Origin of the sequence: Cronobacter malonaticus LMG 23826 (assembly GCF_001277215.2) — a bacterium.
In the GTDB taxonomy this organism is placed as follows: Bacteria; Pseudomonadota; Gammaproteobacteria; order Enterobacterales; family Enterobacteriaceae; genus Cronobacter; species Cronobacter malonaticus.
On sequence record NZ_CP013940.1, the window covers coordinates 2,789,089 to 3,250,461 of the forward strand.

The following is a 461,373-nucleotide window of genomic DNA, read 5'->3' on the forward strand; positions in this document are numbered from 1 at the left end:
GCACCTCGGCTTCATTGAGGAGCTGGTTTTCCGCGTTAACAATCCGTTGCCTGAACACCATGGAGGTGCCACGCAGCGTTGTAATTTCGGTCTGGACTTCGAGCATATCGTCGAGTCGGGCAGGCGCAAGATATTCAAGCGACATCCTGCGAACCACAAAGGCTACTCGCTCCGCCAGTAAATCTTGCTGACTAAAGTGGTGGTGGCGCAGCATCTCTGTGCGTGCTCTTTCATAAAAGGCGACGTAACTGGCGTGGTAAACCACACCACCGGCGTCGGTGTCTTCGTAATAGACACGAACCGGCCATCGAAACAGCGTTGTGCTCACTCTACATCCCGGTAATGCAAATAAACGCTGCTACTATACGCAAGTGAATGTGGGTTTGGAATGGGGAGAAGTAAACGGAGAGTAAATATTTATGGGCTCCTGAAAGCCCATAGAAACAGAGGTGTTGCCGCGCTCAGGCGAAGAAAAAAATCAACCCGGCCAGCATCACCAGAAAGGCGATTAGCGGGCAGAAAATTCCCTGCCAGTGGACAGCGCGCAGACGAAAGCCCACGCCGTGAATCACACCCGCGCAGACGGCCCACATCAGGAACAAGCCCTGCCAGATTTCAAGGCCGCTGGTCTTCGCCGCGAAGCGCGACGGGTCCCAGAAGATGCAACCGGCCAGCACCAGCGCCATGATTAAGGAAAGAGCCCTTAACGGGCTCTTATCCATCAGCGCGTAAAGCGCGGTAATGAGGCGTTTCATCACGACTCGACTTTACCGGCTTTGGTCGCTTCGACGTGTTCCAGCGCCAGCGCGGTAATGATTCCGAAAGCACAGGCCAGAAGCGTTCCGAGAATCCAGGCGAAATACCACATAGTCAGCTCCTTATCAGTACAGAGAATGCGTGTTGCTTTCGATATGCTCTTTGGTGATACGACCAAACATTTTCCAGTAACACCAGGTGGTGTAGAGCAAAATAATCGGTACGAACACCGCGGCGACATAGGTCATTACGGTCAGCGTCAGCTGGCTGGAGGTCGCGTCCCACATCGTCAGGCTGGCGTTCAGCATAGTGCTGGACGGCATGATGAACGGGAACATCGCGATACCGGCAGTTAGGATAACGCAGGCCAGCGTCAGAGAAGAGAATACAAACGCCCAGGCGCCTTTCTCCAGGCGCGACGCCAGCACGGTCAGCAGCGGCAGCACCACGCCCAGCGCAGGGATCGCCCACAGTGCAGGCATGTGGTTAAAGTTAGTAAACCAGGCACCCGCCTGACGAACCACTTCTTTGTTCATCGGGTTAGACGCCGCACGCGGATCGATGGCGGACGTCACCACATAACCATCAATACCGTACATCACCCAGACGCCCGCCAGCACGAAGCAGACCATCATCACCAGGGCTGAGATCTGCGCGGTGGTGCGGGAACGCAGGTGCAGCTCGCCGGTGGTACGCATTTGCAGATAGGTCGCACCCTGAGTCAGGATCATCGCCACGCTCACAACACCTGCCAGCAAGCCAAACGGGTTCAGCAGCTGGAAAAAGTTACCGGTGTAGAACATGCCCTGATATTTATCGAAGTGGAACGGCACGCCCTGCAGCAGGTTGCCGAACGCCACGCCAATCACCAGCGGCGGCACAAAGCTACCGGCGAATACGCCCCAGTCCCACATGTTACGCCAGCGCATATCTTCAATCTTCGAGCGGTAGTCAAAGCCGACCGGACGGAAGAACAGCGAGGCGAGCACCAGGATCATCGCGACATAAAAACCAGAGAACGCGGCGGCATACACCAGCGGCCAGGCCGCGAACAGCGCGCCGCCTGCAGTGATAAGCCATACCTGGTTGCCGTCCCAGTGCGGCGCGATGGAGTTAATCATCACGCGGCGCTCGGTGTCGGTGCGCCCCAGGATGCGGGTCAGCATGCCGACCCCCATATCAAAGCCATCGGTAACCGCAAAACCAATCAGCAGAATGCCAACCAGCAGCCACCAGACCAAACGTAGTACTTCATAATCGATCATTTTACGTCTCCTCGCTTAGCGTGCCGGCTGAGAAGCCACAGTGGACTGCTCAAAGTGGTAGCGACCCGTTTTCAGGCTGCTCGGCCCCAGGCGGGCGAATTTGAACATCAGGAACAGTTCCGCCACCAGGAAGAGCGTGTACAGGCCGCAGATCAGCACCATAGAGAAGAGGATGTCGCCCGCAGACAGGTTAGAGTGCGCCACCGCGGTCGGCAGAACTTCACCGATAGCCCACGGCTGACGGCCATACTCCGCCACAAACCAGCCCGATTCCACCGCGATCCACGGCAGCGGAATACCGTAAAACGCCGCGCGCAGGAGCCATTTTTTATCGCCGATACGGTTGCGAATAACGGACCAGAAGGACGCACCGATAATCAGCAGCATCAGGATGCCGCACAGCACCATGATACGGAACGAGAAGTACAGCGGCGCCACGCTCGGAATAGAATCCTGCGTCGCTTTCTGGATCTGCGCTTCGGTCGCGTTAGCCACGTTATCGGTATAACGCTTCAGCAGCAGGCCATAACCGAGGTCTTTCTTCACGCTATTAAATTCGTCGCGAAGCGCCTGGTCGTTCGAGCCGGAACGCAGTTGCTCCAGCAGCGCGTAGGCTTTCATGCCGTTACGGATGCGCGCTTCGTGCTGCACCAGCAGATCTTTAAGACCAATCACCGGCGTATCCACAGAGCGGGTGGCGATAATACCAAGCGCGTAAGGGATCTGAATCGCGAAGCGGTTTTCCTGGGTTTTCTGATCCGGAATACCAAACAGCGTAAACGCGGCCGGTGCCGGCTGGGTTTCCCACTCGGCTTCGATAGCGGCTAGTTTGGTTTTCTGCACGTCACCCATTTCGTAGCCAGATTCGTCACCCAGTACGATAACGGAAAGCACCGCCGCCATGCCGAAGCTCGCCGCGATAGCGAAAGAGCGTTTGGCGAAGGCGAAATCGCGGCCTTTCAGCATGTACCATGCGCTGATGCCCAGAATGAACATCGCGCCGGTGCAGTAGCCTGCAGCCACCGTGTGAACGAATTTCACCTGCGCAACCGGGTTCAGCACCAGCTCGGAGAAGCTCACCATCTCCATACGCATGGTTTCGAAGTTGAAATCAGAAGCGATCGGGTTCTGCATCCAGCCGTTCGCCACCAGGATCCACAGTGCGGAGAGGTTGGAGCCCAGCGCCACCAGCCAGGTCACGGCCATGTGCTGCACTTTGCTCAGACGATCCCAGCCGAAGAAGAACAGGCCGACGAAGGTCGATTCAAGGAAGAATGCCATCAGGCCTTCGATAGCCAGCGGGGCACCGAAGATATCGCCTACATAGTGTGAATAGTAAGACCAGTTAGTCCCGAACTGGAACTCCATGGTCAAGCCGGTCGCCACGCCCAGTGCAAAGTTGATACCAAACAACTTGCCCCAGAACTTGGTCATGTCTTTATAGATTTGTTTACCAGAGAGGACGTAGACCGTTTCCATAATGGCCAGCAGGAACGCCATACCGAGCGTCAGCGGCACAAAAAGGAAGTGGTACATCGCGGTCAAGGCAAACTGTAAGCGCGACAGTTCGACTATATCTAACATCTTGACTCCTTGCTCCTCGCATGAAGACTTCGAGCGTGGCCCTTTTTAAAGCGCCACAACGCATGCCCCAATACCAATGACATTTGCTTCCGTCAGCCTTGCTTAAATCACTGCGTGTATTTGTGAAAAAGTAATGGCGAAAGGTTACAAATAAGTTAAAAGAATTCCAAATTGATTCGGCGAATATTTTACGCTGCAATCCAGGGATAATAAATAGATTTACCTATCCCTTTATTTGCGTTTTACGACGGCGATCAGTTTATACCTAAATCGCTGCCTGGACACCAGATTGATCATCCGCAATTTAGCGCCTTCTCACGCTTTTTTTCAAGCTAAAAACTTTGATTAAAATCAGTTTTTGTACCTATTGTTAATTATGTTTCAACCCGAATGGGTTAAGTGAAAATAATGTTAACGATAAGTATTTTTTTAACGTAGTGCGGGTTATAAAAGCGCTACCAATAATAAACCCACGTTATTTTAGTCAATCCTGACATGAGATATTAATCACACTTCCCTGTTAATATCGGCAGCAAAAAAGAATTCATGAGATCAGGAATGATAATTTTATTTCACAATTCTTTTACTAATTAGCCTTTTTACGGCGCACCAATAACATTGCTCTTTAGAAAATAAAAATGCCACTCACCGACAATCCTCACGTGGCGGCATAACAAAAGGTAATAAAGACGAAGCCATAACGTGGCGTTTCACAGAAGCGACGTTACACATTCGCAACGCATACTCACAGAGACAACGGATAAATCCCCTCCCCTGCCCGCTTTGTCGCACATAGCGACTGTCATGAAGGCCCACAACTGCATTAACCGGTACGACGATATAACGCCCTCCAGAACGCTAAAAAGCGCGTATCAGCGCTCGTTGCATCACGGTGAGATGCGTGAGTTTGAATACCACCGCAACGTCTTTAAAAGCGATGATTACCCGTTCACGCGGGCGGCGCGCCGCAGGCAATAAAAAAGGCTACCCTCACGAGTAGCCAACCATGTCGAATCTTATTATCGGGTGGTTTAGCCTCCCACCCATGAGGTAATACGTTTACTTCAGGATGGTTTTCAGCGCGTCGCCGATGTCCGCCAGGCTGCGCACAGTTTTCACGCCTGCCGCTTCCAGCGCCGCGAATTTCTCATCCGCCGTGCCTTTGCCGCCTGCGATGATCGCGCCCGCGTGGCCCATACGCTTGCCTTTCGGCGCGGTCACGCCTGCGATGTAGCCAACCACCGGTTTGGTGACGTGATCTTTAATATACGCCGCCGCTTCTTCTTCCGCGCTGCCGCCGATCTCGCCGATCATGACGATCGCTTCGGTCTGCGGATCTTCCTGGAACAGCTTCAGGATATCGATGAAGTTAGAGCCAGGAATCGGGTCGCCGCCGATACCGACGCAGGTTGACTGACCAAAACCATAATCGGTGGTCTGTTTAACCGCTTCGTAGGTCAGGGTGCCGGAGCGGGAAACAATCCCCACGCGGCCAGGCTGGTGGATGTGGCCCGGCATGATACCGATTTTGCACTCGCCAGGGGTGATAACGCCCGGGCAGTTCGGTCCGATCATGCGCACACCGGCTTCATCCAGCTTCACTTTCACCGTCAGCATATCCAGCGTCGGGATACCTTCGGTAATGGTGATGATGAGCTTAATGCCTGCGTCGATGGCTTCCAGAATGGAGTCTTTGCAGAACGGCGCCGGAACGTAGATAACGGACGCGGTCGCACCGGTCGCTTCTACCGCTTCGCGCACGGTGTTAAACACCGGCAGGCCCAGGTGCGTGGTGCCGCCTTTGCCCGGCGTTACGCCGCCAACCATCTGGGTGCCGTAAGCGATAGCCTGTTCAGAGTGAAATGTCCCCTGGCTGCCGGTAAAGCCCTGGCAGATAACTTTGGTGTTTTTATCGATCAGAATGGACATTATTTCCCCTCCACAGCAGCAACAACCTGCTGAGCTGCATCCGTCAGACTTTTCGCTGCAATAATATTCAGGCCGCTGTCGGCCAGTTTCTTCGCGCCCAGCTCGGCGTTGTTGCCTTCAAGACGCACGACAACCGGAACGTTGACGCCCACTTCCGCCACCGCGCCGATGATGCCGTCGGCAATCAGGTCGCAGCGCACGATGCCGCCGAAGATGTTAACCAGTACGGCTTTCACTTTGTCGTCAGACAGAATGATTTTGAACGCTTCGGTCACGCGCTCTTTGGTCGCGCCGCCGCCCACGTCCAGAAAGTTCGCCGGTTCGCCGCCGTGCAGCTTGACGATATCCATGGTGCCCATCGCGAGGCCTGCGCCGTTCACCATGCAACCGATGTTGCCGTCCAGCGCCACGTAGTTCAGTTCCCACTGCGCGGCCTGCGCTTCGCGCGGATCTTCCTGAGACTGGTCGCGCATTTCGCGCAGATCCGGCTGGCGGAACAGCGCGTTGCCGTCAGCGCCCAGTTTGCCGTCGAGGCAGATCAGGTCGCCCTGAGAGGTGATAACCAGCGGGTTGATTTCGATAAGCGCCAGATCGCGCTCCAGGAAAATGTTCGCCAGCCCCATAAACACTTTGGTGAACTGCTGAACCAGTTTCCCTTCAAGACCCAGTTTGAAGGCCAGCTCGCGTCCCTGATACGGCATCGGGCCGGTCAGCGGATCGATAGCGACTTTGTGGATCAGGTGCGGGGTTTCTTCCGCCACTTTTTCAATTTCCACGCCGCCTTCGGTAGAGGCCATGAACACCACGCGACGGGAGCCACGATCAACCACCGCGCCGAGGTAGAGTTCTTTCGCGATATCGGTTGCCGCTTCCACCAGGATCTGGTTAACCGGCTGGCCGTTGGCGTCCGTTTGGTAGGTCACCAGGCGTTTGCCCAGCCAGTGCTCGGCAAAGGCGCGAATCTCTTCTTTGCTCTTAACGACTTTTACACCGCCCGCTTTACCGCGGCCGCCTGCATGCACCTGGCATTTCACTACCCACGGGCCGGAGCCGATTTTAGAGGCGGCTTCTTCTGCTTCACGCGGAGTCGAGCAGGCATAACCTACCGGCGTCGGCAGGCCTGATCTGGCAAACAGCTGTTTCGCCTGATATTCGTGTAAGTTCATCTCTTCAGTCCATCAAGAAAAAGCGCATTCACGCTCGGAGTTCGAAATTGCCGCGCCTCGCGGCGCGACCATAAACACTACCTGAGGGCGGTCGGGCCGCCCTTGTGAAACTACACGTCCAGCAGCAGACGAGTCGGATCTTCCAGCAACTCTTTAATGGTCACCAGGAAACCTACCGATTCACGGCCGTCGATCAGACGGTGATCGTAGGAGAGCGCTAGGTACATCATCGGCAGGATCTCAACCTTGCCGTCCACCGCCATCGGGCGATCTTTAATGGCGTGCATGCCAAGGATCGCGCTCTGCGGCGGGTTGATGATAGGCGTGGACATCAGCGAGCCGAAAACGCCGCCGTTGGTAATGGTGAAGTTACCGCCGGTCAGGTCTTCCACGGTCAGTTTGCCGTCACGGCCTTTGACCGCCAGCTCTTTGATTTTCTTCTCGATGTCCGCCATACCCAGCACGTCCACATCACGCAGAACCGGGGTCACCAGGCCGCGCGGCGTAGAGACCGCCATGCTGACGTCGAAATAGTTGTGGTACACCACGTCGTCGCCATCGATGGACGCGTTCACTTCCGGGAAGCGTTTGAGCGCTTCAACAACCGCTTTCACGTAGAAAGACATAAAGCCCAGACGGATGCCGTGACGTTTTTCGAAGGCGTCGCCGTACTGCTTACGCAGATCCATAATCGGCTTCATGTTCACTTCGTTGAACGTGGTCAGCATCGCGGTGGAGTTTTTCGCTTCCAGCAGACGCTCGGCCACGCGTTTGCGCAGGCGGGTCATCGGCACGCGTTTTTCGCTGCGGGAACCGAGCTGCGGCTGCGGCGCGGCTGCGGCTTGTTCCGGCGCTTTGGCAGATTCGCTGCCATTCGCTTTCGCCAGATGTTTTTCCACATCTTCACGGGTCAGACGGCCACCGACGCCGGTGCCTTTGATGGCGGCCGCGTCCAGGTTGTGTTCGGCGAGCAGACGGCGAATAGCCGGGCTCAGCGCGTCGTTATTTTGTTCTTCGAGAGACGCCTGCTGGCGCTGCGCCGGGGTAGATTCGTTCGCTTCCGGTTTGGCGCTGCTCTCTTTGCCCGCGCTGTTGCCTTCGCGCAGGCGGCCCAGGATCTGGCGGGAGGTGACGGTGCTGCCTTCGTCTTCCAGTACCGCATCCAGAACGCCGTCAGCCGACGCCGGTACTTCCAGTACCACTTTGTCAGTTTCGATTTCTACCAGCACTTCATCGCGTTTCACCGCGTCGCCCGGCTTTTTATGCCAGGTGGCGACGGTTGCGTCAGCAACGGATTCAGGCAGGTCGGGAACAAGAATATCTACGCTACTCATTATTTATCCTTTAATTAATTGACGTTCAGCGCGTCATTAACCAGATCTTGTTGCTGTTTCTGGTGAACGGACATATACCCTACCGCCGGCGAGGCGGAGGCCGGGCGGCCTGCATAACGTAATGCAGAGCCAAACGGAATCACTTCACGAAGGTGGTGCTGGCTGCAATACCAGGCGCCCTGGTTGAGCGGCTCTTCCTGGCACCAGACGAAATCATGCACGTGCGCGAACGGCTTCAGCGCTTCCTGCACCGCGTTATGCGGGAACGGGTAGAGCTGTTCGATACGGACAATCGCCACATCCTTCTGATCATTCTTACGACGCTGTTCCAGCAGGTCGTAATACACCTTACCAGAACAGAGCACGACGCGTTTCACGCCCTGCGGATCAAGCTCATCAACTTCGCCGATAGCCGGCTGGAAGGCGCCGTTGGCCAGTTCTTCAAGGCTTGATACCGCCAGCGGGTGACGCAGCAGCGATTTCGGTGACATCACCACCAGCGGACGGCGCATACCGCGCAGCGCCTGGCGGCGCAGCATGTGATAAACCTGCGCCGGGGTCGACGGCACGCACACCTGCATGTTCTGCTCAGCGCAGAGTTGCAGATAACGCTCCAGACGCGCAGAGGAGTGCTCCGGGCCCTGACCTTCGTAGCCGTGCGGCAGCAGCATTACCAGACCGCACATACGGCCCCATTTCTGCTCGCCGGAGCTGATGAACTGGTCGATAACCACCTGCGCGCCGTTGGCGAAGTCACCGAACTGCGCTTCCCAAATGGTCAGCGTGCGCGGCTCTGCGGTCGCATAGCCATATTCGAACGCCAGTACCGCTTCTTCAGACAGTACGGAGTCCCAGACTTTGAACTGGCCCTGGCCGTTATGGATGTGTTGCAGCGGCACCCAGGTAGAACCGTTGGCCTGGTTATGCACCACGGCGTGACGGTGGAAGAAGGTGCCACGCCCGGAGTCTTCACCGGACAGGCGCACCGGAATGCCTTCATCGACCAGCGTCGCATAGGCCAGCGTTTCCGCCCCGCCCCAGTCGAACGGTTTCTCGCCGTTCGCCATCAGCTGACGGTCGCCGTAGATTTTCGCCACGCGTGACTGCATCTCGATGCCATCCGGCACGCTGCTGATGCGCTTCGCCAGTTCCTGTAAGCGCTTCATCTCCACTTTGTTCGGGTAGCTTTCGTCCCATTCGTGGTTGAGATACGGCGACCAGGTAAAGGAGTGCATATTCATCGGACGCCACTCTTTCACCACGCACTCGCCGGCATCCAGCGCGTCGCGGTAGAGATTGACCATTTCGGTCGCGTCTTCAAGCTTCGCCACGCCTTCCTGCTCCAGCTTGTCGGCGTAGATTTTGCGCGGGGTCGGGTGTTTTTTGATTTTCTGATACATCAGCGGCTGGGTGGCGCTCGGCTCATCGGCTTCGTTATGGCCGTGACGGCGGTAGCACACCAGGTCAATAAACACGTCGCGCTTAAAGGTGTTACGGAAATCCAGCGCGAGGCGGGTTACAAACGCAACCGCTTCCGGGTCGTCTGCATTGACGTGGAAAATCGGCGCCATGACCATTTTGCCGATGTCGGTGCAGTACGGTGTGGAACGGGCGTCAAGCGGGTTGGAGGTGGTGAAGCCCACCTGGTTGTTGATAACGATACGGACCGTACCGCCCACTTCGTAGCCGCGCGCTTTGGACATGTTCAGGGTTTCCTGAACCACGCCCTGTCCGGCAACCGCCGCGTCGCCGTGAATGGTAATCGGCAGCACTTTGTTGCTGCTCGGCTCGTCCAGACGGTCGAGACGCGCGCGCACTGAGCCCATCACCACCGGGCTGACAATCTCCAGGTGCGACGGGTTAAACGCCAGCGCCAGGTGGACCAGCCCGCCTTCGGTTTCGATATCCGACGAGAAGCCCATGTGATATTTCACATCGCCGGTGCCGAGGTGTTCTTTATGTTTACCGGCGAATTCGTCAAACAGATCCTGCGGTTTTTTACCGAGCACGTTGATAAGCACGTTCAGACGACCGCGGTGCGCCATACCCAGCACCACTTCGCGCGTGCCGCTCTTACCGGCGTGACGGATCATCTCTTTGAGCATCGGGATTAACGCATCGCCGCCTTCCAGCGAGAAGCGTTTCGCGCCAGGGAATTTCGCGCCCAGATAACGCTCCAGGCCTTCGGCGGCGGTCAGTTCGCTTAAGAAGCGTTTTTTCTCGTCCGCGCTAAAGCCCGCGTGGCCTGCGACCGATTCGATACGCTGCTGGATCCAGCGTTTCTCTTCCGTCGAGGTGATATGCATGTATTCCGCGCCGATGGAGCCGCAGTAAGTCTGCTTAAGCGCCTCGATGAGGTCGCCGAGCTTCATGGTCTCTTTGCCGAGCGCAAAAGAGCCTACGTTAAAGGTTTCCTGGAAATCGGCTTCGGTCAGATCGTGGAACGCAGGGTCCAGATCCGCGACGCGCTCCTGCTGCCACAGGCCCAGCGGATCGAGATTCGCGTGCTGGTGGCCACGGAAGCGATAGGCGTTAATAAGCTGCAGGACTTTAACCTGCTTCGCATTCGTGTCAGGGTCGGAAATCGAGGAAGAGTAACGTGAGGCATCCTTCGCCAGACGACGGAAATAATCACGCGTTTTTGAATGGAATTGATCCGGTTTCGCGCCGGTGCCAGGCAGTTGCTGGAACATAGAGCGCCAGTGGGCGTCCACTGAATCAGGATCGGTTAAGAAGTCTTCATAGAGCTGTTCTATCCAGCTCTGGTTAGAGCCAGAGAGGTAAGAAGAGTCCAGCCAGGCTTTCATTGCGCCGTTCTGCATCGTGATCCCTTAAGCATGTCTGCTTATTTCGCCGTAGAAACTACCACGTACAGTGTTGTACGTGCCGGGGTTCACCTGCGAGCTCTTGTTAGTGGGGCCCGCGAAGGAACCTTTAAAAACTGCCATTAATCTTCTTCGTTCAGGCTGCGACGTCGTTGGCTGCCTTCGCTTACCCCAGTCACATAGTTCACTATGCTCCTGGGGATGCGCTCAGTTGCCGCCTTGTCTCGCTCTGAACGCCTCGATTACTGGTACTACTCTGTAGCGGTTTTTAAAGGTTTCCTGCTTTTCCCTCTCCCCTCAGGGAGAGGGACACTTATATGTAGGGCGGGTAAGCCCGCCACTACTACAACGCTTACTTACGCGCTGCGCTGCAACAACATCGACTTAATGTGGCCGATGGCGCGCGTCGGGTTTAACCCTTTCGGACAGACGCTCACGCAGTTCATGATGCTATGGCAACGGAACACGCTGAACGCATCGCTCAGGCCATCCAGGCGCGCGTTGGTTTCGGTATCGCGGCTGTCGATAAGGAAACGGTACGCCGCCAGCAGGCCTGCCGGGCCGATGAACTTGTCCGGGTTCCACCAGAACGACGGGCACGACGTGGAGCAGCAGGCGCACAGAATGCACTCATACAGCCCGTCGAGCTTCTCGCGCTGCTCCGGCATCTGCAAATGTTCGCGCGCCGGCGGATTCTGCCCATTATTCAACAAGTAAGGTTTAATCTTCTCATATTGGGCGTAGAACTGTCCCATGTCCACTACCAGGTCGCGGATAACCGGCAGGCCAGGCAACGGACGGATAACGATTTTCTGCTTGCCCGCGCCCAGGCTTGAGACCGGCGTAATACAGGCGAGGCCGTTTTTGCCGTTCATGTTCAGGCCATCGGAGCCACAGACGCCTTCGCGGCAGGAGCGACGGAAAGAGAGGCTCGGATCCTTCTCTTTCAGCAGCATCAGGGCGTCGAGCAGCATCATGTCGCGCCCTTCTTCCTGCTCCAGGGTGTAATCCTGCATGCGCGGCGCGTCGTCGACATCCGGGTTATAGCGATAAATGGAAAACTCGAGTTTCATCACATTGCTCCGCTCTTAATAAGTACGCACTTTCGGCGGGAAAGCCGGGCGCAGCTTAGGCTGCATATTCACTTCGCGACGCGTCATGCTCTCGGTTTGCGGCAAATAGAGGCTGTGGCACAGCCAGTTTTCGTCGTCGCGGTCCGGGTAGTCGAAGCGGCTGTGCGCGCCACGGCTCTCGGTACGGAAGTTCGCCGATACGGCGGTGGCGTAAGCGGTTTCCATCAGGTTATCCAGCTCCAGACACTCAACGCGCTGGGTGTTGAACTCGCTGGAGGTATCGTCCAGACGGGCGTTTTTCAGGCGCTCGCGGATAGCTTTCAGCTGCTCAAGCCCTTTGGCCATCGCGTCGCCTTCGCGGAATACCGAGAAGTTATGCTGCATACATTCCTGCAGCGCTTTGCGGATTTCGACCGGATCTTCGCCGCTGCGGTTGTTGTTCCAGCGGTTGAGGCGCTCCAGCGAGAACTCCACGTCGGAGTCGCTGGCGTCGCGAAGCTGGCCCTGCTCGGCGATGGATTCCTGCAAATGCAGGCCCGCCGCGCGGCCGAACACCACAAGGTCAAGCAGCGAGTTGCCGCCCAGACGGTTCGCACCGTGTACGGATACGCAGGCGATTTCGCCGACCGCGAACAGGCCCGGGATCACCACGTCTTCGCCCTTCTCGTTCACGGTCAGCGCCTGGCCGGTCACTTTGGTCGGAATACCGCCCATCATATAGTGGCAGGTCGGGATAACCGGGATCGGCTCTTTGACCGGGTCAACGTGAGCAAAGGTACGGGAGAGTTCCAGGATGCCCGGCAGGCGGGATTCCAGCACTTCTTTACCGAGATGGTCGAGCTTCAGCTTGGCGTGCGGGCCCCACGGACCGTCGCAGCCGCGGCCTTCGCGGATTTCAATCATGATAGAGCGCGCAACGACGTCGCGGCCCGCCAGATCTTTCGCGTTCGGCGCGTAACGCTCCATAAAGCGCTCGCCATGTTTGTTGAGCAGGTAGCCGCCTTCGCCGCGGCACCCTTCGGTGACGAGTACGCCCGCGCCGGCGATGCCGGTCGGATGGAACTGCCACATTTCCATGTCCTGCACCGGCACGCCAGCGCGCAGCGCCATGCCGACACCGTCGCCGGTGTTAATGTGGGCGTTGGTGGTAGACTGATAAATACGGCCTGCGCCGCCGGTCGCCAGCACGGTCGCGCGGGCTTTAAAGTAGACCACTTCGCCGGTTTCGATGCACAGTGCGGTGCAACCCACCACCGCGCCATCCTGGTTTTTCACCAGATCCAGCGCATACCACTCAGAGAAAATGGTGGTGTGGTTTTTCAGGTTCTGCTGATAGAGCGTATGCAGCAGCGCGTGACCGGTACGGTCCGCCGCCGCCGCGGTGCGCGCGGCCTGCTCGCCGCCGAAGTTTTTCGACTGGCCGCCGAACGGGCGCTGATAAATACGGCCGTCATCAAGACGGGAGAACGGCAGCCCCATGTGCTCAAGCTCCAGAATCGCTTCCGGGCCGGTTTTACACATATATTCAATCGCGTCCTGGTCGCCGATATAGTCGGAACCTTTTACCGTGTCATACATGTGCCATTCCCAGTTATCTTCATGGGAATTGCCAAGCGCAACGGTAATGCCGCCCTGGGCGGAGACGGTGTGAGAACGGGTCGGGAACACCTTGGAAAGCAGCGCACAGGTCTGGCCGCTCTGGGAAATCTGCAGCGCCGCGCGCATACCTGCGCCGCCTGCGCCAATAACAACGGCATCAAATTCTCTGACTGGCAAATTCATTTACACACCCCACACCACAACAAATCCATAAATCACGTAAACCACCAGCGCGACAACAATCGCGAGCTGCAAAAACAGACGCAGCGCCAGATGTTTTACGTAGTCGGTCAGCACCTGCCACATCCCAATCCAGGTATGGACGAGAATCGAAATCAGGGTCAGCAGGGTGAACACTTTGGTGAAGGTGGATGAGAAGAAACCAGTCCAGACTTCCCAGGTCAGGTCGCCGTTCATCGCGAAGAAACCGATCATATAAATGATATACAGCGTCATTACGATGGAGGTGGCGCGAACCAGGATGAAGTCATGTACGCCGTTGCGTCCTAATGCGGAGGCGTTGCTTACCATACGAGGACTCCTGCGAGAATTGAAAGCACGACAGTGATAATAAAAGCGAACTTAGCGGAGCGTTGGCCTGCTGCGAAGGTTTCTTCAAGATAGCCGAAATCCATCAGCATGTGGCGAACGCCGCCAACAACGTGGTAAGCCAGCGCTGTCAGAATGCCCCACAGGATGAATTTAACGAAGAAGCTGTCCATGATGTTGGACGCAGTCAGAAAGCCTTCTTGAGACGAGAGAGAGAGTCCTAACAACCACAGCAGAATGCCGACGGCGACAAAGGTAATCACGCCGGAAACGCGGTGGAGGATAGAAGCAATCGCGGTGACAGGAAACCGGATCGTTGTCAGATCCAGGTTGACAGGTCGTTGTTTATTCACCTTTTTTATCATGAATGCGCCCACATGCTGTTCTTATTGTGTCCTTCCTCCGGTCTGCAGGCGGGTCAAGCAGCGTCATTTTTCTATAACTCCGCGTCATGCAAAATCACCGCTTCCAAAGGCTGCATGACGCGTTACTACGCTGGGTGGCTCGCGGTTGCAAGGTGTTCCGGAGACCTGGCGGCAGTATAGGATGTTCACAATATCATTACAATTAACCTACAAATTCTTTAGCCGCTTTTGGTCGGAACAGTGACCAGGATCACGATAACAACATTATTTTAAATTTTAATCATCTGATTTGACAAATGTTAAACAAATTAGTTACAAACATCACCAGGAAATGCATATAATTCGCAAAAGTTATGGGGTCATGCTTTCACCTGACAATAAGTTATGTAACAGTGTGCCAGTATTGACCGCAGTAATTTAGCCCGGTATTAGTGATAAACAGGTTTGACAAATACTGACGGCTAACACCCTGATTTACTGTTGTTTCACCCAGGTTTGAATGGTTGCCTGCAAGCCGCCCATCGCTCTGTACCCTGGTTTCCCCTCTGAAACAGAGCTGCGCGCCACACAACAAACTGGCAACTGTCCCCTGCTGGCTGGAGGTAAATCGGCGGTTAACCGTCGCAAGCAACAGGCGCTAAGGAGACCGTAAATGGCTGATAAAAAAGCAAACCTAACCTATAACGGTGATGGTGCTATTGAACTGGATGTGCTAAAAGGCACGCTCGGTCAGGATGTAATCGATATCCGTAGTCTTGGTTCTAAAGGTGTTTTCACGTTCGACCCCGGCTTTACTTCCACCGCATCCTGCGAGTCCAAAATCACCTTTATTGATGGTGACGAAGGTATCCTGCTGCACCGCGGTTTCCCTATCGATCAGTTAGCCACCGAATCTAACTATCTCGAAGTATGTTACATCCTGCTCTACGGCGAGAAGCCGACCCAGGAGCAGTATGACGAATTCAGAACCACCGTCACCCGCCACACCATGATCCATGAGCAGATCACGCGCCTGTTCCACGGTTTCCGTCGCGACTCGCATCCGATGGCGGTACTGTGCGGTGTGACCGGCGCGCTGGCGGCGTTCTATCACGACTCGCTGGACGTCAATAACCCGCGTCACCGTGAAATCGCGGCATTCCGTCTGCTCTCCAAGATGCCAACGGTTGCAGCGATGTGTTACAAATATTCGATCGGTCAGCCGTTTGTTTATCCGCGTAACGATCTCTCCTACTCCGGCAACTTCCTGAATATGATGTTCTCCACCCCGTGCGAGCCTTACGAGGTCAACCCGGTACTGGAGCGCGCAATGGATCGCATTCTGATCCTGCACGCAGATCATGAGCAGAACGCATCAACCTCTACCGTACGTACCGCAGGCTCCTCCGGCGCGAACCCGTTCGCGTGTATCGCCGCGGGCATCGCCTCCCTGTGGGGACCGGCGCACGGCGGCGCTAACGAAGCCGCACTCAAGATGCTGGAAGAGATCAGCACCGTTGAGCACATTCCGGAATTCGTGCGCCGCGCGAAAGACAAAAACGACTCTTTCCGCCTGATGGGCTTCGGTCATCGCGTTTATAAAAACTATGACCCGCGCGCCACCGTAATGCGCGAAACCTGCCACGAAGTGCTGAAAGAGCTGGGCACCAAAGACGATCTGCTGGAAGTGGCGATGGAGCTGGAAAACATCGCGCTGAACGACCCGTATTTCATCGAGAAGAAACTCTACCCGAACGTGGATTTCTACTCCGGCATCATCCTGAAAGCGATGGGCATTCCGTCTTCCATGTTTACCGTTATCTTCGCGATGGCGCGTACCGTAGGCTGGATTGCACACTGGAACGAGATGCACAGCGAAGGCATGAAGATCGCGCGTCCGCGTCAGCTGTACACCGGCTACGAGCAGCGTGATTTCAAATCTGACCTGACCAAACGTTAATTTGACGCTGCGGTTAATCTGAAAAACGCGCCTTCGGGCGCGTTTTTTTATGGGCGTTTTGGCAGCTCGGCGGGTGCGTTGCGCTAAAGCGCCATGGGAAAATCTGGTGGGTGCGCTGCGCTTACCCACCCTACACCGAACAACCGTTTTTGTATTTAACGTAGGGCGGGTAAGCGAAGCGCACCCGCCACAACCCATCTATGTTTCACGTAGGGCGGGTAAGCAACGCGCACCCGCCATTTCCCTGGCCCACGCATCCCCTACGCCTGACACCCCGGACACCAGTAAAACGGCCGTGACGACAGCGTCGTCTTCTCGATAATTCCCCCGCAGCGGCGGCATTTCTTCCCGGCGCGGTGAAACACCTCGAAGCGAAACAGCGCGCCGTGATGCTTATTCTCATCCACCGTCCCGCGCGTTTCATAAGACAGCCGGGGGATCTCAAGACACGCGCTGGCGAGCGCATCAAGCTGCGTATTACTCAACTCTATTGCCTTGTGGCGCGGGGCAAGCTGCGCCTGCCAGAGGATCTCCACACGCAGATAATTGCCAAGCCCCGCGAGAAACGCCTGGTCCAGCAGCAGCCCGCTGAACTGACGGCGGTGAAAGCGCGGGCTCAGGAGCCGTTCTTTCACCTGCTCCACTGTCAGCGACATATCCAGCACGTCCGGCCCGACGCGCTGCAAAAACGCGTGCGCCGCCACGCCGTCGGCATCCAGCATCTCGATTTCCGAGGCGCTGTAAAGCAGCACCGCGGCGTCTTCGGTTTCGAGCCGCACGCGCAGGCTTCGCGTCGTTTGCGGCGTTTCGCCCGCCTTCACCACACGCCAGACGCCATACAGCTGGTTGTGGCTGTAGAGCGTCAGCCCACACGAGAAATGCGTCAGCAGCGCCTTGCCGCGGGTTTCAAAACGCTCGACCCGCGCGCCGGTCAGTTGCGCTTCAAACGGTTTTAATTCAGGAAACGCAAACCAGACGTGGGTCAGCGGTTTGCCCGCGACTGCTGCTTCAAGCTTGTCCGCCGCGCGGCGGATCTCCGGTCCTTCCGGCATCGTTCATCCTTTTCAGGTTACTTACGCATTAAAACATCAGGATAAACTGTAGCAGCAGGCGCCGGGAGAAAAAGACAACTGCCGCAAAAAAGCGACGGTTAACGGGTTACTCCAGCGCCAGCAGCGCGAAGCTTGCCAGCCAGTGGCCGCCGCTGTAGTGGCTGCCGACCACATGCTCAACGCTTGCCGCGAGATGGCGCTGCACCGCCCCCTGCAGCGCCGTCTGCGCAGGGTGTTCTTCCGGGAGCGCCGCGGCGATATGCTTCATGCACCAGGCGCGGCTCAGGTTAAGCCCGTCGAGGTGGGCGATTTTCGGGTCGGCGCGATCGCTCACCACCGCCGGGTGCATCAGCGCCGCCACGTTGCCGATATCCGGCAGATACGCGTCAAACCAGGCCGGGAAATTGTCCGCCGTTTTACTCATCAGCAGCGCTTCGGTGAGCGCGCCGGAGAGATACTCATCGCCGCCCGGCTCGTAGTGCGCCGGGTAGTCGGTATCGGCCTGATAAAAGCGCGTCGTCGCGTCAGTGATGGCGCGCTCAAGCGTCTCATCACCAAGCGCGCGGGCGTAATCCAGCCCGAGGGCGAGCGCAAACGCCGTGTTGTAATGGGTGCCGACGCGAATCGGGTACGTCAGCTTGCTGAGGTAATCGATAAGGCGCGTGCGGATATCCTGGGTCAGCGGCTCCAGCATTTCATGCCAGCGCGCGGCCTGCGGCAGGTCAGATTCGTGAAGCTCCTGCGCGAGCGCCAGCAGCCAGCCGTAGCCATACGGGCGCTCAAACGAGGCGCGGAATGGCGCGGTGAAATACGCCACTTCGCGCGCCACATTCGCAGGCGTGATGTGTTCATCGAACAGCGCGACAATCTCTTCGCGGCACGACAGCGTCGGGTAGCGGCGCAGGCAGCGCAGCAGCAGCCAGTAACCGTGCACCGCCGAATGCCAGTCAAAGCAGCCGTAGAAAATCGGGTGCAGTTCGCGCGGCGGCAGCGCGTCGGCGTCATCATTCATCAGATGCATGATGTGGTTCGGATACTCCTGGCGCAGATAGGTCAGGGGCATCCGGGCAAAGGCGTCGGCCTGGGGTTGTGTCAGTGTCATAACAGCTCCTTAGTGGGCCTTAGCGAAATACGATGAAATACATCAGGAAAACGTTCACCAACAGCAGCGTCAGCGCCGTCGGGATCTGAATTTTTATCACCTGATATTTGTCTTTCAGCTCCAGCAGCGCGGCGGGAACGATATTGAAATTCGCCGCCATCGGCGTCATCAGCGTGCCGCAGTAGCCCGCGTACATGCCGATGGCCAGCAGCGGTGCCGGGTCGCCGTGGTGATGGTTAATCAACAGCGGCAGCGCGATGCCCGCGCTCAGCACCGGGAACGCCGCAAACGCGTTACCCATAATCATCGTGAACAGCGCCATGCCGATGCAGTAGATAACCACCAGCATAAAGCGATTTTCCGGGTCGACGAACAGGCTCACCACGCGCTGCACCGCCGTGCCGGTATCGGCGGCGACAAACACCCCGCCGAGCATCGCCAGCATCTGCGGCAGGATCACCGCCCAGCCGATGGTATCCACCAGACGGCGCGACTGGCGAATCGCATGCAGCGGCGTGCCGTGCGTGAGCCACCAGCCCACCAGCAGCGCCGCGACACACGCCACGCACAGCGCGGCGAGCGTCAGCTGTTTTTGATCCAGCAGGAACACACCGCCCACCGAGACGCCCTTCATAAACAGCGTGCCAATCACCGTCACCACCGGGATCAGCAGCGCCGGCAGAAACAGCCAGTTGCCCAGACGCTGGGACGACGCCTCGCGCTCCTCCTCGGTGGACATTTTATAGTGCCCCTTCCCGACCAGCCCAAAGCCCGCCAGCAGCGCGATAACAATCACCGCGCCGCCGATAATGCGGTAGGCCAGCGAGCGGCCCAGTTCCTGCACCAGCAGATCGCCGAAAAGAAAAATCCCGCCGAACAGGAACCAGAACAGCGCGGTGGTAAAGCGTTTCGGATTACCACGATCGCGAAGCGTCATCACCACCAGCAGCATGACGATAAAACCAATCAGGTAGTAGACGCGGTTAATGGTCAGCAACGTACTCATTGCGCGGCCTCCTGATTGCCCTGCTCTGCGCGCCAGGCCAACACCTCGCGGCGAATGCTGGCGTCTAAGCGCAGCAGGCGCGCCATATGGATAATCAGAGCCGCAATCGCGGTCGGAATGGCCCACAGGCCGATATGCAGCGGCTCAATGCCAGGAATGCCGTTCTCTTTCAGGAACGCGTCAATCAGCAGTACCGCGCCGAAGGCGATGAAAATATCTTCACCGAAAAACACCGCGATATTGTCGCAGGCGGCAGCGTGGGCTTTAATTTTGTCGCGGATGTGCGCAGGCAGCTCGCCATATTCATTAAGCGCCGCGCCTTCCGCCATGGGTGCCAGCAACGGGCGCACGGTCTGGGCGTGGCCGCCAAGCGACATCAGCCCGAGCGCCGCGGTGCCTTCACGCACCACGAAATAGAGCATCAGAATACGCGCCGAGGTGGCGCTGGCGATTTTCGCCACCCATGCCTGGGCGCGCTCTTTCAGGCCGTAATACTCCAGCAGGCCAATGACCGGCAGGATCAGAATGAAAGTCGCGAGCGAGCGGCTGTTGACGAACTTTTCACCGAAGGTTTCCAGCAGCATGCCGAAATCCATGCCGACGGTAAGCCCGGTCGTCAGCCCGGCGACCACCACCACCAGCAGTGGGTTAAAACGCAGCGCGAAACCGATAACCACCACCGGAATACCGATGAGCGGCAACAGAGAGGAACCGTCCATACATTGTTACCCTTTCCAAAGTGAGCGTTGCACGCCGAAGGCTATTCTGCTCCTTCGCCAGTGGCGAAGCGTGGGCATTGCGGCGAACGTTGTTGTGTGAGAGGCGCTGTGAACGTGCAGAACCTGACCGAAAAGCTATATCTGAACGGTGAAATTATGTAAACAATTTATCAATAAAATGTTTTTATTTTGTCGGTGACGTTTTATAGTTTTTGCCAATACCCCCAAAAGCGTAAGGGACGCCATGAGCCGTAAAAAAGCTGTTGTATCAACTGATAACGACGATATTGCCGACGGGCGCATTGTGTCGTCCCGCCATCTGGTGTCGGAGCGTTGCGCGGAATTATCGGAGCTGGAGTACGCGCTGATCATGACCAGCAACGCCTTTAATAAATGGATGGTGCGCTGCATGACGGCGGCGGGCGAGCCGGATATGGGCGCGTTTGATGTCTCGCTGTTGCATCACGTTAACCACCGCAACCGCAAGAAAAAGCTCGCGGATATCTGCTTTGTGCTCAACGTGGAAGACACGCATATCGTGACCTATGCGCTGAAAAAGCTGGTGAAGGCCGGGTATGTCACCAGTGAAAAGGTGGGTAAAGAGCTCTATTTTTCGACGACAGAGGAAGGTAAAGCGCTGTGTATGAAATACCGCGACGTGCGCGAGGCGTGTCTTATCGCGATTCAGGCCGAGAGCGGAATACCGGGCGCGGCGATTGGTGAAACGGCCCAACTGCTGCGCACCATCGCCTCGCTTTACGACACCGCCGCGCGGGCGGCGGCATCGCTCTGAGTTACGCGCTGACCTGAATCTGGCGCGCGTCGAACGCCTCGCGTAACCGGCGCGCGAACGCCAGCGCGTGCGCGCCGTCGCCGTGCAGGCAAACCGTCTGGGCATTGACTGTCGCCCACGTCCCGTCGCGGCTGCGCACCCGCCCTTCCTGCACCATCATCAGCGTGCGCGACACCGCCTCGTCGTCATCTTCAATCAACGCGCCCGGCTCGCTGCGGGGCACCAGCGCGCCGTCGGCCAGATAACCGCGATCGGCGAAGACCTCTTCGCGCGTGGCGAGCCGATAACGCGCGCCCGCGCGGATAAGCTCGCTGCCCGCCAGCCCCACCAGAATCAGCGACGCATCAACATCCTTCACCGCCTGCGCGATGGCGTCGGCAAGCGCCGCGTTTTTCGCCGCCTGGTTATAGAGCATGCCGTGCGGCTTCACGTGCGCCAGCCTGCCGCCTTCGGCGCGGGCGATAGCCGCGAGCGCGCCGACCTGATAAAGCGTTTCGGCGTAAATCGTCTCTGGCGGCAGCTGCATCGCCGTACGCCCGAAGTTTTCACGATCCGCGAAGCCCGGATGCGCGCCAATCGCCACGCCGTGCGCCAGCGCCAGCCGCACGCTCTCGCGCATGGTCTGCGCATCGCCCGCGTGGAAGCCGCAGGCGATATTGGCCGAGCTAATGAGCGGCATCAGCTGCGCGTCGTTGCCGCAGCCCTCGCCGAGATCGGCGTTGAGATCAATCTTCATCGTTAAGCCGCCATGCCAGTTGTTGCAGATAACGCGCCCGGTCGCTGCGCGCTTCCAGCGCCTCTTCGATGGAGCATTGCACGAAGTGAACCGGCTCGCCGAGGCGCAGCTGCGCGAGGTTATAGCGATCGGCGTCGATGACACACGCGATGCGCGGGTAGCCGCCGGTGGTCTGGGCGTCATTCATCAGCACGATGGGCTGGCCGCCGTGCGGCACCTGCACTACGCCCGGCAGCAGACCGTGAGACACCAGGTCGCGTCTGGTGGTGCGCTCCAGCACATGGCCGTGCAGCCGGTAACCCATGCGGTTACTCTGCGGGCTTAGCTGCCACGGCGTGCGCCAGAAGGCTTCTTTCGACGCCTCGCTGAATTCGTGATACTCCGGCCCCGGCAGCGCGCGAATGCGGTTGCCCCACAGCAGTTGCTTCACGCCGCGCGCCTCGCGGAAATGGCGCGTGGGCGTATTCAGGGGCAGCACGTCGCCGTCGCGCAGGGGGCGTCCTTCAAAACCACCGAGGCCCGTTTTCACATCGGTACTGCGCGAACCCATGACTTCCGGCACATCGAAACCGCCCGCCAGCGCCAGATAGCTGCGCATACCGCGGCGCGGTAGTTTGAGGCTCAGGCGCTCGCCCGCACGGGCGCGCAGCCGCCAGCCGGTCCAGACGGCGCGTTCGTTAAGCGTCGCGTCGCAGCCCGCGCCGGTGAGCGCAAACCAGGTGTCTTCGGTGAACTCCACCACGCACTGACCGAGTGTTATCTCCAGCGCCGCCGCATCAGGATCATTGCCCACCAGCAGGTTGGCGATGTGCAGCGACGGGCCATCCAGCGCGCCGCACTGGCTCACGCCGTACTGGCGCAGCCCAAAACGGCCGCCATCCTGAATGGTGGCGTGCATGCCTGCGCGAATAATCTTCAGCATACGCCCTCCTTTTGCGGCACAAAGCGTACCGTGTCGCCCGGCGCGAGCAGGCCCGGCGGGTTACTGTGCGGATCAAACAGCGCGCGCGAGGTGTGGCCGATAATCTGCCAGCCGCCAGGCGTAGGCAGCGGATAGATGCCCGTCTGGCTGCCGCCGATGCCAACCGAGCCCGCGGGTACCTGAAGGCGCGGCTCAGCGCGACGCGGCGTGGCAAGCTCCGGTGCCAGCCCGCCGAGATACGGAAAGCCTGGCTGAAAGCCGATGAAATAGACCACGTAGTCGACCTGCGCATGCATTTCAACCACCTGTTTCTCACTTAGCCCGGCGTGGTTCGCGACCACCGACAGATCCGGCCCGGCGTCTTTGCCGTACACCACCGGGATTTCAATGCGCCGCGCGTCGGGAATGATCGCCTCGCTCTCCTCCCACCAGCGTTGCAGCCGCTCGATAGCGTCCAGCGCCATCGTGCCGGGTTCCCGCAGCATCACGGTAATGTTATTCATGCCAGGAATGACTTCCACCACAGCGGGCACGTCCGCGAGGCGCTGCACCAGCCCCCAGATGCGCTGCTGGCTGGCAAGCGTGACGGGCGGCTCCAGCTCCAGTACCACGGCGCTTTCGCCTAACAGATAACAACGGGCTCGCTGCACGTTTTCCTCTCCTGAGTGGGTTAAGCCGGGTTCGGGATATCGATAAAGGTCACGTCCAGATCGGTGGTTTCATTCAGCCATTCGCTAAGCGCGCGAATGCCGCCGCGCTCGGTGGCGTGGTGGCCTGCCGCATAGAAGTGCAGCGACTGCTCGCGCGCCGAGTGGATGGTCTGCTCAGACACTTCGCCAGTGATAAAGGCGTCAACGCCGAAACGCGCCGCGCTATCGATAAAGCTCTGTCCGCCGCCGGTACACCAGGCGACGCGCTTAATCAGATCAGGCCCGGTATCGCCGCACCACAGCGGACGACGGCCCAGACGCGCTTCAAGCCAGGAGGCGAACTCCGGGCCTGACACCGCCATCGACAGCTCGCCCCACGGCACCAGCGGCTCGATCTCGCCCTTCACTTCAATGCCGAGCAGCTGCGCGAGCTGGACGTTATTGCCAAGCTGCGGATGCGCATCGAGCGGCAGATGCCAGCCGTAGAGGTTAATATCATTAGTGAGCAGCGTTTTCAGGCGGTTGCGCTTCATGCCGCGCACCACAGGCGATTCGCCCTTCCAGAAATAGCCGTGATGGACGATCACCGCGTCCGCCTCCAGGCGCACCGCTTCGTCGAGCAGCGCCTGGCTTGCGGTAACGCCGGCGACGATTTTGCGCACCTCATCGCGGCCCTCAACCTGCAAGCCGTTCGGAGCGTAGTCGCTGAACGTCGCGCTGTTGAGCTTGTCGTTGATCAGTTGTTCCAGTTCGCTGTTTTTCATGGTCTCTCTCTTATTCCTTGCGGGCCGCTTCGTACGCCGCGAGCGTCGCGACGCGCGCCTGTTTGTGATCGACAATCGGCTGCGGATAACGCAGCGCCTTGCCGTTTTTCTTCGCCCACAGATGCGGCTCATGCACCGCCTTGCCGGGAATATGGCTCAGTTCCGGCACCCAGCGGCGGATAAACTCGCCCTCAGCGTCAAACCGCTGCCCCTGCGTGGTGGGGTTGAAGATACGGAAATAGGGCGCGGCGTCGGTGCCGGTGGAGGCCGCCCACTGCCAGCCGCCGTTGTTGGCGGCAAAATCGCCGTCGATTAACTGCGACATAAAATAGCGTTCGCCGCGCCGCCAGTCGACCAGTAAGTCTTTGACCAGAAAGCTCGCGGTGATCATCCGCAGCCGGTTGTGCATCCAGCCCGTGGCGTTCATCTGGCGCATGGCGGCATCGACAATCGGATAACCCGTGTTGCCTTCGCACCACGCCTGAAAATGCGCGTCGCTCTGCTGCCACGCCACCCGCGCCGTCCAGTCGATAAACGGCTGATGGCGGCACAGGTGCGGCCAGGCGACGATCAAATGCCGGTAGAATTCGCGCCAGATAAGCTCATTCAACCACACCGCCCCGCTGCCGCCTTCCAGCGCGCGCGGGTGTTCGGTTAACAGACGATGCAGGCACTGGCGCGGCGACAGCACGCCGATGGCGAGATACGGCGACAATAAACTGGTGCCGCGAATCGCCGGGAAATCGCGCTTTTCCTGGTAGTCGTCCGCGGCCGTCTGGCAAAACTCCCGCAGGCGTTTAAGCGCGGCCTCTTCGCCTGCCGGGAACAGCAGCGCGTCCGGCGTCTCACACGGGTAATCGAACGGCGCAAGCGCAGGCACATCGGTTATCGCGCCGCCGTTACGCGGCTTCGGCGCACTGACGCAGGCCGGTAATCCTTCGCCGAGACGGCGTAAAAATGCCCGGCTGTAAGGTGTGAACACTTTATACATCTCGCCGTTGCCGGTAACGACGCTTCCGGGCGGCAGCATTACGCTGTCGTCAAAGCCCGGACAGGCGACGCGGCCCTCCAGCCTGCGCTCAACGGCGGCGTCGCGCCGGGCTTCGTTCAGCTCATACTGATAGTTGTAAAAAAGTGCGGAAACCTGCTGTTCGTCGCAAAACGCGGCCAGCGCGTCAACGGCGGCGGCGAAATCGGGCGCCTCGCGCGTAAACAGCGCAATGCCACGCTTCGCCAGCGCCTGTTGCAGGGCTTCCAGGTTTTGGTGAATAAACGCGGCCTGACGCGGCGCGAGGGTGTGATCGCGCCACTGCTGCGGGGTTGCGATAAACAGGCCGATGACCCGCGCGTCGGGGTCCCGGCAGGCGGCGGCGAGCGCCAGATTGTCGTTGACGCGCAGATCCGCGCGAAACCAGACCAGATGCGTGGTCATAACACTCCTTGTTTAACGGCCATAGCGCAGGCGCAGCGCTTCCGGGTACGGCTCGAAGTAGCGTTGTTGATCAAGATAAGCGTCAGGGTATTCCGCCATGTAGTGCTTAAGCAGCGTCACCGGTGCCAGCAGCGGCTGCGTGCCCTGGCGGTAGCGGTCGATAAGCGCGGAAAGCTCCTGGCGCTGACGTCCGTTGAGCTGGTTGCGGAAATAGCCCTGCACGTGCATCAACACGTTGGTGTGGTTGCGGCGGGTCGCATGAATAGAGAGCAGCGTCATCAGGCGCAGGCGGTACTCGTCGAAAAACGCCTCCAGCGAATCCCACTGGTCGATAGCGGCCACAAAGCGACCCAGCTCACGGTAGAGCGGCTGCGAGTGCGCCAGCAGCAGCAGTTTGTAGCGGCTGTGGAAGGCGATGAGATTGCCACGCGTCAGCCCTTCGGCGCGCAGCGCGTGAAGTTCATGCAGCGTATAAATGCGCTCAACGAAGTTTTCGCGAATAGCCGGATCGTGCAAACGTCCGTCCTCTTCCACCGGCAGCCACGGCAGCGCGTTCATCAGGATTTCGGTATAAATGCCGCGGCCGGCTTTACGGTTGTTTTTACCGTCGGCATCGTAGACGCGCACGCGCTCCATGCCGCAGCTTGGCGATTTGGCGCAGACGATATAACCGCACAGGTGATCCAGACGGCTGACGCGCTCGCGCGAAAAGGTCTGCATCTCAGCGGTTAAATCCCCTTCGCGCTTATCGCTAAAGCGCAGCGCCAGGCCGTCGTCGGTTTTCACCAGGCGCAGCGCCGGGCGCGGCACCGGCAGGCCGACCGCCATCTCCGGGCAGACAGGCTCATATTTCACCCAGGGGGCCAGCTCTTCCACCGCAAAGGCGAGCCGTTTATGGCCGCCGTCGAAACGCACATTTTCCCCTAAAAGACAGGCGCTAATGCCAACAGGGATTTTTATACTCATTCGGCCATCCTCATTTTTATACACTCTCAGTGTAGCCAGAGGCGGCCTGTTAACACCAGTCTGATGACAGCGAAAAACGCAGCGGCGAGGGATGTCGCAGGCATAAAAAAACCGCTCTTTGTGAGCGGTTTTTCAGGGAGTCGCGCGAATCAGTAGAAATAGCTGGCGGTTTGTTCCGCCTGCGCCATCCATACCGGCTGATCGCTGGTTTTCGACCACACGCGATGCAGATAGCTGTAAAAACGCGAACGGTCTTTCCAGAACAGCATCACCGGCAGGGCCGCAATGCCGACCAGGAGCACTAACGCGCGACGCAGGAAGACCTGATGCGCAGGATATTTTTTATATAAAGACATAGGTTTTTCCCCCTTAACTTAACATGCCCGGCAATCAAGGCCGGAAACCGGATTTTGTGAGCTGGTTAAAATTGTATCGCTTTGCCTGTAATTTTACTACTCATCCGACCAGCTTTTAGGGTGAATTCTTACCATCTTTACAATTGATATCGTAAATAAGTTACAAAACGGTTAAATAAATACTAACCTGCAGTTAAATCATGGCTTTTGCCATTTTTATATTTTTTTTACACCCCGCTTCGCGATTTTTGCGAAACCTTTACGCCCGAATCCCTACCCTCTGCACATATTCAAAAAATCCCACTGGAGGTGGATTGTGAGTGCAGGCCTGATAACCGGCATCGTGCTGGTTTTCCTGTTACTGGGCTATCTGGTATATGCCCTGATTAATGCGGAGGCGTTCTGATGGCGGCGTCCGCATTTTTACTTATCGCCAGTTTCCTGCTGGTGCTGATGGCGCTGGCGAAACCGCTGGGCAGCCTGCTGGCCCGGTTGATTAACGGCGAAGCCTTGCCGGGCGTGGGCGGCGTGGAGCGCGCGCTCTGGGCCGTGCTCGGCATTCGTCAGGAAGAGATGGACTGGAAGCGCTACCTGCTGGCTATTCTGGTATTTAACACGCTCGGTCTGGTGCTGCTGTTCGTTATTCTGATGTGCCAGGGCGTGCTGCCGCTGAACCCGCAGAACCTGCCGGGGATGTCCTGGCATCTGGCGCTCAATACCGCGGTGAGTTTCGTCGCCAATACCAACTGGCAGTCGTACGCGGGCGAAAGCACCGTCAGCTATTTCAGCCAGATGGCGGGCCTCGCGGTGCAGAATTTCCTCTCGGCGGCGACCGGCATTGCGGTGGCGTTTGCGCTGATCCGCGCCTTCGCGCGCCAGTCGGCGACCACGCTTGGCAACGCCTGGCAGGATCTCACCCGCGTCACGCTGTGGGTGCTGATGCCCATTTCGCTGATTATCGCCCTGTTCTTTATTCAGCAAGGCGCGATTCAGAACTTCTCAGCCTACCAGCCGTTCACCACGCTGGAAGGCGCACGGCAGATGCTGCCGATGGGGCCGGTGGCGTCGCAGGAGGCGATCAAAATGCTCGGCACCAACGGCGGCGGCTTCTTTAACGCCAACTCCTCGTACCCCTTTGAGAACCCGACCGCACTCACCAATTTCGTGCAAATGCTGGCTATTTTCTTGATCCCGGCGGCGCTCTGCTTCGCCTTTGGCGATGCGGTGGGCGACGCGCGTCAGGGCCGCGCCATTCTCTGGACCATGACGGTGATTTTCGTGGTCTGCGTGGCGCTGGTGATGTGGGCTGAAACCACGGGCAACCCGCACTTCCTGACGCTCGGCGCTGACAGCGCCGCCAATATGGAAGGCAAAGAGAGCCGCTTTGGCATTCTTGCGAGCAGCCTGTTTGCGGTCGTCACCACGGCAGCCTCCTGCGGCGCGGTAAACGCCATGCATGACTCCTTTACCGCGCTCGGCGGCATGATCCCGATGTGGCTGATGCAGATTGGCGAAGTGGTCTTCGGCGGCGTCGGCTCCGGGCTGTACGGGATGCTGCTGTTCGTGCTGCTGGGCGTGTTTATCGCAGGCCTGATGATTGGCCGCACGCCGGAATACCTCGGTAAGAAAATCGACGTGCGCGAGATGAAAATGACCGCGCTGGCGATTCTGGTGACGCCTGCACTGGTGCTGCTCGGCACCGCGCTCGCCATGATGACCGACGCGGGCCGGGCGGGCATGTTCAACCCCGGCATTCACGGCTTCAGCGAAGTGCTCTACGCGGTGTCGTCCGCCGCCAATAACAACGGCAGCGCCTTCGGCGGCCTCAGCGCCAACACGCCGTTCTGGAACCTGCTGCTGGCGTTCTGCATGTGGTTTGGCCGCTTCCTGGTCATTATTCCTGTGATGGCGATAGCCGGCTCGCTCGCCGCCAAAAAAGCGCAGCCCGCAAGCCCCGGCACGCTGCCCACCCACGGCGCGCTGTTTATCGGCCTGCTGACGGGTACGGTGCTGCTGGTTGGCGCCCTGACGTTTATCCCCGCCCTCGCCTTAGGCCCGGTCGCGGAACATCTTTCTCTTGTGAAATGACCATTGCGGAGTCGCTATCCATGAGTCGCAAGCAACTGGCCCTGTTTGAATCCTCGCTGGTTCGTCAGGCGCTTTTCGATGCTCTTAAAAAACTGAGTCCGCGCGCCCAGTGGCGCAACCCGGTCATGTTTATCGTCTGGGTCGGCAGCCTGCTGACCACGCTGATTGCCCTGGCGATTGCCGCCGGCAAACTGCCCGGCGAGGCGCTGTTTACCGGTGCCATCAGCCTGTGGCTGTGGTTTACGGTGCTGTTCGCGAACTTCGCCGAAGCGCTGGCCGAAGGCCGCAGCAAAGCCCAGGCCAACAGCCTGAAGGGTGTGAAAAAAACCGCGTTCGCCCGCAAACTGCGCGCGCCGCATCACGACGCCCAGATGGATCACATCCCCGCCGCCGATCTGCGCAAAGGCGATATCGTGCTGGTGGAAGCGGGCGATATTATCCCGTGCGACGGCGAAGTCATCGAAGGCGGCGCGTCGGTGGATGAGAGCGCCATTACCGGCGAATCCGCGCCGGTTATCCGTGAATCGGGCGGCGATTTCGCCTCGGTGACCGGCGGCACGCGTATTCTCTCCGACTGGCTGGTTATCCAGTGCAGCGTCAACCCCGGCGAGACGTTCCTTGACCGTATGATTGCGATGGTCGAGAGCGCCGAGCGTCGCAAAACGCCGAACGAAATCGCGCTGACCATTCTGCTGGTGGCCCTGACGATTGTCTTTCTGCTGGCGACCGCTACGCTCTACCCGTTCTCGCAATACGGCGGGACGGCGGTCAGCGTGACGGTGCTGGTGGCGCTGCTGGTGTGCCTGATCCCGACCACTATCGGCGGGCTGCTCTCGGCCATCGGCGTGGCGGGCATGAGCCGGATGCTTGGCGCGAACGTTATCGCCACCAGCGGCCGCGCGGTGGAAGCCGCAGGCGATGTGGACGTGCTGCTGCTCGATAAAACCGGCACCATCACGCTCGGCAACCGTCAGGCCTCTGACTTCCTGCCCGCCCCCGGCGTGGATGAGAAAACGCTGGCTGATGCCGCCCAGCTGGCATCGCTTGCCGATGAAACGCCGGAAGGCCGCAGCATCGTGGTGCTGGCGAAGCAGCGCTTTAACCTGCGCGAGCGCGACGTTCAGAGTCTTCAGGCCACCTTTGTGCCCTTTACCGCCCAGACGCGCATGAGCGGCATCAACGTGCAGGACCGGATGATCCGTAAAGGCTCGGTGGACGCCATTCGCCGCCACGTAGAAGCCAACGGCGGCCAGTTCCCGGCGCAGGTCGACACATTAGTGGAAGGCGTGGCGCGTACCGGCGGTACGCCGCTGGTCGTGGCCGAAGGCGCGCAGGTGCTCGGCGTTATCGCGCTGAAAGATATCGTCAAAGGCGGCATCAAAGAGCGCTTCGCGCAGTTGCGCAAAATGGGCATCAAGACGGTGATGATTACCGGCGATAACCGGCTGACGGCGGCCGCCATCGCCGCCGAAGCGGGCGTGGACGATTTTCTCTCCGAAGCGACGCCGGAAGCGAAACTGGCGCTGATCCGCCAGTACCAGGCCGAAGGACGGCTGGTGGCGATGACCGGCGACGGCACCAACGACGCCCCGGCGCTGGCTCAGGCCGATGTGGCGGTGGCGATGAACTCCGGCACCCAGGCGGCGAAAGAAGCGGGCAACATGGTGGATCTCGACTCTAACCCCACCAAACTCATCGAAGTGGTGCACATCGGCAAACAGATGCTGATGACGCGCGGCTCGCTGACGACGTTCAGTATCGCCAACGACGTGGCGAAATATTTCGCCATTATCCCGGCGGCGTTCGCGGCGACTTATCCGCAGCTTAACGCGCTGAACGTGATGCATCTGCACTCCCCTGCCTCGGCTATTCTCAGCGCCGTTATTTTTAATGCGCTGATTATCGTCTTTCTGATCCCGCTGGCGCTGAAAGGCGTGAGCTACAAGCCGCTCGCGGCGGCGGCGATGCTGCGCCGCAACCTGTGGATTTACGGTCTGGGCGGGCTGGTGGTGCCGTTTATCGGCATCAAGCTCATCGACCTGCTGTTAACGCTGTTTGGTCTGGTTTAAAAGGAATCATTATGGCTATGTTACGTCCCGCACTCACCCTGCTGGTTTTCCTGACGATACTCACCGGCGGCGTCTATCCGCTGGCGACCACGGTGCTCGGCCAGTGGTGGTTTAAGGACCAGGCGGAAGGCTCGCTTATCCGCCAGCATGACGAGGTGCGCGGCTCGCGCCTGATTGGCCAGGCGTTCAGCGAGGCGAAATATTTCCAGGGCCGCCCTTCCGCGACGGCCGAAGCGCCTTATAATCCAATGGCTTCCGGCGGCAGTAACTTTGCCGCCAGCAACCCGGCGCTGGATAAAGAGGTTCAGGCCCGCGTGCAGGCGCTGCGCGCCGCCAACCCGGACGCCCACGCGGCGGTGCCGGTGGAGCTGGTCACCGCGTCCGCGAGCGGTCTCGATTACGGCATTTCGCCGCAGGCCGCCTTCTGGCAGGCCCCGCGCGTGGCGAAGGAGCGTGGTATCTCTGAAGCGGAAGTGGGACGCCTTATCCGTGAAACTACCGAAACCCCTGTCGCGGGTTTCCTCGGCCAGCCGGTGGTTAATGTGCTGAAACTGAATATGGCGCTGGACGCCCTGCAATCGTAAGGAACCATCATGACCGAAGAGCCGATGCGCCCCGACCCGGACCGCCTGCTGGTGCAGACGCAGGGCCGAACGCGCGGAAAACTCAAAATCTTCTTCGGGGCCTGCGCAGGCGTAGGGAAAACCTACGCCATGTTGCAGGAGGCTCAGCGCCTGCGGGCGCAGGGGCTGGATATCCTGGTGGGCGTGGTGGAAACTCACGGCCGCCAGGAGACCGCGGCGTTACTTGAGGGGCTGGCTATCCAGCCCCTTAAGCGTATTCATCACCGGGGCCGCGTGGTGCAGGAGTTCGATCTCGACGCGGCGCTTGCCCGGAACCCGGCGCTGATCCTGATGGATGAGCTGGCGCACAGCAACGCGCCCGGCTCGCGCCACCCGAAGCGCTGGCAGGATGTCGATGAACTGCTCGACGCGGGCATCGACGTCTTTACCACCGTTAATGTCCAGCATCTGGAGAGCCTCAACGACGTGGTGGGCGGCGTCACCGGCATTCAGGTGCGCGAAACCGTGCCCGACCCGATTTTCGATGCGGCGGATGAAATCGTGCTGGTGGATCTGCCGCCGGACGATCTTCGCCAGCGGTTGCATGAAGGCAAAGTGTATATCGCAGGCCAGGCGGAGCGCGCCATTGAGCATTTCTTTCGCAAAGGCAATCTTATCGCGCTGCGCGAGCTGGCGCTGCGCCGTACCGCCGACCGCGTGGATGACCAGATGCGCGCCTGGCGCGACCGCCAGGGCCAGGAGAAAGTGTGGCACACGCGCGACGCCATCCTGCTGTGCATCGGCCAGGGCGCGGGCAACGAAAAACTGGTGCGCACCGCCGCGCGTCTGGCGGCGCGGCTTGGCAGCGTCTGGCATGCGGTGTATGTGGAAACACCGCGTCTGCACCGGCTACCGGAAACATCACGCCGCGCGATTCTGAGCGCCCTGCATCTCGCCCAGGAGCTGGGCGCGGAAACCGCCACCCTCGCCGACCCGGTCGAGGAAAAAGCCGTGCTGCGCTACGCCCGTGAGCATAACCTCGGCAAAATCGTCATCGGGCGGCGCAATAAACGCCGCTGGTGGAGCCAGGATACGTTCGCCGAGCGGCTCGCGCGCCACGCGCCGGATCTCGATTTACTGATTGTCGCGCTGGACGACAAGCCGACGCCCACCACCGCCAAAGCCGCCGATAACCGCCCGTTTATGGAAAAGTGGCGGGTACAGCTGCGCGGCTGTGCGGTGGCCGTAGCGCTCTGCGCGCTGATTACGCTGGTGGCGCACCAGTGGCTCATCGCGTTTGACGCCGCCAACCTGGTGATGGTCTATCTGCTGGGCGTAGTGCTGGTGGCGCTGTTTTATGGCCGCTGGCCGTCAGTGGTGGCGACCGTTATCAACGTGGTGAGCTTTGATCTCTTTTTTATCGCCCCGCGCGGCACGCTGGCGGTCTCTGACGTTCAGTATCTGCTTACCTTCGCGGTGATGCTGAGCGTCGGGCTGATTATCGGCAACCTGACCGCGGGCGTGCGCTACCAGGCGCGTATCGCGCGCTATCGCGAGCAGCGCACCCGCCATCTTTATGAGATGTCCAAAGCGCTGGCGGTGGGCCGCAGCGCGCGCGATATCGCGGCCACCAGCCAGCAGTTCATCGCCTCTACCTTTCACGCCCGCGGCCTGCTGCTGCTGCCGGACGAACACGGCAAGCTGCAACCGCCGCAGCCGCTCTCAGAGATTACCCCTTGGGATGAAGCCATCGCCCGCTGGAGCTTTGATAAAGGCTTGCCTGCCGGCGCGGGCACCGACACCCTGCCCGGCGTGCCGTACCAGATTTTACCGCTGCGCACCGCCGGGAAAACGCTCGGGCTGGTGATTGTCGAGCCGAGCAATCTGCGCCAACTGATGATCCCCGAACAGCAGCGGCTGCTGGAAACCTTCACGTTACTGGTGGCAAGCGCCCTGGAGCGGCTCTTTCTGACCGAGAGCGAAGAACAGGCGCGGCTCGCCAGCGAGCGCGAGCAGCTGCGCAACTCGCTCCTGGCCGCGCTCTCTCATGACCTGCGCACGCCGCTGACGGTGCTCTTCGGCCAGGCAGAGATCCTGACGCTCGATCTGGCATCCGAAGGCTCAAAACACGCGCCGCAGGCGAGCGAAATCCGCCAGCATGTGCTGAACACCGCCAGGCTTGTGAATAATCTGCTGGATATGGCGCGCATTCAGTCTGGCGGTTTTAACCTGCGCAAAGAGTGGCTGACGCTCGAAGAAGTGGTGGGTAGCGCGCTCAAGATGCTGGAGCCGGGTCTCGGCGGGCGGCACATCGACCTCAGCCTTAGCGATCCGCTCACACTCATTCATGTTGACGGCCCGCTGTTTGAACGGGTACTGATTAACCTTCTGGAGAACGCCGCCAAATACGCAGGCGCGCGGGCGCAGATAGGCGTGCGTACGGGCTGGCGCGACGACCGGCTCGATCTGGAAGTCTGGGATAATGGCCCCGGTATTCCGGCTGGTCAGGAACAGGCTATCTTTGCTAAATTCGCTCGCGGCAATAAAGAATCCGCTATCCCCGGCGTCGGTCTGGGGCTGGCGATTTGTCAGGCGATTGTCGAGGTGCACGGCGGCGAGATTTACGCCCGTAACCGCCCGGAAGGCGGCGCCAGTTTTCACGTGCTGCTGCCCAAAGAAACGCCCCCGGAACTGGATATCCACGAGGTCATGTGATTAGCGTTCTGATAGTCGAAGATGAAAAAGAGATCCGCCGCTTTCTGCGCACCGCGCTGGAAAGTGAAGGGCTGCGCGTCTATGACGCCGAAACCCTACAGCGCGGGCTGATTGAAGCCGCCACCCGCAAGCCCGATCTGGTGATCCTCGATCTTGGCCTGCCGGATGGCGACGGTATTGATTTCATCCGCGATTATCGTCAGTGGAGCCAGACGCCGGTGATTGTCCTGTCCGCACGCAGCGACGAGCAGGACAAAATCGCGGCGCTCGATGCCGGTGCCGATGATTTTCTCGCGAAGCCGTTCGGCATCGGCGAGTTGCAGGCGCGGCTGCGCGTCGCCCTGCGCCGCCACGGAAGTGCAAGCCAGAGCGACCCGGTGGTGCGCTTTTCCGATATTACGGTCGATCTGGCCGCAAGGCGCATCACGCGCGGCGCGGAGGAGATCCACCTGACGCCGATTGAGTTCCGGCTGCTGGGCGTGCTGCTCAATAACCCCGGTAAAGTACTGACCCAGCGTCAACTGTTAAGCCAGGTGTGGGGGCCGAACGCGGTCGAGCATAGCCACTATCTGCGTATCTATATGGGTCATCTGCGCCAGAAGCTGGAAAGCGATCCGGCGCGCCCGCGCCATCTGTTGACTGAAACCGGCATCGGCTACCGGTTTATGCTTTAACGCTGAGGCCGCGTCACGTCTGGCGCGGCGTTAAATCCCCCCCCCTCTTTTTATTCTGAATAGCTTTTCACTCCTCCTTTATTTTTATTCATTTATTATTTTTTGTGTCATCGAAATAAGAAGGGATTTCTGCCGAAATATAATGAACACCGTTTATTAACCAGAGACTTACATCTTTACAACCGACAGCGATCTACTCTACATTATGCATAAATGACGACTAATTATTTCTTGTTCAGCGCGTTTTTGTTGATCCTTTTCACAGATTAACCTCTCATGATGGATAAAATGACCACGCTTTCAATTAGTGAAAGGTAATAATCACATGGAAAATAATAATCGGTTTATGCCACATATCAGGCGGACGACCCATATTATGATGTTCGCCCACCGCAACTGTTTTGACTTCCACCTTTTCAATTCCCGCTAGCGTATTGCGCTACTGCGCGCCGCTTATTCCTGAGAAAGAGCCTAACGTTATTCGTTAACAGGTGACCGCCTGGGAATGCACGCGCACTTTTGCCACAACCCCTTGTAATACCGGCATAACGCCGGGAGGGGCTTGTCTGGCCCCAAAAAAGCAAATTTTCCGCACTGCCTTTTGAAGGCGGCGGGAATATGTTGCCCGACATTTATATTGAGCAATTTTCCGCGAGGAAAAGTGGCGGGATTGCTTTGCCTGAAATAAGGAAAAATCATGCAAGCGTTAAAAATCGGTGTCAGCCGTTTATGCCCGGACTGTTTTTCAACAGACCGCGATATGATTAATATTCACGAATCTGACTATATTGATATCGCCGCGGCGGTGGTTGCCGTCAGCGATATTTTTATGGGCATTATCGACGAGATAGAAACGACCGGATTTGGCATTCCGGTGTTTGTGGTATGCCAGGCTGAAGAACGGGTGCCGGCAGAGTATCTGCCATGCATTGCGGGCGTGTTTGAATATAATGAAACGCACCGCGAACACTATGGCCGCCAGCTTGAGGCCGCCGCACAGAAATATGAAACCGGGCTGCGCCCGCCGTTCTTTCGCGCGCTGGTGGATTACGTGAATCAGGGCAACAGTGCCTTTGACTGCCCAGGCCACCAGGGCGGTGATTTTTTCCGGCGTCACCCGGCGGGTAACCAGTTCGTCAGTTTCTTCGGCGATACGCTGTTTCGCGCCGATCTCTGCAACGCCGACGTGGCGATGGGCGATTTGCTGATCCACGAAGGCGCGCCCTGCCTCGCACAGCAGCATGCCGCAAAGGTGTTTAACGCCGATAAAACCTACTTTGTGCTAAACGGCACCTCTTCGGCCAATAAAGTGGTGCTCAACGCGCTGCTGGCACCGGGCGATCTGGTGCTCTTTGACCGCAATAACCATAAATCGAACCATCACGGCGCGCTGTTGCAGGCGGGCGCGACGCCGGTCTATCTGGAAACCGCGCGTAACCCGTACGGGTTTATCGGTGGGATCGACGCCCACTGTTTTGACGAGCGTTACCTGCGCGAGCGGGTGCGGGAAGTGGCTCCGGCGCGGGCCGCAGAAAAGCGCCCGTTCCGCCTGGCGGTTATCCAGCTCGGCACCTATGACGGCACGGTGTATAACGCCCGTCAGGTTGTGGACACGCTCGGGCCGCTGTGCGATTACCTGCTTTTTGATTCTGCGTGGGTCGGCTATGAACAGTTTATTCCGATGATGGCGCCCTGCTCGCCGCTGCTGCTGACGCTTAATGAAAACGATCCGGGCATTCTCGTCACGCAGTCGGTGCATAAACAGCAGGCCGGGTTTTCGCAAACCTCGCAAATCCATAAAAAAGACAGCCATATCAAAGGGCAGCCGCGTTATGTGTCGCATAAGCGCATGAATAACGCCTTCATGATGCACGCCTCCACCAGCCCGTTTTATCCGCTCTTCGCGGCTCTGGACATTAACGCGCGGATGCACGAGGGCAATGCCGGACGCCGGATGTGGATGCGCTGCGTGGAACAGGGCATTGACGCCCGCAAGATGATTTTTGAAAGCTGCCGCGCCATTCGCCCGTTTGTTCCGACGACCGTCGATGGCCGCCCGTGGCAGAGCTATGAGACGGCGGAGATCGCCGCTGATTTGCGCTTTTTCCACTTCGAGCCTGGCGAGCGCTGGCACGCCTTTGAAGGCTACGCGCCGCACCAGTATTTCGTCGACCCGTGCAAGCTGCTGCTCACCACGCCGGGTATAAATACCGAAACCGGCGAGTATGAGGCTTTCGGCGTACCCGCCGCCATACTCGCAAGCTACCTGCGCGAAAACCATATCATCCCTGAGAAGTGCGATCTCAACTCGATTCTGTTCCTGCTGACGCCCGCTGAGGAGATGAGCAAGCTGCAACAGCTGGTGGCGCAGCTGGCGCGCTTTGAAGCGCTGCTGGAGCGCGACGCGCCGCTCGCCGACGTGCTGCCCTCGCTCTTTAAACAGCATCAGGCACGCTACGAAGGCTATACGCTGCGTCAGCTCTGCCAGGAGATGCACGACTTTTACGCCAGCCGTAACGTCAAACAGCTGCAAAAAGAGATGTTCCGCAAAGCACATTTCCCGCGCGTCGCCATGAGTCCGCAGGCGGCCCACCAGGCGTTTATTCGCGGCAATATTGAGCTGGTACGTCTTGAACAGGCCGAAGGCCGTATCGCGGCGGAGGGCGCACTCCCCTACCCGCCCGGCGTGCTGTGCGTGGTGCCCGGCGAAATCTGGGGCGGCGCGGCGCTGCATTATTTTCAGGCGCTGGAAGAAGGGATCAACCTGCTGCCGGGCTTCGCGCCGGAGTTGCAGGGCGTCTATGTCGAAACCTGCGATGGCCGCCGTCAGGTTTGGTGTTACGTGGTCAGTGAAACGCCTGCGCCGCAACCGCATACAGAAGGAGCGTTATGATGAGCAAATCCAACAAAATGGGCGTCGTGCCGCTGACCATCCTGACCATGGTCAACATGATGGGCTCCGGCATTATCATGCTGCCGACCAAACTCGCCGAAGTGGGCACCATTTCCATTATCTCCTGGCTCGTGACCGCCGTCGGCTCGACAGCGCTCGCCTGGGCGTTTGCCAAATGCGGGATGTACAGCCGTAAATCGGGCGGCATGGGCGGCTATGCGGAATACGCCTTCGGCAAATCCGGCAACTTTATGGCGAACTACACCTACGGGGTGTCGCTGCTTATCGCGAACGTAGCTATCGCCATTTCCGCGGTCGGCTACGGCAGCGAGCTGTTCGGCGCGGCCTTAACGCCGGTGCAAACCGGGATCGCCACTATCGGCGTGCTGTGGATCTGCACCGTCGCCAATTTTGGCGGCGCGCGTATTACCGGCAAGCTCAGCAGCGTGACCGTCTGGGGAGTGATCATTCCGGTGGTCGGGCTGTCGGTCATCGGCTGGTTCTGGTTCAGCCCGACGCTGTATGCCGCCTCGTGGAACCCGCATCACGTGCCGTTTTTCGATGCGGTCGGATCGTCTATCGCCATGACGCTGTGGGCCTTCCTGGGGCTGGAATCAGCCTGCGCCAATACGGAAGTGGTGGAAAACCCGGAGCGCAACGTGCCGATTGCGGTACTCGGCGGCACGCTGGGCGCGGCGGTGATTTATATCGTCTCGACCAATGTGATTGCGGGCATTGTGCCGAATCTGGATCTGGCCCACTCCACCGCGCCGTTCGGGCTGGCGTTCGCGCAGATGTTTACGCCAGGCGTCGGGAAAATCATTATGGCGCTGATGGTGATGTCCTGCTGCGGCTCGCTGCTCGGCTGGCAGTTTACCATCGCCCAGGTGTTCCGCTCCTCCGCCGATGAAGGCTATTTCCCGAAAGTCTTTTCCCACCTGAGCCGCGCGGAAGCGCCGGTCAAAGGGATGCTGACGATTGTGATTATCCAGAGCGGCCTGTCGCTGATGACTATCAGCCCTTCGCTTAACAAGCAGTTTAACGTGCTGGTGAACCTGGCGGTGGTGACGAATATCATCCCGTATATTCTGTCGATGGCAGCGCTGGTCATTATTCAGCAGGTGGCGAAAGTACCGCCGCGCAAGGCGAAACCGGCGAATCTGGTGGCGCTGCTCGGCGCGATTTATAGCTTCTACGCGCTCTACTCGTCAGGCGAAGAAGCGATGCTGTATGGCGCGATAGTGACGTTTATGGGCTGGACGCTGTACGGGCTGGTGTCGCCGCGCTTTGAGCTGACCAATAAGCACGGTTGATGAGAGGCATCACGGTGAAAACAAAACGGCAACCCGAAGGTTGCCGTTTTTCGCGTCTCCTGTTCAGGAGCGCATTTATGCGTTTTTCAGCACTTCGCTGACGATTTCGACCGCTTCTTTCTCGATCTGCTTGCGGTGTTCTTCACCGAGGAAACTTTCGCAGTAGATCTTGTACGCGTCTTCGGTGCCGGAAGGACGCGCCGCGAACCAGCCGTTCTCGGTCATTACTTTCAGGCCGCCGATAGCCGCACCGTTGCCCGGTGCGGCCGTCAGACGCGCGGTGATGGGGTCGCCCGCCAGCGTACTGGCGCTGACCATTTCCGGAGAGAGCTTCGAGAGCGCCGCTTTCTGCGCGGAGGTCGCGGAAGCCTGGAGACGGTTGTAGCTCGGCGCGCCGAAACGCGCGGCCAGCTCGTCATAGTGCTGCTGCGGGTTTTTACCGGTTACAGCGGTGATTTCCGCCGCCAGCAGGCACATGATGATGCCGTCTTTATCGGTGGACCACGGCGTGCCGTCAAAGCGCAGGAAGGATGCGCCCGCGCTCTCTTCGCCGCCAAAGCCGAAGCTGCCGTCGTAGAGACCGTCAACGAACCATTTAAAGCCAACCGGCACTTCCACCAGCTTACGACCCAGCGCGTCCACCACGCGGTCGATCATCGCGGAGGAGACCAGCGTTTTGCCAACGGCCACGTCCTGGCCCCACTGCGGACGATGCTGGAACAGGTAGTTGATCGCCACCGCCAGATAGTGGTTCGGGTTCATCAGGCCCGCAGGCGTGACGATACCGTGGCGGTCGTAATCCGGGTCGTTCGCGAACGCCAGGTCGAACTTGTCACGCAGCGCCAGCAGACCGGCCATCGCCGATTCCGACGAGCAGTCCATGCGGATTGCGCCGTCTTTATCGAGGTGCATAAAGCGGAAAGTCTGATCCACCTGATCGTTAACGATGGTGAGATTGAGCTTGTAGTGCTCCGCGATACGCTTCCAGTATTCGATACCGGAGCCGCCGAGCGGGTCGACGCCAAGCTTCAGGCCCGCTTTCTGGATAGCGGCCATATCGACGATTTCTGCAAGCCCTTCGATAAACGGCTGCACCAGATCTTTTTCCTGAATGCGGCCGCTCGCCCAGGCCTCGTCCAGAGAGATGCGTTTCACCTCTTTCAGGCCGTTCGCCAGCAGTTCGTTGGCGCGGTTTTCGACCACTTTGGTGACGTTGGTGTCTGCCGGGCCGCCGTTAGGCGGGTTGTATTTGATGCCGCCATCGTCCGGCGGGTTGTGCGACGGGGTGATGACGATGCCGTCGGCCTGCGCGCCGCCGCGTTTGTTGTGTTCAAGAATGGCATTCGAGACCGCAGGCGTCGGCGTATAACCGTTGTTCTCCTGCACGATGATATCGACGCCGTTGGCGGCCAGCACTTCCAGCACGGAGATAATCGCAGGCTCGGAGAGCGCGTGCGTATCTTTACCGACATAGCACGGCCCGGTGATGCCGTTTTTCGCACGCTCTTCGGCGATCGCCTGGGCTATCGCCAGAATGTGCGGCTCGTTAAAGCTGTGGCGCGCGGCGCTCCCACGGTGGCCGGACGTACCGAACTTCACCGCATGTTCCGCATTACCCACTTCCGGCTTCAGCACGTAGTACTGTGCGGTAAGCTGGGCGACGTTGATTAAATCACTCTGTTGTGCAGGCTGTCCCGCACGGTTATTGACTGCCATGGCCTGGTCCTTCTGACGCAAGAGTTAAATGGTGCCGCAAACCTTCTCAATCAATTCCGCCGGGAACTGCATGGTCTGCATGATGTGTTCGATCATGCTGCATTTGCGGCCTGTATTCGTATTCGTAATCACCCAGTACGGCGTGCCCGGCACGTGGCGGGGTTTCGTCTGGTTACCACTTTGCAGCAGCGTTTGCTCGTCACCAGCGAAATAGACGCGGGTACGGCCGTGTAACGACTCGGTCGCTTCGGCAAAAGTATTTGCATCCAGTGAATAGAGTGTAGACAGCACCAGCATAAAACGATTGACCGCGCGTTTTTGTTCGGCGTATTCATCCGATAACAGCAGTTCACGCATCGCTCGCACGCGGTCGCGCGCCGGGTTCACTGGCTTTTCAGGCTCAGCGGCGGGCGCAACAGTGGCGGGAGTCTCTGCTTTGGCGGGTGTAGCGGCTAATTGCGAGGAGGCGGAAAATTTCAACATGCGCCGTAAAATGTCGGACGCGCTTTCGCCAATATGCAGGGTGTGGCTGGCAATGTAGCGATACAGCTCGTCATCAACTTCAATCGTTTTCATCTTAATCCAGTGCGATATCTTTTCTGAATACAAGTCGTTGGGAGTATAAAGTTAAAACCCAACAGCGGATAGCGTCAAACCAGGAAGGCCGCAAAAGTCGGAATTAACTGGAACCTTGCAGCCGGGCGGCAGAATGGTCAACATGATAACCTAACCTGTCAGTCGCCAAAAAAGAACTTTGCCATGAAATTAAATACCCGCACGCAATCTGCGCAACAACCGACTCAAAATACACCGATTGTGTTAATTCACGGGCTGTTTGGCAGCCTGGATAACTTGGGCGTGCTGGCCCGCGATCTGGTGGCGGATCATGACGTTGTGCAGGTTGATTTGCGAAATCACGGGCTTTCCGGGCGCAGCGAGACGATGGATTATCCGGCGATGGCGCAGGATATTCTCGAAACGCTGGATGCGCTGGGGCTGAATAAGGTGATTCTTATCGGTCATTCGATGGGCGGCAAAGCGGCGATGGCGGTGACCGCCCTTGCGCCGGAGCGCATTGAAAAGCTGGTGGCGATTGATATCGCGCCGGTCGATTACCAGGTGCGCCGTCACGATGAAATATTCACAGCGGTGAACGCCGTGAACGACGCGGGCGTCACCTCTCGCCAGCAGGCGGCGGAGATTATGCGCCAGCATATTGCTGAGGAAGGCGTGGTGCAGTTTCTGCTGAAATCGTTTGTCGATGGCGAGTGGCGCTTTAACGTGCCGGTGCTGTGGAACCAGTATTCGCATATTGTCGGCTGGGAAACGGTGCCAGCCTGGCACGGCCCGGCGCTGTTTATTCGCGGCGGTGCGTCGCCTTATGTGGAAGAGGCGCACCGCGAGGCGCTGCTCTCACAATTCCCCAAAGCCCGCGCGCATGTGATTGCGGGCGCAGGCCACTGGGTGCATGCCGAAAAACCGCAGGCGGTGCTGCGCGCGATTCGTCGCTTTCTGGAAACTGATTAAAAACAGACCGACCGGCGCCCTCGCGCGCCGGATGCGTTGGCGCGCTTCGCTGCCTCATGTATGATGGCGCGCTGAAATACCGCCGGGCCACGCCACGGCAGCCTGTTTCCCCTGTCTATACTCATACCATGGCAAAAGAACAAACGGACCGCACAACGCTCGATCTCTTCGCGGATGAACGCCGTCCGGGCAGACCGAAAACCAATCCGCTGTCGCGCGACGAACAGCTGCGCATCAATAAGCGCAACCAGCTTAAGCGTGACAAAGTTCGCGGGCTTAAGCGCGTGGAGCTGAAGCTGAACGCCGATGCGGTAGACGCGCTGAACCATCTCGCGCAGGCGCGCAATATCAGCCGCAGCGAGCTGATAGAAGCGATGCTGCTCGCGCAGCTGAAAGCCTTGCAGGAGTAAGGTCTGGTCTGAATTTTACCCAAAAGGACGGGGCAATGTAGCAGAGAGTGCACCCGGCGCCTGATACCGTTTCCGCACCTTCTTCTGTTCTGCTATGATTGCCCTATCTGTGGGCGTTATGCCAGCACCATTACATTTAGATTCAAGAGGTTATTCTTCTTATGGCAATCGTAGGCATCTTTTTCGGCAGCGACACCGGCAATACCGAAAATATCGCAAAAATTATCCAGAAACAGCTCGGGACTGACGTTGCTGAAGTGCATGACATTGCTAAAAGCAGCAAAGAGGATCTGGAAGCGTTCGATATTCTTCTGCTTGGCATCCCGACCTGGTACTACGGCGAAGCGCAGTGCGACTGGGACGATTTCTTCCCGACGCTCGAAGAAATTGACTTCAACGGCAAGCTGGTAGCGCTCTTTGGCTGCGGCGACCAGGAAGATTATGCAGAATACTTCTGCGACGCGCTGGGCACCATTCGCGACATTATCGAACCGCGCGGTGCGACCATCGTTGGCCACTGGCCGACCGAAGGCTACCATTTTGAAGCCTCTAAAGGTCTGGCGGACGACGATCACTTCGTTGGTCTCGCGATTGACGAAGATCGCCAGCCGGAACTGACCGCTGAGCGCGTTGAAAAATGGGTCAAACAGGTTTCCGAAGAGCTTCATCTGCAGGAAATCATCAACGCCTGATGATAAGCGGCGCGGGCACCGTTCCGCGCCGTTTGATAGATAAAAGCAATGAAAATAATTGCTACAAATTTTTAACTTTCCCTCACTACGCTGTACAATGGCTTTCTTAATTATCAGGCTCTCCACGTGAAAACGCTGGCTGGCCCACGATTTTTAAGCTCTTTTTTGCCGGACGCTTGCGGTTTTCATTTAGGCATGTCAGTTCTATAATGAGACGCATTCATCTTCGGCGTATCCGATGTATCGCTCCCTTCCGGAGCGAGTCGTTAAGCAACAGGACAGATTCCGCATGACTGACAACAATACCGCATTAAAGAAAGCCGGCCTGAAAGTCACGCTTCCTCGATTAAAAATCCTCGAAGTGCTGCAGGAACCGGTCAATCATCATGTCAGTGCGGAAGACCTCTATAAGCGTCTGATTGACATGGGTGAAGAGATTGGCCTTGCCACGGTCTATCGCGTACTTAACCAGTTCGACGATGCCGGCATCGTCACTCGTCACAACTTCGAAGGCGGTAAATCCGTTTTTGAGCTGACGCAACAGCATCATCACGATCACCTGATTTGCCTCGATTGCGGCAAAGTGATCGAATTCAGTGATGACTCTATTGAAGCGCGTCAGCGTGAGATCGCCACGCGCCATGGCATTCGCCTGACCAACCACAGTCTCTATCTGTACGGTCACTGCGCGGATGGCGACTGCCGCGAAAACGAACACGCCCACGAGGCTGGCGGGAAATAACACTCGCACATTGCATCATCCAGGCCGACATTTGTCGGCTTTTTTATTGCCTGAAAACGCTGCACCGAAAACAGAAATGTATTTTTTTAGATAAACTTAAAAAGTTAGGGTATTTTAATACAGCGCACAATGCTTAATTAAACCACATATATTTTATTAAATCGAAATTCAGAAAAGATAAATATCTTTATCACTCAATCGTTTAGACATCAGATTATCCCTGTTTCTTCTTTTATCTCTCCTGCCCCTTATTGCAGCAATAAAAATCCATCCATTAAGATACAGCAACGATTTAATTTTATTTTATATAAGGTAACCAACATGGTCTTACCCCCTAAACCGCTTGCTGAGATTTACCGTATCGCGGATATTTTCAATAGCTACGGCAACTGGTCTCGTGCAGAAAAAAATACGCTGATCCCGCTTCGGGACGGGGAGATCTGCATCATTCGCGGCGGTCAGTTCTCTCTGATGCGCCAGAGCGATCGACTGCTTATCGAAAAAAGCAGTGCGCCGTCGGTGCTGGGTCTGGCGAGGAATTTAGGTAAAACTCAATTCGCCAAATTACAGGCGGATTCTGAATGTCATTATCAGTTAATTCCTTTTGATTATTTCATTCAGGAGATCGAAAAAAATCACTGTCAGTTACATCTGCTTATTTTGTCCTCATGGATTATTAATATGCTTTGCTATCGTGAAGAAATTATGATGGGGCGAAACAGCTATAGCATGATTAAAGCAAATATCGATTGTCTGGCGGCAATGGATGAGTTCATGCGCAACCGGATTAACGTGGCTGATTATATTGTTAAAAAAACCAACCTTTCCCGCAGCATGGTGATGAAAACCCTTTCTCAGTTGCGCGGTGCGAAAAATATTGAGATAAGCAAAGGCAAACTGGTCGCGGTTCACCATCTGCCTGAGTCGCTGTAAGGCATACGGCACCCGACATGAAAAAGCCAGCCCACAGGCTGGCTTTTTTATTGCGTTACGGCTGTACGTTATCAACACGGCTGTAGCGTTTACCGTCACTGCTGACGCTGCGGACCTGCACGGCACCCGTCACGCGTGGCGGCTTCGCATCGTCGTAGCGCTGCCAGCGCGCGCCGCCGTCAGTGGAGTATTCCATTGCAACACCAGGTAAGCTGTTGTTCATCCGCAACACGCCGTTGTTAATCCGCGCGCCCGGTACCGGCAGGCGGAACTGCACGCCCGCTTTTTCGAGCTTCGGCAGTTCACGGCTGCCCGCCAGGTTCGCAAAGCGCGTCCAGTCGTCATGAAGCGCTTTTACGTCCACCAGATGGGTCTCGCCGCCTTTATATTCGCGACCTGCCTGATAATCCTGCTCCCAGGCGGCGCGATGCCAGGCGCGCTCCGCAACGGAAAGCAGACGCGGGTACATCATGTACTCCATTTGTTTATCGGTGCGTACCACTTCACTCCAGAGCTGCGCCGAGAGGCCATACGCACCTGGCCACGGCTTGTCAGATTTTGCGCTGAACGCGTTGCCGTCGCGATCGACAGAGGTTTCGGCGTTTTGCGGCAGGTTATCCGGCGCGAAGCTGAAAATCTTGCGCTCGTCGCTAAAGCGCGTGCCCCAGTAGTAGCCGCTCTCGGCCGGGTTTACTTCGTTCGGGAAATCCAGATAGACATAATCCGGGTTAGAGACCACCACGCGAAAACCTTTATTCGCCCAGTCGTTCGCTGTATCGAAACCGCCCCAGTAGAGCGTGTCCCAGAAGTTGACGTTAACGTGCGAGGTGGCGAACGCGCTGGCGTCTTTCGCATCTTTTAGCCCGTCCTGCCACGCCTGCATGGTGTCGATGCCGTGCGCCTTAACGAGCTTGCTCACTTGCGCGCCAAAGTAGCTGGAGAGGTGTTCGACATCAGCCACCACGCCGTCCTGCACCATTTTTTGACACACTGGTGAGCGCGCCCAGGGCTTGTCCTGACGGCTCTGGTCGATAATCCCCTTCCCGGCTTCCGGTTTCGTTTTATCCGTATAACCCGCGCCGAGGTAGATATTTTTCGCCTCATCGCCGCCGAAATGCCAGGTGGTGAGCGGCTGCCCGGCCTCTTTGTGCATCTGCTGGATCTCGCCAATCACTTTATCGACAAAGCGGCGCGAGGAGTCGAGGCACGGATTGAGATAACCGGTGCGGTTGTAGTACTGCACGCCAGTGGTGATGGACGTATCTTTCGGGTCGAGCAGGCGATACTGGTTCGCCTCTTCGGTTTTACCGGCTTTTTCCAGCCTGTCGTAACGCGCTTCCATCGCAATCACCGCCGCGCGGGCGTGAGCGGGCATGTCGATTTCCGGGATCACTTCTATCTGGCGCGCGGCGGCATATTTCACAATCTCAATATAATCCGCGCGGGTGAAGAAACCGCTGCCATTATTGTTCGTATCAGGCCCGGAGCCGAGCTGCGGCAGCAGGCAGGTTTTTTCGCTGAGATCGTGACAGCGCTTCGCGCCTGTGTCGGTCAGCTCCGGCAAGCCCGGAATCTCGATACGCCAGCCTTCGTCATCGCTCAAATGGAAATGGAATTTATTGAGCTTATAGGCCGCCATCTGGTCAAGCAGGCGTAGCACAGCGGCTTTAGTGTGGAAGTTGCGTCCCACATCGAGTTGAATGCCGCGATAGTCAAAACGCGGCGCGTCCTGCGCGTCGAGCATGGCGATTTGCTTCGCGCCCTTAGCCGGGATCAGTGACAGCAGCGATTGCAGCCCGTAAAAGACGCCCGCGCGGTCATAACCGGTAATCGTCGTCTCTTTTGGCCCGATATGCAGCTGATACGCGCCGGACACCGCCTCGTTGCCAGTAAACGCGTGGCTGGTGATAGCGGTACGTACCGGATAGCCTGCATCAGTTTTTATACCGAGCAGCGCGAAGCGGGCGGCTACCGCCTCCTGCGCGGGTTTGTCGAGCGCGGACATATCAAGCTGAACGCCCTTGTCCAGTGAGACATTTTGCCCGTGTACTTTGACGTGCCGCGGCGTAGGCACGATCTGCCCGCGCAGGCTCTCTGCGTTCAGCGTTTTAACGTCGCTGTTTTTATCGAATCGCGCTTCGGCGGTCATCAGGATATTTTTATCGTCCGGTGTGCGTTTCCACTGATCTTTCAGCGGGCTGACAAAATCGGTCAGCGTTTCGGTATCGGTACTGGCGATAACCTTCGGCGCGCCGTCGTCTGCCGTGACATACCAGCGCGGCAGCACGTCGGTGATAAACAGTTGCCAGTATTCATTGATAATCGGGATTTCCACCGAGGCTTTCGCCGGGAAGCCGGTGAATTTGTCCGTCGGCTCAAGCTTGTGAAGATCGCCCATCACGTGGGTCACTTTAAATTGATCGTTATCGACTTTAAGGATCTGGCGAATGCTGTGAAACCAGATAGTCCAGTTTTTGTCGGTCACCGCGTCGCCCGGGTTGGTAAGCGTGATGACCGCTTTGTTGCATGAGGCCCAGTCAGCGCCGAGCGCCGCGCAGTCTGTGCCGTGCTGCGCGGCCTGATTGTCGGTAATGGTGTAATTAAGTCCAAACTGGCTGATGCTCTCTGCCGTTGACGCCTGTGCGGTGGCTCCGCTGAAAAGCCCCATCACCGCACCCGCTAATACACTGTTCTGTAACTTTTTCATCGACTTCTCCTTTTCACTGCCCTTGATGGAAGGCGCATCTGCGCGCCCCTGCGCAATCAGAAAATCGTGAACGGTGCCGTGACGATAAATTTCACGTCGCGCTCGTCCTGGAAGATGTTGCCGTAGCCGCCGCCGTAGCTCGGGATGTCGGAGTGGTTGTCGTATTGGGTGAAATGCAGCTTAAACATTGTGCCTTTGGCGCGGCCATCCTGCAGGGTGTAAACCGCATCGAGACTGTAAGCGGATTCTTTCAGGCGGTAGTCAGGGTCGTAGTAGCCGTCAGTGGTAGGCAGCGTGGAAGGTTTCGCATCCCAGGCGTAAACGTATGACGCGCCGAGCGCAAAACCAGGCAGGTTCCAGTTTTTGAGATCATACATCGCGCCGAAGAACACGGCTTTTTCATCATCGGCGTTAAAATCGGAGCGGTTATCCCACCAGATATCGAGCCGTCCGTTGGAAGACGCATAAGTTGGCGTCATGCGCTGCAGAAAATAGCCCTGCTGCCCTTCGGCGCTGACCCAAGTGCCTTCCAGACGCAAATCGACCTGGCCAATTTTATAGCCAAACGTCAGCGCCTGGAGCCACGCGGTGCCGTCGTAAATATCATTGACGGTGCCGTTACTGGCTTTATCGCGCGCACCATAGAACTGATAACTTGTGGAGAGCGGGTTGCCTGCAAGTGTGAAGTTGTAGCTCGCTTTCGCGAAATATTGATCGATATAGCCTTCTGCCTGGCCAAAAGCCGCTTCCAGCACCAGCGAGTTTTTAAAATCATATTTCGCGCCGATCGAGTGGAGATAATCGACGCGCGTGGTTCTGTCGTTCTGGTAGAACTTGTCCATCTCCAGATGCCACGGCGATTTGTATTCGTTGGCCCACATGTACGAAAAGCTCAGCGCGCCTGCCTCGCCGTAGTCAAAATTCGCGCCCGCTTCAGCACCCTGATACGTGCCGGGCATAAAGCTCCAGTGCGGCGCCAGCAGCGTCTGGCCGGTGGGCTGCAACCAGCCAGCCCGCGCCCAGACCGGGCCATATTTAAATTTACCGGCAGCTTTATAAAGGCTGATACCGCTTTTATCGCCGGACCAGTCTTCGTCGTAGGCTTTGTTGCTTGCGGAGAACGCGATTTCATTCGGGTGCCCGCTGTCGCCGTTTTCCGCCATTTCGATAGCGGTGAACGCGGCGATATCCAGCCCGAACATATCGGCGGCAAACCCTGACTGGAAATCCAGGTTCGCGTTCCAGGTGGAGTGCGAGAGGTTGGTTTTATATTTGTCTTCCACGACATCTTTACGGTCGCGCTCGCGCTGCCAGTAATAGATGCCGCCAGTTAACGTAGAGTCGTCAATAAACCCGGCGGCGTGAACGGGCGGGCTACACAGGCCGCCCAGCGCGGTAACGCTGGCGACAGCCAGCGCGATGCCGCTACGTTTGTATCTCAACGAACGCATGTGAAATTCCTCTTTGACGTAAAAAATTCGCGGCGCACATAGCGCGCAAAGCGAATGAAAAATAAAAAAGTAAAAGTGCTGAAGGAGAACTCCAAAACAGCCCTTCAAGACTATTTTTCGCGACGCGAATTATCAATCTTAATCCCCTGAATTTTCGTGGCTTTATGACACAGTGCACAAAATAATTTTCATTTTGTAACATTTTCAGAAGGCAGATTTTAATGCGGATAAAAGAGGATGGATTAGTTAAAGCTATAAAATGAAAGCGATTTCATGATAATCAGTAGATTAAAATAGCAACATGCGATTTTATGGCGGGCTTGCAGTTAACGGGGAACATGTAGATTAATTCGCGTCGCGAATATTTTTCTGCTTTTAACGCATTGATTAAAAAGCAAAAAAAAACGCCGCTCAGAGGCGGCGTCTTGTAACAGGTGAGGTATTACTCGCCGATTTTAGCCCAGGTATCGCGCAGGCCAACGGTGCGGTTGAACACCAGTTTGTCACCGTTTGCATGGCGGCTGTCGAGGCAGAAATAACCTTCACGCTCGAACTGCCAGGCTTTGCCCGCTTCAGCGTTTTTCAGGCCTGGCTCAGCATAACCCTGCTTAATGACCAGCGATTCTTTGTTGATGGTCGTGAGGAAATCTTCCGCCGCACCCGGGTTCGGCACGCTGAACAGACGGTCATAGAGACGAATCTCAACCGGCAGCGCATGCGCCGCGCTGACCCAGTGGATAACGCCTTTGACCTTGCGGCCGTCAGCAGGGTCTTTGCTCAGCGTTTCGGCATCGTAGGTGCAGTAAATGGTGGTGATTTCACCCGCGTCGTCTTTCTCCACACGCTCGGCTTTAATGACATACGCGTTACGCAGACGCACTTCTTTACCGAGCACCAGACGCTTGTACTGCTTGTTGGCTTCTTCACGGAAATCCGCGCGATCGATCCAGATTTCGCCGCTGAACGGCACGTCGCGGTTGCCCATTTCCGGTTTGTTCGGATGGTTAGGCATGGACACCATTTCGCTGTGGCCCTGCGGGTAGTTTTCGATAACCAGTTTCACCGGATCGATAACCGCCATGGCGCGCGGCGCGTTCTCGTTGAGATCTTCGCGAATGCAGGCTTCCAGCGCGGCCATTTCCACGGTGTTATCCTGTTTGGTCACGCCGATACGCTTGCAGAATTCACGGATGGACGCGGCGGTATAACCGCGACGGCGCAGGCCGGAAATGGTCGGCATACGCGGATCGTCCCAGCCTTCGACATGCTTATCGGTGACCAGCAGGTTTAGCTTACGCTTGGACATCACCGTATATTCCAGATTCAGGCGCGAGAATTCGTACTGGCGCGGGTGAACCGGAATGGTGATGTTATCCAGCACCCAGTCATACAGACGACGGTTGTCCTGGAACTCCAGCGTACAGAGCGAATGGGTGATGCCTTCCAGCGCATCGGAGATGCAGTGGGTAAAGTCGTACATCGGGTAGATGCACCACTTGTTGCCGGTCTGGTGATGCTCGGCGAACTTAATGCGGTACAGCACCGGGTCACGCATCACGATAAACGGCGACGCCATATCAATTTTCGCGCGCAGGCACGCTTTGCCCTCTTCAAACCCACCGGCACGCATTTTCTCAAACAGCGCCAGGTTTTCTTCCACGCTGCGATCGCGGAACGGGCTGTTTTTGCCCGGTGCGGTCAGCGTGCCGCGGTATTCGCGGATCTGCTCCGGCGATAGCTCGTCAACGTAGGCCAGGCCCTTGTTGATAAGCTCAACAGCGTAGTTATAAAGCTGATCGAAATAGTCAGAGGAGTAGCGCACGTCGCCAGACCAGTGGAAACCCAGCCATTGCACGTCATTTTTAATCGACTCGACAAATTCCAGATCTTCTTTGACCGGGTTGGTATCGTCAAAGCGAAGGTTGCACTGGCCCTGGTAATCCTGCGCGATACCGAAGTTCAGGCAGATCGATTTCGCGTGGCCGATGTGCAGATAGCCATTCGGCTCCGGCGGAAAGCGGGTGCAAATCGTGGTGTGTTTTCCAGACGCCAGATCTTCATCGATAATCTGGCGAATAAAGTTAGTCGGGCGGGCTTCTGCCTCACTCATCGCATATTCCTCAAAGCGTCAACATCGTTTAACGGCGTATGATCTTATAAGCAGAGGCGGGAAACAACCTTTAGTTACAGAAAATCCCGCCGCAGAGCACCGCATGTTACTGACGGGCTTCAGCATACTGCGCCAGCCGACAACGCTCGGGCGTTCTGGCTTTGAGTAATTTGACTTGAGGCCTTAATGACTCGACATTCCCTTCACGCGGCAGGTAGCCTGGCGCTTCAACGCACCAGCTCCACGAATAGATCATCGTGCCGTGAAGAAAGAAAATCATGTTTTCCCACTCCGAAACGCGCGAGACGGAAACATGGCCGTTATCATCCGCCGTGAATTTTTCCGGCGGCGGGTAATAACCCGGCGGCATACGGTGCGTTTGCAGCCAGAGCGTGGCGTGGGGAATGGGCTCGCCCTGCTCGTTTTGAATATCCATATCGAGCGCAGGCCGGTGGGTGGCGTAGCGAGGAATGCAGCCGCTTAACAGCACGGCAGCGAAGAGGATGACAATAATCTGACGCATGTGATTCTCCTTAATCTCAGTGTCCGCTACCCTACATGGCGTTAAGTGGTGCGCGCCAGCCCCGAAAAAAGGCGAAAAAAAACGGCGGGAGTTTCCCCCGCCGTTCAGGCATAACGACTCAGAAGCGATTATTTGCCTTTAATTTCATACAGCGCGCTCTGGCCTGCCACCACCGCGCCCTGCGCCTGGATAACCAGCCCGCCGAAGTCGTCGATGTTGCTGCATACGACCGGGCTAATCATTGAGCGCGCATTAGCGTTCAGGTAGTCCAGATCAAGCTCCAGCACTGGCTGGCCTGCCGTCACCTGCGCGCCCTCTTCCACCAGACGTTTAAAGCCCTGGCCGTTCAGCGCGACGGTATCAATCCCCATGTGCACCACAATTTCTGCGCCGTTTTCAGTTTCCAGGCAGAACGCATGGTTGGTGTTGAAGATTTTCACGATAGTCCCGGCCGCCGGCGCGACCACCAGTTTATCGGTGGGCTTGATGGCGACGCCATCGCCGACCGCTTTGCTGGCGAACGCTTCATCCGGCACCGCGTCGAGCGCGACCACTTCACCCGTCACCGGCGATACCAGCGCGGCGATGGTTTTTGCGTTAGCGACCGCCTGCGGCTTCACGGCTGGTGCGACAGGCGCTGTGGTCTGCGCTTTTGGTGCGGAGGCCTCGACATGGCCGGTGGTTTTCATCGCGTTCGCAATTTTTTCTGCCACGAAGCCGACGATGATTTGCACGCTGGTTTTGTTAAGGCGAATCACGCCCGTCGCGCCAAGGCGCTTAGCCATCGCCTCATCCACCAGCGCGGAGTCTTTCACATTCAGACGCAGACGCGTGATGCAGGCATCGATACCGGTCAGGTTATCGGAGCCGCCCACCGCCGCGATGTACTGACGCGCAAGGCCCGCCGCATCCAGATCTTTCTCGTCGCTGACGTTAACGTCCACACCGTCTGCTTCGCTGCCTGCGACGGCCAGCTCACGGCCCGGCGTCATCAGGTTGAATTTGGTGATGGTAAAGCGGAACACCACGTAATAGATGACGAAGAAGACTAGCCCCTGCGGAATCAGCATGTACCAGTGCGTTGCCAGTGGGTTACGGGACGACAGCACCATATCCACCAGCCCGGCGCTGAAGCCGAAGCCGGCAATCCAGTGCATCGTCGCCGCGATAAATACGGAGATCCCCGTCAATACCGCGTGAATGACATACAGCACCGGTGCCACGAACATAAAGGAGAATTCCAGCGGCTCGGTAATGCCGGTAAAGAATGCGGCGAAAGCGCCCGCCATCATAATCCCCAGCACTTTGGCTTTATTTTCAGGACGCGCGCAGTGGTAAATCGCCAGCGCCGCGCCTGGCAGGCCAAACATCATAATCGGGAAGAAGCCCGCCTGATAACGGCCAGTAATACCAACCACGGCTTTACCGGATTCGATAGACTGCGCGCCGCCCAGGAAATTCGGGATATCGTTAATGCCTGCTACGTCGAACCAGAATACGGAGTTCAGGGCGTGATGCAGACCTACCGGGATCAGCAGACGGTTAAAGAACGCGTAAACGCCCGCACCGACCGACCCGAGCTTCTGGATCTGCTCGCCAAAATCGACGAGACCACCAAACACCACCGGCCAGATGTACATCATGATAAATGCGACAACAATCATCACGAAGGACGTCAGAATCGGGACCAGACGGCGACCGCTGAAGAATGACAGCGCTTTCGGCAGCTCTACGGCGCTAAAGCGGTTATACAGTTCGGCGGCAATAATCCCCACCATAATGCCCACGAACTGGTTTTTAATTTTACCGAAGGCAGCAGGCACCTGATCGGCCGGGATCTTCATGATCATGGCGACAGCCGCTGGCGAGCAGAGCGTCGTCAGCACCAGGAACCCGACAAACCCCGCCAGCGCCGCAGCGCCGTCTTTATCTTTTGACATACCGTACGCGACGCCAACCGCAAACAGCACGCCCATGTTGTCGATAATCGCGGAGCCGGACTGAATAAAGAAGGCCGCCAGCGCGTTGCTGCCGCCCCACCCGGTCGGGTCAAGCCAGTAACCGACCCCCATCAGAATGGCTGCCGCAGGCAGCGTAGCCACAGGCACCATCAGCGCCCGGCCTACTCGTTGTAAATAACCTAAAATACTCACTTTTTCCCCCTATGAGACCCCGATGAGGCTCCAGCTAAGCAGTGTTTTTATTGTGCTACTAACTCTGAAACGCGGCGACACTTTGCATCACCTCTGAGTGTCTGCAAAATTAATTCGCCTCGCAAATTAAACGCGTCTTTTCTGTGATTTTTATCACCAAATATCGTTGTTGCGCATCCTTTACTATGGCTTACCTCGAAAACTTATTTTATCATTCAAAAAATCGAGACGGATTGCTTCCGCTTTCAGCGAACGGGTATACCCTTACACTGTGAGCCGTTTAATCCGCTCCTGTTTTCTAACTTCCGAGGTGAACAATGAGACTGATTCCGCTGGCTACGCCGCAGCAGGTTGGCAAATGGGCCGCCCGCCATATTGTTAAGCGCATTAACGATTTCAACCCCACCGCTGACCGCCCTTTCGTTCTCGGTCTGCCGACTGGCGGCACGCCGCTTGAAGCTTACAAGGCGCTTATCGAGATGCATAAAGCAGGCCAGGTCAGTTTCAAACATGTCGTAACGTTTAACATGGATGAATATGTGGGCCTGCCGAAAGATCATCCGGAAAGCTATCATAGTTTCATGTACCGTAATTTCTTCGACCACGTTGATATTCCCGAAGAAAATATCAACCTGCTGGATGGCAACGCGCCGGATATTGACGCAGAATGCCGCCGCTATGAAGAAAAAATTCGCGCCTACGGCAAAATTCATCTGTTTATGGGCGGCGTCGGCAACGATGGTCATATCGCGTTTAACGAGCCCGCGTCTTCTCTGGCATCCCGCACACGTATCAAAACCCTGACGCACGACACCCGTGTGGCGAACTCGCGTTTCTTTGGCGGTGATGTGAATCAGGTGCCAAAATACGCGCTCACCGTGGGCGTTGGCACGCTGCTGGACGCGCAGGAAGTCATGATTCTGGTGCTGGGCCACGTTAAGGCGCAGGCGCTGCAGGCGGCGGTTGAAGGCAACGTTAACCATATGTGGACGATTAGCTGTCTGCAGTTGCACCCGAAAGCGGTTATCGTGTGCGATGAGCCTTCCACGATGGAACTGAAAGTGAAGACGCTGAAATACTTCACCGAGCTCGAAGCTGAAAATATCAAAGATCTTTAAGGACTGGTTACCGGGGGCATTATGTACGCATTAACCCACGGCCGGATTTACACCGGCCACGACATTCTGGATGACCACGCGATTATCATCGCCGATGGCCTGATTGAGCGCCTCTGCCCGCTGGCTGAATTACCGGCAGGCATCAAGCAGCGCGATATGGGCGGCGCCATTATCGCCCCCGGTTTTATCGACGTGCAGTTAAACGGCTGCGGCGGCGTGCAGTTTAATGACACCGCTGAAGCGGTATCGATTGAAACGCTGGAAATCATGCAAAAAGCCAACGAGAAATCGGGCTGCACCAGCTATCTGCCAACACTTATTACCTGTAGCGACGCGCTGATGAAACAGGGCGTGCACGTGATGCGCGAATACCTGTCGCGTCACCAGAACCAGGCGCTGGGCCTGCATCTTGAAGGCCCGTGGCTGAATATCGTTAAAAAAGGCACGCATAACCCGGATTACGTTCGTCAGCCGGACGCAGAACTGGTCGATTTCTTGTGCGAAAACGCCGACGTGATTACCAAAATCACCCTGGCGCCGGAACGCGTTGCGCCGGAAATCATCAAAAAGCTGACCGCCGCAGGCATTGTGGTTTCTGCCGGACACTCCAACGCGACGCTAAAAGAAGCGAAAAAAGGCTTCCGTGCGGGCATTCGCTTCGCTACGCACCTTTTTAACGCCATGCCTTATATCACTGGTCGCGAGCCGGGGCTGACGGGCGCTATCTTTGACGAGCCAGACGTCTGGTGCGGCATTATCGCTGACGGCCTGCATGTCGATTTCGCCAACGTGCGCCTTGCGAAAAAAGTGAAAGGCGACAAGCTGTGTCTGGTGACGGACGCGACGGCGCCCGCAGGTGCCAATATTGATGAGTTCATTTTTGCTGGCAAAACAATATACTACCGTAACGGCCTGTGCGTGGATGAAAACGGCACCCTGAGCGGCTCGGCGCTGACCATGATCGAAGGCGTGCGCAACCTGGTGGAGCATGTCAATATCGCACTGGACGAAGCGCTGCGTATGGCGACGCTTTATCCGGCCCGCGCCATGGGCGTGGCGCACCGGCTTGGCAGCATTGAAGCGGGCAAAGTGGCGAACCTTACGGCCTTTACCCGCGACTATAAAATCATCAAGACCATCGTTAATGGTAACGAGGTCGTTACTGAGTAAATAAAGGCATGACGACTGGCGGACAGGCTCAAATTGGCAACGTTGATCTCGTAAAACAGCTTAACAGCGCGGCGGTTTACCGTCTTATCGACCACCAGGGGCCGATATCGCGCATTCAGATAGCCGAACAGAGCCAGCTTGCGCCCGCCAGCGTGACCAAAATTACCCGCCAGCTTATTGAGCGCGGTCTGATTAAAGAAGTCGATCAGCAGGCCTCGACAGGGGGCCGCCGCGCTATCTCCATCGTTACCGAAACCCGGCATTTCCAGGCTGTCGGCGTGCGGCTTGGCCGCCATGACGCCACGCTGACGCTGTTCGATCTCAGCAGCAAGGTGCTCGCCGAAGAACATTTCCCGCTGCCCGAGCGCACCCAGGAAACGCTGGAACATGCGTTGCTGAACACCATCGCGCAGTTTATCGACACCTGGCAGCGTAAAATCCGCGAGCTTATTGCCGTGTCGGTGATCCTGCCAGGTCTGGTCGATCCGGAAAGTGGCGTGATTCGCTATATGCCGCACATCAATGTGGAAAACTGGCCGCTGGTGGACGCTCTGCAAAAGCGCTTTAACGTCGCCTGTTTTGTCGGTCACGATATCCGCAGCCTGGCGCTGGCGGAGCACTATTTCGGGGCAACGCGCGACTGTGAAGACTCCATTCTGGTGCGCGTTCACCGCGGCACCGGCGCGGGCATTATCTCGAACGGGCGCATATTCATTGGCCGTAACGGCAACGTCGGCGAGATTGGCCATATTCAGGTCGATCCGCTGGGCGAGCGCTGTCACTGCGGCAATTTCGGGTGCCTGGAAACCGTCGCAGCCAACGCCGCGATTGAACAGCGCGTGCGTCAGCTGCTTGAACAGGGCTATCAGAGCCGCCTGACGCCCGACGAGTGCAATATCAAAGCGATTTGCAAAGCCGCGAACCGGGGCGATGCGCTGGCCTGCGAAGTGGTGGAGCGCGTCGGTCGTCAGCTTGGCAAGACTATCGCCATCGCCATCAACCTGTTTAACCCGCAGAAAGTGGTGATCGCCGGTGAGATTGTCGAAGCGCAGAAAGTGCTGCTGCCCGCTATCGAAAGCTGCATCAATACGCAATCCCTGAAAGCGTTTCGTAAAAACCTGCCGGTCGTGCCTTCGCAGCTCGATCACCGTTCGGCTATCGGCGCGTTTGCCCTGGTAAAACGTGCAATGCTTAACGGGTTGTTATTACAGCGTTTGCTGGAAAGTTAACGAGTGACCATAGCGATTTGCGCTATAGTTACGCCTTTCTGTTCCCTGAGCCAGAGTAGTCCATGACCATTCAGAACGTAATTTGCGATATCGATGGCGTGCTGATGCACGATAACGTTGCGGTGCCCGGCGCCAGCGAATTTCTGACCCGCATTCTTGAAAAAGGGTTTCCGCTGGTTCTGCTCACCAACTACCCGTCCCAGACCGGCCAGGATCTGGCGAACCGCTTTGCTTCCGCCGGGATCGACGTGCCGGACAGCGTGTTTTACACCTCTGCGATGGCGACCGCCGATTTCCTGCGTCGTCAGGAAGGCAAAAAAGCGTATGTTGTCGGCGAAGGAGCATTAATTCACGAACTTTATAAAGCGGGCTTTACGATTACCGATATCAATCCCGATTTTGTTATCGTGGGCGAAACCCGCTCCTATAACTGGGAAATGATGCATAAAGCCGCCTTTTTCGTCGCCAACGGCGCGCGGTTTATCGCCACCAACCCGGACACGCACGGGCGCGGTTTTTACCCGGCCTGCGGCGCGCTGTGCGCGGGTATTGAGAAAATCTCCGGGCGGAAGCCGTTTTATGTCGGCAAGCCAAGTCCCTGGATAATCCGCGCGGCGCTGAACAAAATGCAGGCCCACTCTGAGCATACCGTAATCGTCGGCGATAACCTGCGCACCGATATTCTTGCCGGTTTCCAGGCGGGCCTGGAGACGATTCTGGTGCTGTCGGGCGTTTCGACCATTAATGACATCGACGCCATGCCGTTCCGGCCGAGCTGGATTTATCCTTCCGTCGCCGAAATCGACGTAATCTGAACCTGACGGCCATTAACAATGGCCGTTTTTTTTGCCCTTCAGACAACCCCCCTCGTTTAATAAAAGCGCTCTTTTTTTGCTGATTCGCTAAAAACTGCCCTGCTTTACTGACCATTTTTAAATTATCGCTAACGCTCATTGAACTATTTATGGTCTATACGCTAAAACGCTTGCACAACCTGCACGCTTTGCGGCATTTTCTTAAACAACGACAGAGGCGGAAGCGAAAAAATTGCATAAACCGCAACGCCTCGCAGACAGACAACACAACATTACCGCCAGGGTTAACGGAGTTCTTTATGTGTTCTATTTTTGGTGTGCTGGATATCAAAACCGACGCGGTCGAACTGCGTAAAAAAGCGCTTGAGCTGTCGCGCCTGATGCGCCACCGCGGCCCGGACTGGTCCGGCGTGTTCGCCAGCGACAAAGCCATTCTCGCGCATGAACGTCTTTCTATCGTTGACGTCAACGCAGGCGCGCAGCCGCTCTACAACACTGAAAAAACGCACGTGCTGGCCGTTAACGGCGAAATCTACAACCACCAGGCGCTGCGCGCAGAATATGGCGATCGTTTCCAGTTCCAGACCGGCTCTGACTGCGAAGTCATCCTGGCGCTGTATCAGGAAAAAGGCCCGGAGTTTCTGGACGAATTACAGGGCATGTTCGCTTTCGTGCTCTATGACAGCGAAAAAGACGCGTACCTGATTGGCCGTGACCATATCGGCATCATTCCGCTCTATATGGGGCACGATGAGCACGGCAACTTTTATGTCGCCTCAGAAATGAAATCGCTGGTGCCGGTGTGCCGCACCATTAAAGAGTTCCCGGCGGGCAGCTACCTGTGGAGCCAGGATGGCGAAATTCGTCAGTACTATCAGCGCGACTGGTTTGAGTATGACGCGGTGAAAGATAACGTGACGGACAAAGCCGAGCTGCGCCAGGCGCTGGAAGATGCGGTCAAAAGCCATCTGATGTCTGACGTGCCTTATGGCGTGCTGCTCTCCGGCGGTCTCGATTCTTCCATTATTTCAGCCATTACCAAGAAATTTGCGGCGCGCCGCGTGGAAGATCAGGAGCGCTCCGAAGCCTGGTGGCCGCAGCTGCACTCGTTTGCCGTGGGCCTGGAAGGTTCGCCGGATCTGAAAGCCGCGCAGGAAGTCGCCAACCATCTCGGTACGGTACACCATGAAATTCACTTTACCGTGCAGGAAGGCCTGGATGCGATCCGCGATGTGATTTACCACATCGAAACTTATGACGTGACCACAATTCGCGCGTCAACGCCGATGTATTTGATGTCCCGTAAAATCAAAGCGATGGGCATCAAAATGGTGCTCTCCGGCGAAGGTTCAGACGAAGTGTTCGGCGGCTATCTCTACTTCCACAAAGCGCCGAACGCGAAAGAGCTGCACGAAGAAACGGTGCGCAAGCTGCAGGCGCTGCATATGTTTGACTGCGCGCGCGCCAACAAAGCGATGTCAGCCTGGGGCGTTGAGGCGCGTGTACCGTTCCTTGATAAGAAATTCCTTGATGTGGCGATGCGCATCAACCCGCAGGATAAAATGTGCGGCAACGGCAAGATGGAAAAACATATCCTGCGTGAATGTTTTGAAGCTTACCTGCCGGCGAGCGTGGCGTGGCGTCAGAAAGAGCAGTTCTCCGACGGCGTGGGCTACAGCTGGATTGATACGCTGAAAGAAGTGGCGGCGAAACAGGTTTCCGATCAGCAACTGGAAACCGCGCGCTTCCGCTTCCCGTACAATACGCCAGCCTCGAAAGAAGCCTATCTTTACCGCGAAATCTTCGAAGAGCTGTTCCCGGTGCCGAGTGCGGCGGAGTGCGTGCCTGGCGGCCCGTCTGTCGCCTGCTCTTCCGCGAAAGCCATCGAATGGGACGAAGCGTTTAAAACCATGAACGATCCGTCAGGCCGCGCGGTGGGCGTACACCAGTCTGCTTACAAGTAAGCGTTGCCAAACGAATAACGGGCCTTCGGGCCCGTTTTTTATTGGCGTAAAGATGCGCAACCAGCGCCGCTGTTTCTATTGAATTAGTGGATAATTCGCCTGGAATCGCCGAATATTGCATCAAGCTGTTCGCAAGCTAGTCAAACAGTCACTTTACGTCGATTTTCGCCAAAAAAGGTGTTGACGCTTCCAGGCCCAATACGCATAATGCGCCCCGCAACGCCGATAAGGTAACGCGAAAAAAGATGGCTACGTAGCTCAGCTGGTTAGAGCACATCACTCATAATGATGGGGTCACAGGTTCGATTCCCGTCGTAGCCACCATCTTTTTTGCGGGAGTGGCGAAATTGGTAGACGCACCAGATTTAGGTTCTGGCGCCGCAAGGTGTGCGAGTTCAAGTCTCGCCTCCCGCACCACTTCGTAATTGCGTTGCACGGATGGGGTATCGCCAAGCGGTAAGGCACCGGTTTTTGATACCGGCATTCCCTGGTTCGAATCCAGGTACCCCAGCCATATTTCTTCGACTTTTGCGTTTTACGCAGCAGTCGTTGGGGTATCGCCAAGCGGTAAGGCACCGGTTTTTGATACCGGCATCCCCTGGTTCGAATCCAGGTACCCCAGCCAGTCGTTATGTCTGGTAAAGCAGTACAATTTGGCTACGTAGCTCAGCTGGTTAGAGCACAGCACTCATAATGCTGGGGTCACAGGTTCGATTCCCGTCGTAGCCACCATATTTAAAGCGTCTTGCATTTTTAATGCAGGATAGCGCGAAGTAAAATTCGCAAGATTTTCTTGGGGTGTCGCCAAGCGGTAAGGCAGCGGATTCTGATTCCGCCATTCCGGGGTTCGAATCCCTGCACCCCAGCCACTTTGAAGAAGCGGTTGGCATAAAGCCAAACGCACTGGCTAAAGGTTCTTTGTTTCTTCCTTTAACTGACAATTCAGCACCAACATTTGTTGGGGTATCGCCAAGCGGTAAGGCAGTGGATTCTGATTCCACCATTCCGAGGTTCGAATCCTCGTACCCCAGCCACTCTTTAAAAGCCTGCGAAAGCAGGCTTTTTTCTTTTCTGCGCCTCAACTGTATGGCGCTGTCTTCAGCGCGCTTCGCCAAACCTGCCGCTGTCTGTCTGCATCGCTTAATAAAAAAGCCCGCACGCGCAGGCCTTTTCATTGGCAATTTCACGGCTGCCAGACGATGGCGGAGCTAACGTCTCCGTCATGCCATTTACTACAGCATAAAGCATGTTGTAACTAAGGTATTATAAACCGAGCGCATATCGCAACGCCTGGCGCTTCAGCACGCCTGAGCGCTGGGCAGCGATAAGCCCGATATTGCGCAGCACACGCAGCGGTTTCAGTTTCGCAGTAAACCCGGCATGGAAGAGATCCATACCGCTTTGCATAAGCAGGTTATCCGGCATACGACGACGCTGATAGCGCTTCAGCACCGCGCCGGAGGCCCAGTCTTCCGCTGCATTGCGGGCATCAATCACCACCTTCAGCAGCGCGTCCACATCGCGATAGCCGAGATTCACACCCTGCCCCGCCAGAGGATGAATGGTATGCGCGGCGTCGCCAATCAGCGCGACGCCCGGCAGCACATAACGCAGCGCATGGCGACGCACCAGGGGAAACGCGCCGCAGGTGACCGGCGTCACGCGGCCAAGCCGTGCCGGAAATGCGGCGGCTATTTCACGACCAAGCTGCGTCATGTTCATTGCCTGAAGCTGACGAACGCGCGCCGGGCGGTCATACCAGACCAGCGACGCACGGTTATCGAACAATGGCAAAAACGCATGCGGCCCGTTCGGGGTAAAGTGTTGCCAGGTGCTGTCGCCGGGCGGTTGTTCGCATTCCACGCTAATCAACAGGCATGACTGCTGATACTGCCAGGCGTTGACGCCGATACCTGCCCATTTACGCACCTGAGAACTGGCACCGTCCGCACCGATCACCAGGCGCGCCTGTAAGGTATCGCCATTAGTGAGCGAGAGCTGATACCCATTTTGCACAGGCGTCATCTGCGTGAGCGTCGCCGGGCACAGCAGTTGCACCGCCGGATGCGCCTCCAGTGCCTCCCACAGCGCGCGTTGCAGCACGCTGTTTTCCACCATATAGCCAAGCTCCGGCAGTTGCAGCTCATCGGCGCTGAATTCAACCCGCGCCTCGTTCCACTCCCAGGTTTCGAGGCGGCGATACGGATGCGCGCGCATCTCAAGCACGCGCTGCCAGACACCCAGCCCGCGCAGCAGATCCACCGACGCGCAGCTGATCGAGGAGATCCGCACGTCCGGCGGATTTTGCGGCGAAAACGGCGGCGGCGCGGCATGTTCCACGACAGCCACCTGAAAACCATTTTGCGCAAGCCCAAGTGCTGCGGCAGCGCCCACCATGCCCCCGCCGACAACGACGACTTCAATTGGTTGATTTGTCATGGTCATTTTATCCTTAAGCAATCTCCCTTCAGTTTACCGGATTTTTCGCCGCCTGACGTGTTTGCCTCGCCACTGGTCACGAACCCGTCAAAGCATTACAATACGCGGCCAAAATGAGTGGCTTTAACTGAGCAATGGCAAGTCAATGACAAAAAAACTCCATATTAAAACCTGGGGCTGTCAGATGAATGAGTACGATTCATCGAAGATGGCCGATCTGCTGGAAACCACGCACGGCTTTACGCTGACCGACGTGGCGGAAGAAGCAGATATTCTGCTGCTGAATACCTGCTCAATCCGCGAGAAGGCACAGGAGAAGGTTTTCCATCAGTTAGGTCGCTGGAAAACGTTAAAGGAAAAGAACCCGGATGTGATTATCGGCGTGGGCGGCTGTGTGGCGTCTCAGGAAGGTGACCATATTCGCGATCGCGCCCGCTACGTCGACATCATTTTCGGCCCTCAGACCCTGCACCGCCTGCCGGAAATGATCAACCAGGTAAAAGGCACGCGCAGCCCGGTTGTGGACATCAGCTTCCCGGAAATCGAAAAGTTCGATCGCCTGCCTGAGCCGCGCGCGGAAGGCCCGACGGCGTTCGTTTCCATCATGGAAGGCTGCAACAAATACTGCACCTACTGCGTGGTTCCGTATACCCGCGGTGAAGAAGTGAGCCGTCCGAGCGATGACATCGTGCTGGAAATTGCCCAGCTCGCCGCCCAGGGCGTGCGTGAAGTCAACCTGCTCGGCCAGAACGTGAACGCCTGGCGCGGTGAAAACTATGACGGCACCACTGGCACGTTCGCCGACCTGCTGCGTCTGGTCGCGGCGATTGACGGCATTGACCGTATTCGCTTCACCACCAGCCACCCGATCGAATTTACCGATGACATCATCGAAGTCTATCGCGACACGCCGGAGCTGGTGAGCTTCCTGCATCTGCCGGTACAGAGCGGCTCCGACCGCGTGCTGAACATGATGGGACGCACCCACACGGCGCTGGAATATAAAGCCATTATTCGCAAGCTGCGCGCCGCGCGCCCGGACATCCAGATTAGCTCCGACTTCATCGTCGGCTTCCCTGGCGAAACCCAGCAGGATTTCGAACAGACCATGAAGCTGATTGCCGAGGTGAATTTCGACATGAGCTACAGCTTTATTTTCTCCGCACGTCCGGGTACGCCTGCCGCCGACATGGTGGATGACGTGCCGGAAGAGGAGAAAAAGCAGCGTCTGTACATCCTTCAGGAGCGTATCAACCAGCAGGCGATGGCGTGGAGCCGCCGTATGCTCGGCACGACCCAGCGCATTCTGGTGGAGGGCACATCGCGTAAGAGCATCATGGAGCTTTCCGGGCGTACCGAAAACAACCGCGTGGTGAACTTCGAAGGCTCGCCGGATATGGTGGGTAAATTCGTCGATGTGGAAATCACGGAAGTGTTCCCGAACTCGCTGCGCGGCAAGGTTATCCGCACCGAAGACGAGATGGGCCTGCGCGTGGTGGAATCGCCGGAATCGATCATCGCCCGCACCCGCAAAGAAAACGAACTCGGCGTCGGGATTTTCCAGCCATAATCTGCTCTCTCACGTATGCCGCCCCGGCGCGGCATACGCTTATTTTTACACCATCCGTGCTTGTATTCTGAAGGCGTCACCCAAATATCCGGGTTGTCGCTTGCGCCTTTTTCCCTCGCCGTGAATAATTTCTCTCAGGCCCTGAGAAAATCAGCAGGCATTTTTACTCACCTTAACTGGCCCTGAGTGACCAAGAGGACAAGTTTGAATATCGAAACTCGTGAATTTACGCTGGAACCGGCAGACAATGCCCGTCTGCTTAGCCTCTGTGGACCCTTTGATGACAACATCAAACAGCTTGAGCGCCGCCTCGGCATCGAAATCGCCCGTCGCGACAACCACTTTAAACTGACCGGCCGCACGATTTGCGTCAGCGCGGCAGCGGATATTCTGCGCCATCTGTACGTTGATACCGCCCCGATGCGCGGCGAAATCAAAGAGATCGAGCCGGAACAAATTCATCTGGCCATTAAAGAGTTTCGCGTGCTGGAGCAGAGCGCCGAAAGCGTGCCGGAGTATGGCAAAGCGGTCAATATCAAGACCAAACGCGGCGTAATTAAACCGCGCACGCCAAACCAGGCGCAGTACATCGCGAATATTCTCGACCACGACATTACCTTCGGTATCGGCCCTGCCGGGACGGGTAAAACGTATCTCGCGGTCGCGGCCGCCGTGGACGCGCTGGAGCGCCAGGAGATTCGCCGTATTCTGCTGACCCGTCCGGCGGTGGAGGCTGGTGAAAAACTGGGCTTCCTGCCAGGCGATCTCAGCCAGAAAGTGGACCCCTACCTGCGCCCGCTCTATGACGCACTGTTCGAGATGCTCGGCTTCGAGCGCGTGGAAAAACTGATGGAGCGCAACGTCATCGAAGTCGCGCCGCTGGCTTACATGCGCGGCCGTACGCTTAACGACGCGTTCATTATTCTCGATGAAAGTCAGAACACCACCATCGAACAGATGAAAATGTTCCTGACCCGTATCGGCTTTAACTCCAAAGCGGTGATCACCGGCGACGTCACGCAGATTGACCTGCCGAGAAACCTGAAATCCGGCCTGCGTCACGCTATCGAAGTGCTTTCGGAAGTCGAAGAGATCAGCTTTAACTTCTTCCACAGCGAAGACGTGGTGCGCCATCCGGTCGTCGCGCGCATCGTCACCGCGTATGAAGCGTGGGAAGAGGCTGACCAGAAACGCAAAGCCGAACAGGCCGCGGAACGTAAACGTGAAGCCCAGGCGCTGGCCGCCGGTGCGCAGGAGAGTAAATGAGTCAGGTCATTCTTGATTTGCAGATTGCCTGCGAAGACACCACCGGTTTGCCGGACGAGGCGCAGTTTCAGACATGGCTGAATGCCGTCGTGCCGCAGTTTCAGGAAGAATCAGAAGTCACGGTGCGTCTGGTGGATGAAGCGGAAAGCCACGACTTAAACCTGACTTATCGCGGTATGGATAAACCGACCAACGTGCTGTCGTTCCCATTCGAAGCGCCGCCCGGCATCGACATGCCGCTGCTTGGCGATCTGATCATCTGTCGTCAGGTGGTCGAGCGCGAAGCGCGGGAACAGGAAAAGCCGCTGGACGCCCACTGGGCGCACATGGTGGTGCACGGCAGTCTGCATCTTCTGGGCTATGACCATATCGAGGATGACGAAGCCGAAGAGATGGAAGGCATCGAAACCGAGATAATGCTTGCCCTGGGCTTTGACGATCCGTACATTGCCGAGAAAGCGTAATCTGTGCAGCAGCCCGCTGCCGCCAGTGATTTCTACCGCCGTGGCGTGAGTTTTCCGCCACGAGCGATACATAAACTAACATGAGAACCCTGAATTAACGCCATGAGCGACGACAACTCACACAGTAGCGACTCACTTAACAAAAAGGGATTTTTCTCCCTCCTCTTAAGCCAGCTGTTCCACGGTGAACCGAAAAACCGTGACGAACTGCTAGAGCTTATCCGTGATTCCGAGCAGAACGAGCTTATCGACCAGGATACGCGCGATATGCTTGAAGGGGTGATGGATATCGCCGATCAGCGCGTGCGCGACATCATGATCCCCCGCTCCCAGATGGTTACCCTGAAACGCAACCAGAGCCTTGATGAATGTCTTGACGTCATTATCGAATCGGCGCATTCGCGTTTCCCGGTGATTAGCGAAGACAAAGATCACATTGAAGGGATTTTGATGGCCAAGGATCTGCTGCCGTTTATGCGCAGCGATGCCGAAGCCTTCAGCATGGATAAAGTGCTGCGCCCGGCGGTTGTCGTGCCGGAAAGCAAACGGGTTGACCGGATGCTGAAAGAGTTCCGCTCCCAGCGTTATCACATGGCTATCGTGATTGACGAATTCGGCGGCGTATCCGGACTTGTGACTATCGAAGATATTCTTGAGCTCATCGTCGGCGAAATCGAAGATGAATACGACGACGAAGAAGATATCGATTTCCGTCAGCTCAGCCGCCACACCTGGACCGTGCGCGCGCTGGCGTCCATTGAAGATTTTAACGATACCTTCGGCACCCAGTTCAGCGATGAAGAAGTCGATACCATCGGCGGTCTGGTGATGCAGGCATTTGGCCACCTGCCTGCGCGAGGAGAGACCATCGACATCGATGGTTACCAGTTTAAAGTTGCCATGGCGGACAGCCGTCGTATTATCCAGGTCCACGTCAGAATGCCGGAAAACTCGCCGCAGCCTAAACTGGAAGACTAATGGAATGGCTCTTGCCTCAATGATTGAACGCCAGCGCGTGCGTCTGCTGCTGGCGCTGCTTTTCGGTGCCAGCGGAACGCTGGCCTTTTCCCCTTACGATTTCTGGCCCGCCGCCCTCATTTCGCTGATGGGCTTACAAGGGCTTACGCTTAACCGCCGTCCGATGCAAAGCGCCTGGATTGGTTTCTTCTGGGGGCTTGGCCTGTTTGGCAGCGGCGTGAACTGGGTCTATGTCAGCATCGCCCAGTTCGGCGGCATGCCGGGACCGGTCAACGTGGCGCTGGTCATCCTGCTTGCCGCGTATCTGTCGCTCTATACTGGTCTTTTCGCAGGCGTGCTGTCGCGCCTGTGGCCGAAAACCACCTGGCTGCGCATGGCGGTTGCCGCGCCCGTCGTCTGGCATCTCACCGAGTTTTTACGCGGCTGGGTGCTGACCGGCTTCCCGTGGCTGCAATTCGGCTACAGCCAGATAGACGGCCCGCTGAAAGGCCTGGCGCCTGTGATGGGCGTTGAGGCCATCACCTTTTTGCTGATGTCGGTGAGCGGCCTCCTGGTGCTGGCGATGGCGCATCGCGCCTGGAAGCCTACCGTCTGCGCGCTCGTGCTGTTCGCGCTGCCCTTCCCGCTGCGCTATATCCAGTGGGCTCAGCCGCATGCCGAACGCGCGGTAAACGTCGCGCTGGTGCAGGGCAATATTCCGCAGTCGATGAAGTGGGATGAGCGCGAGCTGATGAATACGCTGCGGATTTATTTTAACGCCACGCGCGAGCAGCTCGGTAAAGCAGGGTTGATTATCTGGCCGGAATCCGCCATTCCCGATTTAGAGAGCAATCAGCAACAGTTCCTGCACGATCTCGATACCGTGCTGCGCGATAACGACGCGACGCTGATTACCGGCGTGGTGGATGCGCGTCTTAACGAGAAAAACCGTTACGACACCTACAACACCATCATTACGCTCGGCGCCGATACGCCGTACAGCTACAACTCTGCCAACCGCTACCATAAAAACCATCTGGTGCCGTTTGGCGAGTTCGTGCCGCTGGAATCGATCCTGCGCCCGCTCGCGCCGTTCTTCGATCTGCCGATGTCCTCTTTCAGCCGCGGCCCGTATATGCAGCCGCAGTTACAGGCGCACGGCATGAAGCTCACGGCCGCTATTTGCTACGAAATTATTCTTGGCGAACAGGTGCGCGATAACTTCCGCCCGGATACCGATTTCCTGCTGACTATCTCGAACGACGCCTGGTTTGGCCACTCTATCGGCCCGTGGCAGCACTTCCAGATGGCGCGCATGCGTGCGCTGGAGCTGGCGCGTCCGCTGCTGCGCAGCACCAATAACGGCGTCACGGCGGTTATTGACGCTAACGGTAACGTTCAGTCGATCATCCCGCAGTTCACCCGCGAGGTGTTAAACGCCTCCGTTACGCCCACCAGCGGGCTGACGCCGTATGCCCGTTTTGGCAATGCCACTATCTGGATTATCGTCGCGCTGGGCGGTTTCGTCTCCGTGCTAATGAGCCTCGGCAGACGCAGACGTTCGTAAACTGCCGTTACATTGCCGCTAAAAAGGTCAGCTATGCTGGCCTTTTTCTTTTCTGGCACACCCTTTGCTTTACTTAACCCAATGATTTAGCTGAAACGCCCTGTCGGGCGGCGCAGGCGTGTTATATGCACCAGCAGCGATCTTTTGCGGCACCACTTTAGTGCAACACCGCATTTTTGCCTCCAAATGGTGCGGCGCGCTTCGCAAAAATAAACAAATTCACAGCAAATTATTTACATCCAGCCAGGCTAAATGGTACCAACACGGTACTAACGCTGCTGGCGGGACGGCAGGATATAACAACACACACATTCACAATTGGGTATCAATGGCGTTTCTGGCGCCACGATAAAGGAGTTGGATATGCAGTTACATAAACTGACCGCAGCAATGCTGGTAATGGGCCTGAGCGCAGGCCTGGCCCATGCGGAAGACGCAAGCAGCGGTCAAAGCACGCTGGATAAAATCAAAGCGAACGGCGTTATCGTTGTCGGTCATCGCGAATCCTCTGTTCCTTTCTCCTATTACGACAACCAGCAAAAAGTGGTCGGCTATTCGCAGGATTACTCCAACGCTATCGTTGAAGCCGTGAAGAAACAGCTCAACAAACCGGACCTGCAGGTCAAAATGATCCCGATTACCTCGCAGAACCGTATCCCGCTGCTGCAAAACGGCACATTCGATTTCGAATGCGGCTCCACCACGAATAACCTGGAGCGCCAGAAACAGGCCGCGTTCTCTGACACCATTTTCGTCGTGGGCACTCGCCTGCTGGTGAAAAAAGGCGGCCCGATTAAAGATTTCCCGGATCTGAAAGGCAAAGCGGTCGTCGTGACTTCCGGCACCACTTCAGAAGTGCTGCTGCATAAGCTGAACGACGAGAAGAAAATGGATATGCGCATCATCAGCGCCAAAGATCACGGCGACTCTTTCCGTACCCTGGAAAGCGGCCGCGCGGTGGCGTTTATGATGGATGACGCCCTGCTGGCTGGCGAACGCGCGAAAGCGAAGAAACCGGATAACTGGGAAATCGTCGGCACGCCGCAGTCCAAAGAAGCCTACGGCTGCATGCTGCGTAAAGGCGATGAGTCTTTCAAAAAGCTGGTAGACGATACCATTGCCAAAGCACAGACCTCTGGCGACGCAGAGAAATGGTTTGATAAATGGTTTAAAAATCCGATCCCACCGAAAAACCTTAACCTGAACTTTGAGCTTTCCGACGACATGAAAGCCCTGTTCAAAGAGCCTAACGATAAAGCGCTTAACTAATTACAACCATTAAGGGGCGGGTCACCCTGCCCTCATGATTGAAGAAGCAAGCCCGGACAGACTATACGCCGGTTGGCCGTTCCCCAACCGGCGCGAACAGAGAGGCTTCTCATCAATCTTAGGGGGTAGCGCTGCTACCCTTCTTTTTTTTCGGAGTACGTTATGTCTATAGACTGGAACTGGGGCATCTTCCTGCAGGATGCGCCGTTCGGCAACACCACCTACTTAGGCTGGCTATGGAGTGGCTTCCAGGTGACCGTCGCGCTGTCGATAAGCGCCTGGATAATCGCCTTCCTCGTTGGTTCCCTGTTCGGCATTTTGCGCACCGTACCGAACCGTTTTCTCTCCGGGATCGGCACCTGCTACGTCGAGCTTTTCCGTAACGTTCCGCTGATCGTTCAGTTCTTTACCTGGTATCTGGTCGTGCCGGAGCTGCTGCCGGAAAACCTCGGCATGTGGTTTAAAGCGGAGCTCGATCCGAACGTGCAGTTTTTCCTCTCCTCAATGATCTGCCTGGGGCTCTTTACCGCCGCCCGCGTCTGCGAGCAGGTACGCGCTGCTATCCAGTCGCTGCCGCGCGGCCAGAAAAACGCCGGCCTCGCGATGGGGCTGACGCTGCCGCAAACCTACCGCTATGTGCTGCTGCCAAACGCCTACCGCGTGATTGTGCCGCCAATGACCTCAGAGATGATGAACCTGGTGAAAAACTCGGCCATCGCCTCAACCATCGGTCTGGTGGACATGGCAGCGCAGGCAGGCAAACTGCTCGACTATTCCGCGCACGCCTGGGAGTCTTTTACGGCCATTACCCTCGCTTATGTCTTTATCAACGCGGTCATTATGCTGGTGATGAATCTGGTGGAACGTAAGGTTCGCCTGCCGGGTAATATGGGGAGCAAGTAATGTACGAATTTGACTGGAGCTCCATTGTTCCCTCCATGCCTTATCTGCTGGCGGGCCTGGTTATTACCTTAAAAATCACCGTTACCGCCGTCATCTTCGGTATCGTCTGGGGTACGCTGCTGGCCGTGATGCGGCTTTCCGCATTTAAGCCGCTGGCCTGGTTTGCCACCGCCTACGTAAACGTGTTTCGCTCCATTCCGCTGGTCATGGTGCTGCTGTGGTTTTACCTGATTGTGCCGGGGATTTTGCAGGATGTGCTGGGCATCTCGCCGAAAACTGACATCCGTTTGATCTCCGCGATGGTGGCGTTCTCGATGTTTGAAGCCGCCTATTATTCGGAGATTATCCGCGCCGGTATTCAGAGCATCTCCCGCGGCCAGTCGAGCGCCGCGCTGGCGCTCGGGATGACGCACTGGCAATCCATGAAGCTGATTATCCTGCCGCAGGCGTTTCGCGCCATGGTCCCGCTGCTGCTCACTCAGGGCATCGTGCTGTTCCAGGATACCTCGCTCGTTTATGTGCTGAGCCTTGCGGATTTCTTCCGCACCGCGTCCACCATCGGCGAGCGCGACGGCACACAGGTAGAGATGATCCTGTTTGCAGGCGCCGTTTATTTTGTCATTAGTTTAAGTGCATCGCTGTTGGTCAGCTGGCTGAAGAAAAGGACTGTATAATGATTACCCTGAAAAACGTTTCAAAATGGTATGGTCACTTTCAGGTGCTTACCGACTGCTCCACGGCCGTGAAAAAAGGCGAAGTCGTGGTGGTGTGCGGCCCTTCCGGCTCCGGCAAATCGACGCTGATTAAAACCGTCAATGGCCTTGAACCTGTTCAGCAGGGCGAAATCGTCGTCAACGGCACCAGGGTGAACGACAAAAAAACCAATCTGGCGCAGCTTCGCTCACACGTCGGCATGGTATTCCAGCACTTCGAGCTGTTCCCGCATCTCTCCATTATCGAAAACCTGACGCTCGCGCAGGTCAAAGTGCTCAAGCGCGACAAAGCCGCCGCCCGTGAAAAGGGGCTAAAGTTGCTGGAGCGCGTCGGGCTGTCCGCGCACGCCAATAAATATCCGGCGCAGCTTTCCGGCGGCCAGCAGCAGCGTGTGGCGATTGCCCGCGCGCTGTGCATGGACCCGGTTGCGATGCTGTTTGACGAACCCACTTCCGCGCTCGATCCGGAAATGATCAATGAAGTGCTGGACGTGATGGTCGAGCTGGCGCAGGAAGGGATGACGATGATGGTGGTGACGCACGAAATGGGCTTTGCGCGTAAAGTGGCGCACCGCGTTATTTTTATGGATGAAGGCAAGATTGTGGAAGACTCGCCGAAAGAAGAGTTCTTCGCGAACCCGAAATCGGAACGCGCGAAAGACTTCCTCGCGAAAATCCTCCACTAACTATTATTGCCAAAAATAATGCGCGGGTTCAGGCCCGCGCATTCATATTGTCTGTTACGGCTCGAACGGCCGACGCTGGAACTGGTTATGGCCGCATTTGGGGCAGACCGGCAGCACTTCCGGGGTGTAAAAAGCGAGATGGTGATGGCAGTTTTCACACACCAGATTGCCAAGCCCCACCACCTCGCCGCTGTGATAGACGCCGTGATGGTTAAGATCCTGGAACACTTCGCGCCACTCCAGCTGGGTTTTATCGGTGATATCCGCCAGCCCCTGCCAGACGCTCTCTTTGATTACCCGTAAAAAGACGCTGTCTGTCAGTTCTTCCTGACTTTCCTGATAGCTGCGGGCGAACTCTTCCAGATCGCGCCGCACCGCGCGGGTGACTTCCTCTTCTTCCGTGCGGGTAAGCTCGCCGGTGCGGGCAATATGCCGTCTCGCACTCTCCACCAGCGCATCGATATCCCGCTCCCCGTTGCGGACGCGTTCGGTGAGCGAGGCCACCAGTTCACGGTAATATTGCGCAACCTTGTTCATCGCCTTTTCCTCCTGGATGGGTAACCTCTTCTTATTGTAGACGTTAATCCCGCAGCGCTTTGCCAGCCAGCGCACAGCGCCGTGTAAAATCACGTATTTCCTTATTCACGCCCCCTCCGCTGAAAGGCTGTTGTGCGGCGGTCGAATCGGCTATGCTATGCGGATCTGAAATAACACACGTTAAGGCTACATTTGTAGCTGTATTGAAAACAGGACTACTGGCTGCCATGCAAGAGCAATATCGCCCGGAAGAGATAGAATCCAAAGTACAGCTTCACTGGGAAGAGAAGCGCACGTTTGAAGTGACCGAAGACGAGAGCAAAGAGAAGTATTACTGCCTGTCGATGCTTCCCTATCCTTCTGGCCGACTACACATGGGCCACGTTCGTAACTACACCATCGGCGATGTGATTGCGCGCTACCAGCGTATGCTCGGTAAAAACGTGCTCCAGCCTATCGGCTGGGACGCCTTCGGCCTGCCGGCGGAAGGTGCCGCGGTGAAAAACAACACCGCCCCGGCCCCGTGGACGTACGACAACATCAACTACATGAAAAACCAGCTCAAAATGCTGGGCTTCGGCTATGACTGGAGCCGCGAGCTGGCGACCTGTACGCCGGAATATTACCGCTGGGAACAGCAGTTCTTCACCGAACTCTACAAAAAAGGCCTGGTGTATAAGAAAACCTCCGCGGTGAACTGGTGCCCGAACGATCAGACCGTCCTTGCTAACGAACAGGTCATCGACGGCTGCTGCTGGCGCTGCGACACCAAAGTTGAGCGTAAAGAGATCCCGCAGTGGTTTATCAAAATCACCGCCTATGCCGACGAGCTGTTAAACGATCTCGATAAGCTCGACCACTGGCCGGATACCGTTAAAACCATGCAGCGCAACTGGATTGGCCGCTCCGAAGGCGTGGAAATCACCTTCGACGTTCAGAACAGCGACGAAAAGCTGACGGTGTACACCACCCGCCCGGATACCTTTATGGGCGTCACCTATCTGGCCGTTGCGGCGGGTCATCCGCTGGCGCAGGCCGCGGCGGCCGCTAACCCGGCGCTGGGCGATTTCATCGCCGAATGCCGTAACACCAAAGTCGCGGAAGCCGATATGGCGACGATGGAGAAAAAAGGCGTCGATACGGGCCTGAAAGCGATTCACCCGCTGACCGGCGAGGCTATCCCGGTGTGGGCGGCGAACTTCGTGCTGATGGAGTATGGCACCGGCGCGGTTATGGCCGTTCCCGGCCACGACCAGCGCGACTATGAATTCGCGACCAAGTACAGCCTGCCGATTAAGCCGGTTATCCTGACCGCAGAAGGCACTGCGCCGGATCTGAGCGAACAAGCGCTTACCGAAAAAGGCGTGCTGTTCAACTCCGGCGAATTTGACGGTCTGGACTTCGAAGCGGGCTTTAACGCGATTGCCGACAAACTCGCCGCCAAAGGCGTGGGCGAGCGCAAAGTGAACTATCGTCTGCGCGACTGGGGGGTTTCCCGTCAGCGTTACTGGGGCGCGCCAATTCCGATGGTGACGCTGGAAGACGGCACCGTTATGCCGACACCTGCCGATCAACTGCCGGTGATCCTGCCGGAAGATGTGGTGATGGACGGCATCACCAGCCCGATTAAAGCCGATCCGGAGTGGGCGAAAACCACCGTTAACGGCCAGCCTGCGCTGCGCGAAACCGACACCTTTGACACCTTCATGGAATCCTCCTGGTACTACGCGCGCTACACCTGCCCGCAGTACAAAGACGGCATGCTGGATGAGAAGGCCGCCAACTACTGGCTGCCGGTCGATATTTATATCGGCGGTATCGAACACGCCATCATGCACCTGCTCTACTTCCGCTTCTTCCACAAGCTGATGCGCGACGCGGGCATGGTGAATTCTGACGAACCGGCGAAACAGCTGCTGTGCCAGGGCATGGTGCTGGCAGATGCGTTCTACTACGTTGGCCCGAACGGCGAACGTAACTGGGTTTCCCCGAAAGACGCCATCGTCGAGCGCGATGAGAAAGGCCGCATCGTGAAAGCGAGCGACGCCGCGGGCCATGAACTGGTGTATACCGGCATGAGCAAGATGTCGAAGTCCAAAAACAACGGCATCGACCCGCAGGAGATGGTTGAGCGTTACGGCGCGGATACCGTGCGTCTGTTCATGATGTTCGCCTCTCCGGCGGATATGACGCTTGAATGGCAGGAATCCGGCGTGGAAGGCGCAAACCGCTTCCTGAAACGCGTCTGGCGTCTGGTGTACGAGCACACGTCGCTCGGCGACGCGCCGGCGCTGAATGTCGATGCGCTGAACGACGATCAGAAAGCGCTGCGTCGCGATGTTCATAAAACCATCGCGAAAGTATCCGATGATATCGGCCGCCGTCAGACCTTTAACACCGCTATCGCCGCCATCATGGAACTGATGAACAAACTGGCGAAAGCACCGCAGGAAGGCGAGCAGGATCGCGCCTTAATGCGTGAAGCGCTGCTGGCCGTGGTGCGTATGCTCAACCCGTTCACCCCGCACGTCAGCTTTACGCTGTGGCAGGAGCTGAAAGGCGAAGGCGATATCGACAACGCGCCGTGGCCGCAGGCTGACGAAAGCGCGATGGTGGAAGACACGACGCTGGTCGTCGTTCAGGTCAATGGTAAAGTGCGCGGCAAAATCACCGTGGCGGCTGACGCGACCGAAGAGCAGGTGCGCGAGCGCGCCGCTCAGGAACATCTGGTGGCGAAATACCTCGCCGGCGTGACCGTACGTAAAGTGATTTACGTACCGGGTAAACTGCTTAACCTGGTTGTGGGCTAAGCGCAGGAGGAAGCGTGCGACATCTGATTACTCTGTTTGTAGGCCTGGCGGTGATGCTCACCGCCGGTTGCGGCTGGCATCTGCGCAATACCACGCAGGTGCCGGAGCAAATGCATACATTGATCCTTAACTCCGGCGATCCGAACGGCCCGCTGACGCGCGCGGTGCGTAACCAGTTGCGTCTGAACGGCGTGGAGATTGTCGAGGCCAGCTCCATTCGCCAGGATGTGCCGTCGCTACGTATTGGCGGTTCTTCCATTTCCCAGGATACCGCCTCGGTCTTCCAGAACGGTCGTACCGCGGAATATCAGATGGTGATGACGGTTAACGCGACCGTACTGATCCCGGGTCATGATATCTACCCGATCAGCGCCCGCGTGTATCGTTCGTTCTTTGATAACCCGTTGACGGCGCTGGCGAAGTCGGCTGAGCGCAACATCATCGTTCAGGAGATGTATGACAAAGCCGCCGAACAGCTGATCCGCAAACTGGTCTCGGTTCACGCGCGCGACGTGTCGCAAACCCGCGATGCGCAGCAGGCTGACACCACGCCTGCTGACGCTGCGACGCCAGACAGCGGCCGCGTTTCCACCACGCTCCCCGTTCAGTAATGCTACGGCTTTACCCTGAACAACTCCGCGCGCAGCTCAACGAAAGGCTGCGCGCGGCCTATTTAGTGCTCGGCAACGATCCGTTGCTGCTCCAGGAAAGCCAGGACGCCATTCATCAACAGGCGCAGGCCCATGGGTTTGAAGAGCACCACCGCTTTATCATTGATGTCAGCACCGACTGGCAGGCGATTTTCTCGCTCTGTCAGGCGATGAGCCTGTTCGCAAGCCGCCAGACGCTTTTGCTGGCGCTGCCGGAAAACGGCCCCAACGCAGCCATTAACGAACAGCTCGCCACGCTGGTCAGCCTGCTGCATGACGATCTGCTGCTGATTGTACGCGGCAACAAACTCACGAAAGCCCAGGAAAACGCTGCGTGGATAACGGCCCTCTCCGACCGCGCCGTGCAGATAACCTGCCAGACGCCGGAGCAGGCGCAACTGCCGCGCTGGGTGGCTAACCGGGCGAAGCAGATGAATCTGCAACTGGATGACGCCGCCTGTCAGCTGCTGTGCTACTGCTATGAAGGCAACCTGCTGGCGCTCGCCCAGGCGCTGGAGCGGCTGTCGCTTATCTGGCCGGATGGCAAACTGACGCTGCCGCGCGTTGAACAGGCGGTTAACGACGCCGCGCATTTTACGCCGTTCCACTGGGTTGATGCCCTGCTGGCGGGTAAAAGCAAACGCGCGCTGCATATCCTGCAGCAGTTACGGCAAGAAGGTGCCGAACCGGTGATTCTGCTACGCACCCTGCAGCGCGAACTGCTGACGCTGGTGACGCTGAAACGCCAGTCAACAAACACGCCGCTGCGCGCGCTGTTCGATCAGCACCGCGTCTGGCAGAACCGCCGCGCGCTTATCAGCGAGGCGCTCTCGCGCCTGAGCGACGACAGGCTCTGGCAGGCGGTACGACTGCTGACACAGTGCGAAATCACGCTCAAGCAGGATTACGGCCAGAACGTCTGGCCGGAGCTGGAAAGCCTCTCGCTGATGCTGTGCCACAAAGCGCTGGCCGGAGTGTTTATCGATGACTGACCGTATCCCTGCGCTCCAGGCCTGGTATGGCGGCACGTTCGACCCCATCCATTACGGCCATCTGCGCGCCGTAGAAGCGCTCGCCAGAGAAGTGAAGCTTACTCAGGTGACCATAATGCCGAACAATGTGCCGCCACATCGCCCGCAGCCTGGCGCCAGCAGTCTTCAGCGTAAAGCGATGGTGGAGCTGGCGATTGCCGGTCATCCGCTGTTTCGCCTGGATACGCGTGAGCTGCAACGCGCTACGCCGTCGTGGACCAGCGAAACGATGGCGCAGCTACGCCTTGAGGCAGGCCCCGATGCGCCGCTGGCGTTTATTATCGGCCAGGATTCCCTGCTGACGCTGCGCACATGGCATAACTACGAGGCGCTGCTGGCCTGCTGCCACCTGCTGGTCTGTCGTCGCCCTGGCTATCTGGTCACGATGAAAACCGACGAAGACCAACGCTGGCTGGAGCCTCGTCTCGCCCGCCAGGCAGACGAGCTTCATCGCCAGCCCGCGGGTAAAATCTTTCTTGCCGACACGCCGCTCTACCCGATTTCGGCGACGGATATCCGTGCGCGTCTTGCCAGCCATCAACCGTGTGACGACCTGCTGCCGCCTGCGGTACTGGAGTATATCCACCGTCACGCGCTCTATCGCCAGCCGTAACAGAAAGAAAGACCGCGCACGCGTCACGCCCTTCTGCTGACGCGCGCTGAACCGATTGTGGTTCAGGCATTGACACAACGGGCGATACTGTTATCCTCCGCTGCCAGATATTTCCCGCCGCAAGCCGCCTTTCTGAAATTGTTTTACAAAAATGGCGATGCAAACTCTTGCCTGCGGTGGGATGATAGCCCACTTCTGAGCGCAGCACGCCCCTATTCCGGCCGCTGTACTCGTATCGATTATCCGATGGCGCATCCGGCGTCATCTGTGGTTCACATTCCCAGGGGGAAAACTTGCAGGGTAAAGCACTCCAGGATTTTGTCATTGATAAAATCGACGATCTTAAAGGCCAGGATATTATCGCCATTGATGTTAAGGGCAAATCCAGCATTACAGATTGTATGATTATCTGCACCGGCACCTCCAGCCGTCACGTGATGTCTATCGCCGATCATGTTGTTCAGGAGTCCCGCAAGGCGGGCATGATGCCGCTCGGCGTTGAAGGCGAGAACGCCGCCGACTGGATCGTCGTCGATCTCGGCGATGTGATTGTGCACGTCATGCAGGAAGAGAGCCGTCACCTGTATGAGCTGGAAAAGCTCTGGGGTTAAGGCGTGAAGCTTCAGCTGGTCGCCGTTGGCACAAAAATGCCCGACTGGGTGCAGACAGGTTTCAGCGAATATCTGCGCCGCTTCCCTAAAGATATGCCGTTTGAACTCGTTGAGATCCCGGCGGGGAAGCGTGGCAAAAACGCCGACATCAAGCGCATTCTTGATAAAGAAGGCGAAATGATGCTGGCGGCGGCGGGAAAAAACCGCATCGTGACGCTCGATATTCCGGGACGCCCGTGGGATACGCCGCAGCTGGCTCGCGAGCTTGAGCGCTGGAAGCAAGACGGCCGCGATGTAAGCCTGCTTATCGGCGGGCCGGAAGGCCTTTCCGACGCGTGCAAAGCGGCGGCGGAACAGAGCTGGTCGCTTTCCGCGCTCACCCTGCCCCATCCGCTGGTACGTGTGATTGTCGCGGAGAGTCTCTACCGCGCCTGGAGTATTACCACTAATCACCCGTATCATCGTGAATAACCACCACAGGTAAGTTAAGCAGCGGATGAAACTCAAGGATTCCTTTCGCGATTATACGGCTGAGTCCGCGCTCTTTGTGCGTCGGGCGCTGGTCGCTTTTGCCGGCATCCTGGTGCTGACCGGGATTCTGATCGTCAACCTTTATCACCTGCAAATCCTGCGTTTTAACGACTATCAGACCCGCTCCAACGAAAACCGCATCAAACTGGTGCCGATCCCGCCAAGCCGCGGGATTATCTACGATCGCAACGGCACGCCGCTCGCCCTGAACCGCACTATCTACCAGATAGAAATGATGCCTGAAAAGGTAGACAGCGTTCAGGATACGCTGGAGGCGCTGCGCTCGGTGGTCGATCTCAACGATGACGACATCGCGAACTTCAAAAAAGAGCGCGCGCGTTCGCACCGCTTTACGTCGATTCCTGTAAAAACCAACCTGACGGAAGTGCAGGTGGCGCGTTTTGCGGTGAACCAGTACCGTTTCCCCGGTGTGGAAGTCAAAGGCTACAAGCGTCGCTATTATCCGTATGGCGCGGCGCTGACGCACGTTATCGGCTACGTCTCGAAGATTAACGATAAAGACGTCGAACGCCTCGATAAAGACGGCAAGCTCGCCAACTACGCCGCCACGCACGATATCGGCAAGCTCGGCATTGAGCGCTACTACGAAGATGTCCTCCACGGCCAGACCGGCTATGAAGAAGTTGAAGTTAACAACCGCGGGCGCGTGATTCGCCAGCTGAAAGAAGTTCCGCCGCAGGCGGGCCACGACATCTACCTGACGCTCGATCTCAAGCTTCAGACCTATATCGAAACCCTGCTCCAGGGCAGCCGTGCCGCAGTGGTCGTCACCGATCCGCGTACCGGCGGCATTCTGGCGATGGTCTCGATGCCAAGCTATAACCCCAACCTGTTCGTGGATGGTATCTCCAGCAAAGATTACTCCGGCCTGCTGAACGACCCGAACACGCCGCTGATCAACCGCGCCACGCAGGGCGTCTACCCTCCGGCATCTACCGTGAAGCCGTATGTGGCGGTTTCCGCGTTAAGCGCGGGCGTTATCAACCGCAACACGTCGCTGTTCGACCCCGGCTGGTGGCAGTTACCAGGCTCCGAGAAGCGCTACCGCGACTGGAAAAAGTGGGGCCACGGGCGGCTTAACGTCACGAAATCGCTGGAAGAATCCGCAGATACCTTCTTCTATCAGGTCGCTTACGACATGGGCATTGATCGTCTCTCCGAGTGGATGCGTAAGTTCGGCTACGGCAGCCTGACGGGGATCGATCTTTCTGAAGAGCGCTCCGGCAACATGCCGACGCGCGAATGGAAGATGAAGCGCTTTAAAAAACCGTGGTATCAGGGCGACACCATTCCGGTCGGCATCGGCCAGGGCTACTGGACCGCCACACCGGTGCAAATGAACAAAGCCATGATGATCCTGATTAACGACGGCGTGGTGAAAGTACCGCATCTGCTGATGACGACGGTGGTTAACGGCCAGAAAGTGCCGTGGAAACAGCCTGAACAGCCGCCGGTGGGCGATATTCACTCCGGTTACTGGGAAATCGCCAAAGACGGCATGTATGGCGTCGCCAACCGCGCCAACGGCACCGGCCACAAATATTTCGCTGGCGCGCCTTATAAGATTGCCGCGAAATCCGGTACTGCGCAGGTCTTTGGGCTGAAAGCCAACGAAACCTATAACGCGCACCGTATTGCTGAACGTCTGCGTGACCACAAGCTGATGACCGCGTTCGCGCCTTACGATAACCCGCAGGTCGCGGTGGCGATGATCCTGGAAAACGGCGGCGCGGGCCCGGCGGTGGGGACTATCATGCGCCAAATCCTCGACCACATTATGCTCGGGGACAATAACACCGAACTGCCGACGGAAAACCCCGCCACGGCGGCGGCGGAGGATCGATAAGATGACCGACAATCCGAATAAAAAGTCGCTGTGGGATAAAATCCATCTCGACCCAACCTTTATGCTGATAATCCTGGCGCTCTGCTTCTACAGCGCGATGGTAATCTGGAGCGCCAGCGGCCAGGATATCGGCATGATGGAGCGCAAAATCGGCCAGATTATGATGGGCCTGGTAATTATGATCGTGCTGGCGCAGATCCCGCCGCGCGTCTACGAAGGCTGGGCGCCCTATCTGTACATCGTCTGTATTATTTTGCTGGTCGCGGTGGACGCCTTCGGGGCGATATCCAAAGGGGCGCAGCGCTGGCTCGATCTCGGCGTGGTGCGTTTTCAGCCCTCGGAAATTGCCAAAATCGCCGTGCCGCTGATGGTGGCGCGCTTTATTAACCGCGACGTCTGCCCGCCAACGCTGAAAAACACTGGCATCGCGCTGGTGCTGATTTTCATGCCGACGCTGCTGGTAGCCGCTCAGCCCGATCTCGGCACCTCGATTCTTATCGCCGCCTCCGGCCTGTTTGTGCTGTTCCTCTCCGGCTTAAGCTGGCGTGTGATCGGCATCGCAGTGGTGCTTATCGCGGCGTTTATCCCCATCCTCTGGTTCTTCCTGATGCATGACTACCAGCGTCAGCGCGTCATGATGCTGCTGGACCCGGAGAGCGACCCGCTGGGCGCGGGCTATCATATTATTCAGTCGAAAATCGCTATCGGCTCTGGCGGCCTGCGCGGCAAGGGCTGGCTGCATGGCACCCAGTCGCAGCTGGAGTTTCTGCCGGAGCGCCACACTGACTTTATCTTCGCGGTTCTCGCTGAAGAGCTGGGGCTTGTCGGCGTGCTGGTGCTGCTGGCGCTCTATGTCCTGCTGATTATGCGCGGGCTGTGGATCGCCGCGCGCGCCCAGACGACCTTCGGGCGCGTCATGGCTGGCGGTCTGATGCTGATTCTGTTCGTTTATGTGTTTGTGAATATTGGTATGGTGAGTGGTATCTTACCGGTGGTGGGCGTTCCGCTGCCGCTGGTCAGCTACGGAGGCTCCGCCCTCATTGTACTCATGGCAGGGTTTGGCATCGTCATGTCGATCCATACCCACAGAAAAATGTTGTCGAAGAGCGTATAAGAGGTTCGCAATGCGTAAGCAGTGGATTGGCGTCTGCATCGCCGCAGGGTTATTAACCGCCTGCGGCGTGAATAACGAAGGGCAACAACAGGCGAGCGTAGCGCCACAGCAGCCGGTCTGCAACGGGCCAGTCGTTGAGATAAGCGGCGCGGAACCTCGCTATGAACAACTCAATCCTTCCGTAAACAGCGATTATGAGCGCGACGGTAAGCGCTACACCATCGTTCAGGATCTCTCGCGCTTCAGCCAGGCGGGCCTTGCCGCGATTTACGACGCGGAGCCGGACAGCAATCTGACCGCCTCGGGCGAACCGTTCGACCCGATGCAGCTTACCGCCGCGCACCCCACCCTGCCGGTGCCGAGCTACGCGCGCATTACTAACCTCGCCAACGGTCGCATGATTGTCGTGCGCATTAACGATCGCGGCCCTTACGGCAACGACCGCGTCATTTCGCTCTCCCGCGCCGCCGCGGATCGCCTGAATACCTCGAACAACACGAAAGTGCGTATCGATCCGATTATCGTCGCGCCGGATGGTTCGCTCTCCGGGCCAGGCATGGCCTGTACGACAGTCGCGAAACAAACGTACGCGCTGCCGGCGCGTCCCGATTTAAGCGGCGGCCTTGGCAGCGTCTCTTCTGCCCCCCAGCCTGCCGCGCCGCAGGGCGATATTCGCCCGGTGAGCAACGATACGCTGCAAAGCGATGACACCACCGGCGCGCCGGTGAAAAGCGGCGGCTTTTTAGGCGCGCCGACGACGCTTGCTTCAGGTGTTCTGGAAAGCGCAACGCCGGACACCACTACACCGCCTGCTGCGACCGCACAGCCGACAACCGCCAGCGCAGCCGCGCAGCCCGCCACAGAACCTGCACAGTTGGCCGCGCCAGCCACCCGTAACGCGCCGGTGACCGCGCCTGGCTCCGTGCAGGGCAGCGTCGCGCCTGCCGCCAGCGCTCCTGCGAGTGCAGCTGGTAATTACGTCGTCCAGGTTGGAGCCGTCAGCGACAGCGCGCGCGCCGCGCAGTGGCAGCAAAAGCTGAGCCAGCAGTTTTCCGTACCGGGGCGCGTCAGCCAGAACGGCGCAGTCTATCGCGTTCAGTTAGGGCCGTTCGCCAGCAAAGCGCAGGCCGCCTCGCTCCAGCAGCGTTTACAGAGCGAAGCGCAGGTACAATCTTTCATTACTGTCGCCCAATAATCGCAGGCCGGGCTGGCCTGCCGCTTTGTCAGTTACGGTAAAGGCCGTTAACAAAGTCATGCGCAAAGTCGGATGCCAGCCCAAAAGGCATTTGCTATAGTAAGGCACTTTTTTTCACTCATCACGGATGTCGTTGTTCAGACCATGAAGACCACTTTCTCCGTTCGTTTTATGCAGCGTCTCGCCCTTACCACGGCGCTTTCTGTCGCAGCCCTTTCCACCGCCGCCCATGCCGACGACCTGAATATCAAAACGATGATCCCGGGCGTGCCGCAGATCGACGCGGAAGCTTACATCCTCATCGATTACAACTCAGGGAAAGTGCTGGCGGAGCAGAACGCTGACGCGCGCCGCGATCCGGCGAGCCTGACTAAAATGATGACCAGCTACGTCATCGGCCAGGCGATGAAAGCAGGTAAATTTAAAGAGTCCGATCTGGTGACCATTGGCAACGACGCCTGGGCCACCGGCAATCCGGTCTTCAAAGGCTCGTCCCTGATGTTCCTGAAGCCAGGCATGCAGGTGCCGGTCTCCCAGCTGATCCGCGGCATTAACCTGCAGTCCGGCAACGACGCCTGCGTGGCGATGGCCGACTACGTTGCGGGAAGCCAGGACGCGTTTGTGGGCCTGATGAACAGCTACGTTACCGCGCTGGGCCTGAAAAATACCCATTTCCAGACCGTGCACGGTCTGGACGCTGACGGCCAGTACAGCTCGGCGCGCGACATGGCGCTGATTGGCCAGGCGCTGATCCGCGACGTGCCGAACGAATACTCTATCTATAAAGAGAAGGAATTTACCTTTAACGGCATCCGTCAGACCAACCGTAACGGCCTGCTGTGGGATAACAGCCTGAACGTAGACGGCATTAAAACTGGCCACACCGACAAAGCGGGCTACAACCTGGTCGCGTCCGCCACCGAAGGCCAGATGCGTCTTATCTCCGCCGTGATGGGCGGTCGCACCTTTAAAGGCCGTGAAGCCGAAAGCAAAAAACTGCTGACCTGGGGCTTCCGCTTCTTTGAAACCGTGAACCCGCTGAAAGCCGGGAAAGAGTTTGCGTCTGAGCCAGCGTGGTTTGGCGATAACGACCGCGCCTCGCTGGGTGTGGATAAAGATATCTATCTGACCATTCCGCGCGGCCGCATGAAAGATCTGAAAGCGAGCTACGTGCTGAATACTTCCGAGCTGCATGCACCGCTCGCGAAAAACCAGGTGGTCGGCACCATTAACTTCCAGCTGGACGGTAAAACCATCGAGCAGCGCCCGCTCGTTGTGCTGGAAGAGATTCAGGAAGGCAATTTCTTTGGCCGCATCATCGATTACATCAAGCTGATGTTCCACCACTGGTTTGGTTAATTCCTGACCACTTGAAAGCCTGACTTTCATCCCCATATACTAAGCATCACTGCAACTCCCGCTTCGGCGGGAGTTATTATTTTTTGACGTAACGCTGGAGCTGACATGAAAACCAAACTTAACGAACTGCTTGAGTTCCCGACCCCCTTTACTTACAAAGTGATGGGCCTGGCGAAGCCTGAGTTGGTCGATCTGGTCGTCGAGGTAGTGCAGCGCCATGCTCCTGGCGACTACACGCCGCAGGTCAAACCGAGCAGCAAAGGCAACTACCATTCCGTTTCGATAACCATCAACGCGACGCATATTGAGCAGGTGGAAACGCTCTATGAAGAACTCGGTGATATCGAAATCGTGCGTATGGTACTGTGATCCCCGTTACCCGGCCGCGTCCGGGTAACGTCTCTTCGTGATATACTCCCCGCACCTTCTCTCTTCGGAGACGCAGTTTTGCTTCAGGAAAAAATCATTGTTCGCCAGCTCGGGCTTCAGCCGTATGAACCCGTATCGCAGGCAATGCATCAGTTTACCGACGAGCGCGTTGAGACCACCCCGGATGAGATCTGGCTGGTCGAACATACCCCGGTCTTTACACAGGGGCAGGCTGGCAAGGCAGAGCATGTGCTGATGCCGGGCGACATCCCCGTTATCCAGAGCGATCGCGGCGGCCAGGTGACGTATCATGGGCCTGGGCAGCAGGTCATGTATGTGATGCTTGATCTCAGGCGCCGCAAGCTCGGCGTGCGTGAACTGGTCACACTGCTGGAACAGACCGTGGTTAATACGCTTGTAGAGTGGGATATTAACGCTTACCCTCGCCCGGATGCGCCTGGCGTTTATGTCGACGGTAAAAAAATCTGTTCACTGGGGCTGCGTATTCGTAAAGGCTGCTCATTCCACGGGCTTGCGCTTAATATTAATATGGATTTACGTCCGTTTTTACGAATTAACCCTTGCGGATACGCCGGAATGGAAATGACCCAGGTTAGCGCCCTTTCTGCTGGCGCAAACCCCGAAGCAGTGCAACCCCGACTGGTGCATCACTTTTTAGCGCTACTTAATAATCCCCCGGCGGAATATATCAGCGCTTAAGACTTTCCCTGTTCGCCGCCCTTCTTGTGGCGGCCTTTAATCGTTATGCAATTTGCCGCTTTACATTCCATAACGGATTATTTATTTTCTCTGCGCCTGAATAGATTTTCCTTAATCTCATCAATGGATTAACGGCACGAGAAGATAAGCGGGATTTATCTGAAAACGCCACCCGCCCCTATGCCGTCCATGTAAAGTCCTGTTCACTTTATGCGGGTAAGATCCCCGGAGCGTTTTATTGTCGGCTAAGGGACCTGTTCACAGTTATTATAAATAGAACCTCTCTATTATTTGATTTATCTATATAGTTGGAGCGTAGCGTGGAATTGAACCATCCCCCTGAAAAACCTTCAGCCAAACAGGAAGATGACAGTAGACCGCAAATATTCCAGACTCTGCGAAATATCGATCTAAACCTGCTGACGATTTTCGAAGCCGTATACGTGCATAAAGGCATTGTAAACGCGGCCAGAGTACTGAACCTGACGCCATCGGCTATCAGCCAGTCTATTCAGAAACTGCGACTGATATTTCCCGATCCGTTGTTTATTCGAAAAGGACAAGGAGTTACGCCGACTGCTTATGCGACTCACATGCATGAATATATCAGTCAGGGACTGGAATCTATTCTCGGCGCGCTGGATTTACAGGGCGAGCACGAAAAACAGCGCACGATAACCATCGCTACGTCCGCCTCGCTGGGCGCACTGGTGATCCCTCAGATTTATCAGCAGATCCGCGCGGTAAATCCCCATCTGCAAATTCGCAACGTCCCGTTGCAGGACACTGAAACCCAGCTAAGCCAGTTCCAGACCGATCTGGTGGTCGACAGCGGCTCGTGGTCATCGCGAACGCTGAGCACGCACCTGCTCTTTAAAGATCGCGTCGCGGTGGTGTGTCGTCGCGGTCATCCATGTTCGCGTACCGGCGAACCGGTGACGTCTGATGATTTGCAGCAATGGGAGCACACTTTCATTATGCTGCCAGGTGGAATGGTGAACGGCGTGCGTAAGCAAATTAATACGTTACTGCCGGATCGAAACGTTTCGTTTAGCAGTTACAATATGGTGACGATTGCGTCTATCATCGGCAGCAGCGATTTAATCGGCTTTATGCCCGCACGAATATTCGCGTTATTTAAAGACAGCTTTGGACTTATTGAAGTGGAAAGCGATGTCGTTATAAAAGAAACCATCGACATTTCATTACATTACAATAAATTCAGTCTGCGCGACCCGGTGGTACAAAATGTGATTGAAGCGATTGTGGAGGGATTTAATCATCACGCCATTTCGGCTGGCGCGTCGCCCTCATAACGGGCGACGGCTTAAGGGCACCAAATAACAACTATTTTACAAATTCTTCGCCGTTTCGGGTGCCCTCAGGCTGATTCTGTGTGTCAGTAATGTTATACTGCGTGCCGTTAATTCAAAAATAGTTGATAAATACAACTTTAGCTTGAATTTAAACGCTTTCCTTCGTTATCCGCAACTGGAACACGCACGCTATGAGTAAACCCATTGTGATGGAACGCGGTGTGAAATACCGCGATGCCGATAAAATGGCCCTTATCCCGGTTAAGAATGTGGCGACAGAGCGGGAGGCTTTGTTAAGAAAGCCGGAGTGGATGAAAATCAAACTCCCTGCCGACTCTACCCGCATCCAGGGTATCAAAGCGGCGATGCGCAAAAATGGTCTCCACTCTGTCTGTGAAGAGGCCTCCTGCCCGAACCTTGCGGAGTGTTTCAACCACGGCACCGCGACCTTTATGATCCTCGGCGCTATCTGTACCCGTCGCTGCCCGTTCTGCGATGTGGCCCACGGCCGCCCGGTCGCCCCGGATGCCAACGAGCCGCAGAAGCTGGCGCAAACCATCGCCGATATGGCGCTGCGTTACGTGGTTATCACCTCGGTGGATCGCGACGACCTGCGTGACGGCGGTGCACAGCACTTTGCAGACTGCATTACGGCTATTCGCGAAAAGAGCCCGTCCATTAAAATCGAGACGCTGGTGCCCGATTTCCGTGGCCGTATGGACAGAGCGCTGGAGATCCTGACCGCCACGCCGCCGGATGTGTTCAACCACAACCTGGAAAACGTGCCGCGTCTTTATCGTCAGGTGCGTCCGGGCGCGGATTATAACTGGTCGCTGAAGCTGCTGGAGCGTTTTAAAGAAGCGCACCCGGAGATCCCGACCAAATCCGGTCTGATGGTTGGTCTGGGTGAGACCAATGCGGAAATCATTGAAGTGATGCGCGATCTGCGCGCGCACGGCGTCACCATGCTGACGCTCGGCCAGTACCTGCAACCGAGCCGTCACCACCTGCCGGTGCAGCGTTACGTAAGCCCGGACGAGTTTGAAGAGATGAAAGCGGAAGCGATGGCGATGGGCTTTACCCACGCTGCCTGCGGCCCGTTCGTTCGCTCGTCTTACCATGCCGATCTCCAGGCGAAAGGCGAAGAAGTCAAATAACCGTGTAACAGCTTGTTACGATCGCGGTTTCGCCCACAAAAAAACCGGCCTCTGAGGAGCCGGTTTTTTTTATGCCGCGAGGGCTGAAATTATTCTTTATGAGAAAGGCGTTCTGCCGGCGCTTCGGACGCCGCAGGCGTTTTCGCGCCAGCTTCGTCGTCATTCATCGCTTTTTTGAAGCCTTTAATCGCAGCGCCCAGGTCTCCCCCAAGCGTACGCAGTTTTTTGGTACCAAACAGCAGAACAACCAGTGCGGCGATCACGAGCAGTTTGGTAATACTAATTTCACCCATACTTACCTTCTTAGAAAATCTGGCGCCAGACGGCGATGTCAAAGACCGCACTTATTAACGGTCATTTAAGCCCGACACACAATAGCAATCTGTAACGAGATGAATCAAGCGCTGGATAAAAAAACATCAAAATAATTCTGGCGCAGCGAAACGGCGGTTTTTGAGCACCGGCAACTGCTCGCGAACCTGCGCCACGCGATGCGCTGAAATCTCAGCGAAAATGAGATCCGGGCCTTCGCCCGCCGCTGCGACAGTGACGCCAAGCGGGTCTATCACGCGACTCTGGCCGATATTACGGTTGCCGCATTCGCCGCTCGCCACAAGATAACAGGTGGTGTCCAGCGCACGTGCCGCGAGCAGCGTGGCCCAGTGATGCTCTTTGAGCGGCCCGCGCACCCACGCGGCCGGGAGCGCCAGAATGTCCGCGCCTGCGAGCGCCAAGCTCAGCGCCATCTCCGGAAAGCGTAAGTCATAGCAGGTCATCAGCCCGACCTTCATACCTTCCACCTCAATCAACGCTGGCAGCGTGCTGCCAGCGTCCACCAGCCGCGACTCCTGCATCGTGAAGGCGTCATACAGATGGATCTTCTGATACTGTGCGATAATCTCGCCGCCGCGCAGCGCGATGAGCGTGTTGGCCGCCCTGCCCTCACGGGTGGGAGTATGAATGGTCAGAAGCGTCGTCAGACGGTTTCTGGCGCTCTCTTCGCGTAGCCGCTGCACGTAATCGCCATTGAGCGGCTGGGCCGATTTTACCGACATATCCGGGTCGCTGTCGCTGCGCGCCAGCAGCGCCTCCGGGAGCACCAGCAATGCGGCATTCTGGCTGGCGGCATTCGCCATCAGCTCTACGCAGGTTTGCGCGTTCTGTTGCGCGTCAGGCGTCACCACAAACTGTCCAACCGCTACTTTCATGTCGCTTCCCCCTTCCGGTAGCCAGCGTGCCTTTGCTGAAGGTAAACTATTCGCCTTGCAAATAACATTATGACAAACGCCCATGTTAAAAATCATGCTCGCGGTATTTCTCGGCGGCGGCACCGGCAGCGTGCTGCGCTGGTGGCTTGGCCTGCGCCTGAACCCCATGCACCACGCAGTTCCCATTGGCACGCTGACTGCCAACCTCGCCGGGGCCTTTATCATCGGCGCGGGGCTTGCCTGGTTTAACCGTATGACGCATCTGGACCCGATGTGGAAGCTGCTAATCACCACCGGCCTGTGCGGCGGCCTGACGACCTTCTCGACCTTTTCCGCAGAAGTGGTGTTTTTACTGCAGGAGGGGCGCATCGGCTGGGCGGGTCTGAACGTGGCGCTGAACCTGTTTGGCTCGTTTATGATGACGGCGCTCGCATTCTGGCTTTTTTCTTCTGTAAGCGTGCGCTAAGCGACGCCTCGTTAATGTTAGCTTAATTTTTCTCTGCCACTATCGGCCTGTCGTCTGTGTCGGGAGAGACTTATGAAAGCGCAAATGATGAGTGGTCTGGCCGTGTTGTTCAGTGTTCTGGTGGTCGCGTTTTTTTTGAAAAGCTTTCTGTTTTACTGAAAAAACGTAAAACGACAGGCATAAAAAAACCCGCTGAATCAGCGGGTTTTGAAATTCTTGCTGTGCGTAATTACAGAGCGATTACGTTAGCAGCAGAAGGGCCTTTGGCACCGTTAGTGATTTCGAACTCTACACGCTGACCTTCAGCCAGAGTTTTGAAACCATTGCTCTGGATCGCAGAGAAGTGTACGAACACGTCTTTGCTGCCATCTTCCGGAGTAATGAAACCGAATCCTTTGGATTCATTAAACCACTTAACGTTACCTTTAATCTTAGACATCAAAATTACCTTTACATGAAAAATCGACACAAATGCTGTGTCGGATATCAGTACATCAATTGTGGTGGCTTTTGTCCAGTCGAACTTTCAGAAAAAGTGATAAAAGTCGCGAACTTTTTTTGCCGTTGGGCTTGTGAGCCTTGTCTTCTCTGGCTTAGCGCATTTTCTTATGTCTGAAAATATTTTGCGCTTAAAACTGCAACCGCAGCCAGGCGAAGTAAACGTTTCCGTTGTTGTAGGTGCCAGGGATGTACGTCATCTGGAATGTCGCAGGTCCGTAACCCACCGACGCCAGCGGCAGCACCAGCGGAATCGGGATGTAATCCCAGTTATCACGCGCCGTTACGCCCACGGTATAACCCAGCCCCACATGGAACGCGTCGTCAGGCAGCGGTCGCCACGTTGCTTCCCAGCCGTAACCGGCGATAGGCTCCCATTTGTTGTAGGAATCTTTAAACGCCATCACATACAGGCCGTGCCAGTTGCCTTTTTCATCCCAGCGAGATTTGCCGATACCCGCGCCCCACGGACGTTCGTTGTAGCGATCGGTTTTCTCTTTGTCATACGCGAAACGCGCATGCCAGGTGATGGCAGGCACATACAGATCCACATGCTGCGGCTCGCTCCAGGTTTCGGCGATATTATCGCCAAGCACAGAAGCCCAAGCCTTTACGGTGCGTGGCGCTTCCAGCGCCGAGGCGTTCAGGGGAAATAATATCTGGCAGAAAAATATAAGGATTGTCAGAAGGGATTTATTAACTACGGTCACGTCTTAATTACCACTGTTAGTATGAAGTCATATTCTGGGCGATCCTGCCTCAATGAAGACTTAACCGACTGCCAGTTAATTCCTAAAGCGCGCCGGCACGCCCTGCACAGGCGCTTTTTTCAGACGCTTCTTCCCTGCCTCAGCGCGCTGAAAACGTATTAATGCCTGTTGCGAATAAATGCGCATCAATAACCGCGCCATGCGCCGCCCCTTAACGTAAATTTCGTCCATCCTGCGCCTTCACGCCATTATCTTTACATCGCCAGCATCACGCAGTCATGCAACCCATTAATTTGAAATAATTTTATTTATCTGAGATTCATCTTCCTGGTAAGCAGAAGGTTTATTGATATGTATCAGATAACGCTCAGAGTAATTCAGGCACATTCCCCCGCATCTTGCCTGCGCCACGCGCCTGACGTCGCCGGGTTATTTTTGCAGTCGCTTAACAGAGGCCATTATGGGAACAATTCTGGAACTCCTCACGGGAGCCGTGGTTATTGTGGGGGTTGCGCGTTATATCATTAAAGGCTATTCCGCCACGGGCGTGCTTTTTGTCGGCGGAATTACCCTGTTAATTATTAGCGCGCTAATGGGCCACCCTGTATTACCTCCTAAAGAAACCAGTACTGGTTACGCCCTCAGCGATATTTTTGAATATATTAAAATTCTGCTGATGAGCCGCGGCGGCGACCTCGGCATGATGATTATGATGCTGTGCGGTTTCGCGGCGTATATGACGCATACCGGTGCCAACGATATGGTGGTCAAGCTTGCCTCTCGTCCGCTGCGTTATATTAACTCGCCTTATTTGCTGATGATTGCCGCCTATTTCGTCGCCTGTCTGATGTCGCTTGCCGTTTCATCCGCGACCGGCCTTGGCGTGTTGCTGATGGCGACGCTGTTCCCGGTAATGGTCAACGTCGGCATCAGCCGCGGCGCGGCAGCGGCCATCTGCGCTTCTCCGGCGGCGATTATTCTCTCCCCGACGTCCGGCGATGTGGTGCTGGCCGCGCAGGCCTCTGAAATGCCGCTTATCGATTTCGCATTTAAAACCACGCTGCCGATTTCCATCGCCGCCATTATCTGCATGGCTGTCGCCCATTTCTTCTGGCAGCGGTGGCTCGATAAAAAAGAGCATATCTATCACGAAACGCTGGATGTGAAAGAAATCACCACCAGCGCGCCCGCTTTTTACGCGATTCTGCCGTTCAGTCCGATCATTGGCGTGCTGATTTTCGACGGCAAATGGGGGCCACAGCTGCATATCATCACTATTCTGGTTATCTGCATGGTGCTGACCGCCGTGATTGAATTTATCCGCAGCTTTAGCAGCAAAGCGGTGTTTGCCGGGCTGGAAGTGGCTTACCGCGGCATGGCGGACGCCTTTGCAGGCGTGGTGATTCTGCTGGTGGCCGCGGGCGTTTTCGCCCAGGGTCTGAGCGCGATAGGCTTTATCCAGAGTCTTATCTCCATCGCCACCTCGTTTGGCTCGGCCAGCATTATCCTGATGCTGGTGCTGGTCACGCTAACCATGCTCGCGGCGATGACGACCGGCTCCGGCAACGCGCCGTTCTACGCCTTCGTGGAGATGATCCCGAAGCTCGCGCACAGCGCCGGGGTGAATCCGGCCTATCTGACGATCCCGATGCTACAGGCGTCCAACCTGGGCCGCACCATTTCGCCGGTTTCCGGCGTGGTGGTGGCGGTCGCCGGGATGGCGAAAATCTCGCCGTTTGAAGTCGTTAAACGCACCTCGGTGCCAGTACTGGTTGGATTAATCGTCGTGATCCTGGCGACGCAACTGCTGGTTGCGGCATAATCTGCTGTCCTTAAGCGGAATCTGTCCGAAAAGCGCCCTCGCGGCGCTTTTTTTATGGTTAAATGACACACCCTTGTGATTTATCCCGTCGATTTCGGACCCATACTATGGTTTACAGGAAAGTTTTACTCGCCGCAGGCGCGCTGCTGGCGATGGCGGCGACGACCGTGAGCGCGCAACCGCTGGAAGCGAAGCAGTATGGCGATTTCGATCGCTACGTGCTGGCGCTTTCATGGCAGACCGGCTTTTGCCAGAGCATGCACGAGCGCCAGCGCGATGAGCCTGCCGAGTGCGCGCTGCAAAAAGAAGAAGACGATAAACGCAATTACCTGACGGTACATGGCCTGTGGCCGGGGCTGCCGAAATCCATCGCCTTACGCGGCGTTGATGACAAACGCTGGATGCGCTTTGGCTGCGCCACGCGCCCCATCCCGAATATGCCGCTCGCCCGCGCCGATAAAAAATGCCAGGCGGCGGAAACCGGCCTGTCGCTGGAAACGGCTGAGAAGCTCAGCGAGACAATGCCGGGCGCTGGCGGCGATTCCTGCCTTGAACGTTATGAATACGCCAAGCACGGCGTCTGCTTCGGGTTCGACCCGGACGCCTATTTCGGCACGATGGTGCGTATGAACAACGAAGTGAAGCAGAGCCCAGTCGGCGCGTTTCTTGCCGCCAACTACGGCAAAGCGGTCAGTCGCCAGGCCTTTGATACCGCCGTCGCCAAAGCGTTTGGCCGCCAGAGCGTGCGGGCGGTGAAACTCACCTGTAACGGCAATCCGGCTTATCTCACCGAGATGCAGATCTCGCTGAACGCCGCGAAGATCAACGCCCCGCTCACCGCCGATTCCTTTGCGCCGCAGCCGCATCCGGGTAACTGCGGTAAAAACTTTATTCTCGATAACGTCGGGTATTAATCCTCTTACGCGGGCGCAATCACTCGTTGCGCTCGCGCCATTCGCGGATCATCTCCGCCGTCACCTCGCGTTTATAGCAGATGGGCGAATAGCCCCCTTCCCGGCTCCAGGCGCTGCGCCCGCCGCAGGCACGTCCGTTACGCATCGCGTTATACGGGCACGGACAGTTGCCGGGATAGACGTCTATCGATTCCTGGATAATCTGCTCTTTGACCTGATCATCACTAAGCGCCGCTATGGCGGGTGCCGCATACCACACGGCCAGCAGTGCCATCGCGGCCAGACCTGTTTTACGAATCATCATTTGCGTCCATGTAAAAAAAAATCGCGCCATTGTGGCGCGATCTGTCTCGCAAAAAAGATTGTTACGTCACAGGTTTTGATGCCTCACGATGTGAGTTTATAAACCCGCGTTTCCCAGGCGCGTAACCGGTGCGGCTCCTGGGTCTCGCCAAGATTCGCCAGCACGCAGAACGCGCCGTTGAGCGACAGCGCTGCGGCGTCCCACTCCGCCGCTTTGCCGGAGAAATTACACAACACCACCAGCGATTCATCGCCCAACACGCGGCGGTAAGCGTAAATCTGCTCGTGATCGTTAAGCAGCGTCTCATAGCGCCCGTAAATCAGCGCCGGCTCGCGTTTTCGCAGGTGGATCATCTGTCGATAAAAATTGAGCACTGAATGCGGATCGTGCTGCTGGCTTTCGACGTTGATCATCTCGTAATTCGGATTCACCTTCAGCCAGGGTTCATGGGTGCTGAAGCCTGCATACGGCGACGCGTCCCACTGCATCGGCGTACGGGAGTTATCGCGCCCGGTGCGCGTCAGGAATTCGACAATCGCCTCCTCGCTCATCCCCTGATCCCGCAAATCGCGCGCTTTGTTATGGGCCGAGACGTCGTCAAAATCGTCCAGGCTCGCAAAACGCGTATTGGTCATGCCGATCTCCTGGCCCTGATAGATAAACGGCGTGCCCTGCATGAGAAAATACATCGCCGCGATGCAGGTCGCGCTTTCGCGCCAGTGATGCTCGGTATCGCCCCAGCGCGACACCACACGCGTCACGTCGTGGTTTTCCACATAGAGCGCGTTCCAGCCTGTGCCCTCCAGCGCCTGCTGCCAGGCGGTGAAAATGTTGCGCAGCACGGCGGGCGTCGGGCGCAGTCCCGCCTGCGGCTCCCAGAGCCGGACATGCTCAAACTGAAACACCATATTGAGCCGCCCGCGGTTTTCGCCCACCCACTCTTCCGCGTGGGCGGCGTCCAGCCCGTTCATCTCGCCCACCGTGACGATGTCGTAATGGTTAAAGACGTTACGGCAGATGTCGTCCACATAGTCGAGCAGGCCGTCGTAATTAAGGTGCGACACCATCGACGGCGCATAGGGAAGTTTTTCGGGGTTCGGCACGTCGCTAAGCGTCGGCTCCTTTTTCATATGCGCAATGGCGTCGATGCGAAACCCGTCGATGCCCTTATCAAGCCACCAGCGCATCATGTCGTAGACGGCGGCGCGCATCTCGTGGTTTTCCCAGTTGAGATCGGGCTGACGGCTGCTGAACAGGTGCATGAAATACTGGCCGGTCACGTCATCCCGCTTCCAGGCCGAGCCGCTGAAAATCGATTCCCAGTTATTCGGCTCCGCCCCGTTCTTGCCGTCACGCCAGATATACCAGTCGCGTTTGGGGTTATCTTTAGAGGCGCGCGATTCGAGAAACCACGGGTGCTCGTCAGAGGTATGATTCACGACCAGGTCGAGAATCAGCCGCATGCCGCGCTGATGCACGCCCTCCAGCAGCCGGTCGAAATCGGCCATGGTGCCGAACTCCGCCATGATCCCCTGATAGTCGCTGATGTCGTACCCGTTATCGTCGTTGGGCGACGGGTACATCGGGCAGATCCAGATAAGATCGATGCCGAGATCTTTCAGGTAATCGAGCTTTTCAATAATCCCGTTGAGATCGCCAATACCGTCGCCGTTGCTGTCTTTAAAGCTGCGCGGATAAATCTGGTAGGCCGTCGCCTCTTTCCACCAGCGGCCTTTTACCTGCGTCGGTGCTTCACTCATTACCCCTCCTGATGAATTAACAGCGCAAAAGATTCATAAGGTTGCAGCTCCAGACTCACGGCGAGCTGGTCACGCGGCGCATAGTTGCTGATAAGGCATTCGCCGTGCCACGCCTGCATCGCTTCCGGAATGGGCAACGTAATGGCGTTGCCGAAGAAATTGTTAATTACCAGCAGCGTGTCGCCCTCGTAGCGGCGCACCCAGGCGAACACTTCCGGGTGTTCGGCAAACAGCATCTGATAATCGCCATACACCAGAATCGGGTACTGTTTACGCAGCGCCACCAGCTTTTGATAGTGCCAGAGAATAGAGTCAGGCTCGGCCAGCGCCTGCGCCACGTTAATCTCGCGGTAATTGGGGTTCACGCCGAGCCACGGCCTGCCGGTCGTGAAGCCGCCGTTCGGGCTATCATCCCACTGCATCGGCGTGCGGGCGTTGTCGCGGCCGTTGGCGTAGATACCGGTCATCATCTCGTCATGCGTCAGGCCGCCTGCAATCAGTTCCCGGTAAAAATTGAGGCTCTCGATGTCGCGATACTCTTCAATGGTGGAGTAACGCACATTGGTCATGCCGATCTCCTCGCCCTGATAGATATAGGGCGTGCCGCGCAGACAGTGGAGCGCGGTGGCGAGCATTTTCGCCGAGACCTCGCGAAACTCGCCGTCATTGCCGAATTTCGACACCGCGCGCGGCAGGTCGTGGTTACTCCAGAACAGCGAGTTCCAGCCGCGGTCGGCCAGCGCCGTCTGCCACTTATCAATCACTGCCTTAAAGCGCGGCAGCTCGAACGGCCTGCTGCGCCACTTGCCCGCTTTTTCATCCCAGGTCTGTTTAATATGTTCAAACTGAAACACCATCGAGAGTTCCCGGCGTTCCGGGTCGCTGTAGAGCAGCGCGTCTTCCGGCGTGGCGCTCCAGGCTTCGCCCACGGTCAGCGAATCGCGCGGGCCGAACGTCGCCTCGTTCATCTGACGCAGCAGCACATGCAGGTGCTTGCCGTTCGCCATGATCTGCCGGTCAACCTCTTTACCGATTAAATCGATAACGTCCATGCGGAAACCGCCGATGCCCTTATCCAGCCAGCGGTTCATCATCGCGTGGATCTCCTCCTGCACGCGCGGGTTTTCCCAGTTGAGATCCGGCTGGCGTACCGAAAACTGGTGCAGATAATATTCGCCGCTCGCCTCGTCATACGCCCAGCCGCTGCCGCCAAAATGCGAGCGGTAATCATTCGGCGGGCCGCCGTCCGGCGCCGGTTTGCGCCAGATATAGAAATCGCGGTACGGGTTATCTTTGCCCTTTTTCGCCTCGATAAACCACGGGTGTTCGTCGGAAGTGTGGTTCACCACCAGATCCATCAGGATATAGATATCGCGCGCCTTCGCTTCCTGAATCAGCTGCTCCATCTCCGCCATCGTGCCGAACTCCGCGGCGATATCGTCGTAGTCGGAGATATCGTAGCCATTGTCGTCCATCGGCGATTTGTAGACCGGCGAGAGCCAGATAAGGTTGATGCCAAGCTGTTGCAGATAGTCGAGCTTGCTGATGATCCCCGCCAGATCGCCCACGCCGTCGCCGTTGGCGTCCATAAAGCTGCGCGGGTAGATCTGGTAGACCACCGCGTTATGCCACCACTTCTTGTCGATTGCTTTCATCACGCTCCCTTAATGCTGGGTTTTCGGGCCGCTTAAGCGCGCAAACGCGTTGCCCGCGCTGTCGAAAAGGTAACAGTGTTCCGCTGGCAGTTTCAGCCCCAGATGGTGCTCAGGCCGGACTTCCAGCCTCTCAGTATGGCGCATGACCAGCGGTTCTGCGCCATAACCGCCGTTCACATAAACCAGGGTTTCATTGCCCATATGCTCAACGAATAATACTTCGCCTTCCACGTCCGCTTTCGCAAGCGTCATGATCTCCACGTGCTCCGGGCGAATGCCAAGCTGCACCGCGTCGCCCTCCTGCCCGGCGGCAGCCTGCACCGGCAGCGTCAGGCGCAGGCCGTTTTCCAGCTCCACCTCGCAGGCGTGCTCCATCACGCGCAGCATTTTGCCGGGGATCAGGTTCATCTTCGGCGAGCCGATAAACTGCGCGACAAACACGTTGGCCGGGGTGTCGTAAAGCGCAAGCGGCGTGCCGACCTGTTCAATCTGGCCCTGATTGAGCACAACGATGCGGTCGGCGAGCGTCATCGCCTCCACCTGATCGTGCGTGACATACAGAATGGTGGCGTGAATGCGCCTGTGCAGCGCCGCTATCTCCATGCGCATCTGCACGCGCAGCGAGGCGTCAAGGTTCGAGAGCGGTTCGTCGAAGAGAAACAGGCTCGGCTCGCGCACAATCGCGCGGCCTATGGCCACGCGCTGGCGCTGGCCGCCGGAGAGATCTTTCGGGCGGCGATCCAGCAGGTGCTCCAGCTGTAAAATCCGCGCGCTTTCGCGTACCCGCTCGTCAATGTCTTTCGCCGGCACCTTCGCCATTTCAAGCGCGAACGCCATATTCTGGTAGACCGTCATATGCGGATAGAGCGCATAGGACTGAAACACCATGCCGATGCCGCGCTCGGATGGCGAATCGTCGTTAACCCGCAGGTCATCGATATACATATCGCCGTCGGTTATCTCCTCAAGCCCCGCCACCAGGCGCAGCAGCGTCGATTTGCCGCAGCCGGACGGGCCGACCACCACCACAAATTCGCCGCTGTTGATCTGTAAATCGAGCGGCTTAATCACTTCGGCATGGGTGCCGTAGCGTTTCTGGACTTTCTCTAAACGAAGTTGCGCCATGATTTACCCCTTAATCGCCCCGCTGGTCAGGCCGCTGACAATGCGTTTCTGGAAGATAAGCACCAGGATAATAATGGGCAGCGTCACCACCACCGACGCGGCCATAATGCTGCCCCAGGGCAGCTCGTAGCTCGACGCGCCGCTGAACATACTGATGGCGACCGGCACGGTGCGTTTGTCGCCGGAAATAATAAACGTCAGTGCGAACATGAACTCATTCCAGGCGCCGATAAACGCCAGCAGCCCGGTAGTCACCAGCGCAGGTGCCAGCACCGGCGCAAACACGCGGCGAATAATGGTGCCGGTTTTCGCGCCGTCGACGATGGCCGCCTCTTCCAGTTCCACCGGAATCGACTTCATAAACGTCGTCAGCACCCAGACGGTGAACGGCAGCGAAAACGTGGTGTAGGAGATAACCAGCGCGCCGAGCGAATCGTAAAGCCCCAGAAAGCGCACCAGCTCAAACATGCCCGTCAGCACCGCCACCTGCGGAAACATTGAGACGCAGAGAATGGTAAAGAGCAGTACGCGACGCCCGCGAAACGGCACGCGCGCCAGCGCAAAAGCGGCCGTCACCGACACCAGCAGACACAGCCCCACCGTCACCACCGCCACCAGTACCGAGTTCAGCAGACTGCGGGCGATGCCGTTATCCACCAGCGCCACCACATAGTTATCCCAGTGCCAGCTGTCCGGGAAATAGGCGGGCGTAAACAGCTCCTGGCCCGCGCGCAGCGAACTGATAATGGCGTAATAGAAAGGAAAAACGCAGAACAGACAGGCCATCAGCGCGCCGATATAAATCACCGCTTTATGCCCCATCCTGCGCTGCCAGCGCGTGGTTTTCATCAGCTTTTCTCCTTGTCGTTTAAGCGCGCGACGCGGATAAAGCAGGCCGCGATGCCCGCCACCATCATAAAGACCAGCACCGATGCCGCCGACCCCATGCCCATATCCTGATAAGAGACAATCTGCTCGCGGGCGTAGCCGGAAATCGACATCGTCGCCTCGCTGTTGGAAGTGAGCACGTAGATAAGATCGAAGATACGCATCGAATCCATCACGCGGAAAATCAGCGCCACCACCAGCGCGGGCATAATCAGCGGCAGCGTGATGCGCTTAAAGCGCTGCCAGGGGCTGGCACCGTCCACTTTCGCGGCCTCGTAAAGATCCGCCGGAATCAGCTGTAGCGCCGCCAGCAGCATCAGCGCCATAAATGGCGTGGTTTTCCAGACGTCGGCAATCACCACCGCCCACATGGAGAGCGACGGCTCGGCAATCCACGCGAGATGCGACGGCAGGCCGATTTTGCCGAGCAGATCGTTCACCACGCCGTACTGATCGTGGAACATCCAGCCCCACATTTTGGCGCTGACGATCGTCGGGATCGCCCACGGAATAAGAATGGCGGTGCGCACCAGCCCCTGCCCGCGGAATTTCTCATTCATCAGCAGCGCCAGCAGCATACCGAGCAACAGCTCCAGCGCCACCGAAGTGAACGTAAACCAGAGCGTGTTGCCGACCGCCTGCCACCAGAGCGGGTCGCTTAGCACGCCGATGCTCACACCATCCTTGCGCGCAAAGTAGTTCGCGATACCCACCATCTGGTAATCCTGAGGCGCGTCGAGCATGGCGTTGGTGAAGCTAAACCAGATGGTGCGAACCAGCGGCCAGCCCGCCGCCAGCGCCAGCAGGAGCAGCGAGGGCAATACCAGCCCCCACGCCACGCGCCGACGGCGCTGATGCCAGGAGGCGTTGCGCCGCCGGGGAGACGGCGGCGACGTAAGGCTATCGGATTTCATAGGCGCTCCGTTGAGTATGTTGACGGACACGATGGTGTTGCCTTTCCCCCGATGAGCGAGCATCGGGATTAACGCCGCACGGCGGGTGCGCTTCGCTTACCCGCCCTACAAAAACAGTTACGCGTTCACAGGGCGGGTATGCGAAGCGTACCCGCCAGCCACAACGTCATCCAGCGCTTACCGCCAGCCGGCCCCCTTCGCGCGGGTCAGGCGCTTTTGCAAATCTTCCGTCGCTTTCTTGCCATCCTCTTTGCCGTTCAGCACGCTAAACGTCACGTTGAAAATGGCATTCGACACGCGCGGATACTGCGCTTCGGTCACCGTCGCCGGACGCGGCACCGCCTGCGCGAAAATATCGCGGAACTGCGTCAGCTCAGGCGCGACAGCCAGCACATCTTTATTTTCATAGAGCGCGACGCGGGTCGGCGCGTGGCCGAGCATTTTGAGACGCGAGATTTGCGAATCGTCATCGCTTAAGATTTTCAGCAGCGCGATGGCGGCCTCCGGGTTTTTGGTATTGGCGTTTATCGACCACTGCCAGCCGCCGAGCGTTGTCGCCTGACGCCCTTCCGGCCCGGCGGGAAGCTGCATCACGCCCACTTTGCCCTTGAGCGGGCTGTCGTCGGCCTGAGATAGCTGCCAGACATACGGCCAGTTGCGCATAAACAGCGCGTCGCCGTTCTGGAACACGGTGCGCGACTCTTCCTCTTTGTAGCCCAGAACACCTTTCGGCGTAATCTTGCCCATCCAGCCGCGCGCCATATCCAGCGCCTGCGCCGCTTTCGGGTTATTAATGGTCACGTTCCCTTTTTCATCGACAAACGTGCCGCCGCCGTATGAGTCGATCCACTCCAGCGCGTTACAGGTCAGCCCTTCATAAGATTTGCCCTGGAAGATGTACCCCCAGAAATTCTTATGCCCCGCCTTGCGTTCTTCGGCCTGAATTTTCGTGGCGATGCGCGTCATCTCGTCCCACGTTTTTGGCGGTTGCTCTTTGTATTTCTCCAGTAAATCTTTGCGATAAAACAGCACGCCGGTGTCGATATATGACGGTACCGCTTTCAGGCGTCCGTTGACGGTGTTGTTCTTCCAGGGGCCAGGGAAAAAGTCTTTTTCCATCCCGCCCATCGCGTCGGTGAGATCGAGCGTCTGCTTGTCCAGCAGGCCTATCCAGATGGTGTCGGACTGAAACACATCCACCGCTTTTTCATCTTTAGCGGCAAAGAGTTGTTGCAGCAGCGCCAGCTTTTCATCGGAGGCCGCCGGAAACTCGATAAACTCCAGTTGATTACCGGTCTGCTTCTCGAAGCGCTCTTTGATGTACTGGCAATACTGTTTGCCGCCGGGCGACACCGGGCATTCCATGCGCAGGGTATCAGCAAACGCCAGTTGGCTTGTGCCCGCCAGCGCGACGGCCAGAAAAGTGAAGGTGAGCTTTTTCATGATGTCCTCTTATGCACTGAACAGGGTGCGGAGGCGTTGCGCCGCCGCCTACAGCGCGATGTACGGCAAATCATCACGATCCTAAGCTAGTTAACGTTATGGAATAGCGGCAACTTCGCGGCGACTTCACAGCAAAAAAGCTGGATATCGCCAACAAATCTGGTGATTTGCTGAAAAAAACGTACCGGAAAATTTGACAGATCGGTGAAGCGATATATGTAACGGAAAGCGAAAAGCCTCCGTCGCGCGGGAGTTTGACGGTGATCTCAAAATGTTAATAAATATGACAGACCCTGTTTACAAGCCGCCACATGTTATCGGTATCATGTTACCGGTATCAGTGAGAAAACCGCCGACCAGGCTACGGTTTCACTGTACCCATCTTGAGGATAATAACGATGACAGAAACCACTTTCGCTTATAGCGCCGGTACGCTGCTTGGCATTGCTGCCGGGGCCGTTGTACTGCTGCTGGTACTTATCATGCGCTTTAAAGTGCATGCTTTTCTTGCGCTTACCCTGGTCAGTATTGTGGTGGCGCTGTTGACTAAAGTGCCGTTTGATAAAGTTGTGCCTACGCTGCTGACCGGTTTTGGCAGTACGCTTGCAGGCGTCGCGCTGCTGGTGGGCATCGGCGCGATGATAGGCCGTCTGCTGGAAGTGTCCGGTGGCGCGAAAGTGCTGGCCGATACGCTGATTAACAAATTCGGTGAACATCGCGCGCCCTTCGCGCTCGGCGTCGCCTCGCTGCTGTTTGGCTTCCCGATCTTCTTTGACGCAGGTCTGGTCGTCATGCTACCCATTATCTTCAGCGTGGCGAAACGCTTTGGCGGCTCGACGCTGAAATACGCCTTCCCGGCGGCGGGCGCGTTTGCGGCCATGCATGCGCTGGTGCCGCCGCATCCGGGCCCGGTTGCGGCGAGCGAACTGCTGGGCGCCAATATCGGCCTGCTGGTGATTGTCGGATTGATTATCGCGATCCCGACCTGGTATTTCGGCGGCTATCTGTATGGCCAGTACGCCGGTAAAAAATTCGACATTAAGCTGCCCTCTTCTTTCCTTGGCGAAGTGGAGGCCGATCCGACGCACCGCCCGCCGTCATTCGGCATGGTGATCACCATCCTGCTGCTGCCACTGCTGCTGATTTTCCTTGATACCGGCCTCAATACCGCCAAAGTGCTGGGCTGGGTCAGCGCCGATAACAGCGTGGTGAACTTCCTGCGTATGCTTGGCAAAACCCCGGTCGCGCTGCTGATTACCGTCTTTTTCGCGCTGATGGTGTTCAGCCGCAACCACAGCCGCCAGCACCTGGAGAAAATCTGCGACGGCGCGCTTGGCCCTATCTGCGGGATTATTCTGGTGACCGGCGCAGGCGGCATGTTCGGCGGCGTGCTGCGCGCCAGCGGCATCGGCGACGCGCTGGCGGGCGTGCTTTCCGATACCGGTATGCCAGTGATTCTCGCAGCGTTTGTTATCTCCACCGCGCTGCGCGTGGCGCAAGGCTCGGCGACGGTCGCGCTGACCACCACCGCCGCGCTGGTAGCGCCGATGGTGCAGGCGACGCCTGGCCTAAGCCAGTTCGACCTCTGCTTTATCGTTATCGCCATCGCGGGCGGCGCGACGGTGCTCTCGCACGTCAACGACTCCGGTTTCTGGCTGGTAGGCCGCTTCCTTGAAATGGACGAGAAAACCACGCTGAAAACCTGGACCGTGATGGAAACCCTGCTGGGCTCCATCGCCTTCCTGCTGGCAGCCGTGGGGAGCATCCTGCTTTAAGCCGCGTTTCGTGAGCTGGCTCACTTCAAACGGCGCGCAAGGCTGAGTATCATCCCCTGACGCGGACCCTCATCGTTTTGACGGTGAGGGTTTTTCTTTGGACGCTTGTTAGCGGCGAAACGCCGCCTGATTCAATGACATGGAGTAAGAAATGTCCCGACCTGCCCTTATCATCAACGAACTCGATGCTGAACGTCTCGACAGCCTGCTGGAGCAGCCGGCGTTCGCGCGCCTGCCGGTGGCTGACGCACTGAACGATGAGCTGGATCGCGCCCGGATGGTTAGCCCGCAGGCGATGCCGGAAGATGTGGTGACGATGAACAGCCGGGTGAAATTCCGCGATCTGGCGAGCGGCGAAACTTACGAGCGCCTGCTGGTCTATCCGCAAAACGCGGGCAGCAGCCCGGAAGCGCTGTCAGTCATGGCGCCGGTGGGCGCGGCGCTGCTTGGCCTGCGCGTGGGCGATGCCATTCGCTGGCCGCTGCCGGACGGCAGCGAAACGCATATCGAAGTGCTTGAGTTGCTCTACCAGCCGGAAGCGGCGGGCGAATACCGCCTTTAACCGCCCGTCTGCGGCAAAAAATAAGAGGATGCCAGGGCATCCTCTTTCTGTTTTTATTTGCTGAAAATTACGGCTGCAACGGCTGTAACGGCGCGTTCATCAGTGCGGTGACTTTCTCCCGCGCGGCTTCAGGCGTCGCGGCACCCGGCACCAGAATCACCTTGCGGCACTCCTCTTCGCGCTTCTCAAAAATCTTATAGCCGCGCGCGGCATCTTCCAGCGGTAGGTAGTGTGTGACTATCTCTTCCGGCGTCAGCAAGCCCTGCTCGATAAGCGGTAACAGCTCCGGCAGGAATGCGTGCACGTGCGTCTGGCCCATCTTAAAGCTGATGCCTTTATCGAACGCATCGCCAAAGAGAAAGCCGTGGATAAAGCCCGCATAGACGCCGGGCACGCTCACCACGCCACCGCGACGCACCGCCGCGATGCACTGGCGCAGCGCTTTGCCGCTGCTGCCTTCGATTTTGAGATTCGATAGCACGGTTTCCGTCAGGCTGCCTTTGGCCTCAAACCCGACCGCATCGATAACGGCGTCCACGCCGCGGTTGCCCGGCGTGTTTTCGATAATAAACGCCGCCGGATCGTCATTTTCATCGAAGTTAATCGGGATAACCCCATAACGCTCTTTTGCAAAGGCGAGACGATAATCGTTGTGGTCGACCATAAAGATCTGTTCTGCGCCGAGCAGTCGCGCGCAGGCGGCGCTGAGCAGCCCCACCGGGCCTGCGCCGTAAATCGCTACCTGAGAGCCTTTCTGTACCTGGCCGTTTTTCACCGCCTGCCACGCCGTCGGCAGGATATCGGAGAGGAACAGCGCTTTATCGTCAGAAAGCACCGGCGGCACTTTAAACGGCCCGACGTTGCCCTTCGGCACGCGCACATACTCTGCCTGGCCGCCCGGAATGCCGCCATAGAGGTGGCTGTAGCCAAACAGCGCCGCGGGAGCCGGGATCTGCTTTTTATTCAGCGCCGCGCCGGTGCCTTTATTGGTGTTTTCACAGGCGGAATATTGCTGAAGTTTGCAGAAAAAGCAGTCGCCGCAGGCAATAACGAACGGGATCACCACGCGGTCGCCTTTACGAATGTCCTTCACCGCGCTGCCGGTTTCCACCACTTCGCCCATAAATTCATGGCCAAAAATGTCGCCGTGATGAACCTGCGGAATTTTGCCGCGATAGAGGTGCAAATCGGAGCCGCAAATCGCGGTCGCGGTGACGCGCAGAATAATATCGTCCTGCGCCTCGATAATCGGGTCCGGGACATTTTCGACCTTAACGTTATGCGGCCCGTGGTAGGTTAACGCCTTCATTACGACCTCCTGGCAGACGGTAAAAAGAGAGAGGTTCCAGTGCGAAAGTTCATCTAGTCTACACCAAGGGTAGTCGGGATGGGCCGCGAGCCGCCGGATCCGCCGCCAGTGCCGCGGCTTTGAGAGTTTTCCTGGCGAAAGCGGCTGCGTAAAAAAACACAAATTTGTCGGGTCAATAAAAGTATCCCTGACAAAAACAGGGTTTAATAAGCACGTTGATAACCGCTAAAGGAGGAGTGACGATGTACAACACCATTCTGATGCCTGTAGATGTGTTTGAAATGGAGCTGAGCGACAAAGCAATTCGCCACGCGGAGTTTCTGGCGCAGGAGGAGGGAATTATTCATCTGCTGCATGTGCTGCCGGGCTCGGCGAATCTGAGCCTGCACCGCTTCGCCGCCGATATCCGCCGTTTTGAAGAACATTTAGAGGCCGAGGCGAACCAGCGCCTGCAAACCCTGAAGCAGCATTTCACCCTGCCGGAATCGCGTCTGCGCAGCCATGTGCGTTTTGGCAGCGTGCGTGATGAAGTTAACGCGATGGCTAAAGAGTTACACGCCGACGTGGTGGTGATTGGTTCGCGCGATCCGTCTATCAGCACCCACCTGTTAGGCTCGAACGCGTCAAGCGTGGTACGCCACGCGCACGTGCCGGTGTTTGTGGTGCGTTAAATTTTGGGAGGAGTATTGGCGGGTGCGCGTTGCTTACCCGCCCTACAACTACTGAATGCCGGGGTGGCGGGTGCGCTGCGCTTACCCGCCAGTTACAACAGATCATCCACCCAAACCGCCAATAAAAAAGCCGCCCCTGAGGGCGGCTTTTACGCAGGTGTCTTACTTTCTTTTTATGCGGTTTTGGTGCGAATCAGATAATCAAACGCGCTCAGGGAGGCTTTCGCGCCTTCGCCAGTGGCGATGATAATCTGTTTGTATGGCACGGTGGTGCAGTCGCCCGCGGCGAATACGCCTTTCACGCTGGTCTCGCATTTGGCGTCGATGATAATCTCGCCCATGCGGTTACGCTCGATAGCGCCTTCAAGCCAGGTGGTGTTCGGCAGCAGACCGATCTGAACGAAGATCCCCGCCACTTCCAGATGCTTCACAGACCCCGTTACGCGATCCTGATAATCAAGGCCGGTCAGCTTCGTGCCGTCGCCTTTCACTTCGGTGGTCATCGCGTTCAGGATGATGTCGACGTTTTTCAGGCTGCGCAGTTTATCCTGCAACACCTGGTCGGCTTTCATCTCCGGCGCAAATTCCAGCAGCGTTACGTGCTCAACGATCCCCGCGAGGTCGATAGCCGCTTCCACGCCGGAGTTACCGCCGCCGATCACCGCGACGCGTTTGCCTTTAAACAGCGGGCCGTCACAGTGCGGGCAGTAGGTCACGCCTTTGGTGCGATACTGATCTTCACCCGGTACGCCCATGTTGCGCCATTTCGCGCCGGTCGCCACGATCACGCTGCGTGCTTTCAGCACCGCGCCGGAGGCTGTTTCAATCTGGTGCAGGCCGCCTTCGCTCGCCGCCGGAATCAGCTTCGTCGCGCTCTGGGTGTCGATAACGTCAACATCGTAATCATCCACGTGCGCCTTCAGCGCGCCCGCCAGTTTCTGGCCTTCGGTTTTCGGCACAGAGATGTAGTTTTCGATGTCTACGGTATCCAGCACCTGACCACCGAAACGCTCGCCCATCAGGCCGGTACGGATGCCTTTACGTGCGGAGTAAATCGCCGCCGCCGCGCCCGCCGGGCCGGAGCCAACAATCAGCACATCGTAAGCGTCGCGCTGGTTCAGCTCTTCCGCCGCGCGTTTTTCAGCGCCGGTATCCACTTTCGCCACGATTTCGGCAAGCGTCATACGGCCAGAACCGAATTCCACGCCGTTCATGAAGACCGCCGGAACGCCCATTACGTTGCGCTCGGTGATTTCATTCTGGAATACCGCGCCGTCAATCGCCGTGTGTTTAATGCGCGGGTTCAGCACGGACATCAGGTTCAGCGCCTGCACCACGTCCGGGCAGTTGTGGCAGGAGAGCGAGTAGTAGGTTTCAAATTCGAAATCGCCGTCCAGGTCTCGGATCTGCTCAAGCAGCGACTGCGCTTCTTTCGACGGATGACCGCCGGTCCACAGCAGCGCCAGCACCAGCGACGTAAATTCGTGACCCAGCGGAGAGCCTGCAAAGCGCGGCCCCTGGGTGGAACCCGGGTTAGTAATCAAAAATGAAGGTTTGCGCGCTGCGAGCGTGTTGTCTTCCCTGAAGGAGACTTTGTCAGACAGCTCGGCGATTTCCAGCAGCAGTTCTTTGATCTCTGCCGATTTCGCGCTGTCATCCAGTGTGGCCACTAACTCAACAGGCTTTGTCAGACGCTCAAGATAAGCCTTGAGTTGGGTTTTCATATTTGTGTCGAGCATAATTTTCTCCTGAGCTTACGCTTCCTCATTTAAGCCGCCTCAGTGCAGCGCCGCCGCGATGCAACTTAAATGAGAGTGCGTAAAAGCGTTTTCAAAAAAACGGGTGCAAGACTGCACCCGTGATAATGCCTTTTTCCGAGTATTTCGCGTTACAGGAAGGCGGCAAGCTTAGGAATCCCCGGGAGCTTACATCAGTAAGTGACCGGGGTGAGTAAGCGCAGCCAACGCACCTGTAGCGTGAAAGACGACAGAAAAAATTAGATTTTGCCAACCAGGTCCAGAGACGGAGCTAAGGTCGCTTCGCCTTCTTTCCATTTAGCCGGGCACACTTCGCCTGGGTGAGAGGCTACATACTGAGCCGCTTTGATTTTACGCAGCAGGTCAGACGCGTCACGGCCGATACCTTCAGCAGTGATTTCGATAGCCTGGATAACACCCTGCGGGTCAACGATGAACGTACCGCGGTCAGCCAGACCTTCGTCTTCACGCATGATTTCGAAGTTACGGGTCAGAGCACCGGTCGGGTCGCCGATCATCGTGTATTTGATTTTCGCGATGGTGTCGGAGCTGCTGTGCCACGCTTTGTGGGTGAAGTGGGTGTCAGTAGAAACGGAGTAAACGTCTACGCCCAGTTTCTGCAGCTCTTCGTAGTGGTCAGCCACGTCGCCCAGTTCGGTCGGGCATACGAAGGTAAAGTCAGCAGGATAGAAGAAGAATACGCTCCAGCGGCCTTCCGTGTTTTTCTCGGTAACTTCGATGAACTCACCGTTTTTGAACGCCATGTTTTTGAAAGGTTTGATTTTGGTATTAATCAAGGACATCTATACTTCCTCCGTGTTTTCGATGGGATGTAAGGTATCGAATTTTCGTAACCCAGGCCAATGCGTTTGCGTTATCAAATCAATAAGCAATAGCTAACAACTGATCCGGGCCAACCTTAGTGAACGTTTCTCGCCGTCTCGCGAAAAAATAAAAAAGCCACCTCAACGGGCGGCCTGAGCGCTGAGATACCCGCAGGCCACAGCAGAGCCAGCGTGCTGGCGAAAGCGTTGCGCGCGGTGTTTTGCGACGCAGACGTTCCTTCGATTAGAACACTCCCCTGCCTAAAGGGCAACGCACGTGAAGATTATTCCTGCCTATGGCTCTGATAGGGAATATTTAACAACGCTCCCGCCTGCAAAGGGTGTGAGAAAGAGTGGATTTTTAAGATTACGCCCCGTCTCGCCTGCGCAAAAACATATTCCTTATCTATCATTTACTGAGAACAGATAAACCATAAAAATCCCCTTTTCGTCTCGTTGCGAGGCTGTCATGGCAAATTTGCAGGATTTGAAAAAGTTTGATCTCAATCTTCTGGTGATCTTCGAGTGCATCTATTTATATCGCAGCGTCAGCAAGGCGGCAGAAGCTCTGTTCCTGACGCCTTCCGCGATAAGCCAGTCGCTACAGCGGCTGCGCAATCAGCTAAACGATCCGCTCTTTGTTCGCTCCGGCAAAGGCATCACGCCCACCACCGTTGGCACTAATCTGCATCACTACCTGGAAGACAACCTGAACCAGCTTGAGCAGACCATCAACATCATGCAGGGCGCGCCGCTGCGTAAAAACTTCGTGCTCTATTGCCCGCCTGCCCTCGCCGCCGATCATCTGCCGGCGTTAGTCAGCGCGTTTCGCGAGCATTACGATTTCGAGCTGGAGCATTACGACACCACGCTTGCCAGCGAGACCGTGGAGGATCTGCTGGCCTATCGCAAGGCGGATTTAATTATTGGTATGGCGCCAGTGGCCAGCCATTCGGTGATTTGCAAACACTGCTTTAGCGAAGAGACGGTACTGGTGTGCAGCGAAAAGCACCCGCGGCTTGGCGCACATGCCGATGAAGCCGCGCTCGCGCAGGAGAAATTCACGCTGTTTAACGGCACTGCGGAAGGCCAGAAACAGTTCCATGTACAGTCGGCTGAGCTTTTCGGCGAGCGGCAAATCGCATTTACCAGCAATTCGCTCTCCTCGATTATGGCGGTAATTGGCAGCACCGATTTTGTCGGCATTCTGCCTGCGCCGACCCTGCGCCGTTACGGTCAGGTGTTCGGGCTGCGGCCGGTGAAGCTGAACTTCAGCCTGCCGCAGTATGATTACTACCTTATCTATAACCGCGCGTCGTTAACGAATGCCTCTTTCGTGAGCTTTGTGTCGCTCATCGAGCAGCACTTCCTGCGCGACGTGCCGGCGGCGCAACGCCGCAGCGCGGCATCGCCCGATCAGCCCACCTTATAACCGCGCCAGACGCTCCGCGGCGGCGAGCAGCGTCGCTTCCTGTTTGGCGAAGCAGAGGCGAATCAGCTTGTGCGGAAACGGCGCGTCGCAGAACACCGACAGCGGAATGGCGGCGACGCCCGCTTCCGTGGTCAACCATTCGCAGAAACTCACGTCATCAAGCGTTGAGATGGCGCTGTAATCCGCCAGCAAAAAATAGGTGCCTTCGCAGGGCAGGATTTTAAAGCGGCTGTCGCCGAGCGCCTGAATAAAACGGTCGCGGCGCGCCCGGTAGAAATCCGGCAAATCAAGATAATGCGCAGGCTCGGCGCGCAGCATATCCGCCAGCGCCAGCTGCGCAGGCGTATTTACGGAAAACGTCAGATACTGGTGCACTTTGCGAAGCTCGGCGCTGAGCGCGGCGGGCGCCACGCAGTAGCCTACTTTCCAGCCGGTCATGTGATAGGTCTTGCCGAATGACGACACCGCGATCGCCCGCTCGCGCAACTGCGGATGCGCCAGCACGCTGGCGTGGCCTTCTTCGGCAAAGCAGATATGCTCATAGACTTCATCACTCAGCACATAGATTTCACGTTCCGCGATGGCCGCCCAGAGCGCGGCGAAATCCGCGCTACGCCAGACGGTAGCTGACGGATTATGTGGCGTGTTGAGAATAACCAGCCGGGTGCGGTCAGAGAGCAGCGCGGCGAACTGCGCCCAGTCCACGCGAAAATGCGGCGGCGTCAGGGCGATGCGCTTCAGCACGCCGCCGGACAGCGCTACGGCAGGCGCGTAGCTATCGTAGCTCGGATCGAAGCAGATCACTTCATCGCCGGGGCGCACCAGCGCGGTAATCGCCGCGTAGAGCGCCTCGGTAGCCCCCGCGGTGACGGTGACATCGCTGTTGGCGTCCGGACGGTGGCCGTAGAGCGCCTCGGTTTTATCAGCGATCGCTTCACGCAGCGCCTGCACGCCCGTCATGGGCGCATACTGGTTCGCGCCCGCCGCCACGTGGTGCGCCAGTCGCTCCTGTAAATAGCGCGGGCCGTCGAAATCCGGAAACCCTTGCGACAGGTTAATCGCCTGGTGCTGCTGCGCCAGCGCGCTCATGCGGGTAAAGATGGTCGTGCCCAGCGCGGGCAGTTTGCTTTCTGGCGTCAACGGGGTATGGCTCATAACGGCTGATCCTTTCGCGCGGTGTCGTGTTGTTTTGGTGTTATCTGTCTGTTGCCGACACTATAACACGATGCTACTCTCTGGCAATCAAGACGCTTAGACGTCTAAACGCTAACGATATGCCTGCGGGGATGCGATGAGTAAAGAGAGCCAACTGGAAGCGCTGGTGGCCGCCTGTCACTGGATAGGCGCGAAGGGCTGGGCGCCCGCTACCGGCGGCAATATGTCGCTGCGCGAAGACGCGCGCTGGTGCTGGCTGAGCGAATCGGGCAAGGATAAAGGCAGCCTGACGACAGACGATTTTCTGCAGGTGGACATTGCCACTAACCTCGCGCCGTCCGGCCGTAAACCGTCCGCCGAAACCGGCCTGCATACCCTGATTTATCGCCTGTTCCCGGAGGCGAATTGCGTGCTGCACGTGCATACCGTTAACGCGACGGTGCTGTCGCGCGTGGAGAAAAGCGACGCGCTGCATCTGTGCGGCTACGAGATGCAGAAATCGCTGGCAGGACAAATTACGCATCTTGATGATGTGCCTGTTGCCATTTTCGATAACGATCAGGATATTGATGCTCTGGCGGAGCGCATTGCGCGTCACCACCGCCAGTTCCCGCTGCGCTACGGGTTTCTGCTGCGCGGCCACGGGCTGACCTGCTGGGGGAGCGATGTCGCCGTCGCGCGTCGCCATCTGGAGGGGCTCGAATTTCTGTTTGAATGTGAAATGCAGCGACGCCTGCTGGAGAGAGCATGATCCGCGCCATAGTTACCGATATTGAAGGCACCACGACCGATATTCGCTTCGTTCATAACGTCCTTTTCCCCTATGCGCGCGAGCGTCTGGAGCGTTTTATCCGCTCGGGCGAACAGCGCGAGCCGGTGAATCTGCTGCTCAATGAGCTGCGCGGCGAGATCCACGCGCCCGCCGCGTCGGTGGATCAGCTGATTGAAACGCTCTTCAAATTTATGGATGAAGACCGCAAATCCCCCGCGCTGAAATCGATTCAGGGCTATATCTGGCGCGAAGGCTACATAAACGGCGATTTCACCGGCCATCTCTACCCGGATGTTGTGCCCGCGCTGCGCCGCTGGAGCGATGAGGATATCGATATTTATATCTACTCCTCCGGCTCCGTTCCCGCGCAGAAGCTGCTCTTTAGCCACAGCGATTACGGCGACGTCACGGAGCTTCTGAGCGGCTTTTTCGATACGCACGTCGGCGCCAAACGCCAGGTGTCGTCGTACCGCAATATCTCCATGAAAACCGGCGTGCCGGTGCATCAGATGCTGTTTCTCTCGGATATCCGCGAGGAGCTGGACGCCGCGCGCGAAGCGGGCTGGAAAACAGTCCAGCTCATCCGCGGCGAGCCTGATACGCAAAGCACCCACCGCCAGGTTTCCAGTTTCGATGACATTCACCCGGAGCAGATCCCGACATGAGCGCACTGACGATTTTTGCCGATAACGGTGCCAGCGAACCGCTGTGGCAGAGCACCGACGCCGATGCTATCCGCGAACAGCTTAACGCGCAGGGCGTGCGTTTCGAACGCTGGCAGGCCGACCGCGATCTCGGCGATAACCCGACGCCGGAGGCGGTGTTGACCGCCTATCAGCACGCGATCGACCAACTGGTGGCGGAAAAAGGCTACCAGAGCTGGGATGTGATCAGCATGCGCGCCGATAACCCGCAGAAAGAGGCGCTACGCGGCAAGTTTCTCAATGAGCATACCCACGGCGAAGATGAAGTGCGGTTTTTCGTGGAAGGCGCCGGGCTGTTCTGTCTGCATATCGGCGACAAGGTGTATCAGGTGTTGTGCGAGAAGAACGATTTGATTTCGGTGCCCGCTGGCACCCCGCACTGGTTTGATATGGGTTCTGAGCCGCATTTCACGGCGATCCGCATTTTCGATAACCCGGAAGGCTGGATCGCGAATTTCACCGGCAGCCCGATAGCCGAAGCGTACCCGCGCCTGGCATAGCGCATATATGGCGGGCGAGGTAACGTGGCGGGTGCGCTACGCTTACCCGCCCTACATAAATCCAGAGACTCAATGTTCGTAGGGTGGGTAAACGCAGCGCACCCACCGTTAATCCAGGTACCCGGTGTTCGTAGGGTGGGTAAGCGCAGCGCACCCACCGTCATACCCACCCCATAACCCAAAACCTACCCGAGCATCTCCCGCAAGACCGGGCCAATCACCTCAAACGCCTGCGGGGAGATAATCTCCACATGCGCGCAATCGACACGATGCACGTCAAGCGCTCGCGTCCACGGCGCCCATGCCTCAAACGGATCAAGGCCCGGCGTCACGGTGCGTTCGGCGACAAACAGCGTCGCGTCCCCCTCAAAGCGCGTACTGCGCGCGGTAGAGAGCAGCCGCACCGCGTCGGCGTAATTGCCTTCGATGGTTTCAAAAAGCCTCGTCGACCCCTGCCCCTGTTGCGCGCTCACAAATGCCGCCCGCTCGCGCTCGATCTCCGCCAGCACTTCCGGATCAGGCTCGCGCCCGCCCTTCTCCTGCCAGTTCTGCGTTTCCGGCGGCCAGGTGTCGAGCAACCCGAGAAACGCCACCTCCTCGCCTGCCGCCTGCAACCGCGCGGCGACGCCGTGCGCAATCGTCCCGCCGAGCGAATAGCCAAACAACCAGTACGGCCCGTGCGGCTGCTGCTCGCGAAGCGTCGCATAATGGCGGTCGCACAGTTCATCCACCGACGCGCACTGCTGCATCGGCCCGTCCGGACGTGGCGACTGAATGCCCGTTATTGCCCAGCGCGGCGATAGCCAGCGTTGCAGAACGCTGAACTGCCAGGCGAAACCTGACGCCGGATGGAAACAGAACAGCGTCGGCCCGTTACCTTCACGCAGCGGCAAAATAGCGCCAAAACCCGCCTGCTCTGCCTGCGCCTCACTTTGTATGGCCTCAACGGCCGTCGCGAGTTTTTCCACCGTCGAGGCAATCATCACCTGCCCGACCGTAACAGTACGTTTCAGCTCGCGCGTGAGCCTTGCCGCCAGACGCATCGCCAGCAGCGAATGGCCGCCGAGCGCGAAGAAATCCGCCTGCGCGTCGGTCACTTCAACGCCTAAGAGTTCAGAAAACGCATGGGCGATCGTGGTTTCCATGCCCGGCGCTACCGCCCTGCCCGGCTCGCGCGCGGCGAGCTGCGGCAACGGCAGCGCTTTGCGATCCAGCTTGCCGTTGGCGCTGAGCGGCAGCGCAGGCAACTGAATAAGCGTCACCGGCACCATATGCGCGGGAAGCAATGCGCTTAAGCGCGCACGCAGTGCGGCGACATCCAGCGTCACGCCGGAGGCGGAGACCAGATACCCCACCAGCTGGCGCGCATCGCCTCCCGTTTCGGCATGGCTATTCAGCACGCAGGCGTGCGTCACCGCCTGCGCCACATGCGGCAGGCTCTGCATCACGCGATCAATCTCGCCAGGCTCAATGCGCTGGCCGCGGATTTTAAGCTGATCGTCACTGCGTCCGAGATATTCCACCGCGCCGTCCGGCAGCCAGCGCGCCACGTCACCGGTGCGGTACATACGCTCGCCTGGTACAAACGGATCGGCGATAAAGCGGCTGGCGGTCAGATCCGGGCGGCCGAGATAGCCCTGGGCCAGCTGAATGCCAGTGAGATAGAGATCGCCCGCCATGCCCGGCGGCACCGGGCGCATCAGGCTGTCGAGAATGCGCAGGCCGGTATTCCACACCGGGAAGCCAATCGGCACGCTGGCCCCCTTCACCTGAGAAAGCGCCGCGCCGAAAGCCGGATACCCGCTCACGTCCACCGCCGCCTCCGTCGGGCCGTAGAGGTTATGCAGCGGCACGGCGGTGAGCCGCTCCCAGTCGCGGCACAGTTCAGTCGGCAGCGCTTCGCCGCTACAGAACACCTGGCGCAGCGACGCGCAGGCACCGATCGCCGCTTCAGTGGTGAGCGCGCCGACAAACGCCGCCAGCATCGACGGCACAAAATGGGTCGTCGTCACCCGCCAGCGCGCAAACAGTGTCTGAAGCGCCTGCGGATCGCGGTGCGCCTGTGGCGGTGCCATCACCAGCCGCGCGCCGACGATAAGCGGCCAGAAAAACTCCCATACCGACACATCAAAACTGCACGGCGTTTTTTGCAGCACGACGTCATCCGCGCCGAGCGGATACTGGCTTTGCATCCACAACAGCCGGTTAACGATAGCGGTCTGGCCGACCATGACGCCCTTCGGCCGTCCGGTGGAGCCGGAGGTAAAAATCACATAGGCGGTGTGCGCCGGGCGCGAGCGCGCGAGCGGCTGTGGATCGCTGACTGGCAGCGGCGCGTCGTAGCAGAACACAGGCAGGCTCGGGATATGCGCGAAACGCCCCTGCTCTGAGGCGGCGGTAATCAGCAGCGCCGGACGGGCATCCTCCAGCATCATTTGCAGGCGATCGTCCGGGTAGCCGGTGTCGAGCGGCAGCCAGGCCGCGCCCGCTTCCACAATGGCCTGTAGCGCCAGTGAAAGAAAGACCGAGCGCGGCAGCGCGACAGCCACCACATCGCCCGGTTTTACACCGCGACGCACCAGCTCCGCCGCAAGCGTAAGCACTTGCTCACGCATTTCACGGTAGGTAAAGGCATAGCGCGCGTCCGCAAGCGCCGGGGCCTGCGGCGTCGCCTGCGCCTGTTTCGCCAGCAGACCGCTGAGCGTCTCCAGCGGCAGGGGTACGGCGGTCTGGTTAACACGTTCAATCAGCGCGTAGTCGTCGTCATCCAGCAGATCCGCCTGCGCGCACGCAAGCGCCGGGTTAGCCGCAAACTGTGTGAGCAGATGCGGTAGACGGGCGAGATGACGCTCAATCTGCGCGGCATCATAGCGCTGCTGATTGGCGAGCAGTTCCAGCGTCACACCGCCCTGTTCATCGATGTAGAGCGCGATTTCAAGATCTTTTACCGGCCCCGAGGCGAGCTGATGGGTTATCCCCTCGACGCCATCGAAATCGAGCCGGTAATCAAACATTTTCAGGTTCAGCACCGGGCCGTAGAGCGGCGTCTGCTGCGCCACTTTGCCCGCGTCGCGCAGCACCTGCTCGGCGTCATAGCGCTGATGACGGCGCAGCCTTTTGAGCGTCTTCGCAAAGGCGTCGGCGAACTGCGCCAGCGTCTGTCCAGGCTCAATGCGCACCGGGCAAGGCAGCACGTTCAGCACCGGGCCGGTGGCGCACAACGCGGCAGAGCCGATGCGGCGCATAAAGATAAAACCGGCGCTGTAGACGTCGCGCCCGCTCAGGCGGCCAAGCCAGAGCGCCACCAGCGCCAGCGCCACGTCCGGCGCGGCCAGCCCGTCACTGCTCGCCAGAAGCGTAGCGAAGTGGGCGTCATTAAAGCGCAGCGAGCGGCGAATTAGCGAGGTGGTGGAAGATTGCCCGGTAAGCGGCTGGTCAGAGAGCGTCGCTGGCGGCGGCAGTTCGCGCACCTGCTGCGCCCAGAAGGCGGCGTCGCGTGCGCAGGCGTCTGATGCCTGATAGCGCCCGTATTCATCAACCACCTCTTTAAAGGGGACGAACGGCGACGCGTCGGGCTGTTCGCCCCGGCGCAGGCTGCCGTAAATATCAGCGATACGGCGGGTGATCGCCGTGAAACTAAAGCCATCGACCACCAGATGATGATAACGCTGATACCAGAACCAGTGCGTCTCGCCGACGCGCAGCAGCGCATGATGCGCCAGCGGTTTGCCACGAGTGACGCGCAGATCCTGCTCCAGATCGGCATGCATCAGGCGCTGCGCGGCGGTCTGCGGGCAGACCTCGCGACGCAGATCGATGATTTCAGGCGTAGCAAAGGTGAGCGTTGCGTCAAACTGCTGCGTAACAATACCGTCGCGCTCCTCAAAACGCATTCGTAACGTATCGGCTTCCATCATGCCCGCCACGATAGCGCGCGCCAGTAGCGGCGCGTCCAGCGTGCCGTTCAGCTCAACATAATGCGCCACGCTCCAGGCGTTAGTCTGGCTGGAGAGTTTTTCAGCCATCCAGATGCCAGGCTGCGCCGCCACCAGCGGCAGCGAGACGGTGTCATGTTCCACAGGGGTGAGCGTTATATCCGTCACGTTAACCTCGCGCCGCGTTCTGGTGTGCAAAATGGGCGGGATTGAGCGCCTGCCCGTGCTCATTGAGCCACGCCTCGCACACCTCAAAGGGCTGCGGCGCGGCCACCACGCGCCAGCCCGGCGGCAGCGCGCACGGCTCCGGCCAGAGGCTTAACTGTTGATGATGATTTTCGAGCAGCCAGAAACGGCCCTGCGTGTTATCGAAGGGATTACTGAATTCCATACGTCACTCCTGTCTTAAAAAACGCGCCGGGGCGGGTGTGTCTGCCCAGAGCGCGGCCAGCCCTTCGGTCAGCCCGCCGCGCCAGCAAAGCGCATCGTGTCCGCCGTCAACCTGACGCCAGAAAAGCGGCTGCTGTGTCCGTTGTAATACAGAAACCAGGCGCTGATTGGCCTGCAAAATGAGCGGTTCATGGAGGCCCGCTTCAAGAAAAATACGCAATCCGCGCGGATCGAAACGGCCCGCGGCCAGTTCTTCAACCAGCCAGCCGCCCTCACCGTTCGCCTCACGCTTCGGCCACCAGAACGAGCCGGACTGGCTCAGCACACAACCGAAGCGCTGCGGCCAACGCAGCCCCGCATAGAGCGCGGAAAGCCCGCCAAAGCTCTGCCCGGCGACGACGGTAGTTTCCGGGGTTTCACGCCACTGCGAATAAGCGCGCGCCTGGGGCAGCAGTTCATGCCACAGCGCCTCCCAGAAGGCGGCGTTGCAGGGGAGTTCCCGGCTGCGGTGCGCGGTATCAATCACATCCACCAGCAGATAGACGGCAGGCGGCAGCACACCGCTGTTAGTGAGCATCTGGAGCGCGGGCCACACCGGCTGGCTGTGCGCCCAGAACTGGCCATCCAGCAGAATAGCGAGCGGGCGCGTCAGGGGCGCGTCATCACCGCCGGTGGTAAAGAGCCATACGCGACGCGTGTTGCCGAGCTTTTCGCTTTGCCAGAGAAATTCCTGCGCAGGCGCGCAGGCCACGTCGCTCTCCTCCCAGCCCGGCTGCGCGGGCGCGTCAGGCAAATGTAGCGCGCTGACCGGATGGCCGCGGCCGCCGCGCCAGTGGTGCGGGTTGAATGGGTCGGGAACGGCCTGCGGCAGCAGCCTGCGCCAGCCTTCGCGCAGCGCGTGGCGCGCCGGGGCGTCGGCAAAAGCGTCGGGGGCGAAATCATCGGTTTTTGTGGACGGGATAAAACAGTAGCTGCCGCGCCAGGCGGCGTGTAGTTCGGTGCGCCAGTACCAGGCATCGGTGCCCGGCAGACGCGTAAGCGACTGCGGCGCGGAGGGCTTGTGGTGATCGGTGATGCCGGTGATGTAAATCCACACGCGTTTTATATCAGACGTAGTTTCATCGCCTGCCGAATCGCGCCACCAGAAGGTCACGTGACAGGTTCCCGGCGCGGCACTGGCTATCTCCGGAATGCCCTGCGCCTGTTTCGCCTGCCACCAGGCCTCACTTCCCGCCGCATGCTCCGCCACCGTTCAGCTCCTTGTCAGTAATGTTAAATATCATGGGTTTACGTGAACCCGGATAATTTGATGATAATATTATTGATAATTATTTGCATTTGCAATAGCGTATTGACGCGCTGTGGGAAGCGCGTCTTTCACTCAAAACCTTAAACCGACCAGGCGTTTGCGTGCTGCCGCTCCGGGATGAGCGGGTTACGCGCAAGGCGGCTCTGGCCTATTCCATGCTGCGCCCTGCCCCACTGGGGAAGGACTTCCGGGCCGCAGCAGAGACAGCAGGATACAAAATGAATAAAAAGCTCCCCCTCTCTCTGGCGATGCTGATTAATTTGGGAATGTATGGCGCTGCGCTGCCCGCATGGGCGCAGGACAGCACCGCCCCGGTAGATGGCAAAGCAACCGACGGCGATGACACCATTGTCGTCACCGCCGCACAACAAAACCTTCAGGCCCCCGGCGTCTCGACCATTACCGCCGATGAAATCCGCAAAAACCCGCCCGCGCGCGATGTGTCGGAAATCATCCGCACCATGCCGGGCGTCAACCTGACCGGCAACTCCACCAGCGGCCAGCGCGGCAACAACCGCCAGATCGATATCCGCGGGATGGGCCCGGAAAACACGCTGATCCTGATTGACGGCAAGCCCGTCAGCAGCCGTAACTCGGTGCGTCAGGGCTGGCGCGGCGAGCGCGACAGCCGCGGCGATACCGCCTGGGTGCCGCCGGAGATGATCGAGCGCATCGAGGTGCTGCGCGGCCCCGCTGCCGCACGCTACGGCAACGGCGCGGCGGGCGGCGTGGTGAATATCATCACCAAACGCAGCAGCAACGAATGGCACGGCAGCTGGAACAGCTACTTCGATGTGCCGGAACATAAAGCCGAAGGCGCGACCAAACGCACCAACTTCAGCCTCACCGGGCCACTTGGCGACAGCGTCAGTTTCCGCCTGTATGGCAACCTGGCGAAAACCCAGGCCGACGCGCAGGACATCAACGCCGGGCATGAATCACTGCGCACCGGCAGCTACGCCGATACCCTGCCCGCCGGGCGCGAAGGGGTGGTGAACAAAGATATTAACGGCCAGGTACGCTGGGAATTCGCGCCGATGCAGGCGCTGGAGTTTGAAGCGGGCTACAGCCGCCAGGGCAACCTTTACGCGGGCGACACCCAGAACACCAACAACGACAACAAAACCAACGGACTGGTGAAAAAATACTACGGCAAGGAAACGAACCGTCTCTATCGCCAGAACTACGCGGTCACTTGGACCGGCGGCTGGGATAACGGCGTGACCACCAACACGTATGCCCAGTATGAACACACGCGCAACTCGCGTCTCGGCGAAGGGCTGACGGGCGGCCTGGAAGGGCTGTTTAACAGCGAGAAATTCTCCGATATCAACCTGAGCGACGTGCTGCTGCACAGCGAAGTGAGCATTCCCTTCGACTGGCTGGTGAACCAGAACCTGACGCTCGGCACCGAGTGGAATCAGCAGCGCATGAAGGATGGCACCTCCACCGCGCAGGCGTTGACCGGCTCCACCAGCGGCGGCGCTATCCCTGGCGTCGATTCCACCAACCGCAGCCCGTATGCCAAAGCGGAGATCTTCTCGCTGTTCGCAGAAGACAATATGCAGCTCACCGACAGCACCACGCTGACCCCGTCGCTGCGCTTCGATCACCATACCATCGTTGGCAACAACTGGAGCCCGGCGCTGAACCTGACGCAGGCGCTGACCGACGCGGTAACGCTGAAAATGGGCATCGCGCGCGCCTACAAAGCGCCGAGCCTCTATCAGACCAACGATAACTACATTCTCTACAGCCGCGGCCAGGGCTGCTACGCCAGCGCCACCAATACTGGCTGCTATCTGATGGGTAATGAAGATCTGAAGGCAGAGACCAGCGTCAACAAAGAGATTGGTCTTGAGTATAAGCAGGATGGTTATCAGGCGGGCCTGACCTGGTTCCGTAACGACTACCACGACAAAATTGAAGCTGGCTATACCCGCGTCACAGCCGTCAGCAATAAAACGGATCTCTACCAGTGGGAAAACGTGCCGAAAGCCGTGGTTGAAGGGCTTGAGGGCACGCTGAACCTGCCGGTCACCGACACCGTTCAGTGGAGCAACAACCTGACCTGGATGTTGCAGAGTAAGAACAAAACCACCGGCGATCGGTTGTCGATCATCCCGGAGTTTACGCTCAACTCAACGCTGAGCTGGCAGGTGCGAGACGATCTGTCGCTGCAAAGCACGCTCACCTGGTATGGCCGTCAGAAGCCGAAGATGTACAACTATAAGGGCCAACGCGTGACCGACAGCGGCACCAATGAAGTCAGCCCTTACAGCATCGTCGGCCTCAGCGGCACCTGGGACGTGACCAAAAACGTGAGCCTGACGGCGGGTGTCGATAACGTCTTTGACAAGCGCCACTGGCGCGCGGGCAACGCCCAGACCACCGGTAACGCCACCACCAACGCCTGGATGTATGGCGCGGGGGCGGAAACTTATAACGAATCGGGCCGTACCTGGTTCATGGGCATCAACACGCATTTCTGATAATGACGACGGCGGGCAGCGATGCCCGCCTTTTTCCGATGCAGACCACCCTCACTTCATTCACCTTCGCCGGCCACACGCTCTGGCGCGTTGATTTCGCTTCCGACACTTTCACACCTGCCGATCTGCTGTGGCTGCCGCACCACGCCATGCTGGCGAATGCTGTCGCGCGGCGTCAGGCTGAGCATCTGGCGGGCCGTATCGCTGCCGTCGCCGCACTGCGCGCGGCTGGCGCGCCATTCTCCCCGCCCGGCATCGGTGCGCACCGCGAACCGCGCTGGCCCGCTGGGTTTACCGGCAGCATTACGCACACCGGCCACCGCGCCTGGGCTGCGGTTATTACCACGCCGGGTGGCATCGGGATTGACGCTGAAAATCTGATGGACGCCCAGACGGCGCGCGAGCTGGCACCCGGCATTATCGACAACGAAGAACGCGCGCTGCTGGCCCGCACACCGCTGCCTTTCGCCTGCGCCCTGACGCTGGCGTTTTCCGCTAAAGAGAGCCTTTTTAAAGCGCTGTTCCCGCAGGTGGGCGACTGGTTCGGTTTTGATTGCGCGAAAGTCGTCGCGCTGGACGACCAGCAATTAACGCTGCGCCTCGCCTGCCCGCTCGGGCCGTTCACGCAAGCGCAATGCTTTACGCTGCACTGGCGTCAGGAGGCGCAGCAGATCCTCACGCTTGTGAACGCGCCCGGAAGTGGCTGAGCGGCTGTTTCTGTACGCCATCGGCGGTAAAATTCTCCGGCGACAGCCAGGCGCGCAGCGCGGCATCCGCCTGCGGCCATTCGCTATCAAGCAGTGAAAACCACTCGGAATCGCGGTTGCGGCCTTTACGCACCATCATCTGACGCAGTCGCCCTTCATACGTGAAGCCGAGCCTTTCGGCGGCGCGGCGCGAGGCGGTGTTCATCGAATCGCACTTCCACTCCACGCGGCGGAAACCGTGCTCAAAGGCGTCGCGCATCAACAGCCACAGCGCCTCGGTGCCGGTGACGCGGTTTTTCATGCGCGGCGACCAGGTCACGTGGCCTATCTCCAGCACGCCGTTTGCTTTATCAATACGCATAAAGCAGACCAGCCCGACCGCCTCGCCGCGCGCGTTATCCATCACCGCGAAAGGCACCAGCGACGGATCCATCACTTTTTGCGTCACCCACTCATGGCACTGCGCGAGCGTGTCGGGACGATCGCTTGCAAGCCACGTCCAGTCGCGATCGTCCGGCGCGTCCTGATATGCCGCCAGCAGCGCGGCGGCGTGCGCGTCGGCATTCAGCGGTGCCAGCGTGCAGTAGCGCCCGGCAAGCGTTGTGCGCTCAGGCATCCGTGCGCCTTTCCAGTCCGGCACTGGCGCGCCGACCTGCTGATCGTAATGGTTGAAATAAGCCACAAGCACTCCTCCTGATGGTTGTTAATAAAAAGTTATATCAGGAGTGAAACCAGGAAGATAGCGATTACGCTGCGGGAAAACCGCCCGCCGGAACTCGGTTTTATCTGAGCGTTTTCACCGCAACTGGATGATTTCGCATGACTATACTTGGAGCAAACACTTTACTGATAAGCGAGCTGCCAATGCCCCTTAAACCGTTTGCCTCTTCCGAACCCTACACTCTGGGCGTTGAACTGGAGCTTCAGGTGGTCAGCCCGCCCGGTTTTAATTTAAGCCAGGATTCCTCGACGCTGATTAGCGCGCTGGAGAGCCGCGTCACGGCGGGTGAAGTGAAGCACGATATCACCGAAAGCATGCTGGAAATTGCGACCGGCGTCTGCCGTGATATCAATCAGGTGGCGGCCGAATTCGCCGCCATGCAGCGTGAGATCCTGGCCTGCGCCCAGCAATATCATCTGATGATAAGCGGCGGCGGCACGCATCCGTTTCAGAAATGGCAGCGCCAGGAAGTCTGCGCCAGCGAACGTTACGCCCGCACGCTGGAGCTGTTCGGCTATCTCATCAAGCAGGCCACCGTCTTTGGCCAGCATGTGCATGTGGGCTGCCGCAACGGGGAAGAGGTGATGTATCTGCTGCACGGGCTGTCGCGCTTTGTGCCGCATTTTGTGGCGCTGTCGGCGTCTTCGCCATATATGCAGGGCGCAGATACCGGGTTTGCCTCCTCAAGACTCAATATTTTCTCGGCCTTCCCGGATAACGGCCCGGCCCCGTTTGCCGCCGACTGGACGCAGTTCGAGAACATGTACGCGCGCCTGGAAAGCACGAAGGTCGTGGAGTCGATTAAAGATTTGCACTGGGATATTCGCCCGAGCCCCGGCTTTGGCACCGTGGAAGTGCGCGTAATGGATACGCCATTAACGCTGGAGCGCGCCATTAATATCGCCGGATTTATTCAGGCGATTTCCCACTGGCTGCTGGAAGAACGTCCTTATAAACATAAGGCTGAGGATTACCTGATTTACCGGTTTAACCGTTTTCAGGCCTGCCGTTATGGGCTGGAGGGTACGCTGACGGATGTTAGCACTGGCGAGCAGCGCACTATTGGCGAGGATATTCTGCGCCTGCTTGATAAACTTGAGCGCTATGCCCGCCCGCTGAACGCCAGCAGCGCGCTGGAGGCGATTCACCGCTACGTGAAAAATAACGACAGCGACGTGCATCGCATTCGTGAATTTACCGCCGACGGCGGCTCGCTCTCCGAGCTGGTGCGCCTGAACGGTGAAATCTGGGCTGCCTGAAAGGCGCGTTATTCCTGAGCGGCTCCTGACTGGTTAAAGAAATTTACCTTAAATAAGGAGCCGCCTGCTCGTAAAAGCCAGCCATTCACCGCTGGCTTTTCGTTTTTCTGAAAACACCAGCTAGCTCTTTTTATTCAGAATCATCAAAGCAACACATAATAATTCGTCTGCAACCCTGTTGTAACAGGCTAACCGGTTCGCAGTAATTAGTAATGAAAAGTAATGACACCGCCACGCGCAAACAGCTACAAAATATAGTGGTTTTGCAGGAAGAACCTGTCCATTACTTGATTAATACCGGTTAACCCTCTACCATCCGCAGCCACCTGAATACAGGTTTTAAGCCGCCCCACCCGCGGCTTTTTTATTTTTTGTCGTGCAGTCATCTTTGACGGGATATCGCGCTCTGACGGCGCAGTAATTATAACACTCCGCAACTAATGATAGTTGACTTAACACAGCCTCTGATATGCTCCGGGAGAGCGAAACATGGAATATAGTTTCGGCGCGAAATGTTTTATTCTTTCGCAAATAAGCGTCTTTGTTATTTCTGTGTGCGCGTTATTTAATGACGCGCTGTGAAAAATAACAGAACGGCCTGTAACGGATTAATACCCCCTGCCAGAAGGATTTGGCACCTTTCCATTGTCCGTCGGTTTCATCCAGCAACTCAAAAGAGGCATAACGCCTCTTTTGGGCCTACAACGCCTTAAGCGTCGTTTTTTCCGTTTCAGTATCGTAACTGCCGCTGACCACCAGACCGACCGGCTCCGGCTGCCAGTAAAGCAAGGCGGCAATCTCAAACAGCAGCGTCGTACCCGGCGTGGACTGCCGCTTCGGGCGCACCACCAGCGATGCGGAAATAATCCGCGGTTCAAAGCGCAACAACGCGTTGCGGATCGCCTGTTCCACCGCAGCCCAGCTTTGCGGCGTGGCGTATTTCCCGGAAAGCGGCGCCAGACCGTGGTTAATCACCGAGTTGACCACAGCGGGATGCCGAACAGGGTCGATAAGCGTCTCAATATTAGTGTTGTTGAGCAACACGTCGATATCGCGTAACACCTGTTTCGCGCCGTTACGGCAGGCTTGCAAAGCCTGGGCATAATGCGTAAGCCCTTGCGAAACCGTCTCACGCTGGTGCGCAGACAGGTTTTTTAGTGCGGTAATAACACGCTCATTGCCATACTGGTTGATCTTCGCCACCGTCGTTTTCCCTTGCGCAGTAAGACGTAGCAACTTGCTTCTCGCATCATCAGCAGAACCCGTTTCCTGTAATTCACCGGCCATAACAAGTTTCGCCAGCATGCGGCTGACGCTGGATTTCTCAAGCCCTAAAACCTGTACCAGATGCGCCGCCGTGATCGTGCCGCAATGCTCTGCCTCAAGCAGCGTATGGACAACGGAGGGAGAGTAGTCGGTTGCCGCAAGCGTCTGATTCTTAAAGCCCAGCTCACGCACCATCAGACGCGAAGCCACACGGATGTTTTCAACCAGTTGCGGTTCAATTGACATTCACATTGCCCTCGAAGATATAGTTGTACAACACAACTATATGACGCGCGCTATTGCAAGTGAGATTCAAAAGACCCGTTATTTATTCCAGGGCATCACGGCCAGCAGTTTCGCCATCCCGCACCAGCCTGTGATGCCAGCGAACATCAGCCCGGCACCGACGAACGCCGGAATAATATAAAACGCAGGCGTAACCGTCGCGCCCGCGAGCGTGCCGCCGAGCGCCAGCGCGCCAGCAACAATTTGTACCTGACGCATCAGCGGTAAGGGCTGGCGGCGGTCAGTAATGACCGGCAAACCCGCCGCTTTCCACGCGTTCAGGCCTCCCTGCATTATCCGCACGTTTGCCGGGTGCGCTGCCGCTGTCAGTTGCTGTTGAGCTTTCTCCGTGCGCATCCCGCTCTGACAGTGAAAGATGACCATGTCGGTTTGCGCCAGTTCGTCTTTATCAAAACAGCCGGGCTGGATTTGCTCCAGCGGTAAAGCGCGGGCACCAGCGAGATGTTCCCGCCGCCACTCATCCTGCCCACGGATATCAATCAGCATGATCCTTTGCCCGGAAAGCGCGTTCACTTGCGCAGGCGTAATTAACATTGATGACATTTTATTCTCCAGGACAGTAAATATTTTTAAGCGTATGCACTACCGCCACGACCGCCTCGTTTCGGATGTGATAGCGAATAAACCGCGCCTCGCGAACGCCTGCTATCAGCCCTTCCGCTTTCATGCGCGCCAGATGTTGAGAGGTCGCCGAGGCGCTGAGTCCGCTCATTCGGCACAGCTCACCAGCTTCTGTGCCGGGGTTTTCTATGAGCACGCACAAAATCAGCAACCGCTGCGGGTGGCTTAGCGTCTTAAGTAGCGCAGCGGCTTTGTTGGCCTGGGTATGTAACGCATTGAGATCGGTCATGGTATATAGTTTAGATTATTCTAAATTTAGAAAGTACTAAACTATCAGCGGCGATGTCAACCTGCCCTGTACTGCCCCGCCTCGCTCGTTTCATTTGGTTACGTTAACGTTGTGTGACTTTTTCTATTGCCTTCATACTTTTGTGATAACAACACGATAACGCTATGACGTACCTTCAAGGATCACAGGGAGATCAAACCAATGCTGCGATCGCTACAGGCGCTCTGCCTGATGAGCTTTTTTCTGGCGGATGTGCGCGATGGGCTGGGGCCTTTTCTGGGCATTTTTCTGACGGAGCGGCACTGGCGGCCGGATGACATTGGCTTTGTGATGACGGCGGGCGGGATTGCCGCGCTGCTGGCGACGGTGCCAGCCGGGATTATGATCGACGCCACCCGTAAAAAGCGCCTGTTACTGCTGGCTTGCTGCGCACTGGTGACGCTCGCGACGCTGCTGCTCTGGTACAGCACGCATTACAGCGTCGCCGTCGTGTCGCAAATCGTCTCCGGGCTTGCTGCCGCGTTGATTGGGCCGCTTGTCGCCGGGATCACGCTCGGCCTGACCGGCCAGCATGGCTTCACCCGTCAGATGGGCCGCAACGAAGCGTTTAATCACGGCGGCAATATGGTGGCGGCGGTGCTGGCGGGCGTCGCGATGTGGCTGTGGGGCATCGGCGCGGTGTTTATTCTGATGACCGGCATGGCTTTTTTCACCGCGCTTTGCGTGCTGGCGATCCGTGAACGGGATATCGATCATGATGTAGCGCGCGGTCTTGAAGAAGGCGATCCGGCCCGTGCCGTACCCCAACTCTCTGTGCTGCTGCGTAACCCGGTGCTTATCACAACCGGGTTAACGCTGCTGCTGTTTCATCTCGGCAACGCCGCGCTGCTGCCGATGCTAAGCATGCGGGTAGCGGCCACCGGCAGCAGTCTGTGGAGTCCGGGGCTTTACGCCGCGGCGACGGTAGTGATTTCGCAGTGCGTCATGATCCCGGTCGCGCTCTTTACCTCCGCGCAGGCGCAGCGCTATGGCTATCGCAGGCTTATTCTGATTGCGCTGATTGTGCTGCCAGTACGCGCCGCGCTCGCGGCAAGCTTTGCCGGGCCGCTGTCCGTGATACCGGTGCAAATCCTTGATGGCGTCGCCGCCGGGATTTTAGGCGTCGCGGTGCCGGGCTATATTGTCAACGCACTGCGCGGCTCCGGGCATGTCAATGCCGGACAGAGCGTCATCATGCTGATGCAGGGTGCGGGCGCGGCGTTCAGCCCGGCGCTGGCGGGCACTATCGTCGCACACTCGTCATGGCGCATGGCGTTTGCCGCGCTCGGCGTCGTGGCGTTGGGCGCGCTCATCGTCTGGTGGCGTGCGGGCGAGCGGGTATCGGCGACGGCCTGATAGCTCCTTACGGGCCGGCCGCGCGTATACTGTTTTTATTGCATTCTTCCTGATGAGAGTTGCTTATGGTAGCCACCGTTCTTATTGCGCTTGTCGCCGTTATTCATGTTTACATCCTCGTGCTCGAAATGTTTTTGTGGGAGACGAAAACAGGCCGCAAGGCGTTTAATCTGAGCGCCGACTTCGCGCGCGACAGTCGGGTGCTGGCCGCCAATCAGGGGCTGTATAACGGCTTTTTAGCGGCGGGGTTATTCTGCGGGCTATGGCTCGGCGACAGCGGGTTGCCGTTTAAGTTTTTCTTTCTGGTTTGCGTGCTGATTGCCGGGATCTTTGGCGCTGTGACCGCCAGCAGGAAAATACTGTATGTTCAGGCGCTGCCCGCGCTGCTGGCGTTAATCGCGCTATGGATGGGGCTGTAAGGCCTCATTCAATAATGCGCACCTGAGTGTGACTATCCTCATTCCACGAGAAAAGCACCAGATGCCAGAGGCCGGGCGCTTTACGTGAAGGGTCAATCAGTCCGTTCATGCCCAGCGATTCCAGACGCGCGCGCACCTGCCATGACGGCGGAATGCCGCCCGCTTTCACGGTCTCCTGCCACGGCGCAATCGCGTCCTTTATGTCGATACCTGCCGCCAGAACGGCATCGGTATTGCGCAGATCAAAAATCTTCTCTGCCACCACGCTGACCTTGACGATTTCCAGGCTGGCTCTGTTATCGCGATGCGCTCGCATGGCCGCCTCAACGCCCTGCGGTGAAGAACTCAAATACAGCGTGGGTTGATCGCCCCGTGAATATCGCCCCGCCGCTCTGGAGCCCGATAACGCAAAGTGCCGGTACGCCGGATCGATCGCCCGATAAAAAACGCCTTCAATCTGGGTATAAAAAGGGGTGATATCCATAAATTCTCCGCCATATTGAGTAAGAAGTGATGCCTGCCAGACCTTATTCGTCAGACCACTTCATCGGCAGCAAGACGCTCGTCGTAAGCCACCTGCGCCTGCTCGATGGCCGCGCCATGCTGCCTGGCCCAGCTCACCAGCGCCACAAAAGGTTCCTGCAACGTTCGCCCGAGCGGCGTAATCGAATACTCAACCGCCACGGGCGATGACGCGATGACGCGGCGGTTGAGCAGTCCGTTGCGTTCAAGCCGTCGCAGCGCTTCCGTCAGGGCTTTATGCGTGATCGGATCCAGCCTGCGTTTAATGGCGTTAAAGCGCGCGGGTTGAGTGCACAATACTGTCAGAATTAATACCGACCATTTGTTGGCCACCTGTTCCAGCACAGGGCGGGTGCTGTTGATTTCAGCCAGTTGGGCAGCGATATCCGTCGACATGTGGTTACCTTCTCTATATCTGGTGTACATCAGGTGCGTAATTGACCGTAAATATACAAAATGTATCATCTGGCTTCCACTTCTCTTTCTGGAGTAGCCATGTTGAAACTTGAAGGAAAGACCGTCCTGGTGACAGGCGGCAACAGCGGTATCGGGCTTGCGATTGCGCGCCGTTTTGTGCAGGAAGGTGCGCATGTGTTTATCACCGCCAGGCGCGAAGCGCAGCTTGCCGAGGCGGTTGCCGATATCGGCGGTCAGATTGACGCCATTCCCTGCGATCTCACTAAAACCGATGATATCGCCCGCCTCTTTGACACACTTCAGGTAAAAGCCGGACGTCTCGACATTCTGGTCTACTCCTCAGGCGTGTCCGAGCCGGCGAGCCTGGAAGAGACCACCGAGGAGCATCTCGACCGCGCTTTCGGCCTCAACGTGCGCGCCATGGTGTTAACGGCGCAGCGCGCGGTCCGGCATATGCGCGACGGCGGCGCCATCGTGCTGCTCGGCTCGATCGCAGGCTCCATGGCCAATGCCGGTTACGGCACCTATTCTGCCACCAAAGCCGCGGTGTGCTCGTATGCCCGTACATGGAATGCGGAGCTGGCGCCGCGCGGCATCCGGGTCAACACGCTAAGCCCCGGCCCCACGGATACGCCGATGTTTGACAAAGTGAGCGACGAATTCAGGCAAATGATGAATGCACGCATCCCGGCCGGGCGCTTAGGAGACCCCGACGAAGTGGCGGCGGCAGCGCTGTTCCTTGCCTCGGATGAAAGCAATTATATCAGCGGCGCGGAGCTGGTTATCGATGGCGGTATGACGGCGTAAACGGCATTCGTTGAGGTACCGCGCGCCGGTGGCAGAAAAACCGGCGCGCGTATCTCCGGATGCGCTGTCATCACTCACCAGTGACGCCTGCGTTAGCGGCGTCTTTATACGCAAGCGGTGTCTGGGATTAGCGAAGCACGGGCGGAAGAGTGGCTCAAGGTTGTTTGTTCAGGCCGCCAGAAATCAAATCTGATACCGGCCAGGCGTCGTGCCAAACACCCGGCGAAATAAGGCAATAAACGTGCTGACATTGTCGTAACCCAAATCCAGCGCAACCGCAGTGACAGGTTTACCCGCCGCCAGAAGTTCGAGCGCTTTTAGCAACCGCACGCGCTGTCGCCACTGCGTAAAGCTGAATCCGGTTTCGGCACTGAATCGTCTCGTCAGCGTGCGAGAGGATAGCCCGGCCCATGCGGCCCACTCCTCCAGTCTGCGAGCGTCATCTGGCCTGGCTGAAAGCGCCCGCGCGATCCTGATAAGGCGCGCATCCTGCGGCATGGGCAGCCCGAGGTTAACCTGGGGCAGTGACGCTATCTCATCAAGAATGACGCCAGCGAGCCGTTGCTGCGATGCTGTAAGATGATTTTCCTTCCAGGTTGCCGCGCGTGTCACCGCCTCTCTTAACAGGCCGGAAAGGGTGAGAATACACGGGTCATCGGGTAAGGCATCGCAGGCCGCCGCCGCGATATACACATTCCATCCTGAATAAGGGCCATGTGAACATATACCGTGTGGCGTTGCCGGAGGTATCCAGACCGCATGCGTTGCAGGCACCACCCAACGGGCATTCCCGGCATCAACCGTCAGCAGGCCTTGCTCGGCGCCAAGGAGCTGTCCACGCGCGTGCTGATGCAGGGGCGTTTCCCGTATCGCCCCCGAGCGGCGCAACACGGCCATTAACACGGGTCCGTCTGTCGACGAAGCAAGGGATAAGGGGATTAGCGAATCAGTCATCAGTGGCGTCAAAAGATTATCAGATGTCTTTTATAGCGTACTGAAGCCACCCTCCTCAACGGTAAACTGTCTGCAAACCACACAGAGGAACTCCCATGCAAACTTTTACCATTGATACCGTTCTGAATGCCCTGCTTAACCAGCAGGAACGCCCGCTTGAAGACGTGCTTGATAGTTACTTTAGCCCTGACTACCGGCAGCGCACCGATGGTGCCGGGGACGACCGTCAGGGGTTCGCTCATCATGCACGTAAACTGAGGGAACTCATTTCGTTCGCCAGCATCGATGTGCTTGATGAACTGCGCGACGGGAGACGCTACGCCACCCGGCACCGTGTTCAGTGCACAAAGCGCGACGGAGAAGAGGTGGTGATGGAGGTCTATATGTTCGCCGAAACCGACGACAAGGGACGTTTCACCCGCATTGAGGAAACGACGCTTATGCTCGAGGGTAAAGCGCACGATCGCGATTTAGGCAGCGCGCGATAAAGGCGGCGAATCTGGTAGCAATACGTTTCATAATGAATACTCTGTACTAACCCCCATGCTATAAGGTCAGTCATGAACCCGACAAGTCTGCAAAACAAGTACCGTACCGCGAACGAAAATACTCTCGCGATCTGGTCGAAAAACGCAGGCATCGGGGAAGTCAGAAAAGAAAATTACTACGATCCGCTAAAGCTTGCGCTTGCCACCGGCATACAACCGACCGTACCCGTGAAGGTTTCACGTCTGCTGTGCGAACTACAACAACTCACACAGGATGATCCGCTTGCCGATATTCTGCCTGCCCACGGTTTTCATTTTACTTTTTTACCTCTGACGTTACCGCTTTATCACGTAAACGAGCCATTGCCAGCCAACGTGGAGCAATTGACCACGCTCTGGACTCAGTTTGATGAGAAAAAAATTATTATCCGGAATCTTCAGTTAGTGGCGCTGCCTGGTCAGTTACTGCTGGCGGGAATTCCTGAGCATCCTGCGATAGCCATGCGCCACTCATTCTGCGACAAGGTTCTGGAGAGTGACTGGAAACATGAATTACTGAGGCGTCACACCGGCAGTCCACTGCCCGCGCCATTCTGGCACAGCACGCTTCTGCGCTATAACGCCGCGTTTTTGCCCGCCACGCTACGTCAATTTTTTCTTAAGCATCAGAACATGGATTTCGGCGATGTCACCGGGGAACTGATATTAGCGAGGGTTAACTACAACTGGACGCAATGTTATCCATTAAGGATTAACTGAAAGCCTGATGAATAATCATGGCGCGCCCTGCAGGACTCGAACCTGCGACCCACGGCTTAGAAGGCCGTTGCTCTATCCAGCTGAGCTAAGGGCGCCTCGTGAAGAGGCGTTTCACGTATTCTCTGCCGGTAGCAGTGTGAAACGCCTGGAATTATACGGTCAGTACCAGGTGAGTCAATGGCTTTCGAACCGCCTGCTGGACAATTGAGCGAAAGACACAAACGAAAACTGACAGCACGGCGCGCTTCTGACAGAATATCCTCATCCCCTCTTCTTTTGATTACAGACGGAATCTTCTCTCTGATGGCAGCAAAGATTATTGACGGTAAAACGATTGCGCAGCAGGTGCGGCTTGAAGTTGCCGAAAAAGTGAAAGCGCGCGTGGCGGCTGGAAAACGCGCCCCCGGGCTTGCGGTTGTGCTTGTCGGCGCGAACCCGGCGTCGCAGATTTATGTCGGCAGCAAACGTAAGGCGTGTGAGGAAGTGGGCTTTGTGTCCCGCTCTTACGATCTGCCGGAAACTACCAGCGAAGCTGAACTGCTGGCGCTGATTGACGAGCTGAACGCCGACGCCGCGATTGACGGCATTCTGGTTCAGCTGCCGCTGCCGGCCGGTATCGATAACGTGAAAGTGCTGGAGCGCATCGCGCCGGATAAAGATGTGGACGGCTTCCATCCGTACAACGTTGGCCGCCTGTGCCAGCGCGCGCCGCGTCTGCGTCCGTGTACGCCGCGCGGCATCGTCACGCTGCTTGAGCGCTACAACATCGACACTTACGGCCTGAATGCCGTAGTGATCGGCGCGTCCAATATCGTCGGCCGTCCGATGAGCATGGAGCTGCTGCTGGCGGGTTGCACCACCACCGTGACTCACCGCTTCACCAAAAATCTGCGTCAGCATGTCGAAAATGCCGATCTGCTGATTGTCGCGGTCGGCAAGCCGGGCTTTATTCCGGGCGAGTGGATCAAAGAAGGTGCCATCGTGATTGATGTCGGCATCAACCGACTGGAAAACGGCAAAGTGGTCGGCGACGTGGTGTTTGAAGACGCCGCAGAGCGCGCCGGTTATATCACGCCGGTACCGGGCGGCGTTGGCCCGATGACGGTCGCCACGCTTATCCAGAACACGCTGCAGGCGTGCGTTGAATACCATGACGGCGAGGAGGCATAACATGGCAACATTTTCTTTAGGTAAACACCCTCACGTCGAACTGTGCGATCTGCTGAAGCTGGAAGGCTGGAGCGAAAGCGGCGCGCAGGCGAAAATCGTGATTTCCGAAGGTCTGGTGACCGTCGACGGCGCGGTGGAAACCCGCAAGCGCTGCAAAATCGTTGCCGGACAAACCGTCAGCTTCGATGGCCAGAGCGTCATGGTCACGGCGTAATGCCCTCACGCCCTCTCGATGAGGGGGCGTTGATTCTCCGCTTCAGAACCTTTTCTTATTGCCCTTACCCACCCTCTCATCCTCTTTGCGCGTAACGCCTGCCCGGCCCGTTTTCTAACCGACTTCAAAGAATCAGCAAATCTTCTGGCGAAACGTTAAATAGATGTTGCGCGAAAAGGCCGCGATCCCACAGCATAGGTAGAACGTTCTACTAGAACGTTCTACCTACTATAAAACAGGGCGCAAAAGCCCGGCTGTTCCAATCGGGGGATCGGTATGAGTCTGATAACAGGTTTGGTTAAATCGCTTTCAAAATTGTCGATGATAGGCCGCGCGCTAATGCTGCCTATTTCGCTGCTGCCCGCCGCCGGCCTGCTGCTGGCCTTCGGCGATAAATTCCATCTGCCGCTGATGATGAACGCGGGCGGGGTTATTTTCGATAACCTGCCGCTGCTGTTCGCTATCGGCTCCGCCGTCGGTCTGGCGTCGGAATCCGGCATCGCGGCGCTCTCGGCGGCCGTCTCGGTCTTTATCATTAATATCACCATCAGCACGCAGCTTGGCATCACGCCGGAAATGGCGGCGAGCGGCGGCAAATATGCGATGGTGGTCGGCATTCCCACGCTGCAGATGGGCGTGTTCGGCGGACTGATTTCAGGCATTCTCGCCGCGTGGTGTTATAACCGTTTCCACACGCTACAACTGCCGGAGTTCCTGGGATTCTTCTCCGGCAAACGGTTTGTGGCGATTGCCGCGGCGTTTCTCTCCTTCCTGCTCGGGCTGGCTCTGCCGTACGTCTGGCAACATATTCAGGCGGGCATCGACGCGCTGTCGGTTATCGTCAACGGCGATAATCAGGCAGCCTCGACGTTTATCTTCGGGCTGGTAGAGCGCGCGCTTATCCCGCTGGGCCTGCACCATATCTGGTATCCGTCGTTCTGGTATTCGTTTGGCGATTACACCACCCAGAGCGGCCAGGTTATCCACGGCGACCAGACCATCTGGTTCAAAATGCTGGAAGAAGGCGTGAAAAGCTTTAGCAGTAATACCTACCAGAACGCCGGTAAGTTTATGCAGGGCGAGTTCCCGCTGATGCTGTTCGCGCTGCCGGCGGCGTGTCTCGCGATGTATCACGAAGCCAGCACGAAGAATAAGAAAATCGCCTCCGGCATTCTTTTCTCCGCCGCGCTGACCTGTTTTCTGACGGGGATCACGGAGCCGGTTGAATTTACCTTTATTTTTGTCGCGCCGGTGTTGTATGTATTTAACGCCATCATGGCGGGGCTTGCGTATATGTCCATGTATTTACTGGACGCGCATATTGCCAAATCGTTCTCCGCCGGGCTTATCGACTATATTTCGTTCGGCATTCTGCCCTCCTTTAACGGCTATCAGACGCACTATCTGAACGCGGTTATCGTCGGCATTCCGATGGCGATTATTTACTACTTTACCTTCCGCTTTGTGATCCGCCGTTTTGACGTGAAAACGCCGGGCCGCGTGGATGTCACCGCCAGCGTGGATGATAAAACCGATGCAGAGCTGGCGGGCAACATTGTGGGTCTGCTGGGCGGTAAAGAGAACATCACCAGCGTCGGCGCCTGTATTACGCGCCTGCGTCTGGAAGTGGCGCGCCCGGATCTTGTTGATAGAGACGGGCTGAACGGGCTTGGCGCGCGCGGCGTGGTGTTTGTGGGCGATAACGGTATTCAGGTGATTTTCGGGGCGCGCGCGCAGTTCATTGCGCAGAGCCTGTCAGGCATGACGGGGAAATAGCAGTGCCTGCGCGGGCCTCACGTCAGGCCCGCGACATCAGCGATAAAAGGATAAATCAGGGCAGATGAAAAAGGTCAGCATTATCGATGTGGCGCGCCAGGCGGGCGTTTCGGTTTCGACGGTCTCGCTGGTGCTGCGTGAGAAGGGAAAAATCTCTGCCGCGACCATCGAAAAGGTGCATGCCGCCATTGAGGCGCTCGGCTACGTGCATAACGTCGCGGCCGCTAACCTGCGCGGTAAAACCTCGAACCTGATTGGTTTGGTCGTTGAGGATCTCAACGATCCCTTTTCAACGCGCGTGACGGCAAGCCTGGTGCAGGCGCTGGAGGCGCAGGGTTTTATGGTGATCCTCACCCAGCCTGGGCGCGAAACGGGCCGGCTTGAGAGCTGTTTTGTCTCCTTTACACGCCAGGGCGTGGCGGGGGTAGTTTATCTGACCGCCGATTCCCGCCACCGCGCGCTGCCCGCGCCGGTCGTGCAGAGCACGCTGCCGCTGGTGGTGGTATCGCAGTCGCCGGTGGAAGAGAAGCTTAACAGCGTGGTGCGCGATAACCGCCAGGCAGGCGGGCTCGCCACGCGTTATCTGATTGAGCGCGGCCACCGCAATATTGCCTATATCGGCGGTACGCCGGGGTGTCTTATCCGCGAGGAGCGGCTTTTCGGCTACCGTGCGGCGCTGTCGCAATACGGGCTGCCGTGGCGTGATGAGTTCGCGCCCGCCTGCGCCGAGGAGACGCTTGCGGTAAGCCAGACGGTGCGCCAGCTTCTTGAGGCGAATAATAAAATTACCGCCCTGCTGTGCCATTCGCCGCACGCGATTATCGGCTGCCTGGAGGCGATTCATCAGGTGGGCCGCACGGTGGGGAAAGATGTGTTCCTGACGCAGCAGGTGTCGCTGATTGGCTTTGAGGACATGATGCACGTGAACCTGACGTCGCCCTCGTTTACCTATGTCTCTTCCGCCAGCGAAGAGACCGGGCACCAGGCGGCGGGGTTAATTGTGCGGCTTATCCGCGAGCCGGGCCTGCCCGCGCAGCGGATTACGCTTTCGGGCCAGCTGATTGCGCGGGGATCGGCGTAAGGGATGACGGTGGGTGCGCTTCGCTTACCCACCCTACAACGAATGTCGCATCGTTTCGTAGGGCAGGTAAGCGCAGCGCACCTGCCGAAACCACGTAAACCACAGGTATAAAAAAAAGCGGCTTTCGCCGCTTTTTCTTATTTACGTCGCCAGGTCGTGCCCTGCGGGCCATCTTCCAGAATAATGCCCATCTCGTTTAAGCGATCGCGCGCGGCGTCCGCTGCCGCCCAGTCTTTCGCTTTACGCGCTTCAAGACGCTTAACGATCAGCGCTTCGATCTCCGCCACTTCATCGTCGTTGGCCTGCGCGCCGGATTGCAGGAACTGCTCCGGCGCCTGCTCCAGCAGGCCCAGCACGGCGGCAAGCTTACGCAGATGCGCGGCTAACTGGTTCGCCGCGCTGCTGTCTTCCGCTTTCAGGCGGTTCACTTCACGCGCCATATCAAACAGCACCGAATACGCTTCCGGCGTGTTGAAATCGTCGTTCATCGCCTCGACAAAACGCGCTTCGAACGCCTCGCCGCCTGAGGCTGTCGCGCTGGCGTCGGTGCCGCGCAGCGCGGTATAGAGACGCTCAAGCGAGGCGCGCGCCTGTTTTAAGTTCTCTTCGCTGTAGTTAAGCTGGCTGCGGTAATGGCCGGACATCAGGAAGTAGCGCACGGTTTCGGCGTCGTAGTGCTGCAGCACGTCACGTACGGTAAAGAAGTTGCCGAGCGATTTGGACATCTTCTCGCGATCGACCATAACCATGCCGGAGTGCATCCAGTAATTCACATACTCGCCATCATGCGCGCAGGTGGACTGCGCGATTTCGTTTTCATGGTGCGGGAACATCAGGTCAGAGCCACCGCCGTGAATATCGAAATGGCTGCCGAGCTGCTTGCAGTTCATCGCGGAGCACTCAATATGCCAGCCCGGACGCCCGTCGCCCCACGGAGACGGCCAGCTCGGCTCGCCCGGCTTGGACATCTTCCACAGCACGAAATCCATCGGGTTACGTTTGCTGTCGGCCACTTCCACGCGCGCGCCCGCCTGGAGCTGCTCCAGATCCTGACGCGAAAGTTTGCCGTAATCGGCGTCGCTTTCCACCGCGAACATCACATCGCCGTTGCCCGCGACATACGCATGGCCGCGTGCGATCAGCTGCTCAACGATTTCAATAATTTCCGGAATATGCTGCGTCGCGCGCGGCTCGCTGTCCGGGCGCAGAATATTCAGCGCATCGAAATCTTTGTGCATCTCGGCGACCATGCGGTCTACCAGCGCCACAAAATCTTCGCCGTTCTCGTTCGCGCGTTTAATAATTTTGTCGTCAATATCGGTAATATTGCGCACGTATTTCAGCTTATAGCCGAGAAAACGCAGGTAGCGCGCCACGACGTCAAACGCGATAAACGTGCGGCCATGGCCGATGTGACAGAGATCGTAAACGGTAATACCACACACATACATGCCGACTTCCCCGGCATGGATAGGCTTAAATTCCTCTTTCTGGCGACTCATGGTATTGAAGATTTTTAACATCAGAAGTTTCCGTGTCAGTGTGTGGTAAGCAGATAAAACCCCTATATTACCCATAATTGAAAGCGCAAGCACCCCACTTTGCAAGGTGAAGCAAGCGGTGAGTTATGCTATAACAGCCTCCTACTGTGGCTTCTTTCGGAAGCCGAAGCACCACTGAAACAAAACAGGATGCAGACATGGTTACTTTTCACACCAATCACGGCGACATCGTAATCAAGACGTTCGATGACAAAGCGCCGGAAACGGTAAAAAACTTTCTGGACTACTGCCGCGAAGGTTTCTACGACAACACCATTTTCCATCGTGTAATCAACGGCTTTATGATTCAGGGCGGCGGCTTTGAGCCGGGCATGAAACAGAAAAGCACTAAAGATCCTATCAAGAACGAAGCCAACAACGGCCTGAAGAACACCCGCGGTACGCTGGCTATGGCGCGCACCCAGGCGCCGCACTCCGCGACGGCCCAGTTCTTCATCAACGTTGTTGATAACGACTTCCTGAACTTCAGCGGCGAAAGCCTGCAGGGTTGGGGCTACTGCGTGTTCGCAGAAGTGGTCGAAGGTATGGACGTGGTTGATAAAATTAAAGGCGTTTCCACCGGCCGCAGCGGCATGCATCAGGATGTGCCGAAAGAAGACGTGATTATCGAGCGCGTAACCGTCAGCGAGTAATTCGTGGCGACGCTCTTTATTGCAGATCTTCATCTGTGCTCAGAAGAACCGGCGATTACCGCCGGTTTTCTGCGTTTTTTAGCCGGTACCGCGCGTGAAGCGGACGCCCTTTACATCCTGGGCGATCTTTTTGAAGCCTGGATTGGCGATGACGACCCGGAACCGCTGCACCGCGAGATAGCCGCCGCCCTGCGCGCGCTCGTGCAATCCGGCGTTCCCTGCTATTTCATCCACGGCAACCGTGATTTCCTGCTTGGCCGTCGCTTCGCCCGCGAAAGCGGTATGCAATTGTTGCCTGAAGAGCAGGTGCTGGATCTCTACGGCAGACGCGTCCTGATTATGCATGGCGACACGCTATGCACCGACGATGCCGGTTATCAGGCGTTTCGCGCCAAAGTGCATAAGCCGTGGCTGCAAACCCTTTTCCTCGCACTCCCCCTGCGGCTGCGCCGCCGCATCGCCGCCCGCATGCGCGCCGGCAGCAAAGCCTCCAACAGCCAGAAAGATCTCGCCATCATGGATGTCAACCCGCAGGCAGTGGTCGAAACCATGGAACGCCAGCAGGTGCAGTGGCTTATTCACGGCCACACCCACCGCCCTGCCGTCCACACGCTGGAGGCGAACGGCAAGCCCGCGCACCGCGTGGTGTTAGGCGCCTGGCACAGCGAAGGCTCGATGGTCAAAGTCACCCCCGACAACGTGGAACTGATAGCCTTTCCGTTCTGATCCGCGCGGTACTTTTTGCCGCGCTCGCGCCTACGCAACCGTTTTCCTTGCCGGTTTTCCGTGATATTCTCAAGGCCCTCGTAACGGCGACCCCGTTGATTTTGCCGCCTGACCACAGGAGTTTTGAGACGTATGTCTTCCAGCCACACCCCGGCGCGTATCGCCATCGTCATGGGTTCCAGAAGCGACTGGGCCACCATGCAGTTTGCCGCAGAAATTCTCGATGCCCTGGATGTTCCTCACCACGTTGAAGTGGTCTCCGCGCACCGCACGCCCGATAAACTCTTCAGCTTCGCCGAGCGCGCGCAGGAGAATGGGTTTCAGGTGATCATCGCGGGCGCAGGCGGCGCGGCGCATCTGCCGGGCATGATTGCCGCGAAAACGCTGGTGCCGGTGCTGGGCGTGCCGGTACAGAGCGCGGCGTTAAGCGGGCTGGACAGCCTCTACTCTATCGTACAAATGCCGCGCGGCATTCCGGTGGGCACGCTGGCTATCGGTAAAGCGGGCGCGGCGAACGCGGCTCTGCTGGCCGCCCAGATCCTGGCGCAGCATGATAGCGCGCTGCTGGCGCGTCTTGAGGAGTGGCGTCAGAAGCAAACCGATGAGGTGCTGGAGAATCCGGACCCGCGGGGTGAGGCATGAAGCAGGTATGCGTGCTGGGTAACGGCCAGCTTGGCAGAATGCTGCGCCAGGCGGGCGAACCGCTTGGCATTCGCGTCTGGCCGGTAGGGCTCGACGCCGATCCGCAGGCGGTGCCGTTCGCGCAGAGCGTTATTACGGCAGAAATTGAACGCTGGCCGGAAACCGCCCTGACCCGCGAGCTGGCGCGCCACAACGCGTTCGTTAACCGCGATGTTTTCCCGCTTATCGCCGACCGTTTCACTCAGAAACAGCTACTCGATAAGCTGAATCTTCCCACCGCGCCGTGGCAGCTGCTGGCAAGCAGCGACGAATGGCCGCAGGTGTTTGAGACTCTCGGTGAGCTGGCTATCGTCAAGCGCCGCACCGGCGGCTACGATGGACGCGGCCAGTGGCGTCTTCGCGAAAACGAGACTGAGACGCTGCCCGCCGAATGTTACGGCGAATGCATCGTCGAGCAGGGCATTAACTTTACCGGCGAAGTATCGCTGGTGGGCGCGCGCGCGCATGACGGCAGCGCGGTCTTTTACCCACTGACCCACAACCTGCATCAGGACGGCATTCTGCGCACCAGCGTGGCCTTCCCGCAGGCGAACGCCACGCAGCAGAAGCAGGCCGAAACGATGCTGCGCGCGATTATGGACGAGCTGAATTATGTGGGCGTGATGGCGATGGAATGTTTCGTGACGCCGCAAGGCCTGCTGATTAACGAGCTGGCGCCGCGCGTGCATAACAGCGGCCACTGGACGCAGAACGGCGCGTCCATCAGCCAGTTTGAGCTGCATCTGCGCGCCGTGACCGGCCTGCCGCTGCCGCAACCGGTAGTGAGCGGCCCATCGGTGATGGTGAATCTGATCGGCACCGATCTGAATTACGACTGGCTGAAGCTGCCGCTGGTGCATTTGCACTGGTATGACAAAGAGGTGCGTGAAGGCCGTAAAGTCGGGCATCTCAATCTGAGCGATGCCGAGGCGACGCTGATTGACGCCACGCTGGAAGCGCTCGCCCCGTTGCTGCCGCCGGAATACGCAAGCGGCATCGCCTGGGCGCAGGCGCATTTGCGATAAAAAAGCACCCTGCGGGGTGCTTTTTTATTGGGTGTCGCGGTTGCCTTCATGGTGGGTGCGCTGCGCTTACCCACCCTACCATTCACCTTTTTACTGGGTGTGATGGGTGTTTGAATGGTGGGTGCGCTGCGCTTACCCACCTTACCATTAATCGTTGCTCATACCCGCCAGGCATAAGGCAGAAATATTGTAGGGCGGGTAAGCGCAGCGCACCCGCCAGTCCGATATTACGCCTCCAGCGCCTGCTCAAGATCTGCGAGCAAATCCTCCGCGTCTTCAATCCCGACCGACAACCGAATCAACTGCGGCGTAATGCCATTCGCCAGCCGCTGTTCAAGCGGAATCGAGGCGTGCGTCATACTGAACGGCTGGCTCACCAGGCTCTCCACGCCGCCGAGACTCTCGGCAAGCGTAAAGAGCCGCAGCTTTTTAATCACCTGCGCGGCACGCTGGTCATCGCCGCGCACCACGATGGAAATCATTCCGCCCGCCAGCGCCATCTGACGGCGCGCCAGCGCATACTGCGGGTGGCTTTCCAGCCACGGGAAAAACACCTTTTCCACCTGCGGATGCTGCGCCAGCCGCTGCGCAATCTTCAGCGCGCTGGCGCTGTGGCGCTCCATACGCAGCGCCAGCGTGCGAATGCCGCGCAGCGTCAGAAAGCTGCTGAACGGATCGAGCACGCCGCCGACGGCGTTCTGCAAATAGGCCAGCTGCTGCGCCAGTTCAGGGTTATCGCCCACAACCGCCAGCCCCGCCACCACGTCGGAGTGGCCGTTCAGGTATTTGGTGGCCGAATTCACCACGATATCAAACCCGAGCGTCAGCGGGCGGTGAATGGCGGGCGAGGCGAACGTATTATCCGCGACGCTTATCAGCCCGTGCCTGCGCGCCAGGCCAGCAATCGCTTCGAGATCCGCCAGTTTCAGCAGCGGGTTGGTCGGCGTTTCGACCCAGATCATCCGGGTTTCCGGGCGGATCGCCGCCTCCAGCGCCGCGAGATCGTCAGGCTTCACCCAGGAAACGGTCAGCCCGGCGGTGCGCTTACGCACGTTTTCCAGCAGCCGGTACGTGCCGCCATATACATCGTCCACCGCCACGATATGGCTCTCTTTATCGAGCAGCTCCAGCACCGTGGAAATGGCCGCCAGCCCGGAGGCGAACGCGAACCCCTGGCTGCCCGCTTCAAGCTCCGCGATGGCGCGCTCCAGCGCGTGGCGCGTCGGGTTGCCGCTGCGCGAATATTCATAGCCGGTATGCTCGCCGGGCGCGGGCTGCGCGTAGGTGGAGGTGGCGTAAATCGGCGGCATCACCGCGCCATGCTGATCGTGATGCGTGCCGCTGTGCACGCTGAGCGTTGCGAATTTATCCATGATAAAACTCCTTAAGATTCAAGCTGGTTGCGCCAGCGGTTCAGCACATCAGTACGGGTGATAAGCCCGAGAAAGCGCGTCTCGTCGGTAATCACCGCCACCAGACCGCGTTCGAAAACCTCAAACAGTTCCCGCTCGCTGGCGCTTTTATCGAGCGTCACCACCTCGCGGTTCATGGCCGCCGAGACGGGCGTGAGAAAGCGCTGGCTGTCGCCGCGGATAAACGTCAGCAGATCCCACTCATCGACAATGCCCACCACGAGCCCCTGCGCCAGCACCGGAAGCTGCGAGATATCGTAAAGCCGCATCCGGGCGAGCACCGTCGCGAGCGAGTCATCAGAGGCCGCGGTCACGGCTGCGCCTTCATCATGGCGAAACGCGATGTAGTCGCGCAGATCGCCCACGGCGGGCCGCGTCTGTAGCCCCTGCTGACGCAGCCAGTCGTCGTTAAACATTTTCGAGAGATATTTATTGCCGCTGTCGCAGGCAAACGTCACCACGCGTTTCGGGGTGGTCTGCGCGCGGCAGTAGCGCAGCGCGGCGGCCAGCAGCGTGCCGGTAGAGGAGCCTGCCAGCACCCCTTCGATTTTCAGCAGATCGCGCGCGGCGGCGAACGCGGCGGCATCGGTTACGCGAAAAGCCTGCCGGACGCCCTCCAGATGCGCGAGCGGCGGAATGAAATCCTCGCCGATGCCCTCCACCAGCCACGATCCCGCCTCGTGATAGCGCCCCGTTTCAACCTGATCGGCCAGGATCGATCCTGCCGGATCGGCAAGCACGAATTCAGTGTGGGGCGAGTGCTTGCGAAACCAGGCCTGAAGCCCGCCGAGCGTGCCGCCGGAGCCAACGCCGACCACGATAGCGTCAATGCGCCCTTCCGCCTGCGCAAAAAGCTCCGGCGCGGTGGTGGTCTGATGCGCCAGCGGGTTGGCGGGGTTATTAAACTGGTCGATATAAAACGCGCCGGGCGTTTCATCAGCGAGGCGCTGCGCGTAATCCTGGTAATAGGCCGGGTGGCCTTTGTTAACGTCCGAGCGAGTGAGCCGCACATCCACGCCCAGCGCGCGCAGGTGGTAAATTTTCTCGCGGCTCATTTTGTCCGGCACCACCAGAATCAGCTTGTAGCCCTTCTGGGCGGCGATAAGCGCAAGGCCGAGGCCAGTGTTGCCCGCCGTGGCTTCAATAATGGTGCCGCCGGGAGACAGCCGCCCCAGGCGTTCGGCCTCGTTAATCATTGAGAGCGCCACGCGGTCTTTAATCGAACCACCGGGGTTCTGGTTTTCCAGTTTCAGCAGCAGTTCACACGGGCCGGTATCGAGCTTTGCGAGGCGCAGCAGCGGCGTCTGACCGATAAGAGAGGTTACAGAATCGACTATCGACATGGTCGGTTTATCCAGTCATCAGAGAATGGCCAAATGATAGGACTGCGTTTTTTCGCGGTTAAAGAATCATTCGCGGGTCTTTAGAACCAGATGGAATATTCTCTGCTGTTCTGGCGGTAAAGAAGTCAAGCGGTAAAGTCGTCCGGAAATATCGATGGCTGAATAAGGCTTTTTTGCTGCCATTTTCGCCATTTTTTCTTATACAGACGCCCGCTTTTGCCGGTTTGCGCATTTGGATTGCCGGAATTTATCGAAGCCGCCCGGCACGTTTTCCGTATACCCCGGCAAGAAGGCGCGGCGTACAATGGCGGCGTATTAAAAAAGACGAGAACAACATGCAAAAGGATGCACAACGGCGGCCAGACAGCGACGACGCGCTGGCGCTTATCACGCGCGGCGTCACGCTGATTGACGTTCGCGCGCCGGTGGAGTTTGCGCAGGGCGCGATGCCAGGGGCGATTAATCTGCCGCTGATGAATAACGACGAGCGCGCGGCGGTCGGTACCTGTTACAAACAGCACGGCCAGCAGGCCGCACTGGCGCTCGGCCACCGGCTGGTGTGCGGCGAGGTGCGCGAAGCCCGGCTTAACGCGTGGCGTCTCGCCTGCGAGCATCATCCCGAAGGCTATCTCTGCTGCGCCCGCGGCGGAATGCGCAGCCATATCGTTCAGCAGTGGCTGCGCGAGCGCGGCATCGACTATCCGCTGGTGGAAGGCGGTTATAAACGGCTGCGCCAGGCGGCGATGGACGCCACGGATCGCTTAAGCCGTCTGCCGATGGTGCTCATAGGCGGCTGTACCGGCAGCGGCAAAACGCAACTGGTGAAAGCACTGCCGACCGGCATTGACCTGGAGGGGCTGGCGCATCATCGCGGCTCGTCCTTTGGCCGGACGCTGACGCCGCAACGGGCGCAGGCCAGTTTTGAAAACCATCTCGCCGCCGCGATGCTTAACCATCACGCCCGCTGGACGACCCTCAGCAACCCGTTCTGGGTGCTGGAAGATGAAGGCAAAATGATAGGCGCCAACCATCTGCCCGCCGTACTGCGCGAACAGATGCTACAGGCGCCGGTGGTTGTGGTTGAAGAGCCGCTGGAGCGCCGTCTGGAGCGGCTGCGTGAAGAGTATTTTGTGCAGATGCACGCAGCGTTTCAGGCAGCGCTCGGCGATGACGCCGCAGCCTGGCGCGCTTACGGCGACTACCTGCACCACGGGCTTTACGCCATCCGCCGCCGTCTGGGGCTTGCGCGCTACGCGGAGCTTGCCTCGCTACAGGCCGCCGCGCTCGTCCATCAGCAGCGCTCCGGTGAAACACATGCGCATTTCGCCTGGCTTGCGCCGCTGCTGGAGGGCTATTACGACCCGATGTATCGCTATCAGTTAGAGAAAAAAGCACAGCACATCGCGTTTCGCGGCGACCACCAGCAGGTGGACGCCTGGCTGCGTCACCGCTACTGCGCTAGCCGTTAAACTGGCGAAACAGCGCTTTGCCTTTTAAGAGCCGCACGCCGAGCCAGCCGCCGCACAGCGACAATAACAGCGCGCCGCAGAGCGGCAGCATCACCCACAGCCGCCAGTCCGGCTCCCACGGGAAGTCAAACACGCGGGTTTGCAGCACGCCGAGCGCCACTTCCGCCCCGATGGCGGCCACCAGCCCCGCCACCAGGCCAAGCAGCGCGAACTCGCCCCAGAGCGTGGCGCGCAGCAGTTTTTTCTCCGCGCCCAGCGTGCGGTAGACCACCAGCTCCTGGCGGCGCTGATGCATGCCCACCTGCACCTGCGCCAGCAGCAGCAACACGCCGCAGGCGGTCACCAGCACGACCATCACCTCCAGCGCGCGGCTCACCTGCTCCAGCACCTGGCCTATCTGTCTGAGGATCGCCCCGATATCCAGCACGCTCACCGTCGGAAACTCCCGGTTAAGCTGGGTCAGTATGGTGTCGGCCTTGTCAGCGCGGAAACTGGTCAGGTAACTCTGCGGCTGCCCGTCCAGCGCGCCAGGCGGGAAGATAAAGAAAAAGTTAGGCCGCAGGCTCTCCCAGTCCACTTTACGCAGGCTGGTCACTTTCGCCGTAAACGCCTGGGTGTCGCCAGTGAAGGTCACGCTGTCGCCAGGCGCGATATTCAGGCGTTTCGCCAGCCCCTCTTCCATCGAGACTTCGCCCGCGCGCGGCGGCCAGCGTCCGGCAGTGAGCGGATTATGCGCCGGGCGCTCCGCCTTCCAGGTGAGATTCAGCTCACGGTTGAGCGCCTCATCCTCGTTGCCCACGGTGGCCTTGCCGTTAATCTGCGTCAGCCGCGCGCGAACGATGGGGTAAAACGCCTGCGGGATAATCTGATGCTCCGCCAGAAACGCTTTCACCGCGTCGCGCTGCTCCGGTGCGATGTTAATCAGAAAATAGTTCGGGCTCTCCGGCGGCAACTGCTGCTGCCAGCGGTCGAGCAGATCGCCTCTTAACACCAGCAGCAGCGCCAGCAACATGAAAGAGAGCGAAAACGTCGCAAGCTGGCTCAGGGTTTGCCACGGCTGGCGCAACAGGCGGTTGACCGCCAGACGCAGCGCCAGCGAGCGCAGCCGCAGGCGACGCATCGCCCACAGCAGTGCCCAGCCCGCAAGCCCACACAGCGCCGCCAGCACGACGGCACCCGCGAGCACTGCCCAGAGCAGCATCCGGCCGCCCATTAATCCGGCAAGCAGCGCCACCACAATCAGCGCCATTACCGGCAAATAGATTTTCAGCGGCCAGAGATTGGCCACCGCGTCGCGGCGCAGCACACGCAGCGGCTGTGTTGCAAGCAGTAGCCGGTAAGGCCGCAGCCCTACCAGCAGCGAAATCACCACCATCGCGCCCACGGCCCACAGCCACGGCCAGAAACTCGCTTCCGGCAGCGCGGCAGGCAGCACCGGTTTGAGCAACTGCATCAGGATCGCTTCAAAAAGCAGGCCTGCCGCCCCGCCGGTGACAGTCGCCAGCAGCACCATCAGCCACTGGCCGACAATCAGCTTGCGCAGCGCCGCGCGTCCGGCGCCCAGCGTTTTCAGAATAGCCACCAGATCATAGCGGCTGCGGCAGTAGTGGTTCATCGCCACCGCCACCGCGGCCACCGCCAGCAGCAGGGTCAGGAGCGCCGAGAGCAACAGAAATTGCTGCGAGCGCTGGAGCGATTTACCGAGCGCGCTGTCGTCCTGCTCAAGGCCGGTCCAGCGGTGTTCCGGCTGAAGCTGCGGCAACAGCCAGCGTTCATACTGCGCGAGCGCCTCAGGCTCGCCTGCGAATTTATAGCGCCAGGTGAGACGGCTGCCGGGCTGCACCGCGCCGGTCTGTTCGACATCCGCCAGGTTCATCAGCAGTCGTGGGGCCATCTGGAACGGGTTAAAGCCGCTGTCGGGCTCCTGAATCACCTCGCCCGCCACCTTCAGCGTCGCGTCGCCCACCTCCACCGGATCGCCAGGTTTCACGCCAAGCAGCGCCATCAGGCGCGGTGCCAGCAGCACCGTGCCCGGCGCAGGCAATAGCCCCTGCGGGCGCGTTTGCAGCGTGCCGTAGAGCGGGTAGCGTGTATCCACCGCCTTAACGCTCGCCAGCTGCGGGCGGTCGGCGGCAAACGTCATGGTGGAAAAACTGAGCTGCCGCGAGACGGCCAGGCCGTCTTCCCCGGCTTTGTCGAGCCACGCCTGCGGCACCGCGCGGGAGCTCTTAAGCGTCCGGTCGCCCGCCATAAATTCACGGGTCTGCTGGCTTAAGCCTTTCTCCATGCGGTCACTGATGTTGCCGAGCGCCAGCACGCAGGCGACCGCCAGGCTCAGCGCCAGCCAGACGATTAATAGCGATGGCGAGCGCCATTCGCGCCAGAACCAGCGGGCCGTCATGCTTCCTCCCACAGCTTGCCGTCGCGCAGCCGCAGCGTGCGATCGCAGCGGGCCGCCAGTTCAGGATCGTGCGTCACGAGGATAAGCGTGGTGCCGCTGTCGCGGTTTAAGGAGAAGAGCAGATCGGCGATGCGATCGCCCGTTTGGCGATCCAGATTGCCGGTAGGTTCATCGGCAAACAGCACCGCCGGGCGACCGTTAAACGCGCGCGCCAGCGCCACGCGCTGCTGTTCGCCGCCGGAGAGCTGCGCGGGCAGGTGATCGAGGCGTTTGCCAAGCCCGAGCTGTTCCAGCAACGCCTGCGCCTGCTGGCGGCTGGCCTTGCCGGTTTCGCCGCGCAGCATCGCGGGTAGCTCGACATTCTCCAGCGCGTTGAGTGTCGGGATCAGCATGAACGACTGAAACACAAAACCGACGTCCCGCGCGCGCAGCCGCGCCCGCGCTTCTTCGTCCATCTGGTGCAGCGGCTCGCCGAGCAGGCGCACTTCGCCGCTGGTGCCGTCGTCCAGACCCGCGAGTATGGCCAGCAGCGTTGACTTGCCGGAGCCGGACTCGCCCACCAGCGCAATGCTTTGGCCCGGTTTGACAACCAGTTCAACTCCGGTAAGGATGGACAGGGCGTGTTCCCCCTGACCGACGGATTTATTAAGATGATGAACTTCAAGAATGTTTTCCGCTGGCATTTCCCTTTCCTGTTACTGGCGTTATTAAGCTTTCGCGCCGCCGCGGCGGACACGTTACTGGTGCTGGGCGACAGCCTGAGCGCGGGCTATCGTATGGCGGCGGACGCCGCCTGGCCTGCGCTGCTGAACGATAAATGGCAGCAGCGCGACGTGCGCGTGGTGAACGCGAGCATCAGCGGCGACACCGCACAGCAGGGCCTTTCGCGCCTGCCTGCGCTGCTTAAGCAGCATCAGCCGCGCTGGGTGCTGATTGAGCTTGGCGGGAATGACGGCCTGCGCGGTTTTCCGCCGGATACGCTTTCCGCCACGCTCAGGAAAATCATAGAACAGGTTAAAACCGCGGGCGCGGAGCCGCTGCTGATGCAGATAAAACTGCCAGCGAACTACGGACGCCGCTACAATCAGGTGTTTGAAGCGATTTACCCGGAACTGGCGCACTCTTTTTCCATCCCCCTGCTGCCCTTTTTTATGGAAGAGGTTTACCTCAAACCGCAGTGGATGCAGGACGATGGCATTCATCCCAATCGCGACGCCCAGCCGTTTATCGCCGACTGGATGGCGCAGCGACTGGCCCCTTTAGTTAAACACGACTCATAACCCTGCGGGGCGCTGAGCGGGTAAAGTTATGCAAAAATCACTCTTAATTACAGGATGTTCCAGCGGTATTGGTCTTGCCTGCGCGCATGAGCTGCGCCGTCAGGGCTTTCAAATCCTTGCGGCCTGCCGCAAGCCGGACGATGTGGCGCGAATGAACACGCTGGGTTTTACCGGCATTGAACTCGATCTCGACTCCCCGCAGAGCGTGGAGGCCGCCGCGCAGGAGGTGATCCGCCTGACGAATAACCGGCTGTACGGGATTTTCAATAACGGCGGCTACGGCGTGTACGGGCCGCTCTCCACCATCAGCCGCGCGCAGATGGAACAGCAGTTCTCGACGAACTTTTTCGGCGCGCATCAGCTCACCATGCTGCTGCTACCCGCGATGCTGCCGCACGGCGAAGGGCGCATCGTCAACACCAGTTCGGTCATGGGGTTAATTTCCACGCCCGGACGCGGCGCCTACGCCGCCAGCAAATATGCGCTGGAGGCATGGTCTGACGCGCTGCGCATGGAGCTGCGCTACAGCGGCGTGAAGGTGAGCCTGATTGAGCCCGGCCCTATTCGCACGCGCTTTACGGATAACGTTAACCAGACGCAGGCGGATAAACCCGTTGAAAACCCCGGCATCGCCGCGCGTTTTACGCTCGGCCCGGAGGCGGTCGTCGCCAAAGTGCGCCATGCTTTTGAGAGCCCGAATCCGCGCATTCGCTATCCGGTCACGCTGGTGACGCATGCGGTAGGCATACTCAAACGGCTACTGCCGACGCGAATCATGGACAAAATTTTACACGGGTAAGTTGAAGGCGAGCGCCCTGCCCCCATGTAAAAAGGAAATCGACAACAGAGAGTGACTCATGTCCGAACAGAATATTATCAACCTCAGCGAAGCGAACCTGCATCAGATCCTGGAGCAATCCATGACGGTGCCGGTGCTCTTCTATTTCTGGTCCGATCGCAGCCAGCACTGCCAGCAGCTGACGCCGGTACTGGAAAAACTGGCGAACCAGTATCAGGGCCAGTTTATCCTCGCGAAAGTGGACTGCGATAACGAACAGGCCATCGCCGCGCAGTTTGGCCTGCGCGCCATCCCGACGGTCTACCTGTTCAGCCAGGGCCAGCCGGTGGACGGCTTCCAGGGGCCGCAGCCGGAAGAGGCGATCCGCGCGCTGCTGGACAAAGTGCTGCCGCGTGAAGAAGAGCTGAAAGCGCAGGAAGCATTGGCGCTGATGCAGGAAGGCAAAAACGCCGAAGCGCTGCCGCTGCTGAAAGAGGCCTGGCAGATGTCGAACCAGGCGAGCGAAATCGGCCTCCTGCTGGCGCAGGTGCAGATCGCCCTTAACCGCTCTGAAGACGCGGAAGCGGTGCTGAAAACCATTCCGTTACAGGATCAGGACACCCGTTATCAGAGCCTGGTGGCGCAGATTGATCTGCTGAAACAGGCGGCGGACACGCCGGAAATCCAGCAGCTGCAACAGCAGGTGCAGCAAAATCCGGATGACGCGCAGCTCGCCAGCCAGCTTGCGCTGCAGCTGCATCAGGTCGGGCGTAACGAAGAGGCGCTGGAGTTGCTTTTCGAACACCTGAAGAAAGATCTTAGCGCCGCCGACGGTCAGGCGCGTAAAATGTTCCAGGAAATCCTGGCCGCGCTGGGCACCGGTGACGCGCTGGCGTCAAAATATCGCCGTCAGCTCTACTCCCTGCTCTACTGATCTCCCACCGGCAAGGATGCCGTGACAATCCCCTGCCAGATTCGGGCGCTGCGCCCGGCGCTGGCAGGCGGTAGAATAGTCGCTATTGCACACAACAGGAGGTTGGTTCGATGCTGTTTATTATCCCCGTACTTATTTTCGTCGCGCTGGTTATCGTTATGGCTGGCGTCAAAATCGTGCCGCAGGGTTTCCAGTGGACGGTGGAACGCTTTGGCCGCTATACCAAAACTCTTCAACCTGGCCTGAATCTCGTGGTGCCGTTTATGGATCGCGTGGGCCGTAAAATCAATATGATGGAGCAGGTGCTCGATATCCCGTCGCAGGAGGTTATCTCTAAAGATAACGCCAACGTCACTATCGACGCCGTCTGCTTTATTCAGGTGATCGACGCGCCGCGCGCGGCGTATGAGGTGAGCAACCTGGAGCTTGCCATCATCAACCTGACCATGACCAACATCCGTACCGTGCTGGGCTCAATGGAGCTGGACGAAATGCTGTCGCAGCGTGACAGCATCAACACCCGCCTGCTGCACATTGTCGATGAAGCCACCAACCCCTGGGGCATCAAAGTTACGCGTATCGAAATCCGCGATGTGCGCCCGCCCGCCGAGCTTATCGCCTCGATGAACGCCCAGATGAAAGCCGAACGTACCAAGCGCGCCTATATTCTGGAGGCCGAAGGCGTGCGCCAGGCGGAGATCCTCAAAGCCGAGGGCGAAAAACAGTCGCAGATCCTCAAAGCGGAAGGCGATCGCCAGTCGGCGTTCTTGCAGGCGGAAGCCCGTGAGCGTTCGGCCGAGGCGGAAGCGCGCGCCACGAAAATGGTTTCCGAAGCGATCGCCGCGGGCGATATTCAGGCGGTGAATTACTTTGTGGCGCAGAAATATACCGATGCGCTCCAGCAGATTGGCTCTTCCAGCAACAGCAAAGTGGTGATGATGCCGCTCGAGGCCTCAAGCCTGATGGGCTCGATCGCCGGGATCGCCGAACTCATGAAAGAGAGCGGCAACGAGCGTAAACGCCCATGATGACGCTTATCCTCTCTCACCCTCACGTCTTCTGGCTCTGCCTGGGCGGCCTGCTGCTGGCGGCAGAAATGCTCGGCAGCAACGGCTTTCTGCTCTGGAGCGGCGTGGCGGCGGTGGCGACCGGGCTGCTCGCCTGGCTTCTGCCGCTGGGCTGGGAGTGGCAGGGCGTCAGTTTCGCGCTGTTCATGCTTATCGCCGTCTGGCTCTGGTGGCGCTGGCTGTCACGTCGCGCACAGCCGCGGCCTGACAATGCGCTGAACCAGCGCGGCCAGCAGCTGATCGGCCAGCGCTTTACGCTCACGCAGGCGCTGGAGAATGGCCGCGGGCAGATTACCGTTGGCGACAGCGTCTGGCCGGTCGTGGCGAGCAGCGATTTGCCGGCAGGTACGGTCGTGGAAGTGGTCGCGCTCGACGGCATTCGCCTGCGCGTGCAGGCGAGCCGGACGCAATAGCCGATTCTCGCAAGACAGCACTGTTCAATAAAAGCCTGTTCGGGCATGATCCGGACAGGATTTTTTACAAAATATTCACAAGGAAACGACGTTATGACGCTACGACTGACAGGGATCGCCCTCGCGCTGCTGACGCTGCCCACGCTCTGCGCGCAGGCCTCTTCCGATATCGAAGACTGCACCTGGGGCACGCCGGGCTGCGTTCTGCAAGGCGAGCCCTGGCTTAATGTGAATAACGACACCCGCGACAACCTGATTCGCATGATAAGCGAGCAGAAACATTTCGCGCTGCCGGTCTGGCCGCTGCCCGCCGACACGCGCACCACCCGCGATTACCACTTTGGGTATCACGAAGAAGACGTCACGGAAACTGCCACGCCCGGCGCCGCCGCAGGCGATGCGCCGGACCCGCTGGCGACGCTGCTGACCAGCATGCATATCGACCCGGCCGCCGCGACGCTCAGCGACGCCGACCGTGAAAACCGTTTTGTCTCCAATAATTCGCAGAGCGTCATCGCGTTTCTGATCGCGCTGAATAATGAGAAATCGCTGACCGACGCGCAGCGTCAGCATCTGGCGCAGGCGCGTCTGAGTATCTATCAGGCACCTGACAGCACGCCAGAGAGCCTCAACGCGCCGCAGGGATCGGCCGCCGCCGCGTTCGATGAATATCTTGGCGCGGCGAGCGCGTTTTATCAGGGCGACTACCCCGCCGCGACGGAACGCTTTAGCGCGCTTAAAGCCAGCAGCCAGCCGTGGGTGGCGCAGACCGCCGCCTATATGCTGATGCGCGTGGCGCTTAACCAGAGCAGCGCCGCGGCGGTGGACGACGATTACGGCCTGTTTGACACTACTAAAATTGACAAAAACGCCGCGCGCCAGGCGCTCGCCTTTTCCGAGGCGTACCTGAAAGCCTGGCCGGATGGCAACTACGCTGACTCCGCGCGCGGCATGCAGCGACGCATCTACTGGTATCTCCAGGACTGGGACGCGCTGGCCCCGCGCTACGAGCAGGCGCTGAAAGCGGCACCGGACGCCGATGCCCTGCGCGCGCTGCTTTTAGAGAACGACACCAAACTGCAAAGCAAAGACGCCAGCGGCGACACCTGGTTTATCAGCAGCCCGGACGCGCCGCTGCTCACCTTTACCCAGACGCTGCGCTGGCTGCGCGAAAATGAACGTAAAGCCGACAAAAACCCGCACGTGACGCGCCAGATGCTCGACGATTACAAACTCATCTATGAAAAAGCGGGGCTGATGCCGCTGTGGAACTACCTGCAAAACGCGTGGCTCTTCTGGCAGCAGCAGGATTACGCGGCCGTCGTGGCGGCGATTAAGCCTGCCGACAGCGTGCCGCAGAACGATATTCTCGCCTTCAGCGAGCAGGTGCTGTACGGCGACGCGCTGGGCGCGCAAAAGCAGTGGGCCGCCGCGCGCGACCACTGGCAGCGCCTGCTGAAATCCGCCAAACCGGGCGCTGAACAGCAGCTGTTGCAGATGAAACTGGCGGCCGCGCTGGTTGAGAACAACGAAACGGCGGCGATTTTCGCGCCGCAGAGCCTGGTGACGGGCCTGCGCTACCGCTCACTGGTGCTGAAAACCAGAGCGCCGCTGGATCTCCTTAAAGACCAGGCGCTGCACGGCATGAATAACGAAGAGCGCACGATTGCGCTGCACACGCTGCTTACACGCCATCTGACCGAAGGCCGCTACCAGGATTATCTCCAGGATAAAGCGCTCGCAGGCGATCTCAAACCGCTGGATGAGAAGACATACGGTGACGTCAGCCTGACCATTTTCAACTGGAAAGGCGACGATGTGGCGAAAGGCTACGCCTGCAGGCCTCTCGACGAGACCGCGAAAACGCTGGCGGCTCACCCGGACGACAGCCACGCGCTGAACTGTCTCGGCGAGTTTTTCCGCCTGACGGGCGCGCAGGTCAACCCGTGGGGCGACAGCGGCGGCAACAGCACGCTCGATACCGTGACCCGCACCGAACACCCGGTCGGGCTGCCGAACCGTCAGCACTATTACCAGCAGGTCATCGCCAACCCGAAAGCCGAGCCGGAGGATAAAAGCTACGCGCTGTACCGCGCCGTGATGTGCTATGCGCCGTCAGGGTATAACGACTGCGGCGGCGAGGATGTCGATAAAGCGACGCGCAAAGCCTGGTTCGGGCAGCTTAAGAAAAACTGGCCGGGAAGCCCATGGGCGCAGCAGCTCAAATATTACTGGTAAGCCTGCTGCTGGCGACAACGAGCGCGTGGGCGCAGACGACGCGGGCGAATGACGCCGACTACCGGGCCTTCTGGCTCTGGTCCGGCGTCAGGCCGTCTGCGGCGCTACGTCAGGCCGAGGTTATCTATCTGCATCAGGGCGATGTGGTGACGCGCCAGGGCAAGCCCGTGTTTGTGCGCCTCGGCCAGCCGGTCGCCCGTCTGCGAGCCCCTGCCCTCTGGCTTACCGTGCGGCTTGAGCGGCTCGATCTCAGCGATGAGATGCTCGACACGCTGGCCCGCCTGCCCGTGCGCTGGGCGCAGGCGGGAAATCCGGTGACCGGGTTACAGATTGATTTTGACGCAGCGACGCGGCGCATCGGAGATTATGGGCAGTTTTTAACGCGGCTGCGGGCGCGGCTGGATGGCCGTTTCGCGCTCGGCGTGACCGGCCTGCTCGACTGGGCGCAGACCGGCAGCGTCGCGCAGCTTAACGCCCTGCCGGTGGATGAACTGGTGGTACAGACCTATCAGGGGCGACACACGGTGCCGGGCTACGCGCGCTATTTACCCGCCCTGCTCGGCCTACGCATACCGTTTAAAATTGGCATCGCCCAGAATGGCGAGTGGGATAAGGCGCAGGAGAAAACCCTTGCGGCGTCGCCCTGGTATCGCGGCGCGGTGGTTTTTGTGATGAACGGCGAGCGCTGATCTTACGCGTCAGCGCGTCGGTGGCAGCAGCCGGAAAGGTTATCGATAATCGGGCAGTCGGCGCTGTCATCCCCTGGACACGCGGCCGCGAGATCCAGCAACTGCTGGCGCATCGCCCGCAGACTTTCGATATGGCTTTCAATTTCCGCCACCTTTTGCAGCGTGCGCGCTTTAACGTCCGCGCTGTGCCGGCCCGGATCGTTAAACAGATGCACCAGCTCGCGACACTCTTCCAGGTTAAACCCCACCAACCGCGCCTGGCGCAGCAGCGTCAGTTCATCGATATGCCGCTGCGAATAGGTGCGGTAGCCGTTATCGCCGCGCAGCGGCGGCGTCACCAGCCCTTTCTCTTCGTAAAAACGAATCGCTTTGCTGGTAAGCCCGGTTTTTTTCGCCACATCGCTGATATTCACGTTTCCCCCTTCAGGCGTTTGCATGACGTCGTGCCGTAAAGCCCGGTGGTACTCCACCAGATTACGCGCTACATCGCCATAAATGCAATTTGCCGCGGTAATCCCGGCAATTCGCTAAGGGATTATAACGCACGACGTCCCGTAAAGGCTGGCCGAAAGCATCACAGCCGAGGTTAATGCTTCCGAATCACTTTTGTGCCGAGAAACCAGCCAGCGAAGGCACCGATCGCAGCCAGTAACGGGGTTCCTGTCAGGAAAATCAGAAAGTTTTGCGACATTTGATCTTCACCCTGTATCGGCCCCACCACTACGCGACACACCACCGGCAAGATCAGCAGCATCAGCGCTGCGCCGCATACCGCCCCGCTCGCAGCAAAAAGCGATAATTTCAGAAATTTCATAACATTTTCCAGAAACTGGTTTCGCGCATGTACAAGAAGTTATCAGCGAACCACGCTAACAGAAACGCCCTGCGCTTTCGCTCTTTTCTTCACTCCATACCGGACACATTGCCCACCTTTCGGGCGCTATCTGGACACTTTTATACACGCGTCTTTCCGTCCGTGTTTTAAAAACTTGACCTTCCCCTTGATGGAAGGTTTACGCTTAACCACAGTCGAAAGCATTTTGTTTTCCGGTCAACCCGAGGCTGACCACTTACTGAGGAGACAATGTATGTCAAACACCATAGAACTGGCCCTGGACGGGCTTTCCTGCGGACACTGCGTAAAACGGGTGAAAGAGAGCCTGGAGCAGCGCCCGGACGTTGAACGCGCGGATGTCACGATTGAACATGCCAGCGTCACCACCACCGCGCCTGCGGACGCCCTGATTGAGACGGTGAAACAGGCCGGTTACGACGCGACGCTCGCACACCCAAAGGCTAACCCGCTGACAGAGTCATCAACCCCGTCGGAAGCACTGACAGCGGCGCAACCTGAGCTTCCGGCAGCGGATATCGCCGACGATGACGACGGCCGACAGCTGCTTATCAACGGCATGAGCTGCGCCAGTTGCGTGAGCCGCGTTCAGAACGCCCTGCAAGGGGTGGCGGGCGTCACGCAGGCACGGGTCAACCTGGCGGAGCGCACGGCGCTGGTGATGGGCCATGCCTCCGCCGCTGAATTAATCGCGGCGGTAGAAAAAGCGGGCTACGGCGCAGAGGCTATCGATGACGACGCCGAACGCCGCGAGCGCCAGCAGCAGACCGCGCAGGCGGCCATGAAACGCTTTCGCTGGCAGGCGGCGCTCGCGCTCGCCGTCGGCATTCCGGTGATGATCTGGGGCATGTTCGGCGACAATATGATGGTCACCGACGCCAACCGTTCGCTCTGGCTGATCATTGGGTTTATCACGCTCGGCGTGATGATTTTCGCGGGCGGTCATTTCTATACCAGCGCCTGGAAAAGCCTGCGCAACCGCAGCGCGACGATGGATACGCTGGTGGCGCTCGGCACCGGCGCGGCCTGGCTCTACTCCATGAGCGTCAACCTCTGGCCGCAACATTTTCCGATGGAAGCGCGTCACCTTTATTACGAAGCCAGCGCCATGATTATTGGTCTGATTAACCTCGGCCATATGCTGGAGGCGCGCGCCCGCCAGCGCTCATCGAAGGCGCTGGAGCGCCTGCTGGATCTCACGCCGCCGGTTGCGCGCGTCGTCACGCCGCAAGGCGAGAAAAGCGTGCCGCTGGCGGAAGTGACGCCGGGCATGACGCTGCGCCTCACCACCGGCGATCGCGTCCCGGTGGATGGCGACATTACCGACGGCGAAGGCTGGTTTGACGAAGCGATGCTGACCGGCGAACCTGTGCCGCAGCAAAAAGCGGCGGGTGACGCCATTCACGCGGGCACCGTCGTGCAGGATGGCAGCGTGCTGTTTCGCGCCGCCGCGGTGGGCAACCACACCACGCTGTCGCGCATTATCCGCATGGTGCGCCAGGCGCAGAGCAGCAAGCCGGAAATCGGCAAGCTGGCCGACCGTATCTCCGCCGTGTTCGTTCCGGTCGTGGTGCTGATTGCGCTGTTCAGCGGCGCGGTCTGGTATTTCGCTGGCCCGGCTCCGCAGATCGTCTATACGCTGGTGATTGTCACCACGGTGCTGATTATCGCCTGCCCCTGCGCGCTGGGCCTTGCCACGCCGATGTCGATTATCTCAGGCGTCGGGCGCGCGGCGGAGTTCGGCGTGCTGGTGCGTGACGCCGACGCGCTGCAACGCGCAAGCGACGTCGACACGCTGGTGTTCGACAAAACCGGCACGTTAACCGACGGCAAACCGCAGGTGGCGGCCATCTCCACCACGGGCGACATCACCGAAGCGGACGCGCTGCGCCTCGCCGCCGCGCTGGAGCAAGGCTCCAGCCACCCGCTGGCGCGCGCCATTATCGAACGCGCCAGCGGCGCAGAACTTCCCGCCGTCAATGGTTTTCGCACGCTGCGCGGTCTTGGCGTTAGCGGTGAGGCGCAGGGCAAAACGCTGCTGCTCGGTAATCAGGCGTTGCTGGAGGAAAACGGTATCACGACCGACGCGCTGCGCGATGAGGCGCAGCGTCAGGCAAGCCTCGGTGCCACGCCGGTGCTGCTGGCGGTGAACGGTACGCTGGCGGCGCTCTTCGCCATTCGGGACCCGCTGCGTGAAGACAGCGCCGATGCCCTGGCGCGCCTGCACCGCGAGGGCTACCGGCTGGTGATGCTGACCGGCGACAATGCCGTCACCGCGAACGCCATCGCCCGCGAGGCAGGCATTGATGAGGTAATTGCAGGCGTGCTGCCGGATGGCAAAGCGCAGGCCATTCAGAAGCTTCAGCAGGCGGGCCGCAAAGTGGCGATGATTGGCGACGGCATTAACGACGCCCCGGCGCTGGCTCAGGCGGAAGTGGGGATCGCGATGGGCGGCGGCAGCGATGTGGCCATTGAAACCGCCGCGATTACGCTGATGCGCCACAGCCTGACCGGGGTCGCCGACGCGATGGCGATTTCTAAAGCGACGCTTGGCAATATGAAACAGAACCTGCTCGGCGCTTTTATCTATAACGCGCTCGGCATTCCCGTCGCGGCAGGCGTGCTGTGGCCGCTGACCGGCACCCTGCTGAACCCGGTGGTCGCAGGCGCAGCGATGGCGCTTTCCTCCATTACCGTCGTCAGTAACGCCAACCGGCTGCTGCGATTTAACCCGAAAAAATAAGCCTTAAGCCCGCTCCGGCGGGCTTTTTTATCGCCGTAATACGGCGGTGCAGATTCGGAAAACGGCGCTGGTCGTCATCGTGTATAGCGTTTAAAATGAACGAATCGAACGATTCATACGAAAGGGCTGATGATGCAAACGCTTACCGCGAACGAAGCGAAAACCCAGTTTGGCAATTTATTGCTGATGGCGCAGCGTGAACCTGTCCAGATCAACCGCAACGGCAAACCCGTCGCGGTGGTGATTTCTGCGCAGGAGTACGCAGAAATTGACGCGCTTAAACGCCAGTTGTTGCAGGCGAAACTGGAACGTGCGAAACAGGATATCGACCACGGCAGACTGGCCGACGGCGCTGATTATTTTCGACAACTCATGGACGAATAAAGGACCACGCTTGCCTGCCGGTGAACTCTCCGTCCGAACGGCTTGACCCCGCCTCTTGTTTGCACCCGTCCCGCCTGCGCGTTAGCATGGCTTTTTACGTCAGTGGAAGTGGTTATGGGCCTGTTATGTCGTCTGCGCACCTGGTTTGACACGCTGCGCCCCGGTTATCCGTGGCCGGCGGTCGATATTACGCTGCCCGGCGGGCGCTATCTGCACCTGGTCGGCAGCATTCATATGGGCACTGCGGATATGGCGCCGCTCCCCGCGCGTCTGGTGGATAAACTGCGGCGCGCCGACGCGCTGATTGTCGAAGCCGATATCCGTGGCAATGACTCGCCCTTCGGCGATCCGCCGCCCTGCCCGCCGCTCGGCGAGCGTCTCGACGAGGCGCTGTTCCTCCAGCTTGAGAAACTCATCGACGATCTGGCGCTGCCGCTCTCCCGGCTCGATACGCTGCCGCTCTGGCAGGTGGCGCTGATTTTACAGGCGCACCAGGCGCAGCGCCTCGGCCTGCGGCCCGATTTTGGCATCGATTATCAGCTCTTAAACGCGGCGCAGACGCACCAGGTGAAAGTAAACGAACTGGAGGGCGCGCAGAGCCAGGTGGAGCTTTTGCGTCGTCTGCCGCAGGACGGTCTGGCGCTGCTTGAAGATACGTTAATCCACTGGCACACCAACGCGCGCCTGTTGCAGATTATGATCGGCTGGTGGATGGCGCGTCCGCCCGAGGCTGCGGGGAGCGTCACGCTGCCGAACACCTTCAGCGCCGAGCTTGGCGATATGCTGATGCAGCAGCGTAACCGGCAGTGGCACCACTACCTGCTCTCGCTACCGCCGGGGCGCTATGTGGTGGCGGTCGGCGCGCTGCATCTCTACGGCGAAGATAACCTGCCGGCAATGTTTCGCGCCTCATAAAAAGAAGGCCAGTATCGCTACTGGCCCGTCAAAGAGGAACTTTCGTTATTATCGTTATGCCGTGCGCCTTAGCGAACGGTTGCGGCGATTGTCGCGCAAACCATCCACGCTGCCAATATAATCCAGCAAGCTGATACAATTTTTTCGCCCCTGTCTGGCGCTATGCTGCGCCGACAGGCTACAGAAATGGGAAAGGAAACATGACGCCCGCAGTTAATCTACTCGAAAAAAATAAGATAGCTTTTACGCTGCACGCCTATGAGCACGACCCGAATGAAACCAACTTCGGCGATGAAGTGGTGCGCAAGCTCGGGCTTAATGCAGAGCAGGTCTATAAAACGCTGCTGGTGGCGGTCAATGGCGATATGAAACAGCTGGCAGTCGCCGTTACGCCGGTCGCCACCCAGCTGGATTTGAAAAAGGTCGCGAAGGCGCTCGGTGCCAAGAAAGTGGAAATGGCGGACCCGATGATAGCGCAGCGCACCACCGGGTATCTGGTAGGCGGCATCAGCCCGCTCGGGCAGAAAAAGCGCCTGCCGACGCTGATTGACGCGCCCGCCCGCGACTTCCCGACCATTTATATCTCCGGCGGCAAGCGCGGGCTGGATATCGAACTGGCGGCGGCGGATTTGGCGAAACTGCTGAATGCGCAGTTCGCCGATATCGCCCGCCGCGACTGAGTTACTGCCAGCTCACCTCGCCTTTCGGCTCAAAGGCGTTTACATCCAGCGGCGAGCTCTGCTGGATGTACTGCTTCAGCACTTCAGCATCCACAAAACCGGTATTCACGTAACCCGGCTTTTTATCAATGGCCGGATAACCGTCGCCGCCGGTCGCGTTAAAGCTGAGCGTCGCCATGCGGTAAGTTTTCGCCGGATCGACCGGTTCGCCTTTAATTTTAACGTCATTCAGCGTGCCGCCAGAGGCTGTAAAACTGACATTCGCGAATTGCGGATACGCGCCGGAATCCGGTTTTTTCTGCGCGACAGCAGTCAGGTACTCCAGCACCTCTTTGCCCGTCATATCGACATACACCAGCGTATTGCCGAACGGCTGGACCTTGAGCACGTCTTTATAGGTGATGTCGCCGCCTTCAATGGAATCACGAATGCCGCCGCCGCTCATCACCGCGAAATCCGCGCCGGTGCGCGCTATCTGGGCGTTAAGAATTAAGTGACCCATGCTGGTCTGCACAAAACGCACTTTGCTGCGATCGCCCTCAAGCCGCCCGTTGACGCTGCCGATTTTGACCATCAGCTGCGCCTGGCCCTTTTTCTGGAACGGCGTCAGCAGCGAGAGCATCTGCGGGTTCTCCGGGATCTGCGGCGTGTAGAGCACGCGCTCCGTCTGGCCATTATCCCAGGTCACTTTTTTCTTCAGGTTGATGGGGATGAGCTGATAGCGCACTAGCTTCATTTCGCCATTACGGAACTGGAAATCGGCGCGGCCGACATATTTGCCCCACTCATGCGCCTGCACAATCCAGGTGCCGTTCTGCCGATCCGGCGCGCACGGCGTGCCCGGCACGTAATCCACCTGTTTTTTATTCTCCGAGGCCATACAGACCGGATCCTGCGAGTGTCCACCCACAATCATCGTCAGCGCGCCTGCCGGCAGCGCGCGCGCCAGCTCGACATCTCCCGGCGCGTTAGAGCCGTGGTCGCCGTTATCGTAATGGCCCATATGGGTCGCGGCGATGATGACGTCCGGTTTTTCATTCTGCTGCAACTCCTGAATCACCAGCTTCGCTTCGTCGGCAGGCTTGCGGAATTCGATATCGGTGAAATATTCCGGGTTGCCGATTTTGGCGGTGTCATCGGTGGTCAGGCCAATCACCGCGATTTTAATCCCCTGCGGTTTGAAAATCGCCCAGGGTTTAAAGAGGCGCTCATTGGTGCTTTTCTGGTAGATGTTGGCGGATAGCAGCGGGAATTTGGCCCACTTTTCCTGCTGGCGCAGCACGCTCAGCGGGTTGTCGAACTCATGGTTGCCAACGGCCATCGCGTCATAACCAATCAGATTCATGCCGCGAAAATCGGGCTCGGCGTCCTGTAAGTCAGATTCCGGCACACCGGTGTTGATATCGCCGCCGGAGAGCAACAGCACGCTGCCGCCCTGGGCAGTGACTTCACGCCGTACGCTGTCCACCAGCGTCTTCTGCGCCGCCAGGCCATATTCGCCATATTCGTTGCGCCAGAAATGACCGTGATGATCGTTGGTGTGCAAAATGGTGATGTTATACGTTTTATCCTGCTCCCAGGCGGATGCGCCGCCGCTCAGCAGGCTAAGCCCCGCCAGCAGCGCGACAGCTAACCCTTTTCTGGCTAACCCCATGACAACTCTCCCTATCCTTAACGTGAATGCTGAAATTACAGCGCCTGCCGAACATACTCAACTTTGTTTTCAGATTTGCGACTTTCCTCAAAACCACGGCGTAACGGCAAGCAAGGTTTATGCCTTGTTACAAAAGCGACGATTTAATGCGTCACAAGCAAAAAAAGGTGTCTGCACGGCAAATTTACTGAATTGCTATCATCTTACGTTCATCTTCTCGTCAAAAAATCGCCATTTTTCAACTCACCGTTGCTGTTTGAGCGCTGTTTACTTTTTTCCCGCGTAAAACACGCACTTTCCTCAGTGAAAGCACAAAATGGCCCGACCTGTTACCCGCACAACATCAAGGTTTGCTTCTGATAATATGTATTTCTGCGCCCGGTTCGCATTTTTTGCGCTTAATGAGGGATTTCAGAAAGTTTTCACTAATAAACTGCCCCGCGCTGCCGAAAATTGTCATAAACTGTTACGAGTTGCACGCAAAACATCCGGTGTATCACATTCAACGAAAGGAGACGGAATGCATCACGCCACACCGCTTATCACCACACTTGTCGGTGGCCTTGTTCTGGCCTTTATTCTCGGTATGCTCGCCAACCGGCTGCGCATCTCACCCCTGGTGGGATACCTGCTCGCAGGCGTGGTGGCCGGGCCGTTTACGCCCGGTTTTGTCGCGGATACTAAGCTTGCGCCGGAGCTGGCGGAGCTTGGCGTGATCCTGCTGATGTTTGGCGTGGGTCTGCATTTCTCGTTAAAGGATCTGATGGCGGTAAAGTCTATCGCCATTCCCGGCGCCATTTTGCAGATAGCCGTGGCGACGCTGCTGGGCGTCGGGCTCTCCACCTTCCTCGGCTGGTCGCTTATGACCGGCATCGTGTTCGGCCTGTGTCTCTCTACCGCCAGTACCGTGGTGCTGCTGCGCGCGCTTGAAGAGCGGCAGTTGATTGAGAGCCAGCGCGGACAGATAGCCATCGGCTGGCTTATCGTTGAAGACCTGGTCATGGTGCTGACGCTGGTGCTGCTGCCCGCCGTCGCCGGGATGCTGGAGAAAGGTAATCTTGGTCTTGCGACCCTGAGCCTCGATATGGGCATTACCCTTGGCAAAGTCATTGCGTTTATCGCGCTGATGATGCTGGTGGGTCGCCGTCTGGTGCCGTGGATCCTGGCGCGCAGCGCCGCCACCGGCTCGCGGGAGCTGTTTACGCTCGCGGTGCTGGCGCTGGCGCTTGGCATTGCCTTCGGCGCGGTCGAGCTGTTTGACGTCTCGTTCGCGCTGGGCGCGTTCTTCGCAGGGATGGTGCTGAACGAATCGGAACTGAGCCACCGCGCCGCGCACGATACGCTGCCGCTGCGCGATGCGTTCGCGGTGCTGTTTTTCGTCTCGGTGGGCATGCTGTTCGACCCGATGATTCTCGTTCAGCAGCCGCTGGCGGTCGTTGGCACGCTGCTGATTATCCTGTTCGGCAAGTCGATCGCCGCGTTTGCGCTGGTGAAACTGTTCGGCCACTCGCGCCGCACCGCGCTGACGATTGCGGTGAGCCTCGCGCAGATCGGTGAATTCGCGTTTATCCTGGCCGGGCTTGGCATGGCGCTGGATCTGCTGCCGCAGGATGGGCAGAACCTGGTGCTGGCGGGCGCGATCCTTTCCATTATGCTTAACCCGGTGCTGTTTGTGCTGCTGGAGCGTTTCCTGTCGCGTCACGACGAGCTGGAAGAACAGACGCTGGAAGAGGCGATGGAAGAAGAGCAGCAAAACCCGGTGGATATCTGCAATCACGCGCTGCTGGTGGGCTATGGCCGCGTTGGCAGCCTGCTTGGCGAGAAGCTTATCGCCGAGGGCATTCCGCTGGTGGTGGTGGAAACGTCCCGAACCCGCGTCGAGGCGCTTCGAGAGCGCGGCGTTCGCGCGGTGCTTGGCAATGCCGCGAATGAGCAGACGATGACGCTGGCGCATCTCGACTGCGCGCGCTGGCTGCTGTTGACCATCCCGAACGGTTATGAGGCCGGTGAAATCGTCGCCGCCGCGCGTGAGAAGCGCCCGGATATCGAAATCATCGCCCGCGCGCATTATGACGACGAGGTGGATTACATTACCGAGCGCGGCGCGAATGAAGTGGTGATGGGCGAGCGGGAAATCGCGAGCACGATGCTGCGTATGCTCGATAAACCCGAGCAGGCGCAGGAGATTTTGAGCCACAGTTGATGGGGAATGGTGTGCGTGACGGTGAAAAAGGTGGGTGCGGCTTTGCCTTACCCACCCTACAAAAAACCAGGCCTTTTAAACGTAGGGTGGGTAAGCGTGAGCGCTCCCGCCGGCACGTTTCTCTATCCGTGCTCTCAGGAAAAGGCCCGGGTAAGGGAAGCCTGTAAGGCAGGTGTAAACGTTCCATTCGCCATGATGTCCGCTTTATATGAGCGCTTCCCTCACGCGAACGTGCAAAGGGGGCTCGCCGCCGCCCCCTTTGCAATCCCGGCTCCCGGCGGAAAACCACCGCCACCAGCGCCGCGTGGTTTGTAGGGCGGGTAAGCGTTAGCGCACCCGCCATAACGTGAAAGGTTAACGCTCCCAGTATGCCTCTTCGAGACTGTCTTCGCGCTCCGGCAGGCCGCGCGTCAGACGCGGCGAATGCTGGTTCAGCACCTGATAACTCACGCGGTTTGCGTATTTACACACCTGCGCCAGCGACGAATAGGTCAGCCAGGCGTATTTATGCTTGCTGGAGTTCGGCACGTTGGTACGGTGATAATTATTGGCGGTAATATCATGCAGCAGCGCCGCCAGCGCGCCGTCGCCGGCACCGTTGGTGTTCATGATCTTCTCCGGCCCGCCCATATACGGGGCGATATGGGAGAAAATACGCAGCGGCTTTTCACAATCTTTAAAGCGCATCGCGCGGCTGAATTCATACTGGTTGAACTCCGCAATCGCGCCCGGCAGCAGCGGATGCTGAGTTTTGCGCTTGCCTTCTTCTTCGGTAAAGCCCGCCATATAAAGCCCGACCGGCCCGGCGGTGCAAAGCACCAGATCCACCCAGTCGAGTGCCTTATCAGACGCCAGCAGCGGATCGCTTTCGCCCGTCAGCGCCTCGCCCTCTTCTTCATTCATCGCCAGAATCGACACGTGCTCTTTCAGGAAATCGCGCCACCACTGCGGGTTATCGGCAATCACATATTTGGTGCCGAGCGTCAGCACCACCGGCACGTTATGCTTTTTGGCGTAACGAATGGCGGTCATGGTGGCCTCCGGCATCGGCTCGCCGGGCTTGCAGCGCACCAGATACGAAGTCAGCACCAGCGCCGACGCGCCAGCAATCACCTCTTCCGGGATGCTCTCCGGGCGCAGCTGGTTCATCTGGCCGGGGCTAATGGCGAAGGTGCGCTCGCCCTGCTCGCTTATCAGCGTGAAGCAGCGGCCAATCGCGCCGTCAACGCCCTGGAGATAGTTCAGATCGGTCCTGCTTGAGGTGTTACAGAGATAACGGTAAGCGTAGCTGCCAATCTGCACGTTGTTACACATGACGCCCAGCAGCACCGAGCGGTCGTCGGCCAGCACAGAGTAGTTGTGCATCGTGTTGCCAATGGTGCCGCCGGCAAACTGATGGGTGATGAGATTTTCACGCACCAGCTCCTGATAGAGCGCTTCGGCGACATCGTCTTCAATCACCAGCGAATGGCCGAGGCTCAGCCCGTAGCGTTCGATAAACGCGTCATCCACGCGGGCTTCGATATCCACCAGCGTCTGGTCGATACCCACCACCCAGGAGGCGCTGACGTCGGATTCAGGTTGAATTTGTTGCAGGAGCGGATCGCGGTCGCTGACGGGGAAATAGTGTTTGGACTTACGTTTGCCGGGAAATTTCATGGTATTGCGTGCGGGTAGCTAATCAGGCGGGGAATGGTAGCACACTCCCCGCCCCGCGCGCGATTAACGGTAACGGTCGACCAGTTCCTTCATCATCGCGATATGCGCCGGGTCATCATTAAGTGCCGGAATGTATTCAAACTTCTCACCGCCCGCCTCGATGAAAATCTCGCGGTTCTGCTCCGCAATCTCTTCCAGCGTCTCCAGACAATCCGAGGAGAAGCCCGGACACATCACCTGAATATGCTTCACGCCTTTCTCGCCCAGCATTTTCATGGTTTCGTCGGTATACGGCGTCAGCCACGGCTCGCGGCCAAAGCGCGACTGAAAGGTCATCATCACTTTTTCCGGCGCAATGCCAAGCGCCGACACCAGCTCACGCGTGGTGTCGCGGCAGCGCTGCGGGTAATCGTCGCCTTCATCGGCGTAACGCTGCGGAATGCCATGGTATGAGAGCAGCAGCAGATCCGGCTCGCCATGTTTTTCAAACGAGCGCTGTACAGACTGCGCCAGCGCGCTGATGTAAGCCGGTTCGCAGGCGTAATCGCGAATAAGCGTCATGGACGGCAGCTTACGATACCGGGTGGTAATGCGCGCCAGCTCATCCCATACCGCCGCCACGGTGGAGCAGGAGTATTGCGGATAGAGCGCGAGCACAATGATGTGATCGACATGCTGGTCAAGGAGCTTCTGCACGGCGCTGTCGAGCGACGGCTGGCCGTAGCTCATGCCAAGCGCCACCGGCACATCGCCCAGCGCCGCGCTCAGCGCTTTCTCCTGGCGACGGCTGTAAACCATCAGCGGCGAACCCTCTTCCATCCAGACGGATTTGTAGAGTTTCGCCACGCGCGGCGAACGCAGCGGCAGAATGACGCCGCGCAGCAGCGGCCACCAGATAACGCGCGGCACATCCACGACGCGCCGGTCGCTCAAAAACTGTTTTAAATAACGCTTAACGGCAGCGGAAGTTGGCGCCTGCGGGGTGCCGAGATTGACTAATAAAACGCCGCTTTTTACTGACTGCATCACGGTTCCTCATTGATATCCGGCGCGGACGGCGCGCCTGAAGAAATCAGCCGCACCGCTGCGAATGAAAATCATTGTAACGTAAAAGTTATTCACCGGAACCGATAACAGCAAAAGGCGTTAGTGACGATTTTCCGCCAGACGCCAGAGCGCCGCCACGTTGCGGGCGGTGACGCGCAGATTACGTTCGGCGTCCTCCAGCGCCTCCTGAAGCGTGACGATGCGATCAATCACCGAAAACGCGGCGTCGATGCCGTGCTCATGCACTATCTGATAATCGGGCGTCAGGCTGCCCGCAATCGCCACCACCGGGCGCTGAAACTGCTTCGCCACACGCGCCACGCCGATTGGCGTTTTGCCGTGGATGCTCTGGCTGTCGAGCCGCCCTTCGCCGGTAATCACCAGATCCGCGTCGCGCACCGCCTGCGCAAGCCCTAAGGATTCAATAACAATCTCAATGCCGGGACGCAGTTCGGCGTTGAGCATGCCGAGCAGCGCGGCGCCCATGCCGCCCGCCGCCCCCGCGCCCGGCGCGCTGATAATCGTTTTGCCCGTCACTGCTTCGAGCTGTTCGCCGAAGCATCTGAGCGCGGCGTCCAGCTCTGTCACCATGGCAGGCGTCGCCCCTTTCTGCGGCCCAAATACCGCCGACGCGCCCTTCTCACCGCAGAGCGGATTATCGACGTCGCAGGCGACAGTCACGCTGACCTGCGCGAGGCGCGGGTCGAGTGCCGAGAGGTCAAGCCGTTCCAGCCCGGCCAGCGCCGCGCCGCCGGGTGCCAGTTCATGCCCTTCACCGTCGAGAAACCGCGCGCCCAGCGCCTGCATCATGCCCGCGCCGCCGTCATTGGTGGCGCTGCCGCCGATGCCGATGATAATCGCCTTCACGCCCCGCTCCAGCGCCGCGAGGATAAGCTCGCCGGTGCCGTAACTCGTGGTGATGCGCGGATCGCGCTGCGCGGCTGGCACCAGATGCAGGCCGGACGCCGCCGCCATTTCCACGACCGCCGTTTCGCCGTCGCCCAGCAGGCCGAAGAAGCCGTCGACTTTATTGCCAAGCGGCGCGGTCACCGGCGTGGTAATGATCTGTCCACCGGTCGCAGCGACCATCGCCTCGACGGTGCCTTCGCCGCCGTCCGCCATCGGCACGCAGACGTAGTGCGCCTGCGGGTAGATCTCACGAAAACCCGCTTCGATAGCCTTCGCAACGTCCATTGCGCTCAGGCTTTCCTTAAATGAATCCGGTGCGATAACGATTTTTTTCAGGGTTGTCATGGTTTATTCCTTAAGCAGCAACACCCAGTACGCCGAACATCAGCGCTGAAATGGTGGCAATGGTAAAGCCCACCAGCGTTTCATACGGTAAGAGTTTAAGTCGTTCATGCACGGTCATCCCGACGCTGCCGCCGGTCGCGTGGAAAAAGCTGCCGTGCGGCAGATGATCGAGCACCGTCGCGCCCGCATGGATCATCGCCGCCCCGGCAATGCCGCTGACGCCAAGCTCCAGCAGCGTATGGCTGAAGACGGCGGACGCCACGGCGGTGCCTGCGGTGGTGGAGGCCGTCGCCATCGACATCAGCGTGCCGGAGAGCGGTGCCAGCAGCCACGCGGGCAGCCCGGTGTGGGTCAGCGTGTCGATAAGCACATCTTTCAGCCCCGAGTTGGCGATAATGCCCGCCAGCGCCCCGGTGCCGAGCAGCATAATGGCGACTGGTGCCATACGGCTTAACCCTGAGACCATAAATGTATTGCACTGGCGCAGCCGCCCCATCAGCAGCGCGCCCGCAAGCCCGCCTGCCGGAAGCGCGATTAACGGGTCAACGGCGATGCCAGCAATCGGGCGCAAAGATAACAACAGAATCGCCACCAGCGGCGCGCTGATGGCCGCGGCGAAACCCGGACGCGGGCCGGTATCCTGTACCGGCAGCTCCTGTGCCGTGACCCGGCTGCCTTTGTTACTCAAGCGGTTCGCCAGAAAACAGGCCATCGCGAGGCCAAACAGCCCCGGAATGACGCCCGCCAGCATTACAGAGGTGAGCGGGACATGGAAGTTATCCGCCGCGGCGATGGTATTCGGGTTTGGCGACATCACATTGCCCGCTTTGCCGCCACCAATCATGGCAAGCAGGATAGCGATACGCGAGATGCCCGCGCGCTGGGCGATAGAGAGCGCGATGGGCGCGACGGTGATCACCGCCACATCAATAAACACGCCGACCGCCGTCAGGATAAGCGTCGCGATGGCGAGCGCCAGCAGGCTGCGCTTCTCGCCCACCTTGCGCACAATGGTCTCCGCGATGGTGTGCGCCGCGCCGGATTCAATCAGCACGCCTGCCAGCACGCCCGCCGCCAGAATGCGCATCACCGCGTTGGTGATGCCCTGCGCGCCTTCAATCATCAGGCTAACCGTATGGACGAGATCCGCGCCGCCAACGAGACCGCCCGCCAGCGCGCCCGCCAGCATGCCGTATGCAGGCGGTACTTTACGCAGAATTAACACGATCGCGACGACCAACGCCGTCAGCGCGCCGAGAGTGGATACCGTTGTCATTATTGTTTTCTCTTTGAGGTAAGGGTCAGGACAACATAGCGTCGCGCCGCGGGGAAAGCCTGAGCGAAACCCACAAAGAAAGCGCGCTGCCGTCCGCCAGTGTTTGTGGGTTTCTACAACTCACGCCTGTGTCAGCATCCCGACATAAAGCTGGAGGCAGTCAGATAACTGGTTGATTTTAAGGCCGGTGATGGCCTCGATACGCTGTAGCCGATAGCGTAGCGTGTTGACGTGGATATGCAGCGCGTTCGCCGTCTGCGCCTGCTCACAGTTTCGGGAAAAATAGTGGCGCAGCGTCTGGCGCAGCACGCCTTTATCATCGTGCTCTGCCAGCCTGCGCCAGGGCGCGCCCAGCTCGTCGGTGCGCCAGTCGTCGCCGAGATCGCAAAGCAACGCCGCCAGCGGGTTTTCATCATAAACCAGCGTTTTATGGCGAAGCTTAAGACGGCGCGCCATCGACTGCGTGGCCCGCGCCGCGCGCAGCGAACGGGACGGCCCCGCGTCGCCGGGGTAAAAGCCGCCCAGAATCAACCGCACGTTAAAACGCCCCTGCCAGAGCGCGTGCAGCCGCTGCGCCTGCTGGCGTTCCTGCTGCTGGCTCCACTGGCCGTTTTCCATGCTCGCCGGGCGCAGCATGACCATTTCGCTAAAACCGGTCATCGCGAACAGCGCATCACGCGCCTCGCGCTCAAGCTCCGCGAGCAGCTCGCGCATCTGTTGCGGGTTGCCGTCGCGCAGTTCGATTATCCAGGCGATGCGCGGCACGGAGAGCGCGACGCCAAGCCAGGCTGCCATCGATTCGCGCGCCTCTGTGTCGCCGCCGCCCGCAAGCAGCTGTAGCGTGAGTTCTTCGCGATAGCGTTTTTCCCACTGATTCTGCTCCAGCAGCGCCGCCTGTTCGACCATCAGCTCGGCCGCCATTTTCACCAGTTCGCCGCAGGCGCGCACCTGCGATGGCTCGCCGGAAATGCCAATAACGCCAATCTGGCGCTGGCGAAAACAGAACGGCAGATTGATGCCCGGACGCACGCCCTTCAGATGACGCGCGGTGGCCGCGTCTATCTCCACGACGCGGCTCTCGGCGAGCGCCAGCAGCGCCCCTTCGTGACGCTCCATCAGGCGCTGCGGATCGCCGGAGGCGATGATGACGCCGTGGCTGTCCATGACGTTAACCGGGTAATCGATGATGCTCATGGCGCGCCGGACAATCAGCCGGGCGGTGGACTCATCCAGGAGCGGAGTCTGTCTGAACATGCGGGTTTCCTGTGTGTTGAACCGCAGACGTTATACGCCGTCAGGCAGGAAAATTTAAGGCGCAGGCGGCAAGGATGTGAGGCACAGATAGCAAAACGCCGGGCTGTGCCCGGCGTTGGTCATGCCGCGTCGGCTTAGCCGAGGATTTTTTCCAGTTCGGCGCGCACGTCGCCAACGGCTTTGGTGCCGTCGACTTTGGCGTAACGGGTGTTGCCCGCTTCCGCTTCTTTGCGGTAGTAGCCGATCAGCGGCTCGGTCATCTCATGGTATTCCACCAGACGCTTACGCACGGTTTCTTCCTGATCGTCTTTACGGGTGGTCAGCTCTTCGCCGGTCACGTCGTCTTTGCCTTCCACTTTCGGCGGATTGAATTTGATGTGGTAAACGCGACCAGACGGCGCGTGAACGCGGCGGCCAACGATACGATCGACAATCAGCTCATCCGGTACGTCGAATTCCAGCACGTAGTCAACGTTGATGCCCGCTTCCTTCATGGCATCCGCCTGAGGAATGGTGCGCGGGAAACCGTCCAGCAGGAAACCGTTGCGGCAATCTTCCTGGGCGATACGCTCTTTGACCAGCGCAATCACCAGCTCGTCGGTAACCAGCTTGCCGGCGTCCATGATGTCTTTAGCCTGTTTACCCAGCTCAGAGCCAGATTTCACTGCGGCGCGCAGCATATCACCGGTGGAGATTTGCGGAATGCCGTATTTCTCCATGATGAATTGTGCCTGAGTCCCCTTTCCTGCGCCCGGAGCGCCGAGCAGAATAATACGCATTGCGTAATTCTCCATACGTTTGCATTTTCACTACGTGATTGAAGCGAAAACCATACCATTAAAGGCGCTATGCCGACAACAAACGCGGCGGAGGGTGAATGGTTTCACCGGGGCATGGCGTGCAGAAAATAGCGTATGCGGTGTAAAAAAGGCGGGCACGCAAGCGTGTCCGCCTTTTTGTGGGTGATGGGATGAGGAGACGTTTTACGACGGCGGGTGCGCGTTGCTTACCCGCCCTACGAAACTGTCTGCTCCGCGTTGCGATGGCGGGTGCGCGTTACTTACCCGCCCTACAATGCTGCCTGCTCCGCGTTACGATGGCGGGTGCGCGTTGCTTACCCGCCCTACGTTAATACAATGCCCTGGTTGTAGGGTGGGTAAGCGTCAGCGCACCCACCTTTCCAGCCTCCATCCCGACAGCTATCAGGAGACCAGCAGCTGGTTCATGCGGCGGATAAACTGGTTAGGATCTTCCAGCGTACCGCGCTCGGCGAACAGCGCCTGATCGAGCAGCAGCTCCACCCATTCTTTAAACTGCGCCTCGTCCTGAGTATCGGCGGTGCGTTTCACCAGCTGATGATCCGGGTTCAGCTCAAAAATGTATTTCACTTCCGGCACCGCCTGGCCCGCCGCGGCGAAAAGTTTCGCCATTTGCGTGCTCATCTCGTCGTTGTCGGTGGTGACAATCGCCGGCGTGTCGGTCAGACGGTGCGTCAGACGCACTTCTTTCACGCGATCGCCCAGCAGGGTTTTCACACGCTCAACAAACGGCTCCAGCGCTTTTTCCGCTTCTTTGGCGCTTTCGTCGACTTCATCCGCCAGTTTCTCCAGCGATTCGTCGGCTTTCGCCACAGACTGGAACGCTTTACCGTCGAACTCGGTGAGATAACTCATCATCCATTCGTCGATGCGATCGGAAAGCAGCAGCACTTCGATGCCTTTCTTACGCAGCAGCTCCAGATGCGGGCTGCTCTTCGCGGCCGCGTAGCTGTCGGCGGTAATGTAGTAGATCTTCTCCTGCCCTTCTTTCATGCGGGAGACATAATCTGCAAGCGACACGGTCTGCGCGGCGGAATCGGTATGCGTGGAGGCGAAACGCAGCAATTTAGCGATCGCTTCCTGGTTGGCGCTGTCCTCCGCCGGGCCTTCTTTCAGCACCAGGCCGAACTGTTTCCAGAAGGTCTGGTATTTTTCAGCGTCATCTTTAGCCAGTTTATCCAGCATCTGCAACACGCGTTTAGTCAGCGCACTGCGCAGGTTGCGGGTGATGGTGCTGTCCTGGAGGATCTCGCGCGATACGTTGAGCGGCAGATCGTTGGAGTCAATCAGGCCGCGCACGAAGCGCAGGTAGTTCGGCATGAACTGTTCCGCATCATCCATGATGAACACGCGCTGCACATAGAGTTTCAGCCCGTGTTTATGATCGCGGTTCCACATATCCCACGGTGCCTGGGACGGGATGTACAGCAGGCTGGTGTACTCCTGCTTCCCTTCCACGCGATTATGGCTCCAGGTCAGCGGATCGGTGAAGTCGTGCGCGATGTGCTTGTAGAACTCTTTATATTCGTCGTCGCTGACCTCGCCTTTGCTGCGGGTCCACAGCGCCTGCGCCTTGTTGATTTTCTCCCAGGAAACGATGGTTTCGCCGTCTTTCTCCTCGCGGGTTTCAATCTCAACCGGCAGCGCGATATGGTCGGAGTATTTGCTGATGATCGAGCGCACGCGCCAGTCGTTTAAGAACTCATCTTCGCCTTCGCGCAGGTGCAGGGTAATTTCAGTGCCGCGATCGGCTTTGCTGATATCCGCAACGGTATATTCGCCTTCGCCTTCCGATTCCCAGAACACCGCTTCATCAGCGCTGACGCCTGCCGCGCGGGTGCGCACGGTCACTTTATCGGCGACGATAAACGCCGAGTAGAAGCCCACACCAAACTGGCCGATAAGCTGGCTGTCTTTCGCCTGATCGGAGCCCATCGATTCGAGAAACGCTTTGGTGCCCGATTTCGCGATGGTGCCGAGATGGTCGATGACTTCGTCGCGGGTCATCCCGATACCGTTATCGGCGATGGTCAGGGTGCGTTTGTCTTTATCAAACGACACGCGCACGCGCAGATCGCCGTCGCCTTCATAGAGATCGGGGCTGGAAAGCGCACGGAAGCGCAGTTTGTCCGCGGCATCCGAGGCGTTGGAGATAAGCTCACGCAGGAAAATCTCTTTATTTGAATAGAGAGAATGGATCATCAGGTGCAGAAGCTGTTTTACCTCTGACTGAAAACCACGGGTCTCTTGTCCTTTCATAATGGTGATACCTCAACAAAACAGGCCACAGTGAACAAAAACGGTTGAGGCAGAGATGGGGATAGCGGGGAAATTTTTCAAGCGGCAGGCAAAACGGCGAACGCTGACTGGTTAAAAGCCGCGCAATGCGGCTTTCGGGAAGACACGAATGTGGGGCTTAAAACGTCATTTTATGACGCCCGGCGAGCGAGTGCGAAAGCGTCGTGCCGTCAACCATCTCCAGCTCGCCGCCCACCGGCACGCCGTGCGCGATGCGGCTCGCGTCAACGCCATACTGGGCGCAGAGCTCGGCGATGTAATTGGCGGTCGCCTCACCTTCCACCGTGGGGTTGGTCGCGAGAATAATCTCTTTTAACGGCTCCGCGGCCAGGCGCTGCTCCAGGCGATCAAGCCCGATATCATCCGGACCAATACCGTCGAGCGGTGAAAGATGGCCCATCAGCACGAAATAACGGCCGGAGAACTGGCCGGTTTGCTCAATAGCGTGAATATCCGCCGGACTTTCCACTACGCAGATCTGTCCGTTTTCCTGACGGCGCGGATTGGTGCAGATATTACATTTTTCCTGCTCGGTGAAGGTGCGGCAGTCGGCGCAGTGGCCTATCTCCGACATGGCGCGGGTCAGCGCCTGAGCAAGCCGCATACCGCCACTGCGATCGCGTTGCAGCAGCGTAAACGCCATACGCTGCGCCGATTTCGGGCCCACGCCCGGCAGGCAGCGCAGCGCTTCCATCAGTTGAGTCAGCAGAGGACTGGTCTGCATGAATGAAATTCCTTAACAACGAACAAAGCGTGTAGATTACCATTTGCGCCTTTATGCACGCACCCTAAACCTGCTTAGTTATAGGATAGCGTAAGCATTCCGGCCGCGTTGGCTTTGCCCGGCGTCACCTGAATGCCGGTTTTGTAATAGTTCACCGTAAAAATCAGCGTTTCTGACGCGCCCGCGCCGCCAGGATGCGCCGGATCGGTGAAGTAGCTGTATCCCTGAGCACCATCGTAACCGCGCTGTGAAGTCAATAGCGGGACGGGCGTACCGATGGGAAGACCCGTTTTACCGCTGTCATAACCACCAGAGGCCAGTTTAAGGTTAAGCTGAACGCCTACACCAGTTGCCACGTCCGGCGCGCCGTGGTCTGAGAGCGCGATCACCGAATTCTCTGCCTTCGGGCCGCTGGCTGAGGGCGCCTGCACCTCCAGCGTCACGTTTGTACCCGGCTCGCAGGAGAGCGTAACGGTTTGTTGCGCCTCACCCACCTGTACGCTGTTATCAAACGCCGCCGCGTCGATATTACCCATCACAAAATTTAGCGAGGCGGTATCTGCCGAGCAGCCCATCGCTTTCACATCAACGGAGGTTGAAGAGACATTTAACTGCGACGCGATATCACCGTTAGAACTCTGGCTTTCACGCTCGCGAAAATCCACTCGCGCCAGCGGCGACGGCAGCACCAGCGTGCCACTGCCGATTTTCCCGCCTGTCGCCACCAGCTGTAAACGGTACGCCGAGCCGTGCAGCGTATGATTGCTGCCAAACAGGCTGCCGTCACCGCGACGCCAGTCGTTATCAATGGTCGTTTCATCGTCATAAGGCCCCGCCTGATTCAGGGTAAACACGCGCACGCCGATACCTTCCAGATTCGTCGGATAAATATGTTCGCCCAGCGAAGCCCCCGTCTGCGGCGCGTTCAGGTACAGAAAGCCGACGTAATAGCCTTGATTACAGTTACGTATTTCCACCTGATCATCACTGCCAGAAATATACCCGGAGTCATACAGCACGGTGTTTTGCGCATACGTGCCGCTTTCTACCAGGATATGCTCCGGCAAATGAACAGAAGACACAGAAATGTCGTCGCCACGCCGACGCTCACAGGCGGCATGGGTTGTTGTGGAAAGCAGCGAGAAAAAAAGCATAACTATAAAAGCAGACCAGCGCATAACGAGATTCTCTTACCGTGTTATTCAACGGAAGCTATTGATAAACGAAATTAATAGTGACAGAGCTACTGAAATCTCCGGCGCCTGGTTTACCGTCGGGAGAATACATGCGGGCTATCATGCGTAAATTACCGCTATGGGTACCGGCATCGATCGGCACGCTATAGCTGATGCCGTTAGCGAGATTCACGAGAGCTTTACCATCCGCGTTGATTAATTGCAGCCCAATTCCCGTCGCGCCATTTTCGTACTGGTTGGCATAGATAGCCGAGCCCATTGCGCCATTATCATAAGGCTGGCCGCTAAAGGTGGCCGTGGCTTCGCTAAGACCCGTCATACAACCAGACAGCGTTATTTGTACGGGAATACTGGCGCTGTTGGCGCCAGGTATCGACAAATCCTGTCGGTTGAATGTTCCAAGCTTCACCACGCCTGGCGCTTCAATATTGCAGGACGGGCGAATAATCGTGCCGGTGACGGAAAAATTAATCGTGTCCTGACTTCCTGCCGCCATGCTCTGAAAGGAAAATAGCGCCTCACAGAAAACGAGTGCTGCCAGAAAAGCACGTCGATAACCAGACGCCGCAGCGCGAAAAACTAAACCAGACATAATTGCATTAACTCCTCTGGAGGTAGCAGTGTTTACTCACACGCCGCCTGCTGAAAAATAATCGCGCCGGTGGACGCCGTCGGTTTTAGCGAATAGTTGACGGTGCACTGGCGATCGCTTCCGGCACCCCACATCACCTGTAGTTGGCCTTGCTGTGGAAGTCCGGCCAGATACACCTGGCCGTCCTCGCCGACGATATCGCTGTGCGCCGTCTGGCCTGCGTTGCCGGCCATCGTCACCAGCGCGCCAAAGGGCACAGGTTTGCCGCGGTGTGTGAGCGTCAGCATCGCTTTCAGCCCGGAAAACGTCTGGTATTGCGCTTTGACGACCGCACCTCGTGTTGGCACCACTTTTTTGGTGATATTTTCAATGTCGGTATCGGCCTCCTGCGCCAGTTCACTGTCATCCAGCGAGATAGCATTTTCATGGTAAGGCCGGACATACGGCACGACGGCGTTGCCCTGACTATCCGTATGCACATTGTTTTGCCCGTTCACAGGGATATCTTTAGCGCCCGGCGCCGTGACCAGCGCTACGCTCTCATTAAGGGTGCGCGAGAAAGTAAGGCCGTCAGCGTGCGCCACCATCCCGCCGCGTAGCGCGTAGTTGTAGCGTGAGGTGTAATTGTCATAGCCGTAACCGCCCGACACATCCCCCCACGAGCTTTGATAGTTGAGACTGGCATTACCGTTCGTCTTACGGTTAGCGGCGTTATACCCTTCCTGGACCTGCCAGTTGAGACTGTTGTCTGCCAGTGCCGAGCCGCTCATGCCAAGACTGTGCATCGTGGCGCCGTGCTGGCTGCTGTTTAGCGAGTAGTTCATTGAAGCTGACGCAAACTCGCCCTTGTGGTTGAAGGCGCTGAACGGCACATTTACGGTGAACGCAAAAAGCCGATCGTTTGTCTTCGTATTGTCCTCGCCGTTTTGATCGACATTCAGGTTGCGGGCATAACTAAGAAAATAAGAAATCTGTCCCCAGCTGTTGCCATAGCCCAGATTCATTGAGGTCATCTGCGAGCGGTTCCAGTAGCGCTCTTTCATCAGCGACAGTGAAAACGCACCGATAGACGTGTTCTGCGACAGCGTGACGTCAAGCCGGTGCTCCGCCTGATCCTGCTCATCGCTGATATCATTCGAGTTACGGGCGTTGATCAGATCCTGAAAAGAGTAAAACCCGCTGGTGGCGTAGCGATAACTGGCAACAGAAATGTCCGTGCCGGTCTGCTCAAGCGATTTGCTGTAGCGCAGCCGCCAGGCCTGGCCAACGCTATTTTTCATCTGGCCTGGGTTTAACCTGTCAGGCAATTGCGCCTTCGCGTGGGTGACATCCACCGACAGCGCGCCAAGATTGCCCATATTCATCCCGACGCCCAGCGCAACACTGGAGTAGGCGTCCTGCGCGTTCGTCACGCCACCATAAATCGTGAGTGCATTGGATACCCCCCAGGCGGCGGCAGACTGGATAAAATCGAGCGACCCCATCGCCTCGCCATCGCCGCGGGTTTGCCCGGCGAACAGAGAATAGGACAATTGTTTCTCCCGCTGTAAGACCGCCAGAGACGCAAACGGCACGACAAAGCTCTGCTCGCTGCCGTCTGACTCTTTCACCGTCACGTTCAGGTTGCCTGCGCTGCCGGTCGGGTAGATATCGTCGATTTCAAACGGGCCTGGCGGTACGGACGTTTTATAAATGCTGTTACCGTTCTGATAAACCGTCACTTCCGCGTCGCTGCGGGCGATGCCGCGCACGATGGGCGCAAAGCCCTGCTGACTGTCCGGCCGCATGTCGTTATCCGAGGCCAGCGACACGCCGGTATAGGCCACGCTGTCGAAAATCTTCGCGTCCGTATTTCCCTCACCAATCACCAGACGGCTTTTCAGAGCGCGTATATCCCGAGAAACATGGCTGTAAACGGAATGCCACTGATGTTCTCCGTCATCAATATTGAGCGTGGAATAGTTACGCAGCCGCCAGGGACCCACATTCATCCCAGGCAGGAGGCTCACAAACTGGCTGTGGCGCACTGCGTCATTCATGCGTGATGTGGTGGTTTGCCCGGAAACGCTATAATTCAAAAGGCCGGCGGTAATACCGTCATCCCATTTATCTTCCGGCACATAACCACGCGCGCGGTGCGCCATGGCAAGCTGCGGAATGGTGAGTTCAAAACGTTGTTGGTTGAGGACTAAACGGGCGGATAACCCTGGTATTACAAGCAGGTTTGCATACGTATCCCCGTTTTTTGCCAGATCCGGGTAATTCTCAACTTTGATATTCCAGCGCCGGAGTTGTTCAGGTGTCACGCACGGCAATAAAACGCGTTTATTATCTGGCGCTTCGACATACCGGAAAGTAAAGGTTCCGGCATCCGTCAGTTCGCCATTAATATAAATATCAACGTTATAATCCCCGGCGGGCGTTTGCTCCTGGCTGAATAAATTCAGGTCGAGCGCAGGCGCGGCCGTTTCGCTGGTTTCCAGCAGATGCGGGTTAAAATATTCCTGAGCCCGGGATACGCGCGTTGCAGAAAACGTCGCGGTAATTATCCCGAGGATAATCATCAGCCGAATTTTCTTTATTTTCATCATCACGCGACACCCGGTAATAGTGAATACACATTAGAAATGTGCGTTGTGTTCGCTGCCAGCCATGCCAAAATCGTTAATTATGTGCCATTTAACATCGGCATGATTTTGTGCTTTAGGCATTGCAAAGGTAGTGCTGGAAAACGGTGCCACAAATGTAACGTCTTTAACCGGCGTGTTATTCACCATGACCGTAGAGAAGTTCATGTAAAAGGGCGTCGGATTATTTACTTTCAGCATATTGCCTTCGGTGCTCCAGCTCAGTTTATCCGTTGCCGATTCAGGTACGCTGCCATGCAAGCTTACCGGGCGGTAAATTAATTTTATCCGCGAATTAATCGCGATTTGCAGTTCATTTTTGGCTGGCGCGTTGTCCATTGCCGGAATACCTTTCACATTCAGCCAAAACATCGATTCGCGATCTTCGGGCAAAGGCTTACCGGAACGTACAATACGCACAGACGCTTTTTCACCAGCATCCAGACGAAACAGTGGCGGGGTGATAATCATGGTGTCTTTTGCGCCTGAGGTGGCGTCGACGGGCGAAATCCATGACTGCACAAGATCCGCTGTTTTATCTTTATTCTGCACCGATAATGAGGCTGCTTTTTGCTGACCATCAAATACCACGCGGGTGCCGCCTACGACCACACTCGCCTGAGCTGCGCCGACAGAAAGGACGCCTAACAGGGCAATAATTACAGGTTTCATAAATACTCCGGATGAAAAGGAGGGTTTCCCCTCCTTTAATTAATTACTGATAACTTACGCTGTAAGTTAACGTGCTTGAGACATTGCCTTTGGTCACGCCCGTACCGGTTGCGACCAGTTGCGCGGTATAATCCACGCTCACGTCGCCGCCTTCGGCTGGAATAGTGATATCGGTATTTCCATCATTAACATAAACAACGTCGGTACCGTTCTGTTTTAAAAGAACGCCAACATGAGTTGCGGCATCGGTCGTAGCCAGATTTTTAAAATAACTGTCATCGCCGTCAGTTTCGCCGCTAAATTTAATATTGGCCTGAGAGACACTACCCGCCGGGCAGGCAGAAAGTTTGATAGTGAACGTTTTCGGCGCGCCCGTATCGCCTTTATTTACCAGATCCGCTTTGGCGGTTTCACCTAACTCGATAGTTGAATTTCCACCATCAACCGTTACCGTACAAGCGGCATCAAGGACTTTTCCGTTAAAGGTTAAGGTTTGACTATTCGCAAGCGCTGCTTCAGAACCGCAAAGCGTCGCCAGCACAGCAATAATGCTGCCACTGAGTCTTGTTAATCTCATCGTAATTCTCTGCATTCCTTTAATGAATTAATAAAGGCATTCCAGCCCACTTATTAATTCTTTACTTATTAATGAAAGCGAGAATGAACTCCTTTTTATTCCCATCAAAAAAAGGCTTTTATAACGCAAAGCAACTTCACGCCATAAAGGCCATGCCTATTACAGCTCTCAGAGAGATAAATGATTCAGGAGAGTTATAATATATATAAATAGTAATTGTGGTGGTTAAATCATACAATTAATGAATACTTAAAGAGACTTTTACTGGCCATTCAGAACGTGCGCTCCAGCCAGAAAGGACAGGATGTGAAATAATCGGAGGGGAAAGCGGGACGACAGGCGTAACCTGCCGTCCGAGGGAACATCAGAAAGGCATTTTGAAGCCTGGCGGCAGCTGCATACCGGAAGACACAGAGGCCATTTTTTCTTTCTGCGTCTCTTCGATGCGGCGCGCAGCGTCGTTGAACGCGGCGGCGACCAGATCTTCCAGCATCTCTTTGTCATCTTCGAGCAGGCTCGGATCGATTTCCACGCGACGGCAGTTGTGCGCGCCGTTGATGGTCACTTTAACGAGGCCAGCGCCAGATTCGCCCGTCACTTCCAGTTGAGCGATCTCTTCCTGCATCTTCTGCATTTTTTCCTGCATCTGCTGGGCCTGTTTCATCAGGTTGCCCAGACCGCCTTTACCACCAAACATAAGCTTCTCTCTTTTGCTTCAGGTCGCTGACGGCAGTGCCGACAGCGAGGCCAAGGGTTACAACAGGCAGCGACACTGCCTGTCAAAGGGGGCGAATACTCTCTTCATCCAGATCCGCATCGAAGAAACGACGCAGCGTCTGGATATTGGTATCCGCGATAATCGCTTCTCTCGCCTGGGCGAGTTTCTCTTCGTAAATCGCCTGCCGCCATTCCAGCGGCGTCCGGTGCGCCAGATTATCATCTTCAATGATAGTCAGTTCAACCGGCGCGCCATACAAAACGCCCAGCGCGTCAGCGAGCGTTTTCTGCGCCGACGCCGAGTTAAGGTGGCGCTGCGACGGACGCAGGTGCAGGCGAATATGCTGCCCGTCCTGCTCTTTCCAGGCGTTCAGCGCGACCTGCTCGACCAGCTTCGGTACCTGCAAGCGGCTGACGTCAGCGGCCCATTCATCGCGCGTAATCGCCTCTTCGGCGAGTTTGGCGGCAAGTTCCGGCGTTTTCTCATGCTCCAGCGCTTTTTTCAGCGCCCGCGGCGTGGCGACGGGTGCCTGCTGCGCCTGCGGCACGATATTTTTCGCTTTCCAGCGATACGCCTCTTTTTTGGCCGGGGCTTCTTCTTTCACCGCCGCGGGCCGGGACTGCACGCGCTCGGTCACGGACGCCAGCCGCTCCAGCGCGCTGTTATTCACCGGCCGCGCTGTGGCGGGCGCTGCCGGATCATTCTTTTTTGTTTTGGCCGCTCCCTGCGCGCGCTGCAACTGACTGCGCGCCTGTAGAAGCTGGCTGGTCGTGTCGGGCAGCGGCGTCTGCGCGCCCGGCTGCGGTTGAGAAACGGCTGGCGAAACGGGCTGCTGCGCCTGGGTCTGATAAGCGGGCTGAGACGCAGGCATCGCCGGCGCTTCAGGCGCGTTCACCACCGGCAGTACGGCGGCAGGTTGTACCTCGCGCTCGGGTTCCGGCAGCGGCGCGCGCGGGTGGAACGCCAGCGCACGCAGCATGGTCATTTCCACGCCCATCCTGCGCTCCGGCGCCCACGGCAGCTCTTTACGCCCGATAAGCAGCGTCTGGTAATAGAGCTGGATATCGCCAGGCGGCACGACGCGCGCCAGTTCGCGCAAGCGCGGCTCCAGCGGAGCCATATCCGCGCCAAGCGCGGAAGGCGAGAGCTGCACCATCGCGACGCGGTGCAGCAGGCCGAGCATTTCGACCAGCAGCGCTTCCCACTCGACGCCGCGCGCGGCAGCGTCGTTAATCTGCTGCATGACGCGCTCGCCATCGGCGGCGACCAGCGCCTCGATGAGGCTTAGCGCCTGATCGTCATCCAGCGTGCCGAGCATCGCGCCTACCGCCTGGGCGGTCACCTGTCCGTCGCCGCTGGCGATAGCCTGATCTGTCAGGCTCAGCGCGTCACGCAGGCTGCCATCGGCGGCGCGGGCCAGCAGTTGCAGTGCGCGCGGCTCATGCGCGATGCCTTCCTGCGTCAGCACATGCTCAAGCTGCTGGCGGATTTGATCCGGGTCCAGTGCGCGCAGATGAAACTGCAGGCAGCGGGAGAGAATAGTCACCGGCAGCTTTTGCGGATCGGTGGTCGCCAGCAGGAATTTCACATGCGCGGGCGGCTCTTCCAGCGTTTTCAACAGCGCGTTGAAGCTGTGGCGCGAGAGCATGTGGACTTCATCGATCAGATATACTTTAAAGCGGCCGCGGGCCGGCGCGTACTGGACGTTATCCAGCAGATCGCGGGTATCTTCCACTTTGGTGCGCGAAGCGGCGTCGATTTCTATCAGATCGACAAAACGCCCCTGCTCGATTTCACGGCAGTTGTCGCACACGCCGCATGGCGTGGCGGTGATGCCGGTTTCACAGTTCAGCCCCTTCGCCAGAAGACGGGCGATAGAAGTCTTGCCGACGCCGCGCGTACCGGAAAAGAGGTAGGCGTGGTGAATTCGGCCCAGCGATAAACCGTTCGCCAGGGCGGTGAGCACATGCTCCTGGCCGACGACATCAGCAAAGGTTTGTGGGCGCCATTTTCGGGCTAAGACCTGATAACTCATGGGCAGGCTCTGAAACGCTTGAGTGGTGGATTCTGAAGGGGTAATGCTAACACAGCCCCACCCGATGGGCGAGGCTGCCGGGAAGGAAGATCAGTGGCCCGGGAACGGCACGAGGCTGTAGCAGGTAATGCCCTGCTTGTTGAGGCGTTCTTCGCCGCCGATGTCGAACAGATTAATGATAAACGCCGCGTCGGTCACTTCGCCGCCCAGACGACGGATAAGCTTCACGGTGGCTTCAATGGTGCCGCCGGTCGCCAGCAGATCGTCGACCACCAGCACTTTATCGCCAGGCTTGATCGCGTCAACGTGGATCTCCAGCTGATCGGTGCCGTACTCCAGCTCGTAGCTTTCTGCGATCGTTTCACGCGGCAGCTTACGCGGCTTGCGCACCGGGACAAAACCCACGCCCAGCGCCAGCGCGACCGGCGCGCCGAACAGGAAACCACGCGCTTCGGTGCCCACCACCTTCGTGATGCCCGCGTTTTTATAGCGCTCCACTAACAGTTCGATGCTCAGCGCATAGGCTTTAGGGTCTTCCAGCAGGCTGGTGACGTCACGAAAGAGAATGCCCGGCTTCGGGTAATCCTGAATGCTTTTGATGCTATTTTTAAGATATTCAAGCTGCTGCGCAGTTGCGGTCATGGATGTATGCCTGATAAAAACGGTATTACTCACAGGTTGCCGGACACGACTGAAAGGCGAATTTGCTCACCCTTTAATCAACGACCCCTGTACTCGAAAACGCTCGAATTTACTGGCTGCGCGCGGTAAATGCAACCACTGTGGCAAGGCTTTACCCGTTTTGTTGTTTTTCATCAACCACCGGAATGCGCCACATGAAAATCAGCAGCCCGCAAAGAATAAATAACAGCAGAATACGCACCCAGAAAATCTTTACCAGCCACAGTGAGATAGCAAACGTGGCGAGAATAAAAAGAATCGCGCGCGGTTTGGCACCAGGCGGCATCGCGCGGTGCTGCTGCCAGTGGCGAAGATAACCACCAAACCACGAGCGGTAGAGCAGCCAGTGGTGAAAACGCGGCGATGAACGCGCAAAACACCAGGCGGCCAGCAGCAGAAACGGCGTCGTTGGCAGAAGCGGCAGCACCACGCCGAGTGTCGCCAGCACTACCGCCAGCCACCCCAGGATGAGTAATATAGTCCTTTGCATAATCGTACTCGCGAAAGCAGGTGCGTTACTGTAGCACAGCGCGCATGGCCAGACGCCCGGAGTAAAATGAGAACCCCCCTATTATTACAATCGCTGAAGACCCGTGTCGCCACGCTGCGCGAGCTTATCGGACCGCTCGCCTCACAGCGCCACTTTTCACCGCGCTTCGACAAACAACTCTTTTCATGCCGCGGCGCGCGGCTCGGTGACTATCTGGCGGAAACCGAAGAGAGCCTCACGCGCCTTGAGGCGGCGGTAAAACAGAGTGACGCGGTGCGCGTGGCGTGGCTTGCCGAACGGCTCGCGGCACAAATCGAGGCGTTACAGCGTGAAGCGGCCACCGCCACGCTGCGTCGCCATGAGAACGCGCATTTGCCCGGCGGTCGGCTGCATGCAAGGCTTGCGGAGTATCAGGAATATGAACGTCGCCTGCTGGCGATGAAAAACGAGCGCAAGCAGCGCCATGCTGAGCGGCATGATCCGCAACTGGCGCGTGAAATCACCGCGCTTGACGAGCGCCTTACGCGCTGTCGCACGGCTATCGCCCGCACCGAGCGCGCGCTGGAGCGCATTACGCGCTGAATAATCACTGAGGAGAGAAACAATGTCGCTGGAACAAGCCCCTGACGAGGTCAAGCTCGCGGTCGATTTGATTATGCTGCTGGAGAATCATGACATTGCGCCGCAGACGGTGCTGGCGGCGCTGGAGATTGTGCGTAACGACTATCTGCGCAAGCTTGCCGAAGCAGAACAGTAATTGCCCTTCCCTCTGGAGAGAAAAGGGCGAGAACCGGCGTCAGGCTTTGGCGTTCGCCTCGCCGTCATTATCACTGCGTAAATCGCGCTTCACTTCGGTGTGCGTTTCGCCGTTGTTGTTATGCAGATGCACTTCCAGCTGGTTGAAGGCGATATCGATGTTATTTTCACGGCACAGTCTGTCGATGGTGCGGTTCAGCTCATCCACGGTATAGCTGCGGTCGCGCAGTTCACGCACATAAAGACGCAGTTCGTGATCGAGCGAACTTGGGCCGAAGGTGGTAAAGAACACCGCCGGTTCCGGATCGTGCATCACTTTCGGATGATCCATTGCCGCTTTCAGTAAGATCTCGCGCACTTTGTCGAGATCCGATCCATACGCCACGCCAATACGGATCACCACGCGGGTAATGGTATCCGTCAGCGACCAGTTGATCAGACGCTCCGTCACAAACGCTTTGTTCGGAATAATGACTTCTTTACGGTCAAAATCGGTGATGGTCGTGGCGCGGATGCGGATTTTGCTGACCGTACCCGAGAACGTGCCGATGGTAACGGTATCGCCGATACGCACCGGACGCTCAAACAGGATAATCAGGCCAGAAACAAAGTTACCGAAGATCTCCTGGAGGCCGAAACCGAGACCCACCGACAGCGCCGCCGCCAGCCATTGCAGTTTATCCCACGACACGCCGAGCGAGCCGAACACGGTCATCGCGCCCGCCGCGATAATCACGTAGTTCAGGATGGTCGTAATCGCGTACGACGCGCCCTGGCGCATTTTCAGGCGCGAGAGCACCAGCACTTCCAGCAGGCCTGGTAAGTTGCGAATCAGCGCCCAGGCGACCATAAACGCCACCACCGCGAACAGAATGCTGCCGAGCGTCACGTTTTTCGTAACCGCCGCGCCGGCTTCGGTACCGTTGTAGTGCCACAGCACAATGCTGTCGAGATAGGCAAAGACGGTGATTAAATCAGACCAGATAGCCCAGAACACCACGCCGAACAGCGCGAACATCACCAGCATGGTGATACGCAACGTCTGCTGGTTCACCTGATCGAGCGCCAGCGAAGTTTCTTCCACCGGCTCAGCCCCTTCGGCGCCTTCTTTCACCATATTCTGACGGCGGGCCACCGCGCGGCGATACGCAATGCGGCGCGCCGCGACGCTTAGGCCGCGCAACACGGTCTGATAGAGCAGGTTCCAGATAATCACCAGATAAACGGTATCTATCCAGCGCCCGGCGAGACGCAGCGTGGTATAGAAATAGCCCGTCGCGGTCAGCACCAGCAGCGCGACCGGCACAATGGACAGCACCGTCACCGTGACCAGCCGCATGGTGTGCGACTCTTTATCACGCCAGCTGTCGCGGCACATCGGCCACACCAGGGCGCTGATTAACAGCAGGTTCAGGAAAATCATGCTCTGGCCGAGCACGTCATCCATCAGATGCAGCGGTGAGAGTTCGGCCAGCACCGACCAGAACAGTAACGGAAGCAGCGCCAGGCTGACCCGCACTATCTGACGACGCCAGTGGCTGGTCAGCGTGGCCGGCATATTGAAGTGGCTGACCGCCATGCCGTCTTTTTCCAGCACGCGCCAGCAGAGGCCGAAGACCAGCCAGAACACCGCCAGCTCTTTACTGAACGCCCAGAGCAGATCGCTGATGTTCAACTGCATCACGTAAAGGATAAGCCCCGCCGCCAGAATAATCAGACAGACCGGCAGCGCGCGGATGAGGTTTATCAGAATCGCTTTTGGCGTGTGTAACTGGCTGTCGTTGCGCAGTTGCCCCACTTCGCCCGCAAGCTTATTGAGGTACTGGCGCAGCCAACCGAAACGCCAGCGGATAAGCACCGCAATGAGTAGCAGCGGCAGCCCCGCCAGCAGCGCTTTTAACATCGCGGGCCAGGCTTTCTCCCAGTTAAAGGTGATTTTCATCGACTTCAACTGATCGTGCAGCGCCTGCGGGAAGGCTTTCAACCATTCCCAGTCCATCGGTTTATTACTGTTCACCCAGAAGATCTGCTGGGTCAGCATCTCCTGAAGATTCTTACTGACGCTCATCAACTGCTGCTGATTAATTTGCAGGTTAATCGCCATCATCAGCTGGTTACCGAGCTGCTTGTTGAGCTGATCCAGCAGTTCGCGGCGCATATCGACCACCTGCAACAGCGCGTCGTGTACGTCGTCGTTGATTTCGCTTTTGTGCCCCTCTTCCAGCTTCTCGACGAAGGCGTCGTTCTGGAACAGGGCGTCGCGCTGCTGGTTCACCTCGAACTGTTCAAGACGCAGATCCGCGATGCGGTTGGTCATATCTTCCAGTTCATCGGCGGACGGCAGCGTCTGCTGTTGCTGATACAGAATGCGCGACAGCAGCAGGCTGCCTTTCAGCACGGAGATTTGCTCTTTGAGGTTGCGCTCGGATTGCAGCGCGCGGTCGAGCCAGTTCTTCACCCGGATGTTCTGCTGCACCAGCGTGTTGCCGCTCTGGGTCGCGTCGATCAGGCGCTGGCTGAGCTGATGGTTGACCTCCAGCTCCTGGCGCACCAGCGGGTTGTTCTGAATGCTGGAGGCGTCTTCCGGGGCAATCGCCTCCTGCGCGGTTTTCTCGGTCAGCGTCAGGCGTTTGCTGTTCACCGCCTCCTGCAACAGCTGTAGCTGATGCTCAAGACGGTTGATATGCGCGGTGGTGTAGTCGCGCTGTTTCTGAAGCGCGTCCTGCAATACCGTGTTGCCTTCCAGACTTTTGCGCTGCTGTTCAATCTGCGCGTTCAGCAACGCCTGCTGCGCAAGCAGAAGCGTCTGCTGCGACGGGCGCAGCGCCTCTTCGCCAGGCGCGGTACCGTTCAGACGGTTGCGGATCTGCTGAAGCTGCTGCGAAGCGTTGTACATTGCGTTCTGGACGCGCTCCGGCTGGGTCTGTAGCGACACCAGCTGGCTGTTGTACGTCGCCAGATCGTTCTGCGCGGTTTGCAGGTCGTCGAGCACTGACGTCACGCGCGACTCCAGCTGGCGCAGCGACAGATTTTTCAGCGTCTGGCGCACCACCTCGTCGCTGTCCTGGTTTTGCAGGGCGCTGAGGTTATCTGTCGCCTGGCGCATTTTCTCCGGCGCCTGCAACACCTGCTGGCGCAGCTGTACCGTTTCTTGTTTGATGCGATCGATTTTATCGAGCGTCTCAAGCGTCGCGGTTAAATCCTCGATCGCCAGCTTGTCCTGCGCGGAGTGGTTTTTTTGCTTACCAAGCGCGTCAAGCTGCGACTGTACGTCAGCGCGCGACGGGAGATCGCCGCTTACGGAAGCCGCCTGCGCTGCAACGGACAACAGCGCGCCGAACATCAGCAGAACGGCAAAGAGAACAGCGGACGTCATGCGCCGCGAAAGGGTTGTGTGCTGCATAATCATTTGAGTGAAATCATGGCCGGACCGCACGCGGAATGCCTGCGGGGATACTGGAACGGCGCTGAGAATACCACGGCTCTCGCGCATGGAATAGCGGCCCACCGGGCTTTAAGATAATTTCAGTGCGGGTCAGCGGCTGGCGCGGCGTCAGGCGCGTGGCGCAGGCTCGGGCAGAACTGGTACATCTCCAGTAAAATCGCCACCAGCTCACGCGCTTCTTTTTTAAGATCAAACGTCTGTGGGGCGAAAAGCCAGTTCTCCACCAGGCCCGAAATATAGCTGCGCATCAGGATAGCGGCGCGGCGGGTTTGCAGGTTTTCCGGCAGCATGCCGGTCTGGATACACTGCGTCAGCGCCTGTTCGATACGGTCGTAACTCTGGAAGCACAGGCTGCGGTGCGCCTCTTGCACGACGGCCATTTCTCCAACAAACTCACATTTGTGATAAATTATTTCCATCATCAGGCGACGACGCTCTTCTGTCACCGTAGCTTCAAGTATATAAACGAGAATCTCCCGTAACACAGAGAGTGGATCGTCTGGGAATTTTGCCCGATACTCATTTTCAAGATCGCCAATGCTGGCCTCTGATGATTCCCAGATTTCGCTAAACAAATCCGACTTGTTCCTGAAATGCCAGTAAATGGCGCCTCGCGTTACGCCCGCCGCCTGGGCAATGTCCGCCAGCGATGTGGCTGACACACCCTGTTGCGAGAACAAGCGAATCGCCACATCCAGAATGTGCTGACGCGTCTCCAGGGCTTGCTGTTTGGTTTTTCGTGCCATAGGTCGGTGAATTTACAGGAGTCAGACTTACATACATTTTTGTATGTATGTACCATAGCATGACGACACTATAAACGCAGCAATGGGTTTGCGGACTTTTGATCCATTGGTCATTTTTTGGAATCGAACACTCGAGGTTTAGATATGAACAAAAACAGAGGGTTCACGCCTCTGGCGGTCGTTCTGATGCTCTCAGGCAGCTTTGCGCTTACAGGATGTGACGGTGAACAGGCTCAGCAACAAGCGCCGCAGGCGCCCGAAGTGGGCGTGGTGACGCTGAAAAGCGAACCTCTGCAAATCACAACTGAACTGCCGGGACGCACCCTCGCTTATCGTGTGGCGGAAGTTCGTCCTCAGGTCAGCGGCATTATTCTTAAGCGTAATTTTGAAGAAGGCAGCGAAATTAAGGCTGGCGTGTCGCTTTATCAAATCGACCCGGCACCTTATCAGGCCTCCTACGAAAGCGCGAAAGGCGATCTGGCGAAAGCCCAGGCCAGCGCGAATATCGCGCAGGTGACGCTCAGCCGTTATCAGAAACTGCTCGGCACGCAGTACATCAGCAAGCAGGATTATGACAATGCGCAGGCCGAAGCCCAGCAGGCTAACGCCGCCGTGGTCGCTGCGAAAGCCGCGGTCGAAACCGCGCGTATCAACCTTGCGTACACCAAAGTGACCTCCCCTATCAGCGGTCGTATCGGCAAATCGAACGTGACCGAAGGCGCGCTGGTGCAGAACGGCCAGACCACGGCGCTCGCCGTCGTCCAGCAGCTTGACCCTATCTATGTTGACGTGACCCAGTCCAGCAACGATTTCCTGCGCCTTAAACAGGAACTGGCGAGCGGTCAGCTGAAGCAGGAGAACGGGAAAGCGAAAGTCACGCTCTCAACCGCAGACGGCCTGAAATATCCGCAGGACGGCACGCTGGAGTTCTCCGATGTGACCGTGGATCAGACCACCGGCTCCATCACGCTGCGCGCGATTTTCCCGAACCCTGACCACACGCTGCTGCCGGGCATGTTTGTCCGCGCCCGTCTCGAAGAAGGGGTTAACCCGAACGCGATTCTGGTGCCGCAGCAGGGCGTAACACGTACCCCGCGCGGTGACGCGACCGTGATGGTCGTCGGCGAAGGCGACAAAGTGGAAGTGCGTCCGGTGCAGGTCGGCCAGGCGATGGGCGACAAATGGGTCGTGACGGACGGCGTGAAGGCCGGCGATCGCGTGATTGTCTCCGGGTTGCAGAAGGTTCGCCCGGGCGCGCAGGTGAAAGCGCAGGAAGTGACTGACAACCAGCAGCAACAGCAGCAATCCGGCGCCGCTGGTCAGACGCAGTCACAGCAACCGCAGTCTTGAGTTAACAGGAGCCGTTAAAACATGGCTAAGTTTTTTATCGATCGCCCCATCTTCGCGTGGGTGATCGCCATCATCATCATGCTGGCAGGTGGCTTGTCCATTATGAAACTGCCCGTTGCGCAATATCCGTCGATTGCGCCGCCAGCGGTGACGATTAACGCAACCTACCCGGGCGCGGATGCGAAAACGGTGCAGGATACCGTGACGCAGGTTATCGAACAGAACATGAACGGTATCGATGGCCTGATGTACATGTCCTCCACCAGCGACTCCTCGGGGACGGTGCAGATCACGCTGACGTTCGAATCCGGCACCGACGCGGACATCGCGCAGGTACAGGTGCAGAACAAACTGCAGCTCGCCATGCCGCTGCTGCCGCAGGAAGTTCAGCAACAGGGCGTGAGCGTCGAGAAATCCTCCAGCTCGTTCCTGATGGTGTTGGGCCTTATCAACACCGACGGCTCGATGAAGCAGGAAGATATCGCGGACTACGCGGGCGCGAACATTAAAGATCCGATCAGCCGTACCACGGGCGTGGGCGACGTGCAGCTCTTCGGTTCCCAGTACGCGATGCGTATCTGGCTCGACCCGAACAAGCTGAACAACTTCCAGCTGACGCCTGTCGATGTGATAAGCGCGCTGAAAGCGCAGAACGCCCAGGTAGCGGCCGGTCAGCTTGGCGGTACGCCGCCGGTGAAAGGCCAGCAGCTGAACGCCTCGATCATCGCGCAGACCCGTCTGACCTCGGCTGAAGAGTTCAGCAAAATCCTGCTGAAAGTGAATCAGGATGGTTCGCGCGTGCTGCTGAAAGACGTGGCGAAGGTGGAGCTGGGCGGTGAAAACTACGACATTATCGCGCGCTATAACGGCCAGCCGGCGGCGGGTCTCGGTATTAAACTCGCGACCGGCGCGAACGCGCTGGATACCGCGGAAGCGGTGCGTAAGACCATTGCTGGTCTTGAGCCGTTCTTCCCGAGCGGTCTGAAAGTCGTTTACCCGTATGACACCACGCCGTTCGTTAAAATCTCTATTTTCGAAGTGGTGAAAACGCTGGTCGAAGCGATCGTGCTGGTGTTCCTGGTGATGTATCTGTTCCTTCAGAACTTCCGCGCGACGCTTATCCCGACCATCGCGGTGCCGGTCGTCTTGCTCGGTACGTTTGCGATACTGGCGGCCTTCGGCTACTCGATAAACACCCTCACCATGTTCGGGATGGTGCTCGCCATCGGTCTGCTGGTAGATGACGCCATCGTCGTGGTTGAGAACGTCGAGCGTGTGATGGTTGAAGAAGGCCTGCCGCCCAAAGAAGCGACCCGTAAATCGATGGGTCAGATTCAGGGCGCGCTGGTCGGTATCGCGCTGGTGCTCTCGGCGGTATTTATCCCGATGGCGTTCTTTGGCGGCTCGACCGGTGCGATTTACCGTCAGTTCTCCATTACTATCGTTTCCGCGATGGTGCTGTCGGTTATCGTGGCGTTGATCCTGACGCCGGCGCTGTGCGCCACCATGCTTAAACCTGTCGCGAAAGGCGATCACGGCGAAGGCAAAAAAGGCTTCTTCGGCTGGTTTAACCGCATGTTCGACAAGAGCACGCACCATTACACCGACAGCGTAGGCAACATTCTGCGCAGCACCGGTCGTTATCTGCTGCTCTATCTGCTGATCGTCGTGGCAATGGCGTTCCTGTTTATCCGTCTGCCAAGCTCGTTCCTGCCGGAAGAGGACCAGGGCGTCTTCCTGACGATGGCGCAGCTGCCAGCGGGCGCCACCCAGGAGCGTACCCAGAAGGTACTGGATGAGGTGACCAACTATTACCTCACCCAGGAGAAAGACAACGTTAACTCTGTCTTTACCGTTAACGGCTTTGGCTTCTCCGGCCGCGGCCAGAACACCGGTCTGGCGTTCGTCTCGCTGAAAAACTGGGATGAGCGTCCGGGTGCGGAAAACAAAGTTCCGGCTATTACGGGCCGTGCGATGGGCCGTTTCTCGCAGATTAAAGATGCGATGGTGTTCGCCTTTAACCTTCCGGCGATTGTGGAACTCGGTACGGCGACCGGCTTTGACTTTGAGCTTATCGACCAGGGCAACCTTGGCCATGACAAGCTGACGCAGGCTCGTAACCAGCTGCTGGGCGAAGCGGCCAAACACCCGGATCTGCTCTCGCAGGTGCGTCCGAACGGTCTGGAAGATACGCCGCAGTTTAAAATCGACATCGACCAGGAAAAAGCGCAGGCACTGGGCGTTTCCATTAGCGATATCAATACCACGCTGGCTTCTGCGTGGGGCGGCAGCTACGTCAACGACTTCATCGACCGCGGTCGTGTGAAGAAGGTGTACGTCATGTCGCAGGCGCAATATCGTATGCTGCCGAGCGATATCAATAACTGGTATGTGCGTGGCGCAAATGGGCAGATGGTGCCGTTCTCCGCCTTCTCGTCATCGCACTGGGAATATGGCTCGCCGCGTCTGGAGCGTTATAACGGTCTGCCATCCATGCAGATCCAGGGCCAGGCGGTGCAAGGTAAGAGTACCGGTGAAGCGATGGCGATGATGGAACAGATCGCCAGCAAGCTGCCGACCGGTATCGGCTACGACTGGACGGGCATGTCCTATCAGGAACGTCTGTCCGGCAACCAGGCGCCGGCGCTGTACGCCATTTCGCTTATCGTGGTGTTCCTGTGTCTGGCGGCGCTGTATGAGAGCTGGTCGATTCCGTTCTCGGTCATGCTGGTGGTCCCGCTTGGGGTTATCGGTGCGCTGCTGGCAGCCTCGCTGCGTGGGCTTAACAACGACGTTTACTTCCAGGTGGGTCTGCTTACCACTATCGGTCTGTCGGCGAAGAACGCCATATTGATTGTGGAATTCGCCAAAGACCTGATGGAGAAAGAAGGTAAAGGTCTTATCGAGGCGACGCTTGAAGCGGTACGTATGCGTCTGCGTCCTATCCTGATGACCTCGCTGGCGTTCATCCTCGGCGTTATGCCGCTGGTGATTAGCTCGGGCGCAGGCTCCGGCGCGCAGAACGCCGTCGGTACCGGCGTAATGGGCGGGATGGTGACAGCCACCATTCTGGCTATCTTCTTCGTTCCGGTGTTCTTTGTGGTGGTACGCCGCCGCTTCAGCCGTAAGAGTGAAGATATCGAGCACAGCCATCCGGTTGAGCATCATTAATAAAAAAAGGCCGCGCCAGCGGCCTTTTTTTTACCCTTTCTTTGCCTGCCATTTTTCACGCGCCGCGCAAAAAACCGCCACCCACGTCTTTCTTTCTGCTTTTTTTCATTAGAAATATTTTATTGGGATTAATCTGATGCAGAAAAAACCTTTATTACAGAATATTCTTCAGGCGCGAATAAATGAAAGTTTTAAACTAAGGTAAAACTAAGACTTAAAGGTTAAGTTTTCTTTCTGAATGCGTCTGTGTGCCTTGCCTTTATTGATTCGCGTAAAAGCGTCTGCGCCGATGTGCGATTAACAGCGGAAATGTAATTTTTCGTAATCATGCCAGGAAAAAATCTTCAGGGTGCTTTATAGTAAAAGGAGATTAAAAATGGAGCGTCACGCCTCCTGACACTGGTTGTGTATCTGCCCCTGCGGTGCTGTTGACTAAAAATTTTCGCTAAAAAGGGGATACGTTATGGACGAATACTCACCAAAACGGCATGATATAGCGCAGCTTAAATTTCTCTGTGAGAGCCTGTATCATGATTGCCTCGCCACGCTAGGCGAAAACCAGCATGGCTGGGTTAACGACCCCACTTCCGCCGTTAACCTGCAACTGAACGACCTGATTGAGCATATTGCCAGCTTCGGTCTTAATTATAAAATTAAGCATGAAGATGACGCCGCTCTCATTGAACAATTAGATGAATATCTGGACGATACCTTTATGCTGTTCAGCAATTACGGTATCAATGCGCAAGATTTACAAAAATGGCGCAAGTCCGGAAACAGGCTTTTCCGGTGTTTCATTAACGCCAGTAAAGAAAATCCTGTGAGCTTGTCTTTTTAAAAATAGAACAATCACTTAGGTGTATTATGACGACCAAACCATTAACTAAAACCGATTATTTAATGCGACTGAGACGCTGTCAGACAATTGACACGCTTGAGCGCGTTATTGAAAAAAATAAATATGAATTGTCCGACAATGAACTGGCGGTATTTTATTCAGCAGCGGATCATCGTCTGGCTGAACTGACCATGAATAAGCTTTACGATAAAATCCCGACCTCCGTGTGGAAATTCGTTCGTTAATCTCCCGCTATTTTGTATGTGATTATCAGCTTTGATAATGTCGGTGCCATGTTAGTGTCGAGCGATTCGCGTTGTGCGTGCACACCGGATATGTCCTCCGTTAGCATGGCCCCTCCTCTGCTCTCTTCCCCTAAAATGCAGTGAATGGTCAGTAGCGCGTTTAGTCGCTACTATCAGGCTTTCCATTCACGGAGTGAAACCGCCATGAGCGAAGAGAAACGCAAGATGATTGCAGGCGAGCTTTATCGCCCGAACGACGCTGTACTGCGCGAGGACCGCCTGCGCGCGCGACATCTGTTGCACGAATACAACCACAGCGCGCCGGATGCGAAAGCGCAGCGTCAGGCGATCCTGAAATCGCTGCTGGGCGAAGCCGGCAACGCGTACATTGAGCCGACTTTCCGCTGCGACTACGGCTATAACATCTACCTGGGCGAGAATTTCTACGCCAATTTCGACTGCGTTATTCTGGATGTCTGCCCGGTGCATATCGGCGCGAACGTTATGCTGGCACCCGGCGTGCATATCTATACCGCCACGCACCCGCTGGACCCGACAGAGCGCAACAGCGGGCTGGAGTTTGCCAAATCGGTTACCATTGGCGACAACGTCTGGATTGGCGGGCGCGCGATTATTAACCCTGGCGTCACGCTTGGCGATAACGTGGTGGTCGGTTCAGGCGCCGTGGTGACACATTCCGTGGAAGCTAACTGCGTGGTTGCAGGCAATCCGGCGCGAGTGATTCGCCGTCTCTGATGTGCCGCTTCGGTTAACTGTTATGGTTTTTTGTTGGCCGTCTGTTACTTTTTTCGCACCGGGCGGCCTCATAAAATGCTCATTCCCGCGCACGCGCGACACCGATTCTGAAGGTTTTGCATGACTGAAATCCAGCGACTGCTGACGGCCACCATTGACCGACTCAACAAAGAAGAGAAACGCGACAACCGTCCGCGCTTTAGCATCAGCTTTATCCGTAAGCACCCAGGGCTGTTTATCGCCATGTATCTGGGCTGGCTGGCGACGCTTGCGGTGATGCTCCAGTCAGAAACCCTGGCTGGCTCAGTCTGGCTGCTGGTCGTACTGTTTGTGCTGTTAAACGGCTTTTTCTTTTTTGACGTTAATCCACGCTACCACTACGACGATATCGACGTGCTGGATCTGCGCGTGTGCTATAACGGCGAGTGGTATAACACCCGCGACGTGCCGCAGAGTCTGATAGAAGAAATCCAGGCGTCGCCACGCGTGAGCGCCGAACAAAAAGCGCAGCTTGAGAAAATGCTGACTCGTAAAAAAGCCTTATCGTTTTACGATATCTACTCGCTGGACAAAAATAACGGCCCTGCCCGTTCGCCGGTCAATACCACGACAGCCTCCCGGGCACACTGATAAAAAAATCGCCCTCTTGCGAGGGCGATGCTTATTTTCTCTTTTTCCTTCCCTGCACCGCTTTAAACCGCGGGTTCGTTTTGCAAATCACATACAACCGTCCTTTGCGTCTGACTATCTGACAGTCTGGGTGGCGCGCCTTCGCGCTGCGTAACGAATTCAGCACCTGCATGATTTACGCCTTTTTATCGTTAAAGAAACGGCCGAAGCGCTGCTGGAAGCGCGCGGCGCTGCCTTCGGTGGTAATGGTCTTCTGACGACCGGTGTAATACGGGTGCGACGCCGACGACACATCAATGGTTACATACGGATAGGTTTCGCCATCAAGTTCAATTTCGCGCTCGGTTTTAATGGTCGAGCCGACTTTGAAATATTCGTTGGCGCTGGTGTCGTGGAACACCACGGTACGGTAATGCGGATGGATATCAGCTTTCATCATTCGCCTCCTGTTAATGTTATAACATAACAACATCGTAAAACGACGCCGCTGAAATTGCAAGCAGCTGCTATAACGGGGCGACGGTAAAGAAAAAGCCGACGCATCGGGCGTCGGCTTTTCAGGAGTGAGTGATAACTTACAGGCGGAAACCGGCCACCACGCGGTCAAGCTGCTGCGTCTGCTCGGTCATCGAGTGCGACGCCGCCGAGACTTCCTGCACCAGCGCCGCGTTCTGCTGCGTCGCGCTGTCGAGCTGGTTAATCGCCAGGTTTACCTGCGAGATGCCCGCGCTCTGCTCGCGGCTGGAGGACATGATTTCACCCATCAGCGTGGTCACATTGCGCACGCCGCTCAGCAGTTCATCCATGGTCGCGCCCGCTTCATTCACAAGCTTCGTACCAACTTCAACGTTGCTGGCGGAGTTTTCAATCAGCTGTTTGATTTCGCGCGCCGACTGCGCGGAGCGCTGCGCGAGGCTGCGTACTTCCGAGGCGACCACCGCAAAGCCGCGGCCCTGTTCACCGGCACGCGCCGCTTCCACCGCCGCGTTCAGCGCCAGAATGTTCGTCTGGAAGGCGATACTGTCGATCACCGCGATAATATCCACCACTTTGCCGGACGAGCTCTGGATAGCGCTCATGGTGCTGACCACTTCGCGCACCACATTACCGCCCCGCTCCGCCACCTGCGACGCCTGGTGCGCCAGTTCGTTGGCATGCGCGGCGTTATCGGCGTTCTGACGTACGGTGCTGGTGAGCTGTTCCATCGATGCCGCCGTCTCTTCAATCGAGCTTGCCTGATCTTCCGTGCGCGCCGAGAGATCCTGGTTGCCGCTTGAGATCTGCTGCGACGCCGACGACAGCGCGCGTGCGCTGTCGCTGACCTGGCGCAGCATGGTTTGCAGATAATCAATCACGCCGTTGAAGCTATCGATAATCGCGTTAAATTCCGGGCTGCTGGTCGGCTCCAGGCGCTGCGTCAGATCAGCCCCACCTGCAGAGAGTCGGCTGATATTGCGGTTCAGATCGGCCAGTTTGCCCATCATCGAGCGGATAAACAGCACCAGCACGCCCAGAAGCAACAGCAGCATCGGGATCTGCACCATGCTCAGGCGCGCGAGGATCGTGTCAGTCTGCGCGGTTAACAGCGCGGTCGGCAGATCGACCGCGATAATCCACGGGCTGCCTTTAATGGATTGCAGCATCACGGTATGAGAATCACCGTCCTGGTCATACTCCTGCTCGGTTTTCTCGCCAGGGCGGAAAGTGGCAAGCGCTTTCTGCACCGTCTGCGCCATCGGATCGTCGCCGAGATCGGCGAGCTTCTTCAGGCTGGCGGTTTTACCCACCTGCCCGGCGTCGCCGACGATTTTGCCGTCGGCTTCCACAATCAGCACGCGCCCGGAGATGGCGTCGTTCATCTGTTTCGCCAGCTGGTTAAAGAAGCCCAGCGTCACGTCGATCGTCGCCACGCCCCACGGCTGGCCATCTTTGGTGATGACCATCGCGCAGTTGGTGCGCGGCTGCGGGCTGGCGTCATCCTGATACGCGTTCGCCCAGGCGCAGTGGCTGGCAGGTGAATTCAGGCCCGCTTTATACCAGACCTGTTCGTAGTAATTCGGTGCCGCGTCGGAGTTCCAGTACGTGTTCACTTCGAGCTGATTGCTGGCATTGCGCGCAAAGAACGTGCTGAATTTATTGCGCCCCGCCTCGCGTTTTTCCGGCAGCGGCCAGACGCCGCCGCCAAAGACATTCACATCCTGGTACTGATCCACCAGCGCCGGTAACAGACGATCGATTTCATCGCTCTGCATCGCCGCGACGCTCTGCGTCACGCTGCGCATCTGCGCCTGCACGCGGTTCATCTGCTCGACGATGCTGAACGCCACGTTGTCGACTTCATAACGGATAATTCGCGTTTCGGTGCGTTTAATTTCCGGTGTCACGAAAAAGTGGATCACCAGCGCGGTAATGCCGCTCAGGGCAGCAAGAAAGAGACAGAGTGAAAAGATAAATCTGGCCTGGGTTGTTTTTAGCATTGTTATTTTCCTGGAAAGGATCAGAGGGTTCTTCTTTCAGGACAACGGCAGCGCAGCGCTAAACTTGAAGGCAGAATGCATGTTAAAAAATTAACAAAAATTTAACTCATTGACGGATAAAACAAATCCTTTTTTCCTGGAAACATTTTGAAATAATTACTTATGCGTCAGCCAGAAATCCTTTTTACCCCATGAGGTTATAAATCAGAAAAGAACGATATTGGGCGCACGGGCGTCTTTCGGGCAGTGTGGCGGTATGGCAACAAATGAAGGAGATCCCCATGCGCCAGCGCTGTTGTTGTGCCTGTCTGTTTGCAGATAACCGACTGTGATTTTCCTTTGCTAACGGAGCGTTTCATGAGCACAACATTACCCTCTACCCTGCCGATCCTCGACCTTGCGAGACTCAACGCAGGCCCGGCCGATCGCGCCGCGTTTCTCGATCATCTGCGCTACGCCGCCCGTGATATCGGCTTTTTCTATGTGGTGAATCACGGCGTGGATACGCGCCTGCTGGAAGACGTACAGCGCGAGGCGCGCCAGTTCTTCGCGCTGCCGGAAGAAGAAAAAGCGAAGGTGGCGATGATCCATTCCCCCCATTTTCGCGGCTATAACCGCGCGGCGGCGGAACTGACGCGCGGCAAACCGGACTGGCGCGAGCAGTTTGATATCGGTGCCGAGCGCCCGGCGCTCGCGCTTTCAGCGAACGCGCCCTCGTGGCGCAGGTTGCAGGGGCCAAACCTCTGGCCTGCCGCCCAGCCGTCGCTCAGGCCAACGCTGCTGCGCTTTCAGCGCGATATGGCGCAAATGGCGCTGCGTCTGCTGCGCGCATTCGCCGAAGCCCTGCAACTGGCACCGGACGCCTTCGACACGCTCTACGGCGAGCAACCCAACGAGCATATCAAGCTCATTCGCTACCCCGGCCAGCAGCGCACCGGGAGCAATCAGGGCGTGGGCGCGCATAAAGATTCCGGGTTCTTAAGCTTCCTCCTACAGGACGCGCAAAAAGGCTTACAGGTGGAAGTGGCACCTGACGAGTGGATTGACGCCGCGCCGCTGCCGGGCAGCTTTGTGGTGAACATCGGCGAACTGCTGGAGCTTGCCACCAACGGCTATCTGCGCGCCACGGTGCATCGCGTCGTCTCGCCGCCCGCGGATAACGAACGCCTCTCCATCGCCTTTTTCCTCGGCGCGCGGCTCGACGGCGTAGTGCCGGTCTATCCGCTGCCGCCGGAGCTGGCGCGTGAGGCGCACGGCCCGCAAAGCGATCCGCGCAACCCGCTTTTACGCGATGTCGGCTGGAACTATCTCAAAGGCCGCCTGCGCTCGCACCCTGATGTCGCCGAACGTTACTACCGCGATGTGCTGCGCGAAAGCCACGAACTGATCGCCTGATCCCTTACTAAGGAAAGCAAAATGAAAAAAGCCACTTTGACGCTGGCCGGACTGGCGCTGCTGATTTCCGCAGGCTTACAGGCCGCCGAGCCGCTGCGTATCGCCGCCGATCCAGTACCGCATGCCGAAATTCTTAATTACATTAAAAAGCTCGATCCGAAGCTCGACCTCAACGTCGTGGAGCTCACCAGCGGCGTCAACGCCAACGAGCTGCTGGCGAACGGCGATGTGGACGCCAACTATTTTCAGCATCTGCCGTACCTGAAGGATCAGGAAAAGGCGCTTGGCAAAACCTTTGCGGTTGCCGCCACGGTACACGTTGAGCCGCTTGGCATCTATTCCCGTAAATATAAAGATCTGAAATCCGTGCCGGAGGGAGCTACGGTCGCGGTGCCGAATAATGTCACTAACCTGAGCCGCGCGCTGTTCCTGCTGCAAAATCAGGGGTTGATCACACTCAAAGCGGGCTTTAACGATCCGGCGAGCAGCCTCGCCACGCCGAAAGATATCCGCGATAACCCTAAAAAGCTGAAGATCCTCGAAATCGAATCGCCACAGATCCCGCGCTCGCTCGACGATGTGGATCTGGCGGTGATCAACGGCAACTACGCCCTGGAAGCGGGGCTGACGCCCGCCAAAGACGCGCTGGGGCTGGAACGCGCCGATCATAACCCGTACGCCAACCTGCTGGTGACCACGCCCGCGCTGGCAGGCGATCCGCGCATTAAGGCGCTGGCGAAAGATTTACAGTCGCCGCAGGTCGCGGAATTTATTCGCCAGCATTACAACGGCTCGGTGATCCCGGTCGCGGTGCCGCAGTCATGATAACGCTGGACGGGCTGAGCAAAACTTACGCCGGAGAGGGCCGCCCGGCGCTGGACGACGTCTCGCTCGCCATTCCGCAGGGTGCCGTGTATGGCATTCTGGGGCGCAGCGGTGCGGGTAAAAGCACGCTGCTGCGCTGTCTTAACCTGCTGGAGCGGCCAACCACTGGCCACATCATCATGAACGGCGTGGATATCACGCGTCTCGACGACCGCGCGCTGCGTCAGCACCGGCAGCGCACCGCGATGGTGTTTCAGCACTTTAATCTGCTCCACGCGCGCACGGTGGCGGATAACGTGGCGGTGCCGCTGGAGATCGCAGGCGTGCCGCGCACGGCGCGCCGCGAACGGGTGGCGGATTTGCTGGCGCTGGTCGGGCTTATGGATAAAGCCGACGCGTTTCCTTCGCGGCTTTCCGGCGGGCAGAAGCAGCGCGTCGGCATCGCCCGCGCGCTCGCCGCACGCCCGGACGTGCTGCTGTGCGATGAAGCCACCAGCGCGCTCGACCCGGAGACCACCGCCTCCATTCTCGCGCTGCTTGCCGATATCAACCGCCAGCTCGGGCTGACCATCGTGCTGATTACGCATGAGCTTGAGGTGGTTAAAGCCATCTGCGACCACGCGGCGCTGCTGGAGAACGGGCATCTGGTGGAAAGCGGTCGACTTGCGGACTTGCTCACCGCGCCCTGGTCGGTGCTGCGCCAGACGCTGGTGCGCGACAACGCCGCCTGGCAGGCGTTTTTACGCCGCCACGGCGTGGAGGAGAGAATATGGTGCGAAGTGGCATGAGCTTTGACGATCTCTGGCCGCTGCTGGCGCAGGGTACGCTGGAGACGCTCTATATGGTCGGCCTGGCGGCGCTCTTTACGGTGCTTATCGGCCTGCCGGTCGGCGTGGTGTTGTTTATCACCCGGCGCGGCGGCGTACTCCCGCAGCCACGGCTCAACAGCGTGCTGGGCGGCGTGATAAACGTCGGGCGTTCGCTGCCGTTTATCGTGCTGTTGATTGCGCTGATCCCGCTGACGCGTCTTATCATCGGCACGACGCTTGGCAGCACCGCCGCCGTGGTGCCGATTACGATCGGGGCGTTTCCCTTTTTCGCCCGCGTAGTGGAAAACGCGCTGGATGAGGTGGACCACGGTCGCACCGAGGCGATTATCTCCATGGGCGGTAACGTCTGGCATGTGATAAGCAAAGCGCTGCTGCCGGAGGCGCTGCCCGCGCTGCTGGCGGGCGTGACGCTCACCGTGGTGATGCTGATAGGTTTTTCCTCTATGGCAGGCGTCATCGGCGGCGGCGGGCTTGGCGATCTGGCCATTCGCTACGGATATCAGCGATTTAATAATGAAGTGATGGCCGCCACAGTGCTGATTCTGGTGGCGCTGGTGCAGGGCGTACAGACGCTCGGCGACCGGCTGGTGCGGCGTCTCGCACACCGGCGCTGACATTTTACGCTGCGGCGCGGCGTTCAACGCGGCGCCCGCTTTTTAGATTTTTCTTGCCTTAACCCGAAGCAAAATCAATGCGGCGTGCCGTCGCAAAAGCCATTATCCCCCACTACGCTAGAAGTACTCCGGCACTCTTTTTCTCTTCAGGGCAGGCAGCAATCGTGACCATCGCAAGACTCATAAAAATAGTAACAGGCGTGCTGTTACTCAGCGTTTTGCTGCCTGTCGCGTTCAGTTTCTGGCTCGCCCGCCATCAGGCTGAACAGCATTTTGTGATGGAGCTTGACGCCTACACTGAACGCACACTTATCCGCACCAATGACATCATGCAGCAGGCGAAAGCGTCGCTTGCCAAAATCAACAGCTTCACCGGAGAGCCGTGTAGCGAGGCGCATTTACAGGCGATGCGGCGCACGTCGTTTGTGTTCCGGCATGTCCAGGAGGTGGTCTATCTGAAAGATATGACGCCGGTCTGTTCCTCGCTGGTAGGGCGCAGCACGTCAAAACCGCTGCCACCGCCGACATGGGTTAACGATGAAAACTACGGGATCTGGTTCAGCACGCAGAATGATATCGGCCTGTCGGTGCCGATGGTGATGATTGCCCACGGGCCGCACATGGTGCTTATCGATCCCAGCTCGTTTATCGATTTAATTCCGTTCAGTGCCTGGCCGATTAACACCGCCATCATCGGCCTGCCGCGCAACCGCGTGCTGGCGAGTAGCGGCCCCTTTGATAAAACCGTCTGGGAAATGGCGCGGAAAAGCGGCGCTCAAAAAATGGAGTATCAGGGCAATATCTATCTGATTCACCGCGAGCCACGCTCCGGCATTGCCGTCGTGGCGTGGGCGTCTCAGGCGCCGCAGACGGCGGAAATCCGCAAGCTCCAGCTCATCTGGCTCCCGGCGGGGATTCTTATTAGCCTCGCGTTAGCGTTCTGGCTGCTGCGCCTGCTGCGCCGTTTGCAGTCGCCGCGCTACCGTTTGCAGGACGGTATCACCAACAATGAACTGGTGATGCACTATCAGCCGATTATCCGGCTGGCAGACGGCCAGCCCATCGGTGCCGAGGCGCTGATCCGCTGGCCGCAGCCGGACGGCAGTATGTTAACGCCGGATATTTTTATTCCGCTTGCCGAACAGACCGGGCTTATCGGCCCGCTGATGCGCCGCATTGTCCATAATGTGCTGGCCGATCTCGGCGACTGGCTGCGCACGCATCCGCAACAACATATTTCTATTAATATTTCCGCGTTCGATCTGCACGATCCGCAGTTTGTCGATATGTTCAGCGAGGCCCTCGCGCAACACGGCGTCGCGCCGCATCAGCTGGCGCTGGAGATAACCGAACGCGGCTTCGCCGACCCGACGCTAAGCGGCCCGATCATTGAGCGCCTGCGCGCGGCGGGGCACAAAATTTATATTGATGACTTCGGCACTGGCTATTCCAGCCTGAGTTATCTCGAGGATCTGGATGTCGATATCCTGAAAATTGATAAATCGTTTGTCGACGCGCTGGAGTACAAAACCGTCACGCCGCACATTATCGAAATGGCGAAAACGCTGAAGCTGGAGATGGTGGCCGAAGGCGTGGAAAACCAAAGCCAGGCGCTGTGGCTGCGGGAACATGGCGTGCAATACGCCCAGGGCTGGCTCTACAGCAAGGCGCTGCCCGCAGACATGTTTATCGCCTGGTGCAGGCAGCACGGCGTCAGTTAAGCCGATGCCGCATCTCATACTGGCGCACCGGCTGAATGCGAAAGCCGCTCTGCTCAAAGAGCGGCGCCAGGCGCTGGTCAACCGCCACGGGCGTCATTAAGCCCGCAAAGCGCTCATGGAGTAATGACAGTAACTGCCGGGCGCGCCCTTCACGCCGCGCCTGCGGCGCAACCCACAACGCGCGTAGCTGCGGCTGAGCAAAACCGGTCGCAATAATGGCAAACGCCTTATCATCCAGCGAAAACCCCATGCCCGGCAGCGCCTGCGCAGTTTCCGGTGCCATTAGCCACGGCAGGTCTTCCACCTGCGCTGCCATACGCTGTGCGATGTCATGCGGATCGCAGGGCATTAATGCCTGCGTATTCACAAACGCCGCCGGGCTGTGGGCCTGAAAGCCCACCAGCGTTTTCTCGCAGGTAAACCCCACACGCTCATACAGCGCCTGACCGGCGTCGTTACCGACAATCACCTCAAGCGTCATGCTTTTTTCACCGCGCTCGTGGGCTTCATCCAGCAACTGCGTCATCAGCGTTTTACCCACGCCTTTACCGCGCCAGTCAGGATGAATGGCGAACGCCGCGAGACGGCTGCGCCAGCCGCGCCGGGCGACGAGCGCCAGCGCGACGACAGTTTCACCTGCAAGCCAGACGCGGCTGGCGTTCAGGCAGACATTCTCCGCGCCGAACCGGTACGCAAACACCGCGCCATCCAGTTGAAACGGCACCAGATAGCCATCAAAACAGCAGCACAGCATAGAGGCCAGCGCCTCGCTGCTCCAGTGTAGCGCTGGCTGCGCGCGTAAGGTTGCCGGGTTCGGCATAACCATTCCTCATGGGCAGAAACGTCAAGCATAACGCAGCGCGGCAAAAAGGCGACCTACCCTTTTTCAGCGACCGCCACGGCTGGTGTGACAGGCTTTACGCGCCGCACCTGAAACCACGGCAGGCAGAGCTGGATAAGCGGGCCGATGGCGAGCGCGTACACCACCGTGCCGATTCCCAGCGTGCCGCCCATCGCCCAGCCCGCCAGCAGGACGGTGATTTCAATCGCGGTACGGACGCTTCGCACCGACCAGCCGGTACGGGCGTTAATGCCGGTCATCAGGCCATCGCGCGGCCCTGCGCCAAAACCCGCGCCGATATACATGCCGGTTGCCAGCGCATTCAGCACCACGGCGGCAACGAGCAGCACGCCACGCAGCGCCAGCGACGACGGCGCAGGCAGTACGGCGAGCGCCGCATCAGCCGCAAGCCCAATCATAATGACGTTACTGATAGTGCCAAGCCCCGGCTTCTGGCGTAGCGGCACCCACAGCAGCAGCACCAGAACGCCGACGCCGATAATCACCGCACCGAGATTCAGCGACAGCAGCCGTGCCAGCCCCACGTGAAACACATTCCACGGATCGGTACCGAGATCGGCCCGGACGAACATCGCGGTCGATACGCCATACAGCGAAAGCCCGACATACAACTGCACCAAACGACGCCACATACTTTTTTCCTCTTCAGTCATCTGGCTACTACTTTAAGGCCAGCAGACGTAAGATTAAGGTCCAGTTTGAACAAAGTGGACTGCTTATGAATTATCGTCGCACCGGTACGGCCTCGCTGCTGCGCCTGCTTGGCCACTGGCAGCAGGAACATTCCCGCCTGCCGGTTTATCGCCAGCTCGCGCAGGCGCTGCGCCTGATTATTCTGGACGGACGCCTGCCGCTTGCAAGCCGCCTGCCGGGCGAGCGCGAACTGGCTGGCGCACTGGGCATCAGCCGCACGACCGTGGCCAGCGCGCTGGGGCTGCTGCGTGATGAAGGCTTTCTGATAAGCCGCCACGGCGCAGGCTCCGCGATAGCCCTGCCCGCCAGCGCCTCGGTGCCAACGCTCACCGGTAGCGGCGGCGCGCTCGATCTCTCCACCGCGGCGCTGAGCGCAGGCCCGGAGGTGTTGGCGGCCTGCCAGCGCGCCGTGGCGCAGTTACCGGATTATCTCGGCCATACGGGCTACGATCCGCAGGGTCTGCTGCGCCTGCGTGAGACCATTGCCGCCCGCTACGACGCGCGCGGCCTGCCCACCAGCCCCGATCAGGTGATGCTGGTAAACGGCGCGGTGAGCGGCTTCGCGCTTATCCTGCGGCTGCTGACCGGCCCCGGCGACCGGGTGGTGGTCGATAACCCCACCTACCCGCTCGCCATCGCCGCCATTCGCGGCGCGTCGTGTCGTCCGGTGCCAGTGTCACTGGCAAGCCAGGGCTGGGACCCGGACGGGCTGGCGGCGACGTTCGCCCAGACCTCGCCGCGCCTCGCCTATATCATTCCCGATTACCACAACCCCACCGGCTACTGCATGGACGCCGCCACCCGCGAGCGCGTCGCTGTCGTAGCGACGACCAGCCGCACCACGCTTGTCGTAGACGAAACGATGGTGGATCTCTGGTATGAAGACGCCCCGCCGCCGCCGCTCGCTGCCTTTGACACGCAGGATACGGTCGTTACGCTCGGCTCGGCGGGTAAAAGCTTCTGGGGTGGGTTGCGGCTCGGCTGGATACGGGCCAGTGCGCGCACTATCGCGTCGCTGATTCAGATGCGCGACACGCTCGATCTCGGCTCGCCGCTGCTGGAACAACTCGCCGTCGCCACGCTGATTGAAGACGCCCCGCATTTTCTGCCGCCGCGACGCACAGCGTTAAAAGCGCGCCGCGATGCGTGCCTTGACGCCATGCAGCGCTATTTTCCGCAGTGGCGCACGACCCTGCCGCAGGGAGGGTTATCGTTCTGGGTGGAGCTGCCACGCCCGCTTGCGACGCGCTTCGCGGCCAGCGCCGAAGGGCTCGGCATTCATCTTGGCCCCGGCAACCGGTTCGGCGTGGATGGTGCCTTTGAGCGCTTTCTGCGAATGCCGTTTACGCTTGAGACCGAACGGCTTGAAGAGGCGTTTGGCCGGCTACAGCCGCTCTGGCATCAGCTTATGGAAGCGCGTGCGCCGACCGCCCGTGGGCTGGTGTGATGATTAAGGTGAATCTGACAGGAGAGAAAAAACAGATGACGAGCCTTCCGGCTCGCCATAAAAAAACGGTCATCCGTGACTGCACATAATTTGAGATGGTGAGGCGTATCATTTTATTATGCGACGAATAATGACGGCGCTTTGTAACAGCGCCGTGTCACGCGGATGATATATTCATGACGCGATCGGCAGGCAGGAATTAATGCTGGCGCGGAACCGGAAAACCTTTCAGAGAAATGACAAACGCATCACCCTCTTTTTTTATTTTCGCGCCGGCGTCACACCAGTCGGACGCAATACGAAAGAACTCATCGCTGCCGACATCCCAGCCCAGACGGACATGTTTGACATAGCCTGAACGCAACAGCTCACAGGCTTCCCGGTAGGTTGCAGCCGTGGTGGATAAAGAAGCGTCTTTCATTTTCTTTTCTTCAGAAGTTTACGTAGCGCTTTGATTTCTTTTACAGAAAGTGGGGATACATCTTCTTCGGTGTGCTGGCTGTCGATCTCTTCGCTGTTTACCGCGTCGTCTTCATCGGCCAGCACCAGCGCATTCTGTAACAGTTTTTCTGTGGTGGCGCTGAGCGTTTCACCGTGCTGCTCAGCATACTGACGAAGCTTTTCTTTGAGATCGGTATCTATTTTTACGTTAAGCACCGCAGCAGTCATAGAAAATTCCTTTCCTTTCAGATGAGAGCTATTTAATACCTTAATTGATTATTAAGATCCAGCGTTAAGCTGTTACTTATAAAAAGACGTTTTAAAAATGAGATATCGGTTTGGCTATTATGACAATAAGATGACAAATAAATGACAGTATAATTAAATTTAAACGACAGAATAAAATAAAGCGGCTGGCAACCCGGAAATAAATAGCTGTGGGAAGAACGGGAAAACACAGGAGCGGATGCTTAAAAGAAGCACAGTCGAAGCAGGTTATCGCGGTGGGAGAGGCAGAAATGGGTGGGGGCCCTGCCAGCTACATCCCGGCACACACGTCATCTGCCTTGGCTGCTTCCTTCCGGACCTGACCTGGTAAACAGAGTAGCGTTGCGGGAGAACCAACAGGGCCCCCATTGAGAGCGTCGTTAAACGCGCAGGGCGCATTATGTCTGTTGCCCATGGCGATTGCAACCCAACGCGCGCCGTATGCCGGTTTATTGCGCAATCGAGAGCAGGCACGGGAAGCTTTTGTGGGTCGGTTAAGGGCAGGCCCGCCAGTTTATATGTAGGGTGGGTAAGCGAAGCGCACCCATCTGGCCTAACAACATATGTAGGATGGGTAAGCAAAGCGCACCCACCAGGCCTGACAATCAATATATGTATGGTAGGTAAGCGAAGCGCACCCACCTGGCCTGAGATACTGTTCAACTATGCGATTTCTGTTTCAGGATTTCCCTTTCGCCACTGGCACGCGCGCAACGGATTGCACCTTCCATATACCCGCTTCCTTCACCATACAATCGATCACTCTATGTGCCGGGTTTTGACCAAACGACACATACACCTGCGTACAAACCGGGTCATACTCGACATCCGTAATGACGATATGAGAAGTCCAGTCCGGCAGAATGTCCTGAGCCTTGATGAAAAAGTCCGAATCATAAAATTCATTTTCATTCTGTCTGGCTCGTCGCAATTTCTCCAAAGTTGTTTTTGTCACGTAATGTCTAATCTGCTTGCTATCAAGAAGATCCTGATGCGTATTCTGAAAGCCGCCTATATACCAGCGATTAAAATTAAGTGCGGCCTGCTGAGGTTTTTGTTCAAGCGTTTCATCACTGGCAACAGCGGCAGTACTACACAACGCGACAGTAATAAATAAGGTGCAAATGGTTTTATTCATGTTCAGTAATGCCTGTAAAGTTTAAAGGCGGGATGAGCCCGGCGGTAACTATCTCCTGGATAAAATGATCTCTGCCTAAAATCGCTAATCCATTTTTGGCCATCATAAATACAAACATGACCATCAGGATGTCCGGGGATCGAGCTAATAACAGCGACATCACCAGCTACGGGCTCACCATAAACCTCATAGAAACCAGCTTGAATCAATGCCTTACCCATATCTTTTGCAGAAGGCGTTGGATGTATATCAACCCCACCAGCAATAATAGCTTCTTTAACAAATAACTCGCACTTATGATAGCTATTACTGTAGGCACGATCCTGTGCATGACGTATTGCTGCATATTTATCCCATGTCATTTATAAAGTCCTATTAAATGAAGAACATATAAATTCTACATGCACAAATTAATAAATACTGTATTCAACTTTGAAATTAAGTTAACCCACATAAAAACCAGCAATAAAAATCATATAAATATAATCAGCAAAAATAGAAGCGATGTAATAATCTTTAATTCTTTAAGCATTGCCGTTATCTTTATACCCCAACTCAGAATTGTTTTTTATATATTGCCATATAAAATAATGCTCCTGCACATATTCAATAAACCACGTTATTGATATACCGGTTTATCCCCGCTCGCGCGGGGAACACCTGCCACGCGTCTGCCGCAGCGTATTCGGCGTCGGTTTATCCCCGCTCGCGCGGGGAACACGCCTATTTCGGGTGAAAAACCGAGATAGACTTCGGTTTATCCCCGCTCGCGCGGGGAACACTAAAGCATTTATTTCATCAATTATTTTTTTATCGGTTTATCCCCGCTCGCGCGGGGAACACTCGCAGTATCAGTCGCTCGATAAACGCTGCGTCGGTTTATCCCCGCTCGCGCGGGGAACACGCCTAGCCGCGCCAGCCGCAGTAATTCGGCACCGGTTTATCCCCGCTCGCGCGGGGAACACCCGTCTCACACCGAGGGGATGTCCTGGGACGGCGGTTTATCCCCGCTCGCGCGGGGAACACCCGTAATGATTACCCCCGCTCTCCTGCCAGATCGGTTTATCCCCGCTCGCGCGGGGAACACCTGATTTTCGGCATCCCGTCGTACGCGGTCTGCGGTTTATCCCCGCTCGCGCGGGGAACACGCTTCCAGGAACAAGAGAGAAATTATCCAGCGCGGTTTATCCCCGCTCGCGCGGGGAACACCGCAGCGCGATAATGAACGTTGCGGCGATTGGCGGTTTATCCCCGCTCGCGCGGGGAACACCGTGACGTCACCTGAGAAGCGTTGGAGAATTTCGGTTTATCCCCGCTCGCGCGGGGAACACATCATTGATCACTACGGCGTTATGCGCACAGGCGGTTTATCCCCGCTCGCGCGGGGAACACTCCTTAATCAATTGTAAGTTGATGAAAAAACGCGGTTTATCCCCGCTCGCGCGGGGAACACTCTAAAACTATATAACTGTATTTATTACACTTTTTCGGGCAACAACATTCTACCAACGTTTGGTTCACAATCTCGCATTGTTAAAGAGCGCTTAACCTACTGATTTTCAAGCGGTAAAAACGAGACAAGGCTCAGGCCATCCAAATCCACCGGGATACGACGGTTAACGCCGTACGTCTGGAAATCGAAGCCGGATTCATGATTCGTAGCCCACGCCATCACCACATTGCCCTCCTCCGCTAACTTATTTATCTGATGCCAGATCATTTCACGCACGCGGCGCGATACGTCGCCCACGTAAACCCCGGCGCGCAGCTCCAGCAGCCAGATGGCGAGCCGTCCGCGAAGCCGGGGTGGGACGCTTTCCGTCACGACGACCAGCATACTCATCAGCGGCTCCTGAAACCGGCTTCCGCCAGCGAATCGGCTTGCGGTATCGCGGGCGGCAGCATGTCGGTTGCGGGCTGCGGCGGTTCGATTTCACCGGCGGCGAGCACGGTTTCAATCAGCGGAATAAGTTTGCCGGTCAGCTTTTCGCTACGAAAAATATCCCGGCACGCCAGACGCACTTCGCGATCCGGCTGTTCCGGGTGACGGGCCGCTATCTCGAATGCTTTCGGCACCACGGCGTCAAACTTAATGATGTCCGCGATGTCGTAAACAAACGAGAGCGGCTTGCCGCTATGGATGAAACCGATGGCGGGCGCGTAACCCGCCGCCAGTATCGCCGCCTCGCTGATGCCGTATAAACAGGAGGTCGCCGCGCTGATGCACTGGTTCACCACATCGCCCTTTTCCCAGTCTTTCGGATCGTACCTGCGCCCGTTCCACTTCACGCCGTAGCGTTTCGCCAGCAGCGCGTAGGTCTGTCGCACGCGCGCGCCTTCGATCCCGCGCAGCTGTTCGACCGACCGGCGCGCTGGCGGCGGCTCGCCAAAACGCAGCTCATACATTTTGCGCACCACTTTCAGGCGCAGCGTCTCGTCGAGCGCGAGCTTCGCCTGGTAAAGCAGCTTGTCAGCCCGCGCGCCGCCCGGTTGCCCGGAGGCATAAAGGCGCACGCCCGCTTCGCCCACCCATACCAGCAGCGTACCGACCTGCGACGCCAGCCTGATCGCGGCATGGGACACCCGCGTACCAGGCTCCAGCATAATGCAGGCGATAGCGCCCACCGGCACATGCGTGCGCACGCCGGTTTTATCCACCAGCACGAACGCGCCATCCAGTACGTCAAGATGACCGTACTGGAGGAAAATCATTGACGTGCGATCGTTGAGCGGAATTGGATTGAGGGGAACAAAACTCATACCCCGTCGCCCGGTTTGATGAGCATCAACCCGCAGCCGAAAGCGCGGCATTTGCCATAGCCTTCGTGAAGCCGCGCTATAAATTGCGCCGGATCGGTTACGGTAAGCGCGCCCTCGTAATCCACCGTGCTGAACTGGATTAACTCGCCGCGTTTCTTCATAACCTGCTGCTGACGGTATGCCGCCACGCACGCCTGCGAGAGCCGAAAACCGCCTTTGTCTCCCTGCGCCTCAAGCCACGCCAGCGCCGCCTGCTCCTGCTTCCCCCACACTTCACCGCGTTGTGAGAAAGGTCTTACCTCACGTTTCGCGTTCATTAGCACATCATGGCGTTTACCGTTGCGGGTGATGACCGGGTTAGCCCGCAGCGAAAAACGCAGCGCGGCGCCTTCATCAAGCGCTGGCGCGAACAGGCGTGTCTGAATCTCGAACAGCGGGTGCGTGCGCTCGGGCGCGCTTGCGGACAACAAATAAAAGCAAAAGCCGTTTTGCAGCGTCTCGCGCCGGTAGAGATACTGCCGCTGCGCCACGCCGGGGAACAGCTCCCACAGCCACTGGTGCATGACATATTCGCCGCGCGCCATCATCTCCATCAGCCGCTCCGGCGTGAGCCTGGAGGTGGGGAGCGTTATTTTTGAGAGATACATGTCGCCTCCTGCGTCAGTCGTCCTTGCTGCACCGTCCGGATATCGAAATCCCAGCGCCGGCGGCTGAGCGGTTGGTCACGCCAGATCTGAATTTCATCCGCCGTGAGGCCGTCGTGTTCGCCCTCCCACCAGAGGTGCGGGTGAAACTGCGCGAGCGCGCTCAGCGCCGGGTTAAGCTCGCTTAATGCCGCGCTGTAGCGCGCCTGTGCTTCGCGCAGCAGCGAGGCGGCCTCGCCTTCGCACAGATGCGGCCAGAGCGGCAGCCCGAGCGGATGGCTTTTACGTCCGAGGTATAGCGGAAAAACCGGCGCGCGCAGCGCCGTCTGTAAGGCCTCAAGCGTATAAGGCGCGCCGGGCGTGGCCGCGACGGCGACGAGCCAGTAGCCATCGGCGTAGTAATCTCGACAGGAAACGGTCGTTACGAGCATCTGCGCGTCGCGCAGTTCATCTTTACGGATGAAATAGCGCACTTTGCGGGCTTCGCGCGGCACCTGCACCGTGTGGTAGTCACGCGCCCAGGCGCTTGATTTCCCGGCGCAGACGATAAACTGATAATGCTGATTCAGCGCGTTTAACGCCGCCTCGTCGTCACGCCGGATGCCAAGCGCCGCGGCCAGCAGCCCGAGCAGCGCCGAGCGCCCCGGCAGCGCGCGCGTATGGCGCACCTCGCCGACGGCAATCTCTCCCCAGGAGGCCATCGGCCCCTGGAGCTGAAAAATAAGATAGCGGTTCATCGTCGCTCCTTATGCGCTGATAAAATCCAGCAGTTGTGCGACGGAACCTTCCCCTTTATCGCCATACAGCACCGCGCACGGCGTCGCGCCGCCGCCGTAGACCTTGTTCATGTTGTCACGAAGCGTGGTGATGCGGCGCACCGCTTCGTCGAGCTGATCGTGACCGGTTACCGGCTCCCAGAATGCGGCAGCCAGCGAGCGCGGCTGCTCCGTGCTTTTCTCGGCAAGCGCCCAGCTGGCGTACGCGCGCGAGGCGAAACTATTCTGTTTGCCGGTGGGGGAGATTTTCAGCGTACATTCACCCAGCGCCCGCAGCGTTTTCGCCATAAACTGTTCATCGCCGTTGAGGTTTTCCAGCAGACGATCGCGGTCGATGCACAGATAGGTATAAAAGAGCGCGGAGCCGAAACCCAGCTCGCCAATATGTCCGGCACCGGCGTCTTCCGCCGCGGCCTCACGGAGATCGTCCACCGCCGTGAAGAAATCGTCTTCCATCAGGGTTTCGCCAACGCCGAACGCATGGGCGACCTGACAGGCGGCTTCGATATTATGCTCCGGCGTGGACGCGAGCATGCGGCCAAACAGCGCGATATCCACCGCCATCGCGTCTTTGCGCAGGAAATTCAGTTCATCTACTGTCGGCGCGCGTTTTTCCACTGCCAGCGTGCGGGCCAGCGCATGCACACTTTCTCTTTCCGTCGGACTGACATGCGCGAGCTGCTCGGTGTCGGTGTTAATGAGGGGATCTTTCTCGAGCTTTTTCTTATCTTTTTCGCTTTTCACTTTGCCGAAACAGGCTGCAATCGCGCCGCCCCACTCAATCGCTTTGGCCTGCGCGATGCCGCCCGCCAGCATGATCTCCGCCGCCTCGCGGCCGATGCGCGCGGTACGCGTGCCGATATGCCCGCCGAGCGCCGCCTCAAAGAGTTCAGAGGTGCGCCAGGCGCGCTTGAGGCTTTGCGAAGAGACACGCAGGCGCGACGCGCCGCCGATGGTGACGGTTTTCGGCGCGCCAGTGTCGTCGCGGTTCAGGTTAGCGGCCGGGTAAGCGGTTAGCAGATGAAGCTGAATAAACGTTGTCATGTGAATGTTCCTTATTCCTGAGTGGTGGCCGTGTCGGCCGGTAAATCGGTGTTTTCTGCGTCCGGGGCGTCTGAGGGGTTGCCCGCCATGTAATAATCCAGCGCCCAGCGCACGCGGATGTAATCGGTCGGAGCACGCCTGCGCGCGGCACGTCGCTCGCGTTCGTCTTCTTCCGCACACCAGCGAAAAACGCCTTCCGCTAAATCCGGCAGATTGACCACGCCTCGCAGCAACTGCACCGCGCGGCGTAGCTGGCGGAACAGCTCCTCCTGCGTGCGCGCCTGGCTGAGCCGCCGGAAACGCAGTTCAGACATCACCGCATGGTTGCCCTCTTTGTGGCCGAGCTGTTCGGCAAAAGAGGCGCGCGTATCCACCGTTTTGACGTGAGCGGCCAGCGCCGCGACGATGCCGAGCGCGCAGAAGCGCCATTCGCGCCCCGGCACGTTCCAGAGCGTCGGCACGCGCGCCGCGAGTGACCGAAACCCTTCGCTGAGCCACACCTCGTTCAGCGTATGGCTGCGGCGCAGGCTGGCGCGCAACCGCCGTCCCTGCTGTTCATTGAGTAGCGCATACCATTTGAGTAAAGACTCACGGTGCGCCTGCGATAAGATGCTCACTTAGTTTGCCTCCTGCGTTTTTTTCGCCCGTGCGCCTTTCGCGGCAGGCTTCGCCTGCGTGAAAAACTTCTTCCGGGCTTTCATGATGTCTGCGAATTCCGTGCGCTCCTGCGGATTGGTCAGCGCGTGGTCGTCAAAATAGCGGCGCGTATACCGCCAGATGTCGCTATTCCAGGCGCTGAGCAGCGCGCGGTTATCGCCGGAGGTATCGGCTTTGACCGCCTCGACCAGCTCCAGGAACCGCGATTGCGTCTGCTGCCAGAAATCAACGTCGATAAAGCTGAAATCGCCGCGCACGGTCGCGCCTTCACCGAACCACGCCTCTTTCAGCGCGCTGCGTAATTTGCTGAGCATCAGGGTGGCGACCCGCGCGGCGTCGCTCAGGGTCTGACGGATAAACGGCTGTTGCGATTCGGGAAGTTGCAGAAAGGGCAAATGATGCTCATACCAGCAGCGGGCCTTCATGTTGTCGAAGTCGTAGCCAAAGCACCAGAGCCCGGTTTCCGCGCCGGGCAACGGTTTTTGCTGGCGGATTTTGACAATACGGGCGGGCTGCTCCCGGTTGTTGTCACTTTCGCTTTCCATCATCAGCCCCAGCCAGTCGCGCCACAGCAGGCCGCCCGGCTGCCCTTTCACGGAGAACATCTCCCCGCCCTCTTTTTTGGGAATACGGTGCGGCGTTAAGGGGTGCATCCAGCCCACATAGTTAACGCCGTAGTTTTTGACGGTCATGGACGTCAGCAACGCGTCGCCCGGCTCGCCGCAGAGATCGCAGGTGCCCGGCAGCGTGGTAGAGAAATCCACGCGAATGCGCCGCGGCATGCCCCAGTACGCCTGCAGCGCATCGGCCTGTTCCGGCGTTACGATAGCTTTTTCGCTGGTGCGGGTCGGCGCAAGCCACGGAAAGACGCGGGCGTCATAGCAGGCCGGGCGCGGGAGACGCCCCTCGCGCTGTGGCAATATATTAAGCCACAGCCTGCGCCACAGCGCCGGGCGCTCCCCCTGATAACGGTGCAGCTCCAGCAGCGTGGTCATTGGCCCGCCGCCGCGCAGTCCGGTGCGGTAACCCTTCCCACCTGATGGCGCATTTAGCTGCAGCGAAAAGAGCGCCAGCGCCGCGCAGTGCGGGCAGAGTTTTTCGGTAGTGCCGCGCTTAATAAAATGATCTTTATTAAGCTTTAAGGTCTGAGCGCCCGGCGTTTCCGGCAGCAGTTGTGCCAGCGCGACGCTTTCACCGTCGAGCGGTTCGAAATCCTGCATAAACGAGGGCGTATCCGGGCAGAATTCAAAGAGTTTCTCCAGCGGTGCCAGGGCGTTGCGGATAGCCTCCGCCGTTAAGCCGTCTTCCCAGATATCCTCCCAGCTTTCGGCGTCTTTCGGGGCCAGCGCCGTTTGCAGCAGCCCGAGCAGAAACTGCCAGGCCGCCCCCTGAAAATCCGGACGCGGTAAAATCAGGTCCAGAATATTTTCATCGGCCAGATCCAGCGGCGCGATTTTCCCGCGGGTGCCGTCGCGGTAAATAACGGGGAGCCATTTTGTGGTGATTAATGAACTCAAAACATATCCCTCCCTTGCCTGACAGATATCCCACAGGCATGCGTCCTTTAAAGGTTTAACTAATGGATGACAGCAATTAATAAAAAAATTAATTCATAGCTAAAATAATTCAATCACTTCGATCGAATCCATTGAAAATACGCCTGAAGATTCAGATAAAAAGTGACATAGCGCTAAAAAAACATCAAAAGAAAAATTACACCTTTTATTTTATTTCTTATCTATTACCCTTATTTCGTTCCCATTGATATTAACCGGGATAAACCGGTGTATTTTTTCTCCTGGTGTTTAACCGTTCCCCGCGAGCGCGGGGATAAAAACTCCAGGGCACTCGCCCTGGGGTTTACCGCGCTTACACCTCGCCGATAAGCCCCTCTTTGGCTGAATAGCCGCCCGGCAGCAGAATCACCACCGCCTCTGGTTTACGCTGCTCGCGGCACCACTGAGAGAGCGCCTCGCCGCAAAGCAGCGTGAACTCGCCGCGGTGCTTCTCCCACCAGCTTTTGCGCACGCGCAGCGCGCTCATCTCCCAGGCGTTATCGCCCTGCGCGTAGGGCATTATTCCCTGCGGAGTGTCCCTGGCCAGCCAGAGATCGATCGTGAGTTCGCCAATACGGGTCGAGACGTCCGGCCCCCATAGCTCCGCGCTCTCAACGCTGTAGCCAACATCGAGGGAAATTTCATATTTGCTCGCAATGGCGCGCTGGCAGTAATAGTCGGCCAGCGCGGCGTCTTCAGAGCGCTTCATGCCTTCCGGCACGTCGATTTCTTCACCATACACGGCTTCAATTAACAGGCGTGCTGCTTCCGGCATCTTTATTTCGCCCTGCTCGCGCAATACCCGCTGGGTCAGCCAGAGCCGCGAATGCGCCGGGTAAACGTAGCTGGTATTACGCATGGCGGAGGTCAGCCATTTTTCATCTGGCTGCGCCTGCCAGCGCGGTGCCAGAATATCCAGCCGTGGTGCAGGGCGTTCATCTGCGCCGGTTAATTTAAGCTGCCCCTGTTTATCACGACTATGCCGCTGCAAACGCCCGGCGCGCTGAATTAATAAATCGACCGGCGCGAGATCGCTAATTAAATAATCCAGATCGATATCGATTGATTGTTCTATTACCTGAGTAGATATAATTACTTTACCGCTTCGATTAACCGCATTTTGTTTTCCGAACCATTCCAGCGTTGTTTGTTCTTTATCATTACGGTCGATAAATGCGAAACGGCTATGAAATAAAATAATATTCTCTTCCGGGATATTCCCCCGGCGAATTAATTCCCGGTAGCTGTTCACTGCATCGTCGACGGAATTTCGTATCCAGCCGATACAGCCGCCCTCGCGCGCTACTGTCTCGATCTTATCAAAGCACGCGTCGTCATCCTCCATCCAGCCGATGGCAACCCGCCGCTGCACCTGCGCACGCGTGGCGACGCGCTGCCCGTCAATGCCCTGCGCGTGAAGATGCGTTATCCAGGGGTAGTCGTCAGGCCCGAGGCGCGGCGATTCACGCGTGGTGTTAAGCCCTCTATAAAAGGCGGCGATTAAGCGGTCGCGCTGAGCCTGTGAAAGCGTAGCCGAGAGCAAAATGGTGGCGTTGCCGTAGCGGGCGCGCGTCTCGACAAGTTTTTCGACCACATGCGACATATACGCATCGTAAGAGTGGATTTCATCGGCGATGAGCACTTTATCGTTCAGGCCCAGCAGGCGCAGATTCTGGTGCTTAAACGCCATGACCGCCATCATGGCCTGGTCGAGCGTGCCGACGCCGGTCTCGGCGAGCAGTGCCTTTTTGGGCGACTGCGCAAACCAGGCGGCGCAGCCTTCATACGCGGCGGCCTCATCGCCGGAGTCGTTCGGCAGTAATTCACGCGCCCAGACGGAGGCGTTAAATCCCGCAGAAAGTTTGCGCGCGCTGTGCGCCAGCACAAGGCTCGGATGACTGCCTTCACGATAGAGCCGCAGCCAGGCCTGCGACATCCGCGCATACATGGCGTTCGCCGTCGCCATCGTCGGCAGGCCGATATACAGACCGCGCGCCTGCCCCGCCGCCATCAGGCGATGCGCCAGCACCAGCGCCGCCTCCGTTTTTCCGGCCCCGGTGACATCCTCAAGAATGATGAGATGCGGGCCTCTCGCGTGAATATCCATCTCCAGCGCTTTTTGCTGGAGCGGCGTCGGCCTGGTGATAAAAGGAAAAAGCGTTTCGATGCCGTTAAAGGGCGCGACGTCGCTTGCTGGTGGCAACAGGCGCAGCGCCCGTTGCGCCTGTTTAACCGCGCGTGCCCAGTACGCTTCAAACGGCATCGCCTGCGCCACCCAGGGGAAGTGCAGATTCGCGGAGCCTGTCCAATCCGCCAGCACCGTAAGCGCGGAGACCAGCCAGCTTTTCGCCGGGAATGTTTCCCGCCAGTTATCGTCTTTCCACAGCGTTGGCAGCGCAACCGACGGGAAGAGCGCACTCACCGCGCCGGCAAACGCTCTGGCGGCAGCGATATCTTCCGGCAGGAAATCGTTATGGCAGTTTTCACAGGTGACGGGCTTGCCGTGATGGCCAATAATCGCAGGCATCCAGCGGTCCAGCACGCGTTTACGCTCACGCGCCGACAGCGGGCCTGTCATGCCCTGCGCCACGCAATCACCAAGATGGTTTTGCCACAGCCACGTGCCGGTGACGGTATGGTGATGGCGGCTGTCGCTGACGTCGCGCAGGCCACACGCCAGCGCGTCGCAGCGGTATTGTTGCTGAAACAGACGCGCAAATTTGCCGATGTCATGCCAGCACAGTAGCCAGGCGAAAAACGTTGCCGCCGTTTCGCGATCGTCTATCCCGAGCGCGGCAAAGAGAGACGCGGCGTTAAAGTGGTTTTCCATCACCATCACGTATCCACACGCGGCCACGTCAAGTGAATGCCATTGCAGTAAGTGGTAATCATCGCCCTGATGGTTTTCGCCCTTTCGGGACTTGCCCCAGTATAAATATCCGCTCATAAATCAGTCCTTTGCCAAATTCCGCCTATTCTGCGGCGCGCTCCGGAATCGTACCGGGAGCGCAAGCGTATTCCCTTTTATCTAAAAATATATAATTGACTGATATGTAAAGGTTTCACATTGAAATAACTGATAAAAAACACTTCGCAGTTGCGCCCTTCGCCCGCCCTTTCTTATGCTTAACGCCTGAAATCAAGGAGCCTCCATGAACCACCACGACACCTTTGCGCAGCGCGTTTATCAGATTGTCGCCGCCATCCCGGAAGGCTGCGTCACGACCTATGGCGAGGTGGCGCGGCTGGCGGGCTCGCCGCGGGCCGCGCGTCAGGTGGGCGGTGTGCTTAAGCGCCTACCGGAAGGCAGCACGCTGCCGTGGCATCGGGTGGTGAATCGTCACGGGGAAATTTCGTTGACCGGGCCGGATTTACAGCGCCAGCGTCAGGCGTTGCTCGCGGAGGGCGTGCAGGTATCGGGGAAAGGAGAGATCGACCTGGCGCGCTACGGGTGGCGCTACTGAAAAGCGCCTCCGAAGAGGCGCTTGTGCGGGTTTAGTACGTCGTCGGGGCCGGAACGGCGGAGGACGGCGTGACCTGCGTCGGCGAGGTTGACGGCACGCTTGTCACCGCACCACCACCAGACTGTACCGGTACGGCGGTCTGCTGCACAGGCACCAGCGTCAGGTCGATTTTGGTACCGCCCTGATTCACGGCAGGCTGTACGCGGTCGGTGATAAACACCAGCTTATCCTTAACCGTGATCGCCGCACTCAGCAGAACGCGGGCGTTCGGCTGAATGTCGGATGGGTTAAACGGCAGCACGAAGCTGAACGGCGCCTGTTTACCTTCGGTACGCACCACTTTCTGCGCCAGCACTTTCGACGGCGCGTTCGCCTGAGTGGCGTCAGAAAGGGTCACGGTCAGCACGGCGTCCGGCGGCAGGGCCACTTTCTGGCGGATCCAGACGGTACCGGAAACGTTCGGCTGCTTAATTACCGGCTTGGTCGCAACGCCGGAGGTATTCGGGTTCGGGGCTGGAACAGCAATATCAGCACTTTTATCCTGCGCGCAACCGGCCAGAGCAACGGCAACGGCTAAACCACTTAACATGTGCACGAGTTTCATGGCGTTCTCCTTATTTTCATTCCACCAGTAAGCGCCAGGCACTCACCAGCGTGAGCTGTCACAACATGTTTGTCGTGCTAAGTGTGGCACATATCACTAATTTTCGCCTGGAAACGGGGCGCTATTAAGATTATTTAACCCCTCTGACCAGTTGCTGTTCTGCGTTATAATCGGGATATATCATTCGCACGGTTGTGCATTTCCCGGTAGTAGAGGACCCTTTATGAGTCAGGCGCTGAGCAACTTACTCGCGTTATTAAATCTGGAAAAAATCGAAGAAGGGCTTTTTCGCGGCCAAAGCGAAGATCTCGGATTACGACAGGTGTTCGGCGGCCAGGTCGTCGGCCAGGCGCTTTACGCCGCTAAAGCGACGGTGCCGGAAGAGCGTCTCGTCCACTCTTTTCACAGCTATTTTCTGCGCCCCGGCGACAGCCAGAAACCCATTGTTTATGACGTGGAAGTGCTGCGCGACGGCAATAGCTTCAGCGCCCGGCGCGTGGCGGCTATCCAGAACGGTAAGCCGATTTTCTATATGACCGCGTCGTTCCAGGCACCGGAAAGCGGCTTCGAACATCAAAAACCCATGCCGCCTGCGCCCGCACCTGACGGGCTGAAATCGGAAACCGAAATCGCCCGATCGCTGGCGCACCTTCTGCCGCCGCAGGTGAAGGACAAATTCCTGTGCGATAAGCCGCTGGAGATCCGCCCTGTGGAGTTTCACAACCCGCTGAAAGGCCACACGGCAAAGCCGGAGCGTCAGGTGTGGCTGCGCGCCAACGGCCAGATGCCGGATGAGGTGCGCGTGCATCAGTCGCTGCTCGGTTATGCGTCGGATTTCAATTTCCTGGTGGTGGCGCTGCAACCGCACGGCGTTGGCTTCCTGGAGCCGGGCATGCAGGTGGCGACGATCGATCATTCAATGTGGTTCCACCGCCCGTTCGATATGAACGAGTGGCTGCTTTACAGCGTGGAGAGTACGTCTGCCTCCAGCGCTCGCGGTTTTGTGCGCGGCGAGTTTTATACTCAGGACGGTGTGCTGGTCGCCTCGACCGTGCAGGAAGGCGTGATGAGAAAGCGCGGGTAATTTTTTAGCGACCCGGCGGGTGCGCATAGCTTACCCGCCCTACGGTTAATTACGGTAAACGTGAGCGTCTTTTGTACGGTGGGTAAGCGTCAGCGCCCCCACCTTTTATATTCATAGCACCTTACATGGCGGGTGCGCGTGGCTTACCCGCCCTACGGTTAACCACGGTAAGTGTGAGCATCTTTTGTAGGGTGGGTAAGCGCAGCGCACCTACCTTTTACATTCATAGCGCCTTACATGGCGGGTGCGCATGGCTTACCCGCCCTGCGGTTAACCACGGTAAGTGTGGGCGTCTTTTGTAGGGTGGGTAAGCGCAGCGCACCCACCTTGCCACTCGCCCCATAAAAAAACCTCCCGCATGCGGGAGGTTTTTTGCTCCGGAGATAACCCCACTATCAGGCGTTGTAGGCGTTCTCGCCGTGGCTGTTGACGTCCAGCCCTTCGCGCTCCTGCTCTTCGGAGACGCGCAGGCCGACGGTCAGATCTGCCGCTTTATAGGCGATAAACGCGACCACAGCAGACCAGACAACGGTGATGGCGATACTCTCAAGCTGCACCAGCACCTGATGTCCCATCGTCACGCCTGCGGCGTAACCCACGCCGCCGAGCGAGGTAGATGCAAAAATACCGGTCAGGATGCACCCCACGATGCCGCAAACGCCATGCACGCCGAATACGTCGCACGGATCGTCAACGCGCAGCCAGCGTTTCAGCAGAGTGACGCCCCACAAGCCCGCCAGACCCGCCGCGATACCCACAATAAGCGAACCGCCCACACCGATGTAACCGCAGGCAGGCGTAATCCCCACCAGGCCCGCGATAGCGCCGGAGCACGCGCCCAGCAGCGACGGCTTACCGCGCAGCGCCCATTCGCCAAAGACCCAGGCAAGGATGGCCGCCGCCGTCGCGACAACGGTGTTCACAAACGCGAGGCCTGCGATTTCGTTGGCGGCGCTGGCGGAGCCGGCGTTAAAGCCAAACCAGCCGAAGTAGAGGATTGCAGTGCCGGTAAAGACCATCGGCAGGTTATGCGGTTTAAACGCTTCTTTGCCGAAGCCAACGCGTTTGCCAACCAGATACGCGCCGACCAGACCTGCTACCGCCGCGTTAATGTGCACCACGGTGCCGCCCGCGAAATCCAGCGCGCCGTGAGACGCCAGCAGACCGCCGCCCCAGACCATATGCGCAATCGGCACATAGGAGAAGGTGAGCCATACCGCCACGAAGATAAGCACGGCCGAGAAGCGGATGCGTTCCGCCAGCGCGCCGACAATAAGCCCCACGGTGATACAGGCGAAGGAGCCCTGGAACGCTACGTGAATGTATTGATAGAAGGTGCCCATCAGGTCGGTGATTTTAATGCCTTTCAGCAGCAGCCAGTCCATGTTGCCAAAGAAGCTGCCGCCGCTGCCGAACGCCAGCGAGTAGCCATAGACCACCCAGAGGACGCAGACCAGCGCGAACGCGACAGACACCTGCGTCAGCATCGAGAGCACGTTTTTCGCGCGGATAAGACCGCCGTAAAAGAGCGCAAGGCCTGGGATGGTCATAAAGAGCACCAGCGCGGTGCAGATCATCATAAAGGCGTTATCGGCTTTATCCGCCACCGCGGGCGCAGCCAGGGCAATACCCGGCAGAAGAGCAAGCAGGCCGAAACCCGATTTGAAAGCTGTGTGTTTCATCTTGTGCATTCCTGTTACGGTTGGCCAGAAATCAGAGAGCCGCTTCGTCGGCTTCGCCGGTACGAATACGAATCACGCGTTGCAGTTCGGCGACAAAAATTTTGCCGTCGCCAATTTTTCCGGTCCACGCGGCCTTGCTGACCACCTCGATCACTTCATCCAGCTGATCGTCGGCGATAGCCACGTCGATTTTTACTTTCGGCAGGAAGTTCACGCTGTATTCGGCGCCGCGGTAAAGCTCGGCATGGCCTTTCTGGCGCCCGAACCCTTTCACTTCGGTGACGGTAAGCCCCTGAATGCCAATGGTGGAGAGTGCTTCACGCACGTCTTCCAGTTTGAACGGTTTGATTACCACGGTAACCAGCTTCATAGATCCCCTCCAGTCAGAAATGGGTAATTCGGCAGCGACGATAATCTGGTAAAGCAAGCGGCGTGCCAGGAATAGAAAAGCGTGCGGTGGCGGCAAAAACTGCGGCAAGAAAGCAGGATTAATTGAAGGAAACGGAAGGCAGAAAAGAAAAACGCACCATGCGAGTGCACGGTGCGTTACATTTTTGCACCACTAACGATGCGTGTTAGCAGAACGCCTGATTTTGGTGCATCAGGCGCTGAGCGGCTCCTCTTTGGCGGCGGCCTGTAGCTCTTCACCCGCAAGCTGGAGCTGATACATCTGCCAGTAGCGCCCGCGCGCCTCAAGCAGCGCCTGATGGCTGCCCCGCTCCACCGCCTGCCCGCGATGCAGCACCAGAATAGTGTCGGCTTCCACAATCGTGGAGAGACGATGCGCGATAACCACCAGCGTCGTGTGCGGCCGGATAGCGGCCAGCGCGTGCTGAATCGCCTGCTCGGTGCCGGAATCGATGTTCGCCGTCGCCTCATCAAGGATAAGGATTTGCGGCGCGTCCACCAGTACGCGCGCCAGCGCCAGCAACTGCTTCTGCCCGACGGAGAGATTATTGCCCTGCTCGCCAAGACGGGTATGAATGCCCTCGCTCATGCCGCGCGCCAGCTCGGCCAGTTGTACCGTTTCCAGCACCTCCCAGACGCGCGCTTCGTCGATGTCGCGCCCGAGCGTGACGTTCGCGAAGAACGAATCGGCCAGCACGACAGGATCCTGCTGCACCATCGCCACGCCTTTACGTAGCACGCCGTGGCTGAGCGAGGCGAGCGGACGTCCATCGAGACGGATCTCCCCGGAGGTGAGCGGATAGTACCCCATCAGCAGGCTCGCAAGCGTACTTTTGCCGCTGCCGGTATGCCCGACCAGCGCCACGAAGTGACGGGACGGCACCGAGAGCGAAATATCCTTCAGCACCAGCTGATCGTCGCGATAGGCGAAAGAGACATTATCCACCTCAATCGCGCCGCTCGTGAGCGGGCGCTCGTCGTGGCCGTAATCCTGGCGCGGGCGATCCATTAACTCGAACACACGTTCGCCCGCCACCAGCGCCTGCTGCAAAATCGACTGCTGGGTGGTGAGTTCAATCAACGGCTCGTTAAGACGGCCCAGATAGCTGATAAAGGCGTAGAGAACCCCCACCTGAATCGTCCCGACGGCGGTGAAGCCGAACAGCATCAGCAGGCCGCACAGCACCAACGCGGAAAAGAGGCTCAGCAATGGGCGCAGCAGAAAGCCATCCAGGCGCAGCGTCTGCATTCGCGCCAGATAGTGCGAATGGCTGGCGGCGTTCATGCGCTCGCCAAAGCGCGTCTGCTGGCGGAACTGCTGGATGACATTCATCCCACTGATGACTTCATTAAAGCCGTCGTTGATATCCGCCAGATAGGTTCGCACCCGGCGCACAATCGGCGTGCTGTAGCGCTGATAAATCATCATGACGATCAGCACCGCCGGGAAGATAGTGATGGCGACCAGCGCCATGCGCCAGTCGAGGCTGAACATCGCCACGAGCATCGCGCCGATAAGCGCGGCGCTGCGCAGCACCGTCGCCACGACCGTGACGTAGAGATCGCGGATCACCTCGGTATCGTTGGTGACGCGCGAGATCAACTGACCCACCGGCTGCGTGTCGAACGCGCTGAGCGGCTGGCGCAGCGCGGCATCCATCACATCGGTACGTAACTGTTGCACCACGCCCACCGCCGCCTGGTTAAACAGCAGCGCCTGCCAGTAGTGCAGCCCGGCGGCGAGGATTTGCAGCAGCACATAGGCGAACGCCAGCCCGGCCACCAGCCCCAGCGGCAGTTGGTTTTTCGCGACAAGATTGTCGATGAAGTAACTGATGAGCGCAGGCCCGGTCACTTCCGCCGCGGCGGCCACCCACAGCATCAGCACCGCGCCGCCGAGCGGTTTACGCCACGGCGAGCCATATGCCAGCAGACGTTTCAGCGTCGGCCAGCTCTTTACGGTATTACGCATTCAGCGCCTCCTCGTCGTTCTCTTCCGGCGCGTCGTCCAGCGCCGCTTCGAGCTGCTGATAGCGATACATATCCCGGTACCAGCCGGGCTGTGCCGCGAGCGCCTCATGACGCCCGCGCTGCGCCACCTGGCCGTGTTGCAGCACCAGAATTTCGCTGGCTTCGGTCAGCGCCGAGAGCCGGTGCGCGCTGATAATCACCGTACGGTTTTCTCCCCACTGGCGCAGGTTATGCAGAATCTGGTGTTCAGTACGACCGTCAACGGCGGAGAGCGCGTCATCCAGCACCAGGATTTCAGCTTCCAGCAGCATCGCGCGGGCAATAGAGATGCGCTGCTTCTGTCCGCCGGAGAGCATCACGCCGCGCTCGCCGACCTGCGTGTCATACCCTTGCGGCAGACGCAGAATATCGTCATGCACGCAGGCGAGTTTCGCCGCCTGTTCTATCTCTTCCTGCGTGGCGTCGGGCTTACCGAGCGCAATATTGCTGGCGACCGTGTCGGAGAATAAGAACGGCGTCTGGTTGACGACGGCGAGCCGCCCGCGCCAGTCATCCAGATGCACGCGGTCAAGCGGGACGTCGTGGAAGGTTATCTCGCCCTGATCGAGATCGAAATGGCGCTGAATAAGCGACAGCACGCTGGTTTTCCCGGCGCCGGTCGGGCCGCACAGCCCCAGCATCTGGCCGGGTTTCAGCGAGAACTGCACGTTACGCAGCGTATCGCGGGCGGCATGCGGATAGCGGAATTCGCGGATAGCCACGTTCAGTACACCGCGTCCGGCGGGCAGCGACGCCTGGCCATCTTTCACTACCGGCGCCTCCGCCAGCAGCGCGCGAATGCGGCTGTACGCCGCACTACCGCGCTCGACGATGTTAAACATCCACGCCAGCGCCAGCATCGGCCAGATCATTAGGCCCAGATACATCGTAAAGCTGGTGAGCTGGCCGAGCGTCAGCGTGCCGTTCATCACCATCCAGCTGCCGCCGCCGATGGCCAGCAGGTTAGCCATGCCAATCGCAATATAAATCGTCGGGTCGAAACGGGCGTCCACGCGCGCCACGCGCAGGTTTTTCACGCCGGTATCGCGCGCGTCTTCAGAAAACAGCGCCGACTGTCTGTCTTCCAGGCCGAACGCTTTGATCATGCGGATGCTGGTCAGGCTCTCCTGGGTTCTATCGTTCAGCGACGAGAACGCCGCCTGCGCGGCTTTGAAACGGTGATGTAGCTGATCGCCGTAACGCTTGATGACAATCGCCATCACCGGCATCGGCAACAGCGCCAACAGCGTGAGCTGCCAGCTAATCTGGGTACACATGATGACCAGCACCGCGCAGCCCATAACCAGCGAATCGACCAGCGTCAGCACGCCCTCGCCAGCGGCGAAGACCACGCGGTCGACATCATTAGTGGCGCGCGCCATTAAATCGCCGGTGCGGTGGCGCAGATAGAACTCCGGATGCTGGCGGCTGAGCTGGCGGTAAAAATCGCGCCGCAGTTCAACGGCCAGCTGATAGGACGCGCCGAAAAGCAGCACACGCCAGACGTAGCGCAGCAGATAAACCACTATCGCAATCACCACCAGCAGGCCGACCCACAGCAGCACCTGGCGCGTAGTGTAGTGATGTTGAGTGACGCCATCGACAACGTAGCCCACCACTTTTGGCGGCACCAGTTGCAGAATGGCGATAACAATAAGCAGGGCAACCGCGCCGAGGTAGCGACGCCACTCCCGGCTAAAATACCAGCTTAACTGAGCAAATAATCGCACGCGAAATTCCTGATTGGTCTGATGATAAAGCGCGGGCGCCGTGGCGAGCCAGACGGTTCAGCGCTTAAGCGGCAGGGCCGTGGTGTATTTTATCTGCTCCATGGCGAAGCTCGACGTGACATCTGACAGCCCCGGCACCCGGTTGACCAGACGTTTATAAAAGTCATCATAGCTTTTCATATCGGCCACCTGTACCCGCATAAGGTAGTCGTATTCGCCCGCCATGCGCCAGAAACCGAGCACTTCCGGCATCTCTTCCACCACCGCGACAAACTGACTGTACCAGTCGCTGCTGTGATGCTGCGTTTTAATCAGCATAAAAGCGGTAAGGCCGAGGCCGAGTTTTTCCGGGTCGAGCAGCGCGACGCGCTTAATTATATAGCCGTCATCTTCAAGCCGCCGGAGCCGCTTCCAGCAGGGCGTCGTCGTCAGATTAACGGCATCGGCGAGCGCCTGCAAAGAGAGCGTCGCGTCCTCCTGAAGCAGCGCCAGCAGTCTGCAATCAATTTTATCTAACATTCCCGATTCCTGTAGAAAATTTTTCTCTCATATCAGCAACAGGCAGGCTAAATGGCAACTTATTTTCCTGAAAGATGCTTTACGCTGGGCACAAATTGATAAACCGGAACGTATCATGTCCAGCACCTGGGTTCACCACGCCATTAATGAGATCCACGCCGACGCCCGGCGATCTGCGGATACCCATTTGATCCGCTTTACCCTGCCCGCCTTTCCGGGCATCTGGTTCTATCTGAAAGATGAAAGCACGCACCCCACCGGTAGCCTGAAGCACCGCCTGGCGCGCTCGCTGTTTTTATACGGCCTGAGCAACGGCTGGATCCGCGAAGGCACGCCGATTATCGAGGCGTCTTCCGGTTCGACCGCGGTTTCCGAAGCCTGGTTTGCCCGCATGCTGGGCCTGCCGTTTATCGCCGTCATGCCCGCCTGTACCGCGCGGCGCAAAGTGGAACAAATTGAATTTTACGGCGGCCGCTGTCATTTCGTGCAGAGCGCCTGTGAAATTTACGAGGCCTCCGAGGTGCTCGCCCGCGAACTGCGGGGCCGTTATATGGATCAGTTTACCTACGCCGAGCGCGCGACCGATTGGCGCGGCAATAACAATATCGCCGACAGTATTTTCCGGCAGATGGCTGGCGAGCCGCACCCGGTTCCTGATTACATCGTGATGAGCGCCGGTACCGGCGGCACGTCCGCCACCATTGGCCGCTACCTGCGCTATCAGGGCCACGAGACGCGCCTGATGGTGGTCGACCCTGAGAACTCGGTCTTTTACGACTACTGGCAGCAGCGCGACAGCAGGCTGAAAAGCAGCGTCGGCAGCCGCATTGAAGGGATTGGCCGTCCGCGTGTTGAGCCCTCTTTTATTCCCGATGTGATCGATGAAATGTTAAAGGTGCCGGATGCGGCGAGCGTAGCGGCAATGCAGTGGCTTGGTGAACTGCTGGGCCGCAAAGTCGGTGCGTCTACCGGCACCAATATGTGGGGCGCGCTGCAACTGGCCGCCCGAATGCGTGAAGAAGGCCGCAGCGGCGCTATCGTTACGCTACTGTGCGACAGCGGCGAGCGGTATCTGGAGACCTATCACAACCCGGAATGGGTAGCGGCCTCGATTGGCGATATCTCGCCCTGGCGCGCGGCCATTCAGGAACTTATGCGTTAAACGCAACGCAGTAAAAACAAAGCGGCGAATCAACGCCGCTTTTTTAACAACCACATCCATTAAACAATGTCATTTCATATTTATTCCAAAAAAAGAAATTTAAACATCACTAAAATAAATACATAAAAAGTAATTACTTTAGAATGATATATATATCCCGATATTAATTATCGCGCTCCATTCATTTAAAATATCAAAGAATCACTTTTAAGAATTTATTAAAATCTATCTTCATCAACTCTGTATAAAATCACCTTTCTTTCTCCAGGTATGCTGGCGTAACGCCGCGCGCTGCTCGCGGTTTGTCAGTCTATTACTGGACATATTTCGGGTTATCCCGGCCAGATTGCGCAGGGATTGCTGGCATCCTGTAATCAGACACATAAGAGATAATATGTTGGATAAAAAAATCATTTATATCGCTGCGATGATGATGTCTTTAAGCGCCTGTACCACCGCCCCTAAAAACGCCCCCGTGAAAAGCAATGTGTCGCAGACGCCAGTCGTCCCCGCACAGCCTGCGCCAACGCCAGTTGAGTCCATGAACCAACTGGCACCGGTCAGTAGCGACACTAAGCTGCGTCTTGAACGCTGCCTCGCCGAGACCAAACACCTCTCGGACATTAACCGCGAAAAATACCGTGAACAAATAGACACGTTATATCGCAGCATTAAAGCGACGCAATATTACGCCTCCATCAGTAACGATCTGTCCAATATTATGGTGGAAACCATCACGCCGCTGTATCAGTTCCGCGTCAATGACGCCTGCAATACGATTTCACAGTCTCTGCTGGCCGAACTGAAAAAAGGCGCAGGTCTTGCTAAATGAGAGGTGTCGGGATGAAGGGAAGAATAAAAAACCGTAAAAGCGCGATCGCTGGCTTACTGGCGTTGGTGCTGAGCGAGCAGTCGTCCTGGGCGGCACAAAATAACACGGCCGTTCAGGGTAATGATTTTCTGTCGTCAATTCAGCAGATCGAAGTGAAGCAGATGGACTTCCCTGAACCCACGCGGCGTGCGCAGACACCGTCGGCGTCTCGCGCACAAATTAACGATCTCCAGCAGGAGATCGCGCGCCTGAAAAAACAGCTGAGCGCGGCAGAGCAGGAAAAGAAAAGCCTTAGCGCGCCTGGCGATTTACAGGCTCAGAATACACAGTTGCTAAAAGACAACAGTACGCTTGCGAAAGAGAACGACCGCCTCTCCCGCAGCCTGCAGAATGCGCAGCGCGAACAAGGCGCGACCAGTACACAACAGGCCGCTCGCATCGAAGTGCTGGAGCAGAAAACCGCTGAACTCCAGGCGGCGCTGGCCAGCAAGACGGCTGAACTCACGCAGCTTAAAAAAGCCAGTGACAGCCAGTCGGCAAGCGAAAGCTCACTGCAAAAGCAGATAGCGCGTCTTGAAGCCGAAAAGGCCGCTATCACAGAGCGCAACGCCCAGGACACCGCGCGTTTTAATCGCGATATGCAGGCGCTGCGCAATGAACTGAATAAGCGTGCCGATGAACTGATGGCGCTCAAAAACGCGGGCGACAAACGCGCGCAGAACCTGAGCGAGCTGGAAAAACAGCTGGCGCAGCTGGAGAAAGAGAAAGCGGCGCTTGTAGCGCAGAACGAGAAGAACGTCGGTGCGATGAATAGCAAAACGCAGGCGTTGCAGGCGGAACTGGATAAACGCACCGCTGAACTCGCTGCTCTCCAGAAGACAGGCAGCGAGCACGAGAAGAGCCAGAGCAATTTGCAAAAACAGCTTACGCAGCTGGAAAAAGAGAAAGCGGCACTGACGGCGCAAAATGCGCATGACATCGATGCGTTGAATAACAAAACGCAAGCGCTGCAGGCGGAACTCGATAAACGCACCGCCGAACTCACCGCACTTAAAAAATCAGGTGCTGAGCATGAACAAAGCCAGAGCGCGCTGGAAAAACAGCTCGCCCAACTGGAGCGCGAGAAAGCAGCGCTGGCGGCACAAAACGCGCAGAGCATCGACGCCGCAAATAAAAAAGCGCAGGCGCTGCAAGCGGAACTGGATAAACGCACTGCCGAACTTACCGCACTTAAAAAATCAGGCGCTGAGCATGAACAAAGCCAGAGCGCGCTGGAAAAACAGCTTGCCCAACTAGAGCGTGAGAAAGCAGCGTTTTTGGCGCAGAACGCGCATGACATCGATGCGCTGAATAACAAAACGCAGGTGCTGCAGGCGGAACTCGATAAACGCACTGCCGAACTCACCGCACTTAAAAAATCAGGCGCAGAACACACGCAAAGCCAGAGCGCGCTGGAAAAACAGCTCGCCCAACTGGAGCGCGAGAAAGCAGCGCTTGCCGCGCAAAACGCGCATGACGTCGATGCGCTGAATAAACAACTCGCGCAACTCGAAAAAGAGAAAACCTCACTGACTGAGCAGAACAGCCTGTTGCTCAAAACCAGTACGCTGACCAAAGAAGAGAAAGCGAAACTGCAAAAAACGCAGGCAGAGCAGACCGCGTTGCTTGAGAAAAACCAGGCGGCAGAAACCGCGCTTAAGGCGCAGATCGCCGCGCTCACTGAAAAACTCAACGCCTCAACCACCCTCGCTGCCAGCACGCAGGAAAAAGCCACAGCGCTTGCCGCTGAGCTTGCCAGCCTGAAAGGCAGCCAGAGCGAGAAAGAAAAGGCGTTGCAGAGCCAACAGCAACAGGCCGCGCAGATTGCCGCGGCGAAAGAGGCGCTCACGAAGCAGCTTACCGCCGCACAGACAGATATCGCCACGCTGAAACAAGCGCTGGCGGAAAAAGAGAACCGTTTGCAGCAGTCGGATAAAGCGCTGCTTGCGCTGAAGGAAGAGGCGCAGTCGGCTAAAACGCTTAATAACGCCTCCGCCACCAGCCAGCAAAAAGCGCAGGCTGAGCTGGATACGCTTAAACGCGCCAATGAAGAACTCAACGCTAAACTGACCAGCCTGAGTGCGGAAAACGCGGCGCAAAAAGCACAGGCAGAGAAAGAAAAAGCGGAGCTGCTGGCACAGGCGGAAAAACTGAAAGCCGACGCGGCAACACAGGCGCAGACGGTAGCCGCAAGTAAAACGGAATCAGAAGTCAGCGCCGCGGCGCTTAAGGACAAAGCCAATAAACAGTCCTATGCGAACGGCGTGATGTTCTCAAGGCTGGTGCAAAAAAGCATGGATCAGATGGCGGATCTGGGCATTAAAACCAATCTCCCTATCCTGCTGGCTGGCATTAAAGATGGCCTGGCGCAAAAAGTCGCGGTCGAGCCAAAAGCGCTGCTGTCGCTGCATGAGTCGATGCTGAAAGAGCTTTCCAGCCGCGAAGAGAAGAAATATCAGGCGGGTATTGATCAGCTTGAAAAAGCCACCGCGAAGAAAAAACTGCTCAAGCGTAATAAATCGCTGTTCTTTGTGCAGACGAAGGCCGGCAACAAGGCTATCTCGCCAGGCGAGACCGTTAACGTCACGTTTAAAGAGGCGACGTATGAAGGCCGCGTGATCAACAATAACGCCAATGTGCCGGTCACCTATGACGAAAACCTGCCGTATATCTTCCAGCAGGCGCTGGAGCTGGGTAAACGGGGCGGTGTGATGGAGGTGTACTGCTTCGCAGGCGATCTCTATAACCCGGATACCATGCCGCCGGATCTCTTCAACTATTCACTGATGAAGCTGACGGTCACTATCAGCGGCGGGAAATAAAAAAAGCCGGGGGTTACCCCGGCTTGCTGGAATGCCTCATCATTCGGGGGAATAATCAAGGTGTGGATGGTCCAGCCAATGCGTCAAATAGTGGGCGACCGCCTGTCTGCTGCAGTGCCCGATCACCGGCAGATGCGGGAGCTCTGCCAGAAGCTGCGGCATCGCGTTGCCCATAATCAGCCCCTTCCCTGCCAGCGATAACATTTCGCGGTCGTTCATAGCGTCACCAAACGCCATACAATCCGCCATCGTAATGCCCAGATGCTGGCTCAGCGCCTGTAATGCCGCACCTTTATTACATCCTGGCGGCAGCACCTCCAGACAATCGAGCGCGGAAAAACAGATATGTGCCTGCGAACCGAGCGCCTGGCTGAGCTTAACGCGCAGTTCGCGCAGCGTGTCGTGGTCGGCGACAAAGCAGATTTTCGTTACCTGATGGGCGGGAAGCCGCTTCAGATCGGTGAGCTGATAGCGAAACCCGCTCCAGGCGTGCGCGTCGAGCAGCGCCGGGTCGTCGTTATCCGTCAGCCAGCCGCTGTCGTTAAACACGTGCAGACTGGCTGGTGTATCCCAGTGGCCATGCAGCACGGCTTCCGCTACCTGCGGCGATAAATCTTCGGCAAACAGTAGCTCGCCCGACGGCGCATGAATACGCGTGCCGTTGCCCGTAATGAGGAACGCTTCAAGCGCGATTTTTTGCAGCATCTGCCGCATTTCTAGCAAATGACGACCGGTTGCAAACGCCATCGTCACGCCGCGCTGATGCAAACGGTGCAGCGCCCGCTGTGTGGTTTCACCAAGCTGATGGTCTGGCATCAGCAGCGTGCCATCCATGTCAAAAGCGGCCAGTCGCGCCATGGTTCGTCCCCCTCTGTTGGTTGACTTGCAGTATTGCCTGGCATATACGGAACTAATAGTGAATAGTTGAGAAAAATCGTTCCGGGTTTTGGTATGCGACTTCTGAACCGGCTTAATCAGTTTCAGCGTTTGTGGCAGCCCTCAGAGGGCGCGCCGCAGGCAGTCACCATCAGCGAGCTTGCCGCGCGCTGCTTTTGCAGCGAACGCCACGTGCGTACGCTGCTTCGCCAGCTCCAGCAGCAGGGATGGCTTCGCTGGCATGCGCAGTCGGGCCGCGGCAAGCGGGGCGAGTTGACCTTTCTGGTGTCGCCGCACACCGTGCGCGCCGGCATGATGGAAACCGTGTTACGCCAGGGCCAGACGCACAACGCGCTGGCGCTGGCACAGCTGGCGTCCGGCCAGTTGCGCCAGTTGCTGCATCCTTTTCTGGGTGGCCAGTGGCATAACGACACGCCGACGCTACGCATTCCCTACTATCGCCCGCTGGAGCCGCTGAAACCCGGTTTTTTGCCCGGCCGCGCCGAACAACATCTCGCCCGGCAGATCTTCAGCGGCCTGACGCGCTTTAACCCCCACACCGCGCGCCCGGAAGGCGATATGGCGCACCACTGGAGCGTATCGCCGGACGGGCTTAGCTGGCGGTTTTACCTTCGCCCCACGCTGCACTGGCACAATCACGAGCCAATAGACGCCTGGCAACTCCGCCAGCGGCTGCAACAACTGCTTGAGCTGGAGACGCTGCGCCAGCTGTTCGCGAGCGTCAGAGAGATTACGGTGGAGCACAAACACTGCCTGCGTGTTGATCTGACGCGCCCGGATCACTGGCTCGCGTGGCGTCTTGCCAGCCACGGCTGTTATCTGGCGCACCCGGAAGATACGACCATCGGCAGCGGGCCGTTCCGGCTCGCCACATTTACGCCTGAGCTGGTGCGTATTGAAAGCCACGATCGCTGTCATCTCGGGCACCCGTTGCTGAACGCGGTTGAGTACTGGATAACGCCCGGTCTCTTCGACAGCGCGCTCGGCACCAGTTGCCGTCATCCGGTGCAGATAGCCATCGGGCAGCAGGAAGAACTCGTGCATCTGCGCCCCGTCAGCAACAGCATTAGCCTCGGGTTCTGTTATCTTGGCATCCGGCAAAACGGCCGGCTCTCATACGCGCAGGCGCGCTGGCTGATGCAACTGGTGCATCGCAGCGGTATGATAGATTCGCTGCCGCTTGATGAGCATCTGATTACGCCAAGCAATGCGTTGCTGCCAGGCTGGCATCTCCCGCAATGGCCCGAGGAGCCTCCCCCGCCGCTGCCGCCCTCGCTGACGCTGGTCTATCATCTGCCGGTGGAGTTGCCGGTGATGGCGCGCCAGCTTCAGCATGAGCTGGCGCAGCGTGGTTGCGCGCTCACGCTGCATTTTCATAACGCGAAAAACTGGGACGGCTGCACGCAACTGGCGCAGGCGGATATCGTCATGGGCGACAGGCTGATAGGCGAAGCGCCGGAATATACGCTGGAGCAGTGGCTGCGCTGCGATCCGCTCTGGCGGCATCTGTTGACAGGCCCGCAGCGGGCGCATCTGGACGCCACCCTTGACGCAGTGCAAAGCCACCCTGATGAACAGAGCCGTAACGCGGCGCTGCGCGAGGTATGGCAGACGCTGATGCACGACGCCGTTATCACCCCGCTCTTTAATTATCGCTACCAGATAAGCGCGCCGCCGGGCGTGAACGGCATCGAACTTAACGCGCTCGGCTGGTTTGATTTCAGTCGCGCGTGGCTACCGCCGCCGCAAGAAGCTGGTGGACACGCCAGCACGGCGCTACCATAACGGTTTTGCTACTCAATGACAGGGGCTTTATGAAACGTGCCGTTGTGGTCTTCAGCGGAGGCCAGGACTCCACCACCTGCCTGATTCAGGCGTTACATCAATATGATGAAGTGCATTGCGTCACGTTCGATTACGGTCAGCGCCATCGGGCGGAAATTGATGTCGCCAGTACCCTTGCTGCATCGCTGGGCGCGCGGGCGCATAAAGTGCTGGATGTGACGCTGCTTAATGAACTCGCGGTCAGCAGCCTGACGCGCGACAGCATCCCGGTGCCGGATTACGATCCTGACGCCGAAGGCCTGCCGAGCACGTTCGTGCCAGGCCGCAATATTCTCTTCCTGACGCTGGCCTCGATTTACGCGTATCAGGTGCAGGCGGAAGCGGTGATAACCGGCGTGTGCGAGACCGATTTCTCCGGCTACCCGGATTGCCGCGACGAATTTGTTAAAGCGCTGAACCATGCCGTCGCGCTCGGTATGGCGCGCGACGTGCGTTTTGAAACGCCGCTGATGTGGCTTAACAAAGCCGAAACCTGGGCGCTCGCGGATTACTGGGGCAAACTTGATGTCATTCGCCAGCAAACCCTGACCTGCTATAACGGCATTCAGGGCGATGGCTGCGGCGAATGCGCGGCCTGCCATCTGCGCGCCAACGGCCTTAGCCAGTACCAGGACGATAAACCTGCCATCATGGCCGCGATGAAGCAGAAAACCGGGCTTAAATAGCCAGGTTTTTCCCGCTTAACCGTTCAAATTCGCGGGCGTCATGGCTGCAAAACAGCGTCACGCCCGCGCTGGCGTCAGCGGCCAGAAGCCGCAGTCGCTTCTGGTTCGCAAGCCTCGCGGCTTTGTCTTTTTGCATCATCCACTGATAAAAGCGCAGGCCCGGCGTACAATGCGGGTCTGCCGCCATTTCATCGCGATAGAACCACGCGTCGCCGCCGTGCAGTAACCAGCCCTGCGGCGTATCAATCGCCACGCCCGCGTGCCCTTCCGTATGCCCCGGCAGCGGGATCAACAGGATCTCCGGCGGCAGACCGTCGAGCGCGCGCACCGCGCTGAAACCAAACCACGCCTCGCCATGCGGATGATAGCCATGCCAGCCGGAACGGTTACCCCATTGCCCGGGACGATAGCGCGCGCTGTCAAGCCACGTGCCGCGCCCGTCTGCGGCGGTCATTTCCCGCTGCATCAGATGCACCTGCGCCTGCGGGAAATCGCTCAGCCCGCCCGCGTGATCGAAATCCAGATGCGTCAGTACAATGTGCCGTACATCCTCCGGCTTAAAGCCGAGCGCGTTAATATGGTGCAGCGCCGTTAATGATTCCCGGTACTGGATATTGTTCAGCGCCCGGAAAAAGAGCGGTAAACGGCGGCCAGGGTGGCGCATATCGTCACAGCCAAAGCCGGTATCCACCAGCACCAGCCCGTGATGGTCGGTTTCAATCAGCAGGCAGTGGCAGATGAGATGCGCGTGCAGCCCTTTACTGAAGCCATCGTACAGCGCGCCGCCCAAAGGACACATACAACCGCAGTTGAGATGGTGTACTCGCATAACCTCTCCTTCGTTGCGCAGTGTTCAAAATTTAACAAGGGCTTTGAAGTATAAACGTTGATGAAGAATGTGAGGGGAAATGGGGCGGCGATTGACAGGCGTGAAGAACAGGCTCTCAAAAGAAGTCTGTATTGACGCTGCCGCGGCTTATCCCCGCTCGCCCGGGGAACAGTGGTGGCCAGGAAAAGCCTACGACGACGTGTTCGGTTTATCCCCGCTCTCGCGGGGAACAGTAAATCCCCCATTTATCAGGAAATAGATAGTTCGGTTTATCCCCGCTCGCGCGGGGAACAGTGTCGCCAAAGTTTTTTGTTTTTATTTTGTCGCGGTTTATCCCCGCTCGCGCGGGGAACAGAGCGCGTCGTATAACTGGTCGTCTGTGTATTCCGGTTTATCCCCGCTCGCGCGGGGAACAGGGCGCTGGCCGTAGGTGTTGAAGAGTGGTGCGCGGTTTATCCCCGCTCTCGCGGGGAACAGTGCGTTAAGTATCGCCTGTTCGCGGCTTAATTCGGTTTATCCCCGCTCGCGCGGGGAACAGGTTAAACGCGGAACGGCTGAATTAGCCGATAACGGTTTATCCCCGCTCGCGCGGGGAACAGTAGCGCGCTGATATTGAGCCTCAGCCTCCCTGCGGTTTATCCCCGCTCGCGCGGGGAACAGATATCGTCCCCGCATGCCATCCGTGCAATTTACGGTTTATCCCCGCTCGCGCGGGGAACAGACTAACGTTAAGCACTTGTACTTATTGCGATTTTTTCGCCACCCACATCCTACCAACATTTTCTTAACAACCCATCTTGTTAAAGAACGGCTGCCCTGTTGATTTTGAAGGCGTTTTTTCGCGACGCTTGTGGGCTGTTAACATCTACCGGATTGTTCACCCTGAGCGGTGATAAGTCCATGATTGTCGGCACAAGCGCCACTTTTGCAGAATTTACCCTGTGATTTTTTCCAGCTTTTCGCGCAGTTCGCCTTCAATCGGTAAGGCTTTTTGTGTTTTCAGATCGATACACACAAAAGTGATAAGCGCATCGGCGACCACCTCGCCTTCCGGCTCCAGCGTAATGACCTGGCTTAACACTCCGCTTTTACCGTTAAGCTGTTTGACATGGCTGGTGACAGTCAGCAGATCGCCAAGCACGGCGGGCCGCCGGTAGTTGATATTGATGTTGGCGACGATAAACGCGATGTTGTTCGCCATCATCCATTTGAAGCTTTCGTCGTTTTCCAGCCCATCCCAGCGGGCTTCTTCCAGAAACTCCAGATAACGCGCATTGTTCACATGCTGATAAACATCCATGTGATACCCACGCACTTTGATTTGAGTCTGCATAGCGCTTAAACCTTTTCTTTTTGTAGGGGATACAGGGTCATATAAAAGACAGAGGCCACACTACTGGTATGACCTCTTTAGTCTGGCAAAGTTTTTCAACTCTGCAAGCGCGGATGATCAACGATTAGAGACGGATCCGGGAAAGGTTGCGCTCAACGAGCGAATTGCCCATTCCCGGCACCTGTTTTAAATCCTCAATGGACTTAAACGGGCCATACTCTTCGCGATAGCTGACGATAGACTGCGCTTTCTTTTTACCGACCCCGTTCATTGCCTGCGCCAGTTCATCTGCCGTCGCGGTGTTGATGCTTACGGTTTCTTCAGGCGTTTCAGCCATGGTTTCCGGCTTCGCCTGTGGTGCAGCAGCGGCCGGTTTCTCTTTTACCGGCTCCGCCTGGGATTTTCCTGCCGATGGTGTCGCGATAGCCGCGGTGCAAAAGGTGCCGCCAGCCAGCGCGACGGCGAGACATAACGCTTTGATTCCACGTTTCATGCTGTGTTCTCCTTGTTTGTTAACAGCCCCGCCACCTTAAGCGGAGAGAGAAACAGGCTCAAACGTCAGATTTCAGAAATGGAAAAGGCCGCGAAAGCGGCCTTTGGGGTTTGCAGTGAGTTGCAAAAATGGTGCGAGATATCTCGTTATTGCTGCGGTGAAGTACCTGCGTCGCCGAGTTTAATTTTGGCGTCTTTACGCAGGCCTTTTAGCAGCGCATCGAAGGCAATTTCCGCATTGTTCTGAGTCAGACGCTGCGCCATCGCTTTCTTCTGGTCTTCCGGCATGGTGCCGCTGCGTACGTCATCCAGCGCCAGCAGAACCACGTTGCCCTGCAGGTCGTTGCCGATGCCATAGCTTGGTTTGTCTTTGGCTGGCAACGGCAGAGCGAACACCGGCTGCGTCAGCGTATCCTGCGTGGTGCGCTCAAAGGTTTTCGCCGGGCTGAAGGCAATACCTGCCGCTTTCAGCGCCTCGTCGCCTTTGCCCGCTTTCAACGTGCTCAGCAGATTTTGCGCTTGTTCATTTGCCGCCTTCAGCGCCTTCTGATGTTTCACCAGCGCGGTCACCTGATCTTTCACCTCTGCGAGCGGTTTTTCCGCCTGCGGTTTGTGATCGGTAATACGCAGCACGAATGCGCGATCGCCATCGACGGTGATGATGTCTGAATTACTGCCCGGCGCGCCGTTTTCACCCAGCAGGTTGCCGCCAAACACAGCGTCAGTCACTGGCTTAAAGTTAATTTCCTCAGGCACTGCATCACGGCTGAACCAGCCGGTTTCCACCGCTTTCACGCCCGCGGCTTTTTCGGCGCTGGCCAGTGATTCGTTATCGTTGTTCGCAGCGTCGCTTACTTTACGCTGCAGTGCGAAGAAGGCGTCCAGCGCTTTCTCCTGCTTCACTTTCGCACTGATGTCGTTATGCACTTCAGAAAGCGGCTTCACGGTGGCTGGCGTGATGTCGTCAAGACGCACAATCAGGAAGCCCACGGAGGATTTGATAACGTCAGAAAACTGGCCTTTCTCTTTCAGACCGGCATTTTTGAACTCATCCGGCGTGGTACCCGGCTCCAGCCAGCCCATGTCGCCGCCGTTGCGGGCAGTGATGACATCAACCGATTTCTCTTTGGCAAGCGTTGCGAAATCCGCGCCCTGTTTGAGCTGCGTGAGAATGGCTTTGGCTTCATCTTCAGTTTTGGTCTGGATCAGGCTGTAGCGGTTGCGCTGCGGCTGGCCGAATTCATCCTGGTGTTTGTCGTAGTACGCCTGAATTTCCTCTTCGCTGGCGTTCTCAGCGAGGGCTGCGGCGTCAAGCTTGATGTAGCTTATGCGGAACTGCTCAGGCGACAGGAAGTTATTGGTGTGCTGCTGGTAGTAGTCTTTGATTTCCTGTTCGGAAACCTGCTGCTTCTGAGCCAGCGCATCGACCGCGATGGTCGCGGTGCGAACCTGGCGCTGCTGGGCAAAAAGCGCAGCGAACTGATCGCTTTCACCCGGCAGAATGAAGTCGCTGCCGACCACGGCGCTGACCAGCTGGTCAGTCGTGAGCTGGTTACGCAGCGCCTGCGCATATTGATCGGCGCTCATGCCCATGCTGGTGATAATGGCGTTGTAGCGCGCGTTATCGAACTTACCGTCGCTCTGGAACGCCGGATTTTTGAAAATCGCCTGGCGCACCTGCTCATCGCTGATGTTGAGATGGAGCGAACGCGCATACTGGTCGATCAGGGCTTCGTCAATCAGCCCCTGCAGCGCGCGCTGGCGCAACTCGGCCATATATTGTTCGTTGGACGCGAGCTCAGAGAAACGGTCGCCCAGTCGTCTTTCCAAGTTGTTGCGCTCGGCGTTGACCGCGTTTTCAAGCTGGGCCCGGCTGATCTCCTGATCGTTAACTTTCGCGGCATAGTTGCTGTTACCGCCAATCAGGTAGTTACTCACGCCAGTCAGTACGAATGACAGGATAATCAAACCCAGAATGATCTTGAGCACGACGTGATTCGCCGCCGCGCGTAAATTGTCCATCATGGTGTAACAACACTCCGCTGTAGAATGACAGGTAGAACTCGCACAGAAACATGGCGACATCCGCTGGGCCGCTGCGCGCAAAGGCGTATTGTGACAAGAAACCGGGGCGGTTGTCAGCCCATATCCGCAGATTACTCATCCAGAAAGAAAAAAGGCACATCTGACGATGCGCCTTGTTTTTTATCCCCTGGCTGTGCTGATGCCAGCCACAGGATCAGTTAACCGCGTCTTTCAGCGCTTTACCGGCACGGAAACCCGGAACTTTCGCAGCCGCGATGGTGATTTCCTTGCCCGTTTGTGGGTTGCGGCCAGTGCGGGCTGCACGTTCACGAACGGAAAAAGTACCAAAGCCAACCAGCGCTACTTCATCACCAGCCTGCAGAGATTCAGTAACGGAATCAATCAAAGCATCTAACGCACGTCCAGCCGCTGCTTTAGAAATATCGGCACCTGCGGCAATTTTGTCTATCAGTTGAGATTTATTCACTCTTCTCTTCCTCTCTTTATATTTTATATCGCACCGGGATCCTTCATGGCGCGACCGCGCAGCAGTTATAGCAGTCCTCACATGCCCTTACAACAGGAGTTGTTGATGGCACCCCGGACCGGCAATCTAAATTAGCTATACAAAAAAAGGCTGGCAAGTGCGAAAACACTTACCAGCCCTGTTTTTCTCAGCGCGCTTGCGTCAGGTCACTATTTTGCTGTGGCGACCTGCATGCCGTACGGCGCGTTTTGCAGCGCCAGCGTCAGCACTTCTTCGATGCGCTTAACCGGGTGGATATCCAGATCGGCAATCACGTTCTCCGGAATCTCTTCCAGGTCGCGTTTGTTCTCGTCCGGGATCAGCACAGTTTTGATGCCGCCACGGTGCGCTGCCAGCAGCTTCTCTTTCAGACCGCCAATCGGCAGCACCTGACCACGCAGCGTGATTTCACCGGTCATCGCCACATCGGCGCGTACCGGGTTACCGGTCAGGCAGGAGACCAGCGCGGTGCACATCGCGATACCGGCGCTCGGGCCATCTTTCGGCGTGGCGCCTTCCGGCACGTGAACGTGAATATCACGTTTTTCGTAGAAGTCGCTATTAATGCCAAGCTTCTCAGCACGCGCGCGAACAACCGTTAACGCCGCCTGGATAGATTCCTGCATCACTTCACCAAGAGAACCGGTGTAGGTCAGCTTGCCTTTGCCCGGCACGCACGCGGTTTCGATAGTCAGCAGATCGCCGCCCACCTCCGTCCACGCCAGGCCCGTCACCTGCCCTACGCGGTTTTCGCTGTCGGCGCGACCATAGTCGAAGCGCTGCACGCCCAGGAAATCTTTCAGGTTTTCACCGGTGATTTCGATGCGTTTGAGCGATTTATCCAGCAGCAGCTGTTTCACCGCTTTACGGCACAGTTTAGAGATTTCACGCTCAAGGCTACGTACGCCCGCTTCGCGAGTGTAGTAACGGATGATGCCAATAATGGCGCTGTCATCAACGTTAATCTCATTCTCTTTCAGCGCGTTACGCTCGATCTGCTTCGGGAGCAGGTGGCGCTTCGCGATGTTGAGTTTTTCATCTTCGGTGTAACCGGACAGACGGATCACTTCCATACGGTCCAGCAGCGGCGCCGGAATGTTCATGGAGTTGGACGTCGCGACGAACATGACGTCGCTTAAGTCGTAATCCACTTCCAGATAGTGATCGTTAAAGGCCACGTTCTGTTCCGGATCGAGCACTTCCAGCAGTGCGGAAGCCGGATCGCCACGCATGTCAGAAGACATTTTGTCGATCTCATCGAGCAGGAACAGTGGGTTTTTCACGCCCACTTTGGCCATTTTCTGGATAAGTTTACCCGGCATGGAGCCGATGTAAGTACGGCGGTGACCGCGGATTTCCGCTTCGTCACGCACGCCGCCCAGCGCCATACGGACATATTTACGACCGGTCGCTTTGGCGATGGACTGACCGAGCGAGGTTTTACCTACCCCCGGCGGCCCGACCAGGCAGAGGATCGGCCCTTTAATTTTGTTAACACGGCTCTGAACCGCGAGGTATTCCAGAATGCGGTCTTTGACGCGCTCAAGGCCGTAGTGGTCGGTATCCAGGATTTCCTGGGCCTGACGCAGGTCTTTTTTGACTTTGCTGCGCGCGTTCCACGGCACCTGCACCATCCAGTCGATATAACCGCGTACTACGGTCGCTTCGGCGGACATCGGCGACATCATTTTCAGCTTCTGCAGCTCGGCTTCGGCTTTCTCTTTTGCCTCTTTCGGCATTTTGGCCGCGTCGATTTTACGCTTCAGCGCTTCGTTTTCGTCCGGCGCGTCGTCCATTTCGCCGAGCTCTTTCTGAATGGCTTTCATTTGCTCGTTCAGATAGTACTCGCGCTGGCTTTTTTCCATCTGTTTTTTGACGCGATTACGAATGCGTTTCTCAACCTGCAGCAGGTCGATTTCCGATTCCATCATCGCCATCAGGTATTCCAGACGCTCGTTGATGTCGGACATTTCCAGCACCGACTGCTTGTCGCTGAGCTTCAGCGGCATATGCGCGGCGATGGTATCCGCAAGACGCGCCGGATCGTCGATGCTGTTAAGCGACGTCAGCACTTCTGGCGGGATTTTTTTGTTCAGCTTGATGTAGCCTTCGAACTGGCTGATCGCGGTGCGCACCAGCACTTCCTGCTCGCGCTCGTCGATAGCCGGCGATTCGAGGTATTCCGCTTTCGCCGCGAAATGGTCGCCGTTGTCGGAAAGCGTAGTGATACGCGCGCGCTGCAAACCTTCGACCAGCACTTTGACGGTGCCGTCCGGCAGTTTCAGCATCTGCAAAATAGACGCCACGGTCCCGACGGTAAACAGATCGTTCACGCCCGGCTCATCCGTTGAGGCTTCTTTCTGCGCCACCAGCATGACTTTTTTGTCATTATCCATGGCGGCTTCAAGACAACGAATAGACTTTTCCCGTCCCACAAACAAAGGGATAACCATGTGCGGATAAACCACCACATCGCGCAATGGCAATACGGGGATTTCAATGCGTTCAGAACGCTCAGGATTCATAGAGCTCTCTCTTAGTTTAGTTTCCGCCTGGTGATGGGGCGCATGTGAACGCACTTCACGGCATCACCAATTAAGTAAATCAGTATATGGGGATGTTTCCCGGACATTCAACGGCACGGAAGCAGGAAAAATAAATGGGGGAATATTTCCCCCATTTATTGTTAACTGATTGTCGAAACGGGCGAATTATTCGCCGGATGCCTGCTGGGCTTCCGGCTTGCCGTAAATCAGCAGCGGCTCGCTCTGGCCGGCAATCACCGACTCGTCGATGACCACTTTTTCCACTTCTTCCATGGACGGCAGATCGTACATGGTCTCAAGCAGCGCCGCTTCTACGATAGAGCGCAGACCACGCGCGCCGGTTTTACGGGACATCGCTTTCTTGGCGATGGCTTCCAGCGCTTCGTCGCGGAACTCAAGCTCCACACCTTCCAGATTAAACAGCGCCTGATACTGCTTGGTCAGGGCGTTTTTCGGCTCTTTCAGGATCTGGATCAGCGCGTCTTCGCTCAGCTCGTTCAGGGTGGCAACCACCGGCAGACGACCGATGAATTCCGGGATCAAACCAAACTTGATCAGATCTTCCGGCTCCACCTGAGAGAGCAGTTCGCCTTCGGTCGCTTTCTGCGACTTGCCTTTGACCGTCGCGCCAAAACCAATGCCGGAGCCGGTTTCTACGCGGTTTGCGATAACTTTATCGAGGCCCGCGAATGCGCCGCCGCAAATAAAGAGGATCTTGGAGGTATCCACCTGCAAGAACTCCTGCTGCGGATGCTTGCGACCGCCCTGCGGCGGTACGGCAGCCACGGTACCTTCGATAAGCTTCAGCAGCGCCTGCTGAACGCCTTCGCCGGACACGTCGCGCGTGATGGACGGGTTATCGGATTTACGGGAGATTTTGTCGATCTCATCGATATACACGATGCCGCGCTGCGCTTTCTGTACGTCGTAGTCGCACTTCTGGAGCAGTTTCTGGATGATGTTTTCCACGTCCTCACCCACGTAACCAGCTTCGGTCAGCGTGGTGGCGTCAGCCATGGTGAACGGCACATCCAGCAGGCGCGCCAGGGTTTCGGCGAGCAGCGTTTTACCGCTACCGGTCGGGCCAATCAGCAGAATGTTACTTTTGCCAAGCTCAACGCCGTTAGACGTGTCGCCATTGCGCAGACGTTTGTAGTGGTTATAGACCGCTACCGCCAGCACCTTTTTCGCCTTTTCCTGACCGATAACGTAATCGTCAAGATGGCTACGAATTTCATGTGGCGTCGGCAGAGCGCTGCGTTCACGGTGCGGAGCCACTTCTTTAATCTCTTCGCGAATAATGTCGTTACACAGATCGACACACTCGTCGCAGATATACACGGACGGCCCGGCAATCAGTTTGCGCACTTCATGCTGGCTTTTGCCGCAAAAAGAGCAGTACAACAGCTTGCCTGAGCTGTCTTTGCGCTTATCTGTCATGAGTCAAAACCTCTTTTCTGTTCTTAGTGCCGCACGCGACAACGCCATGCCAATACCAGCGCCTGCCGCCAGGATACCGAGGACCACCTCTTAATGAGTATAGCGGCCCTCGCGTGGCGGGCGTCAGTTACGGTGGGTCATGATGGAGTCAACCAGACCATACTCTACTGCTTCACCTGCAGAGAGGAAACGGTCGCGCTCGGTGTCTCTCTCGATTTGTTCAAGAGGCTGGCCCGTATGTTGCGCCATCAGTTCGTTCATGCGTGCTTTCACTTTCAGGATTTCGCGGGCGTGGATTTCGATATCCGTCGCCTGCCCCTGGTAGCCGCCCAGCGGCTGGTGGATCATTACGCGCGAGTTGGGCAGGCAGAAACGTTTCCCTTTCGTGCCCGCGGTCAGCAGGAATGCGCCCATTGACGCCGCCTGGCCCATACAAATGGTGCTGACGTCCGGCTGAATAAACTGCATGGTGTCGTAGATAGACATCCCGGCGGTGATTACCCCACCCGGCGAGTTAATGTAAAGATAGATGTCTTTCTCTGGGTTTTCCGCTTCCAGAAACAGCATCTGCGCGACAATCAGGTTGGCCATCTGGTCTTCGACCTGGCCGGTCAGAAAAATGATACGTTCCTTGAGCAGACGGGAGAAAATATCGTAAGAACGCTCGCCGCGCGAGGTCTGTTCAACAACCATCGGCACCAGAGCCATATGGGGTGCAAATTGATCACGTTCGTCACTGTATGACATATCCGTCTCCTGGATAAATATTCTGAGTAACCTGCTGCACTGATTCTACTTGAGACCGTACAGGATGACTATGCTCCTGCCGGTAAACACCTTACGGACGGATTATCAGCCAGTCGTTCACTTCTTACTGTTTCATTAATGGGGATAATGATGCCCTGTTTCAAGCATAACAATCTTTTGCTGTTACGCTAACACCGAAACACCCATAACCCGCCATTTTTGGGTAGGAAAAGTGACAAAAAAGCCCGTCACCCTGCGGTGACGGGCCCCATGTGCCTCGTCGTGAAACGATGAAAGGGCTTACGCCTGCTGGTTCATCAGTTCGTTGAAAGAGGTCGGTTTTTCGGTCACTTTGGCTTTCGCCAGTACCGCTTCAACCGCCTGCTCTTCCAGCGCCACGTTGCGCATGTTGTCCATCAGCTCGTTGTTCTTGCTGTAGAACTCGATAACTTCTGACGGATCTTCGTAAGCGGAAGCCATCTCTTCGATCAGCGCTTTCACACGATCTTCGTCAGCTTTCAGCTCGTGGGTACGAATCACTTCGCCCAGCAGCAGGCCAACAACAACGCGACGTTTAGCCTGTTCTTCGAACAGTTCGCGCGGCAGTTCCAGAGCCTGTTTCTCGTTACCGCCGAAACGCTGTGCAGCCTGACGGCGCAGCACGTCGATTTCGCCGTCGATCAGCGCAGCCGGAACGTCGATGTTATTCGCGTTCACCAGACCTTCGATAGCCTGAGACTTGATGCGGTTACGCACGGCGCCTTTCAGTTCGCGCTCCATGTTTTTACGCACTTCAGCACGCAGACCGGCAACAGAACCATCTTCCACGCCGAAACGTTTGATGAATTCTTCAGTCAGTTCCGGCAGTTCGCGCTCTTCAACTTTCTTCAGGTTAATGACGAATTTCGCCGCTTTACCTTTCAGGTTTTCCGCGTGGTACTCTTCCGGGAAGGTCACGTCGATGGTGAACTCTTCGCCCGCTTTGTGGCCTTTGATGCCTTCTTCAAAGCCCGGGATCATGCGGCCCTGGCCCATCGCCAGTACGAAGTCGGTCGCTTTGCCGCCTTCGAACTCTTCGCCGTCTACAGAGCCGGTGAAGTCGATGGTTACGCGATCTTCCGCATCAGCGGCGCCGTCTTTGTCTTTCCAGGTCGCCTGCTGCTTGCGCAGGGTATCCAGCATGGTATCTACGTCAGCGTCGGTCACTTCAACAACCGGTTTTTCCACTTCGATAGATTCCAGGCCTTTCAGCTCAACTTCCGGGTACACTTCGAACTCTACCGCGTAGGTGAAGTCTTCGCCCAGTTTGTATTCGCCCGGAACGTAGTTCGGCGCGCCAGCCGGATTGATTTTTTCTTTGATGATGGCGTCAACGAAGTGACGGCTCATCAGATCGCCCAGCACATCCTGACGCACGGAAGCGCCATAACGCTGAGCAACAACATTCATCGGTACTTTGCCTTTACGAAAGCCGTCGATACGCACTTTCTTTGCCACGTTGACCAGCTCGCTTTTTACAGCGTTCTCGATGCTGTCAGCAGCGATAGTAATCGTTACACGGCGCCCAAGGCCCTGAGTGGTTTCAACTGAAACTTGCATCTTGTTACCTCAAAAAATCACAGTGCTCGGTCAACTCTGGAAGCCCTATGGTATTCGCTTCGCAGAACCGGGACGTCTTCTTTAGCAGAAACACTATCCCTGTCGCCAGAATCGTCCCGAAGACATTCCGAAAAATAAGACGCAGCATTATAGCGGCATCCCCTTGGGGAGTCGAGAAAAGCCAGCCGAGGCATTGCGGCACTTTTCACACTTCCCGGCAAAATTACGACTGAAAAGTGCACATAGCGCGCAAAATTCAGGCAAAACAAAAACGGCCGCGCAGGCCGTTTCGTTTTCTTACCGCTGGCGCAACATACTGGAAAAGCTCCCGACGTTGCAACTGTGATTGATTAGGCCAGCGTGCCGGCTCCCCGACAGGCCGGTGAAGGCAGGACCGTATCCTGTAACCCTTCCCACTCTTTGAGGGTGTAGGTATGCAGCGCCAACGCATGCACCGTCGAGGCCAGCTCTTCGCTAAGGATGCCGTAAATGAGGCGGTGACGGTTTAAAAAACGCTCGCCAACAAAGCGATCGCTGACCAGCACGACTTTGAAATGGCTTTCAGAGCCTGCCGGTACGTTATGACGATAGCTTTCATCCACTACATCCAGAAAGACAGGCTCAAAGGCTGCCTTCAGTTTTTCTTCGATCTGCTCGCGTATCATCATAAGACTCTCCTCGACCACGCTGCGATGGCAGCCATCACTTTAAAGGTTAGCCGCTTTTACCGTTTCCATTGTCAAAAAACAACACAATTTTAACTTTTGCAGCCGCTTCGCTTTGTGGCAGGCTTTGCGCCCGGTAGCGCCGTTTTACGGTAATTTTTCACGGCGTGAAGCCAGACGGCGGTCATAAAAAAGACATTGCGTTATTTTCAGTCGCCTGGCCTCTTCCCCTCGCGCATGGCGATGCTATGATGGCGGGAATTTTCTTCTTTATTGCCCATGGACCGTTGAGAGCCTGAACATGTTAAAAAAAGTACTCTTCCCGCTCGTCGCCCTTTTTATGCTGGCCGGATGCGCCACTCCGCCGACGACGATTGAAGTCTCCCCGAAAATCACCCTCCCGCAGCAGGATCCGAGCCTGATGGGCGTGACCGTGAGCATCAACGGCGCTGACCAGCGTCAGGATCAGGCGCTCGCGAAAGTCACCCGCGACAACCAACTGGTGACGCTGACCGCCTCTCGCGATCTGCGTTTCCTGCTCCAGGAAGTGCTGGAAAAACAGATGACCTCCCGCGGTTACATGATTGGCCCAAGCGGCGCGGTGGATCTGCAAATCATCGTCAACCAGCTCTATGCTGACGTCTCGCAGGGTAACGTGCGCTACAACATCGCCACCAAAGCGGATATCTCTATCATCGCCACCGCGAAAACCGGCAATAAGATGACCAAAAACTACCGCGCCAGCTACTCTGTTGAAGGCGCGTTCCAGGCGAGCAACAAAAACATCGCCGACGCCGTCAACTCCGTGCTGAGCGACACCATCGCGGATATGGCGCAGGACACCAGCATTCACGAGTTCATTAAACAGAACGCGCGTTAATCCTACTTGTTGTTAAAGGCCCGGTTCGCCGGGCCGCTTTTTTACGGCCGCCCATGCACAGTTCTTATTTACGTCTTTTCCAGCAGCCGAAATCCGCTATTTTACTGATCCTCGGCTTCGCTTCTGGTCTCCCGCTGGCGCTTACGTCCGGCACGCTCCAGGCCTGGATGACGGTCGAAAATATCGATCTGAAAACCATCGGCTTTTTCTCCCTCGTTGGTCAGGCTTACGTCTTTAAATTTCTCTGGTCGCCAGTGATGGACCGCTATACGCCGCCGTTTCTCGGCAGACGCCGCGGCTGGCTGTTTATCACGCAGCTCCTGTTACTGGTCGCCATCGCCGCGATGGGCTTTTTAGAGCCGTCAACGCATCTGCGCTGGATGGCAGCGCTGGCGGTGTTGATTGCGTTCTGCTCGGCGTCGCAGGATATCGTGTTTGACGCCTGGAAAACGGACGTACTGCCCGCGGACGAACGCGGAACGGGCGCTGCGATTAGTGTTCTGGGCTACCGGCTGGCGATGCTGGTGTCCGGCGGTCTTGCGCTCTGGATAGCGGACCACTGGCTTGGCTGGCAGGCTACGTACTGGCTGATGGCCGCGCTACTGATCCCCTGCATTATCGCCACCTGGCTTGCGCCCGAACCGGACGAGGCGATCCCCGCGCCGCGCACGCTGGAGCAGGCAGTGGTCGCACCGCTGCGCGATTTCTTCGGGCGCAACAACGCCTGGCTTATTCTGCTGCTGATTGTGCTCTATAAGCTTGGCGACGCGTTCGCCATGAGTCTGACCACCACCTTTTTAATACGTGGGGTCGGCTTTGACGCCGGTCAGGTGGGGATGGTGAACAAGACGCTGGGGCTGCTCGCCACGATTATCGGCGCGCTTTTCGGCGGCGTGCTGATGCAACGGCTCTCGCTGTTCCGCGCGCTGCTGATTTTCGGCATTTTGCAGGCGGTCTCAAACGCGGGTTACTGGCTGCTGTCGGTGACGGATAAACATCTGCTGAGCATGGCCGGGGCGGTCTTCTTTGAAAACCTGTGCGGCGGCATGGGCACCGCGGCGTTTGTGGCGCTACTGATGACGCTCTGTAATAAGTCGTTCTCGGCCACACAGTTCGCCCTGCTTTCCGCGCTCTCGGCCGTGGGCCGCGTTTATGTCGGCCCGGTGGCAGGCTGGTTTGTGGAGGCTTACGGCTGGCCGACGTTTTATCTTTTCTCGGTCGCAGCGGCCGTGCCGGGCCTTCTGCTTTTACAGTTGTGCAAGGGAACGCTGGAATATATGGGCGATACTGGCGAGTTCCTGCGCCGCCAGGCCTACCCGGCGGGCTACCGGTTTGCGCTGCGCCTGCTGCTGATTGGCTGCGTGCTGCTTGGCGTCTGGCTGCTGGTGATTATCAGCAACGCGCTCGGCCTGAGCGCGTTGACCTTCGGCGTCACGCTGCTTGAGGCAGGCATAGCGCTGGCGCTTGCCGGTATCGTGCTCGGCTGCCTGCTGGATTACCTGGCGCTGCGCAACGGCTCTGCGCGTTCACAACCCTAAGCGTAATAACGTAATCATGTTGCTTATTATCGCGCTGTAGACTTTGCTGCCGAACGGAATCAACAGCAGGTTGATTATCCACGGAAGCTGACTGATAAGATTTACAGGAAACCCCAACGGCCCGGAGATAATATCAATGGGCCAGCGCCACCAGACCCGCATCCGCGGCCTTAAACACGCCACCAGCACCGCCCCGATAATGACGACCACATACAGCAGCGGCGTGATTTCATGGTTTTTGTGGTAAAACCCGACGGTATATCGCGCAAGCTCTCCCACCGGAAGGGCAAGTAGCGCGACGGATAACAGCACATAGCCCACACGAATACCGATCCGCTGACGGCTGCCTTCCGGGTAGCGGTTCCAGAGAGAAGGTATGCCAAACAGGTAAACCACCACTATCGCGCCGACGATACCGACATCCACCGCCGTCACCTGCGGGTCGATCGCAAGGAAACCCAGCACGCTGCCCCAGAAGAGCACAGCCATAAAGGTATAGAGTGGCAGCGCCCAGCCAGGCGCAGATAAAAGCTCAATCATGACCGGATTCAGACGCTGCCACATCCCCGGATGCTCGCTGCACATCGCGCGCGTGCGCTGGCGTGCCTCATCCAGAAAACCGGGCCAGAAACGTCCCCACCAGGGCAGTGGCGCCTGCGGTTCGCTGATAAGCCGCCAGCGGGCTTTCGACAGCCAGTTCGCCTGATGCTGCCCGCGCTCCACCACCATCCGGTAATCTTCTTCCGTCGTGGCGATACGCGCTTCAAGCGCCCAAATCAGCACGTCAGGCAGCGCCGTGCTGCGGTAGTGATCAAGCTCCCAGCCCATTATCCTGCCCACATGCTCCAGCATGCCGCGCGTCAGCCACTGCTCCTGGGAGAGCGCATCGGCAAGCCGCTCGCTGAAATAACGGCGTGCCGCCAGCGCATCCGGCAGCCCGGTAGCGAGAAACGTCTCTAATTGCCCACAGCCTGCCATCTCGTCAGCCACGATTGTGGGGGCGAGCGCCTGCGCTTGTTCGTTAAGCGTTTGTGCATCCCAGTCCGCCAGCGACACGGTTTCAGCCTGCGGCAGAGGCTCATCCTGCGCCGTTAACGACGTTTGCGGCGTAAAGCGGTACGTGATGACGCTTTCATCATCCGCCTCTTCACCCTCTTCTTCGTCGTCATACGCCTGATAACGCTGCGCCGCCTCATAGGCTTCGCGTAGCTGCTGATACTTTTGAGGATCCTGATCAGGGCGGTGTTGCTTAACGATTTTCGCCCAGGCGCGGCGCAGCGCGCCCTTATCTTTCGTTGGCTCAAGGCCAAGTAGCATCCAGGCGTCCATTAGCGTAATCCGTCGTCAAACTGCGCGAGGATCTGCTCCAGCGCCTGACGCGCGAGCGCGATCTCTCGCAGATCCTGGCTCTCGAGCGCCTGCTCGAACCGCGCGCTGTAGTGATCGATAAGATGGCGTCTTTCGCCGAGCGTTTGCTCATAACGCAGGCTCGCCTGCGCCAGCAGTTGCCGGTTCTCTGTGCGGTCGCGCGGGTGAATTTTCAGGGCGTCTAGCTGCGCCAGACGCTGTTTAATCTCTTCCAGGCTAAGGCTGCCGGGGGCACGCTCAATCACCAGCGACGCCGCGCGCTCCTGCCCGTCCACTTTGCACTCCACTTCCAGAATGCCGTCGAGGGTATAGGTAAAGCGCACGTCCACCGTCACCTCGCCCGCCGGGCGCGGGGGAACATCAAGCGTGAATTTATCGAGCAGAATATTTTCCGCGACCCGGCGCGCTTCGCCCTGAAACACGGCGATCTCAAGCTGGCGCTGGTTATCGTAAACAGTGGATATAGAGCGGAACATGCTGACAGGCACAAAGCTGTTGCGCTCAATAATGGGAAGAAAATACCCGCCATCATAGCGATCGCCGTTGCGGCGCGCCGTTTCGATGCCAAGAGAGTAAGGCATGACGTCGGTAAGCACGATGTCATCGAGCGCCGCGTCAAGACTGGCAAGCCCGGCCTGAATGCCCGCGCCGAGCGCGACCACTTCATCCGGGTTGAGTTCGGCGCGCGGGAAGCGGCCAAACATACGCGCGGCCAGCTGGCGCACCACCGGCATGCGCGTGGCGCCGCCCACCAGAATCACATCGTCCAGATCGCTGATGTCAAAGCGGGCGTCGCGCAGCGCCTGGATGACCGGTTGTTTGAGGCGCGCCAGCAGCGGCTGGCAGATCTCCGTTAAAGTCTCGTTGTCGAGCGTCCACGTCATCTCATGGCCGCCCGCGCTGAGCGTGGCGGTCGCCTGCGCCTGGTGCGTCAGTTGCCGCTTGAGGCTTTCCGCCGCCTCCACCAGTTGCGCCGCTTCTTGCGCGCCGGACGGCTGGTAGTGCGGATAACGCGAGAGCATCCACTGGCGGATGATGTCGGTGAAGTCATCGCCGCCAAGCCTGGCGTCGCCGCTACTGGCCCGCACTTCAATCACGCCTTCAAACATATCGACAATGGAAACGTCAAACGTGCCGCCGCCCAGATCGAAAACCAGAAATTTTTGCTCGCGGTTATCGGCAAGGCCGTAGGCGAGCGAAGCCGCCGTAGGTTCATTCACCAGCCGCTCAACCGTAAGCCCAGCCAGATGCCCGGCGGCTTTCACCGCTTTACGCTGGATATCGTTAAACCAGGCCGGCACGGTGATCACCGCGCGGGTAACGGGAGCGCCAAGCGCTACTTCCGCATCGGCTTTCAGCTTGCGAAGCACTAAGGCGGACAGCTCTTCGGCGCGAAAGCGGTGTTCGCCGAGTGCAAAGATTTTATCGGTGCCCATGTAGCGCTTGAAGCTCGCATGAGTAAGTGCCGGATGGCTCACCAGCCGCGCTTTCGCCGCCTCGCCCACAATCAAATGGCCGTCGTCATCCAGCCCGACCACCGACGGCGTGAGGACGCACTTCTGGCTATCGGCAATCAATGTGGCCTGCCCTTCATTAAACCAGGCCACCGCGCTGTTGGATGTCCCTAGGTCGATGCCGACGAGCGGCGTTGCTGTTTCCATGTGTATCAATCCTTTACCCTGAATATTTGTTGTTTTTTTGTTGCTTTTATCGCCAGAAAAAAAGCACAACGAAGAAAGAGTTCCAATTTACTGGTCAATAAAATAGCATCTGATTTGCTTAGATATATTTATCGAAATTTGGTAGCAGAGACTTTAAATAATTTCGTTTATCATTCTGTGCGACATTATTTTTAACGATTCAGCACCGGGAATAATTATTTCCGCGCCGTTATTGTTTCTCATTTGAAACCGCGTTGTTAATTTATTGTATGTTATTTTCTCCCCGATATACTCAATTCCCGTCTTGACCTTACTTTACATAGGATTTTGTTATAACCCTTGCCATGTGGCTGTCATGGCTTACATTTTACATTTTGTTGCATTGGCTGTGACGGTTGCGACAGAACCCGGTTACACCCCGCAGACAGTGCGCCATTCGTGTTTACAGTAATGTAACCTTCCCGTAAAATGCCCGGCACACTTTAACCGCCACCAGATCCCCCTGAATTGAGGTCGTTAAATGAGACTCAGGAAATACAATAAAAGTTTGGGACTGCTGTCATTATTCGCAGGCACTGTTTTACTCAGTGGCTGCGATGCTGCGCTTCTCAACCCCAAAGGACAGATTGGACTGGAGCAACGTTCACTGATACTGACCGCCCTCGGGCTGATGTTGATTGTCGTGATTCCAGCCATCTTGATGGCTATTGGCTTCGCCTGGAAATATCGGGCAACCAATAAGGACGCAAAATACAGCCCCAACTGGTCACACTCCAACAAAGTTGAAGCTGTTGTCTGGACCATCCCGATCCTTATCATCATTTTCCTTGCAGTACTGACATGGAAAACCACGCACTCGCTCGAACCCAGCCGTCCGCTGGATCACGATGCGAAGCCGGTGACCATCGAAGTTATCGCAATGGACTGGAAGTGGTTCTTCATTTATCCGGAGCAGGGTATCGCAACGGTCAATGAAATCGCGTTCCCGGCGAACACGCCTGTGGAATTCAAAATCACCTCCAACTCGGTGATGAACTCCTTCTTTATTCCGCGCCTGGGTAGCCAGATCTACGCAATGGCAGGTATGCAGACCAAACTGCACCTGATTGCGAACGAAGCCGGCACCTACGACGGTATTTCTGCTAACTACAGTGGTGCAGGTTTCTCCGGCATGAAGTTCAAGGCAATCGCCACGCCGGATAACGAGACCTTCAACCAGTGGGTGGCCAAAGCGAAGCAGTCTGGCAAAACCATTAACGATATGGCGACCTACGACAAGCTGGCGGCCCCGAGCGAATACAACAAAGTCGAATACTTCTCCAGCGTAAAACCGGATTTGTTTAAAGATGTCATTAACAAATTCATGGGACCTGGGAAGAGCATGGATATGACTCAGTCTGAAGGGGAGCATAACGCCCACGAAGGCATGGAAGGCATGGACATGAATCACGCGGAAACCTCTCACTAAGGGGCCGAGGAATAATACGATGTTCGGAAAACTTACACTGGATGCAATCCCGTACCATGAGCCAATTATCATGGTTACGGTGGCTGCCATTATCGTCGGGGGTCTGGCGCTAGTTGCAGCTATCACTTACTTCGGTAAGTGGTCTTATCTGTGGAACGAGTGGCTCACGTCTGTGGACCACAAACGTCTGGGGGTAATGTATATCCTCGTGGCTATCGTGATGCTGGTTCGCGGCTTCGCGGACGCCATCATGATGCGTACCCAGCAATTGCTGGCGGCCTCCGGCGAAGCCGGATTCCTGCCGCCGCATCACTACGATCAGATCTTTACCGCCCACGGCGTTATCATGATCTTCTTCGTGGCGATGCCGTTCGTTATCGGTCTGATGAACCTGGTGGTTCCGCTGCAGATCGGCGCGCGCGACGTGGCATTCCCCTTCCTGAACAACCTGAGCTTCTGGTTCACCGTTGTCGGGGTAATCCTTGTGAACGTCTCTCTGGGCGTGGGCGAATTTGCTCAGACCGGTTGGGTGGCTTATCCGCCGCTCTCGGGTATTGAGTACAGTCCAGGCGTTGGGGTGGACTACTGGATCTGGAGTCTCCAGCTCTCCGGTATTGGTACGACACTGACCGGTATCAACTTCTTCGTGACCATTCTGAAGATGCGTGCGCCGGGCATGACCATGTTCAAAATGCCGGTATTCACCTGGGCGTCGCTGTGTACTAACGTCCTGATTATCGTCTCCTTCCCGATCCTGACCGTCACTATCGCGTTGCTGACCCTGGACCGCTATCTGGGCACCCATTTCTTTACCAACGATATGGGTGGCAACATGATGATGTACGTGAACCTGATCTGGGCCTGGGGCCATCCGGAAGTGTACATCCTGGTTCTGCCGGTGTTTGGTGTGTTCTCTGAAATCACCTCCACCTTCTCGAAGAAACGTCTGTTTGGTTACACCTCCCTCGTTTGGGCGACCATCGCGATCACCGTGCTGTCGTTCATCGTGTGGCTGCACCACTTCTTCACCATGGGTAGTGGCGCGAACGTTAACGCCTTCTTTGGTATCACCACGATGATTATCGCCATCCCGACCGGGGTGAAGATCTTCAACTGGCTGTTTACCATGTATCAGGGCCGTATTCAGTTCCACTCCTCCATGCTGTGGACCATCGGCTTCATCATCACCTTCTCCATCGGTGGTATGACCGGCGTTCTGTTGGCGGTACCGGGCGCAGACTTCGTACTGCACAACAGCCTGTTCCTGATTGCGCACTTCCATAACGTCATCATCGGCGGCGTGGTATTTGGTTGCTTCGCAGGTATGAGCTACTGGTGGCCGAAAGCCTTTGGCTACAAGATGAACGAAACCTGGGGCATCCGTGCGTTCTGGTTCTGGATCATCGGCTTCTTCGTAACCTTTATGCCGCTGTACGCCATGGGCTTCATGGGTATGACGCGTCGTGTGAGCCAGAACATCGACCCGATGTTCCAGCCGCTGATGATTGTCGCGGAAATCGGTGCGCTGCTGATCGCGTGCGGTATCCTGTGCATCATCCTGCAGATCTACGTGAGTATCCGTGACCGTCACCTGAACCGTGACCTGACTGGCGACCCGTGGGGCGGCCGTACGCTGGAGTGGGCAACCTCTTCTCCGCCGCCGTTCTATAACTTCGCAGTAGTGCCTGAAATCCACGAGCGCGACGCGTTCTGGGAAATGAAAGACAAAGGTGAAGCTTACAAGCAGCCGGCGCACTATGAAGAAATTCATATGCCGAAGAACAGCGCAGCAGGCATTTTCATTGGCGCGTTCAGCACCATCTTTGGCTTCGCGATGATCTGGCACATCTGGTGGCTGGCTATCGTGGGCTTCGCGGGTATCGTTATTACCTGGATTGCGAAGAGCTTCGATGAAGACGTGGATTACTACGTACCGGTAGCCACCGTTGAGAAACTGGAAAACCAGCACTTCGAAGAAATCACCAAAGCAGGGCTGAAAAATGTCAACTGAGAGCATTAATCACGAACTTGCCCATGGCAGCCATGAGCATGGGCACCACGATGCAGGAGCCAATAAGGTCTTTGGCTTCTGGATCTACCTGATGAGCGACTGCATTCTCTTTGCATGTCTGTTTGCCACCTATGCCGTTCTCGTGAACGGCACGGCGGGGGGCCCGACCGGGAAAGACATTTTCGAACTGCCGTTTGTGCTGGTTGAAACTTTCCTGCTGTTGTTCTCCTCCATCACGTATGGCATGGCGATGATCGCCATGAACAACAACAAACAGAGCCAGGTGATGTCCTGGCTCGCCCTGACCTTCCTGTTTGGCGCAGGGTTCGTGGCGATGGAAATCTATGAATTCCATCATCTGATCGCCGAAGGCTTCGGCCCGGATAAGAGCGGCTTCCTATCCGCGTTCTTTACCCTGGTCGGCACCCACGGTATCCACGTGACCTCTGGCCTTATCTGGATGGTGGTGATGATGATTCACGTCTCCCGCCGCGGTCTGACCCACAATAACCGCGCGCGTCTGATGTGCCTGAGCATGTTCTGGCACTTCCTGGATGTCGTGTGGATCTGTGTGTTCTCTGTAGTCTATCTGATGGGGGCGATGTAATGAGTCATTCAACCGATCACAACGGCGCCCACCACGGTGGCGTCAAGACGTACCTGATCGGGTTTATCCTGTCGGTCATTCTGACAGTAATCCCGTTCTGGATGGTCATGAACGGCTCCGCGTCTCACGGCACCCTGCTGGGTGTGGTCGTGGCAACCGCAGTCGTACAGATTCTGGTTCACCTGGTGTGCTTCCTGCACATGAACGCCTCCTCTGAGGAGCGCTGGAACCTGGTAGCCTTTGTCTTTACGTTGCTGATTATCGCGATAGTAGTGGTAGGCTCTATCTGGATTATGTGGAACCTGAATTACAACATGATGGTTCACTAAGAGCGGCGAGTATGATTAAGCAATACCTGCAAGTAACGAAACCAGGCATCATCTTCGGCAACCTGATATCGGTTATCGGGGGATTCCTGCTGGCTTCCAAAGGCAGCATCGACTATCCCCTGTTCCTTTTCACCCTCGTGGGGGTGTCGCTGGTCGTGGCGTCCGGTTGTGTGTTCAACAACTACATCGACCGTGATATTGACCGCAAAATGGAGCGCACGAAAAACCGTGTGCTGGTGAAGGGACTGATTTCGCCGAAAATGTCGCTGGTGTACGCCACCTTGCTGGGTATTGCTGGCTTTATGCTGCTCTGGTTCGGCGCGAACCCGCTGGCGATGTGGCTGGCGGTCATGGGCTTTGTGGTGTATGTCGGGATCTATAGCCTGTACATGAAACGCCACTCGGTCTATGGCACGCTGATTGGCTCGCTGTCGGGCGCCGCGCCGCCGGTTATCGGTTACTGCGCGGTGACCAACGAGTTCGATACCGGCGCGTTGATCCTGCTTGCGATTTTCAGCCTGTGGCAGATGCCGCACTCCTATGCGATTGCAATCTTTCGCTTCAAGGATTATCAGGCCGCCAATATTCCGGTGCTGCCGGTGGTAAAAGGGATCTCTGTGGCGAAAAACCACATTACCCTTTATATCATCGCCTTCGCCGTGGCGACCCTGATGCTCTCGCTGGGCGGATATGCCGGGTATAAATACCTGGTGGTGGCGGCAGCGGTCAGCGTCTGGTGGCTTGGCATGGCCCTGCGTGGCTATAAGGCTGAAAACGACAAAGTCTGGGCGCGTAAGCTGTTTGTGTTCTCGATTGTCGCCATCACCTCGCTGAGCGTGATGATGTCCGTCGATTTCATGGTGCCGGATTCACATAATCTGCTGACTTACGTCTGGTAAGTCATCGATGCGAAAAAGGGTGCTGCGGCACCCTTTTTTATTGCTGTAATCTGGTGCGCGATTTATTGGCAGCATTAATAGTTAACCCTTGAAATATTTTCTAAATAACCCGGCATTTACCCTCCCCTGCCCTCGCACTACACTAAGACCTGCTTTTTATCTGAGGTGGTAATGAACGATAACAAAATGACGCCAGTCGAGTTGCGCGCGACATGGGGTTTAGGGACGGTCTTTTCTTTGCGCATGCTCGGTATGTTTATGGTACTGCCGGTCATTACTACTTACGGAATGGCGCTCCAGGGCGCAAGCGAGGCGTTGATTGGCCTCGCCATTGGTATTTACGGCCTCGCGCAGGCGATTTTCCAGGTGCCGTTTGGCCTGCTCTCTGACCGCATCGGCCGCAAGCCGCTCATTGTCGGGGGCCTGGCGATTTTCGTTGTCGGCAGCCTGGTGGCAGCGCTGACCGATTCCATCTGGGGCATTATTCTCGGGCGCGCGCTACAGGGCTCCGGCGCGATCGCCGCGGCCGTCATGGCGTTGCTGTCCGATCTCACCCGCGAACAGAACCGCACTAAAGCGATGGCGTTTATCGGCGTCAGCTTTGGCGTGACGTTCGCCATTGCGATGGTGCTCGGGCCGATTATCACGCACGCGCTCGGCCTGCATGCGCTGTTCTGGATGATTGCGGTGCTCGCCACCGCAGGCATCATCATCACGCTCTGGGTTGTGCCTGACAGCCGCAATCACGTGCTGAACCGCGACTCCGGCATGGTTAAGGGCTGCTTTCGCAAAGTACTGGCGGAGCCGACGCTGCTGAAGCTCAACTTCGGCATCATGTGCCTGCATATTTTGCTGATGTCGACCTTCGTTGCCCTGCCCGGCCAGCTTGAAGCGGCAGGCTTTCCGGCGGCGGCGCACTGGAAAGTCTATCTCTGCACGATGCTGATTTCGTTTGTCTCGGTGGTGCCGTTTATCATCTATGCCGAAGCGAAGCGCAAAATGAAGCGCGTGTTTCTCTTCTGCGTGGCGCTGCTGCTGATTGCGGAAATCGTGCTCTGGGGCGCAGGCCCGCACTTCTGGGAGCTTATCGTCGGCGTTCAGTTGTTCTTTGTAGCGTTTAACCTGATGGAAGCACTACTGCCGTCGCTTATCAGTAAAGAGTCGCCGGCGGGCTATAAAGGCACAGCGATGGGCGTCTACTCCACCAGCCAGTTCCTGGGCGTGGCCATTGGCGGATCGCTCGGCGGCTGGGTCGATGGCCTGTTTGACTCGCAAACCGTGTTTCTGGTGGGTGCGCTGCTGGCGACCGTCTGGCTGCTGGTGAGTACGACCATGAAAGAGCCGCCCTATGTCAGCAGTATTCGCGTGGAAATCCCGCCTGACGTGGCCGCCGATGAAACACTGGCGCAGCGTTTACGCGAAAGCGCGGGCGTCAGCGAAGCGATTGTGGTGGCCGATGAGCGTAGCGCGTATCTCAAAATCGACACCAAAGTGACGAACCGCGTTGAGATAGAGCAGCGAATGTCTGGCGCTTAAGCCATCAGTAAAGAAAAAGGGCGGAAAATCCGCCCTTTTTTGTGCCGTCGGTTCGGCTGCCGCTTAGTCGCGGAAGTTGTTGAACTGGAACGGCTGGCCGAGGTTACCGCCGCGCACCAGCGCAATGGTCTGCTGAAGATCGTCGCGGGCTTTACCGGTGACGCGCACCTGCTCGCCCTGGATCTGCGCCTGGACTTTAAGCTTGCTGTCTTTAATCAGCTTCACGATTTTCTTCGCCATTGCGGAATCGATGCCCTGCTTGAGCTTCGCTTCCACGCTCCAGGTTTTCCCGCTATGATCGAACTCTTCCGGCACCTCGATGGAGCTGCCTTCAATGCCGCGTTTCAGCAGCTTCGCGCGCAGGATATCCAGCAGCTGGTTAACCTGGAAATCAGATTCGCTCGTCACTTTAATAGTCTGGTTTTTTTCGTTCAGCTCGAAGCTTGCGGTCACGTTGCGAAAGTCGAAACGGGTTTCGAGCTCGCGCGTCGCGTTCTCTACCGCGTTCTGCACTTCGCGCATATCGACCTCAGAGACAATGTCAAAAGATGGCATGTTTTCTATCTCCCTCACAGTATGTGCGTTGCATAATACCCGCAAAGGCGCATAACACAACCCGGAAACCGGCGGCAGGCGAAAGCCTAAGCGCTCACGTTATAATAGACGTATGACATAACGCCTGGCGCTGTTGCGGGCGAGGAGGAACCATGAAAATTACCGTGCTTGGCTGCGGCGCGTTAGGCCAGCTCTGGATGAGCGCGCTGCATAAACAAGGTCACGAGGTGCAGGGATGGCTGCGGGTGCCGCAATCGTCATACAGCGTGAATCTGCTGGAAATCGACAACAGCGCGTTTCAGCACACCTTTACGACTAACGACAGCGAGTTTCTGGCGAAAAGCGAACTGCTGCTGGTGACGCTGAAAGCCTGGCAGGTTTCTGACGCGGTAAGCACGCTGGCGACCCGGCTACCAGCCGCCAGCCCGATTCTGCTGCTGCATAACGGGATGGGCACGCTTGATGAACTGCGCGCCGTAACACAGCCGCTGCTGGCGGGCGTGACGACCCACGCGGCGCGGCGCGAAGGCAACCAGGTAATCCACGTCGCCTGCGGCACCACGCATATCGGGCCAGTCACGCCCGGCGCGCAGGATGACTCCCGGCTGGCGGCGCTGCTCCAGCAGGCGCTGCCGGATGTCGCCTGGCACGATAACGTCAACGTCTCGCGCTGGATAAAACTGGCCGCCAACTGCGTGATTAACCCGCTGACGGCGCTTTATAACTGCCCGAACGGCGACCTGCGCATGCGTCAGGACGAAGTGCGCGAGATCTGCGCCGAAGTCGCCCTGGTGATGCAGCGCGAAGGTCATCACACGTCGCCGGAGAGCCTGCTCTATTACATCAATCAGGTGATTGAGAGCACCGCCGCCAATATTTCCTCGATGCTGCAGGATATCCGCCAGCAGCGCCACACCGAGATAGATTACATCACCGGCTATCTGCTGCGCCGCGCCAGAGCGCATGGCCTGACGCTGCCGGTTAACAGCCGTCTGTATGAACAGATTAAACGCAAGGAGAATGAGTATGAGCGCATCGGCACTGGTATGCCTCGCCCCTGGCACTGAAGAGACCGAAGCGGTCACCACCATCGATTTGCTGGTACGCGGTGGGATTAATGTCACCACCGCGAGCGTCGCCAGCGACGGCAATCTGACTATCACCTGCTCGCGTGGCGTCCGGCTGCTGGCGGATGCGCCGCTGGTGGAAGTCGCCGACGGCGATTTCGATGTGATTGTTCTGCCGGGCGGCCTGAAAGGTGCCGAAGCGTTTCGCGACAGCCCGCTGCTGGTCGAAACGGTGCGTCAGTTTCATCTCTCAGGACGCATTGTCGCGGCCATCTGCGCGGCGGCGGGCACGGTACTGGTGCCGCACGAGCTCTTCCCGATCGGCAATATGACCGGTTTTCCGGCGCTGAAAGAGACGATCCCGGACGATCAGTGGCAGGATAAGCGCGTCGTCTGGGATCCTCGCGTCAATCTGCTCACCAGCCAGGGACCGGGCACCGCGATTGATTTCGCGCTCAAGATTATCGATCTGCTGGTCGGGCGCGAAAAAGCGCATGAGGTGGCAGGACAACTGGTGCTGGCCGCGGGTATTTACAGCTATCGTGACTACTAAGCATTATCCCGTTAACCACAGACATAAAAAAATCCCCTCGGTTGAGGGGATTTTTGTCTCTGCACAACGCGTGTGCGTTACGGACGGTAGACTTTTACGTTCTTAAAGCCCTGCTCCAGCAGATAAAGCGCCTGCAGACGGCTCATCACGCCGCGCTCGCACCACAGCAGGTACGTTTTGCTCTGGTCAAGATCGCCAAATTTCGTGCTGAGCTTGTAGAACGGCAGCGAAACCACCTCAACGCCGTCGACCACCAGCGGTTTTTCATCCTGCTCATCGACGGAGCGGATATCCAGAATCGCGTCGTTCGGGCCGAAACCGTTAACGGTTTCCACTTCCACCACCTGCTGTTCGGTCTGCTCGGCGATTTCACGGATATCCACGTTGGTGGCTTCCGCCACGACGCGGTCGAGGATAGAGAAATCGAAATTCGCCTCTTCGGCTTCGATTTTCCCTTTCACGGCCTTCACGGTCGGGCTTTTTGAAATCACGCCGCAATATTCCGGCATGGTGCGGGCAAAATCTTCGGTACCGATTTTACGGGCGATATCAATGATGTGTTCTTTGTCGTAAGAGATAAGCGGGCGCAGCACCAGCGTATCGGAAACATTATCGATAAGACGCAGGTTGGTCAGCGTCTGGCTGGAGACCTGGCCCAGCGCTTCGCCGGTGACCAGCGCCTGCACGCCGTAGCGTTCCGCCACTTTCGAGGCCGCACGCACCATCATACGCTTGAGCACCACGCCCATCTGGCCGTCGTCCACTTTCTCAAGGATTTCGCCGACAACCGGCTCAAAGTTAATCGCCACAAAACGCACGCGGTGCGAGCTGCCAAAACGGCTCCACAGATAGTGCGCCACCTGGCGCACGCCGATTTCATGCGCCGCGCCGCCCAGGTTAAAGAAGCAGTAGTGCACGCGGCAGCCGCGACGCATCAGCATATAGCTGGAGACGCCGGAATCGAAACCGCCGGAAATCAGCGACAGCACATCTTCCTGGGTGCCGATCGGGAAACCGCCGATGCCTTCATAGCGGCCTTTGATAAGCAACAGGCGATCGTCTTCTATCTCCAGATTCACGGTGACGTCAGGCTGCTTGAGTTTGACGCGGGCAGATTCAATATGCTGATTTAAACCGCCGCCGACGTAGCGCTCCACTTCAATCGAGCTAAACTCATGTTGACCGCGTCGCTTAACGCGCACGCAGAACGTTTTCCCTTCGAGCTGCTCACGCCAGTTGGCGAGCGCCTTCTCAAAAATGTCATGCATGTCCGTGAACGGGACGTCGTCCACCTCAAGCACATGATGAATGCCGGGAATACGGGTCAGGGCGTCAAGCACGGTATCGTGCTGGGTTTCATCTTTAATACGCACTACGATATGGTCCCAGTGGCGAACCACGGCAAGGTTTTCATCGTAGTGTTTCAGGACGTTACGAATATTCCCGGTCAGGATTTTTATAAAGCGCAACCGCACAGACTGGCTTTTAATGGTGATTTCCGGGAATAATTTAATGATAAACTTCATGGTGGCTATGATTCGTTGGCAAGCCCACCGGGGCTTAGAAAATGGTACAGCAGGCAGAACCGCGCCTGCATCGTGAGCCCGGCAGTATATCATCATCGCGATGTCACTGCGCCTATTACCAACCCACAAGGCGTTATTTGCTAATCTTTGCGTCTCCGCTACCATGCAGTGTCGCTAACATGACCGTTAACCCATAGAGTCAGACATTTACTATGCCGAAGAAAAATGAACAGCCGGCCAGTTTCGAAACGGCCCTGACGGAGCTTGAGCAGATTGTCACCCGTCTGGAAAGCGGCGACCTGCCGCTGGAAGAAGCGCTGAATGAATTTGAGCGCGGCGTGCAGCTCGCGCGCCAGGGCCAGGTAAAACTGCAGCAGGCTGAGCAGCGCGTTCAGATCCTGCTGTCTCAGAATGAAGACGCGCCTCTTACCCCCTTCACGCCGGACGCCGAGTAACGATGGATTTCAGTCAACAGCTTCAGGCGCAGGCCGAGCGGGCCAATCGCGCGTTACAGCATTTTATCGGCGAACTGCCGTTTCAGAAGAGTCCACTGGTTGAGGCGATGCTCTACGGCACATTATTAGGCGGTAAACGCCTGCGGCCGTTTCTGGTGTACGCCACCGGCGAGATGTTTGGGGTTAACCCGACAGCGCTGGACGCCCCGGCGGCAGCGATTGAGTGTATTCACGCCTATTCGCTGATGCATGACGATCTGCCTGCCATGGACGACGACGATCTGCGTCGCGGACAGCCGACCTGCCATATTCGCTTTGGTGAAGCGAGCGCTATTCTTGCGGGCGACGCCCTGCAAACGCTGGCGTTTTCGATATTAAGCGACACGCCGATGGAAAACGTGGCGCTGCGCGACCGGCTCGCGATGGTGTCTGAGCTCGCGAAGGCCAGCGGTGTGGCGGGCATGTGCGGCGGCCAGGCGCTCGATCTCGAAGCCGAAGGCCAGCAGGTGGATCTTGACGCGCTGGAGCGTATCCATCGCCATAAAACGGGCGCGCTCATCCGCGCCGCCGTGCGAATGGGCGCGCTGTGTGCGGGCGATAAAGGCCGCGACGCGCTGGTCTACCTCGACAGCTATGCAGAAAGCATCGGCCTCGCCTTCCAGGTACAGGATGACATTCTGGATGTGGTGGGTGATACTGCAACCCTTGGAAAACGCCAGGGGGCCGATCAGCAACTTGGCAAAAGCACCTACCCCGCCCTGCTGGGTCTTGAGCAAGCCCAGGCGAAAGCGCGCAGTCTGTGCGATGACGCCCTGGCGGCGCTGGCGCCGCTGAAAGCACAAGCGCTGGATACCGCGACACTGGAAGCGTTAGCGAATTTCATAATCCAACGTGATAAATAAACGTATAACACCACGATGAGTCTCTGATGAGTTTTGATACTGCCAAATACCCGACCCTGGCGCTGGTGGACTCCACTGCGGAGCTGCGCCTGTTGCCAAAAGAGAGTTTGCCGAAGCTGTGCGATGAGCTGCGTCGTTACCTGCTCGACAGCGTGAGCCGCTCCAGCGGACACTTCGCCTCCGGGCTTGGCACGGTGGAACTCACCGTGGCGTTGCATTACGTCTACAACACGCCGTTCGACCAGCTTATCTGGGACGTGGGTCATCAGGCGTATCCGCATAAAATCCTGACTGGCCGCCGCGACCGCATCGGCACTATCCGCCAGAAAGGCGGCCTGCACCCCTTCCCGTGGCGCGGCGAGAGCGAATATGACGTATTAAGCGTCGGCCATTCGTCCACCTCCATCAGCGCCGGTATCGGCATTGCCGTCGCCGCGGCGCGCGAAGAGAAAAACCGCCGCACCGTCTGCGTGATCGGCGATGGCGCGATCACCGCGGGTATGGCGTTTGAGGCAATGAACCACGCGGGCGATATTCGCCCCGATATGCTGGTTATCCTGAACGACAACGAGATGTCGATTTCCGAGAATGTCGGCGCGCTCAATAACCATCTGGCGCAACTGCTTTCCGGCAAGCTCTATTCACGGCTTCGCGAAGGCGGCAAGCGCGTATTCTCTAACGTTCCGCCCATCAAAGAGCTGCTTAAACGTACCGAAGAGCACATCAAAGGCATGGTGGTGCCGGGCACGCTGTTTGAAGAGCTGGGCTTTAACTATATCGGCCCGGTGGATGGTCACGACGTGCTGGGGCTGGTGCATACGCTGAAAAACATGCGCGATCTCAAAGGCCCGCAGTTCCTGCACATCATGACCAGGAAAGGCCGTGGTTATGAGCCGGCGGAAAAAGATCCGATCACCTTCCACGCGGTGCCGAAATTCGATCCGGAAAGCGGCACGCTGCCGAAAAGCAGCGGCGGCCAGCCGAGCTATTCGAAGATTTTCGGCGACTGGCTGTGCGAAACCGCGGCCAAAGACGACAAGCTGATGGCTATCACGCCCGCCATGCGCGAAGGCTCCGGCATGGTGGAGTTCTCCCGCCAGTATCCGGCGCAATACTTCGACGTGGCGATCGCCGAGCAGCACGCGGTGACCTTCGCGGCGGGGCTGGCGATTGGCGGCTATAAGCCGGTCGTCGCGATTTACTCCACGTTTCTGCAACGCGCCTATGACCAGGTTATCCACGACGTCGCTATCCAGAAGCTGCCGGTGCTGTTCGCTATCGATCGTGCGGGCATCGTCGGCGCTGACGGCCAGACGCACCAGGGCGCGTTCGATCTCTCCTATCTGCGCTGCATCCCGGACATGGTTATCATGACCCCGAGCGATGAAAACGAGTGCCGCCAGATGCTGTTTACCGGCTATCACTATAACGATGGCCCGAGCGCCGTTCGCTATCCGCGCGGCAACGCGCTCGGCGTCACGCTGGAGCCGCTCCAGAAGCTGCCCATCGGCAAAGGCGTAGTGAAACGCCACGGTGAAAAAGTGGCGCTGCTCAACTTCGGTACGCTGCTGCCGGAGGCCACCCAGGCCGCCGAAGCGCTTAACGCCACGCTGGTGGATATGCGTTTTGTGAAGCCGCTTGATGAAGCGCTGATTATGGAGCTTGCCGAACGCCATGAGGCGCTGGTCACTATTGAAGAAAACGCCGTGATGGGCGGTGCCGGTAGCGGCGTAAACGAAGTGCTGATGGCGAAGCGCAAACCGGTGCCGGTGCTGAATATCGGCCTGCCGGATCACTTCATTCCTCAAGGTACGCAGGACGAAGCGCGCGCCGAGATCGGCCTCACGGCTTTGGGCATCGAACAACGCGTGCGGGACTGGCTCGCCTGACCCCTGCTCTGTTTCCGCTCCTGCTATGCTTAACGGTAACCTTTGTGACCCTAAAGCAGGAGCGGAACCATGCAATACAAGCAATTAGGAAAAACCGACCTTCAGGTTTCCCGTCTGTGCCTGGGCTGTATGACTTTTGGCGAGCCGGATCGCGGTAACCACGCCTGGACTCTCCCCGAAGAAAGCAGCCGCCTTATCATCAAACACGCCATCGACGGCGGCATTAACTTTTTCGATACCGCTAATAGCTACTCCGATGGCAGCAGCGAAGAGATTGTCGGCCGCGCGCTGCGCGATTTCGCGCGACGTGAAGAGGTCGTCGTCGCCACCAAAGTTTATCACCAGGTTGGCGACCTGCCGCAGGGGCTTTCCCGCCCGCTGATCCTGCGCTCCATTGACGACAGCCTGCGCCGCCTCGGTATGGACTATGTCGACCTGCTGCAAATCCACCGCTGGGACTACGACACGCCGATAGAAGAGACCCTGGAAGCCCTTAACGACGTGGTGAAAGCCGGTAAAGCGCGTTATATCGGCGCTTCATCCATGCACCCGCACCAGTTTGAACAGGCGCTGCGGCTGCAAAAAGAGAACGGCTGGGCCCCGTTCGTCACTATGCAGAACCACTACAACCTGATTTATCGTGAAGAAGAACAGGAGATGCTGCCGCTCTGCTATCGCGAGGGCGTGGCCGTGATCCCGTGGAGCCCGCTGGCGCGCGGGCGTCTGACCCGCCCGTGGGGCGAAACTACGGCGCGTCTTGTCTCCGATGAGTTCGGTAAAACGCTCTACAGCGAAACCGAAGAGAACGACGCGAAAATCGCTGAACGGCTGGCGTTCATCGCCGGAGATAAAGGCGTGAGCCGCGCCCAGGTGGCGCTGGCCTGGCTTTTAAGCAAACCCGGCGTCGTCGCACCGATTATCGGCGCCTCGCGCGAGGAGCAGTTGCAGGAGCTGATTGAGGCGGTTGACGTGACGCTCACCCGTGAAGAGATGGCCGAGCTGGAGACGCCTTATAAAGCGCACCCGGTGGTAGGTTTTAAATAAAAGCAGATAATAAAACAGCCCTCGTCGCAGAGGGCTGTTTTGTTTAAATCAGGCCGATGGGCCAGTGATGGCCAATCCAGTAGAGAAGCCCCGCCGAGATAATCCCCGCCACGATATCATCCACCATGATCCCCATGCCGCCGTGAACGTTACGGTCAAACCAGCGGATAGGCCAGGGCTTCCACATATCGAAAATACGGAAAATCACAAACCCGGCGGCGACCCACTGCCAGTCATTCGTCGGCAGCGCCATCAGCGTTATCCACATGCCGATAAACTCATCCCAGACGATACTGCCGTGGTCATGCACGCCCATATCTTTGGCGGTCTGATGACAGAGATAGACGCCAAGGCTGATGCCAAACATCACCACCAGCGAGTAGAGCTGCCAGGGTAAAAAAGTCATCAGATACCAGAACGGGATCGCCGCAAGCGACCCCATCGTGCCCGGCACCCACGGGCTTAAGCCGCTGCCAAACCCGGTGGCGAGCAGATGCCACGGATTGCGTAAATTCAGCCGGCTTTTGGCGACATCTTTATTAAATGTGCGTTTCGAAGTGGTCATATCCTTTCCAGTCGAGCGTTACCGGCGCGCCATCGCGTAAAAATACCATCCCTTCCGCCGCCGTGGTGAGCTGGCCGATGCAGGTCACAGGCACGCCAAGATGGTTAACCGCGACTTCCAGCGCGCCACGATTGATCTCCGACACCGTAAAACAGAGCTCATAATCTTCACCGCCCGACAGCGCCCAGCGCAGCGCCTGCTCCGGATCAACGTGGTGGGAGAGCGCGTCGGAGTATGGCAGCTCGTTAAGCTCAATACGCGCGCCGCAGTCGCTCGCCTTCAGAATATGCCCGAGATCGGAAATCAGCCCGTCGGAGAGATCGATAGCGGCGCTGGCCAGCCCACGCAATGCCTGGCCGTGCAGCACGCGCGGCGTCGGGCGCAGATGGCGCTTCACCAGATAGCCTGCGTCGCTGGCATCTTCGACGTGAAGCCGCTTTTGCAAAATCGCGAGCCCGGCTGCGCTGTCGCCCGGCGTGCCGGTGATATACACCCAGTCGCCAGGCCGCGCGCCAGAGCGCTTCAGCGCCCGTCCGGCGGGAACAAAGCCGTGAATGCCGAGCGTCATAGAAAGCGGGCCGCGGGTGGTGTCGCCGCCGATAAGCTGCATATCGTAGTAGTTGAGCTGTTCAAAGAGGCTGTCGCTGAACGCTTCAAGCCAGGGTTCGTTCACCTCCGGCAGGGTCAGCGCCAGCGTCAGCCATGCCGGATCGGCGCCCATCGCCGCCAGATCGCTGACATTCACCGCCAGCGCCTTGTAGCCGAGATCGCGCGGATCGATATCCGGTAAAAAGTGAATGCCCGACACCAGCGTGTCGGTGCTGATAGCCAGGGTTTGCTTCTCCGGCACGGTTAATAGCGCGCAGTCGTCGCCAATGCCGGTCTCGACATCAAGACGAGAGCTTCTGACCCGATCGAAGTAACGTGCAATCAGGGAAAACTCGCCGCATGACATAAGGTTACGCCTCAACAGATGAGAAGAAGAAAAGGCCGGGATCCCGGCCTCAGACAGCAGACGAAGAACCGCAGGTTTCTTCGTATTGATGACCATAGTAGACAATCGCCAGCTTTTTGCCCGCCTGAAGCACAGAACGGTAAAAGAAAACGAGCGTCAGGTCTCGCCTGCCGGTGGCAGGCGGCGATTACTTTTTGTTAGGGCGGATGTGCGGCGCGGCTTTATCAAGCACGCCGTTGACGAACTTGTGGCTGTCTTCAGCGCCGAAGACTTTCGCCAGCTCAATCGCTTCGTTGATGGCCACTTTGTATGGCACATCGTCGCGTTTTGAGAGTTCGAACAGCGCGATGCGCAGCACTGCTTTCTCCACCTGCCCCAGCTCTTCGAGCTGACGGGACAGGTACGGCTTCATCAGGCCGTCGAGATAGCCGCTGTTGGTCGCCACCCCGGAGAGCAGTTCGCGGAAATACATTACGTCCACATCTTTGACATCCTGTTCCGCCAGGAACTGGTATTCAACATCGGCGATGTCATTGTGGGACAACTGCCAGGAGTAAAGCGCCTGGACGGCACACTCACGGGCGCGGCGACGAGCAGCAGGTTTCACGGAATTCCCCTTACAAAAAAATCAGGCCTGGATAGCCTTCAGGACATTAATCATTTCAAGCGCGGTCAGCGCCGCTTCGGCGCCCTTGTTCCCGGCTTTTGTGCCAGCGCGTTCGATGGCTTGTTCAATACTTTCAGTGGTGAGTACGCCAAAAGCTACCGGAATTTCGCTGTGCTGCGCCACGTGGGCCAGACCGTTGCTGGCGCCGCCGGCAACATATTCGAAATGCGCGGTGCCGCCGCGAATCACCGTACCGAGCGCAATCACCGCGTCATATTTTGCGGTTTTCGCCAGTGCCTGAGCCGCCAGCGGCAGCTCGTAAGCGCCCGGCACCCACACGACGGTGATATTTTCATCTTTTACCTGACCAATGCGTTTCAGGGCGTCGATAGCGCCTTCCAGCAGACTGTCGTTGATGAAGTTGTTGAAACGCGCAATGGCGATGGCGACGCGAGCGTCCGGGGCAGCAACGGTAGCTTCAATAATGTTCATACTCTTACCTTAGGGTTATGTAGCCCCCGCAGGGGGGCGGATTTTATCATACTCTTTCGCGCACTGCTTACGTTTTACGTCCCGCCGTCAGGCGAGCGTCAGGCGCAGGCGCAAATCGGGGCCTACCTGAACGGCGTCGCGAAATTCCAGACGCGGCGCGTCGGCGAGCCGCTCAAGACCTGGCAAGGCGAACAGCCCGCGGGCCTCGCTGCCGAGCAGTTTCGGCGCCATATAAACAATCAGCTCATCTACCAGCCCCGCCTGAAGCAGCGCGCCGGCGAGCTGCGGGCCCGCTTCAACCCACAGGCTGTTCACCTGGCGTTTGCCGAGCTGCATCATAAGCAACACCAGATCGAGCTTGCCGTTATGCACGGGCGTCGGCAGTTGTTCGACACCCTCTGGCCAGACGGTGTCGTCCGGGCAGGCGCGGGCAAGCCACGTCTCGCCGGGCTGATTGACAATCTTGTGCGCGGGCGTCACCTGATTCTGGCGGTCGAGCACGATCCGCAGCGGCTGGCGCAGGTTTTCACGTGGATAAACCGCCTGCGTCTCTTCGCCGAGCTCATCCCAGCGCACGGTCATTGACGGATCGTCGGCCAGCACCGTGGCGCTGGTAGTGAGGATAGCATGGCTTTCGGCGCGCAGACGCTGCACGTCGCGACGCGCCTGCGGCGAGGTTATCCACTGGCTTTCGCCGCTCGCCATCGCCGTGCGGCCGTCAAGCGACGCGCCGAGCTTGAGCTGAATAAACGGAAAACCGGTGCGCATACGCTTGAGAAAGCCTTTATTAAGCGCTTCGGCCTCGCTCATCATCAGGCCATGACTGACCTCAATGCCCGCCTGCTGAAGACGGTACAGGCCCCGGCCCGCCACCTGCGGGTTCGGGTCCTGCATTGCCGCGACAACGCGCGCGACGCCCGCGTTAATCAGCGCATCGCAGCACGGCGGCGTGCGTCCGTGGTGGCTACAGGGTTCAAGCGTGACATACGCGGTAGCACCGCGCGCCTTGTCGCCCGCCATGCGCAGCGCATGCACTTCGGCATGCGGCTCGCCGGCGCGCAGATGAAAGCCTTCGCCGACGATTACGCCATCTTTAACAATCACGCAGCCCACGCGCGGATTCGGATGCGTGGTAAAACGTCCCTGGCCCGCGAGCTTAAGCGCGCGCGCCATGTAAAATTCGTCAGACATCGGTTAATCCTGTAAGCGGGCGATCTCTTCGCCGAATTCGCGGATATCTTCAAAGCTGCGGTAGACCGAGGCAAAACGGATATAGGCGACTTTATCGAGCTTTTTAAGCTGCTCCATCACCAGATTGCCGATAAGTTTGCTCGGCACCTCGCGCTCGCCGGTCGCGCGCAGATGGGATTTGATATGGTTGATGGCCATCTCCACGTCATCGGAGCTGACCGGGCGTTTTTCCAGCGCTTTTTGCATGCCGCTGCGCAGTTTGTCTTCATTAAAAGGCTCGCGCACGTCGTTGCTTTTCACCACGCGCGGCATGACCAGTTCCGCGACTTCAAAGGTCGTGAAACGTTCATTACACACCAGGCACTGGCGGCGGCGGCGCACCGAGGAGCCCTCTCCCACCAGGCGGGAATCGATCACTTTAGTGTCAACGGCGAAACAGAACGGGCAATGCATAGCGCTTCCTGACTGAAAAAGTTAACTGAACAACAGTTTACCCTGAACTGGCGGGACTACAAAGACGCAACCTTTTTGAGACAAAGGCGCTATGCCGGATGCCCCGTTACGCTCTACCATAAAAAGACCGCCACTCTTTCAGGAAAAGCGAACAATGACAACACGTTATCTGAAATGGTCTATCGTCGCCAGCGCACTGGCCTTAAGCGCCTGCGCCCCGCAGAGCGAAGTACGCCAGATGCACCAGAATGTCAGCACGCTCAATCAGGAGATGACGAAGCTCAAGCAGGAGACTGTCAAAATCACGCAGCAGAACGCGCTGAATGTGAAATCGAAAAGCGGCGTCTACCTGCTGCCGTGCTCTAACACGCCCGCTCGCTTAAGCAGCCAGCTCGGTATGCTGAAAATGTCGCTGCGCAACGTCACGGCGGGCGCGAACGGCACACAGGCGACGCTGTTTATCCAGAGCGAATCCAGTGAGGCGCTGCCCGCCTTTACCGGCACCGTCGAATGGGGCCAGTTACAGGGCACCACCGAAAATTACCGGGAAGTGAACGTGCAGAACCAGCCGTTCAGCGCACCTGCCAGCACGCTGGCGCCGAGTGATGTTTCCATTCCCCTGACGCTGACCGGCATCACGCCAGAACAGCTGGGCTTTATCCGCGTGCATGATATCCAGCCGCTTATCGCCGGTGACGCCGTCGTCGCGCCCTGAGTGCCTCAGCATCTGTGGCGCGGAGTTTGTTACATTCGCGCCGCTCGCTTTTCTTGCTTTTCTCGCGCCGTAAATTCCTCATCTATTCCCTGCCGCTTCGCAAAAATGGTGTAACAGGAGTTGGCTTAGTTCCCTTATGCCGCTAGAATCCGCGTTCCGATGTACGCAAACGCGAACGCAATCGATTACGTACATGACAAGAATGTGAAACGCCACATATTTTTGTGAGGCTGGATACTTATAATAGGCAGCACAATTTATGCGGCGGCGGTTTAACCGCGTTGCGCGAAAGCATTACTCCACCCAGAAATGGGGATTTCCTGAAAACAGTGGCTCTATTATGAAAAAAATTGTTTTAGCTGCCGGTGCAGCCCTGGCGCTCTCCACCTCTTTTACTGCCGGCGCGGCAGAAACCAGCAATAGTGAGTTTGTTTCCGACTGGTGGCACCAGAGCGTAAACGTGGTGGGCAGCTACCACACACGCTTCGGACCGACCATCCGCAACGATACCTATCTGGAATATGAAGCGTTCGCCAAAAAAGACTGGTTTGATTTCTACGGCTACGCGGACGCCCCGGTCTTCTTCGGTGGTAACTCCGATGCTAAAGGGATCTGGAACCACGGTTCCCCGCTGTTTGTGGAAATCGAACCGCGTTTCTCTATCGATAAGCTGACCGGCACCAGCCTGGCGTTCGGCCCGTTCAAAGAGTGGTATTTCGCGAATAACTATATCTACGATATGGGCCGCAACGCTTCTGGCCGTCAGAGCACCTGGTATATGGGTCTTGGTACCGATATCGACACCGGCCTGCCGATGAGCCTCTCCCTGAACGTTTATGCCAAATACCAGTGGCAGAACTACGGTGCAGAAAACCAGAACGAGTGGGACGGCTACCGCTTTAAAGTGAAATACTTCGTGCCGATCACCCAGCTGTGGGGCGGCAACCTGAGCTATATCGGTTTTACCAACTTTGACTGGGGTTCAGACCTCGGTGATAAAGGCGGTTATGCGCTCAATGGCGTGAAAGCCCGCACTAACGATTCCATCGCCTCCAGCCATATTCTGGCGCTGAATTACGATCACTGGCACTACTCCGTGGTCGCGCGTTACTGGCACAACGGCGGTCAGTGGAACGATGATGCGCAATTAGCCTTCACTAACTACAACACCCGCACTACGGGCTGGGGTGGTTACCTGGTGGTAGGTTACAACTTCTAAGCCTTACCCCGCTGAACCTGTGAAAAAGCCAGCGTCTGCTGGCTTTTTTTATGGGCGTTGATTATCACGCCCTGCTGTTAGCCGCCACAGATATACGTTCATCGCCTTTTCTTTTTTCTCACCTATTCATATCAAGGCGAAAAAAAACCGCAGGCCTGACCCTGCGGTTTTATTAACGTAAAACGCTGCTGCGCGATTACGGCAGAAGAGACGGTTGATCCGCGCCCTCTTTTTCCACCTTCTGCTGCAACAGGTGTTCACGCTTCATGCCAAGCTTCAGCGCCAGAGCGGAAGCGACATAAATGGACGACGCCGTACCGATAGAGACACCGATAAGCATGGTCAGCGAGAAGCCCTGCAGCATCGCGCCGCCGAACAGATAAAGCATCAGGATCACGACAAGCGTTGTACCGGATGTGATTAACGTCCTTTGCAGCGTCTGGGTCAGCGACACGTTAAAGATTTCGTAAGGCGTTCCGCGACGGATCTTGCGGAAGTTCTCACGAATACGGTCAGAAACCACGATGCTGTCGTTGAGCGAGTAACCAATAACCGACATCAGCGAGGCGATGATGGTCAGGTCAATCTCAATCTGGAACAGCGACAGCACGCCCATGGTGATAATGACGTCGTGCGCCAGCGCGATAACCACACCGGCCGCCAGACGCCACTCAAAGCGGAACCCGACGTAAACCAGAATGGAGAGCAGCGCGACCAGCAACGCCATCGCGCCCGCCTGGGCGAGGTCAGCGCCTACGCTCGGGCCGACAAACTCGATACGTTTTACCGCCGCGTTCTGGCCGGTGGCCTGGTTAATGACGTTCACCACTTTGGTGCCAAGTGCCTGACCGCCGGTTTCACCCTGGGCAGGCGGCATACGGACCATGATGTCGCGGCTGCTGCCGAAGTTCTGCAGCAGCGGCTCTTCAAAGCCCGCTTTTACCAGCGACTCGCGCATTACATCCAGATCCGCCGGTTTTTCCAGGCCAATCTCGATAACCGTACCGCCGGTAAAATCGAGACCCCAGTTAAACCCGCGTACGCCCATCACCACGATAGAGGCGACAAGCAGCAGGCCGGAAATGGCGAAGGCCCAGTAGTCCCAGCGCATAAAGTCATAGACTTTGCGGCCGTGGTTCAATTGTTCAACAGTATATTCCTGTGCCACAACGCACTCCTCAGATAGACAGCTTGTTGATGCGTTTGCCGCCGTACAACAGGTTCACAATGGCACGGGTACCGACAATAGCGGTGAACATGGAGGTCGCCACGCCGATACCGGTCGTGATAGCAAACCCTTTAATCGCGCCGGTTCCCACTGCGTACAGGATGATGACCTTAATCAGCGTCGTGACGTTGGCGTCGAAAATCGAGCTGAACGCCCCGCGATAACCTTCGTCAATCGCCTGCTGCACCGAACGGCCGTTGCTGAGCTCTTCTTTGATACGCTCGTTTATCAGCACGTTCGCATCCACCGCGACCGCAAGGGTTAACACGATCCCCGCGATACCCGGCATGGTGAGCGTCGCGCCCGGCAGCAGCGACATAATGCCGACGATCAGCACCAGGTTCGCCAGCAGCGCCGTAGTGGCGATAAGACCGAACTTCTTATAAAACAGGATCATAAACAGAATGGAGACCGCGAGGCCCGCCAGACACGCTTCCAGACCCTGAGTGATGTTCTGCATACCCAGCGTCGGGCCGATGGTGCGCTCTTCCACAATCTGAATCGGCGCAATCAGCGCGCCCGCACGCAGCAGCAGCGAAAGCTGACGCGCTTCGTTCGGGTTATCGATGCCGGTAATCACAAAGTTCTGACCAAGACGCGCCTGAATCGTCGCGACGTTAATCACTTCTTCCTGTTTTACCAGGATGCTGCGGCCGTTGGCGTCTTTCTTACCGCTGTCCTTATATTCCACAAAGAGCGTCGCCATCGGTTTATGGATGTTGTCTTTGGTGAAATTGGACATGATATTGCCGCCCGAGCTATCGAGCGAAATATTTACCTGCGGCATGTTGTACTGGTCAACGCCGGAGGTGGAATCGGTAATATGGTCACCGGTCAGGATAACGCGTTTGTACAGCACAACCGGCTGGCCTTCACGAGTCATCTTCACTTCAGAATCGCCTGGAACACGGCCTGTTGCGGCGGCTGAACGGTCAACAGAACTGTTAACCAGACGGAATTCCAGCGTCGCGGTCGCGCCGAGGATTTCTTTCGCGCGAGCGGTATCCTGAATACCCGGCAGCTCGACCACGATGCGGTCAGCGCCCTGACGCTGCACCAGCGGCTCGGCAACGCCCAGCTGGTTCACGCGGTTACGCAGGATATTGATGTTCTGCTGAACGGCATATTCACGCGCTTCGCGCAGACGCTCATCAGACATCACCGCGCGCAGGCTGTTATCGCCCTGGCTTGAGATAACCATGTCGCGGTGGCGGCTCGTCAGATAAGAGACCGCGGCGTCACGAATATCGCTGTCACGGAACTGAATCGTCACGCCGTAGTTATCGGCTTTACGCACGTTCGTCCAGCTCAGCCCTTTCTCGCGCAGATCGCTGCGCAGGCTGTCCATATTCTGTTCCTGGAGCTTACCAAGCGCGGTGTCCATATCCACTTCCATCAGGAAGTGAACGCCGCCGCGCAGGTCGAGACCCAGCTTCATCGGTTCGGCGGAAATAGCGGTAAGCCAGCGTGGGGTGGCAGGCGCGAGGTTAAGCGCAACGACGAATTGATCGCCCATCGTGCTCATCAGCGCTTCACGAGCGCGCAGCTGAGTATCGGTGGAGTCAAAGCGCGCGAGAATTGCGCCCTCTTCCAGAGCCACAGATTTCGCGGAAATTTTTTCTTTTTGTAACGTATTCTGGACCTGGATCAGCGTTTGCTCACTGGCGGCGACGCCGCGCGCGCCAGTGATTTGAACAGCCGGATCCTCACCATACAGGTTGGGAAGTGCATAAAGCAGGCCGACGATAAGCACGGCGACCAGCATGAGGTACTTCCACAAAGGATAACGGTTTAACACGGCAGTTCCCTTTGGGAAAACAATGGATTACAGCGCCTTCATGGTGCCTTTCGGCAGGACGGCTGCGACGAAGTCACGCTTGATAACCACTTCGGTGGTGTCGTTCAGGGCGATAGCAATGTAGCCGTTTTCCGCTACTTTGGTCACGCGCCCCACCAGACCACCGTTAGTGAGCACTTCATCCCCTTTGGCGATGGAGCTCATCAGGTTTTTATGCTCTTTAGCGCGCTTCTGCTGCGGACGCAGGATCATGAAATAGAAAATCAGACCAAACACGACCAGCATCAGGATCAGAGACATCGGGCTGCCCTGCGCCGGCGCACCACCAGCGGCTACCGCGTCAGAAATAGAAAAGCTCATTCAAATTCCCTCATTATTAAATTAATCAACGTTCAACGGTGGCACCGGCCGCCCCTGGCGTTGGTAGAAATCCGCGACGAAGTGCTCTAATTTACCCTCTTCAATAGCCTTGCGTAAACCAGCCATTAAGCGCTGATAGTGGCGAAGGTTATGAATGGTATTAAGCCGCGCGCCCAGTATTTCGTTGCAACGGTCGAGATGATGCAAGTAGGCGCGTGAATAATTGCGACAGGTATAGCAATCACACTCAGGATCCAGCGGCCCCGTATCGCTTTTGTACTTCGCGTTGCGGATTTTCACTACGCCTTCGGTGACGAAAAGATGGCCGTTGCGCGCGTTGCGCGTCGGCATGACGCAGTCGAACATATCGATGCCGCGACGCACGCCTTCGACCAGATCTTCCGGCTTGCCCACCCCCATCAGGTAGCGCGGCTTGTCCGCCGGGATCTGCGGGCAGACATGCTCAAGAATACGGTGCATATCTTCCTTCGGCTCGCCGACAGCCAGGCCGCCGACAGCGTAGCCATCAAAGCCTATCTCTACCAGACCTTTCACGGAGATATCGCGTAAATCTTCGTAAACGCTGCCCTGAATAATGCCGAACAGCGCGTTTTTGTTGCCAAGGCTGTCAAAGCGATCGCGGCTGCGTTTCGCCCAGCGCAGGGACATCTCCATAGAGCGCTTCGCGTAGTCCCAGTCTGCGGGGTACGGGGTGCACTCATCGAAGATCATCACGATGTCAGAACCGAGATCGAACTGGATCTCCATCGATTTTTCCGGGTCGAGGAAGATAGGATCGCCGTTGATCGGGTTACGGAAATGCACGCCCTGCTCGGTGATTTTGCGAATATCGCCCAAGCTAAAGACCTGGAAGCCGCCGGAATCGGTCAGGATAGGGCCTTTCCACTGCATAAAATCGTGCAGGTCGCCGTGCAGCTTCATGATCTCCTGGCCAGGACGCAGCCAGAGGTGAAAGGTATTGCCGAGGATAATCTGCGCGCCGGTGGCTTCCACTTCTTCCGGCGTCATGCCTTTGACGGTGCCGTAGGTGCCCACGGGCATAAACGCCGGGGTTTCCACGACGCCGCGATCAAATACCAGGCGGCCGCGGCGCGCGCGGCCATCGGTCGTATCAAGTTCGAATTTCACGTTTTTCTCCACATCAGAGAGACAGTCTGATGATTAATGTTACAGAGTGAGGGTGCCCCTCACCCCGGCCCTCTCCCGTTAAGGAGAGAGAAAAGCGGCAAGCGCCCGGTTATTCGCCCGGGCGCTCGTTAATGGCCTGCGGATTGTACGTGATATACATCGCATCGCCGTAACTAAAAAAGCGATACTCCGCTTTTACCGCTTCGCGGTAGGCGTTCATGGTGTGCTTATAGCCTGCGAACGCAGACACCAGCATGATGAGCGTCGATTCCGGCAGGTGGAAGTTGGTCACCAGCGCGTCGATCACTTTGTACTGATAGCCCGGATAGATAAAAATCTGGGTGTCGCCGAAAAACGGCGCGATAAGCGCGTCTTGCACTGCCTGCGCGGCGCTCTCAAGCGATCGCACCGATGTCGTGCCCACGGCGACGACTTTATTGCCGCGCGCTTTCGCGGCCAGCACCGCGTCGACCACCTCCTGCGGCACCTCGGCGTATTCAGAGTGCATCACGTGATCTTCGATGCTCTCAACGCGTACCGGCTGGAACGTCCCCGCGCCGACGTGTAGCGTGACAAACGCCATCTCAATGCCTTTCGCGCGCAGGCGCTCAAGCAGCGGCTCGTCAAAGTGCAGGCCCGCAGTCGGTGCCGCGACAGCGCCCGGTTTCTGGCTGTAGACGGTCTGATAAAGCTCGCGGTCAGCCTCTTCATCCGGGCGTTCAATGTACGGCGGCAGCGGCATATGGCCGATGCTGTTCAGAATATCCAGCACCGGGCGCTCGTCGTTAAACTGCACTTCGAACAGCGCGTCGTGGCGCGCGGTCATCGTGGCGTTTACGCTTTCATCATCGCCCAGCAGAAGTTCCGCGCCCGGCTTCGGCGCTTTCGACGCGCGGATATGGGCCAGCACACGATGGTCGTCGAGCATACGCTCCACCAGCACTTCAATTTTGCCGCCGCTCGCCTTGCGGCCAAAGAGGCGCGCCGGGATCACGCGGGTATTGTTAAAGACCAGCAGATCGCCGGGGTTGAGCTTATCGAGCAAATCGGTGAAAGTGCCGTGCGTGAGATCTCCCGTCGGCCCGTCGAGCGACAGCAGGCGACAGGCGCTACGCTGGGCTTGCGGATAGTGAGCTATCAGGGATTCGGGTAATTCAAAGGAGAAATCGGTCAAACGCATGGCTGGAACTCTGACATAAAAAACAGGCGGCTAGTCTAGTGCCGGGGCGCGCTCCCTGCAACTGATAAGCCGCTTTATCTCTCTTTAAGGAAAGGATCGTTATGAATTTTCTTGCCCATCTGCATCTGGCGCATCTGGCGCAAAGTTCGCTGCCCGGCAATCTGATGGCGGACTTCGTGCGCGGCAAACCGGATGAGCTTTATCCGGCGGATGTCGTGGCGGGAATTTATATGCACCGGCGCGTGGATGTGTTGACCGATAACCTGCCGGAAGTGCGCGAGGCGCGCGAGTGGTTCCGCCCCGAAACTCGCCGCGTAGCGCCGGTGACGCTGGATGTTATGTGGGATCACTTTCTCTCGCGCCACTGGGCGCAAATCTCGCCGGAGATCCCGCTTGCGGAATTTATCGCGCACGCGCACGCCCAGATTTTACCGACGCTACCCGACGCGCCGGAGCGCTTTGTGAATCTTAATAACTACCTCTGGCGCGAACGCTGGATGGAGCGCTACCGCGAGATGGACTACATCGCCCGCGTGCTTAACGGCATGGCGACCCGCCGTCCGAAACTCGCGGCCCTGCGCGACTCCTGGGACGATCTGAACACCCATTACGCCGCGCTGGAGCGCCAGTTCTGGCGCTTTTATCCACGCATGATGGCGATGGCGCGCGAGCAAACGCTCTGATTACGCCGCTTTTTCGCCGCGAATCTCGCGCCACAGCCGCCAGGCGAGCAGCAGCAACCCGGCGGCGCCCGCCACCAGCACCGCCCAGATGATCCAGGTATAGAACGCATTTCGCTGCGCGCTGGCATCTTTGGCCGTCAACCGCGCCTCGCCGCCAAGCGTCACCGCTTTGACCGTCTGCGCGTAAGGCAACATCTCCGGATCGTGAGAGCCCGGCACCAGCGTTTGTAGCTCCAGCGCCTGCGCTTTAGCCGCGCCATTGCCCCAGGCGAGCAGGAACGGGCCGCTGCCCTGGGCGTTAAACACCAGCGTTTTTTCGTCGCGCTCGCCGATCACTTCCGGGAAGGCGTCGCCAAAGCGCTGGTTCACCGCCCGCACGCGGAGCGCGGAAATCAGCTCGCCGTGCAGCGGCAGCGTCACCGCCGGACGCTCCGGCAGACGATAAATAACGGTGCGGGCGAGCAGCTGCCACGCCATGTTATCCGCGCTGCGATACTCAATCTCCACCGGCACAACAGCGTTCTCAAGCTGCGGACGCAGCGTCAGGGCATCGAATGGCTGTGGCCGCGCCCAGCGATACACGGCGGTGTCATCGTTTTCTTTCTCGCCATGCGCGGCAAGCGTGACGCGCCGCGGCTGTACGTGCGGTGCCTGCCACAGCCCGGTAGCCGAGGTAAAATCAATCGACGCGCTGGCGTTTTTCACCACCACCAGCAGATATTTCGCGCCAAAGAGAGACGGCGCGTCACTGAAATCCACCGTGTTCTGCAACAGCCGCTGATTGCCGGAGGCCAAATCCAGCAGCGGCGCATCCGCGATGACAGGCTGCCAGTTGCGCATCGTCTCGCTCGCAAGCACGTCCACGCGGGCCTGCCAGCCGTTGACCTGTTGCGGCCACGTCAGTTGCAGTTGGGTTAGCGCGCGCTCGCCGTTGTTCTCGCCAAGCGGGATCAGCCAGCTGGCGCTCAGTTGCTCTACCGGCGCGTTTTCCATGCGGATCTGCACGCCAGACGGCGACGTTAACAGCACCGTGCGCTGATCTTCTTCGCTGGTTTTGACCGGCTGGGCGTCAAGCCTGTAGACCGTCAGCGGCGCGGGCTGCGGCGCTGGCGCGGGCGGCGTGGTGGTGTCGAGCGCAAAAGGCAGGCTACTTCCCTGCGCATTAAACACGCGAATATCGCGCAGATCCGGCCACGCGCTCTGCGAATAGACGGCTTCCGGCAATGGCAGCCGGTACCACGGCGACTGCCCTTCCACCACAAGCTCCATGCCGCGCGCATAATCCTGCGGGCGCTCGGCGCGAGAAGTGTCGTCACTGGCCGCGCAGGTGGCGGCGAACGCCCAGACAAGGGCAACCCATAACTGTTTCATTCTGCCTCTCCCTGACGGGCATTGACCGGCCGCGCCGCTTTCGGCGGCAGCGGTGAGAAATAACCGACAATCAGCACCAGCACCGCGACGCCGATAAACGCCACGGCGCGCGCAAGCCCGCCGCCGCCTGCGCTGTCCACCAGCATCAGCTTCACAATCACCACGCCGAGCAGGCCCGCGCCGCAAAACCATCCCTGCCGCGCGCCCTTGCGCGTGGCGCTGACCATCACCAGCAGCGCCAGCAACATCCAGAGCAGCGCGAACGTGGTCTGGACCAGACGAGAATCCCACAGCGCGTCGAACTGCCAGGGGATCTCCCCTGCCCACGCAAGCGTGCGCAGCACCAGCCCGTTGCCCCACCAGAACAGCAGCGCATACCAGACGAGCGGCGTCCACGGCTGCGCCTGTTGTAACAGCGGCGACCAGAAGCGCGTAAGCAGCCGCCACCCGCTCAGCGCCGCCAGCAGCGCGAAACCTGCGCCAAGCTCCAGCGGGTTGATCAGCGGCAGGTACGGCCAGTCGACCGTCGCGCCGTTCATCAGGTTACCCGCAAGCAGTAAGAACGCCAGTACAGGCGCGACCGGCAACAGCCCCGGCCCGCTGTAAAGCGCAGGCCACTGCGCGCACGGCCACAGGCTGCGGCGGATCGCACCGTTCACCAGCAATACGATAGCGGCGCTGACGACGAGGATAATACCGGTCTGCCACGCCTCGCTGCCCCACGGCAGGCTGTCGGTAAACCACCAGGTTTCCGCGCCAGCGGCAATGAGCAGCATCCAGAATAGCGACAGATGCAGCCCCTGCTGGAGACGCACCGGCAACGCGCCGGCGTCACGGCGCAGCAGCCAGAGCGCGCACGGCAACGCCAGGCACCAGACTAAACTGTGCCAGCCCGCCAGCACCAGCGCGCCGTCGATAACGATCTGATAAATCAGCATCAGCGCCATACCCGGCCACAACAGCCAGACGGCGTAAGCGAGATCCGGCCACGCCGCTTTGCGCGATGCCGCGCGCCACAGCAAGGCGGAGAGCGTCAGTAGCGCAAGCGTCAGGGCCAGGCCCTGGGAGATATCCGCGAATGCCCAGCGGGCGGCCTGCAACAGCGCCACCAGCCAGAAAGCGATGCCTGCGCCAAGATGCGCCCGGCTCACCTGCCGCTGCGGCTCGCGCCACAGCCAGCCGCCTGCCAGCCAGCAGAGCGCCAGCACCGCGCTGATAAACGCCGCGTTAAGCAGCGTAATACCATCAATCCAGGCGTAAACGGCGCTGGCCGCCGCAAGCGCCAGCAGCGCGCTGCCGCTGTAGCTCATCCGCCGCTGGGCCTGCTGCATGCCAAACCACAGCAGCCCCAGCCCTTCCAGCGCCCAGGCGAGCGCCGTCCAGCGGGCCGACAACGCCAGCGGGATAGCGAGCGTGACAAACGCGCCGCCAAGCGCCAGCCCGCCCAGCGCCAGTATCCGTCCTTCCTGCGGATAGCGGCGCAGCGCGGCGCGCGCGAGCAGCAAATAGACCAGCCCGAAGCCGAGCGCCGAAAACGCCGGGCCGTACGTCAAGTGGCGGGTAATCGCATACTGCATCCCAAAGCCGACCAGCGGCGGCGCGAACAGCATCACGCCATCGACGATTTTCTTGCGACCCTGCGCGCGCAGCGACAGCGCCACGCAGACCACGCCAAAGAGCAGAATATTGGCGATAAGAAAGAGCTGGCAGCTCAGCCACTCGTCCGGCTGATAACCGTTAATGCCCCAGAGTCCCGCCACGCCAAAGGTAAACAGCAGACCAAGCAGATTAAGCTCGCGCCAGTGCTGCCAGACGCTGACGGCGGCGATGCCCACCGACAACAGCAGATAGAATGAGAAAAGCGCGATGTGGCTGCCGCCGCCGGTGGAGAGCAGCAGCGGCGCGAGATAGCCGCCGAGACTCGCCAGCATCGCGAGGCTTAACGCGCGTTGCAGCACGGCCAGCGCGACGCTCGCGGCGCACACTACCAGCATCAGGCCGAAGGCGAGCGGCATCGGCAGCATCTGCCAGAGCCGGAACGCGCCGAAAATCGTGATATAGAGCGCGCCCACCGCGCCGCCCTGGAGGATGAGCGCATAGACCGGCGTCTTGTGGCGCAGTCGCCAGCCGAACGCCAGCAGCACGAGCGCGGCGACGCCCGCGCCCGCCACGCGCAGCTCAAGCGGCAGCATGCCGCGCTCAACGCTGTAGCGCAGCAGGAAGGAGATGCCTAAAAAGAGAAGAATGACGCCGATTTTGGCGAGCGGATTGCCCTGCATAAACCAGCGCGTCAGGCTGGTAAGCATGCCGCCTGCCGCCGCGGCATGGCCAGATTCTGCTGCGGGTTCCTCGCGGCGCGTAGCGGCGGCGGGCGCAGGGGCTTTCGCCGCGTTGCGCACGGCCTGCGACCAGACCGGCGGCGCGTCCGTCTGCGGCGCCGGTTCAGGCTCGGGCGCTGCCGCGGTTTCAGGCACCGGTTCAGGCTTCGGCGCGACAAACACGGGCGCAGGCTCCGCCGCAGGGGTTGCCATCGGTACGGTTTCCGCGCCCGGCGGCGCAGACGCCGTGGCAAGCCGCGCTTCCAGCGTCTCTATGCGATTACGCAGGCGATGAAGTTCGGTTTCATTACGCGCGCTGCGTTTTAGCGCCATGATGGCTATGACTGGCACCACAACCACACAGAAGAGCGCAATCAGAGCAGCAAATACAAAAATCTCATCCATTGATTTCAGACCCTGCGGCAGAAGTGCGGCTACTTTCCCATATCTGGATGAAAAGCGGTATTCCTTTACCGCGTTTCGTTACGCTTATCGCGAATGCAGGATCACCGCCGCGCCCGCGGCGAGCCGCAGCGTCTGCCCTTCCAGCGCGCCGCCGCCCTCTTCGCGCGTCCAGGCCCGGTCATCAAGGAGCGGCGAGAACGGCAGTGTGATTTCACAGGCTGCGCCGCGATTCAGCGCCACCAACACCCGCTCCTGCTGAAAGACACGCGTAAACACCAGGACGTCGCTTTTCGCATACACCACCTGACACGCGCCGGAACGCAGCGCCCGGTTGCGATGACGCAGGCGCGCGAGCCGCTGATACAACGCCAGCAGCTCGCCGTCCTGCTGTGTCTTATCCCACGGGAACGGCTGGCGGCAGAACGGATCGTTGCCGCCTTCCACGCCCACTTCGTCGCCATAGAAGACGCAGGGCACGCCGGGCCAGCAGAAAAGCCACACCGCCGCTGCCCTGATGCGCGCCGGGTCGCCTTTGGCGACCGTTTTAAAACGCGCGGTGTCATGGCTGTCGAGCTGGTTAAACATACGCAACTGCTGCTGGTGCGAGAGCGCGGCGCGATACTCCTCCATCCACCGCGCGCAGTCGGCGGCGTCAAGCTGCTGCGGCTCCAGCCCGTGATCGACACCCGCGAGAAAGCTCCACACCGGCGTCGTAAAGCCACGGTAGTTCATGGCCGCATCTTCCACGTCGTTTTGCAGCCACTGGCGCGCATCGCCAAAATGTTCGCCGAAGACAAACGCCTGCGGGTTTACGGCTTTGGCCGCGCGGGTGATCCCCTCAACGTGGCGCAGGTTTGCTTTCGCGCCGCCGCTTTCCCCGAGCATATGCACCACATCGAGCCGCCAGCCGTCGATGCTCCACGGCGCTTTCAGCCAGTGCTTCACCACGCTCTCTTCGCCCGCATAAATCTCGTCCACCACGCCAGGCTCAGCGAAATCGAGCTTCGGCAGGCTGTCGTAGCCGAGCCAGCAGAAGGCATGACCGTCCCCGGCGAAGGTGTACCAGTTGCGCGTCGGCGAATCCGGGTGATGGCACGCCCCGTCGGTGCCGTGATTCTGGCGATCGAACCACGGGTGCGTGTCGCCGGTGTGGTTAAAGACGCCGTCCAGAATCAGGCGCATACCCGTCTCACGCGTTTTTTCACGCAAGCGCAGCAGCGCCTCATCGCCGCCGAACTGCGGATCGACGTGGCGATAATCGGCGGTGTCGTATTTATGCACGCTCGGCGCGCTGAAGATGGGGTTGAGGTAGAGCGCCGTGACGCCGAGTTTTTTCAGGTACGGCAGTTTTTCGCAGATACCGTCGAGATCGCCACCGTAAAACGTCGAGCCGCCCGCCTCTGCGCTGACCGGCTCGTGCCAGTCGCGCAGAATGATGTCGTGGCCCTGGGCGTGGTGGAAATAGATATTGTCCTGCTGCGCGCCGCGCGTCGTACTGCGGGCGAAGCGGTCCGGGAAAATCTGATAGAACACCTGATCCTGCACCCACTGCGGGCCGTCGTCGGGCGCGTCGATAGCGAACAGCGCCAGCCGGGCGGGCGGAAACTCACTCAGCCCCAGCGGGCTGAACCATTGCTGGCGATCGCCCCATAAAAGCTTAAAGCCGTAGCGGCGGCGCGGCTGGCCGTCGCCGAGCGGAATGCTCGCCTGCCACGCGCTGACCTGCGGATGCGGCGCGGCGCTCAGGCGCTTCATCTCAAAGGGCGTTTCTTCGTTATCGCGCTCGTAACGCAGCATGACCTTTTCCGGCAGCGCGTCGCCCGCAAGCCAGAGGGTAATGAGTAATTTCTCCCCCTGCCGGTGAATAAAGGGCGCAACGGGGAGATGCCAGGCATTCAACATACAATTTGATCCTTAATCGACAGAAAACAGGCGCATCTTTCCACAGGGGCAACCGCGCGCCTTCCTCATTCTGGATTTAATTGGGGGAGGAGACGGGAGGCGGAGAAACAGAAGTGAGCGTAGAGCGAAAACGACATCCCCGCCAGGCGGCGGGGATGGAAGGGAGCATTATGCGGAAAGTCGGGCGTCGCGGCGGCGTTTAAACACCCAGCCCACCAGCAGCAGCGCAATCCACGCGAAACCGACGTAGAGCGAAATGCGGGTATCGGGGTGATAGCCAATCAGCGCGATGATAAACGCCAGGAAAATCAGGCCGACGATGGTCGTCGCCACGCCGCCCGGCACTTTGAATTTCAGCGCTTTGACTTCATCTGCGCTCAGGCGACGGCGGAACGCCACCTGCGAGAGCAGGATCATTATCCAGACCCAGACGGTCGCAAAGGTCGCGAGTGACGCAATCACCAGGAAGACGTTTTCCGGCATGATGTAGTTGAGGTACACCGCCAGCAGCATCGCGAAGCACATCACCACCACCGTCACCCACGGAATGCCGCGGCGCGAGGTTTTGGCGAACACTTTCGGCGCGCTGCCCTGCTCGGCCATGCCGTGCAGCATACGGCCCACGCCAAACACATCGCTGTTAATTGCCGACAGCGAGGCCGTCAGCACCACGAAATTCAGAATGCCCGCCGCAACGGTGATCCCCATATGCTGGAAGGTGAGCACAAACGGGCTGCCGTTGGTGCCGACTTCACTCCACGGGTAGATGGACATAATCACGAACAGAGTGCCGACGTAGAACACCAGAATACGCAGCGGCACAGAGTTAATGGCGCGCGGAATGGATTTAGCCGGATCTTTCGCTTCACCGGCGGTGATGCCGATAATCTCGATGCCGCCGTAGGCGAACATCACCATTTGCAGCGCCATGACGGTGCCAATCCAGCCGTTCGCGAAGAAGCCGCCGTTACTCCAGAGATTATGGATGCCGGTCGGCTGACCGCCGTTGCCGATACCCCAGACAATGATGCCGATACCGGCCGCGATCATGATGATAATGGTGGCGACTTTAAAGAACGAAAACCAGAACTCCAGCTCGCCGAACACTTTCACGCTCATCAGGTTAATGGCGCAGATGATAAGCACCACGCTCAGTACCCAGACCCAGTGCGGCACCGTCGGGAACCAGACGCCCATATAGATGCCGAACGCGGTAACGTCGGCAATGGCGACAATCAGAATTTCAAAGCAGTAGGTCCAGCCGGTGATATAGCCTGCAAGCGGGCCAAGGTTATCCTGCGCGTAGCGAGAGAATGAGCTCGCCGCCGGGTTGTGCACTGACATCTCGCCGAGCGCGCGCATGATGATATACGCCGCCACGCCGCCGATAATGTAAGCCAGCAGTACGCTCGGGCCGGCCATTTTGATGGCGTCCGCCGAGCCGTAAAACAGGCCGGTGCCAATCGCTGAACCCAGCGCCATAAAGCGGATGTGTCTTGTACTCAATCCGCGCTTGAGCTTGTTCTCGTTTTCCATCTTTCCAGTACCACGTCATACAATAAAAAACCACGGAGCCAGGCCCCGTGGTTCAACAATCAACCGACGATCAGTGAGCGGTGGTTGTCACGCTCCGTCCGGCCGCACGATCCCAGAGCGCCGCCGCCAGCGTAATCGCAACGGTCGGCAGCAGCCAGGCCAGCCCCTGATCCGCCATCGGCAGTTTCTGAGTCCAGGCCGGAAGGATACCGCTTATCGCCGAGGCTTTCACCCCATCAATCAAACCAAACAGCAGACTGACCGCCATCGCCGGGGCGATAACACGGCCCGAATTATGCCACCAGCCGCGGGTGAAGCTCAGCACAACAAGTGCGATACACGGCGGATAGATGGCCGTCAGCACCGGAATGGAGAACTGAATCAGCTGGCTTAAGCCAAGGTTCGACACCACCATCGAGAAGAGACCCAGGATAAACACCAGCGTGCGGTAAGAGAGCGGCAGGTACTGCGCGAAGAACTCGGCGCAGGCGCAGGTCAGGCCGACCGCCGTCACCATACACGCGAGGAAGATCAGCGCCGCCAGCAGGAAGCTACCCGCGCCGCCGAAGGTATGCTGAACATAGGCATGCAGAATCGCCGCGCCGTTAGCGGATTGATCCACCAGCGTCGCGCTGTCAGAACCGAGACGGAACAGCGCCAGGTAGAGCAGCGTCAGGCCGACGCCCGCCATCAGGCCCGCGAAAATGGTGTAGCGCGTCAGCAGGCGAGAATCAGACACGCCGCGTGAACGCGCCGCGTTGACGATAACAATCCCGAACACCATCGCGCCGAGCGTATCCATCGTCAGATAACCATTCACGAAGCCGTTAGAAAACGCCGCTTTCTGATAGGCGTCTGTCGCCACGCTGATATCGCCCGCCGGCCAGACAATCGCCGCCACCGACAGCACCACCAGCGCGATGATTTTCAGCGGGGCCAGGAAGTTGCCCACGGTATCCAGCAGTTTGCCCGGATAGAGCGACACCAGAATCACCAGCGCGAAATAGACCAGGCTGTAGATGAGCAGCGGCAGCGCGCCGTCGCCGGTGAGCGGCGCAATGCCAACTTCAAACGACACGGTCGCGGTGCGCGGCGTCGCGAACAGCGGCCCGACGGCCAGATAACACACCGTCGCCAGCAGAATGCCCGCGACGCGGCCAATCGGATGGCTCAGGCTGTCAACGCCACCGCCGACTTTCGCCAGCGCCACCACGGTCAGCACAGGCAGACCCACGGCGGTAATAAGAAAGCCGATCGCCGCCGTCCAGACATGCGGACCGGCCTGCAAACCAACCATAGGAGGGAAAATGATATTGCCCGCGCCGACGAACAGCGCAAAGGTCATAAACCCCAGTGCGATAATGTCGCGCGATTTTAAACGATGGGTCATAAGATTTACTGCCTGTGGATGTGGTGTTGAAATTGAATAATTTTTTACCGCCAGTCACCTGACGAAAACGCGGCTATTTGCAGAGCTGACAGCGGGATATGCTTCCCGATTACGCTGGCGAAGAATTGTTTTTCGATTTACCAGGTAAAAACAGTCGGTCTGGCAATAGCAGGGGCGCAATTTAAACGCTTATAACGTTTAAAGGCAAGACGGGATCGTAAAACCAGACCTTTATGCCAGATCTAAGTTTCAGGGTAGTGATAAAATCTGAAATCGTAAAAAACCTCCGGCGATTCGCGCGAGCAAAAAAGCGTCAAACGCTGAAAAAAACGTTCAGAGGCGGCGAAAAAATGAATAAGGCCAGCTTATGGCTGGCCCTGGAAAGAAAGGTTGACGAACTAAATGTCAGAAAGCGCTTTAGCGGGCGCGGAGACAATTAATCGCTCCGGCAGGAGGAACGAAAACGTGGTGCCTTTGCCAGGCGTACTTTCAATCTCCAGACGCGCATCGTGGTGCGTCAGCGCATGTTTCACAATCGCAAGCCCCAGCCCACTCCCGCCTGTCTGGCGCGAGCGCGCCTTATCAACACGATAGAACCGCTCGGTGAGGCGCGGAATATGCTCCGCGGCAATCCCTGGCCCGGTGTCCGCCACGCTAAAGCGCGCCCCGTTCGCCACGTGCTCCCAGCGCACGGTGATGTGCGTGCCCTCGGGCGTATGGTTGACCGCGTTATAGACCAGGTTTGAAATCGCGCTGCGCAACTGCTCGTCATTGCCAAGCACTTTGAGCTGCGGATCGACCTCAAACGTAAAAGTATGCTTCTGCTGGCTCAGCGTCTGCGCTTCGCGCTCCACCACCCGCAGCATCATCGGCACGTCGATGGTTTCGTTAAGCTGCATCGCGGGCGCCGCCTCGATTTTCGAGAGCGTGAGTAGCTGTTTCACCAGCCCTTCCATGCGGTAAGTCTGCTCGCGCATAGTGTGTAGCGCTTTTTCCCGCAGCGGCCCTTCGAGCGTCTGCTCGTGCATCATCTCCAGATACCCCTGCAACACGGTGAGCGGCGTGCGCAACTCATGGCTGACGTTGGCGAAGAAGTTGCGCCGCGCGCCTTCGAGCTGGTGCATCTGCGTGACGTCGCGCGCCACCATTAACAGTTGATCTTCGCTGTACGGCATGACGCGAAACTCAAGATGACGCCCGTTGTTAAGCACCAGATGCAATGGCCGGTTGAACTCCTTGCCGCGCAGATAGCTGGTGAATTCCGGGTAGCGCAGCAGGTTTAAGATGTTCTGGCCGTTATCGTCCGGCCAGCGCAGGCCGAGAAGCTGTTGCGCAAGGCCGTTACACCAGAAGATGACGCCCTCTTCCGTGGTCAGCACCACGGCGTCCGGCAGGGATTCCGCGCCGCTGCGAAAGCGTTTGATAAGATTACCTAGTTCGCGGCGGCGTTTTTTATTGCGCAACTGCATCTGGTGCAGGCCGTAGAGCAGCGGCTCCCAGCTCCCGCTGCCGGGCGGCGGCGTCATGCTGCGATCCACCCACAGCCACCAGGAGAGTCGCAGCAGATTCCAGAAATGCCAGATAAGCAATCCGGTCACCGCCGCCAGTAAAAACCATGCCAGATAGCCGAATATCGCCCCGAGCACCAGCGCCGGGATACAGCAGAGCAACAGCTCCAGCACCAGTCTTTTCCATGACAGCCGTTCCAGCACGCGTCACACTCCTGTTTTGGGTTTAAAAACGGGTTGAGAACCGATAACCCGTACCGCGCACCGTCTGAACCATTCTGTCATGACCACTCTGCTCCAGCGCCTTACGCAGGCGGCGGATATGCACATCCACGGTGCGATCTTCCACATACACATTGGTGCCCCAGACGTTATTCAGCAGCTGTTCGCGGCTATAAACGCGCTCCGGGTGCGTCATAAAGAAGTGTAACAGCTTGAATTCGGTCGGCCCCATATCGAGGGGGTTTTCGCCGGTCATCACGCGGTGCGATGACGGATCGAGGCTTAAGCCCTGCATTTCGATAACTTCATCAACGGCCATTGGCGAGATACGACGCATGACCGCTTTAATACGCGCCACCAGCTCTTTCGGGGAGAACGGTTTGGTAATGTAATCGTCAGCCCCGGTCTCCAGGCCACGCACGCGATCTTCTTCTTCGCCGCGCGCGGTCAGCATCACCACAGGGATCTCACGGGTCAGCGCTTCGCGTTTGATATGTTTAATAAACTGGATCCCCGATCCGCCGGGCAGCATCCAGTCCAGCAGAATCAGATCGGGCCACGGCTCATTGAGTTGATTCACCGCACTGTCATAATCTTCCGCTTCCACCGGCTGGAAGCCGTTTTGTTCCAGTACGAAACACACCATCTCGCGGATAGGTGCTTCATCTTCAACGACCAGAATACGTCTCGCCATGATTCGCCCTGTTAAATAAAGTAAACAGTATGTTATGCGGCGCCATTATGCGTCAGATTTATGACAGATTTATGAAAAAGATGACCGTAAGATGACCTGTCAGCGCAGGCGGTTAAACCCGGCGGCGCGACGAAACAGGACACCCGCCGTACTGGATGTTTATAATCCCCTTCTCGCTTTTTCGCCACAGGGCATCCCATGCGTATTCTGCATACCTCAGACTGGCATCTTGGTCAAAATTTTTACGCCAAAAGCCGCGCCGCCGAACATGAAGCCTTTCTCGACTGGCTGCTGGAGGCAGCGGTTGCGCATCAGGTAGATGCGATTATCGTCGCGGGCGACATCTTCGATACCGGCGCGCCGCCAAGCTATGCGCGTGAGCTCTATAACCGCTTTGTGGTCAAACTCCAGGCGGCGAACTGCCCGCTTATCGTGCTCGGCGGCAACCACGATTCGGTGGCGACGCTCAATGAATCCCGCGAACTGCTGGCCTGCCTCAATACCCACGTTATCGCCAGCGCGCAGCTTACGCCAGAAACGCAGGCCACGCTTTTATACCGCCGCGACGGCGAACCTGGCGCGGTGCTCTGTCCGGTGCCGTTTTTGCGCCCGCGCGACGTGCTGCGAAGCCTTGGCGGGCAGTCGGGCCGTGAAAAGCAGCAGCAACTGCTGGAGGCCATCAGCCTGCACTATCAACAGAGCTATGAGGCCGCCTGCCAGCTTCGCGGCGAGCGTAACCTGCCGATTATCGCGACCGGCCATCTGACCACCGTTGGCGTAACCAAAAGTGACGCGGTACGCGACATTTATATAGGCACGCTCGACGCCTTCCCCGCAGACCGCTTTCCCCCCGCCGATTACATTGCGCTCGGGCATATTCACCGCGCCCAGAAAGTGGCGGGCTGCGAGCATATCCGCTACAGCGGCTCGCCGATTGCGCTGAGCTTTGATGAAACCGGCAAAGAGAAAAGCGTTTATCTGGTGGAGTTTGCCGATGGCAAACTGCGCGACGTCACGGCCCTGCCGGTGCCGGTCAGCCAGCCGCTGGCGGTGCTGAAAGGCAGCCTGGAGTCCATTACCGCGCAGCTCGAACAGTGGCGCGACGCGCCGGACGAGCCGAAAGTCTGGCTCGATATCGAAATCGACACCGCTGAATTTCTGCATGATATGCACCGCCAGATAAGCGTGCTCACCGAAAGCCTGCCGGTGGAGGTCGTTCTGCTGCGCCGCAGCCGCGAAATGCGCGCGCGCGCGCTCGGCACGCTCAGCACCGAAACGCTTAGCGAGCTGGGGCCGGAAGAGGTGTTTGAACGACGCCTTGAACTGGAGGCGTTTGAGGAGCCGGAGAAAGCGCGCCTGCGCACGCTCTTCGCCCGCACGCTGGAGAGCCTGCACGAGGAGGATGAGGCATGAAAATCTTAACTCTACGGCTAAAAAACCTGAACTCGCTGAAAGGCGAATGGAAAATCGACTTTACCGCCGAACCGTTCGCGAGCAACGGGCTGTTCGCGATCACCGGCCCGACCGGCGCGGGCAAAACCACGCTGCTGGATGCCATCTGCCTTGCGCTCTACCACCGCACGCCGCGCCTGAACGCGCTGTCGCAAAGCCAGAATGACCTGATGACGCGCGACACCGCCGAGTGTCTGGCGGAAGTGGAGTTTGAAGTCAAAGGCGTCGCCTGGCGCGCCTTCTGGAGCCAGAGCCGCGCGCGCGGCCAGCCGGATGGCAATTTACAGGCCCCGCGTGTGGAGCTGGCGCGCTGCGAAGACGGCAAAATCGTCGCCGATAAAATCAAAGACAAACTCGACAGAATTGCCGCGCTGACGGGCCTCGATTACGACCGTTTCACCCGTTCGATGATGCTCTCGCAGGGCCAGTTCGCCGCGTTTCTCAATGCCGAAGCCAAAGCGCGTGCCGAACTGCTGGAAGAACTGACCGGTACCGAAATCTACGGCCAGGTCTCGGCACGTATTTTCGAACAGCATAAAGAGGCCCGCAGCCAGCTTGAGAAGCTCGAATCGCAGGCGCAGGGCGTGCGGCTGCTGGACGAAGCGCAGCGGGAAAGCTTAACCACAGGTTTGCAGGCGCTTACTGACGAGGAAAAAACGCTGCTTGCCCGCCAGCGCCAGTTACAGCAAGAGCACCTGTGGCTGACGCAGCGCACCGCGCTTGCCCGCGCGCTCGACGCGGCACGCCAGGCCGCGGCTGCGGCGGATGCGGCGTTACAGGCCGCCGCCCCGGATCTCGCGCGGCTTGAAGCGGCGCTACCGGCGGAAAAACTGCGTCCGGCGTGGCTGCGCTGTCAGGAGCTGGAAACCACCCTTGCCGCCACCGGTCGCCAGCATGAAGAAGTAAGCGTTCGCTTACAGGAAAGCCAGCAGCGCCGCCGGGAGATCCGCCAGGCCGCCGCGCAACAGGCGCAGGTGCAGACGGCGGAACTCACGCAACTCGGCCAGTGGCTGACGGAGCATGACCGCTTTCGCCTCTGGAGCAGCGAGCTCGCAGGCTGGCGCGCGGTGCTGGCGCATCAAAAACGCGACCGCGACCAGCTCCGCGCGCTGAACGAGACGCTCGACGCCACCCGCCGCAAGCGAGACGCGCTGCCGGACGCCGGGCTTGCGCTCTCGCCGGAGGACGCCGCGCAGGCGCTGGCGCAGCTTAACGAGCAGCGCCCGCTGCGCCAGAAGCTTTCAACGCTCCAGTCATCCTTTGCGCCCCTGACGCGCCGTAAAGCGCGCCTGCAGGAGACGAACAGCGTCCTGCAAACGCAGATCCAGCAGCTTGAGCAGCAGCTGGCGCAAAAGCGTCAGGATTACAAAACTAAACAACAGGATGTGGAGCGCGCGAAAGCGGTCTGCGATCTGGAGCAGCGTATCGCGAGCCTCGTTGAAGAGCGCGCGCGCCTGCAACCCGGCAGCCCCTGCCCGCTGTGCGGCGCGACCGAACACCCGGCCGTGGAGGCGTATCAGGCGCTGAAGCCTGACGCGAGCCGCCTGCGTCTTGCGCAACTGGAGCAGGAGAAAGAGCAGCTCGGCACCGAGGGCGCAGCGCTGCGCGGCCAGCTCGACGCGCTGATGAAACAGCGCCAGCAGCAGGAAAGCGAAGCGGCAAGCCTGCTGGAAGAAGAGCAAGCACTCACCTCACAATGGCAGACGCTCTGTGCGGCGGCCGGTCTCACCCAGGCACCAGGCGACGATCTCACCCCGTGGCTTGACGAACAGACCCGCCGCGAACAGCAGTTGCACCTGCTGCGCGAGCGTCAGATGCTGGAGGCCACGCTTGAAGGCACGCAGCGTCAGGTCACGTCGCTGGAAGCGGCCTGGCAGACGCAGCAGGCGGCGCTGCGCGACCAGCTTGACGCCTTCGCCCTGCCCGCGCCGGATGCCGACAACCCTGCGCCGTGGTTCGCCGAACGTGAAGAAGAGACGCGCCGCTGGCAGCAGTATCACGAACGCCAGCAACGCCTGCGTGAACAGCTTTCCGCCTGTGAAGCGCTGCTGAGCCTGTTGCCACAGGAGGGCGACGCGCAGGCGGCGTCACTCGCAGCAGACGAACTACCGCGCGCGGGCCAGGAGATCCATACGCGCTGTTTATCGCTGGAAGCGCAGTGGCAGACACTCGGCGCGCAGCTTCTGCAGGAGCGCGCGCGCTACCAGAATGCGGTGCAGGCATTTGACGCAGCGCTCGCCGTAAGCCCGTTTGCGGATAAAGCAGCGTTTCTCGCCGCCCTGCTGGATGACGCCACCCGAAGCCACCTTGAAGCCCAAAAACAGCGGCTGGAGCGCGAGCGTGAAACGCAGCACACGCTGCTCGCACAGGCGCAGCAGGCGCTGGAGCGCCACCTGAGCGCGCGCCCGGAAGCCATGGACGACACGGCTGACGCACAGCAGAGCGAAGCTGCGCTCACGGCAGTGACAGAGCAACTGCGTGATAACACCACGCGCCAGGGCGAGCTGCGCCAGCAGTTGCGCCAGGACGAAGAGAGCCGCACTCAGCTCGCCGCACTTCTTGGCCAGATTGACGAAGCCAGGCGCGAGGCCGACGAATGGGGCCAGCTCAACCATCTGGTCGGCTCGCAGAAAGGCGATAAATTCCGTAAGTTCGCACAGGGGCTGACGCTGGATAATCTGGTATGGCTGGCCAATAACCAGTTAGCGCGCCTGCATGGCCGCTACCTGCTTAAACGCAAGCTGAGCGAAGATCTGGAGCTGGAAGTGGTGGACACCTGGCAGGCGGACGCGGTGCGCGACACCCGCACGCTCTCCGGCGGCGAAAGCTTCCTGGTGAGTCTCGCGCTGGCGCTGGCGCTCTCAGATCTGGTGAGCCATAAAACCCGCATCGATTCGCTGTTTCTGGATGAGGGTTTCGGCACGCTGGACGCCCAGACGCTCGATACGGCGCTGGATGCCCTCGACGCGCTGAACGCCAGCGGCAAAACCATCGGCGTTATCAGCCACGTGGAGGCGATGAAAGAGCGTATCCCGGTGCAGATCAAAGTAAGAAAGATTAACGGCCTTGGCGTGAGCCGCCTGGCGCGCGAGTATCAGGTCGATTAAGGCCAATAAAAAAGGGGGCATGGTGCCCCTTTCTTTTTATTAACGCACTACCGGCCAGAGCCACGCTGCGCCGCGCACGCCGCTCGAATCGCCATGCGCCGCTTTGCGCACCGGCGTTTCGCACTCGCCGCCGAACACCCAGTGTTTCATCAGCGGCGGCACGGTTTTATAAAGCCGGTCAACATTGCTCATACCACCTCCCAGCACAATCACATCCGGGTCGAGAATATTGACGATATGCGCCAGCGATTTCGCAAGCCGCATCTCGTAGCGGCTGAGCGCAAGCTCCGCCAGCACGTCCTGGGCCTCTACCAGCCGGATGATTTCGCTGCCCTTGAGCGGCTGGCCGCTTAAGCGATGATAGTCGGTCGCAAAGCCCGTGCCGGAGATAAAGGTTTCGATACAGCCCTGCTTGCCGCAGTAGCACGGTACTTCTTCACGGTAGCGCAGTTCGTCTTCATCCATCCACGGCAGCGGATTATGGCCCCACTCGCCCGCGTTGCCGTTGGCCCCGATATGGCTCATGCCGCCCAGCGCAATGCCGGAGCCGCATCCGGTGCCGATGATGACCGCAAAGACGGTCTGCGCGCCCTTCGCCGCGCCGTCGACCGCCTCCGACACGGCAAAACAGTTAGCGTCGTTGGCGAGCCGTACCTCACGAGAAAGCCGCGCGCTGAGGTCTTTATCCAGCGCCTGACCGTTCAGCCACGTGGAGTTGGCGTTTTTAACGACGCCCGTATAGGGCGAGAGCGTGCCCGGAATGCCGACGCCGACAGTGCCGCGCTCGCCGGTCTCTTTTTCGGCAAGCTCAACGAGACCGGCTATGGTTTCGATGGTTTGCGGGTAGTCGTCACGCGGCGTCGGCACACGGTGGCGAAAACGCTGCTCGCCGTCGTCGCCAAGCGCAATCACTTCGGTTTTGGTGCCGCCTAAATCGATCCCAATACGCACGTCTGCTTCCTCATATTCAATGACTTACCAGGAGAGTAGATAACCTGTCCGTGAAAGGCAATGAAACGCCGCGGCTGATTCGTTATCATGCCCGCTGCGTTTAACTACCAGGCCGTGGAAATTAACATGCTGTGGTTCAAAAATTTAATGGTTTACCGTTTAAACCGCGACGCCGCGCTGCGTGCGGATGAGATGGAAAAACAGTTAGCTGCGTTTACCTTCACCCCGTGCGGCAGCCAGGATATGGCGAAAACCGGCTGGGTGCCGCCCATGGGCGGCGGCAGCGACGCGCTTACCCACGCCGCCAACGGCCAGATTGTGATTTGCGCGCGCAAAGAAGAGAAAATTCTGCCAGCGCCGGTAATCAAACAGGCGCTGGAGGCGAAAATCGCCCGTCTGGAGGCCGATCAGGGCCGTAAGCTTAAAAAGACGGAAAAAGATTCACTGAAAGATGAAGTGCTGCATTCGCTGCTGCCGCGCGCCTTCAGCCGCTTCAGCCAGACCATGATGTGGATCGATACCACCAGCGGGCTTATCGTCGTGGACTGCGCCAGCGCCAAAAAAGCGGAAGATACGCTGGCGCTGCTGCGTAAAAGCCTCGGCTCGCTGCCGGTGGTGCCGCTGACGCTGGAAAACCCGATTGAGCTGACGCTCACCGAGTGGGTGCGCGCCAATAACGTGCCGCAGGGTTTTCAGCTGCTGGATGAAGCGGAGCTTAAGGCCATTCTGGAAGATGGCGGCGTGATCCGCTGTAAAAAGCAGGAGCTGGTGAGCGACGAGATCGCGGTGCATATCGAAGCAGGGAAAGTGGTCACCAAACTGGCGCTCGACTGGCAGCAGCGCGTGCAGTTTATGCTGTGCGACGACGGCTCGCTGAAGCGCCTGAAATTTGCCGATGAGCTTCGCGATCAGAACGACGACATCGCGCGTGAAGATGTGGCGCAACGCTTTGACGCCGATTTCACGCTGATGACCGGCGAACTGGCGGCGCTGATTCAGAACTTAGTGGAAGCGCTGGGCGGCGAAGCCCAACGCTGATGCATTCGCGTCGTCCCGCCCGGGGCGACGCGCTTACAGGTAGCGGCAGAGATAGGATGTCGGCTCGGCGACCTGCAGATGAAACTCGCTATGCCCCGGTACGTGGAATACCTGCCCCGCTTCATACGTTTTCCATTCGGTTTCGCCCGGCAACAGAACATGCAGCGCGCCGCTCACCACCGTCATCTCTTCCGGCTGCGCGGTGCCGAACGTGTATTCCCCTTCCGCCATCACGCCCACACTGGCGCGGCCCGTGCTGCTGCTGGTGAAGCCGATAGATTTCACTTTACCGGAAAAGTAGTCGTTACTCTGAAGCATAAGCAGGCCCTTACTGAAAAAATGGTTGGAAAAACAATATAGAGGGCCAGCCGGAGCGCTGTCACGTAAATTGTGACAACGGCTCAGACAAGCAGTTCGGAAGCGAGACGCGCCACCAGGACATTACTGAGCAGTACCGGTACATCCAGCGCTTTTTGCAGCAGATCGCGGTGTTTTTGATGAAAACCGAGGCAGTCGAGCAACAGCACATCCACTCCTTGTGCCAGCAGATCGCGCCCGGCATTAACCAGCTCATCTTCTGTGCCGTAAAACGGGTTCGCCAGTGTGTACAGCGGCGGATTTTCCAGCACCTGCCATTTCTGCGCCTGTGCAGGCATCAGCTCCGGGATAGGTAAAATGATCCCAACCTGATGACCGTCGACAATCGAGGCGACCAGCGGCGGAATAATGCGATCCGGCTCCAGCAGCATCGCGTTGCGCGCGCGCAGGCCGGAAAAACGCTGCGTGCTCATCAGTAAGATAACGTCATAGCCCTGGTTATCGAGCACTTCGATAACGCTTTGCAACGCCCTTTCGGTTTTGGCTTTTGAAACCGTCGCTTTTTCACCGTCGGCGAGCATAGTGATGATCGTCTCCTCACTCCCTGACGCACCATAATCTTCCATCGCCTCGGCGCGCGACAGTTTCCCCATGAGACTGATATGGGTGATGTGCTGCTCATCGATATGTTCGGTTAACAGCGGGAGAATCTCACTGACGGGCACTACGCCGATGGTAAGTATGGCCAGAGTCGCACGCATTTTTATCGCCTTGGTTTACAGCCTCTCAAACAGTTAACGACACCTTTCACCCATAACTTGAGCGCAAGCGAAAGATGGATCACAAAGCGTAGCAGCTTCCGGGTAAAGTCCGCAGAAAAAAGCCAGCTGCCGCTCAACAATAATCATAACGTATCGTTAACATTAGGTTTGGATGAAAGGTGTGATGCAAAGCGGCAGCGACGCTTTTTCGGAGTGGCGGAAAGCGCAGCGCGACGCGTGCGCTTTCCGCCGGTCAGGATCAGGATTTGTCCGGGTCTTCGTAACGGCGCTTGGCGTCCAGCGCTTCATGCTCGGTAGGGTGCTCGCTGATAAGCGAATCCGGCTCGGGATGATCGGCACGTAACTGATAGGTGGTCACGGTTTTTCCCGGCACGCCTTTTTCAACGGGAACCACGCGCGCCTCGCGCGGATAAGGGGGTCTGGTCGGCATAGCGCTTCCTTGTTTTTCGGTCAGAAGCGTTAAGTATAGACAATCCCGGCGGTTAGCTGGCGTGCGCAACCTGCAGTGCGTCAATAATACGGGAAACAATGACCGCAGGCGCGTCGGCGGCATCAATCACGTGGTGGGCGCACTCGCGATAGAGCGCGTCGCGCACTGCCAGCACGTCAGCTATCTCTTCCGTCATCGGTTTGCCGGTGAGCGTCGGGCGCTGCCCTGCTTCCGGAAAGGCTTCAAGCCGCTGCGCCAGCACATCGACCGGCACGTTAAGATAAATCACCACGCCATGCGCGCGCATAAACTCGCGGTTCTCGTCACGCAGCACCATGCCGCCGCCGGTGGCCACGACCGTCGCGGGCGCGGTAACCGCCTGCAACGCCTTGCTTTCACGGGCGCGAAAGCCCGGCCAGCCCTCTCTCTCCACCACCTCGGCGACCGTCATCTGCGTCTGCTCCAGCAGCCAGCGATCGGTATCGGCAAAGCCGTACGCCAGCGCACGAGCCAGCGCCTCGCCGGTAGTAGTTTTTCCGCAGCCGCGCGCGCCGACTAAATAAATGGGTTGATTCATGGATGGATTACCTCACCTTCCGCCAGCGGAGAAAGGATTAGACAGCAGGCCGTAAGCCGTGAGTTTAACAACAAACTAGTACACAAGACAGGCGTAAATTTAAACTTACAAAAAGGTTTGGGCTGAACAGCACCCCGCGCAGGACAACCCTTCTTCCGTCTTAAGGGTGTAAAGCCACGATACCACCGGCGAGTATTCGCCAGGCGCGCCCACCATACTTGAAAGGACACGCACAACACAACCCCGCCGTCCGCCGCACCCGGTTACATATTTCTTATTTCCTTTACGCGCCGGATATTTACAAGCGCCGATTTTTCTCCAGACTTAACTATTGACGCGTTCAATGACAGAGGGATGAATCATGCAATCTGAAGAGCAACGTCTGATTGACGGGCTTTTTGACCGACTCAAAGCCGCCGGTGAAAACAGCGCGCCGCGCGATGCGGACGCTGAACGCTGGATTGAGCAGCATATGCGCAACCAGCCAGGCGCCGCCTACTACATGGCGCAAACCATTCTTATTCAGGAAGCGGCCATGAAACAGCTTAACGGCCGTATTCAGGCGCTCGAAGCGGAAGTGGCGCAACTCAAACAGTCGGCGAGCCGCCAGCAGAGCAGCGGCGGTTTCCTGGCTGGCCTTTTTGGCGGCAACAAGAGCGAGCCGGAAGCCCCGCGCCCGCAGGCTACACCGCGCGGCTCCGATCCCATCCCCGGCGCGCAGCAGTACCAGAGCGCGCCGCAGGCAGGCTACGCCCCGCAGCAGGCTGCCCCCCAGTATTACAATAACGCCCCACGCGGCGGCGGCTTTATGGCGGGCGCACTGCAAACCGCCGCGGGCGTGGCGGGCGGCGTGGTGCTTGGCAATATGCTGACCAACATGTTCAGCCACCACCAGCCGGAGGAGATCGTCAATATCATTAACGAACCGGCGCAACCCGCGGATAACAGCCCGGTCAACGCCGTTGAAGATTACAACCAGGCGGATGACAGCCAGTTCCTGAACCAGGACGCCGGGCTGCAGCAGGACAACGGCAACGACTACGTGCCTGCCAGCAGCGACGAAGACTGGAACAACGATTTCGCGGGCGATGACTTTGGCGGCGACGATTTCGGCGGTGATGACGATAACTGGGTTTAAGCCTGGCGTTTTTTGCCGCTGAGCCACTTATCGAGTTCAGCGGCGAATTGCTGACGGTCGCGCTGGCTTAAGGCATCCGGGCCGCCGGTCTGGATGCCACTGGCGCGCAGCGTATCCATAAAGTCGCGCATCGTCAGACGCTCGCGAATGGTGGCCTCGCTGTAGCGCTCGCCGCGCGGGTTCAGCGCCACCGCACCTTTGGCTATCACTTCCGCTGCAAGCGGAATATCTGCCGTCACCACTAGATCGCCCGGCTCGCAGCAGCGCACGATTTCGTTATCCGCCACGTCAAAACCGGCGGGCACCTGGCGGGCGCGGATAAACTTCGACGGCGGCACGCGCAGCGGCTGGTTCGCCACCAGAATCACCGGCGTTTCGGTGCGCTCGGCGGCGCGGAACAGCACTTCTTTAATCACTTTCGGACACGCATCGGCATCCACCCAGACTGGCATTACGACTCCTGATTGTCGGCGGGAATAATGGAGATTTTGCCATTTTTCTCAAGGATGGCGAATTTTATCTCCTCCAGCCGCTCGATCCCCTGGCTGGTGCGAGCCGAACTTAAAATATCGTCCCGCGAGATCCCCGCTTTTTTCATGCGAGCCGTCAGCAGGCGGCCGTTCTCCACCAGGATCAGCGGCGATCCGTCAAGCAGCAGATCGAGTCGCGGAAACGCGTTTTTCAGATAGCTCAGCAGAATATCGAGCACAATCAGCGTGATGATGGTGATCGCCGCACCGGTAAAGGAGAAGTCGTTACCGAGCAGCGCCTGCTGAGTGGCCTCGCTGATGATTAACAGCAGCACGAAATCAAACGAGTTCATCTCCAGCAACGTGCGGCGACCGGCGATTTTCAACACTACCAGCAGCAGGAAATACATGCCTGCGGCGCGCAATACGCTATCCATGATGTTCTCCTATGGATAAACCCACTGGGTCAGATGCACCGGCGACGCGCCGGCAAGCGTCACGGTAGAGGTAACGCGCCCTGCCGACTGCGGTTGCGTCACTATCCAGACGGCGTGAGCGCCATCCGGCGTCGGCGCAAAAGTGAGCGTCAGTGAATGCTGACCGGTATGGGTCACTACCGGCTGTGGCTGGAGCGTTTGCAGCACGAAGCGATCGGGGAAATCGCCGCTGAACGCGACCGTCACCGGCTGATTTTTCGACCCCTGAATGCGCAGCGCGAAAGGCTCGTCGCTTTCGGCGCGCAGAAAACGCTGATACTCCACCGTCAGGCTTTTCTCCTGATTCGTCGCCGAGGTTTCGCTCAGCCAGCCGTCAGAAAAACCGCCCAGCAGCGCGATCGCGACAATCGCAAACAGCAGCCAGTTGCCGCCCTGCTGGATACGCCACTCAATGCGCTGAGCATGCATATGTTCACGCACCGGCGTGTCGCGGCTGGCCCCTTCGTCAGAAACGATCTTATCCATTCCCCACCTCCCGGATTCAGGATAAGCGTAGCCGAAGCCTTACCGGATTGCCGGAAAGCGCGTTAAGCTATAGGCCATGTGAATCTGGACGCGATAAAACGGAGAAATACTGTGGAAAAGAAAACAGGCTTTATCGGTTGCGGCAATATGGGCAAGGCCATTCTCAGCGGCCTGCTCACCAGCGGCCAGACGCGGGCGGAAAACGTCTGGGTCTATACGCCATCGGAAGAGAGCCAGCAGGAACTCAAGCAGGAGTTTGGTATCAATGCCGCCTCCAGCGCGCAGGAAGTGGCCCAGGCCGCGGATATCGTGTTTGGCGCGGTGAAGCCCAACATCATGCTGAAAGTCATGAGCGATATCGCCTCCAGCCTGAATAAAGACTCGCTGGTGGTCTCCATCGCCGCCGGGATCACGCTGGATCAGCTGGCGACTGTCCTTGGGCACGACCGAAAAATTATCCGCACTATGCCGAACACGCCGTCGCTGGTGCAGGCCGGGATGACCTCCATCACGCCGAACGCGCTGGTCAGCGAGGAAGAAATCCGGGATGTGCTCGCGATGTTCCGAAGCTTTGGCGAGGCGGAAGTGGTGGCGGAGTATCTGATTCACCCGGTGGTGGGCGTCAGCGGCTCGGCACCTGCGTATGTCTTTATGTTTATCGAAGCGATGGCCGACGCCGCCGTACTTGGCGGTATGCCGCGCGCGCAGGCGTATAAATTCGCCGCCCAGGCGGTGATGGGCTCGGCCAAAATGGTGCTGGAAACCGGCAAACATCCAGGCGAGCTGAAAGATATGGTCTGCTCGCCGGGCGGCACGACCATCGAAGCGGTGCGGGTGCTGGAAGAGCGCGGCATGCGCGCGGCGGTGATTGAAGCGATGGCCCAGTGTATGGCCAAATCGGAAAAGCTCAGCAAGGGCTAAAAAGAAAGGGCTACCTCGGTAGCCCTTTTTACTGGATTACTGCCCGATATCGCGCAGCTTTTTGCCCGCCATCAGGTTCTTTTCAATATGTTCAAGCGTGACGTTTTTGGTTTCCGGGATAAGCCAGAACGTCACGCCGACAAACACCAGATTCAGCGCGGTATAGAGCCAGAAGGTGCCCGCCGCGCCGATATGGTCGATAAGCGTCAGAAACGTCGCACCAATAATCATATTCGACACCCAGTTGGTGGTGGTCGAACAGGTGACGCCGAAATCGCGGCATTTCAGCGGCTGGATTTCTGAGCACAGGATCCACACCACCGGCGCGGCGCTCATGGCGTAACCCGCGATACACATCATGGTCATGCCAACAGAAAGCCAGGAGATGCCGGTAGATATTTCGCCGTGATCGACTTTCATCAGGCAGTAGCCGAGTACCAGCGTACCAAGCGCCATGACGCTAAAGCCGATTTTCAGCGCCGGTTTGCGGCCCGCTTTATCCACCGTAAACACCGCGATAAACGTGGCGAGCATAAAGGTCAGCCCCACCACGACCGTTGCGATCATCTGCTCTTCGGTGCTGGCGAACCCCGCCATCTGGAAGATTTTCGGCGCGTAATACATGATGATATTCATGCCGGTAAACTGCTGCATCGCCTGGAGCAGCATGCCGAGAAACACGGCGCGGCGCACGTTGCGGTTGGCGGTGAAGAGCGCCCAGCCGCCCTGCTTCACCTTCAGGCTTTCACGGATTTCATTGAGCTCCTCACGCGCTTTTTCCGAGGTATCGCGCAGCATGCGCAGCACGCGTTCCGCCTCGATGTTCATGCCTTTGGCCGCAAGCCAGCGCGGGCTGTTGGGCAAAAACACCACCATCACCAGCAGAATAACGGCGGGCAGCGCCAGCACGCCGAGCATGGCGCGCCAGCCGCCGCTGTAGCTCAGCGCGGTATCGGAAAGAAACGCCAGCAGAATGCCGAGCGTCACCATCAGTTGATAAAGGCTAATCATTTTGCCGCGCACTTTCTCAGAGGCCATCTCTGAGAGGTAGAGCGGCGCGGTGTAGGAGGCGATCCCGACCGCCACGCCTAAAATCACACGGGCGGCCAGCAATACTTCCAGAGAATGGGCGAACGCCGATCCGAGCGATCCGATAATAAACAGCGCCGCGCCCGCCAGCAGGCTGTACTTACGCCCGAGGCGCGACGAGAGCCAGCCGTTAAACAGCGCACCCAGCGCGGCACCGAGCATCATGCTGCTCACCACCCACTCCTGGGCGCGGCTGCTTAAGCTGAAGTGATCGGTGATAAAGGGCAGCGCCCCGGCGATGACGCCGATATCGAGACCAAAGAGTAAACCCGCGACGGCGGCGGAAACCGAAACAAACAGATTCATGCGACGCGCTTTGCGTTCCTGAGCGCTGACAGCAGGCGTGACTTCACTTACCGAGGACATCTTTTCTCTCCCGTTAAAGGCAATCGGCCATTGCCATAACGGTAGTGGTAACGCCGGTAAATCGTCAGGCGGGAAACGGCGAAGATATGGATAAATTTGCTGTGACGTTGCGTTTTGTGATGCAGGTTATAAAACCGAAAAATCGCTTCACCTCGCGCGATAACCCTGCATGGCGGGAATTAATGTGACGTAACGCGATAAAATTTGAACAGCAGGCGTTTTGTCCGCCGTTTATCTCATGGACAATCAGAGAGCTTTCTGTCTGTGTTCGCACGCTCAGGTATGCGCAGAGACGCATGCCCGATAACCCCCCCGCCCGCGTGCTGTTAAAAAGACGCTAAGCGTTATGCGGACTCGCGTAACGCTTATCAATAATGGAATTTGTCTCAGGAGAGAATATATTTCTTGCCGCGTTAAAACACGTCGGGAATAACCCTGTGCAGAAATAAGAAAAAAGTATTATCCTGCCAGCGCGCAGAGAGCCGCGTATTATCGACGGCTCGCACAACCACAAAGAATAAAATGGGAATATCCGCAGGTAATACGTTTATTCCGGCAGAGGACCCTGCGGTGCCGAAAAGTACCTGCGGATAAGAGAGCGTCAGTATTACACAATCAGATGACAGAATAATAACGCGGCGCGCCCGCTATACGCTCAGGTTCGGGGGTGCCGCAGCAGCTTCTTTACGTATTGCTGGAGCAATTCGGTGTCACGTTGCGGCACGTTGCTTTCAGGCTGAACGCCTTCGAGCGCCCCTTCCACACTGGCAATCAGCGTCTGCTGGGTATTAGGATCCAGATGGCGCAAAAGCGCAGTGACGACAATTTCCAGCGCCTCGACCTGCGCCACTAACTCTTTGGACTCTTCTTCCTTTTCCGCCAGCTTGACCAGTAGTTCAGCTATAAGATTTTTCATAACTGTCTTCCCGTGAAGTTGTTGCCACGAAGTTATCATTCCCGATTGAGGTTGCCTAGTGATCGCCAGCGCTTTTTTTTCTGTCATCGCGGTTTTGTGCGGCGCGACAAAAAATCGTCGTCAGCGAAACGTTTTACCAGCAAAATATCGCGGCGGCAGAAAGAATAATATCTTTCCTCCGCCATAACAGGAATTAATGACGCTGATAACAGCGACGTTATTATTAACGGCGTGCGTTTTTTCTTAATGCCGTACCGAATTGCCAGACGTTAATTAACAGTACCAGCGCTGTAGCGATAAATACCCAGCGATAGCCCGCCGCGGCGGAGATCCCCGCCCCCATCAGCGGCCCCAGCACGTTGCCGAGATACATAAACGACTGGTTATAGCCAAAGATACGCCCGGTAACGTTATCCGAGGAGTATTTCACCAGCAGCGTCTGCACCGCCGGGAACATCGCGCCATCGGCGAAGCCGAGCAGAAAGCGCAGCACCGCGAGCTGCATCGGCGAGGTGACAAACGACATCGCGAAAAACAGCACCACCGCCAGAATGAGCGTCGCCATCAACACCCGCGCGGTGCCGATGCGATCGCCTAACCGCCCGAGCCGCGGCGCGCTCAGCAACGCTGACACGCCCGGCACCGCTGCGATCATGCCGCTTAAAAACGCGATATTGCTGCTGTCTGGCGTCAGTTCCTTAATAAACAGCGCCAGAATGGGGCTGATGGAGCCATTAGAGAGCTGAATAACCATTGTCGTGATAAACAGACTCAGCACCAGCCACGGCGCAGGCAGGCTTGCGAACACCGCTTTGCCGCTCAGTTGTTCACCTCTGGCAAGCGCGGGCCGCACGCCCTCTTTAATCAGAAACAGCGTCACCGCGAAACTTATCATCAGCAGCAGCGCGGTAATCAAGAATACCGGGCGCAGCCCGACGCTGTCGGCGAGAAAACCGCCCATCAGCGGCCCCAGGATTACGCCGCTTATCTGCGCGGTAGAAAGTGTGCTGAGCGCCCAGCCGCTGCGATCGCGCGGCACCTGCGAGGCGACGAGCGCCATCGCGTTGGGAATATAGCCGGAGGTCAGCCCCATCAGCGCGCGCAGCGCGAAAAGCTGCCAGACGCTGGTCGCGAACGCCTGCAATAAAATCGCCACCGCCATACCCAGCGAGGCGCGCAGCAGCATCAGCTTGCGGCCTTTGCGGTCGGCAAGGCTGCCCCAGAGCGGCGAGACAATAGCGGAAACCAGAAACGTGACGCTGAAGGTAAGCCCCGACCAGAGCGACAGCGCCTCGTGCGATTGCACGCCGAGTTCGGCGACATAAAGCGGCAGAAACGGAAGGATTTGGCTGATCGCAAGACCGGTGAAAAAACAGCCAAACCAGACGGAGATAAGATTAACCTTCCAGGATTCCATACGCGCGCTATGTCTAAATCAATGATGTCACAGGGTATCAGGATATGCCGCGGTGTCAGTGCATAAGCGTGCGGCCTGTAATATTTTGGACGCTTATTATTAATATAAAATCATTTGTGACATTTATCACACTAAAGTGCGCCCTGGGCCGACGATTATCCTTAGCGGCAAATGCCAAAACCGCGCATGCCTAAGTGAAAATGGTTGGCGTGAGCCGCGTTGTAGTCCGGCCCGAGCGCATTGCCAAAGTAAAGGCAGCTCTGGCCAAACAGCGCGCGCAGCGTCTCCCCACGCGGGCCGCTCTCCTTCCAGCCTTTCAGCACGCTTATCTGCTGGCCGTTGGCGAAACGAAACGCGCTGACGTCCAGCGCGTCCGCCGTCGCGTGTTCGCTTAAGCGCGCATTAGCGCGGTGATAAATATTGCGGCAGGCGTAACTGCCATAGTGATCGATGCGTACCAGCGGGCTGCCCATCATCGACGCGCTAATCGGCTTCGCCTGCTGCTGTACATACATGGCGCTGCTGAGCGCCAGCGGACAGCTTGCCAGAAACGAGCTGCTGAGTTTCACCTCGCCGAAGCGTAACACCCGCACGGGGGCTGCCAGCGGGCAGTCGCCCTGCGTCGGTGCCTGGACGCGGTACTGGATCATATCCCGCTGACGGGCTTCATCGAGCAGCGCCAGGCACGCCTGCGGGTTATTCGCCATCTGGCGCAGCTTGTAGCGCGTCACCATCGTCGGCGGGTCAAGCGGCGAGAGCGGCGCGAACGGGTTATACCAGGCGGGCAAATAGTCATACAGCCAGACGCCTGCGAGCGCCGTTAACGCCAGGGTTGTTACCATCGCTATCCCTTTTTTCGCCATGCCACCGCCAGAAAACCAGCCACAAAATCAAAGTATAACCGCTGTGCGCCGCACCACGCCTGTGCGCGCCACGAACCACATGAATCCGCCTGCCGGGCGTGCTATGTTGTGGACTTTCGTCTGCTTTAAGGATGGGTTGTAAAAATGGCAAAACTGCGCGTGGGCATTGTGTTTGGCGGAAAATCAGCGGAGCACGAGGTGTCGCTTCAGTCGGCGAAAAATATCGTCGATGCGATTGATAAAGAAAAATTCGACGTCGTGCTGCTGGGCATTGATAAACAGGGCCAGTGGCATGTGAACGACGCGTCCCGTTATCTGCTGAACGCGGAAGATCCGGCGCGCATCGCCCTGCATCGCTCCGAAAAAAATGTCGCGCTGATCCCGGGCCTCAGCCAGCAGCAACTCATCGAATCGGACAACCGCCAGGCGCTGCCGCAGCTGGATGTGATTTTCCCGATTGTCCACGGCACGCTCGGCGAAGACGGCTCGCTACAAGGCATGCTGCGCATGGCGAACATTCCGTTTGTCGGCTCCGGCGTGCTCGGCTCGGCGGTGAGCATGGATAAAGACGTCGCCAAACGCCTGCTGCGCGATGCCGGTCTTGCGGTCGCGCCGTTTATCACGCTGACCCGCGCCAACCGCCAGCGCATCACTTTTGAAGACGTGAAAGCGCAGCTCGGCCTGCCGCTGTTTGTGAAGCCCGCGAACCAGGGATCTTCCGTCGGCGTCAGTAAAGTGAATGACGAGGCGCAGTATCACGCCGCCGTCGCGCTGGCATTTGAATTCGACCATAAAGTGGTGGTGGAAACCGGCATCAAAGGCCGTGAGATCGAGTGCGCAGTGCTCGGCAACGATTCCCCGCAGGCGAGTACCTGCGGCGAAATCGTGGTGAGCAGCGAGTTTTACTCGTACGACACCAAATACATCGACGATCAGGCCGCCCGCGTGGTGGTGCCTGCGGATATCGCGCCTGACGTGAATGACAAGATCCGCGCTATCGCGATTCGCGCGTTTCAGGCGCTGGAGTGCGCCGGACTTGCGCGCGTGGACGTGTTCCTGACGCCGGACAACGAGGTGATCATTAATGAGATCAACACCCTGCCGGGCTTTACCAATATCAGCATGTATCCGAAGCTGTGGCAGGCGAGCGGCATTGGTTACCAGGAATTGATTACCCGCCTGATTGAACTGGCGCTGGAGCGCCACCAGGCCGATGCGGCGCTGAAAAGCTCTATCACCGGCTAAGCTCTAAACATTACTCTTCCGCCGCGTTCGGTGCTTCCGGGCGACGGCGGATAATAAAACCCGCAATCCAGAAGCAGATAACCCACGTCACCAGCCCCACCGCATAGGTTTGCCAGCCTTTCGCCTCAAATCCCAGCAGGCCAATCACGCCGTTCATAATAAAAATCAGGCCCAGTGCGACCGCGTAATAGTGCCAGTCACGGCGAATTTTGGCAGAGAGTTGCATGGTTGCTCCGAAAGCGTCAAAAAAACCATCTTCGCATATCCCGTCATGGCTGTCTGTGGCCCGCGTCGCGCGGTGTGACGCGCATTACGGTTACGCGTAAAGACGTTTAAAAGCGCCAGTAAACTTTCGCAAGCGCAGCGGTCATAGCGTGTAATGAAGCAAGAAAAGTCTGAATGTTAACCAGTTATTAACGCAGTTACAGAAATGTGAGAATCGACATAATTTTGACATTCAGGAGTAATCTGCCCGCCAAATTACCACGAATCCGATATTGACAAATAAAATCTCCTGCCAAACTTCACCCTGTAGCACCCTGGCGTTACGTCAGTACGAAGGTAAAACCCCGGAGGTCTGTATGGCTGAGATATCGTTACCCAAACCCATAATCGCCGGGAAACCAGGAAGATCCACCGCGCTTGGCAACCTCGCCTACGCGCTGTTTGTGCTGTTCTCTTTCTGGGTTGGCGCGCAACTTCTGAATGTCGTGGTGCATGCGCCAGGCGTTCTGGATAATCTCATGCAGATGCAGGAGAGCGGCCGTCCGCAAATCAAAATGGGGCTGGCTGTCGGCACCATCTTTGCGCTGGTGCCGTTTCTCGCAGGCTGCGTCTTTGCGATGGTCATGGCGTTTTTCTTCCGCCTACGACGTCGTCGCTTTTAACCTTTACTCATACAGCGTGCCCGACGGTCGTCCACACGCTTCGCAAACCACGCCGTGGTGAGTTGACGCGTGATCTTCGGGCTTTCCAGTTGAATACCAGGCAGTATTTCGCGGGGCAGCGTTCGGCCCGCGCGTTTATCCGCGAGCGCAAAAACCTTTTTATAGATTTTGCTGTCGCTGAAATCCTCGCTATCCCCTTTCGCCAGCGCACGATGGATTTCGCTATCGCTCATATCAAGCTGGCTGCCCAGTTTGCGCACCGCGTTTTCGGTTGCACCCGGCTCGCTGGTGTCATAGCGGATCAAATCGCCATCGAGCGCCAGTTTTACACCACTCGCTTTACTGACGGCATTCTGGAATGCCGCGTTGCGGCTCGCATACCAGCCCGCGTTGAAATCCGCGAAGCGATAGAGCGGACGTGAATAGTCCACCGGATAGTTCAGCAGATGGTAGATGCCAAACCATAGCCCGCCGCGACGGGTAAAGACCTCCTGGCGCAGCGTGCCGTCGATGTCATAAGGATAGCCGCGCGCGTGCTGTTCGGCGAACGCAATGCTGACCTGCATCGGCCCGCCGGTGTGTATCGGGTTTAAGTTGCCAAACAGCGTCTGTCCAAGCGGCACCATGCCGATGAAATCGTCGAAAATGGCGCTCAGTTCGCGCTCGGATTTCACGTTGTCAAGCCGCTCGCTGTAGCTTTTACCGTTCGGGGATTTGATAAGCAGCGCAGTGTGCACCACAAAGGCGGGAATGTGCAGCTTACCGGCGCGGCGCTCGATCTCCTTCCAGGCTATCTTGCCAAGCCCCGGCACCTGCGGATCGGACTGATAATTCGACTCCTGCTCCGCCACCGCCAGCACCGAACAGATGTTTTCTTCGGTTGCCGGAATCTTCTGCGTCTCAAACGCGCGGGCGATGTCGCGCGCCCAGCCGTCGCGATCTTTCACGCTCGCCGGCATTTTTTGCTTCACCACGGCGCGCACGTCGAGCGGTTTCGCGCCCTTTTCGGTGGTCGGGGTCGGGCTGGTACACCCTGCAAGCGTGAGCAGCGCGGTAAGCGTCAGAAGACGAAAACGGGTGGGCAAGGCAAACGTGGCGGCCATGATAATCCTGTCTGGCTGGGTTCAGGGCGTTTACCCTGCCACGTTTTTGCCGCCGCGAAAAGCGGATCGCTCCGAAGACGCAGCGGCAAACCGTCCTTACAGCGCTTCCTGCGCCTCGGGTTCGGGGGCGGGTTTATCGTTCAGCGTGCGCTCAAAGCTGCGCAGACGTTTGTAGATAGACATCAGCTCCACAAGCGTCGTCCAGGAGCTAATCAGATACTGGAACGCGCCGCGCACTTCACCAAACACATTGCTTATCTGCGTCATCAGCCCAAGCGTGATCGACCCGGCCGCAATCGACGGGAACATCAGGAACAGACCAAAAATGGCATCCACCTGCAGATAGAGAATGCGGGCGATGTTGAAATAGGTGTAGTGGAAATAGAGCCGGAAATAGTTGTGCCGCACGTTGCTGAACAGCGCCCGCACCGTTTGCGGATCGGCGCGCGTCGGATCGTCTTCGCCATAGACCAGCTCTTTACGATAGGCCGCCTCAACGCGCTGGTTGCGAAACTCCAGGCCCGGCAGTTTGATACCGACCAGCGCCAGCAGGCCGGTGCCCATCAGCGCCCAGACGATCGCGGCGATAACCAGCCCGTAAGGCACCTCGCCCACCACCGGCAGTGCTTTCACGTGCGGCGAGAGCGCCACCAGCACAGGCAGAAAGGCAATCAGCGTCATCACGGCTTTCAGCAGAGACACGCCCATATCCTCAAGCGTGGAGGCGAAACGCATGGTGTCCTCCTGCACACGCTGCGCAGCGCCTTCGATATGGCGCAACCGCTGCCAGTGCTCCATGTAGTATTCGTTCATGGCGGTGCGCCAGCGGAAGATGTAGTGGCTGATGAAAAAGTAATTCAGTACGCCCACGGTGACGTAAATAAGCGCGATGCCAAGAAACACCGTAATGCCGCTGTAAAGCTCGCCGATTTTGACTTTATGGGGCGCGCCGAGCGCGGTCTGGATCAGGTCAAAGAATGGCGCATACCAGGCGTTTATGGCGACCGTAAGTTCCACCATAAACCAGGTGACGAAGATCAGCAGCGCCGAGCCCAGCACTGACCAGCGCTGCCAGCGGTGCGGGCAATAGACGCGCCAGAAGGCAGCGAACAGCCCCACGCAAAGCGCGTAGTAGGCGTAGAAAAGAATAAAGTTGCCTGACCAGAAACGGGCCGCGCTGATGGGCAGCTCGCCCGCCACGCCTAACCGTTCGGCAAGCCAGCCGCCGCCCATCTGCCAGACGACGAAGGCAATCACCGCCCAGATCAGCGCCGAAAGGAAAAAGGCGCCGGGACGAGGGAAAAAGGATTTAAACATCAATCGCTCCTGCAAATATTTTTGTTTTTGCTGTTGCTGTATAGCCTCTGCCCTGCGCGTGTGGCAGGGGGTACTGAGTGTAACGCGACAGGCGACGGCTGCGCCGCCCGGCGTGTTTCCAAAAGTGTAACGGCGCGCCAGTTATCCGCGCCGTGTTGAGACAAAACCCGCGTCGTTTAGTTCGCCTGCCAGGCGCGCAGGATAGCGTCCGTATTCAGCACGCGCAGCGGGTTGCCGGGCACCGCCAGGGTACTCCAGACATCGTTGTAATGCTCGATAAGCACCGGGGCGGAGGCCGCGCGGCGATCGGCGGTGGTGTGGGCGTCGCCTGCGACCGTCACCTGAAACCCGCGGCTCGCCGCCTGTTTGAGCGTGGTATCGACGCAGTAATCGCTGGCGCAGCCGCATACCACGAACGCGTCAATGTGATGCTCGCGCAGCAGCGCCTCAAGCGGCGTGCGGTAAAAGGCGTCGCAGGCGGTTTTGGTTACGCGTAAAGCATTCTGCGGCACGTTAAGCTCCGGCAGAAAAGCAAACCCTGGGGAGTTTTCTTCCAGCCCGCCCGGCTCCGTATGCTGAATGATGATGACCTGCTCCGCGCCCGCCATCAGCTGGTTAATGCGGGCGACGCGCCCTTCCCGGTCAAAACGCGGGGTGGCGAAAACGCCGTTTTGCATATCGATAACCATCACAACACGTGGTACAAACATCATGCGCTCCTTCTCAGGGAAAGCGGGAGATTAACACAGGCGATACGCGAAGCACCGCCGGAAAAATTTTGCGCAAAAAAACGAGTTGTTACGCATCGTTACGTTTTTTCAGTGGCTGTCGCGCTTTTCGGGCCTTTGCAGATCCGCGCGCAGTAGTATAAATACCCTCTATTCCCGCTCACTGAATGGATTGCTTCGTTGAAACGTTGTCTGCTCTCCTGCGCCCTGCTGATAAGCGCAGCTTTTTCTGCGGCCCAGGCCGCGCAAACCTCGCCCGACCCGGTCTTCGCGTCCGATATCGTCGATCGTTACGCTAACCATATTTTCTACGGCAGCGGCGCCACCGGCATGGCGATTGTAGTGATTGACGGCAACCAGCGCGTGTTCCGCAGCTTCGGCGAAACGCGCCCCGGCAATAACGTGCGCCCGCAGCTCGACTCGGTTATCCGCATCGCCTCGCTCACCAAACTGATGACCAGCGAAATGCTGGTAAAAATGCTCGATCAGGGCGTGGTGAAGCTTGACGATCCGCTGAGTCGCTACGCGCCCCCCGGCGCGCGCGTGCCGACGTATCAGGGCGAACCTATTCGACTGGTGAACCTCGCCACGCATACCAGCGCCCTGCCCCGTGAACAGCCCGGCGGCGCGGCGAAGCGCCCGGTGTTTGTCTGGCCGACCCGCGAGCAGCGCTGGCAATGGCTCTCCACCGCGACGTTAAAAGCAGCGCCTGGCGCCACGGCGTCCTATTCCAACCTCGCGTTCGATCTGCTGGCCGATGCGCTGGCTAACGCCGCGGGCAAGCCTTATACCCAGCTTTTTGAAGAGCAGATCACCCGCCCGCTCGGCATGAAAGACACCACCTTTACGCCGTCACCGGATCAGTGCAAACGCCTGATGGTGGCGGAGAAAGGTGCCAGCCCGTGCAATAACACGCTGGCGGCTATCGGCAGCGGCGGCGTTTACTCCACGCCGGACGACATGATGCGCTGGATGCAGCAGTTCCTGGCCTCCGATTTCCATCGCCGCAGCCCGCAGGCAGACCGCATGCAGACGCTGATTTACCAGCGCACGCAGTTGACCCGCGTCGTCGGGATGGACGTGCCGGGTAAAGCGGACGCGCTGGGGCTGGGTTGGGTGTACATGGCGCCGAAAGACGGGCGTCCAGGCATCATTCAGAAAACCGGCGGTGGCGGCGGCTTTATCACTTATATGGCGATGATCCCGCAGAGCAATATTGGCGCTTTCGTCGTGGTAACCCGCTCGCCGCTGACGCGCTTTACCGCGATGAGCGACGGCGTCAACGATCTGGTGACGGAACTGAGCGGCAACAAACCGCGCCAGACGACCGCCCTGTAAAGCAAAACGGCGCCCTGGTGGCGCCGTTGTTTTTCAGTAGTTGAGCGGCAGCTTGTTAACCGCCACCAGCTTTCCCTTCTGCATTTCGATGTATTTGCCCTTTCGCAGCTCCGCGAGTACCTCCGCGATGACCGAACGGGAAATGTGGGTGTGGTTCTGAATATGGTGAATCACGCCGACCTGCGCGCGCACTTCCGGGCTCCAGGCCGCCATCGTTAACAGCGTGGCGCGGATCTGCGAATACGTTGTCGTGCCGATAAAATGCGCGTCGCGCCATTCAAACCAGCGCATCAGCCAGGTCTGCCAGTGACAGAACGATTTCCACAATTGACGATGTTCGATGATTTCAATCGCGCGCCGCACCGGCATTCGAAAGCCGCGACAGGGGGTTTCCGTCACCAGGGTATAACGCAGCGGTTCTGGGATCACCGCATCAGAAAAGCTTAAATACAGCGGAGAATTCATTAAATCGACGTGAATATGGTTCTGTTCACGCCAGACATTGAGGCTTCCTTCCTTAAAAAACCAGCACTGTTGCTCGCCCTGCTCGTTGATAAACGAGAGTTCGCAATGGGCGTCAATGTCAAAAGGCGTTCCTGCCGGTCCGAGATGACGCTGAAGGGAGTCAAGATGATGTAGGGGTTTTACCAGCTCTAACACGCGAGATATCCATTTCAGGTGTGTTGGGGGAACTGCCTGCCCACAAGGGACAGGCAGCTTTTGACGCTAACTGACGAGATTACCAGGTATATTTGACGCCGACATTCGCGGCCCAGTCCTGATCCACGTCGCCGCCGCCAAGGTAGTTCGCGTCGGCATAGGCGCTGAAGTTTTTGGTGAAACTGAACTTACCGCCAAGCCCTGCGCGTACCGCGGAGCCTTCCACGCCGTTATCGATATTGTCGCCGTTTACGTCGGCGTCGTTACCGCTGGCGTCATCATAGACATAGGCCAGTTTCGCATATGGCGTGAAGGCCTGATCGTTGCCGTAGTTGAACGTGTAACCCAGATCCGCGCCCAGTTCATAACGCAGGCTGTCGTAAGACTGGCTGTTGACGCGCATATCGTTGCTCAGCTGATAGCCGTCGCCATCCTGGAACAGGCCGGAAACGCTGGCATACGGGGTCAGATAACCCTGCGTGTTGAACTGCCAGTCATAGCCCAGTTTCAGGCCAAAGCCCCATGCGTCGGAAGACGCGTCACCGGAGACCGCCTGGCCGTTGCTCATTACCGCGCTCAGATCGTTGCTGTAATGGCTGTAGCTCAGGCTGGTATCCACAAAGACGTTATTGGCGAACTGCGCAGAAGAATACAGACGCGCGGACTGGCTGTCCTGATCGACGCTGCCGGTACGATCGTCCATATCCCCTTTCGCAAAGCCCGCGGCCGCCCCGATCATCCATTTCGCGTTGTTGCCTTCCACCAGTTTATCGAGGCCGACCATCAGGCCGTTAACATCCTGGTCATAGCTCAGCTCGCCGGTATCGCCGTTGAAATTGCCGCCAAAGTAGGTTACCCATGCGCCGCCGTTATCCCCAGGCGTATGGCGGCCCTGCGCGAGACGCGTGCTCAGCACATCCTGTTCCAGATTCCAGATGTTGGTATTCGCAGAAGGGATGCTCAGCGCCATATTGGCGTAGTTGGTCAGCTCGCGCTGTTTCAGCACCACGGTGTCGCCCTGCTGCTGCGCCTCGTAGGTGTACGCGCCCAGATCCGCTTTATTGGCGGCGGTAAAGCGTACCGAAGTGGCGTCGTTATCGTCATACACGCGCAGCACTTCGTTGTCTTTATAATCAGCAATCGAGCCCGCGCCGGTGGCGTTATCGATACGCACCCGATAGTTGCCCGCCACGTCGCCGTTCACCGCCAGGTGACCGTCTGAGTTGAGCGCAATCACGCCTTCGTCATAGTCTTTCTGATTCGGATCGTTGGTCACGTAACGCGCGTTATTCAGAGAGGCGTCCAGCACGTAGTCACGGCTGCCGACGTTGAGCACACCGTCGTCAGTCAGCACGACATTATCGGCATCAACCTGACCGAGGCCGAGGTTGAGCTGCGCGCCGTTATCGATAGTCAGCGTATTGGCATACAGCGACGCGGTCTCTTCCGTGAGCGTCGCCTGGCTGCCGCTGTCCAGCGTCAGCGAATCGGTCGCCACCGCGCCGTCATCGCCGATGTTCAGCGTCGAAGCATTGGTCAGCGTGATGGAATCTGCCAGCAGCGAGGAGCTTTCGACGTTTACCTGTGAATAGTTATCGACCACCAGCGCATCGATGTTCGAGACTTTACGGGTATCCCACTCGGAGCCATTTTGCAGCGTCACGTTGAAAATACCGCTCTGGTAGACTTCGTTACCGGTTACGTGGCCCGCTTCGTTAAACGCGGTATCGCTGTTTTCGATGCCGTAGGTGGAGCCTGGCCAGATGCTGTTCGGCTGATAGTCATACAGCTCAGCGGTTGCTTCAACGTTAGAAATCGCCGCACCCACCCATTTGCTGCCGTTGGTGAGCGTCACGTCCAGGCGGTCGGTGTTATCCCAGCCGTTAGAATCCGGCTTGCCGTCGCCGTTCACGTCATAAGCGTCAACATGTGTGGTGACCGGATTGCCGTTTTCATCAAGCGTGGTGCGGTCATAGCCGCCAAAGTTTTCGTCGAAGGTACTTTCGAAATAGATGTCGCCGTTAATCGTTGACCGATCGAAAGAGGCCGTCGTCTGCATAGAGTTATCGGCAGCAGGATTGGCGATCACGGCGAGCGCGATATCATCCGCGGTCAACTTATTATCGTAATCGCTGGCTTTACCGGTGTGGCCATAAAAACCATCGGTGCCTTCATCCGTCCAGGAGCCGGAACTCAGAACAGAATCTTTCACTGCAATAGTATTATTAAAAATTTCGCTGCTATTTGAGCCAGTCGCAGACGTCACGTCCTGATTATCTTCCCATTCATATCCCTGCGTCAGCGTAATACCCGCCACATGGGAATTATTCTGGATAACCAGGTCGGTTTCCTGATCGAGGGTAATAGCGGTGCCGAGATTGTAAATATCCTCAGACGCCGTCGTTTTATCATCGGCGTTATAATAATTGTAGTGCTCGAAATCATCGTCGATGGTGGAATTATCGACGGTTAACGCAAGACGGTTATAGAGATAATCCCCGGTGCGGTTATCGCAGTTGTCCGTCATGCACTGAGAGGTGATCATCCCATGAATAGTGCTGTCTTTAATGGTCAGCGCGTTAGGGTGGGTATTATTACTGGTGCCGTCGTCAAGATACCAGGTGGAAATAACGCCATCGACATGCGCGCCGGAAATTTGCGGGTAAATATTGCCGTTATAATAATCAGAGCCATAATCGTAACCGACATAGCCCTGATACATAATACCGCCATCATAATAAAACGTGTCGTAGCTTTTGCCTGAAATATCCGTGGCAGCGGAGGCCTGAGAAGCGATAGCCATTGTGCAGGCCACGGCTAATTGTGAGACTACAAGTTTCTTTTTCCAGGAGTGCATTTATCATCCCTCCTCAGGGACGTCACAAGGTTGGTCCATCAAATGGTTTGCCGTAATACAAGCGTGATGTATTAACGATAAAATTATGCACGCTGAAAAATTAAAGGTTCAATTCTTCTTTACCAATTGTACGAATTCGCACTCTTTATTATTTAGGAATAATAACCACACTTATCCTCGATATCCCTTCATATCTTACCAGACGAACACTCCTTCATTTTGATTGCCACCAAAATATTGAATATTTAAATATCCACTCATGGAACATTTAGTTTAAAAATAAAATAGCTCTCGATTATAAAAGTTCTCTGCCGTTTCGTTATCCCGGCTTTTGCCATTCCCCCGGCGATACTCATCTATAATATGAATATCTTAATGGCATGGAGAATGTGAATCTAATGAATGAAAAACTTCAGCACGCCGCAAAACAGGCCGGTATCTGGCTGAATCAACACGGGCTACGACTGGCGACCGCCGAATCCTGTACCGGTGGGCTTATTACGTACACCCTGTGCGCCACCGAAGATACCACTGCGTTTTATTCGAGCGGTTTTATTACTTATACCAATGAAGCCAAGCAGCGCATGCTGGGCGTGAAAGAAGAGACGCTGCGCCTCTATACCGCCGTCAGCGAACAGACGGTGCATGAGATGGCGGCAGGCGCCCGCGAACGTTCGGGTGAAGATGTCAGCCTCGCGGTGAGTGGTTATGCCGGGCCATCCGGCGGCGAAGACGGTACGCCGCCGGGCACCGTCTGGTTTGGCTGGGGCATGCCGGGCGAGGAAACCGTGGCGGAAAAGCGTCACTTCAATGGCGATCCGAAAACCGTTATCGATCAGGCGGCGGTCTTCGCGCTGGAGCGACTGATTGAGCTGCTTCAGGAACGCGTATCATAACGCGCGCGTCAGGGCTTGCCTGCGCGAATTCCCCGGCAGGCCTTGTCCATTGCGGGTGCGCGTGATTTAGCGCCCACAATCGTCAAACATCCCGTCCTGTTTCGGGTTAAAATAAAGCCTGTCTCATTTCTCTGATAAGAAGCAATTATGGCCGATTTTTCATTGAGTTCCCGCCCGCGCCGCCTGCGTCAGAACGCCTCGCTGCGCGCCATGTTTGAAGAAACCTCGTTAAGCCGCAACGATTTGGTACTGCCGATTTTCGTTGAGGAAGAGCTGGACGACTACAAACCGATCGCCGCCATGCCGGGCGTGATGCGCATCCCGGAGAGATACCTCGCCCGTGAAATCGAGCGCATCGCGAAAGCGGGCATACGCTCCGTGATGACCTTCGGGATTTCGCATCACACCGACGAGTGCGGCAGCGACACCTGGAATGAAAACGGTCTGGTGGCGCGCATGTCGCGTATCGCCAAAGACGCCGTGCCGGAAATGGTCGTGATGTCAGACACCTGCTTTTGCGAATACACCAGCCACGGCCACTGCGGCGTGCTGTGCGAGCATGGCGTGGACAACGACGCGACGCTGGTAAACCTGGGTCGTCAGGCTGTGGTGGCCGCCGCCGCAGGCGCGGACTTTATCGCGCCCTCCGCCGCGATGGACGGCCAGGTGAAAGCCATCCGCCAGGCGCTCGACGCCGCAGGCTTCACGGACACGGCGATTTTCTCCTACTCCACTAAATTCGCATCGTCCTTCTACGGTCCGTTCCGCGAAGCCGCGGGCACCGCGCTGAAAGGCGATCGTAAAACCTATCAGATGAGCCCGATGAACCGCCGCGAGGCGATCCGCGAATCGCTGCTGGATGAAGCCGAAGGCGCGGACGCGCTGATGGTCAAACCGGCGGGCGCTTATCTCGACATCCTGCGCGACGTACGCGAGCGCACCAGCCTGCCGCTTGGCGCCTATCAGGTGAGCGGCGAATACGCGATGATCAAATTCGCCGCTCAGGCGGGCGCGATTGATGAAGAGAAAGTGATCCTGGAAAGCCTCGGCGCTATCAAGCGTGCGGGCGCGGATCTTATCTTCAGCTACTTCGCACTCGATCTGGCCGAGAAAAACATTCTCTGACCTGTCGCGGCGGGCGTTCTGTCCGCCGCGTTTTCTCCTTCTTAACACGCTGTGACCGTTCCTTCACGTCTCTGACATGCGGCCGTCATCTTCCGGGTCTATCACTGTCTGCAGACGGTTCCCGAGGAGATACAACCGTGTTCAGCATCGACAACGTTCTTGACGATCTTTACCCCCAGAAATCCCCCGCCCCGTGGCTGAAAAAAACGCTCAAACGCCTGCTGTATGAACAAGAGTTTCAGGAATTCGCCGCCCGGCATCGCCATCTCAAAGGGCTGGATATGGTCGAGCAGGTGCTGGAGCATCTGGACATTCGCTGCGATCTGCCAGCCCGCTCGCTTGAGCAGATCCCGGATAACGGGCCGCTGGTTGTCGTCGCCAACCACCCGACCGGCACCGCCGACGGGCTGGCGCTGCTCTACGCCATCTCCCGCGTGCGGCGCGACGTGCGCGTGGTGGCGAACCGGATGCTGAGCCATCTGGAGCCGCTGTCGTCGCTCTTTATCGCCGTGGATAACATTGGCAACCGCACCCGCAAAACCGCCATTAAAGAGATGGAGGCACATCTTGAACGCGGCGGCGCGCTGATTTTTTTTCCGTCCGGCGAAGTGTCGCGTCCGGGTCTCGATGGCATTCAGGACGGCGTCTGGAACGCCGGATTTGTGAAGCTCGCGAGCCGCTACCGTGCGCCGGTGCTGCCGGTGCATATCGCCGGGCGCAACAGTCTCGCGTTTTACGGCGCGGCGCTGGTCGCCCCGCCGCTCGCCATGCTGATGCTTATTCGTGAAATGTTTCGCAAGCGCGGCACGACGCTGCCGGTCAATATCGGCGAGCGTATTCCGTGGAGCGCCTGGCACGACGCAAACGCGCACCCGCGCGACGCGGCGGCGCGTTTTCGCCTGCATGTTTCACGGCTTGGCAAAGGACAGCCGGGCTGCTTTAAAACCGAATGCGGCATCGCGCGCCCAGAAGACCGGGCCGTGCTGCGCCGGGCATTGGCTCAGGCAGAGACGCTTGGCGAGACGCCGGATGGCAAAACCATTTATCTGTGGCGGCGCAACGGTATGGAAGAAGCGCCGGTGCTGCGCGAACTCGGGCGGCTGCGTGAAATCGCCTTTCGCGCCGTGGGCGAAGGCAGCGGCAAGCGGCGCGACACCGACGCCTATGACGACGACTACTGGCACCTGGTGCTGTGGGACGATGCAGCGCTGGAGATTGTCGGCGCGTACCGGTTTATCCCGACGGCGCAACAGGTGGTGCTGCGCGGCCCGCAGGGGCTTTACAGCTATAGCCTGTTTCATTACGACGAGCGGATGGAAGATATTTTAAGCCAGGGAATTGAGCTTGGCCGCAGCTTTATCCAGCCGCAATACTGGGGACGCCGCGGGCTGGACTATTTGTGGTCGGGCATCGGCGCGTATCTGGCGCGCTATCCGCAATACCGTTATCTTTTCGGCCCGGTGTCGATATCCGGCGGCCTGCCGCCTGCCGCGCGTGACCTGCTGGTCGCGTTTTACCGGCTCTGGTTCCCGGCGCAGCATCCGCTCGCCGCCTCGCGCCGCCCTTATCCGGTGTCGTTGCCGGACGCGCTGGCGCAGTTTGGCGGCGAAAATTATCAGGAAGATTTAACGCGGCTGAAGTCGCTACTCGGGAATCTGGGCTGCGGTATTCCGCCGCTTTACAAGCAATATTCAGAGCTGTGCGAGCCGGGCGGCGTGCAGTTTATCGATTTTGGCAGCGATCCGGCGTTTAACGATTGTGTGGACGGGCTGGTGTTAGTGGATTTAACGCGCCTTAAAGCGTCACGTCGTGAGCGGTATATCGGTACGACCGCCATGCAAACAGCACCACGCTAATCGTTGGTGGGTAAGCGAAGCGCACCCACCTATTTAATAACGGCTACCTTCAGGGGAGCTCGGGGCGAGGCAAATATGCAAGGTAGGTTTGCAGGTTCCGTTCGCCACAATGTCTCATTCATATGTGCGCTTTCTTCACGCGAACGTGCAAAGGGGGCTCGCCGCCGCCCCCTTTGCAATCCCGGCTCCCGGCGGAAATCGGCCCTCAGGGGCCGATTTTTTTTAGCCGGAGCAAAACCACCCACATTACCGTCGGTTTATTCTGGACGGCGGGTGCGCTTCGCTTACCCGCCCTACAAAAAACACCATTCAGCCCACACGCCACCCATAAAAAAACCCCCAGCAAGCCGGGGGTTTGATTTACTGGGGAAATCGTATTGCTTATGCAGCAGGCTGGGCAGCCGGTTTAGCAGCGTCGTGTTTCACTGCTTTTTTGTGGTGCTTTTTAGCAGCCTGAGCTTTCTGCTCTACAGCCGGTTTCTGAGCGGCTGCTTTTTTGTGATGCTTTTTGGCAGCCTGAGCTTTCTGTTCAGCAGCCGGTTTCTGCTCAGCGGCTTTCTTGTGGTGCTTTTTCGCAGCCTGAGCTTTCTGCTCTACGGCTTTTTTATGCGATTTTTTGTGATGCGTTTTTGCAGCAGGCGCTTTAGCCGGTGCAGCAGTGGTGGTAGTGGTTGCAGCAGCAGCCGGAGCCGGTGCAGCAGTGTTATCAGCAGCGAACGCAGCAGCAGACAGACCCATAGTGGCGGCAACAACCAGCGCTAATACTTTTTTCATCTCTATACCCTCGAATTGGCTTTTAGTTACCCCGCGTCGGGGCTCTGGAAATCACTATAGAGAACCCGTGCCGCCGCTTCAGTGAGTGATTGGTATCGGCGTGTAACCGAATGTACAAGCGCTACGCAAGAGAAAGGGCGCCGCAGCGCCCTCGGTTTAACCGGCCCGGTAAAAGGGCTTATCGCCAAGGATGGTCGCGCGGTGCATCACGCGCCGGGCGGGGAGATAATCGGCGTTGGCATAGTGTTGCGTCACGCGGTTATCCCACAGCGCCACGTCGTTTTCCTGCCAGCGCCAGCGCACCTGGAATTCCGGCTTTGTAATATGCGCGAAAAGAAAATTCAGCAGCGCGTCGCTCTCTTTGGGCGACACATCGACAATGCGCGTCGTAAAGCCTTCATTGACGAACAGCGCCTGTTTGCCGCTCACTGGATGCGTGCGCACCACCGGGTGCAGCAGCGGCGGGTTTTTCTCCACCGCCGTGATCCAACGCTGATGCTCCTCCTTCGTTTTCGTATGCTTCCACTCCGGGAACGACTTACGGAAATCGTGCTCGGCGCGCAGGCCGCTTAACAGTTGCTGAATTGGCGCGGAGAGCGCCTCGAACGCCGCGATGCCGCTCGTCCAGAGCGTATCGCCGCCGGTGGGCGGCAGCGATTTCGCCGCCAGAATCGCGCCCGCAGGCGGCGTATCGATAAAGGTCACGTCGGTGTGCCAGTTATCGTTATCCGGCGGGTTATCGTTATGCGTATCCAGCACGATAATCTCCTCAACGCCTTCCGCATGCGGGTAGACCGGGTGGATATGCAGATCGCCAAAGCGCATCGCCAGCGCCCGCTGCTGCTGCGGCGTGATGGGCTGATCGCGCACGAACAACACCTGATGGCGGATGAGCGCGTGATACAGCTGCTCAAACTGACTGTCGCTCAGCGGTCGCGCCAGGTTGATATCGGAGACCAGGGCGCCGATATACGGCCCCAGCGGCGTGATGGTTATGCGTTCGCTCATTGCGTTTCTCCATGCCAGGGCGTCAGACGGCGCGTCAGCGCGCGCAGCCCCAGTTCTAAAATAAAAGCCACCAGGGCTATCACCGCGATGCCCGCCAGCACGACGTCTGTCGCCAGGAACTCACCGGCGGACTGCACCATAAACCCAAGCCCGCGCGTGGCGGCGATGAGCTCGGCGGCGACCAGCGTCGACCAGCCGACCCCAAGCCCGATGCGCAGGCCGGTTAAAATCTCCGGCAGCGCGCCGGGCAGAATCACATGCCACAGCAGCTGCCAGCGGCTCGCGCCTAAGGATTGCGCGGCGCGGATACGCACCTGCTGCGCGCTCTTCACGCCCGCCAGCGCCGACATCGCCACCGGGGCGAAAATCGCCAGATAGATCAGCAGCACTTTGGAGGTTTCGCCGATGCCGAACCAGATAACCATCAGCGGCAGATAGGCGAGCGGCGGAATGGGACGGTACAGCTCAATCAGCGGGTCGAGAATGGCGCGCAGCGTCGGGTTAAGCCCCATGGCGATGCCCACCGGAATGCCGATAAGCGCCGCAGCCAGCAGCGCGGTCAGCATACGGCCCAGGCTCGCGCCCAGATGCGCCCAGAGCGTGGCGTCCATAAAGCCCTGCGGCCCGGCAATGGTAATGAGCTGGCGCAGCACCTGCTGCGGCGCGGGCAGAAACAGCGGGCTGACCAGTTGCAGCGCCGTCACCGCCCACCAGAGCGCCAGCAGCGCGCCGAGCGTGGCGAGGCTTATCGTCACCGGGCGTACGGCCACACGGCGGCGGCGCACCGGCGTGCGGGCCGCGTTATCGTTAATCAGTACGCTCATGGACGCTCTCCCGTAATTCAAAGACCCGGCTCAGGACATATTCGCGACGGGCGATAAACGCCGGATCGGATTTAATGGCGCGCGCCGGTTCGCCCGCGACAAACCGCCTCGCAAAATCAAGGCTCAGCCGCTCCTGCACGCGCCCTGGCCCCGGCGACAGCAGCACGAGATCGGTCGCCATAAACACAGCTTCTTCGATGTCATGGGTAATGAGCAGAACCTTTTTGCCGCTTGTCGCCCACAGGCGCAGCAGCAGCGTCTGCATCTGCTCGCGGGTAAAGGCGTCCAGCGCGCCGAAGGGTTCATCCAGCAGCAGCAGTTGTGGGTCGGCCGCCAGCGCGCGGGCGATGCCGACGCGCTGCCGCTGCCCGCCGGAAATCTGCCAGATAAACCGGTTTTCCGCGCCCTCAAGCCCCACTTTCGCGAGCATCTGCCGCGCCAGCGCGCGGCGTTCTTCACGTCCGACGCCCTGAAGCTGCAACCCGAACGCGACGTTATCGAGCACGCTGCGCCACGGCAGCAGCCCCTCATGCTGAAACACCACGCCGCGATCGGCGCCCGGCCCGGTAACGGCCCGCCCGTCGAGCGTAATGCTGCCCGTTTCCACCGGTAAAAAACCGGCGATGAGATTCAGCAGCGTGGTTTTGCCGCAGCCGGACGGGCCGAGCACCACCAGCAGCTCGCCGTCATTAAGCGTCAGGCTGATATCGGCAAGCGCAGGCTTGCCGTCGAAACTCGCGTGAAGGTGAGAGACCTGTAGCATCGCGCCCCCTTACGGCTGAGCCAGCGGCTTCACAAAACGATCGGTGACGAACGCGCGGTAATCCTGGCCAGCCTGCGGCACTTTGCCCTGCGCTTTCAAAAACGCGGCGGTGTCGACAATCGCCTGATTCACCGGCCCGTTAAGCTGCTCCACCTGCTGGCGAGCGGTAAGGTAGGTATTGCCCTTCACCAGCCCCGGCACATCGCCCTGCGGCACGCCGCTTAAGCGCGCGAGCTTCTCCAGATGCTCCGGCTGTGTAAGCCAGCCGTCGGGGTTGTCGAGATAACCGCGCTGAGCCTCCAGCGCGCTGCGGGCAAAGGCGGTGACCACTTCCGGGTGTTTTTCGGCGAAGTCTTTACGCACCACCCAGACATCCAGCGTCGGCGAGCCCCATTTCCCCACTTCCGAGGAGTCGGTCAGCACCGTACCCTCTTTTTCCAGCGCGTTAACGGCTGGCGCCCAGACGTAAGCACCGTCGATATCGCCCCGCTGCCACGCGGCGATGATCGCCGGCGGCTGAAGGTTAACGATGCTCAGTTGATCCGGACGAATGCCCCAGTGTTTTAGGGCCGCCAGCAGGCTGTAGTGGGTGGTGGAGATAAACGGCACCGCGATGCGTTTGCCGATAAGATCCTGCGGCGTGCGAATCGATTTTTTCACCACCAGCGCCTCGGAGTTACCAAGCTGCGAGGCGAGCAAAAACACTTCGATGGGGACATTCTGGCTTGCCGCGACGGCGAGCGGGCTGGAGCCGATGTTGCCTATCTGCACGTCGCCTGAGGCGAGCGCGCGCACGACGCTGGCGCCGCTATCGAATTTACGCCAGTCCACCGTGGCGCCGCTTTCTTTGGCAAAAGTGTTATCCGCCTGCGCCACTTTGGCGGGTTCGGCGGACGTCTGGTACGCGACGGTGACGTCCACCGCCTGTGCCTGAAATGCCCACAGCGCCAGCGCGCCGATGAGCGTAATACGCGATGTGATTGCCATACTGTCTGCCCCTGTAGTCTCTTGTTATAGGGGCAGTATTTCCGGCGCGGGACGTCTGATAAAGGAATAAAAAAGCATCGCTAATGCCGAATCGTTTTTAGAAAAAAAACGGCAAAGGTTAGCGAATTTTGTGCGCTGGGAAGCGGTGCGTGAGTGAGGGTTGAGATGCCGGGTGCGCTTCGCTTACCCGCCCTACAAATTACGTTACGCTAATCGTAGGGTGGGTAAGCGAAGCGCACCCACCGTTTTTTTTTCCGCCCGGGCGTTAATCGATTGGTAAGGTGAATGCTTTTACTCCGGCTAAAAAAAATCGGCCCATAAGGGCCGATTTCCGCCGGGAGCCGGGATTGCAAAGGGGGCGGCGGCGAGCCCCCTTTGCACGTTCGCGTGAGAGAAAAGCACAGAGGGAAATGACGTGATGGCGAACGGAACGATTTCACCGGCCTGTCATATGCGCCCAACTCCCTTCGCCTGTACCCTCTTCCCAACTGGCGGGTGCGCTTCGCTTACCCGCCCTACTATTCAGGCCATCCTCTGGTTAAAAAAACGGCGGATGCGGCTTCGCTCACCCGCCCTACATGTCAAAATAAATCAACGGTAATGGGCGTGGTTTTGCTCCGGCTAAAAAAAATCGGCCCATCAAGGGCCGATTTCCGCCGGGAGCCGGGATTGCAAAGGGGGCGGCGGCGAGCCCCCTTTGCACGTTCGCGTGAGAGAAAAGCACAGAGAGAAATGACGTGACGGCGAACGGAACGATTTCACCGGCCTGTCATATGCACCCTGCTCTCTTCGCCTGCACCCTCTTCCCAACTGGCGGGTGCGCTTCGCTTACCCGCCCTACAATTCAGGTTATCCTCTGGTAAAAAAACGGCGGATGCGGCTTCGCTCACCCGTCCTACATGTCAAAATAAATCAGCGGTAACAGGCGTGGTTTTGCTCCGGCTAAAAAAAATCGGCCCATCAAGGGCCGATTTCCGCCGGGAGCCGGGATTGCAAAGGGGGCGGCGGCGAGCCCCCTTTGCACGTTCGCGTGAGAGAAAAGCACAGAGAGAAATGACGTGACGGCGAACGGAACGATTTCACCGGCCTGTCATATGCGCCCTGCTCCCTTCACCTGCCCCCTCTTCCCAACTGGCGGGTCGCTTCGCTTACCCGCCCTACAAAATAGATACCCAGGTTATGTAGGCCGGGTAAGCGAAGCGCACCCGGCATTCCCCTTAACGCTGCGTGCGCAGCGCCGCGATATCCGCAGGCGTGGTGCGACAACAGCCGCCAATCAGCGCCGCGCCCGCCGCGCGCCACTCATTCAGATAATGTGCCAGCGTCTGGCAGGCATGCCCGTCGTGACGCCAGGTTTTGCTCACCGCGTCATACTGCTCGCCGGAGTTCGGGTAAACCACCAGCGGCAGCCGGGTCGCGTCATGCAGACGCCCCAGCGCGGCGGTGGTTTTCTCCAGCGCCACGCAGTTAATGCCGAGCGCCGCAATCTGCGGATACGGCGCGAGCGCGGCCGCCACATCACCAAGCGGCGTGCCGTCGCTGATATGGTCGCTGTCGCGAAGCGTAAAGGTAAACCACGCGCGCGCCTGCGGGTAGCTTTCCAGGAGCGCGGCGAGCGCCTGGGCTTCCGGCAGCGACGGCAGCGTTTCGCAGGCCAGCAGATCCACGCCCGCCTCAAGGAGCGCCTCCACGCGCGGGCGATGAAAATCTGCAAATTCCGCCGCGGAAAGCGCATAGTCGCCGCGGTATTCCGAGCCGTCCGCCAGATACGCGCCATACGGCCCGACGGAGCCTGCCACCAGCAGCGGCCCGGCATCCGGCTGTTCATGGTAATAATCGTCACGCGCCTGACGCGCCAGCTCAACGCTTCGCGCAATTAGCGCCCGCGACTGCGCCTCATCCAGCCCGCGCGCGGCAAAACCGGCTGGCGTCGCCTGGTAGCTGGCGGTAATGGCGCACTGCGCCCCGGCGCGGAAGTAATCAAGATGCACCGCGTAAATCAGCTCCGGCTGCTCCATGAGGACTTTCGCCGACCATAAGCTGTCGGCGAGATTACAGCCGCGCGCTTCCAGTTCGGTCGCGAGCGCGCCGTCCAGCACCACAAACGGCTGCTGGCTTAAGAGCGGGGTTAGCGGGTTATTCAGCGACATGGCGAGGCTCCTCGGTGCGGCGCGTGCGGAAAAATTGCGTCAGATAATACGCGCCGTAGCAGAACGCCACAAACGGCAGCCCGCACCAGAGCGCGATGCGCTGGCCCGGATCGAACGCCAGCCCGACGCAGGCGATAAGACAAAGCGCGAAGCCCAGCACCGGCGTCAGCGGGTACCAGGGCGCGCGGTAATGTAATTCCTTGAGCGCCCGGCCTTCGGCCAGATGACGGCGGCGGAACATAAAATGCGCGGCGCAGATGCTGAGCCATACCGCCACCACCGCGAAACCGGAAATCGCCGAGAGCGCCACAAAGACGGTATCTGGCGCCACGATACTGGAAAACAGCGCCAGCACGCCGCCCAGCATGCTTACCGACAGCGCTGTCAGCGGCACCCCGCGACGCGTGAGGCGCGAAAAACCGCGCGGCAGGGTGCGCTCATTGGCGAGCGACCAGAGCATCCGCCCCGAGGCGTACAGGCCCGAGTTGGCCGCGGACAAAATCGCGGTGAGGATCACGAAGTTAATGATATCGGCGGCGTAAGGAATGCCGATTTTCTCAAACACCAGCACGAACGGGCTTTTCACCACGCCCGCCTGATCCATCGGGATCAGCGCCGCCAGCACCAGCACGGTGCCGAGGAAGAAAATCACCAGCCGCACGATGGTGGTGCGAATCGCAACCGGCACCACCTGCTGCGGGTTTTCAGTCTCACCGGCCGCAATGCCGATAAGCTCGGTGCCGGAAAACGCGAAGTTAACCGCCACCATCGTCATCAGGATAGGCAGCGTCCCGGCGGGGAACCAGCCCGCGGCGGTCAGGTTGTGGAGCAGCGGCGCGGGCGAGCCATCTTTCATCGGCAGAATGCCGAACATCGCCGCCCCGCCCAGCATGATAAACGCCACGATGGTGATCACTTTAATAAGTGAAAACCAGAATTCGCCTTCGGCGAAAAGCCGCGTGGAGAAAACATTCAGCCCGAAAATCACCACGCAGAAGACCAGACACCAGATCCACACCGGCACCTGCGGAAACCAGTACTGCATACAGAACCCGGCGGCGGTAAAGCTTGAGCCGAGCGCCACGGTCCAGGTGAGCCAGTAGAGCCACGCGACGGTATAGCCAGTCGCCGGGCCTAAATAGCGCGCCGCGTAGACGTGAAACGCGCCGGTCTCCGGCATGGCGACGGCCAGCTCGCCGAGGCACTGCATCACCAGCCAGACCACCAGCGCGCCGATAAGATAGGCCAGCAGCGTGCCCGCCGCCCCGGTCGTGGAAATAATATAGCCGGTATTAAAAAACAGCCCGGTGCCGATAACGCCCCCCAGCGAGAGCATCACCAGATGACGGGCCTTCATGGTGCGTTGTAGCTGCTGCGATTCCTGCATAAACCCTTCTATACGTTCAGACGTCTAAACATCCATAACTGAACGTTATACCGGGAAGCGATGCGAAATGCAAAAGCCGTCACGCGCTCAGCTACTTACCCGCAACTGCCCGCGTCTGATTATTCACCGCATACATACTTCGCAACACCCTTCGCTGGCAAAGCCAGGGGTCGGTTACTACCTTTAAGTCACTATAACGAGAGCGCCTCCCCGCGGAGAAGCCGCTCTTCTTCGCTGCGGCACACGTTCGCGGCACTGGCAAGGCACGTTTGAGGAAGCACTATGCAAGAGTCGCTCTGTACCCTGTTTTATGACGGGAGGCCGCTGACTGGCCCGGCGAATATCCCGCTTATCGATTTTCTGACGGCCTGCGATGTCAAGCTCCCGCACGTCTGTTACCACCCCGCGCTTGAGCCGATGCAAACCTGCGATGTCTGCTGGGTGGAGTATCAGGGCGAGCTGGTGCGCGGCTGTACGCTGAAAAGCGCGCAGGGCATGGAAATTGCCAGCCGCACGCCCGACGCGCAGGCGGCGCAACACGAAGGCATGGACAGGCTGCTCGCCAAACATGAACTTTACTGTACCGTCTGCGAACACAATACCGGCGACTGCACCCTGCATAATGCCGTGGCGGATATGCATATTCCGATTCAGCGCTACGAATACCAGCGCAAACCCTACGTTAAAGATCACTCCAACCCGTTTTACACCTACGATCCCGACCAGTGCATTCTGTGCGGGCGCTGCGTGGAGGCGTGCCAGAACGTCGAGGTCAACGAGACGCTGAGCATCGATTACACCATGGCCCACCCGCGTGTGCTGTGGGACGGCGGCGAGACTATCGCCGGCTCCAGCTGCGTGAGCTGTGGGCATTGCGTCACCGTCTGTCCCTGCAACGCCCTGCTTGAGAAAACCATGCAGCCGGACGCCGGGCCGTTTACCAGCATGAAGCAGACGCTCAAGCGCCCGATGATAGATCTGGTGAAAGCCATCGAAAACACCACGGGTGCTGAGATCATTACCGGGATTTCGGTGATGGACATGCACTGGCGGCAGCCGGAAATTAAACGTACCAAAACGGTCTGCACCTACTGCGGCGTCGGGTGCAGCTTTGAAATCTGGACGCGCGACCGCCACGTGCTGAAAGTGCAGCCGGTCGCCGACGCGCCTGCCAACGGCATCTCCACCTGCGTGAAGGGCAAATTCGCCTGGGATTTCCTCAACGATAAAGCACGCCTCACCACACCGCTTATCCGCGAGAACGACCGCTTCCGCGAGGCGAGCTGGGACGAGGCTCTGGCGCTGGTGGCGCGCCGCCTGCTGGCGATCCGCGATCAGTTCGGGCCGCAGGCCATCGGTTTTATCGGCTCCAGTAAGGGCAGCAACGAAGAAGCCTACCTGACGCAGAAAATCGCGCGCCTCATTATTGGCACCAACAGCGTTGATAACTCGTCACGCTACTGCCAGAACCCGGCCACCAAAGGGCTGTTCCGCACCGTCGGTTATGGCGGCGACGCGGGTACCATTGAAGATCTGCATAAAGCGTCGCTGATTGTGATTGTCGGCAGCAACACCGCGGAGAACCATCCGGTGATCGCCGCGCGCATGAAAGCCGCGAAAAAACATCACGGGCAGCAACTGCTGGTAGTCGACCCGCGCCGTCACGAAATGGCCGAACGCGCCGACCGTTACCTGCGCATTCGCCCCGGCACCGATATGGTCTGGGCCTCGGCGATGGCGCGCTATATGTTTGACCACGGCTACGCCGACGAGGCGTTTCTCGCCGCGCACGTCAACCAGGTGGACGAATACCGCCAGTCGCTCGCGCCGTTCACGCTGGAGTTCGCCGCCGACATTACCGGGCTTACGGTAGAGGAGCTGACCGCCGCCGCCGAGCTTATCGGCAACGCGCCGTCCGTCTGCATCGTCTGGGCGATGGGCGTCACCCAGCACAGCCACGGCGCGGACACCAGCACCGCGCTCTCCAACCTGTTGCTGGTCACCGGCAACTACGGTCGCCCTGGCACAGGTGGCTACCCGATGCGCGGACATAATAACGTGCAGGGCGCGAGCGATTTCGGCTGCCTGAAAAACTACTACCCCGGCTATGAATCGGTGAGCGATGAAACCGTGCGCGCCAAATGGGCGAAAGCCTGGGGCGTGGAACCGGAAAAACTGTCGCTGGAGGCAGGCTCAGATAACTTCGAGATGGTAGAGCACGCGCGCACGAAACAGGTTCGCGCCATGTATGTCATCGGCGAAGAGACGGCGTTTTCCGATGCTGACAGCGCTAACGTGCACGAGGGCTTTACCGATCTCGATTTCCTGGTGGTGCAGGATCTCTTTTTAAGCCGCACCGCGCAGTTCGCCGATGTGGTGCTGCCCGCCTGCCCGAGCATCGAAAAAGACGGCACGTTCGTGAATACCGAGCGGCGCATTCAGCGCTTTTATGAAGCCATGCCGCCGCTCGGCGACAGCCGCCCGGACTGGCGCATTCTGACCGAGCTTGCCGCGCGCATGGGTCACGACTGGGGCTACACGCACCCGTCACAAATCATGGCGGAGGCAGCGAGTATCGCCACGCTATTCGCGGGCGTCAGCTATGAGCGTCTTGAAGGCTGGAACTCCCAGCTCTGGCCGGTGAAGCCTGACGGCGAAAGCACGCCGCTGCTCTACACCGACGGGTTTAATTTCCCGGATGGCCGCGCCGTGCTCTACCCGCTGAAGTGGCAGCCGCCCGCCGAAGCGCCGGATGACGAATACGATCTGGCGCTCAATAACGGGCGCATGCTGGAGCATTTCCAGTCGACCAACCAGAGCGGACGCGGCGGGCGCACAATGTCGCTGTCGCCCGACTGGTTTGTAGAGATTAGCCCGCAGCTTGCCGCTGAGCGTGGGCTTTTAGAGGGCGACTGGGTGAAACTCACCTCGCGACGCAGCTCGCTGGAGGTGCCGGTGGTCATCACCGATCGCGTGGCGGGCACGTCGCTTTTTATCTCTATTCATCAGGGCAAACCGGGCATTAACGCGCTCACCGGCGAGCACCACGACCCCGACGTCAACACGCCGGCGTATAAGGAGCTCGCGGTAAAACTGGAGAAACTCTCCCGCGCGCCGCACCCGTCGCCGCTGCCGCGGCATAACTTCCGCTATGGTGCCCGCACGCCGATGGCGGGCGTGCCGGTCGAAGAGAAATGGCAGCGTGACGATTACCGCCTGCCGCCCGAACAGGAACCTCACCCGGAGAAATTTTAATGTCCAAAGCGATTGACTATCAGCCCGAGCCGCCACGCATCGGCCCGACGGCAGACGAAGAGCTGCAACGCCTGCTCCAGACGCTGCATGAACATGGTGTACTGCGCCTGACCAACGATCTGGTGGCGTCCAACAACGAGTGGATCAAGGTCATCATCGACGGCCTGAGCCGCAAAGGTTCGCTGAACGTTATCCAGAATATCTCTGTGCTGCTGATGGCGCTCTCCACCATTCCGCCGGAGCGGATGTATAAACTCGCCTTCGGCGTGCGCGATTTCGCCGCGGAACTGAGCCGCGAAGAGGCGCGCCCTGAAAGCGAACAGGCCGACGCGCCGGGCGTGCGCGGGGCATGGAAAATGCTGCATGACGATGAGCTGTGGCGCTCGCTGACGCCGCTCCTGAACGGTCTGAAAGCGTTCTCCCGCCGCATGGAAGAGGAGGTAGACAAACCCATCTCATCCTTTACCGGCAAGCCGAGCGACGCCTGATAATGATTAGCCCGGAAACCGCGCTGCTTTTGGCGCGCAGTCAGTTCGCCTTCACCATCGGGTTTCACATCGTGCTGGCGGCGCTGACGATAGGCCTCGCGCAGTGGCTGATGCTGCTGGAAGGTTTGTGGCTGTGGCGCAGGCAGCAAATTTATCTCGATCTCTATAAATACTGGAGCAAGATCTTTGCGCTGAACGTCGCGGTCGGCGTCGTCACCGGCGTATTGATGGAATTCCAGTTCGGCGCGAACTGGGGCGAGCTTTCCAGCCGCGCCGGGGCGGTGATGGGGCCGCTGATGTACATGGAAGTGCTGGTGGCGTTTTTCCTTGAAGCGGGATTTATGGGCGTGGTGCTGTTCGGCATGGGCAAAGTGCGCCCGTGGGTGCATTTTCTCGCCACCTGCGTGGTAGCGGCAGGCTCGCTGTTCAGCGCCTTCTGGATATTGTCGGCGAACTCGTGGATGCAGACGCCCGCGGGCTTCATCACCGGACCGGATGGCCGCTTTCACCCCGTTGACTGGTGGGCGGTGATTTTCAACCCGTCCTTTCCATACCGGCTGGTACATATGTCCATCGCCGCGCTGCTCGCCACCGCGTGCCTGGTGGCGGCGGTTGGCGCGTGGCACCTGCTCAAACGCCCGAAGCAGCCGGGCGCGCGGCGGATGTTCTCCTGGGGCTTATGGATGTTGCTCGCGCTCGCGCCCCTTCAGGCCGTAGTGGGCGATCTGCATGGCGAAAACACCCGTGACCACCAGCCGGTCAAACTGGCGGCGATGGAAGGCAGCTGGAACCCGCCGCCGCCCGGCGAAGGCGAGCCGCTGCGGATGTTCGCGATCCCGGATATGGAGGCGCGGCGCAACCACTTTGAAGTGGCGATCCCGTCCGTCGGCTCGCTCTATCTGCGCCATAACCTCACCGGCACCATTCACAGCCTGAATCAATATCCGCCGGACGAACTGCCCTGGGTGCCCGGCGTCTTCTTCGCGTTTCGCGCCATGGTCGGGCTCGGCTTTCTGATGATTTTTGTTGGCGTCGCCGGGCTGGTGGTGCGGCTGCGTGGCCGGTTGTGGGAGGCACGCTGGCTGCAGCGCGGCATGGTGGCAATGGCACCGGCGGGGGTTATCGCGATGCTCGCGGGCTGGGTCGTCACCGAAACGGGCCGCCAGCCGTGGACCGTCTACGGGCAGTTGCTGACCCGCGAGAGCGCCTCGCCCATCGCGCCGTCGCTGGTGCTCGGCTCGTTTGTCGCGATTGTGGTGGTCTATCTGCTGGTTTTCGCACTCGGTATAGGATTTATGCTGCGCCTGCTCGCGAAACCACCGGGCGACGACACGCCGGATGCCAACCCGTCCGTGGCAGCGCAAACCGGCAGCGGCGTGACGCCGCACAGCCTGCGGGGGCATTCAGATGACTGAACTACTGCTTTCTCTGCCGCTGTTAACGCTGCTTTGCGCCGGGGCGCTCGCCGCGGGCGTGCTGATTTACGTACTGCTTGATGGCGCAGATCTTGGCGTGGGGCTGCTGGCCCCGTTTCAGTCGCCGCAGGCGCGCCAGCAGATGAATATTTCGCTGCTGCCGGTCTGGGACGGCAACGAAACCTGGCTGGTGCTGACCGCCGGCGCGCTACTGGCGATGTTTCCCGTCGCCTTCAGCATTCTCTACAGCGCGCTCTACCTGCCGGTCTATCTCATGCTGCTGGCGATGATTGTGCGCGGGGTGGCGATTGAGTACCGCCACCTGCGCCCGCGGCTGTTCGACGCGCTGTTTATCGCAGGCTCCTGGCTGACGTCGTTAAGCCAGGGCGCGACGATGGGCGCGTGGGTTGAAGGCATTACCCATAACGGCGCGACATTTACCGGCGGCGCGATGGACTGGCTGTCGCCCTTTTCGGTCTTCTGCGCGATAGCGCTCAGCGTCGGCTATGCGCTGCTGGGCGCGTGCTGGGTTATCTGGCGCTGCGAAGGGGAACTTAACGCCTGGGCGCGGCGTCAGGCCATATGGCTTGCCATTCTCACCGCCGCGCTGCTGGCCGGGCTGCTGGTCTGGACGGTGCAGCTTAATGAGACCTACCGGCTGCACCTGCAACTGTGGCGCTGGAGCGGGCCGCTGGTGGCGGTGGGCTTGCTGGCGTTTTCGGGCGTAATACTGACGCTGCGCCAGCGGCGCGATTTCCTGCCGCTCGCGATGACGCTTTTGCTGTTTATCGCCGCGTTCGGCGCGATGCTGCTGGCCGTTTTTCCGTTTATTCTGCCGCCGAATCTGTTGCTTATTCAGGCCGCCGCGCCGCCCGCCACGCAGAAGCTGATGCTTATCGCTTTTGGCGTCTTTGTGCCCATTACGCTTATTTATAACAGCTGGGGATTCTGGGTGTTTCGCGGCAAGATCCACGCCGCGCGGGAAGATGACCGCCCCTGAAGCATGATGCGGGTGCCATCTCTGTACGGCCATAAATAAGAAAAAGAATAACAGGAAGCATTAATTAGAATTGTCGCGGCGAACAAAAGAAGTGAATATTCACTCTGGTTGATTTTAATAAACAGCGAAAAAGAAAAGATTTTAAGGATGTAAAAGAGGCGTATTATTCGCGGCGGGTGCCTGAGGCTTTCTGGTTTCAGGCATTATGCTGGTTCTGGAAAGATGAAGGCCCCGAGTTAATTACCTTAACCCGAGGCCGACACATGAACCCGAACAGTTCATATGTTAGCCTCTTACTCGCCTTTCGGCAAGGAGAATGGCTATGAAGGACAATACTTTTATCGGGTGAATTATTATTGTTTGTGTGACGGTAATAATGTTCACCATCCTTTCACGGGAAACGCTTTGCGAGCTGCGCTTGCGGGGCGCGGGTATGGAGATTGTCGCTTCACTGGCTTGTAAACCCAGAGAGTAAGCGTCTGACGCGGGGAGCAATCCCCGCGATTTGACTGGCGGATTTATGCCTTCAGGCACCCTTATTTATTATTTACCGGCACATATCAATTATATTAACCCGTAACAGGATCTTGTAGTACCCGCAATTTCGCCAGACGGCTGGCGGTGCGCCCAATATCATCCAGCGCGACGCCATCAGTAATTTCCGCTACCGAATACGCGCTCGAAACAAATAACTTTCGCTGCTTATCATAGAGCACATCAATAAGATTAATAAACCGCTGCGCCGCCGCCGGGCTGACGCGTGAAAGCCTCGGCACGTCATCAATAAACCAGCAGGAAAAGGTTTCGCACAGCGTTAAATAATCCATGACCGCCGTCGGCGCTTCACATATTCCCGCAAAGGTGAAATGCAGTACATGTCCCGGTGGTGACGCGGCATAAAAGGTGTGATAACCGGCCGTGACCACGAACTCACCGTGCGCCACTGCAAGCCCGAGCGCGTCACGCTGTGCAGGCGTGCCGGGCCGCAGCCACGCGCCTTCGCTGAACAGCCCGGCGTCGCTGCCCGCCTCAAGGCGGTAATCGCGCTCGCCGTTGAGGGCGAAAATCGTCATTTCACGCTCGATAAGCGCGATGGAAGGCACAAACAGCTCATGATAAAGCGGGTGTGAAAGCAGCTCGCGCGGCGAGTAGTTGGAAGTCAGGATCAGCGTGATATTCAGCGCCTGCGCCACCTCTAACAGCTTTTTCGCAAGCATCGCATCGCCCGGATCGTGCAGGTGGAATTCGTCAAAGCAGAGCAACCGCGCGTCGCCTAACTGCGCGCGCAGCGCCTGCTCCAGCGGTTTATCCACCATGCGCTGATGCAGTTCGCGAAAGAAGTCATGAAAGTGGGCGCGCTTTTTCGCCGGGAGCGGCAGCGAGGAGAAAAAGTTATCGACAATAAAGCTTTTGCCGCGCCCCGGCCTGCCCCAGACATACAGCCCGGCGAAGCGCGCGCGTCCCGCCAGCAGCGACGCGGCGAGGCTCTCAAGCGCGCTGATAAGCCGCGTCTGGTCTGCATCAAGGCGCAGCGCTTTTTGCTGCGCCAGCCGTTGCATGGTTTCGTGAAACGAAAAGGGGGCGGCGATCCCGGCCATCGCGGCAGCTCCATATGTAAACAAAATGTTATTAACACATACTTAGCGTGTTTTTTCAAAAGCCGCCGCACGATCTCTCAAAGAGACGCAAAAAAAAGCCCCGCACTGAGCGGGGCTTTCTGTAAAAACGCGTATCAGGTATAGAGTGACGCTTCGCCCGCCGGGCGGGTTTTGAATCGGCGGTGTATCCAGAGATACTGCTCCGGCGCGCGCAGGATTTCGCGCTCAATCACTTTGTTCATGTAGCACGCCGCGGCGGCTTCATCTTCACGCGGGTAGCCCTGCAGCTCCGGCTGGATAATCAGCTTATAGCCGCTGGCATCGGGGTTGCGAATCATCACAATGGTCAGCATCGCCGCGTTGCTCAGGCGCGAGAGCACATACGTTCCGCGCGTGGTGGCGGCGTCGTTTACCGCAAACAGCGGCGCAAAGGTGCTGCCGCGTGGGCCGTAATCCTGGTCCGGCGCAAACCAGACCGCTTCGCCCTGCTTCAGCGCGTTGACCATGCCTTTGAGATCTTTACGGTCGATCATCGCTTTGTTAGAGCGCATACGCCCTTTGGTCTGCGCCCACTCCATCGCTTTGTTGTTGTGCGGACGGTACATCGCCATCATCGGCTTGCACAGGCCCATCACACGCCCGCCAAGCTCCAGCGACATAAAGTGCACGCCAATCACGATCACGCCACGCTGCTGCGCGCTCGCCTGATGCAAATGGTGCAACCCTTCGACGTTAAACCATTTTTTAATACGCGCGTCTGACCAGAACCAGGCCATGCCGGTTTCCAGCAGCGCCATGCCGAGCGACAGGAAGTTTTCCTGAATCAGTTGCTCTTTTTGCGGCTCGCTAAAATTCGGGAAGCAGAGTTCCAGGTTACGGCGCAGGATTTTCTCACGGCGCTTCAGGAAGCGGCGTGAATTGCGGCCGAGGAACGCGCCGAGGCGCATCAGAAGCGGGTGCGGCATCTGCACCAGCAACCACAGCAGGCCGAGACCAAACCAGGTAAACCAATAGCGCGGGTGCAGCAGCGCCCGGGAAAAAGGCATGACGTTATTCATAAAGCCCCTCTATGCACAGAAATGTATCGCATAAAGAAGCCGTTCCGTAAGCGGTACAAACCAGACAGAAAATCATTCAGCAGGGATACAACCTTCCTGCTACGTAATAATACCGGAGAAAAAAATAAACCGGCACCGTTAACGCGCCCGTTTTTAATTACAGTCATGTCAGAGTGTGAATAAAAAGCACGCTTTTTATCGACCCTGAAACATTCCGTCGTATTAACCGACACTTTTTGACAACATGCGCGACACAGCGCCGTCGTTAAATCACTTAACCCGCTAATGATAACAACCTTAATTAACAGAAACTTGATCCGGCCTTCAGGTTTTTCTGCGGCTGGAATCTCGCATCGCCCTGTATTTAAAAGCCTTCTTTAACAGAATGAAGAAACACAATGCAGAAATAATCTGGCTGAATTTTCTACGGCGATGACGCTAAGCGTCAGAGTGAGGCTTTTGCGCGCGGAAAGATAGCGTAATTTTGTAAAGAATGCGATGGAATTATGGAGGAAGGTAAAAAAAAACTTTTTAGGATTATTACTGTCGCTATTTACTTTTTAAGCGAAATATTCCTTACCGCCGGGCATTATTTCCCGGCGTCTGTTTATCATCATTAAAAATAGTGTTTTAAGCCGTAAATCGCCCAGTAAATCGCCGAAGCGCCCAGATAAATCCAGCAGCCCCAGTAAGCCAGCGGCTCGCGGTCGCTTTTCGCTCTCGGCAAAAAGGCGAAAAGATAACTGGCCGCCGCGATTAACGAAATAAAATAGAAAAACTTCATACTGCCCCTCCTGAAATTATCCGCATAACCGTTTTCAGACGCGCTTATTCACAGGATAGACAGCGTTAGCAGATTATGCGCGGTTTCCGTCCGGTTCGTTCTGGTGCCGCCGGCAGGCTACGCCCTGACAACCGTCACGCCCCGGGCTTCGAAAGGCGTGAGCAGACTCTCGGCGGTATCGCCCTCGACAACCAGCGTGTTCACCAGCGACATATCGCCAATACAAAACGCGGAAGCGGCGTTGAGCTTTTCACGCGAGGCCATCACCACCGTTTCTGCAGCGCGCGAGGCCAGCGCGCGTTTGACGCACGCCTCTTCGTAATCGCCGGTGCTGAGGCCCGCATCGGCATGCACGCCGGTGACACCCAAAAAGAACAGGTCGGCGCGCAGATGGCTCATGGCTTCGATGGCCGCCGCGCCCACCGAGACGATCGAATGTTTAAACAGCCGCCCGCCGATCAGGATCACCTCAATGCGCAGATGCTCCACCAGCTGTAGCGCGATGCCCGGGCTGTGAGTGATCACCGTAATGGCGAGATCCGAAGGCAGACATTTCACCAGTTCGCCGGTCGTGGTGCCGCCGTCGAGCATCACGATCTGCCCCGGTTCGATCAGCGCGGCGGCGCGGCGCGCGACCGCCCGCTTGGAGTCGATGGAGAGCTGGCTGCGCCCGGCGTAATCCGCCACGGCCGCCGAAGCGGGCAGCGCCCCGCCGTGGACGCGTTGCAGGCGGCCTTCGGCGGAGAGTTCCCGCAGATCGCGCCGGATCGTATCTTCGGAGACGTTAAACCACTCGCTGAGCGCGCGGGACTGCACCTGCCCTTCCGCCGCCAGCTTTTCCAGAATGAGCTTCTTACGTTGTGACGTCAGCATACCGGTTTCCTGTTGCACGAATTTTCTTGACCATGCACGAATATGCACGTTATGTTGCCAATTCTACCTGTGGAGACGTCATCATGCCATCTGTTCGTGAAAAAGTACGCATAGTCGAAACGCAAACCCTGTCTGACGACTGGTATGTGCTGAAAAAATATACCTTTGATTACCAGCGCCGCGACGGCCAGTGGCAGCGCCAGAGCCGCGAAGCCTACGACCGCGGCAACGGCGCGACGATTCTGCTCTATAACCGCGCCGAGCGCTGCGTCATTCTCACCCGCCAGTTTCGCCTGCCGGTTTTCCTCAACGGCTACGACAACTTACTGACCGAAACGGCGGCGGGCCTGCTGGATGAAGCAGAGCCAGAGACGCGTATCCGGGCCGAAGCCGAAGAAGAGACCGGCTATGTGGTCGATAACGTCGAAAAAGTGTTTGAAGCCTATATGAGCCCAGGCTCCGTCACCGAAAAACTCTATTTCTTCATCGGCGAGTACGATCCGGCGCGGCAGCGCGGCGCGGGCGGCGGCGTCGCGGAAGAAGGCGAAGATATCGAAGTGGTAAAAATGCCCATTGATGAGGCACTGCGCGCGGTGCGCGACGGTGAGATTGTCGATGCCAAAACCATCATGCTGCTGCAATACGCGGCGCTGAACGCGATAGTGTAAGGAGAAAACCATGAGCAAAATGATTCTGGTGGCAGGCCCGTGGCGCAGCGGCACCAACGGCGATGAAACCCTGATGCGCCAGAACCTGGCGCGGCTTGAGCAGGCAGCGCTCGCCCTGTTTGAGCGCGGCCACGTGCCGGTGATTGGCGAATGGCTTGCACTGCCGCTCGCCCAGGCTGCGGGCAGCGAAAAACCGGGCGATGCGATAAGCGAGCGTTTTTTATACCCGGTGGCGCACCGTCTGGTGGCGAAATGCGACGCGGTGCTGCGCCTGCCGGGCGCGTCCTCCGGGGCCGATCGCGATGTGGAGATCGCCCGCGAGCACGGGCTTGAGGTTTACTTTTCGCTGGCGGACGTACCGCAGGGATAATGCACGATATTGCACGTCTGACACCGCAACCGGGCAAAAACCGGCAGCGGTGTCAGCGTTAAATGATCCGGTCGCCCCACTCCACCGCGTCGAGAAAGAGTTTTGTCACCTGCGCTTCGTTCAGATTGAGCTGCTTCATGCCCTGCGCCACGCCCTGCCAGTGGTTCTGCTCATAGCCTTCATAGAGATTCAGTAACGCGCCGAGCGTGCCGCCACGGTTTAAGAGCGCCTCGCGCACGATGGCCGGTACGGTGATCTGCTCAATCAGCACTGCCATCGGCACGCTGAGGATAATATCCAGCCGCGAGAACAGCCCCGCGATAAAGGCGTCATTTTCATTAATCTCCGCGCCGGTATGCGCCACCGCCATTTCACAGAATCGTCCGCAGGCGAGGCTGTAATTAAACAGCTCCGTCACCGCCGGTTCGCTGCTATGGGTGACCGCAAGGATAGCGATAAAACGGCGCAGCTCGCTTAAGCCTAAGAAATAGAGAATATTGCGAAACGGCAGCACATCCGCGTTAGCGTGATGATTAATCTTATATTTGATGTTATTGACGTAGCGCATCAGCTTATAGGTAATCGCCACATCACGGCTGATAAGCTCTTCTATTTTGCGCATATCCGGGTCAGCCGAGACCACTTCATTCAGCAGTTGCAGAATAAACATCTGCTGCTCCGGCAGTTTTCGGGTTTTAATCATTTCCGGCTCGCCATAAAAATAGCCCTGGAAACGCTGGAAACCCATCTCCTTGTAGAGGGTAAACTGCTCGCGTGTTTCGACTTTTTCCGCCAGTAATTTCCGCTGGCTGATATTATTGGCGCGAATAAACGCGGCAATTTCCTGCGGCGTTAACGCCTGAATATCGAACTTAATAACCGTGACATAGGGCAGGAAATTCGCCCAGGCGTCGCTGAGGCGAAAGTTATCCAGCGCGAAGCGGAACCCTTTGTAGTACATCTCCCGCACCATTTTTAACAGCTCGGGTTCCGGGGCCGCATTCTGGTGAATTTCAATGACGACTTTTTCTGCCGGCAGCGTTTGCGCCAGGCCATTGACGATCATCTCATGCGGAAAATTAATATAAGACGTATGTTGCCCCACCAGACGTTGCAGCGGCGTGACAAGAAACTGCTCCGCCAGCAGATGGTTGGTGGCGTATTCTTCCGTCACCAGCGGAAACGTATTGGTCAATCCATTGCGATAAAGCAGCTCATACGCGACAGTATTTAGCGCGGCGTCAAAGATGGGCTGCCTGGCGATAAAGGAATACATATTCACCTCCAGTCTGGTATTTACGTAGCATCCCTGGCGAAAACGCAGTTTACGCTGAACCTCACGGCACGCAGACATTTTTAGCGCGGATTTTATGAGAAATTATGATGATGGTTAAGTTTTATCTTATTCAGAGATTCTGGTCAGCGCAGTGAGCGGCAGATATCGCCGCTTTTTCATGCAGAGTGCGGAAATAATCGGTTAATTTCGCTACGATCTTTTTAAGCAGTAATAAACTTTTATTTTGCTTTCATAAAAAAAAGCGCTTGCGAACCCGCAAAATTTAAGGGGGTTGATCCCGGCCTACAATCCCATCCGAAAGCACATCGCCCAGAGCATGTAGATACCGCCCGTGAGAAGAAGCACCCGGTAGCCCCAGACGACAGCGGACTGATGGCGCAAAAACGCGCGCAGCGGCTGGCGATGCAGATTCGCCGCGTTATATTTTTCATGAAAGCCGGCCATTTTGGCGACACCTCGCTCCACCAGCGCCGCGAAAAAATTAACCATTAACATCACAATCACCGCCATATAGCCTTTGATAAACCATAGCCCCGCGGTGCGATATTCAGCCGGCAAAAAATGGCCCGATTTTTTTAACTGAATGGCGGCGATACTGAGCGCCACATGGACGCCGAGCAGAATAAGAAAGTGCTTACTCACCGTTTTAAACGGCTTTCTGAGCGTCACAAACCAGAAATACGCCAGCAGCATCGCCGACGATATCAGCCACAGGAGAAGATTCCCTGCCATCGATATTGTCCCTGTTTCACCGTAATTCATCTGTCTACCTTCGCATATTCACCGCCTGATGTCATGGAAGCGTAAGATCAATCACTCCACGGCGACTCATGAGAAAAAATGTTTTCGGTCGTTTAAATATAAGCAAATGTGATTATTCAGAGTCCTCACTCTCCCGGGATAAAAAAGAGCGAGTCATCGTCAGCGTGCGGCATAGCGTTTATGAGGAGTTCTATACGCCTCTTTATTACTATCCCATTTAAAACAATGCTTTACCAGCAACGATTATCATCGCGCTAATCATTTCATTCTTTATTATCTTTCTGTTTCTGTTATAGCCACTCGCATTTACTTACCCATAATTTTTAAAACTTTACAAAGCTGATAAACCTTTAAACTTTAATTTATCTTATAGGATTTTCCTGAAGCATAAATATCGCCGAAGAGTGCTACTTATTAATTTCGTCGTAACGAGTCCACGGAAAATGCCTTTACCGGCAGTCAATATTCGGCTCGTTGGATCCCTCATGGAGACAGCATTTTGACCACCTTAAAACCTCTTCTGGCCAAAAACCGTAGCTGGGCGCAACAGCGTCTTCAACGGGACCCGGATTACTTTGGCAAACATATCGACCAGCAGCAGCCGCACTCGCTCTGGATTGGCTGCTCCGACAGCCGCGTTCCGGCGGAAGTGCTGACCGGCTCCCACCCTGGCGAACTGTTCGTGCACCGCAATATCGCCAATATGATTGACCCCGACGACGACAATTTTATGAGCGTGCTGCAATACGCGCTCCATTACCTGAAGGTGAAACGCATCGTGGTGTGCGGCCATTACGGCTGCGGCGGCGTGCAGGCGGCGCTGACGCTGCCGCAGATGTCGCTCGCGCAGGAGTCCTCATCGCTCGCGCGGCGCATCAGCCACCTGCGCGAGGCGCTCTCAGCGCACATCGCCGGACGCGTCGCGTCGCCGCCGGATGCGCAAACCCTTAATCAACTGGTGGAAGCCAACGTCATCGCGCAGTTTAACCGTCTGGTGCAGACCCGCACGGTGCGCAATATCTGGCGCAGCGGCCAGGAGCTGAATGTTTACGGCTGCGTCTATGACCTGGCGTCCGGCCATCTTGAAATGCTGACGGAACAAACCGGGGAGGAAGCCGTATGAATATGAATACGCTGCGCCAGGATAGCCTGGCGGGGGTGGTTGTCTTTCTCGTGGCGCTGCCGCTCTGCCTCGGCATCGCCCAGGCGAGCGGCCTGCCGCCCTTTGTCGGCCTGCTGACGGGTATTATCGGCGGGCTGCTGGTCACGGCCTTAAGCCCGTCGCGCTTCGCGGTCAGCGGCCCCGCCGCGGGTCTCGTGACCATTGTGGTGGCCTCCATTGAAACGCTCGGCTCGTTTTCCGCGTTTCTGCTGGCGCTGGTGCTGGCGGGCGTTCTGCAAATCGTGCTCGGGCTTATCCGCGCCGGGCGGTTTATTTCGCTGGTGCCGGGCAGCGTCATTAAAGGGATGCTGGCGGCGATCGGCCTGCTGCTGATTATGCAGCAGATCCCCGTGGCGCTGGGCTCGGCGGATGAAAACAGCCTGCTGGCGGTCTTTCGCGAAGGTTTCACGTTCTCGCCGGTCTCCATCGCGGTGGCCGTCGCCGGGCTGCTGCTGATGGCGCTCTGGGGCTCGCCCGCCATTCGGCGCGTGAAAAGCCTCGCGTGGATGCCCGGCCCGCTGGTGGCGGTGCTGGTGGGCTGCGTCACGACGCTTGTGTTAAGCCGCACGTCGCCCGCGCTGCTTGAGCGCCTGCCGCTTATCACGCTGCCGGAGTTCGCAAGCCTGGGCGCGTTGGTCTCTGAGCTGGAATCGCCCGCCTGGCAGGCGTTTACCAATCCGTCGGTCTATATCGTCGCCGTCACGCTGGCGCTGGTGGCGAGCCTGGAAACGCTGCTGAGCCAGGAGGCGCTGAAAAAGTTGCGCCCGCAAAACCCCCCGCCGTCACCGAACCGTGAAATGCTGGCGCAGGGCGCGGGCAATCTGCTGGCCGGTCTCGTGGGGGCGATGCCGATCACCGCAGTTATTGTGCGCAGCTCCGTGAACGTCAGCACCGGCGCGCAGACTAAGCTCTCTATTTTCATTCACGGCGCGCTGCTGCTCATCTGCGTGCTGTGGTTTCGCGAGGTGTTGATGACCATTCCGCTGGCGAGCCTCGCGGCGGTGCTGCTTTATACCGGCTATAAACTCGCCACGCCGCGCCTGTTCGTCGAGCAGTTCCGCGCGGGCGCGCAGCAATACGTGCCGTTTCTCGCCACCATTATCGGCATTATCGCGTTTGGGATGCTGGCCGGGATCGGCATCGGCCTGGTGGCCCAGATAGCCCTGAGCCTGTGGCACAGCCATCGCAACGCGCTGCAGCTGGCGCGCTATGACGATCACTATGTGCTGCGCATCCACCAGAACCTGACGTTTATGCATAACCCGCACCTGCAGGCGCTGCTGGATAAAATCCCGGAGAAGAGCGTGGTGATTGCCGAGCATGACAACGCCGACTACTTCGACCCGGATGTGAAAGCCGTCCTGAGCGACTTCGCGCAGAACGCGCCGCAGCGCGGCATCCGCCTGACGCAGTGGCCGGTAACCTGACCCAGCCGGGGGCCTTTTTGCCGGCCCCCGCCTCTCCTCTTCGCCACTTTTTGCGCCCTTCAGCTACGTTTATAAGACTCTCCGGGATGAAGCCGATACCGCGACGCTGTAGTATCCGGCTGCTTTTAATGACAATAAGGACGCACCATGAACTCGAAAGAGATGTCCAGGGCCTTTTTTATCCTGATCCTGTTTATCGTTTCGATCCTCTTTTTTAACCTGGTAAAACCGTATCTCTCCGCCGTGCTGTGGGCGGTGATCCTGGCCGTGATTTTCTACCCGATAAAGCGCAGGCTTTGCCACATGATGAACGGGCGCAACAACATCGCCTCACTCCTGACGGTAGTGCTTATCTGCCTGCTGGTCTTCGTGCCGCTGGCGGTGGTGGCGTCGTCTTTGGTGAGCGAGTTCAACGCGGTTTACAGCGATGTGCAGGCTAATAACACCACGCTTCCCACCCTGCTGGCCGATGTGGTGCGTATTCTGCCCGACTGGGCGCAACGGATGCTGGCGGAAAACCAGCTCGACAACGCGACCGCCATTCAGGAGAAAATCTCCGGCGTGGCGCTCAAAGGCAGCCAGTATGTGGCGGGCAGTATTTTCCTTATCAGCCGCAACACGTTCAGCGTAGTAATTGGCTTCGGCATTATGCTCTACCTGCTGTTTTTCCTGCTGAAGGATGGCTCGCGGCTGGTGTCGGTGGTGCTGAGCGCGGTGCCGCTCTCGGATAAAGTCAAACAGCGGCTGTTCCGCCGCTTTGCCGCCGTGGCGCGCGCCACCGTAAAAGGCACCGTTGTGGTGGCCGTCGTGCAGGGCATTCTGGGCGGCGTGGCGTTTTACTTCGCGGGGATTGGCGCGAGCATTCTCTGGGGGTCGCTGATGGCGTTTCTGTCGCTGGTGCCTGCGGTGGGCGCCGCGCTTATCTGGGTGCCCGCGGTGATTTATCTCTTCACCACCGGGGCGATTATCAAAGCCGTTCTGCTGACCGCCTTTTTCGTGGTGGTGGTGGGGCTTGCCGACAACCTGCTGCGCCCGCTGCTGGTGGGTAAAGATATCCGTATGCCCGACTGGCTGATTCTGCTCTCGACACTCGGCGGGCTGGAAGTCTATGGCATTAACGGCTTTGTGGTCGGCCCGCTTATCGCCGCGCTTTTTGTTACCTGCTGGAACACGTTCTCCGCAGGGCCAGGACGCACGCATGCGTTGCCTGAAAAAAGCGAGGATGAAACCGCCTGAACAGTTTGAAAAAAGTGCGGTTTAGAACACCGGGGTGGCATTAACGCCCCATTCAAAGCTGTCCGATGTTACACTCGAAAGGCTTTTTTGTGCGAATTTTACGCATCATATATTCTGTATGATGCGTTTTTGTATCCGCCACGCGCGGGTTTGCATCTTTTCGGGAGAGTAATTGTATGACGGAAAACAAGACCGGCGGCTCTGAGGGGCTGGCCATCTGGTCTGTATTTACTGGGGCTGGTATTGCTTGCTATCGGCCTCTTCTTTGTTATCGGCGGCGGCAAGCTGGTGTCGCTTGGCGGCAGCGTCTACTTTCTGATTGCCGGGGTAGTCACACTGCTGTCGGCCATTCAGTTTTTGCGCCGTCGCGCCTCCGCCGTGCCGCTGTTTATTCTGGTGTTTGTCGGCACGATTATCTGGGCGCTGTATGACACGGGGCTCTCGTTCTGGGGGCTGGTGTCGCGCCTGATGGTGCCTGCGGGCATGATGCTGCTGGCGTTTCTCACCTGGCCTGCCCTGCGCCGTCGCGAAGGCAAAGCGCCGCTGGCGAAACTCTCTTACGCGTTCAGCGCCGTTATTGCCGTCGGCATGGTGGTGACGCTTATCCAGATGTTCCAGCCGCACCCGACGGTCGCGTTTAAAGGCGATCCGCTGCCGCTAAAACCGGTCGATAAAGAGAACGCGCAAAAAGACTGGGCGAATTATGGCAATACGCCGGGCGGCAGCCGCTTCGTCGCGCTGGATCAGATTAACCGCGATAACGTTAAAGATCTGAAAGTCGCCTGGACGTTCCACACTGGCGACATTCCTGACAGCCCGACCGGCAACGGCGCGGAAGATCAGCAGACGCCGCTGCAAATCGGCAATACGCTTTATCTCTGCACGCCGCACAACAATGTGATTGCGGTTGAGGCAGACAGCGGTAAGCAGATCTGGAAGCGCGAAATCAACGCCAAAGCGGAAGTCTGGAACCGCTGCCGCGGCCTTGCGTATTTCGACGCGACCAAACCTGTCGTGCAACCAACCCTGCCGGGTGCCACACCGGTGCCAGCGCCTTCGCTTGCCGCGGGTGCCGCCTGCCAGCGTCGCATTCTGATGAATACCATCGACGCGCGCCTGATTGCGCTCAACGCCGATAACGGCGAATTCTGCGAAGGCTTCGGCAATCACGGCGTGGTGGATCTGAAAGCGGGGCTTGGCGAGGCGCAGGATCCGAAATATCAGCTCACCTCCGCCCCGACGATAGCCGGGACGACGGTGGTTGTCGGCGGCCGCGTGGCGGATAACGTGCAGACCGATATGCCAGGCGGCGTACTGCGCGGTTTTGATGTGATCACCGGCGAGATGCGCTGGGCGTTCGACCCGGGTAACGAGGATCCGAACGCCCGTCTGCAACCGGGCCAGCACTATGCGCGCAGCACGCCGAACTCATGGGCGCCGATGTCATACGATCCGGCGATGAACACCGTGTTTATCCCGATGGGCAGCTCCTCGGTGGATCTGTGGGGCGCGAACCGCACGCCGCTCGATCATAAATATGGCGCGTCGATACTGGCGCTGGACGCCACCACCGGCAAAGAGAAATGGGTGTATCAGACCGTCCATAACGATCTGTGGGATTTCGACATCCCGATGCAACCGAGCCTGGTGGATTTCCCGCAAAAAGACGGTAAAACCGCGCCAGCCGTGGTGTTCGGCACCAAAGCCGGGCAGATTTTCGTTCTCGATCGCCTGACCGGCAAGCCGCTGACAGAAGTCAAAGAGCTGCCGATGAAGCCTGGCGATATCCCGAATGAGCAGTACACCAAAACGCAGCCGCATTCGGTCGGTATGCCGCAGATTGGCGCGCAGACGCTGACGGAATCGGATATGTGGGGTGCGACGCCGTTCGATCAGCTCGCCTGCCGCATCGCCTTCAAAGGTATGCGTTACGACGGCCTGTTTACCGTACCCGGCACCGATAAATCCCTGAGCTTCCCCGGATCGCTCGGCGGGATGAACTGGGGCAGTCTCTCCACCGACCCGAATAATCATTACATCTTCGTCAACGACATGCGTCTTGGCCTGTGGGTGCAGATGATCCCGGCGAATACCGACGCCATCGATCGCGGCAGCAACGGCGGCGAGGCGATTAACACCGGCATGGGCGCGGTGCCGCTCAAAGGCACCCCGTACGCGGTGAATAAAAACCGCTTTATGTCGCCGCTCGGCATCCCATGTCAGGCGCCGCCGTTCGGCACGCTGTCGGCCATCGACCTGAAAACGCAGAAAATCGTCTGGCAGGTGCCGGTCGGCACCGTGCAGGATACCGGTCCGTTCGGGATCAAAATGCGCGCGCCGATGCCGGTGGGCATGCCGACGCTCGGCGGTACGCTGGCGACGCAGGGCGGACTGGTGTTTATCGCCGGTACTCAGGATTACTACCTGCGCGCCTTTGATTCCTCCACCGGTAAAGAGGTGTGGAAAGCGCGTCTGCCGGTCGGCAGCCAGGGCGGCCCAATGAGCTATGTTTCGCCGAAAACCGGCAAACAGTATGTGCTTATCTCCGCAGGCGGCGCTCGCCAGTCGCCGGATCGCGGGGATTACGTGATTGCCTACGCGCTGCCGTAACCGCGCGTAAATATCAAAAGGCCGCCCCGCGCGGCCTTTTTTATGGGCGCGAGTCAGTCGCGCTGCCAGTAGACCGGCGTGCCGAACACCTCCACAAAGTAGTCGATCGCCGCGCGCACGTTGAGCGGCGGGTGACGCGCGTTCGGGTAGATGGCCGCGATGTGCTGCGCCTCGGTATTAATCGCCGCCTCATACTCCGGCAGCACTTTCACCAGTTTCCCCTGCTTTAGCCACTCGCCTGTCATCCAGTCCGGGAACAGCACCAGCCCCATGCCGTCGAGCGCGGCGGTGAGCAGCGAATGGGCGTTGTTTGACACCAGCCGCGCGTTCACCGGGTAATGCACCCACGGCTCGCCGGGTTTGCGCGCCAGCCAGCGGTTCGGCCCCGAGGAGCCGCTGTACACCAGGCACTGGTGCGCGTGAAACGCCTCCGGCGAGGCGGGCGCGCCGTAACGCGCCAGATAGCGCGGCGCGGCGGCGAAGTAGTAGCGCTGCTCGCAGAACACGCGGGCGTGAAAGCTCGAATCGGTGAGCGTGCCGATGCGCACGATAAGATCGGTGGCGTCGCGGTGCGGGTCGACGTAATCGTCCGTCTGGGTTAATGCCAGTTGAAGGCGCGGGTAGCGCTCCGCAAGCCCGGTCAGCCAGGGCGCGATATGCCGCTGCCCGAAGAACACCGGCGCGTTGATGCGAAGCAGCCCGGACGGCTCAAGCGAGCGGTCCTGAAGCTCGCGCCGCGCCTCGCTGAACTGCTCGGTAATGCCGCGCGCGTACTGCGCGAACAGCCGCCCTGCTTCGGTCGGGATCACCGCGCGGGTGTTGCGGTAGAAAAGCTGCTGGCCGAGCGCCTCTTCAAGCTGGCGGACGGTGCGCGAAATCATCGACGCCGATACGCCCTCCCGGCGCGCCACCGCCGAAAAACTCTGCCCGTCAAAGACGCTGATAAAAAGCTGAAGTGCGCGGATACTCACCGCCCCGCTCTCGTTCATCTGTGCGATTCCTGCAAAGGTGTTTCGTCGATCGTAGCGTTTTTTAACGCACCGCGCTCCACTACACTGCGCCGCCTGGCATTTTTTTAAGGATTATCATGCAGCTTTTATTAATAGCGCTCGTGATTGCGGGCGGGATGGGGCTTTCGGTTGAGGCGGGCCTGCTCGGGCCGCTTGGCGGTGAAGTGGGTGATTTCTGGGCGGCGTTCAGCATTTTCGGCGTCGGCGCGGCGCTTACCTTTCTGCTGATGCTGTTTTACAGCCCGCGCAACAGCCCGTCGTTTTTCGCCCAGCCCGGCTGGCAGCTTACCGGCGGCCTGCTCGGCGCGGGGTATGTGGTTATTCTGACTGTCGCCACGCCGGTTATCGGCATCGCCATGACCATGATTGGCATTCTGGCGGGGCAGGTCTTCAAGAGCCTGATTATCGATCATTTCGGGCTGTTCGGCGTTGAGCGCCGCCCGATAGATAAACTGCGCCTGCTGGCGCTGGGGTTTATTCTCGCCGCCCTCGCGCTGGTCACCCAAAGCTAAGGAACCATAATGACGACAATCATGATTATTCTCGCCATTCTTGGCGGCGCGCTGCTGAGTATTCAGGCGGCGATCAACGGCCAGCTCGGCGGCAAAGTCGGCGTGTTCCGCTGCGCCTTTCTGACATTCTCGGTGGGGGCGCTGGTCTGCGCGCTGCTGATTTTCTTCTTTGAGCCGCCGCATGCGACATCGCTTCTGGACGTGCCGAAATGGCAGCTCACCGGCGCGCTGTGCGGCGTGCCGTATATCGTAATTATGGTGCTGGCGGTGCAGCGCATCGGCACCGCGGTCGCGACGGTGGCGGTGATTTTCGGCCAGCTCGCCATGAGTATGCTTATCGATAATTTCGGCTGGCTCGGCAACGCGGCGATCCCGTTCTCGCTAAGCCGTCTCGGCGCGGTGCTCTGTCTCGCCGTCGCGCTGGCGCTGATTTATCTCGGCAACCGGCGCACCGCTACGCCTCGCCAAGACGGCTGAACAGCGCGATCAGCGTGCTGACGGCGGCATCCGGCACCTGCAAATCTTTTTTCACCATCAGATGCAGAGGGGTTGCACGCCGCGCGCCGTGAGCGAGCGGCAGCGCGCGCAAAAGCCCCTGCGAGAGCGGGCCTGCGATGCGCGCTTCCGGCAGCCAGCCGTAACCCACCTGATGCATCACCGCTTCGATAGCCGCATCCACCGTTGAGAAAACCCACTGCTCCGGCGCGCCGCCGGGGCTTTGGGTTTGCCCGCCCGCAAGCCGGATACGGGCGAAACGCCCGAGCGCTTCATCGCCAATTGGTCCCGGCATCTGCGCCAGCGGATGATCGCGGTGCGCCACCGCCACAAAATTCACGTTCATCAGCCATTCGCCGCGCCCGAGGCTGTCTTCACGGCGCGAGAGCACCAGCAGATCGGCGCTGGAGTGGGCGGCGATAACGTCGCTCTGGCTCTCCAGTACTTCGGTCAGTTGCACCTGCGTGGACGGATGCTGGCGCTGAAACTCGCGCAGGATAGCGAACAGCGTCTCGCGCGGGAAAATGTTGTCCACCACCAGATCGATGCGGGTGCGCACGCCGTCGCGCAGCGTCGCGGCATGCGCCTCCACCCAGCTAAAGGCGCTGAGCAGCGGGCGCACCTGCGCCAGCAGCAGTTCGCCTGCGGGGGTGAGCACCGCGCGACGCCCCTGGGTTTCGAGCAGCGCCACGCCGAGCCGCTCCTGTAGCAGCGCCAGGTTATAACTCACCGACGACTGGCTGCGGTGCGTGCTTTCCGCCGCCCGGGCAAAGCTGCCCTCTTCCACCACTTTGTTCAATAAAGCCCATTGTTCCAGCGTTGTTTTGTGCATAAATCATCGAAATTTTGAATCAGTTTTATGCAAAATTAGCGTTATTCATTAAAAAAATAAAGGTCTATGCTTAATTCAACAAAACAAAGGAGGCCAACAATGAGTAACTTCGACAAACACGATTTAAGCGGTTTTGTGGGTAAACATCTGGTCTACACCTACGACAACGGCTGGAACTACGAGCTGTACATTAAAAACGACAACACCATCGACTACCGCATCCACAGCGGCATCGTCGGCAACCGCTGGGTGAAAGATCAGCGTGTTTATATCGTCCGCGTGGGCGAGAATATCTATAAAGTCTCCTGGACCGAACCGACCGGCACCGACGTCAGTCTGATTGCGAACCTGGGCGACCGTCTGTTCCACGGCACCATCTTCTTCCCGCGCTGGGTGATGAACGATCCGAAGAAAACGGTGTGCTTCCAGAACGAGCATATTGAACAGATGGAAGCCTACCGCGAAGCCGGCCCGGCTTACCCGACCGAAGTGATCGACGAATTCGCCACCATCACATTTGTGCGTGACTGCGGTGCCAATGACGAAAGCGTCATCGCCTGCCCGGCAAGCGAACTGCCGGCGGATTTCCCGAACAACCTGCGTTAATCCTGCCCCTTACGGCCTGCCACCCGGCGGGCCGTTTTTTTATCCCACCCCTTCTCTGGTCAAACTGTGACCGCGCTCTCATGGTCTACGCTTAAAGCATTACCGTTTCGTCGCAGGTGCCCGCGCCTGTTCAGAGAAAGGATTATCCCGCCTGTGAAAAATAAGACCTACCGCTCCCCCGCGCGCGAGAACGGCTACGCGGGTCTCGGCGATTACGCCGTTATCGGTGAAGGCCGCTCAGTGGCGCTTATCGCGCCGGACGGCGCAATCGACTGGTGGTGCGTGCCGAATCTCGATTCGCCGCCGCTGTTTGACCGCATTCTCGACGCGCCCCTGGGCGGTTACTTCGCGCTGACGCCCGAAGATTCGTGGGAGATGTCGCGCAGCTACCGCGAGAACAGCAACGTGCTGGAGACGCGCTATAAAACCGCCTCCGGCGAAGTGCTGATTACCGAATCCATCAACAGTACGTTCGCCGGACGCCTGCCCTGGAGCGAGATGGCGCGCCGCGTCGAAGGCATTAAGGGCCATGTGCGTCTGAATGTGGTTTTTAAGCCCGGCACGCGTGCCCGCACCTGTTCGCCGTGGCTGGATCACGTGCAGGAGAAAACGATTTTCCACCTCGACGATTTAATGGTCGCGGTGCGCTGTACGGATGATGTGGAGACAGAATACTGCGACGATAGGGGTATGCGCGGCACGCTCACCACCTCGCCCGGCTCGCGCTCGCTGATAGCGCTGGTGGCGACGGAAAAGGAGCCGCTGGCGATGCCGCCGCTTGAGAAAATCGACCAGCGCATTGAAACCAGCGACCACGCCTGGCGCGACTGGGCGGAAAACCTCTGCTGGAACGGCCCGTTTGAGCATCACGTGAAGCGCTCGGCGCTGGCGCTGAAATTTCTCTGGTACGCGCCGACCGGGGCGCTGGCGGCCTCCGCCACCACGTCGCTGCCGGAAGGCATCGGCAAAGAGAAAAATTATGACTACCGCTACGCGTGGGTGCGCGACGCCTGTCTGATTATCAAATCGTTTGTCTATCTGGGGTCGCTTGAAGATTGTAAGGCGGCGTTTTCCTGGCTTACCTCGACGATTATCCGACACGACGGCCACCTGCGCGCCTGCTATACGCTGGAAGGTGGGCTGGTGCCGGAGGAGCGCTACCCGCAGCTGGAAGGCTACCAGGGCACGCAGCCGGTGCGGGTTGGCAATAACGCGCGCGATCAGTTTCAGCCGAGCATGTATGGCGATCTGCTCGGCACCGCGCGGCTGTTCGTTGAGATGGGGCATGTGCTCGATCTCGCGACCTCGCGCCTGCTCGGCCATCTGGCGAACCGCTGCGCCGATCGCTGGCGGCTGCCCGATTCCGGCATCTGGGAATTGCCCGAGGAGCGTCACTACACGCACTCGAAAATGGCCTGCTGGCTGGCGCTCGATCAGGCCGTGGCGCTGGCGGAGATTGGCCATATCGAGCCGACATGGAAAGGCCGCTGGGCGCGCGAACGCGACCGCATCAGCGAGTGGATTGAGACGCACTGCTGGAGCGAGAGCCGCCAGGCGTACACCTTCTACGCGGGCAGCGAGACGCTCGACGCCGCCATCAGCCTCACCCACTACTACGGCAGCAAAATTAACCGCAAGCGGATGCTATCCACACTTGAGGCGATTTATCAGGAACTCGGCCATAACAGCCCAATGCTCTACCGCTACTCGGGCGTCGAGGTGGAAGAGAGCACCTTTGTGGCCTGCGCCTTTTGGCGCGTCGAGGCGCTGGCGGAGCTGAAAAAGCGCGACCAGGCGCAGGAGGAGATGAAAGAAATTCTCGACACGCTGTGCCAGAGCGGCAACGTGCAGATCTTTAACGAGATGTACGACACCCGCACCGGCGGCTGGCGCGGCAACATGCCGCTCGGCTTAAGCCATCTGTCGCTTATCTGCGCCGCCAACGCGCTGGCCTGCGACAATCCGGGGCACAGGATTTAACAATGCAGGCGGGTGGATTGCTGCCCGCCTCCTGACGCGCTGTAGTTTTATGGCGCGGTAAACTCCGCCGCGTATTTCCGTAATTCTCCCGACGGCGTCATCAGCGTTATCCAGACCTCATAGCGCTCGCCGCGCCTGTATGTGATATTCGGCAGGCAGTTTTTCCAGGCAGGGAAAATTTTATGTGTTTCAGTAAACAGGCCATTGCCGTCTGAAAATGCGAAATAAGTGACGACATCATTTTTTGCCGCGTCGGGAAGCGAGATGCAAATGGCGTTGTCCTGGATCGCCACGTTAGCCGTTTCAGAAAATACCGGCCGATCGGCGCCTGACCACACGCACCCCGCCAGCAGGCTACTCAGCGAAACGATCAATAACGGTTTCATATAAGCTCAGCAATCGGCGACATCATTAAATGAAAAAGGGTTCAGACATTTTTTTAGCTGCGCCCACTGCCTGACAGAATAGTATTTCAGGACCCAATAATCCGCGACGATACAGGCCTGCTGTTCCAGCGCGTATGTCTTCAGGCTGCGGCCTCTTTCAAGCGTATAAAAATAGCTCACCGCCCAGGAAAACATACCCCGTAATTTGACGTAATAACCGTGCTGATATTGCCAGACATGCATCATTTCATGCATGAACAGATGCTGTAAACGGAGCGTGCTGCTGGCGAAATTTTCACGATATTCAGAGGGCAGAAAATAGATATCGCCATCAGGCGAAACCGCGGTATGCGCGGTCTGCAGTCCAAAAGGAAACCAGGCTTCGTTATGAATAAAAACGTTCTGGTAATTTATTGAGTTTTTAAAAAGAAGCTTCGCTTCTTTGATTTCGCCTGGCGTTAAATGGCGGGCATTTTCAATTTCCATATCCACTCTCCCTGATGGCGCTTCGGTATAATTTCCGTGCAAATCATAACACCCGCCTTCCTGCGGCACGGCCCGAAGCCTGTGTCAAAATGGACACCCAATACGCTTTACCGCCGTTAATTTCCGCCTCTATCCGCGCTCAAAATAAAAAGGGCTGCGCGATGGCAGCCCCTGAGGATAGTTACCACTAATCAGTTATTCACCGGAATAACCGCGCCTTTATATTTGGTGCGGATCCAGTCCTGAATCTGTTTGGAGTGCAGCACGTTGACCAGCGCCACGATATCTTTTTTCTTCTCGTCGCCTTTATGCACGGTGATGATGTTGGCGTACGGGTTGTTCTCGCCGCTTTCCACCGCGATCGGATCTTTCACCGGGTCGAGGCCCGCGTCGATGGCGTAGTTGGCGTTAATCACCACCGCGTCGCCTTCGTCGTTGTTATACATCTGCGGCAGCAGAGAGCCTTCCACGTTCGGCAGGAAGTTAAGCTTTTTCGGGTTCTCAACGATGTCGCTGATGCGCGCGTCCACTTTGTTCACGCCCGGCTTCAGCTTGATGACGCCTTCACGCTCGAAAATAGAGAGGATACGGCCTTCTTCCGCCACGGCGTCACGCATGATGACTTTGCCGCCTTGCGGCAGATCTTTCAGGGATTTGTATTTTTTGGAGTAGATGCCGATAGGCTCGATGTGAATCGCGCCCGCGCTCACGAAATCATAGGTTTTGTCATCGGCGTGATCTTTCAGCACGCTGTTCAGATACGGGATGTGCTGGAAATAGTTCGCGTCGATGTCGCGGCTCGCCAGCGCCGTGTTCGGCAGGATGTAATCCTGGAACGGGCGGATTTCCAGATCGATGCCCTGCTTAGCCAGAATCGGCTTCGCCTGCTCCAGAATTTCCGCGTGCGGCACGTTGGACGCGCCCACGGTCAGGGTGTCGGCCCAGGCGGAAACGCTCAGGGTGGCGGCGGCAATCAGCGTCAGTACTCTTTTCATGATGTGTGTTCTCTGTTGTTGTTAGCGTTTATCTAAATAAGAGGTTAAGGCGTCACCGATGAACTGAATGATGAAGACGATCACCAGTATCGCGACCGTCGCCACCAGCGTGACGTCGTTATGGTTACGCTGGAATCCTTCCAGATAAGCGAGATTTCCAAGCCCGCCTGCGCCAATCACCCCGGCCATCGCGCTGTAGCTCACCAGCGCAATCAGGGTGACGGTAATTCCCGAGACCAGCGCCGGGGACGATTCCGGCAGCAGCACGCGGAAAATCAGCGTGCTCATGCGCGCGCCCATCGAGCGGGTGGCTTCAATCACGCCTTTATCGACTTCGCGCAGGCCAATCTCCACCAGACGCGCGTAGAACGGCGCGGCCCCGACAATCAGCGCCGGCAGCGCGGCGTTCGCGCCAAGAATGGTGCCGATAATCGTTTTGGTAAACGGGATCAGCAGCACTATCAAGATAATGAACGGGATGGAACGGAACACGTTCACCACGATGGAGATAACGCCATAGACCAGACGGTTTTGAAACAGCCCGCCGCGCGCCGTTAAGAACAGCGCCAGCCCCAGCATAATGCCGAGCACAAAGGTGGCGACGCCCGAGAGCGCGGTCATGTAGAGCGTCTCCTGGGTGGCGGCCAGGAGCTGATCAATCTTCAGATGGGGAAACAGGGACTCAAGCATGTTTGATAACCTCGCAGTGGATCTCATGCAGGCGTAAATCGGCGAGGATATTCTCAAGCTGTTCCGGCGTCGCCACCACATGCAGCCAGAGCTGGCCAAACACGCCGTGGGCGGTCTGGGTCATTTTGCCGTGCAGAATATTAAAAGGCAGGCCATAGCGCAGCGTCAGCTCGCCAACGACCGGCTGGTGCGTGCTGTGCCCGACAAACGTCAATTTGATCACCGCGCCGTTAAGCTCACCGGCCAGCGCCGGGTCGAACGCGTCGTCGGCTCCTTCCTGGCTAATCTGGCGCACAAACTGGCGCGTAATCGGCTGCTGCGGATGGGTGAAGACCTGCAACACGTCGCCCTCTTCCACCACGCGGCCGTTTTCCATCACCGCCACGCGATCGCAAATCTTGCGCACCACATGCATCTCATGGGTGATCAGCACAATGGTAAGCCCGAAGCGGCGGTTGATGTCCTGGAGCAGATCGAGGATTTGATCGGTGGTTTGCGGGTCGAGCGCCGAGGTGGCTTCGTCGCACAGCAACACATCCGGACGGTTGGCGAGCGCGCGGGCGATGCCGACGCGCTGTTTCTGCCCGCCGGACAGGCGCGACGGATAAGCGTTTTCGCGGCCCTTCAGCCCGACCAGATCGATAAGCTCCGCCACGCGGGTTTTGATTTCCGCTTTCGGCACGCCCGCGATTTGCATCGAAAAGGCGATGTTTTCGCTGACGGTACGCGACCAGAGCAGATTGAAGTGCTGGAACACCATGCTGATTTTCAGGCGCGCCTGACGCAGCGATTCGCCGCGCGCGGCGGAAATCTCTTTACCCGCCACGGTCACAGTGCCGGATGTCGGTTTTTCGAGGCCATTTAACAGGCGAATCAGGGTGCTTTTCCCCGCGCCGCTATAGCCGATAATGCCGTAGATTTGTCCCCGCTCGACTTCCAGGTTGACGTCATCTACCGCCGTAATGGTGTCCTTACCCTGATGAAACAGCTTCGAGATGTTCCTTAAAACTATCATAAGGTTTTACTTTCCTTCAGCGGCGCGCGAGGCGCAGGCTTTCTGGCTTTCTGACTTTCAGTCTTATCCTGGAGGAATATACCGAAAGGCCTGAATGTAAACATGAATAAAAGAGAATGTTATATAACAGATGATTCTAAACCGCACCAGAAAGCTTCGGATGACATAAGCGAAGCCCGCAAGCCCCTTCCAGACTGCACTGCACCAGCGATTTGTGTGGGCAGAATTAAAGCGAGACAGCGCGGGGGAAGCGTTCGTAACGCTTCCCCCGCAGTGCAAATGCTGTCTTAAGATTTACATTAATTAATAAGGGTCAACCTTACTCTTTTTGAGTGCGCGATATAAGGTAAGGCCAGAAAAGCCAGCGCGACAGGGTACGCAAACAAGACTGCCAGCATAGCTGCTGGCATCGGTGAAGCGATTTGTAACTGATACCAAAAGCAGATTGCTGCCAGTGTGACAGGAAATAAAAAGGATGAGCCGATAAAACTGTAATACCACATCTTAAACGCACTCTTTTTCATACATAAAGCCATCAGCGTAATGGCCGCAACCAGCGCAGTTAACAAATGCATCAGGCTGACCATGTATGAGAAAAACGTCATCACGTTTTGGCTGAATAATAGGGTTGGGGTGACTGGCTTTCTTTCCGCCAGGTCAAAGCAGGCACTAAAGAAGGCATAGGTGTTATAGACAAACATTATGGTCAGATGGATAGCCATCACCAGCAACCAGCCTCTGACTCCTGTAAGCTTATCCTGCGATAGTGTGTTAATACGGGTAGATTTAACAGAAATCCTGCCTGCAAATTTGCGAACCCAAAAACGTTTTACTGCCGCTTTTACCTTCAGATGATATTTACAGTAAATAGTAAATAAAACACTCATTAACACAGGATATTCCATTCCTTCAAACGTCCATCCTGCCGTAAAATCATGTTCATATAAATAATGCGGCACATTTAAGGTCAGATTATCAAACAAGGCCGCTAAAAGCCATATCACTAAAATTACCAGACAACATTTACAAACTTATAATAACTGGTAAAAATCAGGAACAACGCGTAGCTTGCAAGCAACAAGGTAAAGCCATCAAACGTCAGTAATATTGATAAACGTATCATCCGCCACTTATTTTCTAGAAAGAAAGGGGATAATCCATTTATAAAAAAAAGTGCAAATCCTGTTAGTTTGTAAACAATAGTCAAAACCAAATACAGAGCAAAAAGAACCCACACACTGCTCACCTTAAAAAAGGGTTTCGTCTGCGTGGGCGAATTAAATAAACCTAAAAATTGATAAACTTTTTGCAATCCTTTCATTCATTCTCTCCTTGATATGAAATCAGACAATCATGCTTTTCTCTGTAGCTTTACCCACATTCAATACAAATCGTTACATTATAAAACTGCCTCTTTTATCATGCTGCGCCTGCAGCTGCGCCGCGTAATCCATAACATCTTATTGAACGACGGATAAATATCAGAAGAATGGTTACACATGAAGTTTTTAGTGTAAATCACAGCAGAATCTGAATATTTCCCGAGGTTTTATCGAAAAGCATCAGCATGTTTGAAATAGAAAATTCTTTATACGTATGCGCCCATAAAAAAACGCAGGCTAACCGCGCCTGCGTTTTTAAAAGCTAATGCATCAGAAATCAGGTGCCGATCATGCCGCCGTCGGCTTTCACGATAACCACGGTCGAGGAGCGCGGACGCCCGGCTTTATCGCCGTCGGGCCAGCTTGATACTGCCGTCGGATGCTGCGGATCGCTCAGCCCTTCGCCCGGCTCGCCAGGGTGCTGGATGTTAATAAACAGCGTCCGGTTATCCGGCGTAAACGCGATGCCGGTGATTTCGCAGCCGCGCGGGCCGGTCAGGAAGCGGCGGAACTCGTTGGTGCCGGGGATCGTCGCCACCATCTGATTGTTGCCCATGCCTTCGTAATCTTTACGGTTGATGGTCGATGACGACACATCGGTCTGGATCCACAGCACGCCGCGATGATCGAAGCTCAGGCCGTCGGCGCTGCCGAATTCCGCGCCCTTCATGCTGCCTTTGGCTTCCGGTTTGTCGGTATCGGTGCGACCGCCCATCACCAGGATATCCCAGGCGAAGGCCAGCGCGGTCGGGTCGCCGTTCTGCTCCAGCCAGTGCATGATGTGGCCGTAAACGTTTTTGGCGCGCGGGTTAGCCGCATCCACCGGCGCTTTGCCTTCCTTGCCGCGATCGCTGTTGTTGGTGAGCGTGCAGTAGACGCTGCCGGTGTGGTACGGATCGACCGCTATCCACTCCGGGCGGTCCATTTTGGTGGCGCCCACGGCGTCTGCCGCCAGACGGGTTTTAATCAGCAGGTCGCCCTGGTTTTCAAAGCCCTTGCTGGCGTCGAGCCCGTTCTGGCCGAACACCAGCGGCAGCCACTCGCCTTTGCCGTCGTCGTTAAATTTCGCCACATACAGCGTGCCTTTCTCCAGCAGGCGCATATTGGCTTTGCGATCCTGCGGGTTGAATTTGCCTTCCGAGACAAATTTATAGATGTATTCGAATTTCTGGTCATCGCCCATATAGACGACAACGCGGTTATCCGGCGCGAGCGTCACCGCCGCGCCTTCGTGCTTGATGCGGCCAAGCGCGGTGTGCTTGCGCGGCACCGAATGCGGATCGTACGGGTCGATTTCCACCACCCAGCCGAAGCGGTTCGGCTCGTTCGGCGTGGCGTCGACGCTGAAGCGCTTATCCACTTCGTTCCAGCGGTAGGAGTCATCGCTGTCGCTGATGCCGTAGCGTTTTTCCAGCGGGTTCATTTCCGCTTTTTTCACGAAAATATCGGACCAGTTCTCTTCGCACGTCAGGTAGGTGCCCCACGGCGTAAAGCCGTTGGCGCAGTTCTGCATGGTGCCGAGAATGGTTTCGCCTTTCGGATCGTCAGCCGTCTGCATCAGCGGGTTATGCAGCGCCGGGCCGGTGATTTTCATCGGCGTGTTAACGGTGATGCGGCGCGCGAAAGACGACGGGCGCACGACTTCCCAGCCCTGGGACGCTTTTTTCACTTCGATAACCGACACGCCCATCGCGTTCTGGCCTTTCAGCGCTTTGTCGGCGCTCCAGTTGGCGTCGCCATCTTTAAACAGCAGGCCGTTGTCGATGTATTCATGGTTCATAGCGAGCAGGCCGTGATCGGCGCTGTGCCCGCCCTGCGGCAGGCTAAACCACGCCATGCCGTCGTGGTGCATCCCGGCCTGCGCCGCCTGCTCTTCCGTGGTGTTGCTGCCGTCGCTTTTAAAAACCGGCAGATTCCCGGCAAGGCCGGTGGCGTCGCCCCATTTGTAGAAGGGCTTCGCGATGTAGCCTTCCGGCACGATAACGGTATCTTCGGTGGAAACCGGCAGACTGGTGAAACCGAGCGCCGTGGCTTTGCCGAGGTTGCCGCTCGCGTTCGAGACCGCTTTCGCGAGCGCGTTTTCCGGTTTCAGCAGAAACGGAAACGCCGCCGCGGCGCCGGCGACCGCGCCGGCCTGCAACAGGCGGCGGCGCGACAAATAGACTTCCGCCACCTGCGAAAACGCGCGGTTATCGCTCGGGTTGCTGATCTCTTCACTATGCTCACGTTTGAATAAGGTTTTTAACGGTCTGCCCATTGCGGTTTCCTTTCGAAATATCGATTTCAAGGGGAATCATTTTTATGCACGTGAGGCTACGGAAAGTGTGTTACAGAAATATAACAATTATCATAAAAAACCGGCGATAAAATCACCTGTGGTCGGGGCGCGGTTTCAGGTATGATGCGAGGCCAAACCCCGCGGCGACAGGCGTCGTCGGGGTTGTCCTTTATTCAGAACCGGGCGCGTCAATGAGAGTCACCCCTGCCAACACCATTGAATCCATTATCTTTTGTCTGCTGTTTATTTTTTTCTTCCTGAATATCCCGCATGTGCTGTTCGCGCTGCTGCATGCAAGCGAGCTACGCGACGTCGCTGCCGTGGTGAACGTGGTGCCTTTCCTTGATGACTTTAACGCCTATTTTATTGAGCTGGCAGTGGTGTCGGTTATCTGTTCGCTGATAACGACCGTAGCGGGCAGAACGCTGTGGGCGCGCTGGGGCGGGTAAAATAAACGGCGGGAAGAGACGCTGGCGCAGGCGCGCCAGCGTGAAGCCGCATTAGATAGAGGTGCGGCGGTAGCTGCGGTATTCCGGCAGCCAGAAGTTTTCCTCAATGGCCTGTAACAGCGCCTCGGCGGAGGTTTTCACCGCCACACCCTGCTGCTGCGCCATTTTACCTACCGCGAACGCGATATCCTTCGACACCTGCTGAATATCCGTCAGCGGCGGCAGCACCAGACCGCTGCCGGTATTGACCAGCGGCGAATGCGAGGCCAGCGCTTCACTCGCCGCCATCATCATCTCATCGGTCACGCGCAGCGCGCCGGACGAAATAATCCCAAGCCCGATGCCGGGGAAGATATAGGCGTTGTTGCACTGCGCAATCGGGTACGTTTTCTCTTTCACCGTCACCGGCTGGAACGGGCTGCCCGTCGCCACCAGCGCCGCGCCGTCTGTCCAGTTCAGGATGTCGTGCGGCGTCGCCTCGACGCGTGAGGTCGGGTTAGAGAGCGGCATGACAATCGGGCGCGCGCAGTGCTTGTGCATCTCGCGGATGATCTCTTCGGTGAAAAGCCCGGTCTGGCCGGAGACGCCGATGAGAATGTCCGGTTTGGCGTTGCGCACCACATCCAGCAGCGAGATCGAATCGCTCTGCGTATCCCAGCCCTGCAGGCTGTCGCGTTTTTGCACCAGCTTCGACTGGAACGACAGCAGGTTTGGCATGTTGTCGGTCAGCAGGCCGAAACGGTCGACCATAAACACGCGGGCGCGCGCCTGTTCGTCGCTTAAGCCGCCTTCCGTGCGCATCCACGCGATGATCTGCTCGGCGATGCCGCACCCGGCAGAACCTGCGCCGAGGAAGACGATTTTCTGCTCGCTGAGCTGGCTGCCCGCCGCGCGGCTCGCGGCAATCAGCGTGCCGAGCGTCACCGCCGCGGTGCCCTGAATATCATCGTTAAAGCAGCAGATCTCGTCGCGATAGCGCTCAAGCAGCGGCATCGCGTTTTTCTGCGCGAAATCTTCAAACTGCAACAGCACGTTCGGCCAGCGCTGTTTCACCGCCTGGATAAAGTCATCGACGAAGGCGTAATACTCGTCGTCGGTGATACGCGGGTGACGCCAGCCCATATAGAGCGGATCGTTCAGCAGTTGCTGATTGTTGGTGCCGACATCCAGCACGATAGGCAGCGTATACGCCGGGCTGATGCCGCCGCAGGCGGTGTAGAGCGAGAGCTTGCCGATAGGAATGCCCATGCCGCCGATGCCCTGGTCGCCGAGGCCGAGAATACGCTCGCCGTCGGTCACCACGATCACTTTGATGTTATGGATAGGTACGTTCTGCAGGATGTCATCCATGTTGTGGCGGTTCGGCCAGGAGATGAACACCCCGCGGGCGCGGCGGTAGATCTCAGAAAAACGTTCGCAGGCCGAGCCCACCGTCGGGGTGTAGATGATGGGCATCATCACCTCAAGATGGTTTTCCAGCAGGCGATAGAACAGGGTTTCGTTGGTGTCCTGGATGTTGCGCAGGTAAATGTGTTTATCAATATCCGTTTTGAAATCTTCAAACTGTCGCCACGCACGCTCCGCCTGCTCTTCAATGGTTTCCACCACTTCCGGCAACAGCCCCAGCAGGTTGAAATTGCTGCGCTCTTCCATGCTGAAGGCGCTGCCTTTATTCAGCAGCGGGAACTCCAGCAGAACGGGGCCGGCGTAGGGAATGTAAAGCGAACGGTTTTTTTTGTGTTTGATTTCCATCTTTCTCACTCTTTTTTGCGCGGCAGAAGCCTCACCATTGGCTTTCTGGGAGCCGCGTCGGAACGGGCGGATTACCATAGCGGCACATAGTGTATAAGAAAGCGGCCCGGCACTCTTCCCTTAATGGACAGATTTGTCGCATCAATACCATGCAATTTATTCATCATGAAGGATTTGGGGGAGCCGCGCTCCCCCGTGAACGGTGTGGCCGTCAGGCCAGCGAAGAATCGGGCGATTTCTCAAGCGCCGGGCGCGGGCGGCCCTGGAGCGTGAAGAACGAGATAACGGTAAAGCCAAGCGTAATCAGCCCAAGCACCAGATAGGTCTGCTGGAAGCCCACGGTGTCATACATCCGGCCCGCCCAGGTGGAGAGCACGACGCCGGAGAGCTGTTTGGAGAGGTTAAAGCCCACCAGAAACAGCGTGGCGGAAAGGCGCGGATCGAAGACCGCGGAAATGTATTTAAACGTGCCCACCAGCAGGAACGGCAGCTCAAACATATGCAGCGTTTTGAGGATGATCACCTGCCAGTCGGCGGTGGCGAATGACGAGCCGATAATGCGCATCGACATGATCGCGCCCGCGATAAGCAGCGCGTTTTTGCTGCCGATGCGGTTGATGATAAACGGCGTGAAGAACATCACGGTGGCGTTGAGCAGCTCGCCGCCGGTAGTGACGAAGCCGAAAATCTGGGTGCCGCGCTCGGGGCTTGAGAAAAAGCCTTTAAAGAAGTTGGCGAACTGCTGGTCAAAGACGTCATACACGCTCGCCACGCCCACCACGTAGATGATAAACGCCCAGAAGCTGCGCATTCTGAACAGCTCGCTGACGAGCTTCATCGAGAACGCCTGGCTGGTCTCCTTCGTGCCGGAGATCAGGTTGCCGCTCTCCCCCGCCGGGCGCGAAAACCAGAGCACGCCCGCCAGGATCAGCGCGCACGCCGACGCCACCCAGAAGATGATATTAGGGTTCACGCCAAACAGCATACCGGTCATTGAGGCGCACAGCGCCCAGCCCACGCAGCCGGAGACGCGCACCTTGCCATACTCAAAATTATTGGCGCGGCTGACGCGCTCAATGTACGCCTCCACCGCGCCGGAGCCGCTTGAGAAGACAATGCCGAGATAGCAACCGCCGACAAACGCCCCGACCCAGATGTTAAACGCCAGCAGCGGCTTGAGCACAAAGATAAAAAACGGCGCGAACAGCACCAGCAGGCCGGTTATCGTCCACAGCAGATGCTTGCGCAGCCCGAGCTTGTCGGAGACCAGGCCAAACACCGGCTGGAAGATAATCGCGAACAGCGAAATACATGAGAAGACAATGCCGGTATCCGTTTTACTGAGATGCGCGACATCCGCCAGCCACACCGGGAAAAACGGAAAGTAGGCCGACATAATGAAGTAGTAGAAAAAGAAGAACAGCAAAAAGAATATGAAGTTCTGTTTTTCAACCGGGGTCAGGGCAGGCTTATTCATCTTTCACCTTCTGTGTGGAGGTTGTTTTTGTTGTTAACGCCGGGGCGCGCCCCGGCGGTCGCGCCCTGTCAGCCTTGCCGTCTGCGCAGGGTAAAGCGGTAGCGGTATTCCCGCGCGGTCAGCAGGTATTCCGGGTGCACGCTCGGTGTCCAGGAGTCATCGCCGCCGACGCCCATATGGAAGCCGTCAATCGACAGCCAGATGCCCGCCTCCGGCTGCAATTTATGCCAGTGGCTGGTTTCCATCAGCTGACGCGTGCCGTAAGGGCTTAGCGAGAAATGAAACTCGCCCTCGGCCTGCCAGCCGTTCCAGGTAAGCTCGCGGGTGTTGCAGCGCAGACCGTTTTCGCCGGGGAAGATATACGGCGTGGTGAGCTCTGAAAGCGGCAGCGTCCAGCGCGAGAAGCACGCGCTGCTCAGGCGGTCCGGGTAGTTCTCATGCGGGCCGAGGCCAAGCCAGCTTGCCGTCTCTTCGCCGCCGCGTAACTGGCAGACGACACCCACGCGCGGCAGCGGCGGCAGCGCGGCGCTGCGCGCGATGTCGATATCGCAGCGCAGCGCGCCCTGGTTATCCACCACCATGCGCCAGCGGCTGAGAATAGCCGGGCCGTCCGCCACGCCTTTTGCGAAGTACGCATGCTGCGCGACGATCTCCACGCCGTCGCGGGTGGTCTGCGCGTCGCAGGCCAGGCAGCGGTGTTCGGTGTTGTACAGCCCGGCGGCTTTCCAGCGCTCCACCCAGGCGTTCGGATCGATGCGTTCCACTTCGCTGACGCCGATATCGTTATCGATCGGCGCGCGGATGAACTGATCGGCAAGCGGCGTCAGCAGCTGATCCACGCCGTCGTCGCTCCACTGCGTCAGCTGTCCGCTGGCGCGGCTCACGTGCCAGGTCTGACGCCCGTGGCGAATGACAAATTCCGCGTCGGTGATCTCAAGCTGCGGCGCGTCGCCTGCCACAACCGGCTCCGGCAGCGCGAGCGGCTCGGCGAGCGGCCACTGCGCCCAGGCGCTGAGATGCCCTTCGGGCGACCACGGCGTCGCCTGCGGCTGTTCGACGCGCACATGCAGCCACACTTCCTCGTCGCCCGCGCGGGCGCTAAAGCCCGTGTCGCTGAGCGTCAGCACGCGGGACGCCTGCGGGCCGAGCTCCAGCGCCAGTTCCCCGCTCAGGCGCGTCTCGCCCCGCACCTCGATGCTCCACAGCAGGCGCTCGTTGTCGCTCTCGCGGAACAGGTATTCGCTGGTCACCTCGATTTGCAGCGGGTTTTCGCTCACCAGACGGAACTGGAAGAACTGCTGCTGATGCTTCGCCTCAAAGAGCGCCGGGTGCGGCGTGCGGTCCGGAAAGACCAGGCCGTTCATGCAGAACTGGCGGTCGTTCGGCGTGTCGCCGAAATCGCCGCCGTAGGCCCACCAGCGGCTGCCGTCAGGCTCGACGCGCGTAATGGCCTGGTCGGCCCAGTCCCAGATAAAACCGCCCTGCAGGCGCGGATACTGGCGGAACGCGGCCCAGTAGTCAGCGAAATTCCCGAGGCTGTTGCCCATCGCATGGGCGTATTCACAGAGGATCAGCGGGCGGGTTTCGCCAGGCATTGAAATCCATTTTTTGATCGACCATTTCGGCACCGCAGGAATCAGCTGGTCGGTCTCCACGCGGGCGTACATCGGGCAGATGATGTCGGTCGCGCGGGTATCCGCCCCGCCGCCTTCATACTGCACCGGGCGCGTCGGGTCCTGATGCTTGATCCAGTTATAGAGCGCGGTGTGGTTCGCGCCGTTGCCCGACTCATTGCCGAGCGACCAGATAATAATGCTCGGGTGGTTACGGTTGCATTTCACCATGCGCGTGACGCGCTCGCTGTAGGCGCCAAGCCACACCGGATCGTCCGAAAGACGGCTCATCGGCTCCATGCCGTGGGTTTCAATGTTGGCTTCATCCACCACGTACAGCCCGTAGCGGCTGCACAGCTCATACCAGCGCGGCTGGTTGGGGTAGTGCGAACAGCGCACGGCGTTAAAGTTGTTCTGCTTCATCAGCAGGATATCCTGCACCATCGCCGCCTCGTCCACCGCCTGGCCTTTTTCCGGGTGATGCTCGTGACGGTTAACGCCGCGGATCAGCAGCGGCTGGCCGTTAAGCGTCAGCAGACCGTTGCTGATTTCCACGCGACGAAAGCCGACGTCGTGCGCCTCAGAGACAAGCGGCATGCCGTCGGCATCCAGCAGCGTCACCACCGCGCGGTACAGGTGCGGCGTTTCGGCGCTCCACAGCAGCGGGTTGTCAACGTCAAGCGAGAGCGTGACGCGCTCCGGGTAGTTGCCACGCTCATCAATCGGGGCGGAGCCGAGCGGCAGCGTCTGGCTCGCCACTTCGTTTTCACCGCGCCACAGCGCGAGAGTGACGCTGAGCCCGCGTGCGGCGGGCGTCACTTCCACGTCGCTGAACAGCGTGGCGTGACGCAGCGACGGCGCAAGCTCGGTATGCACGCGCACATCGGCCAGCGCCTGTTCCGGGAGATGCAGCAGGCTGACCGGGCGGAAAATCCCGCTCATGCGCCACATATCCTGATCTTCCAGATAAGTGCCGTCCGACCAGCGCAGCACCAGCACGCACAGGCGGTTGCGGCCCGCGTGCAGCACGCCGGTGAGATCGAACTCCGCCGGCAGGCGGCTGTCCTGCGAATACCCCACCCACTGCCCGTTACACCAGAGATAAAACGCCGAATTCACGCCGCCGAAGACAATGCGCGTGCGGCCCGCCTCCAGCCACGCCTGCGGCACCTCAATATCGCGCGAATAGCAGCCGGTCGGGTTGTCGTCCGGCACAAACGGCGGATTCACCGGGATCGGGTAGCGCACATTGGTGTAGATCGGCGTGTCGTAGCCTTCCATCTGCCAGTTTGAGGGCACCGGCGTGGCGCGGGCGTCGCTGAGATCCGCCGCCAGCCAGACTTCAGGCACCTGGTGAGGGCTGGTGAAAAAACTGAACTGCCATTCGCCGTCGAGCGACAGCACAGCGTCAGACGGCTCTCCCCGGCGCGCGCAGTCGGCGTCGCGCCAGCCGTGCAGCGGCGTGTGGGACGGCAGACGGTTGACGCTGGTGATCGCCGGGTTCTGCCAGTCGTTACGGGCGAGGATCGTCGCCAGCGGGCGCGTCTGAAGTTCGTTAAAAGCGGTCGTGATGGGGTTTTCTGTCATGATGGTTCCCTGGAAACAATAAAATGTCGTGCGCTAACATAAAGGATCAGCATGGCGGGAAACCGGACAGATCGCGAATGGCGGCGTTGCAGAATGCGATCCTGGATCACATCACAGCGTATGCAGGATCGCGAATTGCGATCTTTGTCACAACAGTGATGTTAGCGCACGACATTTCGCGCCAGAAATTGACTTTATCGCGCCCCATCGCCGATGATTCAGGCCACACAGAGCAGAGGAATGGCGATGAAAAAACGACTCAGCACGCTGGATGACGTGGCGCAGAAAGCCGGGGTGTCGCACCAGACGGTGTCGCGCGTGCTTAATAAGCCAGAGATGGTTTCGCCCGCGACGCGCCAGCGGGTGCTGGACGCGATGGACGCTCTACAGTTTGTGCCAAACCGCAGCGCGCAGCTGCTGGCCGGGAAAGCCACCCGCACGCTCGGGTTTATCACCGTTTCTCTGGCGCTGCATGCGCCGTCGCAGATTGCCGCCGCCATTAAAAGCCACGCCGCGCGAGCGGACTACAGCGTGGTGATCGCCACGCTGGAAACCGGCACGCTGGAGGAGCTACAACGCTCGCTCAATGAAATGCGTGCGCAGAAAGTGGATGGCGTCATTATCAACCTGCCGCTCGGGGCGGAGGCGGCCGCAAGCCTCGTTAACGACAACAGCGATCTGCTGTGCCTGTTTCTCGATGTACCCGCCGACAGCGACGTCTTTCACGTAAGCTTTGACCCGCGCGACGGCTCGCGCCAGAGCGTGGAGTTACTGCTGAACGGCGGCCATCAGCGCATCGCGCTGCTCGCAGGGCCAGAACACTCGGTGGCATCCGGCATGCGTCTCGCCTGCTGGCAGGAGGTGCTTAGCGCGCACGGGCTGGCCCCCTGCGCGGTTTTACACGGCGACTGGAGCTCGAAAGACGCCTGGCAGCAGACGCTGAGCCTGTTCCGCACCCGGCGCGATATCACGGCGCTGGTGGTGGCGAACGATCAGATGGCGTTCGGTGCCATGAGCGCGCTGGATGAACTGGGCCTGCGCGTGCCGCAGGATGTGTCGGTGATTGGCTATGACGACACGCCGGACAGCGCCTATTTCATTCCGCCGCTTACCACCGTCGAGCAGGATTTCAACCGGCTGGGCGCGCAGGCGGTGAGCCGCATGGTGGCGCGCCTCGCGGGCCACGGTGAGAGTGGATCTGCCCTGCTGCCGACCCGCTTTATCGAGCGCCGATCCACCGCGCCGCTGGGCGACCGCAACGCCTCTCGTGAACGGCTGCTCGATGAAATGGCACGCCTGGTGAAAGCCCTGCGCGAGTGCTGAGCCTCAGCGCGCTTTATCTTCCTGCTTCATTCGCGCGCGAATGCCGCCGTCAATGGTGGTGGTGTCCGCCATCGGCGTGTAGATAGCGCCGGTCGTCGGGGCCAGCGGCTGCGCTTTTTCCACCGAGCGGTTAATCACTTTCGCGGAGAGTTTTTCCGTCATATCCGGGAACAGATGGTGCGATAAATTCGACGATCGCGCCTTCCAGCCCACCGGGATCTCCTCTTGCGGTTTGAAACAGGCTTTGACCATCGCGTCGATCACTTTTTCCGGCGGATCCATCGCGGCCATGCGCGGCGCGTGGCCGGTATAGTTAGCGGCGTGGGTCCACCACGGCGTATCCACCGCCCACGGCATGATGGTCGCCACTTTGATGTCGTGGTATTCGTTAAGCCGCAGCTCCTCGTTAATGGTGCGTCCGAGGCTCAGTACGGCGGCTTTGGTGGCGGCGTAGCTCGACTGAAACGCCAGCGGCACTTCGCTGTCCACCGAGCCGGTGTTAATCAGCACGCCAAAGCCCTGGGCGATAAAATGTTTCATCGCCACGTGCGCGCCGTAAATCACTCCTTTCAGATTCACATCCACCAGCCGCTCATGATCGGCGACCGGGATCTCCCAGAACCAGCCGAGCGCCCCGACGCCGACGTTATTGATCCAGACGTTAATCGGCCCGAAGCGCGCGATCGCCGCCTGCGCCAGGCGTTCCACCTGATCCGGCTGGCTGACGTCTGTTTCCACCGCCAGCGCGTGGCCGTTGTCAGCGTTAATCTCCTGCGCCAGCGCCTCCAGCGCCTCGCCCCGACGCGCCGCCAGCACGACGTTCGCGCCGCGTTTGGCAAGCGCCAGCGCGGCCCCGCGGCCAAAACCGCTCGACGCCCCGGTGATAACGATAGTGGTGTTGATCATTCGTTCTTCAGACATAGCGGCCCCTCTTTTATCAGCAGATTGCCGCGCCGCTTCAGGCCCGAAGGGCGGCGCGGCCCAGCTTTCAGTCTGGACCGGGATGCGCAGAACGCAAAAAGATGGGCTTTTAGCCTGTGAGTTAATCAGGAAACTGAAATTGATTTGTTTGAGGGGAGCGGGGTATGTAGGGGGTGAGGTATGCGCGAAGAGCGGACGTTTTAATCATGGCAAACTGAAGAAAGTCTGGCTCAGCCTTCACGCTGGGCACGGTTTTGGGTGATCCAACGCTCTATTTTCATCCTGCTTTCATCGGTTGCTGGATTGAAGAGCATCATTGACAGATCCGGCCTCCCTTCGACAGAAAAGGTGCAAAACTCCAGCGCAATTGTTCCGATTTGCGGGTGATGTAGCATCTTTAACCCTTCTCCATGCCCGGCAACATCGTTGTTACGCCACAGGCGGGCAAAGTCAGCGCTTTGAGCGGATAGCTCCTCAACCAGCCGAGCGATTTCCTCTGACGCACCGAGGCGCGCAGCATCCGCCCGAAAGGCATTGACGATGAGCCGGGCCACGCCCTCCCGGTCGTGCTGCATCTCCAGCGCCTCCGGGTCGGTAAACAGCAGGCGCAGAATATTTCGCCGCGCGGGCGGCAGCAGGGCGTAGTCCTTCAGAACAACCGCCGCCGGGTAATTCCATGCCACTACATCCCAGATGGCGGTTTTGATAATCGCCGGAATCGTCAGGCTTTCCAGCATGCGTTGCAGCCGTGGGGTTATGCTGCCGGACGGACTTACCCGGCTTTCCGGCGGATGGCCAAACGCAAGTATAAACAGATGATCGCGTTCGGGAGGTGTAAGCCGCAGCCCGGCAGCAATGCGGTTTAGCACCTCGCGAGAGGGGGTTCCTCCGCGGCCCTGCTCAAGCCAGGTATACCAGGTCGGGCTGATATTCGCGAGCTGAGCCACCTCTTCGCGACGCAGGCCCGGCGTACGGCGGCGGCCGGGCAAAAAACCAAACGAAGCCGGGTCAAGTCCTAGGCTGCGGGCTCTTAAAAAATCACCCAGAGGATTTTCAGAAAACAGCGTCATAAATTAGCCTGTTAATGTTTATACCCTGATAAGGTCACTACTTTAATAGTAAAAGATCCGTGCTTACGCTGTTGCAGTAAATTACTCAGGAGAAAGACCATGCGTATTTTTGTAACGGGTGCGACGGGTTTTATTGGCTCACGTGTAGTATCAGCCCTTCTTGCACGCGGCCATCAGGTGACCGGGCTTGTGCGTTCAGAAGAAGCAGCCCGGCAGTTAGTCGATAAGGGCGTTACTGCCCAGCGCGGAACTCTGGAAGATCCCCTCGAGTGGGTTGCAGGCATCGACCAGTGCGATGCAGTGATCCACACCGCCTTCGATCATGATTTCACCCGTTTTGTGGAAAATTGCGAAAAAGATCGCCGGGTTATTAGCGCTATTGGCTCTGTGCTTCAGGGCAGCCAGCGCCCGCTGCTTATCACCTCCGGCACCGGAATGGGTGATGACGGCAGCGGCCAGCCCGCTCTGGAGCAGAATTTCAACCCGGCACATCCTAACCCACGTGTAGCCTCTGAGCTGGAAGGCTCTCAGCTACTGGAATCAGGGATTGATGTGCGTGTGGTGCGTTTGCCTCAGGTTCACAATACCGAACGCCAGGGGTTAATCAGCTATTACATCTCTCTTGCCAAAGAAAAAGGCGCAGCAGCTTACATTGGCGAAGGTAAAAACGCCTGGTGTGCGGCACACGTGGATGACGTGGCCGGGCTGTATGTAAAAGTGCTTGAGCAAGGCGAACGCGGCGAACGGTATCATGCGGTAGCGGAGGAAAGCATTGCTTCATGGCTGATTGCGCAAACCGTAGCGACAGGCCTGGATATCCCTGCTGTTTCGCTGAAATCAGAACAGGCCGCAGAGCATTTCGGCTGGTTCGCCGCTTTCACAATGATGGATATGCGTGCAAGCGGTGCATGGACACGCCAGCAGCTCGACTGGCAGCCCAAAGGACCAGGGCTTATTGATGATTTGAACAGAATGAGTTTCTCAGGCCAGCCTTAGACCCAGCGCCGGGTAACGGCTTCGCCTTACGCGACCCTGATGATTCCACACCGCTGCATGGACAGGCAAGTGAGTGAATGACGGCCTGTTAAAACCTACTTCTACAGGCAAAGCCTGTTATTACGGCGGTGCCGAGACGTCCGCTCCTGCCACGAAGCGCCTCATGCCAAACGGGCGTTATCGCATTCGCACCTGTCTTAGTCAGCCAGTTTCACGCGGTTAATCAGTGACTGCTGGCTTAGCCGTGACGTGTTGCCTGGACGAAACCTGTAGCCACTCATCCATTCTTTCGGTTTAGCTGACAATATAAGGATGGCGCCAGGCCATCCTTGTTTCATACTCAGGCGCGCAGACCGCCCGCCAGCAGCGTAAACACCTCGATCATTTTCGGCAGCGCTTCTTCGGGCTGTGGGCTTGCGGCCACCCACAGCGCGGCATTGAGCGCCGCGCCGTTCAGCAGCCGTGCGGCAGCGTCGGCGTCTACCGGTTTGATTATCCCGCGCGCCATCATGCTGATAACCGTCTCGCGCGTGGCGTCAAGGCAGCTATTCTGGCTAGGCCACTGCGCCGGATCGCCGAGAAACGCCGGGCCATCCAGCAGCACGATGCGCCGCACCTCTTCATCCAGCGCCATCTGAATATAGGCGACGCCTTCGGCGATCAGCGTTTCCCACGGGTCTTTCACGCCTGCGGCGACCGCTTTCGCGCGCTGCGCCATCTCGCCATCCACCTGGGCGACCACGGCGGCGAGCAGCCCTTTTTTATCGCCGAAATTATGGTACAGCGCGCCGCGCGTCAGCCCGACGCTGGCGGTGAGTTCATCCATTGAAGCGGCCGCAAACCCTTTCTCAGCGAACGCCTTTCGCGCCGCCGCGATGAGCTTCGCGCGGTTTTCTTCCATGGTGTCGATGCGCCGTCTTGCGGCCATAGGATCTCCTTTTCACATACGCAACGTATTTCAATTGACATACGCAGCGTATGTGTAATGATTATTCACATACGCCGCGTATATTAAATCAATTCCCGGCAAGGCGCACCCGGCTTCTTGCCCAACGTTAACAGGACACCTTATGACTTCTCGCGAACCCGTTTTCCCCGCTAACCGTCATGCGTTGTATGAAGAACACGGTTATTCCGCCGCCATTCGCAGCGGCGATCTGCTGTTTGTTTCAGGCCAGGTGGGCAGCCGCGCCGACGGCACGCCGGAGCCGGATTTTGAAGCGCAGGTGCGGCTTGCGTTTGAGAACCTGCGCGCGACGCTCGCCGCCGCCGGTTGTACCTTTGACGACCTGGTGGATGTCACCACGTTTCATACCGATCCAGAGCGCCAGTTCCCGGCTATTATGGCGGTTAAACAGGCCATTTTCCCGGCACCGCCGTACCCGAACTGGACCGCGGTCGGCGTCAACTGGCTGGCGGGTTTTGACTTTGAAATCAAGGTGATTGCCCGTATCCCGGACGGGCCGCGCGCATAGTAAAAAAGGATGGCTCAGGGCCATCCTTTTTATCAACTACTGTGCGTTACAAACCACGGTGCGCCATTAACAGCGCCAGATCCACCAGCCGGTTTGAGAAGCCCCATTCGTTATCATACCAGGCGAGGATTTTGACCATGTTGCCGCCAATCACCAGCGTTGAGAGGCCGTCGATAATGGATGAGCGCGGGTCGCCGCGATAGTCGCTGGAGACCAGCGGTTCATCGCTGTAGCCGAGAATGCCTTGCAGCGGCCCTTCCTGTGACGCCTTCAGAAACGCGGCGTTGACCTCTTCCACGGTGACATCGCGGGCGAGCGTGACGGTGAGATCGACAATCGACACCACCGGCACCGGTACGCGCAGCGAGTAACCGGTCATGCGTCCGTCGAGTTCAGGGATCACTTTACCTATAGCCTTCGCCGCCCCGCTGGAGTACGGCACGATGGAGAGCGCCGCCGCGCGCGCGCCGCGCAGATCTTTCTCCGGCTGGTCGTGGAGCGCCTGGCTGTTGGTGTAGGCATGGGTGGTGTTCATCAGGCCGTGCTGAATGCCGAACTGCTGGTGCAGCACCTGGGCCGCGGGCGCAAGGCCGTTGGTGGTGCAGCTGCCGTTGCTGACCACGTGATGCCGCGCCGGATCGTACTGCTCATGGTTAACGCCCATCACAATGGTCAGGTCGTCGTTTTTCGCCGGGGCCGAAATGATTACGCGCTTCGCGCCACCTTTGGTGATATGCACTTCGGCCTGGGCTTTATCGGTAAAGAAGCCAGTGGCTTCGATGACAATTTCCACGCCCACGCTGCTCCACGGAATATTGCCGGGGTCGCGCTCGGAGAAGACGCGGATGGCGCGCCCGTCGAGCTTCAGCTCGCCCTCGCCCGCTTCTACGGTCGCCGGCAGCGTGCCGAGCAGGGAGTCATGTTTCAGCAGATGCGCCAGGGTTTTGCTGTCGGTGAGATCGTTAATCGCCACGACCTGAAACGCCTCATTGCCCAGCGCGGCGCGTAGTACGTTGCGGCCGATACGGCCAAATCCGTTAATACCTACTTTAACCATGATGAAGCTCCTCTGTTAACGTTCTGTAGAGAGTGTGTAACAGAGGGGCAATGGCGTAAATGACGATATTAGATCACTTTACGCCATCATGCGTGCGCAGAAGCGTTCGCGGTAGTCCGACGGCGTGAGATGCAGGTTACGCTCAAAGACGCGGCGCAGGTTGATACCGTTGCCGAAACCGCACTGCGTCGCGACCTGCTCAATACTTTCGCTCCCCTGCTCCAGGCGCTGGCGGGCGGCGTCAAGGCGCGCCTCTTCCACATAGCGGGCGGGCGACACGCCGGTTTCGCGCGTAAAAACACGGGTGAAATTGCGCGGGCTCATCGCCACATGCTCTGCCAGTCGCTCAACGCTGAGATCCTGCGCCAGGTTCTCAAGGATCCAGCCCTGGAGATCGCGGATCGGGCCAGGCGTTTTCGCCTGGGTCAGCAGATAGCGGCTGAACTGCGACTGCCCGCCGGGACGGCGCAGATACATCACCAGCTCCTGCGCGACGTTACGCGCAAGCTCAAATCCGCCGTCTTCCTCCAGCAGCGCCAGCGTCAGATCAAAACCGGACGTCACGCCTGCCGACGTCCAGATATCGCCGTCCTGCACGTAAATCGGCCCGCGCTCTACTGTCACCGCCGGGAAACGCGCGGCGAGCGTATCGAGCAGCCGCCAGTGGGTGGTGGCGCGCCGCCCGTCCAGCAGACCGGCCTGCGCCAGCAGCAGCGCCCCGCCGCACACCGAGACCACGCGCCGGGCATGCGGTGCCGCCTGTGACAGCCACTGCGCCACCTGGTCGCCCTCTTCTTCCGTCAGCCCTCGGCCCGTCACCATGATGGTGTCAAAGGGCGTGTGCGGCGCAAGATCGCACAGGCGGTGCTCCGCCAGCAATTTGAAGCCGGAGGCGCCGTGGATGACGTGGTGCGGCTGGGTGGTGGCAAGCGTCACCTGATAGTGCGGCTCAGGGGCATCCGCAGGCCGCAACTGGTTGGCCCGGGTGAAGATATCGGCGATGCCGGTCGCTTCCAGCAACATGCCCCCTTCCGGGGCGATAATCAGAATAGTTTTCATGTCCTGAAAAATACGCTTTATACAAATTAAGTCAACACGGGCGCTTAACCGTATGGCGGTTTCAGAACGTGTGATGGCGTGGTCTGTACGGCATTGAGCGCAGATAACGCTTTGTGGGATAAGTAAAATCGCAGGGAATAAAAGGGAGGCGGGTTTAGTGAGAGGGGAAACAGAGCGCGCTGGTGTATTTGCTTATGAAAATTCCCGCCGCTGGCGCAGCGGGGCTGACGTTACTGCCGCGATTGCCAGTCGCGCTCGCAGTGTTCTTTCGCTTCGGCCAGCAAATCGCGCAGCTCCGGCGCGCCGTCGCTGTAGCCGTAATCCATGGTGCTGCTGGCGGCCTGCTGCTCCTGCTGCGCGGCAAAGCGGATCTCATCCTGCTGCGGCTGCCATTCACCGTTATCGTCACGCACCAACCGCGTGGCATATTGCGGCTGTTTGTCATCCTCGCCGTAGATTTCATATTTACACTCAGGCGCGTTTTCCGGCCCAAATTCCAGGGTATCGATCAGATGCGGCTGTGCCATCGTGCCTCCTTCAACAGGTTAAAAATAAAGGGTAGTACAGGGAAGCGGAATGTGCCGGAGCCGTGTAGAATAACCGAAGCGCGGGACGTGAGATAAATAAGGGAAATCGTCATGCTGAAAAAAGCTATTTTCTTTTTCATTGAGCCGTATTTACCTTACGTCGCCCTTTTCTTTATTGTGCTCGGTGGTGTTATTTTTCATTATGTTGTTCCCGAGCACGCGGGCGCATTAACGTTTATGTGGCTGGTGCATGTGCTGTACTGGTTTGTGAAATATGTGCCCTCTTATATCAGGTTTAAACAATAAACCGCTCACAGATAATTCCTCTGCGCCACTGGCGCGCAGAGGCTAACCATTTAATTACGTTCAAGTAGCGTCAGTTTACCGTCAGGGGTTTGTCTGTAGAGTTTACCATTTAGACCAAAAAACACTTTACTACTATAATCCCCCCCAACCCTCATCACGACATCATTATAAATACAATTTTTATCACTTTTAATATCATCAAAACAATTATAATCGTCTATAGTGCCATCGTTACTACCTGTCGGCGCAGCGACATACCCCCCGAAATACATGATAGTGATTGTAAAGTCTTCAGGGTTATCGATTAAATGATATTTTTCTTGCAGGTTATCTTTGTTTTTATTCCACCAGTCAATCTTACCCCGATCTGTGAACGGCGGATGATTAATATATACTTTACCATCAGCCACCCTAATTATTTCTGTTGGCGCAAAAAAATCCCAGCAAAACCATGTAATACATATTAACAACAAAGCAAAAAGGATTTTCTTAAGCATTATATTCACCTGTAATGGTTACTTTAGCTTCAAAATTCGTAAAAAATGGTTTAAAGCCGAGTTTATTGAACCTTTGCAAGACAAACCAGATTCTAAAGAAAGTAAAGGCATTAAACTGTACTTTACTGATATCATCAGTATCAAGCCCAAAATGATCCTGACCTTTAAAACGAATAACAGCAATGTATTTTTTATTGTTCAGAACCAGCGAGTCAATAGAAATTTCCGTACTATTAACATCATGTATGGAAATTCCCAAACCGTTAATGCATGACTGCCATCCAACAAATTTAGGCAAGTGCATACTCGTAAAAGGCTTTGTAAAATGTTCTTTCGTTAACACATGCTTATCAAAATTATGCCTGTCAAGAATATATTTGATAGCACCTACTGCACTTGTATTACTTTTATCCTGGATTATAACTTTTCTATATGCTTCATTTATCTGCAAATCATAATAATCCGCACCATCTTTGTAATGCATATGGTCAATTAATCTGGCGATAAGGCTTTTATATGTGCCGACAAAAGAGAAAGCTTTGGACTGTGTTTTCATATCATTAAAAAGCATTTCTATCACTCTTTCTTTCGTATAAGGCGCAAGGCGGCGCAGCGCCGGGTGATCATAGGGAGAGCGATAGGTACAATAATCAATAAAGGGTGACACCTGATACAGTTTAAAACGCTCCTTAAGCGTTTTCTCATCCAGATCGCCACACTTCATATCATCAGCGTTGCGATCGTTAAAAGGTTTTTGACTTGTAAAAACAGTTAACGGCTGAGCTAGTCCACTCATTGATATACATCCTTTTAAATCACATGGGTGAGACATCATTATACGACTTTACCAGGCGGCTCAAACGCTTTGTTTTGAAATATGACGCCTCTCAAAAAACAATATATTTAAATAATTATCAGAAATATATTTCTTTCTTAAAATAGCCTACCATTATGAGTCCATCCATCAGAATTGACAGCTTCAGCAGCAGCGCTCAACACACATGAGAATTAATTTTCAATTATTTAACGAACATCAATGTTGATGATCGCTAAGCTCATTGATTTATAAATTCAATGAGGCATATCACTTACTGACGCCCCCCTGGTAAATCCACTACTAACAGCAACCCCTTATTGTTATTCCTAAATCAGCGAAGAGCATGCGTTTCACGGCAACATAGTCTCAGTAGTAAAGTAATATATCGCCGTTAGCTCACGTTATACCATACCAGAGAACGATTCACGTTAATGCATGATTAAAAAGGAATGCTGCTGTGGCGCTTTTCGGTCAATAAAAAGCACTCTTCCGATTTTGCGGTGTTGCGCAATGCATTACTGGCAACTAATAAAGTTGTATCTGGGAAAGGCATCGTGACTTATGGAGAAATTAAAGTGGTGGCGTATGAAAGCGATTGTCCTGTTGGTTAATATTCTCCTTTTCGTTGGGCTTTATCTGATCACTATACCTCTCGTACATTTCTGGCGCCCGCTTACCCGACAGGAAATTGACTGGCTGGTGGAGAGCGCAGAATGGTTTGGTTTCCTGAATGCCCAGCAATTATGGTGGCTTCTGATGGCAACGACTGATTTCATCGTCGCGCTGGTAATATTTATTCTGATGAAAATCGTCTGGCGGCGGCTGGTATCACGGTATAACGCTGCGCACGCTAAATAGTTTACCCGAGGAGATTCCCCCCATCAGGTTTGTTCGTATATCCTCAACCCCCCTCCCCCAAACCGCACCCACGTTTAAGCAGCCGCCCTTCACACATGCCACAATAGGTTAACCGTTTTTTTACTTCGGAGCGCCGATGCACGCCCTTCACACTTCTTTCCCGCCCGTGTTTGACGGCCATAACGATCTGCTGCTGCGCCTGTGGCTGCGCGCGGAGGCCGAGCCTGTCGGGGCGGTATTCAGCGGCCTTGAAGGCGGCCATCTGGATTATCCCCGGATGCGCCAGGGCGGCTTTGCCGGCGGGCTGTTCGCGGTGTTTGTGCCGCCGCCGGAGTATGTCGCGCAGATGCGTAATCTGCCGCTGGCGGATGCCGAAACGATGCACGATCCGCTCGCCATCACGCAGGCGCAGATTGGGCTGTTTCACGCGATGGCGCAGGCCTCCGGCGGGAAAATGCGCGTCTGCCGGACGGTGGCGGATATCGAGCAGTGCATGGCGGATGACGTGGTGGCGCTGGTGTTGCATATCGAAGGCGCGCAGGCGATCGACGCCCAACTGGAGCCGCTCGACGCCCTGCTCGCGCAGGGCGTGCGCAGCATCGGGCCGTTCTGGAACACGCCGAACGTTTTTGGCGAAGGGGTCAGCGGGCCGTTTCCCAGCTCGCCGGATACCGGCGCCGGGTTAACGCCTGCGGGTAAAGCGCTCATCCGCGCCTGTCGCGAACGCCATGTGCTGGTGGATGTTTCGCATATGAATCAGAAAGCGTTTTTCGATACCGCGGCCATCGGCGGCGGGCCGCTGGTGGCGACCCACTCCAACGCGCACGCGCTCTGCGCGCAGCCGCGCAACCTCACCGATGAGCAACTCTCGGCCATTAAGGCCAGCGACGGTCTGGTCGGCGTGAACTTCGGCACCGCCTTTCTGCGCGCCGACGGACAACGCAACGGCGATACGCCCTTATCCGAAATTGTTACGCACGTTGAGTATCTGATTACTAAACTGGGTGAAGACCGGGTGGCGTTCGGATCGGATTTCGACGGCATCAGCCTGCCGGATGCGATGGGCGACGTCACCGGTTTACCGCGTCTGATACAGGCGCTGGCAGCGGCAGGTTTCGACGCGCCGCTGCTGGAAAAGCTCGCCTGGCGCAACTGGTTGCGCGTGCTCAGGCTCGCCTGGGGAGAATCGCAATAAATGGATAAGCATTTAAGTTGCGATCTCGATCACATTTACGCAACATAAGCGCGCCGGTAATCGGTTTCACCAGGATGGTAAAAAACCATCCGTTATATGAGGAGTAAGACTATGACCAAGTGGACTAAACCTGCGTTTGTTGACCTGCGCCTGGGTCTGGAAGTGACCCTGTACATTTCCAACCGTTAATCGCCTGTGCCCGCGGCTTCGCGGGCACCTTTTCTCTTTTCCTTTCCGGTTCTGCACATGCAAATCAAAGTTCTCGGCTCGGCGGCGGGCGGCGGTTTCCCTCAGTGGAACTGCAACTGCGCCAATTGCCAGGGCGTGCGTAACGGCACGATGAAAACGTCCGCGCGTACCCAGTCTTCCATCGCCGTCAGCGATGACGGGAAAAACTGGGTGCTGTGCAACGTCTCGCCCGACATTTGCCACCAGCTTCTCGCCTCACCCGAATTGCATAATCCCGGGGTGCTGCGCGGCACCGGCATCGGCGCGATTATTCTCACCGACAGCCAGATAGACCACAGCGCGGGATTACTCAATTTACGTGAAGGCTGCCCGCACCACGTCTGGTGTACGCCGGAAGTGCATGACGATCTCTGCACCGGCTTTCCGGTCTTCCCGATGCTCTCCCACTGGAACGGCGGGCTGATTCATCACTCGATTGCGCCGCTGTCGCGCTTTCAGGTGCGGGTCTGCCCTGGCGTCTTTTTCACCGCCATTCCGCTGCTGAGCAACGCGCCGCCCTACTCGCCGTACCGCGACCGCCCGCTACCGGGCCATAACGTCGCGCTGTTTATCGAAGAAGAAGGCGGCAAAAGCCTGCTCTATGCGCCGGGCCTCGGCGAGCCGGACGACGCCATTCTGCCGTGGCTTGAGCGCGCAGACGTGCTGCTGATTGACGGCACGCTGTGGCGCGACAACGAGCTTGCCGCCACCGGCGTCGGCCATAACACCGGCAAAGCGATGGGCCATCTGGCGCTGTCGGAAGAACAGGGGCTGGCGGCCTTACTGGCGCGCCTGCCCGCGGAGCGCAAAATTCTCATTCATATCAACAATACCAACCCGATCCTCAACGAGGAGTCCCCGGAGCGCCAGTCCCTGCAACAGCAGGGTATCGAGGTGAGCCACGACGGGATGGTAATCGCGCTATAAGAGGCTTTATGACCGAGCAACGACTGCTGACGCCCGACGAGTTCGAAGCGGCGCTGCGCGCGAAAGGCGCGTTCTATCACATTCACCACCCTTATCACATCGCCATGCATAACGGCGAGGCGACCCGCGAGCAGATCCAGGGCTGGGTGGCGAACCGGTTTTATTACCAGACCAGCATTCCCATCAAGGACGCCGCCATTATGGCGAACTGTCCGCACCCGGAAGTGCGCCGCCAGTGGGTGCAGCGCATTCTCGACCACGACGGCTATGACGGCAGCGAAGGCGGCATTGAAGCCTGGCTGCGTCTTGGCGAGGCGGTCGGGCTGTCGCGCGAGTCGCTGCTCTCTGAAGAGCGCGTGCTGCCGGGCGTGCGCTTCGCGGTGGACGCCTATGTAAACTTCGCCCGCCGCGCCTGCTGGGAAGAGGCCGCGTGCAGTTCGCTGACCGAGCTGTTCGCCCCGCAGATCCATCAGGCGCGTCTCGACAGCTGGCCGCAGCACTACACCTGGATTGAAGCGGAAGGCTATGACTACTTCCGCAGCCGCTTAAGCCAGGCACGCCGCGACGTCGAACACGGGCTTTCGCTCGCACTCGAATACTGCAACACGATGGAGCGCCAGCAGCGAATGCTGGAGATTTTGCAGTTTAAGCTCGACATCCTCTGGAGCATGCTCGACGCCATGACCATGGCCTATACGCTGGACAGAGCGCCTTATCACACCGTCACCCGCGAGGCGGTGTGGCACAAACGGAGACTGGTCTGATGCAGCCTGAACGCCATCATATTCCGCAATTTCGCCGCGGCTACCGCCTGCAATGGGAAGAGGCGCAGAACACGCATGTGATCCTCTACCCGGAAGGCATGGCGAAGCTGAACGAAAGCGCCGCCGCCATTCTGCAACTGGTGGACGGCCAGCAGACCGCGGGCGCGATAATCGACACGCTGGAAGCGCGCTTTCCGGAAGCCGCCCCGCTGACCGACGATGTGCTGGGCTTTCTGGGCCTCGCGTATCAACAAAAGTGGGTGATTTTCCGTGAGTGACGCGAAACCCGTAAACCCGCCGCTGTGGCTGCTGGCGGAGCTGACCTACCGCTGCCCGCTGCAATGCCCGTATTGCTCAAACCCGCTCGATTTCGCCGCCCAGGAGAATGAGCTGACGACGGAGCAGTGGATTGACGTGTTTCGCCAGGCGCGCGCCATGGGCGCGGTGCAGCTCGGGTTTTCCGGCGGCGAGCCGCTGGTGCGTAAAGATCTGCCGGAGCTTATCGCCGCCGCGCGCGGCATGGGCTTTTACACCAATCTGATCACGTCCGGCATCGGCCTTACCGAGAAAAAACTCCAGACCTTCGCCGACGCCGGGCTGGATCATATTCAGATAAGCTTCCAGGCGAGCGACGAGACGCTGAACGCGGCGCTGGCGGGTAACGAAAAAGCGTTCCACCAGAAGCTCGCGATGGCGAAAGCGGTAAAAGCGCTCGGCTACCCGATGGTGCTGAACTTCGTGCTGCACCGCCACAACATCGACCAGATCGACCGCATTATCGAGCTCGCCATTCAGCTTGACGCGGACGATGTGGAGCTGGCTATCTGCCAGTTTTACGGCTGGGCGCACCTGAACCGCGAAGGGCTGCTGCCGACCCGCGAGCAGATCGCGCGCGCCGAGGAGGTGGTGAAACACTACCGCGAGAAGATGGCCGACACCGGCAATCTCGCTAACCTGCTGTTTGTAACGCCGGACTATTACGAAGAGCGCCCGAAAGGCTGCATGGGCGGCTGGGGCGCGATTTTCCTCTCCGTCACGCCGGAAGGCACCGCGCTGCCGTGCCACAGCGCGCGCCAGCTGCCGGTGAAATTCCCGTCGGTGCTGGAGCAGTCGCTGTCGCATATCTGGTATGAGTCGTTCGGGTTTAACCGCTACCGCGGCAACGACTGGATGCCGGAGCCGTGCCGCTCCTGCCCGGAAAAAGAGCAGGATTTCGGCGGCTGTCGCTGCCAGGCGTTTATGCTGACCGGCGATGCGGCCAACGCCGACCCGGTATGCAGTAAATCGCCGCACCACGGCACGATCCTCGCCGCGCGCGAGGCGGCCAACCGCACGCAGATGGGCATTGGCGACCTGCGGTTTCGCAACCGCGCCAACTCACAACTCATTTTCAAAACGCCGCAATGATCCAAACGCGCAGGCTTGAGAGCGGTATCACGATCACGCTTATCCACCAGCCGCAGGCCACGCAGGCCGCGGCGCTGTGGCGCGTGAACGCGGGCAGCCTGCACGAACCGGATGACTGGCCGGGGCTCGCGCATCTGCTGGAGCATATGCTGTTTCGCGAAAGCGAGGGCTACCGGGATGACAAGCGCCTGATGCGCTGGGTGCCGGACCAGGGCGGGCGGCTTAACGCCTCCACCCGGCTGTGCCAGACCGCGTTTTTCTTTGAAGTGCCTGCGCAGGCGCTCGCGCCCGGGTTTGCGCGCCTGACGGATATGCTCGCCGCCCCCTGCTTTACGCCAGCGGCGCTGATGCAGGAGGCGCAGGTGATCGACGCCGAATACCGGCTGCTGGCGCAGGACGCCGCCACCCGGCGCGAGGCGGCGCTGCTGGCGTTAATGGCGGGCGATGCGCGTCTCACGCGGCTGCGCATCGGCAATAAGAGAGCTTTTGGCGAAGATCCGGCGCGGCTGCGCGCGGCACTGACAGCCTTTCACGAGCAGCACTATCATGCCGGGAACCTGCACCTGTGGCTCTGCGGCCCGCAATCGCTGGAGACGCTGGAGAAGCTTGCCTGCGAGGCCGCCGCGCGTATCCGGCCGGGGGTGGTCGCGCCGCTCGCGATCGACGCCCGCACGGGCGCATCGGGCGCGCTGGCGCAACCGGGTTTTGCACAGCTGGAACTGAGCTTTTTGCTGCCTGCTGACGTGCGCCCGGCGCTGCGCATGCTGGAGCAGTGCCTGCACAGCGAAGCGCCCGGCGGGCTGATGGCCGCGCTGCGCGCGCAGACGCTCGCCGATGACGCCACGCTTGAGGCCGATGCGCTGGATGACGACACGCTCTGGCTGCGGTTTTCTTTCGCGCTCGCCAGTGACGCCGTGAACCCGGCGCACGTGGAGGCGCTGGTGCGCCAGTGGATAGCGGCGCTTGCCGCGCTGCCGGAGGACGCGCTGTCGCCGCTACTGCGCCTCGCCGACGAAGACGTTAATGCGCTCGCGCCGATGGACGCGCTGCGTGCCCGCGCGTTCGGCCTGCCGCCGGTGGAAGGCCACGCGCTGCGCCCGCTGCTGGCAACGCTCCTGGCCCAGCGCCCGACGCGCCTGTGGCTCTCTCCTGAAGTACACGGCGCGCCGGTAACGACCCAGGGGCTGACGCTCACGACGGGCGATTTCCCGGCTGCGCCGGATGACGCGCCGCCTGCGCCATCCTTTGCGCCCGCGCCGCACTTTCCGCCGCCGCTTTCCGTGGCGCTGCCGGGCGACAGCGCGCCGCTGGCATGGCGGCCGGAAGCAGAGAGCATCACGCTGACGCTTGAACCCGCGCCGGGCACGCGGGTCAGCGATCGTCGCGGCATGGAGCTGCTCGCGCGTCTGCGTCCGCTGTGCGACCGGGCGCGCTTGAGCGGCGGCGCGCTGCGCGTCGGGACTGTTGAGGGGCGCTGGCGCATCGCGCTTTGCGGCGACGAGGCGCTGATGATGATGCTGGTGACCGAGATGATGACGTACCTCTGGGAGCCGGATGATCGCTACAGCGCCGAAGCCGGAAGGCTGGCGGCGCGCGCGCAGGCGCAGGAAGATCAGGCCATCGCGGTACGCCGGTTGCTGGCGCAGCTTCCCCGCGAGCTGCTGATGGCGTCAGGCGGGCCCAGAGCGCAGGCGTGGCAGGCCACGCTCGACGGCGGCGGCCCGCTGCTGCGCGACGCGCTCGCGCGCCGCTTAAGCGATTTCCCCTTCCCGCTCGTCACCCCGAAGCCGCCGCGCCCGCTGCCCGCGCCGCACCGTTTTACCCTGCCCGCGAACGGCACCGACAGCGCCCTGCTCCTTTTCGTGCCGCTTGCGGCATCACAGCGCGAGGCCGTCACCGCGCTTCACGCCCCGTTTTTCCAGCATATGCGGGTGGAGAAAAATATCGGTTACGTGGCGCAGTGCCAGTGGCACGCCTGCGCAGGCTACGAAGGGCTGCTGGCGCTGTTGCAGTCGCCGCATCTGTCACCAGATGCGCTGTTGCACGAAACCACCGCGTTTTTTGAAGGCCAGAGTGAGGCGTGGCGCGCCGTTACGCAAAAAGCGTGGGTGGGCAGCGTGGCGGGAGAAGGCGCGGAGCGATAACTTAATATAATTCTGAATAATATATTCCGATCCCCCCCAAAAAACTTCGTCGATGACGAATAAGCCCCCCCTTTTTATTGTTCTTTAATTATTGATCTACATCATGAGCTTACTTAATAAAGCAATCAAAATAGTTCCAGAAAATTTGGAGTTGCAAATATTACCCATCAAACACAATCACCATGCTTTTATTTTTAAGCTATATAATTCACACAGGAAATAACAATGAGGTATTATCATAAACCACGTATTTTTAGTTTAACCGGCTCTGTCGGCACATGTGGCTCAAATAACTCCGAGGATGTTGCAAAGATTCAAGAAAACATTATTGAGGCTGGGTACAGTCGGAACACTGGCCGCAGTATAAAGCGTGATGGTAAATGCTCTGCTGACACGATAGAGGCTATCAGATGGTATCAGCGACTTTTGAATATTTCTGTTACTGGCCTGGTTAATCCCACGGATATCTGGTTTGTTGAGGCTATGGAGAATGCTTCTTCTTCGAGACGAAACCATTCAAGCAACGGCGTGTTGTCAGTAAAAGAAGGGCAACTTACGTTTGATTATGAAGGCATAGATTATATTACTGCCGTTGATCCTTTCCGACAGCCAACTCGTATGCCATGCTTTTCTCGTATATTACATCATCCCAGCATTGGTTCAGGTGTAACGATAGGCCGAGGCTATGATATGAAAAAGAGAAGCGCAGGTGAAATATTATTTACTTTAAGACTGGCTGGGATCGAAGAATATAAATCGCAGATTTGTGCTAAAGCCTCTTTTTTATCTGGTAAAAAAGCCGCCTCTTTTATTGAGCTTTATGGACCACTGGTTGGTGAGATAACACATCAACAGCAAATAAGGCTTTTTGAATTATCTTATAAGGAAAAAAAGGATTATGCAAAAAACGTTTATAACCGTAGCGTTGCTAATATAAAAAATGCACTTAGCTGGGAACAGATTGAGCTAAGGATTCGCGACGTATTTGTAGATACAATTTACCAGGGAAATAACACCGCGAATGAAATGTCAATAATTATAGCTAAAGGCCAAAGCAGAAGTGATATTATAGACTATCTTCGCAATGACATTTATCAGAAAAAAGACGCTCAAAGACTGGCCCTAAGGCTGAGGTATCTTCAGTGAAAAGATTCTTATTTTTAATCAGTTTATGCTCGTTATACGTGACAGCCGCAGCGACGCCTCTTCACCACCCGGACGTTGAGCGCTGCATAAAACAGTATGGTGAAAACAGTGATGAATGCCTGGGCACGCTAAACGATCGTTCTCAGAGAGCGTTAAAGAATGCTTTTGAGGCGAAACTCAGCGAGATTAACGCTTTCGATTTTACCCGATGGTGGAGAGGCACTCAGGCGCAAAAAGACCAGATGATTTCCACGCTTAAGAAGAATCAGGCGGCCTGGCTGTCGTACCGGGATGACTATTGCGGGCTGGTGACAACCGCCGATCAAGGAACCCATGCCTTCAGCGAGAATATGCTGAGTTGCATCCTGAATATGAATAGCGAACGGGAAAAAGCGTTATCGGCGATTCAGCCTGCCCCGGCAGAATAATGGCGCTTTGTTGATTGGGTAAATCTAAAAAGAAAACGCATTTCTAAGGAACGGAAATGAAAAAACGCCTCTTTATCGCCTTACTCTGGCCGCTGGTTTCGCAGGCCGCGCCAGACGAGTTGCCCGCGCCCGTGCGGGCCGCCGTGCAGTTTAACCAGTGGTACGTTGCGGCGTTAAGCCAGGGCAAAGCGCCGCTGAGCGATTATGCCGGGCTGAGCCGTTATGTTACGTCCGGCACCCTTCAAAAACTTAAAGCGCAGGCGGCCCTGGATCCTAATGAATATGACGTCCCGGACGTGGATATGTTTATCAAAGCGCAGGGCGTGGGCGATGACTGGCAGCAGATAACCGCCGTCGCCAGCGATGTCGATGCGGCCTGCGAGCAGGTCTATATCGCGTTTGGCGCAAAACAGGATCACATGGTGATTGATTGCATGGTCAAAGAAGGGAATGCCTGGAAAGTGCAGTCAGTGGCGAATGTGGCGTTTTCGCGTAATCTCCCCCGTGCGTCGCCATGATAAAACCGCCTCCGCAGAGGCGGTTTCGCAGGCTTATTTCTTAAGATCCACTTGATAAAAAATATGTTTGCCGAACGGATCGACTTCATAACCGGTAACGTTTTTGCGTACCGGCTCGAAGATCGTCGAGTGGGCGATCATCACGGCGGGCATTTGATCGTGCATCATCTGCTGCGCCTCACGATAGAGCGCTTCACGCTTCGGCCGATCTCTGGTGGCTTTCGCCTCGCTGATGAGCTTATCGAACGGCGCATAGCACCACTTCGCGGAATTCGAGCCGCCGTTGGCGGACTGACAGGTAAAGAGCGGGCCGAAGAAGTTATCCGGGTCTCCGGTCGCGGTCGTCCAGCCCATCAGCGCCGCCTGATGCTCGCCGCCTTTCACGCGTTTTAAATATTCGCCCCACTCATAGGTGACGATGTGCGCCTTGACGCCGATTTTCGCCCAGTCGGCCTGGATCATCTCCGCCATGCGTTTGGCGTTCGGGTTATAGGGCCGCTGCACCGGCATCGCCCAGAGATCGATGCTGAAGCCATCCGGCATCCCCGCCGCTTTCAGCAGCGCTTTGGCCTGCTCCGGCGCGTAGTCGTAATCTTTAAGCCCCTGATCCGCGCTCCAGACGCCCGGCGGCAGGAGGTTTTTCGCGGCCGTCCCGGTGCCCTGGAAAACGGCGTTAATGATCGCGGGCTTGTTGATGGCCATCGCCAGCGCCTGGCGCACTTTGACGTTATCGAGCGGCGGTTTCTGGGTGTTAAACGCAAGGAAACCGGTATTCAGCCCCGATTTGCTCATCAGCGTGAGATCCGGGTTCTGCTTCATGCGCGGCAGATCCGCCGGGTTGGGGAACGGCATCACCTGGCACTCGTTTTTCTCAAGTTTGGCGTAGCGCACCGAGGCGTCCGGGGTGATGCTGAACACCAGCCGGTCGAGCTTCGCTTTGCCCTGCCAGTACTGGTCAAACGCCGTAAACAGGATGCGTGAATCTTTCTGGTACTGCGCGAGTTTAAACGGCCCGGTGCCGATCGGATCCATGTCCACCCGCTCCGGCGTGCCGGCTTTCAGCATCGCATCGGCATATTCCGCCGACAGAATTGACGCGAAATACCAGCCGAGATCCGCCACGAACGGCGCCTCCGGGTGGGCCAGCGTAAAGCGCACGGTGTGGTCATCCACTTTATCGATAGCTGTGATGAGCTTGCCGAACTCCAGACTTTCAAAGTTGGAGTAGTTGCCGTTCGAGACGTTGTGATACGGGTGTTTCGGATCCTTCTGGCGCATAAACGAGAAGATGACGTCGTCGGCGTTGAAATCGCGCGTCGGTTTGAAATATTTGTTGCTCTGGAATTTCACGCCCTTGCGCAGATGGAAGGTGTATGTTTTACCGTCGTCGCTGACCTCCCAGCGCTCCGCCAGGCTCGGCACAAGTTCGGTGGTGCCGGTTTTAAAATCCACCAGGCGGTTATAGACCGGCACGGCGCTGGCATCGACGCTGGTGCCGGAGGTATACAACTGCGGGTTAAAGTTCTCCGGCGAGCCCTCAGAGCAATACACCAGCGTGCTCGCGCCTGCCGCGGCGCTGGTGGTAAGGGCGGCGAGCGCCAGCGCGTGAATCGTGTGCTTGCTAATCATCGTAATTCCTTTATGTTTTTTATTTCGTGCCAAAGGATTCTGATTCTTTGTCACTTCATCAATAACATTAAAAGCACAACGCAAACACCTGATAACACAAATAAAGAAGGATCCACCATGCCATCACCGCTCGGCAGTCAATTAACCCGCCGCTTTTTTCGCTACCTGGCAATCACCAGCCAGAGTGATGCGTCCGCCACCACGCTGCCCAGCACGCCGGGCCAGCACGAGATGGCACGCGCCCTCGCCGGGGAGCTGCAAACACTGGGCCTCACGCAAGTTGTTATTGATGAACACGCGACCGTCACCGCCGTGAAAAAGGGCACGGTGCCGGGCGCGCCGCGCATCGGTTTTATCACGCATATCGACACTGTGGACGTCGGATTGTCACCGGAGATTCATCCACAGATCCTGACGTTTACCGGTGAAGATCTCTGCCTGAACGCCAGAGAAGATATCTGGCTGCGGGTGGCAGAACACCCGGAGATAACCGCTTACCCGAACGAAGAGATTATTTTCAGCGACGGCACCAGTGTGCTCGGCGCGGATAACAAAGCGGCGGTGACGGTGGTGATGACGCTGCTGGAGAACCTGACGCCTGAGATGCGCCACGGCGATATTGTTGTAGCGTTTGTGCCGGACGAAGAGATTGGCCTGCGCGGCGCGAAGGCGCTGGATCTCGCGTGTTTTGACGTGGATTTCGCCTATACCATCGACTGCTGCGAGCTGGGCGAAGTGGTGTATGAGAACTTTAACGCGGCGCAGGCGGAGATCCGCTTTACCGGCGTGACGGCGCACCCGATGGCCTCGAAAGGCGTGCTGGTGAACCCGCTGCTGATGGCGACCGATTTTATCAGCCACTTCGACCGCCAGGAGACGCCGGAGCACACCGCCGGGCGCGAAGGCTATGTGTGGTTTAACGGCATGCAGGCGAGCCAGAACAGCGCGACGCTGAACGCCAGCATCCGCGATTTCGACCTCCAGGCCTTTGAGCGCCGTAAACAGCAGCTGCATGACGTGGCGCAGAAAATCGCCGCCGCGCACCCGACCGCGAAAGTGGAAATCGCCATCAGCGACGTTTACAGCAATATCAGCAATGCGATTGGCGACGACCGCCGCCCGATTGACCTGATTTACCAGGCGCTGGAGGCGCTCGACATTGCGCCGAAAACCATTCCGATGCGCGGCGGCACCGACGGCGCGGCGCTCTCCGCGAAAGGCCTGTTAACGCCGAACTTTTTTACCGGCGCGCATAACTTCCATTCGCGCTTTGAGTTTCTGCCGGTGAAATCGTTTGAGGCGTCGTATAACGTGGCGCTGAAGATCTGTTTGCTGGCGGCGGCGTAACTTCAGATACTTAAGATGACGCAGGCCTGACCCGGTTCACGCCGCGGTTGCCTGCTTCATACCCCAAAAACGTGCCGTTTAACGCATCGATGTAAAACCGCACCGGCGTAGAAAAGACAAAATCCATCCAGGCGCCGGTTTCTGCCATACCGTCGTCGAGCGTCGACACAATAAAACAGGGCGTTTCATCAAGCCGGCCTTTCGTTACCGTCAGGTTTTTCTCATTCCAGCTTAAGCGATACTGTTTCGCACAGGCTTTTGCGATGCGCAGGGCTTCGTATTTACTGATCACTGTTGCAGACCATCCAAACCTTATCGGGTTATATACTATGCCAGGCCGTGCGGGTTGCCGTCACGTTGTTTCAACGTGTTATATAGCGCCTGCATGTTCGATTATTCCTGAATGACAGCCAGCCCTTGCCCCGTTGTAAATGTTGATTGGTACTGACGCGCGTCTTTCGCGTTGATAACGGTCGCAATCAGCACTGTATAAGATTTTCCTGCAACGAAGTGAAACCCTTTAACGGGTAAACACTCCACGTCGGCAACCCAAACCGGGTGAGCAACGTCATAATGAATAATAGTGCTGGAGGGCTTAGCGCTTTCCATGATTTCCATCCAGTCGAGCCTTTCGCCCTGTTGTGCCGGCACGCGGATGCAAATATTTCCCCTGTCCGCTGTCACGCTGGCCGTATGCCTCGGCGGCAACGTGACACAGCCTGCCAGCATAAAGAACAATACCGAGGTACAGAGGCCTCTTCGGATCATGCGCGCTTTCTTCCGTAAATGATTTTTTCTGCCCTGCGCCACATACAAAGGCCGGGAGACGCCGGCTTTATCAGTTGCAGTCGGTTGATTGCCCATAAAGCCAGTGGCCCGCCTTTGCGGATTCAGCAAGCATACGCAGCGTTAATAGCGCTGGCGCAACGCGCTTTACGCGCATTGAGGCGGGAAGCAGAAGCTTCATAATATTTATTAAATCACTATGCCCCAGCCAACTGAAAATATAAAAAGCATTCATAAGATGTATAACCGATTCCATTAACGGCATCCGCTAATAGCATTAGCATTGAATGCTTAACGGTATAATAGCCTTTTAAAGAATGACAGGAATCATATTTCTGTTCACTCCCGCTGCCTACCATCCCGGGAATAACGGATTGTCAGGCAGGCAGGGAGAAAAATATGCCAAAACGTCATTACCCTAATCCGAGGGTATTCAGACTCACAGGTTCGGTTGGCTTCTGTGGAACGAATAATCCGGATGAAGTTAAAACACTGCAAAAACTCATCGCCGATGCGGGTTACAGTCAAACGACGGGGAGATACATTACCGTAAATGGACGCTGTGATTTGCAAACGCAGGAGGCCATTTACTGGTATCAGCGCTTACTGAATATGAAACCATCCGGGCTGATTCATCCGATTGATTACTGGTTTATGCATGCCCTGCATGAAGCCACGACGCCCCGCTGGCGGCCACGGCATGTCGCAGGGCCCCTTATTGTCCGGCAAGGCCAGACGACGTTTGACAGTGAAGGCGTGGATTACATCACCGCCGTTGCGCCTTTCAGACAACCAAAACATCAGCTGCAATTTTCGAGGATACTCCACCATCCCAGGTTTGAGTCTGGTGTAACGCTTGGGCGAGGGTTTGATATGAAGAAGCGCAGCGCCGGCGAAATACTCGCTACGCTGCGACACGCAGATATTGAGGAATATAAGGCTGTCATTTGCTCTAAAGCCGCTTATCTGACCGGACGAGAAGCGGAGACGTTTGTTCAATTTTATGGGCCTCTGGTAGGCGAGATTACGCATCAGCAACAAATTCGGTTATTTGAAATCGCGTATCAGGAAAAGGTCATATATGCTAAGGAGGTTTATGACCGACATGTCCGTCATTTAAATATACCGAATGCGTTACCCTGGAGCGGCATTGATACCGTGATTAGAGATACATTTATCGACACCATTTTTCAGGGTAATGTTACCGCAAAAGAGATGGTGGCAATTATAGCGAAAGGCGGTAGCAGGAATGAAATCATTACTTATCTTCGAAATGACGTAAGCTCAAGACGCGACGCGCAAAGAACACAAATAAGAATAAGGAATCTGCAAAAATGAAGAGGATCCTGGCAATAATCCCGTTGTTAATGATAGCTACCGCTTCGCTGGCGGCAGATGAAAAAGACATTACTTCTGATAACGCCGTCGACCAGTGCTTAGATAAGTATTACGAGTTCAGCAGCGAGTGTCTGGAAGATCTCAACGATAAAACCGAAGCCGAACTCAAAAAGGCGTATGAGACGAAGCTTAAATCGCTGGAGCGTGTTGATTACACCAAATGGTGGATGGGCGATGAAGACCGTAAAAAAAGGATGATTGAGGCCTTTCGCAAAAGCCAGCGTGACTGGCTGACCTACCGGGACGGTTACTGCGACGTAGCGACTACCGCAGCCCAGGGTACTCACTTTCTCGGTGCGGCGTCGGTAGGCTGTAACATCAATATGAACAAACGGCGCATCAAAGAGATACAGTTGACAGAGGTTGAGATGAAACGGTGAAGGATTATGAAGGAACGCTACCCCAACGGAGCCTGATAAAAAGATGAAATTAATAAAGGCACTTCTCATCGCGATGCCTTTTATTCCTGCTGCCGCACAGGCCGTTTCTTTTCAGTTTGGTAAAGAACTCGCTCCCTGCTTTTCTCTGCCGGAATATGCAGAAGACGGGAAAAGCCAGTCAGAGTGCAAAGCGCAGGCGAAAGAACGTTCTGATGAGGCGCTCAGTAAAGCCATTGAACGGCTCTATAAAACGGTTGATAACAATTATGACGTTCCCTTCAAATTAAACGATTTGGGAGGCGTGACGATGAGCGCCGTCTTCCGGGAAAGGTTTGCGCGCTCACAGGCGCTCTGGCTGCAATCCAGAGAGGCATTCTGTGCGGCGCGCGCTTCTCTTGTCGGGGAATGGGCACCCACGCAGTACGACCTTGAAACTCAGTGTGTTATCGACATGAATCATGCACGGCAGCATGAGATTGAAAGTCTGTACGGGCTAAGCCCCTGATAATTACGCTCTCTACAGACTGCATGTAACGCGGAGATAAAGGATAAAAGTAAAGGAATTACCGCAATGAAAAAAATCATTTTTATCATTTCTGCGCTGCTGGTCAGCCACGCTTCGCTGGCGGCTGAGACAGCAAACGTAATAAGAAACGACGAAGTGAAAGCCTGCGAAGATCAATATGGCGACGAGAACAGCGAATGCTTAGGCGACATTGATGATAAATCCACCGGGGCGCTCAATAAGGCTTATGCGGACAAGCTTAAAGAGATGGAGAACTTTGATTACACCAAATGGTGGATGGGCGATGAAGACCGCAAAAAACGGATTATTGAATTATTCAAAAGAAGCCAGGCCGAATGGCTCAGATATCGTGATGATTATTGCGTCGTTGCAGTGGCAGAAGCAGCGAGCACGCACTACCTGGGGAATGCCGCCACGGCCTATAATATCAATATGAACAGACAGCGTATTAAATAGATAAAAACCTTTTAAATCAATTACACTCTTTATTCCTGAGGGTTAATCAAACCCTATCGTTAATATTCACACTACCATAAAATTCAATAAACATGCTACTTTTATATCACAAAATCAAAATTAAATTTCATCAATCTCTTATTGTTTTAATTGGATATTATTTAATACATTTTTTAAAAAATGAATATTACAAAGCTCATAAAAGCACACAAATTAAATTCCATTAGTATTTTAATGCATATTTCTATTGATGAACCTTTTCAATCACACCTAACCTATCACTCAAGCTTCATATTCATATAAGATACTGATTAAAAACAATTTTAATTTGTGATCTGTGACACATTATTAAATTTAATTTATCAGTTAAATAATAGCATTAACTCTCGTATGAACGATATAAAGTCTCAGCCGCTTGATTTGCTTGATATTCAGCATAACTGCCCTCCTTTTGGAGGATGGAGCAAAAAAATGAAAATAGGTACTCAGGAACAAAAGAAACGATTTATTGGTACATTGCTTACTGATTTAGCTGAGGATAACTTGGCAATTTTTGCAGGAGCTGGCCTCTCTGCACCGGCAGGTTTTGTCAGCTGGAAAGAATTACTTCGACCTATAGCTGAAGATTTAGAGCTTGAAATTGAAAAAGAAACTGATTTAGTTGCTTTGGCTCAATATCATTGCAATGCAAATCTAGCGAATCGCGGGAAACTCAATCAATTATTAATAAACAAACTAGCAGAAGATGTTGAAATAAGTGAAAACCATAAAATACTTGCCAGGCTTCCAATATCTACTTATTGGACAACAAATTATGATAAGCTAATTGAGAAGTCGTTAACTGAAGCCGGGAAGATCGCAGACATAAAATACAGAGTCAAACAATTGAGTTTTACTAAAAGAGGTAGAGATGCCGTTGTTTACAAAATGCATGGAGATATAGATAATCCTGACGAAGCCATTATAACTAAAGATGATTACGAAACCTATCACGTAAAAATGCAGCAATTTATTAACGCATTAAGTGGAGATCTTGTTTCCAAAACCTTTTTATTTTTAGGATTTAGTTTTACAGATCCTAATCTTGATTATATCCTTAGTCGAGTTAGAATTGCTTATTCAAATGATCAAAGACAACATTATTGTATCCAAAAGATTGTTGTACCGATAGCCGGAGAATCTCAAGCTGATACTGAATACAGAAAAAGAAAACAAGAACTTTTTATTCAAGATTTACTTCGATTCGGCATTAAAACTTATCTCGTGCCAGATTATTCAGAAATAACAACTATTCTTCGTCATCTAGAATGGTCATACAGAAGAAAAACAATTTTTATATCTGGTTCTGCATATGAATATGGAAAATGGAAACCAGAAGACGCTCAACATTTTATTTATAGTTTATCAAAAGAAATCAGCAGTTTAGGTTTTCGAATTGTGTCCGGATTTGGATTAGGAGTAGGCAGTTCTGTCATTACAGGAGTATTAGAAAATGTATATATGGGTGGCAGAAGATTAGATTCAGAGCAACTTATTCTAAGACCTTTCCCCCAATATGAAGTTGGTAAAAGGCCACTTTCTCAAATCTGGGAACAGTACCGTACAGATATGATTTCTTATGCAGGGATAGCAATTTTCGTTTTCGGAAATAAAATTATAGACGGAAATGTCGTTTTAGCTGATGGTTTAATAAAAGAGTTTGAAATCGCCAAAAGAAGCGGTTTATTATTAATCCCTATAGGAGCTACTAATTATGCTTCAAAATTTATATATGACCAGCTTTCGCAAGAGGATTATTTCAACAGTCCTAACTTCCCCAACGAGTCATTAGAGGATATAAAAAAACTAAATGATAATAGTCTAGATCTTAAAGATATCAAAGATATTTTAATCAAAATATTAAAGTTTATTAAATAAGGATAAAAAATGACTAAACGCAATTGTTTCTATAGTTTTCACTATTTACCTGATAATTGGCGAGTAGCTACAGTACGTAATATTGGCGCTATAGATGGCAATAAACCAACTTCGGATAATAATTGGGAAACAATAAAAAAAGGAGGAGACACGGCTATAAAAGAATGGATCGCGAACGAAATGTCTGGTAAGTCTTGTATTGTTGTACTTGTTGGTAGCGATACAGCTAATCGCAAGTGGATTAACCATGAAATTATTAAAGGTTGGAATGATGGAAAAGGTGTTGTTGGTATATATATCAATGGCTTGAAAGATAGCAATGGTAATACTTCATCAAAAGGTAATAATCCTTTTGATTATATTAATTATGGTGACACAGGAAAGAAACTATCAACTATAGTTAAGTGTTATAATCCATCAGGTTCGACGAGCCAAGAAAAATATGATTGGATAAAACAAAATTTAGCTGCTGCAGTCGAAGAAGCCATTGAGATTAGAAATAATAATTAGCTTCAATGATTAAAAGAGACTTTTAGTCTCTTTTAATCAGACACTTTATAAAGTATTTATTGAATTTGATATTTGCGAGGTATCAACCGCAAATGCTTTGTTGTGTACATCACGCCCCTATTAATCAATAAAAAAATTCATCTAATCTTTATTATCATTCTATTATCTAGATATTTAACTGTTCTTCAGGAACAATTAAAAATCAAAGGTGTTTAAAACAACCTTAGAGAATTTTTAAAGAAGTGGTGCCGATAATAGGAGTCGAACCTACGACCTTCGCATTACGAATGCGAAGTTTTTATATTTTAACTGCTTGAACAACCATCAGAAATCACAAATTTATCATTTTAAATCATAATATTAAAACAAAAAACCTGTTGATGTAAATTGATGAGTGTTGATGTTTATCCTTTCAATTTACTTACACCAGCCGTTACATTACTGTAAACCGTAATCCCCAACAGGAACCCTAAAAATGGCGCTTTCAAGACAAAAACTAACCTTCGAACGAATTCGAAGATTTACTTTACCTGAAGGGAAAAACCAAGTTTTCCTTTGGGATACGGACGTAACAAGCTTGGCATGTCGAGCAACTCGTGGAGCAAAAGCCTTTGTATTCCAAAGCCTGTATGCGGGAAAAACCCTTCGCATGACCATTGGCAACATTAACGATTGGAAGATTGATGATGCGAGGGCCGAAGCCAGGCGACTGCAAACATTAATCGATACTGGGATAGATCCGCGTATAGCTAAGGCGGAAAAAATTGCTGAAGCGGAATCACAGCAGGCTGAATCTCGTAAAACGAAGGCAACCTTTTCAAGCGCTTGGGAAGATTATCTTGATGAATTGAGAACCGGAATCAGCGCAAAAACTAAACGCCCCTACTCTGCACGCTACATTGCCGATCACGTTAACTTGTCCAGTCGTGGAGGCGAAAGTAAAAAAAGAGGCCGGGGCCCAACCTCACCTGGGCCACTGGCTAGCCTGCTCGACCGACCATTATCAGAACTAACACCAGAGAACATTGCCGAATGGCTAAGTACAGAGAGACAAAATCGGCCTACCGTCACTGCTCATGCCTACCGTCTGTTGCGTGCATTCATCAAATGGGCTAATTACCAGAAAAAATATCAGGGAATAATCCATGGCGATCTTGCACAAGATCATAACGTGAGAAAAATGGTTCCAATATCAGCGAGCAAAGCGGGAGATTGCTTACAAAAAGAACAGCTCAAAAGCTGGTTCAGTGCCGTGCGTAGCCTCAATAATCCCATTGCATCAGCCTATCTCCAAGTGCTTTTGCTCACCGGTGCACGGCGTGAAGAAATTTCCTCACTTCGCTGGTCTGACATAGATTTCAAATGGTCAAGCATGAGAATTAAAGACAAGATCGAAGGCGAGCGAATTATCCCCCTCACTCCCTATGTTTCTGACTTGTTACGCTCACTGATGGAGATCCCCAATCGTGGTACAAACGAGGAGAATTGGGTTTTCAGAAGTAACAGCAAAAGTGGCAAAATTATTGAACCGCGTTCAGCACATAATAGAGCATTAACTCGCGCGGAGTTACCACATATCAGCTTGCACGGATTGCGCCGTAGTTTTGGGACCCTCGCTGAATGGGTCGAAGTACCAACAGGTATTGTTGCGCAGATTATGGGCCATAAGCCTAGCGCTCTTGCTGAAAAGCACTATCGCCGCCGTCCATTAGATTTGCTAAGAAAATGGCATGAAAAAGTTGAATTATGGATCTTAGAAGAAGCAAAAATAAAAAACAACGTTGATAAGCGTTGATTTTATCAAATATCAACAACTTACATAAAATCACATGTGTTGACAGAAATTTTTTTTCAGTTATCTTTTATTACTGCTAACTACATTCACTCACTAAGCAGGAGATTAACTACAGTGACTAACCCAATAACTGTATCAAGAGAAGACCGAAGTGCGGAAATCAGAGCGAGATGGGGTTTACATCCGACTAAAAACAAAAGTTCTAATTTTTGGGAAACAACAATTCAGCGTTTTAATAATAGTAGTACTGACCGAATACTACCTCTTTGGCACCGTGTTTCAAAACTTTTAGTTGCTATTAGGAATGTAGTCAATACTATAACATGCCCTTTTCCACCAAAGGGGAATACTTCCCGCTCACGCCGAAGTTCAACAACGTCATCAAAAAACTCATCATCATCTTCATCGGATGGTAGTAGTAGCGACCCCGATCCCGATAGAGACCCCATATTCACCCCTTTTCATTTCATTCTTTCATCTCTGTTAAAAACAATGATCGTCTTATTTGCCCACATATCAAATGTTGGGGTGATGAAATGAGCGATATCAAACATCAAAAACCCTCTCAGTCACAACTAATTTCTACCCGCGAGTTAGCTAATATTATTGGCTATGAAGTACAAACTATTCGAGCTTGGCTTTGCAAAGACAAACTGCCTAATGGTTTACCGCGACCGAAGAAAATTAAAAACCGACATTATTGGTCACGTAAAGACATTGATAGATACCTATTAACCTTCTCAGTATATAGTAACTAATAGAGGCCTCCCCCGGCTATTCTAAAGAATAGCCGGGTTAGTTAATACAAACCATCCATTAACAATGGGGGGAGATTAATACTATTTATCACATCTCACATTAACACAATTCAAGGTCACATATGAAAAAACGCATCACTTTCAGCGTAAACAATAGTTCTACTATTGATGCAATTGACGACTATAGCAATGCAAAAGGATACTCCAGGTCAGAGGTGATATCATTTTTATTAAACGCCACAGTCCCAGCATTGAATAAAATAACATCGCAATATCATATAGCTCAAACTTTGGAGTCAACATTAGGCTGTATTTTTGAAGAGAAGGCCCCGTCAATAGCACGGGGGGAGCCAAAATTAACTTACGAAGAGTTTTTTCATTCCGTCTGGAACACTCACATTCGACACCGGAACGAGGTTATCGACCAGAATTTTTATGCACACAAAATATCTCATGATAAGATGGGGAAGAGTGAAAAAAAATTAATTCATGAAAAGCTCACATACATTATAAAAAGCTTCAATGTAAAAAAAGCAATTTTTATTTACACAGATCGGCGCGTGAACCACAAACATCTAATTGCAGGAGGGTTGTCAAATATCATACTGATAAAGGAAACAGTTTACGATGGTTGTTTTTTTGATTTGAGCAGCATTGTGATTATGCCAATCTTTGAACTTATTACATTTGGAATTGAAGAGGTATTGAAAAGAAATAAAATCCACCATAAACAATCATGCTATTGCTGGATACCAATTTATTACACAAATGATCTAGCGGTAATGGTCCCGGTGATTGCCGAAGGCGATACACCTCAAAAGGCGATGAAAGGAGGAGATGCCATCATTATTAACCCCTTTAACGGTGAAGTAAACCATACTTTCTGATACCAATGTTAAGCATAACCACTTAGTTGCATACATCTCGACAGTATGGAGTTAGTACCTAATAGCTTGATGAGGGTAAAAGATGCCTACTAACAAAGCAAAATCAAAGAAAATTCTAGGAAGGCCTGAAGGAAGTAAATATTACCATTTAATTCAGAGTGAGAAGGCTAAGCATTACTCTCAATCCAAGGTGGCAAAGATCTTAGGAATAAGTATTTCCACGGTAAAAAGACACTGGGATAACGGCATCTTTGGGTGATTATAATTGCAGAGTTGCTTTTTAAGTATTTTACTGCATGGGTAATGGGTTGATAACAAGTTTTATTGTTGGAAAGGTATTATATAACAGTCATTACTATTAATAGTTAATTAATATAACTAACCACAGACATTCAGCTATGTCTGATCATTTTACTGTATACGGCTATCATAAGCCGTAGGGCTAACTACAGGATCGAAGCATGGAATTATATCATGGTTCCCATGGTGAGCATGTGCTCGCCTATAAAAAACATATTGAACGAGTCGTCAATGATGCTATCAGTGAATTCCCTAGAACGATGGCGTTACGTGTTGATGTTCATTATCCACCCATTTTAGACAGAGGTGACACTGTTTGCTGTTTTCCTAATCTAGAGCCTGGTGCTATATCCCGTTTCCGTAATGCGTTAAATGCAATGCTGGAGGCCAATGAGAAAGCCAGAGCAGCTAACGGTAAACGAATTTATCCAAACCGTGTTCGTCACGTTTGGGTACGTGAGTTTTCCGAAGAAGGAAAATGCCACTTTCATCTTGGTCTTTTTTTTAATAAAGATGCTTATTACCATTTGGGTGATTATGAGACTGAAAGCAATTTACGAATGATGATTGTAAGAGCATGGTATAGCGCACTGGGATTGGAACTGGATGATTATCCGGGATTGGTTCACTACCCTGAAAATTGTCGTTATATATTAGACGTCAATGATTTTAACTTTGAAGGAGAATACAATAAATTACTGAATCGTCTCGACTACCTAGCTAAACTCGATACAAAAGCTTATGGAGATGGCGACCGTAGCTTCGGCTGCAGTCGCGGGTAATTTATTTTTTTCAGCAATGGCCTTTCTTATGGATGGAAAGGCCAGACCTTATATATCAAGACGATGGTGAGCGATAAAGTATTGTTTTCAAATAATCATCTGTTGCAGTAAACTCAGGGAGTTGGCCATTCATGGCCTGTGTTAGTGGAATAATCTTTGTCCTGACTCCCATCCCCTGAAATCAACGTAACCATAATCACGTAAGACTTCCATGATAATCGTATTACGTGGTGAACGCTGACCTGCAACCATCTTTTCAACCGACATCGAATTATTCAGCGCCCCTGGGCTAATAACTTCAAATCGATTGCTATACAAGCCAATCTCTATCTCAACAAAGCGTGTCCAGTCGCGATGAGCCAGTGCAGTCACTGCGAACTGTCGCTCAAGGCGATTCGGGATAACTATGTGTTCATGACCACCACGTTTATATCGGTGGGTAGGCTGCTGATAACTCACCAGACCCAGTTCTTTCATGAGCTTTCCGGCAAGCCAGCGTCCCATTTTAAAGCCTCTCAGGGTTGCCATAATCGCGATACTTCTTGCGCCAGCAGAACCATGACTGATGTTATGCAGCTCCAGAACCTGACTGCGTAACACAGCTCGCCTGCCATCTGGCTTTTCGAGGCTTTTTCCCCAGTATTTGTAGCTGCTGCGATGAACCCCGAACACGTGGCAAAGTGTGACCACAGGATACTGCGCTCTGAGTTTCCCGATTAACGAGAATTGTTCAGGGAGTCTGACATCAAGAGCGCGGTAGCCTTTTTTAATATGTCGTTTTCCATTTCAATGCGTTGTATTTTTTTCTTCAGCTCACGTATTTCAATCTGCTCCGGGGTTATAGGAAAGGCTTTAGGTATTTTGCCCTGTCGTTCATCCCGCAACTGCTTTACCCATCGCGTCATGGTAGAAAGGCCGACATCCATAGCACTGGCCGCAGCTGCAACGGTGTAGTTCTGATCAAGGACCAGTTGAGCGGATTCGCGTTTAAACTCTGCGCTGAAATTTCTTTTTTTCATTGAGGCACCTGTAATGTTCTGAGGTGAGCATATCACCTCTGTTCAGGTGGCCAAATTCAGTAAACCACTTCAATTCGATTGCGTTAGTGGTGTAGATAACCTTGCGGATCGCCTCCGAATACACGAAGAAGGTGGCAACATTCGGCCAGTTTGCCCGCCAGCTGCGACTTATCTGCGGGTACCGTGCATCCCATTCCTTCCCGAACGCATCCAGCGCCTGCAACGCGCCTTCTTCCGTGGCTGCGCGGTAAACCTGTTTCAGGTCACGGGTTACCGCTTTATAGTCTTTCCACGCCAAGAACCGCAGGCTGTTGCGTGCCATGTGTACTATGCACAACTGGATCTGCGTCTCCGGGTAGACGGCATTAATCGCTTCCGGGAAGCCTTTCAGGCCGTCCATACAGGCGATAAGGATATCGTTCAGCCCGCGATTTTTCAGTTCCGTCAGTACATTCAGCCAGAACTTTGCACCTTCATTTTCGGCCAGCCACATACCAGGCAGCTCTTTCTGACCATCAAGGTTAATACCCAGAGCCAGGAACACCGCTCTGTTGATAACCCGGCTGTCCTGCCGTACTTTCAGGACAATACAGTCAAGATAAACAATGGGATAAATCGCATCCAGAGGACGGTTTTGCCATTCTACAACCTGGTCGATTGCGGCATCGGTGACTTTCGATATCAGCGCCGGAGAGACGTCTGCATCGTACATTTCTTTGAAGACTGAGGTAATTTCGCGGGTAGTCATCCCTCTGGCATACAGCGCCAGGATCTGGTTGTCCATGCCGGTAATGCGGGTCTGATTTTTCTTCACCAGTTGTGGTTCGAAGGAACCATCACGATCACGTGGAGTACGTAATTCCATCGGCCCGTCGGTAGTGGTGACGGTTTTCGTGGAATAGCCATTACGGGAGTTGGTTCCCGATTTGGGCTGATTTTTTTCATGTCCCAGATGGTGAGTCAGTTCAGCGTTGAGAGCAGCCTCAACACTGATTTTCTTGAGCAGGCGATCGAACTGACTGAGATCTTCAGGGGTTTTGAGATTTTTGGCCAGTTCGTTAGCCAGAGCCTGCAATTGTTTGTCGTCCATAATTTAACCTTCATTTGATGTTGAATTGAACATATCAAAATCAGGCAATTACATAAATCTATGTACAGGCTCGCACCTGGGCTTGCCTGACTGACCGCAGGCCGGCGACGACAAGGTGGAAAAGTTCGGCGTGTGGCTCTGGCGGCAACGATCCCGCGAAGGGCGGACGGTGCTTGAGCTGTTGAACGTAAGCATGCGGGCAAACCGTCTTGCGCGACTATGCCGGATGCCACCTATGCGGCAGCAGCTCTGCAATCTCACTAGCTCGCTGCGTCGGCAACCGTCTCAGCACATCCTTGAGATAGGCATACGGATCGTGCCCATTATTACGGGCCGACTGGATCAAACTCATGATCGGAACAGCGCGCTTGAGCATGCGAACCCGCGCCGAGCATTTGAGAAGGCAACGGGATGAACGCTGGCTGGATAGCCGTGGTTTTCTGGGTAAGCAGGCGAATCCATTTGTGGACGAGGTTGGCATTGAGGCTGTAGCCCAAGGCGATGTTTGCGATGGAGGCACCGGGTTCAGAACACTCCTGAATGACCTGAGCCTTGAAAGATTTGCTGTAGGTACGGCGCTGAGGGCGCATGGAAAATCCGCTTGATGGGCCATGGCCTTCGGCGGCGGTGTCGGGAAGGTGTGTTGGCCGGACGGATACTGTTGAACTACGTTGTCTGGGGCAACGGAAGTGTTTCGGCCCGACTCTGGAACGCGATCCGCAGCGACGACTGGGCAATTCCGCACGTTGGCCTGAGCAGCCTCGGGGAAATCGTCGTCTGGGCGCGCCCAGACGAGTTTCCGCCAAGGAACATGCAGACAAGCAAGGGGCTGCGGGCACTCGGCTACAACGTGAGGATCGGTGTTTGATCGAGGCGCCTGTGGCACACGCAGGCTGACGAGCCAGGCGCTGTCCATTGCCTGATCAGGCCGCCCCCCTGTGCCTTGCCTGAGCAGTTGACCTGCATCAATGGGGCGGGAGAACGCTGTACATTCACTCTCGACTCTTGAAGTTTGTCATGGTAGGTCTAATATTACAAAGTATTGCAAGGATTTCCTTGGCCGGAACCGCAAAGCGACGCGATTGGAGAGGGTGAGATGAAAGCGCACCTACAGGTGATTTTCACGCTCGATGAATTGGCTGCGTACTTGAAAGTCGGCAAGCGGACGTTTTATCGGCTCGCCGCACACGGGGAAATTCCGGCTTTCAAGGTGGGCGGGACGTGGCGACTTCGTCAAAGTGAAATCGATCAGTGCATTAATGATCAGACCTGAGCCGGAGCAAAGAAGGAGGTGATGTGCAAGCGTGAACAGCAGAAGTCATCCGAGCAGCCCGTGTCGCTTGGGCGCACTGCCCGTCGCAGCAGGCAAAGGGCTTGAGTAACTCGTTTTCCAATTTTTCTGGAGGTATGACATGGACATCGATTTCAAGAAGTTGGCTCCCTGGAACTGGTTCAAGAACGAGCAGCAAGAGCAGCAGACCGCCTCTTCCCTGCCGGTGCAGCGTAATGACCTGCCAGCGGCGAGCGGGTCAGTCAGCCCGATCCTGCAACTGCATCGGGAAATCGACCGGCTGTTCGATGACGCATTCCGGGGCTTCGGTTTTCCGGCGTTGAACATGCCGCAGTGGCCATCCGATTGGTCGGGCATGCTGAAGCCGGCCCTGGACATCCAGGAAACCGACAAGCAGTACAAGATTGCCCTAGAAGTGCCCGGTGTCGAGGAGAAGGACATCCAGATCACCCTCGACAACGACGTGCTGATGGTGCGTGGCGAGAAGCGCCAGGAACAGGAGAAGAAGGAAGGTGGCTTCCACCGTGTGGAGCGCTCCTACGGCAGCTTTCAGCGTGCCTTGAACCTGCCTGACGACGCCAACCAGGATTCGATCAAGGCATCGTTCAAGAACGGGGTGCTCACGGTCACGATCGACAAGCGCGAGGTCAGCGCGCCGAAGCAGGGACGCTCGATCCCGATCAACGGCTGACGTCGTCGGCTCGTTCGTCACAAGAAAAACCCGGCCCGAGACGAGGTGTCGCGGCTCGCGATGCCTCGCCGCCTCAACCTTGTCAACCTTCTCAGGAGCATCAGCATGGCCAGAAAACAATGCCAGGTCTGCGGCCAACCCGCCACCGTGCGGGTGGAAGCCAATCTCAACGGTCGTCACAGCACCATGCTGTTGTGCGACGACCATTACCGGCAATTAGTGCGCCAGCAAAAGCGCACCGTTTCGCCGCTGGAAGCCTTGTTCGGTTCGCGCAGCGGCCTGTTCGAGGACTTCCTCGGCAGTGACTTCTTCCGCATCGGCGACGACGCGACGCCAGTTGCCGCCGATACCGATGACGTGGTCGATGCCTCGTTTGGCGAGCCCGCCGCCGCAGGTTCGGGTGCGCCGCGCCGTCGCGGCAGTGGGCTGGCCAGCCGCATCAGCGAACAGTCGGAAGCCTTGTTGCAGGAGGCCGCCAAACACGCTGCCGAATTTGGCCGCTCCGAGGTGGATACCGAACATCTGCTGCTGGCGCTGGCCGACAGCGACGTGGTCAAGACCACCCTGGGTCAGTTCAAGATCAAGGTCGATGACCTCAAGCGGCAGATCGAGTCTGAGGCCAAGCGCGGGGACAAGCCCTTCGAGGGCGAGATCGGCGTGTCGCCGCGCGTGAAGGATGCGCTCAGCCGCGCCTTCGTGGCCTCCAATGAACTCGGCCATTCTTATGTCGGTCCAGAGCATTTCCTGATCGGTCTGGCCGAGGAAGGCGAAGGGCTGGCCGCCAACCTGCTGCGCCGCTACGGCCTGACGCCGCAGGCGCTGCGCCAACAGGTCAGCAAGGTGGTCGGCAAGGGCGCCGAGGATGGCCGCGCTGAGACGCCGACCAACACGCCAGAACTCGACAAGTACTCGCGCGACCTGACCAAGATGGCGCGCGACGGCAAGCTCGACCCGGTGATCGGCCGCGCGCAGGAGATCGAAACCACCATCGAGGTGCTGGCCCGGCGCAAGAAGAACAACCCGGTGCTGATCGGCGAGCCGGGTGTGGGCAAGACCGCCATCGTCGAAGGGCTGGCGCAGCGCATGGTGGCGGGTGAAGTGCCCGAGACCTTGCGCGACAAGCGCCTGGTGGAACTCAACATCAACGCCATGGTGGCCGGCGCCAAATATCGCGGCGAGTTCGAGGAGCGCGTGCAGAAGGTGCTGAAGGAGGTGACCGAGCACCAGGGCGAGCTGATTTTGTTCATCGACGAGGTGCACACCATCGTCGGTGCCGGCCAGGGCGGTGGCGAAGGCGGGCTGGACGTGGCCAACGTGTTCAAACCGATGATGGCGCGCGGTGAACTCAACCTGATCGGCGCCACGACGCTGAACGAGTACCAGAAATACATCGAGAAGGATGCCGCACTGGAGCGGCGCTTCCAGCCGGTGACGGTGCCCGAGCCGACGGTGGCCCAGGCCATCATGATTCTGCGCGGCCTGCGCGACACCTTCGAGGCGCACCACAAGGTCAGCATCTCCGAGGACGCGATCATCGCGGCGGCCGAGTTGTCCGACCGCTACATCACGGCGCGCTTCCTGCCGGACAAGGCGATCGACCTGCTCGACCAGGCGGCCGCGCGCGTGAAGCTGTCGGCCACGGCCCGGCCGGTGGCCGTGCAGGAGCTGGAGTCCGAACTGTACCAGCTGCGGCGTGAACAGGATTACGTGGCCGCGCGCAAGCAGTACGACCAGGCCGCCGAGCTCGGCAAGCGCATCGAAGCCAAGGAGGCCGAGCTCAAGAAGCTCGTCGAGGACTGGGAGCGGGAGCGGGCCTCCGGCAGTGCCGAGGTCAAGGCGGAACACGTGGCGCAGATCGTCTCGCGCCTGACCGGCATCCCGGTCAACGAGTTGACGGTGGAAGAGCGCGAAAAGCTGCTGCACTTGGAACAACGGCTGCACGAGCGCCTGGTGGGACAAGACGAGGCGGTCCGTGCCGTGGCCGATGCCGTGCGGCTGTCCCGCGCCGGCCTGCGCGAAGGCAGCAAACCGGTGGCTACCTTCCTGTTTCTGGGCCCGACCGGGGTGGGCAAGACCGAGCTCGCCAAGGCATTGGCCGAATCGATCTACGGCGATGAGCACGCCCTGTTGCGCATCGACATGTCGGAATATGGCGAACGCCATACCGTGGCGCGGCTGGTGGGCGCGCCTCCGGGCTATGTCGGTTACGACGAAGGCGGTCAGCTCACCGAGAAGGTGCGGCGCAAGCCCTACAGCGTGCTGCTGCTCGACGAGATCGAGAAGGCACACCCTGACGTCTACAACATCTTGCTGCAAGTGTTCGACGACGGTCGCCTCACCGACGGCAAGGGCCGGGTGGTGGATTTCACCAACACCATCATCATCGCCACGTCCAACCTGGGTTCGGACATCATCCAGCGACGGCTGAAGGCGCGTGGGGCGGCCGGCGAGGAGTACGAAAAGACCAAGGCCGAGGTCATGGACGTGCTGCGCGGCCACTTCCGGCCCGAGTTCCTCAACCGCATCGACGAGATCATCGTCTTCCATGCGCTGGGCAAGGAGGAGATCCGCCACATCGTCGGCCTGCAGCTCGATCGCGTGGCGCGCAGCGCCGCCAGCCAGGGCGTGACGCTCACTTTCGATCAGACGCTCATCGACCATTTCGCGGAAGAAGGCTACAAGCCCGAGTTCGGTGCGCGTGAACTCAAGCGCCTGATCCGCAGCGAGCTGGAAACTGCGCTGGCGCGCGAGATGCTCGGTGGCAGCATCGGCAAGGGCGATCACGCCAGCGCACGCTGGGACGACAAGGCCGAACGCGTGGTGTTCGAACGCAAAGAGCCACCGCAGACCCCGGCCGAGCCGGAGCAGCCGGATGTCGCGAAGGCGACCGAGACGCCGCACGGCGACGCTGGCAAAGGCTCGCGCAAGAAGAAGTCGGCGAGCGACGCATCTTGATGGCGGGCGAGGCTGCCGTGTCCGACCCCATCGGCCTGGCATGGGCAGCCTCCCTGGCATCGATCGCGGTGGCGGTCGTGGCCGCGGGTCACGCGGTCGTCTACAAGCGTGATCCGCGGCCACGCCGTGGGGGCTGCTCATCAGCGGCGGCACTGCCCTCCCGCTCGCTGGCCATCCGTTTGCGTGACGGTGCGGCCCGTCTGTTCACCTGATCCTGTGGCAACTCGACTTTCGAGGAACAAGGCCCATGGAAAAAAAGAATCAATGGAATACCGGCTACTGGATCGTTGCCCTCCTGCTGTTGCTGAGTTTGCAGAGCTACTGGCAGACGGCGAAAACCGTCGAGCCGGTCCCCTACAGCGAGTTCGAGAAGGCGCTGGACGAGGGGCGCGTGGCCGAAGTGCTGGTGTCGGATCGTACGGTGACCGGGCGCCTGAAGTCGCCGGACAGCCGGGGCAAGACGACGATCGTGGCAACGAGGGTCGAACCCGATCTTGCCGATCGCCTGTCGAAGTACGACGTGCCCTATGCCCGCGTGTTGGAGAGCACCTGGCTGCGCGATGTGCTGTCGTGGATCCTGCCAGCGGTATCCTTCTTTGGCGTCTGGTTCTTCCTGTTCCGCCGCTTCGCCGAGAAGCAGGGCATGGGCGGGTTTCTCAATATCGGTAAGAGCCGCGCCAAGATGTTCGTGGAAAAGAACACCGTTGTGACGTTCGCCGATGTGGCGGGGGGGGATGAGGCCAAGGCGGAGCTGGTCGAGATCGTCGATTTCCTGAAGAATCCGCAGGACTATGGCCGTCTCGGGGCGCGCATTCCCAAGGGCGTGTTGCTGGTCGGTCCACCGGGCACCGGCAAGACATTGCTGGCCAAGGCTGTTGCCGGCGAGGCGGCGGTGCCCTTCTTCTCCATCTCCGGATCAGAGTTTGTCGAGATGTTCGTCGGCGTGGGTGCGGCCCGTGTGCGCGACCTGCGCGACCTGTTCGAGCAGGCCCGCGGGCAGGCGCCGGCCATCATCTTCATCGACGAGCTCGATGCGCTGGGCCGCGCGCGCGGCGTCGGCGGCCCCATCGGCGGCCACGACGAGCGCGAGCAGACCCTCAACCAGCTGCTCACGGAGATGGACGGCTTCGACAGCTCGGTCGGGCTGATCATCCTCGCCGCCACCAACAGCCCCGAAATCCTCGACCAGGCGCTGCTGCGTGCCGGCCGCTTCGACCGCCAGGTGCTGGTGGACCGGCCCGACAAGAAGGGGCGGCTGGACATCCTGAAGGTTCATGTCAAGAAGGTGACGCTGGCCCAGGATGTAGACCTCGAACAGGTAGCCGCACTGACCACGGGCTTTTCCGGCGCGGACCTCGCCAATCTGGTCAACGAGGCGGCGCTGGCGGCGAGGAGACGCCGTGCGTCCGCCGTGGAATTGCAGGACTTCACCGCGACCATCGAGCGCATCGTGGCGGGCTTGGAAAAGAAGAGCCGCGTGCTCAATCCCAAGGAGCGGGAAACCGTGGCCCATCACGAGATGGGCCATGCGCTGGTGCTGCCCGAAACCGACCCCGTACACAAGATCTCGATTATCCCGCGCGGCATCGGCGCGCTGGGCTACACCTTGCAGCGCCCCACCGAAGACCGCTTCCTGATGACGCGTACCGATCTCGAGCACAAGATCGCCGTACTGCTGGGCGGGCGTGCCGCCGAAAAGCTGGTGTTCGGCGAGTTGTCTACCGGGGCGGCGGACGATCTGGCGCGAGCCACCGACATCGCCCGCGACATGATCACCCGCTTTGGCATGGACGAGGGCCTGGGCTACATCGCCTTCGAGGCGCAGCGGCCCCGCTTTCTCGATACACCGGAACTGGCCCACGGCGGTTGCCGGGTGGCCGAATCGACCCAGGCGCGCATCGATCAGGCTATCCGCGACATCGTGATGGGCGTGTTCGAGCACGCCTACCGGATTCTCGACATCAACCGCGCGGTGCTGGAGCGCTGTGCGCGCGAGCTGCTGGCGCGGGAAACGCTCGACGAAAGCGATATCCGTCAATTGACTCAAGGACTTGTTCGGAACTGAAAACAGTAGTAGGTGCCATTCAGAGTAAACCGACGGCTCTGTTCAGTGCGTCATCCAATTCGTCGGCATTGTTCAAGGAGAGCCGATATGTCTGCATTGACTCCGTGGGACCCCTTCCGGGAACTGGATGAATTGCAAAACCGCCTGGCGACGATGTTCGGACGAATACCCCAGCGACAGGGCGCCCGTACCGGCAACGAAGCCATGACCACGGCGGACTGGGCACCAATGGCGGACATCAGCGAGGATGAGAACGCATTCCTCCTCAAGCTGGATCTGCCGGAGGTCCCCAAGGATGCCGTGCGCGTCAGCGCGGAAAACGGTGTGCTCACCATCAGCGGCGAGCGCAAACTGGAAAAAGAGGAGCAGGGCAAGAAGTTCCACCGCATCGAACGTGCCTATGGCCGCTTTGTGCGCAGCTTTGTCTTGCCTGACAACGTTGATCCGACCAAGGTGACGGCTTCCATGAAAGACGGCGTGCTGGAAGTGCGGCTTGTCAAGGCCGAGCAAGCCAAACCGAAACAGATTGAAATCTCAGTCAACTAACTTCAATCAAGAGCCCAAGATCATGAATATCAAACAGCCACAATACACCTTCTCCGCACTTGCCCTGGCGGTCGTCGTCGGACTGAGCGGACCGGCTCTGGCCCAATCGGCGGCAGGTTCTAGCCCAGGTGCTGCAGCACCCTCTGCCGCATCCAAGGCGGCACAGCCACAGGTAGATGACAAGGCCGCCCGGGAAGCCGATAAAAAGCGTGCCGAGCTCACTCAAGACGCCATCACGGCGCTCACCAAGACCCAGGAGGCTTTGACCCTCCTTGATGCAAAGAAGACCAAGGAGGCGCTTGCTGCGCTGGAACTGGCCAGCGGAAAGCTGGAACTGGTATTGGCACGCGACGCCAAACTTGCTTTGGCGCCGGTCGATGTACGCGTCATCACCCACGATATCCACGCCAACGTGGAATCGGTAAAGAAAGCGGTCAAGTTGTCTCGGGAGTTGTTGGGTGATGGCGAGGTGCAAAAGGCCCGGCCCATCGTTGCCAATCTGGCCAGCGAAATCGTAATCCAAACCGACAACCTTCCGATGGCAACGTACCCGGCAGCGATCAAGTCGGCCGCACGGCTCATCGACAGCGGCAAGATCGACAACGCCAAAGCGGAACTCGCCCGAGCACTGAACACGCTGGTGGTGACCTCGGTCGCCTTTCCTCTGCCCGTGCTACGGGCCGAAGCCGCGATGGCAAAAGCTGAAAAGCTGGCCGAGACCGACAGGCGCGATGCCAAGCAGAACGAGGAGCTCAGCACCTTGCTGTCGTCCGTGCGCACGGAGATCGAGATGGCGCAGATCCTGGGTTATGGCAAGAAGGCGGACTTCAAACCCATCTTCGATCAGGTGAAGTCCATTGAGCAAAAGTCGGCTGGTGGCAAAAGCGGCAAGGGATGGTTCGACGAGTTGAAGACGCGCATCCAAAAGCTATTTTGAGGTGATGAAGGGCTGACTGCTCTGTCGGTCAGTCTCGCGATGTTCGCATTCAGCCCCAATAGATTCGCCTATTTTCACTATCTCATACGAGGCATATCACCATGAATGAGCAAACACCGAATCCCAATGCGACGAACGAAGGAAAAAACGAACAGGCCGCGGTAAGCAGCCTTCCTGTCAGTCCAGAGTCCAAGCCTGAAGTCGTCACGGAGGTACAGCCTGAGGTTCAGAAAGAAACGGACTCGCAGGCGGCAGACAAACGTAAACAAGTCCTCGATGAGGCAGTCTCGGCCTTGTCGCTGACCAAATCAGCGCTGGCCGCACTTGACGGCAAGGACACTGCACGCGCATTGGCAACGCTGGCCGAAGTGACGGGAAAGCTGGAGCTGATCGTCGCGCGCGAACCCACGCTCGCCCTGGCCGGCGTTGATGTGCGCACCATCGTGCACGACTTGTTCGCCAACACGGAAACCATTGAGGCGATGACCGACGAGGCGCTGGATGCCCTCAAACATGGCGAGGTGCAACAGGCTCGCCACGTGCTGGCTTTGCTGGCCAGTGAAATCGTGATCACGGTCACCAACATCCCTTTGGCGTCCTATCCCGCAGCCGTGAAGGCAGTCGTGCCGCTGATCGATCAGGGCAAGATCGAAGAAGCCAAAGCCGCGCTGCAGTCAGCGCTCAGCACGCTGGTCGAGGAGCGCAGCGTGCTTCCGCTGCCCGTCCTGCGTGCGAAGCTGCTCCTGAAGCGCGCCGAGCCCCTGGTAGAAGATGGTCAGCGCAGCGAAGCATCCAATGAGCGCCTGGAGACATTGTTGAACGAAGCCCGGCAGCAGTTGGAAATGGCAGAACTGCTGGGCTATGGAAAAAGGAAGGACTTTGAGCCCCTGTACGCTGAACTCAAGAAAATCAAGGAAAAGACGGGAGGGGGAGGCTGCGGAAAAGGCTGGCTCGATGAAGTCAAGGCAAAACTGTCCAAGTTGTTCTGAAACCGCTGGAGAGGGGGCGCATAGCGCCCCCTCTCTTGTCCCATGAGTGTTTGATTTTTTATTTTGTATAGATCTTTAGGAGATATTGCATGAACACAGACACCATCGCCAATTCCAATGCGGATGACCCCACCAAAGCACTGTGTTCGCTGAGCCAAAATTGGTGGCTTTTTGTGCTGCGCGGTGTCTTGGCATTGATTTTTGCAGCCCTCGCGTTCTGGATGCCACAATCGGCTCTGTTGGCCATGACCATCATGTTCGGCGCATTTTCCTTGGTCAATGGCGCGTTCAACTTGTTTGCAGCGGTGCGCCATATCCAGAAAAAAGAGCGCTGGGGCTGGCTGCTGTTCAGCGGCATTGTCGGCATACTTACGGGCGTCGTCGTCCTGGTTGCTCCTTGGGTCGCCACGATAGTCTTGGCTTCTTTTTTATGGGCTAGCGTGGGCTTCTGGGCGATTTTCACCGGTGTGCTGGAGATATCCGCCGCCGTTCGGCTGCGTCGGGAAATCAAGGGTGAAATCTGGCTTGCCCTCAGTGGACTGCTCTCGATTATCCTTGGTGCTATCGTCTTGTGGATATTTTTTACCCGTCCGGTCGAGTCATTCGTGGCCGCAGGCTGGCTGTTGGGTTTCCATGCGGCAGTCTATGGCGTCACGCTTTTGTTCTTGAGTTGGAGTCTTCGCAAAACGCGCCTGGGGTAAGAGCGTGCCAAACCAAAATCTATGGATATGAGCATCCTCGATTCATGCCTCCATAGAAATGACATCGAAGGAGTCATACATGCAGATACAATATAGCTATCGAGCTATCGACAAAGAGTTTCATGAACCTTGGCAGAGAGCTTTGGGAAATGTGATCGAGCACGCCCTCAAGCCATTGCTCGACAAACACACTAAAGATTCAGCGCGACTTCAAATCGTCCTTGATCGCGACAAGATCAAGCGGCAATTTCTGGCCAGTGGCTATATGCACCTGCCCGGCAAAAAGATTGTCAGCGTTACTGCATCACATGACGAGCTGACGCCCCTCGCGCAGATGCTCGCACAGTCGTTGTTCCGTCAGGCCAAGAAGCATTTTGACCGACTGCATGCTCAGGATCAAATCAAGCGCAAAGCACGACGCGAGCGCTTGCGCGAGCTCAAGGTGCGGATTGCCGCAAAACCCGCATCAGCCGCCCATGAGGCCGAGGTGACCCGAATGCCTCTACTGTCGAAACTTGAGGCTGTCGCAAGGCGTGAGCTGGCTTATCTGCGGGCCGTCGGCGATTTACCGCGCGATTATCCGACGCTGCGCGACGTGGTGGATGAAGCGATTGTCCGAGCTAAGGTGGAATGGCAATCCGTGCCGGGGGAAAAAGAGGCTTACACCGGTCTTTTGAAGCATCTGTTCGCCGTCCTGGATAACGAAGTGGCAAGCAGCCGGCAATTTGGCGAATTCGTTTCTCTGGACGCGCCGGTCGAACCGGATGCCCAAGACATGGCCGAGGCCATGGTGGAAGAGGAAATCTTCGAATTTTATCAGCACGATGACACACTCAAGCTGGCCGATATTTTCGCTGGCAGTCAGCATCCCGATGTCGCAACGATCGCGGAACAGGAGGAGCTGATTGATCGGTCGAGCGAGTTCGCTTTTGCATTTGACCTGCTGAAGGACATGCCGCGTTTGTGGCGGCGCATTTTTCTGCTTATCCGTGTGGACGGGCTGAATGCCAGCAGCGTCTCTGAAATCCTGCTGATTCCTAGTAAGGAAGATGCTGTCCGAAGGTGGCTCATGCAGGCCGAAGCATTCATCGCTGCTCATCTGGAAGAAGCCGGAGTAAGCAAAAACGGGAACGATTGGCTCCAAGGCGTTGATTGGTCGGCATTGTCTGTGACCCGAAGCGAGGCAGCCTCACTGTGGTCCAAGGAGGCGAACCATGAAGAATGAGCTTCACCTCGTCTGCCCGCATTGCCAGTCCATCAACCGCGTACCGACTGCGAAGCTATCGGAACATCCCAACTGTGGCCGCTGCCAGCAGCCCTTGTTCACGGGCGAGCCCATCGAGTTGACCACGGCGACGTTCTCGCGCCACGTGGAGCGCAGCGATCTGCCGCTGCTGGTCGATTTCTGGGCGCCATGGTGCGGGCCGTGCAAGATGATGGCGCCACAGTTCCAGCAAGCGGCACACCAGCTCGAACCGAGGATCCGGCTGGCGAAGGTGAATACCGAGGCTGAGCCCCACCTGGCCGCGCAGTTCGGTATCCGCAGCATCCCGACGCTCGCCCTGTTCCAGGGTGGGCGGGAGATCGCCCGTCAGGCCGGCGTGATGGGCGCGCAGGACATCGTGCGCTGGACGTCGACGCAAGTGGGACGCTGACCGATGCAGGGCTTGCTCGGCACTACGCTAATCCTGCTGGCGGCTTGCAGCCTGGCGGCGATGGCGACGGCGGCGTTCAGAGTGCCCGCCTTGCTGGGGTATCTCTCTGTCGGCGTTGTACTGGGCCCCTCAGTCATCGGCGTGATCGCGCCGGGGGAGACGCTGAGCTTTCTGTCCGAGCTGGGCGTGGCGCTGCTGTTGTTCATGATCGGACTGGAATTCTCCCTCGGAGACTTCTGGCTCGCCCGCAGGACGGTGCTGATGGCGGGCGCTCTGCAGATGATCGCCGTTGCCCCGCCGCTGATCCTGGTATTGATGTGGCTGGGGCAGCCCGGCCAGAGCGCCGCGCTGCTCGGCACTGCGGCGGCCATGTCGTCCACGGCGCTGGTCAGCCGACAACTGGCCGACCAAGGCGAGCTCACCACCCGCCACGGACGCAGTGCCATCGCCGTGCTGGTCTTTCAGGACCTGGCCAGCGTGCCCCTGCTGGCCTTGCTGGCGATCTGGGCGCGCGGCGAGTCGCCGAAGATCGAGCATGTGCTGCTCGAAGTATTCGGTGTGCTGCTGCTGTTCGCGGCAGCGGCCCTCGCCTCGCGCCGTCTGTTGCATGGCCTGCTGGGCTGGGTGGCGCGGCGGGGCCACGAGGAATCGTTCGTGCTCGTCTCCTTGTGCGTGGTGGTGGCTGCCGCCGCCGCTGCGCACGCGGTCGGCGTATCCGCCGCCCTGGGGGCCTTCCTCGCCGGGATGGTGCTGGGCGAGAGCGACTTCCGGCACCACATGGAAAGCCACCTCAGGCCGTTTCGCGATGTGTTGTCGGGCGTGTTCTTCGTGACCATCGGCCTGCAACTGGACGCAGCACAGATTCTTTCGGCACCGCTGGCGGTGCTGGCGTGGCTGGTGGTGCTGGTACCGGTCAAGATCCTGCTCAATACGCTGGCCTTGCGGGCGACGCGCCTGTCCGCCCTCGATGCCTGGCGCACGGGCATAGCGTTGGGGCACGGCGGCGAGTTCGCCCTGCTGTTGTTGGGCACGGTCTTGCAGCAGCATCTGATCCCCGCGACCGTCGTCCAACCCATGCTGGTCGCGCTGGTGCTCAGCATGGCCCTAGCACCGCTACTGATCCGCCATCACGATGTACTTGCCCGGTTCTTGAGCCGCACCGGCGGCGTCATTCAGCCACCCCAGGCTGAAGAAGTCGAGATCGCCGCGCAGACGACGCGATATCGAGACCATGTCATCGTTTGCGGCGCGGGCGAGCTTGGCCTGCCAGTCAGCGAGATTCTTCGCCACGCCGGCGTGGCGCATCTGCTGCTGGAGGCGGACGCGCAGAAGGTCGAGGCCGCGCGTGCCGCCGGCGCGCCGGTGTTCCATGGCGATGCCAGTCGGCCCGATACCTTGCTGGCTGCCGGCTTGACGCATGCGCACTTGGTGGTGCTGACGTTCGCCCATGCCCAGCAAGCGTTGCGCATCGCCCAGGCGATTGCCGAGCGCCGTCCGGCGCTAACCTTGTGGGTGTCATGCAGAAGTACGACCGCGGCCGATGCATTTCGCGCCATGCCTAACGTGCGCGTGTATCAGCAATCCTTTGCCGCAGCTATTGGGCTGGCGGAACAGGTGATGTCGACGCTTGGCATGTCGACCGAGTTGATTGAAGGACGCATCAGCGCAATGCGCCGCCGTCTCGACAGCAGCCGTTTTCCAGGGAGTTCATAGTCATGAAATCAAAACGCCTTAACCCATTTCAGGTCTTGCGTGACCAATTGGCCATCATGAGTTTTTACGAGCGCTTCGAGCAGGTCGTCGCGCTCGTGCTGTCGGCGGTGATCGCCGTCATCATCGTGGTGTCGCTGTTCCAGCTCATCTCCATCGTCTTCACGCTGCTGGTTCTCGATGCCTTCAATCCCCTGGACCACAAGGTATTCCAGAGCGTGTTCGGCATGATCATGACGCTCTTGATCGCGATGGAGTTCAAGCATTCCATCGTGCGCGTGGCGCTGCGTCGGGACAGCATCATCCAGGTCAAGACGGTGGTCCTGATCGCGCTGATCGCACTCTCCCGCAAGTTCGTGATCCTCGACTCCGACGCGAGCCCCGCAAAGATAGCCGCGCTGGCAAGCGCCACGCTGGCTCTGGGTGCGACCTACTGGCTGCTGCGCAAGCGCGGCGACCGCGCCGCCGAGACCTCTGAGCATGACCCGTCATCATCCCAGTGATCCGCGCACGGCGCTCTTGCAACACCGCTGGCTCAACCGCCTGCAGACCGGGCTGTTGGTCCTGACCATGGTCGGGATCGCAGCCGCAGCAGGGAGACTGCCGTTTGGGGAAGGCTGCCTGTGGCTCGCGCTGTTTGCCGTTGCAGGTGCGTTGCTGCTGGAACCGGTAGCCGCGTCGGCGCTGAGCTTGCGCCTGTACCGCGTACGGGCCTTGCACCCGCAAGAAGCCCACGAGATGTGGGCCCTGTTGCGCGAGCTGCCCGCCCGTGCCGGTTTGCCCGCCACGCCGGTGCCGCACTATGTGCCCAGTGCCGTCGTCAACGCCTTCGCCACCGGATCGAAGCAGGAGGCATCGATCGCCCTCACCGATGGCCTGCTGCGCAGCCTGAGCCCACGCGAGCTGGCGGGTGTGCTCGTGCACGAGGTCGAGCACATCGCTAATGAGGATCTGCGTGTCATGGGGCTGGCGGATTCCAACAGTCGCCTCACGAGCCTACTGGCCCTTATGGGACAGATCGCGATCCTGCTCAGCCTGCCCGCGCAGCTGGTTGGCGCGGCGGAGGTCTATTGGCCTGGTCTATTGTTACTGGCCGCATCGCCCCAGCTGGCCCTGCTCGCACAGCTCGGCTTGTCTCGCGTGCGTGAGTTCGACGCTGACCGCCTTGCGGCGGAACTGACTGGCGACCCGCAGGGGCTGGCGTCCGCGCTGGCGAAAATCGAGCGGGTCAGCCGCTCCTGGCGTGCCTGGCTATGGCCGGGATGGGGCAATCCCGAGCCCTCCTGCTTGCGCACGCGTCCGGCAACGCAAGAGCGCATCGCACGCCTGCTGACGTTGGCGCCTGGTCCAGCATCAGCGTTGCCACTCCGCGCGCCCCATTTTTTGCCGGAATCCGCTTTGGCGACGCGCCCACCGCGCTGGCGCCCGAGCGGGCTGTGGCGCTGATTGCCCATCAACAGGAGACGTCTCATGGCCTATCTCGACCCGTACCAACGCCCCGCGCCGGACCGCTTCATCCGGCGCGGGCTCTTCATCACCGCCTGCATTGCCGCGCTCATGCTGCTGTGGCAGTTTCTGCCCGCCATCGAGGCATGGTTCAGTCCGCGCGAGGCAGCAGAACGCACCGTGATGGCGCGTGGCGATCTGGCGGCGGACGAGAAAACCACCATCGAACTGTTCGAAAAATCGCGCGCCTCGGTGGTCTACATCACCACCGCGCAATTAGTACGCGATGTCTGGACGCGCAACGTGTTCTCCGTGCCGCGCGGCACTGGCTCGGGCTTCATCTGGGACGACGCCGGCCACGTCGTCACCAACTTCCACGTCATCCAGGGCGCGTCCGAAGCCACCGTCAAACTGGCCGACGGCCGCGACTACCAGGCCGCGCTGGTGGGGACGAGCCCCGCGCACGACATCGCCGTGCTCAAGATCGGCGTCGGTTTCAAGCGCCCGCCGGCCGTGCCGGTCGGCACCAGTGCCGACCTCAAGGTGGGTCAGAAGGTGTTCGCTATCGGCAACCCCTTCGGCCTGGACTGGACGCTCACCACTGGTATCGTCTCCGCGCTCGACCGCTCGTTGCCGGGAGAAGCGGGCGGCCCGGCCATCGATCACCTGATCCAGACCGACGCCGCCATCAACCCCGGCAATTCCGGTGGCCCGCTGCTCGATTCGGCTGGGCGGCTGATCGGAATCAATACCGCCATCTACAGTCCGTCTGGCGCCTCGGCCGGCATAGGCTTTGCGGTGCCGGTCGATACCGTCATGCGCGTGGTGCCGCAACTCATAAAGACCGGCAAGTACATCCGTCCGGCGCTGGGCATCGAGGTGGATGAGCAGCTCAACGCGCGTCTGCAGGCGCTGACCGGCAGTAAGGGCGTATTCGTATTGCGCGTGACGCCGGGCTCGGCGGCGCACAGGGCCGGGCTCGTCGGCGTCGAGGTCACCGCAGGCGGCATCGTGCCCGGCGATCGCGTTATCAGCATCGACGGTATCGCCGTCGACGACGTCGCCACATTACAGGCCCGGCTAGACGACAAGAACGTTGGAGATGTTGTGGTCTTGTTAGTGGAGCGGGCCGGCAAGACTCGCGAGATGCTTGTGGAACTACAACCGGGAGTTTGATGGAAAGTGGGTCATGGATCTGCACAGCGAAGCAGCCAAGCGACTTCAGCCTTGCGCCGAACTACGAGCCCTAGCTAGGGATGGTCTGAAGTAGCCCTGTATTTCCGGCTGACTTCAGCCACTGCTGATTTTGAAAGCGGTGAACCGATCAAAAACAATCGGATCACCCGCTCATTTCGGTGCTTTCAGCCGTCGCGAGCACCTTGCGACGGCCATTTTCCGCATTACAGGCGCACCTCTCCTGCGCTTGCCAGCAAATGTCGGCGGGCCATCCATAGGTTCGACAGGGCAAACAGCGTCACCAGTTGTGCAGTGTTCCTCACCAGCCCTCGGAAACGTACCTTGGTGTAGCCGAACTGCCGCTTGATCACGCGAAACGGGGGCTCTACCTTCGCTCGCACTTGCGCCTTGGCCTTCTCGATCTTGCGCTTGGCTTTGTACAGGGCGCTGCGTTTATCGAGCATCTTGTAGGTGCTGCGGCGTGCTGCGACCTGCCAGATCACTTCTCGGTCGGCATGCTCGGAGCGCTTTTCGACGCCGGTGTAGCCGGCATCGGCACAGACGACGTTCTCGTCGCCGTGCAGCAGCTTGTCGACCTGGGTGACATCCGCCACGGTGGCTGCCGTGCCCACCACGCTGTGTACCAGCCCCGATTCATCATCAACGCCGATGTGCGCCTTCATGCCAAAGTAATACTGGTTCCCCTTCTTGGTCTGGTGCATTTCCGGGTCGCGCTTGCCGTCCTGGTTCTTGGTTGAACTGGGCGCGTGGATCAGCGTGGCATCGACGATAGTGCCCTGGCGCAGCGACAGACTGCGATCCCCCAGGTAGCCATTGATCACGCAGAGGATGCCGGCTGCCAGCTCATGTTTCTCCAGCAGACGACGGAAGTTGAGGATGGTGGTTTCGTCAGGAATACGCTCCATGCTCAGCCCGGCTAACTGACGTAGGATGGTCGTCTCGTACAGCGCTTCTTCCATGGCCGGATCGCTGTAGCCGAACCAGTTCTGCATCAGATGGATACGCAGCATCGCCATCAAGGGATACGCCGGGCGATCACCTTCGCCTTTCGGATAATGCGGTTCGATCAGGGCAATCCGCCCTTTCCACGGCACCACCTGATCCATCTCGATCAGGAACAGTTCCTTGCGGGTCTGCTTGCCCTTGCCGGCATACTCGGCGTCGGCGAAGGTCATCTGCTTCATGGAAGAACTCGGGTGGCGGGATCAGCGTATTTTGAATCGCCACGGATAATTTAGACACTTCCGAGCCGTTGATAATACTGGTTTTCATATTCTGTCGGTGACATCTGATCGCTGGAACCATGCCGACGCTTACTGTTATAAAACATTTCGATGTAATCAAAAATATCGCTGCGGGCTTCTTCCCGCGTTCCGTAGATCTTTTTCTTTATCCGTTCGCGTTTCAACAACTGGAAAAAGCTTTCTGCAACCGCATTATCATGGCAATTACCGCGACGGCTCATGCTGCCCTCCAGGCCGTGTGATTTCAGGAACGACTGCCATTCATGGCTTGTGTACTGACTGCCCTGATCCGAATGAACCAGCACCTGTTTTTGGGGATTACGCCGCCATACAGCCATCAGCAGTGCGTTCAGGACAATGTCTTTTGTCATCCGGGATTGCATGGACCAGCCGATAATTTTGCGTGAGAACAGATCAACAACCACGGCAAGATACAGCCAGCCTTCGTGGGTCCTGATGTAGGTTATGTCCGTTACCCAACGCTCATCCGGAGCATCCGGATTGAACTGTCGCTGAAGCCTGTTGGGCGACACGATACTGGCCTCGCCTTTACGAGCCCGCGGGCTCCGGTATCCGACCTGAGCCTTTATCCCGACACGTTTCATCAGTCGCCAGACTCTGTTCACTCCGTACTGTTGCCCGCTGTCCCGCAGATCCAAATGGATTTTGCGATAACCATAGACGCATCCCGATTCCAGCCAGAACTGTTTAATCTGTCCTGTCAGTCTCAGGTCTGCCTGATGGCGTTGTGAATGCGGCTGCTGAAGCCAGGCGTAAAAACCACTGGGATGAACATCCAGCACCCGACAGAGCAGGCGAACAGGCCAGCAACAGGTGTTGTCACGGATAAAGGCGTACCTCAGCCGGACAGCTTTGCGAAGTACGCCGCGGCTTTTTTTAATATGTCCCGTTCGTCGGTAACCCGCTTCAGCTCTTTCTGGAGACGGCGGAGCTCGGCCTGAGCATCTGACTGTTCTTTATTAGTGGAAGAATCCGGACCGTACTTCTTTATCCAGGAGTAAAGGCTGTGGGTGGTGATATCGAGACGTGTTGCAACGCTGGCAACAGAATAACCGCGATCAACAACCTGTTTGACTGCTTCAATTTTAAACTCTTCGGGATAACGCTTACCGCTCATGGGCACCTCTCTTTAAGTCATCTTAAATGACTCTGAGGTGTCTGTTAAACCTGTGGCGATTCACGTCTCTTACCTTAATTCAAATTATTTTCAGATAGATATCATTCTTCTGAACATACCCGATTAACGGCAGAATCTCACGATTCTGCCGTTTTGTATAATTTTTCAGAGGAGTAGCTAATGAACAATTCTGAAGGTTTGAAGTCGTTTCAGCAATCGCTTGCTGGCCTGCCACAGTGGGTATCTGAACGTATATTGCAGCAGATAAATCAGTTAACCCATTACGAGCCAGTAATCGGCATTATGGGTAAGAGCGGTGCCGGTAAATCCTCACTCTGCAATGCCCTGTTTGCCAGTGAGGTATCACCGGTCAGCGATGTCGCGGCCTGTACACGTGAGCCACTGCGCTTTCGACTGCAGGTTGGCGACCGCTATATGACGCTGATGGATCTACCCGGCGTGGGCGAAAGTGGCACTCGCGATACCGAGTATGCTGCGCTGTACCGAGAGCAGCTTTCTCGCCTCGACCTAGTGCTGTGGTTGATCAAGGCTGATGCCGGGGTTTTCTTTTATCAGGAGCCCGAAAATGTCCCAATCCGTGTTACTGCCACCGGGGCCTTTCACCCGGAGACAAGCGCAAGCGGTCACTACCACGTACAGCAATATCACCCTCGAAGACGACCAAGGCAGTCACTTCCGCCTTGTGGTTCGTGACACTGAAGGCCGGATGGTCTGGCGGGCATGGAACTTTGAACCCGATGCCGCTGAAAGTCTTAACCGCTACATCCGCACCTCTGGCATCCGTACAGGCACCTCCACCCGCTGACCGCGAAGCATTTACCCGCACATTTCACCTCCCCGAACACGCTTTATTCCCCCATTTGCCAGCCATCGCCGCTGGCGTTTTTTATTAACGGAGACATGCCCATGACAACACAGACGCAGTACGACCTCGCACCCGCTAACCAATCAGAATTTGAACTGACCGTCACGCAGGTACCCGACGAACAGCGTATCGATTTCTGGCCGCAACACTTTGGCACTATCCCGCAGTGGACAACCCTGGAACCGCGTATTTTTGCCTGGATGGACCGCTTCTGTTCGACCTACAGCGGTGGTATCTGGTCCTTTTACACCCTCAGCAATGGCGGGGCGTTTATGGCTCCCGAGTCTGACAATGATGAGACATGGCGTCTGTTTAATTGCCTGAACGGCAACGATGCCCAAATGAGTGCAGAAGCCGCAGGTATTGCTGTCTGCCTGATTGCGTACAGCCATCACGCCTGTCGCACCCAATGCGGTGCCATGACTGAACACTATTACCGCCTGCGGGACTACGCCCCGCAGCATCCAGAGGCCCACGCCATTCTGCGTATTATCGACTGACCGAAGGAGCAACAGATGAAACAGCTTTCCTTTTTACCCGGCGAGATGACGCCACAGGACCGGTGTCTCATTCAGCGGGCGCTCAGGGCTCTGGACCGCCACCTGCATGAGCCCGGCGTAGCCTTCACCTCTACCCACGCCGTACGTGAATGGCTGCGACTGCATATGGCCGCGCTTGAGCGGGAAGAGTTCCGGGTGTTGTATCTGGACAACCAGAATCAGTTGATTGCCCATGAAACGCTCTTCACCGGCACGATTAACCGCACCGAGGTGCATCCCCGGGAGGTGGTCAAACGTGCTCTGCACTTCAACGCGGCGGCGGTGATACTCGCGCACAACCATCCTTCTGGCGAGACAACACCCAGCCAGGCAGACAAAGCCCTCACGCAGCGACTGGTACAGGTGCTTCAGTTGGTGGATATCCGCGTCCCTGACCATCTGATTGTCGGCGGCAGGCAAATCTATTCGTTCGCAGAACACGGTTTGCTGTGAGGTATGATATGAAAATTATCAGTAAACGCCGGGCAATGACGATATACCGCCAGCATCCTGAGTCCCGAATCTTTCGCTACTGCAGTGGAAAATATCAGTGGCACGGTAGCGTCTGCCATTACACCGGCAGGGACGTTCCGGATATCGCAGGTGTCCTCGCGGTATACGCCGAACGCCGCCAGGACCGCAACGGGCCTTATGCCTGCCTGATGAGCATCACTCTGAACTGACAATACAAAGGAGAGTCGTTATGACTCACATCACATGGGGCCTGCAGCGGAATATCACGCCGCGCCTGGGAGCCCGTCTGGTGCAGGAGGGGAACCGGCTGCATTATCTGGCTGACCGGGCCAGCATCACCGGCAAGTTCAGTGACACCGAATGCCGGAAGCTGGATGAAACATTCCCGCACTTTATCCGCCAGATGGAATCGATGCTGACCACCGGTGAAGTCAGCCCCCAACATGCCCACTGCGTCATCATGTACCACAACGGTTTCACCTGTGAAGCCGACACCCTTGGCAGTTGCGGTTACGTGTACATCGCCATTTATCCCACCCAGCGCTAATAACTTTCACGAGAGCAAACATGAAAACTTTACCTGCAACAACTCAGCGGGCGGTGAAGCCCTGCCTGTCACCCGTGGCTGTCTGGCAAATGCTACTGACACGCCTGCTGGAACAGCACTATGGTCTCACCCTCAACGACACACCGTTCAGTGAGGAACGTGTTATACAGGAACATATCGATGCCGGGATCTCGCTGGCTGATGCCGTGAATTTTCTGGTGGAAAAATACGAACTGGTGCGTATCGACAGGAAGGGATTTAACTGGCAGGAACAATCGCCTTATCTTCAGGCTGTCGATATTCTGCGAGCGCGGCAGGCAACTGGCTTGTTGCAGCAAAGCCGTAGCAACGTAGTACGATGAACATTGCGTACAACCTTCCCGATTTACATTTCTGAACTTCCTCCCTTGTTTACCTATTGCGTAATGCGCCTGCTGCTACCCGGCTGGCGCGTTATCTTTTTACGGACAAACCATCATGCAACCAGAAGGTGAAGTATTAACCGATCATAATGAGCTAATTTGTTCAAGCTTTATTGAACACATTGCCAACACATTGAATTTAGGAGTGGTGTAGACATGGACAACTAAACCTGCAGCCACGGAGGTATAGCGAGTGAAGCCCTATCCGGCCTTTTTGGTCAGTAGATAAGATTGATCTTCGTTGATAGAGTTTACTTACATCAGCAGTTACATGAAAATAATTTTTGGTGAGAAAAAGATAAGACACTACGTAACTATTTGATTTCTTGGTGCCGATAATAGGAGTCGAACCTACGACCTTCGCATTACCGAAACTCGCGTAACCACATGAGTTTGTGAGGCTCTATTGTAGAAGGAATTTGTAGGGGGAACTACAACCTTTTATAAAATCGTGTCATTAGCTTGGCACATGATCTTTGACGGGTTCGTGTATCATTCCAGAAACCGCAATCTTTTTTATACTTGCCAATTCCAATTTACTTGAAATGGTCTCGGCTTTTTCCATATAGCTGCATGCAATAATGCAACATATCAGATACAGTTTTACGTCAAAAGCTCTCTAAAAAATGAGAGCTTTTTCAGATATAAAATTTATTTCAGTTAAATCGATGTTATTCAAATTTGAAATAACCTGATCCATTAACATGCAAATCGAGGTAATATTCAATTATCCAAATTGCTGATAACTTAATAGTAAGTTTATTACAGAGATCAAGATAACGCGAGTAAGAAATATCATGTTGAGCCCCCGTGCCTCCACTCCTATACATTACTTTTTCGCCATCATACCAAATAGATGCGTGATGAGAACCATTCCTAATAGACGACTCTAAGTCATCTTCTGCAAAGGCTTTAAATAGAACGTTATCTTTAAATGGATTTGCCTTATTGGCTTTGTTAACTTCTAAGTATTTAGAAAGAGACATGGTTTTAAACTGATCATATTTCCTCCCATCCATTATATTATTAAGACAAGCTAAAATAGTCATGTTAGAAGTTAGTGCTTCATATACATCCCCATAATACAACTTTATCTGATCAAACCCTTTAGATGAAACAATCAAATCATCAACATCATGATCTATTCTTGAATAGAGAGCTATTTGCCCAAAGTGATCTCTGTATCGAAAATAATCAGAAAGAGCATTTATATATCTATATTGATTCTGCTCTTTCAGCTCCTGATTCCAATAAATTAAAAAATCAGTAAAAACACTCTTATCACGTTTATCAATTTCGTCGATTATAGGCCTGACGATATTGGTTATTTTGGGGTAAAAAAGAGAATCAAAAAACTCATGAATAATATAATACTCAGGATATCCTACGCCCGATTCATAAACGATCACCTGCTCTGATGAGAGAGGATGCCCGTCAATCTCGACATTCATATCTTTGTTTCTTTGTTGCATGTATTGTTGAACAAATCTGTTTGCCTTTACATTATCTTTATGCAACGTTCCCATCATCCCTTTAATTAAACTCCATTTATAAGGGGCAAAAGGTATATCAAACTGATTAGCCACACTCTGCATTCTCCCTTGGATAAATCGCATATGTGGTGAGATTAATTGAGTTAAATGTATAGATGGAAAAGATAAGGGATTGTGTAAATCATCCTTATCGAATGCACAATTCGGGTGGAAATTCATAACCTCTACCTCATCTACCCCCCATAATAATGTGCAATTTTCAACCACCTCGATATGCGCCTCAGGGGCTTTTGCTTTAAGTGCAAAAACTATATTCGCATTGCAATTTGAGCAGTCAAAGTAGTGTTTTTGGTAACCATCGAAACCGACTCCTACCCTTAACCTATATATATGTGAGCATAAATTACACTTTAGACACTGACTAATAACCATAGATACCTCACCATTATTATGTTATGTGCAATCAATAATTTTCTAATAATTTTCTTGGCAACTACCAACCCATTCGAGATGGATAAGTCATTATAAAATAAATATATCAATAACTTAGATCGATATATGGATAAGTTTGGCCTTACTTGCGGTATATCATGAAAACCCACTTATATTGCGATTCTTTTGAACATGACCTCACCCGCAAAAAACCAAAATACCACTGTAAAGCCTATGTAACGCACCTGTATTTTGTTGTTTTACGAATTTTCATTGAAGATAGAGGCTCAATTAATTGACGATCACCATTACCAACGGTTAGCGTTTATTCATATAGTTATAAGAGTTTCTAAACTTACACTGGCGTTACTTTTTCAGTTTGTCCCATCGCACTGCCGAAACAATGCCCCAGTTGCCGCTAGGATTGGGCCTACGCCATTTTGCTGTCTCCATGCTACGCAGATACTCAAGAGCCTCGGAAAACGTGCCAAAACGCTTCTGAGCCGCTTTATCACCTACGCCAAACGAACCATCGCGACTGCTCGCAAGTCCAGGATTAAAGCACGAGCCATCGGCCGCGTATGGAACCAACAGTTCCGGGTCGTCATCTTTAGATGAGTCAGACGCTAATAACTGCCACGGCTCAACACTCAGAGCGTTAGCCAGCACCTCAATCGCATCAAGAGACGCGTTGGAGCCACCACGTTCAATACGACTCATATAACTACGAGCGAACCCACACCGATCAGCAAACGCTTCTTGGCTCATTCCTGTGGCAATGCGCAGTTCTTTTACCCGCTCGCCAAACTGTATTCTCAAGGTCTTTTTCATGCACTGAATGTGCAGTTTTGACCACTGTAAGGCCACGCTCCATATGAGACATTTTGAATCTAAAAGCCCTATTTGTGAGCACACTCTCCCTAGCAAGAAGCCTGCATCACTACAATCAATAGGTTCAAAATGAATACTGATAGTGACAAATAAAATCAGAACCGTAAGATGGTCATCACGGGTTATGTGTCTCCAGCATTCACTACAAGACGTGATGTTGTTTGGCAAATGAGGAAATCATGACGGGATCAGACTTTATATTACCGATGGCAGCGGGAGCCGTGCTTAGCTGGGCCAGTTACAGCATAGTTGCTCACGTTTCAATAAAACGGCAGATCAGCAGCTTACGAGCAATATCATGGGGCATTTTGGGAACTCTCTCTTTGGTGCTGGGAGTGTGTGCGTTTTCTGCTGTGAGTGCAGAACGCACAACAGAAAAGCAAGGTGCTGTTTGCTCAGGTAATACACCGGAATGCTATGCAAAAGCGCACCACAACCCCGTCAGAGAGTGTAAGCAGGTAATGGACAAAAAAGCGACGTTTCGCCATGTGTGGCAGGAAAGTGAAGCTCAGCCGGTTTTCGAAACTTACTTGTGGCACGACGAGCAAAATAAAACGATTCAAGCATTTGGACAACAGGCTAAGGCCATTAACAGCATGAATATGCTGATACCACTGCAATACTTTTGTGTTTTTAACGCCAACACCGGGAAAGTCATCGCGGCTTCATATGAATGAAAGCATTCAGGGGATTCTTCCCTGAATGCTTAAGGATTAACTATTTTTTACTTTGAGTCGCTGCTGCTTTTTTTGCTAAATCTAAAATAAGCTCTAGATCCGCTCGAAATTCATCAGGGTTTGGTAAGGCTGTCTGTTTATATGCAGGCTGGTCATGAGCATCAGTAATGCGATGGCATTTTGACCAGAGTTCAGAAATCGCAATACAACACTCACGCTCAAGCCCACTTAATTTATGTAAATTGCCAACTCCTATAATTTCACTGAATCTAACCACAATCCCAGCGAATATCACATCCTCAACCATTTTCTCAACCGTTGATCTCATACGGCTATATAATCTTCGCATAGAGTTGTCTTGCTCAGCATTGGGATATATAGGCCAAGGATCTAATTGTCGAGACTCTTGTTTTAACTTTTCAACTCTAGTTTTATAGCTGACTTTGTCCCACGGTAAACCATCATAAACGCAGCCGGAAAACTCTCCCGTCCATTGCAGGTGATGTATTAAGCTATCGACATTATTTTTCTCGGTAGCAAATATTAACTCGCTTAAAAAAGCGATATCATGCGTGAGAATTATTACCTGCCGATTTTTTGCTTCTTCAACCAATCTTGTTGCTACTCGTCTTCTTCTATGATGATCAAGTGAAGAGACAGGATCATCAAAAATGATCCCACATGAATGGTTGGCAAGCTTTAATTCAGCAAAAAAAGATGCTAACGATACAGCCCTCTGTTCCCCTTCACTCAAAATTAAATCCACCTTATTTGAGACAGGTATATCCAAAAGCAAACTATAAAAAACCTTCCCTTTAGAAACTCTTGGTTTGAGAACTGTTTTTATATGAGAAACACCCAGTTTAAAAAATTCTTCATCCAACTCTTTTTTTAAAGAATTGCCTATTATTGAATTTGCAAAGAACTTAGATTTATCTGATACTTTTTTTGATATTGCTGAAAAGCTAATAGAGTTAAGAGTGTTATATAACTTTAACCTACCAACTAAAGAAATTAAGCCATCTAATTTCTCCGCAAGCATAATTCGCGCTTTGAGTTCTTTACTTTCCTTTATTAGAGCGTCAATCTTTCTCTTTTTAGATGCTTGCTTATATAACCTTGCTTCACGTAACTTGCTAGCAGCCAGAAGCCTTAGCTCTGAAATTGGATTATAATCAAGTTCGATATTCACGAAGTTCTTACTGTCAATCATTGAAAGCATCGCAGTCTTTGTATTGATAATATCTTCTTGATACTTATTAACTCTTTCAATTAATTCGCTATACTCATTACCAATTTCAATATGTATTGCAGCATTAAAACTAAAATCAAGGGTAGCAGTATATATTTTTTCTCTAGCTGTTTTTAGTGCGGATTTTCTTTCATCTAATAATTTAGATATATCATCATTAATAAACTCATTGAAGCGTAACATTCTGTCAGTTGCATCGGATATAGGTTGCTGGCATAAAACGCATTTTGCATCACTACCAACGGAGGGGAAATCATGGTCTGGATAAGCACAACTGAGTGAGTATTTTTTTGCGGACAGAAATAGATCCCTCCAGATACTTTCACCAGTATTAGGCAATAAATCATCTCCGGCCGCAAGTTTTTGCGCTGATTCATTTAATGCCTTTTCTGCATTAGTAACGCCTTCAATCAACGTTTTAAGCCTTGTCATGGCCGCGTTATTTATAAACTTACTTTGATTATTGATCCTAACGCAAAGCTCTTTTATATGCGATACACTTTTTAGTAATTCTTTATACTTTTCCTCCGGATTTTTTTCTGCCAGAACTCTATCTAGTTCTTTATCCCTACTTAGCTCAAGATCACTTAAAGTGGCTAAATCTCTTAATTTTACAATATCTGTTTTATGGTCCAATACTTTACATATATCAGATACACTAGTGCCATCTGTAAACACTTGAGTTATCTCTTTATTTACATCTATAGTTTTAGCCTCGACTAAAATTTTTTCTGCTAATTTAGGAATTATTGTATTTGCAAATTCCTCAAGAATATCGAGACCGCGAGGTAAATAAGCAGCCTCGCCTTCTTTCAGATATGATGATGCACAAAGAGTATCAAAAACACTAATTGAGGACAACAATTCTGGGGAGGGTGAATTATAAGACCATTGTAAATCGTGTTCATTCCCATTCAGAGAAATTTTAAATTTCCCGTTAGGTATATTGGATGAATAGCCAGGCAGGTTTACATTAGGGAGTATCGCACCACCTTTATCTCGTGCTCTACATGCGTGCTTGAGAACTCGCCCGTATCCTGATTTTCCCGCACCGTTCATACCATAAATTATGGTAATCCCATTATCACAGAATGCAATTTTTTGGTCAGGCGCAATCCTGTTCACGTGAACAAGACTACTTAGTTCTTTAATCTTAATGACTTGATCATTAACCGCTGAAACCGGAATATGATCCTTATTTAAGGGGAGAGATTCTAATTTATCGGGGGGCAATATTTTATTTTCAATCTTTATCAATTCCAATAATTCTTCATAATCACTATCCTCCAATGAGGGAGAAGCCAATTGTCTCCTTAAGCAGTCTCTTGCCCAGAGGGGTAGCTCGGAACCAGACCATTTCAATATTTCCTGTAAGACATCCATGATAGCCTCTAACAGTTATTTTTATAGATAAGAATTGCCACCTATCTTTCATATAATAGCGTTGATAGGGAATTTAATAAGCAATTCATAAGGTTAGACTGTATCGCATCCACCGAAGACATTGGAACAAAGAAGAACACGCTCTTCAATTTAATTTAACTCTCTCATAAACATCGACATATGCGACACTGTTATGTTTTAAGTGAAGAATTCATTTAACGCAACCGAAAGCATTTTAAACTGAGTCTATTCTTTCACATTTTATCCTAACCTACTGATTATTCGATGAACCTGAGATAATCGCCAAGTCCCAGCATGAGACGTAGTTATGCCCAAATGATTAAGTGCATTGGTAATCTTTCTCTGAGATAAGCCCTGCGGTCTGAAAGTTAGAACCGCTATACAACGAGTTGTCGCCCAAGGGCTTCGAGAAGCAATAAACGTTTAAAGCAATGCGGCTATAGTTGCTCTGGAAACGCCGTATTCGCGCGCTAAAGCACTGACACTAGTTCCATTATTCTTTTTCTCGATAATCGCTCTACCGGCTTCTGGGGCGATTCTCGACGGTCTTCCCAGCTTCTTACCTTCGGCTTTTGCCCGAGAAAAGCCCGCTTTCAACAGGTCACGTTCCATCTCAGCAACCGCTGCCAGTAACGACATTAGCAGCTTACCGACAGCAAAAATGAGATCAATTGTTCCAAGCTGGTGGACGATCACCTTGATACCTCGATCAGATAAAAATCGGACTGACTGGAGCACATCAATAGCATCGCGCCTCAGACGGTCGAGTTTTTCCACTACAGGTGTAGTGAAATAGCACGCTAGATCACTACACATAAAATCGGCCCAAAGTGTAGTAATTTGCCTTCAATTAAGTAACACAGTGTTGTATATTAAAGCTCGAAAGGCAAATTACCACAACAAGGGTAAGCTATGGCTAATATCGGTTATGTTCGTGTATCAAGTGTTCAGCAGAACACAGAGCGCCAGTTAAACGGCGTTGTGCTCGATAAAGTCTTTGAAGAAAAAAGCAGCGGCAAAAACACCGACCGAGCACAATTTGCCGCAATGATGGACTATTTGCGGGAGGGCGATGTGTTGCACGTTCATAGCATTGACCGCCTTTGCCGTAATACTGCTGACCTACTGGCAACCGTCGAAAAGCTGGCACAGCGCGGCGTTGTGGTGCAGTTTCATAAAGAGGGTTTTAAAACTGGCGACAATAACCCTGTAGGCAACATGATGTTAACCGTATTGGCTGCCGTGGCACAGATGGAACGCGAAACGATGCTACAGCGCCAGAAAGAGGGCTATGAAGCAGCAAAAGCAGCAGGGCGTATTGCCGGACGAGGTAAAAGTGCCACAATCGATCGGGAAGCGGTCAAGGCTGATTTAACCTCTGGTCTATCCATCCGCAAGGCCGCCGAGAAACACGGGATAAGCACAAAAACGGTCATGACCATCAAGTCAGAATAAAGGCCACCACGCCTCACAGAACGCCACCATATTGCTATGGTGGCGTTTTTGCATCCTGATTATATAACGCACCACCGATATAGTCAGAACGCTCCATGGCAGCAAAACCATGCAAGTTTCAACATTCCACTCGAGCTAAAACTTATATTAGTGAATATATACATTTGCTTTTATATGTTACAGGTATATAGTTTCATGAGTTATTATTTCGAGGTGAAACATGAAAAAGATCTTAAAAACGCGCAATGCAGAGCTTGCCGGGATTGGGCGCACATCATTCCGGTTAGAAGACACCACATGGACAGCGCTCGATATGCTGGCGGCAAAGCGCGGGATTCGTTGGCAGGATTGGGCGAGTGAAGTGTTGGCGACACAGCCTGATGCGCCAAACAGGACAGCTCTGATACGTGCAGCACTGGCTGATGAGTTAATGGCTGAGCGAATTGTTCCCCTCACGGAAGCTGGATCAGTCGAAGCAGGCGCCCATCATGAGATTATCGGCAACGGCTACTGGCGGATTAATGACGAGCAACTCCAGAGCGAGCTAGACGGCGCAACCATCGTCACCCGTGATAACTCATTTGCGGCGTTTACCTTACTGACTGGTTACAGAGACAAAAGCTACGGCGGATCACCATTCGTGATCATCCAGAACGAGCTACGCGGTCAGCTACATCTCATGATCGCTCCAGACGTTGATTAAGGAGGAAACAATGAAAGTTAAAACACTTCCAGCAAGTGAGACGGCTTACTTTTTGAGAGCCAAGCTGGGCAACGTCAGGGCATGGGATGATTTATTAGCGGATATGCGGCGCGGAAGGGCTAGCTATCACGGTGAGTTCTTATTTCCTGTCGGAAGGTATTCCGCCACTCGCCCCCCTCGCCCGGTTTATCTATTTAGTGAAGTATGTGAGTTCGTCGAAAAAGTCTCACGCCTTTGCCCTCCCCCCGCCAAGCCGCACATGCTGTCTATTCTTGAGGTTGACATTGACCTCACCGATAAGCGGCATTGGAGCGTTCGCCCTCCAATAGCGACAAGCTGAAAGGCTGGCAATGAACAACTATCAACAAACAGCGGATTCAGCCTTGAAGCAATTCAGGGCTACCGCCGTCATCGACTGGCTCGACGTTGAGATTCGCACAGAACGCCCAACACAACACCAACACATCCGCAGAGCGCTGAGAGAGATAACGAGCGTTAATCGCTGGTGGGTTGAGGCAATCGACATGCAGCCCGGTGATGTTACTGACACATTCCGCATTCGCTTTCATGACGAGTTGGCGAACAACTATCAGCAGCTCCGTGCTGCGCTCCATGCGTTAGCCAGACGGTTCACGTTTGCAACCGAACCGACTATTGCCGGGATAGAGATCAGTTGTGACTTCTGGCACAAACAACAGTCAGTTGAAGCAACACGCGCCCTCACATACCGGATGCAAACAAGCCTGTTCGCCCCGGGCACCAATCATCGCCAATACAACGGCGACAACAGCAGTAACCAATTTCTTGATAAGCCCGGCAATCGTATAAACCCGGCTTATAACATGCGGATTGGCAACGAAGATGATGCCATTTCATGGCAGTGCTATCACAAACGCACCGACAAGAAGCAGCCGCTGCCGCTTCGCCAGCAACGTGCTCGCATAGAGGTGACATTGCAGGGTGACGCGCTACAGCAACACGGCTTCGGTCTTCTCTCCGGGCTGCAACACTTCCCGTTTGAAACGCTCGCCAGCCTGTTCACGTTCCGCCGTCCGATAGCTACGGCACAGATGGCAGAGGGAGATCTGTTCCGACTCATTTCAATCAACTGGATACGCTCATACAGAGATGCAACGGCGGAACGCGGCATTCACTCGTTCAGCACTGTAGGGCAACGCGACAAGAGAGGCAGAACACGGACAGAGAGTAGTCACCTGACAGCAGACAAAGAACTGAGTAACAGGGTTAGAGCAGCGTTGCGAAACCTACACCCGTGAATATCCATTCCAAAAAAGTGTGCGGACTTTGGAGCAGTGATCCGCTTGCTGGCTGGGCTGACGCGCAGTGACCTAATAACTTAAATACTTACACCCTCTAACCAACTACGTTTACACACAACAACAGGTAACAGGGAAAACCGGAAGTGAGAAGCGGAGCGGCGAACTTCACCAACAAGCTGTCAGGAACATGACCGCTGAAAAGTAAGTAGTCTTAGGTTTTAACAGTTCCCTTTCAGGGAGAGCGTTTAAAAACTTCGGTGTTCGAAAAACAAAACCTTATACTTGGATTACTGGCAATTATTCTCAGCCAGACTCACCACTATAGCACCACGGCTTTTTTACCGTGAAATATGCCATCCTGATAAAAAAACTCGCCAGGGAGCCTTACAACGCGTTTGAACCGCATATTGCGGCTTCTGCTTACGAATAGCTGTCTGATTAGTAGTAGATTTATGGCCCAGTCCGGTTTGCTTTATATTGCTATCAACAAGGGAGCCGCCCGGACGACACGGAGATAACGCTTGAGAACCGTCGAAATACTGCAATACACCTTACGCAAAGGCAGCGGTGCCGCTTTTCACACCATCATGCAGAAAATCAGTGTTCCCCTACACCAAAGCCACAGGATCGATGTCGTGTCGTTTGGTAACTCGTTACATGACCCAGATTGTTACTACCTGATCCGCGCCTTTGACAGTGCTGAAAGCATGGCTACGGTTCTTGATGCTTTTTACGCTAGCGATGACTGGCGCAGCGGCCCACGCGAAGACATCGTTGGCAGCATCGAAACCAGTGTTAAGACAGTGATTAGCCTACCATCGGAAAGCGTGGAAGGGCTACGGGTGCAATCGTAGGTTAACGGGCTTCACCTGACGCGTTTTGAGCGCCACCAAATTTCGCACCATAAATACACCAGCCTTAATAAAAAACGCGCCAGAATCGTTCTGAGCGCGTTAGAGTAAGAGAAAAAGTCAGACTATTGCGGTTCTTTCCGCGATTTATTGCTCTGCTTAATCCGTAGCGCATCAGCTACCGCATCTACACCATCTTCGCAAACAAACGGAGCAACTTCCGGTAGCCCTAACGTAACGCTCTCAAGCACAGCATAGAGGGCTGCTGGTGGATGATCTTTGCTATAACGATTCTCTGTTTCGCCAGAGCCACGGATATGTCCAACAAACTGAGCACGAGTCTCGCTGTCGATTCCTGCTTGTTTGAGCCTTGTAGAAAACGTGTGACGGAATGAATGGAACGATTTCTTACTGTCTTTTTCAAAGCCTAATCGCTCTTTCAGCAACGAGCGGTTAAACCAGTCCGAAGCCTTATCGCCATATCCTTTTACAGAGTGGTAAGGAAGCTCAGGAAATAAACGCGCATGACCTGCTTTCTTCAATGCTACGCAATAGCGGATTAATCCAAGTTTTATCAATGTCGGATGCAACGGTATTTTTCTTCGTGAATTAATCGTTTTCAGTGACTGATCGGCCCGTTCGTTGCTGATTTCAAAGAAATAAAACCCGGTAGCATCCTGCTTAATATCATCTAGATAAAGTTGGCATAACTCATTAATCCTTGCTCCGGTAAAGAATCCGATGAGTGGCAACCAGTAATGAAATGCACGGTAATGATGGAAGCGTCCCTCGCTATTTCTATCCACAGTTCCACGTTTAAACCAAGGGCGGTTAAAAATAGCGTGCAAATCCTCATCAGTGAAATCAGCTTTGAAGTCCTGATCCATCTTTTCATTTACTACAGGAGCGAAGAATTGATTCGCTGGGGACTTAATAAAAATACCTTCTCCATCAGCCCACCTGAAAGCTTCGAAGATAACCCGCATATATTTACGAACGGTGTTATCGCTCATTAGAGAGTCGCCATTCTCTTTTGCTTTAACCGCTAGCTCATGAATATCATTGATTTTGTATCGGATTTTAGCTAAATCACGCCGTGCAGGTATCGACCTTAGTAAGCTCTCATACTCACGGAGATAGTCACGATCTACTTTTATAAGCTTTGGATCACCCATGACTTCAACCAGTAGGCTAAAACCTTCCCGAACTCGATTCTCTGCCTTTTCCGTGAATTTTCCCCCGCGCTTGTAGCGAATATATTTTTCACATAGCTCGCTCATTTTCACCGAGTAGTATTTACGATTTACATACTCATTCTCCGGCAATGATGGGGACAATATTGCAGTGGATATTGCTTTTGGCTTCTCAGGAGTCACTGGAGATAGTGAGGGGCTATATGACAGCCAAAATAATCGTAAGCGCTCGGCTTGCACACGATGAATCATTAATGAAGTAGGCGTGATTTCGACACCGGGAAGGTCAACGAACCAAGCGGCTTTGGATGAAGCCTCTGAGGATTTAAATGCGGTTTCTGCGTCTAGCGGCTCGCCAGCGATAATCTGACGTAATATACGTGAAGTAACCAAAGGCTGGATATAACCGTTAAGAGAACCTCTGATCCCGATGTTAATGGCACTATCGATGATAAATCCAGAAGCCTCAGGATCATCTTTATCAACGAGTGAAAGATCTTCTACATAGTAGCCAGGACGCCCATCAGCAAGCCAAAAAAGTGGGATATTCGTATCAAGTAGTCGCTGCGCCACTTGTTGCAGGGAAGCGCTCGTTAAACTGCAAAATTCAGCGAGGCTGATCATTCCTTCTCCAGCCAAAGCAGGCGCACTGCTTACCAACTTTTCTCTATCCAATTTTTGATACTCACCCAGACATCGCTGCCAGACAGCCAATAGGACTACGGCAATCGCTCTCGCTTTTCTGATGTCGTTTGTTTCTGTTGAAGCGTGAATCTCACGCTGTCCCGTGTAGAGACGGTATCGGGCGGGAACTGCAATACGGACAACATAAATACCGCTGCTACGGCGATACAGATTATCACGTTGAGCCATCGGCTGTATGACCTCTATGTAGTAGAGGCTACGCGATTTCACTCTTAATAAATTTAATGTTAATTAAATCAATGATATAGAAGTGACTGGTGCCGATAATAGGAGTCGAACCTACGACCTTCGCATTACGAATGCGCTGCTCTACCAACTGAGCTATATCGGCCCTGAGGAAGGGTGTGCGTGAGCACGGGGTAAGAGGTTATGAAAAAGTGGGTGATGCGTCAATGCCCTTGCGATTCAAGCGGCGATTTTTGCATCACCCGGCCCTCCGTTAAGCACGAATCGTATCGTCGCCGTAGCCGATCCACTTGTAGGTGGTCAGCGCTTCGAGGCCCATCGGGCCGCGGGCGTGAAGCTTCTGCGTGCTGACGGCCACTTCGGCGCCAAGACCAAACTGCCCGCCGTCGGTAAAGCGCGTCGAGGCGTTCACGTACACCGCCGACGAATCCACTTCATTCACGAAACGGTCGGCGTGGCGCAGCGTGCGGGTGAGAATAGCGTCCGAATGCTGGGTGCCGTGCTCGCGAATATGCGCGATGGCCTCGTCGATGCCCGCCACCAGCTTTACGTTAAGATCGAGTGACAGCCATTCGTCGTCGAACGCTTCCGGCTTCACCGCCACAGCGGCCGCCGGGCCGCCGGAAAGCAGCGCCAGCGCGCGCTCATCGGCATGCAGCGTCACGCCGCGTTCGTGCATCGCGCGGCTCAGTTCCGGCAGGAAACGTTCTGCAATGGCCTCATGCACCAGCAGCGTCTCCACCGTGTTACAGGTGCTCGGGCGCTGGGTTTTGGCATTGGTGATGATCTTGAGCGCAGGCGCGAATTCCGCCGTTTCATCAACGAAAATATGGCACACGCCGATGCCGCCGGTGATAACCGGAATGGACGACTGCTCGCGGCAGAGCTTATGCAGCCCTGCCCCGCCGCGCGGGATCAGCATGTCGATGTATTTGTCCATGCGCAGCATTTCACTGACCAGCGCGCGGTCCGGGCTTTCGATGGCCTGAACGGCCGCGGCAGGCAGGCCGCACTCTTCCAGCGCTTTCTGAATCACTTTGACGGTCGCCGCGTTGGTGCGCCAGGTCTCTTTGCCGCCTCTGAGAATCGCCGCGTTGCCGGTTTTCAGGCACAGCGAGGCGACATCCACCGTCACGTTCGGGCGCGCTTCATAAATCACGCCGACCACGCCGAGCGGCACGCGGCGACGCTCGATGCGCAGACCGCTCTCCAGCAGGCCGCCGTCAATCACCTGCCCTACCGGATCGGCCAGATGACACACCTGGCGCACGTCGTTCGCAATGGCGTGTAAACGCGGCGGGTTGAGCGCCAGGCGATCCAGCAGCGCCTCGCTCAGCCCGCTGCGGCGCGCCTCCAGCAGATCCTGCTCGTTGGCGAGTAAAATCTCTTCGGCGTTCGCTTCTAAATAGTCGGCGATTTTCTCCAGCACGCGGTTTTTCTCGCGCGAGGAGAGCAGCGCCATCTGATATGAGGCGGCTTTGGCCGCCTGGCCCATCTGCTCCAGCATGGCAGGCTCCTTATTGGGTGATCATGTCGTCGCGGTGAACCGCTACCGGGCCATATTCATAGCCGAGAATGGCGTCAATCTGCTGCGAGTGGTGTCCGGCGATGCGGCGCAGCGCGTCGCTGTTATAGCGGGAGACGCCGTGGGCGATGTCGCGCCCTTCCAGATTACGGATGCGAATCACTTCGCCGCGCGAGAAGTTGCCGGTCACGCTTTTAATGCCTTTTGGCAGCAGCGAACTGCCGCGCTCCAGAATGGCCGACTGCGCGCCCTCGTCGACGGTGATTTCGCCTGCGGGCGGCGCGCCGAAGATCCAGCGCTTGCGGTTCTCCAGCGGCGTCTGCTGCGGGTGGAAGCGCGTGCCGACCGGCAGCCCTTCGATAACATCGTTAATCACGCCCGGCTTGCTGCCCGCCGCGATCACGGTTTCGATGCCCGCGCGGCCCGCGACGTCCGCGGCCTGAAGCTTGGTGCCCATGCCGCCGGTGCCAAGCCCGGAGACGCTGTCGCCCGCAATCGCGCGCAGCGTATCGTCAATGCCGTAAACATCCTGAATCAGCTCGGCCTGCGGGTTATTGCGCGGGTCGGCGGTGAAGAGGCCCTGCTGATCGGTCAGCAGCAGCAGTTTATCGGCGCCCGCCAGAATCGCCGCCAGCGCCGAGAGGTTATCGTTATCGCCGACTTTGATTTCCGCCGTGGCGACCGCGTCGTTTTCGTTAATCACCGGCACGATGCGGTTATCCAGCAGCGCGGTGAGGGTGTCGCGCGCGTTCAGGAAGCGCTCGCGATCTTCCATATCCGCGCGGGTCAGCAGCATCTGCCCCACATGGATGCCGTATATCGAAAAAAGCTGCTCCCAGAGCTGGATCAGGCGGCTCTGCCCGACGGCCGCCAGCAACTGCTTGGAGGCGATGGTCGCCGGCAGTTCCGGGTAGCCCAGGTGCTCGCGCCCGGCCGCAATCGCCCCGGACGTGACGATGACAATGCGATGCCCGGCGGCGTGTTGCTGCGCGCACTGGCGCACCAGTTCGACAATATGGGCGCGATTCAGGCGGCGGGAGCCGCCGGTCAGGACGCTGGTCCCCAGTTTCACCACCAGGGTCTGGCTGTTACTCATGATGTTTTGCCGTATCAACGAAATTGGAAAAATTAAACCCAAAACGACGTTGTAACAGGAGAGCGCGCCCTTGCCAACTCCCGGCCGGAAAAACCGCACGCCGCGCAGGCGAACCGGCAAGGATAGCGGCGGATTTTGATAGTTTTATTACCGTTTACGAAAAATATATCTTTTTAAAATTTATCTTACTTTGTCATATTTTTTTCATATCCGACCGTTAAAACCCATCTTGTTTTTTCACAGGTCTTTGACCCGCGAATTTTAGCGCGTAAATAATGATTGGGATTAATGATGAAAAAGAGCACTCTGGCATTAGTGGTGATGGGTATTGTTGCGTCTTCTGCTGTTCAGGCCGCAGAGGTGTTTAATAAAGACGGAAATAAAGTCAATATTTATGGTCGCGTAAAAGCCATGCATTATATGAGCGACGACGCGAGCAACGACGGCGATAAAACTTACGCGCGTCTGGGCTTCAAAGGTGAAACCCAGGTCAACAGCGACCTGACCGGTTACGGCCAGTGGGAATATGAGATCGCCGGCAACCGCGCCGAAAACGACGGCTCCCAGAAAACGCGTCTGGCATTCGCGGGTCTGAAAGTAAAAGATTTTGGCTCGCTGGATTACGGCCGCAACCTGGGCGCCCTGTATGACGTGGAAGCCTGGACCGATATGTTCCCGGAATTCGGCGGCGACTCCTCCGCGAAAACCGATAACTTCATGACCAAACGTACCTCCGGCGTCGCGACCTACCGTAACACCGATTTCTTCGGCGCTGTTGACGGCCTGAACATGACCCTGCAATACCAGGGCAAAAACGAGCGCTCGGATTACTCCACCGCGAATGGCGACGGCTTCGGCACCTCGCTGACTTATGATTTCGGCGGCAGCGATTTCGTCCTGGGCGGCGCGTACACCACCTCTGACCGCACCAACGTGCAGGAGCTGAAAGCCCTGGGCGGCGGCGAGCGCGCTGATGCCTGGGCCGCTGGCGCGAAGTATGACGCCAACAACCTGTACCTGGCGGTGATGTATTCTGAAACCCGCAACATGACCCCGATTAAAGGCGCTGCCGCCGCCGATCAGGGCTTTGCCAACAAAACCCAAAACTTCGAAGCCGTGGTCCAGTACCAGTTCGACTTCGGTCTGCGTCCGTCCCTCGGCTACGTGATGCAGAAAGGCAAAGATATCGAAAACGGTATCGGCGACCAAGATCTGGTGAATTATGTTGATGTGGGCGCGACCTACTACTTCAACAAAAATATGTCCGCGTTTGTGGATTACAAAATTAACCAGATTGATGAAGACGACGTAACGCGTCGCCTGAAAATTTCTACCGACGACATCGTTGCCGTCGGTCTGAACTATCAGTTCTGATTATTCTCAGGCGCGGAAATACGCCGCGCCTGAATAAAAACTGTGGCTACGAAAAAAAATAACCCCGCGTCGGTGGGGTTATTTTTTATGCGTTATTTAAGTATTAACTGAAACGCGGCTCAGGCAGAAAGCTTCAGATCTTCTGTTACCGGCTCCAGTTTTAAATCCATCGAGGCGAGCAGCGCACGCAGTCTTTCGTGAAAATCACGCAGCGTTTGCGAAAGCTTTTCTTTGACCTCGTCCTCTTTGATAGGCACCGCCGTCCAGTCGCCCTCTTTATCAAACAGGCCGAACTGCCAGGTATAGGTAAAGCGGTCTTCATGCGCTTCCAGCTCCATCCACCAGCCCCAGAATTCACGCTTCTCCGGCGCGGGTTTGACGTTGACGCAAACAGCCAGGCAATCAAAGAAGAAGCGGTTGCCTTCACACTGCTCTTCCCGAATATACGGGCCAAGGGCAGTGAATTTCTTAATCATCCTGCTTTTCGGGTGTCCACTCGGTAACGTCATTGCGATCTCCTTTTGTGAAGCCATTGTTTTACCAAACCAATGGAAATTAGCCAATCATTAACGCAATTTATGGTTTACCCACCCGGAAATCTGATGCAGCGCCTTATCAAAGTTGCTGTACACCGGCGAAGTGGGGATCTCCAGCAGCTTACCGTCCACAGATGACGAGGCGATTAAACGCGACTCCTCCTCCGGGCTGAAAATGTCGTTTTTCCAGTAGCCTGCAAGCATCGGTATCGGGCAGCGGCGGCCGAGCAGCCCCTGGGTTTTCAGCGAATAGCGGTTGAGCTCGACACGCAGCGCGTTGTCCGAGGCGTCATACATGCCAAGACGGCTCGCCAGCACATCCATATACATCTCCGGTACCTGGTCCTGCCGTGCCGGATCGCTGAAAAGCTGATGCACTATCGGGCCGAGACAGGCCACGGCTTTAAGGCGCGGCGCTTCAAGATACGCGAGGCGCACCGCCACGTTCGCCCCGAAGCGAAACCCAAACGCCGCCACGCGGGTGTGATCGACCCACGGCAGATTCGGCAGAGCCTGAAGCACATGTTGATGCAGCAGGCTGGAATCCTGCGTCAGCGTCCATTTGGACGACGCGCCGACCGAGGGCATATCGATCGTGAGCATCGCGATGCCGAGCGGCGCGAAGTAACGCTCGAAAAGATTAAAGTAGTCGCTTTGTAGCGCGTCCAGCCCGCCGCAAATCAGGACGGTCGGGAATGGCCCCTGCCCGCCTTTGGGAAGATGCAGAAAGCCGGTGATGGTCGCGCCGCCGGGGATCGGGAACGAGAGCTCGCGCAGTTCGCCGGAGAGCCGCGTGGCGGCTTCTTCATACGCGCGGTTCGCCAGCACCTGCGCCTGTTCGGCGAGCGTATCGCCTTTCAGGTGCGGATAGGCGGCAATGCTGTAGAGCGTGGAGGCCATCAGCCAGGCCTTGCCGATGGCCGCTTCGTCGGTCTCCTGCCCGGCGCGCTGTTGCCACGCCATCGCCTGCTTCGACCACTCAAAAATCCAGTTACCGCCGCGATAACCGATGACCGTATCGAAATGCGCGGGATCGGTGCGTTCGGCGTCGCTCAGCACGATGCGCGACTGCACTTCAAGGATTTCCCGCGGATCGACGCCGCGCCAGACCCACATCAGCCGGTTAATCATGCGATACCACTGCGGCACTGTTTTACCGTCCAGCGTGGACTGGATCACCGGAGGCGGCGCGTGCTGAAGACGACGCACCAGCGTCGAGGTTTCCGGGTATTTAAACCGCGGCTTAAACAGGGTTTCGCTCAGATTGGCCTGCGACATGCTTTCTGCCTCCGTAAAAACAGCACAAAACATGATTGTACTCGCAGGCGGCGGATAAAAACAAAAACGCCCGGCAGTGCCGGGCGTAAAGATGCGTAAGGACGGGATTAACGGCCGGACAGCGGCGGCACAAACACCACGCCCATATCCCACGGCTGCTCGATCCAGGTGTCCTGCGGGATGTCGATGACGTAGTCGTCCACCAGCGGCTGGCCTGCCGGTTTAGCGAAAATCGTCACGAAGCGGGCTTTCGGGTACATCTCACGGATAGCGACTGCGGTGCCGCCGGTATCCACCAGGTCGTCCACCACGATAAAGCCTTCACCATCGCCTTCTGCGCGCTTGATGACTTTCAGTTCGCGCTGGTTGTCATGGTCGTAGCTGGAGATACAGACGGTATCGACGTGACGGATACCCAGTTCGCGCGCCAGCAGTGCGCCAGGCACCAGACCGCCGCGGCTGACGGCGATAATGCCTTTCCACTGATCGGCAGGCAGCAGGCGGCTCGCCAGCTTGCGCGCGTGGATCTGTAACATATCCCAGGTGACAACGTATTTTTCGCTCATGTGAAGTGTCCCGGCCAGTTTAAAAAACGGCTTAAAAAGTGTTCAGGGGGAAAATAGGTTGCGCGAGATTATAGAGATCTGAGCCGCTAAAAACCAGTGCCACGCGGCATGGGCCGTGGTTTTTGCTCGCTTTGGTCTGCACAGCATAAAAGAAAGTGGTATTCTCGGGCTATTGCCCAGGCCCGTCTTGCGGCACATCACAACGATAACCCAGAGGCCCGTACGCCGCGCTGCACCGGGCCCAGTCAAGGAGACTTAACGTGTCTGAACTGTCTCAACTCTCCCCTCAACCGCTGTGGGATATTTTCGCGAAAATCTGCTCCATTCCGCATCCGTCCTACCATGAAGAACAACTCGCCGAACACATCATGGGCTGGGCGAAGGAAAAAGGCCTGTTCGCCGAACGCGACCAGGTGGGCAACATTTTAATTCGCAAACCGGCGACCGCCGGCATGGAAAACCGCAAGCCGGTCGTGCTGCAGGCCCACCTCGATATGGTGCCGCAGAAAAATAACGACACCGTTCATGATTTCACGAAAGATCCTATCCAGCCGTATATCGATGGCGAATGGGTGAAAGCGCGCGGCACCACGCTTGGCGCGGATAACGGCATCGGTATGGCGTCCGCGCTCGCGGTGCTGGCTGACGAAAACGTCGTACACGGCCCGCTGGAAGTGCTGCTGACCATGACCGAAGAAGCCGGCATGGACGGCGCGTTTGGTTTGCAGGCAGGCTGGTTGCAGGCCGATATCCTCATTAATACCGATTCCGAAGAAGAAGGCGAAATCTATATGGGTTGCGCCGGCGGTATCGATTTTATCTCCACGCTGCCGCTCTCCCGCGAAGCTATCCCGGCCGGTTTTGAGACGTTTAAACTGACGCTCAAAGGGCTGAAAGGCGGCCACTCCGGCGGCGATATTCATCTGGGCCTCGGCAACGCCAACAAACTACTGGCGCGTTTCCTGTGCGGTCATGCGCAGGCGCTGGATCTGCGTCTGGTGGATTTCAACGGCGGTACGCTGCGTAACGCCATCCCGCGCGAAGCGTTCGCGACCGTTGCGGTGCCTGCCGCTAACGCGGGCGAGCTGAAAACGCTGGCGAATACCTATCTCGATATTCTGAAGAATGAGCTCTCCGTTAAAGAGAAAAACATCACCGTTGTGCTGGAAGCGGCCACGACCGACAAAGCCGCGCTGACCGCGCAGAGCCGCGATGCGTTTATCGCGCTGCTGAACGCGACGCCGAACGGGGTGATTCGCAACTCTGACGTGGCGAAAGGCGTGGTGGAAACCTCCCTGAACGTGGGCGTGGTGACCATGAACGACGAGCAGGCGGAAATCATCTGCCTGATCCGCTCGCTTATCGACAGCGGTAAAGATTACGTGGTGAGCATGCTGGAATCGCTCGGCAAGCTGGCTGGCGCGAAAACCGCGGCCAAAGGCAGCTACCCTGGCTGGCAGCCGGACGCGAGCTCGCCGGTGATGGCGCTGGTGCGTGAAACCTATCAGCGTCTGTTTAACAAGACGCCGAATATCCAGGTGATCCACGCCGGTCTGGAGTGCGGGCTGTTCAAGAAGCCGTACCCGCAGATGGATATGGTGTCAATCGGGCCGACCATTACCGGGCCGCACTCGCCGGATGAGCAGGTACATATCGAAAGCGTGGGCCACTACTGGACGCTGCTGACCGAGCTGCTGAAAGCGATCCCGGCGAAGTAAGCGTTTGATGTAAAAGAAAGGCGGCCCTTGGGTCGCCTTTTTTGTTGTGGCGGGGTGGGAAACGGCGGGTGCGCTGCGCTTACCCGCCCTACGGGGTTTAACGGGGGATGTCAGCGGCGGGTGCGCTGCGCTTACCCGCCCTACGCTTCCCGACGGTTATCATCCTCCAGGGTGGGTAAGCGTGAGCGCACCCACCTTCCAGTATGGCGCGCCCACCTTTAAACGCGGCCGCGATCACTTCACCGGCGTAAAACCTTTCCCCGTAAAACACCGCGTGGGATTGCCGCGTTCTATCTGATGATGAAACAACCGCCGCTGCGCTTTTTGCCCTGCGCTCTGCGCGTCGCGCTGCGCTTCGAGCTTATGCGCAATCAACAGCGTCGCCAGCCTTTTATTGGCATGCTGGCTGCGCTCTGACCGCACCTTTACGCTGATGCCGGTCGCCACATGCGTGGCGCGTATCGCCGAATCGGTTTTATTGACGTGCTGCCCGCCCGGCCCGGAGGCGCGCAACGCGTCAAAACGAATGTCGCTTTCCGGCATCTCGCCCACCGGCGTAAACACCGCCGCGCCGATAAACCAGTTTTTACGGGCATGACGCGGGCGATACGGGCTTTCGCATATCCACTGCACCGTCCCGCACCAGCGCTGCGCGAGCGGTTGCGCGTTTTCGCCTTCAAGCGAGACCAGCGCCGAGCGCAGCGTACCGGCGCGGGGCCCCGGCTCTTCTTCTATGACCGACAGCCCGACATGCGCCTGCGCCGCCTCTTTGCGCAGCGCCTCCAGCGCTTTGCTGACGGCCAGACAACATTCGTCCGGCCCCTGCGCGGAAGAGAGTTGCAATAGGATCATTCGCTTCGCTCCCCGCTGGTTTTTAAAGTCAGCACCGGTTTCAGGCGCGCGAGCGGCTTCACCAGCCCCGCGCCCGTCAGGCACTGCATCACGCTCTCTATCGATTTATACGCCTGCGGCGCTTCTTCGTAGATAAGCTGGCGGTCGCGGCAAATCACCCGGCTGCCAAAGGCCGTACGGGAGAGTTGCGCCGGACTGAATTTACCGGAAAGACGGCCCTTGCACTCGGTACGCATCCATTTACGGCCTGCGCCGTGCGCCAGCGAATCGAGCGCCTCGCTGCCGCCCGTCGGCTGCACCAGATAGCTGTAATCGCCGCGCGATCCAGGGATAACGACCGGGCCGAGATCGGCGGGCGTCGCACCTTTACGATGCAGCCAGCCCTGCGTGTCGCCTAAGGTGTAAGGCGCAAGCAGGTTATGGTTAACATCAAGCACCGGCTCGCCGGTCTCTTTGATATGCGCCAGCAAACGACGCGCGATGAGCGCACGGTTGGCGACCGCGAAATCGAGCGCCTGCTGATGCTGCGCCAGATACTCGCTGGCCTCTTCGCTGCCCGCTTCCAGCCCGTCGTGGGAGAAGCGCTCAACGTGGGCGCGCAGGATCTGCTGACCAAACCCGCGCGAGCCGCTGTGCGCCAGCAACAGGAGCTGCGCAGGGCGAATGCCGAGCGCCGCAATCGCGTCGTCGTCATAGACGCTGTCGATTTGCTGCAGCTCCGCAAAGTGATTGCCGCCGCCCACCGAGCCAAGCGACGCCGCGTACGGGTGCGCAGCAAGCGACGGCGGCAGCGCCGCTTCCAGCCAGTCGGCCGGGGCGATATCGCTGTAGGTTTGCAGGCGCTTTTCGAGTTTATCGAGGTTGAGCTTGCGGGTTAACAGCGAGGTTTGCCACAGCGCCATGCCGCAGCCAATGTCATTACCCACCAGCGCCGGGTAAAAACGAGTAACGGAGAAAAAGGCCGCGCCGATGGGGTAACCGCGCCCCGGATGCAGATCCGGCATGCCGACCACGCGGGTCATTCCCGCAAGCCTGGCGGTGGTTAAGAGTTGTTGCGTGGCGGCGCTTTCGATCCAGAGATCGTCCGACGCAAGATATGCGACAGCGTCAGACAAGGGACGAATAAAATTGCCCATATACCAATCCATAATGTGGAAAAAAATAAGGATGTGGCAGACGAAAACCCGGGCAATGAAAAAAGCGGAATTAGTCCTGGGTCAGTCTGCAAAGCGTAATCAGCGTGGTGTAAGTCATGATGTGCCTCCTTTGCAGATGATGAGAATGGGAAAAAACGGCCTGCATCATAACGAGAGCGGTATGCCGGTACAATGATGAATCACGGATAACTATTAGTTCAGGTAGGGGTACGGTGGCGGGTGCGCTGACGCTTACCCGCCCTACAGGGTTTAACGGTGAGCGCCAGCGGCGGGTGCGCTCCGCTTACCCGCCCTGCGGGGTTAATTGTGGGCGCTGACCGCGGGTGCGCTCCGCTTACCCGCCCTAGGCTTCCTGACGGTTATCATCATGTAGGGTGGGTAAGCGAAGCGCACCCACCGGGCCCGAAGATAAGCCCCTACAGCCCCAGCACCAGCTGACGCTCGATTTGCGGGTCAAGCAGCGTCACATGCAGCCCCACCAACCGCACGCCGCGCCCGCTGCGGCGCTCGTCCCAGGTTTTGCGTGCCGTGGCGAGCAAATCCTCTTTATTAAGCTTCGGCCAGACGTGCTCCTGCGTGGTGAGCTGGAAATCATTAAATTTGAGCTTCACGCCCTGGCGTGCGATGCGCAGATCCGGCTGCACCGCGGCAAGCCGGCGTTCAAGCTCCGGGTAGAGCCGCTCCACAATCGCCTCGCACTCCGCCCATTCATGAATATCCTCCGCCAGCGTGCGCTCGACGCCGACCGATTTACGCTGTCTGTCGCTGCTTATCTCCCGGTCATCTATTCCCTGGCTGCGCTCCCACAACACGCGCCCAAATTTGCCAAAACGCCTGAGCAGCGCGGCAAGATCGCTCTTTTGCACATCCTCGCAGGTACGCAGGCCAAGGCTCTCCAGCTTCGCCGCCGTTACCTTGCCGACGCCCGGGATCTTGCCAAGCGGCAGCGTGCGCAAAAACACCGGCACCTCTTCAGGCGTGATCACATATTGCCCGTTGGGCTTGTTGAGATCGGAGGCGATCTTGGCGAGGAATTTGATCGGCGCGATACCCGCCGACGCGGTGAGCTGGAGTTCGTCGAAAATCGTCTGGCGGATCTCTTTGGCCATCAGCGTGGCCGAGCCGTAACAGTGCGGGCTGTGGGTGACATCCAGATACGCTTCGTCGAGCGAGAGCGGTTCAATCAGCGAGGTATAGCGCGAGAATATTTCCCGGATATGGGCAGACGCTTCTTTATAGGCGTCAAAACGCCCCGGCAGCAGCGTGAGATGCGGGCAGAGCTTGAGCGCCATCGCGGTGGGCATGGCGCTACGCACGCCATATTTACGCGCCGGATAATTGGCGGTGCTGATAACGCCGCGTCGTTCGCGGCTGCCGCCGATGGCGAGCGGAATATCGCGCAGGGCTGGATTATCGCGCATCTCTACCGCCGCGAAAAAGCAGTCCATATCGACATGAATGATTTTGCGCATCGCCACGCCCCGCACTGTATGTCCATACAGTCTGGCAAAAAATGGGGGCGGCGGCAACCTTCCTTATTCCGCCATAATTGCGTAAATTCTCGGGGGCGCAAGGAAGTTAAGCAAAACTTAATTGTAAACGCAGCAGGCAGCGCTTGCGAAAAATAACAGCGGTGCTAATGTGAGCGCTCCTGAACCAGAATAGTCTTATTTTGGATCCCTTCGCCTTTCGGCATCGGTCTTAGCTTTATCAAGGAAACAAGCAGTATGCGTAAAATCGCATTGTTAATTGCGATGCTTCTGGTGTCGTGCTTTTCATGGGCCAGTACAGTCAGTAGCGACAGCGTTACCCCGATAAAAAAAGAATTAAAACAGCAGTTAATGGGTTCCCCGGTTTATATCCAGATCTTTAAGGAAGAGCGCAAGCTTGAGCTGTACGTCAAGATGGGCGAACAGTATCAGTTACTGGATAGCTACAATATCTGCAACTATTCCGGCGGTCTTGGGCCGAAACGCCGTCAGGGCGATTTCAAAAGCCCGGAAGGCTTCTATAGCGTGCAGCGCAGCCAGCTCAAACCCGACAGCCGTTTTTATAAAGCGATCAATATCGGTTTTCCGAACGCCTTTGACCGCGCTAACGGGTATGAAGGGAAGTATCTGATGATCCACGGCGCGTGCGTTTCCGTAGGCTGCTACGCGATGACCGATAAAAATATCGATGAGATTTTCCAGTTCGTCACCGGCGCGCTGGTGTTTGGTCAGCCGAACGTGCAGGTCAGCATCTATCCGTTCCGCATGACCGACGCCAATATGGAGCGCCACAAGTATTCGTACTACATCGGCTTCTGGAAACAGCTTAAGCCAGGCTACGACTACTTTATGGCGACCCGTCAGCCGCCGGTGGTCTCTGTGGTGAATGGCAGTTACGTAGTCAGCAAGCCACTCAGCAGCAGCGTGGTACACCCGCAGCTGGCGTCAAACTACACGCTCCCCGAGACAAAATAACGCCCACTCGCCTGGCATGATTTTGTGCCAGGTTTCATTGCCCGTCAGCGGCTGAGTGGCGATCACCGTGACCACATCATTCGGTGTGGTCTCTTCCTGAAAATCAATTTCCACATCCTGATCGAGCAGTTTGGCGACGCCAAACGGCGCGCGGCGCGTTATCCAGAAAAGGTTGGTAGAGCAGAACGCCATCACATAGCGCCCGTCAGATAACAGCATATTGAACACGCCCTTCTCCCGCAGTTCACCCGCCAGCTCCGCAATATAGCGAAAGACCGCCGTCATGTTGCCCGGCGTGCGCGGGTAGCGCGTGGTGAGTTTGTGCAGCAGCCAGCAGAACGCTTTTTCGCTGTCGGTTTCGCCAATCGGGCGAAACGGGCCGGTATCAAGCGAGCGGTAGCCGGTCAACTGGCCATTATGGGCGTACGTCCAGTTGCGACCCCACAGCTCGCGGGTAAACGGATGGGTGTTTTCGAGCGCGACTTCGCCGCGGTTCGCCTGGCGGATATGCGCCACCACCGAACAGGATTTAATAGGGTAGTCCTGCACCAGTTTCGCGATGGGCGAGTTGTAGCTCGGTTGTGGATCTTTAAACGTGCGACAGCCTTTACCTTCGTAGAAGGTGATGCCCCAGCCGTCTTTATGCGGCCCGGTTCCCCCGCCACGCTGCACGAGGCCAGTAAAGCTAAAGCAGATATCCGTCGGCACGTTGGCGCTCATCCCGAGCAGTTCGCACATAAATCACCTCATCACACGCCGCCCTCCTTTCGGAAGGCGTCACTGGAGCAAGCCGGACGTGCGTCGCGCGCCCGGCGACAGCGCCTTATCAGGCTTTGACCATCTCTTTTTCGATAAGCTGGATCAGGATGTGGATCACTTTGATATGAATTTCCTGAATACGATCAGCATAGCCAAAATGCGGCACGCGAATTTCCACATCCGCCGTTCCCGCCATTTTGCCGCCGTCTTTACCGGTCAGCGTGATGACTTTCATACCTTTGGCGCGCGCGGCGTCGATCGCTTTGATCACGTTGCCGGAGTTGCCGGAAGTAGAAATGCCGAGCAGAACATCACCCTCGCGCCCAACCGCTTCGACATAGCGGGAGAAGATATGGTCGTAACCGAAGTCGTTACCGACGCAGGAGATGTGGCTAACGTCGGAAATCGCGATCGCCGGGTAGCCCGGACGGTTTTCACGGTAGCGCCCGGTCAGCTCTTCGGCGAAGTGCATCGCGTCGCAGTGCGAGCCGCCGTTACCGCAGGAGAGCACTTTACCGCCCGCTTTGAAGCTGTCCGCCAGCAACACCGCCGCACGCTGGATAGCGTGAATATTGGCTTCATCTTTCAGAAAGTTAGCCAGCGTTTCGGCCGCTTCGTTCAGCTCGTTACGAATCAGATCCTGGTACATGAGGAATATCCTTCAGCATTAAAAAGTAACCGGATGCAGTGTACCGGATAGCGCCGGGAGCGAGAAGCGCTACACCGCGCCGGGCACACAGGTTTTGCGTTTACGTGCAGCAACAATGTGAGCCAGGTTGTAATTATTTTGTGAACGCATTGCTAAAAAAAGCAACATCCTCTACAACCATATCATCACAAGTGGTCAGACCTCCTACAAGCAAGGGAGCTTTTCTTTATGATGATCTTGAGTATCGTTGCCACCCTCGTTCTTATTGGTGCGCTGTTTTACCATCGCGTCAGCCTGCCGCTCAGCAGTCTGATCCTGCTCGCCTGGACCGCCGCGCTCAGCGCCGTCGGTCTCTGGTCGCTGTGGCTGCTGGTGCCGCTGGCGATCATTCTGGTGCCTCTCAACGTTACGCCGGTGCGTAAATCGCTGATCTCCGCCCCGGTGTTCCGCGGTTTTCGTAAAGTGATGCCGCCGATGTCGCGCACGGAGAAAGAAGCGATCGACGCCGGGACGACCTGGTGGGAAGGCGATCTGTTCCGCGGCAACCCGGACTGGCAGAAGCTTCATAACTACCCGCAGCCGAAGCTGACCGCCGAAGAGCAGGCGTTTCTCGACGGCCCGGTGGAAGAAGCGTGCCGCATGGCGAACGACTTCCAGATAACCCACGAAATGGCGGATCTGCCGCCGGAGCTGTGGGCGTTCCTGAAAGAGCATCGCTTCTTCGCGATGATCATCAAAAAAGAGTACGGCGGTCTGGAGTTCTCGGCTTACGCGCAGTCCCGCGTGCTGCAAAAACTCGCTGGCGTCTCCGGCATTCTCGCCATCACCGTTGGCGTGCCGAACTCCCTCGGCCCAGGCGAACTGCTGCAACACTACGGCACCGACGCGCAGAAAAACCATTACCTGCCGCGTCTGGCACGTGGCCAGGAAATCCCCTGCTTTGCGCTGACCAGCCCGGAAGCCGGCTCTGACGCCGGTGCCATCCCGGATACCGGCGTGGTCTGCATGGGCGAGTGGCAGGGCGAGCAGGTGCTCGGCATGCGCCTCACCTGGAACAAGCGCTACATTACGCTCGCGCCTATCGCCACCGTACTGGGCCTCGCGTTTAAACTCTCTGACCCGGATCGTCTGCTGGGCGGCGAGCAGGAGCTCGGCATTACCTGTGCGCTGATCCCGACAAACACGCCGGGGGTGGAAATCGGCCGTCGCCACTTCCCGCTCAACGTACCGTTCCAGAACGGGCCAACGCGCGGCAAAGATATCTTTGTGCCTATCGACTACATTATCGGCGGGCCAAAAATGGCCGGTCAGGGCTGGCGTATGCTGGTGGAATGCCTGTCGGTGGGCCGCGGCATTACGCTGCCGTCTAACTCGACCGGTAGCCTGAAGTCGATTGCGCTCGCCACCGGTGCGTATGCTCATATTCGCCGTCAGTTCAAAGTCTCTATCGGTAAGATGGAAGGGATTGAAGAGCCGCTGGCGCGCATCGCCGGTAACGCCTACGTGATGGACGCCGCGGCATCGCTGATTACTTATGGCATTATGCTTGGTGAAAAACCGGCGGTTCTGTCGGCGATTGTGAAATATCACTGCACCCACCGTGGTCAGCAGTCCATTATTGATGCGATGGATATCGCAGGCGGTAAAGGCATTATGCTCGGCGAAGGCAACTTCCTGGCACGCGCTTACCAGGGCGCGCCTATCGCGATTACCGTGGAAGGCGCGAATATCCTGACCCGCACCATGATGATCTTCGGCCAGGGCGCGATCCGCTGCCATCCGTATGTGCTGGAAGAGATGGCGGCCGCGCAGAATAACGACGTAAACGCCTTCGATAAGCTGCTGTTCCGCCATATCGGTCACGTGGGCAGCAACCTGGTGCGCAGCTTCTGGCTTGGCCTGACCAACGGCCTGACCAGCCGCAGCCCGACCCGCGACGCGACGCGCCGTTACTACCAGCATATCAACCGCCTGAGCGCCAGCCTGGCCCTGCTCTCCGACATGTCGATGGCGGTACTGGGCGGCAGCCTGAAGCGTCGCGAGCGTATCTCGGCGCGCCTGGGCGATGTGCTGAGCCAGCTCTATCTGGCCTCGGCAGTCCTGAAACGCTATGACGACGAAGGCCGCCAGGAAGCGGATCTCCCGCTGGTGCACTGGGGCGTGCAGGATGCGCTGCATCAGGCCGAGCAGGCGATTAGCGATCTGCTGCGTAACTTCCCTAATGGCGCGGTGGCTGGCCTGTTGAGCCTGGCGATTTTCCCGGCGGGCCGCCGTTACGACGCGCCTTCCGATAAGCTCGATCACAAACTTGCGAAGATCCTGCAAACGCCGTCGGCGACCCGTTCACGCATCGGCCGCGGTCAGTACCTGACGCCGAGCGAGCATAACCCGGTCGGGCTGCTGGAGCAGGCGCTGCTGGAGGTGATGGCCGCCGATCCTATCCACCAGCGGCTCTGCAAAGAGATGGGCAAAAACCTGCCGTTTACCCGTCTTGATGAGCTGGCGAAACGCGCCCTGAAAGAAGGCCGTATCAGTGAAGACGAAGCCGCCATTCTTATCCGCGCCGAAGAGAGCCGTCTGCGCAGCATTAACGTAGACGATTTTGAGCCGGACGCGCTGGCGACACAGCCGGTAAAGCTGCCGGAGGCGGTACGTAAAGTCGAAGCAGCCTGATTCTGGCCTGTAAAAAACCCCGCTCCGGCGGGGTTTTTTATTGCCTCGCATCCTGTCGCGTGCATGATAAAGTGACCAGAGTTGCCAATGACGGGGGAGTCTGAACGTGTCTGGTTTAAAAATTTCGCTGATGCAGCAGCCGCTGAGCTGGATGGACGGGCCCGCTAACCTGCGCCACTTCGATGTGCTGCTGGAAAAAGTGCAGGGACGGGATCTGATTGTGCTGCCGGAGATGTTTACCACGGGCTTTGCGATGGAAGCCGCGCAGTCGTCGCTGCCCGAAGAGACCGTCGTCGCCTGGATGCAGGAAAAAGCCCGCCAGACCGGCGCGATGGTAGCCGGCAGTGCGGCGTTGCAGAGCGAGCGCGGACCGGTGAACCGTTTTTTATTAGTGGAGCCGCAGGGCGCGGTGCATCGCTACGATAAACGGCATCTGTTCCGCATGGCCGATGAGCATCAGCATTATGTGGCGGGCGACACGCGCCTGGTGGTGGAATGGCGCGGCTGGCGCATTCTGCCGCTGGTCTGTTACGACCTGCGCTTTCCGGTGTGGTCGCGCAACCGCGACGATTACGACCTGGCGCTGTATGTAGCGAACTGGCCTGCTCCACGCGCCCTGCACTGGCAGGCGCTGCTGACCGCACGCGCTATTGAGAACCAGGCGTATGTCGCGGGCTGTAACCGCGTCGGCAGCGACGGCAACGGTCATCACTACCGCGGCGACAGCCGCATCATTAACCCGCAGGGCGACATTATCGCCGCGAGCGAGCCACATCAGGCGGTACGCGTGGAAGCCGAATTGTCGCTGGAATCGCTTAAAGAGTATCGTGAGAAATTCCCGGCCTGGCAGGACGCCGACCGGTTTACGCTTGAGTAAAACGCCACGGGTCGTTTGCGGCCCGCCTTTTTTCATGACGCTGAAATGACGAAAGCCCGAATCATTGCTGATTCGGGCTTTCTGAATAGTGGCGGAACGGACGGGACTCGAACCCGCGACCCCCTGCGTGACAGGCAGGTATTCTAACCGACTGAACTACCGCTCCGCGTTGTGTTCCCCTGGGAACGGGGCGAATATTACGGGCTGGCCCCGGTGCCGTCAACGCTTTTTCTCACATTTTGAATCGTTTGCTTTAAAAATCGCCCGCACGGCGAATTTGTCAGCGTTTTCAGCATATTCAGGCGCGCCAGAGGCAGCTGCCGCCCTTCTTCTGCACCAGATCGAGACGCGATTCATGTGCCGCCAGCTCTTCATCACACGCCCGAACCACTTTCAGGCGCGACGCCTGGCGTACCACACGCTGAATGCCGGTGTCGCCCTGCTGCTGTTGCCCGTCACCTTCCATCGCGAACGCAATAGACGTCTGCCCGCCGGTCATCGCCAGATAGACATCCGCGAGGATCTGGGAGTCGAGTAACGCCCCGTGCAGCGTACGCTTGGTGTTGTCTATTTCATAACGCGAACATAACGCATCGAGGCTGTTGCGCTTGCCCGGGAACATCTTACGGGCCAGCGCCAGGCTGTCGGTGATTTTGCAGAACGTTTCGGTTTTCGGAATGCCGCGGTTGAGCATGCCGAATTCGTAATCCATAAAGCCGATATCGAACGAAGCGTTATGAATGACCAGTTCAGCGCCGCGGATGTAATCAAGAAAATCATCCACCACATCGCCGAAAACCGGTTTATTCAGCAAAAACTCATCGGAAATCCCGTGAACCATAAAAGCTTCCGGGTCCACCAGCCGGTCGGGCTTCAGGTAGACGTGGAAGTTATTGCCGGTCAGGCGGCGGTTGATGACTTCGACCGCCCCGATTTCAATAATGCGGTGCCCTTCATAATGGGCGCCTATCTGGTTCATACCGGTGGTTTCGGTATCCAGAACGATCTGTCGTGTAATAGCTGTGCTCATAGCGCTCGTTTATGTCAGACTTGGCTTTTTACTCACAGGAAGTCTACCAGAGATGCGTAAACAGGTAGAAATTTTCACCGATGGATCTTGTCTCGGCAACCCGGGGCCTGGCGGCTACGGCGCTATCCTGCGCTACAAACAGCATGAGCGGACCTTCAGCGCGGGCTATCGCCTGACTACCAATAACCGTATGGAACTGATGGCGGCGATTGTCTCCCTTGAGGCGCTGCGCGAGCACTGCATTGTGACGCTCAGCACCGACAGCCAGTATGTGCGCCAGGGCATCACGCAATGGATCCATAACTGGAAAAAGCGCGGCTGGAAAACCGCCGAGAAGAAACCGGTGAAAAATGTCGATTTATGGCAGCGGCTGGATGCGGCGCTGAGCCAGCATGAAATCAAATGGGAGTGGGTCAAAGGCCACGCCGGTCACCCGGAAAACGAACGCTGCGACGAACTGGCCCGCGCGGCGGCCATGGCCCCGACGCTGGAAGATACCGGTTATCAACCGGAAGCGACAGCCAGCTAAGGTTTACGGTACTGGCGCGTGGCACCGACCGCCGGGCGCAGGTGGGTACGGGCGCGCGGCTTCATTAACGGGTTTATCGTCAACGGGATGGTGCGCTTACGCGCCACCATCACCTGTAAACACCCCAGTGCCGGCAGATGTTTGGTCAGCATCTTTCCGCCCTGCCGACACCACGGCAATACCTGGCAACGGCTGTAATAGAGCAGCTCGAAATTAAGCAGCGATAGCCAGTCCATCTGGCGCATCATGGTAAACATCCGGCTATTCACGGGCGGGCGCTTACGCACAAACGGCAGAAGTTTGGCGGCTCCAAGCAGGCTAACCGGGTTGAAGCCCGTCATAATGAGCCAGCCATCGTCAATCAGCACGCGGTCGGCCTCGTTGAGCAGACGGTGCGGATCGGGGCACCAGGGCAGCGTATGCGCCAGCAGACAGGCATCCACAGATTTTGCGGCAAACGGCAGATGCAGCGGATCGCACTTAACCTGCAACGCGTCGCCCTGCAGCGCGACATTGACCTGATGTGAAATCGCGCAGGCTTCGGTGTTTATCTCCGCGCTGAGATTGCCTATCTTAAGTAAATGAAAGCCATACATTTTCCCAAGCCAGGGCTGGAGTTCCCGCTCAAGCGTCGCGCGGTAATGCTCGCCCCAGGAAAACGCATCCCAGTGGGCCGGTGCGCTGAGTGTCGCGGGTGTCCTTGCCGGTTTCATCACTACCTTCCGTAACGCATAAGAGGTGATTTATGAATCTTAACAGTATTCCCGCTTTCGAGGATAACTACATCTGGGTGTTGAATGATGATGAAGGAAAATGCCTGCTTGTCGACCCGGGCGAGGCAGAACCCGTTTTTCGCGCCCTTGAGGAAAACCAGTGGCAGCCGGTGGCTATCCTGCTTACGCATCACCATCACGACCATACGGGCGGCGTACAAGCGTTAGTGGCGCGTTTCCCGGATATCGTCGTATACGGGCCGGAAGAAACCCGCAGCAAAGGCGCGCAGGTTATAGTCAACGATGGCGAGAAGTTCAACGTTCTGGGTTGTGAATTCCTTGCGTTCTCTACGCCAGGTCACACTTTAGGACATTTCTCATATTTCAGTTTCCCTTATCTTTTCTGCGGCGACACGATGTTTTCCGCAGGCTGTGGACGCCTCTTTGAAGGCACGCCCGCGCAGATGTATCACTCCTTTCAGAAAATAAACGCGCTGCCTGAAAATACCCTTATTTGCTGCGCCCATGAGTACACATTAAGCAATCTTAAGTTTTTAGTGGCTATTTTGCCGGACGATCCGGTTTTAACCCAATATTATCGAGAAGTTAATGAGTTACGTGCGAAAAATCAAAAAACACTCCCCTCAATTCTTAAAAATGAGCGCCAAATAAATCTTTACCTCCGTCTGGAAGACGATGATTTAATTGATAAAATTAATCCAGATCTGCGGTTGTCAACTCCTGAGGAGAGATTTGCATGGTTAAGGTCAAAGAAAGATAACTTCTAGAAATTCTTGCTTGTGTTCGGGAAACTTCGCCGTTATCATTGCTCGTCTTTTAAGCAACTATTGACACACACATGAAGGCAAAAGCGATCTTACTCGCCTCTGTCCTGCTTGTGGGGTGCCAGGCGTCTCAACATGACGGCGGCGTTCAACAGCATGCACAGAGCCTTTCTGCGGCTGGTCAAGGGGAAGCAGGAAAGTTCGCTGGTCGAGCGGCTTCTGCGCGTTGGATGGATGATGGAACATTCCTCGCGCAAGATCAGGACCTGTGGACTTTCATTGGCGACGAGCTAAAGATGGGGATTCCGGAAAATGACCGGATCCGCGAACAAAAACTGAAGTACTTGAGTAATAAGAGCTATCTCCACGATGTAACTTTACGGGCAGAGCCGTATATGTACTGGATAGCCGGGCAGATTAAAAAACGTAATATGCCAATGGAACTGGTACTACTACCCATAGTGGAGAGCGCTTTTAACCCCCACGCGA

At 57.3% G+C, this 461,373-nt stretch carries 425 protein-coding genes, 10 tRNA genes, 1 other RNA gene, 10 pseudogenes, 2 CRISPR repeat arrays and 1 other annotated feature (2 of these 449 cut by a window edge); of the genes and pseudogenes, 219 read left to right on the forward strand and 227 right to left on the reverse strand.

What is annotated here, in order from left to right:
- From ybgC to sdhC, 13 genes and pseudogenes are all read right to left on the reverse strand, one after another.
- A protein-coding gene (gene ybgC / locus AFK66_RS13160; RefSeq protein ID WP_004387903.1) for a tol-pal system-associated acyl-CoA thioesterase crosses the window boundary here: on the reverse strand, positions 1–328 show its 5' portion. It extends 77 nt beyond the left edge of the window; the window shows 328 of its 405 coding nt (coding positions 1–328); it begins with the start codon at positions 326–328; its stop codon lies off the left edge, out of view.
- A 133-nt stretch (positions 329–461) separates the two neighbouring features.
- Positions 462–755, reverse strand: coding sequence for a cyd operon protein YbgE (gene ybgE / locus AFK66_RS13165; RefSeq protein WP_004387904.1), 294 nt, complete (start codon positions 753–755; stop codon positions 462–464).
- Entirely contained in the window at positions 755–868 is a 114-nt protein-coding gene (cydX, locus tag AFK66_RS13170) for a cytochrome bd-I oxidase subunit CydX (protein ID WP_004387905.1), read from the reverse strand. The genes ybgE and cydX overlap by 1 nt, the downstream gene beginning before the upstream one ends.
- Positions 869–881: 13 nt before the next feature.
- The gene (gene cydB, locus AFK66_RS13175; RefSeq protein WP_007781935.1) at positions 882–2,021 is read right to left on the reverse strand and encodes a cytochrome d ubiquinol oxidase subunit II; all 1,140 of its coding nucleotides are present in this window, start codon (positions 2,019–2,021) and stop codon (positions 882–884) included.
- Positions 2,022–2,036: 15 nt separating this feature from the next.
- Entirely contained in the window at positions 2,037–3,605 is a 1,569-nt protein-coding gene (cydA, locus tag AFK66_RS13180) for a cytochrome ubiquinol oxidase subunit I (protein WP_007781931.1), read from the reverse strand.
- Positions 3,606–4,664: 1,059 nt separating this feature from the next.
- Positions 4,665–5,534, reverse strand: a complete 870-nt coding sequence (gene sucD, locus AFK66_RS13185) for a succinate--CoA ligase subunit alpha (RefSeq protein ID WP_004385340.1) — start codon at positions 5,532–5,534, stop codon at positions 4,665–4,667.
- Complete coding sequence (gene sucC / locus AFK66_RS13190) at positions 5,534–6,700, reverse strand: ADP-forming succinate--CoA ligase subunit beta (protein ID WP_004385341.1); 1,167 nt, start codon at positions 6,698–6,700, stop codon at positions 5,534–5,536. Before sucC ends, sucD begins: the two co-directional genes overlap by 1 nt.
- Before the next feature lie 110 nt (positions 6,701–6,810).
- Positions 6,811–8,034, reverse strand: a complete 1,224-nt coding sequence (odhB, locus tag AFK66_RS13195) for a 2-oxoglutarate dehydrogenase complex dihydrolipoyllysine-residue succinyltransferase (RefSeq protein ID WP_015386882.1) — start codon at positions 8,032–8,034, stop codon at positions 6,811–6,813.
- Positions 8,035–8,048: 14 nt separating this feature from the next.
- Positions 8,049–10,856, reverse strand: coding sequence for a 2-oxoglutarate dehydrogenase E1 component (gene sucA, locus AFK66_RS13200; protein WP_007781924.1), 2,808 nt, complete (start codon positions 10,854–10,856; stop codon positions 8,049–8,051).
- A gap of 359 nt (positions 10,857–11,215) precedes the next feature.
- Complete coding sequence (locus tag AFK66_RS13205) at positions 11,216–11,932, reverse strand: succinate dehydrogenase iron-sulfur subunit (RefSeq protein WP_004387831.1); 717 nt, start codon at positions 11,930–11,932, stop codon at positions 11,216–11,218.
- Positions 11,933–11,947: 15 nt separating this feature from the next.
- Complete coding sequence (sdhA, locus tag AFK66_RS13210) at positions 11,948–13,714, reverse strand: succinate dehydrogenase flavoprotein subunit (protein ID WP_007781922.1); 1,767 nt, start codon at positions 13,712–13,714, stop codon at positions 11,948–11,950.
- Positions 13,715–14,062, reverse strand: a complete 348-nt coding sequence (sdhD, locus tag AFK66_RS13215) for a succinate dehydrogenase membrane anchor subunit (protein ID WP_004387833.1) — start codon at positions 14,060–14,062, stop codon at positions 13,715–13,717.
- A pseudogene (gene sdhC, locus AFK66_RS13220) lies at positions 14,056–14,459 on the reverse strand (succinate dehydrogenase cytochrome b556 subunit). Before sdhC ends, sdhD begins: the two are co-directional and overlap by 7 nt.
- 347 nt (positions 14,460–14,806) lie before the next feature.
- Between sdhC and AFK66_RS23255 the strand changes: the two are divergent.
- Together AFK66_RS23255 and AFK66_RS13225 are read left to right on the forward strand one after the other, a co-directional pair.
- On the forward strand, positions 14,807–14,866 hold the full coding sequence (locus AFK66_RS23255) for a hypothetical protein (RefSeq protein WP_421757418.1): 60 nt from the start codon (positions 14,807–14,809) through the stop codon (positions 14,864–14,866).
- Positions 14,867–15,097: 231 nt separating this feature from the next.
- Positions 15,098–16,384 carry a citrate synthase gene (locus tag AFK66_RS13225; protein ID WP_004387835.1) on the forward strand — a complete coding sequence of 429 codons (1,287 nt, stop codon included), beginning with the start codon at positions 15,098–15,100 and terminating at the stop codon, positions 16,382–16,384.
- Positions 16,385–16,644: 260 nt separating this feature from the next.
- Here the strand turns inward: AFK66_RS13225 and nei are convergent, their stop codons facing one another.
- From nei to AFK66_RS13245, 4 genes are all read right to left on the reverse strand, one after another.
- Complete coding sequence (nei, locus tag AFK66_RS13230) at positions 16,645–17,436, reverse strand: endonuclease VIII (RefSeq protein ID WP_023899138.1); 792 nt, start codon at positions 17,434–17,436, stop codon at positions 16,645–16,647.
- A gap of 106 nt (positions 17,437–17,542) precedes the next feature.
- Positions 17,543–18,538 carry a DUF2891 domain-containing protein gene (locus AFK66_RS13235; protein ID WP_023899139.1) on the reverse strand — a complete coding sequence of 332 codons (996 nt, stop codon included), beginning with the start codon at positions 18,536–18,538 and terminating at the stop codon, positions 17,543–17,545.
- Positions 18,539–18,557: 19 nt separating this feature from the next.
- Positions 18,558–19,544 (reverse strand): DUF979 domain-containing protein, encoded by a 987-nt coding sequence (locus AFK66_RS13240; RefSeq protein ID WP_007781904.1) that lies wholly within the window; start codon positions 19,542–19,544, stop codon positions 18,558–18,560.
- Positions 19,541–20,263, reverse strand: coding sequence for a DUF969 domain-containing protein (locus AFK66_RS13245; protein ID WP_004386657.1), 723 nt, complete (start codon positions 20,261–20,263; stop codon positions 19,541–19,543). Before AFK66_RS13245 ends, AFK66_RS13240 begins: the two co-directional genes overlap by 4 nt.
- 244 nt (positions 20,264–20,507) lie before the next feature.
- Between AFK66_RS13245 and AFK66_RS13250 the strand changes: the two genes are divergently transcribed.
- Positions 20,508–21,056, forward strand: coding sequence for a winged helix DNA-binding protein (locus tag AFK66_RS13250; protein WP_007781901.1), 549 nt, complete (start codon positions 20,508–20,510; stop codon positions 21,054–21,056).
- A 1-nt stretch (position 21,057) separates the two neighbouring features.
- Here the strand turns inward: AFK66_RS13250 and pxpA are convergent, their stop codons facing one another.
- The 7 genes from pxpA to AFK66_RS13285 form a co-directional block, all read right to left on the reverse strand.
- A complete protein-coding gene (gene pxpA / locus AFK66_RS13255; RefSeq protein WP_007781898.1) occupies positions 21,058–21,792 on the reverse strand; it encodes a 5-oxoprolinase subunit PxpA in 735 nt (244 codons plus the stop codon).
- On the reverse strand, positions 21,782–22,714 hold the full coding sequence (gene pxpC, locus AFK66_RS13260; protein ID WP_023899140.1) for a 5-oxoprolinase subunit PxpC: 933 nt from the start codon (positions 22,712–22,714) through the stop codon (positions 21,782–21,784). The genes pxpA and pxpC overlap by 11 nt, the downstream gene beginning before the upstream one ends.
- The gene (pxpB, locus tag AFK66_RS13265) at positions 22,708–23,364 is read right to left on the reverse strand and encodes a 5-oxoprolinase subunit PxpB (RefSeq protein ID WP_007781895.1); all 657 of its coding nucleotides are present in this window, start codon (positions 23,362–23,364) and stop codon (positions 22,708–22,710) included. The genes pxpC and pxpB overlap by 7 nt, the downstream gene beginning before the upstream one ends.
- 20 nt (positions 23,365–23,384) lie before the next feature.
- Positions 23,385–24,128, reverse strand: coding sequence for a type 2 GTP cyclohydrolase I (locus AFK66_RS13270; protein ID WP_007781893.1), 744 nt, complete (start codon positions 24,126–24,128; stop codon positions 23,385–23,387).
- Positions 24,129–24,138: 10 nt separating this feature from the next.
- Positions 24,139–25,560 (reverse strand): deoxyribodipyrimidine photo-lyase, encoded by a 1,422-nt coding sequence (phrB, locus tag AFK66_RS13275; protein ID WP_038882549.1) that lies wholly within the window; start codon positions 25,558–25,560, stop codon positions 24,139–24,141.
- 12 nt (positions 25,561–25,572) lie between these two features.
- Positions 25,573–26,526, reverse strand: coding sequence for a YbgA family protein (locus AFK66_RS13280; protein WP_007781887.1), 954 nt, complete (start codon positions 26,524–26,526; stop codon positions 25,573–25,575).
- A 149-nt stretch (positions 26,527–26,675) separates the two neighbouring features.
- Positions 26,676–26,882: a YbfA family protein gene (locus AFK66_RS13285; RefSeq protein WP_004387164.1), complete on the reverse strand. Its 207-nt coding sequence runs from the start codon at positions 26,880–26,882 to the stop codon at positions 26,676–26,678.
- Between the two features lie 316 nt (positions 26,883–27,198).
- Between AFK66_RS13285 and kdpF the strand changes: the two genes are divergently transcribed.
- The 9 genes from kdpF (at position 27,199) to potE (ending at position 39,197) form a co-directional block, all read left to right on the forward strand.
- Positions 27,199–27,288, forward strand: a complete 90-nt coding sequence (gene kdpF, locus AFK66_RS21540) for a K(+)-transporting ATPase subunit F (protein ID WP_015386886.1) — start codon at positions 27,199–27,201, stop codon at positions 27,286–27,288.
- Positions 27,288–28,970: a potassium-transporting ATPase subunit KdpA gene (gene kdpA / locus AFK66_RS13290; protein ID WP_007781882.1), complete on the forward strand. Its 1,683-nt coding sequence runs from the start codon at positions 27,288–27,290 to the stop codon at positions 28,968–28,970. The genes kdpF and kdpA overlap by 1 nt, the downstream gene beginning before the upstream one ends.
- Positions 28,971–28,990: 20 nt before the next feature.
- Positions 28,991–31,039 (forward strand): potassium-transporting ATPase subunit KdpB, encoded by a 2,049-nt coding sequence (gene kdpB, locus AFK66_RS13295; protein WP_023899145.1) that lies wholly within the window; start codon positions 28,991–28,993, stop codon positions 31,037–31,039.
- Positions 31,040–31,050: 11 nt separating this feature from the next.
- The gene (kdpC, locus tag AFK66_RS13300) at positions 31,051–31,623 is read left to right on the forward strand and encodes a potassium-transporting ATPase subunit KdpC (protein WP_032968008.1); all 573 of its coding nucleotides are present in this window, start codon (positions 31,051–31,053) and stop codon (positions 31,621–31,623) included.
- 9 nt (positions 31,624–31,632) lie between these two features.
- The gene (kdpD, locus tag AFK66_RS13305) at positions 31,633–34,317 is read left to right on the forward strand and encodes a two-component system sensor histidine kinase KdpD (RefSeq protein ID WP_023899146.1); all 2,685 of its coding nucleotides are present in this window, start codon (positions 31,633–31,635) and stop codon (positions 34,315–34,317) included.
- Positions 34,314–34,991, forward strand: coding sequence for a two-component system response regulator KdpE (gene kdpE, locus AFK66_RS13310; protein WP_007781870.1), 678 nt, complete (start codon positions 34,314–34,316; stop codon positions 34,989–34,991). Before kdpD ends, kdpE begins: the two co-directional genes overlap by 4 nt.
- Positions 34,992–35,316: 325 nt before the next feature.
- Complete coding sequence (speFL, locus tag AFK66_RS22410) at positions 35,317–35,421, forward strand: leader peptide SpeFL (protein WP_105874755.1); 105 nt, start codon at positions 35,317–35,319, stop codon at positions 35,419–35,421.
- A 267-nt stretch (positions 35,422–35,688) separates the two neighbouring features.
- The gene (speF, locus tag AFK66_RS13315; RefSeq protein WP_007781867.1) at positions 35,689–37,884 is read left to right on the forward strand and encodes an ornithine decarboxylase SpeF; all 2,196 of its coding nucleotides are present in this window, start codon (positions 35,689–35,691) and stop codon (positions 37,882–37,884) included.
- Complete coding sequence (gene potE / locus AFK66_RS13320) at positions 37,884–39,197, forward strand: putrescine-ornithine antiporter (RefSeq protein ID WP_032968006.1); 1,314 nt, start codon at positions 37,884–37,886, stop codon at positions 39,195–39,197. Before speF ends, potE begins: the two co-directional genes overlap by 1 nt.
- A 75-nt stretch (positions 39,198–39,272) precedes the next feature.
- Here potE and pgm read toward each other — a convergent pair whose 3' ends face one another.
- Both pgm and seqA read right to left on the reverse strand, forming a co-directional pair.
- On the reverse strand, positions 39,273–40,913 hold the full coding sequence (pgm, locus tag AFK66_RS13325) for a phosphoglucomutase (alpha-D-glucose-1,6-bisphosphate-dependent) (RefSeq protein WP_004387171.1): 1,641 nt from the start codon (positions 40,911–40,913) through the stop codon (positions 39,273–39,275).
- A 24-nt stretch (positions 40,914–40,937) separates the two neighbouring features.
- The gene (gene seqA / locus AFK66_RS22415) at positions 40,938–41,489 is read right to left on the reverse strand and encodes a replication initiation negative regulator SeqA (protein WP_007781859.1); all 552 of its coding nucleotides are present in this window, start codon (positions 41,487–41,489) and stop codon (positions 40,938–40,940) included.
- A gap of 183 nt (positions 41,490–41,672) precedes the next feature.
- Here seqA and ybfF point away from each other — a divergent pair, with 183 nt between their 5' ends.
- From ybfF to AFK66_RS13355, 5 genes are all read left to right on the forward strand, one after another.
- The gene (ybfF, locus tag AFK66_RS13335; RefSeq protein ID WP_007781856.1) at positions 41,673–42,440 is read left to right on the forward strand and encodes an esterase; all 768 of its coding nucleotides are present in this window, start codon (positions 41,673–41,675) and stop codon (positions 42,438–42,440) included.
- A gap of 128 nt (positions 42,441–42,568) precedes the next feature.
- Complete coding sequence (ybfE, locus tag AFK66_RS13340; RefSeq protein ID WP_004387174.1) at positions 42,569–42,850, forward strand: LexA regulated protein; 282 nt, start codon at positions 42,569–42,571, stop codon at positions 42,848–42,850.
- A gap of 161 nt (positions 42,851–43,011) precedes the next feature.
- Positions 43,012–43,542, forward strand: a complete 531-nt coding sequence (fldA, locus tag AFK66_RS13345; protein WP_004387175.1) for a flavodoxin FldA — start codon at positions 43,012–43,014, stop codon at positions 43,540–43,542.
- A gap of 289 nt (positions 43,543–43,831) precedes the next feature.
- Complete coding sequence (gene fur, locus AFK66_RS13350) at positions 43,832–44,284, forward strand: ferric iron uptake transcriptional regulator (RefSeq protein WP_004387176.1); 453 nt, start codon at positions 43,832–43,834, stop codon at positions 44,282–44,284.
- Positions 44,285–44,605: 321 nt separating this feature from the next.
- Complete coding sequence (locus AFK66_RS13355) at positions 44,606–45,217, forward strand: helix-turn-helix domain-containing protein (RefSeq protein ID WP_007781851.1); 612 nt, start codon at positions 44,606–44,608, stop codon at positions 45,215–45,217.
- A gap of 55 nt (positions 45,218–45,272) precedes the next feature.
- Here the strand turns inward: AFK66_RS13355 and AFK66_RS13360 are convergent, their stop codons facing one another.
- The 5 genes from AFK66_RS13360 to nagE form a co-directional block, all read right to left on the reverse strand.
- Positions 45,273–47,924, reverse strand: a complete 2,652-nt coding sequence (locus tag AFK66_RS13360; protein ID WP_007781848.1) for a beta-N-acetylhexosaminidase — start codon at positions 47,922–47,924, stop codon at positions 45,273–45,275.
- Between the two features lie 56 nt (positions 47,925–47,980).
- Positions 47,981–49,375 carry a chitoporin ChiP gene (chiP, locus tag AFK66_RS13365; RefSeq protein WP_007781844.1) on the reverse strand — a complete coding sequence of 465 codons (1,395 nt, stop codon included), beginning with the start codon at positions 49,373–49,375 and terminating at the stop codon, positions 47,981–47,983.
- Positions 49,376–49,817: 442 nt separating this feature from the next.
- Positions 49,818–51,485, reverse strand: a complete 1,668-nt coding sequence (gene glnS / locus AFK66_RS13370; protein ID WP_007781842.1) for a glutamine--tRNA ligase — start codon at positions 51,483–51,485, stop codon at positions 49,818–49,820.
- A 106-nt stretch (positions 51,486–51,591) separates the two neighbouring features.
- Positions 51,592–52,008, reverse strand: a complete 417-nt coding sequence (locus AFK66_RS13375; RefSeq protein ID WP_007781838.1) for a membrane lipoprotein lipid attachment site-containing protein — start codon at positions 52,006–52,008, stop codon at positions 51,592–51,594.
- A 128-nt stretch (positions 52,009–52,136) separates the two neighbouring features.
- On the reverse strand, positions 52,137–54,161 hold the full coding sequence (gene nagE, locus AFK66_RS13380; protein ID WP_007781835.1) for an N-acetylglucosamine-specific PTS transporter subunit IIBC: 2,025 nt from the start codon (positions 54,159–54,161) through the stop codon (positions 52,137–52,139).
- A gap of 317 nt (positions 54,162–54,478) precedes the next feature.
- Here nagE and nagB point away from each other — a divergent pair, with 317 nt between their 5' ends.
- The 12 genes from nagB to AFK66_RS13440 all read left to right on the forward strand — a co-directional run bounded on the left by nagB (position 54,479) and on the right by AFK66_RS13440 (position 61,491).
- Entirely contained in the window at positions 54,479–55,279 is an 801-nt protein-coding gene (nagB, locus tag AFK66_RS13385) for a glucosamine-6-phosphate deaminase (protein WP_007670385.1), read from the forward strand.
- Positions 55,280–55,300: 21 nt separating this feature from the next.
- The gene (gene nagA, locus AFK66_RS13390) at positions 55,301–56,449 is read left to right on the forward strand and encodes an N-acetylglucosamine-6-phosphate deacetylase (protein WP_038882552.1); all 1,149 of its coding nucleotides are present in this window, start codon (positions 55,301–55,303) and stop codon (positions 56,447–56,449) included.
- Positions 56,450–56,457: 8 nt separating this feature from the next.
- On the forward strand, positions 56,458–57,678 hold the full coding sequence (gene nagC, locus AFK66_RS13395) for a DNA-binding transcriptional regulator NagC (protein ID WP_007781827.1): 1,221 nt from the start codon (positions 56,458–56,460) through the stop codon (positions 57,676–57,678).
- A gap of 62 nt (positions 57,679–57,740) precedes the next feature.
- Positions 57,741–58,493, forward strand: a complete 753-nt coding sequence (locus AFK66_RS13400) for an HAD-IIA family hydrolase (protein WP_004387185.1) — start codon at positions 57,741–57,743, stop codon at positions 58,491–58,493.
- A 299-nt stretch (positions 58,494–58,792) separates the two neighbouring features.
- Positions 58,793–60,457: an asparagine synthase B gene (asnB, locus tag AFK66_RS13405; protein ID WP_023899151.1), complete on the forward strand. Its 1,665-nt coding sequence runs from the start codon at positions 58,793–58,795 to the stop codon at positions 60,455–60,457.
- A 247-nt stretch (positions 60,458–60,704) separates the two neighbouring features.
- A tRNA-Met gene (locus tag AFK66_RS13410) sits at positions 60,705–60,781 on the forward strand.
- A gap of 8 nt (positions 60,782–60,789) precedes the next feature.
- Positions 60,790–60,874 (forward strand) — tRNA-Leu (locus AFK66_RS13415).
- A gap of 22 nt (positions 60,875–60,896) precedes the next feature.
- Positions 60,897–60,971, forward strand: a tRNA-Gln gene (locus AFK66_RS13420).
- 36 nt (positions 60,972–61,007) lie between these two features.
- A tRNA-Gln gene (locus AFK66_RS13425) sits at positions 61,008–61,082 on the forward strand.
- Between the two features lie 30 nt (positions 61,083–61,112).
- A tRNA-Met gene (locus tag AFK66_RS13430) sits at positions 61,113–61,189 on the forward strand.
- 62 nt (positions 61,190–61,251) lie between these two features.
- Positions 61,252–61,326 (forward strand) — tRNA-Gln (locus tag AFK66_RS13435).
- A gap of 90 nt (positions 61,327–61,416) precedes the next feature.
- A tRNA-Gln gene (locus AFK66_RS13440) sits at positions 61,417–61,491 on the forward strand.
- A gap of 229 nt (positions 61,492–61,720) precedes the next feature.
- Here AFK66_RS13440 and ubiF read toward each other — a convergent pair.
- Entirely contained in the window at positions 61,721–62,896 is a 1,176-nt protein-coding gene (gene ubiF, locus AFK66_RS13445) for a 3-demethoxyubiquinol 3-hydroxylase (RefSeq protein ID WP_085959975.1), read from the reverse strand.
- A 145-nt stretch (positions 62,897–63,041) separates the two neighbouring features.
- Here ubiF and miaB point away from each other — a divergent pair, with 145 nt between their 5' ends.
- The 9 genes from miaB (at position 63,042) to AFK66_RS13490 (ending at position 72,291) form a co-directional block, all read left to right on the forward strand.
- Positions 63,042–64,466, forward strand: coding sequence for a tRNA (N6-isopentenyl adenosine(37)-C2)-methylthiotransferase MiaB (miaB, locus tag AFK66_RS13450; RefSeq protein ID WP_004387188.1), 1,425 nt, complete (start codon positions 63,042–63,044; stop codon positions 64,464–64,466).
- A 204-nt stretch (positions 64,467–64,670) separates the two neighbouring features.
- Complete coding sequence (locus AFK66_RS13455; protein ID WP_004387189.1) at positions 64,671–65,732, forward strand: PhoH family protein; 1,062 nt, start codon at positions 64,671–64,673, stop codon at positions 65,730–65,732.
- Positions 65,729–66,196, forward strand: coding sequence for an rRNA maturation RNase YbeY (ybeY, locus tag AFK66_RS13460; protein WP_007699503.1), 468 nt, complete (start codon positions 65,729–65,731; stop codon positions 66,194–66,196). The genes AFK66_RS13455 and ybeY overlap by 4 nt, the downstream gene beginning before the upstream one ends.
- 102 nt (positions 66,197–66,298) lie before the next feature.
- Complete coding sequence (corC, locus tag AFK66_RS13465) at positions 66,299–67,174, forward strand: CNNM family magnesium/cobalt transport protein CorC (RefSeq protein ID WP_004387191.1); 876 nt, start codon at positions 66,299–66,301, stop codon at positions 67,172–67,174.
- Between the two features lie 4 nt (positions 67,175–67,178).
- On the forward strand, positions 67,179–68,720 hold the full coding sequence (gene lnt, locus AFK66_RS13470) for an apolipoprotein N-acyltransferase (RefSeq protein WP_007781810.1): 1,542 nt from the start codon (positions 67,179–67,181) through the stop codon (positions 68,718–68,720).
- Between the two features lie 363 nt (positions 68,721–69,083).
- Positions 69,084–69,989, forward strand: coding sequence for an amino acid ABC transporter substrate-binding protein (locus AFK66_RS13475; RefSeq protein WP_007781808.1), 906 nt, complete (start codon positions 69,084–69,086; stop codon positions 69,987–69,989).
- A 162-nt stretch (positions 69,990–70,151) separates the two neighbouring features.
- Positions 70,152–70,892 carry an amino acid ABC transporter permease gene (locus tag AFK66_RS13480; RefSeq protein WP_007781806.1) on the forward strand — a complete coding sequence of 247 codons (741 nt, stop codon included), beginning with the start codon at positions 70,152–70,154 and terminating at the stop codon, positions 70,890–70,892.
- The gene (gene gltK / locus AFK66_RS13485; RefSeq protein WP_007781802.1) at positions 70,892–71,566 is read left to right on the forward strand and encodes a glutamate/aspartate ABC transporter permease GltK; all 675 of its coding nucleotides are present in this window, start codon (positions 70,892–70,894) and stop codon (positions 71,564–71,566) included. Before AFK66_RS13480 ends, gltK begins: the two co-directional genes overlap by 1 nt.
- On the forward strand, positions 71,566–72,291 hold the full coding sequence (locus AFK66_RS13490) for an amino acid ABC transporter ATP-binding protein (RefSeq protein ID WP_007781799.1): 726 nt from the start codon (positions 71,566–71,568) through the stop codon (positions 72,289–72,291). Before gltK ends, AFK66_RS13490 begins: the two co-directional genes overlap by 1 nt.
- A gap of 54 nt (positions 72,292–72,345) precedes the next feature.
- On the opposite strand, the gene AFK66_RS13495 is transcribed toward AFK66_RS13490, so the two are convergent.
- Positions 72,346–72,828 carry a zinc ribbon-containing protein gene (locus AFK66_RS13495; protein ID WP_032968727.1) on the reverse strand — a complete coding sequence of 161 codons (483 nt, stop codon included), beginning with the start codon at positions 72,826–72,828 and terminating at the stop codon, positions 72,346–72,348.
- A gap of 227 nt (positions 72,829–73,055) precedes the next feature.
- Here AFK66_RS13495 and leuS point away from each other — a divergent pair, with 227 nt between their 5' ends.
- From leuS to lipA, 14 genes are all read left to right on the forward strand, one after another.
- A complete protein-coding gene (leuS, locus tag AFK66_RS13500) occupies positions 73,056–75,638 on the forward strand; it encodes a leucine--tRNA ligase (RefSeq protein WP_007781795.1) in 2,583 nt (860 codons plus the stop codon).
- A 14-nt stretch (positions 75,639–75,652) separates the two neighbouring features.
- Positions 75,653–76,249: an LPS assembly lipoprotein LptE gene (gene lptE, locus AFK66_RS13505; RefSeq protein WP_023899157.1), complete on the forward strand. Its 597-nt coding sequence runs from the start codon at positions 75,653–75,655 to the stop codon at positions 76,247–76,249.
- Positions 76,249–77,280 carry a DNA polymerase III subunit delta gene (holA, locus tag AFK66_RS13510; protein ID WP_023899159.1) on the forward strand — a complete coding sequence of 344 codons (1,032 nt, stop codon included), beginning with the start codon at positions 76,249–76,251 and terminating at the stop codon, positions 77,278–77,280. Before lptE ends, holA begins: the two co-directional genes overlap by 1 nt.
- Complete coding sequence (gene nadD / locus AFK66_RS13515; RefSeq protein ID WP_007781789.1) at positions 77,273–77,932, forward strand: nicotinate-nucleotide adenylyltransferase; 660 nt, start codon at positions 77,273–77,275, stop codon at positions 77,930–77,932. The genes holA and nadD overlap by 8 nt, the downstream gene beginning before the upstream one ends.
- 293 nt (positions 77,933–78,225) lie before the next feature.
- A complete protein-coding gene (gene rsfS / locus AFK66_RS13520) occupies positions 78,226–78,543 on the forward strand; it encodes a ribosome silencing factor (RefSeq protein ID WP_004387204.1) in 318 nt (105 codons plus the stop codon).
- 3 nt (positions 78,544–78,546) lie between these two features.
- Complete coding sequence (gene rlmH / locus AFK66_RS13525) at positions 78,547–79,014, forward strand: 23S rRNA (pseudouridine(1915)-N(3))-methyltransferase RlmH (protein ID WP_007699721.1); 468 nt, start codon at positions 78,547–78,549, stop codon at positions 79,012–79,014.
- Positions 79,015–79,039: 25 nt separating this feature from the next.
- Positions 79,040–80,941, forward strand: coding sequence for a peptidoglycan DD-transpeptidase MrdA (mrdA, locus tag AFK66_RS13530; protein ID WP_004387206.1), 1,902 nt, complete (start codon positions 79,040–79,042; stop codon positions 80,939–80,941).
- A gap of 1 nt (position 80,942) precedes the next feature.
- Positions 80,943–82,055 (forward strand): peptidoglycan glycosyltransferase MrdB, encoded by a 1,113-nt coding sequence (gene mrdB, locus AFK66_RS13535; RefSeq protein WP_007781784.1) that lies wholly within the window; start codon positions 80,943–80,945, stop codon positions 82,053–82,055.
- Positions 82,056–82,065: 10 nt separating this feature from the next.
- The gene (gene rlpA / locus AFK66_RS13540) at positions 82,066–83,250 is read left to right on the forward strand and encodes an endolytic peptidoglycan transglycosylase RlpA (RefSeq protein WP_023899160.1); all 1,185 of its coding nucleotides are present in this window, start codon (positions 82,066–82,068) and stop codon (positions 83,248–83,250) included.
- Between the two features lie 144 nt (positions 83,251–83,394).
- The gene (gene dacA, locus AFK66_RS13545) at positions 83,395–84,609 is read left to right on the forward strand and encodes a D-alanyl-D-alanine carboxypeptidase DacA (protein ID WP_023899161.1); all 1,215 of its coding nucleotides are present in this window, start codon (positions 83,395–83,397) and stop codon (positions 84,607–84,609) included.
- 105 nt (positions 84,610–84,714) lie between these two features.
- Positions 84,715–84,978 (forward strand): DUF493 family protein YbeD, encoded by a 264-nt coding sequence (gene ybeD / locus AFK66_RS13550; protein ID WP_007781777.1) that lies wholly within the window; start codon positions 84,715–84,717, stop codon positions 84,976–84,978.
- Positions 84,979–85,056: 78 nt separating this feature from the next.
- A complete protein-coding gene (gene lipB, locus AFK66_RS13555) occupies positions 85,057–85,698 on the forward strand; it encodes a lipoyl(octanoyl) transferase LipB (RefSeq protein ID WP_007781775.1) in 642 nt (213 codons plus the stop codon).
- Between the two features lie 320 nt (positions 85,699–86,018).
- Entirely contained in the window at positions 86,019–87,014 is a 996-nt protein-coding gene (locus AFK66_RS13560; protein ID WP_007791770.1) for a YbeF family transcriptional regulator, read from the forward strand.
- Between the two features lie 191 nt (positions 87,015–87,205).
- A complete protein-coding gene (gene lipA / locus AFK66_RS13565) occupies positions 87,206–88,171 on the forward strand; it encodes a lipoyl synthase (protein WP_004387213.1) in 966 nt (321 codons plus the stop codon).
- An 89-nt stretch (positions 88,172–88,260) separates the two neighbouring features.
- Here the strand turns inward: lipA and tatE are convergent, their stop codons facing one another.
- Together tatE and AFK66_RS13575 are read right to left on the reverse strand one after the other, a co-directional pair.
- Positions 88,261–88,464, reverse strand: coding sequence for a twin-arginine translocase subunit TatE (gene tatE, locus AFK66_RS13570; protein WP_007781767.1), 204 nt, complete (start codon positions 88,462–88,464; stop codon positions 88,261–88,263).
- Positions 88,465–88,590: 126 nt separating this feature from the next.
- A complete protein-coding gene (locus tag AFK66_RS13575; RefSeq protein WP_023899163.1) occupies positions 88,591–89,379 on the reverse strand; it encodes a deaminated glutathione amidase in 789 nt (262 codons plus the stop codon).
- Positions 89,380–89,461: 82 nt separating this feature from the next.
- Here AFK66_RS13575 and crcB point away from each other — a divergent pair, with 82 nt between their 5' ends.
- A complete protein-coding gene (crcB, locus tag AFK66_RS13580; protein ID WP_007781761.1) occupies positions 89,462–89,845 on the forward strand; it encodes a fluoride efflux transporter CrcB in 384 nt (127 codons plus the stop codon).
- Between the two features lie 229 nt (positions 89,846–90,074).
- Here the strand turns inward: crcB and cspE are convergent, their stop codons facing one another.
- Both cspE and pagP read right to left on the reverse strand, forming a co-directional pair.
- Positions 90,075–90,284 (reverse strand): transcription antiterminator/RNA stability regulator CspE, encoded by a 210-nt coding sequence (cspE, locus tag AFK66_RS13585; protein ID WP_002439184.1) that lies wholly within the window; start codon positions 90,282–90,284, stop codon positions 90,075–90,077.
- Between the two features lie 190 nt (positions 90,285–90,474).
- Complete coding sequence (gene pagP / locus AFK66_RS13590; protein ID WP_007781758.1) at positions 90,475–91,053, reverse strand: lipid IV(A) palmitoyltransferase PagP; 579 nt, start codon at positions 91,051–91,053, stop codon at positions 90,475–90,477.
- A gap of 460 nt (positions 91,054–91,513) precedes the next feature.
- Between pagP and dcuC the strand changes: the two genes are divergently transcribed.
- Positions 91,514–92,875 carry an anaerobic C4-dicarboxylate transporter DcuC gene (gene dcuC, locus AFK66_RS13595; protein ID WP_032969768.1) on the forward strand — a complete coding sequence of 454 codons (1,362 nt, stop codon included), beginning with the start codon at positions 91,514–91,516 and terminating at the stop codon, positions 92,873–92,875.
- 107 nt (positions 92,876–92,982) lie between these two features.
- Positions 92,983–93,789 carry a ribonuclease I gene (gene rna / locus AFK66_RS13600; protein ID WP_007781750.1) on the forward strand — a complete coding sequence of 269 codons (807 nt, stop codon included), beginning with the start codon at positions 92,983–92,985 and terminating at the stop codon, positions 93,787–93,789.
- A gap of 19 nt (positions 93,790–93,808) precedes the next feature.
- Here rna and AFK66_RS13605 read toward each other — a convergent pair whose 3' ends face one another.
- The 7 genes from AFK66_RS13605 to AFK66_RS13635 form a co-directional block, all read right to left on the reverse strand.
- Entirely contained in the window at positions 93,809–94,093 is a 285-nt protein-coding gene (locus tag AFK66_RS13605; protein WP_007781747.1) for a hypothetical protein, read from the reverse strand.
- Between the two features lie 83 nt (positions 94,094–94,176).
- Positions 94,177–95,853 carry a glycoside hydrolase family 13 protein gene (locus AFK66_RS13610; RefSeq protein WP_007781732.1) on the reverse strand — a complete coding sequence of 559 codons (1,677 nt, stop codon included), beginning with the start codon at positions 95,851–95,853 and terminating at the stop codon, positions 94,177–94,179.
- The gene (locus AFK66_RS13615; RefSeq protein ID WP_032983128.1) at positions 95,853–97,508 is read right to left on the reverse strand and encodes a glycoside hydrolase family 13 protein; all 1,656 of its coding nucleotides are present in this window, start codon (positions 97,506–97,508) and stop codon (positions 95,853–95,855) included. The genes AFK66_RS13610 and AFK66_RS13615 overlap by 1 nt, the downstream gene beginning before the upstream one ends.
- A 9-nt stretch (positions 97,509–97,517) precedes the next feature.
- The gene (locus AFK66_RS13620; protein WP_023899167.1) at positions 97,518–98,633 is read right to left on the reverse strand and encodes an ABC transporter ATP-binding protein; all 1,116 of its coding nucleotides are present in this window, start codon (positions 98,631–98,633) and stop codon (positions 97,518–97,520) included.
- Positions 98,634–98,636: 3 nt separating this feature from the next.
- On the reverse strand, positions 98,637–99,482 hold the full coding sequence (locus AFK66_RS13625) for a carbohydrate ABC transporter permease (protein ID WP_004387224.1): 846 nt from the start codon (positions 99,480–99,482) through the stop codon (positions 98,637–98,639).
- Entirely contained in the window at positions 99,482–100,435 is a 954-nt protein-coding gene (locus AFK66_RS13630; RefSeq protein WP_023899168.1) for a carbohydrate ABC transporter permease, read from the reverse strand. The genes AFK66_RS13625 and AFK66_RS13630 overlap by 1 nt, the downstream gene beginning before the upstream one ends.
- A 177-nt stretch (positions 100,436–100,612) precedes the next feature.
- A complete protein-coding gene (locus AFK66_RS13635; protein WP_007781722.1) occupies positions 100,613–101,878 on the reverse strand; it encodes an ABC transporter substrate-binding protein in 1,266 nt (421 codons plus the stop codon).
- 398 nt (positions 101,879–102,276) lie between these two features.
- On the opposite strand from AFK66_RS13635, the gene AFK66_RS13640 reads away from it, so the two are divergent.
- Together AFK66_RS13640 and rnk are read left to right on the forward strand one after the other, a co-directional pair.
- Positions 102,277–103,653, forward strand: a complete 1,377-nt coding sequence (locus AFK66_RS13640) for a GntP family permease (protein WP_023899169.1) — start codon at positions 102,277–102,279, stop codon at positions 103,651–103,653.
- 151 nt (positions 103,654–103,804) lie between these two features.
- Complete coding sequence (gene rnk, locus AFK66_RS13645; protein WP_004387228.1) at positions 103,805–104,215, forward strand: nucleoside diphosphate kinase regulator; 411 nt, start codon at positions 103,805–103,807, stop codon at positions 104,213–104,215.
- A gap of 67 nt (positions 104,216–104,282) precedes the next feature.
- Here rnk and AFK66_RS13650 read toward each other — a convergent pair whose 3' ends face one another.
- On the reverse strand, positions 104,283–105,524 hold the full coding sequence (locus AFK66_RS13650) for a zinc-dependent alcohol dehydrogenase (protein ID WP_007897560.1): 1,242 nt from the start codon (positions 105,522–105,524) through the stop codon (positions 104,283–104,285).
- Positions 105,525–105,766: 242 nt separating this feature from the next.
- Here AFK66_RS13650 and uspG point away from each other — a divergent pair, with 242 nt between their 5' ends.
- Entirely contained in the window at positions 105,767–106,195 is a 429-nt protein-coding gene (gene uspG, locus AFK66_RS13655) for a universal stress protein UspG (RefSeq protein ID WP_007781716.1), read from the forward strand.
- A 173-nt stretch (positions 106,196–106,368) separates the two neighbouring features.
- Here uspG and ahpF read toward each other — a convergent pair whose 3' ends face one another.
- Together ahpF and ahpC are read right to left on the reverse strand one after the other, a co-directional pair.
- Positions 106,369–107,934: an alkyl hydroperoxide reductase subunit F gene (gene ahpF, locus AFK66_RS13660; protein WP_007781713.1), complete on the reverse strand. Its 1,566-nt coding sequence runs from the start codon at positions 107,932–107,934 to the stop codon at positions 106,369–106,371.
- A gap of 257 nt (positions 107,935–108,191) precedes the next feature.
- Positions 108,192–108,755: an alkyl hydroperoxide reductase subunit C gene (gene ahpC, locus AFK66_RS13665; protein ID WP_007781710.1), complete on the reverse strand. Its 564-nt coding sequence runs from the start codon at positions 108,753–108,755 to the stop codon at positions 108,192–108,194.
- 490 nt (positions 108,756–109,245) lie between these two features.
- Here ahpC and citR point away from each other — a divergent pair, with 490 nt between their 5' ends.
- Positions 109,246–110,208 carry a DNA-binding transcriptional repressor CitR gene (citR, locus tag AFK66_RS13670; protein WP_007781708.1) on the forward strand — a complete coding sequence of 321 codons (963 nt, stop codon included), beginning with the start codon at positions 109,246–109,248 and terminating at the stop codon, positions 110,206–110,208.
- On the opposite strand, the gene AFK66_RS13675 is transcribed toward citR, so the two are convergent.
- Complete coding sequence (locus AFK66_RS13675; RefSeq protein WP_007781705.1) at positions 110,203–111,363, reverse strand: pyridoxal phosphate-dependent aminotransferase; 1,161 nt, start codon at positions 111,361–111,363, stop codon at positions 110,203–110,205. The two genes, citR and AFK66_RS13675, sit on opposite strands and share 6 nt — an antisense overlap.
- A gap of 136 nt (positions 111,364–111,499) precedes the next feature.
- Between AFK66_RS13675 and AFK66_RS13680 the strand changes: the two genes are divergently transcribed.
- Genes AFK66_RS13680 through AFK66_RS13690 form a run of 3 tightly spaced genes read left to right on the forward strand, consistent with a single transcriptional unit; the run spans position 111,500 to position 113,339 of the window.
- Entirely contained in the window at positions 111,500–112,114 is a 615-nt protein-coding gene (locus tag AFK66_RS13680; RefSeq protein ID WP_007781703.1) for a methylthioribulose 1-phosphate dehydratase, read from the forward strand.
- Positions 112,111–112,800, forward strand: coding sequence for an acireductone synthase (gene mtnC, locus AFK66_RS13685; RefSeq protein ID WP_007781700.1), 690 nt, complete (start codon positions 112,111–112,113; stop codon positions 112,798–112,800). Before AFK66_RS13680 ends, mtnC begins: the two co-directional genes overlap by 4 nt.
- The gene (locus tag AFK66_RS13690; protein WP_007781698.1) at positions 112,797–113,339 is read left to right on the forward strand and encodes a 1,2-dihydroxy-3-keto-5-methylthiopentene dioxygenase; all 543 of its coding nucleotides are present in this window, start codon (positions 112,797–112,799) and stop codon (positions 113,337–113,339) included. Before mtnC ends, AFK66_RS13690 begins: the two co-directional genes overlap by 4 nt.
- Positions 113,340–113,524: 185 nt before the next feature.
- Here the strand turns inward: AFK66_RS13690 and AFK66_RS13695 are convergent, their stop codons facing one another.
- From AFK66_RS13695 to fes, 3 genes are all read right to left on the reverse strand, one after another.
- Complete coding sequence (locus AFK66_RS13695) at positions 113,525–117,364, reverse strand: enterobactin synthase subunit F (protein WP_236610883.1); 3,840 nt, start codon at positions 117,362–117,364, stop codon at positions 113,525–113,527.
- A 79-nt stretch (positions 117,365–117,443) separates the two neighbouring features.
- Positions 117,444–117,665 (reverse strand): MbtH family protein, encoded by a 222-nt coding sequence (locus tag AFK66_RS13700; protein WP_007781694.1) that lies wholly within the window; start codon positions 117,663–117,665, stop codon positions 117,444–117,446.
- A gap of 3 nt (positions 117,666–117,668) precedes the next feature.
- Complete coding sequence (gene fes / locus AFK66_RS13705) at positions 117,669–118,913, reverse strand: enterochelin esterase (RefSeq protein ID WP_023899174.1); 1,245 nt, start codon at positions 118,911–118,913, stop codon at positions 117,669–117,671.
- Positions 118,914–119,191: 278 nt separating this feature from the next.
- Here fes and AFK66_RS13710 point away from each other — a divergent pair, with 278 nt between their 5' ends.
- On the forward strand, positions 119,192–121,465 hold the full coding sequence (locus tag AFK66_RS13710; protein WP_007781689.1) for a TonB-dependent siderophore receptor: 2,274 nt from the start codon (positions 119,192–119,194) through the stop codon (positions 121,463–121,465).
- 38 nt (positions 121,466–121,503) lie between these two features.
- A complete protein-coding gene (gene entD, locus AFK66_RS13715) occupies positions 121,504–122,172 on the forward strand; it encodes an enterobactin synthase subunit EntD (protein WP_165688907.1) in 669 nt (222 codons plus the stop codon).
- On the opposite strand, the gene AFK66_RS13720 is transcribed toward entD, so the two are convergent.
- Positions 122,141–122,854, reverse strand: coding sequence for a GNAT family N-acetyltransferase (locus AFK66_RS13720; protein ID WP_007781679.1), 714 nt, complete (start codon positions 122,852–122,854; stop codon positions 122,141–122,143). The genes entD and AFK66_RS13720 overlap by 32 nt on opposite strands.
- A 182-nt stretch (positions 122,855–123,036) precedes the next feature.
- Here AFK66_RS13720 and AFK66_RS13725 point away from each other — a divergent pair, with 182 nt between their 5' ends.
- Complete coding sequence (locus AFK66_RS13725; protein WP_032967989.1) at positions 123,037–124,152, forward strand: YbdK family carboxylate-amine ligase; 1,116 nt, start codon at positions 123,037–123,039, stop codon at positions 124,150–124,152.
- A gap of 699 nt (positions 124,153–124,851) precedes the next feature.
- Here the strand turns inward: AFK66_RS13725 and AFK66_RS23035 are convergent.
- The 3 genes from AFK66_RS23035 to AFK66_RS13745 all read right to left on the reverse strand — a co-directional run bounded on the left by AFK66_RS23035 (position 124,852) and on the right by AFK66_RS13745 (position 126,574).
- Positions 124,852–125,664, reverse strand: coding sequence for a GPW/gp25 family protein (locus tag AFK66_RS23035; protein ID WP_007781674.1), 813 nt, complete (start codon positions 125,662–125,664; stop codon positions 124,852–124,854).
- 78 nt (positions 125,665–125,742) lie between these two features.
- Entirely contained in the window at positions 125,743–126,267 is a 525-nt protein-coding gene (locus tag AFK66_RS13740; RefSeq protein WP_007781671.1) for a rhodanese-like domain-containing protein, read from the reverse strand.
- Position 126,268: 1 nt separating this feature from the next.
- Positions 126,269–126,574, reverse strand: a complete 306-nt coding sequence (locus AFK66_RS13745) for an ArsR/SmtB family transcription factor (protein ID WP_007781669.1) — start codon at positions 126,572–126,574, stop codon at positions 126,269–126,271.
- Between the two features lie 201 nt (positions 126,575–126,775).
- Between AFK66_RS13745 and AFK66_RS13750 the strand changes: the two genes are divergently transcribed.
- Together AFK66_RS13750 and AFK66_RS13755 are read left to right on the forward strand one after the other, a co-directional pair.
- Positions 126,776–127,969 (forward strand): MFS transporter, encoded by a 1,194-nt coding sequence (locus tag AFK66_RS13750; RefSeq protein WP_007781667.1) that lies wholly within the window; start codon positions 126,776–126,778, stop codon positions 127,967–127,969.
- A gap of 65 nt (positions 127,970–128,034) precedes the next feature.
- The gene (locus AFK66_RS13755; protein WP_007791627.1) at positions 128,035–128,388 is read left to right on the forward strand and encodes a DUF1304 domain-containing protein; all 354 of its coding nucleotides are present in this window, start codon (positions 128,035–128,037) and stop codon (positions 128,386–128,388) included.
- A 4-nt stretch (positions 128,389–128,392) separates the two neighbouring features.
- On the opposite strand, the gene AFK66_RS13760 is transcribed toward AFK66_RS13755, so the two are convergent.
- Together AFK66_RS13760 and AFK66_RS13765 are read right to left on the reverse strand one after the other, a co-directional pair.
- Entirely contained in the window at positions 128,393–128,872 is a 480-nt protein-coding gene (locus AFK66_RS13760; RefSeq protein ID WP_007781662.1) for an RES family NAD+ phosphorylase, read from the reverse strand.
- Positions 128,873–128,922: 50 nt separating this feature from the next.
- Positions 128,923–129,306: a winged helix-turn-helix transcriptional regulator gene (locus tag AFK66_RS13765; protein WP_007781660.1), complete on the reverse strand. Its 384-nt coding sequence runs from the start codon at positions 129,304–129,306 to the stop codon at positions 128,923–128,925.
- A gap of 99 nt (positions 129,307–129,405) precedes the next feature.
- On the opposite strand from AFK66_RS13765, the gene AFK66_RS13770 reads away from it, so the two are divergent.
- Positions 129,406–130,134 (forward strand): SDR family NAD(P)-dependent oxidoreductase, encoded by a 729-nt coding sequence (locus AFK66_RS13770; RefSeq protein ID WP_007781658.1) that lies wholly within the window; start codon positions 129,406–129,408, stop codon positions 130,132–130,134.
- A gap of 183 nt (positions 130,135–130,317) precedes the next feature.
- Here the strand turns inward: AFK66_RS13770 and AFK66_RS13775 are convergent, their stop codons facing one another.
- Both AFK66_RS13775 and AFK66_RS23185 read right to left on the reverse strand, forming a co-directional pair.
- Complete coding sequence (locus AFK66_RS13775) at positions 130,318–130,827, reverse strand: AraC family transcriptional regulator (RefSeq protein WP_007781655.1); 510 nt, start codon at positions 130,825–130,827, stop codon at positions 130,318–130,320.
- 21 nt (positions 130,828–130,848) lie between these two features.
- Positions 130,849–131,088 (reverse strand): annotated as a pseudogene (locus AFK66_RS23185) (cupin domain-containing protein); the annotation flags it as partial.
- 95 nt (positions 131,089–131,183) lie between these two features.
- Between AFK66_RS23185 and AFK66_RS13780 the strand changes: the two are divergent.
- Both AFK66_RS13780 and AFK66_RS13785 read left to right on the forward strand, forming a co-directional pair.
- On the forward strand, positions 131,184–131,576 hold the full coding sequence (locus tag AFK66_RS13780; protein WP_007781653.1) for a nuclear transport factor 2 family protein: 393 nt from the start codon (positions 131,184–131,186) through the stop codon (positions 131,574–131,576).
- 72 nt (positions 131,577–131,648) lie between these two features.
- On the forward strand, positions 131,649–132,335 hold the full coding sequence (locus AFK66_RS13785; protein WP_007781649.1) for a hypothetical protein: 687 nt from the start codon (positions 131,649–131,651) through the stop codon (positions 132,333–132,335).
- Between the two features lie 18 nt (positions 132,336–132,353).
- Here AFK66_RS13785 and AFK66_RS13790 read toward each other — a convergent pair.
- Positions 132,354–132,430: transfer RNA gene (locus AFK66_RS13790), tRNA-Arg, on the reverse strand.
- 208 nt (positions 132,431–132,638) lie between these two features.
- On the opposite strand from AFK66_RS13790, the gene folD reads away from it, so the two are divergent.
- The 4 genes from folD (at position 132,639) to malI (ending at position 136,576) form a co-directional block, all read left to right on the forward strand.
- Complete coding sequence (gene folD, locus AFK66_RS13795) at positions 132,639–133,505, forward strand: bifunctional methylenetetrahydrofolate dehydrogenase/methenyltetrahydrofolate cyclohydrolase FolD (RefSeq protein ID WP_007755817.1); 867 nt, start codon at positions 132,639–132,641, stop codon at positions 133,503–133,505.
- 1 nt (position 133,506) lies between these two features.
- A complete protein-coding gene (gene ybcJ, locus AFK66_RS13800; protein WP_007781646.1) occupies positions 133,507–133,719 on the forward strand; it encodes a ribosome-associated protein YbcJ in 213 nt (70 codons plus the stop codon).
- Positions 133,720–133,995: 276 nt separating this feature from the next.
- The gene (locus AFK66_RS13805) at positions 133,996–135,495 is read left to right on the forward strand and encodes a PTS transporter subunit EIIC (protein ID WP_007781643.1); all 1,500 of its coding nucleotides are present in this window, start codon (positions 133,996–133,998) and stop codon (positions 135,493–135,495) included.
- Positions 135,496–135,559: 64 nt separating this feature from the next.
- On the forward strand, positions 135,560–136,576 hold the full coding sequence (malI, locus tag AFK66_RS13810) for a Mal regulon transcriptional regulator MalI (protein ID WP_007781642.1): 1,017 nt from the start codon (positions 135,560–135,562) through the stop codon (positions 136,574–136,576).
- 137 nt (positions 136,577–136,713) lie between these two features.
- Here the strand turns inward: malI and cysS are convergent, their stop codons facing one another.
- Positions 136,714–138,099, reverse strand: a complete 1,386-nt coding sequence (cysS, locus tag AFK66_RS13815; RefSeq protein ID WP_023899188.1) for a cysteine--tRNA ligase — start codon at positions 138,097–138,099, stop codon at positions 136,714–136,716.
- Positions 138,100–138,275: 176 nt separating this feature from the next.
- On the opposite strand from cysS, the gene ppiB reads away from it, so the two are divergent.
- The 4 genes from ppiB to purK all read left to right on the forward strand — a co-directional run bounded on the left by ppiB (position 138,276) and on the right by purK (position 141,202).
- Positions 138,276–138,770, forward strand: coding sequence for a peptidylprolyl isomerase B (gene ppiB / locus AFK66_RS13820; protein ID WP_004387145.1), 495 nt, complete (start codon positions 138,276–138,278; stop codon positions 138,768–138,770).
- A gap of 3 nt (positions 138,771–138,773) precedes the next feature.
- Positions 138,774–139,496 (forward strand): UDP-2,3-diacylglucosamine diphosphatase, encoded by a 723-nt coding sequence (lpxH, locus tag AFK66_RS13825; protein WP_007781594.1) that lies wholly within the window; start codon positions 138,774–138,776, stop codon positions 139,494–139,496.
- 132 nt (positions 139,497–139,628) lie between these two features.
- Entirely contained in the window at positions 139,629–140,138 is a 510-nt protein-coding gene (gene purE, locus AFK66_RS13830) for a 5-(carboxyamino)imidazole ribonucleotide mutase (protein WP_023899189.1), read from the forward strand.
- Complete coding sequence (gene purK, locus AFK66_RS13835; protein ID WP_023899190.1) at positions 140,135–141,202, forward strand: 5-(carboxyamino)imidazole ribonucleotide synthase; 1,068 nt, start codon at positions 140,135–140,137, stop codon at positions 141,200–141,202. Before purE ends, purK begins: the two co-directional genes overlap by 4 nt.
- A gap of 227 nt (positions 141,203–141,429) precedes the next feature.
- On the opposite strand, the gene AFK66_RS13840 is transcribed toward purK, so the two are convergent.
- The 3 genes from AFK66_RS13840 to AFK66_RS22760 are packed head-to-tail and all read right to left on the reverse strand — an operon-like array spanning position 141,430 to position 144,189.
- On the reverse strand, positions 141,430–142,575 hold the full coding sequence (locus AFK66_RS13840) for a trans-sulfuration enzyme family protein (RefSeq protein ID WP_023899191.1): 1,146 nt from the start codon (positions 142,573–142,575) through the stop codon (positions 141,430–141,432).
- 11 nt (positions 142,576–142,586) lie between these two features.
- Positions 142,587–143,957 carry a pyridoxal-phosphate dependent enzyme gene (locus AFK66_RS13845; RefSeq protein ID WP_023899192.1) on the reverse strand — a complete coding sequence of 457 codons (1,371 nt, stop codon included), beginning with the start codon at positions 143,955–143,957 and terminating at the stop codon, positions 142,587–142,589.
- A gap of 58 nt (positions 143,958–144,015) precedes the next feature.
- Positions 144,016–144,189, reverse strand: coding sequence for a hypothetical protein (locus tag AFK66_RS22760; protein WP_165688903.1), 174 nt, complete (start codon positions 144,187–144,189; stop codon positions 144,016–144,018).
- Between the two features lie 103 nt (positions 144,190–144,292).
- On the opposite strand from AFK66_RS22760, the gene mnmH reads away from it, so the two are divergent.
- Complete coding sequence (gene mnmH / locus AFK66_RS13850; protein ID WP_007781578.1) at positions 144,293–145,426, forward strand: tRNA 2-selenouridine(34) synthase MnmH; 1,134 nt, start codon at positions 144,293–144,295, stop codon at positions 145,424–145,426.
- Here mnmH and ybbP read toward each other — a convergent pair.
- Complete coding sequence (gene ybbP, locus AFK66_RS13855; RefSeq protein ID WP_023899194.1) at positions 145,416–147,827, reverse strand: putative ABC transporter permease subunit YbbP; 2,412 nt, start codon at positions 147,825–147,827, stop codon at positions 145,416–145,418. The genes mnmH and ybbP overlap by 11 nt on opposite strands.
- Positions 147,824–148,510: a putative ABC transporter ATP-binding protein YbbA gene (ybbA, locus tag AFK66_RS13860; protein WP_007767829.1), complete on the reverse strand. Its 687-nt coding sequence runs from the start codon at positions 148,508–148,510 to the stop codon at positions 147,824–147,826. The genes ybbP and ybbA overlap by 4 nt, the downstream gene beginning before the upstream one ends.
- On the opposite strand from ybbA, the gene tesA reads away from it, so the two are divergent.
- The 7 genes from tesA to AFK66_RS13895 all read left to right on the forward strand — a co-directional run bounded on the left by tesA (position 148,478) and on the right by AFK66_RS13895 (position 155,226).
- Entirely contained in the window at positions 148,478–149,107 is a 630-nt protein-coding gene (gene tesA / locus AFK66_RS13865; RefSeq protein ID WP_032983165.1) for a multifunctional acyl-CoA thioesterase I/protease I/lysophospholipase L1, read from the forward strand. The two genes, ybbA and tesA, sit on opposite strands and share 33 nt — an antisense overlap.
- Positions 149,108–149,135: 28 nt before the next feature.
- A complete protein-coding gene (locus tag AFK66_RS13870; RefSeq protein ID WP_007781569.1) occupies positions 149,136–149,906 on the forward strand; it encodes an SDR family oxidoreductase in 771 nt (256 codons plus the stop codon).
- Positions 149,907–149,964: 58 nt separating this feature from the next.
- Positions 149,965–150,819, forward strand: coding sequence for a co-chaperone YbbN (locus AFK66_RS13875; RefSeq protein ID WP_007781566.1), 855 nt, complete (start codon positions 149,965–149,967; stop codon positions 150,817–150,819).
- Between the two features lie 110 nt (positions 150,820–150,929).
- Positions 150,930–151,847: an SPFH domain-containing protein gene (locus AFK66_RS13880; RefSeq protein WP_004385479.1), complete on the forward strand. Its 918-nt coding sequence runs from the start codon at positions 150,930–150,932 to the stop codon at positions 151,845–151,847.
- The gene (locus AFK66_RS13885; RefSeq protein WP_007781561.1) at positions 151,844–152,299 is read left to right on the forward strand and encodes an NfeD family protein; all 456 of its coding nucleotides are present in this window, start codon (positions 151,844–151,846) and stop codon (positions 152,297–152,299) included. The genes AFK66_RS13880 and AFK66_RS13885 overlap by 4 nt, the downstream gene beginning before the upstream one ends.
- 93 nt (positions 152,300–152,392) lie before the next feature.
- Positions 152,393–154,537: a PA5441 family protein gene (locus tag AFK66_RS13890; protein WP_023899200.1), complete on the forward strand. Its 2,145-nt coding sequence runs from the start codon at positions 152,393–152,395 to the stop codon at positions 154,535–154,537.
- Complete coding sequence (locus AFK66_RS13895) at positions 154,507–155,226, forward strand: DUF3142 domain-containing protein (RefSeq protein WP_007781557.1); 720 nt, start codon at positions 154,507–154,509, stop codon at positions 155,224–155,226. The genes AFK66_RS13890 and AFK66_RS13895 overlap by 31 nt, the downstream gene beginning before the upstream one ends.
- 2 nt (positions 155,227–155,228) lie before the next feature.
- Here the strand turns inward: AFK66_RS13895 and cueR are convergent, their stop codons facing one another.
- Together cueR and AFK66_RS13905 are read right to left on the reverse strand one after the other, a co-directional pair.
- Positions 155,229–155,639 (reverse strand): Cu(I)-responsive transcriptional regulator, encoded by a 411-nt coding sequence (cueR, locus tag AFK66_RS13900; RefSeq protein WP_032974653.1) that lies wholly within the window; start codon positions 155,637–155,639, stop codon positions 155,229–155,231.
- A 173-nt stretch (positions 155,640–155,812) separates the two neighbouring features.
- Entirely contained in the window at positions 155,813–156,040 is a 228-nt protein-coding gene (locus tag AFK66_RS13905) for a hypothetical protein (protein ID WP_007781550.1), read from the reverse strand.
- 274 nt (positions 156,041–156,314) lie between these two features.
- On the opposite strand from AFK66_RS13905, the gene copA reads away from it, so the two are divergent.
- The 4 genes from copA to ybaK all read left to right on the forward strand — a co-directional run bounded on the left by copA (position 156,315) and on the right by ybaK (position 160,801).
- Complete coding sequence (gene copA, locus AFK66_RS13910) at positions 156,315–158,822, forward strand: copper-exporting P-type ATPase CopA (protein WP_023899202.1); 2,508 nt, start codon at positions 156,315–156,317, stop codon at positions 158,820–158,822.
- A gap of 132 nt (positions 158,823–158,954) precedes the next feature.
- A complete protein-coding gene (locus tag AFK66_RS13915; protein WP_007781540.1) occupies positions 158,955–159,206 on the forward strand; it encodes a type II toxin-antitoxin system Phd/YefM family antitoxin in 252 nt (83 codons plus the stop codon).
- A gap of 114 nt (positions 159,207–159,320) precedes the next feature.
- Complete coding sequence (locus AFK66_RS13920; protein WP_032977093.1) at positions 159,321–160,121, forward strand: TraB/GumN family protein; 801 nt, start codon at positions 159,321–159,323, stop codon at positions 160,119–160,121.
- A gap of 200 nt (positions 160,122–160,321) precedes the next feature.
- A complete protein-coding gene (ybaK, locus tag AFK66_RS13925; RefSeq protein WP_007781535.1) occupies positions 160,322–160,801 on the forward strand; it encodes a Cys-tRNA(Pro)/Cys-tRNA(Cys) deacylase YbaK in 480 nt (159 codons plus the stop codon).
- Position 160,802: 1 nt separating this feature from the next.
- On the opposite strand, the gene ushA is transcribed toward ybaK, so the two are convergent.
- On the reverse strand, positions 160,803–162,455 hold the full coding sequence (gene ushA / locus AFK66_RS13930) for a bifunctional UDP-sugar hydrolase/5'-nucleotidase UshA (protein WP_023899204.1): 1,653 nt from the start codon (positions 162,453–162,455) through the stop codon (positions 160,803–160,805).
- Between the two features lie 520 nt (positions 162,456–162,975).
- Here ushA and ybaL point away from each other — a divergent pair.
- Positions 162,976–164,658 carry a YbaL family putative K(+) efflux transporter gene (ybaL, locus tag AFK66_RS13935; protein WP_007781529.1) on the forward strand — a complete coding sequence of 561 codons (1,683 nt, stop codon included), beginning with the start codon at positions 162,976–162,978 and terminating at the stop codon, positions 164,656–164,658.
- A gap of 354 nt (positions 164,659–165,012) precedes the next feature.
- Here the strand turns inward: ybaL and AFK66_RS13940 are convergent, their stop codons facing one another.
- From AFK66_RS13940 to AFK66_RS14020, 17 genes are all read right to left on the reverse strand, one after another.
- Positions 165,013–166,317 (reverse strand): inosine/guanosine kinase, encoded by a 1,305-nt coding sequence (locus tag AFK66_RS13940; protein ID WP_004387930.1) that lies wholly within the window; start codon positions 166,315–166,317, stop codon positions 165,013–165,015.
- A 63-nt stretch (positions 166,318–166,380) separates the two neighbouring features.
- Positions 166,381–167,343 carry a ferrochelatase gene (hemH, locus tag AFK66_RS13945; protein ID WP_007781526.1) on the reverse strand — a complete coding sequence of 321 codons (963 nt, stop codon included), beginning with the start codon at positions 167,341–167,343 and terminating at the stop codon, positions 166,381–166,383.
- 120 nt (positions 167,344–167,463) lie between these two features.
- On the reverse strand, positions 167,464–168,618 hold the full coding sequence (locus AFK66_RS13950; protein WP_007781524.1) for a glycerate kinase: 1,155 nt from the start codon (positions 168,616–168,618) through the stop codon (positions 167,464–167,466).
- Positions 168,619–168,628: 10 nt separating this feature from the next.
- Positions 168,629–169,894 carry a GntP family permease gene (locus AFK66_RS13955; protein ID WP_023899206.1) on the reverse strand — a complete coding sequence of 422 codons (1,266 nt, stop codon included), beginning with the start codon at positions 169,892–169,894 and terminating at the stop codon, positions 168,629–168,631.
- Positions 169,895–170,014: 120 nt separating this feature from the next.
- Positions 170,015–171,148: a sugar diacid recognition domain-containing protein gene (locus AFK66_RS13960; protein ID WP_023899208.1), complete on the reverse strand. Its 1,134-nt coding sequence runs from the start codon at positions 171,146–171,148 to the stop codon at positions 170,015–170,017.
- 134 nt (positions 171,149–171,282) lie between these two features.
- A complete protein-coding gene (gene adk / locus AFK66_RS13965; RefSeq protein WP_004385036.1) occupies positions 171,283–171,927 on the reverse strand; it encodes an adenylate kinase in 645 nt (214 codons plus the stop codon).
- A 423-nt stretch (positions 171,928–172,350) separates the two neighbouring features.
- A complete protein-coding gene (htpG, locus tag AFK66_RS13970; RefSeq protein ID WP_023899210.1) occupies positions 172,351–174,225 on the reverse strand; it encodes a molecular chaperone HtpG in 1,875 nt (624 codons plus the stop codon).
- 157 nt (positions 174,226–174,382) lie between these two features.
- Entirely contained in the window at positions 174,383–174,988 is a 606-nt protein-coding gene (gene recR / locus AFK66_RS13975; RefSeq protein WP_004386895.1) for a recombination mediator RecR, read from the reverse strand.
- 74 nt (positions 174,989–175,062) lie between these two features.
- The gene (locus tag AFK66_RS13980; RefSeq protein WP_007791535.1) at positions 175,063–176,166 is read right to left on the reverse strand and encodes a type 1 fimbrial protein; all 1,104 of its coding nucleotides are present in this window, start codon (positions 176,164–176,166) and stop codon (positions 175,063–175,065) included.
- A 34-nt stretch (positions 176,167–176,200) separates the two neighbouring features.
- On the reverse strand, positions 176,201–176,776 hold the full coding sequence (locus tag AFK66_RS13985; protein ID WP_007791534.1) for a fimbrial protein: 576 nt from the start codon (positions 176,774–176,776) through the stop codon (positions 176,201–176,203).
- A 32-nt stretch (positions 176,777–176,808) separates the two neighbouring features.
- Complete coding sequence (locus tag AFK66_RS13990; protein WP_050500562.1) at positions 176,809–179,340, reverse strand: fimbria/pilus outer membrane usher protein; 2,532 nt, start codon at positions 179,338–179,340, stop codon at positions 176,809–176,811.
- Positions 179,341–179,397: 57 nt separating this feature from the next.
- Positions 179,398–180,075, reverse strand: coding sequence for a fimbrial assembly chaperone (locus AFK66_RS13995; RefSeq protein ID WP_007781504.1), 678 nt, complete (start codon positions 180,073–180,075; stop codon positions 179,398–179,400).
- 43 nt (positions 180,076–180,118) lie between these two features.
- Entirely contained in the window at positions 180,119–180,652 is a 534-nt protein-coding gene (locus tag AFK66_RS14000) for a fimbrial protein (protein ID WP_032974155.1), read from the reverse strand.
- Between the two features lie 364 nt (positions 180,653–181,016).
- Complete coding sequence (locus AFK66_RS14005) at positions 181,017–181,349, reverse strand: YbaB/EbfC family nucleoid-associated protein (RefSeq protein ID WP_004386900.1); 333 nt, start codon at positions 181,347–181,349, stop codon at positions 181,017–181,019.
- A gap of 82 nt (positions 181,350–181,431) precedes the next feature.
- Positions 181,432–183,405, reverse strand: coding sequence for a DNA polymerase III subunit gamma/tau (dnaX, locus tag AFK66_RS14010; protein WP_032973044.1), 1,974 nt, complete (start codon positions 183,403–183,405; stop codon positions 181,432–181,434).
- Positions 182,035–182,099 (reverse strand) — a sequence feature (DnaX frameshifting element). Its footprint overlaps the gene before it by 65 nt.
- A 90-nt stretch (positions 183,406–183,495) precedes the next feature.
- Positions 183,496–184,047, reverse strand: a complete 552-nt coding sequence (gene apt, locus AFK66_RS14015) for an adenine phosphoribosyltransferase (protein WP_004386902.1) — start codon at positions 184,045–184,047, stop codon at positions 183,496–183,498.
- Between the two features lie 151 nt (positions 184,048–184,198).
- A complete protein-coding gene (locus AFK66_RS14020; RefSeq protein ID WP_007781499.1) occupies positions 184,199–184,576 on the reverse strand; it encodes a DUF454 family protein in 378 nt (125 codons plus the stop codon).
- A 66-nt stretch (positions 184,577–184,642) separates the two neighbouring features.
- On the opposite strand from AFK66_RS14020, the gene priC reads away from it, so the two are divergent.
- Positions 184,643–185,158, forward strand: coding sequence for a primosomal replication protein PriC (gene priC / locus AFK66_RS14025; RefSeq protein WP_007781497.1), 516 nt, complete (start codon positions 184,643–184,645; stop codon positions 185,156–185,158).
- A gap of 22 nt (positions 185,159–185,180) precedes the next feature.
- Positions 185,181–185,333, forward strand: coding sequence for a pleiotropic regulatory protein RsmS (gene rsmS, locus AFK66_RS21550; protein ID WP_007781495.1), 153 nt, complete (start codon positions 185,181–185,183; stop codon positions 185,331–185,333).
- A 39-nt stretch (positions 185,334–185,372) separates the two neighbouring features.
- Here the strand turns inward: rsmS and mscK are convergent, their stop codons facing one another.
- Together mscK and acrR are read right to left on the reverse strand one after the other, a co-directional pair.
- A complete protein-coding gene (mscK, locus tag AFK66_RS14030; protein WP_369832661.1) occupies positions 185,373–188,675 on the reverse strand; it encodes a mechanosensitive channel MscK in 3,303 nt (1,100 codons plus the stop codon).
- Positions 188,676–188,857: 182 nt separating this feature from the next.
- A complete protein-coding gene (gene acrR, locus AFK66_RS14035; protein ID WP_007781491.1) occupies positions 188,858–189,523 on the reverse strand; it encodes a multidrug efflux transporter transcriptional repressor AcrR in 666 nt (221 codons plus the stop codon).
- Positions 189,524–189,667: 144 nt separating this feature from the next.
- On the opposite strand from acrR, the gene acrA reads away from it, so the two are divergent.
- From acrA to AFK66_RS14065, 6 genes are all read left to right on the forward strand, one after another.
- Positions 189,668–190,873 carry a multidrug efflux RND transporter periplasmic adaptor subunit AcrA gene (gene acrA, locus AFK66_RS14040; RefSeq protein WP_007781488.1) on the forward strand — a complete coding sequence of 402 codons (1,206 nt, stop codon included), beginning with the start codon at positions 189,668–189,670 and terminating at the stop codon, positions 190,871–190,873.
- A gap of 21 nt (positions 190,874–190,894) precedes the next feature.
- Positions 190,895–194,044 carry a multidrug efflux RND transporter permease subunit AcrB gene (gene acrB, locus AFK66_RS14045; protein WP_007781486.1) on the forward strand — a complete coding sequence of 1,050 codons (3,150 nt, stop codon included), beginning with the start codon at positions 190,895–190,897 and terminating at the stop codon, positions 194,042–194,044.
- 463 nt (positions 194,045–194,507) lie between these two features.
- On the forward strand, positions 194,508–194,882 hold the full coding sequence (gene tomB, locus AFK66_RS14050) for an Hha toxicity modulator TomB (protein WP_007781481.1): 375 nt from the start codon (positions 194,508–194,510) through the stop codon (positions 194,880–194,882).
- 26 nt (positions 194,883–194,908) lie between these two features.
- The gene (locus AFK66_RS14055) at positions 194,909–195,127 is read left to right on the forward strand and encodes an HHA domain-containing protein (protein ID WP_007781479.1); all 219 of its coding nucleotides are present in this window, start codon (positions 194,909–194,911) and stop codon (positions 195,125–195,127) included.
- Positions 195,128–195,331: 204 nt separating this feature from the next.
- A complete protein-coding gene (gene maa, locus AFK66_RS14060) occupies positions 195,332–195,883 on the forward strand; it encodes a maltose O-acetyltransferase (RefSeq protein WP_007781478.1) in 552 nt (183 codons plus the stop codon).
- Positions 195,884–196,003: 120 nt separating this feature from the next.
- Entirely contained in the window at positions 196,004–196,513 is a 510-nt protein-coding gene (locus AFK66_RS14065) for a YlaC family protein (protein ID WP_007791512.1), read from the forward strand.
- A 31-nt stretch (positions 196,514–196,544) separates the two neighbouring features.
- Here AFK66_RS14065 and ykgO read toward each other — a convergent pair whose 3' ends face one another.
- From ykgO to AFK66_RS14075, 3 genes are all read right to left on the reverse strand, one after another.
- Positions 196,545–196,685, reverse strand: a complete 141-nt coding sequence (gene ykgO, locus AFK66_RS21555; protein ID WP_004386911.1) for a type B 50S ribosomal protein L36 — start codon at positions 196,683–196,685, stop codon at positions 196,545–196,547.
- 3 nt (positions 196,686–196,688) lie between these two features.
- Positions 196,689–196,949, reverse strand: coding sequence for a type B 50S ribosomal protein L31 (locus AFK66_RS14070; protein WP_004386912.1), 261 nt, complete (start codon positions 196,947–196,949; stop codon positions 196,689–196,691).
- Between the two features lie 139 nt (positions 196,950–197,088).
- On the reverse strand, positions 197,089–198,990 hold the full coding sequence (locus AFK66_RS14075) for a methyl-accepting chemotaxis protein (RefSeq protein WP_007781473.1): 1,902 nt from the start codon (positions 198,988–198,990) through the stop codon (positions 197,089–197,091).
- A gap of 357 nt (positions 198,991–199,347) precedes the next feature.
- Between AFK66_RS14075 and AFK66_RS14080 the strand changes: the two genes are divergently transcribed.
- The 5 genes from AFK66_RS14080 to AFK66_RS14100 all read left to right on the forward strand — a co-directional run bounded on the left by AFK66_RS14080 (position 199,348) and on the right by AFK66_RS14100 (position 204,375).
- Positions 199,348–200,385, forward strand: a complete 1,038-nt coding sequence (locus AFK66_RS14080; protein ID WP_023899218.1) for an isopenicillin N synthase family dioxygenase — start codon at positions 199,348–199,350, stop codon at positions 200,383–200,385.
- A gap of 21 nt (positions 200,386–200,406) precedes the next feature.
- A complete protein-coding gene (locus tag AFK66_RS14085; RefSeq protein ID WP_007781468.1) occupies positions 200,407–201,210 on the forward strand; it encodes a MetQ/NlpA family ABC transporter substrate-binding protein in 804 nt (267 codons plus the stop codon).
- The gene (locus AFK66_RS14090) at positions 201,207–201,998 is read left to right on the forward strand and encodes a methionine ABC transporter ATP-binding protein (protein WP_023899219.1); all 792 of its coding nucleotides are present in this window, start codon (positions 201,207–201,209) and stop codon (positions 201,996–201,998) included. The genes AFK66_RS14085 and AFK66_RS14090 overlap by 4 nt, the downstream gene beginning before the upstream one ends.
- A complete protein-coding gene (locus AFK66_RS14095; RefSeq protein WP_023899220.1) occupies positions 201,995–202,654 on the forward strand; it encodes a methionine ABC transporter permease in 660 nt (219 codons plus the stop codon). Before AFK66_RS14090 ends, AFK66_RS14095 begins: the two co-directional genes overlap by 4 nt.
- Positions 202,655–202,818: 164 nt before the next feature.
- On the forward strand, positions 202,819–204,375 hold the full coding sequence (locus tag AFK66_RS14100; protein WP_007781459.1) for an EAL domain-containing protein: 1,557 nt from the start codon (positions 202,819–202,821) through the stop codon (positions 204,373–204,375).
- Here the strand turns inward: AFK66_RS14100 and AFK66_RS14105 are convergent.
- On the reverse strand, positions 204,368–205,195 hold the full coding sequence (locus AFK66_RS14105; protein ID WP_023899221.1) for a GNAT family N-acetyltransferase: 828 nt from the start codon (positions 205,193–205,195) through the stop codon (positions 204,368–204,370). The two genes, AFK66_RS14100 and AFK66_RS14105, sit on opposite strands and share 8 nt — an antisense overlap.
- Before the next feature lie 56 nt (positions 205,196–205,251).
- Complete coding sequence (yczE, locus tag AFK66_RS14110) at positions 205,252–205,869, reverse strand: membrane protein YczE (RefSeq protein WP_007781453.1); 618 nt, start codon at positions 205,867–205,869, stop codon at positions 205,252–205,254.
- Positions 205,870–205,955: 86 nt separating this feature from the next.
- Between yczE and yczR the strand changes: the two genes are divergently transcribed.
- Entirely contained in the window at positions 205,956–207,377 is a 1,422-nt protein-coding gene (gene yczR / locus AFK66_RS14115) for a MocR-like transcription factor YczR (protein ID WP_023899223.1), read from the forward strand.
- Between the two features lie 199 nt (positions 207,378–207,576).
- Here yczR and AFK66_RS14120 read toward each other — a convergent pair whose 3' ends face one another.
- The 13 genes from AFK66_RS14120 to AFK66_RS14175 all read right to left on the reverse strand — a co-directional run bounded on the left by AFK66_RS14120 (position 207,577) and on the right by AFK66_RS14175 (position 219,607).
- Positions 207,577–207,798 carry a hypothetical protein gene (locus AFK66_RS14120; RefSeq protein ID WP_007781449.1) on the reverse strand — a complete coding sequence of 74 codons (222 nt, stop codon included), beginning with the start codon at positions 207,796–207,798 and terminating at the stop codon, positions 207,577–207,579.
- Positions 207,795–208,046, reverse strand: coding sequence for a DUF6364 family protein (locus AFK66_RS14125; protein ID WP_007781447.1), 252 nt, complete (start codon positions 208,044–208,046; stop codon positions 207,795–207,797). The genes AFK66_RS14120 and AFK66_RS14125 overlap by 4 nt, the downstream gene beginning before the upstream one ends.
- 301 nt (positions 208,047–208,347) lie before the next feature.
- Positions 208,348–208,444, reverse strand: an RNA gene (gene ffs, locus AFK66_RS14130) — signal recognition particle sRNA small type.
- Positions 208,445–208,764: 320 nt separating this feature from the next.
- Complete coding sequence (locus AFK66_RS14135) at positions 208,765–209,223, reverse strand: DUF3828 domain-containing protein (protein WP_032967978.1); 459 nt, start codon at positions 209,221–209,223, stop codon at positions 208,765–208,767.
- A 2-nt stretch (positions 209,224–209,225) separates the two neighbouring features.
- Complete coding sequence (locus AFK66_RS22640; protein ID WP_071603056.1) at positions 209,226–209,585, reverse strand: hypothetical protein; 360 nt, start codon at positions 209,583–209,585, stop codon at positions 209,226–209,228.
- Between the two features lie 269 nt (positions 209,586–209,854).
- Positions 209,855–210,676: a CRISPR direct-repeat array (repeat unit 29 nt; unit sequence CGGTTTATCCCCGCTCGCGCGGGGAACAC).
- 96 nt (positions 210,677–210,772) lie between these two features.
- On the reverse strand, positions 210,773–211,066 hold the full coding sequence (gene cas2e, locus AFK66_RS14140) for a type I-E CRISPR-associated endoribonuclease Cas2e (protein WP_007781439.1): 294 nt from the start codon (positions 211,064–211,066) through the stop codon (positions 210,773–210,775).
- Positions 211,066–211,983 (reverse strand): type I-E CRISPR-associated endonuclease Cas1e, encoded by a 918-nt coding sequence (cas1e, locus tag AFK66_RS14145; RefSeq protein ID WP_007781436.1) that lies wholly within the window; start codon positions 211,981–211,983, stop codon positions 211,066–211,068. Before cas1e ends, cas2e begins: the two co-directional genes overlap by 1 nt.
- Positions 211,980–212,630: a type I-E CRISPR-associated protein Cas6/Cse3/CasE gene (cas6e, locus tag AFK66_RS14150; protein ID WP_007781434.1), complete on the reverse strand. Its 651-nt coding sequence runs from the start codon at positions 212,628–212,630 to the stop codon at positions 211,980–211,982. The genes cas1e and cas6e overlap by 4 nt, the downstream gene beginning before the upstream one ends.
- Positions 212,612–213,364 carry a type I-E CRISPR-associated protein Cas5/CasD gene (gene cas5e / locus AFK66_RS14155; RefSeq protein WP_023899228.1) on the reverse strand — a complete coding sequence of 251 codons (753 nt, stop codon included), beginning with the start codon at positions 213,362–213,364 and terminating at the stop codon, positions 212,612–212,614. The genes cas6e and cas5e overlap by 19 nt, the downstream gene beginning before the upstream one ends.
- Positions 213,365–213,373: 9 nt before the next feature.
- The gene (gene cas7e, locus AFK66_RS14160) at positions 213,374–214,447 is read right to left on the reverse strand and encodes a type I-E CRISPR-associated protein Cas7/Cse4/CasC (protein ID WP_007781432.1); all 1,074 of its coding nucleotides are present in this window, start codon (positions 214,445–214,447) and stop codon (positions 213,374–213,376) included.
- Between the two features lie 11 nt (positions 214,448–214,458).
- Positions 214,459–215,064 carry a type I-E CRISPR-associated protein Cse2/CasB gene (gene casB, locus AFK66_RS14165; RefSeq protein ID WP_007781431.1) on the reverse strand — a complete coding sequence of 202 codons (606 nt, stop codon included), beginning with the start codon at positions 215,062–215,064 and terminating at the stop codon, positions 214,459–214,461.
- A complete protein-coding gene (casA, locus tag AFK66_RS14170; protein ID WP_007781430.1) occupies positions 215,065–216,621 on the reverse strand; it encodes a type I-E CRISPR-associated protein Cse1/CasA in 1,557 nt (518 codons plus the stop codon).
- A 352-nt stretch (positions 216,622–216,973) separates the two neighbouring features.
- Positions 216,974–219,607 carry a CRISPR-associated helicase/endonuclease Cas3 gene (locus tag AFK66_RS14175; protein ID WP_032983424.1) on the reverse strand — a complete coding sequence of 878 codons (2,634 nt, stop codon included), beginning with the start codon at positions 219,605–219,607 and terminating at the stop codon, positions 216,974–216,976.
- A 205-nt stretch (positions 219,608–219,812) separates the two neighbouring features.
- On the opposite strand from AFK66_RS14175, the gene AFK66_RS14180 reads away from it, so the two are divergent.
- Positions 219,813–220,124 carry an MGMT family protein gene (locus tag AFK66_RS14180; RefSeq protein ID WP_023899231.1) on the forward strand — a complete coding sequence of 104 codons (312 nt, stop codon included), beginning with the start codon at positions 219,813–219,815 and terminating at the stop codon, positions 220,122–220,124.
- Positions 220,125–220,155: 31 nt separating this feature from the next.
- Here the strand turns inward: AFK66_RS14180 and AFK66_RS14185 are convergent, their stop codons facing one another.
- Positions 220,156–220,728, reverse strand: a complete 573-nt coding sequence (locus AFK66_RS14185) for a YbaY family lipoprotein (RefSeq protein ID WP_007781426.1) — start codon at positions 220,726–220,728, stop codon at positions 220,156–220,158.
- A 223-nt stretch (positions 220,729–220,951) separates the two neighbouring features.
- Here AFK66_RS14185 and tesB point away from each other — a divergent pair, with 223 nt between their 5' ends.
- Positions 220,952–221,812, forward strand: a complete 861-nt coding sequence (gene tesB, locus AFK66_RS14190; protein WP_007781424.1) for an acyl-CoA thioesterase II — start codon at positions 220,952–220,954, stop codon at positions 221,810–221,812.
- A gap of 395 nt (positions 221,813–222,207) precedes the next feature.
- Here the strand turns inward: tesB and amtB are convergent, their stop codons facing one another.
- From amtB to AFK66_RS14215, 5 genes are all read right to left on the reverse strand, one after another.
- A complete protein-coding gene (amtB, locus tag AFK66_RS14195; protein WP_007781423.1) occupies positions 222,208–223,494 on the reverse strand; it encodes an ammonium transporter AmtB in 1,287 nt (428 codons plus the stop codon).
- A gap of 31 nt (positions 223,495–223,525) precedes the next feature.
- The gene (gene glnK, locus AFK66_RS14200) at positions 223,526–223,864 is read right to left on the reverse strand and encodes a P-II family nitrogen regulator (protein WP_004387552.1); all 339 of its coding nucleotides are present in this window, start codon (positions 223,862–223,864) and stop codon (positions 223,526–223,528) included.
- Positions 223,865–224,095: 231 nt separating this feature from the next.
- Positions 224,096–225,874, reverse strand: a complete 1,779-nt coding sequence (locus tag AFK66_RS14205; RefSeq protein ID WP_023899235.1) for a SmdB family multidrug efflux ABC transporter permease/ATP-binding protein — start codon at positions 225,872–225,874, stop codon at positions 224,096–224,098.
- Entirely contained in the window at positions 225,867–227,642 is a 1,776-nt protein-coding gene (locus AFK66_RS14210) for a SmdA family multidrug ABC transporter permease/ATP-binding protein (protein ID WP_023899237.1), read from the reverse strand. The genes AFK66_RS14205 and AFK66_RS14210 overlap by 8 nt, the downstream gene beginning before the upstream one ends.
- 57 nt (positions 227,643–227,699) lie before the next feature.
- Positions 227,700–228,161, reverse strand: a complete 462-nt coding sequence (locus AFK66_RS14215; RefSeq protein WP_004387554.1) for an Lrp/AsnC family transcriptional regulator — start codon at positions 228,159–228,161, stop codon at positions 227,700–227,702.
- A gap of 115 nt (positions 228,162–228,276) precedes the next feature.
- Between AFK66_RS14215 and AFK66_RS14220 the strand changes: the two genes are divergently transcribed.
- The 3 genes from AFK66_RS14220 to AFK66_RS23040 all read left to right on the forward strand — a co-directional run bounded on the left by AFK66_RS14220 (position 228,277) and on the right by AFK66_RS23040 (position 233,016).
- Entirely contained in the window at positions 228,277–229,323 is a 1,047-nt protein-coding gene (locus AFK66_RS14220; RefSeq protein WP_007781408.1) for a PLP-dependent cysteine synthase family protein, read from the forward strand.
- Between the two features lie 394 nt (positions 229,324–229,717).
- Complete coding sequence (locus AFK66_RS14225) at positions 229,718–230,155, forward strand: hypothetical protein (RefSeq protein ID WP_032967976.1); 438 nt, start codon at positions 229,718–229,720, stop codon at positions 230,153–230,155.
- Between the two features lie 11 nt (positions 230,156–230,166).
- Positions 230,167–233,016 carry a coiled-coil domain-containing protein gene (locus tag AFK66_RS23040; protein ID WP_230582703.1) on the forward strand — a complete coding sequence of 950 codons (2,850 nt, stop codon included), beginning with the start codon at positions 230,167–230,169 and terminating at the stop codon, positions 233,014–233,016.
- A 39-nt stretch (positions 233,017–233,055) separates the two neighbouring features.
- On the opposite strand, the gene cof is transcribed toward AFK66_RS23040, so the two are convergent.
- Entirely contained in the window at positions 233,056–233,874 is an 819-nt protein-coding gene (cof, locus tag AFK66_RS14235) for an HMP-PP phosphatase (RefSeq protein ID WP_007781394.1), read from the reverse strand.
- A gap of 93 nt (positions 233,875–233,967) precedes the next feature.
- Here cof and AFK66_RS14240 point away from each other — a divergent pair, with 93 nt between their 5' ends.
- Positions 233,968–235,698 (forward strand): SgrR family transcriptional regulator, encoded by a 1,731-nt coding sequence (locus tag AFK66_RS14240; protein WP_032983423.1) that lies wholly within the window; start codon positions 233,968–233,970, stop codon positions 235,696–235,698.
- A 29-nt stretch (positions 235,699–235,727) separates the two neighbouring features.
- Complete coding sequence (gene queC, locus AFK66_RS14245; protein WP_007781387.1) at positions 235,728–236,423, forward strand: 7-cyano-7-deazaguanine synthase QueC; 696 nt, start codon at positions 235,728–235,730, stop codon at positions 236,421–236,423.
- On the opposite strand, the gene AFK66_RS14250 is transcribed toward queC, so the two are convergent.
- The 10 genes from AFK66_RS14250 to bolA form a co-directional block, all read right to left on the reverse strand.
- On the reverse strand, positions 236,416–237,252 hold the full coding sequence (locus AFK66_RS14250) for an MBL fold metallo-hydrolase (RefSeq protein ID WP_032983422.1): 837 nt from the start codon (positions 237,250–237,252) through the stop codon (positions 236,416–236,418). The two genes, queC and AFK66_RS14250, sit on opposite strands and share 8 nt — an antisense overlap.
- 143 nt (positions 237,253–237,395) lie before the next feature.
- A CRISPR array of direct repeats spans positions 237,396–237,973; the repeat unit is 29 nt; unit sequence CGGTTTATCCCCGCTCGCGCGGGGAACAG.
- Between the two features lie 213 nt (positions 237,974–238,186).
- Positions 238,187–238,585: a YbgC/FadM family acyl-CoA thioesterase gene (locus tag AFK66_RS14255; RefSeq protein WP_007781383.1), complete on the reverse strand. Its 399-nt coding sequence runs from the start codon at positions 238,583–238,585 to the stop codon at positions 238,187–238,189.
- Positions 238,586–238,709: 124 nt separating this feature from the next.
- Complete coding sequence (locus AFK66_RS14260; protein ID WP_007781382.1) at positions 238,710–239,078, reverse strand: helix-hairpin-helix domain-containing protein; 369 nt, start codon at positions 239,076–239,078, stop codon at positions 238,710–238,712.
- Positions 239,079–239,224: 146 nt separating this feature from the next.
- Entirely contained in the window at positions 239,225–241,102 is a 1,878-nt protein-coding gene (gene ppiD / locus AFK66_RS14265) for a peptidylprolyl isomerase (RefSeq protein WP_038882563.1), read from the reverse strand.
- Between the two features lie 214 nt (positions 241,103–241,316).
- A complete protein-coding gene (gene hupB, locus AFK66_RS14270) occupies positions 241,317–241,589 on the reverse strand; it encodes a nucleoid-associated protein HU-beta (RefSeq protein WP_007781367.1) in 273 nt (90 codons plus the stop codon).
- Between the two features lie 209 nt (positions 241,590–241,798).
- The gene (gene lon, locus AFK66_RS14275) at positions 241,799–244,153 is read right to left on the reverse strand and encodes an endopeptidase La (protein ID WP_004387728.1); all 2,355 of its coding nucleotides are present in this window, start codon (positions 244,151–244,153) and stop codon (positions 241,799–241,801) included.
- Positions 244,154–244,339: 186 nt separating this feature from the next.
- Positions 244,340–245,614, reverse strand: a complete 1,275-nt coding sequence (clpX, locus tag AFK66_RS14280; RefSeq protein WP_004387729.1) for an ATP-dependent protease ATP-binding subunit ClpX — start codon at positions 245,612–245,614, stop codon at positions 244,340–244,342.
- A gap of 123 nt (positions 245,615–245,737) precedes the next feature.
- Complete coding sequence (gene clpP / locus AFK66_RS14285) at positions 245,738–246,361, reverse strand: ATP-dependent Clp endopeptidase proteolytic subunit ClpP (RefSeq protein WP_004387730.1); 624 nt, start codon at positions 246,359–246,361, stop codon at positions 245,738–245,740.
- A 300-nt stretch (positions 246,362–246,661) separates the two neighbouring features.
- Positions 246,662–247,960: a trigger factor gene (gene tig, locus AFK66_RS14290; protein WP_004387731.1), complete on the reverse strand. Its 1,299-nt coding sequence runs from the start codon at positions 247,958–247,960 to the stop codon at positions 246,662–246,664.
- A 350-nt stretch (positions 247,961–248,310) separates the two neighbouring features.
- Positions 248,311–248,628: a transcriptional regulator BolA gene (bolA, locus tag AFK66_RS14295; RefSeq protein ID WP_004387733.1), complete on the reverse strand. Its 318-nt coding sequence runs from the start codon at positions 248,626–248,628 to the stop codon at positions 248,311–248,313.
- Between the two features lie 298 nt (positions 248,629–248,926).
- On the opposite strand from bolA, the gene AFK66_RS14300 reads away from it, so the two are divergent.
- Positions 248,927–249,505 carry a lipoprotein gene (locus tag AFK66_RS14300; RefSeq protein WP_004387734.1) on the forward strand — a complete coding sequence of 193 codons (579 nt, stop codon included), beginning with the start codon at positions 248,927–248,929 and terminating at the stop codon, positions 249,503–249,505.
- Between the two features lie 53 nt (positions 249,506–249,558).
- Entirely contained in the window at positions 249,559–251,043 is a 1,485-nt protein-coding gene (ampG, locus tag AFK66_RS14305) for a muropeptide MFS transporter AmpG (protein WP_007781358.1), read from the forward strand.
- On the opposite strand, the gene AFK66_RS14310 is transcribed toward ampG, so the two are convergent.
- Positions 251,032–252,372, reverse strand: a complete 1,341-nt coding sequence (locus AFK66_RS14310) for a J domain-containing protein (RefSeq protein ID WP_007781356.1) — start codon at positions 252,370–252,372, stop codon at positions 251,032–251,034. The genes ampG and AFK66_RS14310 overlap by 12 nt on opposite strands.
- A complete protein-coding gene (locus AFK66_RS14315) occupies positions 252,372–254,072 on the reverse strand; it encodes a molecular chaperone HscC (protein WP_007781354.1) in 1,701 nt (566 codons plus the stop codon). Before AFK66_RS14315 ends, AFK66_RS14310 begins: the two co-directional genes overlap by 1 nt.
- 520 nt (positions 254,073–254,592) lie before the next feature.
- Here AFK66_RS14315 and cyoA point away from each other — a divergent pair.
- The 6 genes from cyoA (at position 254,593) to AFK66_RS14345 (ending at position 260,922) form a co-directional block, all read left to right on the forward strand.
- A complete protein-coding gene (cyoA, locus tag AFK66_RS14320) occupies positions 254,593–255,540 on the forward strand; it encodes a cytochrome o ubiquinol oxidase subunit II (protein ID WP_004387737.1) in 948 nt (315 codons plus the stop codon).
- Positions 255,541–255,559: 19 nt separating this feature from the next.
- A complete protein-coding gene (gene cyoB, locus AFK66_RS14325) occupies positions 255,560–257,551 on the forward strand; it encodes a cytochrome o ubiquinol oxidase subunit I (RefSeq protein ID WP_004387738.1) in 1,992 nt (663 codons plus the stop codon).
- The gene (locus tag AFK66_RS14330; protein ID WP_004387739.1) at positions 257,541–258,158 is read left to right on the forward strand and encodes a cytochrome o ubiquinol oxidase subunit III; all 618 of its coding nucleotides are present in this window, start codon (positions 257,541–257,543) and stop codon (positions 258,156–258,158) included. The genes cyoB and AFK66_RS14330 overlap by 11 nt, the downstream gene beginning before the upstream one ends.
- Positions 258,158–258,487, forward strand: a complete 330-nt coding sequence (locus tag AFK66_RS14335) for a cytochrome o ubiquinol oxidase subunit IV (protein WP_004387740.1) — start codon at positions 258,158–258,160, stop codon at positions 258,485–258,487. Before AFK66_RS14330 ends, AFK66_RS14335 begins: the two co-directional genes overlap by 1 nt.
- An 11-nt stretch (positions 258,488–258,498) precedes the next feature.
- A complete protein-coding gene (cyoE, locus tag AFK66_RS14340) occupies positions 258,499–259,386 on the forward strand; it encodes a heme o synthase (protein ID WP_004387741.1) in 888 nt (295 codons plus the stop codon).
- Between the two features lie 171 nt (positions 259,387–259,557).
- A complete protein-coding gene (locus AFK66_RS14345; protein ID WP_007781344.1) occupies positions 259,558–260,922 on the forward strand; it encodes an MFS transporter in 1,365 nt (454 codons plus the stop codon).
- Between the two features lie 63 nt (positions 260,923–260,985).
- Here AFK66_RS14345 and AFK66_RS14350 read toward each other — a convergent pair whose 3' ends face one another.
- Positions 260,986–261,477: a YajQ family cyclic di-GMP-binding protein gene (locus AFK66_RS14350; protein WP_004387743.1), complete on the reverse strand. Its 492-nt coding sequence runs from the start codon at positions 261,475–261,477 to the stop codon at positions 260,986–260,988.
- A gap of 152 nt (positions 261,478–261,629) precedes the next feature.
- Here AFK66_RS14350 and panE point away from each other — a divergent pair, with 152 nt between their 5' ends.
- On the forward strand, positions 261,630–262,544 hold the full coding sequence (panE, locus tag AFK66_RS14355) for a 2-dehydropantoate 2-reductase (RefSeq protein ID WP_007781341.1): 915 nt from the start codon (positions 261,630–261,632) through the stop codon (positions 262,542–262,544).
- Entirely contained in the window at positions 262,504–263,097 is a 594-nt protein-coding gene (yajL, locus tag AFK66_RS14360; RefSeq protein ID WP_004387745.1) for a protein deglycase YajL, read from the forward strand. Before panE ends, yajL begins: the two co-directional genes overlap by 41 nt.
- 77 nt (positions 263,098–263,174) lie before the next feature.
- On the opposite strand, the gene thiI is transcribed toward yajL, so the two are convergent.
- Positions 263,175–264,623, reverse strand: coding sequence for a tRNA uracil 4-sulfurtransferase ThiI (thiI, locus tag AFK66_RS14365; protein WP_023899250.1), 1,449 nt, complete (start codon positions 264,621–264,623; stop codon positions 263,175–263,177).
- Between the two features lie 212 nt (positions 264,624–264,835).
- Between thiI and xseB the strand changes: the two genes are divergently transcribed.
- The 4 genes from xseB (at position 264,836) to AFK66_RS14385 (ending at position 268,913) form a co-directional block, all read left to right on the forward strand.
- Positions 264,836–265,078, forward strand: a complete 243-nt coding sequence (xseB, locus tag AFK66_RS14370) for an exodeoxyribonuclease VII small subunit (RefSeq protein WP_004387747.1) — start codon at positions 264,836–264,838, stop codon at positions 265,076–265,078.
- A 2-nt stretch (positions 265,079–265,080) separates the two neighbouring features.
- Positions 265,081–265,980 (forward strand): (2E,6E)-farnesyl diphosphate synthase, encoded by a 900-nt coding sequence (ispA, locus tag AFK66_RS14375; protein WP_007781336.1) that lies wholly within the window; start codon positions 265,081–265,083, stop codon positions 265,978–265,980.
- A gap of 26 nt (positions 265,981–266,006) precedes the next feature.
- Positions 266,007–267,869 carry a 1-deoxy-D-xylulose-5-phosphate synthase gene (dxs, locus tag AFK66_RS14380; RefSeq protein WP_007781333.1) on the forward strand — a complete coding sequence of 621 codons (1,863 nt, stop codon included), beginning with the start codon at positions 266,007–266,009 and terminating at the stop codon, positions 267,867–267,869.
- Positions 267,870–267,938: 69 nt separating this feature from the next.
- Positions 267,939–268,913, forward strand: a complete 975-nt coding sequence (locus tag AFK66_RS14385; protein ID WP_007781331.1) for an aldo/keto reductase — start codon at positions 267,939–267,941, stop codon at positions 268,911–268,913.
- 43 nt (positions 268,914–268,956) lie between these two features.
- Here AFK66_RS14385 and pgpA read toward each other — a convergent pair whose 3' ends face one another.
- The 6 genes from pgpA to nrdR form a co-directional block, all read right to left on the reverse strand.
- The gene (gene pgpA, locus AFK66_RS14390; RefSeq protein ID WP_004387751.1) at positions 268,957–269,478 is read right to left on the reverse strand and encodes a phosphatidylglycerophosphatase A; all 522 of its coding nucleotides are present in this window, start codon (positions 269,476–269,478) and stop codon (positions 268,957–268,959) included.
- Complete coding sequence (gene thiL / locus AFK66_RS14395) at positions 269,453–270,433, reverse strand: thiamine-phosphate kinase (RefSeq protein WP_007781329.1); 981 nt, start codon at positions 270,431–270,433, stop codon at positions 269,453–269,455. Before thiL ends, pgpA begins: the two co-directional genes overlap by 26 nt.
- Before the next feature lie 187 nt (positions 270,434–270,620).
- Complete coding sequence (gene nusB, locus AFK66_RS14400) at positions 270,621–271,040, reverse strand: transcription antitermination factor NusB (RefSeq protein ID WP_004387753.1); 420 nt, start codon at positions 271,038–271,040, stop codon at positions 270,621–270,623.
- 21 nt (positions 271,041–271,061) lie between these two features.
- Positions 271,062–271,532 carry a 6,7-dimethyl-8-ribityllumazine synthase gene (gene ribH / locus AFK66_RS14405; protein WP_004387754.1) on the reverse strand — a complete coding sequence of 157 codons (471 nt, stop codon included), beginning with the start codon at positions 271,530–271,532 and terminating at the stop codon, positions 271,062–271,064.
- Positions 271,533–271,619: 87 nt separating this feature from the next.
- On the reverse strand, positions 271,620–272,723 hold the full coding sequence (ribD, locus tag AFK66_RS14410; protein ID WP_023899252.1) for a bifunctional diaminohydroxyphosphoribosylaminopyrimidine deaminase/5-amino-6-(5-phosphoribosylamino)uracil reductase RibD: 1,104 nt from the start codon (positions 272,721–272,723) through the stop codon (positions 271,620–271,622).
- 3 nt (positions 272,724–272,726) lie between these two features.
- On the reverse strand, positions 272,727–273,176 hold the full coding sequence (gene nrdR, locus AFK66_RS14415) for a transcriptional regulator NrdR (protein WP_004387756.1): 450 nt from the start codon (positions 273,174–273,176) through the stop codon (positions 272,727–272,729).
- A 154-nt stretch (positions 273,177–273,330) separates the two neighbouring features.
- Between nrdR and AFK66_RS14420 the strand changes: the two genes are divergently transcribed.
- Positions 273,331–273,891: a SadB/YajI family lipoprotein gene (locus tag AFK66_RS14420; RefSeq protein WP_007781317.1), complete on the forward strand. Its 561-nt coding sequence runs from the start codon at positions 273,331–273,333 to the stop codon at positions 273,889–273,891.
- A 340-nt stretch (positions 273,892–274,231) separates the two neighbouring features.
- Positions 274,232–275,110 carry a nucleoside-specific channel-forming protein Tsx gene (locus AFK66_RS14425; RefSeq protein WP_032967964.1) on the forward strand — a complete coding sequence of 293 codons (879 nt, stop codon included), beginning with the start codon at positions 274,232–274,234 and terminating at the stop codon, positions 275,108–275,110.
- A 196-nt stretch (positions 275,111–275,306) separates the two neighbouring features.
- Here AFK66_RS14425 and secF read toward each other — a convergent pair whose 3' ends face one another.
- The 5 genes from secF to queA form a co-directional block, all read right to left on the reverse strand.
- A complete protein-coding gene (gene secF, locus AFK66_RS14430) occupies positions 275,307–276,278 on the reverse strand; it encodes a protein translocase subunit SecF (RefSeq protein ID WP_004387760.1) in 972 nt (323 codons plus the stop codon).
- 10 nt (positions 276,279–276,288) lie between these two features.
- Complete coding sequence (gene secD, locus AFK66_RS14435) at positions 276,289–278,136, reverse strand: protein translocase subunit SecD (RefSeq protein WP_071603058.1); 1,848 nt, start codon at positions 278,134–278,136, stop codon at positions 276,289–276,291.
- Between the two features lie 27 nt (positions 278,137–278,163).
- Complete coding sequence (gene yajC / locus AFK66_RS14440; protein ID WP_023899254.1) at positions 278,164–278,496, reverse strand: preprotein translocase subunit YajC; 333 nt, start codon at positions 278,494–278,496, stop codon at positions 278,164–278,166.
- A 21-nt stretch (positions 278,497–278,517) separates the two neighbouring features.
- Positions 278,518–279,645, reverse strand: a complete 1,128-nt coding sequence (tgt, locus tag AFK66_RS14445; protein WP_004387763.1) for a tRNA guanosine(34) transglycosylase Tgt — start codon at positions 279,643–279,645, stop codon at positions 278,518–278,520.
- Positions 279,646–279,754: 109 nt separating this feature from the next.
- Positions 279,755–280,825 carry a tRNA preQ1(34) S-adenosylmethionine ribosyltransferase-isomerase QueA gene (gene queA, locus AFK66_RS14450; RefSeq protein ID WP_023899255.1) on the reverse strand — a complete coding sequence of 357 codons (1,071 nt, stop codon included), beginning with the start codon at positions 280,823–280,825 and terminating at the stop codon, positions 279,755–279,757.
- A 101-nt stretch (positions 280,826–280,926) separates the two neighbouring features.
- On the opposite strand from queA, the gene acpH reads away from it, so the two are divergent.
- Positions 280,927–281,508 carry an ACP phosphodiesterase gene (gene acpH / locus AFK66_RS14455; protein WP_007781306.1) on the forward strand — a complete coding sequence of 194 codons (582 nt, stop codon included), beginning with the start codon at positions 280,927–280,929 and terminating at the stop codon, positions 281,506–281,508.
- On the opposite strand, the gene AFK66_RS14460 is transcribed toward acpH, so the two are convergent.
- From AFK66_RS14460 to phoB, 7 genes are all read right to left on the reverse strand, one after another.
- Positions 281,509–282,879, reverse strand: coding sequence for a DUF3999 family protein (locus AFK66_RS14460; RefSeq protein ID WP_007781304.1), 1,371 nt, complete (start codon positions 282,877–282,879; stop codon positions 281,509–281,511).
- A complete protein-coding gene (locus AFK66_RS14465; RefSeq protein WP_023899256.1) occupies positions 282,876–285,602 on the reverse strand; it encodes a DUF2339 domain-containing protein in 2,727 nt (908 codons plus the stop codon). The genes AFK66_RS14460 and AFK66_RS14465 overlap by 4 nt, the downstream gene beginning before the upstream one ends.
- An 84-nt stretch (positions 285,603–285,686) precedes the next feature.
- A complete protein-coding gene (malZ, locus tag AFK66_RS14470; RefSeq protein ID WP_023899257.1) occupies positions 285,687–287,504 on the reverse strand; it encodes a maltodextrin glucosidase in 1,818 nt (605 codons plus the stop codon).
- Between the two features lie 168 nt (positions 287,505–287,672).
- Complete coding sequence (proY, locus tag AFK66_RS14475; RefSeq protein WP_007781293.1) at positions 287,673–289,040, reverse strand: proline-specific permease ProY; 1,368 nt, start codon at positions 289,038–289,040, stop codon at positions 287,673–287,675.
- A gap of 70 nt (positions 289,041–289,110) precedes the next feature.
- The gene (gene brnQ / locus AFK66_RS14480) at positions 289,111–290,430 is read right to left on the reverse strand and encodes a branched-chain amino acid transporter carrier protein BrnQ (protein WP_007781291.1); all 1,320 of its coding nucleotides are present in this window, start codon (positions 290,428–290,430) and stop codon (positions 289,111–289,113) included.
- A gap of 398 nt (positions 290,431–290,828) precedes the next feature.
- Entirely contained in the window at positions 290,829–292,142 is a 1,314-nt protein-coding gene (gene phoR / locus AFK66_RS14485) for a phosphate regulon sensor histidine kinase PhoR (RefSeq protein ID WP_007781289.1), read from the reverse strand.
- A gap of 22 nt (positions 292,143–292,164) precedes the next feature.
- A complete protein-coding gene (gene phoB, locus AFK66_RS14490; protein WP_004387771.1) occupies positions 292,165–292,854 on the reverse strand; it encodes a phosphate response regulator transcription factor PhoB in 690 nt (229 codons plus the stop codon).
- A gap of 198 nt (positions 292,855–293,052) precedes the next feature.
- Between phoB and sbcD the strand changes: the two genes are divergently transcribed.
- A complete protein-coding gene (gene sbcD / locus AFK66_RS14495; RefSeq protein WP_032983428.1) occupies positions 293,053–294,267 on the forward strand; it encodes an exonuclease subunit SbcD in 1,215 nt (404 codons plus the stop codon).
- Positions 294,264–297,413: an exonuclease subunit SbcC gene (gene sbcC, locus AFK66_RS14500; protein WP_059223199.1), complete on the forward strand. Its 3,150-nt coding sequence runs from the start codon at positions 294,264–294,266 to the stop codon at positions 297,411–297,413. Before sbcD ends, sbcC begins: the two co-directional genes overlap by 4 nt.
- A gap of 39 nt (positions 297,414–297,452) precedes the next feature.
- On the opposite strand, the gene mak is transcribed toward sbcC, so the two are convergent.
- Positions 297,453–298,364: a fructokinase gene (gene mak / locus AFK66_RS14505; RefSeq protein WP_007781274.1), complete on the reverse strand. Its 912-nt coding sequence runs from the start codon at positions 298,362–298,364 to the stop codon at positions 297,453–297,455.
- Between the two features lie 126 nt (positions 298,365–298,490).
- Here mak and rdgC point away from each other — a divergent pair, with 126 nt between their 5' ends.
- Entirely contained in the window at positions 298,491–299,402 is a 912-nt protein-coding gene (gene rdgC, locus AFK66_RS14510) for a recombination-associated protein RdgC (protein WP_004386837.1), read from the forward strand.
- Positions 299,403–299,435: 33 nt separating this feature from the next.
- On the opposite strand, the gene ppnP is transcribed toward rdgC, so the two are convergent.
- The 4 genes from ppnP to aroL all read right to left on the reverse strand — a co-directional run bounded on the left by ppnP (position 299,436) and on the right by aroL (position 301,509).
- Positions 299,436–299,720, reverse strand: a complete 285-nt coding sequence (gene ppnP / locus AFK66_RS14515; RefSeq protein ID WP_007781270.1) for a pyrimidine/purine nucleoside phosphorylase — start codon at positions 299,718–299,720, stop codon at positions 299,436–299,438.
- A gap of 83 nt (positions 299,721–299,803) precedes the next feature.
- On the reverse strand, positions 299,804–300,481 hold the full coding sequence (locus AFK66_RS14520; RefSeq protein WP_032972775.1) for an AroM family protein: 678 nt from the start codon (positions 300,479–300,481) through the stop codon (positions 299,804–299,806).
- A 259-nt stretch (positions 300,482–300,740) separates the two neighbouring features.
- Positions 300,741–300,932, reverse strand: a complete 192-nt coding sequence (locus tag AFK66_RS14525) for a YaiA family protein (RefSeq protein ID WP_007781267.1) — start codon at positions 300,930–300,932, stop codon at positions 300,741–300,743.
- Between the two features lie 52 nt (positions 300,933–300,984).
- Positions 300,985–301,509: a shikimate kinase AroL gene (aroL, locus tag AFK66_RS14530; protein WP_007781265.1), complete on the reverse strand. Its 525-nt coding sequence runs from the start codon at positions 301,507–301,509 to the stop codon at positions 300,985–300,987.
- A gap of 361 nt (positions 301,510–301,870) precedes the next feature.
- Between aroL and AFK66_RS14535 the strand changes: the two genes are divergently transcribed.
- Positions 301,871–302,647 (forward strand): DUF2076 domain-containing protein, encoded by a 777-nt coding sequence (locus tag AFK66_RS14535; RefSeq protein WP_007781259.1) that lies wholly within the window; start codon positions 301,871–301,873, stop codon positions 302,645–302,647.
- Here AFK66_RS14535 and AFK66_RS14540 read toward each other — a convergent pair.
- Genes AFK66_RS14540 through AFK66_RS14550 form a run of 3 tightly spaced genes read right to left on the reverse strand, consistent with a single transcriptional unit; the run spans position 302,644 to position 304,079 of the window.
- A complete protein-coding gene (locus AFK66_RS14540; RefSeq protein WP_007703490.1) occupies positions 302,644–303,099 on the reverse strand; it encodes a YaiI/YqxD family protein in 456 nt (151 codons plus the stop codon). The genes AFK66_RS14535 and AFK66_RS14540 overlap by 4 nt on opposite strands.
- Positions 303,099–303,554: a DUF421 domain-containing protein gene (locus AFK66_RS14545; RefSeq protein ID WP_023899266.1), complete on the reverse strand. Its 456-nt coding sequence runs from the start codon at positions 303,552–303,554 to the stop codon at positions 303,099–303,101. The genes AFK66_RS14540 and AFK66_RS14545 overlap by 1 nt, the downstream gene beginning before the upstream one ends.
- A 9-nt stretch (positions 303,555–303,563) precedes the next feature.
- The gene (locus AFK66_RS14550) at positions 303,564–304,079 is read right to left on the reverse strand and encodes a hypothetical protein (RefSeq protein ID WP_007781253.1); all 516 of its coding nucleotides are present in this window, start codon (positions 304,077–304,079) and stop codon (positions 303,564–303,566) included.
- A gap of 111 nt (positions 304,080–304,190) precedes the next feature.
- Here AFK66_RS14550 and proC point away from each other — a divergent pair, with 111 nt between their 5' ends.
- Complete coding sequence (gene proC / locus AFK66_RS14555; RefSeq protein ID WP_007781250.1) at positions 304,191–305,000, forward strand: pyrroline-5-carboxylate reductase; 810 nt, start codon at positions 304,191–304,193, stop codon at positions 304,998–305,000.
- A gap of 36 nt (positions 305,001–305,036) precedes the next feature.
- Here proC and AFK66_RS14560 read toward each other — a convergent pair whose 3' ends face one another.
- From AFK66_RS14560 to AFK66_RS14575, 4 genes are all read right to left on the reverse strand, one after another.
- Positions 305,037–306,455, reverse strand: a complete 1,419-nt coding sequence (locus AFK66_RS14560; protein ID WP_007781247.1) for a sugar porter family MFS transporter — start codon at positions 306,453–306,455, stop codon at positions 305,037–305,039.
- 655 nt (positions 306,456–307,110) lie between these two features.
- On the reverse strand, positions 307,111–307,371 hold the full coding sequence (gene iraP / locus AFK66_RS14565; protein ID WP_004386850.1) for an anti-adapter protein IraP: 261 nt from the start codon (positions 307,369–307,371) through the stop codon (positions 307,111–307,113).
- Positions 307,372–307,594: 223 nt separating this feature from the next.
- The gene (locus AFK66_RS14570; RefSeq protein WP_004386851.1) at positions 307,595–308,788 is read right to left on the reverse strand and encodes a multidrug efflux MFS transporter; all 1,194 of its coding nucleotides are present in this window, start codon (positions 308,786–308,788) and stop codon (positions 307,595–307,597) included.
- A 161-nt stretch (positions 308,789–308,949) separates the two neighbouring features.
- The gene (locus AFK66_RS14575) at positions 308,950–309,651 is read right to left on the reverse strand and encodes an extensin-like domain-containing protein (protein ID WP_007781240.1); all 702 of its coding nucleotides are present in this window, start codon (positions 309,649–309,651) and stop codon (positions 308,950–308,952) included.
- Between the two features lie 144 nt (positions 309,652–309,795).
- Here AFK66_RS14575 and ddlA point away from each other — a divergent pair, with 144 nt between their 5' ends.
- The gene (ddlA, locus tag AFK66_RS14580) at positions 309,796–310,896 is read left to right on the forward strand and encodes a D-alanine--D-alanine ligase (protein WP_007781239.1); all 1,101 of its coding nucleotides are present in this window, start codon (positions 309,796–309,798) and stop codon (positions 310,894–310,896) included.
- A gap of 10 nt (positions 310,897–310,906) precedes the next feature.
- Here the strand turns inward: ddlA and AFK66_RS14585 are convergent, their stop codons facing one another.
- The gene (locus AFK66_RS14585; RefSeq protein WP_007781237.1) at positions 310,907–311,122 is read right to left on the reverse strand and encodes a DUF2754 family protein; all 216 of its coding nucleotides are present in this window, start codon (positions 311,120–311,122) and stop codon (positions 310,907–310,909) included.
- Between the two features lie 355 nt (positions 311,123–311,477).
- Between AFK66_RS14585 and AFK66_RS14590 the strand changes: the two genes are divergently transcribed.
- A complete protein-coding gene (locus AFK66_RS14590) occupies positions 311,478–311,783 on the forward strand; it encodes a DUF2755 family protein (protein WP_007703414.1) in 306 nt (101 codons plus the stop codon).
- On the opposite strand, the gene AFK66_RS14595 is transcribed toward AFK66_RS14590, so the two are convergent.
- The 3 genes from AFK66_RS14595 to AFK66_RS14605 all read right to left on the reverse strand — a co-directional run bounded on the left by AFK66_RS14595 (position 311,780) and on the right by AFK66_RS14605 (position 314,913).
- A complete protein-coding gene (locus AFK66_RS14595; protein WP_007781235.1) occupies positions 311,780–312,886 on the reverse strand; it encodes a DUF1615 domain-containing protein in 1,107 nt (368 codons plus the stop codon). The two genes, AFK66_RS14590 and AFK66_RS14595, sit on opposite strands and share 4 nt — an antisense overlap.
- A 96-nt stretch (positions 312,887–312,982) precedes the next feature.
- Positions 312,983–314,203 (reverse strand): peptide antibiotic transporter SbmA, encoded by a 1,221-nt coding sequence (gene sbmA, locus AFK66_RS14600; RefSeq protein WP_007781232.1) that lies wholly within the window; start codon positions 314,201–314,203, stop codon positions 312,983–312,985.
- A 176-nt stretch (positions 314,204–314,379) separates the two neighbouring features.
- On the reverse strand, positions 314,380–314,913 hold the full coding sequence (locus AFK66_RS14605; RefSeq protein ID WP_007781229.1) for an isochorismatase family protein: 534 nt from the start codon (positions 314,911–314,913) through the stop codon (positions 314,380–314,382).
- A 198-nt stretch (positions 314,914–315,111) separates the two neighbouring features.
- Between AFK66_RS14605 and ampH the strand changes: the two genes are divergently transcribed.
- Complete coding sequence (ampH, locus tag AFK66_RS14610; RefSeq protein ID WP_007781225.1) at positions 315,112–316,269, forward strand: D-alanyl-D-alanine-carboxypeptidase/endopeptidase AmpH; 1,158 nt, start codon at positions 315,112–315,114, stop codon at positions 316,267–316,269.
- A 33-nt stretch (positions 316,270–316,302) separates the two neighbouring features.
- Here ampH and AFK66_RS14615 read toward each other — a convergent pair whose 3' ends face one another.
- Positions 316,303–316,929, reverse strand: a complete 627-nt coding sequence (locus tag AFK66_RS14615; RefSeq protein WP_007781222.1) for a helix-turn-helix domain-containing protein — start codon at positions 316,927–316,929, stop codon at positions 316,303–316,305.
- Positions 316,930–317,008: 79 nt separating this feature from the next.
- Positions 317,009–319,786: an autotransporter outer membrane beta-barrel domain-containing protein gene (locus AFK66_RS14620; protein WP_007781221.1), complete on the reverse strand. Its 2,778-nt coding sequence runs from the start codon at positions 319,784–319,786 to the stop codon at positions 317,009–317,011.
- 398 nt (positions 319,787–320,184) lie between these two features.
- On the opposite strand from AFK66_RS14620, the gene AFK66_RS14625 reads away from it, so the two are divergent.
- The 3 genes from AFK66_RS14625 to olsF all read left to right on the forward strand — a co-directional run bounded on the left by AFK66_RS14625 (position 320,185) and on the right by olsF (position 323,663).
- A complete protein-coding gene (locus AFK66_RS14625; RefSeq protein WP_007781216.1) occupies positions 320,185–320,682 on the forward strand; it encodes a CinA family protein in 498 nt (165 codons plus the stop codon).
- Between the two features lie 147 nt (positions 320,683–320,829).
- Positions 320,830–321,807: a porphobilinogen synthase gene (hemB, locus tag AFK66_RS14630; protein WP_004386863.1), complete on the forward strand. Its 978-nt coding sequence runs from the start codon at positions 320,830–320,832 to the stop codon at positions 321,805–321,807.
- Between the two features lie 137 nt (positions 321,808–321,944).
- Entirely contained in the window at positions 321,945–323,663 is a 1,719-nt protein-coding gene (gene olsF / locus AFK66_RS14635) for a bifunctional ornithine lipid synthase OlsF (RefSeq protein ID WP_023899270.1), read from the forward strand.
- A 381-nt stretch (positions 323,664–324,044) separates the two neighbouring features.
- Here the strand turns inward: olsF and asr are convergent, their stop codons facing one another.
- From asr to mmuP, 7 genes are all read right to left on the reverse strand, one after another.
- Positions 324,045–324,437 carry an acid resistance repetitive basic protein Asr gene (gene asr / locus AFK66_RS21575; RefSeq protein WP_007781213.1) on the reverse strand — a complete coding sequence of 131 codons (393 nt, stop codon included), beginning with the start codon at positions 324,435–324,437 and terminating at the stop codon, positions 324,045–324,047.
- Positions 324,438–324,593: 156 nt separating this feature from the next.
- Positions 324,594–325,445, reverse strand: coding sequence for a taurine dioxygenase (tauD, locus tag AFK66_RS14645; RefSeq protein ID WP_007781211.1), 852 nt, complete (start codon positions 325,443–325,445; stop codon positions 324,594–324,596).
- Positions 325,442–326,269 (reverse strand): taurine ABC transporter permease TauC, encoded by an 828-nt coding sequence (gene tauC, locus AFK66_RS14650; RefSeq protein WP_007781210.1) that lies wholly within the window; start codon positions 326,267–326,269, stop codon positions 325,442–325,444. Before tauC ends, tauD begins: the two co-directional genes overlap by 4 nt.
- Positions 326,253–327,032 (reverse strand): taurine ABC transporter ATP-binding subunit, encoded by a 780-nt coding sequence (gene tauB, locus AFK66_RS14655; RefSeq protein WP_007781208.1) that lies wholly within the window; start codon positions 327,030–327,032, stop codon positions 326,253–326,255. The genes tauC and tauB overlap by 17 nt, the downstream gene beginning before the upstream one ends.
- Positions 327,033–327,041: 9 nt before the next feature.
- A complete protein-coding gene (tauA, locus tag AFK66_RS14660) occupies positions 327,042–328,019 on the reverse strand; it encodes a taurine ABC transporter substrate-binding protein (RefSeq protein ID WP_023899272.1) in 978 nt (325 codons plus the stop codon).
- A 1,217-nt stretch (positions 328,020–329,236) separates the two neighbouring features.
- The gene (gene mmuM, locus AFK66_RS14665) at positions 329,237–330,169 is read right to left on the reverse strand and encodes a homocysteine S-methyltransferase (protein WP_007781199.1); all 933 of its coding nucleotides are present in this window, start codon (positions 330,167–330,169) and stop codon (positions 329,237–329,239) included.
- Positions 330,156–331,556, reverse strand: coding sequence for an S-methylmethionine permease (mmuP, locus tag AFK66_RS14670; RefSeq protein WP_007781197.1), 1,401 nt, complete (start codon positions 331,554–331,556; stop codon positions 330,156–330,158). The genes mmuM and mmuP overlap by 14 nt, the downstream gene beginning before the upstream one ends.
- 282 nt (positions 331,557–331,838) lie before the next feature.
- On the opposite strand from mmuP, the gene fdhF reads away from it, so the two are divergent.
- The 5 genes from fdhF to AFK66_RS23045 all read left to right on the forward strand — a co-directional run bounded on the left by fdhF (position 331,839) and on the right by AFK66_RS23045 (position 338,189).
- The gene (gene fdhF, locus AFK66_RS14675; RefSeq protein WP_023899273.1) at positions 331,839–334,811 is read left to right on the forward strand and encodes a formate dehydrogenase subunit alpha; all 2,973 of its coding nucleotides are present in this window, start codon (positions 331,839–331,841) and stop codon (positions 334,809–334,811) included.
- Positions 334,811–335,299, forward strand: coding sequence for a helical membrane plugin domain-containing protein (locus AFK66_RS14680; RefSeq protein WP_007781194.1), 489 nt, complete (start codon positions 334,811–334,813; stop codon positions 335,297–335,299). Before fdhF ends, AFK66_RS14680 begins: the two co-directional genes overlap by 1 nt.
- A gap of 2 nt (positions 335,300–335,301) precedes the next feature.
- Complete coding sequence (locus tag AFK66_RS14685; RefSeq protein ID WP_023899274.1) at positions 335,302–336,714, forward strand: cytochrome ubiquinol oxidase subunit I; 1,413 nt, start codon at positions 335,302–335,304, stop codon at positions 336,712–336,714.
- Complete coding sequence (locus AFK66_RS14690; RefSeq protein WP_007781189.1) at positions 336,707–337,714, forward strand: cytochrome d ubiquinol oxidase subunit II; 1,008 nt, start codon at positions 336,707–336,709, stop codon at positions 337,712–337,714. Before AFK66_RS14685 ends, AFK66_RS14690 begins: the two co-directional genes overlap by 8 nt.
- A gap of 376 nt (positions 337,715–338,090) precedes the next feature.
- On the forward strand, positions 338,091–338,189 hold the full coding sequence (locus tag AFK66_RS23045) for a Hok/Gef family protein (protein ID WP_230582585.1): 99 nt from the start codon (positions 338,091–338,093) through the stop codon (positions 338,187–338,189).
- 94 nt (positions 338,190–338,283) lie between these two features.
- Here the strand turns inward: AFK66_RS23045 and zapE are convergent, their stop codons facing one another.
- From zapE to AFK66_RS14705, 4 genes are all read right to left on the reverse strand, one after another.
- On the reverse strand, positions 338,284–339,312 hold the full coding sequence (zapE, locus tag AFK66_RS14695) for a cell division protein ZapE (RefSeq protein WP_038882571.1): 1,029 nt from the start codon (positions 339,310–339,312) through the stop codon (positions 338,284–338,286).
- A 134-nt stretch (positions 339,313–339,446) separates the two neighbouring features.
- The gene (lpxP, locus tag AFK66_RS14700) at positions 339,447–340,370 is read right to left on the reverse strand and encodes a kdo(2)-lipid IV(A) palmitoleoyltransferase (protein WP_007781183.1); all 924 of its coding nucleotides are present in this window, start codon (positions 340,368–340,370) and stop codon (positions 339,447–339,449) included.
- Positions 340,371–340,986: 616 nt separating this feature from the next.
- Positions 340,987–341,154 (reverse strand): hypothetical protein, encoded by a 168-nt coding sequence (locus tag AFK66_RS22765; protein ID WP_004385700.1) that lies wholly within the window; start codon positions 341,152–341,154, stop codon positions 340,987–340,989.
- 117 nt (positions 341,155–341,271) lie between these two features.
- The gene (locus AFK66_RS14705) at positions 341,272–342,027 is read right to left on the reverse strand and encodes a DeoR/GlpR family DNA-binding transcription regulator (RefSeq protein ID WP_032983434.1); all 756 of its coding nucleotides are present in this window, start codon (positions 342,025–342,027) and stop codon (positions 341,272–341,274) included.
- 83 nt (positions 342,028–342,110) lie between these two features.
- On the opposite strand from AFK66_RS14705, the gene AFK66_RS14710 reads away from it, so the two are divergent.
- Both AFK66_RS14710 and AFK66_RS14715 read left to right on the forward strand, forming a co-directional pair.
- Entirely contained in the window at positions 342,111–342,695 is a 585-nt protein-coding gene (locus tag AFK66_RS14710; protein ID WP_007781168.1) for an NUDIX domain-containing protein, read from the forward strand.
- A 10-nt stretch (positions 342,696–342,705) separates the two neighbouring features.
- Positions 342,706–343,065 carry an NUDIX hydrolase gene (locus tag AFK66_RS14715; protein ID WP_004385703.1) on the forward strand — a complete coding sequence of 120 codons (360 nt, stop codon included), beginning with the start codon at positions 342,706–342,708 and terminating at the stop codon, positions 343,063–343,065.
- Between the two features lie 58 nt (positions 343,066–343,123).
- On the opposite strand, the gene AFK66_RS14720 is transcribed toward AFK66_RS14715, so the two are convergent.
- Both AFK66_RS14720 and AFK66_RS14725 read right to left on the reverse strand, forming a co-directional pair.
- A complete protein-coding gene (locus AFK66_RS14720; RefSeq protein ID WP_007791276.1) occupies positions 343,124–344,341 on the reverse strand; it encodes an EAL and HDOD domain-containing protein in 1,218 nt (405 codons plus the stop codon).
- Between the two features lie 303 nt (positions 344,342–344,644).
- Positions 344,645–345,094 carry a hypothetical protein gene (locus AFK66_RS14725; protein ID WP_032967954.1) on the reverse strand — a complete coding sequence of 150 codons (450 nt, stop codon included), beginning with the start codon at positions 345,092–345,094 and terminating at the stop codon, positions 344,645–344,647.
- A gap of 529 nt (positions 345,095–345,623) precedes the next feature.
- On the opposite strand from AFK66_RS14725, the gene AFK66_RS14730 reads away from it, so the two are divergent.
- From AFK66_RS14730 to AFK66_RS14745, 4 genes and pseudogenes are all read left to right on the forward strand, one after another.
- Entirely contained in the window at positions 345,624–346,247 is a 624-nt protein-coding gene (locus AFK66_RS14730; protein ID WP_007781162.1) for a carbonic anhydrase, read from the forward strand.
- Between the two features lie 2 nt (positions 346,248–346,249).
- Complete coding sequence (locus AFK66_RS14735) at positions 346,250–347,713, forward strand: SulP family inorganic anion transporter (RefSeq protein WP_085959992.1); 1,464 nt, start codon at positions 346,250–346,252, stop codon at positions 347,711–347,713.
- Positions 347,714–347,860: 147 nt separating this feature from the next.
- Positions 347,861–348,949, forward strand: a complete 1,089-nt coding sequence (locus tag AFK66_RS14740) for an AI-2E family transporter (protein WP_023899280.1) — start codon at positions 347,861–347,863, stop codon at positions 348,947–348,949.
- A gap of 176 nt (positions 348,950–349,125) precedes the next feature.
- A pseudogene (locus AFK66_RS14745) lies at positions 349,126–351,559 on the forward strand (glucose/quinate/shikimate family membrane-bound PQQ-dependent dehydrogenase).
- Positions 351,560–351,612: 53 nt separating this feature from the next.
- Here the strand turns inward: AFK66_RS14745 and AFK66_RS14750 are convergent.
- A complete protein-coding gene (locus tag AFK66_RS14750; RefSeq protein ID WP_023899282.1) occupies positions 351,613–352,548 on the reverse strand; it encodes a LysR family transcriptional regulator in 936 nt (311 codons plus the stop codon).
- Between the two features lie 98 nt (positions 352,549–352,646).
- On the opposite strand from AFK66_RS14750, the gene AFK66_RS14755 reads away from it, so the two are divergent.
- Both AFK66_RS14755 and AFK66_RS14760 read left to right on the forward strand, forming a co-directional pair.
- Positions 352,647–353,081 carry a DMT family transporter gene (locus tag AFK66_RS14755; protein WP_007781148.1) on the forward strand — a complete coding sequence of 145 codons (435 nt, stop codon included), beginning with the start codon at positions 352,647–352,649 and terminating at the stop codon, positions 353,079–353,081.
- Between the two features lie 9 nt (positions 353,082–353,090).
- Positions 353,091–353,558: a DMT family transporter gene (locus tag AFK66_RS14760; protein ID WP_007781145.1), complete on the forward strand. Its 468-nt coding sequence runs from the start codon at positions 353,091–353,093 to the stop codon at positions 353,556–353,558.
- On the opposite strand, the gene AFK66_RS14765 is transcribed toward AFK66_RS14760, so the two are convergent.
- Positions 353,536–354,408, reverse strand: coding sequence for a LysR family transcriptional regulator (locus AFK66_RS14765; RefSeq protein WP_023899284.1), 873 nt, complete (start codon positions 354,406–354,408; stop codon positions 353,536–353,538). The two genes, AFK66_RS14760 and AFK66_RS14765, sit on opposite strands and share 23 nt — an antisense overlap.
- A 99-nt stretch (positions 354,409–354,507) precedes the next feature.
- Between AFK66_RS14765 and AFK66_RS14770 the strand changes: the two genes are divergently transcribed.
- Together AFK66_RS14770 and AFK66_RS14775 are read left to right on the forward strand one after the other, a co-directional pair.
- Entirely contained in the window at positions 354,508–355,014 is a 507-nt protein-coding gene (locus AFK66_RS14770) for a phenolic acid decarboxylase (protein WP_007781141.1), read from the forward strand.
- A 153-nt stretch (positions 355,015–355,167) separates the two neighbouring features.
- Positions 355,168–356,994 (forward strand): glycoside hydrolase family 15 protein, encoded by a 1,827-nt coding sequence (locus tag AFK66_RS14775; RefSeq protein WP_023899285.1) that lies wholly within the window; start codon positions 355,168–355,170, stop codon positions 356,992–356,994.
- Positions 356,995–357,041: 47 nt separating this feature from the next.
- On the opposite strand, the gene AFK66_RS14780 is transcribed toward AFK66_RS14775, so the two are convergent.
- The 8 genes from AFK66_RS14780 to AFK66_RS14810 all read right to left on the reverse strand — a co-directional run bounded on the left by AFK66_RS14780 (position 357,042) and on the right by AFK66_RS14810 (position 364,205).
- On the reverse strand, positions 357,042–357,380 hold the full coding sequence (locus AFK66_RS14780) for a putative T6SS immunity periplasmic lipoprotein (RefSeq protein WP_023899286.1): 339 nt from the start codon (positions 357,378–357,380) through the stop codon (positions 357,042–357,044).
- A 6-nt stretch (positions 357,381–357,386) separates the two neighbouring features.
- On the reverse strand, positions 357,387–357,866 hold the full coding sequence (locus AFK66_RS14785) for a vgr related protein (protein WP_231692110.1): 480 nt from the start codon (positions 357,864–357,866) through the stop codon (positions 357,387–357,389).
- A 191-nt stretch (positions 357,867–358,057) separates the two neighbouring features.
- Positions 358,058–358,861 carry a MetQ/NlpA family ABC transporter substrate-binding protein gene (locus AFK66_RS14790; RefSeq protein WP_007762821.1) on the reverse strand — a complete coding sequence of 268 codons (804 nt, stop codon included), beginning with the start codon at positions 358,859–358,861 and terminating at the stop codon, positions 358,058–358,060.
- A gap of 21 nt (positions 358,862–358,882) precedes the next feature.
- Entirely contained in the window at positions 358,883–359,551 is a 669-nt protein-coding gene (locus AFK66_RS14795) for a methionine ABC transporter permease (protein ID WP_007781133.1), read from the reverse strand.
- Entirely contained in the window at positions 359,544–360,566 is a 1,023-nt protein-coding gene (locus AFK66_RS14800) for a methionine ABC transporter ATP-binding protein (protein WP_023899288.1), read from the reverse strand. Before AFK66_RS14800 ends, AFK66_RS14795 begins: the two co-directional genes overlap by 8 nt.
- 299 nt (positions 360,567–360,865) lie before the next feature.
- On the reverse strand, positions 360,866–361,570 hold the full coding sequence (locus tag AFK66_RS14805) for a hypothetical protein (RefSeq protein WP_230582668.1): 705 nt from the start codon (positions 361,568–361,570) through the stop codon (positions 360,866–360,868).
- A 5-nt stretch (positions 361,571–361,575) separates the two neighbouring features.
- Positions 361,576–361,887 carry a hypothetical protein gene (locus tag AFK66_RS23050; RefSeq protein ID WP_230582667.1) on the reverse strand — a complete coding sequence of 104 codons (312 nt, stop codon included), beginning with the start codon at positions 361,885–361,887 and terminating at the stop codon, positions 361,576–361,578.
- A 338-nt stretch (positions 361,888–362,225) separates the two neighbouring features.
- Complete coding sequence (locus AFK66_RS14810) at positions 362,226–364,205, reverse strand: PhoX family protein (RefSeq protein ID WP_023899290.1); 1,980 nt, start codon at positions 364,203–364,205, stop codon at positions 362,226–362,228.
- 212 nt (positions 364,206–364,417) lie between these two features.
- Here AFK66_RS14810 and AFK66_RS14815 point away from each other — a divergent pair, with 212 nt between their 5' ends.
- Positions 364,418–364,675 carry a hypothetical protein gene (locus tag AFK66_RS14815; protein ID WP_007762450.1) on the forward strand — a complete coding sequence of 86 codons (258 nt, stop codon included), beginning with the start codon at positions 364,418–364,420 and terminating at the stop codon, positions 364,673–364,675.
- A gap of 51 nt (positions 364,676–364,726) precedes the next feature.
- Here the strand turns inward: AFK66_RS14815 and AFK66_RS14820 are convergent, their stop codons facing one another.
- The 3 genes from AFK66_RS14820 to AFK66_RS14830 form a co-directional block, all read right to left on the reverse strand.
- Complete coding sequence (locus tag AFK66_RS14820; RefSeq protein WP_015386970.1) at positions 364,727–366,427, reverse strand: NAD-dependent malic enzyme; 1,701 nt, start codon at positions 366,425–366,427, stop codon at positions 364,727–364,729.
- A 211-nt stretch (positions 366,428–366,638) separates the two neighbouring features.
- Positions 366,639–367,904 (reverse strand): oligosaccharide MFS transporter, encoded by a 1,266-nt coding sequence (locus tag AFK66_RS14825; RefSeq protein ID WP_007781109.1) that lies wholly within the window; start codon positions 367,902–367,904, stop codon positions 366,639–366,641.
- Positions 367,905–367,972: 68 nt separating this feature from the next.
- Positions 367,973–371,104: a beta-galactosidase gene (locus tag AFK66_RS14830; protein WP_023899292.1), complete on the reverse strand. Its 3,132-nt coding sequence runs from the start codon at positions 371,102–371,104 to the stop codon at positions 367,973–367,975.
- A 246-nt stretch (positions 371,105–371,350) separates the two neighbouring features.
- On the opposite strand from AFK66_RS14830, the gene AFK66_RS14840 reads away from it, so the two are divergent.
- Positions 371,351–372,427: a LacI family DNA-binding transcriptional regulator gene (locus AFK66_RS14840; protein WP_032983222.1), complete on the forward strand. Its 1,077-nt coding sequence runs from the start codon at positions 371,351–371,353 to the stop codon at positions 372,425–372,427.
- 3 nt (positions 372,428–372,430) lie between these two features.
- On the opposite strand, the gene AFK66_RS14845 is transcribed toward AFK66_RS14840, so the two are convergent.
- Both AFK66_RS14845 and AFK66_RS14850 read right to left on the reverse strand, forming a co-directional pair.
- Entirely contained in the window at positions 372,431–373,348 is a 918-nt protein-coding gene (locus AFK66_RS14845; protein WP_032983223.1) for an SDR family NAD(P)-dependent oxidoreductase, read from the reverse strand.
- 230 nt (positions 373,349–373,578) lie between these two features.
- Entirely contained in the window at positions 373,579–374,418 is an 840-nt protein-coding gene (locus tag AFK66_RS14850) for a helix-turn-helix transcriptional regulator (RefSeq protein ID WP_007781072.1), read from the reverse strand.
- A gap of 99 nt (positions 374,419–374,517) precedes the next feature.
- On the opposite strand from AFK66_RS14850, the gene AFK66_RS14855 reads away from it, so the two are divergent.
- Complete coding sequence (locus tag AFK66_RS14855; RefSeq protein ID WP_007781070.1) at positions 374,518–375,414, forward strand: SDR family oxidoreductase; 897 nt, start codon at positions 374,518–374,520, stop codon at positions 375,412–375,414.
- A gap of 340 nt (positions 375,415–375,754) precedes the next feature.
- On the opposite strand, the gene AFK66_RS14860 is transcribed toward AFK66_RS14855, so the two are convergent.
- Positions 375,755–376,342 carry a TetR/AcrR family transcriptional regulator gene (locus tag AFK66_RS14860; protein WP_007781068.1) on the reverse strand — a complete coding sequence of 196 codons (588 nt, stop codon included), beginning with the start codon at positions 376,340–376,342 and terminating at the stop codon, positions 375,755–375,757.
- Between the two features lie 142 nt (positions 376,343–376,484).
- Here AFK66_RS14860 and AFK66_RS14865 point away from each other — a divergent pair, with 142 nt between their 5' ends.
- The gene (locus AFK66_RS14865; protein WP_007699216.1) at positions 376,485–376,889 is read left to right on the forward strand and encodes a RidA family protein; all 405 of its coding nucleotides are present in this window, start codon (positions 376,485–376,487) and stop codon (positions 376,887–376,889) included.
- Positions 376,890–376,935: 46 nt separating this feature from the next.
- On the opposite strand, the gene gap is transcribed toward AFK66_RS14865, so the two are convergent.
- The 3 genes from gap to AFK66_RS14880 all read right to left on the reverse strand — a co-directional run bounded on the left by gap (position 376,936) and on the right by AFK66_RS14880 (position 379,532).
- Complete coding sequence (gene gap, locus AFK66_RS14870; RefSeq protein WP_023899298.1) at positions 376,936–377,946, reverse strand: type I glyceraldehyde-3-phosphate dehydrogenase; 1,011 nt, start codon at positions 377,944–377,946, stop codon at positions 376,936–376,938.
- Between the two features lie 78 nt (positions 377,947–378,024).
- A complete protein-coding gene (locus AFK66_RS14875) occupies positions 378,025–379,005 on the reverse strand; it encodes a GlxA family transcriptional regulator (RefSeq protein ID WP_007781065.1) in 981 nt (326 codons plus the stop codon).
- A gap of 230 nt (positions 379,006–379,235) precedes the next feature.
- Positions 379,236–379,532: a hypothetical protein gene (locus tag AFK66_RS14880; protein ID WP_004386323.1), complete on the reverse strand. Its 297-nt coding sequence runs from the start codon at positions 379,530–379,532 to the stop codon at positions 379,236–379,238.
- Positions 379,533–379,643: 111 nt separating this feature from the next.
- On the opposite strand from AFK66_RS14880, the gene AFK66_RS14885 reads away from it, so the two are divergent.
- Positions 379,644–379,838: a hypothetical protein gene (locus AFK66_RS14885; RefSeq protein ID WP_007781062.1), complete on the forward strand. Its 195-nt coding sequence runs from the start codon at positions 379,644–379,646 to the stop codon at positions 379,836–379,838.
- A 50-nt stretch (positions 379,839–379,888) separates the two neighbouring features.
- Here AFK66_RS14885 and AFK66_RS14890 read toward each other — a convergent pair whose 3' ends face one another.
- Both AFK66_RS14890 and AFK66_RS14895 read right to left on the reverse strand, forming a co-directional pair.
- On the reverse strand, positions 379,889–380,335 hold the full coding sequence (locus AFK66_RS14890) for a DUF943 family protein (RefSeq protein WP_032967933.1): 447 nt from the start codon (positions 380,333–380,335) through the stop codon (positions 379,889–379,891).
- Positions 380,328–381,131, reverse strand: a complete 804-nt coding sequence (locus AFK66_RS14895; RefSeq protein WP_032967931.1) for a DUF3289 family protein — start codon at positions 381,129–381,131, stop codon at positions 380,328–380,330. Before AFK66_RS14895 ends, AFK66_RS14890 begins: the two co-directional genes overlap by 8 nt.
- Positions 381,132–381,601: 470 nt before the next feature.
- On the opposite strand from AFK66_RS14895, the gene AFK66_RS22770 reads away from it, so the two are divergent.
- The 12 genes from AFK66_RS22770 (at position 381,602) to AFK66_RS14945 (ending at position 390,767) form a co-directional block, all read left to right on the forward strand.
- Positions 381,602–381,763 (forward strand): hypothetical protein, encoded by a 162-nt coding sequence (locus AFK66_RS22770; protein WP_007781059.1) that lies wholly within the window; start codon positions 381,602–381,604, stop codon positions 381,761–381,763.
- Positions 381,738–382,010 carry a hypothetical protein gene (locus AFK66_RS14900; RefSeq protein WP_032968682.1) on the forward strand — a complete coding sequence of 91 codons (273 nt, stop codon included), beginning with the start codon at positions 381,738–381,740 and terminating at the stop codon, positions 382,008–382,010. The genes AFK66_RS22770 and AFK66_RS14900 overlap by 26 nt, the downstream gene beginning before the upstream one ends.
- Before the next feature lie 136 nt (positions 382,011–382,146).
- Positions 382,147–383,205 carry a dipeptidase gene (locus tag AFK66_RS14905; RefSeq protein ID WP_032983603.1) on the forward strand — a complete coding sequence of 353 codons (1,059 nt, stop codon included), beginning with the start codon at positions 382,147–382,149 and terminating at the stop codon, positions 383,203–383,205.
- A 111-nt stretch (positions 383,206–383,316) separates the two neighbouring features.
- On the forward strand, positions 383,317–383,394 hold the full coding sequence (gene pqqA / locus AFK66_RS21585; protein ID WP_004387125.1) for a pyrroloquinoline quinone precursor peptide PqqA: 78 nt from the start codon (positions 383,317–383,319) through the stop codon (positions 383,392–383,394).
- A gap of 57 nt (positions 383,395–383,451) precedes the next feature.
- Positions 383,452–384,360: a pyrroloquinoline quinone biosynthesis protein PqqB gene (pqqB, locus tag AFK66_RS14910; protein ID WP_007781049.1), complete on the forward strand. Its 909-nt coding sequence runs from the start codon at positions 383,452–383,454 to the stop codon at positions 384,358–384,360.
- 8 nt (positions 384,361–384,368) lie between these two features.
- Entirely contained in the window at positions 384,369–385,124 is a 756-nt protein-coding gene (pqqC, locus tag AFK66_RS14915; RefSeq protein WP_007781046.1) for a pyrroloquinoline-quinone synthase PqqC, read from the forward strand.
- Positions 385,124–385,402, forward strand: a complete 279-nt coding sequence (gene pqqD, locus AFK66_RS14920; RefSeq protein WP_004387128.1) for a pyrroloquinoline quinone biosynthesis peptide chaperone PqqD — start codon at positions 385,124–385,126, stop codon at positions 385,400–385,402. Before pqqC ends, pqqD begins: the two co-directional genes overlap by 1 nt.
- Entirely contained in the window at positions 385,395–386,531 is a 1,137-nt protein-coding gene (pqqE, locus tag AFK66_RS14925) for a pyrroloquinoline quinone biosynthesis protein PqqE (protein WP_023899304.1), read from the forward strand. The genes pqqD and pqqE overlap by 8 nt, the downstream gene beginning before the upstream one ends.
- Positions 386,528–388,675, forward strand: a complete 2,148-nt coding sequence (pqqF, locus tag AFK66_RS14930) for a pyrroloquinoline quinone biosynthesis protein PqqF (RefSeq protein ID WP_023899305.1) — start codon at positions 386,528–386,530, stop codon at positions 388,673–388,675. Before pqqE ends, pqqF begins: the two co-directional genes overlap by 4 nt.
- 225 nt (positions 388,676–388,900) lie before the next feature.
- Positions 388,901–389,821, forward strand: coding sequence for a peptidoglycan-binding protein (locus tag AFK66_RS14935; protein ID WP_023899306.1), 921 nt, complete (start codon positions 388,901–388,903; stop codon positions 389,819–389,821).
- Positions 389,818–390,249 (forward strand): lysozyme inhibitor LprI family protein, encoded by a 432-nt coding sequence (locus AFK66_RS21590; protein WP_069955923.1) that lies wholly within the window; start codon positions 389,818–389,820, stop codon positions 390,247–390,249. The genes AFK66_RS14935 and AFK66_RS21590 overlap by 4 nt, the downstream gene beginning before the upstream one ends.
- A 56-nt stretch (positions 390,250–390,305) precedes the next feature.
- Entirely contained in the window at positions 390,306–390,767 is a 462-nt protein-coding gene (locus AFK66_RS14945; RefSeq protein WP_023899308.1) for a DUF3828 domain-containing protein, read from the forward strand.
- Positions 390,768–390,800: 33 nt separating this feature from the next.
- Here the strand turns inward: AFK66_RS14945 and AFK66_RS14950 are convergent, their stop codons facing one another.
- Positions 390,801–392,396 carry an ABC transporter substrate-binding protein gene (locus tag AFK66_RS14950; RefSeq protein ID WP_007777959.1) on the reverse strand — a complete coding sequence of 532 codons (1,596 nt, stop codon included), beginning with the start codon at positions 392,394–392,396 and terminating at the stop codon, positions 390,801–390,803.
- A gap of 117 nt (positions 392,397–392,513) precedes the next feature.
- On the opposite strand from AFK66_RS14950, the gene pepT reads away from it, so the two are divergent.
- Positions 392,514–393,743: a peptidase T gene (gene pepT / locus AFK66_RS14955; RefSeq protein WP_007777961.1), complete on the forward strand. Its 1,230-nt coding sequence runs from the start codon at positions 392,514–392,516 to the stop codon at positions 393,741–393,743.
- A 10-nt stretch (positions 393,744–393,753) separates the two neighbouring features.
- On the opposite strand, the gene AFK66_RS14960 is transcribed toward pepT, so the two are convergent.
- The 3 genes from AFK66_RS14960 to AFK66_RS23190 all read right to left on the reverse strand — a co-directional run bounded on the left by AFK66_RS14960 (position 393,754) and on the right by AFK66_RS23190 (position 394,794).
- Positions 393,754–394,035, reverse strand: a complete 282-nt coding sequence (locus tag AFK66_RS14960) for a hypothetical protein (protein WP_007777964.1) — start codon at positions 394,033–394,035, stop codon at positions 393,754–393,756.
- A gap of 101 nt (positions 394,036–394,136) precedes the next feature.
- The gene (locus AFK66_RS23055) at positions 394,137–394,607 is read right to left on the reverse strand and encodes a putative T6SS immunity periplasmic lipoprotein (RefSeq protein ID WP_007777966.1); all 471 of its coding nucleotides are present in this window, start codon (positions 394,605–394,607) and stop codon (positions 394,137–394,139) included.
- Positions 394,582–394,794 (reverse strand): DUF1493 family protein, encoded by a 213-nt coding sequence (locus AFK66_RS23190; protein ID WP_071603059.1) that lies wholly within the window; start codon positions 394,792–394,794, stop codon positions 394,582–394,584. Before AFK66_RS23190 ends, AFK66_RS23055 begins: the two co-directional genes overlap by 26 nt.
- A 134-nt stretch (positions 394,795–394,928) precedes the next feature.
- Between AFK66_RS23190 and AFK66_RS14970 the strand changes: the two genes are divergently transcribed.
- The 9 genes and pseudogenes from AFK66_RS14970 to AFK66_RS21615 all read left to right on the forward strand — a co-directional run bounded on the left by AFK66_RS14970 (position 394,929) and on the right by AFK66_RS21615 (position 404,238).
- Positions 394,929–395,867 carry a peptidoglycan-binding protein gene (locus AFK66_RS14970; protein ID WP_007777971.1) on the forward strand — a complete coding sequence of 313 codons (939 nt, stop codon included), beginning with the start codon at positions 394,929–394,931 and terminating at the stop codon, positions 395,865–395,867.
- Complete coding sequence (locus AFK66_RS14975; RefSeq protein WP_014729520.1) at positions 395,864–396,307, forward strand: lysozyme inhibitor LprI family protein; 444 nt, start codon at positions 395,864–395,866, stop codon at positions 396,305–396,307. The genes AFK66_RS14970 and AFK66_RS14975 overlap by 4 nt, the downstream gene beginning before the upstream one ends.
- 43 nt (positions 396,308–396,350) lie before the next feature.
- Positions 396,351–396,812 carry a lysozyme inhibitor LprI family protein gene (locus tag AFK66_RS14980; RefSeq protein ID WP_007777976.1) on the forward strand — a complete coding sequence of 154 codons (462 nt, stop codon included), beginning with the start codon at positions 396,351–396,353 and terminating at the stop codon, positions 396,810–396,812.
- Positions 396,813–396,878: 66 nt separating this feature from the next.
- Positions 396,879–397,289, forward strand: a complete 411-nt coding sequence (locus AFK66_RS14985; protein WP_023899314.1) for a lysozyme inhibitor LprI family protein — start codon at positions 396,879–396,881, stop codon at positions 397,287–397,289.
- A 471-nt stretch (positions 397,290–397,760) separates the two neighbouring features.
- Positions 397,761–399,206 (forward strand): SIR2 family protein, encoded by a 1,446-nt coding sequence (locus tag AFK66_RS14990; RefSeq protein WP_007780460.1) that lies wholly within the window; start codon positions 397,761–397,763, stop codon positions 399,204–399,206.
- A 9-nt stretch (positions 399,207–399,215) separates the two neighbouring features.
- Positions 399,216–399,716 carry a TIR domain-containing protein gene (locus AFK66_RS21600; protein WP_071603060.1) on the forward strand — a complete coding sequence of 167 codons (501 nt, stop codon included), beginning with the start codon at positions 399,216–399,218 and terminating at the stop codon, positions 399,714–399,716.
- A gap of 400 nt (positions 399,717–400,116) precedes the next feature.
- Positions 400,117–401,511 (forward strand): annotated as a pseudogene (locus AFK66_RS15000) (tyrosine-type recombinase/integrase).
- An 880-nt stretch (positions 401,512–402,391) separates the two neighbouring features.
- A complete protein-coding gene (locus AFK66_RS15005; RefSeq protein WP_016246899.1) occupies positions 402,392–403,156 on the forward strand; it encodes a hypothetical protein in 765 nt (254 codons plus the stop codon).
- Positions 403,157–403,617: 461 nt separating this feature from the next.
- Positions 403,618–404,238 carry an inovirus Gp2 family protein gene (locus tag AFK66_RS21615; RefSeq protein ID WP_071601457.1) on the forward strand — a complete coding sequence of 207 codons (621 nt, stop codon included), beginning with the start codon at positions 403,618–403,620 and terminating at the stop codon, positions 404,236–404,238.
- Positions 404,239–404,379: 141 nt separating this feature from the next.
- Here AFK66_RS21615 and AFK66_RS22050 read toward each other — a convergent pair.
- The 4 genes and pseudogenes from AFK66_RS22050 to AFK66_RS22450 form a co-directional block, all read right to left on the reverse strand.
- Positions 404,380–405,257 (reverse strand): annotated as a pseudogene (locus AFK66_RS22050) (transposase).
- A gap of 73 nt (positions 405,258–405,330) precedes the next feature.
- Positions 405,331–406,347: pseudogene (locus tag AFK66_RS15020) on the reverse strand (IS256 family transposase); the annotation flags it as partial.
- A 217-nt stretch (positions 406,348–406,564) separates the two neighbouring features.
- Positions 406,565–406,729, reverse strand: a pseudogene (locus AFK66_RS22445) (transposase domain-containing protein); the annotation flags it as partial.
- The gene (locus AFK66_RS22450; RefSeq protein ID WP_071601456.1) at positions 406,674–406,937 is read right to left on the reverse strand and encodes a transposase; all 264 of its coding nucleotides are present in this window, start codon (positions 406,935–406,937) and stop codon (positions 406,674–406,676) included. The gene AFK66_RS22450 and the pseudogene AFK66_RS22445, both read right to left, overlap by 56 nt.
- 14 nt (positions 406,938–406,951) lie before the next feature.
- On the opposite strand from AFK66_RS22450, the gene AFK66_RS22455 reads away from it, so the two are divergent.
- On the forward strand, positions 406,952–407,215 hold the full coding sequence (locus AFK66_RS22455; RefSeq protein WP_001295708.1) for a hypothetical protein: 264 nt from the start codon (positions 406,952–406,954) through the stop codon (positions 407,213–407,215).
- Between the two features lie 228 nt (positions 407,216–407,443).
- Positions 407,444–407,620, forward strand: coding sequence for a helix-turn-helix domain-containing protein (locus AFK66_RS22060; protein WP_080601204.1), 177 nt, complete (start codon positions 407,444–407,446; stop codon positions 407,618–407,620).
- Here AFK66_RS22060 and AFK66_RS23065 read toward each other — a convergent pair.
- A complete protein-coding gene (locus tag AFK66_RS23065; protein ID WP_074577435.1) occupies positions 407,604–407,741 on the reverse strand; it encodes an ABC transporter substrate-binding protein in 138 nt (45 codons plus the stop codon). The genes AFK66_RS22060 and AFK66_RS23065 overlap by 17 nt on opposite strands.
- A gap of 18 nt (positions 407,742–407,759) precedes the next feature.
- Here AFK66_RS23065 and hsp20 point away from each other — a divergent pair, with 18 nt between their 5' ends.
- The 14 genes and pseudogenes from hsp20 to AFK66_RS15105 all read left to right on the forward strand — a co-directional run bounded on the left by hsp20 (position 407,760) and on the right by AFK66_RS15105 (position 422,509).
- A complete protein-coding gene (gene hsp20, locus AFK66_RS15040; RefSeq protein WP_007780320.1) occupies positions 407,760–408,329 on the forward strand; it encodes a small heat shock protein sHSP20 in 570 nt (189 codons plus the stop codon).
- A gap of 105 nt (positions 408,330–408,434) precedes the next feature.
- Positions 408,435–411,284 (forward strand): heat shock survival AAA family ATPase ClpK, encoded by a 2,850-nt coding sequence (gene clpK / locus AFK66_RS15045; protein WP_032986565.1) that lies wholly within the window; start codon positions 408,435–408,437, stop codon positions 411,282–411,284.
- Positions 411,284–411,471: pseudogene (locus AFK66_RS15050) on the forward strand (hypothetical protein). Before clpK ends, AFK66_RS15050 begins: the two are co-directional and overlap by 1 nt.
- 60 nt (positions 411,472–411,531) lie before the next feature.
- Positions 411,532–413,349, forward strand: coding sequence for an ATP-dependent zinc metalloprotease FtsH (gene ftsH, locus AFK66_RS15055; protein WP_032986562.1), 1,818 nt, complete (start codon positions 411,532–411,534; stop codon positions 413,347–413,349).
- Between the two features lie 87 nt (positions 413,350–413,436).
- Positions 413,437–413,895, forward strand: a complete 459-nt coding sequence (gene hsp20-GI / locus AFK66_RS15060) for a small heat shock protein sHSP20-GI (protein WP_001275372.1) — start codon at positions 413,437–413,439, stop codon at positions 413,893–413,895.
- Between the two features lie 22 nt (positions 413,896–413,917).
- Positions 413,918–414,832, forward strand: a complete 915-nt coding sequence (gene yfdX1 / locus AFK66_RS15065; RefSeq protein WP_001022485.1) for a heat resistance protein YfdX1 — start codon at positions 413,918–413,920, stop codon at positions 414,830–414,832.
- A 101-nt stretch (positions 414,833–414,933) separates the two neighbouring features.
- Positions 414,934–415,821, forward strand: a complete 888-nt coding sequence (gene yfdX2 / locus AFK66_RS15070) for a heat resistance protein YfdX2 (RefSeq protein ID WP_007791120.1) — start codon at positions 414,934–414,936, stop codon at positions 415,819–415,821.
- 89 nt (positions 415,822–415,910) lie between these two features.
- On the forward strand, positions 415,911–416,522 hold the full coding sequence (hdeD-GI, locus tag AFK66_RS15075) for a heat resistance membrane protein HdeD-GI (protein ID WP_001090779.1): 612 nt from the start codon (positions 415,911–415,913) through the stop codon (positions 416,520–416,522).
- A gap of 79 nt (positions 416,523–416,601) precedes the next feature.
- Positions 416,602–417,747, forward strand: a complete 1,146-nt coding sequence (locus AFK66_RS15080) for a hypothetical protein (protein WP_007780005.1) — start codon at positions 416,602–416,604, stop codon at positions 417,745–417,747.
- Positions 417,737–418,177, forward strand: a complete 441-nt coding sequence (gene trx-GI / locus AFK66_RS15085) for a heat resistance system thioredoxin Trx-GI (protein WP_029039045.1) — start codon at positions 417,737–417,739, stop codon at positions 418,175–418,177. The genes AFK66_RS15080 and trx-GI overlap by 11 nt, the downstream gene beginning before the upstream one ends.
- 3 nt (positions 418,178–418,180) lie before the next feature.
- Positions 418,181–419,890, forward strand: a complete 1,710-nt coding sequence (gene kefB-GI, locus AFK66_RS15090; RefSeq protein ID WP_023899359.1) for a heat resistance system K+/H+ antiporter KefB-GI — start codon at positions 418,181–418,183, stop codon at positions 419,888–419,890.
- A 2-nt stretch (positions 419,891–419,892) separates the two neighbouring features.
- Positions 419,893–420,390: a heat resistance protein PsiE-GI gene (psiE-GI, locus tag AFK66_RS15095; RefSeq protein ID WP_032967912.1), complete on the forward strand. Its 498-nt coding sequence runs from the start codon at positions 419,893–419,895 to the stop codon at positions 420,388–420,390.
- Positions 420,368–421,333 (forward strand): zinc metalloprotease HtpX, encoded by a 966-nt coding sequence (locus AFK66_RS15100; RefSeq protein ID WP_007779958.1) that lies wholly within the window; start codon positions 420,368–420,370, stop codon positions 421,331–421,333. Before psiE-GI ends, AFK66_RS15100 begins: the two co-directional genes overlap by 23 nt.
- Positions 421,334–421,357: 24 nt before the next feature.
- Positions 421,358–422,509: a S1C family serine protease gene (locus AFK66_RS15105; protein WP_023899362.1), complete on the forward strand. Its 1,152-nt coding sequence runs from the start codon at positions 421,358–421,360 to the stop codon at positions 422,507–422,509.
- Positions 422,510–422,733: 224 nt separating this feature from the next.
- Here the strand turns inward: AFK66_RS15105 and AFK66_RS15110 are convergent, their stop codons facing one another.
- Positions 422,734–423,714, reverse strand: coding sequence for an IS5 family transposase (locus AFK66_RS15110; protein ID WP_007777755.1), 981 nt, complete (start codon positions 423,712–423,714; stop codon positions 422,734–422,736).
- Positions 423,715–423,764: 50 nt separating this feature from the next.
- A protein-coding gene (locus AFK66_RS15115) for an IS3 family transposase (protein WP_085959969.1) occupies positions 423,765–424,912 on the reverse strand; the annotation gives its coding sequence in 2 pieces (ribosomal slippage) (positions 423,765–424,675 and positions 424,675–424,912; 1,149 coding nt in all).
- 180 nt (positions 424,913–425,092) lie between these two features.
- On the opposite strand from AFK66_RS15115, the pseudogene AFK66_RS15125 reads away from it, so the two are divergent.
- The 7 genes and pseudogenes from AFK66_RS15125 to AFK66_RS15145 form a co-directional block, all read left to right on the forward strand.
- A pseudogene (locus AFK66_RS15125) lies at positions 425,093–425,467 on the forward strand (YfjP family GTPase); the annotation flags it as partial.
- Positions 425,468–425,498: 31 nt separating this feature from the next.
- Positions 425,499–425,738, forward strand: a complete 240-nt coding sequence (locus tag AFK66_RS21645) for a DUF905 domain-containing protein (protein WP_029039036.1) — start codon at positions 425,499–425,501, stop codon at positions 425,736–425,738.
- Between the two features lie 101 nt (positions 425,739–425,839).
- Positions 425,840–426,298: an antirestriction protein gene (locus AFK66_RS15130; protein WP_023899364.1), complete on the forward strand. Its 459-nt coding sequence runs from the start codon at positions 425,840–425,842 to the stop codon at positions 426,296–426,298.
- Between the two features lie 15 nt (positions 426,299–426,313).
- Positions 426,314–426,790 (forward strand): JAB domain-containing protein, encoded by a 477-nt coding sequence (locus AFK66_RS15135; protein ID WP_029039034.1) that lies wholly within the window; start codon positions 426,314–426,316, stop codon positions 426,788–426,790.
- Between the two features lie 8 nt (positions 426,791–426,798).
- A complete protein-coding gene (locus AFK66_RS21650) occupies positions 426,799–427,020 on the forward strand; it encodes a DUF987 domain-containing protein (RefSeq protein ID WP_007777714.1) in 222 nt (73 codons plus the stop codon).
- Positions 427,021–427,040: 20 nt separating this feature from the next.
- Complete coding sequence (locus tag AFK66_RS15140) at positions 427,041–427,358, forward strand: type IV toxin-antitoxin system YeeU family antitoxin (protein WP_007777712.1); 318 nt, start codon at positions 427,041–427,043, stop codon at positions 427,356–427,358.
- Between the two features lie 20 nt (positions 427,359–427,378).
- Positions 427,379–427,720, forward strand: coding sequence for a TA system toxin CbtA family protein (locus AFK66_RS15145; protein WP_007777710.1), 342 nt, complete (start codon positions 427,379–427,381; stop codon positions 427,718–427,720).
- 731 nt (positions 427,721–428,451) lie between these two features.
- Here AFK66_RS15145 and AFK66_RS15150 read toward each other — a convergent pair.
- Entirely contained in the window at positions 428,452–429,705 is a 1,254-nt protein-coding gene (locus AFK66_RS15150; protein WP_007777708.1) for a hypothetical protein, read from the reverse strand.
- Positions 429,706–430,071: 366 nt separating this feature from the next.
- On the reverse strand, positions 430,072–430,536 hold the full coding sequence (locus AFK66_RS15155) for a helix-turn-helix domain-containing protein (protein ID WP_032968632.1): 465 nt from the start codon (positions 430,534–430,536) through the stop codon (positions 430,072–430,074).
- 239 nt (positions 430,537–430,775) lie between these two features.
- On the opposite strand from AFK66_RS15155, the gene AFK66_RS15160 reads away from it, so the two are divergent.
- The gene (locus AFK66_RS15160) at positions 430,776–431,273 is read left to right on the forward strand and encodes a hypothetical protein (RefSeq protein ID WP_032967861.1); all 498 of its coding nucleotides are present in this window, start codon (positions 430,776–430,778) and stop codon (positions 431,271–431,273) included.
- Between the two features lie 40 nt (positions 431,274–431,313).
- On the opposite strand, the gene AFK66_RS15165 is transcribed toward AFK66_RS15160, so the two are convergent.
- A complete protein-coding gene (locus AFK66_RS15165; protein ID WP_007777705.1) occupies positions 431,314–433,908 on the reverse strand; it encodes an AAA family ATPase in 2,595 nt (864 codons plus the stop codon).
- Between the two features lie 444 nt (positions 433,909–434,352).
- A pseudogene (locus AFK66_RS15170) lies at positions 434,353–434,715 on the reverse strand (recombinase family protein); the annotation flags it as partial.
- A 126-nt stretch (positions 434,716–434,841) separates the two neighbouring features.
- Between AFK66_RS15170 and AFK66_RS15175 the strand changes: the two are divergent.
- From AFK66_RS15175 to AFK66_RS15195, 5 genes are all read left to right on the forward strand, one after another.
- Positions 434,842–435,384 (forward strand): recombinase family protein, encoded by a 543-nt coding sequence (locus AFK66_RS15175; protein WP_007777701.1) that lies wholly within the window; start codon positions 434,842–434,844, stop codon positions 435,382–435,384.
- 220 nt (positions 435,385–435,604) lie between these two features.
- Positions 435,605–436,087, forward strand: coding sequence for a ribbon-helix-helix domain-containing protein (locus AFK66_RS21655; RefSeq protein WP_071603061.1), 483 nt, complete (start codon positions 435,605–435,607; stop codon positions 436,085–436,087).
- Between the two features lie 10 nt (positions 436,088–436,097).
- Positions 436,098–436,427, forward strand: a complete 330-nt coding sequence (locus AFK66_RS15185) for a hypothetical protein (RefSeq protein WP_032967860.1) — start codon at positions 436,098–436,100, stop codon at positions 436,425–436,427.
- Positions 436,428–436,437: 10 nt separating this feature from the next.
- Positions 436,438–437,364, forward strand: a complete 927-nt coding sequence (locus tag AFK66_RS15190; protein WP_007777699.1) for a hypothetical protein — start codon at positions 436,438–436,440, stop codon at positions 437,362–437,364.
- 524 nt (positions 437,365–437,888) lie between these two features.
- Complete coding sequence (locus AFK66_RS15195) at positions 437,889–438,221, forward strand: NIPSNAP family protein (RefSeq protein WP_032967859.1); 333 nt, start codon at positions 437,889–437,891, stop codon at positions 438,219–438,221.
- Positions 438,222–438,343: 122 nt separating this feature from the next.
- On the opposite strand, the gene AFK66_RS15200 is transcribed toward AFK66_RS15195, so the two are convergent.
- The 4 genes from AFK66_RS15200 to proB all read right to left on the reverse strand — a co-directional run bounded on the left by AFK66_RS15200 (position 438,344) and on the right by proB (position 442,923).
- Positions 438,344–440,284, reverse strand: a complete 1,941-nt coding sequence (locus AFK66_RS15200) for a site-specific integrase (RefSeq protein WP_007777695.1) — start codon at positions 440,282–440,284, stop codon at positions 438,344–438,346.
- Between the two features lie 87 nt (positions 440,285–440,371).
- Positions 440,372–440,447: transfer RNA gene (locus AFK66_RS15205), tRNA-Thr, on the reverse strand.
- A 108-nt stretch (positions 440,448–440,555) separates the two neighbouring features.
- Positions 440,556–441,809 carry a glutamate-5-semialdehyde dehydrogenase gene (gene proA, locus AFK66_RS15210; protein WP_023899367.1) on the reverse strand — a complete coding sequence of 418 codons (1,254 nt, stop codon included), beginning with the start codon at positions 441,807–441,809 and terminating at the stop codon, positions 440,556–440,558.
- A gap of 10 nt (positions 441,810–441,819) precedes the next feature.
- Positions 441,820–442,923 carry a glutamate 5-kinase gene (gene proB / locus AFK66_RS15215; RefSeq protein ID WP_004385346.1) on the reverse strand — a complete coding sequence of 368 codons (1,104 nt, stop codon included), beginning with the start codon at positions 442,921–442,923 and terminating at the stop codon, positions 441,820–441,822.
- 291 nt (positions 442,924–443,214) lie between these two features.
- On the opposite strand from proB, the gene phoE reads away from it, so the two are divergent.
- Positions 443,215–444,297, forward strand: a complete 1,083-nt coding sequence (gene phoE, locus AFK66_RS15220) for a phosphoporin PhoE (protein WP_032968628.1) — start codon at positions 443,215–443,217, stop codon at positions 444,295–444,297.
- Between the two features lie 119 nt (positions 444,298–444,416).
- On the opposite strand, the gene crl is transcribed toward phoE, so the two are convergent.
- The 3 genes from crl to gpt form a co-directional block, all read right to left on the reverse strand.
- Positions 444,417–444,806, reverse strand: a complete 390-nt coding sequence (crl, locus tag AFK66_RS15225) for a sigma factor-binding protein Crl (protein ID WP_007777688.1) — start codon at positions 444,804–444,806, stop codon at positions 444,417–444,419.
- 57 nt (positions 444,807–444,863) lie between these two features.
- The gene (frsA, locus tag AFK66_RS15230; protein ID WP_023899370.1) at positions 444,864–446,111 is read right to left on the reverse strand and encodes an esterase FrsA; all 1,248 of its coding nucleotides are present in this window, start codon (positions 446,109–446,111) and stop codon (positions 444,864–444,866) included.
- A 107-nt stretch (positions 446,112–446,218) separates the two neighbouring features.
- Positions 446,219–446,677 (reverse strand): xanthine phosphoribosyltransferase, encoded by a 459-nt coding sequence (gene gpt / locus AFK66_RS15235; protein ID WP_007698209.1) that lies wholly within the window; start codon positions 446,675–446,677, stop codon positions 446,219–446,221.
- A 260-nt stretch (positions 446,678–446,937) separates the two neighbouring features.
- Here gpt and pepD point away from each other — a divergent pair, with 260 nt between their 5' ends.
- Positions 446,938–448,395 (forward strand): cytosol nonspecific dipeptidase, encoded by a 1,458-nt coding sequence (gene pepD, locus AFK66_RS15240; protein ID WP_023899371.1) that lies wholly within the window; start codon positions 446,938–446,940, stop codon positions 448,393–448,395.
- Positions 448,396–448,629: 234 nt separating this feature from the next.
- Here the strand turns inward: pepD and prfH are convergent, their stop codons facing one another.
- The 3 genes from prfH to dinB all read right to left on the reverse strand — a co-directional run bounded on the left by prfH (position 448,630) and on the right by dinB (position 451,876).
- Positions 448,630–449,247 carry a peptide chain release factor H gene (gene prfH / locus AFK66_RS15245; protein WP_007777445.1) on the reverse strand — a complete coding sequence of 206 codons (618 nt, stop codon included), beginning with the start codon at positions 449,245–449,247 and terminating at the stop codon, positions 448,630–448,632.
- Positions 449,244–450,383, reverse strand: coding sequence for an RNA ligase RtcB family protein (locus tag AFK66_RS15250; protein ID WP_007777443.1), 1,140 nt, complete (start codon positions 450,381–450,383; stop codon positions 449,244–449,246). The genes prfH and AFK66_RS15250 overlap by 4 nt, the downstream gene beginning before the upstream one ends.
- Before the next feature lie 437 nt (positions 450,384–450,820).
- Positions 450,821–451,876, reverse strand: coding sequence for a DNA polymerase IV (gene dinB / locus AFK66_RS15255; protein ID WP_032967857.1), 1,056 nt, complete (start codon positions 451,874–451,876; stop codon positions 450,821–450,823).
- Between the two features lie 255 nt (positions 451,877–452,131).
- On the opposite strand from dinB, the gene dpaA reads away from it, so the two are divergent.
- Positions 452,132–452,869 carry a peptidoglycan meso-diaminopimelic acid protein amidase gene (gene dpaA, locus AFK66_RS15260; protein WP_007777400.1) on the forward strand — a complete coding sequence of 246 codons (738 nt, stop codon included), beginning with the start codon at positions 452,132–452,134 and terminating at the stop codon, positions 452,867–452,869.
- Here dpaA and AFK66_RS15265 read toward each other — a convergent pair.
- Complete coding sequence (locus AFK66_RS15265) at positions 452,840–453,607, reverse strand: class II glutamine amidotransferase (RefSeq protein WP_004385353.1); 768 nt, start codon at positions 453,605–453,607, stop codon at positions 452,840–452,842. The genes dpaA and AFK66_RS15265 overlap by 30 nt on opposite strands.
- Before the next feature lie 88 nt (positions 453,608–453,695).
- Positions 453,696–454,277: a D-sedoheptulose 7-phosphate isomerase gene (lpcA, locus tag AFK66_RS15270; protein ID WP_007698112.1), complete on the reverse strand. Its 582-nt coding sequence runs from the start codon at positions 454,275–454,277 to the stop codon at positions 453,696–453,698.
- Positions 454,278–454,505: 228 nt separating this feature from the next.
- On the opposite strand from lpcA, the gene fadE reads away from it, so the two are divergent.
- Both fadE and AFK66_RS15280 read left to right on the forward strand, forming a co-directional pair.
- Positions 454,506–456,950: an acyl-CoA dehydrogenase FadE gene (fadE, locus tag AFK66_RS15275; protein ID WP_007777356.1), complete on the forward strand. Its 2,445-nt coding sequence runs from the start codon at positions 454,506–454,508 to the stop codon at positions 456,948–456,950.
- Positions 456,951–457,056: 106 nt separating this feature from the next.
- Positions 457,057–457,827 carry an amidohydrolase gene (locus AFK66_RS15280; RefSeq protein WP_007777354.1) on the forward strand — a complete coding sequence of 257 codons (771 nt, stop codon included), beginning with the start codon at positions 457,057–457,059 and terminating at the stop codon, positions 457,825–457,827.
- An 89-nt stretch (positions 457,828–457,916) separates the two neighbouring features.
- Here the strand turns inward: AFK66_RS15280 and AFK66_RS15285 are convergent.
- Together AFK66_RS15285 and dnaQ are read right to left on the reverse strand one after the other, a co-directional pair.
- A tRNA-Asp gene (locus tag AFK66_RS15285) sits at positions 457,917–457,993 on the reverse strand.
- A 132-nt stretch (positions 457,994–458,125) separates the two neighbouring features.
- Complete coding sequence (gene dnaQ, locus AFK66_RS15290; protein WP_007777352.1) at positions 458,126–458,857, reverse strand: DNA polymerase III subunit epsilon; 732 nt, start codon at positions 458,855–458,857, stop codon at positions 458,126–458,128.
- Here dnaQ and rnhA point away from each other — a divergent pair.
- Positions 458,811–459,386 carry a ribonuclease HI gene (gene rnhA / locus AFK66_RS15295; RefSeq protein WP_161571848.1) on the forward strand — a complete coding sequence of 192 codons (576 nt, stop codon included), beginning with the start codon at positions 458,811–458,813 and terminating at the stop codon, positions 459,384–459,386. The two genes, dnaQ and rnhA, sit on opposite strands and share 47 nt — an antisense overlap.
- Here the strand turns inward: rnhA and AFK66_RS15300 are convergent.
- The gene (locus tag AFK66_RS15300; protein ID WP_007791031.1) at positions 459,383–460,099 is read right to left on the reverse strand and encodes a class I SAM-dependent methyltransferase; all 717 of its coding nucleotides are present in this window, start codon (positions 460,097–460,099) and stop codon (positions 459,383–459,385) included. The two genes, rnhA and AFK66_RS15300, sit on opposite strands and share 4 nt — an antisense overlap.
- 32 nt (positions 460,100–460,131) lie before the next feature.
- On the opposite strand from AFK66_RS15300, the gene gloB reads away from it, so the two are divergent.
- Complete coding sequence (gene gloB / locus AFK66_RS15305) at positions 460,132–460,887, forward strand: hydroxyacylglutathione hydrolase (RefSeq protein ID WP_007777262.1); 756 nt, start codon at positions 460,132–460,134, stop codon at positions 460,885–460,887.
- Between the two features lie 71 nt (positions 460,888–460,958).
- Positions 460,959–461,373: the beginning of a murein transglycosylase D gene (gene mltD / locus AFK66_RS15310; RefSeq protein ID WP_004387418.1), read on the forward strand. 959 nt of this gene lie beyond the right edge of the window; only the first 415 of its 1,374 coding nucleotides appear in the window; it begins with the start codon at positions 460,959–460,961; its stop codon lies beyond the right edge, outside the window.

Bases quoted from the DNA above. Each gene is read 5' to 3' on its own strand.
- AFK66_RS14545 (WP_023899266.1), bottom strand. From the start codon at position 303,554: ATGGATAGCGTATTGCGCGCCGCAGGCATGTATTTCCTGCTGCTGGTA.
- trx-GI (WP_029039045.1), top strand. From the start codon at position 417,737: ATGAAGAATGAGCTTCACCTCGTCTGCCCGCATTGCCAGTCCATCAAC.
- AFK66_RS14770 (WP_007781141.1), top strand. From the start codon at position 354,508: ATGAGTAACTTCGACAAACACGATTTAAGCGGTTTTGTGGGTAAACAT.
- AFK66_RS15080 (WP_007780005.1), top strand. From the start codon at position 416,602: ATGCAGATACAATATAGCTATCGAGCTATCGACAAAGAGTTTCATGAA.
- fadE (WP_007777356.1), top strand. From the start codon at position 454,506: ATGATGATCTTGAGTATCGTTGCCACCCTCGTTCTTATTGGTGCGCTG.
- AFK66_RS13885 (WP_007781561.1), top strand. From the start codon at position 151,844: ATGATGACGCTTATCCTCTCTCACCCTCACGTCTTCTGGCTCTGCCTG.
- AFK66_RS14985 (WP_023899314.1), top strand. From the start codon at position 396,879: ATGAAAAAAATCATTTTTATCATTTCTGCGCTGCTGGTCAGCCACGCT.
- AFK66_RS14590 (WP_007703414.1), top strand. From the start codon at position 311,478: ATGGCTGAGATATCGTTACCCAAACCCATAATCGCCGGGAAACCAGGA.
- AFK66_RS13740 (WP_007781671.1), bottom strand. From the start codon at position 126,267: ATGTCATCAATGTTAATTACGCCTGCGCAAGTGAACGCGCTTTCCGGG.
- mtnC (WP_007781700.1), top strand. From the start codon at position 112,111: ATGATCCGCGCCATAGTTACCGATATTGAAGGCACCACGACCGATATT.
- queC (WP_007781387.1), top strand. From the start codon at position 235,728: ATGAAACGTGCCGTTGTGGTCTTCAGCGGAGGCCAGGACTCCACCACC.
- AFK66_RS23035 (WP_007781674.1), bottom strand. From the start codon at position 125,664: ATGTCAATTGAACCGCAACTGGTTGAAAACATCCGTGTGGCTTCGCGT.
- AFK66_RS14055 (WP_007781479.1), top strand. From the start codon at position 194,909: ATGACGACCAAACCATTAACTAAAACCGATTATTTAATGCGACTGAGA.
- kefB-GI (WP_023899359.1), top strand. From the start codon at position 418,181: ATGCAGGGCTTGCTCGGCACTACGCTAATCCTGCTGGCGGCTTGCAGC.
- xseB (WP_004387747.1), top strand. From the start codon at position 264,836: ATGCCGAAGAAAAATGAACAGCCGGCCAGTTTCGAAACGGCCCTGACG.
- tig (WP_004387731.1), bottom strand. From the start codon at position 247,960: ATGCAAGTTTCAGTTGAAACCACTCAGGGCCTTGGGCGCCGTGTAACG.
- cydB (WP_007781935.1), bottom strand. From the start codon at position 2,021: ATGATCGATTATGAAGTACTACGTTTGGTCTGGTGGCTGCTGGTTGGC.
- AFK66_RS14000 (WP_032974155.1), bottom strand. From the start codon at position 180,652: ATGAGATTAACAAGACTCAGTGGCAGCATTATTGCTGTGCTGGCGACG.
- pepT (WP_007777961.1), top strand. From the start codon at position 392,514: ATGCCATCACCGCTCGGCAGTCAATTAACCCGCCGCTTTTTTCGCTAC.
- dxs (WP_007781333.1), top strand. From the start codon at position 266,007: ATGAGTTTTGATACTGCCAAATACCCGACCCTGGCGCTGGTGGACTCC.
- AFK66_RS13640 (WP_023899169.1), top strand. From the start codon at position 102,277: ATGACAGAAACCACTTTCGCTTATAGCGCCGGTACGCTGCTTGGCATT.
- nagA (WP_038882552.1), top strand. From the start codon at position 55,301: ATGTACGCATTAACCCACGGCCGGATTTACACCGGCCACGACATTCTG.
- copA (WP_023899202.1), top strand. From the start codon at position 156,315: ATGTCAAACACCATAGAACTGGCCCTGGACGGGCTTTCCTGCGGACAC.
- AFK66_RS14240 (WP_032983423.1), top strand. From the start codon at position 233,968: ATGCGACTTCTGAACCGGCTTAATCAGTTTCAGCGTTTGTGGCAGCCC.
- sbmA (WP_007781232.1), bottom strand. From the start codon at position 314,203: ATGTTTAAATCCTTTTTCCCTCGTCCCGGCGCCTTTTTCCTTTCGGCG.
- AFK66_RS14065 (WP_007791512.1), top strand. From the start codon at position 196,004: ATGACTGAAATCCAGCGACTGCTGACGGCCACCATTGACCGACTCAAC.
- AFK66_RS13725 (WP_032967989.1), top strand. From the start codon at position 123,037: ATGCCCCTTAAACCGTTTGCCTCTTCCGAACCCTACACTCTGGGCGTT.
- AFK66_RS13940 (WP_004387930.1), bottom strand. From the start codon at position 166,317: ATGAAATTTCCCGGCAAACGTAAGTCCAAACACTATTTCCCCGTCAGC.
- yajC (WP_023899254.1), bottom strand. From the start codon at position 278,496: ATGAGCTTTTCTATTTCTGACGCGGTAGCCGCTGGTGGTGCGCCGGCG.
- AFK66_RS13890 (WP_023899200.1), top strand. From the start codon at position 152,393: ATGACGCTACGACTGACAGGGATCGCCCTCGCGCTGCTGACGCTGCCC.
- yajL (WP_004387745.1), top strand. From the start codon at position 262,504: ATGAGCGCATCGGCACTGGTATGCCTCGCCCCTGGCACTGAAGAGACC.
- AFK66_RS13915 (WP_007781540.1), top strand. From the start codon at position 158,955: ATGCAAACGCTTACCGCGAACGAAGCGAAAACCCAGTTTGGCAATTTA.
- AFK66_RS14990 (WP_007780460.1), top strand. From the start codon at position 397,761: ATGAAAATAGGTACTCAGGAACAAAAGAAACGATTTATTGGTACATTG.
- rdgC (WP_004386837.1), top strand. From the start codon at position 298,491: ATGCTGTGGTTCAAAAATTTAATGGTTTACCGTTTAAACCGCGACGCC.
- purK (WP_023899190.1), top strand. From the start codon at position 140,135: ATGAAGCAGGTATGCGTGCTGGGTAACGGCCAGCTTGGCAGAATGCTG.
- AFK66_RS13235 (WP_023899139.1), bottom strand. From the start codon at position 18,538: ATGACACTGACACAACCCCAGGCCGACGCCTTTGCCCGGATGCCCCTG.
- AFK66_RS13845 (WP_023899192.1), bottom strand. From the start codon at position 143,957: ATGTCGATAGTCGATTCTGTAACCTCTCTTATCGGTCAGACGCCGCTG.
- AFK66_RS14760 (WP_007781145.1), top strand. From the start codon at position 353,091: ATGACGACAATCATGATTATTCTCGCCATTCTTGGCGGCGCGCTGCTG.
- AFK66_RS13690 (WP_007781698.1), top strand. From the start codon at position 112,797: ATGAGCGCACTGACGATTTTTGCCGATAACGGTGCCAGCGAACCGCTG.
- yczE (WP_007781453.1), bottom strand. From the start codon at position 205,869: ATGTGGCGTCGTTTGGTGCAGTTGTATGTCGGGCTTTCGCTGTATGGC.
- AFK66_RS14980 (WP_007777976.1), top strand. From the start codon at position 396,351: ATGAAATTAATAAAGGCACTTCTCATCGCGATGCCTTTTATTCCTGCT.
- clpP (WP_004387730.1), bottom strand. From the start codon at position 246,361: ATGTCATACAGTGACGAACGTGATCAATTTGCACCCCATATGGCTCTG.
- AFK66_RS14935 (WP_023899306.1), top strand. From the start codon at position 388,901: ATGAGGTATTATCATAAACCACGTATTTTTAGTTTAACCGGCTCTGTC.
- AFK66_RS14420 (WP_007781317.1), top strand. From the start codon at position 273,331: ATGACAACACGTTATCTGAAATGGTCTATCGTCGCCAGCGCACTGGCC.
- mmuP (WP_007781197.1), bottom strand. From the start codon at position 331,556: ATGCAGGAATCGCAGCAGCTACAACGCACCATGAAGGCCCGTCATCTG.
- AFK66_RS21600 (WP_071603060.1), top strand. From the start codon at position 399,216: ATGACTAAACGCAATTGTTTCTATAGTTTTCACTATTTACCTGATAAT.
- hsp20 (WP_007780320.1), top strand. From the start codon at position 407,760: ATGGACATCGATTTCAAGAAGTTGGCTCCCTGGAACTGGTTCAAGAAC.
- cas6e (WP_007781434.1), bottom strand. From the start codon at position 212,630: ATGTATCTCTCAAAAATAACGCTCCCCACCTCCAGGCTCACGCCGGAG.
- AFK66_RS14860 (WP_007781068.1), bottom strand. From the start codon at position 376,342: ATGGCCGCAAGACGGCGCATCGACACCATGGAAGAAAACCGCGCGAAG.
- AFK66_RS13360 (WP_007781848.1), bottom strand. From the start codon at position 47,924: ATGAAAAAGTTACAGAACAGTGTATTAGCGGGTGCGGTGATGGGGCTT.
- ybfE (WP_004387174.1), top strand. From the start codon at position 42,569: ATGGCAAAAGAACAAACGGACCGCACAACGCTCGATCTCTTCGCGGAT.
- AFK66_RS15175 (WP_007777701.1), top strand. From the start codon at position 434,842: ATGGCTAATATCGGTTATGTTCGTGTATCAAGTGTTCAGCAGAACACA.
- AFK66_RS22455 (WP_001295708.1), top strand. From the start codon at position 406,952: ATGGGCCATGGCCTTCGGCGGCGGTGTCGGGAAGGTGTGTTGGCCGGA.
- mmuM (WP_007781199.1), bottom strand. From the start codon at position 330,169: ATGTCGCTGAATAACCCGCTAACCCCGCTCTTAAGCCAGCAGCCGTTT.
- AFK66_RS14900 (WP_032968682.1), top strand. From the start codon at position 381,738: ATGAAAGCGATTGTCCTGTTGGTTAATATTCTCCTTTTCGTTGGGCTT.
- AFK66_RS14710 (WP_007781168.1), top strand. From the start codon at position 342,111: ATGCCATCTGTTCGTGAAAAAGTACGCATAGTCGAAACGCAAACCCTG.
- kdpD (WP_023899146.1), top strand. From the start codon at position 31,633: ATGACCGAAGAGCCGATGCGCCCCGACCCGGACCGCCTGCTGGTGCAG.
- AFK66_RS13285 (WP_004387164.1), bottom strand. From the start codon at position 26,882: ATGTCTTTATATAAAAAATATCCTGCGCATCAGGTCTTCCTGCGTCGC.
- ribD (WP_023899252.1), bottom strand. From the start codon at position 272,723: ATGTCTGACGAATTTTACATGGCGCGCGCGCTTAAGCTCGCGGGCCAG.
- AFK66_RS15145 (WP_007777710.1), top strand. From the start codon at position 427,379: ATGAAAACTTTACCTGCAACAACTCAGCGGGCGGTGAAGCCCTGCCTG.
- speF (WP_007781867.1), top strand. From the start codon at position 35,689: ATGCAAGCGTTAAAAATCGGTGTCAGCCGTTTATGCCCGGACTGTTTT.
- AFK66_RS14300 (WP_004387734.1), top strand. From the start codon at position 248,927: ATGTTAAAAAAAGTACTCTTCCCGCTCGTCGCCCTTTTTATGCTGGCC.
- apt (WP_004386902.1), bottom strand. From the start codon at position 184,047: ATGACCGCAACTGCGCAGCAGCTTGAATATCTTAAAAATAGCATCAAA.
- AFK66_RS14120 (WP_007781449.1), bottom strand. From the start codon at position 207,798: ATGAAAGACGCTTCTTTATCCACCACGGCTGCAACCTACCGGGAAGCC.
- sucC (WP_004385341.1), bottom strand. From the start codon at position 6,700: ATGAACTTACACGAATATCAGGCGAAACAGCTGTTTGCCAGATCAGGC.
- AFK66_RS14260 (WP_007781382.1), bottom strand. From the start codon at position 239,078: ATGAAACGTGGAATCAAAGCGTTATGTCTCGCCGTCGCGCTGGCTGGC.
- mnmH (WP_007781578.1), top strand. From the start codon at position 144,293: ATGCAAAAGGATGCACAACGGCGGCCAGACAGCGACGACGCGCTGGCG.
- tomB (WP_007781481.1), top strand. From the start codon at position 194,508: ATGGACGAATACTCACCAAAACGGCATGATATAGCGCAGCTTAAATTT.
- hdeD-GI (WP_001090779.1), top strand. From the start codon at position 415,911: ATGAACACAGACACCATCGCCAATTCCAATGCGGATGACCCCACCAAA.
- AFK66_RS13480 (WP_007781806.1), top strand. From the start codon at position 70,152: ATGTCTATAGACTGGAACTGGGGCATCTTCCTGCAGGATGCGCCGTTC.
- gap (WP_023899298.1), bottom strand. From the start codon at position 377,946: ATGGTTAAAGTAGGTATTAACGGATTTGGCCGTATCGGCCGCAACGTA.
- lipA (WP_004387213.1), top strand. From the start codon at position 87,206: ATGAGTAAACCCATTGTGATGGAACGCGGTGTGAAATACCGCGATGCC.
- AFK66_RS13750 (WP_007781667.1), top strand. From the start codon at position 126,776: ATGCTGCGATCGCTACAGGCGCTCTGCCTGATGAGCTTTTTTCTGGCG.
- AFK66_RS22060 (WP_080601204.1), top strand. From the start codon at position 407,444: ATGAAAGCGCACCTACAGGTGATTTTCACGCTCGATGAATTGGCTGCG.
- proA (WP_023899367.1), bottom strand. From the start codon at position 441,809: ATGCTGGAGCAGATGGGCCAGGCGGCCAAAGCCGCCTCATATCAGATG.
- AFK66_RS14850 (WP_007781072.1), bottom strand. From the start codon at position 374,418: ATGACGCTGTTTTCTGAAAATCCTCTGGGTGATTTTTTAAGAGCCCGC.
- AFK66_RS13675 (WP_007781705.1), bottom strand. From the start codon at position 111,363: ATGAGCCATACCCCGTTGACGCCAGAAAGCAAACTGCCCGCGCTGGGC.
- odhB (WP_015386882.1), bottom strand. From the start codon at position 8,034: ATGAGTAGCGTAGATATTCTTGTTCCCGACCTGCCTGAATCCGTTGCT.
- crl (WP_007777688.1), bottom strand. From the start codon at position 444,806: ATGACGTTACCGAGTGGACACCCGAAAAGCAGGATGATTAAGAAATTC.
- ybcJ (WP_007781646.1), top strand. From the start codon at position 133,507: ATGGCAACATTTTCTTTAGGTAAACACCCTCACGTCGAACTGTGCGAT.
- AFK66_RS14840 (WP_032983222.1), top strand. From the start codon at position 371,351: ATGAAAAAACGACTCAGCACGCTGGATGACGTGGCGCAGAAAGCCGGG.
- ahpC (WP_007781710.1), bottom strand. From the start codon at position 108,755: ATGTCCTTGATTAATACCAAAATCAAACCTTTCAAAAACATGGCGTTC.
- ybaK (WP_007781535.1), top strand. From the start codon at position 160,322: ATGACGCCCGCAGTTAATCTACTCGAAAAAAATAAGATAGCTTTTACG.
- ddlA (WP_007781239.1), top strand. From the start codon at position 309,796: ATGGCAAAACTGCGCGTGGGCATTGTGTTTGGCGGAAAATCAGCGGAG.
- AFK66_RS14560 (WP_007781247.1), bottom strand. From the start codon at position 306,455: ATGTCCTCGGTAAGTGAAGTCACGCCTGCTGTCAGCGCTCAGGAACGC.
- AFK66_RS14225 (WP_032967976.1), top strand. From the start codon at position 229,718: ATGTTGGATAAAAAAATCATTTATATCGCTGCGATGATGATGTCTTTA.
- fldA (WP_004387175.1), top strand. From the start codon at position 43,012: ATGGCAATCGTAGGCATCTTTTTCGGCAGCGACACCGGCAATACCGAA.
- ykgO (WP_004386911.1), bottom strand. From the start codon at position 196,685: ATGCAGGTGCTGAATTCGTTACGCAGCGCGAAGGCGCGCCACCCAGAC.
- mrdA (WP_004387206.1), top strand. From the start codon at position 79,040: ATGAAACTCAAGGATTCCTTTCGCGATTATACGGCTGAGTCCGCGCTC.
- AFK66_RS22765 (WP_004385700.1), bottom strand. From the start codon at position 341,154: ATGAAGTTTTTCTATTTTATTTCGTTAATCGCGGCGGCCAGTTATCTT.
- AFK66_RS13950 (WP_007781524.1), bottom strand. From the start codon at position 168,618: ATGACAACCCTGAAAAAAATCGTTATCGCACCGGATTCATTTAAGGAA.
- pgpA (WP_004387751.1), bottom strand. From the start codon at position 269,478: ATGACCACTTCGAAACGCACATTTAATAAAGATGTCGCCAAAAGCCGG.
- glnS (WP_007781842.1), bottom strand. From the start codon at position 51,485: ATGAGTGAGGCAGAAGCCCGCCCGACTAACTTTATTCGCCAGATTATC.
- chiP (WP_007781844.1), bottom strand. From the start codon at position 49,375: ATGCGTTCGTTGAGATACAAACGTAGCGGCATCGCGCTGGCTGTCGCC.
- AFK66_RS14385 (WP_007781331.1), top strand. From the start codon at position 267,939: ATGCAATACAAGCAATTAGGAAAAACCGACCTTCAGGTTTCCCGTCTG.
- AFK66_RS13760 (WP_007781662.1), bottom strand. From the start codon at position 128,872: ATGGATATCACCCCTTTTTATACCCAGATTGAAGGCGTTTTTTATCGG.
- AFK66_RS14135 (WP_032967978.1), bottom strand. From the start codon at position 209,223: ATGAATAAAACCATTTGCACCTTATTTATTACTGTCGCGTTGTGTAGT.
- AFK66_RS14070 (WP_004386912.1), bottom strand. From the start codon at position 196,949: ATGAAAGCTGATATCCATCCGCATTACCGTACCGTGGTGTTCCACGAC.
- AFK66_RS14740 (WP_023899280.1), top strand. From the start codon at position 347,861: ATGAACTCGAAAGAGATGTCCAGGGCCTTTTTTATCCTGATCCTGTTT.
- AFK66_RS13905 (WP_007781550.1), bottom strand. From the start codon at position 156,040: ATGAAATTTCTGAAATTATCGCTTTTTGCTGCGAGCGGGGCGGTATGC.
- cas5e (WP_023899228.1), bottom strand. From the start codon at position 213,364: ATGAACCGCTATCTTATTTTTCAGCTCCAGGGGCCGATGGCCTCCTGG.
- ybeD (WP_007781777.1), top strand. From the start codon at position 84,715: ATGAAAACCAAACTTAACGAACTGCTTGAGTTCCCGACCCCCTTTACT.
- pqqC (WP_007781046.1), top strand. From the start codon at position 384,369: ATGACCGAGCAACGACTGCTGACGCCCGACGAGTTCGAAGCGGCGCTG.
- AFK66_RS13995 (WP_007781504.1), bottom strand. From the start codon at position 180,075: ATGAAACCTGTAATTATTGCCCTGTTAGGCGTCCTTTCTGTCGGCGCA.
- sbcC (WP_059223199.1), top strand. From the start codon at position 294,264: ATGAAAATCTTAACTCTACGGCTAAAAAACCTGAACTCGCTGAAAGGC.
- AFK66_RS23055 (WP_007777966.1), bottom strand. From the start codon at position 394,607: ATGGGCAATCAACCGACTGCAACTGATAAAGCCGGCGTCTCCCGGCCT.
- AFK66_RS14330 (WP_004387739.1), top strand. From the start codon at position 257,541: ATGTCAACTGAGAGCATTAATCACGAACTTGCCCATGGCAGCCATGAG.
- AFK66_RS13400 (WP_004387185.1), top strand. From the start codon at position 57,741: ATGACCATTCAGAACGTAATTTGCGATATCGATGGCGTGCTGATGCAC.
- phoB (WP_004387771.1), bottom strand. From the start codon at position 292,854: ATGGCGAGACGTATTCTGGTCGTTGAAGATGAAGCACCTATCCGCGAG.
- AFK66_RS14905 (WP_032983603.1), top strand. From the start codon at position 382,147: ATGCACGCCCTTCACACTTCTTTCCCGCCCGTGTTTGACGGCCATAAC.
- AFK66_RS13605 (WP_007781747.1), bottom strand. From the start codon at position 94,093: ATGATGATTCGTAAAACAGGTCTGGCCGCGATGGCACTGCTGGCCGTG.
- malZ (WP_023899257.1), bottom strand. From the start codon at position 287,504: ATGTTGAATGCCTGGCATCTCCCCGTTGCGCCCTTTATTCACCGGCAG.
- AFK66_RS15140 (WP_007777712.1), top strand. From the start codon at position 427,041: ATGACTCACATCACATGGGGCCTGCAGCGGAATATCACGCCGCGCCTG.
- sucD (WP_004385340.1), bottom strand. From the start codon at position 5,534: ATGTCCATTCTGATCGATAAAAACACCAAAGTTATCTGCCAGGGCTTT.
- AFK66_RS13225 (WP_004387835.1), top strand. From the start codon at position 15,098: ATGGCTGATAAAAAAGCAAACCTAACCTATAACGGTGATGGTGCTATT.
- AFK66_RS13990 (WP_050500562.1), bottom strand. From the start codon at position 179,340: ATGATTATCCTCGGGATAATTACCGCGACGTTTTCTGCAACGCGCGTA.
- queA (WP_023899255.1), bottom strand. From the start codon at position 280,825: ATGCGTTTGACCGATTTCTCCTTTGAATTACCCGAATCCCTGATAGCT.
- AFK66_RS13625 (WP_004387224.1), bottom strand. From the start codon at position 99,482: ATGAAAACCACGCGCTGGCAGCGCAGGATGGGGCATAAAGCGGTGATT.
- AFK66_RS15160 (WP_032967861.1), top strand. From the start codon at position 430,776: ATGACGGGATCAGACTTTATATTACCGATGGCAGCGGGAGCCGTGCTT.
- AFK66_RS14080 (WP_023899218.1), top strand. From the start codon at position 199,348: ATGAGCACAACATTACCCTCTACCCTGCCGATCCTCGACCTTGCGAGA.
- AFK66_RS15100 (WP_007779958.1), top strand. From the start codon at position 420,368: ATGACCCGTCATCATCCCAGTGATCCGCGCACGGCGCTCTTGCAACAC.
- AFK66_RS13770 (WP_007781658.1), top strand. From the start codon at position 129,406: ATGTTGAAACTTGAAGGAAAGACCGTCCTGGTGACAGGCGGCAACAGC.
- cas7e (WP_007781432.1), bottom strand. From the start codon at position 214,447: ATGACAACGTTTATTCAGCTTCATCTGCTAACCGCTTACCCGGCCGCT.
- rna (WP_007781750.1), top strand. From the start codon at position 92,983: ATGGTTTACAGGAAAGTTTTACTCGCCGCAGGCGCGCTGCTGGCGATG.
- AFK66_RS14725 (WP_032967954.1), bottom strand. From the start codon at position 345,094: ATGGCAGGGAATCTTCTCCTGTGGCTGATATCGTCGGCGATGCTGCTG.
- AFK66_RS14720 (WP_007791276.1), bottom strand. From the start codon at position 344,341: ATGTATTCCTTTATCGCCAGGCAGCCCATCTTTGACGCCGCGCTAAAT.
- ampG (WP_007781358.1), top strand. From the start codon at position 249,559: ATGCACAGTTCTTATTTACGTCTTTTCCAGCAGCCGAAATCCGCTATT.
- AFK66_RS14855 (WP_007781070.1), top strand. From the start codon at position 374,518: ATGCGTATTTTTGTAACGGGTGCGACGGGTTTTATTGGCTCACGTGTA.
- AFK66_RS14765 (WP_023899284.1), bottom strand. From the start codon at position 354,408: ATGCACAAAACAACGCTGGAACAATGGGCTTTATTGAACAAAGTGGTG.
- AFK66_RS14620 (WP_007781221.1), bottom strand. From the start codon at position 319,786: ATGCACTCCTGGAAAAAGAAACTTGTAGTCTCACAATTAGCCGTGGCC.
- kdpB (WP_023899145.1), top strand. From the start codon at position 28,991: ATGAGTCGCAAGCAACTGGCCCTGTTTGAATCCTCGCTGGTTCGTCAG.
- hsp20-GI (WP_001275372.1), top strand. From the start codon at position 413,437: ATGTCTGCATTGACTCCGTGGGACCCCTTCCGGGAACTGGATGAATTG.
- AFK66_RS14090 (WP_023899219.1), top strand. From the start codon at position 201,207: ATGATAACGCTGGACGGGCTGAGCAAAACTTACGCCGGAGAGGGCCGC.
- AFK66_RS14520 (WP_032972775.1), bottom strand. From the start codon at position 300,481: ATGCGTGCGACTCTGGCCATACTTACCATCGGCGTAGTGCCCGTCAGT.
- holA (WP_023899159.1), top strand. From the start codon at position 76,249: ATGCTACGGCTTTACCCTGAACAACTCCGCGCGCAGCTCAACGAAAGG.
- AFK66_RS14095 (WP_023899220.1), top strand. From the start codon at position 201,995: ATGAGCTTTGACGATCTCTGGCCGCTGCTGGCGCAGGGTACGCTGGAG.
- nagB (WP_007670385.1), top strand. From the start codon at position 54,479: ATGAGACTGATTCCGCTGGCTACGCCGCAGCAGGTTGGCAAATGGGCC.
- AFK66_RS14175 (WP_032983424.1), bottom strand. From the start codon at position 219,607: ATGAGCGGATATTTATACTGGGGCAAGTCCCGAAAGGGCGAAAACCAT.
- gpt (WP_007698209.1), bottom strand. From the start codon at position 446,677: ATGAGCGAAAAATACGTTGTCACCTGGGATATGTTACAGATCCACGCG.
- purE (WP_023899189.1), top strand. From the start codon at position 139,629: ATGTCTTCCAGCCACACCCCGGCGCGTATCGCCATCGTCATGGGTTCC.
- AFK66_RS14810 (WP_023899290.1), bottom strand. From the start codon at position 364,205: ATGGGCAGACCGTTAAAAACCTTATTCAAACGTGAGCATAGTGAAGAG.
- sucA (WP_007781924.1), bottom strand. From the start codon at position 10,856: ATGCAGAACGGCGCAATGAAAGCCTGGCTGGACTCTTCTTACCTCTCT.
- tesA (WP_032983165.1), top strand. From the start codon at position 148,478: ATGATGAACTTCAAGAATGTTTTCCGCTGGCATTTCCCTTTCCTGTTA.
- AFK66_RS15110 (WP_007777755.1), bottom strand. From the start codon at position 423,714: ATGAAGCAGATGACCTTCGCCGACGCCGAGTATGCCGGCAAGGGCAAG.
- seqA (WP_007781859.1), bottom strand. From the start codon at position 41,489: ATGAAAACGATTGAAGTTGATGACGAGCTGTATCGCTACATTGCCAGC.
- AFK66_RS14535 (WP_007781259.1), top strand. From the start codon at position 301,871: ATGCAATCTGAAGAGCAACGTCTGATTGACGGGCTTTTTGACCGACTC.
- entD (WP_165688907.1), top strand. From the start codon at position 121,504: ATGCAGACCACCCTCACTTCATTCACCTTCGCCGGCCACACGCTCTGG.
- AFK66_RS14315 (WP_007781354.1), bottom strand. From the start codon at position 254,072: ATGGAAACAGCAACGCCGCTCGTCGGCATCGACCTAGGGACATCCAAC.
- AFK66_RS15165 (WP_007777705.1), bottom strand. From the start codon at position 433,908: ATGGATGTCTTACAGGAAATATTGAAATGGTCTGGTTCCGAGCTACCC.
- tauA (WP_023899272.1), bottom strand. From the start codon at position 328,019: ATGGCAATCACATCGCGTATTACGCTCATCGGCGCGCTGGCGCTGTGG.
- cas1e (WP_007781436.1), bottom strand. From the start codon at position 211,983: ATGAGTTTTGTTCCCCTCAATCCAATTCCGCTCAACGATCGCACGTCA.
- AFK66_RS13780 (WP_007781653.1), top strand. From the start codon at position 131,184: ATGCAAACTTTTACCATTGATACCGTTCTGAATGCCCTGCTTAACCAG.
- mrdB (WP_007781784.1), top strand. From the start codon at position 80,943: ATGACCGACAATCCGAATAAAAAGTCGCTGTGGGATAAAATCCATCTC.
- AFK66_RS13475 (WP_007781808.1), top strand. From the start codon at position 69,084: ATGCAGTTACATAAACTGACCGCAGCAATGCTGGTAATGGGCCTGAGC.
- prfH (WP_007777445.1), bottom strand. From the start codon at position 449,247: ATGATCCTATTGCAACTCTCTTCCGCGCAGGGGCCGGACGAATGTTGT.
- clpX (WP_004387729.1), bottom strand. From the start codon at position 245,614: ATGACAGATAAGCGCAAAGACAGCTCAGGCAAGCTGTTGTACTGCTCT.
- AFK66_RS14425 (WP_032967964.1), top strand. From the start codon at position 274,232: ATGAAAAAAATTGTTTTAGCTGCCGGTGCAGCCCTGGCGCTCTCCACC.
- ribH (WP_004387754.1), bottom strand. From the start codon at position 271,532: ATGAACATTATTGAAGCTACCGTTGCTGCCCCGGACGCTCGCGTCGCC.
- asr (WP_007781213.1), bottom strand. From the start codon at position 324,437: ATGAAAAAAGTATTAGCGCTGGTTGTTGCCGCCACTATGGGTCTGTCT.
- acrB (WP_007781486.1), top strand. From the start codon at position 190,895: ATGGCTAAGTTTTTTATCGATCGCCCCATCTTCGCGTGGGTGATCGCC.
- cyoA (WP_004387737.1), top strand. From the start codon at position 254,593: ATGAGACTCAGGAAATACAATAAAAGTTTGGGACTGCTGTCATTATTC.
- AFK66_RS14250 (WP_032983422.1), bottom strand. From the start codon at position 237,252: ATGCGAGTACACCATCTCAACTGCGGTTGTATGTGTCCTTTGGGCGGC.
- AFK66_RS22450 (WP_071601456.1), bottom strand. From the start codon at position 406,937: ATGCGCCCTCAGCGCCGTACCTACAGCAAATCTTTCAAGGCTCAGGTC.
- AFK66_RS14585 (WP_007781237.1), bottom strand. From the start codon at position 311,122: ATGCAACTCTCTGCCAAAATTCGCCGTGACTGGCACTATTACGCGGTC.
- AFK66_RS14970 (WP_007777971.1), top strand. From the start codon at position 394,929: ATGCCAAAACGTCATTACCCTAATCCGAGGGTATTCAGACTCACAGGT.
- gltK (WP_007781802.1), top strand. From the start codon at position 70,892: ATGTACGAATTTGACTGGAGCTCCATTGTTCCCTCCATGCCTTATCTG.
- dnaX (WP_032973044.1), bottom strand. From the start codon at position 183,405: ATGAGTTATCAGGTCTTAGCCCGAAAATGGCGCCCACAAACCTTTGCT.
- pqqA (WP_004387125.1), top strand. From the start codon at position 383,317: ATGACCAAGTGGACTAAACCTGCGTTTGTTGACCTGCGCCTGGGTCTG.
- hemB (WP_004386863.1), top strand. From the start codon at position 320,830: ATGGCCGATTTTTCATTGAGTTCCCGCCCGCGCCGCCTGCGTCAGAAC.
- proB (WP_004385346.1), bottom strand. From the start codon at position 442,923: ATGAGTAACAGCCAGACCCTGGTGGTGAAACTGGGGACCAGCGTCCTG.
- nadD (WP_007781789.1), top strand. From the start codon at position 77,273: ATGACTGACCGTATCCCTGCGCTCCAGGCCTGGTATGGCGGCACGTTC.
- AFK66_RS13710 (WP_007781689.1), top strand. From the start codon at position 119,192: ATGAATAAAAAGCTCCCCCTCTCTCTGGCGATGCTGATTAATTTGGGA.
- AFK66_RS13680 (WP_007781703.1), top strand. From the start codon at position 111,500: ATGAGTAAAGAGAGCCAACTGGAAGCGCTGGTGGCCGCCTGTCACTGG.
- AFK66_RS14950 (WP_007777959.1), bottom strand. From the start codon at position 392,396: ATGATTAGCAAGCACACGATTCACGCGCTGGCGCTCGCCGCCCTTACC.
- AFK66_RS13920 (WP_032977093.1), top strand. From the start codon at position 159,321: ATGGGCCTGTTATGTCGTCTGCGCACCTGGTTTGACACGCTGCGCCCC.
- AFK66_RS14625 (WP_007781216.1), top strand. From the start codon at position 320,185: ATGAATGAAAAACTTCAGCACGCCGCAAAACAGGCCGGTATCTGGCTG.
- AFK66_RS13615 (WP_032983128.1), bottom strand. From the start codon at position 97,508: ATGAAAGCAATCGACAAGAAGTGGTGGCATAACGCGGTGGTCTACCAG.
- ppiD (WP_038882563.1), bottom strand. From the start codon at position 241,102: ATGATGGACAATTTACGCGCGGCGGCGAATCACGTCGTGCTCAAGATC.
- cydX (WP_004387905.1), bottom strand. From the start codon at position 868: ATGTGGTATTTCGCCTGGATTCTCGGAACGCTTCTGGCCTGTGCTTTC.
- malI (WP_007781642.1), top strand. From the start codon at position 135,560: ATGAAAAAGGTCAGCATTATCGATGTGGCGCGCCAGGCGGGCGTTTCG.
- AFK66_RS21655 (WP_071603061.1), top strand. From the start codon at position 435,605: ATGAAAAAGATCTTAAAAACGCGCAATGCAGAGCTTGCCGGGATTGGG.
- AFK66_RS14750 (WP_023899282.1), bottom strand. From the start codon at position 352,548: ATGAACGAGAGCGGGGCGGTGAGTATCCGCGCACTTCAGCTTTTTATC.
- bolA (WP_004387733.1), bottom strand. From the start codon at position 248,628: ATGATGATACGCGAGCAGATCGAAGAAAAACTGAAGGCAGCCTTTGAG.
- thiI (WP_023899250.1), bottom strand. From the start codon at position 264,623: ATGAAGTTTATCATTAAATTATTCCCGGAAATCACCATTAAAAGCCAG.
- clpK (WP_032986565.1), top strand. From the start codon at position 408,435: ATGGCCAGAAAACAATGCCAGGTCTGCGGCCAACCCGCCACCGTGCGG.
- AFK66_RS14875 (WP_007781065.1), bottom strand. From the start codon at position 379,005: ATGAAAACTATTCTGATTATCGCCCCGGAAGGGGGCATGTTGCTGGAA.
- AFK66_RS15265 (WP_004385353.1), bottom strand. From the start codon at position 453,607: ATGTGCGAACTGCTCGGGATGAGCGCCAACGTGCCGACGGATATCTGC.
- AFK66_RS14020 (WP_007781499.1), bottom strand. From the start codon at position 184,576: ATGCAAAGGACTATATTACTCATCCTGGGGTGGCTGGCGGTAGTGCTG.
- AFK66_RS13960 (WP_023899208.1), bottom strand. From the start codon at position 171,148: ATGTTCAGACAGACTCCGCTCCTGGATGAGTCCACCGCCCGGCTGATT.
- ahpF (WP_007781713.1), bottom strand. From the start codon at position 107,934: ATGCTCGACACAAATATGAAAACCCAACTCAAGGCTTATCTTGAGCGT.
- AFK66_RS14735 (WP_085959992.1), top strand. From the start codon at position 346,250: ATGAATACGCTGCGCCAGGATAGCCTGGCGGGGGTGGTTGTCTTTCTC.
- psiE-GI (WP_032967912.1), top strand. From the start codon at position 419,893: ATGAAATCAAAACGCCTTAACCCATTTCAGGTCTTGCGTGACCAATTG.
- priC (WP_007781497.1), top strand. From the start codon at position 184,643: ATGAGAACCCCCCTATTATTACAATCGCTGAAGACCCGTGTCGCCACG.
- AFK66_RS13895 (WP_007781557.1), top strand. From the start codon at position 154,507: ATGGGCGCAGCAGCTCAAATATTACTGGTAAGCCTGCTGCTGGCGACA.
- AFK66_RS13630 (WP_023899168.1), bottom strand. From the start codon at position 100,435: ATGAAATCCGATAGCCTTACGTCGCCGCCGTCTCCCCGGCGGCGCAAC.
- ubiF (WP_085959975.1), bottom strand. From the start codon at position 62,896: ATGACAAATCAACCAATTGAAGTCGTCGTTGTCGGCGGGGGCATGGTG.
- dinB (WP_032967857.1), bottom strand. From the start codon at position 451,876: ATGCGCAAAATCATTCATGTCGATATGGACTGCTTTTTCGCGGCGGTA.
- pxpA (WP_007781898.1), bottom strand. From the start codon at position 21,792: ATGAAGATTGATCTCAACGCCGATCTCGGCGAGGGCTGCGGCAACGAC.
- dnaQ (WP_007777352.1), bottom strand. From the start codon at position 458,857: ATGAGCACAGCTATTACACGACAGATCGTTCTGGATACCGAAACCACC.
- AFK66_RS13250 (WP_007781901.1), top strand. From the start codon at position 20,508: ATGAGCCGTAAAAAAGCTGTTGTATCAACTGATAACGACGATATTGCC.
- AFK66_RS14605 (WP_007781229.1), bottom strand. From the start codon at position 314,913: ATGTTTGTACCACGTGTTGTGATGGTTATCGATATGCAAAACGGCGTT.
- AFK66_RS14705 (WP_032983434.1), bottom strand. From the start codon at position 342,027: ATGCTGACGTCACAACGTAAGAAGCTCATTCTGGAAAAGCTGGCGGCG.
- gloB (WP_007777262.1), top strand. From the start codon at position 460,132: ATGAATCTTAACAGTATTCCCGCTTTCGAGGATAACTACATCTGGGTG.
- AFK66_RS15300 (WP_007791031.1), bottom strand. From the start codon at position 460,099: ATGAAACCGGCAAGGACACCCGCGACACTCAGCGCACCGGCCCACTGG.
- AFK66_RS13695 (WP_236610883.1), bottom strand. From the start codon at position 117,364: ATGGCTGAAAAACTCTCCAGCCAGACTAACGCCTGGAGCGTGGCGCAT.
- tauD (WP_007781211.1), bottom strand. From the start codon at position 325,445: ATGAGCGAACGCATAACCATCACGCCGCTGGGGCCGTATATCGGCGCC.
- AFK66_RS14255 (WP_007781383.1), bottom strand. From the start codon at position 238,585: ATGCAGACTCAAATCAAAGTGCGTGGGTATCACATGGATGTTTATCAG.
- AFK66_RS14220 (WP_007781408.1), top strand. From the start codon at position 228,277: ATGTCCAGCACCTGGGTTCACCACGCCATTAATGAGATCCACGCCGAC.
- folD (WP_007755817.1), top strand. From the start codon at position 132,639: ATGGCAGCAAAGATTATTGACGGTAAAACGATTGCGCAGCAGGTGCGG.
- kdpC (WP_032968008.1), top strand. From the start codon at position 31,051: ATGGCTATGTTACGTCCCGCACTCACCCTGCTGGTTTTCCTGACGATA.
- recR (WP_004386895.1), bottom strand. From the start codon at position 174,988: ATGCAGACCAGTCCTCTGCTGACTCAACTGATGGAAGCGCTGCGCTGC.
- fur (WP_004387176.1), top strand. From the start codon at position 43,832: ATGACTGACAACAATACCGCATTAAAGAAAGCCGGCCTGAAAGTCACG.
- AFK66_RS15130 (WP_023899364.1), top strand. From the start codon at position 425,840: ATGACAACACAGACGCAGTACGACCTCGCACCCGCTAACCAATCAGAA.
- AFK66_RS13755 (WP_007791627.1), top strand. From the start codon at position 128,035: ATGGTAGCCACCGTTCTTATTGCGCTTGTCGCCGTTATTCATGTTTAC.
- yczR (WP_023899223.1), top strand. From the start codon at position 205,956: ATGAATTATCGTCGCACCGGTACGGCCTCGCTGCTGCGCCTGCTTGGC.
- AFK66_RS13875 (WP_007781566.1), top strand. From the start codon at position 149,965: ATGTCCGAACAGAATATTATCAACCTCAGCGAAGCGAACCTGCATCAG.
- AFK66_RS13490 (WP_007781799.1), top strand. From the start codon at position 71,566: ATGATTACCCTGAAAAACGTTTCAAAATGGTATGGTCACTTTCAGGTG.
- AFK66_RS14350 (WP_004387743.1), bottom strand. From the start codon at position 261,477: ATGCCATCTTTTGACATTGTCTCTGAGGTCGATATGCGCGAAGTGCAG.
- AFK66_RS15185 (WP_032967860.1), top strand. From the start codon at position 436,098: ATGAAAGTTAAAACACTTCCAGCAAGTGAGACGGCTTACTTTTTGAGA.
- AFK66_RS14790 (WP_007762821.1), bottom strand. From the start codon at position 358,861: ATGAAAAGAGTACTGACGCTGATTGCCGCCGCCACCCTGAGCGTTTCC.
- AFK66_RS14105 (WP_023899221.1), bottom strand. From the start codon at position 205,195: ATGCCGAACCCGGCAACCTTACGCGCGCAGCCAGCGCTACACTGGAGC.
- lnt (WP_007781810.1), top strand. From the start codon at position 67,179: ATGGCTCTTGCCTCAATGATTGAACGCCAGCGCGTGCGTCTGCTGCTG.
- AFK66_RS14310 (WP_007781356.1), bottom strand. From the start codon at position 252,372: ATGGACGCCTGGATGCTACTTGGCCTTGAGCCAACGAAAGATAAGGGC.
- AFK66_RS14880 (WP_004386323.1), bottom strand. From the start codon at position 379,532: ATGGCACAGCCGCATCTGATCGATACCCTGGAATTTGGGCCGGAAAAC.
- AFK66_RS13635 (WP_007781722.1), bottom strand. From the start codon at position 101,878: ATGAAAAAGCTCACCTTCACTTTTCTGGCCGTCGCGCTGGCGGGCACA.
- lpxP (WP_007781183.1), bottom strand. From the start codon at position 340,370: ATGAATAACGTCATGCCTTTTTCCCGGGCGCTGCTGCACCCGCGCTAT.
- AFK66_RS13375 (WP_007781838.1), bottom strand. From the start codon at position 52,008: ATGCGTCAGATTATTGTCATCCTCTTCGCTGCCGTGCTGTTAAGCGGC.
- AFK66_RS23050 (WP_230582667.1), bottom strand. From the start codon at position 361,887: ATGAAAGGATTGCAAAAAGTTTATCAATTTTTAGGTTTATTTAATTCG.
- AFK66_RS14460 (WP_007781304.1), bottom strand. From the start codon at position 282,879: ATGAAACAGTTATGGGTTGCCCTTGTCTGGGCGTTCGCCGCCACCTGC.
- leuS (WP_007781795.1), top strand. From the start codon at position 73,056: ATGCAAGAGCAATATCGCCCGGAAGAGATAGAATCCAAAGTACAGCTT.
- cysS (WP_023899188.1), bottom strand. From the start codon at position 138,099: ATGTTAAAAATCTTCAATACCATGAGTCGCCAGAAAGAGGAATTTAAG.
- AFK66_RS14185 (WP_007781426.1), bottom strand. From the start codon at position 220,728: ATGAAACTCGTGCACATGTTAAGTGGTTTAGCCGTTGCCGTTGCTCTG.
- AFK66_RS15150 (WP_007777708.1), bottom strand. From the start codon at position 429,705: ATGGTTATTAGTCAGTGTCTAAAGTGTAATTTATGCTCACATATATAT.
- proY (WP_007781293.1), bottom strand. From the start codon at position 289,040: ATGGAAAACGAGAACAAGCTCAAGCGCGGATTGAGTACAAGACACATC.
- AFK66_RS21615 (WP_071601457.1), top strand. From the start codon at position 403,618: ATGGAATTATATCATGGTTCCCATGGTGAGCATGTGCTCGCCTATAAA.
- ybfF (WP_007781856.1), top strand. From the start codon at position 41,673: ATGAAATTAAATACCCGCACGCAATCTGCGCAACAACCGACTCAAAAT.
- lon (WP_004387728.1), bottom strand. From the start codon at position 244,153: ATGAATCCTGAGCGTTCTGAACGCATTGAAATCCCCGTATTGCCATTG.
- ushA (WP_023899204.1), bottom strand. From the start codon at position 162,455: ATGGGGTTAGCCAGAAAAGGGTTAGCTGTCGCGCTGCTGGCGGGGCTT.
- miaB (WP_004387188.1), top strand. From the start codon at position 63,042: ATGACAAAAAAACTCCATATTAAAACCTGGGGCTGTCAGATGAATGAG.
- kdpA (WP_007781882.1), top strand. From the start codon at position 27,288: ATGGCGGCGTCCGCATTTTTACTTATCGCCAGTTTCCTGCTGGTGCTG.
- AFK66_RS15200 (WP_007777695.1), bottom strand. From the start codon at position 440,284: ATGGCTCAACGTGATAATCTGTATCGCCGTAGCAGCGGTATTTATGTT.
- AFK66_RS14785 (WP_231692110.1), bottom strand. From the start codon at position 357,866: ATGGAAATTGAAAATGCCCGCCATTTAACGCCAGGCGAAATCAAAGAA.
- nrdR (WP_004387756.1), bottom strand. From the start codon at position 273,176: ATGCATTGCCCGTTCTGTTTCGCCGTTGACACTAAAGTGATCGATTCC.
- AFK66_RS13240 (WP_007781904.1), bottom strand. From the start codon at position 19,544: ATGAGTACGTTGCTGACCATTAACCGCGTCTACTACCTGATTGGTTTT.
- crcB (WP_007781761.1), top strand. From the start codon at position 89,462: ATGTTAAAAATCATGCTCGCGGTATTTCTCGGCGGCGGCACCGGCAGC.
- AFK66_RS14690 (WP_007781189.1), top strand. From the start codon at position 336,707: ATGACTGAACTACTGCTTTCTCTGCCGCTGTTAACGCTGCTTTGCGCC.
- pqqB (WP_007781049.1), top strand. From the start codon at position 383,452: ATGCAAATCAAAGTTCTCGGCTCGGCGGCGGGCGGCGGTTTCCCTCAG.
- AFK66_RS14525 (WP_007781267.1), bottom strand. From the start codon at position 300,932: ATGCCGACCAGACCCCCTTATCCGCGCGAGGCGCGCGTGGTTCCCGTT.
- AFK66_RS14575 (WP_007781240.1), bottom strand. From the start codon at position 309,651: ATGGCGAAAAAAGGGATAGCGATGGTAACAACCCTGGCGTTAACGGCG.
- AFK66_RS14825 (WP_007781109.1), bottom strand. From the start codon at position 367,904: ATGAATAAGCCTGCCCTGACCCCGGTTGAAAAACAGAACTTCATATTC.
- AFK66_RS14335 (WP_004387740.1), top strand. From the start codon at position 258,158: ATGAGTCATTCAACCGATCACAACGGCGCCCACCACGGTGGCGTCAAG.
- AFK66_RS14680 (WP_007781194.1), top strand. From the start codon at position 334,811: ATGTCCAAAGCGATTGACTATCAGCCCGAGCCGCCACGCATCGGCCCG.
- AFK66_RS14205 (WP_023899235.1), bottom strand. From the start codon at position 225,874: ATGCGTAATACCGTAAAGAGCTGGCCGACGCTGAAACGTCTGCTGGCA.
- AFK66_RS23045 (WP_230582585.1), top strand. From the start codon at position 338,091: ATGTTCACCATCCTTTCACGGGAAACGCTTTGCGAGCTGCGCTTGCGG.
- hemH (WP_007781526.1), bottom strand. From the start codon at position 167,343: ATGCAGTCAGTAAAAAGCGGCGTTTTATTAGTCAATCTCGGCACCCCG.
- tauC (WP_007781210.1), bottom strand. From the start codon at position 326,269: ATGAGCGTACTGATTAACGATAACGCGGCCCGCACGCCGGTGCGCCGC.
- AFK66_RS14540 (WP_007703490.1), bottom strand. From the start codon at position 303,099: ATGCCAGTCTGGGTGGATGCCGATGCGTGTCCGAAAGTGATTAAAGAA.
- uspG (WP_007781716.1), top strand. From the start codon at position 105,767: ATGTACAACACCATTCTGATGCCTGTAGATGTGTTTGAAATGGAGCTG.
- speFL (WP_105874755.1), top strand. From the start codon at position 35,317: ATGGAAAATAATAATCGGTTTATGCCACATATCAGGCGGACGACCCAT.
- AFK66_RS13745 (WP_007781669.1), bottom strand. From the start codon at position 126,574: ATGACCGATCTCAATGCGTTACATACCCAGGCCAACAAAGCCGCTGCG.
- corC (WP_004387191.1), top strand. From the start codon at position 66,299: ATGAGCGACGACAACTCACACAGTAGCGACTCACTTAACAAAAAGGGA.
- AFK66_RS13980 (WP_007791535.1), bottom strand. From the start codon at position 176,166: ATGCGCTGGTCTGCTTTTATAGTTATGCTTTTTTTCTCGCTGCTTTCC.
- AFK66_RS14780 (WP_023899286.1), bottom strand. From the start codon at position 357,380: ATGAAACCGTTATTGATCGTTTCGCTGAGTAGCCTGCTGGCGGGGTGC.
- AFK66_RS15005 (WP_016246899.1), top strand. From the start codon at position 402,392: ATGAAAAAACGCATCACTTTCAGCGTAAACAATAGTTCTACTATTGAT.
- tauB (WP_007781208.1), bottom strand. From the start codon at position 327,032: ATGCTACAGGTCTCTCACCTTCACGCGAGTTTCGACGGCAAGCCTGCG.
- AFK66_RS13355 (WP_007781851.1), top strand. From the start codon at position 44,606: ATGGTCTTACCCCCTAAACCGCTTGCTGAGATTTACCGTATCGCGGAT.
- nei (WP_023899138.1), bottom strand. From the start codon at position 17,436: ATGCCGGAAGGACCGGAGATCCGCCGCGCGGCGGACAAGCTTGAAGCA.
- lpcA (WP_007698112.1), bottom strand. From the start codon at position 454,277: ATGTACCAGGATCTGATTCGTAACGAGCTGAACGAAGCGGCCGAAACG.
- phoE (WP_032968628.1), top strand. From the start codon at position 443,215: ATGAAAAAGAGCACTCTGGCATTAGTGGTGATGGGTATTGTTGCGTCT.
- sdhD (WP_004387833.1), bottom strand. From the start codon at position 14,062: ATGGTAAGCAACGCCTCCGCATTAGGACGCAACGGCGTACATGACTTC.
- AFK66_RS14975 (WP_014729520.1), top strand. From the start codon at position 395,864: ATGAAGAGGATCCTGGCAATAATCCCGTTGTTAATGATAGCTACCGCT.
- ftsH (WP_032986562.1), top strand. From the start codon at position 411,532: ATGGAAAAAAAGAATCAATGGAATACCGGCTACTGGATCGTTGCCCTC.
- AFK66_RS15250 (WP_007777443.1), bottom strand. From the start codon at position 450,383: ATGGGCAATTTTATTCGTCCCTTGTCTGACGCTGTCGCATATCTTGCG.
- dacA (WP_023899161.1), top strand. From the start codon at position 83,395: ATGAAGACCACTTTCTCCGTTCGTTTTATGCAGCGTCTCGCCCTTACC.
- AFK66_RS14830 (WP_023899292.1), bottom strand. From the start codon at position 371,104: ATGACAGAAAACCCCATCACGACCGCTTTTAACGAACTTCAGACGCGC.
- pqqD (WP_004387128.1), top strand. From the start codon at position 385,124: ATGCAGCCTGAACGCCATCATATTCCGCAATTTCGCCGCGGCTACCGC.
- AFK66_RS14005 (WP_004386900.1), bottom strand. From the start codon at position 181,349: ATGTTTGGTGGTAAAGGCGGTCTGGGCAACCTGATGAAACAGGCCCAG.
- AFK66_RS15155 (WP_032968632.1), bottom strand. From the start codon at position 430,536: ATGAAAAAGACCTTGAGAATACAGTTTGGCGAGCGGGTAAAAGAACTG.
- AFK66_RS13840 (WP_023899191.1), bottom strand. From the start codon at position 142,575: ATGGATAAATTCGCAACGCTCAGCGTGCACAGCGGCACGCATCACGAT.
- ispA (WP_007781336.1), top strand. From the start codon at position 265,081: ATGGATTTCAGTCAACAGCTTCAGGCGCAGGCCGAGCGGGCCAATCGC.
- cydA (WP_007781931.1), bottom strand. From the start codon at position 3,605: ATGTTAGATATAGTCGAACTGTCGCGCTTACAGTTTGCCTTGACCGCG.
- AFK66_RS13985 (WP_007791534.1), bottom strand. From the start codon at position 176,776: ATGTCTGGTTTAGTTTTTCGCGCTGCGGCGTCTGGTTATCGACGTGCT.
- cof (WP_007781394.1), bottom strand. From the start codon at position 233,874: ATGGCGCGACTGGCCGCTTTTGACATGGATGGCACGCTGCTGATGCCA.
- AFK66_RS23190 (WP_071603059.1), bottom strand. From the start codon at position 394,794: ATGCCGTTAATGGAATCGGTTATACATCTTATGAATGCTTTTTATATT.
- AFK66_RS14865 (WP_007699216.1), top strand. From the start codon at position 376,485: ATGACTTCTCGCGAACCCGTTTTCCCCGCTAACCGTCATGCGTTGTAT.
- AFK66_RS21650 (WP_007777714.1), top strand. From the start codon at position 426,799: ATGAAAATTATCAGTAAACGCCGGGCAATGACGATATACCGCCAGCAT.
- asnB (WP_023899151.1), top strand. From the start codon at position 58,793: ATGTGTTCTATTTTTGGTGTGCTGGATATCAAAACCGACGCGGTCGAA.
- ppiB (WP_004387145.1), top strand. From the start codon at position 138,276: ATGGTTACTTTTCACACCAATCACGGCGACATCGTAATCAAGACGTTC.
- pxpC (WP_023899140.1), bottom strand. From the start codon at position 22,714: ATGCTGAAGATTATTCGCGCAGGCATGCACGCCACCATTCAGGATGGC.
- AFK66_RS14180 (WP_023899231.1), top strand. From the start codon at position 219,813: ATGAACCACCACGACACCTTTGCGCAGCGCGTTTATCAGATTGTCGCC.
- AFK66_RS13610 (WP_007781732.1), bottom strand. From the start codon at position 95,853: ATGAGTGAAGCACCGACGCAGGTAAAAGGCCGCTGGTGGAAAGAGGCG.
- ybbP (WP_023899194.1), bottom strand. From the start codon at position 147,827: ATGACGGCCCGCTGGTTCTGGCGCGAATGGCGCTCGCCATCGCTATTA.
- panE (WP_007781341.1), top strand. From the start codon at position 261,630: ATGAAAATTACCGTGCTTGGCTGCGGCGCGTTAGGCCAGCTCTGGATG.
- AFK66_RS15190 (WP_007777699.1), top strand. From the start codon at position 436,438: ATGAACAACTATCAACAAACAGCGGATTCAGCCTTGAAGCAATTCAGG.
- AFK66_RS13245 (WP_004386657.1), bottom strand. From the start codon at position 20,263: ATGGACGGTTCCTCTCTGTTGCCGCTCATCGGTATTCCGGTGGTGGTT.
- AFK66_RS14715 (WP_004385703.1), top strand. From the start codon at position 342,706: ATGAGCAAAATGATTCTGGTGGCAGGCCCGTGGCGCAGCGGCACCAAC.
- AFK66_RS14795 (WP_007781133.1), bottom strand. From the start codon at position 359,551: ATGCTTGAGTCCCTGTTTCCCCATCTGAAGATTGATCAGCTCCTGGCC.
- ppnP (WP_007781270.1), bottom strand. From the start codon at position 299,720: ATGCTTCAGAGTAACGACTACTTTTCCGGTAAAGTGAAATCTATCGGC.
- pqqF (WP_023899305.1), top strand. From the start codon at position 386,528: ATGATCCAAACGCGCAGGCTTGAGAGCGGTATCACGATCACGCTTATC.
- AFK66_RS14345 (WP_007781344.1), top strand. From the start codon at position 259,558: ATGAACGATAACAAAATGACGCCAGTCGAGTTGCGCGCGACATGGGGT.
- maa (WP_007781478.1), top strand. From the start codon at position 195,332: ATGAGCGAAGAGAAACGCAAGATGATTGCAGGCGAGCTTTATCGCCCG.
- AFK66_RS14800 (WP_023899288.1), bottom strand. From the start codon at position 360,566: ATGATAGTTTTAAGGAACATCTCGAAGCTGTTTCATCAGGGTAAGGAC.
- AFK66_RS13205 (WP_004387831.1), bottom strand. From the start codon at position 11,932: ATGAAACTCGAGTTTTCCATTTATCGCTATAACCCGGATGTCGACGAC.
- phrB (WP_038882549.1), bottom strand. From the start codon at position 25,560: ATGACCACGCATCTGGTCTGGTTTCGCGCGGATCTGCGCGTCAACGAC.
- ybgE (WP_004387904.1), bottom strand. From the start codon at position 755: ATGAAACGCCTCATTACCGCGCTTTACGCGCTGATGGATAAGAGCCCG.
- AFK66_RS13805 (WP_007781643.1), top strand. From the start codon at position 133,996: ATGAGTCTGATAACAGGTTTGGTTAAATCGCTTTCAAAATTGTCGATG.
- AFK66_RS14820 (WP_015386970.1), bottom strand. From the start codon at position 366,427: ATGGAAATCAAACACAAAAAAAACCGTTCGCTTTACATTCCCTACGCC.
- AFK66_RS13270 (WP_007781893.1), bottom strand. From the start codon at position 24,128: ATGAAAAACAGCGAACTGGAACAACTGATCAACGACAAGCTCAACAGC.
- yfdX2 (WP_007791120.1), top strand. From the start codon at position 414,934: ATGAATGAGCAAACACCGAATCCCAATGCGACGAACGAAGGAAAAAAC.
- dcuC (WP_032969768.1), top strand. From the start codon at position 91,514: ATGGGAACAATTCTGGAACTCCTCACGGGAGCCGTGGTTATTGTGGGG.
- ybbA (WP_007767829.1), bottom strand. From the start codon at position 148,510: ATGCCAGCGGAAAACATTCTTGAAGTTCATCATCTTAATAAATCCGTC.
- AFK66_RS13495 (WP_032968727.1), bottom strand. From the start codon at position 72,828: ATGAACAAGGTTGCGCAATATTACCGTGAACTGGTGGCCTCGCTCACC.
- frsA (WP_023899370.1), bottom strand. From the start codon at position 446,111: ATGTCGCAGGCCAATCTGAGCGAAACCCTGTTTAAGCCGCGGTTTAAA.
- AFK66_RS13880 (WP_004385479.1), top strand. From the start codon at position 150,930: ATGCTGTTTATTATCCCCGTACTTATTTTCGTCGCGCTGGTTATCGTT.
- rlpA (WP_023899160.1), top strand. From the start codon at position 82,066: ATGCGTAAGCAGTGGATTGGCGTCTGCATCGCCGCAGGGTTATTAACC.
- ybaL (WP_007781529.1), top strand. From the start codon at position 162,976: ATGCATCACGCCACACCGCTTATCACCACACTTGTCGGTGGCCTTGTT.
- ybeY (WP_007699503.1), top strand. From the start codon at position 65,729: ATGAGTCAGGTCATTCTTGATTTGCAGATTGCCTGCGAAGACACCACC.
- AFK66_RS14885 (WP_007781062.1), top strand. From the start codon at position 379,644: ATGCTGAAAAAAGCTATTTTCTTTTTCATTGAGCCGTATTTACCTTAC.
- aroL (WP_007781265.1), bottom strand. From the start codon at position 301,509: ATGAATCAACCCATTTATTTAGTCGGCGCGCGCGGCTGCGGAAAAACT.
- dpaA (WP_007777400.1), top strand. From the start codon at position 452,132: ATGCGTAAAATCGCATTGTTAATTGCGATGCTTCTGGTGTCGTGCTTT.
- AFK66_RS14755 (WP_007781148.1), top strand. From the start codon at position 352,647: ATGCAGCTTTTATTAATAGCGCTCGTGATTGCGGGCGGGATGGGGCTT.
- cyoE (WP_004387741.1), top strand. From the start codon at position 258,499: ATGATTAAGCAATACCTGCAAGTAACGAAACCAGGCATCATCTTCGGC.
- AFK66_RS23040 (WP_230582703.1), top strand. From the start codon at position 230,167: ATGAAGGGAAGAATAAAAAACCGTAAAAGCGCGATCGCTGGCTTACTG.
- AFK66_RS22770 (WP_007781059.1), top strand. From the start codon at position 381,602: ATGCTGCTGTGGCGCTTTTCGGTCAATAAAAAGCACTCTTCCGATTTT.
- brnQ (WP_007781291.1), bottom strand. From the start codon at position 290,430: ATGACCCATCGTTTAAAATCGCGCGACATTATCGCACTGGGGTTTATG.
- AFK66_RS15105 (WP_023899362.1), top strand. From the start codon at position 421,358: ATGGCCTATCTCGACCCGTACCAACGCCCCGCGCCGGACCGCTTCATC.
- AFK66_RS14550 (WP_007781253.1), bottom strand. From the start codon at position 304,079: ATGGATAAGATCGTTTCTGACGAAGGGGCCAGCCGCGACACGCCGGTG.
- AFK66_RS13955 (WP_023899206.1), bottom strand. From the start codon at position 169,894: ATGACAACGGTATCCACTCTCGGCGCGCTGACGGCGTTGGTCGTCGCG.
- potE (WP_032968006.1), top strand. From the start codon at position 37,884: ATGAGCAAATCCAACAAAATGGGCGTCGTGCCGCTGACCATCCTGACC.
- amtB (WP_007781423.1), bottom strand. From the start codon at position 223,494: ATGAAACACACAGCTTTCAAATCGGGTTTCGGCCTGCTTGCTCTTCTG.
- sbcD (WP_032983428.1), top strand. From the start codon at position 293,053: ATGCGTATTCTGCATACCTCAGACTGGCATCTTGGTCAAAATTTTTAC.
- AFK66_RS13785 (WP_007781649.1), top strand. From the start codon at position 131,649: ATGAACCCGACAAGTCTGCAAAACAAGTACCGTACCGCGAACGAAAAT.
- tatE (WP_007781767.1), bottom strand. From the start codon at position 88,464: ATGGGTGAAATTAGTATTACCAAACTGCTCGTGATCGCCGCACTGGTT.
- AFK66_RS15135 (WP_029039034.1), top strand. From the start codon at position 426,314: ATGAAACAGCTTTCCTTTTTACCCGGCGAGATGACGCCACAGGACCGG.
- AFK66_RS22640 (WP_071603056.1), bottom strand. From the start codon at position 209,585: ATGACATGGGATAAATATGCAGCAATACGTCATGCACAGGATCGTGCC.
- rsmS (WP_007781495.1), top strand. From the start codon at position 185,181: ATGTCGCTGGAACAAGCCCCTGACGAGGTCAAGCTCGCGGTCGATTTG.
- AFK66_RS14890 (WP_032967933.1), bottom strand. From the start codon at position 380,335: ATGCTTAAGAAAATCCTTTTTGCTTTGTTGTTAATATGTATTACATGG.
- AFK66_RS13650 (WP_007897560.1), bottom strand. From the start codon at position 105,524: ATGAAGGCGTTAACCTACCACGGGCCGCATAACGTTAAGGTCGAAAAT.
- AFK66_RS13700 (WP_007781694.1), bottom strand. From the start codon at position 117,665: ATGGAATTCAGTAATCCCTTCGATAACACGCAGGGCCGTTTCTGGCTG.
- AFK66_RS14125 (WP_007781447.1), bottom strand. From the start codon at position 208,046: ATGACTGCTGCGGTGCTTAACGTAAAAATAGATACCGATCTCAAAGAA.
- acpH (WP_007781306.1), top strand. From the start codon at position 280,927: ATGAATTTTCTTGCCCATCTGCATCTGGCGCATCTGGCGCAAAGTTCG.
- AFK66_RS14570 (WP_004386851.1), bottom strand. From the start codon at position 308,788: ATGGAATCCTGGAAGGTTAATCTTATCTCCGTCTGGTTTGGCTGTTTT.
- cyoB (WP_004387738.1), top strand. From the start codon at position 255,560: ATGTTCGGAAAACTTACACTGGATGCAATCCCGTACCATGAGCCAATT.
- htpG (WP_023899210.1), bottom strand. From the start codon at position 174,225: ATGAAAGGACAAGAGACCCGTGGTTTTCAGTCAGAGGTAAAACAGCTT.
- citR (WP_007781708.1), top strand. From the start codon at position 109,246: ATGGCAAATTTGCAGGATTTGAAAAAGTTTGATCTCAATCTTCTGGTG.
- zapE (WP_038882571.1), bottom strand. From the start codon at position 339,312: ATGGCCGGGATCGCCGCCCCCTTTTCGTTTCACGAAACCATGCAACGG.
- pgm (WP_004387171.1), bottom strand. From the start codon at position 40,913: ATGGCAGTCAATAACCGTGCGGGACAGCCTGCACAACAGAGTGATTTA.
- iraP (WP_004386850.1), bottom strand. From the start codon at position 307,371: ATGAAAAATCTTATAGCTGAACTACTGGTCAAGCTGGCGGAAAAGGAA.
- AFK66_RS14845 (WP_032983223.1), bottom strand. From the start codon at position 373,348: ATGTCTGAAGAACGAATGATCAACACCACTATCGTTATCACCGGGGCG.
- cas2e (WP_007781439.1), bottom strand. From the start codon at position 211,066: ATGAGTATGCTGGTCGTCGTGACGGAAAGCGTCCCACCCCGGCTTCGC.
- adk (WP_004385036.1), bottom strand. From the start codon at position 171,927: ATGCGTATTATTCTGCTCGGCGCTCCGGGCGCAGGAAAGGGGACTCAG.
- AFK66_RS13575 (WP_023899163.1), bottom strand. From the start codon at position 89,379: ATGAAAGTAGCGGTTGGACAGTTTGTGGTGACGCCTGACGCGCAACAG.
- AFK66_RS14595 (WP_007781235.1), bottom strand. From the start codon at position 312,886: ATGGCCGCCACGTTTGCCTTGCCCACCCGTTTTCGTCTTCTGACGCTT.
- acrR (WP_007781491.1), bottom strand. From the start codon at position 189,523: ATGGCACGAAAAACCAAACAGCAAGCCCTGGAGACGCGTCAGCACATT.
- AFK66_RS13765 (WP_007781660.1), bottom strand. From the start codon at position 129,306: ATGTCGACGGATATCGCTGCCCAACTGGCTGAAATCAACAGCACCCGC.
- AFK66_RS13870 (WP_007781569.1), top strand. From the start codon at position 149,136: ATGCAAAAATCACTCTTAATTACAGGATGTTCCAGCGGTATTGGTCTT.
- thiL (WP_007781329.1), bottom strand. From the start codon at position 270,433: ATGTCATGCGGCGAGTTTTCCCTGATTGCACGTTACTTCGATCGGGTC.
- AFK66_RS14685 (WP_023899274.1), top strand. From the start codon at position 335,302: ATGATTAGCCCGGAAACCGCGCTGCTTTTGGCGCGCAGTCAGTTCGCC.
- acrA (WP_007781488.1), top strand. From the start codon at position 189,668: ATGAACAAAAACAGAGGGTTCACGCCTCTGGCGGTCGTTCTGATGCTC.
- mscK (WP_369832661.1), bottom strand. From the start codon at position 188,675: ATGTTCGGCGCGCTGTTGTCCGTTGCAGCGCAGGCGGCTTCCGTAAGC.
- nagC (WP_007781827.1), top strand. From the start codon at position 56,458: ATGACGACTGGCGGACAGGCTCAAATTGGCAACGTTGATCTCGTAAAA.
- AFK66_RS14895 (WP_032967931.1), bottom strand. From the start codon at position 381,131: ATGAGTGGACTAGCTCAGCCGTTAACTGTTTTTACAAGTCAAAAACCT.
- AFK66_RS14815 (WP_007762450.1), top strand. From the start codon at position 364,418: ATGAGAGTCACCCCTGCCAACACCATTGAATCCATTATCTTTTGTCTG.
- AFK66_RS14945 (WP_023899308.1), top strand. From the start codon at position 390,306: ATGAAAAAACGCCTCTTTATCGCCTTACTCTGGCCGCTGGTTTCGCAG.
- AFK66_RS14215 (WP_004387554.1), bottom strand. From the start codon at position 228,161: ATGTTAGATAAAATTGATTGCAGACTGCTGGCGCTGCTTCAGGAGGAC.
- AFK66_RS14075 (WP_007781473.1), bottom strand. From the start codon at position 198,990: ATGCTAAAAACAACCCAGGCCAGATTTATCTTTTCACTCTGTCTCTTT.
- tesB (WP_007781424.1), top strand. From the start codon at position 220,952: ATGAGTCAGGCGCTGAGCAACTTACTCGCGTTATTAAATCTGGAAAAA.
- sdhA (WP_007781922.1), bottom strand. From the start codon at position 13,714: ATGAATTTGCCAGTCAGAGAATTTGATGCCGTTGTTATTGGCGCAGGC.
- fdhF (WP_023899273.1), top strand. From the start codon at position 331,839: ATGCAAGAGTCGCTCTGTACCCTGTTTTATGACGGGAGGCCGCTGACT.
- yfdX1 (WP_001022485.1), top strand. From the start codon at position 413,918: ATGAATATCAAACAGCCACAATACACCTTCTCCGCACTTGCCCTGGCG.
- AFK66_RS13620 (WP_023899167.1), bottom strand. From the start codon at position 98,633: ATGGCGCAACTTCGTTTAGAGAAAGTCCAGAAACGCTACGGCACCCAT.
- rnk (WP_004387228.1), top strand. From the start codon at position 103,805: ATGTCCCGACCTGCCCTTATCATCAACGAACTCGATGCTGAACGTCTC.
- glnK (WP_004387552.1), bottom strand. From the start codon at position 223,864: ATGAAGCTGGTTACCGTGGTAATCAAACCGTTCAAACTGGAAGACGTG.
- AFK66_RS22760 (WP_165688903.1), bottom strand. From the start codon at position 144,189: ATGCGCAAACCGGCAAAAGCGGGCGTCTGTATAAGAAAAAATGGCGAA.
- cspE (WP_002439184.1), bottom strand. From the start codon at position 90,284: ATGTCTAAGATTAAAGGTAACGTTAAGTGGTTTAATGAATCCAAAGGA.
- AFK66_RS14085 (WP_007781468.1), top strand. From the start codon at position 200,407: ATGAAAAAAGCCACTTTGACGCTGGCCGGACTGGCGCTGCTGATTTCC.
- AFK66_RS13280 (WP_007781887.1), bottom strand. From the start codon at position 26,526: ATGAGTATAAAAATCCCTGTTGGCATTAGCGCCTGTCTTTTAGGGGAA.
- AFK66_RS21645 (WP_029039036.1), top strand. From the start codon at position 425,499: ATGTCCCAATCCGTGTTACTGCCACCGGGGCCTTTCACCCGGAGACAA.
- AFK66_RS14465 (WP_023899256.1), bottom strand. From the start codon at position 285,602: ATGGATGAGATTTTTGTATTTGCTGCTCTGATTGCGCTCTTCTGTGTG.